Origin of the sequence: Ramlibacter pallidus (genome assembly GCF_015070875.1) — a bacterium.
Classification (GTDB): Bacteria; Pseudomonadota; Gammaproteobacteria; order Burkholderiales; family Burkholderiaceae_C; genus Ramlibacter; species Ramlibacter pallidus.
Genome location: NZ_JADDIV010000003.1, coordinates 57,672 through 505,938 on the forward strand (window position 1 = coordinate 57,672; position 448,267 = coordinate 505,938).

Below are 448,267 nucleotides of genomic sequence, written 5' to 3' on the forward strand. Positions count from 1 at the left end.
CTGGCTGGCCGCGATGCGGCGCCCGAGGGCATGGAATTCCTCCAGTTCGCCGCCGTGCAGCTCGTCGACCAGCGACATGCTCTGCAGCACGCTGACGGTGGCGCGCAGTTCCGCATCGATGGCAGTCGCCAGCGCGCGCGAGACCAGCAGGGCCGTCGCCCGCGCGTCGTGCGCCCGCTCCCCGGAGATGTAGGCCAGCACCACCGCCGCGACGATCGCCAGCGGCAGCAGGCCGCTGGCGGCCAGCAGGAAGAGCCGGTACCGCAGCGGTCTTCCCGGCGCCGGCAGCTTCATGCGGACCGGATCATGTAGCGGACGACGTCGTCCACGGGAGCGAAGCGGTCGTAGAGGCGCCTGGCCCGCGCGTTGTCCGCCTTGGTGACCCAGTAGACCCGGGCCCAGCCCTCGGCCCGCATCGCGTTGCGCAGCCATTCGATCAGGGTGGCGGCCACGCCCTGGCCCCGTGCCGCGGGCGCGACGAACAGGTCCTCCAGATAGCACACCGGCTGGGTCTCCCAGGTGTTCTCGTGCACGACGCAGTGGGCAAAGCCGCGCACCTGGCCTTCGACCTCGGCCACGATGCACAGCACCGCCGATTCAGGATCGAGGATGCGGCGCCAGGTGCGCTGGGTGGTCTCTTCCGCCAGGTCGACCCGGTAGAAGTCGAGATAGCCGCTCCACAGTTGCCGCCAGGCGGCTTCGTCGGAGGGCAGGGCGGCGCGGATCGTGCATGGGGCGGTCACGCAGCCATTGTGCCTAGGGTTGGCCGAGTTGACGGGCCAGCAGGACGGCGGCGTGCACCGCCTGGCGCTCCGCCCCGTCGTGGATCTGGTGCCGGCAGCTGGTGCCGTCGGCGACGACGACCGCCTCCGGCGCCGAACGCACGGCCGGCAGCAGGCTCAGCTCGGCCATCTGCATCGACACCGCATGGTGGCGCGCCTCGTAGCCGAAGCTGCCCGCCATGCCGCAGCAACTGCTCTCGATGAGCTGGGGCTGCACGCCCGGGATGAGCTGGAGCACCTCGAGCACCGGCGACACCGCGCCGAAGGCCTTCTGGTGGCAATGGCCGTGCACCAGCACCGGCTGGTCCAGCGGCCGCAGCTTCTGCTTCAACGCATCGAGGCGGCCGGCGGCGGCCTCGCGGGCCAGGAACTCCTCCAGCAGCAGCGACTGGCGCGCCAGCGCCTGCGCCGGCTCGCCGAAGCCCATGGCCGTCATCTCGTCGCGCAGCGTGAGCAGGCACGAGGGTTCGAGTCCCACCACGGCGATGCCGCGTGCCACGAAGGGCTGCAGCGCGGCCAGCAGTTCGCCGGCCTTGGCCTTCGCCTCGTCGACCATGCCGCTGGCCAGGAAGGTGCGGCCGCAGCACAGGTGCTGGCCGCCACCGCCTTTCTTCGCCGCCACGTGCACCGTGTAGCCGGCCGCCCGCAGCACGTCGAACGCCGCCTTGGCGTTGGCCGACTCGAAGAAGCCGTTGAAGGTGTCGACGAACAGCACCACCGGCCGGTCCGCCGCCAGCACCTCGTCCCGGCTCGCGCCGTGCACGCCGCTGTTGAAGAAGTGCGCGGACTGCCATTCGGGCAGCGAGCGCCGTGCGGAGACGCCGAGCACCTTCTCGCCCAGGGCCCGCAGCAGGCCGCTGCGGTTGCGCAGGTTCAGCACGCCCGCGAAGCGGCTCGCCGTGGCCGCGTAGTCGGGCAGACGGGCGACCAGCCTGTCCTTGAGCGACCAGCCGTTCTTGCGGCGGTCGGCGTGCAGGAACTCGATCTTCATGCGCGCCATGTCCACGCCGGTCGGGCAATCGCGCTTGCAGCCCTTGCAGCTGACGCACAGGTCGAGAGCATCGCGCACCTCTTCGCTGGCCAGGCCGTCCGGGCCGAGCTGCCCGCTCACCGCCAGCCGCAGCGTGTTGGCCCGCCCGCGCGTGAGGTGCTGCTCGTCGCGCGTCACGCGGTAGCTGGGGCACATGGTGCCGGCGTCGAACTTGCGGCAGTGGCCGTTGTTGTTGCACATCTCCACCGCCTTGGCGAAACCCCTGGCGGGGTCGCCGCCGGTGCCCGGCGCGGTGGTGCGTTCGGTGGCGGGATCGTTCTGCACGTCCCAGCCGCTCCAGTCCAGCGCGGGCTGCAGCGGGATCACCTTGTAGCCCGGCGGGAAGCGCATCAGCCGCGTGTCGTCCATGCGCGGCGGGTTCACGATGCGGCGCGGAGACAGCAGGTCCAGCGGGTCGAACAGGCGCTTGATCTCGCCGAAGGCGGTGTCGATCGCGGGACCGAACTGCCAGCGGATCCACTCGCCGCGGCACAGGCCGTCGCCGTGCTCGCCGCTGTAGGCGCCCTTGTACTTGCGCACCAGTTCCGCCGCTTCCTCCGCGATGCGGCGCATCTCGGGCGCGCCGTTGCGGCGCATGTCGAGGATGGGCCGCACGTGCAGCGTGCCGACCGAGGCGTGCGCATACCAGGTGCCCTTGGTGCCGTGGCGGCGGAACACCTGCGTCAGCGCGTCGGTGTATTCGGCCAGGTGCTGCAGTGGCACCGCGCAGTCCTCGATGAAGGAGACCGGCTTGCCGTCGCCCTTGAGGCTCATCATGATGTTGAGGCCGGCCTTGCGCACCTCCCACAGGTTCTTCTGCGGCGCCTCCTCGGACATGAGCACCACCGCGCCGGGCAGGCCCAGGTCGCCCATCAGCTCCTGCAGTTCGCGCAGCTTGCGCTGCAGCAACGCCTTGTCGTTGCCGGCGAACTCCACCAGCAGCAGCGCGTCCGGCTCGCCGATCAGCGCGGTGCGCACCGTCGGAGCGAAGGCCGGGTTCTGCAACGAGAGCTCGATCATCGTGCGGTCGACCAGTTCCACCGCCGTCAGCGTGCCGTCGCCGCCCAGTTTGACGATGTGCTGGGCCGAGTCCATCGCCTGGTAGAAGGTCGGGAAGTTCACCACGCCCAGCACCTTGGCCCGTGGCAGCTCCGACAGCCGCAGCTTCAGGCTGCGCGTGAGGGCCAGCGTGCCTTCGCTGCCCACCAGCAGGTGCGCCAGGTTGACGCTGCCGTCGGCCGTGTAGGGCCGCTCGTTCTGGTTGTGGAAGACGTCCAGGTTGTAGCCGGCCACGCGCCGCAGCACCTTGGGCCAGTGCGCCTCGATCTCGGGCCGCAGCGCGGCGGCCAGGTCGCGCACGCGCTCGCCCAGCAGGCGCGCCGCGCCCGTGCTCTCGTCGAAGCGGCCGAAGGCGTGGAGCGCGCCGTCCGACGTCCAGGCCTCGGCGCCCAGCACGTTGTGGACCATGTTGCCGTAAGCGATGCTGCGGCTGCCGCAGGAGTTGTTGCCGGCCATGCCGCCCAGCGTCGCCTGGGCGGCGGTGGACACGTCCACCGGATACCAGAGGCCGATCTTCTTCAGCTGCGCGTTCAGGTGGTCCAGCACGATGCCGGGCTCCACGGTGGCGGTGCGCGCCTCGGCATCCACCTGCAGCACGTGGCGCACGTGCTTGGAGAAGTCGATGACGAGGCCGGCCCCGACCGTCTGCCCGCACTGGCTGGTGCCGCCGCCGCGCGGCACCACCGGCACCTTCAGGTCGCGGCAGATGTCGAGGGCGATGCGCGCGTCCTCCGCGGTGCGCGGCAGGAACACGCCGACGGGCATGACCTGGTAGATGGAGGCGTCGGTCGCATAGCGGCCGCGGTCGCCCGGCGTGAACAGCACTTCGCCGCGCGTTTCGCGGGCCAGCCGCTGCGCCAGCCGGCCGGCGACTTCGTTGCTGACGCGCGCGACGTCGTCGTAGGCGGTGCCGGCGCCTTCGCGCGTCACGGTCAGGGGCAGGGGCGCGTTCATGCCGCGTTCCCCTGCGCGCCGGCCTCGCGCAGCTGCTCCAGCACCACGTCGCGCTTGTTGTGCAGATGGGCCACCAGCACCTGGCGCATGGCACCCGCGTCGCGGGCCGACAGCGCTTCGATCATCTTCTCGTGCTCCTGCACCGCCGCCTTCCACTTCTCGCCATCCTGGTTGGAGCGGAAGCGCAGCGCCTGCAGGCGGGCGTTGACCTGGTCGTAGACGGTGGACAGCACCGGGTTGCGCGCGGCGGCGTTGATGGCGCGGTGGATGCGGGCATTGATCGCGTAGTAGGTGGAGAGGTCTCGCCGCGTGTAGGCGGCCATCATCTCGAACTGCATCGCCCGGATCTCGGCGAGTTCCGCGTCGGTGATGCGCTGTGCCGCGAGCTCACCGGACAGGCCCTCCAGCCCGGCCATCACTTCGAAGGTGTCCAGGATGTCCGCTTCGGTCAGCGACACGGCGATCGCGCCGCGGTTCGGCACCAGTTCCACCAGCCCTTCGGCGGCCAGCATCTTGATGGCTTCGCGCAGCGGGGTGCGGGACACGTGGAGCAGCTCGGACAGTTCGCGCTCGTTGAGCTTGGCGCCGGGCGCGATGCGCCCTTCCACCAGCATCTGGCGCAGCCGCTGCGCCACCTGCTCGTGCAGCGCCGCGCGGGGAATGGAGATCACTTCGGCCGTCATGCCGCCATTTTGTATGCAGATTTGCTGCGGCGCAAACCCTCGCAGCAGAGTAGTCAGGCATTGACAGCTGGATTTTGTATGCAAAAATCGGCCGCACTTCCCATCCGAACCGCCTGAGGACCCATGGTCACGCTCGATTTCCACCCCACCGGCCGCCACTTCCTGCAGATCCCCGGCCCGTCGCCCGTGCCGGACCGCATCCTGCGGGCCATGAGCCTGCCCACCATCGACCACCGAGGGCCGGAGTTCGGCGCCCTCGGCAAGCGCGTGCTCCAGGGCATCGGCCAGGTGTTCCAGACGAAGCAGCCGGTCGTGATCTATCCCGCGTCCGGCACCGGTGCCTGGGAAGCGGCCCTCGCCAACGTCATGAGCCCAGGCGACCACGTCCTGATGTACGAGACCGGCCATTTCGCCACGCTGTGGCAGAAGATGGCCACGCGCCTGGGACTGAAGACCGAGTTCCTCGGGCTGCCCGGCGTGGAGGGCTGGCGCCGCGGGGTGCAGGCGCACCTGATCGAGGAGCGCCTCAAGGCCGATGTCGGCCACGCCATCAAGGCCGTCTGCGTGGTCCACAACGAGACGTCCACCGGCGCCACAAGCAACATCCTTGCGGTGCGCCGCGCGATCGATGCCGCGAAGCACCCGGCGCTGCTGCTGGTCGATTCGATCTCGGGCCTCGCGTCCGCGGAGTACAAGCACGACGAATGGGGCGTCGACGTCACCGTCAGCGGCTCGCAGAAGGGCCTGATGCTGCCGCCGGGCATCAGCTTCAACGCCCTGTCCGCCCGCGCACTGGAAGCGAGCAGGTCCGCGAAGCTGCCCAAGTCCTTCTGGGCCTGGGACGAGATCGTGGAGATGAACAAGTCCGGCTACTGGCCGTACACGCCCAACACCAACCTGCTGTACGGGCTGGCGGAAGCCTGCGACATGCTGCTGGACCCGCACTTCGGCGGGCTGCAGGGCGTGTTCGCGCGCCACCGCCGCTGGGCCGAGGGGGTGCGCAGCGCGGTGAAGGCGTGGGGGCTGGAGATCCAGTGCACCGAGACCCAGAGCCAGTCGCCCGTGCTGACCGGCGTCGTCATGCCCGAAGGCGTGGACGCCGACGCCGTGCGCAAGCTGATCTACGAGCGCTTCGACCTGTCGCTGGGCACGGGCCTGGGCAAGGTGAAGGGCCGCATGTTCCGCATCGGCCACCTCGGCGACTGCAACGACCTCACCCTGATGGCCGCGCTCTCGGGCTGCGAGATGGGGCTGAAGCTCTCGGGCGTCAAGCTCGCCGGCTCCGGCGTCGCCGCCGCGATGGATTATTTCGCCGGCCACCCGGCGCCGGTCGCCCTGCAGCAGGCGGCCTGACCGATCACCAACGACGACAGGAGACAAGCATGCAACGCAGAACCTTCATGACCGGCGTGGCCGCGTCCATCGCGCTGCCCATGGCCGGCGCGCAGAACCTGCCCACCGGGCCGGTCCGCATCATCGTGGGCTTCGCGCCCGGCGGCGGCACCGACATCCTGGCGCGGGTGATCGGGCAGAAGCTCGGCGACATGTGGAAGACGCAGGTGATCGTGGAGAACAAGGCGGGCGCGTCGGGCACGATCGCCTCCGACTACGTGGCCAAGCAGGCCGGCGACGGCACGGTGCTGCACATGGCGCACATCAACAGCCACGCGCTCATGCCCAACCTGCAGAAGCTGGGGTACGACGCCGAGAAGGACTTCCAGCCGATCGCGCTGGTGGGCGTCACGCCCAACCTGCTGATCTGCGGCCAGATGCAGCCGGCCAAGACGGTGAAGGACCTGGTGGCGCTGTGCAAGGCGCAGCCCGGCAAGGTCAGCTTCGGCTCGGCCGGGCCCGGCAGCGCGCAGCACCTCGCGCTGGAGATGTTCATGCTGCAGGCCGGGGTGAAGGCGATCCACGTGCCGTACAAGGGCTCCGGCCCGATGCTCACCGACCTGATCGGCGGGCAGGTGCAGTACAGCTTCGACACGATGACGGCCGCCACGCCGCACGTGAAGAACGGCAAGGCCGTCGCCATCGCGCAGACGCGCCAGAAGCGGGCGGCCGGCCACCCGAACGTGCCGACGATGTCCGAGTCCGGCTTCCCCGGCTTCGAAGCCACCACCTGGTACGGGCTGGTCGGCCCGGGCAAGATGCCGGCGGCCATGGCCAGGCGCATGAACGAGGACGTGAACAAGGCGCTGCAGATGCCCGACGTGATGGAGAAGCTCGAAGCCTCGGGCGCCGAGGACGGCGGCGGCTCGGTCGAGAAGTTCGCGCAGTTCATGGCCGTCGAACAAGGCAAGTGGGCCAAGGTGATCAAGGAAGCCAACGTGAAGGTCGACAGCTGATGGCGGACGCTCCCGGCCAGGGCGCGGTGCACCTGGCGCTCGAGAACGGCATCGCGTCGGTCACCTTCGACCGGCCCGAGGCCCGCAACGCGCTCACCTGGCCGATGTACGAGCGGCTGCGCGAGGTCTGCGAGCAGCTGCGGGACGATGCTTCGGTGCGCGCCGTGCGCTTCCAGGGCACGGGGGCCGAGGCCTTCGTGGCCGGCACCGACATCGCGCAGTTCCAGGACTTCACGGGCGAGGACGGCGTGCAGTACGAGCGCCGCATCGACGCGACCATCGGGCTGATCGCCTCGCTGCCGATGCCCACGGTCGCGGCGGTGCAGGGCTGGTGCATCGGCGGCGGCCTGGCGATCGCGAGCGCCTGCGACTTCCGCATCGCGACGCCGCAGGCGAAGTTCGGCGTGCCGATCGCGCGCACGCTGGGCAACTGCCTGTCGGCCGGCAACGTGGCGGGGCTGGTCGCCGCGTTCGGTCGGCCGCGCGTGCAGCGGCTGTTGCTGCTGGCCGACCTGATCGACGTCGACGAGGCCCACGCCTGCGGCTACGTGCTGGAGATCGTTCCCAACGGCAACATCGACGCCGCGGCCCGGAAGCTGTGTGGCCGGCTGGCCGTGCTGGCGCCGGTGACGCAGCAGGTCAGCAAGGAAACGCTGCAGCGCCTGCTGAAGCATTCGCTGCCCGACACGGAGGACCTGATCCGCCGCACCTACGGCAGCGAGGACTTCCGCGAAGGCGTGCAGGCGTTCCTGGCGAAGCGTCCGCCGGCCTGGAAGGGGCGCTGAGGCCGGGCGGTCCGGCGCTGGGCTGCCGTCCTACGCCGGCGCGGCTTCGGAGTGCCTACGATGGCCTGAACCACCGGAGTGTGCACATGGCCGCCAAGCAGCAACCTGGACTGGGCCGGGACGCCCCCGCGCGTCCCGGCGATCCCATCGACCTGGACGAATCCGTCGCCGGCGAGGAAGACCCCGGCGCGTCCATCGACCTCGCGAACGTGCGCGCCCGCGGGACGGAAGGCCGCTCCGACCAGCCCGCCGGGCAGCCGCCCCGCCAGCCGACCGGTGCGCAGGCGCCGATCGCGCCCGGGGACGAAGCCCCCGCCGGCACGCCCAGCACGGGCGAGAACGTCTGCCCGGAGTGCGGCGGCTCGGGCCGCCTGGGCGCGTCGAAATGCCCGAACTGCGAAGGCACGGGCATCGTCATCGTCGGCATCGGCGGCGCCTGACGCCTCGCACCGCATGCAGGACGACGGCGGCGGCCCCATCGGCGTCCTGCCGCCCATCCAGGCGCTGCAGACGCGCAGCGGCCGCCTCAGCTTCACGGTGTCCGGCACCGGCACGCCCTCCATCGTGCTGTTCAGCGGCGCGGGCGTGAGCCTGCAGGGCTGGCAATCGCTCTATCCGGTCATCGAGCAGCTCGGCACCGTGTTCGCCTGGAACCGCTTCGGCATGCAGGGCAGCGATGCGCCGGGCGATCGGCAGTCCGGCACGGTGGTGATCGCTTCGCTGCGCGAGCTGCTCGGCTACGCCGGGGTGGAACCGCCGTACGTGCTGGTGGCGCATTCGCTCGGCGGCCTGTTCGCCAACCTGTTCGCGCGCCTGCACCCGGGCGAGGTTGCCGGCGTGCTGCTGCTGGAAGCGACGCACCCGGACGACCCGGAGGCCCTGCAGAAGAACGCCGAGCACATGGTGAAGGCGCTCGGCAAGCTGCTGGAGTTGCCGGAGCTGTTCTTCCGCGCCAACGTGGAAAGCGAACTGGCCGCGGCGGAAGAGATCGCGCGCGAGATCGCGGCGGCCGGCCCTTTCCCGCCGGTGCCGCTGCGCGTCGTGACGGGCGGCCTCACGCCGCGGGCGGCACAGGTGTCGCCCGCCGTGGCAGGCGCCAAGCGTGCACACCAGGACGAGCTCGCGCGCCTGTCCCCCTTGGGAGAACAGGTCATCGCGCAGCAGAGCGGGCACTTCCCGCAGATGTCGGAGCCCGCGCTCGTGTTGCAGGTGTTGCGGGACTTGCTGGAGCAGGCGCGGGCGCCGGCCTGATTCATTCCGGCGCGCGCAGCCACTTCTCCAGCCGCACGCCGTCGAGCAAGCCGCTGTACATCTCGGGCGCCAGTGCGCGCTCGTGGTAGCCGTGCTCGTTGTAGAAGCTGCGCGCGGCCGCGTTGTCGCGGCGCGCCTCGACCCGGATGCGTTTCGCGCCGGCCGCGCGCGCAACGTCCTCCAGCCACGCCAGCACCGCGCTGCCCAGTCCGCGCCGGCGATGCGCCGCCTGCACCGCGAAGAGCAGCAGGTGCGCGTCGTCTTCCAGGTACGACATGATCCCGAAGGCCGCGATCGCTTCCGGCGGGCCGACGACCACCACGTTCGTGTCCGGGCTGGCGATGGCGCGCGCCACGCGGGGCGCCTGCCAGGTCCAGGGCAGTCCGTGTTCGATGGCGTCGCGGGAGAGCGCGGCGATCCCCGGCGCGTCCCCGGGCGTCGCCAGGCGGATCGCGGCGCCGGCGATCATCGCAGCAGCGTGATCTGGCGGCGGTCCATTGCGATGCGCCCTTCCGCCTGCAGTTCCTTGAACACGCGGCTGACCATGTCGCGCGAGGCGCCGACGCGGCTGGCGATCTCGGTCTGCGACAGGCGCTCGCCGACGATGCGCACGCCGCCGCGTTCCACGGCCAGGCCCTCCAGCAGCGTGTGCACGCGCTCGCGCACGCCCTGCAGCGCCAGCCCCTTGATCTTGGAGGTGGCGATGCGGTTGCGGCGGATCAGCGTGGTGATCAGGCGCATGGCGAAGTCCGGGTCGCCGGCGATGGCCTGCCGCAGCGCGTCGCGCGAGACCACCGCGCAGGTCACGCGGTCCAGCGTCATCACCGACGCCGAGCGCGGACCGCCATCCAGCGCCATGTCGCCGATGCATTCGCCCGGGCCGCAGATGTTCAGGACGATCTCCGCGCCGTCCGCGTCGGAGGCGAACACCTTGACGCGGCCCGCCAGCAGGACGAAGGCGCTGTCCGCCGCATCGCCTTCGTTGATGAAGACGGTGTTCGCGGGCATGCGGTGCAGCCAGCCGAGGCTGGCCAGCAGGCGCATGCCGGGGTCCTTGACGAGGGCGAGGTCGGCGTCGGTCATGGGAAGTCCTGCGGGGAGGAGTCTATGCCCAGTCGCGACGGTTTCGCTGGCGTGCCGCGGGGTGGCTGCGGTATCGTTGCGGAAAGGGAGCAGGGGAGGCGTCGCGGGGACGGCCGGCCCGCGCCCGCAACCAACCGAACGGACTCCGACCCCATGCGCTGCGCCCGGTGCGACCAGGACAACCCCGAGGGCGCGCGCTTTTGCAACCAGTGCGGGGCACCTTTGGCCGCCGCGCCGGGCCCGGAGCTGCGGCGCCTGACGGTCCTGTTCTGCGACCTGGTCGGCTCGGTGCAGCTGGCCAACCGCCTCGACCCGGAGGAATGGCACGCCCTGCTGGCCGCGTACCAGGAGGCTGCCGGGCAGGCCATCCGGCGCCACCAGGGCCACGTCGCCCAGCACCTCGGCGACGGGCTCGTCGCCTATTTCGGTTATCCCGTCGCCCACGAGGACGACGCGCTGCGCGCGGTGCGTGCGGCCCTGGACCTGGTGCGCGAGGCCGGCACGGTCGCCGTACCGCACTCGGGCGAACGCCTCTCGGTGCGCGTGGGCGTGCACACCGGCGCCGCCGTGATGGGCCCGGTGGGCAGCGGCGGCGACGTGCTGGCCCTGGGCGACACGCCGCACATCGCCGCGCGGCTGCAGGCCGTCGCGCCGCCCGGGGCGGTTGCGCTGAGCCCGGCCGCGCGCACGCTCGTCGAGCACCGGGTGCGCTGGGCGGACCTGGGCGAACACGCGCTCAAGGGCCTGCCCGGCGCGATGCGGGTCCACCAGGCGGTGGCGCTGCGCACCGAGGGCGAGGAGGGCGCCGAGCCCGGCCGCTCGCCCTTCGTCGGCAGGGCGCGCGAACTCGGGCAGCTCGTCGACGCCTGGGACGCGTCGCAGGCGGGCGGTGCTGGCGTTCTGCTGTTGGGCGAGCCGGGCATCGGCAAGTCGCGGCTGGCGCGCGAACTGCGCGCGCAAGTGCGCGCCGACGGCGGTGATTCCTTCACCATGCGCTGCTCGCCGCACACCGCGAATACGCCCTTCGCGCCGCTCGCGCAATTCCTGCGGCAGGCCATGGCGCAGGCCGGCGCGCCCGACGGCAGTGCCGACGCCCTGTCCGGCGTCCTGGCCGCCGTCGGCGTGCGGGACGAGCGCGTGGTCGCGCCCTTGCGCGCGCTGCTCGGCCTCGGCCGTCCCGGCGACGCGGAGGCTGCGCTCAGCGCACAGGCGCTGCGCGAGCGCACCTTCGCCGCGGCGACGGCCGTCCTCGCCACGATGTCGGCGCGCCGCCGGACGCTTTCCATCGTGGAGGACCTGCACTGGGCCGATCCCAGCACGCTGGAGTGGCTGGGGCGCGTGCTCGGGGCCGGCGCGCCGCCCGGGCTCATGCTGCTGCTGCTGGCGCGCACCGAGTTCACGCCGCCCTGGCGCGAAGATCCGCGCTGGCAGCGCCTGCTGCTGGAACCGTGCGATGCGCGCGACGCGGCGGCGATCGTGACCGCGCTCGACGACGGCCACCTGCTCGGCGCCGAGGCGATCGCCCGGATCGTCGAGCGGGCCGAAGGCAATCCGCTGTTCGCCGAGGAGTTCACGCGGGCCGCCCTGGAAGACCGCACGGACGTCATCCCGCTCACGCTGCAGGAACAGACGACCGCGCGGCTGGACCGGCTGGGGCCGGCGCGCCAGGTGCTGCAGCACGCGGCCGTGATCGGGCGCCAGTTCTCGCGCCCGCAGCTGTGCGCCGCCAGCGGCCTGGCGCCGGAGCTGGTCGAGGAAGGATTGCGGCGCGGCGTGGCGGCGCGCATGCTCCGCCCGCTGGGCGACGACGGCGACAGCTTCGCCTTCCGCCACGCGCTGCTGCGGGACGCCGCTTACGGTTCGCTGCTGCGCAGCAGCCGGCAGGCCGGGCACGCCCGGGTGGCGCAGGCCCTGGTCGCCGCCGACCCGGACATCGCGCGGCGCCAGCCGGAGCTGCTGGCCCACCACTACACCGAAGCCGGCGACGGCCCGAACGCGGTGACGCAATGGCTCGCGGCCGGGCGGCTGGCGTTGTCCCGCTCCGCCTGCGTGGAAGCCGCCGCGCATGCGCGCACGGCGCTGCGCATGATCGGCGACGCCGGCAGCGATCCGGCCGCCCTCGCGCTCGAGCTGGAGCTTCGCCTCGTGCTGGCGCCCGCGCTGATGGCCGTGCGCGGCGTGCTGGACCCGGAGGTGGAGCGCACGTACGCCCGGGCCCGGCACCTGTGCGAGCGCCTGGGCAACGGGCCCAAGCTGCTGGTACCGCTCTGGGGGCTGTGGGCGTATGAACTGATGCGCGGCGAGATCCCGAATGCGCTGGAGGCCGCCGCGCAGCTGCGGGCCCTGGCGCAGGCCGGCTCCCCGCCGGTGGCCACCCTGGTGGCCGCCGCGACGACGGGCATGACCCTGTTCTACCAGGGTGACCTGCGCGGCGCGCGCGAGGCCTGCGCCGCCGGCCTCGGACCGGCAGCGCCGTCGCCGTCGGCCGCCCGCAGCGCGCGCGGCCTGCACGATCCCGGTGTCATGTGCCGCGCCTTCCACTCGCTCGCCTGCTGGCTGCTGGGCGACGCGGAGGCGGCCGCCGCGGGCACCGCGCTGCTGCGCGAGAGCATCCCGCGGCTGCCCCCCTTCGATGCCGCCTACGCCTGGTGTTCCGAAGCCGTGCTGCACACGCTGGCCGGCGATGCGCAGGCGGCCGCCGAGGCGTCGGCGCGCGCCATCGCCATCGGCCGCGAGCAGGCCTTCCCGGCCTGGCAGATGATGGGCACCATGATGCAGGGCTGGAGCCGCGCGAAGCAGGGCGAGGCGGCGCGGGCGCTGCCGACGATGCAGCGGGCGCTGGAGGCCTGGTACGCCAGCGGCGCGCGCAACCTGCGCCCCTTCTTCCACGCGCTGCTGGCGGATGCGTGGCTGGCGCAGGGCGACGCGCAGCAGGCGCTGCGCAGTGCCGACGACGGCCTGGCGGAGGCTTCGTCGGGCGAGCATTGCTGGGACCCGGAGCTGCACCGGCTGCGGGCGGAGGCATGGGCGGCGCTGGGCGAGCATGCGCCGGCGCTGGAGGCGGCGAGCCGCGCGGTCGAGGCGGCAGAACGAATGGAGGCGAGGGCATGGACGGAACGCGCGGCATCGAGCCGGGAGCGGATCTTGCGGGAGCAGTCCGCCAGGGGGTGAGCGACGAGGCGGCGCGCATGCGCTTCATCGTCGCCGCCATGGCGCTGGTGGCGGGAAGCAACACGGTCGGCGCGCTCACGCACGCGGGGCCGCGCTTCGCGCTGTACAGCACGCTGTTCACCTTCGCGGTGATGGTGGGCTGGACGGCCTGGCGGCGCGACCCGGTGCTGGCGCGCTGGCTGCTGCTCGGGTTCGTGGCGGGCTGGCTGGAGATCGCCACCGACGCCTGGCTGGTCGCGCAGACGCGCACGCTCGTCTACCCCACCGGCGAGCCGATGGTCTGGGATTCGCCGCTGTACATGCCGTTCGCCTGGACCCTCGTGCTGGCGCAGCTGGGCGTGGTCGGCGGCTGGCTGGCGCAGCGCATGTCGCTGGCGAAGGCCACGCTGGCCTGCGCGCTGCTGGGCGGCAGCATGATCCCGCTGTACGAGCATCTCGCGGACCACGCCGGCTACTGGTACTACGTCGACACGCCGATGGTGTGGAACGCGCCGCTCTACATCATCCTGTCGGAGTTCCTGCTGTCGCTGCCGCTCGTGTGGATGCACGGCGTGGCGCTCGCGCGCCCCTGGCGCTTCAGTGCGCTGCTGGGACTGGTCGCGGGACTCTGGATGATCCCGTCCGTGATGCTGGCCTGGTGGCTCGTCGGCCCGTGCCGCGCGGGCTGGACCTTCTTCGGCTGCACGTGAGAGGGAGCACCGCGATGCGTGAATGGACTGCGGAACTGCTGGACGAGATGCGCCACACCGGCGACCCCCTGGCGGATGCGACGCTGCAGCGGGCGGTGTGGGGCCACGACGTGCCGAAGATCAACGCGATCTTCCGCTCCTTCGCCGCCGACGACGCCGGCATCCCGCCGGATGCGCCGCCGGAGTTCCTGGAATTCGTGCAGGCCACGCGCCGGCTGCCTGCCGGCGTCGACGTCGCGCGGGCGGCGCGCGGCGGCCAGGTGATGCTGGAACACGCGACGCTGTGCGCGCTGGCGCTGCTGCTGAAAAGCCTGCCGAGCGGCTATGCGGCGCCGCGGCTGTCGTCGGTGCTGCACATGTCCGGCAACCTGGAGAAGCGGCCGTACCGCCGCGCGCTGGGCGTGCTGCAGATGCTGGTGAACATCTCGCAGCCGGGCGCGTTCGCGGACGGGGGCGGCGCGATCGTCACGGGGCAGAAGCTGCGGCTGCTGCACGCCGGCGTGCGCCACGTGGTGCGCGGCCGCCTGCCGGACTTCGCGCCGCGCTTCGGCACGCCCATCAGCCAGCTGGACATGGCCTTCACGATCATGACGTTCTCGGTGATGGTGGTCGACGGCCTGGCGGCGCTGGGCGTCCGGTGGAGCGAGGCGGAGGCCGCGGACTACTTCTACCTGTGGCAGGTGTACGGCGTGCTCCAGGGCATCCGCCCCGAGTGGATGCCGGCGACCCTAGAGGAGGGCCGCGCCTTCTGCGAAGCCTATGCGCGCGAGTTCAGCCCGGCGGAGGCCAACCCGGACGGCGTGGCGCTTACCCGCGCGGACCTCGACATGATGACCGGCCTGATCCCCTGGCCCATGCGCCTGCTGGGGCTGGGCCCGGCGCCGACGGTGTACCTGCTGCGGATGCTGGGCGAGGAGGCCGCGGCCCGCGTCGGCGTGCGCCGCACCGCGCGCCACGTGTGGTGCGAGTGGCTGGCGCTGCGGCTGCCGGTGGCCTGGCAGCGCCTGTGGCAGAACCTCACGCCCGAGAAGGAGGCGCACGACCGCATCTCGCGGCTGTTCTTCCGCACGCTGATCGTCGGCGCCTGGGGCGAGGAGGTGCGCTTCAGCGTGCCGGAAGACCTGGAGGACATGCGCAAGCTGGCCTGAAGGCCCGCGCCTTCAGCCGACCCAGAGCTCGTCCCAGGGCAGCGTGATCGTGCCCGGCTGGTGCGTGGAGTTCAGGCGGGCGCCGTGCAGGGTGACGGTCTGCATCACCGGGTCGGACGTGATCTGCCAGATGTGGCGCGCGCCGTCGCAGTCCCAGCGGCTGACCGGGCGGCCGGTCGCGTCGCACGCGATGATGCCCGTGGCCAGCCGGTTGCCGCGGAAGCTGAAGGGCCAGTAGGTATGGGCGCCGAAACGCAGCACCGGGCAGGCCGGGCTGTCTTCCTGGGCGTCCGGGCCGGAGCGGGCGGCATAGGCCAGTTCCGGCGGCAGCGGCGGCATCTGCTCGCGGGTGCGGCGCGACACGATCGGCTGCAGCGGCACCAGCTCGTCCCAGCCCATGGTGATGGCACCGGGCTCGCGCGTGGCGTGGCGGCGCTGTCCGTGGAAGGTGACGCTGCGCGACACCTCGTCGACGGTGATGTCCCAGAGGTTGCGGGCACCTTCGCGGACCCAGCGCTGGCGCTGGACGCCGTTGGCGTTGTAGGCGACGATGGCCATGGCCTCGCGGCCGTCGCGCAGGTTGAAGGCGTGGTAGGTGCAGCCGGCGAAGCGCAGCACCGGCGTGCGGGGCGCCGGGCCCATCGCGTCGGGACCGGAGGTGGTGCCGCACTCGATGTCGGCGGGCAGCGCCGGCAGCTGGTTGCGCGGGACGCTCGCGATCACGGGAGCGCGCAGGCTGAAGGCGGCGGGGGTGGGCAGGACGATCATGGCTTCTCCTCAATCTTTCCGGCCATGGGGTGGGAGCCGGTAGGAGGACTGTGCCGCCGGGGGCGGTTCCGCCGTTAGCGACCCTTCGGGTCGCCGAATGCAGAAAATTCTGCAAATCGGGGCGCCAACGGAAAAGCGGCGCCGGGGCGCCGCTTTTCGTTCCGGCCGCTGCGGGCCGCGTCAGGTCACCGCGTCCTGGAACTTCCGCAGGATCTGCCCGCCGCCGAAGCTGATCTGCTCGGGCGGCGTGCCGCCCGCCGTGATGCGGATGGCGCAGTACTTCAGCTCGGGGATCTTCGCCACCGGGTCGAGCGAGTCGTTGGTCACGCGGTTGATCGCCGCCTCGTAGTAGCAGAAGGGCACGAAGACCGCGCCGCGCGGCGAGCTCTCGTCGGCCCGCCCGTACAGGCTGACCTTGCCGCGGCGCGACTCGATGGTGAGCAGCTCGCCGGGTTTCACGCCCAGCTCCGCCAGGTCCAGCGGGTGCACCAGGGCCACCGGATCGGGCTCGATCGCGTCGAGCACGGTGGCGCGCCGCGTCATGCTGCCGGTGTGCCAGTGTTCCAGCTGGCGGCCGGTGATCAGCACCATCGGGAATTCCGCATCGGGCCGCTCCGCCGCCGGGATGATGTCCGCGGGGACGAAACGCGCCCGGCCGCTGTCGCGCGGGAAGTCCTCGACGAACACCACCGACTGTCCGGGGTCGCCCTCCTCGGTGCAGGGGTAGGTCACGGCGTGCTCGCGCTCCAGGCGGTCCCACGTGATGCCCGCGATGCTGGGCATGGTCTTGCGCATCTCGTCGAAGGCTTCCGAGACGTGCTTGTAGTTCCAGTCCAGGCCCATGCGCCTGGCGATCTCCTGGATGATCCAGAGGTCCTGCTTCGCATCGCCGGGCGGGTTGACGGCCTGGCGCCCCATCTGCACCAGCCGGTCGGTGTTGGTGAAGGTCCCGGTCTTCTCGGGGAAGGCACTGGCGGGCAGCACGACGTCCGCGAGGCAGGCCGTCTCGGTGAGGAAGATGTCCTGCACCACCAGGTGGTCCAGCTGCGCGAGCATCTCGCGGGCATGGTTGGCGTCGGGGTCGGACATCGCGGGGTTCTCGCCCATGATGTACATGCCCTTGACCTTGCCGTCGCCGATGGCATGCATCACCTCGACCACCGTCAGGCCGGGCTGGGCGTCCAGCGTGCCGGGCTGCAGCTTCCAGGCCTTCTCGAAGCGCGCGCGCACGGCGGGTTCGACGACCTTCTGGTAGTCCGGCAGCATCATCGGGATCAGGCCGGCGTCGGACGCGCCCTGCACGTTGTTCTGCCCGCGCAGCGGATGCAGGCCGGTGCCGGGGCGGCCGATCTGGCCGGTCAGCAGCGACAGCGCGATCAGGCAGCGCGCGTTGTCGGTGCCGTGCACGTGCTGCGACACGCCCATGCCCCACAGGATCATCGAGCCCTTCGACGTGGCGTACAAGCGCGCGACTTCGCGCAGCGTTTCGGCCGCGATGCCGCACACCGGCGCCATCTCGTCGGGGCTGTACCCCACCAGGTTCTTCTTCAGCTCCTCGAAGCCCATGGTGCGCGACTCGATGAAGGCGCGGTCGGCCAGGCCTTCATGGACGATGACGTGCATCATCGCGTTGAGCATCGCGACGTCGGTGTCGGGCTTGAACTGCAGGTGGCGGTGGGCCAGCCGCGTCAGGTCCGACTGGCGCGGGTCCATGACGATGAGCTTGGCGCCGTTCTTCGCCGCGTTCTTCATCCACGTCGCCGCCACCGGGTGGTTGACCGTGGGGTTGGCGCCGATGATGACGATCACCTCCGCCTTCGTCACGTCCATCACGGGGTTCGACACCGCGCCGGAGCCGATGCCTTCCAGCAGCGCCGCCACCGACGAGGCGTGGCACAGGCGGGTGCAGTGGTCGACGTTGTTGCTGCCGAAGCCGGTGCGCACCAGCTTCTGGAACAGGTAGGCCTCTTCGTTGCTGCCCTTGGCCGAGCCGAAGCCGACCAGCGACTTGGGGCCGGAGGTGTCGCGGATGTCCTTCAGCTTGCCGGCGGCCAGCGCCAGCGCTTCTTCCCAGGTGGCCTCACGGAACACCTCCATCATGCGGTCGGGGTCCAGCGTGGCGTGCGGCACCTTGGGCGCGTCGGCGCGGCGGATCAGCGGCTTGGTCAGGCGCTGGGGGTGGTGGGCATAGTCGAAGCCGTAGCGGCCCTTCACGCACAGGCGGCCGTGGTTCGCCGGGCCGTCACGGCCTTCGACGAACAGGATCTTGTCGTCCTTGACGTTGTACGTCAGCTGGCAGCCGACGCCGCAGTAGGGGCAGACCGAGGCGACCTGCTTGTCCGGGACGGGCAGGGCGGCACCGCGCGCGGGCATCAGCGCGCCGGTGGGGCAGGCCTGCACGCATTCGCCGCAGGCCACGCACGTGGAGACGCCCATCGGGTCGTCCATGTCGAACACGATCTTGGCGTGCTCGCCGCGGAAGGCCAGGCCGATCACGTCGTTCACCTGTTCGTCGCGGCAGGCGCGCAGGCAGCGCGTGCACTGGATGCAGGCGTCGAGGTTGACGGCAATCGCGGGGTGCGACAGGTCGGGCCCCATGTTGCCCCGCGACGGGAAGCGCGGCTTGCCGACGTTGAGCTTGGCCGACCACTGGTCCACCTCGTTGTGGCGCGTGTAGTCGGCCTCGGGCATGTCCGACTGCAGCAGCTCCAGCACCATCTTCTGCGAGGCGACGGCGCGCGCGCTGTCGCTGGTGACCTCCATGCCGGGGGTCGCGGTGCGGCAGCAGCTGGGCGCCAGCACGCGCTCGCCCTTGATCTCCACCATGCACGCGCGGCAGTTGCCGGCGGTGTCCAGGCCCGGCTTGTAGCAAAGTCGCGGGATCTCCACGCCCTCGCGGTCGGCCACCTGGATCAGGGTCTCGTCGGCGCGAGCCTCGACCTCGCGGCCGTTCAGCTTGAAGCGGACGGTGGGGGCATCGAGCTGCGCCAGTTCGGCGCGGGTGACGGCGTTCATCGTTCTTCCTTAGGCCAGCTCGTGCGGGAAATATTTCACCACGCAGTCCACCGGGTTCGGCGCCGCCTGGCCCAGGCCGCAAATGGAGGCGTCGCGCATCACCTGCGAGAGCTCGGCCAGCAGCGGCAGGTCCCACTTGGGCTGGTTGATCAGCGCCAGCGCCTTGGCGGTGCCGGCGCGGCAGGGCGTGCACTGGCCGCAGGACTCGTCGCGGAAGAAGCGCATCAGGTTGCGGGCCGCGCCGACGGCGCTGTCCTGGTCCGAGAGCACCACGACCGCCGCGGAGCCGATGAAGCAGCCGTAGGGCTGCAGCGTGTCGAAGTCCAGCGGGATCTCGTTCATGCTGGCCGGCAGGATGCCGCCCGAGGCGCCTCCGGGCAGGTAGCCGTAGAACTCGTGGCCGTCGGCCATGCCGCCGCAGTACTCGTCGATCAGTTCCTGGATCGTGACGCCGGCCGGCGCCAGCTTCACGCCCGGATTGCGCACGCGGCCCGAGACCGAGAAGGAACGCAGGCCCTTGCGGCCGTTCGCGCCCTTGCTGGCGAACCACTCCGGCCCGCGTTCCAGCAACTCGCGCACCCAGTACAGCGTCTCGAAGTTGTGCTCCAGCGTCGGCCGGCCGAACAGGCCGACCTGCGCCACGTAGGGCGGGCGCAGCCGCGGCATGCCGCGCTTGCCTTCGATGGATTCGATCATCGCGGACTCTTCGCCGCAGATGTAGGCGCCGGCCCCGCGCCGCAGCTCGATGCGCGGCAGCCCCTTCGAGGGAGGGTCGGCCGCCAGGCGTGCCAGCTCCTGCTGCAGCAGTTCGCGGCAGCCGTGGTACTCGTCGCGCAGGTAGATGTAGATCGCGTCGATGCCGACGGCCCAGGCGGCGATCAGCATGCCTTCCAGGAAGCGGTGCGGATCGCGCTCCAGGTAGACGCGGTCCTTGAAGGTGCCGGGCTCGCCCTCGTCGATGTTCACCGCCATCAGGCGCGGCGCCGGTTCGTTGCGCACGATGCGCCACTTGCGGCCGGTCGGGAAGCCCGCGCCACCGAGGCCGCGCAGGCCGGAGTTCTCCATCGTGCCGATGACGGCCTCGACGTCGCGCGCGCCCGACAGGCACTGTTCCAGCATCTTGTAGCCGCCCGCCGCCCGGTACTGCGACAGGCCCATGTAGCCTTCCGGCTCGTGGCGCGTGGCGCCCTCCTTGACGCACTCCACCACCTTCTGGGTCGTGGCGCAGGGCACGGGCTTCTGGCCGACGACCGCCGCCGGCGCCTGTTCGCAGCGGCCGATGCAGGGCGCCGCGATCACGCGCACTTCGCGCCCGAGCAGGCCGGGGAGCTTCTGCAGCAGCTGCTGCGCTCCCGCCAGCTCGCAGGCGATGCCGTCGCAGACGCGGACGGTGAGCGCCTGCGGCGCGTCCTCGCCTTCCTTGACGATGTCGAAGTGGTGATAGAAGGACGCCACCTCGTACACCTCGGACTGGGCCAGCCGCATCTCCTGCGCCAGGGCGCTGAGGTGGGCCGCCGAGAGGTGGCCGAAGTGGTCCTGCAGCTTGTGCAGGTGTTCGATCAGCAGGTCCGGCTGGCGCGATGCGTCGCCGAGCAGCTGGCGGACTTCCGCCAGCGCCTGCTCGCCGGGTCTGCGGCCCTTGGGTCCCTGGCGCTTGAGTTGCCTCAGTGGCTGGGCGGCCGCGATGGGGATGATGCGGTTCTGCACACTTCTCGCTTACAGCAGGCCGGCGGCGCGGGCCCACTTGTACTTCGCGCCGAGCACTTCCACCGGGAGTTCGGTGGAGTACGCGTACGCCGGGATGCCATTCTCGTACAGGTACTGGGCGGCTTCCTCCACCTCGACGTCGCCGGCCAGCGACGCCACCACGGGCTTGGTCTTGCCCTTCTCCTTCATCTCGTTGACCACCTGCACCATGTTCTTCGCGAAGACCATCGGCGGCGTCACGATCGTGTGCCAGTAGCCCAGGATCAGCGCGTGGATGCGGTCGTCCTCCAGGCCGAGGCGCACCGTGTTCACGTACGTGATGGGCGGCTCGCCGCCGGTGATGTCCACCGGATTGCCGGCCGCGCCGAACGGCGGGATGAACTTGCGGAAGGCGGCGTCCAGGTCGTCCGGCATGGGCTTGAACAGCGCCAGGCCGTTGTCGACGCAGGCATCGGACAGCAGGACGCCCGAGCCGCCGGCGCCGGTGATGATCACCACGTTCTCGCCCTTGGGCGTGGGCAGGATCGGCACGCCGCGCGAGAGCTCCAGCATCTGGCGCAGGCTGTTGGCGCGGATCACGCCGGACTGGCGCAGCACGTCGTCGTAGATCTTGTCGGTGCCGGCGACCGCGCCGGTGTGCGACGCGGCCGCCGCGGCACCCATCGCGGTGCGGCCGGCCTTCAGCACGATGACGGGCTTCTTCTTGGAGACGCGCTTGGCGACCTCGGCGAAGGCGCGGCCGTCCTTCAGGTCCTCGCAGTGCTGCGCGATGACCTTGGTGTTGTCGTCCTGTTCGAAGAACAGCAGCAGGTCGTCCTCGTCGATGTCGGACTTGTTGCCGAGGCCCACGATCGCCGACACGCCCATCTTGGTGGAGCGCGAGAAGCCGATGATGGCCATGCCGATGCCGCCGGACTGCGAGGACAGGGCGGTGGAGCCCTTGACGTCGTAGGCCGTGCAGAAGGTGGCGCACAGGTTCGCGGGCGTGTAGTAGAAGCCGTAGATGTTCGGCCCCATCAGCCGGATGTTGTACTCGCGGCCGATCTTCTGCAGTTCCTCCTGGCCCTCGATGTTGCCCGTCTCGCCGAAGCCGGAAGGGATCAGCACCGCACCGGCGATCTTCTTCTCGCCGCACTCCTTCAGCGCGCCGGCCACCAGCTTGGCGGGAATCGCGAACACCGCCGTGTCGACCTCGCCGGGGATGTCCTTCACGCTCTTGAAGGCCTTGATGCCCATGATCTCGGCTTCCTTCGGGTGGATCGGGTAGATCTGGCCCTTGTAGCCGCCGTTGATCAGGTTCTTCATCACCGAGTTGCCGATCTTGCCGGCCTCGTTGGAAGCGCCGATCACCGCCACCGCCTTGGGCTGCATGATCCGCTTCATCGAGGTGACGACCGCCTTCTCGTCGGGACGGTAGCGCGCGGGCTTCTGGTTGAAGTTCAGCACCACGCGCACGTCGGCGGCGATGGCGCCGTCTTCCGAGGCGAACACCGGGTTCAGGTCCATCTCCGAGATCTCGGGGAAGTCCGACACCAGCTGCGAGACGCGCACGATGGTGTCCTGCAGAGCCTCGCGGCTCACGGGCTTGGCGCCGCGCACGCCCTTGAGCACCTCGGCGGCCTGGATGCCGTCCAGCATCGAGGCCGCGTCTTCGCGCGTCGCCGGAGCCAGGCGGAAGGTGACGTCCTTGAGCACTTCCACCAGCACGCCGCCCATGCCGAAGGCAACCAGCTTGCCGAAGCTGTCGTCCGTCATGGCGCCGATGATCGTTTCCTGCCCGCCCTTGATCATCTGCTGCACCTGCACGCCGACGATCTTGGCGTCCGCCTTGTACTTCTTCGCATTGGCGATGATGGTCTCGTACGCGGTGACGGCGTCGTCGGCGTTCTTCACGCCGACGATCACGCCGCCGGCCTCGGTCTTGTGCAGGATGTCCGGCGAGACGATCTTCATCACCACCGGGAAGCCCATGGAGGAGGCGAGGGTGCCCGCCTCCTTGGCACTGGAGACCACGCCTTCCTTCGGCACGTTGATGCCATAAGCGTCGCACACCAGCTTGCCCTCGGGCGCCGTGAGCGAGTCGCGACCCTCATTCTTGACCGCGTCGAGGATCTGACGGACCTTGGACTTGTCGCCTTGGAAGTTGGCCATGGGTGGCTCCTTGAAAATGTCGGGGAAGCTATGCCGGGGAAAGCGCGGTCAGATGACCTTGGCCGCGCGGAGTTCTTCGATCTGGTCCTTGCCGTAGCCGAGCTGCGCCAGGACCTCCTCGGTGTGCTCGCCGAGCAGGGGCGAGCGCTTCACCTCGGTTTCGCTGTCGGACATCTTGATCGGGTTGCCGACGGTGAGGTATTTGCCCCGCGTCGGGTGGTCGACCTCCACCACGGTGCCGGTGGCACGCAGGGCGGGTTCCTCGGCGATCTCCTTCATGGAGAGGATCGGGCCGCAGGGGATGTCGTACTTGTTCAGGATCTCCATCGCCTCGAACTTGGTCTTGGTCTTGGTCCACTCCTCGATGCGGGAGAAGATCGTCTTCAGGTGCGGCAGCCGCGCCTTGGGCGTGGCGTAGCTCGGGTCGGTGATCCAGCTTTCCTCGCCGATCACCTTGCAGATGGCACCCCACACCGGTGCCTGCGTGATGAAGTAGATGTAGGCATTGGGGTCGTGCTGCCAGCCCTTGCACTTCAGGATCCAGCCCGGCTGGCCGCCGCCCGAGGCGTTGCCGGCGCGCGGCACCGCATCGCCGAACTCCTTGTCGGGGTACTGCGGGTACTCCTCCATCACGCCGCGGCGCGCCAGGCGCTGCTGGTCGCGCAGCTTCACGCGGCACAGGTTCAGAACGGCGTCCTGCATGGCGGCCAGCACCTTCTGGCCGCGGCCGGTCTTCTCGCGCTGGAAGAGGGCGGTGACGATGCCCAGGGCCAGGTGCAGGCCGGTGCCGGAGTCGCCGATCTGCGCGCCCGTCACGAGCGGCGGGCCGTCGTCGAAGCCGGTGGTGGAGGCGGCGCCGCCCGCGCACTGGGCGACGTTCTCGTAGACCTTGCAGTCCTCGTACGGGCCCGGGCCGAAGCCCTTGACCGACGCCATGATCATGCGCGGGTTGATCTGCTGGATGCGCTCCCACGAGAAGCCCATGCGGTCGAGCGCGCCCGGCGCGAAGTTCTCCACCAGCACGTCGCACTGCTTGATCAGCTCGATCAGCACTTCCTTGCCCTTGGGGTTCTTGGTGTCCAGGGTGATGGAGCGCTTGTTGTGGTTCAGCATCGTGAAGTAGAGGCTGTCGACCCCGTCGATGTCGCGCAGCTGCCCGCGCGTGGCATCGCCTTCACCCGCCTTCTCCACCTTGATCACGTCCGCGCCGAACCATGCCAGCAGTTGCGTGCAGGTGGGGCCCGATTGCACGTGCGTGAAATCGAGGATCTTGACGCCGTCGAGTGCTTTACCCATTGCTGTTCTTCCTGTCAAAGTTTCGAAACTCTTGCCGTCGTCCCCGCGGAGGCGGGGACCCAGGGCTCCCAAGGCGGACGCCCTGGATTCCCGCCTGCGCGGGAATGACGGGGTGCATCCTTGCGTGCCCTTATTTCTTCTTCGCCGCCGCCGGATTGAGCGACGTGATGCGGCCCGATTCCGTGCCGGCGCTCTCGTCGATCATGGCGTTGATCAGCGTGGGCTTGCGCGAGGCGACGGCCTCGTCCAGCGCCTTCTTCAGTTCCTCGGGGTTCTTCGCCGTGACGCCGACGCCGCCGAAGGCTTCCATCATCAGGTCGTAGCGCGCGTTCTTCACGAACTGCGTCGGGGCCATCGCGTCGCCGCGCGGGTTGACGTCCGTGCCCTTGTAGATGCCGTTGTTGTTCATCACCACGATGCACACCGGCAGGTTGTAGCGGCAGATCGTTTCCACCTCCATGCCGCTGAAGCCGAAGGCGCTGTCGCCTTCCACGGCGATCACCTGCTCGCCGGTGACGACCGCGGCCGCGACGGCGAAGCCCATGCCGATGCCCATGATCCCCCAGGTGCCGACGTCCAGGCGGCGGCGCGGCTCGTACATGTCGACGATGGAGCGGGTGAAGTCGAGCGCGTTGGCGCCTTCGTTCACCAGGTAGGCCTTCGGGTTCTCCTTCACCGTGTTGCGGATGACGTTGAGCGCGCTGTGGAAGTTCATCACCGGCGGGTTCTTCGCCAGCGTCTCGGCCATCTTGGTGAGGTTCTTGTCCTTGCGCTCGGCGATCGCGCCCGTCCAGTCGGACGGCGGCTTGCTCCAGCCGGCGCCCATCGCCTGGTTGAAGGCGGAGATGCACGAGCCGATGTCGCCGATCACCGGCGCGGCGATCGCGACGTTGCTGTCGGCTTCGGTCGGCGAGATGTCCACCTGGATGAACTGCTGCTTGCCGGCGCTCTTGGACCCTTCGGCGCCCCAGGTCTTGCCCTTGCCGTGCGACAGCAGCCAGTTCAGCCGCGCGCCCACCAGCATCACGACGTCGGCTTCCGCCAGCACGTACGAGCGGGCGGCGGAGGCGGACTGGTTGTGGTTGTCCGGCAGCAGGCCCTTGGCCATCGACATCGGCAGGTAGGGGATGCCGCTCTTCTCGATGAAGTTCCTGATCTCGGCGTCCGCCTGCGCGTAGGCGGCGCCCTTGCCCAGGATCACCAGCGGCTTCTTCGCCGACTTCAGCAGGTCGACCGCGCGCTGGACCGCATCGGGGGCGGGGATCTGCTTGGGTGCCGGATCGACCACCTTGATCAGCGAGCGCTTGCCGGCTTCCTTGTCCATGCCCTGGGCGAACAGCTTGGCCGGCAGATCGAGGTACACGCCGCCCGGACGGCCGGAGACCGCGGCGCGGATCGCACGCGCGATGCCGACGCCGATGTCCTCGGCGTGCAGCACGCGGAAGGCGGCCTTGCACAGCGGCTTGGCGATGGCGAGCTGGTCCATCTCCTCGTAGTCACCCTGCTGCAGGTCGACGATCTCGCGCTCGCTGGAGCCCGACACCAGGATCATCGGGAAGCAGTTGGTCGTCGCGTTCGCGAGCGCCGTCAGGCCGTTGAGGAAACCCGGCGCGGACACCGTGAAGCAGATGCCGGGCTTGCCGGTGATGAAGCCGGCGGCGGCCGCGGCGTTGCCGGCGTGCTGCTCGTGGCGGAAGGAGATGACCTTCATGCCCTCGGCTTGCGAGATGCGCAGGAAGTCGGTGATCGGGATCCCGGGCAGGGCGAAGATCGTGTCGATGTCGTTCAGCTTGAGCGCATCGATGACGAGGTGGAAGCCGTCGGTCTGCTCGCTGGCCTGCGTGTCGGTGGTCATAGGAAAAGTCCAGGTTTGGGTGTGCGGGCTATGATAGGAATCGCCCCTCCGTTTCCCTCTTGACTGCGGTCAATTTTCGGGAATTTGCAGGGTGCTTCTGCGGGTATCCCCTCGACGCCATCCATGTCATCGATCGAACAGCATCCCGAGCGAAACGTGATCCGCGTGCAGCTGGCGCACAACCTCGTGCTCAAGGGCATGACGGCGGCGCAGATGGCGGAGCTCGAACCGCACCTGGTGGTGGTCGAATGCCAGAAGGGCGAGGCGCTCCTGAACCAGGGCGTGCACGAGATGGAGCAGTACTTCATCCTCGACGGCATCCTCAAGCGCGTGGTGAGCAACCAGGAGGCCAAGGAGATGATCCTGCGCTTCGCCGACGAGGGGCAGATGGAGACCAGCTACGCGGCATGGCGGCTCGGCACCCCCGCGCCGTACAGCATCGTGTGCGTCACCCGCGCCCGCGTGGCCAAGCTGCCGCTGCGCGAATGGGTCGCCTTCATCGAACGCCATCCCGGGCTGAAGCAGACCTTCGAGTACGAGGTCATGCACCACATGACGGAGGTGATGGGGCACACCATCACCCTGCACCTGCTGGACGCGCCGGGCCGCGTGAAGCGCTTCCTGCGCAAGCACCCGGAACTCGCGGAGCGCATCCCGAAGAAGGAGCTCGCCTCGTACCTCAACCTTTCGGCGGAGACGCTCTCGCGCCTGAAGCAGCGCGGGAAGATTTGATCCTGGGTCCCCGCCTGCGCGAGGACGTGATGCGCCGCATCACGTCTTGGCGTAGGTGAACTTGCGGGTGATCGCCATCAGCCGCAGCTTGTTCTCGACCTTGCCGACACCGGCCACCGTGCTGGCGACCCGCGCGGTGTCCGCCTTTTCGCGGTCGTTCACGACGATGCCGCTCAGCGTGACGCGGCCCTCGTGCGCGTCGACCTGCACGTCGACGTTCTGCGTCGCCTCGTTGGCCTTGAGCGCGGCGCGCACGCGCGCGCTCAGCGCGAGGCCGGCGAGCACGGCACGGGACTGCGGCGTCTCCTGGAACTCCGGCCGGCGCGACGCCTGCAGGATCAGCTCCGTGCACGTGTCGACCGTCATGCGGTCGGTGTTCAGCACCAGGTCGTAGAGCAGGGGATCGCCCCAGGTCACGCCGAACTGCGCGTTCATGCGCGACGCATGCGCCGAATCGCTGCGGCGCAGCTCGCTTTCGGCGGCGTCGCGGTCTTCGGTGCCGAGGTGTTCCATCAGCCATGCGACCCGCGCCTCGAACGGACGCGTCACGCGCACGCGCACCACGTGCTGCACGGGCCGCAGCAGGCAGGTCGCGCCCCAGCCGCGCAGCACCACGTTGCCGCGCTCCGCGTTGGCAAACACTTCCTCCGCGGAGAACAGCGCGACCTGCTGCGTATCGGTGGACATGCGCTCGACGAGTCCGGCCTTGCCTTCGCGCAGGCGGCGGATCAGCGAAGCCGGCACGTGCATGCGCCCGGCGACCGTCTCCGCGACCTCGTTGCGCATCACCTCCAGCCCGCCTTCCTGGGCGAGGCGCAGCGCCACGTCCTTGGCCAGCGAGCCCATTTCCTGGGTGAGTGCGATCACGGGCATGGTGCGGTCCTCAATCGACGGGCTGTTCGGCGGTGAACGCGGGCGGCTTGGGCGGGCGCACCTTGGCGATGAGCCTGGAGATGAGCGGCCAGAACAGCAGCAGCAGGGCCAGGCCCGTGATGGAGCCCACCAGCGGGTTCGCCACCATGATCGACAGTTCGCCCTGCGACAGCAGCATGGCCTGGCGGAAGGCGTCCTCGGCCTTGTCGCCCAGCACCAGGGCCAGCACCAGCGGCGCGAGCGGGTAGTCGAGCTTCTTGAACACGTAGCCCATCACGCCGAACAGCAGCATCAGCCAGATGTCGAACATCGCGTTGTGCACCGTGTAGGCACCCACGGCGCAGATCACGATGATGACCGGCGCGATGATGGAGAACGGGATGCGCAGGATCGAGGCGAACAGCGGCACCGTCGTCAGCACCACGATCAGGCCCACCAGGTTGCCCAGGTACATCGAGGCGATCAGGCCCCAGACGAAATCCTTCTGTTCGACGAACAGCAGCGGGCCGGGTTGCAGGCCCCAGATCAGCAGGCCGCCCAGCAGCACCGCCGCGGTCGGCGAACCCGGGATGCCGAGCGCCAGCATCGGCAGCAGGGCCGCGGTGCCGGCGGCGTGTGCCGCGGTTTCCGGCGCCACGACGCCCTCGATCTGGCCGGTGCCGAACTTCGCGCCGTCCTTGGACATCTTCTTGGCCAGGCCGTAGCTCATGAAGGAGGCCGGGGTGGCGCCGCCGGGCGTGATGCCCATCCACATGCCCACCACGGAGCTGCGCAGCGACGTCATCCAGAACTTCGGCAGTTCCTTCCAGGTCTCGAGCACGACCTTCGGGCTGATCTTGGCCGACTTGCCGGAGAAGGCCAGGCCTTCTTCCATCGACAGCAGGATCTCGCCGATGCCGAACAGGCCGATCACCGCGATCAGGAAGTCGAAGCCGCGCATCAGTTCCTCGAAGCCGAAGGTCAGGCGCAGCTGCCCCGTCACCGTGTCCATGCCGACGGCCGCCAGCGCGAAGCCGATCGCCATCGAGCCGAGGATCTTGAAGGGCGAACCCTTGCCCATGCCGACGAAGCTGCAGAACGTGAGCAGGTACACCGCGAAGAACTCGGGCGGCCCGAACTTCAGCGCGAAGCGCGCGACCAGCGGCGCCAGGAAGGTGATCATCACCACCGCGACGAAGGCGCCGATGAACGACGACGTGAAGGCGGCCGTCAGCGCGGCGCCGGCGCGGCCCTTCTGCGCCATCGGGTAGCCGTCGAAGGTGGTCGCCACCGACCACGGTTCGCCCGGGATGTTGAACAGCACCGAGGTGATGGCGCCGCCGAAGAGGGCGCCCCAGTAGATGCAGGACAGCATGATGATCGCCGAGGTCGGCGACATCGAGAAGGTGAGCGGCAGCAGGATGGCGACGCCGTTGGCGCCGCCGAGTCCCGGCAGCACGCCGATGAGGACGCCGAGCGTGATGCCGACGAACATGAGGAGCAGGTTCATCGGCGTCAGGATCACGCTGAAGCCGTGGAACAGGGCGCTGAGTTCGGTCATGTCGCTTGGATGCTTGGGGGCGGTGGGAGGGCGACCGGCTTCAGTAGCCGAGGAAGTCGAGCGGCTTGAACAAGCCCTTGTACAGGGGGATCTTGAACCACACCTCGAACATGAAGAACAGGAAGACCGACACGGCCAGGCCGGTGGCGATGCTCTTGGCCTTGCCGATCTTGCCGAGGAAGACCATGAAGCCGGCGATGTACACCGCGGCGGCCACGTAGATGCCGAGGAGCTGGATCGCCAGCACGAACACGATGGCCGGAACCAGCACCATCAGCACGCGCTTGATCTGTTCGCCGTCGACGAAGATGTCGTGGTTGCGCTTCTTGCCGAACAGCGCCTGGTACAGCGTGCCCCCGCCCGAGATGCAGAGGATCAGCCCGATGTAGAAGGGGAAGTAGCCGGCGCCCGGGCCGTCGCTCGTCCAGCCCGACCCGAGGTTGCGGCTGCCGAACAGCACGACCAGCCCGAGCAGCACCACCAGCGCCGCGACGGCGGCCTCGACGGCGAAGGTGGGGACGCCGGTGCGCTCCTCGGCGACGGCTTCTTGGGGGGAATCCATGGCGGTTGTCTCCTGCCGTGACACCGGCTTTGTCGCTATGTGGGGGAAGGGGAGCAAGCGGCGCACCGGCCGCGCCTGCGGCCGGTGCGCGCGGGGATCACTTGGCCATGAAGCCGGCTTCCTTCATCAGCTCGCGGTGCTTCTGTTCGGCGGCGCCGAGCCAGGCCTGGAACTTCTCGCCGTCCATGGAGGTCTGGTTGAAGGCGCCCTTCTCCATGTATTCCTTCCACTCGGGCGTGTCGCGAACCTTCTTCAGCAGGCCGTTGTAGTAGTCGGTCTGCTCCTTGGTCACGCCCGCGGGCATGAAGATGCCGCGCAGCATCGTGTACTCGGTCGGCACGCCGGCTTCCTTGCAGGTGGGCACGTCGCCCCACGACTGCGTGTCGGTGACCTTCGCCTTGTAGGGCATGCGGTTGGCGTCGAACACGCACAGCGCGCGCAGCTTGCCGGCGCGCCATTGCGCCACCGCCTCGGCCGGGTTGTTCACGCTGGAGTCGACGTGGCCGCCCACCAGCTGCACGGCCACCTCGCCGCCGCCCTTGAACGGCACGTAGATGAACTTGGTGCCGGTGGCCTTCTCGATGCCGACGGTGAGGATCTGGTCCTCCTGCTTGGAGCCCGTGCCGCCCATCTTCATCTTGCTCGGGCCGGCGGCCTTCACCGCATCGAAGTATTCCTTCGCGGACTTGTACGGCTTCTCGGCGTTGACCCACAGCACGAAGTTGTCCAGCGCCATCATCGACACCGGCGTCATGTCGCGCCAGTTGAAGGGCACGCCGGTCGCCATCGGCGTCGTGAACAGGTTGGAGAGCGTCACCACGATCTTGTGCGGGTCGCCCTTCGCGTTCTTCACGTCCAGGAAGCCCTCGGCACCGGCGCCGCCCGACTTGTTGACCACCACGAGCGGCTGCTTCATGAGGTTGTGCTTGACCACGATGCCCTGGATGAGGCGCGCCATCTGGTCCGCGCCTCCGCCGGTGCCGGCGGGCACCACGAATTCGACGGGCTTCGTGGGCTCCCACGCCGCGTGCGCGGCGGGGGCCGCCAGCATGGCGGCCGAAGCAAGCACGGCCGCCGCGGCGACCGTGAAACGGAACTTGAAGGTGGCTGGGGTCATGGGGTTTGTCTCCTGCGTTGAGTGTCTCGCCCGCGCCATCTGTCCGTGATGACGTTCATCGCAAGACCGCGAGCGCATGGTCCAACCAAGGGGCCCCGAACTCTCTTGACTGCGGTCAATTTTGCGCAATTCAGGAGCCCTTCTAGGGTTTGTCCGGGGTCACGCGGGAAGCGCGTGCAGGCGCAGTTGCGCGCGCTCGCTTTCCATCGTGCGCGCGAGCAGGCGCACGAGCGCGTAGACGGTGGAGATGTGCGGCGTCGGCGTGCGCGTGAGCTGGCCGAGCTCGATCACCGCGCCGACGAGCGCGTCGATCTCCGGCGGCCGTCCCGCTTCGATGTCCTGCAGCATCGAGGTCTTGTGCCGGCCCACCTTCTCGGCGCCGGCGATGCGCTTCTCGAGCGAGACGCGGAACGAAATGCCGAGCCGCCCCGCGACTTCCTGCGCCTCGCGCATCATGTTGGCGGCCAGCTCGCGCGAGAGCGGGAAGCGGCAGATGTCTTCCAGCGTCGAATGCGCGAGCCCGCTGATCGGGTTGAAGGTCAGGTTGCCCCAGAGCTTCAGCCAGGTTTCCGCGCGGATGTCGTCCAGCACCGGCGCCTTGAAACCCGCACGCGTGAAACATTCCGACACGCGCGTCACACGTTCACTGGTCGTTCCATCGAGTTCGCCGAGCGGAAAGCGGTCGCCTTCGATGTGGCGCACCACGCCGGGCGCGACGAGTTCGGACGCGGGGTACACCACGCAGCCGATCACGCGTGCCGGCGGGATCCAGCGCGCGAGGTCGCCTTGCGCGTCCACGCTGCGCACCACCGTACCTTCCAGTGCGCCGCCGTGGCGGTGGAAGTACCAGAAGGGAATGCCGTTCTGCATCGTGACGATGCAGGTGTCCGGACCGTACAGGGCGGGCAGCCGCGGCGCGATGTCCGCGAGCTGGTGCGCCTTCACGGCCAGGACGACCAGGTCCTGCGGACCGGCCGCCGCGTAGTCGTCGGTGCATCGCACGCCGGCGGCATGCTGTTCGCTGCCATCGGCGAGGAGGATCTTCACGCCGCCGGCGCGGATCGCCTCCAGGTTGGCGCCGCGCACGATGAAGGTGACTTCCTCGCCCGACAGCGCCAGCGTCGCACCGACGAGGCCGCCGATGGCGCCGGCCCCGACGATGGCGACCTTCACCGCGTGCTTTCGATCCGCGCCCGGGTGGATTCGACGGCTTCCACCAGGAAGTCGGCGTCGTACACGCGCAGCAGGTGCGGCTGTTCCTTCTCGAGGTAGGCGCGCAGGCCGGCCGCGCCGGTGCCGTACACCGCCGGGTCCCAGCTCCATTCGAGGCCCAGCTCGTCCAGCGCCGCGTGGTAGCTGTGCTGGCCCGTCGCGTTGATCTGTTGCTGCCGCATTGCCGCTCTCCTGGTTCGTCCGATGGGACCAATGTAGAAGGGCCGAACGATTAATGATAGTGAAAGTATTTGATGATTTCCATTCACGATGGCTTATGATCCGGCGCCATGAAGAACGCGACCCTGCGGCAGCTGAAGGTGTTCGAGGCGGTGGCGCGGCACCGCAGCTTCTCGCGTGCCGCCGACGAGCTGTACCTCACGCAGCCCGCGGTGTCGACGCAGGTGCGCAAGCTGGAGGAGCACGCGGGCCTGCCGCTGTTCGAGCAGCTCGGCAAGAAGATCCACCTGACGCCCGCGGGCGCGCAGATGCTGCAGTCCAGCCGCGAGATCATCCAGAAGTTCAAGGAAGCCGAAGAGGCGATGGCCCAGTACAAGGGCGTGTCCGGCGGCCGGCTGAACGTGTCGGTGATCAGCGCGGGCGACTATTTCTTCCCGCGCCTGCTGGTCGACTTCGCGCAGCAGCACGCCGGCGTCACGCTCAACTTCGGCGTGTGCAACCGCGAGGAGCTGCTCGCGCAGCTGCACGAGAACGTGACGGACCTGGCGGTGATGGTGCGGCCGCCGGAAGATGCGGACACCGTGGCGGAGCCGTTCGCGCCGCACCCCTACGTCATCGTCGCCGCGCCGACGCATCCGCTCGCGCGCACGCCGCGCATCCCCGTGTCACGCATCGTGCGCGACCCGTTCGTGGTGCGCGAGAAGGGCTCCGACACGTGGAACTCGATGGCGCAGGCCTTCGGGCCGCAGCTGCCGGCGGTGAACGTCGCGATGGAGATCCGCAGCACGGAAACGATCAAGCAGGCGGTGATCGCCGGCATGGGCGTGAGCTTCCTCTCGGCGCACACCATCAGCCGCGAGCTTCAATCCGGCTCGCTGGTGAAGCTGGACGTGCAGGGCTTCCCGCTGATGCTGAACTGGTACGTGGTGCACCGGCGCGCCAAGCGGCTGCCGCCGGTGGCGCAGGCGTTCAAGGACTTCCTGCTGGCGGAGGGCGCGGACCTGATCGACCAGGCCCTCGGCTTCAAGCCGCCGGCCGCACGTAAGACCGCCAGGCGCCTTCGCTGACCAGGCCGCGCTGGCGCGCATAGTCGCCGGCGCCCATCTTGCCGCCGCCTTCGGGCCGCAGCTTCAGGATCTCGATCAGGCCGCCCTGCGCCCACACCACGATGGCGTTCTCGGTGACGCCGGCGATGTCGCCCGGCTTGTGCCCGCCGGGGACGAAGCGGCCGACCACGTGCTTGCGGCAGTCGTACACGCGCACCTTCACGCCGTCGAGCATCATCCACGCACCCGGCGCCGGGTTGCACGCGCGGATCAGGTTGTAGACCGTGTCGACGTGGCCCGGCCAGTGGATCTCGCACTCGTCGTCGTGCATCCAGCCCTCGTAGGTGGCCTGGCGCTCGTCCTGCACGCGTTCCTCGTGGCGGCCCGCCAGCACCATGTCGGTCGCCTCCAGCAAGGCGGAGACGCCCATGGGGAACAGCTTGTTGAAGTACAGCTCGCCCAGCGTTTCGTCGGGGCCGATGGTGCAGGCCTTCTGCAGCACCACGGGGCCTTCGTCGAGGCCGTCGGTGGGACGGAAGATCGTGACGCCGGTCTCCCGCGCGCCCAGCGCGATCGGCCAGCTGATGGAGGAGGGGCCCCGGTGGCTGGGCAGCAGCGAGGGATGGAACTGGATGGTGCCGTGCTTCGGGATGTTCACGAAGGATTGCGGCGCGAACTGCAGCACGTACGCCATGATGCCGATGTCGGCCTGCAGCGAACGCATGGCGGCCTCGGCCTCCGGGCTGCGCAGGCTGGCGAAGCTGAACACCTGCAGGCCGAGGGCCAGCGCGTCGGCCTTCAGCGCATCCTGCCTGGCGCCGGGCTTGTCCGGCACGCAGAACACGCCGGCAATGGTGTCGCCGCGGGCGATGAAGGCTTCCAGGACGGCCTTGCCGAATTCCTGTTGTCCGATGAAGGCGATGCGGGCGATGATGTTCTCCTTGTGTCGTCTCGTGCGCCTCAGCGCAGGAGGAAGTAGGCCGCGAGGCAGTACAGCACGATGGCGAACACCTTCTTCAGCGGCTGGATGTCCATGCGGTGCGCGGTGCGCGCGCCCAGCGGCGCCAGCAGCATGCTGGCCGCCGAGATCACGACCAGCCCCGGCAGGTACAGGTAGCCCACCGACCCGGCGGGCATCCGCGGCAGGCCCAGGCCGGCGTAGATGTAGCCGAGCGTGCCCGCCAGCGCAATGGGAAAGCCGAGCGCCGCCGACGTGCCGACCGCGTCGTGGATCTTGATGTTGCACCAGGTCATGAACGGCACCGAGACGAACGCGCCGCCCGCGCCGACCAAGGACGACAGCACGCCGATCACGCCGCCGACGCCGAAGGTGGCCGCGGCGCCGGGCAGGGTGCGCGAGGGCTTGGGCTTGCGGTTCAGGAACATCTGCGTCGCCGAGAACGCCACGAAGATGGCGAACAGCACGCCCAGCAGCTTGCCGGGCAGCGCATGCGCGATCTGCGCGCCGAGCACGGAGCCCACGAGGATGCCGGGCGCCAGGACCTTCACCACCGGCCACAGCACCGCGCCGCGCTTCTGGTGCGCGCGGACCGAGGACATCGAGGTGAACACGATGGTCGCCAGCGAAGTCGCCACGGCCATCTTGACAGAGTAGTCCGCCGGGTAGCCCCTGGCTTCCAGGATCATGTTGACGAACGGCACCATGATCATGCCGCCGCCGATACCCAGCAGGCCTGCCAGGAAGCCGGTGCAGGTGCCGATCAGGGCGAGCTGGAGGATCAGGAGCGGGTCGAGAAGGGGCATGCGGGTGCGCGGGAAACCCGGCATTGTCGCAGGCGTGTGCGCTGTCGTTCAGGGCCGTCGCGGCAGGCGGGGTGCGGTGCAGGCCCGCGGCGCGCCGCCCTCCACTTCGCTTACGCTTCACTCCGGGTGCGCTGGAAGGCTGTTCCCGGCGGCGATCCGGCACAACTCACTGCGAGTTTGCCGCGTGCGGCAAACTCTCCGTTCAATCAAAGTGCCGGAAAAATGTGCACAGTCGCAGCTCTCGATACGCGCTACGCGCTCTCGTAGACCTGCTTCGCCGCCGGGAACAGCCTTCCAGCCGACGCCCCTGACTGCGGGCCTGCACCGCACCCCGCCTGCCGCGACGTGGACGCCGTCGTCAGTGCGCCCTGCGCCGCGCGTGCGACGGCGCCTTCCGCTAGCGGCACAAGGATTCCGCGGAATAACATGCAGCGGGATCCCACTTGTGCAAAAGCCGGGCTTTGCCCGGCTTTTGCACACTGACTAGCCACCACCCAGAAAAGTCGCTTGCGACTTTTCTGGGTGAATCGTATTGGTGTCTGTAGTGCCACCGGACCCGCATCCTGAACCGGAGTTCAGGTGGGCGAGGTCAGCTTCGGCGTTGGGATCATCTGACGCGAGACGTTCACGCTCACCGAGCGATGTTCCAAGCCCTTGCTCAAAGAGCATTGGTTCAAGGAAATATAAAGCCCGATACGCACTGCAGACGAGGTCATTCTAGGACGCAAAAACGCCGCGTGGGGCAAAGGCCCGGTGAAGCCATGAAATCCTTCCGGAATTGACAACGCCGGACAAAGCTCAACTGTGCGCGCGGCGGATTTTCCCGGATGGCGCACAGCGCGCAGCGAAGCTGCACATTCGGCGAACCGGCTAGAGCAGGCGCCCGTCTTCGCCCAGCGCCTGGTCCAGGCGCGTCAGGAGCTGCGCGAGGCGCACGTCGTCGGCGAGGTTGCGCATGCCGGTCAGCGTGCCGTCGTCCTTCGCGAAGCCCGCGGCATGCAGCGCCTGCGCCGGCGCGCGGTCGGCGACGTCGAAGGCGAGGTTCAGCGCGGCCAGCACCGCGATGCGGTCGCGGGCCTTCACCTTGCCGGCGTCGCGGATCCTGCACATCGCGGTGTCGACCTTTTCCACCGCTTCGAGCAGGCGCTGTTCGCCGCCTTCCGGGCAACCGAGCAGGTAGCTCTGGCCCATGATCTGGACTTCGAGCTGCTTCATGCGGGGGTGTTGAGGTCGGGAAGGCGTTCGAGCAGGGCGTCGACGCGGGCGCGGGCGGCGGACAGGCGCGACTTGAGGGAGTCGCGTTCCTGCGTGAGCAGATCCACCTGTTCGGCGAGCAGCGCGTTGGTGCGCTGCAGCTCCTCGTAGCGAACGAGCAGGCGCTCGACGCGTTCGACGAGGGGGTCGATCTGGGAGCCACTGGCCATGCGGGAATTGTAGGGTTATGTTTCCAGCCCGGCCTTAGAATCGCGCCGTTGGTGCTCGCGGTGTGGTTCGCATGCCGCAGTTCAACGGGAAGCAGGGCGCCGCCCGTGCACGCGTTCACGCGCTGCCCGCCGGCCAACCTGCGCTGCCCCCGCAACGGTAAGCGGAAGTTGGTGGTGTGCAAACGCTGCCGACGCTTTCATCATCACAGCCACTGGGGCCGCCTGAAACAGCGGTCCTGGGAAGGCGATGGAAGTCCTTCCGCCAGCCCGGATACCGGCCAACGAGGTGGTGCGCGCGCTCCGGCGCGCGCACTTTGTCGCCCATATCGCCGGCGGGGAAGCCGGCGCGGGCCACGTGCTTTTCGGTTCCCTTCCAATGACAACGAACGTGCCATTCCTGCGCGTGCCTGCCGGCCTCCTGGCCGCGGCCGCCGCGCTCGCCTTTCCTTCCGTCCATGCCCAGTCCCAGCCCGCGCCGCAGACGCTGCGCGAGACCCGCGTGCAGGCCACCCGCTTCGCGGAGCCGGCCGAATCGCTGCCGCTCGGCGTGAGCGTGATCACCGCGGAGGAGATCCGCGCGAGCGGCGCCACCAGCGTGAACGAAGCCGTGATGCGCCTGCTGGGCGTGCCCGGGCGGCAGGACCTCTATGGCGGCGGCGAGTATTCGCTGGACCTGCGCGGCTTCGGCACCACCGCCGACAGCAACCAGGTCGTGGTCCTGGACGGCATCCGCATCTCCGAGGCCGACCTGGGCGGGACGCGCCTGGCCGGCATTCCGATCGACTCGGTCGAGAGCATCGAGGTGCTGCGTGGCAGCGGCGCGGTGCTGTACGGGGAGGGCGCCACCGGCGGCGTGATCGTCATCACCACCAAGGCCGGACGCGGACGGCAGCAGGCCAGCGGCGGGTCGCTGTACGGCGCCGTCGGTTCCGACGGCCTGCGCGACCTGCGCGGCAGCGCCACGCTCAACGCGGGCAACGGCTTCCTGCTGGATGCGCATGCGCAGCACCGCGAAAGCGACGGCTTCCGCGACAACCAGCGCTCCGATGCCCAGGCCGGCACGGTGAGCGGCCAGTGGTCCAACGACTGGCTGCGCTTCGGCGCGCGCGTGTCGCAGGACCGGCTGGACGCACGGCTGCCCGGCGCGCTCAGCGCCGCCCAGTACGCGGCCGACCCGACGCAGGCGAGCCGTCCCGACGACAGCGCCACCATCCGCGGTGAACGCGTCTCCGCCTTCGCGCAGGCCGAACTCGGCGCCTGGCAACTGGCCCTCGACGCCAGCCGCCGCGAGAAGGAGCTGCGCAGCGTGAATTCGGGCTTCGCCTACGACTACGACATCGTCTCCGACACCTGGGGCGTGCGCGCCCGCCACGAGGGCACGTTCTCCGGCGCGAAGAACGTGCTGGTGCTGGGTGCCGACATCAGCGAATGGCAACGCGACGTGCTCGGCTTCTTCGGCTCCACCGCCACGCAGCGCTCGCGCGGCTTCTACGCCAAGGACGACGTCACGCTGGCCGGCGGGACCCGCTTCTCGCTGGGCGCGCGCACCGAACGCATCCGCAAGGACAGCACCTCCTCGGGCACCGGCTTCTCCGACCGCCAGCAGGCGTGGGAGCTGGGCGTGAGCCATCCCTTTGGCGCGGGCTGGACGGGCTACGCCCGCGTCGGCCGCAGTTTCCGCCTGGCCAACGTCGACGAGTTCAATTTCACCGCCCCGGGCGTCGCCCTGCGGCCGCAGGTGTCGCGCGACGCGGAGCTGGGCACGCGCTGGTCGTATGCCTCCGGCAAGGTCGAGGCGCGCCTGTACCGGAGCGCGCTCACCGACGAAATCGGCTTCGACCCGGCCGCCGCCGGCGCGCTGTTCGGTGCCAACGTCAACTTCGACCCGACGCGCCGCCAGGGCCTGGAGGTGGACTGGAACCACGCGGTGACGCCGGCGTTCGGCGTGCGCGTGCACGCCGCGCTGCGGCAGGCCACCTTCCGCTCCGGCCCGTACGCCGGCAACGACGTGCCGCTGGTGCCGCGTCGCACCGTCGCGCTGCGCGGCGACTGGGTGCCGGTGGCGGGCCACCGCTTGAGCGGCGGCGTGAACTGGGTATCGTCGCAGCATCCGGACTACGCCAATGCCTGCACGATGCCCTCGTACGCCACCGCCGACGCCCGCTACGCCTGGCAGTTCCACCCGCGCGCCGAGCTGGCCGTGGGCGTGACGAACCTGTTCGACCGCCAGATCTACACGCAGGCCTTCGCCTGCGCCGGGGGGCAGGTCACGTCGATCTACCCGGAAGCCGGGCGCCGCTTCACCGCCTCGCTGCGGGTGCAGTTCTAGCGGATGGACCGGCTCGCCATTCCGCGCGGCCCGCGCCGCATCGTCTGCCTCACCGAGGAGGCGACGGAATGGCTGTACCTGCTGGGCGAGGAGGCGCGCATCGTCGGCATCTCGGGCTACACGGTGCGACCGCGCCGGGCCCGCGAGGAGAAGCCGAAGGTCAGCGCCTTCCTCTCCGCGAAGATCGACAGGATCCTGGACCTGCGGCCGGACTGCGTGTTCGGCTTCTCCGACCTGCAGGCCGACATCGCCGCCGAACTGGTGCGGCGCGGCGTGCAGGTCACCATCTTCAACCAACGCAGCGTGGAGGAGGTCTTCGCCATGCTGTACCAGGTGGCGGCCATGGTCGGGCGCGCCGACGACGGGCTGCGCCTGCTCGAAGGCATGCGCGGGCGCCTGCTGGCGATCGAAGCGGCGGGCCGTGCCCTGCCGCGCCGGCCGCGCGTGTATTTCGAGGAATGGGACGAGCCGCACATCAGCGCCATCCGCTGGGTGTCGGAACTGGTGGGCATCGCCGGCGGCGACGACGTCTTCCCGGAACTGGCGGTGCAGCCGCTCGGCAAGGACCGCATCATCGCGGACAGCCTGGAAGTCGTGCGCCGCGCGCCGGACATCGTGGTCGGGTCCTGGTGCGGCAAGAACTTCCGGCCGGCGAAGGTCGCCGCGCGCGCCGGGTGGCAGGACGTGCCCGCCGTGCGGGACGCGCAGCTGTTCGAGATCAAGTCGGCCGACATCCTGCAGCCGGGGCCCGCGGCGCTCACGGACGGGGTGGAGCAGCTGCATCGGATCGTGATGGCGTGGAGTGCCAGGCATGGGTGATTCGAGGCCGCCGTGCCCCCCTCCCGGCCTCCCCCCGGAGGGGGGAGGAGCACCGTCTTTCTCCCTCTTCCCAAAGGGGGGAGAAGCACTGTCTTTCTCCCTCCCCCTCTGGGGGAGGGCCGGGGTGGGGGCACTCCTGCTCTCCTGCGTCCTCGGCCTCCCTGCGCCCACGCAGGCCGCCCCCATCGACGTCACCGACGACCGCGGCACCACCGTCACGCTCCCGGCGCCGCCGCGGCGCATCGTCACGCTGCTGCCGTCGCTGGGCGAGACCGTCTGCGCGCTGGGCGCGTGCGACCGGCTGGTCGCGGTCGACGACTTCGCCAACTGGCCGCCGGAGGTGGCGCGGCTGCCCCACGTCGGCGGCGTCGACGATGCGCGCATCGAGAGCATCGTCGCGCTGCGGCCGGACCTCGTGCTGCTGTCCTCCACCGCCCGCGCGCTGCCCCGCCTGCAGGCGCTGGGCGTGCCGGTGCTCGGCCTGGACGTGAAGACGCTGGGCGACGTGCAGCGTGTGCTCGGCAAGGTCGGACAAGCCCTCGGCGTCGATCCGGCGCCGGTGTGGCAACGCATCGAAGCCGGCATCGGCGCCGCCGTGGCGAGCGTGCCGCCGCAGGCGCGCGGCCGGCGCGTGTACTTCGAAGTGGGCGGCGGCTATGCCGCCAGCGCCTCCTCGCACATCGGCGAGATCCTGGGACGGCTGGGCGCCGTGAACATCGTCCCCGGTGCGCTCGGCACGGTGCCGCAACTCAACCCCGAGTTCGTCGTGCGCGCCGACCCCGACCTCGTCATCGTCGGCAGCCACAGCGCCGCCTCGCTCGCGGGCCGGCCCGGCTGGTCGAAGCTGGGGGCGTTGCGCACCGGCGCGGTCTGCGTCATGCCGCCGCAGGACAGCGACGTGGTGATGCGACCCGGCCCGCGCTCGGCCGAAGCGGCGGCCATCCTGGCGCGCTGCCTCGCCACCCCCGTAAAGGCGCAGCGCTGATGGAGGCCCGCCGCCTGCCTGCCGGCCTCGGCCTGCTGCTGCTGGCCGCCACCGGACTGCTGGCGTTCGGCGGGCTCGCCGTCGGCAGCCTCGGCTGGGAACTGCCCTGGGGCACGGACGCCGTGCCCGCGCCGGTGCTGTGGGACATCCGCCTGCCGCGCACGCTGGGCGCCTGGCTGGCCGGTGCGTTGCTGGGACTGGCGGGCGCCGTGGCGCAGGGCCTGTTCCGCAATCCGCTCGCGGATCCCTACCTGCTGGGGAGCGCGACCGGCGCGGCCTTCGGGGTCGCGCTGCTGCTGGTGCTGGTGGGCACCGTGCCCGCCGCCGCCTCCTGGACGACGCAGCTCGGGCTGACGGGCGCCGGGTTCGTCGGCGCCGTCGCGGCGGTGCTGCTCACGCTGGGCCTCGCGCGCGGCGTGCAGCACACGCTGCGCCTGCTGCTGGCCGGCGTGATCGTCGGGATGCTGTTCGGCGCCTTCGCGGCGCTGGTGATGTTCTGGGTGCCCGACATCCTACGGGCCATGCAGGCCTTCATGCTGGGGACCACCGGCTTCGTCGGCTGGTCGGGCGCGGGCCTGCTGGCGCTGGCGCTGGCCGTGTGCCTGGCGCTGGCGATCGCGACGGCGCCCGCGCTCGACGCGCTGACGCTCGGCGAGAGCACGGCGGCCAGCCTGGGCGTGCCGCTCGCACGGGTGCGCCTGCTGCTGGTGACGGCGATGGCGCTGGCCACCGGCGCGGCGGTCGCGCAGGTGGGCCTGGTCGCCTTCATCGGCCTGATCGCGCCGCATGCCGTCCGTGCGGCGGTCCAGCCGACGCACCGGTGGTTGCTGCCGCTGTCGGCGCTGGCCGGCGGCGTGCTGCTGCTGGCCGCGGACGTGCTCGCGCGCGGGCTGCTGGCGCCGCGCGAGGTGCCCGTCGGCGTGCTCACCGCCGTGCTGGGCGGAAGCTACCTGCTCTGGCTGATGCACCGGAGGCCACTGTGAACGCGCCCGCGCTGCAGGCGCGCGGCCTGCACGCCAGCCTCGGTGGGAAACCGGTGCTGCATGGCATCGACCTGGCGATCGCGCAAGGCCGCTGGACCTCCGTCGTGGGGCCCAACGGCGCCGGCAAGACCACGCTGCTGAAGGCGCTCGCGCAGCTGTTGCCGGCGCGGGGCGAGGTGCAGCTGTTCGGGCGCGCCATGGCGGCGTGGCCGCGCCGCGAGCGCGCGCGGCAGCTCGCCTGGCTCGGGCAGAACGAGGGTGCGCCGCCGGACCTGCGCGCGCGCGACGTCGTCCTGCTCGGGCGCCTGCCGCACCAGGACTGGATGGGCGCGGCGTCGCCGGAGGACGACGCGCAGGTGCGCGAGGCCATGCAGGAGACGCAGTGCTGGGACTGGCGCGACCGGCCGCTGGGCAGCCTCTCGGGCGGCGAGCGCCAGCGCGTGCTGCTCGCCCGGGCGCTCGCCGTGCGTGCGCCGCTGCTGCTGATGGACGAGCCCCTGGGCAACCTGGACCTGCCGCACCAGGCCGACTGGCTGGCGCTGGTGCGCCGCCATGTCGCGCGCGGCGGGACCGCGGTCACCGTGCTGCACGAAGTCGGCATCGCGCTGCATGCCGACGACCTGGTGCTGCTGGCGCAGGGGCGCGTCGCGCACCACGGCCCCTGCGACGATCCGGCCACGCACCGCGCCATCGAACGGGTCTTCGACCGGCGCGTGGCCGTGCATGCGGTGGCCGGCCAATGGGCGGTGCTGCCGAGGAGCGGCGATGCCGGCTGAACGCCCGCCCGCGCGCTGCATCATGGTGCTGGGCACGAGCAGCGGCGCGGGCAAGAGCTGGCTCGCCACCGCCCTGTGCCGCTGGTACGCGCGCCAGGGCCTGAGCGTGGCGCCGTTCAAGGCGCAGAACATGAGCAACAACGCGCGCGTGGTGTCCGACGGCTTGGGCGGCGTGGGCGAGATCGGCAGCGCGCAGTACTTCCAGGCGCTGGCCGCCGGCGTGGAGCCGGAGGTGCGCATGAACCCCGTGCTGCTCAAGCCCGAAGCCGACACGCACAGCCAGGTCGTGGTGCTGGGGCAGGTCGACGCCGCGCTCACCGCCATGCCCTGGCGCGAACGCGGGGCGCAACTGTGGCCGATCGCCCGCGATGCGCTGGACGACCTCCGTGCGCGCCACGACGTGGTGGTGATCGAAGGCGCCGGCTCGCCCGCGGAGATCAACCTGCAGGACTGCGACTTCGTGAACCTGCGCGTGGCGGAGCATGCGCAGGCGCGCTGCCTGCTGGTGACCGACATCGACCGCGGCGGCGCCTTCGCGCACCTGTACGGGACCTGGGCGCTGGTCCCGCAGGCGCAGCGCGCGCTGCTGCACGGCTTCGTCCTGAACCGCTTCCGCGGCGATGCGGCCCTGCTGGCGCCCGGCCCGCAACAACTGGAGCGCCTGACCGGCGTGCCCGTGGTCGGCACGATCCCGATGGTGCGCCACCACGGGCTGCCCGAGGAGGACGGCGTGTTCGACGCGCAGGCCGGCACCGGCGAGGTGCAACTGACCATCGCCGTGGTCGCCTATCCGCGCATCAGCAACCTCGACGAGTTCCAGCCGCTGGCCAACATCCCGGGCGTGCGCCTGCTGTGGGCGCGCAGTCCCGCGCAGCTCGCCGGGGCGGACTGGGTGGTCCTGCCCGGGTCCAAGCACACGATCGCCGACCTGGCCTGGCTGCGCGCGCAGGGGCTGGACCGCGCGGTCGCCGCCCACGCGGCCGCCGGCCAGCGCGTGCTGGGCATCTGCGGCGGGCTGCAGATGCTGGGCGAGGCGCTGATCGACCCGGACCACATCGACGGCAACGCACCCGGCCTCGGCCTGTTGCCGCTCGTCACGCAGTTCGCGGCGCGCAAGACCTTGCGGCGCACGGCGCTGCGCTTCGAGCCGCTCGCGGCGCCGTGGGAGGCGCTCTCCGGCCGGGCCTTCGAGGGCTACGAGATCCACACGGGGCACACCGTGCAGCACGTCGGCATGGGGCCGGCGCGGCCCGCGCTGGCCGGCGGGCTCGGCTGGCAGGACGCGAAGGGCAACGTGCTCGGGCTGTACCTGCACGGCCTGTTCGAGCAGCCGGCGGTACTGCAGGCCCTGTTCGGCGCCCGCGTGCCCACGCTGGCGACCGTGTTCGACGGCCTCGCCGACGTCGTCGAAGAGCACTTCGAAACAGGTGTACTGCCCGGGCTGCTCCAGTGCTGAAGGCCTAGGGTAAACGCCGCCGCCGGGCGGCTGCCCAAGCCGAAAGTTGCACGCCATACTAGGCCAGCCGTGGCATGGGGCCGCGGCACGTCTGGGGGGCGTTGCCATGTACAAGAAGATCCTGCTGGCTTACGACGGCTCCGACGCGGGCCAGAAGGCCTTGCTCGATTGCCGTGACATCGCGAACTGGAGCCAGTCCGAACTGCACCTGGTGGCCGTGATGCCTTCGGCCATGAGCTTCGTGGGCCTGGAGGGCGGCGTCTACGACGTGGAGCTCGAGGAGCGCGAGAAGCGCAAGTACCGCGGCGTGCTCGACGACGGCCTGCGGCGCCTGGCCGAATGCGGCTTCAGCGCGCGCGGCGAAGTCGTCACGGGCGAGGCGATCGACGAGATCGTCAAGTACGCCAAGAGGATCTCGGCCGACCTCATCGTCGTGGGCCACAAGCACCTGGACAGCTGGGCGGCGCGCTGGTGGCGCGGCTCCATCTCCGGCGCGCTGATCGAGCACGCGCCGTGCAGCGTGCTGGTCGTCATCACGCAGTGACCGCGGCATGAGCCTGCCGGCCCGGCTGCTGCGCGCCGCCTCGGCGCTGCTCCTCGCGCTGTCGCTCGTCGCCTGCGCGGCGGTCGCGCCCGCACCGCCGCCGCCGCGGCTGGTGGTGCTGCTCGTGGTCGACGGCCTGCCGCAGCGGCAGGTGACCGCGTACCGCGACCAGCTGGCGCCGGACGGCCTGGCGCGCTTCCTCGATCGCGGCACCTGGTTCGCCGAGGCCCACCACGGCCAGGCCTTCACGGTGACGGCCGCGGGGCACGCGACGCTGCTGACCGGCGCGCATCCGCGCCGCACCGGCATCATCGGCAACGAGTGGCGCGACGTCGCCACGGGCGAGCCGGTGTACTGCACCGGCGACCCGATGGAGACGTACATCGGCCACCCGACCGGCCCGATGGACGGCACCAGCCCGCGCAACCTGAAGGTGGAGTCGCTGGGCGACGTGCTGCGCCAGCGCGATGCGCGGTCGAAGGTGATCGCCGTGTCGGGCAAGGACCGCGGGGCGATCCTGCCGGCCGGCCACGCGGGCACCGCCTACATGTACATGGCCGGCAGCGGGCAGTTCGCCTCCACCACCTACTACATGCGGCAGCACCCGTCCTGGGTGGATGCCTTCAACGCCGCGAAGCCGGCCGACCGCTTCTTCAAGGCGGAGTGGAGGCCGCTGCTGCCCGAAGCCGCCTATGCGCGCTCTCTGCCGGATGGCCAGCCGTGGTTCGGGACGGGCGGCGGCAAGCTGCCCATGACGATGGGCGCCGCCGAGGCCGCACCCACGCCGGCTTTCTACGGTGCGCTGCTGCGCAGCCCGTTCGCCGACGCCCTGACGCTGGACTTCGCCCGCGCCGCCGTCGCCGGCGAGCAGCTGGGCGCCGACGACGCGCCGGACATCCTGGCGGTCAGCCTCTCCGGCCACGACTACGTCAACCACCGCTGGAGCGCCGAGTCGCGCCTGTCGCACGACCACCTGCTGCACCTCGACCGCATGCTGCAGGCCTTCTTCGCCGATCTCGATCGCGCGGTGGGGCGCGACAACTACGTCGCCGTCCTCACGGCGGACCACGGCTTCATGCCTGCGCCAGAACACAGCCAGGCCCAGGGACGCAGCGCCGGGCGCCTCTCCACGACGCAGGTGGTGGCGGCGGTGAACACCGCGCTGGAGCAGCGCTTCGGCGTGCAGAAACTCGTGGCCTTTGCTTCCGCCTCGGCGCTCGTGCTCGATCGCAAGCTGGTGGCCGAGCGGCGGCTCGAACCGGAAGGTGTCGCCCGCGCCGCGCGGGACGCCCTCCTGGCGCAACCCGCCTTCGCCGCCGCCTACACCCGCGGCGAACTCGCCGGCGGCAGCCCCGGCGCGCGCCTGGCCCCGCACTTCGAGCAGATGCGCCGCAGCTGGCACCCGGAGGTCTCGGGCGACGTGCAGTACGCCCTGAAGCCGCACTGGATGTTCGGCTCCAGCACCTCCATCGCGACGCACGGGTCGCCGCACGAATACGACTCGCACGTGCCGGTGATGTTGTGGGGGCCGCGCTGGATGCGACCTGCGGCGCTCTCCACCCGCGTCGAAGTGGCCGACATCGCGCCGACGCTGGCGCGCCTGTTGGGCGTGCCGGCGCCGGCAGCCAGCGAAGGCCGGCCCTTGCCGCTCGCGGCGCCCTGAAGCGGTGCGCAGGAGCGACTCCGCGCTCCGCCCCTTCACGGTTCCTTCACATCGGGCACATCCCCGCGACACCCGCCGGTGGCACCCTTGCGGTGCTGCCGGGCACTACGGAAACCCGCCTACACTCGGTCGCGCCGCGTACTGTCGGCCTGTCGAGCCACCCGCAGGCACCCTCGGCGCCTGCTGAACTTGACCGCGCCAGGCCGGAACAAGAAGGACACTGATGCCCACACCGCCGCCGAACAACCCCGCCGCCCACCCCCCCGAGTCCCACCCGCAGCCTCCCGTCCCGCCGGCGCCGCCGCCGGTGCGCAAGCTCAGCCGCCGGGCTTCGGTGATCGGCACGGCGGTGGCGCTGCTGGTGGCCGCGGGGCTGGCGTGGCTGGCGTGGGACCTGACGCGGCCGGAGCAGACGGCGGCCATCGGCGCCCGTTCCGGCGGCGGCGGCCCTGGCGGCCCTGGAGGCGGAGGCGGCCCCGGGGGCGGCGGGGGTGGGCCCGGTGCTCGCGGACCGGCCGTCACGGTGGGCCTCGCCACGGCGGAAAGCGCCGACATCCCCGTCAACCTCGACGCGCTCGGCACCGTGGTGCCGCAGGCGACGGTCCGCGTGCGGCCGCAGGTTTCCGGCGTGCTCACCCAGGTGCTGTTCCGCGAGGGCCAGAACGTGAAGAAGGGGCAGCTGCTCGCCACGATCGACCCGCGCAGCTACGAGATGGCGCTGCAGCAGGCGGTGGGCAACCGCATGCGCGACGAGGCGCAGCTCGCCGCGGCCCGCGTGACGCTGGCGCGCTTCGAGACGCTGCTGCGGCAGGACTCGATCGCGCGGCAGGAAGTCGACACGCAGCGCGCCACCGTCAACCAGCTGGAAGCGGCCGTGGTCACGTCCAAGGCGCAGGAAGGCACCGCCCGCCTCAATCTTTCGTACACCCGCATCGTCGCGCCGATCGACGGCCGCGTCGGCCTGCGCACGGTGGACGTCGGCAACCAGGTGAGCACCGGCGACGCCAACGGCATCGTGCTGATCACCAAGCTGAGCCCCATCGACGTCGAGTTCGCGGTACCGCAGGACCATGCGTCCTGGCTGCAGCACAACGCCGGTGCCTTCATGGAAGTGCGCGCCTTCGACCGCACCCGCACCACGCTGCTGGACACCGGCACCTTCGCGTCGCTGGACAACCAGATCGACACGCAGACCGGCACCGTGCGGGCCAAGGCACGGTTCAACAACACGCGCCAGCAGCTGTTCCCCAGCCAGTTCGTCAACGTGCAGCTGCAGGTGCGGGTGATCCAGGGCGCCGTGGTGGTGCCCGTCTCCGCAGTCCGCCAGGGGGGGCAGGGCGATTTCGTGTTCGTCGTGCAGCAGGACCGCACGGTGAAGATCCGCCCGGTGGTGCGCGGCCAGCTCGTGAACGACCGCGTGCAGATCGTCAGCGGCCTGCAGGTCGGCGAGCGCGTCGTGACGGAAGGCGCCGACCGCCTGCGCGACGGCTCGCGCGTGACGCTGCCGGGCGATGCGCCGCGGGGCGCCGGCGGGGCCCGCGGGCCGCGCGGGGCGGCGTCCGGCGCGTTGCCGGCGGCGTCGCAACCCCTCGACGGCGGCCCGGCCGCGCCAGGGCAGGGCACCCCGCGGGAAGCCACGGCGCCGTGGGGCGGCGCGTCCGCCGCGGCGGGTGGCGGCAACGGACGCAACCTCACGCCCGAAGAGCGCGAGGAACGGCGCAAGCGCCGCGAAGCTGCGCGGGCCGCCCAGCAGCCGGCGCAATGAACCCGTCCCGCCCGTTCATCCTGCGGCCGGTCGCCACCTCGCTGCTGATGCTGGCGATCGTGCTGGCCGGCCTGGTGGGGCTGAAGTTCCTGCCGCTGTCGGCGCTGCCGCAGGTCGACTACCCGACGATCCAGGTCCAGACGCTGTACCCGGGCGCCAGCCCGGAGGTGATGGCGCAGACGGTCACCGCGCCGCTGGAGCGTCAGTTCGGCCAGATGCCGGGGCTGGAGCGCATGAGCTCCACCAGCGCCGCCGGTGTCTCCATCATCACGCTGCAGTTCGGGCTGGGCGTCGCGCTCGACGTCGGCGAGCAGCAGGTGCAGGCCGCGATCAACGCCGGCGGCTCGCTGCTGCCGGCGGACCTGCCGGCGCCGCCGGTGTATGCCAAGGTGAACCCGGCCGACGCGCCCGTGCTCACGCTGGCCCTGACCTCGCAGACGCTGCCGCTCACCGAGGTGCGCAACATCGCCGACACCCGCCTGGCGCTGAAGATCAGCCAGGTCGGCGGGGTCGGCCTGGTCACGCTGGCCGGCGGCCAGCGCCCCGCCGTGCGCATCCAGGCGGACAACCGCGCCCTTGCGTCGATGGGACTGACGCTGGATACGGTGCGCACGACGATCGCCAGCGCCAACGCGAACGCGGCCAAGGGCAGCATCGACGGGCCGACGCGCTCGTACACGATCAACTCCAACGACCAGCTGCTCACCGCCGCCGACTACAGCAACCTGATCGTCAGCTTCCGCAACGGCGCGCCGGTGCGGCTGCACGAGGTGGCGCGGGTGGTCGAAAGCGCCGAGAACGTGAAGCTCGGCGCCTGGGCCGGCCGCGGCGGCCAGCTGCAACCCGCCATCATCCTGAACGTGCAGCGCCAGCCGGGCGCCAACGTGATCGCCACGGTCGATGCCATCAAGGCGCGGCTGCCGGAGCTGACGGCCGGCCTGCCGGCCGCGATCCAGGTCGACGTGCTGTCCGACCGCACCACCGGCATCCGCGCCTCGGTCCATCACGTGCAGCTCGAGCTGATCCTGGCCGTGGTGTTCGTGGTGCTGGTGATCTTCGCCTTCCTGCACAGCCCGCGGGCGACGCTGATCGCCAGCCTGTCGGTGCCGATCTCCCTGGTCGGCGCCTGCGGCGTGATGTACCTGCTCGGGTACAGCCTCAACAACCTGTCGCTGATGGCGCTGACCATCGCCACCGGCTTCGTCGTCGACGACGCCATCGTGGTGATCGAGAACATCATGCGGCACATCGAGGAAGGCATGAAGCCGATGGAGGCGGCGCTCAAGGGCGCCAGCGAGATCGGCTTCACCATCATCTCGCTGACCGTATCGCTGATCGCGGTGCTGATCCCGCTGCTGTTCATGGGCGACGTGGTCGGCCGCCTGTTCCGCGAGTTCGCGGTGACCCTGGCGCTGACCATCCTGATCTCGATGGTCGTGTCGCTGTCGCTGGTGCCCATGATGGCCGGGCGCTGGCTGAAGGCGCACCAGGAGCCGGAGCGCGGCTGGGGCGGGAAGATGCAGCGCGGCTTCGACCGCATCATCCACCGCTACGACCAGGCGCTCACCTGGGTGCTGGCCCGCCAGAACCTGACGCTGCTGGTGGCGCTGGGCACGCTGCTGCTGACCGTGCTGCTCTACGTCGCCATCCCCAAGGGCCTGTTCCCCGTGCAGAACACCGGCCAGCTGCAGGTGCGGGTGGAGGCGCAGCAGTCCATCTCGTACCCCGCGATGGCGGCGCTGCAGCAGGACGTCGCGCGCGCGCTGCTGCAGGCCGGCACGGTGGACAGCATCGCCAGCTTCGTCGGCGTGGACGCGGCGAACAACACCATGGTGCACACCGGCCGCCTGCTGGTGAACCTCAAGAGCGGCCGGGGCGGCCTGGAAGACGTGATGGCGGACCTGCGCCGCCGCGGCCAGCAGGTGCCGGGGGCGACGCTGTACTTCCAGCCGGTGCAGGACCTGACCATCGAGTCCGAGAGCGGGCCGACGCAGTACCGCATCTCCCTGGAAGCCGCCGACACAGCGACCGTCAACGAATGGGCGGCGAGGGTGGTGGAGCGGCTGCGGCGCGAACCGCGGCTGCGCAACGTGACGACGGACGCGAACGCCGCCGGCGCCGCCGTCTACGTGGAGATCGACCGCGACACGGCCGCCCGCCTGAACATCAGCACCTCGGCGATCGACGACGCGCTGTACAGCGCGTTCGGCCAGCGCATCGTCTCGACCATCTTCACCGAGACCAACCAGTACCGCGTGGTGCTGGAGGCGCAGGGCGACCGGGCCACCTCGATCCAGTCGCTCAATGCGCTGCAGCTGCGCACCGGCTCGGGCGAGCCGACGCCGCTGTCGGCCGTGGCCCGGGTGGTCGAGCGCCAGGCGCCGCTGCAGATCACGCACGTGGCGCAGTACCCGGCGGCGACCATCGGCTTCGACACCGCCCAGGGCGTGGCGCTGGGTTCCGGGGTGGACGCGATCCGCTCGGCGATCGACGAGCTCAGGATGCCCGCCGGCGTCTCCGTCACCTTCCTCGGCGCGGCCGGTGCCTACGAGCGCTCGCTCTCCAACCAGCTCTGGCTGATCCTGGCCGCGGTGGTCTGCGTCTACATCGTGCTGGGGGTGCTGTACGAGAGCTACGTGCACCCGCTGACGATCCTGTCCACGCTGCCCTCGGCCGGCGTGGGTGCGCTGCTGGCGCTGATGGTGACCGGCAACGACCTCGGGGTGATCGGGATCATCGGCATCATCCTGCTGATCGGCATCGTCAAGAAGAACGCGATCATGATGATCGACTTCGCGCTGGATGCCGAGCGCAATGAGGGCAAGGCGCCGCGCGACGCCATCCACCAGGCCGCGCTGCTGCGCTTCCGGCCCATCATCATGACCACGCTGGCGGCGCTGTTCGCCGCGGTGCCGCTGATGCTCGGGTTCGGGGAGGGCGCGGAGCTGCGCCGGCCGCTGGGCCTGGCCATCTTCGGCGGCCTGATCGTGAGCCAGCTGCTGACGCTGTTCACGACGCCGGTGATCTACCTGGGCTTCGACCGGATGGCGCGGCGGTGGGGGAAGGGCAGGGAGCGCCCCCACCCTAACCCTCCCCCGGAGGGGGAGGGGACAAGAGAACTCCCTCCCCCTCTGGGGGAGGGTAGGGGTGGGGGCGCACCCGAAGGGGCAAGATGAACCTCAGCGCCCCCTTCGTCCGCCGCCCCGTCGGCACCGTGCTGCTGACGCTGTGGATCGCGCTGGCCGGCATCGCCGCGTTCTTCAACCTGCCGGTGGCCTCGCTGCCGCAGGTGGACTTCCCGGTGATCTCGGTCTCCGCCAGCCTGCCGGGCGCCAGCCCGCAGACCATGGCCAGCAGCGTGGCCACGCCGCTGGAGCGGCGGCTGGGGGTGATCGCCGGCGTGAACGAGATGACGTCGCGCAGCAGCACCGGCAGCGCCCGCGTCACGCTGCAGTTCGCGCTGAACCGCAACATCGATGCGGCCGCCCGCGAGGTGCAGGCCGCGATCAACGCCTCGCGCGTCGACCTTCCCGCCACCTTGCGCAGCAACCCGACCTACCGCAAGGCCAACCCCTCGGCGGCGCCCGTGATCATCCTGGCGCTGACCTCCGACACGCGCACGCCGGGGCAGATCTACGACGCCGTCTCGAACATCGTGCAGCAGAAGATCGCGCAGGTGTCCGGCGTCGGCGACGTCGAACTGGGCGGCGGGTCGCAGCCGGCGGTGCGCGTGGAACTGATCCCGTTCGCGCTCAACCGCTACGGCATCGCCAGCGAGGACATCCGCGCGGCCCTGCAGTCCGGCACCGCCAACCGGCCCAAGGGCGACGTGGACGTCAACGGCCAGCGGTTGCAGGTCTACACCACGAGCGGCATGGCCAACGGCGGGCGTTCGGCGGCCGACTACCGCAACATGGTGGTCGGCTGGCGCGACGGCGCCGCGGTGCGGCTGGCCGACGTGGCCGAAGTCAGCGATGGCGTCGAGAACATCAACACGCTGGGCCTGTTCAACGGCCAGCCGGCCGTGATCGTGCTGGTCACGCTGCAGCCCGGCGCCAACGTGATCGAGACGGTGGACGGCGTGAAGGACCTGCTGCCCTCCCTGCAGGAGGCGCTGCCGGACGACATCAAGCTGCAGGTCGCTTCCGACCGCACCAACTCCATCCGCGCGTCGCTGCACGAGGTGGAGATCACCCTCTTCATCGCCATCGCGCTGGTCGTGCTGGTCGTCAGCGTGTTCCTGCGCAGCGCCCGCGCTACCTTCATCCCGGCGGCGGCCACCGTGGTTTCGCTGCTCGGCACCTTCGGGGTGATGTACTTCCTGGGCTTCTCGCTCAACAACCTGTCGCTGATGGCGCTGACGGTGGCGACCGGCTTCGTCGTCGACGACGCCATCGTGGTGCTGGAGAACACGGCGCGGCACATCGAGAACGGCATGGACCGCTTCCAGGCGGCGCTGCAGGGCGCACGCGAGGTCGGGTTCACGGTGCTGTCGATCAGCCTGTCCCTGGTGGCGGTGTTCATCCCGCTGCTGTTCATGGGCGGGCAGGAAGGCCGGCTGTTCCGCGAGTTCGCCGTCACGCTGTCGGCCGCCGTGATGATCTCGCTGGTCATCTCGCTGACCACGACCCCAATGATGTGCGCCTGGCTGCTGCGGGCCGACGCCCACGAGCGGCCGCCGGGCCGCATCGCGCGCGGCTTCGAGCGCGCTTTCCAGTGGACGCACACCGCCTACCGCCACAGTCTGGACTGGGCGCTGTCGGCGCAGTGGCTGGTGCTGCTGATCCTGGGCCTGGTGATCGCGCTGAACGTCTTCCTCTTCATCCAGATCCCCAAGGGCTACTTCCCGCGCCAGGACAGCGGGCAGATGCAGGGCGGCCTGCGGGCGGACCAGAGCATCTCCTTCCAGGCCATGCAGGCCAAGCTGCGCCAGGCGGTGGAGATCATCCGCGCCGACCCGGCGGTGGACACGATCGTGGCGTTCACCGGCGGTGCACGCGCCGGCGGCGGCTTCATGTTCGTCAACCTGAAGAAGGACCGGCAGGCCCGCGCCGAGGCCGTCATCGCCCGCCTGCGGCCGCAGCTGTCGCAGATCACGGGACTCTCGGTGTTCCTCAACCCGGTGCAGGACCTGCGCGTGGGCGGCCGCCAGAGCAATGCCAGCAACCAGTACACGCTGAAGTCGGACAACGCCGAGGACCTCAAGGCCTGGGCCCTGAAGCTGGCCGACGCGATGAAGCGCCAGCCGGCGCTGGTGGACGTGGACACGGACCAGCAGGAGAACGGGGTCGAGACCTTCGTGGAGGTCGACAAGGAAAGCGCGCGGCGCCTGGGCATCAGTTCGCGCGACGTCGACAACGCCCTCTACAACGCCTTCGGCCAACGCCAGGTGGCCACCATCTACGACGACCTGAACCAGTACCGCGTGGTGATGCAGGTGGCGCGGCGCTACATCCGCAGCCCCGAGGACCTGAAGGACGTGTACGTGCCGGCGACCAACACCGGTCCCGCGGCGAGCGCCGACGCGCCGGCCGAGACGGGCACGGCCACCGCGACGAGCAGCACCGGGACCAACGGCACCACTGCCAACGGCGCGACCGGCGGCAGCGGCACGGCGGCTAGCGGCACGGGCACGTCGGGCAGCAGTTCCGGCGGCGGCACCTCCGCCAATCCCGGCCTGCGCGACGCCTCCACCGGCGCCGCCGTCAGCGGCTCCGCGCGGCCCATGGTGCCGCTGTCGGCCATCGCCAGGTTCTACGAGCGGCCCACCGCCACCTCCATCGAGCACCAGGACGCCGAGCTGGCCACCACCATCTCGTACAACCTGGCCGAGGGCACGACGATGGCGCAGGCCGAGGCCGCGGTGCGCGCCGCCGAGGAAGAGATCCGCATGCCGATCAACGTGCGCGGCAGCTTCCAGGGCACCGCGCGCGCGGCGCAGCAGTCGCAGGCGCAGATGCCCATGCTGATCCTCGCGGCCCTGGTGGTGATCTACATCGTGCTCGGCATCCTGTACGAAAGCCTGGTGCACCCGATCACGGTGCTCTCCACGCTGCCGTCAGCCGGCGTCGGCGCGGTGCTGGCACTGCTGCTGTTCAAGCTGGACTTCTCCATCATGGCGCTGATCGGCGTGTTCCTCCTGATCGGCATCGTGAAGAAGAACGCCATCCTGATCATCGACTTCGCGCTGGACGCCGAGCGCTCACGCGGCCTCTCCCCCTACGAGGCGGTGCGCGAGGCCTGCCTGCTGCGCTTCCGCCCCATCCTGATGACCACCCTGGCCGCCGCGCTCGGCGCGCTGCCGCTGGCGATCGGCTTCGGCGAAGGCGCGGAGCTGCGCCGGCCCCTGGGCATCACCATCGTCGGCGGGCTGCTGGCCAGCCAGGTGATCACACTGATCACCACGCCCGTCGTCTACCTCCTGCTGGACCGGCTGCGCCGCCGCAGCCCCCACGAGAAACTGCTCGCCCGCCACGGCGAGCCGCAAGCCACATGACCCGACTGACTGCAATCGCCCTGGCGCTGGTGCTCGCCGGCTGCGCCAACCTGGCCCCCACCTACGAAGTGCCGGCGGTGGACACGCCCGTCGCCTTCAAGGAAGGCCGCGGCGCCTGGGTGCCGGCCGCACCCGCCGACACGCTGGACCGCGGCCCCTGGTGGGAGCTGTTCGACGACCCGGTGCTCAGCACGCTCGCGTCGCAGGTGGAGGTCTCGAACAACAACGTGGCCGCCGCGGTGGCCGCCTACCGGCAGGCGAGGGCGCTCACGCGCGAGCAGCGTGCGTCGCTGTTCCCGCAGGTGGGGCTGGACACACGCCGCAGCGTCTCGGGCGGGGGTGGCGGGCGGCCGACGACCCGCAGCTACCAGCTGGACATCGGCGTGAGCTGGGAGCCGGACGTGTTCGGCCGCCTCGGGCTGGCCGTGCAGAACGCGCGCGCGGGCGAGCAGATCGCCGAAGCCGACATCGCGTCCGCGCGGCTGGCGGCGCAGGGCGAGCTGGCCGTCAACTACTTCGGCCTGCGCGAAAGCGACGTGCTGCGCGCGTTGCAGGTGGAATCGACGACGGGTTACGAGCGCGCGCTGAGGATCACGAGCAACCGCTACGAAGCGGGCGTGGTCGCGCGCACCGACGTGCTGCAGGCGGAGAGCCAGCTGGCCAACGCGCGGGCGGAGCTGCTGACGCTGGAACGCCAGCGCGCCACCTTCGAACACGCGATCGCGGTGCTGGTCGGCAAGGCGCCGGCCAACTTCAGCATCGCGCCGGACCCGCGCTGGAGCGTGAACGTGCCCGGCATCCCGGAGGAGGTGCCGTCGACGCTGCTGCAGCGGCGGCCCGACATCGCGGCGGCCGAACGCCGGGTCGCGCAGGCCAACAACACGATCGGCATCCAGCGGGCGGCGTTCTTCCCGAGCATCAGCCTCTCGGGCAGCGTCGGCCTGGGCGCGGCCAGCATCGGCGACCTGTTCAGCGGCTCCAGCCTGGTCTGGTCGCTGGGCACGGCGCTGGCGCAGACCATCTTCGACGCCGGCGCCCGCAGCGCGCGCGTCGAACAGGCGCGGGGCGCCCTGGAGGAGAGCTCCGCGTTCTACCGCCAGACCGTGCTCACGGCCTTCCAGGACGTCGAGGACCAGCTGGTCGCGCTGCGCATCCTGCAGCAGCAGCAGGCGCTGCGGCTGCAGGCCAGCCGCGCCGCCGACCTGGTGGAACAGCAGGTGCTCAATCGCTACGAGGCGGGGCAGGTGGGCTTCACCGAAGTGATCACGGCGCAGCAAAACGCGGCGAGCGCGCGGCGCGCGCTGGTGCAGGCGCAGATCGACCGGCAGCTCGCGGCGGTCACCTTGATCCAGGCGCTGGGGGGTGGCTGGCGCGGAGTGGCGCCCGCGCCCTGAGTCCGCTCAGCCCTTGGTGGGCTCGGTGCCCTGGCCCAGCAGGGCCAGCATGCCGCCTTCCAGGGCTTCCATGTGGCGCGACAGCTGCGGCGTCGATTCCTTGGAGATCTTCATGTAGCCCTTGAAGGTGCGCAGCAGCGTGGCACGGTCGCTGTGGTGCAGCAGCATGGTGGCCAGCGCCGCCTGCAGCACCTGCACCTGCGCGGCGAGCATCATCTGGTTCTCCACCAGGCCCTGGATGCTCTGCGTGTGCACGTCGAGCATCTCCTTGAGTTCCTTGTCTTCCATGCCGGCTCCGATGGCTGTTGGCAGCCATTGTGACACTCAGCGGACGGCCGGCGGCGGGGTCTTGGGCTGGTAGTCGCACCAGCGCGCCACCGCGCACTGCCAGCATTTCGGCAGCCGCGCCACGCAGACGTAGCGCCCGTGCAGGATCAGCCAGTGGTGCGCATCCTGCAGGTAGGCCCTGGGCACGCGCTCCATCAGCCGCCGCTCCACCTCCACCACGTCCTTGCCCGGGGCCAGCCCGGTGCGGTTGCTGACCCGGAAGATGTGCGTGTCGACGGCCATCGCCTCCTCGCCGAAGGCGACGTTCAGCACCACGTTCGCCGTCTTGCGGCCCACGCCGGGCAGCGCCTCCAGCGCCTCGCGGTCACGCGGCACCTTGCCGCCGTGCACCTCCACCAGGATGCGGCAGGTCTCCAGCAGGTGCTTGGCCTTCATGCGGTAGAGGCCGATGGTCTTAATGTGCGCCTCCAGGCCCTCCTGGCCCAGCGCCAGGATCGCCTGCGGCGTGTTGGCGACGGTGAAGAGCTTTCGCGTGGCCTTGTTGACGCCCGCGTCGGTGGCCTGCGCCGACAGCAGCACCGCCGCCAGCAGCTCGAACACGGTGCTGTACTCGAGCTCGCTGGCCGGCATCGGGTTGGCCGCCTTCAGCGTGGCGAAGAAGGGCTCGATGTCCTGGGCTTCCATGGGCAGCGAGTGTAGGGCGCGCCTGGGTGACGGCGCGCGCGGGACGCCTGCGCTAGAGTGCCTGCATGACGATCGACTTCCGCGGCGTGGATGCCGTCCTGCAATCCTGGGTGGACCGCGAGGTGCTTCCGGGCGTGTCGTACACCGTGGTCCGCGGCGGCGAAGTCCTCGCCCGCCGGTGCGTGGGTTGGGCCGACCGCGAGGCGCGGATCCCCCTCGGCACCGACCACCTCTTCCGGATCTTCTCCAACACCAAGCTGGTGACCTGCCTGGCGGCGCTGCAGTTGCTGGAGCAGGGCCGGTTCACGCTCGACGACCCCATCGGCGAGTACATCCCTGCTCTGGGGCGGCTGCGCGTGCTTCGGGCCGGCGCCGTGGACCTGGAGGACACCGAGCCGGCCCGTGAACCGGTGCGCATCCGCCACCTGCTCGCGCACACCGCCGGCCTGACCTACGGCTTCCTGCAGCCGGACTCGCCCATCGGCAAGGCCTACGGAAAGGCGCGCGTGCAGGACCCCGCACTGGACCTGGCGCAGATGATGGAAGCGCTGGCCGGCCTGCCGCTGCTGTTCCAGCCCGGCAGCGCCTGGAACTATTCGGTCGGCACGGATGTCGTCGGGCGGCTGGTGGAGGTCGCCTCCGGCCAGACGCTCGATGCCTACTTCCGCCGGCGCATCTTCGAGCCGCTGGGCATGGAGGACACCTTCTTCTTCGTGCCGCCGGAGAAGGCCGCGCGGATGGCGCCGCTCTATCTCGGCGACCTGCGCGAACCCCTGAAGCCGGGCCTGCAGCGCGCCGACCACCTGCCGTATCCGGGCGCCTATCTCCAGCCGTTCCCGCGCCTGGGCGCGGGCGGTGGACTCGTGTCGTCGCTGGACGATTACACCGCGCTGGTGCGCGCGTTGCTGCGGGGTGGCGCGCCGCTGCTGCGGCCGGCCACCATGCCGCTGCTCTATCGCAACGAGCTGGCGCCCGGCCAGTGGATCGGCTGCCCCGGCATCCCGGCCCTGAAGGGCCGCGGCCAGAGCGTCGTCGGGTCGGTCACCGTGGAGCCGTCGGAGGACGATCCGGCATCCGTCACAGGCGACCTGCAATGGAGCGGCCTGGCGGGCACCCATTGGCTGGTCTCGCCGCGCGATGACATCGCCGCGGTCTTCATGACGCAGCGCTTCGCGGGCTCGGACCTGCCGGTCTGGCCGGCTTTCAAGCAGGCCCTGCGCCAGGCGCTCGCGGCCGCGCGCTGAGGGGTCAGGAGGCGCGCGCTTCCAGCGCTCGTGCCAGCGCCGCGGCCACGGCGGCCTTGGCCGAATCGCGACGCTGCACCAGCGCGACCCGCCGCTCTTCCGCGCGCGGCAGCTCGATCACGCGCAGCTTCGCATCAGCCGCCCAGCGCGCGTCGCGCAGCAGCGGCACCACGCTCACGCCCAGGCCGGAGCGCACCAGTTCCGCGATGCTCTCCAGCGCGTTGAGCTCCAGGAACGCCTGCGGCTTCACGCGCAGCCGGCGCAGCGTGCGCTCCACCAGCCGGCCGGTGTGCTGCGCCGGGTCGAAGCGGATGAAGGGCTCGCGCTGCAGCACGGCCCGCGGGTTGGTTTCCTCCAGCTTGCGCGGCACCAGCAGCACCATCGGCTCGCCGTAGAGCGGCGTCCAGGCCAGGTCGTTGCCGCCGCCGGGCTCCCGCACGGCAACGGCCGCATCCAGCTCGCCGGACTCCACGCGGCCGATCAGGTCCAGCGACTTGGCCGCGGAGACGTGCAGGTCCAAGGCGGGGTGCCGCGCCTTGAGGGCCAGCGTGGCCTGGATCAGCGGCCGCACGGCCGAGACGACGGCGCCGAGGTGCACCGTGCCGGCCATGCCGTCGGCGGTGCCCGCCGGCGCCAGCATCTGCTCGTACAGCGCGAGCAGCCGCCGCACCTGCGGCACCAGTGCGCGCCCGGCCTCGTTGAGCACCACGGCCTTGCCCTGCCGCTCGAACAACGGCCGGCGCAGGTCCGACTCCAGCGTGCGCATCTGCTGGCCGACGGCCGCCTGCGTCAGCGCCACGCGCCCCGCGGCGGCGGCGAACGACCCTTCGCTGGCGACGGCGGCGAAGGTCCTCATCAGGCGGATGCTGCTCATGGCCGCCATCCTAAAGCAACCGTTTAGCATGGCTAAAGGATTATTCGCTTTTGCTTTGACAAGCGCCTTCCTATGATGGGCGGATGAAGCTGTTCGCCCCCCTCCTGCTCGCCGCCTCGGCGCTGCTCGCTCCCGCCGCGCATGCCCAGGGCTACCCCAACAAGCCGATCCGCCTCGTCGTGCCGTTCCCGGCCGGCGGTGCCACCGACATCTTCGCGCGCGCCGTGTCGCAGAAGCTGGGTGATCGGCTGGGCCAGAGCGTGGTCGTGGACAACAAGCCGGGTGCCGGCGGCACCATCGGGTCGGACCTCGCCGCCAAGTCGGCGCCGGACGGCTACACGCTGCTGCTGGCCACCAGCAGCACGCACAGCATCGGCCCGAGCTTCGGCAAGACGCCGTACGACCCGGTGGCGGACTTCACGCCCATCGCCTACGTCGGCAACGCGCCCAGCATCATGCTGGTGCCCAACTCGGCGCCGGCGCGCACGGTCAAGGAATGGGTCGACTACGCGCGCAAGAACCCGGGGCGCCTGAACTACGCCAGCAGCGGCAACGGCACCGTGGTCCACCTCGGCACCGAATACTTCAAGGCGCAGGCCAACGTGTTCATGGTGCACATCCCCTACCGTGGCACCGCGCTGGCCATCCCGGACCTGGTGAGCGGCAAGGTCGACGTGCTGTTCGACTCGCTGCCCAGCGGCCTGCCGCACGTGAAGGAAGGCCGTCTGCGCGCCCTGGGCATCACCAGTGCCAAGCGCTCCGCGCTGCTGCCGGACCTGCCCGCCATCGCCGAGTCGGTGCCGGGCTACGAGACGGTCACCTGGTTCGGCATGTACGGCCCCAAGGGCCTGCCCGCCGACATCGTCGCGCGTGTCAACACCGCCGTGAACCAGGCGCTGCAGGACCCGGACGTGAAGGACCGGCTCGCGCGCCTGGGCATCGAGCCCGCCGGCGGCACGCCGCAGCAGTTCGCCGCCATGACGACGGCGGACCGCGCCAAGTGGAAGAAGATCATCACCGAGCGCAAGCTCACCATGGATTGAGGTTCCGCATGCAGTTCGACTTCCACAATCCGTACCCGACGACTCGCATCCCGGTCTTCGCGCGCAACGCGGTCTCCACCTCCCATCCGCTCGGCGCGCAGGCCGGCCTGCGCATGCTGTGGCAGGGCGGCAATGCGGTCGATGCCGCGATCGCGGCCGCCGCGGCCATGACCATTGTCGAGCCGGTCAGCAACGGGCTCGGCAGCGACGCCTTCGCGATCCTCTGGGACGGCCAGCAGCTCCAGGGCATCAACGGCTCGGGCCCGGCGCCGGCCGGCTGGACGCCGCAGTATTTCGGCAAGAAGTACGGCGCGGACGCGAAGACGCCGCCGAAGCGCGGCATCGATTCGGCCACCATTCCCGGGGCCGTCGGCACCTGGGTCGCTCTCTCCGAGCGCTACGGCAAGCTGCCCTTCGCCGACCTGCTGGCGCCCGCCATCGAGATCGCCGAGCGCGGCTACCTGGTGCCGGTGGTGGTCCGGCAGAAGTGGGAGGCCGCGCGGCCGGAGCTCGCCGGCGAAGCCGGCTTCGCCCAGAGCTTCCTGCCGTGGGGCCGTTCGCCGAACGTCGGCGAACTGTTCCGGTTCCCCGCCGCCGCCCGTGCGTTGCGCCTCATCGCCGAGACGAAGGGACAGGCCTTCTACGGCGGCGAGATCGCCTCGGCGCTGGCGCGCTTCAGCGCCGAGAACGGCGGCGTGCACAAAGTGGAGGACTTCGCGGCATTCAAGCCGGAATGGGTCACGCCGATCGCCAAGGACTACCACGGCCACACGTTGCACGAGATCCCGCCCAACGGGCAGGGCATCGCGGCACTGATGGCGCTCGGCATTGCCAGGCACTTCGACCTGGCCTCGATGAAGGTCGACGGCGCCGATTCGCAGCACGTGCAGATCGAGGCGATGAAGCTCGCCTTTGCCGACGTCTACCGCTTTGTCGCGGAGCGCTCCTCGATGGAGGTGACGACCGAGCAGATGCTGGACGACGCCTACCTTGCCTCGCGCGCGAAGCTGATCGACATGAAGCGGGCGCAGGACTTCAAGGCGGGCAACCCCGTCAAGGGCGGCACCATCTACCTGACCGCCGCCGACGAGGACGGCATGATGATCAGCTTCATCCAGAGCAACTACATGGGCTTCGGTTCCGGCTGCGTCGAACCCGGCTTCGGCATCAGCCTGCAGAACCGCGGCCACGGCTTCAGCCTGCAGCCGGGCGCCAACCAGGTCGCGCCGGGCAAGCGGCCCTTCCACACGATCATCCCGGCCTTCCTCACCAAGGACGGGGCGCCGGTCATGAGCTTCGGCGTGATGGGCGGCAACATGCAGCCGCAGGGCCACCTGCAGACGCTGGTGCGCATGCTGGACTACCGCCAGGATCCGCAGGCCGCCTGCGATGCGCCGCGCTGGCGCTTCAACAGCGGCCTGGAGATCAATGTCGAACAGCAGATGGACAAGGCGACCGTCGCGGAGCTCGCCGCGCGCGGCCACAAGGTCGACGTCATCGACGACAGCTACCAGGACTTCGGCGCCGGCCAGTTCATTTGGCGCATGGGCGACCCGAAGAAGCAAGGCTACGTGGTGGCGTCGGATTCGCGGCGGGATGGGTTGGCGGCGGGGTTCTGACCCGGCGAGCGGCCCGCAACACACCGCACCGTGGGCCGGCAGGCCCACTCCCGCCCTCGAACGTCGCGGCAGGCGGCGGGCGGTGCCGGCCCGCAGTCAGGGGCCTCGGCTGGAAGGCTGTTCCCGGCGGCGAAGCAGGGCTACGAGAGCGCGTAGCGCGGATCGAGCGCTGCGACTGTGCACTGATTTCCGGGCATTTGCCTGAACGGAGAGTTTGCCGCGCGCGGCAAACTCGCAGTGAGTTTGGCCGGATCGCCGCCGGGGACAGCCTTCCAGCGCACCCGGAACGAGCGACAGCGAGTGCCGGGCGAGGCACCGCGGGACGGCACCGCCCGCCGCCTGCCGCGACGCACCCCTGAACATGGGAGCCCTGGATCCCCGCCTGCGCGGGGATGACGGGAGGGACGGCTAGGCCGCCCTGAGCCGCAGCTGCCCCGGCAACGGCACCGAGCGCCGCAGCACGTCCTCCGCCAGCCAGACCGCCGACCGGCGCGCCCGCTGCGACACCATGGGCAGCGGCATCTGCACGTAGTCGTCGTTGAAGACCTCGAAGCTGTAGTCGCCGGCGTAGCCCAGGGCATCGAGCTTGGTCACCAGCGTCACGAGCTCCTGTGTGTGCACGCCTTCACCGGGGAACACGCGGAAGGTGCGCGCCGTGGCCATGCGTTCCTCGAAGGTGCGCGTCTCCTGCCACATGAAGTCGGAAAGCTGCACCAGGAAGATCTTCTTCGGGTCCAGTTCGTCGATGGCCTCCAGCGGCGTCTTGGCCGCCAGGATGTGGAACGAGTCGATGCCGATGCCCAGGTTGGGGCAGTCGGCGCGCGACACCACGTCCCAGGCCGTCGTGAACTCGTTGACCGTCCGGCCCCAGGACAGGCCCTCGTACGCGATCTTGATGCCGAACGGGATGGCCAGCACCGCCAGCTTGCGCAGGTCGCGCGCGATGTGGTCCAGGTCCTGGCTCGCGTGGGTCGAGGTCGACGAGCAGGCCAGCAGCACGTCGCAGCCCAGCGCGGCGCACATCTCCAGCATGGTCTTGGCGATGTCCACCTTGTACTGGTGCAGGTGCCCCGACAGGCCCTCGAAGTCGCGCAGCACCTGGAAGCCGGTGCCGCGCAGCCCGCTGGCGCGCACCGCCTTCACGGCGGCCTGCCAGCCCTGCGGGTGGCCCACCAGGTCGTTCGCCTTGAGCATCACCTGGGTGAAGCCGGCGTCCTGCATCGCCTCCAGCTTCGCTTCCAGCGGGCCGGCGAGCGTGATGGTGTCCATGCCGAAGGCGCGCATGGCCTGCAGCAAGCTGCGCTGGTGCGGCATCAGGCCCCCGCCTCGCTGTGCACCAGCTCGAAGACCACGCCTCCGAGATAGGTCTTGGTGATGGCGCCGCGGCGCTCGGTGTGCGCCGCCTGCGTCTCCACGAACTCCATGCCGCGCTCGCGCAGCGCGCGCACGGCCGCCAGCACGTCGGGCACGCCCAGGCCGATGCGGTGCAGGCGCTCGCGGGCGTCCAGGGAATCGGCTTCCGGCTCGATCACCTGCAGCATGAAGCGGTTCTCCGGGTGCAGGGCCGGCGCCCGCAGCAGCTTGCCGGCCGGCATGATGCCGAAGCGCTGCTCGTCCGGGATCACGCCGATGCCGAACAGCTCCTGGTAGAACTCCAACCAGTCGTAGGTGCGGCCCACGCCGATGTACTGCACGATGCCGAAGAAGTGCATGCCGTCGACCACCGGGCGGGGACGCGGGTCCACCGCCGGGATCGGCACGAAGTCGACGTCGTAGATGGAGAATTCGCGCCAGCGGTCCACGAAGTAGATGCGGCTGCCGCCCACGCCGTGGATGGCGGGGATGTTCAGCTCCATCGCCTCCGGGTGCGTCGGCACCTCCCAGGCGCCGCGCTCCAGCACGTAGCGGTAGGCGGCGCGGGCATCGCGCACGCGAAGGGCCACCGCGGCGATCGCGGGGACGTCCGCGCCGTGCGTGGCGCCGTGCGCGTCGTCGGGATGCGCATTGACGATCACGTTGATGTCGCCTTGCCGGTACAGCAGCACCTCGCGCGAGCGGTGCCGCGCCACCGGGCGGAAGCCCATCATCTCGAGCACGTGTGCCAGGGCGGCTGGCTTGGTGGTGGCGAACTCGATGAACTCCACGCCGTCCAGGCCGATCGGGTTGCTCTCGTCGCTGAAGGAATCGAGCATCGGCTCACGCGCGTGCTCCGGTTGCAGCAGCAGGTCGCTCATTCAGATCCTCCCCCAGGCTTGCCCGCAGGCGGGCCGCGCCTCCCCCCTCCGCAAGCGGAGGCGGGCGCCTTCGGGCGGCCGTGCGGCGCCCACTCAATACTCCAGCCGCGCCACGGCGCGCAGCACCTCGGGCGTCGTCGAGGGGAAGCCGAAGAACTCCAGGTAGGGCGGGATCATCTGGAACAGCATGTCCGTGCCCACCTGCACCCGGCAGCCGCGCGCCTGCGCCGCGGCCAGGAAAGGCGTCATCTCGGTCTTCATCACCACCTCGCCGGCGAAGGCATGCGGCTCCATGCGGGCGACGTCCACCGGCAGCGGGTCTCCCGGGTTCATGCCCAGCGGCGTGCCGTTGACCACCAGGTCGAAGCCCGCCGGGTCCTTGCTGCCGGTGGTCACGCGCACGCCGCGGTAGTGGGCGACGAGGCGCTGCGCCAGCGCGTCGGCGGCACTGCCGTTGGCGTCGAACAGCGCAAGCTCGCCCACGCCCGCCGCCGCCAGCGACGCGGCGATCGCCGAGCCCACGCCGCCGCTGCCCACCACCAGCGCCCGCGCAGCCTGCAGCTTCATGCCCTTGCGCGCCAGCCCCCGGACGAAGCCTTCGCCGTCGAACATGTCGCCGAGCAGGCGGCCGTCCGGCAGGCGCTTCACCGCGTTGCAGGAGCCCGCCACCTTGACGGTGGCGGTCACCTCGTCGACCAGGTCGACCACGCTCACCTTGTGCGGCATGGTGATGAGGGCGCCCCGCACGTTCTCCAGCCGGAACACCGCCGGCAGCACCTGCGCGAAGTTCTCCGGCGTGCACCCCATCGGCACCACCATGGCATTGACCGCGATGGACTCGAAGTAGGGGTTGTAGATCATCGGCGCCTTGAAGGCGTGCGTGGGCCAGCCGAGGTGGGCGATCAACTCGGTACTGCCGTTGACCAGCATCGGGCGGGGAATGCGCGCGCTCATGCCTTCTCCAGACGCCCGGGCTTACCTGCGCAGGCGCGCCAGTTCGGCCATCATCGTCTGCACCGTGGCCTCGCCGACCGTGGCGGAGTGCTTGGCGATCACCGGCTTCATCTTCTCGCGCAGCTTGTTCACTTCGGCCGCGGGCAGCTCGTTGACCTGCAGGCCGCCCTTCTTCAGGTCTTCCAGGCCGCTCTGCAACGCCGCGCGCGACTGCGTGCGCTGGTAGCCGATGGACTCCGTCGCGGCGTCCTGCAGCACCTTGCGGTCCGCGGGCGACAGCGTGTCCCAGAACTTCTTGCTGATCACGATCGACTGCGGGTTGTACTGGTGGTTCGTCAGCGTCATGAACTTCTGCACTTCGAACAGCTTGGCGCCCTTGATGGTGGCCACCGGGTTCTCCTGGCCGTCCACCGCCTTCTGCTCCAGCGCCGCATACAGCTCGGGGAAGGGCAGGGGCGTGGGGTTGGCGCCCAGCGCAGTCACCCAGTCGACGTTGATCGGGTTGGGGATCACGCGCAGCTTCAGGCCGGCGATGTCTTCCACCTTGGTGATCGGCCGGCGGCTGTTGGTGATGTGGCGGAAGCCGAGCTCGTAGTAGCCCAGCCCGACCAGGCCCTTGTCCTCCAGCTTGGCGTGCAGGTTCCGGCCGAAGGCGCCGTCGACGATGGCATCCGCTTCGCGCGGGTTGCCGAACAGGAACGGGAAGTCGTAGATCGCGAAATCCTTGACCAGGCTGGCGAAGATGCCCGAGTTCATCGAGGCCATTTCCAGCGTGCCGCCCTGCAGCGCGGACACGTTGGCCTGGTCGCTGCCCAGCGCGCCGCCGGGGAACACCTGCACCTTGAGCTTGCCGCCGGACTTCTGGTCCACGAGCTCGGCGAACTTCTCCATGCCCAGCACCACCGGGTGGCCCTTGGCGTTCTGGTTGGCGAACTTGATGGTGCGCGTCTGCGCTTGCGCGATGCCGGCGGCGGCCAGCGCGACGGCGGCCACCAGGGTCTTGAGGAACAGGCGTTTCATGCTTTTTGTCTCCATGGAGTGGGTGGGATCAGCCATACAGCCAGCGCGCCGGCACGGTGACCAGCGCAGGGAACAGGACGAAGAGGAACATCAGCGCGAACTGCGCCAGCATGAAGGGCCAGACGCCGCGCGTGACCTCGTCCATGCTGATCTTGCCGACGCCGGCCACCGTGCTGAGCACCGTGCCCACCGGCGGCGTGATGAGCCCGATGGCGTTGTTGATCATGAACAGCACGCCGAAGTAGACGGGGTCGATGCCGGCCGCCTTGACCACCGGCATCAGCACCGGCGTCAGGATCAGGATGGTCGGGGTCATGTCCATCGCCGTGCCCACCAGCATCGTCACGATCATGATCACGAACATCAGCAGGATCGGGCGCTCGATCAGCGGCTGCAGCAGCGTCACCAGCTCGGTGGTGAGGTTGGTGACGGTCAGCATCCAGGCCGACACCATCGCCGCGGCCACCAGGAACATGATCACCGCGCTGGTCTGCGCCGCCGCCTGGAACAGACCGAACAGCTGCGACAGCTTCAGCTCGCGGTAGACGACGGTGGAGATGAACAGGGCGTAGACGGCCGCGACCACCGCCGCCTCGGTCGGCGTGAACACGCCGAACTTGAGGCCCACCACCACGATCACGGGCAGCACCAGCGCCAGCGTCGCGTCCTTGAAGGCGACCAGCACCTCGGCGCGGCTGGCGCGCGGCGCCGGCTGGATCTTCTCCTTGCGCACCAGCCACCACCAGGTGAGCCACAGCGCGGCGCCGAGCATCAGGCCGGGCGCGATGCCGGCCATGAACAGCTTGGAGATTGACACGTTGGCGGCGACGCCGAACACCACGAAGCCGATGCTGGGAGGGATGATGGGCGCGATGATGCTGGCCGACGCCAGCAGGCCGGCGGAGCGAGCCTTGTCGTAGCCGGCGCGGTGCATCATCGGCAGCAGCAGGGCGGCCAGCGCCGCGGCGTCGGCGACGGCGGAGCCCGAGAGCGCCGCCATGATCACCGCGGCCATGATGCCGACATAGCCCAGCCCGCCGCGCACGTGGCCGACCAGCGTCATCGCGAAGTGCACGATGCGGCGCGACAGGCCGCCGGCGTTCATGATCTCGCCGGCCAGCATGAAGAAGGGCACGGCCAGCAGCGGGAAGCTGTTGGCGCCTTCGATCACGTTCTGCGCCAGAATCTGCGCGTCGAACATGTCCATGTGCCACATCAGGGCCACGCCGGCCGCCAGCAGGGAGAAGGCGATCGGCACGCCCAGCGCCATGGCGCCGAGCAGCGAGCCCAGGAAGATCACGATGGTCATGGCTTGCCCGCCGCTTCGGGTTGCCCGTGCGGCATGTCGTCGGACTCGCGCACGCCGATGAGCTCGTCCTCCGTGAGTTGCCCGGTCACGAGCCTCCAGGCGTCGACCAGGATGAAGAAGAAGGCCAGCACCGAGAAGAACAGGCCCGAGGCGTAGAACCAGCCCATGGAGGCCTGCATCACCGCGCTGGTGCTGCCCATGTTGATCTGCGTCTGCTGCCACGAGCCGCGGAACATCAGCCAGCACAGGTACAGCATCAGCAGGTAGCTGAAGCCCAGGCAGATCTTGCGGCCGAGGATGGGCAGGCGCGATACGAGGCTGTCGGTGCCCAGGTGGCCGCGCTTGCGCAGGGCGACGAGGGAGCCGAGGAAGGTCATCCAGACGAAGAGCCAGCGCGAGAGCTCCTCGGACATCGTGATGCCGCTGTTGAAGCCATAGCGCAGCACCACGTTGCCGAACACCATGATGACCATCAGCGCGAGGAAAAGGACCATCACTGCCGAAAGCACGCGGCAAAGCTGGTCGATGGCGGTCTGGATCATCCTGCGGTCGTCTCCTGCGGACCGCATTTTGTACGGACTGGTTAGTTTTCTGCGTCGGGGTTAACCCGGTCGGACTTACTTCTTCATGAACCGCACGATCATCTCGATGACGTTCTCCCGCCGGTGCGCGATGTACGCGGCCGACCGGGTGTCGAGCTTGAAGATGAGGCCGAAGGTGTGACGGTTCGACACATTGAAGAAGCTCAGCGCCGAGATGGACTGGTGGATGTCGACCGCGTCCAGCCCCTGGCGGAACACGCCCTGCTTCACGCCGCGCTCGTACAGGTGCTTGATGGCCGCGATGGCCGGCACGTTCAGTTCCTGGATGCGGGGGGACTGCGCCAGGTACTGGCCGCGGTTGATGTTCTCGGACATCACCAGGCGGATGTAGTTCTCGTGGTTCAGGTGGTGGTCGAAGGTGAAGGCCACCAGCCGGCGCAAGGCCTGTTCCGGCTCCAGGTCCTGCAGGTGCAGTTCCGCCTCGACGTCGCGCACGCGCTTGTACGACTCCTCCAGCACGGCCAGGTACAGGCCTTCCTTGCTGCCGAAGTAGTAGTAGATCATCCGCTTGCTGGTCTGCGTGGCGGCGGCGATCTCGTCGATCCGCGCGCCGGCCAGCCCCTTCTCGCCGAACTCCGCGGCCGCCACTTCGAGGATGTTGGCCTTGGTCCGCTCGGGGTCGTTGGTGCGCGTCGGCTCGCGCGGCCCGTCGCCCGCGCGCGCGGCGCGCGCACGCAGTTTCGCGTGTACCAGTTCGTTCATTGCGCGAGAGTATAGGGGTGCGCCCGCGCCAAAAAAAGGGGTGCGCAGCGCGCACCCCAGGCTTCCGTCCCGCCTCTTGATCAGCGTGCGCAGGTGAAGTTCTCGGCCTTCTCGATGTCGCCGGAGCCCTTGTAGCGCGCCACCAGCGGATGCGGGCACAGCGGCCGCGTGCGGTCCGCGGCCCAGCCCGCGGGAAGGGCGGCGTTCACGCCAGCCGGGTTGCCCGCGCCGCGCGCCTGCGCCACGATGCGGTCGGGCGTATTGCCTTGCTCCACCCAGTCGACCAGCGCCTGCAGCGCATCGAACTGGTCGGTCGCCGGCCCGCCGCTCACGTGGTTCATGCCCGGCACGCGGTAGAAGCGCGCGAACTGCGCCGCCTTGCCGCCGTTCTCGCGGTCCAGCGCCTCGTACCAGCGCTGCGTGTCGTCGATCGAGAACACGCCGTCGGAGGCGCCGTGCACCACGATCATCTTGCCGCCGCGGTCGCGCAGGGTGTCCAGCTTGGTCGGGTTGGGCGGCGTCATGAACGACAGCGAGTTCTCGGTGTACGTCGCGTTGGTGGCGAACAGCTTCGGGAAGTCGAGGTCGAAGTTGTAGTTGTAGGCGAAGTTGCGCGCATTGGCCGGCACGGTGGGATCCGGCGGCACCTGGAAGATCACGCCGACCGCGCCCGGGTCGAGCAGCACGGAGAAGTTGAACTTCCACAGCGCCCAGCCGCTGGCCGCGAGCCCTGGATCGTAGGGCTGGGTGGTGTACAGCGGCGTGCCGCGGCTGTTGACCGGCCCGTAGTACATCGCGTCGATGGCCGACTTCTGCGCCGCCGTCAGGCAGGTGTCGTCGCGCGCCGCCGGGCAGGTGGGCACGTCGTTGAACAGGCTGAAGGCGGTGCGGCAGGCTTCCACGTCGTTGACCAGGCCGTCGGCGACGCCGTCCAAGGCGTCGCACTTGCCCAGGATCGCGGCGGCGACCAGGTTCCGCTCCCCTTGCGTGAACGCGGTCGCCAGGTTGTTCGGGTCCGTCGCGACCTTGCGGAACTGCTGCGCCGTGTACAGCTGCGCGGCGGCCGCCAGCGGCAGGTTGAAGCCCGGGGCGACCGCGAGCACGCCGTCGTAGTCGGCCGCGAAGCGCGCCGCCGTCACCATGGCGTGGCGTCCGCCGTTGGAGCCGCCGCCGACGTAGGAACGGTCCGGGCCCTTGCCGTAGGCCGCCGCGATGAGCGCCTTGGCCATCGGCGTGAGCTTCTGGACGGCGCCGTAGCCGTAGTCCACGCGCGCCTGCGGATCCATGCCGAACGACGGGTTCTGCGCGCCGTTGTGGCCGGCGTCGGACGAGATCACCGCGAAGCCCTTGTGCAGCGCGTTGCTGGTACCGGCCGCGGTGCCGCCGGTCGCCGTGGACACCGAACCGTCCGTGCCGCCGTTGCCCTGGTAGTAGTAGCGGCCGTTCCAGGCCAGCGGCAGGCGCATCTCGAAGCCGATGGCGTAGGTCTGACCGTCCACCGGGCTCACGCGCTCGTGCATCCTGCCGGTGACCCGGCAGTGTGCGGCGATGGGCTGGCCTGCCACCGTCAGGGTGCCTGCCGCGATCTCGGTCGCCGCGGTGATGGTGGTGGAGGCGTGGGTGAACCCCGCCAGGTCCGTGCAGCTCCCCTTGAGCGACGCGCCGACGGCGGCCGTGAGCTGGGGGAGCGTGGGTTCGGCGGGTGCCGGTGCAGGGGCCGGCGCGGGGGCCGCGGCGTAGTCGCTGCCGCCGCCGCAGGCGGCCATGAGCACGCCCAGGGCAGCGATCGCCCCCGCGGCCCGGATCGTCTTCTTCATCGTCTGTCTCCTGTGATTTCGTGACTGCCCCGGCCGCGATGTGACGGCCGGATAGTTAGGTTACTGAACGATGTGAAGGCTCCATCTAGGTACTTTCCCCTCAGGGTCCGCTGCGGCATTGCTAATGCTGAGTAACCAATCGGCCGCCACGCACAATACGCCCATGCCGCAAAAGAGACCCGCACGCAGCGACCAGACCCCGGCCGGCCGGCTGGAGGAGGCGCGCCTGCAGTCGGTGCTGGGTTACCAGCTCGCGCAGGCGGCCATCGTCACCCACGACGTCTTCGCGGTGCACGCCGGCAAGCCGCTGGACCTGCGCCCGGTGGAGTACACGGTGCTGACCCTCATCGCCGAGAACCCGGGCGGCTCGCTGGCGCGGCTGGCGCGCGCCCTCGCCGTGACGGCACCCAACATCACGGTGATGGTCGACCGCCTGGAGCAGCGCGGCCTGGTGGCGCGCGAGCAGAGCGCCGAGGACCGGCGCAGCCAGGTGCTGCACACCACGGCCAAGGGTGCCGACCTGGTGCGCAAGGCGACCGAGCGGATCATCGAGGCGGAGAAGGCGACGCTGCCGCTGTCCGTGGGCGAACGCGCCATGCTGCTGGAGCTGCTGCACAAGGTGGCCTGCGCGCGCGCGGCGCGCTGACGCTCAGCCCGTGTCGGCGGGCGACGTGGACGAGAGCGTCTGCACCAGGTGCGTGAGCCGGTGCGCGGCCTCCGCCGGTCCCCAGCGCCGCTGCCAGCGCAGCAGGTCGACGAAGGCATTCCCGCCGAGCGCCCGCACGGCGATCTTCACGCTTTCGTAGAGGGCGTCGTCCAGTTCGCCTTCGACGCAACGCACGGCCATGAAGGGCACGTTGCCGAGGCCGGGCGTGGCCTTGACCAGGCGCAGCAAGTCGTACATGCGGCCTTCGTCGAAGTGGCAGCCGCACACCACCAGCTGCGGCGCCGGCTGCAAGGCCAGGCGCGCCTGGTCGAGCGTGGTCGCCCGCACCAGGTCGAAACCGGTCACGAGCGTGTCCCGGAACGCATTGAAGCCTTCGGGAGTGTCTGCGACGAGAACGCGGGGCGGGGACATGTGCCGAACAGTGTAATGACATGACACTGCCGCGCCCAGCCGCGGAGACAAACTTCACACGGCTGCTACGCCTGTTGCCTAAGCACGCAACGGAAGAGGCAAGTCGCAGGCCTGCCCCAGCAGCAGGCGTGCCGGTAGTCCCATGCCTACCCACCCCACCTCGGCCGGACGACAGCCAGGGCGCCGCGTGATGCCTAAACAGGAGGGAGTGCAACGGATCAAGGAGAAAAACGAGATGCATACCGCCATTTGCGCCTTCGAAGACAAGGACCGCGCCGACCAGGCCGTGGACAGCCTGGTGCGGGCCGGCTTCGCGCGCCATGACGTCCACGTCGAACACCCGCAAGCCACCGCGGAAGGCCGTGGCACCACCCGCGGCGGCCTCTCCGGCCCGCCGGGGGACGACCGGGGCGTGCTCTCGTCCTTCGGCCACTTCTTCGCCAGCCTGCTGGGCCGCGACGACCCGTCCGGCCACGTGGACACCTATTCGCAGCACATCGAGCGCGGCGGCTACGTGGTGGTCGTCGATGCGGACAACCCGGCCGAAGCCCAGCGGGCCCGCACGCTGCTGCAGGAGCTGCAGGCGGGTGACCTGGACGTGCTGGACCGGCCGGGCCAGCGGCCGTTGCGCGAGATCGTCAGCGGCGAAGGCCTCGCCGGCATGGTGACGCGCAGCCGCGAGGCCTATGAAGCCGGCACCAACCCGATCGAGCGCGAACGCGCCATGGCTTCGTCGTCGGCCGATCGCCTTTCCGCGCGCACCGGCCCCGAGCTGCGCGACCCCGACCTGGGCCACGCGCCCGGCCTGCGCTATGCCGACAAGGACAAGCCCGTCTGAGGAGACTGCGATGCACACCGCCATCTGTACTTTCGAGAACGCCGCCGAGGCGGACCGCGCCGTCGAGCGCCTGCTGCAATCCGGCTTTGCCCGCGAGGACGTGCACATGGAGCACCGCCACGCGGACGGCTCCCCGGTGCAGGGCTACGAGGACGGCAGCGCCGCCGGCATCGGATCGAACCAGGAGCCGCTGATGCACGGCGAACCGGCCGCGGCCGGACAGGCCAACGACAACTGGGACGGCCAGGAGCGCGAGGTCGCCTTCGACCCGAAGCTGGTGCGCCGCCTGGGCAACTTCTTCGAACGCCTGTTCGGCCACGACGAAGGCGCGCGCGACCGCGTTGCCGCCTACAACAGCGCGGTGGACCGGGGGCACCTGGTCGTCATGGTCGATGCGGGCAGCGACGAGGAAGCCGAGCGCGCCCAGTCCATCCTGCACGGCATGAACCCGGCCGACGTCAGCCTGTTCCAGCGCGTGGGCCAGCGCCCGCTGCGCGAGCTGATCGCCGAGCACCAGGCGAGCGAGATGGAACAGCGCTTCGGCACGGCCCGCGCCGGCATGGCCCCGAGCCACAACCGGGACGTGCGGCGCGAAGGCGAGTTCCCCCGCGAGCGTGAGAGGGAAGGGGAGCGAGCGATGGCGTCTCAGGGGTGGGGCGAGCAGCGGCGGCTGGACCTCGTCGACGACGATGTGCCGATCGCGTCGCCGGACATCCGCAGCCGTGGCGACGTGGACGACAAGCCTCGCTGATCGACGATCCACTCACCACCCTCCCTCACCCCCGCCCGCCCCCTCATCCCCGCGAAGGCGGGGACCCAGGGCTTCCCAGAAAGGGCCGCGAAAGCGGCCCTCTCCCTTTGCTAGGCCCCACCCCCCGTCTCATGGAAAATGCCCGGACTCCTCCAGCCTTCCCCCACTGAGCCCTTCATGCCCCTGAAATTCGCCTCCCGCCTGGACAACGTCGAAACCTCCGCCATCCGCGAGCTGTTCAAGCTCCTGGGCAAGCCCGGCATCATCTCCTTCGCCGGCGGCTTTCCCGACAGCGCCATGTTCGACGTCGAGGGCCTTCGCGAGGCGTCCCAGAAGGCCCTGGCCGAAGAACCCGGCGGCGCCCTCCAGTACGGCGCCACCGAAGGCTACGAACCCCTGCGCACCCAGCTCGCCGCCTTCGAGCGCAGCAAGGGCGTGACGGACATCGAGCCGCAGAACCTGATCGTCACCACCGGCAGCCAGCAGGCGCTGGACCTCCTGGGCAAGACGATGATCAGCCCCGGCGACAAGGTCATCGTGGAAGGCCCGACCTTCCTGGCCACCATCCAGTGCTTCCGCCTTTATGGCGCCGACCTCGTGAGCGCGCCCATCGACGCCAACGGCGTGCAGGTCGACAAGCTGGAACAGCTGATCGCCGAACACAGGCCCAAGTTCGTCTACCTGATCCCCACCTTCGGCAACCCCAGCGGCGCGCTGCTGTCGCTGGAGCGGCGCAAGAAGATCCTGGAACTGGCCGTGAAGTACCAGGTGCTGGTCGTCGAAGACGACCCCTACGGCGACCTGTACTTCGGCGAGGCGCCGCCCCCGAGCATGCTGGCGCTCTCCAAGGACGTGCCGGGCAGCCGCGAGTGGATCGCCCACTGTGGCTCCATGAGCAAGGTGCTCAGCCCCGGCCTGCGCGTGGGTTGGTTGATCGCGCAGCCCGAGCTGCTGGCCAAGTCGACGATGTGCAAGCAGTTCAGCGACGCGCACACCAGCACCTTCGCGCAGGCGACGGCAGCGCAGTACCTGAAGAGCGGGCGCATGCCGGCGACGCTGGACAACGTGCGGAAGAAGTATGCGGAGCGTGCGGACGCGATGGCGCAGGCGCTGACGCGCGAGCTGGGCGATGCGATCGAGTTCACCGCGCCGAAGGGTGGGCTGTTCTTCTGGGCGCGGCTGACGGGCGCGGGTGGGAAGGTGAAGGACGCCAGCGAATTCGCGAAGCGGGCGATCGAGCAGGGGGTGGCGTTTGTGCCGGGGGCGCCGTTTTATGCGAACAACCCTGATAACTCTTCATTCCGGTTGAGCTTTGCGACGGCGGACGTCGGCAAGATCATCGAAGGATCGAAGCGACTCGGAGCGGCAATCTAGTTGCGGCGGGGCAGGTAGCCATGGAAGAGAGCTGAAATGCTGGACGTCATCCTCCCCTTCCTCCACTCCCTCTCCGGCCCTCCCGCCTACGCTCTCCTCTTCGCCCTCCTTTTCGCCTGCGGCACCGGCGCCCCCATCAACGAGGACATCCTCCTCCTTGCCGCAGCTGCCCTGACGCTCCAAGGCGTCTTCGACCCCATCCCGCTGATCGTCGTCTCCTGGTTCGGCCTCATCGCAGGTGACGCCGTCACCTTTGCCCTCGGCCACCGCTACGGCGCTCGCATGCTGCGCAAACCCTGGGCCGCGCGCATCGTCCCGCCCGCCCGGCTGGAGTCGCTTCAAGGCACCATGCTTCGCTACGGTCCTGCGTACATCTTCGTGGTGCGCTTCCTCCCCGGCATCCGCACCATGCTGTTCTTCGCGGCCGGGTCGCTGAAGACGCGCTACCGTCACTTCTTCGTCTACGACGGTCTGGCCGCGGCGATCGAGCTGCCGCTGCTGGTCTACGGCGTGCGCTACATCGGCGGGCGCTGGCAGGAGATCACGGGCTGGGTGAAGGGCTCGGGCACCGTGCTGACGATTGCGCTGGTGGTGGCACTCGTCGCCGCCTTCATCTACAGCCGCATGCGCCGCGCCAAGCCGGCCAAGCCCGCGCCATGAGTGCCGCTACCCCGCTGCCCGCACAGGGCCGCCCGCGCGACGAGGTGCTGGCCGACCTGCAGCGCTTCGCCGCCGACGACCCCGACTACAAGGCCGGCCGGCTGTGGAGCCTGGTGTACTGGCTGGACGAGGCCCACGACGACTTCCTAGGCGATGCGTACCAGGCCTTCTCGTCGGCCAACGGGCTGAACCCCACCGCCTTCAAGAGCCTCAAGCGGCTGGAGACGGAGATCATCGCCACCGTCGCTGGCCTGCTGCACGGGACGCCGGAGGTGTGCGGCATCGTCACCTCGGGCGGCACCGAAAGTTGCCTGCTGGCCGTCAAGACCTACCGCGACCTGGCGCGCGCCACGCGCGGCGTGAAGCGGCCGGAGATGGTGTTGCCCGTCACGGCACACGTGGCATGGTTCAAGGCGGCCGAGTACTTCAACGTGCGCGTGCGGCTGCTGCCGCTGGACGCCGGCCTGCGGCCGGACCTGCGCAAGCTGCCGCGCCTGATCAACCGCAACACGGTCATGCTCCTGGGCTCCGCGCCCGAGTACCCGCACGGCACGATCGACCCGATCGAGGCGATGGGCCGCATTGCGCAGGACAAGGGCGTGCCGCTGCACGTCGACGCCTGCGTGGGCGGCTTCATCCTGCCCTTCGTGGAGATGAACGGCCGGCCGCTGCCCACCTGGGACTACCGCGTGCCGGGCGTCACCTCGATCTCGGCCGACATCCACAAGTACGGCTTCGCGGCCAAGGGCGCCTCCACCATCACCTACCGCAACCTCGACCTGCTGAAGCACCAGCTGTTCGTCTACGAGGATTGGCCGGGCGGCGTCTTCGCGTCGGCGGGCATCCTCGGCACGCGGCCGGGCGGCGCCTATGCGGCGGCGTGGGCGGCGATGCAGCATTTCGGCGAAGCGGGCTACCGCGACCTCGCGCGCCGCACGATGGAAGCCTTCGACCGCATGCGCGATGCGATCACCGCGGCGCCGGAGCTGTACGTGATGGGCGAGCCCAGCGGCCCGCTGCTGGCGTACGGCTCGCGCGATCCGCAGGTGAACATCTTCGCCGTGGGAGACCAGCTCGATGCGAAGGGCTGGACGGTGAACCGGCTGCAGAAGCCGGACGGCCTGCACGCGATGATCACGGCGGGGCACCTGGGCGTGGTCGAGGATTACCTGCGCGACCTGCGTGAAGCCGTTGCCACCGTGAAGGCGAACCCTGCGCTGGCGAAGGAAGGCAGCGCCGCCACCTACGGGATGATGGCGCACGTCCCGCTGCGCGGCATGGTGCGCGAGAAGGTCCGCGACCTGTTCGTGCAGATGTACAAGGCCGGCGGCGGCGAGGTCGACCTGCACGCCGCGCCGCCGCCGCAGGGCAGAGTGGATGCCCTGCTGGAGAAGGCGGCGCGGTGGTATGTGGAGCGCAAGCAGCGGCGGGGCTGACGACGCCTCCGTCATTCCCGCGAAGGCGGGAACCCAGCGCTCCCGTGTTCCTGTCCACGCGATACGATCTACGCCGGAGAACGCATGAACCATCCATCCGGCGCCGAGCCCCGCTCCGTCGCCCTCTACTGGGATTTCGAGAACCTGCACGCCAGCCTCGCTGAGGCGCGCGAGCCGGGCGTGTACGGGCCGGGGAACCGCTTCAAGCTGCAGGAACCGCTGGTGGAAGTGGACACCGTCGTGAAGCTGGCCGCGACCTTCGGCCCCATCGCCATCCACCGTGCCTTCTGCAACTGGCAATTCTTCGCCCGCTACCGCGAAGCACTGATGCAGAACGCCATCGACCTGGTGCAATTGTTCCCGCCGGGCGGCGCGGCGAAGAACGGGGCGGACATCCGCCTGTGCCTGGATGCGATGGAGGACATCGGGCGCTTTCCCCACATCGGCACCGTCGTCATCGTCAGCGGCGACAGCGACTACATGCCGGTCGCGCAGAAGATCAAGGCGGCCGGTCGCCGGCTGGTCGGCGTGGGCACGCGCGCGGCGACCAACAAGCATTGGGCCGGCAGCTGCGACGAGTTCCGGTACTACGAGGACATCGTCGCGCCGGCGTGACCGCGGCGGCGCGAGCGAGCGAGGAGTGCAGATGCGGTTCAGCGGCAAGCTTCACAAGTTCGACGAGGCGCGCGGATTCGGTGTCATCCGGCCGGATGGCGGGGGCGACGATCTCCTGGTGCACCGGTCCGCGTTGCCGACGCCACGGCCGGCGTTGCAGGACGCCCTGACCTTCGAAGTGGCGCTCGACGCCAAGGGGCGGAAGCGGGCCACCGAGGTGCAGCTGCCGCAGGTCGCACCGCGGGCGGCCGCGGTGCCGGACCGGCGCAACGAGCCCCTGCAGATTCCCGAACTCCCTCGCGAACGGCGCCGGAACGTCAATCTCACCGTGGTCCGCATCGTCTCCGTGCTGGTCACGGTGGGCCTGCTCTGGGCCCTCGGCAGCTGCATGTCGCGCGACCTCGATCGCAAGCGGCCGGGCGCGCGCAAGCAATCGATGCCGGCATTGGAGCATCCACCTGGGCATGCGGCCTCCAGGCGCCCGGCAGCGTCCTGAAGTGCCGCGCTGCTGCCGTCACACCGGCAGCAGCCGCAGCAGCTCGCGGTTGGTCACCTCCGGCGCCTCGTAGGGCACCCAGTGCCCGGCATCGGGCACCACCACCAGCTCCTCGAACGTCGGCGCAGCCTCCAGCAGGGCGCGCAGTTCGTCCATCTTGTCCCGGTACAGCGCGTCCTGCTCCGCGTAGATCGCGGACAGCGGGCAGCGGATCGCCGGCAGCGTCTGCAGCAGCAGGTCGGTCAATGCGAGCTTGCGCCGGTGCATGCGATCGCGCGGCACGTTGGCTGCCTGGATCGCCATCGCGAGGTCGTCGATGGCCTCGTCGCGGTACAGCATCAGGGTGGCCAGGTTGCTGCGGTGGGCGGCCAGCTTCTCCGCCTCCGTGGGCGCGTCGCGCCAGGAGGTGAGGGGCAGGCGGCGGCTGCGCAAGCCGAGGCCCGGCGCGCCGACGAGCACCAGTCGCTGCACGCGCTCCGGCTGCGCGGCCGCGATCAGGGCGCCGCAGAGGCCGCCGAAGGAGAAGCCGGCGATGTCGACGGGCGCATCGCCGCACATCTGCCGCATGCCGTCGGCGACCGCAGGTGCCACGGAGTCCACATCCTGCCCGCCCGGCGGCCGCGCCGAGTCACCGAAGCCGGGCAGGTCCGGCACCACCACCCAGCGGCCGGCCTCGGCCAGCGCATCCACGTTGCGGATCCAGTGCGTCCAGCTGCCGCTGCCGCCGTGCAGCAGCACCAGCGGCGGGTCGGCGCGGTCGCCCCAGGTGTGCCAGACCAGGTCGCCGTCGCCGCAGGGGGTGGTGTGGCGGGTCGCCCGCGAAAGGACGCGCAGCGCCGGGGCCGGAAGATCGGATCGCAGGGACGAGGAAGCATCGGACATGCGGCATTGTCCTTCCGGATGGCGCGACCGCCACGCCCCGCGCGCTATGCTGCGCATGGCCGCGAGATCGTTCGGCGGCGACAGCGTACAGGGGAGTGCAATGCAGATTCAGGCAGCCTGCAGGGGGATCGCCACGGCGGGCGCGCTGGTCGCTGCCGCGCCGTGTTCGGCCCTGACCTTGGCGCAAGGAGCGGAGAACGTGCTCTATTTCGAGCACGCCCGCCTGAGTTCGGAGAGTTGCGAGTCGCGGGGCTTCCGCACCTCCGCCGCTTACCGCGCCTGGCGAGACGAGAACGACGCCGGGTACCGTGCGTCCATCCAGGCGATCCGTGCGGAGGCCGAGGCGCGCGGGGTGCGCGGCAAGGCGCAGGACGACCTGCTCGCCGCCGCCATGGAGAACCAGGCCCGCCTGGCCGGAGACCATATCGCGCGCCGGCCGGTCGATTGCGGCAACTTCGCGAAGGTGCTGCGCATGTATTCGGACCTGATGCGCAAATGACGCGAAGCAACGTTCCGGGCCGGCGGCCTCTGTCCGCGAAGACCCGGCTCTACATCTTCCTCGGCGTAGGCTTCCCATGCCTCGCCTGGATGAAGTACCTGAGTCCGGGTCCGTCGTCCGGCAAGTGGGGCGCGATCGAACGGCTGCTCATGCAGATGCTGGGGAGGGAAGGTGTATTGCTGGCCCTCGTCGCCATCGGCGTGCTGTTCCTCTCGCTGGCGCTGCCGGACGTATTGGCGCGGTTCAAGCGCAAGGACTGATCACAACACGTCGTTCAGCAGGTACGCCGCGTTGTCCTTCACCTTGTGCATCCACCCGCGCTTCTTCCACTGCTCCAGCTTCACCTCGTTGGCGCGCTGCACGTACTTCTCGAAGATCGCGTCGAACTTCCCGGCGATGCCCTGGTCCAGGATGCCCAGCGTGATCTCGTCGTTGGTGTCGAAGGAGCGGTCGTCGAAGTTGGTCGAGCCCACCGCGCTCCAGCAGCCGTCCACCGTCATCACCTTCTGGTGCAGCAGCGTGTGCGGGTACTCGAAGAGGCGCACGCCGCCTTCCAGCAGCCGCTCGAAGTGGTAGTGGCCGGCGTGCTGCACCATCGGCGCGTCGGATCCGCTGGTGGCCGGCATCAGCACCCGGACGTCCACGCCCCGCTTCACGGCCGCCGTCATCGCATCGATCGCTTCCCACTTGGGGATGAAGTAGGGGTTCTGGATCCAGAGCTTCTTCTTCGCCAGGCACAGCACCGTGTGGTGCAGCAGCTTGACGGCCGGCGCGGAGTTCTCCGGCTTCAGGAAGGCGGCGTGGATCGGGATGTCGCCCACCTTGTGCAGCACCGGGAAGTAGTCGTCGCCGATGAAGACCTCGCCGGTCTCGCCGATCCAGTTCTCGCTGAAGGCCGCCTGGATGCTGTGCACGATGGGGCCGTGCAGCCAGACGCTGACGTCCGACCAGTGCGTGTGGTCCTCGGCGTTCCCCAGCCATTCGTCGGTGATGCAGTGGCCACCGACGAAAGCTTCCTTGCCGTCCAGCACGCACAGCTTGCGGTGGTCGCGGTCGTTCAGCACGCCGATCGTGTAGAGCGAATGCTTGTGGAAGAACTTCACCTTGCAGCCGGCCTCGCGCATGAAGGCGAGCTGCTCCTTCTCCACCTTCTTGGAGCCTTGGGCGTCCAGCAGGATGCGCACCGTCACGCCGGCCTTGGCGCGCTCGATGAACGCGTTGGCCAGCCGCGTGCCCAGCGCGCCCGGCTTCCACAGGAAGGTCTCGAAGTGCACGGACTTCTGCGCCGCGCCGATGCGCTCGATCAGCACGTCGTAGAAGTGGCCGTTCTCGAGCACGTCGACGGTGTTGCCTTCGACGGAGGTGCTGAGGCTCAGCCCCGACAGCGAGGGCATCAGTTCGTCGATGCCGCACTTGGCCTCCACCTGCAGGATGGGGCTGCGGTGCCGCCGGATCGACCAGATCACCAGCGTCAGCACGACGACCAGCGCCAGCGACAGCCACATCCAGAGGGGGTTGCTCATCTTGGTGTTCTTGTTGAGGTTATGGAAGATTATTGGCACAGCCGTGGGTGCACGGGGGCCGGTTTGGCCCGGCGGCGCCTCCGACAAAGCCGCAGCCCGCCGCAGGCGCCGTCCGGCAAGAGCGAGCGCGCGGCGCCCACCGGCGGGTGATTCGGGCGGGGCCCGTCGCACCAGCGCAGGCGTAGACTGCGGCAGCTTCCACGCTGCCGCCCATGACGACGACCTCCACGCCCCGCTACAGCGCCCAGGCGCTCAACACCTTCGCCCGCGGCCTGCTCACAGCCGTGGGCATGCCCGGCGACAAGGCGCAGGCCGTCGCGGACATCCTCGGCGAAGGCGACCTGCTCGGCCACACCACGCACGGGCTGCAGCTGCTGCCGTCGTACCTGAAGGAGGTGGAGTCCGGCTCCATGCGCGTGGACGGCGCCCCGGAGGTGATCCACGAGGCGCCGGCGGCGCTGACCTGGAATGGGCGCCGCCTGCCCGGGCCGTGGCTGGTGCTCGAAGCGATGAAGGCGGCCACGGCCAAGGCGAAGCAGTACGGCACCGGCACGGTGGTGATCCGCCAGAGCCACCACATTGCGTGCCTGGCGGCGTTCCACGAGCGCGCGACGGCGCAGGGCCTCATGCTCATCCTGGCGTCTTCGGACGCGAACTCGGCGAGCGTGGCGCCCTATGGCGGGCTCGACCCGGTGTTCACGCCGAACCCGATCTCGGTGGGCATCCCCACCAGCGGCAAGCCGATCGTGACGGACATCTCGACCTCCGCCACCACGAACGGCCTCACCAACCGGTTGCACGCGGAAGGCGGGAAGCTGCCGGCGCCATGGCTGATCGACGGACAGGGGCAGCCGTCCGATGACCCGGCGGTGCTGTTCCGGGAGCCGAAGGGCACGATCCTGCCGCTGGGCGGGCTCGACTCCGGGCACAAGGGCTACGGCCTGTCGCTGACGGTGGAGGCGCTCACCGGCGGCCTGGCGGGCTTCGGCCGCGCGGACCCGAAGCAGGGCTGGGGCGCCACGGTGTTCCTGCAGGTGATCGACCCGGCGGCGTTCGCGGGCACGACGGACTTCGTGCGGCAGATGGACGAGGTCGCGCGGCAGTGCCGTGCCTCGCGTCCGGCGCAGCCGGGCAAGGGCGTGCGCCTGCCGGGCGAGAAGGGCTACCGGCTGGCGGACCAGCAGCGCGAGCGCGGGGTCACGCTGCATCTGGGGATCATGGACGCGTTGCAGCCCTGGGCGGAGAAGCTGAAGGTGAGCGTTCCCGTCGCCACGTAGCCGTCATTCCCGCGGAGGCGGGAACCCAGGGCGCCCTGGGTCCCCGCCTCCGCGGGGACGACGGTCTCTCCTGGATCAAGCAGCGATCGGCCGCCGCCCCCTCAGCAGCCGCAACAACGGCGGCAGGAACCACACCAGCAACGTCGCCACGGCCAGCCCGGCCGCGATCGGCCGCATGAAGAACGCGGTGAGGTCGCCGTTGGACTTGATCATCGAGGTGATGAAGTTCTCCTCCAGCATGCCGCCCAGCACCACGCCCAGGATCGCCGGGGCGATCGGGAAGCGGTTGGCTTCCAGCACGTAGGCGACCACGCCCGCGGCCAGCATGATGCCGACGTCGAAGATCGAGTTGTTGATGGCGAAGGTGCCCACCAGGCAGAACAGCAGGATCAGCGGCATCAGCACGTTGCGCGGCACCTGCAGGATGCGCTTGGCAACCTTGATGCACAGCAGCCCCAGCGGCACCATCACCAGGTTGGCGAGGATGAACAGCAGGAACACCGCGTAGATGTTCTGCGGGTTGGTGGTGAAGAGCGTCGGCCCCGGGTTCATGTTCTTCATGTACAGCACGCCGATCACGATGGCCGTGATCGAGTCGCCGGGGATGCCGAACACCAGCGCGGGGATCCAGGCGCCGGCCAGCGCGCTGTTGTTGGCGGCGCCCGACTCGACGATGCCCTCGACGTGCCCGGTGCCGAACTTCTGCGGCTCCTTCGAGAACTTCTTGCTCATGGCATAGGACATCCAGGCGGCGATGTCCGCGCCGGCGCCGGGCAAGGCGCCGACCGCCGTGCCCAGCGTGCTGCCACGCAGGATCTGCACCGGGTAGCGTTTGGCCAGCTGCCACTGGCCCTTCAGCACGTTGCCGACCTTCTCCACCACCAGTTCGGCCGGCGGGCTGGTGTCCACCACGTAGCGGATCACCTCCGAGATCGCGAACATGCCGATCATCATCGGGATCATGCCGATGCCGCCCATCAGCTCCGCGTTGCCGAGCGTGAAGCGCGGATGGCCGGCTGGATTGCCGAGGCCCACGCAGGCGACCAGCAGGCCGAGCAGCAGCGTGACCAGGCCCTTCAGCGGCTTGTCGGCCGTGATGAAGATCGCGCAGGTCAGTCCCAGCAGCACCAGCCAGAAGTATTCGAACGAGCTGAAGTTGAGGGCGAACTCCGCCAGCGTGGGCGCCGCGAGGATCAGCACCACCGTGCCGAACAGGCCACCGACGGCGGAGAACACCAGCCCGGCACCGAGCGCCGTCTCGGCCTGGCCCTTGCGCGTCATGGCGTAGGCTTCGTCGGTGTAGGCGGCCGAAGCCGGCGTGCCGGGAATGCGCAGCAGGCAGCCCGGGATGTCGCCGGAGAAGATCGCCATCGCCGTGGCCGTCACCATGGCCGCGATCGCCGGGATCGGCGGCATGAAGAACGTGACGGGCACGAGGAGCGCCGTCGCCATCGTGGCCGTCAGCCCAGGCACGGCGCCGACGAACAGCCCGAACAGCGCGGCGCCGACGATGGCCATCAAGGTCACCGGCTCGAACACCATGCCGAAGGCCTGCAGCAGCGCGGCGCTCACCAGGCGACTCCCTGCAGCACGCCCCAGGGCAGCGGCACCTTCAGCAGCTTGTAGAAGGCGAAGTGCACCACGAGCGTCGCGACGACCGCCACAGCCAGCGCCGTGCGCGGCCGCACGCGCAGCACCAGGCACAGCGCCAGCAGGATCAGGAAGCTCGCCGGCAGGAAGCCGAGGCTGTCCGCCGCGACGATGTAGAACACGATCGACGCGAGCAGCACGGCCAGGGCCGCGACGTGGCGCGGCGAGCGCACCCAGTCGTCCCACGCCAGCCAGCCCTGCACCGCGCGCTGGCGCCAGCCGCGCACCACCAGCAGCAGGCCGGTGACGCACAGCCCCACGGCGATGAGCCCGGGGAAGAGGGCAGGCCCGACCGGCTGGCCGGGGATCTTGGGATAGCCCTGGACGGCGAACAGCACGCCGCCGCCCAGCAGGATCAGCAGCAGGCCGAAGACTGCGTCATTGAGTTTCATGGTGCTCCGTGGAGGCGGGCTGCCGGTACCCCGTCATCCCCGCGGAGGCGGGGATCCAGGGCGCCCTGGATTCCCGCCTTCGCGGGAATGACGGCTCAATGCTTGGATGACGGGTGCGGTCTTGCGCCCGCCGCATCACTTCGCGATGCCCACCGCCTTCATCGTCGCGCCCAGTTCCGCGTCCGACTTCGCCATGAACCGGCCGAATTCGTCCGGACCCGCGTAGACCACGCCGAAGCCGCGGCTGGCCATGAAGTCGGTGTACTCCTTGCTGTTGGCCACCTTCTGCACGACGGCGGCGAGGCGGTCGCGCACCGGCGCCGGGATGCCCTTGGGCGCGACGATGCCGCGCCACGCCGCCATCGTCCAGTCGCTGCCCAGCGCCGCCTTCAGCGTCGGCACGTTGGGGTACAGCGCGGCGGGCTTGTCGTTCATGATCGCCAGGCTCTTCACCTTGCCGGCGTCGATGAGCGAACGCGCTTCCGGCAGCGACACCGGCGCGATCTCGACCCCGCCCGCCACCATGTCCTGCAGGCCCGGCGCGGCGCCGTTGCTCGGCACCCAGGGCACGGCCGCCGGGTCGATCTTCTGGTCGCGCAGCAGGCCGGCCAGCGCCAGGTGCCAGATGCCGCCCTGGCCGGTGCCGGACGCCTTGAACTTGCCGGGGTTGGCCTTGATGGCGGCCAGCAGGTCCTGCACGGTCTTGTAGGGCGCGTCGGCACGCACCTGGATGCCCGCCGGGTCGGCGTTGACCAGCCCGATCGGCGTGTACGACGCGCCGGTCAGCTCGGTCAGGCCCTGCCAGTGCATCATGCCGATCTCCACCGTGGCCAGGCCGATGGTGTAGCCGTCGGGCGGCGCGGCGGCGATGGCCGCGTGGCCCACGACGCCGCTGCCGCCGGTGCGGTTGACCACGTTGACAGGCTGCCCCAGCTCCTTCTCCATCAGGCTGCCCAGGATGCGCGCGGTGGCGTCGGTGCCGCCGCCGGCGCCCCACGGCACGATCAGCGTGATCGGCCGTGCCGGATAGTTCTGCGCGGCGGCGGGAAAGGCCGTGGCGGCCAGGGCGAGGGCGGCGAAGGCGCCGGCCACCAGGCCGCGGCGGGAAGGACGGGTCATGCGCTGGTCTCCTTGGGTCGCTGTTCGTGGAGCGGGTGGTGCGACGGCGCAATCTACGCCCGCGCCCGCGCGCGCCGACCTAGGGCTAACCCAATGAGTCTTGTCCAGTTGTAGCGGCCGCGGCGCCCCTCGCGCCGCGGCCGCGCGGCTTCAGCCCTCCAGCGTGAGCAGGCGGTGGATCAGCGCGGCGTCGGCCACGCCGTTCTCCGGCAGTTCGTGGGTGCGCTGCAGCGCCGTGACGAAGCGGGCCGTCGCGGTGCCGAAGATGCCGTCGGCGCGCAGGTCGCAGCCCTGGTCGGACAGGGCCAGCTGCACCAGGCGCACGTCCAGGCCGCGCAGCAGCGGCGACTGCACGCTGAGTTCGCGCGATCCGGGCTGCGGGCCGTTGTAGCAGCCGGGCGGCAGCGCCGACAGGGACGCCGGCGAGATCTCCTGGCCGCGCACCACCAGCGGCAGCGGCAGGCCCCAGGCGTCCTGCTCGATCAGGCGCAGGAAGGCGTCCATGCGGTACACCGTCTGCCGCAGCAGGGCGTTCGGGTGCGTGCCCAGCCACTCGCGGCGCAGGCGCACGAAGCGCTGCACCCACTCGTGCTCGCCCACCTGCTGCAGCGCGCCGCCGGCACTGGCACGGTCGCGCAGCGGCGCCCAGGAGCCGTGCACCCAGCTGTCGTACACCACCGCCACGCCCAGCGGCGAACGGATGCCCAGCCGGGACGCCGCGCGCAGGGCCGGCTGCCAGTAGGTCTCGTCGAAGAAGTCGTCCTGCACGTCCCGCATCACCGGGTCGTCGGCGCAGGCGCGCAGCAGGTTGTGCAGCTTGCCGTCGGTGTCGACGGCCGCGCTGCGGGCCGCCAGCGCCGGCAGCCAGGCGCGCAAGCGGGCGCCGAAGCGGGCGCCGACGGTGGCGCAATAGCGCGCGATCAGCAGGTGCAGGTTGCCCGAGCCCAAAGTCGTCTGCGAGCGTCCATAGGTCAGCCGTCCGGTGTCGCCGGGCAGCACCGTCACCGCGCCGTACTGGCCGCGCACGCTGCCGGTCTCGAAGATGTTGACGATGGCCTTCGCCGTCTGGGCCTGGGTCGCGGGGAGCCGCAGGGTGTCGTCGGCGGCCGCCCGCTCCGGGCGCGTGAAGCGCAGCACGCACCAGCCGGGCAGGGAGGGGTCTTCACGGCAGTCGACCACGTGGTTGCCCGTGGACTCCAGGTCATGCCTGCGCTCGCTGCAGTCGCTGCACAGGACGGTCGCGCTGTAGACATCGCTCATCGCCGTCTCCCAAGAATGCCGGTTCAGGATAGGCGCGGCCCTCCTCCCCGCCATCTCCCGGAGCGCCTATGCCGAGTGGCTCTGCATAATCGGGGCGTGCAGGAACACAGCATCGCCAGCGTGCACGCGGCCTACCGCGACGGCACGCTCACCACCACGGCGCTCGTTCGCCATCACCTGGCGCGCATCGCCGCCTACGACCGCAAGGGGCCGGCGTTGCTCGCCCTGCTGCACGTGCATCCGCAGGCGCTGGACGAAGCCGCGCGGCTCGACGAAGTCTGGCGCACGGCGGGTCCCGTGGGCCCGCTGCACGGCATCCCGATCGTCCTCAAGGACAACTTCCACACGCACGACCTGCCCACCACCTGCGGCAGCACCGCGATGCGCGGCTTCCGCACGGCCGCGGACGCGACGGTCGTGCAGCGCCTGCGCGCGGCCGGCGCGCTGGTGCTGGCCAAGGCCAACCTGCAGGAGTTCGCGCGTGGCGGCGTGTCGATCAGCAGCCTGGGCGGGCAGGTGCGCAATCCCTACGACCTGGGCCGCACGGCGGGCGGCTCGAGCGGCGGCACCGCCGCCGCGGTGGCCGCGGACTTCGCGATCGCCGGCACCGGCAGCGACACGGGGCAGTCGATCCGCTCGCCGGCCTCCGCCTGCAACCTGGTCGGCGTGCGGCCCACGCGCGGGCTGGTGAGCCGCTGGGGCGTGGTGCCCAACAGCCTGACGCAGGACGAAGCCGGGCCGATCGCGCGCAACGCGCGCGACGCTGCGCTGATGCTGGACGCGATGGCCGGCTACGACCCGCGCGATCCCGTCACGGCACTCGGGCGCGGACACCGTCCGGCGAGTTTCGCGGAGGGCCTGGAGGCGAACGCGCTGCAGGGCGCCCGCATCGGCGTGCTGCAGGACCTCTGCGGCCGCGAGGCGCGGCATGCGCCGGTCAACGCCGTGATCGAAGGCGTGATCGCCACCATGCAGGCGCAGGGCGCCACCGTGCTGCGCCTCGAGCTGCCCGGGCTGGACGCGCTGCTCGCCGGCGTCAGCACGGAACGCTGGGAGGCGCGCATCGCCCTGGAGCGCTACTTCGCGGAGTTCGGCGCCGGCCAGCCGGTCTCCAGCTTCGAGCAGGTGCTGGCGGCGCGCAGCGCGCCGGCGCCGATCCAGCGGGCGCTGGACGCCGACTACGCGGTCCACGACGGCCTGCGCGACCCGGAGTACCTGCAGCGGCTGGCGCGGCGCGACACGCTGCGCGTGCGGCTGGCGGCGGCGATGGCGGAAGAGGGCCTGGACGCGCTGCTCTACCCCCTGCAGAAGATCCTGCCGGTGCCGCTCGGGCTGGACGACCAGCCGGAACGCAACGGCGCGCTGTCGCACGGCACCGGCTTTCCCGCCGTCTGCTTCCCGGGCGGCTTTTCCCCACCGACGGCGCAGGCGCCGCTGGGCGTGCCCGTCGGCGCCGAGCTGATCGGGCCGGACTTCAGCGAGGCGCGGTTGCTGGCCCTGGCCCATGCCTTCGAGCAGGCCGCACGCGTGCGGCGGCCGCCGCCGTCCACGCCGGACCTGCCCGCCGCCGCCGGGCATACTTCGGCTGCATGAAACAGAACGGATCCGGCGGCGGGCTGGTCTATTCCACGGACGCCGGGCGCATGTGCCCGACCTGCCGGCGGCCGGTGGCGCAATGCACCTGCCGGCAGGCGGTCGCGCCCGGCGCGGCGGACGGCATCGTGCGCGTCTCGCGCGAGACCAAGGGCCGCGGCGGCAAGGCCGTGACCGTGGTGCGCGGGTTGCCGGGCGGTCCCGGCCTGGACCAGGCGGGCAAGGAACTGAAGGCGGCCTGCGGCTCGGGCGGCACCGTGAAGGACGGCGTGATCGAGGTGCAGGGTGACCACGTGGAGAAGATCATGGCCTGGCTGCAGCAGCGGGGCCACAAGGTGAAACGGGCGGGCGGGTGAACCTGACATCCGTTTACGTTCGTCAGCTGAACCGTGGCGTCGCGCCGGAGTCCTACACGGCTCAACCACGACCCCTCCTAGATTCCCTGACATGACTCCGGCCCTCGCCCGGGCCCAGGCCTGGGCCGCCCAGCAACTGCGCCGCCTGCGCGACGCGGTGCGGCGCCATCCCGTGCGCGCGGCCCTCGTGCCGCCGGCCGCCGTCGTCCTCTACGTGCTGGTGCTGATCCCCTTCACGCCCAGCATCGCCGACCTGCGCAAGGCGAAGATGGAGGAGCCCTCGACGGTGCTGTCGGCCGACGGCGTGGTGCTGGCGGAGTACAAGCGCATCAACCGCGAGTGGGTGCCGCTGGACCGCATCTCCAAGCCGGTGATCGATGCGCTCATCGCCACCGAGGACCACCGGTTCTACGAGCACCACGGCATCGACTTCCGGCGCACGGCGGCCGCGGTGCTGAACACGCTGCGCGGCAAGCGCCAGGGCGGCTCCACGATCACGCAGCAGCTCGCGCGCAACCTCTATCCGGAAGAGATCGGCCGCGCCGTGTCGCTCACGCGCAAGGTGAAGGAGGCGATCACCGCGCTGAAGATCGAGGCCAGTTACTCCAAGGAAGAGATCCTGGAGACCTACCTCAACACGGTGCCCTTCCTCTACAACGCCTTCGGCATCGAGATGGCGGCGCGGACCTACTTCGACAAGCCGGCCAGCAAGCTGGACGTGCTGGAGAGCGCCACGCTGGTGGGCATGCTCAAGGGCACCAGCTACTACAACCCGGTGTCCAACCCGGACCGCGCGCGCGACCGCCGCAACATCGTGCTGGCGCAGATGGTCAAGCACGGCAAGCTCGACGCCAAGCGGGCGGAGCTGCTGGCGGCGCGGCCGCTGCGGCTGGACTTCGAGCGGCAGGACAACGTGGTGGGCATCGCGCCGCACGTGGCGCAGCACCTGCGCAAGTGGCTGATCGCCTGGGCCGACCGCGAGGACTACGACATCCATGCCGACGGCCTGGTGGTGCGCACCACGCTGGACTCGCGGCTGCAGAAGGCCGCCAATGCGGCGGTGACGAAGCAGGTCCGCCAGTTGCAGGACCTGGCGGACCGGCGCCGCCCGAAGGACCAGGAGCGCGCCTTACTGCAGGCCGGCTTCCTGGCGGTGGACCCGCGCAGCGGCCAGGTGAAGGCCTGGGTCGGCAGCGCCGACTTCACCACCGACCAGTTCGACCACGTCAACCAGGCCCGGCGCCAGCCCGGCTCCACGTTCAAGCCCTTCGTCTACGGCGCCGCCTTCATGGAAGGCTTCTCGCCGGAGGACACCTTCATCGACGAGCCGGTCGCCATCAAGGAACGCGGCAGCGCCGTGTGGAGCCCGAAGGACGGCTCGCCGCCGACGCACCTGCCCATGACGCTGCGCGACGGCCTGGCGCAGTCGCGCAACAGCATCACGGCGCAGCTGGTCGAGCGCGTCGGCGCGAAGAAGGTCGCGGACCTGGCGTTCAACCTCGGCGTGCGCGAAAGCAAGCTGGACCCGGTGCTTTCCCTGGCGCTGGGCACCAGCCCGGTGACGCTGCGCGAGATGGTGTCCGCCTATGCCACGCTGGCCAACAGCGGCCGCTACCTCGGCGAGCCGCAGCTGGTGACGCGCATCGAGGACCGCAACGGCCGCACGCTGGCGCTCTTCACGCGGCCCGAGGCGGTGGAGGCGATGCCGCGCGCCAGCGCGCTGCAGCTGGTCAACGCGATGCGCGGCGTGATCGACGAGGGCACGGGGGTGGCGATCCGCGCCCGCTACGGCCTCGAGGCCGATTTCGCCGGCAAGACCGGCACCACGCAGGACAACACGGACGGCTGGTTCATCATGGCGCACCCGCAGCTGGTGGCCGGCGCCTGGGTCGGCTTCAACGACCCGAGCATCACGATGGGCGACTGGGGGCAGGGTGCCCGCAGCGCGCTGCCCATGGTCGGCGACTTCTTCGTGCAGGCGCAGCGCCAGCGCGCCGTCGACCCGCGCGTCGAGTTCGACATCCCGCGCCCGCGGCCGGAGCCGCCGCCGCCCGCGCCGGGGCCCGACCCGGTGCAGGAGGTCGTGAACGACCTGCTGGGGCGGATCTTCCGGATGATCCAGTGAGCAGGGTGGACGACGACGAGGACGGTTCCCGTCCGCTGGCCGTGCGGCGGCAGGCCTTCGACCTCGACGAGATGGAGCGGCTGTTCCGCGACGCGCCGGCGGCCGTGGCCTGGCTCGCGGGACCGCGGCACGAGTACCGGCTGGCCAACGACGCCTACCTGCGGCTGGTGGCGCGGCCGGCCCTGGTGGGCATGACGGTGGCCGAGGCGCTGCCGGAGATCGCCGAGCAGGGCTTCGTGCGCATCCTCGACGAGGTGTATGCGAGCGGCAAGGCCTACGTCGGCACCGAGGTGCCGGTGCGGCTGCGGCGGCCGGCCGACGGGCTGCTGCAGGAGCGCATCGTCGACTTCGTGTTCCAGCCGGTGCGCGACGCGCAGGGCCGCAGCACGGGCATCTTCATCCAGGCCACGGATGCCAGCCAGCGGGTGGGGGCCCAGGCGGCGCTGCGCGAGAGCGAGGCGAAGTTCCGCGCCATCACCAACTCGATCGACCAGATGGTCTGGGCGACGCTGCCGGACGGGTTCCACGACTACTACAACGACCGGTGGTACGAGTACACGGGCGTGCCGTACGGCTCCACCGACGGCGACGCCTGGAGCGGCCTGTTCCATCCCGAGGACCAGAAGCGCGCCTGGGCGGTGTGGCGCCACAGCCTGGCCACGGGCGACACGTACCACATCGAATACCGGCTGCGGCACCGGTCGGGCCACTACCGCTGGGTGCTGGGGCGCGCACTGCCGGTGCGCGACGAGCAGGGCCGCATCGTCCGGTGGTTCGGCACCTGCACCGACATCCAGGACATCGTCGACGCGCGCGAGGTGCTGAGCCGCTCGCGCGAGGAGCTGGAGCGGCAGGTGGAACTGCGCACGCAGCAGCTGCTGCAGGCCGAGGAGAAGCTGCGCATGGCCCACAAGATGGAGGCCATCGGCCAGCTCACCGGCGGCATCGCGCACGACTTCAACAACATGCTGCAGGGCATCGTCGGCGCGCTGGACGTGATCCGCAAGCTGGAGCAGACCGGCCGCACCGCCAACATCCCGCGTTTCGTCGAGATGGCCATGAGCTCGGCGCAGCGCGCCGCCGCCATGACGCACCGCCTGCTGGCGTTCGCGCGCCAGCAGCCGCTGGCGCCGCAGGGCGTGGACCTCAACGCGCTGGTGCAGTCGCTGCGCGAGCTGGTGCGGCGCACGGCCGGCGAGTCGATCACGCTCGACGTCCAGCTGGAGGAAGGCGTCTGGCTCACGCGCTGCGACACGAACCAGCTGGAAAGCGCGATCCTGAACCTGGCGATCAACGCGCGCGATGCCATGCCGCAGGGCGGCAAGCTCACGCTGCGCACGCAGAACGTCACCCTGCCGCCGACGCAACTGGGCCCCGACGAGGTGCTGGCCGCCGGCGAGTTCGTGAAGATGACGGTGGCCGACAGCGGCACCGGCATGCCGCAGGACGTGATCGACCGCGCCTTCGACCCCTTCTTCACGACGAAACCCATCGGGCAGGGCACGGGGCTCGGCCTGTCCATGGTGTACGGCTTCGCGCGCCAGTCCGGCGGCTTCGCGACGATCGAGAGCCGGGTCGGCGAAGGCACCGCCGTCTCGCTGCTGCTGCCGCGGTGGCACGGCGAGGCCAGCGACGGCCCGGTGGTGCAACCGGTCAGCGAGATCGGGCAAAGCCGCGGCGAGACCATCGTGGTGGTGGAGGACGACGACGTGGTGCGCACGCTCGCCGCCGAAACGTTGACCGGCCTGGGCTACCGCGTGCACGTCGCCGCCAACGGCGCGGAGGGCGCGGCGCTGCTGAACGAGCTGGGCGCGGTCGACCTGCTGCTGTCCGACATCGGCCTGCCCGGCGGCTTCAGCGGCAAGCAGCTGGCGGACGCGGCCCGCGCGTCGCGCCCGGACCTCAAGGTGATCCTGATCACCGGCTATGCACAGGAGGCGATGGATGCCGACCTCCTGGCCCAGCGCATCGAGCTGCTGCGCAAGCCCGTCCTCATCGACGTCATGCTGCGCAAGGTGCAGGACGTCCTGCGGCCGCGCTAGCGCGGCGGTGCCGCGGCTATCACCTCCGTGACTCGCTCCTAGGGCACAGGAGCATTCACCGCGCGCGGCGCGCCCCGCAGAATGGTTGCATGCAACCCGCACAACGCCAGGAGACCGCCATGCCCCGCTCCCGCCTCCGCACCCTCGTCGCCCTTGCCGGCTTCGCCGCGGCCGCCGCCACTCCGTGGTCGTTCGCCCAGGCGCAGCAGGCCTGGCCGACCAAGCCGGTGCGCATCGTCGTGACCTTCACGCCCGGCGGTGCGCCGGACACGCTGGCGCGTGTCCTCGCCGAGAAGTGGGCCGGCCTCGGCCAGCCCATCACGGTGGACAACAAGCCGGGGGCCGGCGGCAACATCGGCGCCGATTTCGTCGCCAAGGCGGCCGGCGACGGCCATACGCTGGTGGTGGGCACGGTCGGCACCCACGCGATCAACCCGGCGCTGTACGAGAAGATGCCGTACAACCACCTGCGCGACTTCACGCCGATCAGCTTCCTGGCCTCCACGCCCAACCTGCTCGTGGTGAACAAGTCGGTGCCCGTGAACAACGTGAAGGAGCTGGTGGAGCTGGCGAAGAAGCAGCCCCTGTCCTTCGCATCGTCCGGCAGCGGCACCTCGATCCACCTCTCCGGCGAACTGTTCAACACCCTGGCCGGCGTGAAGATGCAGCACATCCCGTACAAGGGCCGGGCCAGCGCGATCCCCGACCTGATCGGCGGCCGCGTGCAGCTGATGTTCGACAACATGCCGTCCTCGCTGCCGCTGGTGAAGTCCGGCGAGCTGAAGGGCCTGGCGGTGACGAGCGCGCAGCGCTCGCCGGCGGCGCCGAACATCCCGACCATCGCGGAATCCGGCCTGCCGGGTTTCGAGGCGACCTCGTGGTTCGCGCTCTACGCGTCGCCCGGCGTGCCGCGCGACGTGCAGATGCGCATCAACGCCGAGGTGCAGAAGGTGATGGCCATGCCGGACGTGCGCGAGAAGCTCGCCGGCCTGGGCCTGGACGTGAACACCGGCACGCCGGAAGCGCTCATGACCTTCATGCAGGCCGAGACCACCAAGTGGGCGAAGGTCGTGAAGGAATCGGGAGCCAAGGCGGAATGACGATGCTGACACTGCACGGTTCGGCGATCAGCAACTACCACAACAAGGTCAAGCTCGCGCTGCTGGAAAAGGGCATCCCTTTCGAGGAGAAGAAGGTCGGCCTGCAGGACAAGGGCGAGGACGTCCTGCGGGCTTCGCCGCTCGGCAAGATCCCGTTCCTGAGCACGGAGCAGGGCACGCTGTGCGAAAGCCAGGTGATCCTGGAATGGATCGAGGCCGTGTACCCCGATCCGCCGCTGCTGCCGCGCGACCCGTTCGCCGCCGCCAAGGTGCGCGAGCTCGCCACCTTCATCGACTGGCAGCTGGAGATGGCGGTGCGGCAGCTCTATCCCTCCGCGTTCTTCGGCGCGCCGGCGCCTTCGGAAGCGAACCTGGCGCGCATCCGCCGCGAGGTCGAGCAGAAGATCGGCGGCCTGAAGCGCCTGTTGAAGCTATCGCCCTACGCCGCCGGAGACACGTTCACGCTGGCCGACTGCTCCGCCTTCAACACCTTGCCGCTGGTGGCCATGTCGACCCGGGCGGCTTACGGCGAAGACCTCCTGGCCGCCGCGGGCGTGGACCACAAGGCCTACGTCAAGTTCATCGGCGAGCGGCCCTCGGCACAGCGCGTGGTGGCGGACCGCAAGGCCGCATCGCAGCCGCGTTAAGCTCGCGGGGATGACCCCGGAACTCCTGCTGCGTCACCTCGACGAAGCCACCTTCTGGCCTGCGGGCTGCGGCCTGCCGGTCGGCGAAGCCTACGAGCGCGCGCTGAGCGTGCGGCAGCTGCGCATCGCGCGCGGCGAACGGCCGCGCGGCTACAAGGTCGGCTTCACCAACCGCGGGATCTGGCCGCGCTACGGCGTGTTCGCGCCGATCTGGGGCAGCGTCTGGGACACGACGCTGTCCTTCTGCGAAGGCGAGGGCGAGGTGGCGCTGGCCGGCACCTGCCAGCCGCGCATCGAGCCGGAATGCGTGTTCGGGTTGCGGGCCACGCCGCCCGCACGCGCCTCGCTCGACGACCTGCGCGCCTGCATCGACTGGGTGGCGCCCGGCTTCGAGATCGTCCAGTCGCACATGGCGGACTGGAAGTTCGAGGCGGCCGACACCGTCGCCGACGGCGGCCTGCACGCGCGCCTGCTGGTCGGGCGGAGGATTCCTGCCACCGAACTGCCGGCCGGCGCCACTGCTTTCGAAGCGAAGCTCGCCGCCGCCACGATCACGCTCTCGCGCGACGGCGAGCGGGTCGATGCCGGCAGCGGCGCCAACGTGCTCGAAGGCCCGCTGCACGCGCTGGCCCACTTCCTCGCGGCGCTGCGGGACTGCCCCGGCGCGACCGACCTGCAACCCGGCGACGTGGTGACCACAGGCACCTGGACGGACGCCTGGCCGGTGCAGCCCGGCGAGCATTGGCGGGCCGAGTTCTCGGCGCCGCTGCAGCCGCTGTCCGTCCGCTTCACCTGAGAACGCATGAACGCTCCCGCTCCCCAGGACTGCCTCGCGCCTTCCGCGCTGGTCGACAGCGACCACGCCGACGTGCGTGCCTTCGCCGAGCGCCACGGGCAGGGCGCGGACGACCGCGAGCGCGCGGTGGCGCTGTACTACGCGGTGCGCGACGGCTTCCGCTACGACCCCTACCGGCTGGACCTCGGCGAAGAGGGCATGCGCGCGAGCAGGGTCCTGTCCCTCGGCTACGGCTGGTGCGTGACGAAGGCCGCGCTGCTGGCGGCGGCCTGCCGCGCCATCGGCATCCCGGCCCGCCTGGGCTTCGCCGACGTGCGCAACCACCTGTCCACGCAGCGCATGCGCGACACGATGACGACCGACGTGTTCGTCTGGCATGGCTACACCGAGGTCTGGCTGGACGGCCGCTGGTGGAAGGCGACGCCGGCCTTCAACGTCGAACTGTGCGACCGCTTCGGCCTGCTGCCGCTGGAGTTCGACGGCCGCAGCGACTCGATCTACCACCCGTTCGACAGGAGCGGGCAGCGCCACATGGAGTACCTGCGCGAGCGCGGCAGCTTCCTCGACGTGCCGCTGGCGCAGATGGTGGCCGACTTCCGCGCGGTCTACCCGAACTGGCTGCAGGGTCCCGAAGCACGCAGCGAGCTGCACGCCAGCGACTTCCTTTCGGACGTTGCGCGCGAGCCCGGCACCACCCTATGATGCCGCGCGGCATTTCGCCGCGGGAGGAGAAGCCATGGACAAGCGACAGTTCCTCGGCGCCGCGCTGGCCGCGGCCGCCGTCCCCACGTTCGCGCAGGACCGCGCCGCCCGGCGCCAGGGCCCGGCGCTCCTGACCGTCACGGGCGCCGGCGTGCGCGCCAACCGCGGGCCGTTCGACCCGGTGCGCGACCAGATGATGGGCAAGCAGAAGCTCACGTTCACGCAGGCCCACGCCTTCGACTTCCGGGCGTTGACGGGGCTGCGGGCGCACTCCATCCAGCCGACGCTGGAATACGACGGCAAGCCGCACCGCCTGCGCGGCCCGCTGCTCGGGGACGTGCTGCGCGCCGCGGGCGTCACGGCCACGACGGGCCAGCTGGCGATGCGCGCCATCGACGGCTACGCGCCGACCATCCCCATCGCCGAGGCGCTGCGCCAGCGCTTCATCGTGGCCACGCACCTGGATGGCGAACCGATGGCACTCGGCGGCCTCGGCCCCCTGTGGGCGGTGTTCGATGCCGATCGCTTCCCCGAATCGGCCGCCAAGCCGGTGGACCAGCGCTTCGCGCAGTGCCCCTGGGGCCTTTACCACGTCGACGTGCAGGCTGGCTGAGCCTTTCCGGCCGGGCCGGAAGGCGACTACCGGCGCCATCGCCGGCCGACTACAGGGACGCGCCGCGCACAGCGCTACGGTAAGGCATCGCCACACGGAGCCTTGCCATGCACAAGAACCGATTCGTCCTGCGGGCCCTGCTGCTCGCGGTGCCCCTGGGCATCGCGGCGGTCCCGCCGGCCCTGATGGCCCAGGAAAAGGCCAGGAGCACCGCCACGCAGAAGAAGGCCGCGGCCCGGCCGGCCGCCGTGGTGCCCACGCCTTTCCCGCTGGATGCCACCGAGCACGCGATGCAGCTGAACACCGACACCACGATGCCGGTGCTGAAGCAGGGCGACAAGGGGCCGGCCGTGATCCGCGCGCAGGTCATGCTGGACCGCAACTGGTTCTCGGTGGGCGAGATCGACGGCTCCTTCGGCAGCAACATGAAGCGTGCGCTGTCCGCCTTCCAGCAGGCGCGCGGCCTGCCGGTGACGGGCACCGTGGACGAGGCGACCTGGGGCGCGCTGTCGCAGGGACAGGCGCCGGTGTTCGCCACCTACCAGCTGACGCAGGAGGACGTGAACGGCCCGTTCGTGACGATCGCCGCCGACGACCCGGTGCAGCAGTCGCAGCTGCCGACCCTGGGCTACCAGAACATGGGCGAGGCGATCGGCGAGCGGTTCCACATGAGCCCCAAGCTGCTGGCCGCCCTCAACCAGGGCCGTGACCTGCAGCCCGGGCAGGCCATCGTGGTGCCGGACGTGGGCCGCGCCGCCACGCTGGCGACGGCGACGGTGCTGCGCATCGACAAGTCCGACAAGATGCTCTACATCATCGGCGAGGGCGACAAGGTCATGGGCGCGGTGCCGGTGAGCATCGGCAGCTCGCAGGACCCGCTTCCGCTGGGCGAACTGAAGACGGTGAGCGAGGTCAAGTTCCCCGACTACAGCTACAACCCCGCGCTGCTGCGCAACCCGAAGGCCGACCAGAAGCTGAAGCTGCCCAAGGGCCCGAACAGCCCGGTCGGCATCATGTGGCTGGGCCTGACCAAGGAACATTGGGGCATCCACGGCACCTCGGAGCCGTCGCAGATGGCCAAGGTGGAGACCAACGGCTGCGTGCGCCTGACCAACTGGGATGTGCTGCGGCTGTCGACGATCACGGAGCCCGGCGTGCGGGTGGAGGTGCAGGCATGAACCGCGTCGCCACTTCCGTCCTCGCCGCCTGCGCGGTGCTCGCGCTGCAGGCCTGCGACGTCCGCGTGACCGACGCGCCCACCGCGCAGTCCCCGGCCGCGTCTCCCGCGCCCGCCGCGGCGCAGCCGGCCGCCGAATCGGTCGCGGCCGCACCCGCCACGCCCGCACCCGCGGCGGAAAACGCGCCGGCCTTGCCCGCGCAGCAGCCCACGGAACCGCTGGATGCCCAGGCTCCCGCGGCCGCGCAGGCAACGGCGCCCGGCAGCGACCCGCAGGCCGCGGCCCTGCCCGACCCGATCCCGATGGGGAGCGCGACCATGGGTGCCGCGCCCGCCCCCGCCGCGCCGGCGACGCTGCAAGGCGTGGCGGCGGCGACCGAGATGGGCACCTTCGTCACCAGCAGCGGCACGCCCGTAGGCGGCGCGGCGCAGGCGAAGCCCGCGGCGGGCAAGGAAGGCGCCAAGTGACCGGGTGGCGGCGTCCCGTGCTCGTGGTCCTGGCCGCGGCGGCCCTGGCGGGCTGCAGCGACGAGCCGGTGCGCACCACGGTCACGCCGCCACGCGTCACGCTGCCGGAGAACGCGCCGCTGCATGGCAGCGCCCCGACCGCGGCGCCCCAGACAGCCGCTCCGGCGACGGCAGCGGTCCCGGCTGCGCAGGACGCGCCGCCCGTGGCCGCGGCGCCGCCGACCTCCGTCAGCGGCGCGGGACCGGCGCCGCTGCCGCAGGTGAAGAACGTGGGCGACGCCGAAGGGGCGCGCCTGCTGGCGCAACGCGCGCTGCTCGTGCCGGTGGCTGGCATCGCGCCGGCCTCGCTGTCCGACCACTACGAACTCGCGCGCGGCCAGCGGGTGCACGAAGCCATCGACATCATGGCGCCCACGGGGACGCCGGTCGTCGCGGTGGACGACGGGCGCATCGAGAAGCTGTTCAACAGCCGCGCCGGCGGCCTCACGATCTACCAGTACGACCGCGAGGCGAAGCTCACTTACTACTACGCGCACCTGGACCGCTATGCGCCGGGCGTGCGCGAAGGCCTGGAGGTCAAGCGCGGCGACGTGATCGGCTACGTGGGCAGCACCGGCAATGCCAACCCGGCGGCGCCGCACCTGCACTTCGCCGTGTTCCGCCTGCCGCAGCCGCCCAAGTGGTGGGAAGGCGAGGCGGTGAACCCGTACCCGGCCCTCAGCCGCGCGGCGCCGGCGGCACCGCAGGTGGCGAGCCGCTAGCGCGCTGGGTGGCGGCGGGCGATCAGCACGTACAGCGCCGCGCCCAGCACCAGCAGACCGGTCGCGATCCACAGCGAGACCGCGAAGCCGGCGGCCGCGTTCGCGCTGCGCGCGACCAGCCAGGCGGCCAGCGGCGGCCCGACGATCTGCCCGAGCCCGTACGAGGCGGTGAGCAGGCCCATGAAGCTGGTGGCCTGCAGCGGGCGCACGCGCCGCACCTCCTGCATCGCGAAGAAGGTGATCGCCGTGAACGGCAGGCCGAGCAGCAGGCTGCCGAGGGCGAAGCCGGCGAGCGTCGGGCTCACCAGGCTGGCCGCCACGCCGACCGCCTGGATCGCATAGCAGGCCGCCAGCCGCAGCCGCAGGTCGCCGCCCGCGGGCAGGCGCGACGCGCCGATCGCCCCGAGCATGACCCCCGCGCCGAACAGCGGCCAGAACAGGTCCAGCCAGGGCGAGCCGGGCAGGGCCTGGCGCGCGATCACGGGCAGGAAGGTCGCGGTGATGATGTAGCCGATGCCGGCCAGGCCGTAGGCCACCGTGAGCAGCGCCATCTCGCCACTGCCCGCGTGGGACGGCCCGGCGGCCTGCGCGGTCGCCTGCGGCGGCGGCGCAGCCGCGGCCACCGCATGGCGTGCGTCGAACACGCGCCACACCGCCGCCGTGAGCAGCGCAGCCAGCACGCCGAAGGTGAGCCAGCCCGTCGCCGCCGGCGCGTGCGCCTGCACCAGCGCGGTGGCGGCCAGACCGCTGGCCACGATGCCCAGGCCGGGGCCGACGTAGATCAGCGCGCCCATCGCCGGCACGCCGCGCCGCGCGAGCTGTTCGAGGCAGAACCCGGTGGTGTAGAGGAAGACGACGGCGCTCGCCACGCCCGCGGCGAACCGCAGCAGGACCCAGGCGGCGGGCAGGTGCAGCGCCATGCCGAGCGTGAGCAGGGTGGTGGCGGTGAGGCCGGCGCGCACCAGCCGCGTACCGTTGACGCCGCTGGACCAGCCGAAGCGGCGCCAGATCCAGGGCTGGAAGGTACAGGCGAGGGCGCCCACCAGGTAGCCGAAGTAGTTCGCGCTGGCCAGCAGGCTCGCGCCGGCGAGGTCGACGGAGCGCTCGGCCAGCATGATCGGCAGCAGGGGCGTGAAGGCGAAACGGCCGATGCCCATGGCGACGGCGAGGGAGACGAGGCCGGCCAGGGCGATGGCCAGGGGCCGCAGGGGTCTGGAGGTCATGTGCGCGCGGAGTGTCGCATGCGCCGGGGAGCCCCATCCCGATCACGGCTACCATCACGCCCCATGAAAATCATGCTTGCGCTGCGACCGTGCAGCCCCGGACTGGCCCATCGCCTGGCCGCGGACGAGGCCCTGGCGCGCGCGCTGGGGGCCAAGCCGAACCCCGCGGTGGGCTTCCTGTTCCCCCGGTTCTTCGATGCGTCCGGCCCGGTCCTGCCCCGCCTGCTGGAGCTGGCGCAGGGCGAGCCCGTGAGCTTCCTGCGCGACCTGCAGTGCACGCCGGGCGAGCTCGATGCGTCCTCGCATTTCGAGGCCGTGTGCCGCTCCACCATCGGCCAGAGCCGCGCGGACTCGAAGGCGACGATGGCGGCCTACCACCAGGACAGCCTGCACCCGACGGCCAGCCGCTGGTCGGTGCGCCTGCCGCAGCGCATCTACCTGAGCAAGGCCGTGGCGGACACGGCCATCAGCCACGTCGACGAATGGACCGGCGAATACGTGCTGGGTGCGCAGGCGGCGCAAGGCCTGCGCGCGAGCGGGCTGACCGGCTTCGACCTGCGCCCGGTCCTGAACCACAAGACGAACCAAGGGCACGAGGCGGGCCACCACCTGGTCGCGCGCGAACTGCTGCCGGCGGCGCTGGAGGATGCGACCACCTTCGAGACCTACGACGACGGCCCGCGCCAGCCTTCGACGCCGCGGCGGTACGGCCTGCTGACGTATGCCGAAGGCGCGCTCGCGTCCAGCCCCGACCTGGCCCGCACCGCGGAGCCCTGGGGTGCGTGGCGCACGCCGGTCTGGATCGTGCGGCAGCGCGCCCGCGCCTGGTTCGAGGCGGCGCAGGTGCGCGGATGGAAGTTCCAGCCGGTGCTGGCCGAGGGCAGCCGCCTGCACGCCGAACACACGCAGCGCTGGGACGACCTGCTCGGGCGGCTGCGCGCCGCCGGCGCCAGCGTGATGGCCTAGCGCTTCAGCGCGCGACGAGGACCGGCACGGCCGACTCCGCCACCACCTTGGCGGCGACGCTCCCGAGCATCAGCCGGCTGACGCCGGTGCGGCCATGGGAGCCGACCACCACCAGGTCGGCGCCGACCTGCTGTGCCGATTGCGCGATGCCGGTGGACGCGCCGACGTTCTCCACCAGCCGCGTCTGCAGGTCCACTTCCGGCGCCTGCGCGCACAGGTCGGCGACCTTCGCATGCGCCCGCGCGGCGTGCTCCAGGGCCGCCGACATGTAGGCCTGGAAGCCCATGGGATTGGCCTCGCCGATGCCCAGGTAGGGGTAGGGATCCACCACGTAGAGCGCGGTGAGCCTGGCCCCGTGGGCGCGGGCCAGCTGCACGGCGATCTGGGCGGCGTGCTCGGAGGCGGCGGAGCCGTCGGTGGCGAGCAGGATGTGTCGGAACATGGCAGACCTCGTTCGAAGGGACTGCGGTGATGGTGCAGTCGCCCGCCGCCCGGCCGGTTGACTTGCGTCAAGCGCGGAGCCTGCGCGGCGCCGCCCGATAATCCGCCGCATGGCCTTCCCGATCGATTCGACCACCATCACCCACGGCATCCAGCTGTCGGTGGCACCCGTATTCCTGCTCACCGCCGTGACGGGGATGATCGGGGCGGTGGCGGGGCGCCTGGCCCGCATCATCGACCGCGCGCGGCTCGTGGAGGACCGTTCGCGCGACAGCACGGACGCCGAGTGGCTCGCCCGCGCCGGGCACGAGCTGCGGCAGCTGCGGGTGCGGGGCATGCTCGCCAACGGCTGCATCGCGCTGCTCACGCTGTGCGGGCTGCTGATCGGGCTGACCATCATCGTGATCTTCGTCGGCGAGACGGGGGCCATGCAGATCAGCCGCTGGGCGATCACCAGCTTCCTGCTGGGCGTGGCCTGCTTCCTGGCGGCGCTCCTGTGCTTCCTGGCCGAGACCTTCCTGGCGACCCGGGTGCTGGAATTCCGGGTGCGACCGGGGGCCGGTCCGCTTGAACCCGGCCGGCCGCGGGGATAGCATGGGCCGGCCGCGCGGTGCGGCAAGGAGGCCGGGATGCCGCAGCTCATAGCGACCGTCAAGGGAGTCGAGGTCAGGCACGTGCACCTGAAGAAGGACCGCACGACCCTCGGGCGCAAGCCGGAGAACGACATCGTGCTGGACACCATGGTGGTCAGCGGCCAGCACTGCGCCTTCGACCTGGTGGGCGTCGCCGACGTCTTCCTGGTGGACCTGGGCAGCACCAACGGCACCTACGTCAACGACCGCATGGTCAAGGAGCGCACGCACCTGAACGACGGCGACGTGATCGCGATCGGGCCGTACCGCATCAAGTTCCTGCAGGCCAGCGAGGAGCCGAGCACCTTCTTCGGCACCACCTCGTTCCACACCTCCGAGCTGCAGCCTCTGCACGCCAGCTTCGCGGTTCTGACCGGCACCTCGGCCGGCCTGGAAGTCCCGGTCGTCAAGGCGGTCACCACCTTCGGCAAGCCGGGGGTGTCGGTCGTCTCCGTGGCCCAGCGCCGGGGCGCCTACTTCGTCACCCATCTGGGGGGTGAGACCCGGCCGCTGCTGAACGACAAGCCGATCGGCGAAGAGCCCCTGATGTTGTCCGACCGTGACGTCCTCGACCTGGCGGGCACGCAGATGCGCTTCCACCTGGGCGGATGAAGCACAATGACCGGATGGGACTGATCGACCGGATTTTCGGCAACGGCAAGGAGCGCGACGCAACCGGCACGGGCGCGAGCACGCAGTTCCACGAGAGCGAGCCCGATTCCGACGATCCGCACGTCTCGCGCAACGCGACGCGGCGCGAGCTGGTGCAGGTGGTGCTGCGCGACACGATGCGCAAGCACGGCGTGCCGAGCGACTGGGTCGAATGCCGGATCCTCTCGGCGGTCACCCGCAACGGCCGCAGCGGCCTGCACGTGAACTTCGTGGTGCGCAAGGCCCACGACCGCCTCATCACCTACGTGTTCGCGTTCCAGGACAGCTTCGAGCGCGAACTGGCGCGCTACGAGCCGCGCGCCCGCGACTGGCTCCTGAGCCTGGGCTGGGAGTTCCAGGGCTTCGATGCCGCGGCGATGCCGGACCCGCACACCTGGGCCCAGGGCGGCCCGGCACCGCTGGCGGCGGAACCGCACCCGGCCGGCGCGGCCCTGGACATGGACAGCGAGCCGCCGAAGTCCGACGACGACGTGCAGCGCGACCTGCAGGCGCTGTTCGCCATCCGCGACGCGGCGCTGGCGGATGCGGCCGGACGGCCGCGCCCTGCCCAGCCGGAGGCCGGCCCGTCCACCGGCGGCCTGCCGGAGTTCGAACCGACCCGGCCCTTCCACGATTCCAATCCGCCCAAGCCGCGCTGAGGCGTATCCGGCACGTGAAGGTGCCGTTTCGGGCTGCAACAAGGGCGAGGCTCTGCAACGCGGGAACGCCCGGCCCATCCGCCCGTTACGTAAAGAGCCCGGCCGCGGCGCGGCTGCCGCGAGCATGCGTCCTCTCGTCAACCACACGAAGGAAGAGCGATGCTGAGAAGGATTGGGAGCACCGGGCGCTGGGGCTGGGGAGCCGCACTCGCGGCGGCGGGGTTGCTGGCCGCTTGCGGCGGCGGGGGCGGGGATCCCGCCGCGCAAGGCACCTTGCGAATGGCCCTCACGGACGCGCCGAGCTGCTACGAGCATGTCTACGTCACCGTGGAGAAGGTCCGCGTGCACCGCAACGCCGATGCGAGCGGCGAGGGAACGGTCGGCTGGAGCGAGATCGTCGTGTCGCTGGCGAAGCGCATCGACCTGCTGGGCCTCACGAACGGCATCCTCGAGGAGCTCGGGAGCACGCAGCTCCCCGCCGGCACCTATTCGCAGGTGCGCGTGGTGCTGGCGGCCAACACGGGCTCGAACCCGCTGGCCAATGCCGTGCAGCCCGTCGGCGGCGCGCTGGTGCCGCTGAAGACGCCCAGCGCACAGCAAAGCGGCCTGAAGCTGCAGGCCCACTTCACGGTGGAGGAGAACCAGACCACGGACCTGGTCGCCGACTTCGACGCCTGCAAGTCGGTCGTCACCGCCGGCAACTCGGGGGGCTACCTCCTCAAGCCGGTGGTTTCCGTCTCGCCCCGTGTCGCGACCGGCATCCAGGGCTACGTCAGTACCAGCCTCACGTTGGGAAGCACCACGGTGACGGCCCAGAAGGACGGCACCGTGCTGCGTTCGACGGTTCCCGATGCCGGCGGCAAGTTCATCCTGGCCTTCCTGCCGACGGGCACGTACACGGTGGTGATCACCTCCGAGGGCCGCGCGACCAACGTCGTCACGGGCGTGCCCGTCGGCGCGACCGCCGGGCAGCCGGTGACGACGCTGGCGAGCCCGGGCAGCCCGATCCTGCCGCCGGCGTCGACGATGCGCACCGTGTCCGGCAGCGTCCTGGCCGGAACGGCCCCCCTGGTCGACACCACCGTGGTGGCGCGCCAGGCGGTGGCAGGCACCACCGTCGAGATCGCCAGCCGGCAGGTCGACGGCGAACTGGCGACCTACAGCCTGCGGCTGCCCGAGGGGGCGCCGCTGCGCGCGCCGTATGCGACCGGCGCGCTGACGTTCACGGCCGACGCCGCGGCGGCGGGCAAGTACGCGCTGGAGGCGCAGCCGGTGGGACGCACGCCGAAGCAGGCGGCCGTCGACGTGACCGGCGCCGACGCGACGGCGAACTTCACCTACTGATGCAGGGCCGGCGGCGGCGGCGTGCGCCGCCGCCAGGGGCTTGCAAAAGCGCGTGCGGCGCCCCACCTGTGCTGCATGAACACCACCGTCTCCAAGAACCTCGTCATGCTCGCACGCATGCTCGAGCGCCTGGACCGCAGCGACGTCGCGGTCGACCCGCTGCAGTACCGCGGCGTGGTGGAACACCTGGCGCAGGTGCTGCGCTCCGTGCCCCATGACGCGGCGCTGGAAGCGGTGCTCGAGGCCTCGCCCGCCACCGCGGAGCTCTACGAGAACCTGCAGTACCAGCATGCCGGCCTGTGCCGCTCCCCGCTGGAGCCCGCCTTGAACGCCGAACTCGCGGCCCGCGCCGCGATCGACGCGGCGCGCCGCTCGGCGGCTCAGCCGAAGGCCTGAAGCGTGGCGTAGCCCTGCCCGCCGGGCAGGCTGCGCACCAGCGCATAGCCCGGTCCGGCCTGCCAGGCCAGGGGCTGGAAGCCGGGTGGCGGCGTGGACCCGAAACCCTTGCGTGCCAGCGTGACGTGCGGGCGGTAGCGCCGCGTCTCCACGGGAACCTGCAAGGCCTGGAGTTGCGCGCCCAGCCGCGCATGGAACGCGGCGAGGGCCGGCGGGACTTGCGAGGCCTCCAGCACCGCGATGCCTGGCGGCCACACGGTCGGCCGGTCCAGCAGCAGTTCGCAGCCTTCCCACCGAACGTCCAGTCCCGACCGCAAGGCGGTGACCGTCGCCGCAGAGACCGTGCCGAGGAAGTGCAGCGTCACGTGCAGGCGCTCCGGCCGCGTCCGGCGCGCAGCCTCGGTCCAGGTCCAGGCGCCGGCGTGCCGCTCCAGCCCCTCACGCTGCGCGGCGTCCGGCCAGAGCGCGAGGAAGAGGCGTTGCGATGCGGCGTCCGGCATCCGCCGATTCTGCGCGGACCGGCATCCGATCTGCGGATGAGCAGAGGATGGCGCGTGAAGGCGCTACAGTCACGCCCCAGAACAATGACCCTTCCCGAGCTGCCGGCAGACGTTCGCCGGTTCATCCTCACCAGCGTGCCGTCGGTGCCGTACCTCGAGGCGGTGCTGCTGCTGCGCGCCGAGCCGGCCCGGGCGTGGGACGCCGCACAGCTCGCGCGGCGCCTGTACGTCCCCGAGCGCAATGGCGTCGAGCTGATCGGCCTGCTGAAGTCCAGCAGCATCGCGCAGCCCGTGGGCGACACCAGTTCCGTGCGCTATGCTCCTTCGGCCGAGCTGGGGGAGCTGCTGGACCGCGTCGCGCAGGCGTATGCGTCCGACCTCGTGGCGGTCACCGACCTCATCCATTCCCGCATCGACCGGCGCGCGCAGCAGTTCGCCGACGCCTTCCGTTTTCGCAAGGAGTGACAGGCAACACATGGCGGCGCTCATCTATTCCCTCTGCGCGCTCACGTCGATCACGTGCCTGGTGCTGCTGTGGCGCAGCTGGCGCGCGAGCGGCGCGCGGCTGCTGTTCTGGTCGGCGCTGTGCTTCGCGGCCCTGAGCGTGAACAACGTGCTGCTGGTGGTCGACCGCGTCGTGCTGCCGACGCAGGTCGACCTCGGGACGTGGCGGCTGCTCTGGGCGCTGGCGGCGGTGCTGCTGCTGGTCTTCGGCCTGGTCTGGGAGGAGGACTGAGCATGGAGCAGATGCTGACGGGCGCCATCGCGGTCGGCTGGCTGGTCGCCGGCCTGTTCTTCTTCCGCTTCTGGCGCCACACGCGGGACCGCTTCTTCCTCTGGTTCGCGCTCTCGTTCTGGATCGAATCGGGCAACCGTGTCGCGCTCGGCACCATCGCCGGTGCCGGCGAGGACAACCCGGCGTTCTACGGCCTGCGCGTGGTCGCCTACGGGCTGATCCTGCTGGCCATCTGGCAGAAGAACCGCCCGGGCAAGTGATCAGAACTTCGGGATCCGCAGCGTCTTGCTGATCATCAGGCTGCCAGAGAGGACGTACACCAGCGACAGCGGGTGCAGGTCCCACGGCCCGAGGTCCACGACGCCGCCCCACAGGCGCGCACCGATGTCGCCCTGCCACGCCGCCCACGCCAGAATGCCGGTCAGAACGACGCTGGTCGGGATCGGCGTGCCTTCGAAGTAGGCCACCTTGCCCGAATCGCCGGCGAGCTGTTCCGCGGTGACGTTGAAGCGCGCGAGCCGGCTGACGCCGCAGCACACGAAGTAGATCAGCGCCGCCGCGTCCCAGCCGCCCTGCATGCCGGCCGCGAAGCCCAGCGCCGCGGGAGCCACGCCGAACGAGATCACGTCCGAGAGCGAATCGAGCTCGCGGCCCAGGGCCGAGTGCTGGTGCCGCGCCCGCGCGATGCGGCCGTCGAGCACGTCGAAGAAGAAGGCCAGGGGCGCGAGGGCCGCCGACCACAGGAAATGCGCGCGCTCGCCGGAGGCCAGGTACAGCATCGCCAGCAGGATCGCGCCCACCCCGCAGGCGGCATTGCCCAGGGTGAAGAAGTCGGCCAGGTGGAATTCCCTGACCATGGAGAAGTGGCGCGGCGCGGCAGTGCGTTCCATGGGGCGTGGTCCTTGGTTCAGCCCGCACCTTAAGCACGAGCCAGCCGCGCGCCCGTCGTCTGCGGGCAGCGCGGCTTGTAGTCGCATGCCGACGCCGTGACGGCCGGCGGAATCTGGTTTCCAATAAGGGATGAGCATGGCAGCAGCGGACCGCGAGGCGATCGAATCCCCCTACGCCTGGGCGCGGCTGGCCATGTCGCTGCTGCTGATGACGATCGGCGGCTCCGGCATGTACGCCATCAGCGTGATCCTGCCGCGCATCCAGCAGGACTTCGCGATCGACCGCGGCGCGGCTTCGCTGGCGTACACGCTGACGATGATCGGCTTCGGCGTGGGCGGGATCCTGATGGGGCGGCTGGCCGACCGCTTCGGCGTCATGGCCGTGGTGATGCTGGGCGCCGCGGGGCTCGGCGCCGGCTACATCGTGGCGGGACTGGCGCCGGGGCTGGCGCTGTTCTACGTGGCGCAGGGCCTCTTCATCGGCCTGCTCGGCACGTCGGCCAGCTTCGCGCCGCTGGTGGCCGACACCTCGCGCTGGTTCGACCGCCGCCGCGGCATCGCGCTGGCGATCTGCATGAGCGGCAACTACACCGCCGGCGCCGCCTGGCCGCCGGTGATGCAGTCCTTCATCGACACGGTGGGCTGGCGGCAGACGTACATCGGCATGGGCGTCTTCTGCATCGCGAGCATGGTGCCGCTGGCCCTTTTCCTGCGACGCAGGCCCCCGGCGCAGCCGGTGCCCACCACGGCGGCGGCTTCCGCGACCGCCTCGCCGCGGCCGCTGGGCCTGCACCCCCACGTGCTGCTCGGGCTCCTGTGCCTGGCCGGCGTGTCCTGCTGCGTCGCCATGTCGATGCCGCAGGTCCACATCGTGGCGTACTGCAGCGACCTCGGTTTCGGGGCGGCGCGCGGCGCGGAGATGCTGTCGCTGATGCTCGGGTTGGGCGTCGTGAGCCGGCTGGTGTCCGGCTGGATCTCCGACCGCATCGGCGGACTGCGCACCCTGCTGCTCGGATCGCTGCTGCAGGGCATCGCGCTGCTGATGTTCCTGCCCTCGGACGGACTCATGTCGCTGTACCTCGTCTCCGGCATGTTCGGGCTGTTCCAGGGCGGCATCGTCCCCGCCTACGCGCTGATCGTGCGGGAGTACTTCCCCGCCGAGGAGGCCGGCGCGCGGGTCGGCACGGTGCTGATGGCGACGCTGCTCGGGATGGCGCTGGGCGGCTGGATGTCGGGCGCCGTGTTCGACCTCACGGGCTCCTACCATGCGGCCTTCCTGAACGGCATCGCGTGGAACCTCCTGAACCTGTCGGTCGTCGGCTTCCTGCTCTGGCGTGCCACCGCCATGGGGTTGATCCGCGGCTGGCCCGCCCCCGGAAGGCGCGCGGCGGCTTGAGGTAGAGTCCCAGCGCGATGCGCGAGCTCATCCGTTACTCCCCTGCCTGGCTCGCCCGCATCCTCGCCGGCGCGCTGCTGCTCGCGTGCGCCTGGGTCCAGGCAGAGCCGCTGACGCTGGGGGAGGGCGACCGCTACAACCTGGCGCCCTTCCTGCAGGTGCTGGAGGACGACACCCGGGGGCTGGACCTCGAGGACGTCCTGGCCGCGGAGCAGCAGGCGCGCTTCCGCCCCGTGCGCAGCAGCGGACCCGCGGCGAATTTCGGACTGACCCAATCCGCCGTGTGGCTGCGCGTCGACCTGTGGTCGCCACCGGGGAGCGACCCGGCCTGGCTGCTGGAACTGGCCTACCCGCCGCTGGACCGGCTGCAGGTGTTCACGCGCAACGCACAAGGCACCTGGCAGCGGCAGGTGGCGGGCGACCTGCAGCCGTTCATGGCGCGGCCCGTCGTGCACCGCAACCACGTGGTGCCGGTGTCCCTGCCGCCGGGCGAGTCCACGGTGTACCTGCGCCTCACCAGCCAGGGCACGATCACCGCCCCGGTGCGGCTGTGGCGTCCGCAGGCCCTGTGGCAGAGCGACCAGGGAAGCTATGCACTCCTGAGCCTCTACTTCGGGCTGCTGTTCGGGCTGGGCCTCTACAACCTGCTGCTGTTCCTGTCGGTGCGCGACCCGGCGTACCTGATCTACGTGATGTTCGTCGGCGGCATGGCGGTGGCGCAGGCCGCGCTCACCGGGCTGGGCTACCAGTACCTCTGGCCGGAACAGGTCTGGTGGAACAGCGTGTCGCCGCCCGCGGGCATGTGCCTGGCCGCGACCTTCGGGCTGCTGTTCGCGCGGCGCTTCCTGGACAGCGTGCACGCGATGCGCGTGATGGACCGCGTGCTGCTCACGCTGGCCGTGCTCTGGGCGCTCACCTTCGTCACCGCCGTGGCGCTGCCCTATGTGGTGTCCACCTGGCTCGTCACCGTGTGGGCCCCCGTCAGCGTGCTGGCGCTGGTCGTGTCCGGGGTGCAGGCCCTGCGCCGCGGGCACGGCGGCGCGAAGCACTACCTCGCGGCCTGGACGGTGTTGCTGGTGGGCGTGTTCACCCTGTTCCTGCACAACACGGGCGTCCTGCCTTCCAACGCCTTCACGTCCAATGCGCTGCTGATCGGCTCGGGGCTGGAGATGATCCTGCTGTCGTTCGCCCTGGCCGACCGCATCAACGTGGCGCGCCGCTTCAAGGAGCAGTCGCAGCTGCGGCTGGCCGCGGAGCACGCGATGGTGGAGGCACTGTCCGAGTCGCAGCGCCGCCTGAAGACGGTGCTGGAGGAGCGGGAGATCATCCTGGAGAACTCCATCGTCGGCATCTGCTTCCTCACCGCACAGGGCCGCCTGCGCTGGGCGAACCGCGCGATGAAGGAGATCTTCGGCGCCGACCGGCCGACGTCGATGGAGCCGTTCTACCTCTCGCGCGAGGAGTACCTGGCCGTGGGCGCCCAGGTGGCGGCGGCGGTGGCCAAGGGGGAGGTCTACGAGCGCGAGCTGGAGGTGCAGCGAGCCGACGGCAGCCGCATCTGGATCCACCTCTCGGGCAAGGCCGTCAGCCCCACCGACCTGGCCCAGGGCACCGTGTGGGTGATCATGGACATCACGCGCCGCAAGGAACTGGAGGTGCAGCTGCAGCGCACGATGTCCGAGCGTGAGGCCATCCTGAACAACGCGGTGGTGGGCATCGTGCTGTCGGTCAAGCGCACGCATGAGTGGGTCAACGAGAAGTTCGCGCAGATGCTCGGCTACCCGCGGCAGGTGCTGATCGGGCAGGGCTCGGACTACCTGCATCCCGACACGGAGAGCTGGCAGCGTTTCGGCGTGGAGGCACGCGCGGCGTTGATCGCGACCGATGCCTACACCTGCGAGATGCAGCTGCGCCGGCGCAACGGCGAGCTGTTCTGGGTGGAGATGGCCGGCAGCTGCGTGCGGCCGCACGACCCGGACGCCGGCGTGATCTGGACCTTCCTGGACATCACCCGCCGCAAGCAGTCGGAAGCGCGCATGCGCGACGCGCTGGAGCAGCAGCGGCAGCTCAACGAGCTGCGCTCGCGCTTCGTCGCCATGACCTCGCACGAGTTCCGCACGCCGCTGGCGGCGATCCTGTCCGCCGAGGAAGTGCTGCGCCACTACGGCGACCGGCTGCCCACGCAGGAGCGGCTGGAGACGCTGGACGGGATCGCGGCCGGCGTGCAGCGCATGTCACGGATGCTCGATCGCGTGCTGCTGCTCGGACGGGCCGATGCGCAGATGCTGGAGTTCAAGCCGGGCCGCGTCGACCTGCGCGTGCTGTGCCCGCAGATCGTGGACGAGGCCGGGCTGCAGCACCCGGAAGGCGCCAGCCGGGTGGTGTGCGACGTCGCACCCGACCTGGCGCCGGCGCTCTACGACGAGAAGCTGCTGCGCCACATCTTCGTGAACCTGCTGTCCAACGCGATCAAGTACTCGCCCGCGGGCGGGGACGTGCGCTTCGAGGTGCGGCGCGAGCAGGACGACACGGTGTTCCGCGTGCGCGACAGCGGCATCGGCATCCCGCCGGGCGAGGTGGACCACCTGTTCGAGTCCTTCCACCGCGCCAGCAACGTGGGCGACATCCAGGGCACGGGGCTCGGGCTGGCGATCGTGAAGAACGCGGTGGACATGCACGGCGGGACGATCGCCGTGGAGAGCGCATTGGGCGAGGGCACCACCTTCACCGTGCGCCTGCCGGGCTACCTGCCCGTGCGCACCCGCGGCGCGCAGGCGGAAGCGGCCGGCTAGGCAAAGAGTTCGAGCAGGCGGTCGAGGCCGCCGCGGTGGATGGCGACCATCGCCTGCTCGCGCACCTTCGGCTTGGCGTGGTAGGCGACCGACAGGCCGGCCTCGCCCATCATCGGCAGGTCGTTGGCGCCGTCGCCGACCGCGATGGCCTGCTTGGGGGAGATGCCCAGTTGCGCGCAGGTCTCCAGCAGCATCTTGCGTTTCTCGGCGCCGTCGCAGATGTCGCCCCAGGGCTGGTCGACCATGCGGCCGGTGAGTTCGCCGCAGTTCGGGCCGGAGCGGACCTCCAGCACGTTCGAGCGGGTGTAGTCGATGCCCAGCCGGTCGCGGATGCGATCGGTGAAGAAGGTGAAACCGCCGGAGACCAGCAGGGTCTTCAGGCCCGCGGCCTTGCAGGCCTGCACCAGCGCCTCGGCACCCGGGTTGAGCTGCAGACGTTCGGTGTAGACCCGTTCCATGTCGGCGACGGTCACGCCCTCGAGCAGCGCCACGCGACGGCGCAGGCTCTCCTTGTAGTCGGGGATCTCGCCGCGCATCGCAGCTTCGGTGATGGCGGCCACCTGCTCCTTCATGCCGACCGCGTCGGCGATCTCGTCCACGCACTCGATGTTGATCAGCGTGGAGTCCATGTCGAAGGCGATGAGCTGGAAGTCCTTCAGCGACAGGGGCGGGGTGAAGCCCTGGATGGCCAGGCCGGGAGCGAATTCGGAAGCGGGCATGCCCGGATTGTCGCAGTTCAACGCGCGCGGGCGCGCAGGGCGGCTTCGATGGCGAGGGTGGCCCAGGGCCGCATCAGCGCCGGCGAATCCATGGCGTCCACCGGTGCGGCGCGGTAGTGCGTGGTCATCGTCCGGCCCTTGGCGGTGAACGAGAAGGGCTGGCAGCCGGCGGCCTCGAAGCGCGGCAGGCTCTGGTCGTCCGCCTTGAGGTACAGCGTCTCGCCGACGACGATGGCGATGAAGAGGTCGTCCACGTAGATGCCGTGGCCGCCGAACATGCGCCTGACGCGCACCGGCCCGAGCGCGGAGAGGAGCTCGGCGCAGTAGCTGGCGAAGGCGTCCTTTGGGGGCATGGCGAGAGTCTACCCACCCGCCATTCCCGCACCTCCCGTCATTCCCGCGCAGGCGGGAATCCAGGGCTCCCGCGTTCGGGGTGCGTCGCGGCAGGCGGCGGGCGGTACCGTCCCGCGGTGCCTCGCCCTGCACTTCGCTGTCGCTCGTTCCGGGTGCGCTGGAAGGCTGTCCCCGGCGGCGATCCGGCACAACTCACTGCGAGTTTGCCGCGTGCGGCAAACTCTCCGTTCAATCAAAGTGCCGGAAAAATGTGCACAGTCGCAGCGCTCGATCCGCGCTACGCGCTCTCGTAGCACTGCTTCGCCGCCGGGAACAGCCTTCCAGCCGAGGCCCCTGACTGCGGGCCGGCACCGCCCGCCGCCTGGCGCGACGGACCCCGACCTCCAACACGGGCGCCCTGGATCCCCGCCTCCGCGGGAATGACGGAGTTCAGGCCGTCTCCACCACCTTCGGCTGTCCCAGCGACTTGAGCACGTCCCGCACCATCTGCGCGCGCTCCTTCACCTCCACCAGCGACTTCTCGATGCGCAGCTTGTCGTTGCCGGCCAGCTTGATGTGCCTGTTCTTCTGCACCAGGTGGATGATGGCCAGCGGCTCGATCGGCGGGTTGGGCTTGAAGGTGATGTGGATGACCGTCGGCGCGGCGTCGACTTTCACCACGCCGTAGGGCCGCGCCAGCACCCGCAGGCGGTGCACGTCGATCAGCGTCTGGCCCTGCGGCGGCAGCTTGCCGAAGCGGTCGACGATCTCCTCCAGCAGCGTGTCGATCTGGTCGACCGTCTTGGCGGTCGCGAGCTTCTTGTAGAACGAAAGCCGCAGGTGCACGTCGCCGCAATAGTCGTCCGGCAGCAGGGCCGGCGCGTGCAGGTTGATCTCGGTGGTGACCTGCAGCGGCGCCAGCAGGTCGGGCTCCTTGCCGGCCTTCAGCGAGCGCACGGCCTCCGCCAGCATCTCGTTGTACAGCTGGAAGCCGACCTCCAGCATGTTGCCGCTCTGGTTCTCGCCCAGGACCTCGCCGGCGCCGCGGATCTCCAGGTCGTGCATGGCCAGGTAGAAACCGGAGCCGAGTTCCTCCATCTGCTGGATCGCTTCCAGGCGCTGGGCCGCCTGCTTGGTCAGGCTCTCGATGTCGGGCACCATCAGGTAGGCATAGGCCTGGTGGTGGCTGCGGCCGACCCGGCCGCGCAGCTGGTGCAGCTGCGCCAGGCCGAACTTGTCGGCCCGCGCGATCACGATGGTGTTGGCCGTCGGCACGTCGATGCCGGTCTCGATGATGGTGGAGCACAGCAGCACGTTGAAGCGCTGCTGCACGAACTCGCGCATCACCCGTTCAAGCTCGCGCTCCGGCATCTGGCCGTGGGCGACGGCGATGCGTGCCTCGGGAAGCAGCCGCTCCAGCGCCTCGCGCCGGTTCTGGATGGTCTCGACCTCGTTGTGCAGGAAGTAGACCTGGCCGCCGCGCTTGAGCTCGCGCAGCACCGCCTCGCGGATCACGCCGTTGCCCTCGTTGCGCACGAAGGTCTTGATCGCCAGGCGTCGCTGCGGCGCGGTGGCGATCACCGAGAGGTCGCGCAATCCCTCCAGCGCCATGCCCAGCGTGCGCGGGATCGGCGTGGCCGTCAGCGTCAGCACGTCGACCTCGGCGCGCATCGCCTTGACGGCCTCCTTGTGGCGCACGCCGAAGCGATGCTCCTCGTCGATGATCAGCAGGCCCAGGTTCTTGAACTTGGTCGACTGCGCCAGCAGCTTGTGCGTGCCCACCACGATGTCGATGCTGCCGTCCTCCAGGCCCTTGAGCGCGGCGTTGATCTCCTTGGTGGAGCGGAAGCGGCTCATCTCGGCGATCTTCACCGGCCACTTGGAGAAGCGGTCCACCAGGGTCTGGTAGTGCTGCTCGGCCAGCAGCGTGGTCGGCGCCAGGAAGGCGACCTGCTTGCCGCCGGTGACGGCGACGAAGGCCGCGCGCAGCGCCACCTCCGTCTTGCCGAAGCCCACGTCGCCGCAGACCAGGCGGTCCATGGGCTGGGGCGACACCATGTCCTGGATCACCGCGTGGATCGCCGCGTTCTGGTCCGCCGTTTCCTCGAAGCCGAAGTCGTTGGCGAACTGCTCGTAGTCGGAAGCCGCGAAGCGGAAGGCGTGGCCCTGGCGCGCGGCGCGGCGCGCATACAGGTTCAGCAGTTCGGCCGCGGTGTCGCGCACCTGTTCGGCCGCCTTGCGCCGCGCCTTTTCCCACTGGCCGGAGCCCAGCTTGTGCAGCGGCGCCTCGTCGGCCGCCACGCCCGTGTAGCGGCTGATCAGGTGCAGCTGGCTCACGGGCACGTAGAGCGTGGCCTTGTCCGCGTATTCGAGGTGCAGGAACTCGGTGCTGCCCTGGCCCACGTCCATGCTGACCAGGCCCTTGTAGCGGCCGATGCCATGCTGCGCGTGCACCACCGGGTCGCCGACGTTCAGCTCGGACAGGTCCTTGATCAGGGCCTCGACGTCGCTGACCTGTTCCTGCTTCTTGCGCCGGCGCGCCGTCGGGGCGCTGGCGAAGAGTTCGGTTTCGGTGACGAGGTCGATCGCCTCCTCGACCCACGCGAATCCGCTGGCGACCGCCGCCGTGGCGATGCCCAGCTTCTCGTCGCTGGCCATGAATTCGGCCAGCGAGTCGAAGGCGGGCAGCGTGAGGTGGCTGGCGCGAAGGAAGTCCAGCAGGCTCTCGCGCCGGCCGGCACTTTCGGCGAGCACCAGCACCTGGTTCGGCGAACGCTGCGCGTGCTCCTTGAAGCGGGCCAGCGGTTCCTCGGCCCCGCGCACGACGGACAGGTCCGGCAGCTTCTGGAACACCGCGCTGTCCTCGACGTCCTGCGCGTTGCTGCGCAGGGCGAGCTGCGGATGCTCGTTGGCGCGCGTGTAGAACTGCTCCGCGCTCAGGAACAGCGCCTCGGGCGGCAGCACCGGCCGCTCCGGGTCACCCTGCACCAGCCGGTAGCGGTCGCGCGTGTCCTGCCAGAAGCGCTGGAAGGCCGGCTCCAGGTCACCGTGGAGCACCACCGAAGCCTGGCCGCCGAGGTAGTCGAACACCGTCGCCGTCTCCTCGAAGAACAGCGGCAGGTAGTACTCGATGCCGGCGGTGGCGACGCCGTTGCCCATGTCCTTGTAGATGCGGCTGCGCGTCGGGTCGCCTTCCAGCAATTCGCGCCAGCGGCTGCGAAAGCGCGCGCGGGCGTCCTCGTCCATCGGGAACTCGCGCCCGGGCAGCAGCCGCACCTCGGGCACCGGGTACAGGCTGCGCTGCGAGTCGGGGTCGAAGGTGCGGATGGAATCGACTTCGTCGTCGAACAGGTCCACGCGGTAGGGCACCGGCGAGCCCATGGGGAACAGGTCGATGAGGCCGCCGCGCACGGCGTACTCGCCGGGGCTGACGACCTGTGTCACGTGGTTGTAGCCGGCCAGCGTGAGCTGCGCCTTCAGCTTGGCTTCGTCGAGCTTCTGTCCCTGGCGGAAGTGGAAGGTGTAGCCCGCCAGGAAAGCGGGCGGCGCCACGCGGTACAAGGCCGTGCTGGCGGGCAGCAGGATCACGTCGGCTTCGCGCTGCAGGATGCGCCACAGCGTGGCCAGCCGCTCGCTGATCAGGTCCTGGTGCGGCGAGAAGGTGTCGTAGGGCAGCGTCTCCCAGTCCGGGAACAGCGCGCAGCGCAGTTCGGGCGCGAAGAAGGCAAGCTCGTCGAGCAGGCGTTGCGCGTCGTTGGCGTCGGCGGTGACGATCGCCGCGAGGCGGCCGTCGCGCAGCTCCCGCTGCGCCAGGCGGGCGAGCAGCAGCGCATCGGCAGAGCCGGGCGGCCGCGGCAGGGCCATGCGGCGTCCGGGGGAAAGCTTCGGTAGTTCCATCGAGGGGGAGGGCGGGCGGGAAATGCAAAACACCCCCGCGTCGCGAACGAGGGGGTGTAGAACTCGCTCACACCGGAGCGGGTCTCTGCGATTGTAGTAGGGTGCATAGAATGAAAGGGACGGACATGAACACGACCGCAACCCCCGCCCGGTATTTCGCGCTGATCCCCTGCGCGGGCAACGGCAGCCGCGCCGGCACGGCGGGCCCCAAGCAATACGAACGCGTCGGCGGCCAGCCGATGGTGTGGCACACGCTGTCGGCCTTCGCCGGCGTGAAACGCATCGCGCGCACGCTGGTGGTGGTGGCCCCCGGCGACGGCTTCTTCGAACGCAACCCCACGACCTCGGCCCTCGTGGTGCCCTGCGGCGGGAGCACGCGCGCCGGCAGCGTGGCCAACGGCCTGCGCGAGCTGCGGCGGGCCGGTGCGGTGGACCACGACTGGGTGCTGGTGCACGATGCCGCGCGCTGCCTCATCACGCCGGAGCTCGTCGACCGGCTCATCGACGCGTGCAGCGGTGACGAGGTGGGGGGCCTGCTGGCCCATCCGCTGGCCGACACGCTGAAGATCGAAGAGCAGGGCCGCGTGGTCGGCACCATCGCGCGCGGCGACAAGTGGCAGGCGCAGACGCCGCAGATGTTTCGCCTGGGCATGCTGCGCCAGGCGCTCGAAGCGGCCGGCGACCAGGTGACCGACGAATCCAGCGCCATCGAAGCGATGGGCCTGAAGCCGAAGCTCGTCGAGGCAGGCGGGCAGAACTTCAAGGTGACGTATCCGGAAGATTTCGTGATGGCCGAGGCCGTGCTGCGCGGGCGCGCGCGATGAATCTGCGCATCGGCGAAGGCTGGGACACGCACGCCCTCGTGCCGGGCCGGCGGCTGGTGCTGGGCGGGGTGGAGATCCCCTACGAACGCGGGCTGCTCGGGCATTCGGATGCCGATGCCTTGCTGCACGCCATCACCGATGCGGTGCTGGGCGCGGCGGGGCTGGGGGACATCGGGCGGCATTTCCCCGACACCGACGAGCGCTTCCGCGGCGCCGATTCGGTGGTGCTGCTGGCCGAGGCGGTGAGGCGCGCGCGCGAGGCCGGCTGGACCCTCGTCAACATCGACAGCACCATCGTGGCGCAGGCGCCGAAGCTCGCGCCGCACATCGAGGCCATGCGCACGCGCATCGCGCAGGCGCTGGACCTGCAGCCCGGGCAGGTGAACGTGAAGGCGAAGACGGCGGAGAAGCTGGGCCCCGTCGGAATGGGGCAGAGCATCGAGGCGCGGGCGGTGGTGCTGCTGGCGGGGTGAGTTTCCATAGCCGACATCCCCGCGCAGACGGGGATCCAGGGCTCCCGCATCCGGGGTGCGTCGCGCCAGGCGGTGCGCGGTGCAGTCCCGCTGGTGCCTCGCCCTGCGCTGCGCTCCGGGTGCGCTGGAAGGCTGTTCCCGGCGGCGATCCGGCCAAACTCACTGCGAGTTTGCCGCGCGCGGCAAACTCTCCGTTCAAGCAAATGCCCGGAAATCAGTGCACGGTCGCAGCTCTCGATACGCGCTACGCGCTCTCGTAGACCTGCTTCGCCGCCGGGAACAGCCTTCCAGCTGAGGCCCCTTCATGCGGGCCTGCACCGCGCACCGCCTGGCGCGACGTTTGGCGCTGTAGATGCGGGAGCCCTGGGTCCCCGCCTCCGCGGGGATGACGAGGCCTGCTCAGGCCGTCGCTTCGCGCGCCGCCCCGCGGTTTTCCGACTCGCGGTTCGCGCCGCCCGGCACCGGGGGCATCTGCCGCGGGCGCTGCAGCTTGATGTGCGCGGCGAGGCCGCCGGACGTGGTGTTCGACAGCGCGAAGATCCCGCCCATGCGCTGCACCGTCTTGTCGACGATCGCCAGTCCCAGGCCGGCGCCGGTGGCGGCGGTCCGGGCCGCGTCGCCGCGGAAGAAGGGCTTGACCAGGTTGGGCAGGGCCTCCGGCGACACGCCCATGCCATGGTCGCGCACCTTCAGCAGCACCCATTCGTTGCGCGCGCGCGCGGCGATGTCCACCACGGCAACGCCGGTCTCCGGCGTCTTGCCGTAGCGGCGGGCGTTCTCCAGAAGGTTGGAGATGACGCGGGCCAGTTCGACTTCGTCCGCCAGCACCTGCATGTTCTTGGGCATGTCGACGTTGACGCGGATGTCGCCATGGTCCTCGATCGCGTACATGCAGGCTTCGACGACGTCGTTCAGCACCACCGGCTTGAGCTCCGCGTGGTCCGGCCGCGCGTAGTCCAGGAACTTGTCGATGATGGCGTCGAGCTGGTCGATGTCGGCGGCCATGTGCTCGCGCGCATCGGCGTCGACCACGCTCATCTCGGTTTCCAGGCGCAGGCGCGCCAGGGGCGTGCGCAGGTCGTGCGAGATGCCGGCCAGCATGACCGCGCGGTCCTGCTCGATCTTGGCCAGCTGCTGCGCCATGCGGTTGAAGCCGATGTTCACCTCGCGGATCTCGCTGGTGACCGCCTTCTCGTCGAGGCGGCTGGCGTCGAAGTCGCCGTCGCGCACGCGGCTGGCGGCGAAAGACAGCTGCTTCAACGGCCGGTTGATCAGGCGCGCGATGACCGCGGCGCCGGCGAGCGACAGGGCGGCCGCCGTGATCAGCCAGACCAGCCAGGTGCGGCCACCGACCTGGGAGAACCGCGTGCGGTCCATCAGCATCCAGTAGTCGTCGCGGTCGATCTTGAAGCCGACCCACAGGCCTTCCTCGCCGTTGACGGCACTGGCCATCAGCGTGCCGCTGCCGAGGCGCCCGACCAGTTCGTCGACGATGCGCCGGTCCATGGCGCTGCCGGTGATGGAGGCGAACTTGTCCTTCGGCTCGCGCGGCAGGATGCGCACGCCCTCCTGGTCGGCCAGGGTCTTGATCAGGGACACGCGCGCGATCGGGTCGGCGTGCACCAGCGCCGCGCGGCTGAGGTTCACCAGCGACGCGATCTGCTGCGCCGTCTGCATGGCGCGCGGCTCGAATTCCAGCGCGCGGAAGGTCTGCAGCCACGCCACCACCGAGCCGATCAGCAGCAGCGACAGCAGGAAGAAGGTGCGCCAGAAGAGGGAAAGGCCCAGCCGGGGCCGCATCTCCAGCGGCGCCGGGGCGGTCTCCAGCGGCGCCGGGCTGGTCTGTTCGGCCTGCGTCATCACGGCACGGATCATGGTCCCAACGAATGCTTGCCTGTCATGCCGTGATTGGAGCGCACGCGGAAGGTCTTGTCATCCGCGGCGCCCCGGGGAGGGTTCAACCCGCGCCGTCCGGCACGAAGACGTAGCCCACGCCCCACACGGTCTGGATGTAGCGCGGCGAGGCGGGGTCGGCCTCGATGAGCTTGCGCAGGCGCGAGACCTGCACGTCCAGGCTGCGGTCGAAGGGCTCGAACTCGCGGCCGCGGGCCAGCTGCGCCAGCTTCTCGCGCGACAGCGGCTGGCGCGGATGGCGCACCAGCGCCTTGAGCATGGCGAACTCGCCGGTGGTCAGCGGCAGTTCCTCGCCGTTCTTGCGCAGGGTGCGGGCCCCGAGGTCGAAGGCGAACGGGCCGAAGGAAACGACCTCGTTCTCGGAGGAGGGCGCGCCCGGCGCTTCCTGCGCCGGCCGGCGGCGCAGCACCGCGTGGACGCGGGCCAGCAGCTCGCGCGGGTTGAAGGGCTTGCCCAGGTAGTCGTCGGCGCCGACTTCCAGGCCCACGATGCGGTCGACGTCCTCGCCCTTGGCGGTGAGCATGATGATCGGCGTGCGGTCGTTCGCGGCCCGCAGGCGGCGGCAGATGGACAGGCCGTCTTCCCCCGGCATCATCAGGTCCAGCACGATCAGGTCGGCCGTTTCGCGCAGCATCAGGCGGTTGAGCGCCTTGCCGTCTTCGGCCAGGATGACCTCGAAGCCTTCCTGCGTCAGGTAGCGGCGGAGCAGGTCGCGGATGCGGGCGTCGTCGTCCACCACCAGGATCTTGTCGGTCCGTGCTGCAGCTTGGGTCATGGTTCTCCAGGGTCCAATTTGTAACAGCGCCGATTCTGAAGGCCGAATCCACCCGAATCCGGGTTTTCACCGTTGGCTTTTCACTGTGTTACAAATGTTGCCCCAGCAGGAGCGCAGTGACAAGAGGGAAGTGAACCGTCCCGCGGGCCACGCGTTCTGAGGGGGATGAAGTACCTCGCCGCATCCCTCGCGGTGGCCTGCGCGACCACGAACGTGGGCGCGGCGCCGCCTCCGAACCCCCACGTCGTCCACCTGCGCGAGGTGCTGCAGCAATACCATCCCGGCTCCGCGCCGTCGCCGCGCGCACTCAGCGCGAGCGAGCGGGCGGAGCTGCGCCGCCAGCTCCTGGAGCAGGCGGCGCCGTCCATCCCACCAAAACGACAAGGAAAACGATGAACCCCCGACACCTGCTGGCCGGCTGCGCGCTGGCCGCCGCCGCCATGACCGCTCCCGCCCAGACGATCACCGCCACGCCGCCCCAGAACGTGCTGCAGCTGCAGGCCGAAGGACGCGTCGAGGTGCAGCAGGACCTGCTGACGATGACCCTGAGCACGGCGCGCGACGGCCAGGACCCGGGGGTCGTGCAGACGCAGCTGAAGACGGCGCTCGATGCGGCGCTGGCCGAGGCGAAGAAGGCGGCGCAGCCGGGACAGCTGGACGTGCGCACCGGCAACTTCGCGATCTACCCGCGGCACAACCGCGAAGGCCGCATCAGCGGCTGGACCGGCACCGCCGAACTGATCCTGGAAGGCCGCGACCTGGCGCGCATCACCCAGACCGCCGGCCGGATCACCACCATGACGCTGGGCGGCGTGAGCTTCGGCCTGAGCCGGGAGCAGCGCGCGCGCGTGGAGACCGAGGCGCAGGCGATGGCCATCGAACGCTTCAAGGCCAAGGCGCAGGAGCTCGCCCGCGGCTTCGGCTTCGCCGGCTACACGCTGCGCGAGGTCGCCGTGAACACCAACGAGCCGGGCTTCGCCCCCCGCATGCGGATGATGGCGCAGGACGCCAAGGCCGCGTCGATGGAATCCGCCGTGCCGGTCGAGCCGGGCAAGGCTTCGGTGGTGGTCATCGTCTCGGGTTCGGTACAGCTGCGCTGACCTGCGCCCATCCCCGGGCAGGCTGCAGTCCGACAGGCCAGCCGTGCGCGCACGGCTAAGCTGTGCCGCATGTCCGCTGTCCTCTCCCCGATGCAAGAAGCCGCCACGCCGGCGCGCGCGCAGCGCGCCGATGCGGAATTCTTCATCGTGCTGAACGAAGGTTCCGGCAAGGAGGAGAAGGGCGGCGTGCGCGAGGCGATCGAAGCCGAACTCCAGCGCGCGGGCCGCCGCTACCAGTTCGTCCCGGTGCCGCCGGGCGAGATCCTGCAGGCCTGCCAGCAGGCGGCCAAGCTCGCCAGCGAGCAGGGCGGGGTGCTGGTGGGCGCCGGCGGCGACGGCACCATCAATTGCGCGGCGCAGGCCGCGCTGACGCATGACTGTCCCCTGGGCCTCATCGCCCAGGGCACCTTCAACCTGTTCGCCCGCGAACTGGGCTTGTCGCTCGACGCCGCGGAAGCCACGCGCTTCCTCCTGCATGCGGCGCCCGAGCCGGTGCAGGTCTGCCTGGCCAACGAGAAGGTGTTCCTGGTGAACGCCTCCGTCGGCCTCTATCCCAAGCTGCTCGCCGACCGCGAAGAGGTCAAGCAGCGGCTCGGCCGCCGGCGCTGGATCGCCATGCTGGCCGCGCTGAAGAGCCTGCTGGAATGGCGGCTGCAGCTCACGCTGGACAGCGAGATGGACGGCGAGCTGGCGCAACTGCGCACGGCAAGTGTGTTCCTCTGCAACAACCGCTTGCAGCTGCAGCGCGTGGGCATCCAGGACTACGTGGTGGAGCAGGTGGGGCAGGGCCGCATGGCGTGCCTGCTGGTGCCCACGATGCGCTGGTGGGCCAAGCTGCGCATGGTGGCTTCGGCCGCGTTCGGCACCCTGGGCGACGACGGGCGCATCCAGGCCTTCCCGCTGCGCTCCATCACCGTCAGCTCGCGCAACGCGCGCCGGCTGAAGGTGGCCACCGATGGCGAGGTGCAGTTCATGGAGCTGCCGATCCGCTTCACCGTCTCGCCCAAGCCGTTGCGGGTGATGCTGCCGCCCCTCGAGGAGCGCCTGCCGCCCAAATGACGGTCCTGCTGCACATCTCCGACACCCACTTCGGCACCGAGGAACCCCCGGTGGTCGCCGCCCTGCAGGCGCTCGTGCGCGAGCAGAAGCCGGATGCCGTCATCCTGAGCGGCGACATCACGCAGCGCGCGCGCGCCGCGCAGTTTCAGGCCGCGCGCGCCTTCTGCGATTCGCTGGGCGTGCCGCACCTGCTGACGCTGCCGGGCAACCACGACATCCCGCTGTACAACGTGGCGGCCAGGCTGCTTGCGCCGTACGCCGGCTACAAGGCCTGCTTCGGCGACGACCTGGAGCCGGAGCTGGAGTTCGCCGACGTGCTGGTGCTGGGCGTGAACACCACGCGGCCGGAGCGGCACAAGGACGGCGTGGTCTCGGTCAAGCAGGTGAACCGCGTCGTGCAGCGCCTGCACAAGGCGCGGCGCGAGCAGCTGCGGGTGGTGGTGACGCACCAGCCCGCCTGCGTGATGCGGCCCGAGGACGAGAAGGACCGCCTGCATGGCGGCGAAGTCGCGGTGCAGGCCTGGGCCCGCGCGGGGGCCGACCTGGTGCTGGGCGGGCACATCCACCTGCCGTACGTGAGCGACGTCTGTGCCCTTGCCAAGCCGGCCGCGCCGCGCCCGATGTTCTGCGTCCAGGCCGGCACCGCCTTGTCGCACCGCGTCCGGCATGGCTCGCCGAACTCGATCAACATCATCCGCTGGTCGCCGCCAGGGGAGGGCGCCCCGCGGCAGTGCAAGGTGGAGCGCTGGGACTTCGACCTGGCGGAGTGCCGGTTCGAGATGACGCATCCGTACGATCTGACGCTGGGCGAGTAACCTGCCTTTCCCCGCCCCCGCCGTCATCCCCGCGGCGGCGGGGATCCAGGGCTTTGACTAGGGGGCCGACAGGCCCACCTCCGGCCTCGAACGTCGCGCCAGGCGGCGGGCGGTGCCGGCCCGCAATCAGGGGCCTCGGCTGGAAGGCTGTTCCCGGCTGCGACTGTGCACTGATTTCCGGGCTTCTGTTTGAACGGAGAGTTTGCCGCGCGCGGCAAACTCGGAAGTGAGTTAGGCCGGATCGCCGCCGGGAGCAGCCTTCCAGCGCACCCGGAACGAGCGATAGCGGAGTGCAGGGCGAGGCACCGCGGGACGGCACCGCCCGCCGCCTGGCGCGACGGACCCGGGAGGAATGCGGGCGCCCTGGATTCCCGCCTGCGCGGGAATGACGGGTGTGCGCCTATTGCGCCGCCCAGCCCCCATCCATGTTCCACGCCACGCCGCGCACGTTCTTCGCCGCGTCGGAGCAGAAGAAGACTGCCAGTTCCCCGAGCTCCTCGGGCGTCGTGAACTGCAGCGACGGCTCCTTCTCGGCCAGCAGCTGCTTCTTGGCGTCCTCGTTCGACAGCCCGAACTGCTGCGCCCGCGCATCCACCTGCTTCTGCACCAGCGGCGTCAGCACCCAGCCCGGGCAGATCGCGTTGCAGGTGATGCCCGTGGTGGCGTTCTCGAGCGCGGTGACCTTGGTCAGGCCGACGATGCCGTGCTTGGCGGCGACATAGGCGGACTTCTGGGCCGAGGCGACCAGTCCGTGCACCGAGGCCACGTTGATGATCCGGCCCCAGCCGGCCTTCTTCATCGCGGGCAGCGCCAGCCGGGTGGTGTGGAAGGCACTGGTGAGGTTGATGGCGAGGATGGCGTCCCACCGTTCGGGCGGGAAGTCCTCGATGGGCGCGACGTGCTGGATGCCGGCGTTGTTGACCAGGATGTCGACGCCGCCGAAGCTGGCCGCGTACTGCATCATGTCCTCGATGTCGGCCGGCTTGCTCATGTCGGCCGCGTGGTAGCCGACGCGCACGCCCAGCGCCTCGACCTCGGCCTTCGGACCGCTGCTGTCGCCGAAGCCATTGAGGACGATGCCGGCGCCCTGCCGCGCCAGCGCCTTGGCGATGCCCAGGCCGATGCCGCTGGTGGAGCCGGTGACGAGGGCGGTCTTGCCTTTGAGCATGGGAATCTCTCCTGCGCGCGATTGCTTTACGATGATGCGGCCGAGCGTAATCGCATCCGGCCCGCACGCGCATCCATGACCGTCCCTACGCTGAACTACGTATCCTGCCCGGACGCGACCGGCAGCCATCGCATGGCGTACTGGCTGTGGGGCGCCTCCGACGCGCCGCACCTCGTCGTCTGCGCGCACGGCCTGTCGCGGCAGGGCCGCGACTTCGACACGCTGGCACGTGCACTGCTCGCCGCCGGCGGGCCGGGCGTGCGCGTCGCCTGCCCCGACGTCGTGGGCCGCGGCCGCAGCGAGTGGCTGCGCGACCCCATGGGCTACGGCATCCCCACCTATGCGGCGGACATGCTGCAGATGCTGGGCCAGCTGCACCAGGAGGCGCCGGTGCGGACGCTCGACTGGGTCGGCACCAGCATGGGCGGGCTGATCGGCATGGCGCTGGCCGGAGCGCCCCACGTGCCGCTGCCGGTGCCCCTGCGAAGGCTGGTGCTGAACGACGTCGGGCCGGTCATCCAGTGGGCCGCGCTGCAGCGCATCGGCACCTATCTCGGCCACGTGGGCCGCTTCGAGTCCGTGCAGCAGGCAGCCGATGCCATGTGGCAGGTGTCGCAAGGTTTCGGCCCGCACGCGCCCGAGGCCTGGCTGGCGCTGTCGCAGGCCATGGTGAAGCCGCTGCCCGAGGGCGGCTTCACGCTGCACTACGACCCGGCGATCGCGGTGCCCTTCCGGGCGCTCGACGAGGTCGCGGCGAAAGCCGGGCAGGCCGCGTTGTGGCAGCTGTATGACGGCATCCGCGCGCGCACGCTGCTGCTGCGCGGCGCCCAGTCGGACCTGCTGTCGCGGGAGACGGCGGCCGAAATGTGCCGCCGCGGCCCGAAGCCGCGGCTGGTCGAATTCGCGGGCGTGGGCCACGCGCCCACCCTCATTGCATCCGACCAGGTGGAGGCCGTGACCGGCTTCCTCCTGGCCACCGATACCGCCATCGATGAAGAGCCACACAGCGGAACAGGGTGAGCTGGCGCCGGTGCCCGAGCTCGTGGCGGCGGCCGAACAGGCGCTGCCGCAGCAGGCGCACGCGCTGTCGCGGGCACGCGCGTTCGCGGAACCGCTGATCGCCGGCGAGACCCTGGACACCGGCGAGAACACGCTGGCGCACGCCGACGCCGTGGCCGCCATCCTGAAAGCCATGGGCGGCTCCGAGGCCATGCAGGCGGCCAGCTACCTGGTCTATGCCTGCGCGCACCTGAACAAGCCGCAGGAAGTCATCGCCAAGGCCTTCGGCGAGAGCTACGCGGCGCTGGCCATCGAGACCAACAAGCTGGTGGCCGTGCAGCGCCAGGCACGGGATGCCGGCGATGCGGCGGACGATCCGCGCGAGCAGACCGAGAACGTCCGCAAGATGCTGCTCGCGTTCTCGCGCGACCTGCGGGTGGTGATGCTCCGGCTGGCTTCGCGCCTGCAGACGCTGCGCTACTACGCCGCCACCAAGCAGGTGGTGCAGCCGGGCGTCGCCCGCGAGGCGCTCCAGGTGTTCGCGCCGCTCGCGAACCGGCTGGGCATCTGGCCGGTGAAATGGGAGATGGAAGACCTCGCCTTCCGCTTCCTGGAGCCGGAAACGTACAAGCGCGTGGCCCGGTGGCTGGACGAGAAGCGGGTGGAGCGCGAGCAGTACGTCGAGCAGTTGCGCAGCGAGCTGGAGCGCGAGCTGAAGGCGCAGGGCATCACCGCGCAGGTGCATGGCCGGCCCAAGCACATCTACAGCATCGTCAAGAAGATGCGCGGCAAGTCGCTGGACTTCGAACAGGTGCTCGACGTGCGGGCCCTGCGCGTGATCGTGCCGGACGTGAAGGATTGCTATGCCGCGCTGGCCTGGGTGCACGCGCGGTTCTCGCCCATCCTGGACGAATTCGACGACTACATCGCGCGGCCCAAGCCGAACGGCTACCAGTCGCTGCACACCGTGGTGCGCGATGCGGCCGGCCGACCCATCGAGATCCAGATCCGCACGCAGAAGATGCACGACCACGCCGAGCATGGCGTGGCCGCGCACTGGGCGTACAAGGAAGCGGGGCAGAAGGGCTACGGCGGCGTCAGCGCCTCGAGCGAGTACGACACCAAGATCGCGGTGCTGCGTCAGCTGCTGGCCTGGGAGCGCGACCTGGCCGGCTCCGCCGAGGCCGGACTGTTCGAGGACCGCATCTACGTGCTGACGCCGCAGGCCGCGATCGTGGAACTTCCCAAGGGCGCGACGGCGGTCGATTTCGCCTACACACTGCACACGAACCTCGGGCACCGCTGCCGCGGCGCGCGGGTGGACGGGGCCATGGTGCCGCTGAACAAGCCGCTGGCGAACGGCCAGACGGTGGAGATCGTCGCGGCGAAGGAGGGCGGGCCGTCGCGCGACTGGCTGAACCCGGAGCTGGGCTTCCTCGCCAGCCATCGCGGGCGCGCGAAGGTGCGCGCCTGGTTCAACGAGCAGGTCCGGCACGAGACGGTGGCGCGCGGCCGCGAGCTGGTGGAGCGCCTGCTGCAGCGGCTCGGCCGCACCTCGGTGAAGCTGGACGACCTGGCGTCGCAGCTCGGGTTCAAGTCCGCCGACGACCTGTTCGGCGTGGTCGGCAAGGACGAATACTCGCTGCGCAACATCGAGGTGCTGCTGCAGCCCGTCGCCCCGCCGCCGAGCGAGGACGAGGCGCTGCTCGCCAAGAAGTGGCGGCCGAGCGCGCCGAAATCGTCCAAGGGCGGCGTGCTGGTGGTGGGCGTCGACTCGCTGATGACGCAGCTGGCGCGCTGCTGCAAGCCCGCGCCGCCGGATGCGATCAGCGGGTTCGTCACCCGCGGCAAGGGCGTGAGCATCCACCGCAACGACTGCTCCAACTTCCACGAGATCGCCTCGCGCAGCCCGGAGCGCGTGATCGAGGTGGAGTGGGGCAAGCCGAAGGCGGGTACCGATGCAGCTGTCTACCCGGTCGACGTCTCGATCGAAGCCACCGACCGCCAGGGCCTGCTGCGCGACATCTCCGAAGTCTTCGCCAAGGAGAAGATGAACGTGATCGGCGTGCAGACGCAGTCGGTGAAAGGCACCGCCTGGATGACGTTCACGGTGGAGATCGCGGATTCGCAGAAGCTGGCGCGGGTGCTGGTGTCGGTGCGGGACATCAGCGGGGTGCGGTCGGCGCGGCGGCGCTGAATCCTCGGGGCGTGTCGCGGCGGGCGGTGCCCGGTGCGACACGGCACGTTGCCGGTGTCCTCCGCCCCGCGCGTGCGACGGGGCTCTCCGCTAGCGGCACCGGATCGCGCGGAATCACATGCAGCGCGATCGCATCTGTGGCGAGGATCCGGCTCCGCCGGTCCTCGCCACACGCTTCAAAAATGCAACCCATAAAAGTCGGCACGACTTTTATGGGTTATCATTGCCGGCTCAACGACAGGCGCGTAGCTCAGCTGGTTAGAGCACCACCTTGACATGGTGGGGGTCGTTGGTTCGAGTCCAATCGCGCCTACCAAATTCCATTGCTCCGTCCACGGTAAGGGTTGACCCCCGGACCGCACGCGTGGCCCCTCCCTGAGAATCTGCTGCAACGCAACAGCGCGGGCCGCCAGAGCCTGCCTCCAGAGGAGCCACGTTCGTGACCAGCAAGAAAGCCCCCGGCGCGGCGAAGCCGGCGCAGCGCGTCATCAAGAAGTACCCGAACCGCAGGCTCTACGACACCGAGACGTCCACGTACATCACGCTGGCCGAAGTGAAGCAGCTGGTGATGGAGAACCACCCCTTCGTGGTGCGCGACGCCAAGACCAACGAGGACCTGACGCGCAGCATCCTGCTGCAGATCATCCTGGAAGAAGAGGCGGGCGGCGCGCCGATGTTCAGCGAGGCGGCGCTGGCCAACATCATCCGCTTCTACGGGCACGCCATGCAGGGCTTCATGGGGACGTACCTCGAGAAGAACGTGCAGGCCTTCACCGACCTGCAGACCCAGATGGCCGAACAGTCCAAGGGCCTGACGCCCGAGATGTGGGCCCAGTTCGCGGCCGTGCCGGTGCCGGGCGTCGCGGGCAACTACATGGAACAGTCGAAGCGCATGTTCGAGACCATGCAGGAACAGATGCAGAAGAACACCGAGCAGATGCTCGGCGCATTCGGCCTGAAGAAATAGGACTTCCGATAACTGGGACAATGTGGGGATGAGCGAGATAGCCGTCCCCGAGACCTCCACGACGACGCCCAAGGTGGGCTTCGTCAGCCTCGGCTGCCCCAAGGCGCTGACCGATTCCGAACTGATCCTCACGCAGCTCAGCGCGGAAGGCTACGCCACGTCCAAGACCTTCGAGGGCGCGGACCTGGTGATCGTCAACACCTGCGGCTTCATCGACGACGCGGTGAAGGAGAGCCTGGACACCATCGGCGAAGCCCTGGCCGCCAACGGCAAGGTCATCGTCACGGGCTGCCTGGGCGCGCGTACGGGCGACACCGGCGGCAACATGGTGCGCGACGTGCACCCGTCCGTGCTGGCGGTGACCGGCCCGCATGCGACGCAGGAAGTGATGGATGCGGTCCACGCGCACCTGCCCAAGCCGCACGACCCCTTCGTCGACCTGGTGCCGGCCGCGGGCATCAAGCTCACGCCCAAGCACTACGCCTACCTGAAGATCAGCGAGGGCTGCAACCACCGCTGCACCTTCTGCATCATCCCGTCGATGCGCGGCGACCTCGTGAGCCGCCCCGTCGGCGACGTTCTCAAGGAGGCGCGGGCGCTGTTCGAAAGCGGCGTGAAGGAACTGCTGGTGGTCAGCCAGGACACCTCGGCCTACGGCGTCGACGTCAAGTACCGCACCGGCTTCTTCGACGGCCGGCCGGTGAAGACGCGCATGCTGGAACTGGTGCAGGCGCTCGGCGAACTGGCCGCGCCCTTCGGCGCCTGGGTCCGGCTGCACTACGTGTACCCGTACCCGCACGTCGACGAAGTGGTGCCGCTGATGGCGCAGGGCCTGGTGCTGCCTTACCTGGACGTGCCTTTCCAGCACAGCCACCCCGACGTGCTCAGGCGCATGAAGCGGCCGGCCAGCGGCGAGCGCAACCTGGAACGCATCGCGCGCTGGCGCGAGATGTGCCCGGAGCTCGTGGTGCGCAGCACCTTCATCGCCGGTTTCCCCGGCGAGACCGAAGCCGAGTTCCAGCACCTGCTGGACTTCGTGCGCGGGGCGCAGATCGACCGCGCGGGTTGCTTCGCCTACAGCCCGGTGGAGGGCGCGGCGGCCAACGACATCCCCGGCATGCTGCCGGCGGAGCTGCGCGAGGAGCGCCGCGCGCGTTTCATGGCGGTGGCCGAAGAGGTTTCGGCCGCCCGGCTGCAGCGGCGCGTGGGCGCCACGATGCAGGTGCTGGTGGATTCGGCGCCGGCCCTGGGCAGGAAAGGTGGGGTCGGCCGCTCGTACGCGGATGCGCCGGAGATCGACGGCACCGTGCGGCTGCTGCCGCCGCAGAAGTTGAGCAAGCGCCTGGCCGTCGGCGAGTTCACCCAGGCGCGGATCGTCGGTACCGACGGGCACGACCTCGTGGCGGAGCCGGTCTGAGGCCGGTCCCCAACGAAAAAGCCGCCTTCGAGGGCGGCTTTTTATCTGCAACACAAACAACAAAGCCGGCGGTGCCGGCTTTATCATCGCTCTCGGATTCGAGAGTTGGTGCCCAGGAGAGGACTCGAACCTCCACGGAGTTACCCGCTAGTACCTGAAACTAGTGCGTCTACCAATTCCGCCACCTGGGCATTTCAGGAAAAACAAGATTGTATAGCAAAAACATCGAACGAAACAACGGCTCCGGCCTCCTCGACGAGATCGAGGGCGTGATCCAGGGCCACCGCGACGGCCACGGCTACGTGGTGCGCGACGACGGCGAGTCCGACATCTACCTGCCTCCCAACGAGATGCGCGCGGTGCTGCACCGCGACCGCGTGCGTGCACGCATCGTGCGGCAGGACAGGCGGGGCCGCCCCGAAGGCCGCGTGCTCGAGATCATCGAGCGGCCGCCGCATCCCATCATCGGGCGGCTGCTGCACGAGAGCGGCGTCTGGCTGGTCGCGCCGGAAGACAAGCGCTACGGCCAGGACGTGCTGATCCCGAAGGGAGCGACCGGCCTCGCCAAGGCGGGGCAGGTCGTCGTGGTCGAACTCACCGAGCCGCCGAGCCTCTACGGCCAGCCGGTCGGCCGCGTCAAGGAAGTGCTGGGCGAGGTCGACGACCCCGGCATGGAGATCGAGATCGCCGTGCGCAAGTACAGCGTGCCGCACGAGTTCTCCGACGCCTGCATCGCGCAGGCCCGCTCGCTGCCGGACAAGGTGCGCCCGCAGGACAAGAAGGGCCGCGTCGACCTGACCGACGTGCCGCTGGTGACCATCGACGGCGAGGACGCGCGCGACTTCGACGACGCGGTGTACTGCGAACCGGCCAAGGTCGGCCGCGGCAAGGGCTGGCGCCTGCTGGTCGCCATCGCGGACGTGAGCCAGTACGTGGAGACCGGCAGCGCGATCGACGTCGACGCCTACGAGCGCGCCACCTCGGTCTACTTCCCGCGCCGCGTCATCCCGATGCTGCCGGAGAAGCTGTCCAACGGCCTGTGCTCGCTGAACCCCGAGGTCGACCGCCTCTGCATGGTGTGCGACATGCTGGTGACGGCCACCGGCGACGTGCACGCCTACCAGTTCTATCCGGCGGTGATGCACAGCCACGCGCGCATGACCTATACCGAGGTCGCCGCCATCCTGGCGAACACGCGCGGTCCGGAAGCCGCGCGCCGCAAGGACCTGGTGCCGCACTTCCTGAACCTGCACGACGTCTACCGCGCGCTGCTGAAGGCGCGCAACGTGCGCGGGGCGGTCGACTTCGAGACCACCGAGACGCAGATCATCTGCGACGAGAACGGCCGCATCGAGCAGATCGTGCCGCGCGTGCGCAACGACGCGCACAAGCTGATCGAGGAGGCCATGCTGGCCGCCAACGTCTGCTCCGCCGACTTCATCCTGCAGGCGCAGCACCCCGGCCTGTTCCGGGTGCACGAAGGCCCGACGCCCGAGAAGAAGGAGATCCTCAAGACCTACCTGAAGGCGATGGCCGTGGGCCTGACGATCTCCGACGACCCCACGCCGGGCGAGTTCCAGAAGATCGCGCTGGCCACCAAGGAGCGGCCGGACGCCCAGCAGATCAGCACGATGCTGCTGCGCTCCATGCAGCAGGCGATCTACTCGCCGCACAACAGCGGCCACTTCGGCCTGGCCTACGAGGCCTACACGCACTTCACCAGCCCGATCCGCCGCTACCCGGACCTGCTGGTCCACCGCGTGATCAAGGCGATCCTGTCGAAGGAACGCTACCAGCTGCCGGTGCTGCCGACGCCGGGCGAGGCCCACGAGAAACTGGCGCGCCGCCTGGCGGCGCGCGTGGCGCCGCCGTCCCAGAAGCCGAAGGCCAAGGTCATCGCCACCCCGCGCGAGATGCAGGCCTGGGAGGCCGCCGGCCTGCACTGCAGCGCCAACGAACGGCGGGCCGACGAGGCCAGCCGCGACGTCGAGGCCTGGCTCAAGTGCAAGTACATGCGCGACCACCTGGGCGAGGAGTACTCCGGCGTGGTCACGGCGGCCACCAGCTTCGGCATCTTCGTCACGCTGGACGCGATGTACGTCGAGGGCCTGGTGCACATCACCGAACTGGGGGGCGAGTACTTCAAGTTCGACGAGGCGCGGCAGGAACTGCGCGGCGAGCGCACCGGCATCCGTTACGCCATCGGCACGCGCCTGCGCGTGCAGGTAAGCCGCGTCGACCTGGACGGCCGCAAGATCGACTTCCGCCTGGTACGCGAGGGCGAGGAATTGCTGGCGCGGGCGATGAAGGACAAGGGCGTGGCCGCCGGCCGCACCGAAGGCGTGCCGACGAAGGCATCGGCCAAGCGCGCCGCCAAGAAGGTGGCCGGCAAGGCGGCGAAGTCGCCGCTGGAGGCGGTCAAGGGCGCCGCCAAGAAGGTCGCCGCCAAGACGCGCGCCGCGCGCAAGAGCCGCCGCTGACGCGGCGCAGCCCACACACGAACGAGGGGACGACATGGCGAACACACAAGGGGCGGCCGGGCAGGTCGCGATCGTCACGGGCGGCGGCACCGGCATCGGCCGCGCCGCGGCGCTGGCACTGCTGGGCGGCGGCTGGCGCGTGGTGGTGGCGGGCCGCCGGCCCGAGCCGCTGCAGGAAGTCGTGGCGAAGGGCGAAGGCCGCGCGCTGGCGGTGCCGACCGACATGACCGACCCCGACGCGGTGCGCAAGCTGTTCGACGAGACGGTGCGCGCCTTCGGCCGGGTCGACCTGCTGTTCAACAACGCCGGCCGCGGCCTGCCGGCGGCGCCGCTGGAGGACATGTCGGTCGCCGACTGGAAGTCGGTGGTCGACACCAACCTGAACGGCATGTTCTACGGCATCCAGAACGCCTTTCGCGTGATGAAGGCGCAGCAGCCCAGGGGCGGCCGCATCATCAACAACGGCTCGATCTCCGCCCACGCGCCGCGCCCCCATTCGATCGCCTACACGGCAACCAAGCACGCGGTGACCGGGCTGACCAAGACGGCATCGCTCGACGGCCGCCGCTACGACATCGCCGTGGGGCAGATCGACATCGGCAATGCGATGACGGACCTGGCCGCGCGCATGGCCAAGGGCGTGCCGCAGGCCAACGGCGAGATCGCGGTGGAGCCGCTGATGGATGTCGAGATCGTCGGCAAGTCCATCCTGTACATGGCCAGCCTGCCGCTGGAGGCCAACATCCTGTACCACACGGTGATGGCCACCAAGATGCCCTTCGTGGGCCGCGGCTAGGCGCTGGCCAGGGCGCTGGCCGTCAGCGGACGGCCGGCCGGCCAGCGGTCGGCGGCGAGTCCGTGCAGGTAGACGGCGGCGGTGGCCGCCGTTGCCGCTTCTTCCCCGGCTGCCAGGCGCGCGGCGATCATGCCGGCGAGGACGTCCCCGGTGCCCGCAATGGCCAGGCGCGCATTTCCGGTCGGATTGATCCATGTGCGGCCGTCCGGCGCCGCGATCACCGATCCCGAACCCTTGAGGACCACGACGCTGCCGAAGCGCTGCGCGAGGTCGCGGGCGGCCACGAGCCGGTCGCCCTGCACGCAGGCCGTGGTCGAACCCAGCAGCCGTGCCGCTTCCAGCGGATGCGGCGTCAGCACGGTGGGCGAGCCGCGCCGGCCGCGTGCCTCGAGCTGTGCCTGCAGCTGCGCATCCGCCGCGATGGCATTGAGCGCGTCGGCGTCCAGCACCAGCGCCCGCGCACGCAGCGCGCGCGGCAGCACCGCCGCGACGGCATCGCCGCCGCCGCATCCGCAGGCGAGCGCCATGTCCCGGAAGTCGAGCGTGTCCAGCGGACGCACCATCAGGTCCGGTTGCGACGCGTCGAAGGCAGGCGCCGAGGGATCGAGGAAGCCGACGAAGACCCGTCCCGCGCCGTGGTGCAGGGCGGCGCGTGCCGCGAGCACCGCCGCTCCCGCCATGCCGGGCGCGCCGCCGACCACGGCGACGTCGCCGTAGCTGCCCTTGTGGCTGGCATGGGGCCGCGGCCACGGGACGGGCGGCCCCACGAGCTGCGCCACTGGCCTTTCCCCCTCGATGTCCTCGTGGCCGAGATCGTCGAACCACACCTGGCCGCAAGCATCGCGCCCCTGCGCCGTGAACAGTCCCGGCTTCAAGGTGAGCAGGCTGAGCGTGTGCGTGGCGAGGACCGTCGCGGCCCGGCTGCCGGTATCCGCGTCCAGTCCGGACGGCACGTCGACCGAGAGCACGGCCCGGGCCCGCGCCGTCATCTGCACCATGAGATCGCGTAGCCGCCCCTCGGGCGGGCGCGTGCTGCCGATGCCCAGCAGGGCGTCGATCGCCAACTCGCATTGCGCGGGTGCTTCGCCGGCGAACTGGACCCCCGCGGCGCGTGCGCGCTGCAAAGCGTCGCGCGCGTCCAGGGGCATCCGTGCCTCGTCGCCCACCTGGGTGACGAGGGGCTCCTTGCCCCACGCTTTCAGGTGCAGTGCGGCCTCGAAGCCGTCGCCGCCGTTGTTGCCCGGACCGCAGGCCACCCAGACCGTCCGCGCGTGCGGCGCGACGGCCAGCGCGAGCCGCGCCACCGCGAGCCCGGCACGCCGCATCAGCGCATGGGGGGGCAGGGCGGCCGCGGCGCGCTGTTCGATGCGCCGCGTGGCCGCGATGTCGTGGACAGACCAGTACCGCTCCGGGGTGACGCGCTGCATGGCGGGATCGTACCCGCCGCGCGTCAGCCCGCCAGCCGCTCGACGCCGAGGCCTTCCAGGTCGACGTCGGGGGCGCGCGCGGACATCAGGTCGGCCACCACCCGCGCGCTGCCGCACGACAGGGCCCAGCCGCTGGAGCCGTGGCCGATGTTGATCCACACGCCGGGGATGCCGGTGGCGCCCAGCACGGGCGGCCCGTCCGGCAGCATGGGACGCGCGCCCTTCCACTCCTGCACCGCCGCGCCCGTGTTGGCGAGCTGCGCGGCGCCGGGAAACCAGTCGTGCAGCACTTTGTACAGCGTCTGGATCGCGCCGGGACGCTTGACGCTCGGCTGGCCGCCGATCTCGGCGCTGCCGGAGACGCGCACCCGGTTGCCCAGGCGCGAGATCGCGACCTTGTAGCGCTCGTCCATCACGCCGCTGCGCGGGGCGTTCAGCGGCTCGCGGATCGGCGCGCTGATGGAGTAGCCGTGCACCGCCGCCAGGGGGACCTTGAGGCCGACCGGACGCAGCAGCGCCGCCGAGGCCACGCCGCTGCAGACGACGACCGCGTCGAAGCGCACCGTCTCCGGCGCGGCATTGTTGTCGCGCGTCACGCGCAGCAGGGTCGGCTGCGACGGGTCCAGCGGCGCCACGGCGCAATTGAACTCGAAGCGCGCGCCCAGCCCCTGCGCCTCGTTCTTCAGCAACAGCGCGAACTGGCGGCAGTTGCCGACCTCGTCGTCGGGCAGGTGCACGGCGCCCAGGAACTCGGTGTCGGCGTTGATCGCGGGTTCGATCTTGCGCGTCTGCTCCGCGTCGATCTCCTGGAAGCGCACGCCCGCATCGCGCAGCACCTGCAGACCGGGCTGCACCATGCGGCGGTCCTTCTCCGAACGCAGCAGCACCGTGTAGCCCTGGCTGCGGTCGTATTCCAGCTGCAGTTCCTCGGTGAGGTAGTGCAGCCGGCTGCGGCTGTAGAAGGCCAGGCGCTGCAGGCGCGCGCGGTTGGCGAGGTAGGTCTCGAGCTCGCAGGCGCTGCGCCAGCGCAGCATCCACCGCACCTCGTGGGCGGCGAGCGGCCAGCACACGCGCACGGGCGCATGCCGGCTGAAGAGGTAGCGGGCGACCTTGGACGCCATGCCGGGCGCGGCCCAGGGCGTGACGTAGCCGGGCGCGACCACGCCCGCGTTGGCAAAGCTGGTTTCGAGCGCGGCGGCGCCGTGCCGCTCGAACACGGTGACTTCATGGCCGTCGGCGGCCAGCTCGTACGCTGTGGTCACGCCGATGATGCCGGCGCCCACGATGGCGATTCTCATTCGTCGGGGGAATTGGGGGACAGCAGGCGCTCGACCTGCAGCGCGCAGTTCAGGATCGTATCGTCCCGCAGCGCGCCGTGCCAGAGCATCAGGCCGACCGGAAGCTCGCCATTCTCGTGGCACGGGAGCGAAAGCGCACAGCCATCGAGCATGTTGACGACGCTGGTGTTGCGCAGGAGCAGCGCATTGACCCGGAAGAAGGCCTCGTCGCGGGCCGCGCCGGGCGCGACTTCCTCGATGGGGGGCGCCACCATGGGGACGGTGGGCGAGAGCACCGCGTCGTAGCCCGAAAGTCCCTGTTCCACCTCGGCGATCCAGGCCTTGCGGGCATGGCACAGCTCGACGTATTCCCAGGCCTTCATGTTCAGGCCGCGCTCGATGCGGGTGCGCACGCGCGGGTCGTAGCCGTCCGCATGCTGCGCCAGCAGGTGGCGGTGGATCCAGTAGCTCTCCGCCGCCGCGAAGCCGCCCGTGGCCTGCAGGGTGCCGAGCTCGCGCACCTGGGCCAGCGGGATCTCGTCGATGCGGGCGCCGGCGGCTCGCAGCCGCGCCAGCGTGCGTTCGAAAGCCCGTGCGACCGTCGCATCGGTACCGTCGAGCATCTGCGTCGTGGCCACGGCGAAGCGGCAGGCCGCCAGCGGACGGTCATCGCGCGCCACCCGGCGGGCGGCCAGCACCTCGTGGGCGGCGATCGCGTCGGCCACCGTGCGCGTCATCGCGCAGACCGTGTCCAGCGTGGTGGAAAGAGGGAAGGCGCCGTCGGTGGGGACCAGCCGCGCCGTGTTCTTGAAGCCGACGATGCCGCACAGCGCGGCCGGGATGCGGATCGAGCCGCCGGTGTCCGAGCCGAGGCCCAGCCGCGCCGCGCCGGCCGCCACCGACACCGCGGCCCCCGACGAGGAGCCGCCGGGGATGCGCGCCACCGCGCCGTCCGCCGGGTTGGCCGGGGTGCCGTGGTGCGGGTTGACGCCGACGCCCGAAAAGGCGAACTCGGTCATGTTGGTGCGGCCTACCACGACGGCGCCGGCCGCCTTCAGCCGCGCGACGGCGGTGGCGTCTTGCGTCGCGGGCGGCGCACCGGCCAGCACCACCGAGCCGGCGGTGGTGACCACGCCCTGCATGTCGAAGAGGTCCTTGACCGACACCGGCCAGCCGGCCAGGGGGCCGGGCCGCGCCGGCTCGCGCGCCGCCTCGTCGAAGCGGGTGGAGAGGAACGCGTGCCGGCAGGCGGCCGACGCTGCGGCGGCACGCGCCGCGTCAAGGGTGGGCACGGGGGGAACGGCAGGCGATGGCATGGGGGCCTATGCTAGAATCCGCGGGTTTTGCCGGGTGGCACGCACGTCGCGCGCCGCCGAAGACGGCAAGGCAAATCGCGAGTTCGGCCCCTCAAAGGTGCCGCAACGAAAACTTCACGTTGCGGTTCGCGCCGGATTCTAGACCCAACCTTCGGAGCACCCATGACCGTATCCATGCGCGAAATGCTGGAAGCCGGTGTCCATTTCGGACACCAGACCCGCTTCTGGAACCCCAAGATGGCCCCCTTCATCTTCGGGCACCGCAACAAGATCCACATCATCAACCTGGAAAAGACGCTGCCCATGTTCCAGGAGGCGACCAAGTTCGCCCGGCAGCTGGCCGCCAACCGCGGCACGATCCTGATGGTGGGCACCAAGCGCCAGGCGCGCGAGCTGGTCGCCACCGAGGCCGCCCGCGCCGGCATGCCCTTCGTGAACCAGCGCTGGCTGGGCGGCATGCTGACCAACTTCAAGACCGTCAAGACGTCGCTCAAGCGCCTGAAGGACATGAAGGCGCAGCAGGAAGGCGGCCTGGAAGCCATGTCCAAGAAGGAACAGCTGATGTTCCAGCGCGAGCTGGACAAGCTGGAGAAGGACATCGGCGGCATCCAGGACATGAACACCCTGCCGGACGCCCTGTTCATCGTCGACGTCGGCTACCACAAGATCGCCGTCGCCGAGGCGCAGAAGCTGGGCATCCCGATCATCGCGGTGGTGGACTCCAACCACTCCCCCGAAGGCATCGACTACGTGATCCCGGGCAACGACGACTCGGCCAAGGCCGTGACGCTGTACGTCCGCGCGATGGCCGACGCCATCCTCGAGGGCAAGAGCAACCCGGCCGGTGACGCGCAGCGCGCCGTCACGGAAGGCGGCGACGAGTTCGTCGAAGTCAAGGAAGGCGCCGCCGCGTAAAGCCGGGCCCGACCTGCGACGAAGGGGGCTCTTGAGCCCCCTTTGCACACCCAGAATCAACTGAACAAGACACGAGGACCCCAAATGGCTGCAATCACCGCAAGCATGGTCGCCGAACTGCGCGCCAAGACCGACGCCCCCATGATGGAATGCAAGAAGGCCCTGACCGAGGCCGAAGGCAACATGGACAAGGCCGAGGAGCTGCTGCGCGTCAAGCTGGGCAACAAGGCCGGCAAGGCCGCCTCGCGCGTGACGGCCGAGGGCGTGGTCGCCGCGTCCATCCAGGGCACCACCGGCGCGCTGCTGGAAGTGAACTGCGAAACCGACTTCGTCACCAAGAACGACAGCTTCCTGGCGCTGGCCCGTGCCGCCGCCGACCTGATCGCCAAGAACAAGCCGGCCGACGTGGCCGCGCTGGGCACGCTGCCCTACAGCCAGGACGGCTTCGGCCCGACCCTGGAGGACGTGCGCAAGGGCCTGGTCGGCAAGATCGGCGAGAACATGAGCTTCCGCCGCTTCAAGCGCTTCGAAGGCTCCAGCAAACTGGTGAGCTACCTGCACGGCACGCGCATCGGCGTGGTCGTGGAGTACGAGGGTGACGAGGTCGCCGCCAAGGACGTCGCCATGCACGTGGCCGCGATGAAGCCCGTCGCGCTGTCCAGCGCCGACGTGCCGGAAGAACTGATCGCCAAGGAGCGCGCCGTCGCCACCGGAAAGGCCGAGGAAGACCGCAAGGCCGCCGAAGCCGCCGGCAAGCCGGTGCAGTCCGCCGACATCGTCGCCAAGCGCATCGAAGGCGGCGTGCAGAAGTTCCTGAAGGAAGTCTCGCTGCTGAACCAGCCGTTCGTGAAGAACGACAAGCAGACCGTGGAGCAGATGCTCAAGGCCGCCAACACCACGGTCAAGGGCTTCACCCTCTACGTGGTCGGCGAAGGCATCGAGAAGCGCGCCGACGACTTCGCCGCCGAAGTGGCGGCGCAGGTCGCCGCCGCCAAGAAGGCGGACTGACGCCGGCCCGGCCTCCGCACGCGGAGGCCACCCCGGTACACTCAAACCACAAAAGCAAACCAGGAGATCCCCGTCATGCCCGCCGCCCAGCCAGCCCACAAGCGCATCCTGCTCAAGCTGTCGGGCGAGGCCCTGATGGGGGATGACGCCTTCGGGATCAACCGCGCGACCATCGTGCGCATGGTGCAGGAGGTCGCCGAGGTCGTCGGCCTGGGCGTGCAGGTGGCGGTGGTCATCGGCGGCGGCAACATCTTCCGCGGCGTGGCCGGCGGCTCGGTCGGCATGGACCGCGCCACCGCCGACTACATGGGCATGCTGGCCACGGTGATGAACGCGCTGGCGCTGTCCGACGCGATGCAGAAGCAGGGCCTCGTGTCGCGCGTGATGTCCGCCATCGCGATCGAGCAGGTGGTCGAGCCCTACGTGCGGCCCAAGGCGCTGCAGTACCTGGAAGAGGGCAAGGTCGTGATCTTCGCGGCCGGCACCGGCAACCCCTTCTTCACCACCGACACCGCTGCCGCCCTCCGCGGCGCCGAGATCGGCGCCGAGGTGGTGCTCAAGGCCACCAAGGTCGACGGCGTGTACTCCGCCGACCCGCAGAAGGACCCTTCCGCCGAGCGTTATTCGCGCATCAGCTTCGACGAGGCGATGTCGAGGAACCTCGGCATCATGGACGCCACGGCCTTCGCGCTGTGCCGCGACCAGAAACTGCCGATCAAGGTGTTCTCGATCTTCAAGCACGGCGCGCTCAAGCGCGTCGTCCTCGGCGAGGACGAGGGCACCCTGGTTTACGCGTGAGATGAAGGTCCACCCCCGAAGCGCCTACGGCGCCTCCCCCTCGAGGGGGCGCCACCAGCGGCCCGGCAGAGCCGGATCCGCGGTGGCAGCTTGAAAGAGAGGAGCTAGCAGATGACGACGATCGCTGAAATCAAGCAGACGATGCAGGGCAAGATGGACCAGTCCATCGCCGCCTTCAAGAACACCCTGACCAAGATCCGCACCGGGCGCGCCAACCCCGGCCTGCTGGACACGGTGCAGGTCGACTACTACGGCTCCATGATGCCGATCAGCCAGGTGGCCAACGTGTCCCTGCTGGACGCGCGCACGATCAGCGTGCAGCCCTGGGAAAAGGGCATGGGCGCCAAGATCGAGAAGGCCATCCGCGAAAGCGACCTGGGCCTGAACCCGGCGTCCATGGGCGACCTGATCCGCGTGCCGATGCCGCCGATGTCCGAAGAGCGCCGGCGCGACATGACCAAGCTGGTGCGCAGCGAGGCCGAGAACGCCAAGGTCGCCGTGCGCAACCTGCGCCGCGACGCGAACGAGCACGTGAAGAAGCTCGTGAAGGACAAGATCGCGACCGAGGACGACCAGAAGCGGGCCGAGGCCGAGGTGCAGAAGGTGACCGACAAGCACATCGCCGAGATCGACCAGCTGGTGGCTGCCAAGGAAAAGGAGATCATGGAGGTCTAGGCCTCCATGCCCGAATGACCGCCAAACGGGTCGTCCCGCACCACGTCGCCATCGTGATGGATGGCAACGGCCGCTGGGCCACGCGGCGCTACCTGCCGCGGGTGGCGGGGCACAAGAAGGGTGTCGACGCCTTGCGCGCCTGCGTGCGCCACTGCGGCGACATCGGCGTGAAGGTGCTCACCGTGTTCGCGTTCTCCTCCGAGAACTGGAACCGGCCCGCCGAGGAGGTCTCGGGCCTGATGGAACTGCTGGCGGTCGCGCTGTCGCGCGAGGTGCCGCAGCTGCAGGCCGAAGGGGTGCGGATCCACTTCGTGGGCGACCGCAGCAACCTGTCGGACAAGGTGCGCAGCGGCCTGGCGCAGGCCGAGGCCGCCACGGCGGGCAACAACCGCCTGGTGTTCAACATCTGCTTCAACTACGGCGGCCGCTGGGACGTCGCGCAGGCCGCCGCCGGCCTGGCCGCGCGCGGCGAAACCATCACCGAGCAGAGCCTGGACCGCGCCATGGCTTTGTCCCACGTGCCGGACCCCGACCTCTTGATCCGCACGGGCGGCGAGATGCGCATCAGCAACTTCCTGCTCTGGCAGGCGGCGTACAGCGAGCTCTATTTCACCGACAAGCTGTGGCCGGAATTCGACGCGGCCGCCCTGGACAAGGCGGTCGCCGACTACGGCCGGCGCGAGCGCCGCTTCGGCAAGACGTCCGAACAGGTGGCGGCCGAGACCGGCCGCGGCCGCAAGGCCGCCTGAAGAACATGAGCCCCCACGCTCTGAACTTCGTGTCATCGCTGCCCCCCGAGGGGGCTTCAGCCTCCTTGAGGCGGCTCGGCGGAGGCTGACCGCGATGCTGAAGCAGCGCGTCATCACCGCCATCGTCCTGCTGGCCATCCTGCTGCCGGCGCTGTTCTGGCGCACGCCCGAGCCCTTCCTCGTGATCACCCTCGTCCTGATCGCCGCCGGCGGCTGGGAGTGGGGCCGCCTGAACGGCTCGAGTTCCGTGGGAAGCATCGTGCTCGGACTCGGCACGCTGGCGTGGTGCCTGCTGTTCTGGGGCCTGGGCTGGATCCGCCAGCCGTCCGGCGTGTTCTGGACCATCGTCGGCGGCCTGTGGGTGCTGGCGGGCGCGGCCATGCTGCGCGCCGGCGTCGACGGCTGGCCACGCATCCCTCGCGCGCTGCGCGTCGTCGGCGGCGTGCTGGTGCTGGTCCTCGCCTGGCTGGCCATGGCGCAGGCGCGCGTGATCGGCGTCAACTTCCTCCTGTCCATCCTCGTGCTGGTCTGGGTGGCCGACGTGTTCGCCTATTTCGCCGGCCGCACCTTCGGCGGCAAGTTCACGCAGCGCAAGCTGGCCGCCACCATCAGCCCCAAGAAGAGCTGGGAAGGCGTGTGGGGTGGCATGGCCGGCGTGCTCGTCCTGGCCATCGCCTGGGTGCTGGCCGACAACGCCAGCCAGGCGCAGGTGCCCAGCCTGTACTCGCGGCTGGCCGGCATGGGCTGGCCGCTGCTGGTGATCGGCGCGGTCTTCCTCGCGGCCATGAGCGTGGTCGGCGACCTGACCGAGTCGCTGGTCAAGCGCAGCGCCGGTTTCAAGGATTCCAGCCAGCTGCTGCCGGGACACGGCGGCGTGCTCGACCGCGTCGACGCGCTGCTGCCCACGCTGCCCCTGGCCATGATGCTGGCGACGCTGGCGCAACGATGAAGCAGAGAATCGCGGTCCTCGGCTCCACCGGCTCGGTGGGGGCGAACACGCTGGACGTCATGGCCCGCCACCCGGCGCGCTTCGAGGTGTTCGCGCTCAGCGCCTCCTCGCAGGTCGAAGCCATGCTGCGGCAATGCCTGCAGTTCCGCCCCGCCTTCGCCGTGATGGCGCAGGAGGAGGCCGGCCGCGCGCTGGCCGCCAGGCTCGAGGGCAGCGGCCTGCCCACCCGCGTGTTGTGGGGCGCCGGTGCCCTGGACCACGTCGCGTCGCACGAGTCCGTCGATGCGGTGATGGCCGCAATCGTCGGTGCGGCGGGCCTCTCGTCGTGCATTGCCGCGGCGCGCGCCGGCAAGAAGCTGCTGTTGGCGAACAAGGAAGCCCTGGTGGTCGGCGGCGAGCTGTTCATGGACGCGGTGAAGCAGGGCGGGGCGCGCCTGCTGCCGATCGACAGCGAGCATTCGGCCATCTTCCAGTCGCTGCCCGAGGACCCGTCCACCTGGGACGCGCGGGTGGAGAAGATCATCCTGACGGCGTCCGGCGGGCCGTTCCGCACGCGCGCCCCGGCGACGCTGCGCGACGTCACGCCCGAGGAGGCCTGCGCGCACCCGAACTGGGTGATGGGCCGCAAGATCTCGGTGGACTCGGCCACCATGATGAACAAGGCGCTGGAGGTGATCGAGGCACGCTGGCTGTTCGGGCTGCAGCCCGCGCGGCTGGAGGTGGTGATCCACCCGCAGAGCGTGATCCACTCGATGGTGCAGTATCGCGACACCTCCGTGGTCGCCCAGCTCGGCACGCCCGACATGCGGGTGCCGATCGCCTACGGGCTGGCTTGGCCGGACCGCGCCGAGTCCGGGGCGCAGGCCCTCGATTTCGCGACCCTGGCGGACATGAGCTTCGAATCGCTCGACAGCCGCGGCCACCGCGAGCGCTTCCCCGGCCTGCAGCTGGCCTGGGACAGCCTGGCCGCCGTGCCGGGCACCACGGCGGTGCTGAATGCCGCCAACGAATCCGCCGTGGCCGCCTTCCTGGCGCGCCGCATCCGCTTCGACGAGATCCACGCCGTCAACCTGGAAACTTTGGCTGGGCTGTCGCCCTCCAAGCCGGACACGCTGCAGGACCTGCTGGCGCTGGACGAGGAGGCCCGCCGCACCGCGGAACGGGCCATCGCCAGGCGCGCGGCGTGAGGGGGACTTCGCCATGCTGACCGTCATCGCCTTCATCGTCGCGCTGGGCCTGCTGATCGCCGTGCACGAGTACGGCCACTACCGCGTGGCCGTCGCCTGCGGCGTCAAGGTGCTGCGCTTCTCGGTGGGATTCGGCAACGTCCTTTACCGCTGGAAGCCGAAGCACCCGCGGCCCGGCCAGGACACCGAGTTCGTGATCGGCGCCTTCCCGCTCGGCGGCTACGTGAAGATGCTCGACGAGCGCGAGGGTCCCGTCGACGCCGCCGAGCGCCACCGGGCCTTCAACACGCAGCCGCTCAAGGCCCGCGCCGCCATCGTGGCGGCCGGTCCCGCGGCCAACCTGCTGCTGGCGATCCTGCTGTACGCCGGCGTCAACTGGATCGGCGTGCAGGAGCCCGAGCCGGTGCTGGGCTCGCCCGTGGCGCAGTCGGTGGCGGCGCAGGCCGGCCTGCGCGGCGGCGAAAGGGTGGAGCGTGCCGCGCTGCAGGGCGACGAACTGGAGCCGGTGCGCTCGTTCGAGGACCTGCGCTGGATGCTCACCCGCGGCGCGCTCGACGGGCGCGACCTGCGGATGGAACTGGCCGGAGGGCGCGAGGTGCTGCTGCCGCTGTCGCAACTGGACGCGCGCGCCGCCGATGCCCAGTTGCTGCGCAAGGTCGGCGTGGTCGCGCCCTGGAGCCCCGCGGTGCTGGGCGACATCCAGGCCGGCGGCGCCGCCGAGAAGGCGGGCCTGCGCAAGGGCGACCTGGTGCGACGGGTCGGCGACCAGGCGATCACCGACGGGCAGCACCTGCGCGACACGATCCGCGCCCAGGTGCAGGGCGGCCGGCCGCTCACCGCCACCTGGGAGATCGAACGCGAGGGCCGCGGCCTGCAGGTGCCCGTGACGCCCGACGTCGTGAACCCCGAGGGCGGGGCCGCCATCGGCCGCATCTCCGCCTTCGTCGGCGCGCCGCCGGCCATGACGACGGTGCGCCACGGCCCGATCGAGGGCCTCTGGAAGGGCATGGTGCGCACCTGGGACGTTTCCGCGCTGACGCTGCGCATGATGGGCCGCATGGTGATCGGCGAGGCCTCGCTCAAGAACCTGAGCGGCCCGCTGACCATCGCCGACTACGCCGGCAAGTCGGCCAGCATGGGCCTCACGCAGTACCTGCTGTTCCTGGCGCTCATCTCCGTGAGCCTCGGCGTGCTGAACCTCCTCCCCCTGCCTGTCTTGGACGGCGGGCACCTGATGTATTATCTTTGGGAGGCCGTCACCGGCAGGAGCGTCTCCGACGCCTGGATGGAGCGCCTGCAGCGCGGTGGCGTGGCGGTGCTGCTGGTGATGATGTCGATTGCACTGTTCAACGACGTTGCCCGGCTCTTTGGTTAGAACAACGTTGCTGCTGCCGCCGTCGCGGGTCCCGCCGGCGCTTTCCTGATTTCAATGAAACAACAATTCAAGCGCTTCCGCGTGCGTACCGTTACGGCCGTCGCCGCCCTCGCTTTCGCGGCGAACACCTGGGCGGTCGACCCGTTCACCGTCCGCGACATCCGAATCGAGGGCCTGCAGCGCGTGGAGCCCGGCACGGTGTTCGGCTCGCTGCCGTTCCGCGTGGGCGACCAGTACAACGACGAAAAGGGCTCGGCGGCGATCCGGGCCCTCTTCGCATTGGGCCTGTTCAAGGATGTCCGGCTGGAAGTCAACGGCGACGTGCTGATCGTGGTGGTGGAGGAGCGCCCCACGGTGGCCGACGTCTCCTTCTCCGGCACCCGCGAGTTCGACGCCGACACGCTGAAGAAGGCCCTGCGCGAAATCGGCCTGACGGAAGGCCGCCCGTACGACCAGGCGCTGGCCGACCGCGCCGAACAGGAGCTCAAGCGCCAGTACATCAACCGCAGCCTGTACGGCGCGGAGGTGGTGACCACGGTCACCCCGATCGAGCGCAACCGCGTGAACCTGACCTTCAGCGTCACCGAAGGCGAGCCCACCCGCATCCGCGAGATGAACATCGTGGGCAACCGCACCTTCAGCGAAGGCACGCTGAAGGACCTGATGGAGCTGGACACCGGCGGCTGGCTTTCCTGGTACACGAAGAGCGACCGCTATTCGCGCACCAAGCTCAACGCCGACCTGGAGGCGCTGCGTTCCTACTACCTCCAGCGCGGCTTCCTCGAGTTCCGCATCGATTCGACACAGGTCGCGATCTCGCCGAACAAGCAGGACATCAGCATCACCGTGAACATCACGGAAGGCGAGCGCTACGTCGTCTCCGGCGTGAAGCTGGAAGGCGACTACCTGGGCAAGGACGACGAGTTCAAGTCCCTCGTCAAGATCAAGCCGGGCGAGCCGTACAACGCCGACCAGGTGACGGAGACCACCAAGGCCTTCACCGACTACTTCGGCAACTTCGGCTACGCGTTCGCGCAGGTCGAGGCCCGCCCCGAGATCGACCGCGCCAACAACCGCGTGGCCTTCGTGCTGGCGGCCGAACCGTCGCGCCGCGCCTACGTGCGCCGCATCAACATCTCCGGCAACAACCGCACCCGCGACGAAGTGATCCGCCGCGAGTTCCGCCAGTTCGAGTCGAGCTGGTACGACGCCGCCAAGATCAAGCTGTCGCGCGACCGGACCGACCGCCTGGGCTTCTTCACCGAGGTGAACGTCGAGACGAGCGACGTCCCCGGCGCCCCCGACCAGGTCGACCTGAACGTCTCCGTCAAGGAAAGGCCCACCGGCAGCCTGCAGCTGGGCGCCGGCTTCTCCAGCGCCGAGCGCCTGGCGCTGTCGTTCTCCATCAAGCAGGAGAACGCCTTCGGCACCGGCAACTACCTGGGCGTCGAGGTCAACACCAGCAAGTACAACCGCACCTTCGCGTTCAACTCCGTCGACCCGTACTTCACGGCCGACGGCATCTCGCGCAGCTTCGACGTGTACCACCGCACCTCGCAGCCGTACGACGAGCAGGGCGGCAACTACCAGCTGGTCACCTCCGGCGTGGGCCTGCGCTTCGGCGTGCCGTTCAGCGAGACGGACACCGTGTTCTTCGGCGGCAGCCTGGAGCGCACGCAGATCAAGCCGGGCACCTCCATCCCCGCGGCCTATCTGGCCTACGCCGAACGCTTCGGCGACACCAGCACCGCGATCCCGCTGTCGATCGGCTGGTCGCGCGACGACCGCGACAGCACGCTGCTGCCGACCAAGGGCCGCTTCCAGCGGCTGGCGGCCGAGCTGTCGCCCGGCGGCGATGCCCGCTACGTCCGCGCCAACTACCAGTACCAGCAGTACGTGCCGCTGTCGCGCCAGTACACGCTGGCCCTGAACGGCGAACTCGGCTGGGGCAAGGGCCTGGGCGACCGGCCGTTCCCGGTGTTCAAGAACTTCTATTCGGGCGGCCTCGGTTCCGTGCGCGGCTTCGAGCAGGGCACGCTCGGCCCGCGCGACATCACCGGCGCTTCCATCGGCGGCCCGCGCAAGATCACGCTGAACGCCGAGGTCATCGCGCCGTTCCCGGGCGCGGGCAACGACCGCAGCCTGCGCTGGTTCGGCTTCGTCGACGTCGGCAACGTCTTCGGCGAGAGCCAGAAGATCACGGCTTCCGACCTGCGCGCCTCGGTCGGCGTCGGCCTGTCCTGGCTGTCGCCCATCGGCCCGCTGCGCATCGCCGCGGCCCAGCCGGTGCGCAAGAAGGCTGGGGATAGAATCCAGCGATTCCAATTCCAGATCGGAACCTCCTTCTGATGAAGCCGTCCCCGTCCCGTTACGGCCTCGCGTTCCTGCTGGCTGCCCTGGCGTTCGTCGGCCAGGCGCAGGCGCAGGACTTCCGCGTGGGCTTCGTCAACACGGACCGCATCTTCCGCGAAGCCAACTCCGCCAAGGCGGCGCAGGCCAAGCTGGAACAGGAGTTCTCGCGCCGCGAGAAGGAACTGAACGACCTCGGCGCCTCGCTCAAGTCGGCTTCGGAACGGTTCGAGCGCGAGGCGCCGACCCTGCCGGAGACGCAGCGCGGCCAGCGCCAGCGCCAGCTGATCGAACAGGACCGCGAGTTCCAGCGCAAGCGCCGCGAGTTCCAGGAGGACCTGAACGCGCGCAAGAGCGAGGAACTGCAGGCGGTGCTGGACCGCGCCAACCGCGTGGTGCGCCAGGTGGCGGAGCAGGAGAAGTACGACCTGATCCTGCAGGAAGCCGTCTACATCAATCCCAAGCACGACATCACCGAGAAGGTGATCCGGGCGCTGAACGCGGCGCGCTGACCGGCGCTGTCCCGTGGCCCTGCAACTCGGCGAGATCGTCGCGGCGCTCGGGGGCGACCTGCACGGCGACGCCGCGCTGCGCATCGAGGGGCTGGCCCCGCTCGAATCCGCGCAGCCCGGGCACCTGAGCTTCCTGAGCAACCCCAAGTACCGGCAGCAGCTGGACGCCTCGCGCGCCGGCTGCGTGATCGTCGGGCCCGCTTTGCGCGAGCAGGCGCTGGCGCGCGGTGCCGCCATCGTCGCCGACGACCCCTACCTCTACTTCGCGCGGGCCACGCAGCTGTGGAAGCGCGTCCATGCCCGGCCGACGGGTCCCGCGATCCACCCGAGCGCCGTGGTGGACCCCGAGGCGGTGATCGGTGAGGGCGTGCGCATCGGGCCGCAGTGCGTGGTGGAGCGCGGCGCGCGCATCGGCGCCGGCACCGTGCTGAAGGCGCGCGTCTACGTCGGCGAGGACTGCGTGGTCGGCGAACGCTGCACGCTGCACCCCGGCGCCGTGATCGGTGCCGACGGCTTCGGCTTCGCGCCGCAGGCGGGCGCGTGGGAGAAGATCGAGCAGCTGGGCGCGGTGCGCATCGGCGACGACGTGGACGTCGGCGCCAACACCTGCATCGACCGCGGCGCCCTGGCCGACACGGTGATCGAGGACGGCGTGAAGCTGGACAACCTGATCCAGGTCGGCCACAACTGCCGCATCGGCAGGCACACGGCCATCGCCGGCTGCGTCGGCATCGCCGGCAGCGCCAACATCGGCGCGCACTGCACGATCGGGGGCGCCGCGATGATCCTCGGCCACCTGACCATCGCCGACCGGGTGAACATCTCGTCCGGCTCCTTCGTTTCGCGCTCCATCCTCAAGCCCGGCCTGTACACCGGCATCTTCCCCATCGACGACAATGCCGCCTGGGAGAAAAACGCCGCCACGCTGAAGCAGTTGCACACGCTGCGCGACCGCATCAAGGCGCTGGAAAAGAAACTATGAACGTCGCGATGGACATCCACCAGATCCTGAAGAAGCTGCCGCACCGCTACCCGATCCTGCTGGTCGACCGCGTGCTGGCCGTGGAGCCGGGCAAGGCGATCAAGGCGCTGAAGAACGTCACGATCAACGAGCCCTTCTTCGTCGGGCACTTCCCGCACCGGCCGGTGATGCCGGGCGTGCTGATGCTGGAGGCGATGGCGCAGACGGCGGCGCTGCTCGCCTTCGCCGAGGACGCGGCGGCACCCGGATCGGACAAGGTCATCTACTTCGCCGGCATCGACGGCGCCCGCTTCAAGCGCCCGGTGGAACCCGGCGACCAGCTGGTGATGGACGTCGAGCTGATCCGCCACAAGGCGGGCATCTACAAGTTCAAGGGCACGGCCCGGGTCGGCGAGGACATCGCCTGCGAGGCCGAGCTGATGTGCACGATGCGCAGCATCGCGTAGCGTACCGGGCAAGCGCATGGCGAACATCCACCCGACCGCCATCGTCGATCCCGGCGCGGAGATCGACGCGAGCGTCACCGTCGGGCCGTACACCCTGATCGGCCCGCACGTGAAGATCGGCGCCGGCACCACGGTGGCGGGCCATGTGGTGATCGAGGGCCGCACCACCATCGGCCGCGACAACCGCATCTTCCAGTTCGCCTCGCTGGGCGCGGCCAACCAGGACAAGAAGTACAAGGGCGAGCCGACCGAGCTGGTGATCGGCGACCGCAACGTCATCCGCGAGTTCACCACCTTCAACGTGGGCACCGTGCAGGGCGGCGGCATCACCCGCCTGGGCAACGACAACTGGATGATGGCCTACACCCACCTGGCGCACGACTGCCTGGTGGGGAACCACACGACCTTCGCCAACAACGCGCAGCTCGCCGGCCATGTCGAGGTCGGCGACTGGGTGATCCTGGGCGGGTTCACCACGGTGCACCAGTTCGTGCGCATCGGCGCGCACGGCATGACGGGGCTGGGCTCGTCGCTGCTGGCGCACCAGCCGCCCTTCGTCATGAGCGAAGGCCAGCCCGCCCGCGCGCGCTCCATGAACTTCGAGGGCCTGCGCCGGCGCGGCTTCTCGCCCGAGCGCATCTCCGCCGTGAAGGCGATGCACAAGGCCTTGTACCGCGACGGCCTGACGCTGGAGCAGGCGAAGGCGCAGATCGCCACGCTCACGCAGACGATTCCCGATGCGCAGGCGGAGGTCCAGCTGATGCTGGATTTCCTCGGCCGTGTGGGGCCCGACCGCGGCATTGTGAGATGAGCGGCCCGCGCGCGGCGCTGGTCGCCGGCGAGGCTTCCGGCGACCTGCTGGCCGGCCTGCTGCTGCAGGGCATGCGCCAGCGCTGGCCCGGGCTTCAGTCCACCGGGATCGGCGGGCCGCAGATGGCGCGCCAGGGCTTCCAGCCGCAATGGCCCTACGAGAAGCTGGCGGTGCGCGGCTACGTGGAGGTGCTGCGCCAGTACCGCGAGATCGTCGGCATCCGCGACCAGCTGCGCGACCGCCTGCTGAGGGAGCGGCCCGACGTCTTCATCGGCGTCGACGCCCCCGACTTCAACCTCGGCCTGGAGGAGCAGCTGCGCAAGTCGGGCATCCCGACCGTGCATTTCGTCTGCCCTTCAATCTGGGCCTGGCGCATGAAGCGGGTGGAGAAGCTACAGCGCAGCTGCGACCACGTGCTGTGCGTCTTCCCGTTCGAGCCCGAGCTGCTGGCCAGGCACGGCGTGGCCGCCACCTACGTCGGCCATCCGCTGGCCAGCGTGATCCCGATGGAGCCCGACAAGGCCGCGGCGCGGACGGCCCTGGGCGTCCCGGCGACGGGCGAGGTCATCGCGCTCCTTCCCGGCAGCCGCGCCTCCGAGGTGGAGGCCATGGCCCCGCGTTTCCTGGCCGCGGCCGCGGTCCTGCAGCAGCAGCGGCCGGGCGCGTGGTTCGTGCTGCCCGCCCTGCCGGCGCTGCAGTCCCGCATCAGCCAGCTGGCGCGCTCCGGCCCTTCGCCCCGGCACCTGAACATCGTCACCGGCCAGTCGCACGCGGCGCTGGCGGCCTGCGACGTGGCGCTGGTCGCCAGCGGCACGGCGACGCTGGAAGCGGCCCTGTTCAAGCGGCCGATGGTGATCTCGTACCACACGCACTGGCTCACGTACCTGCTGATGAAGCCGCGGCACCTGCAGCCCTGGGTCGGGCTGCCCAACATCCTGTGCGGGGATTTCGTCGTGCCGGAGTTGCTGCAGTCCAACGCCAAACCCCGGTTGCTCGCGGGCGCTCTGCGCGATTGGCTGGACAGTCCTGCCAGAATGCGGGCGGTGCGCGAGAAGTTCGTCTCGCTGCACCACACGCTGAAGCGCGACACCGCCCAACTCGCCACCGATGCCATCGAAAAAGTCCTCGCTGCCTGAGACGGACAGGACCATCCGGACGACCACGATCCGGACGCGCGTGGCCCGGCCGCGCCAGGTGCCGCTCGTGTTCCCCGAACCCGTCGGCCTGCATGCGGGGGTCGACGAAGCGGGCCGCGGCCCGCTCGCGGGGCCCGTGGTCGCCGCCGCCGTCATCCTGGACGACAAGAAGCGCATCCTCGGCCTGGCCGACTCCAAGGTGCTCACGCCGCTGCAGCGCGAAAAGCTGTACGACAAGATCCGCGAACGGGCGCTGTGCTGCTCGGTCGGCCTGGCGACCGTCGACGAGATCGACACGCTCAACATCTTCCACGCCACGATGCTGGCGATGAAGCGCGCGGTGGAAGGCCTGCGCCTGAAGCCCGTCAAGGTGCTGGTCGACGGCAACCGGCTGCCGCAGCTGGGCATCCTGTCCGAGGCCATCGTGGACGGCGACGCCAAGGTCAAGTCGATCTCCGCGGCCTCCATCCTGGCGAAGGTCACGCGCGACCGCATGCTGGTGGAACTGCACGAGCAGTTCCCGCAGTACGGCTTCGCGGCGCACAAGGGGTACAGCACGCCGGAGCACCTCGAGGCCTTGCGCGTGCATGGTCCCTGCGTCCATCACCGTCGGCATTTCGCGCCGGTGGCGGCGCAGTTCCCCGTCGCGGGCGGCGGAATGGTTGCCGTGCAGGTCCAGTGACCTCCGCGGAACCGCAGTTCATCACCTCGCGCGACAACGCGCTGCTGAAGGACCTGCGCCGGCTGGCGCAGGACAGCGGCGCCTATCGCAAGCAGGGACGCGCCTGGCTCGAAGGAGACCACCTGTGCCGCGCCGCCATGCAGCGCGGCCAGCGCCCGAGCCATGCGGTGTTCCAGGCCAGCTTTTGGGATGCCTCGGGGCACGACTGGCAGGACGCCGGCGGCAAGGCGGTGGTCGTCGAGGACACGCTGTTCGCGTCGATCAGCGGGCTGGAGTCGCCGGCGCGCATGGGTTTCGTGCTGCCGCTGCCGGCGGCCGCGGTGCTCCAGCCGGACGCGCCGACGGTGGTGCTGGACGGCCTGCAGGACGCCGGCAACGTGGGCACCATCCTGCGCAGCGCCGCCGCCTTCGGCTTCCGCCAGGTCGTCGCCATCAAGGGCACCGCGGCGCTCTGGAGCCCCAAGGTCCTGCGCGCCGGCATGGGTGCGCATTTCGGGCTGGCCTTGCTGGAAGGCCTGGCGCCCGACGCGCTCGCCGCCCTTCAGGTCCCCCTGCTCGCCACCAGTTCGCACCAGGGCGATTTCCTGCACCAGGCGCAGCTGCCCTGGCCGTGCGCCTGGGTGTTCGGCCACGAGGGGCAGGGCGTCAGTGCAGCCCTGTCGGCGCGGGCGGCACGGCACCTGCGGATCGCGCAGCCCGGCGGGGAGGAATCGCTGAACGTGGCAGCGGCGGCAGCGATCTGCCTGCACGCCAGCGCGGTTGCAGGCGCCGCGCGCGCGGGCTAGGCAGGCTGCGCACGGGGCAGGGCCACGGTGAAGGTGGTGCCGTCGGCCGGGCTGGAGTCGACCTCCAGCCGGCCGCCGTGCGCGAGGACGATCTCGCGGCAGATGTACAGGCCCAGGCCCAGGCCGGTGGGCTCCCGCCGCTCGAGGCCGAAGGTGTTCTGCACACCCCGCTCCAGGGGCTGGAAGATGCGCTCGCGGTCCTGCGGCGGGATGGCCGCGCCGTGGTTGTGCACGGAGAAGCACACCTCGTCCGCGGTGGCCCACATCTTGACCGTGACGGCCGTCTCGCGCGAGCCGTAGAGGAATGCGTTGCCCAGGAGGTTGGACAGCAGCTGCCCGATGCGCCCCTCGTCCCAGCAGCCGTCGAACTGGCCCGAGCTCTGGAAGTCGAGCGTGCGCGCGGGAAAGCGCACCTGCGTCTCCTGCACGACCTTCGCCACCTGGGCGGCGAGGTTGCCCGGGACCCGCGTCACCGGCATGGCGCCCTGCGTCTGGGCACGCGTGAAGTCCACGGTCTGCTCGATGATGGACTTGATGCGCGCGGCGGCGTTGGCGATGGGCGTGGCGGCTTCGCGGGTCAGCTGGCCGGAGCGCACCAGCGCTTCGGTGCTCAGCACGATGGTCCCCAGCGGGTTGCGGATGTCGTGGCCGAGGATGCCGATGAACAGTTCGGTCGACGATCGCGTGTGGCGCGTGTAGCGGCCCACGGACTCGGCGATCGACTGGTCGACGGCTTCGTTGAAGCGCGTGAGGTCCTCCAGGTCCTGCGGCGTGCTGCCTCCGCCTTCCTTGGCCCAGATCTTCAGCACGCTGGCGCGCAGCGCGCGGTACTCGGTGATCATCGCGTCGACGGCGAACCCCGCCGCCCGGCGGAAATCGGCATGCGTTTCGGCGGGCGTGCGATGGCTGTCCGCAGGCGCCTTGCCCTTGCCCTTGGCGTCCTGCTGGGCGGCCGACTGCGGTTGCCCCAGGTCGGTGGCGATGGTGCTCAGGATCTCGGCGGCGTGGTCGCGCAGGGACGCGGCGTCCAGCGCCGGGCCCTGGTGGCGCACGGTGGCCGCGAATTCGTCCCATTGGGCCAGGATCTCGGCGGCGTGGCTGCGGAGGAAATCGCCCAGGCGCGGACGCGGAGGTGGGTCGCCGGGGCCCGCATTGGCGGCCGGGAAGGCGGCGAGGCGGCGCCGGGCGGAAGACCAGGCGAGTCGCAGGGGAGGGAGTTGCATGGGGGGCACCTCGCTGGCGGTGCGGATGCAGGTTGACGCGGGCTGGCGCCCATCGGCTTGAGGCACTAGGGAAGCCGAGTCAGTGGAGGCGCGAGTGTAGGCCTTTCGGCGGCACCGCAGGGCGGTGCCGCGTGAAGCCGCGGCAAAGGCGGACTCAGGTGGCCTCGATGTCCGGCAGCAGCCGGTCGTACTCCTTCTTCACGACGGCGTAGCACTCGCAGGAGCGGCGTTCCAGCGCGGGACGGTCGAGCACGGAGATGCGGCCGCGTTCGTAGCGCACCACGCCGTCGCGCTGCAGCTGCCCGGCCGCGTCGCTGATGCTGGCGCGGCGCACGCCCAGGATGGTGGACAGCAGGTCCTGCGTCATCACCACCTCGGTGGACCGCAGGCGGTCGAGCGTCAGCAGCAGCCAGCGGCACAGCTGCTGGTCGAGCGCGTGGTGGCGGTTGCAGACGGACGTCTGCGCCATCTGCGTGATCAGCGCCTGCGTGTACCGCAGCAGCAGGTGCAGCACGGCCCCGCCGCGGTTGAACTCTTCCATCAGCATGGCGGCGGGCAGCCGGAAGCCTTCTCCTGCCGCCTGCACCACGGCCTGGCTCGAGGTGGAGTGGCCGCCCATGAACAGCGAGATGCCCACCAGGCCCTCGTTCCCGACCACGGCGATCTCGGCCGAGGCGCCGTTCTCCATCACGTAGAGCAGCGAGACGATCGCCGTGCTGGGGAAGACCACGTGCGACGGCGTGGTGCCGGGGTCGTAGAGCACCTGGCCCAAAGCGAGCATCACCGGCTGCAGGTGCGGCGCCAGGCGTGCCCATTCGGCGTCGCCCAGCGCGGCCAGGAGCCAGTTCTGTCGGGGGTCGGGAAGTGGCGCCATGCGTTCGGGTGCATTCGAGTATAGGAGTGCGTACGGTGGCGGACAGACAGCGGGCCGGGACGCGCTTACTCTGCGGCCTGAAATGAGGTCCCCCATGAAAACAGCCATCGCCCTTGTCCTCGCCACCACCGCGCTTGCCTTCGGCACGCAGGCGGCCGCGCAGGTGACCTTCTACGAGAAGGACGGCTTCCAGGGCCGCAGCTACAGCACGCCGCAGCGCGTCGGCAGCCTCGAGCGTTCCGGCTTCGACAACCGCGCATCCTCCGTCGTCGTCGTCGGGCAGCGCTGGGAGGCCTGCGAGAACGACCGCTTCCAGGGCCGCTGCACCGTGCTGCGCCCCGGCCAGTACCCTTCGCTGACCGCGATGGGCCTGAACGACCGCATCTCTTCGGTCCGTCCCTTGCCCGCGAGCCGCCAGGTGGCGGAGGCGGACTACGCGCCGATGCCCGTGGTGACGCAGGATTTCCGCCGGCGCCGTGACGAGCGCCTGTTCCAGGCCGACGTGACCTCGGCCCGCGCCGTGGTCGGCACGCCGGAACAGCGTTGCTGGATCGAGCGCGAGCAGGTCTCGCAGCAGCCCTCGTCCCAGGGCAGCCTCAACCTTCCCGGAGCGGCGGTCGGCGCCATCCTCGGCGGCATCCTCGGCCACCAGGTCGGCGGCGGCAGCGGCCAGCAGATCGCCACGGTGGGCGGCGCCGTCGGTGGCGCGGCGCTCGGCGCGCAGGTCGGGCGCCACAACGCACCGGCGACCGTGGCGCAGGACGTGCGCCGCTGCGACGGCAACCCCGCCCAGGCCACGCCCGGCTACTGGGACGTGACCTACCAGTTCCGCGGCCAGCAGCACCGCGTGCAGATGGCGTCCGCGCCCGGCCGCACGGTGACCGTCAACCGCAACGGCGAACCCCGCGTCTGAACGGGCGCGCCGCATCTTTTCTTCCATCGACTTCGAAAGACATCCCATGATCCATCGCCAACTCGCCGCCGCAGCCCTCGCTGCCTCCTTCCTGGTCCTTTCCGGCTGCGCCGTCACGCGCGGCCAGGAATCGGTCGGCGCCTATGTCGACGACACCGTCATCAGCTCCACCGTGAAGGCGCGCTTCGTCGACAACCGCGATGTCGACGCCTCCAGCATCAAGGTGGAGACACTCAATGGCGCCGTGATGCTGTCGGGCTTTGCCAAGAACAACACCGAGCGCTCCACGGCCGAAAGCATCGCCCGCAACGTCTCGGGCGTCCGCTCGGTGCGCAACGAGATCCTGGTGCGGCCGTGAACGCGGGCCTCCAGCGCCGCTGCGGCGGCGCCCTGCTGGCCCTGGCCGCCGGGCTCTCTCCTGCCTGGGCGGCCGACCCGGGCCTGTCCCAGCCGCAGGCCACCTACGAACAGGAACGCGCGCGCTGCCTGCGCGGGCAGACGCAGCAGGACAGGGCGACTTGCCTGAAGGAAGCGGGAGCGTCCCGTGACGAAGCGCGGCGCGGCGGCCTGGCCGCCCCGCCTGGCACGGACCTCCTGCGCAACGCCACGCAGCGTTGCGAGGCGCAGCCGCCCGCCGACCGCGAGGCCTGCGTGCAGCGCATCCACGGCGCCGGCTCCACCAGCGGCAGCGTCGAGGGCGGCGGACAGATCCGGCAGACGGAAACCCCGGTCCGCTGAGCGCGGCCGGCACCGCCATCCTCTCCCCCGCGGGGAGAGGGTGAATGCCTGCCCGGGCTATAATCAGCGGCTTTCCCGCAAACCCCACGCCCGTAGCGCATCACAGCCTCTCCCCCGACAAAAGCAACATCGAGAGCTCGCTTTCGATCGCGTTCTGGGCGTGCCGTCACCATCCGGAGAACCCAGTGCTTTCGTCGCTTCAGGGAGCCTTCCCGCCCGCCATCCTGGCGCTCGCAGACGGCACGGTCTTTATCGGCAACTCGATCGGCGCCGCAGGCTCCACCACCGGCGAAGTCGTGTTCAACACGGCGCTCACCGGCTACCAGGAAATCCTGACCGACCCGAGCTACCGCCAGCAGATCGTCACGCTGACCTACCCCCACATCGGCAACTACGGGGTCAATGCCGAAGACGTCGAGGCGACGCAGGTCCATGCCGCCGGCCTGATCATCCGCGACCTGCCGCTAATCGCCTCCAGCTTCCGCGCCGACATGACGCTGCAGCAGTACCTGGAGCGCGAAAAGACGGTCGGCATCGCCAACATCGACACCCGCAAGCTCACCCGCATCCTGCGCAGCAAGGGGGCGCAGAACGGCTGCATCCTGGCGTTGCAGCCGGGGCAGGAGGCGACGCCGGCGATGGTCGACGAAGCCGTGGCCAAGGCGCGCGCCGTCGCTTCGATGGCGGGGCTCGACCTGGCCAAGGTCGTCTCGGTCACGCAGCCGTACGAATGGGACCAGACCGAGTGGCAGCTCGGCACCGGCTACGGCCACCTGGAGAACCCCAAGTACCACGTGGTCGCCTTCGACTACGGCGTGAAGAAGAACATCCTGCGCATGCTGGCCGAGCGCGGCTGCAAGGTCACCGTCGTGCCGGCGAAGACGCCCGCCGCCGAAGTGAGGAAGCTCCAGCCCGATGGGGTGTTCCTGTCCAACGGCCCCGGTGACCCTGAGCCCTGCGACTACGCGATCGAGGCGACCAAGGAGCTGATCGAGGCGGGCTACCCCACCTTCGGCATCTGCCTGGGCCACCAGATCATGGCGCTGGCCTCCGGCGCGAAGACCTACAAGATGCCCTTCGGCCACCACGGCGCGAACCATCCGGTGAAGGACCTCGACTCCGGCCGCGTGAGCATCACCAGCCAGAACCACGGCTTCGCGGTGGACGAAAAGACGCTGCCCGCCAACCTGCGCGCGACCCACGTGAGCCTGTTCGACGGCACGCTGCAAGGCCTGGCCCGCACCGACAAGCCCGCGTTCTGCTTCCAGGGACATCCCGAGGCCTCTCCCGGGCCCCACGACATTGGTTATCTGTTCGACCGCTTCACGGGTCTGATGGACGAGAAGAAGAAGTAATCATGCCGAAGCGTCAAGACATCAAATCGATCCTGATCATCGGCGCCGGCCCGATCATCATCGGCCAGGCGTGCGAGTTCGACTACTCCGGCGTGCAGGCCTGCAAGGCGCTGCGCGAGGAGGGCTACAAGGTCATCCTGATCAACTCCAACCCGGCGACGATCATGACGGACCCGGCCACCGCCGACGTCACCTACATCGAGCCGATCACCTGGCAGACGGTGGAGAAGATCATCGCCAAGGAACGGCCGGACGCGATCCTGCCGACCATGGGCGGCCAGACGGCGCTGAACTGCGCGCTGGACCTGTGGCGCAACGGCGTGCTGCACAAGTACAAGTGCGAGCTGATCGGCGCCACTCCCGAGGCCATCGACAAGGCCGAGGACCGGCTGAAGTTCAAGGACGCGATGACGCGCATCGGGCTGGGCTCGGCGCGCTCGGGCATCGCGCATTCGATGGACGAGGCCTGGGCGGTGCAGAAGACCGTCGGCTTCCCCACCGTGATCCGTCCCAGCTTCACCCTGGGCGGCACCGGCGGCGGCATCGCCTACAACTCCGAGGAGTTCGAGGTGATCTGCAAGCGCGGCCTGGAAGCCTCGCCCACCAACGAGCTGCTGATCGAGGAATCGCTGCTCGGATGGAAGGAGTACGAGATGGAGGTGGTCCGCGACAAGAAGGACAACTGCATCATCGTCTGCTCCATCGAGAACCTGGACCCGATGGGCGTGCACACCGGCGACTCGATCACGGTGGCGCCGGCCCAGACGCTGACCGACAAGGAATACCAGATCATGCGCGACGCCTCGCTGGCGGTGCTGCGCGAGATCGGCGTGGACACCGGCGGCTCGAACGTGCAGTTCTCGATCAACCCGAAGGACGGTCGCATGATCGTCATCGAGATGAACCCGCGCGTGTCGCGCTCCTCGGCGCTGGCTTCCAAGGCCACCGGCTTCCCGATCGCCAAGGTCGCGGCCAAGCTGGCCGTGGGCTACACGCTCGACGAGCTGCGCAACGAGATCACCGGCGGCGCGACGCCGGCGTCGTTCGAGCCCTCGATCGACTACGTCGTCACCAAGATCCCGCGCTTCGCCTTCGAGAAGTTCAAGGACGCCAACGACCGCCTGACCACGCAGATGAAGTCGGTGGGCGAGGTGATGGCGATGGGCCGCACGTTCCAGGAATCCTTCCAGAAGGCCCTGCGCGGCCTGGAAGTCGGCGTCGACGGCCTGAACCAGAAGACCACCGACCGCGAGGTGCTGGAAAAGGAGCTGGGCGAGCCCGGCCCCGAACGCATCTGGTACGTGGGCGACGCTTTCGGCATGGGCCTGAGCGTCGACGAGGTCTACGACCTGACCAAGATCGACAAGTGGTTCCTGGTGCAGATCGAGGAGATCGTGAAGATCGAACTCGAGCTGGACCAGGTGGCCGAGAAGCACGGCGCGAAGGCGCTGGAGCAGCTGGACGCCGCCACCATGCGCGCGCTCAAGCGCAAGGGTTTCAGCGACCGCCGCCTCGCCAAGCTGCTCAAGACCAGCGACAAGGCCGTGCGCGACCTGCGCAAGAAGCTGGGGGTGCGCCCGGTCTACAAGCGCGTGGACACCTGCGCCGCCGAGTTCGCGACCAATACCGCCTACATGTACTCGACCTACGAGGAAGAGTGCGAGGCCGAGCCGACGAACCGGAAGAAGATCATGGTTCTGGGCGGCGGGCCCAACCGGATCGGCCAGGGCATCGAGTTCGACTACTGCTGCGTGCACGCCGCGCTCGCCCTGCGCGAGGACGGCTACGAGACCATCATGGTCAACTGCAACCCCGAGACGGTCTCGACCGACTACGACACCTCCGACCGCCTGTACTTCGAGCCGCTGACGCTCGAGGACGTGCTGGAGATCGTCGACAAGGAAAAGCCCACCGGCGTGATCGTGCAGTACGGCGGCCAGACGCCGCTGAAGCTGGCGCTGGGCCTGGAGGCCGAGGGCGTGCCCATCATCGGCACGTCGCCGGACATGATCGACGCCGCGGAAGACCGCGAGCGCTTCCAGAAGCTGCTGCACGAACTGGGCCTGCGCCAGCCGCCCAACGCCACCGCGCGGACGGAAGCCGAGGCGCTGCAGAAGGCCGAGGCCCTGGGCTACCCGCTGGTGGTGCGCCCGAGCTACGTGCTGGGCGGCCGGGCGATGGAGATCGTGCACGAGCAGCGCGACCTCGAACGCTACATGCGCGAGGCCGTGAAGGTCTCCAACGACTCGCCGGTGCTGCTGGACCGCTTCCTGAACGACGCCGTCGAATGCGACGTCGACTGCATCGCCGACGGCACCGGCAACGTGTTCATCGGCGGCGTGATGGAGCACATCGAGCAGGCCGGCGTGCATTCGGGCGACTCCGCCTGCTCCCTGCCGCCGTATTCGCTGTCGAAGGCGACGGTCGACGAGCTCAAGCGCCAGACCGCCGCCATGGCCAAGGCGTTGAACGTGATCGGCCTGATGAACGTGCAGTTCGCCATCCAGGAAAAGGACGGCCAGGACGTCATCTTCGTGCTCGAAGTGAACCCGCGCGCCTCGCGCACCGTGCCCTACGTGTCCAAGGCCACCGGCATCCAGCTGGCCAAGGTCGCCGCGCGCTGCATGGTCGGCCAGACGCTGGAGAAGCAGGGCATCGGCCAGGAAGTGACGCCGCCTTACTTCAGCGTGAAGGAAGCGGTGTTCCCGTTCGTGAAGTTCCCGGGCGTGGACACCATCCTGGGGCCGGAGATGAAGTCCACCGGCGAGGTGATGGGCGTGGGCAAGACCTTCGGCGAAGCCTTCGTGAAGGCCCAGCTCGGCGCCGGCGAGCGCCTGCCGCGGCCGCTGGACGCCAACGGCAAGTCCACCGGCAAGGTGTTCCTGACCGTCAAGAACAGCGACAAGCCGCGCGCGGTGGAAGTCGCGCGCCAGCTGGCGGCGATGGGCTTCGCGATTGCCGCCACCAAGGGCACGGCCGCCGCCATCACCGCCGCCGGCATCGCCTGCGAGACGGTCAACAAGGTCACCGAAGGCCGCCCGCACGTGGTCGACATGATCAAGAACAACGAGATCGTGATGGTGATCAACACCGTGGAGGAGCGCCGCAACGCGATCGCCGATTCGCGGGCGATCCGCACCTCCTCGCTGCTGGCGCGCGTCACGACGTTCACGACCATCGCCGGGGCGGAGGCCGCGGTCGAAGGCATGCGCGCCATGGACAACCTGGACGTCATTTCGGTGCAGGAAATGCACGCCCAGCTGGCCTGAGGCCGGTTTTATAATCGGGGCAACCCACAACCGCCGGGCGGCAACGTTCGGCGGTTTGCTTTTTGCAGGAGACGCTTTCCCATGGCCACCATCCCCATCACCACCCGCGGCGCCGAGAAGCTCAAGGCCGAACTGCACCGCCTGAAGACGGTGGACCGCCCGGGCGTGATCCAGGCGATCGCCGAGGCCCGCGCGCAGGGCGACCTGTCCGAGAACGCCGAGTACGACGCCGCCAAGGACCGCCAGGGCTTCATCGAAGGCCGCATCCAGGAGATCGAGGGCAAGCTGGCGGCGGCGCAGATCATCGATCCGGCGAACGTCGACGCCGGTGGGCGGGTGGTCTTCGGCGCCACGGTCGAACTGGAAGAGGAAACCAGCGGCGAGAAGGTGAAGTACCAGATCGTCGGCGAGGACGAGGCCGACCTGAAGCAGGGCCTGATCAACGTTTCCAGCCCGATCGGCCGCGCGCTGATCGGCAAGGAAGAGGGCGACGTCGCGGTGGTGGAAGCGCCCGGCGGCACCAAGCGCTACGAAATCGTCGCCGTCCACTACATTTGACGTGGACTGGAAGGCCCGGCTCCCGCTGCTCGCCTCCGCCCTGTGGTGGGGGAGCCTGACGGCGACCGGCTTCCTGGCCGTTCCCTTGCTGTTCGCCCACGCGGATTCGCCCCGCATCGCCGGCAGCCTGGCCGCCCGGCTCTTCGAGGGGCAGTCGTGGCTCAGCCTGGCCTGCGCCGGCCTGCTGCTCCTGGGCGCGCGCCAGGACGGCACCCCGCGCATGGATTGGGCGCAGGGCGCGCTGGTCTACGTGCTGCTCGGCATGCTGGGCGCCTTCCTGCAGCAGTTCGCCGTGGCGCCGCGGATCGAGGCGCGCGAGAACCTGCAGCTGTGGCACAGCGCCGGCACGGCCCTCTATGCCGTGCAGTGGCTGTGCGCGCTGGTGGTGCTGTGGCGGGTGGGCGGGCTCAGTCGGTCCGCGTCTTCTTGACCGACTTCTGCTTGGGCTTGGACTTCTTGACCATGCCCCCCGTCGTCAGCCGCTGGTTGCCCAGCACCCGCACCCGCTTCACCTCGGGCCGCTGGCCACCGCGGCTGGAGTTCTTGACCACCTTGAACTCGCGCGGGCCCGGCTTGCGGTCCTCGTCCTCGGCCTTCACCTTCTTCGGCTTCGGCCGCCACAGGACCAGCAGTTTGCCGATGTGCTGGATCGGGGCCGCGCTCACCTTGTCGGCCAGCTCCTGGTACATGGCCTCGCGGGCCTCCCGGTCGTCGCCGAGGACGCGCACCTTGATCAGGCCGTGGGCGTTCAGGGCGGCGTCGGTTTCCTTGACGACGGCGGGCGTGAGGCCGTCGTTGCCGATCATCACCACGGGGTCGAGGTGATGGGCTTCGGCCCGATGCGCCTTGCGCTCGGCCACACTCAATTGGATTGCTGGCATCCCCGTATTATCGGTTGCCGGCGCACAGGAACATGAAAGTCAAGACGAAGAGCAAGAAGGTCAACAAGGCGTGGTTGAACGACCATGTCAACGACCCCTATGTGAAGCTTGCGCAGAAGGAGGGCTACCGCGCCCGCGCCGCGTACAAGCTCAAGGAGATCGACGAGGCGCTCGGGCTGATCAAGCCCGGCCACCTGGTGGTCGACCTCGGTTCCGCGCCCGGCGCCTGGAGCCAGTACGTGCGGCGCCGGCTGGCGCCGGAAGGCGCGGCCGCCGGGGTGCTGGAGGGGCAGATCTTCGCCCTCGACATCCTCCCCATGGAGCCGGTGGAAGGCGTCACCTTCATCCAGGGCGACTTCCGGGAGCCGGGGCCGGCCGCGGAACTGGGCGCCGCCCTGGGCGGCCGCAAGGTGGACGCCGTGGTTTCGGACATGGCGCCCAACCTGTCGGGCATCCCGTCCTCCGATGCCGCCCGGATCGAACACCTCGTGGAACTCGCCATCGAGTTCGCCCATGCCCACCTGAAGCCCGAGGGCGCGCTCGTCTGCAAAGTATTTCACGGCAGCGGCTACAGCCAGCTGGTGAAGCTGTTCAAGCAAGAATTCCGCATCGTGAAGCCGGTCAAACCCAAGGCTTCGCGCGACAAGTCGTCGGAAACCTTCCTGGTCGGCATCGGCCCCAAGCCCAGGGCGTGACAAAAGCCCCGCGGCGTGGGGGTTTGTCCGGCATCAAGGTGGCTCGTCCGCCTATGGAGCGCGTAGTAAATTTAGATCGTTCCACCCGTTGAAACCCATAGAATGGGCGGCACTTGTGCCCAGTAAGGGCCCTTCGTCCGTCCCGGAGATTCAGTTTGAACAATCAGTGGTTTTCCAAGATCGCCGTCTGGCTGGTGATCGCACTGGTGTTATTCACCGTCTTCAAGCAGTTCGACACCCGCGGCGCGGCCGGAGCCTCCGTCGTCGGCTACTCGGACTTCCTGGAGCAGGTGCGCAACAAGCAGATCAAGAACGCGGTCATCCAGGAGGGCCAGGGCGGCACCGAGATCGTGGCGATCACGACGGACGACCGCAAGGTGCGCACCACCGCCACCTACCTCGACCGCGGCCTGGTCGGTGACCTCATCACCAACGGCGTCAAGTTCGACGTCAAGCCGCGCGAAGAAGGCTCCCTGCTCATGACCCTGCTGGTTAGCTGGGGCCCGATGCTGCTGCTGATCGGGGTGTGGATCTACTTCATGCGCCAGATGCAGGGCGGCGGCAAGGGCGGCGCCTTCAGCTTCGGCAAGAGCAAGGCGCGCATGCTCGACGAGAGCAGCAACCAGATCACCTTCGCCGACGTCGCCGGTTGCGACGAGGCCAAGGAAGAGGTCAAGGAGGTCGTCGACTTCCTGAAGGACCCGCAGAAATTCCAGAAGCTCGGTGGCCGCATCCCGCGCGGCCTGCTGCTGGTCGGCCCCCCGGGCACCGGCAAGACGCTGCTGGCCAAGGGCATCGCCGGCGAAGCCAAGGTGCCGTTCTTCTCGATCTCCGGCTCCGACTTCGTCGAGATGTTCGTCGGTGTGGGCGCGGCCCGCGTGCGCGACATGTTCGAGAACGCGAAGAAGAACGCCCCCTGCATCATCTTCATCGACGAGATCGACGCGGTCGGCCGCCAGCGCGGCGCCGGCCTGGGCGGCGGCAACGACGAGCGCGAGCAGACCCTCAACCAGATGCTGGTCGAGATGGACGGCTTCGAGACCAACCTGGGCGTGATCGTGGTCGCCGCGACCAACCGCCCGGACATCCTCGACGCCGCGCTGCTGCGCCCCGGCCGCTTCGACCGCCAGGTCTACGTGACGCTGCCGGACATCCGCGGCCGCGAGCAGATCCTGAACGTGCACATGCGCAAGATCCCGATCGGGCAGGACGTCGCCCCCGCGATCATCGCGCGCGGCACGCCGGGCATGTCCGGCGCCGACCTGGCCAACCTGTGCAACGAAGCCGCCCTGATGGCCGCCCGCCGCAACGCGCGCGTGGTGGAGATGCAGGACTTCGAGAAGGCCAAGGACAAGATCATCATGGGCCCCGAGCGCAAGTCCATGGTCATGCCCGAGGAAGAGCGCCGCAACACCGCGTACCACGAGGCCGGCCACGCCATCATCGGCAAGCTGCTGCCCAAGTGCGACCCGGTGCACAAGGTCACCATCATCCCGCGCGGCCGCGCGCTGGGGGTGACGATGAGCCTGCCCGAGAAGGACCGCTACAGCTACGACCGCGAGTACATGCTGAACCAGATCAGCATGCTGTTCGGCGGCCGCATCGCGGAAGAGGTGTTCATGAACCAGATGACCACCGGCGCTTCCAACGACTTCGAGCGCGCGACCCACCTGGCGCGCGACATGGTCATGCGCTACGGCATGACCGACGCGCTGGGCCCGATGGTGTACGCGGAGAACGAGGGCGAAGTCTTCCTGGGCCGCTCGGTCACCAAGACCACCAGCATCTCCGAGCAGACCATGCAGAAGGTCGACGCCGAGGTGCGCCGCATCATCGACGAGCAGTACGCCCTGGCGCGCAAGCTCATCGAGGACAACAGCGACAAGATGCACCGCATGGCCAAGGCGCTGCTCGAGTGGGAGACCATCGACGCCGAGCAGATCGACGACATCATGGCCGGCAAGGAGCCGCGTCCGCCCAAGGACTTCACGCCCCGCACGCCGCCGGCTGGCGGCTCCGGCCCGGCCGTGGGTGCCGACCCGGCACCGAACGCCGCGTAAATCCCGCCGGAACCGTGCCGAAGGGGCCCTCGTGGCCCCTTCGCGCATTTCCGGCTGGCGCACAATCGCGACCATGCGCTGGCAGACCTCCCGCTTCACCCTGGACCTCGATCGTCCGCTGGTGATGGGCATCGTCAACGTCACGCCCGACTCCTTCTCGGACGGCGGGCATTTCGCCAGCACGCGGGCGGCGCTCGCGCATTGCGAGCAGCTGCTGCGCGAGGGTGCGGACATCCTCGACGTGGGCGGCGAGTCGACGCGCCCGGGCATCGCGCCGGTGTCGATGGAGGACGAGCTCGCGCGCGTGCTGCCGGTGGTGCGCGAGGCCGTGAAGCTGGGCGTGCCGGTCTCGGTGGACACCTACAAGGCGCAGGTCATGCGGCAGGTGCTGGACCTCGGCGCCGACATCGTCAACGACGTCTGCGCGCTGCGCCAGCCCGGCGCGCTGGACGTCGTCGCCGCGCATCCCGCCTGCGCCATCTGCCTGATGCACATGCACGGCGAACCGCGGACGATGCAGCGTGCGCCGATGGAGGGCGATGCGGTGCCGCAAGTGCTGGCGTTCCTGCGCGAGCGCAGCGCGGTGCTGCGGGAACGCGGCGTGGCGCAGGACCGCATCTGCTGGGACCCGGGCATCGGCTTCGGCAAGACGGTGGCACAGAACTTCGCCCTGCTGGCGCGCCAGCGGGAGTTGCTGGCCGACGGCCACGTGCTGCTGGCGGGCTGGTCGCGCAAGTCCTCGCTGGGGACGGTGACCGGCGCACCGGTGCACGAGCGCGTGCCGGCGAGCGTGGCCGCGGCCTTGCTGGCCGCGGACCGGGGGGCGCGCGTGGTGCGGGTGCACGACGTGCGGGAGACAGTGGCGGCGCTCAAGGTTTGGGGCGCCATGCAATCGGCGGCAGGGCCGCAGGAAAGATCGACATGAGCAGGACTTACTTCGGCACCGACGGCATCCGTGGCACGGTCGGCGAGCCGCCCATCACGCCCGACTTCGTGCTGCGCCTGGGGCACGCCGTGGGCCGCGTGCTCAAGCGCACCGAGGAGCGCCCGACGGTGCTGATTGGCAAGGACACGCGCATCTCCGGCTACATGCTGGAAAGCGCGCTGGAGTCAGGCTTCAATTCCGCCGGCGTCGACGTGGTGCTGCTCGGCCCGCTGCCGACGCCCGGCGTGGCGTACCTGACGCGCGCGCAGCGCGCCAGCCTCGGCGTGGTGATCAGCGCCAGCCACAACGCCTTTCCCGACAACGGCATCAAGTTCTTCAGCGCGCAGGGCACCAAGCTGCCGGACGCCTGGGAGCGCGAGGTCGAGGCCGCCCTCGAGGAGAAGCCGCAGTGGGCCGACTCCGCTTCGCTGGGCAAGGCCCGGCGCCTGGACGACGCGGCGGGGCGCTACATCGAGTTCTGCAAGAGCAGCTTCTCGCAGGAGCTGACGCTCAAGGGCATGAAGATCGCCGTCGACTCGGCGCACGGCGCGGCGTACCACATCGCGCCCAAGGTGTTCCACGAGCTGGGCGCGGAAGTGTTCTGCATCGGCTGCGCGCCCGATGGCCTGAACATCAACGACCACGTCGGCGCCACGCACCCCGAGGCGCTGGTCGCCGCGGTGCGGGCCAACCAGGCCGACTTCGGCATCGCGCTCGACGGCGACGCCGACCGCCTGCAGATGGTCGACGCGCAGGGCCGCCTGTACAACGGCGACGAGCTGCTGTACCTGATGGCGATGGACCGCGTCGCCCAGGGGCAGCGCGTGCCCGGTGCGGTGGGCACGCTCATGACCAACATGGCCGTCGAACTCGCGCTGAAGGCGCAGGACATCGAGTTCGTGCGGGCCAAGGTCGGCGACCGCTACGTGCTGGAGGAACTGGAAAAGCGCGGCTGGATCCTCGGCGGCGAGGGCTCGGGCCACCTGCTGTGCCTGGACAAGCACACCACCGGCGACGGCCTGATCAGCGCGCTGCAGGTGCTCAAGGCGTGCGCGCGCAGCGGCAAGACGCTGTCGCAACTGCTGGAGAAGGTGACGCTGTTCCCGCAGACGCTGATCAACGTGCGGCTGGCGCCCGGGCAGGACTGGAAGAAGAACACGAAGCTTTCGGCCGAATGCGAGCGGCTCGAAAAGGAGCTCGCGGGGGCCGGCCGCGTCCTGATCCGCGCCAGCGGCACCGAACCGCTGCTGCGACTGATGGTGGAGGCGAGCGAGGCGCAGGTCGCGCAACGCGGCGCCGAGCGCCTGGCCGAGGCGGTGCGCGCCGTATGACCGGCAGCGTGCTCGCGGTGCATCGCAGCAGCGGGCACGAATTCAGCAAGTACGCCGAAGAAGCGATCACCCTGGTCGAGGGCGTGGGCGTGGAAGGCGACGCGCATGCAGGCGCCACCGTGAAGCACCGTTCGCGCGTGAAACGCGATCCCTCGGCCCCCAACCTGCGGCAGGTCCACCTGCTGCACGCGGAACTGTTCGACGAGCTGGTGGAACGCGGCTTCACCGTGTTCCCCGGCGACCTCGGGGAGAACGTCACCACGCGCGGCGTCGACCTGCTGGCACTGCCCGCCGGCACCGTGCTGCGCCTGGGCGACGCAGCGGAGGTGGAACTGACCGGCCTGCGCAATCCCTGCAGCCAGATCGACCGCTTCCAGCCCGGGCTGGCGTCCGCCGTGCTCGATCGGGACGCCGCCGGCGCCCTGGTGCGCAAGGCGGGCGTCATGGCGGTGGTCCGGCGGGGCGGGGTGGTGCGGGCCGGGGACACCATCGTGGTGCAGTTGCCGCAGGGCCCGCGCCACAGCCTGGCGCCCGTCTAGCACCGTTCGGCGGCCGGCCGTCGCGAGCGGGCCACATAGGAAATCCATCACTGGGCAGGAGCGCGGCCGCAGGTCTACATTGATTTCATGGCCTCCGCCCCGCGTCGCACCCTCCGTTGCCTGCCCTGGCTGCTGGCGGGCGTCGCTGTCGCGGGCGGCGTGCAGGCGCAGGCGCTGTCCCCCAACTACGCGCTGACGGTGCCTTCGCTGCTGCTGGAGCCGGAGCTCGCCACCCATGAACCGCTGCTGGCCTGGGGCCCGGTGCGGCTGGCCGCGGCGGGTGCCACCTACGGCAACGGCCTCTCGCTGGAAGCCGGGCACCGCTGGTTCGCACGCGTAGGCGTGGGCCGCAGCCTGGACACCGACCTCCTGAGTGTCGGCGGCGGCTACCGCTTCGCCGGCGGCGGCGCGCTTTCGATGCACGTCACGCGCCAGCTCGGGCAGGAACGGCTCGGCCTGGCCGTGCGCTACGACCTCCAGGACGCCTACCTGCGGCTGGCGTACGAGTCGCCGATGCGTGCGCTGGGCGCGCCGGACAGCCTGCGCTTTTCCGCCGGCGTGCGCTTCTAGGCCGCCGCGGCCCGCGCCGGATGCGGCGCAGCGGCGCTGCATGGCACTTTCATGACAGCCGCATCGTCTAAGCTGCCGCGCTGTGCGAAGCAAGGTGCTGCCCGAACTCGAGGAGCTGGAGCGCGTGATCGCCCTCGGTGGCGCGCACCTGCGCAGCGAGGTCGCCTGCGACAGCGCAGGCCTGCCGGTGCACGCGGTCACGCTCGGCAACCCGGATCCCGCGGTCCCGGCCGTGGGCTATTTCGGCGGCGTGCACGGACTGGAGCGGATCGGCGCCCGCGTGGTGACCGCCTTCCTGCTCCATCTCGTCACGCGACTGGCTTGGGACGCATCGCTGCACCAGCTTCTGCGGCAGGTGCGCGTGCTGTTCATGCCGCTCGTGAATCCCGGCGGGATGCTGCGGGGGACGCGGTCCAACCCGAGGGGCGTCGACCTGATGCGCAATGCGCCGCTCGATGCGTTGGACGGCGCGCCCTGGCCGGTCGGCGGCCAGCGGCTGTCGCGACGCCTTCCGTGGTACCGCGGCCGCGCAGGGGAGGGCATGGAAGCGGAAAGCGCCGCGGTGTGCACCTGGGTCGAGCGGGAGCTGCAGGGCCGTCCCTTCAGCCTCGCGCTGGACTGCCATTCCGGGTTCGGCGTGCGGGACCGGCTCTGGTTCCCGTTCGCGCACCGCCGGGCGCCCATGCGCCACCTGGCCGAACTGCATGCGCTGCACGAGATCTTCGTCCGCAGCCACTCGCACCATCCGTACGTGGTGGAGCCGCAAAGCCGGCAGTACCTGGCGCATGGCGACCTCTGGGACCACCTGCTGCTGCGCTCGCAGGCCGGCGTGTTCCTGCCGCTCACGCTGGAGATGGGCTCCTGGCTCTGGGTGAAGAAGAACCCGCGCCAGCTGTTCTCGCGCGCCGGCATCTTCAACCCGCTGATCGCGCACCGCGAGCAGCGCGTGCTGCGCCGGCACCTGCCGCTGCTGGATTTCGCGTTGCGCGCCGCCGCGGGATATGCCTTGTGGCTGCCGGACGCGGAAGCACGCGCCACCCATCACCGCCGCGCGCTGGCGCTCTGGTATTCGGCGGTCGCATGACGACGTGGGTCCTGCTGCGCGGACTGGCGCGGGAAGCGCGGCACTGGGGAGCGTTCCGCGGGCTGCTCGCCGCCAGCGTGCCGGCGGGCGACGAGGTCGTGGCGGTGGACCTCGCGGGCAATGGCAGCCGCCGGCACCTGCGGACGCCGTCGACCTTGCACGGGATCGCGCAGGACGTGCGCCGGGCCGTGGCGGCCTCGCATCCGCCGCCGTACGTCCTGGTCGCCGTCTCGCTCGGCGGGATGGTGGCCACGGAATGGGCATTGCGCCATCCCGGGGAAGTGCAGGGATGCGTTCTCGTCAACAGCAGCCTGGGCCGCTTCTCGCCGCCGTGGCACCGCATGCGGCCGCGGGCCCTGCTGGAACTTGCCGCCTTGTCCCTCCTGCGCGATGCGCAGGCGCGCGAGCGCCGCGTCCTGCGCCTGACCAGCAACCTGCCGGTGGACGCCGACACGGCCGCCGCGTGGGCACGGTATGCACGGGAGTCGCCGGTGGCGCGCCTGAACGTATGGCGGCAGCTGTGGGCCGCGGCCGGCTACCGGCCGCCTCGCCGCCGTCCCGGTGTTCCACTGCTGCTGCTGGCGTCGACGCACGACCGGCTGGTGGACGTGCGTTGCTCGCGCGCCCTGGCGCAGGCCTGGGCCTGCCCCCTGCACGAGCATCCGCGTGCGGGCCACGACCTGCCGCTGGACGACCCGCGCTGGATCATCGCGCAGCTGCGCGACTGGCCCCCGCCTCGTACCAGCCCTGGCTGCGGTTCACCACCGCCACCACCGCCAGCATGAGGGGGACCTCGATCAGCACGCCCACCACGGTGGCGAGGGCAGCGCCGGACTGGAAGCCGAACAGGCTGATCGCCGTGGCGACCGCGAGTTCGAAGAAGTTGCTGGCACCGATCAGGGCCGAGGGGCCGGCCACGCAGTGCTGCACGCCCATGCGGCGATTCAGCCAGTAGGCCAGGCCCGAGTTCAGCACCACCTGCACGAGGATCGGCACGGCGAGCACGGCGATCACCAGCGGCTGGCGCAGGATCGCCTCGCCCTGGAAGGCGAACAGCAGGACGAGCGTGAGCAACAGCGCCGCGATGGAAAGCGGGCCCAGCCGTGCGACCACGCGCTCGAAGTGCTTCACGCCGCGCTTCAGCAACGCGCGGCGCCAGGCCTGCGCGATGAGCACCGGCACCACGATGTACAGCCCCACGGAGGCCAGCAGCGTGTCCCAGGGCACGGTGATCGACGACAGGCCCAGGAGCAGGGCCACGATGGGCGCGAACGCGACGACCATGATGGCGTCGTTCAGCGCCACCTGCGACAGCGTGAAGTACGGGTCGCCCCGGCACAGCTGGCTCCAGACGAACACCATCGCCGTGCAGGGCGCGGCCGCCAGCAGGATCAGGCCCGCGATGTAGCTGTCGATCTGTTCGGCGGGCAGCCACGGCGCGAAGACGTGGCGGATGAAGATCCAGCCCAGCAGCGCCATCGAGAAGGGCTTGACCGCCCAGTTGATGAAGAGCGTGACGCCGATGCCGCGAGCGTGCGCCTTCACCTGCCCGAGCGCCGCGAAGTCGATCTTCAACAGCATCGGGACGATCATCACCCAGATGAGGATGCCGACCGGGATGTTCACGCGCGCCACTTCCATCGCGGCCACGGCGCGCGCCAGCCCCGGCGCGAGTTGGCCGAGCAGGATGCCCGCGGCGATGCACAGCCCGACCCAGACGGACAGGTAGCGTTCGAAAAAGCCGATGCGCGGCGGCGGCGCCGCGTCCGCGGCGATGGTGGAGGCAGTCATGACCCGGCGATGGCTTCGAGCGCCTGCTGCAGCTGCGGGCGCTCCATGGTGGAGAGGGGCAGGGCAAGCAGCTGCAGCATGCGGTAGCCGAGCGCCTGGCGCGTGAGCTCGAAGGCACGCCGCCGGCCTTCCTCGCCGCCTTCGGCGTTGGAGGGATCGGGGTAACCCCAGTGGACCTTCACGGGCTGGCCGTTGCCGCCGAAGAAGACAGGGCAGGTCTCGGCCGCCGCGCTGTCGCACACGGTGATCACGATGGACAGTGGCGGCGCGTCGGACGTCGTGAACTCGTCCCAGCTCTTGCTGCGGAAGCCGTCGGCCGCGACGCCGGCGTTGCGCAGCGCTTCGAGCGCGAAGGGGTTGATGCGGCCGCCGGGCGCGCTGCCGGCGCTGTGCGCGCGCACGTCGCGGCCCAGGCGGGCCGCGAGGTGGTTCAGCATGCCCTCGGCGAGGACGCTGCGCGCGGAGTTGTGCGTGCAGAGGATGAGGACGTGGGTGGTCATGGACGGGCGATGGCACGCACCTGTTTCTGGACGGCGAGGCGGTCGAGGCTCTCGAGCGGAGAGGCGCAGGCAAGGCCTTTCAGCAGCAGGCGGAGCCGGCGTTCACCGGGATGCCCACGGGCTTGCCGCGCGGAGCGCAGCAGGCGGATGCGTCCGCGGCTTGCGGCGGGGCCGCCTTGCGCGATTCGCCGAACACCGGGATGTCGCCCAGGGTCTGGAAGTGCTCCCAGGCGATGCCCTGCGGATCGGTGACCCAGTGCTTGTCGCTCTTCGCATAGCAGCAGGTGGTGGCGCCCTCGTCGAGGACGGGCGCATCGGCCGCCTGCGCGCGTGCCTTCAGCTCCGCCAGTTCCTGTGGCGTATCGGCCTGGAAGCCGAGATGGTCGACGCCCGGTGCCGAGCCGCGCGTGCTGATGGCGAAGTTCAGGCGCGGGTTCTCCAGGTGCCACTTCGCGTAGTCGGTCTCGGTGCGCACCGGCGCCGCGCCGAACATGCGGGAGTAGAAGGCGATGCTCGCCTGGAGGTCTTCGACGTGGCCGTGGACGTGGAATCGCATGTCAGCTCCTTGGGGGGGTGGGATTCAGCAGCCGCAGGCGGCGGCCGGGTCGACGGCGCATGCGGCGCCTTCGCAGCAGTTCTCGGTGAGGTATCCGAGCAACGCGTTCATGCGATCGAAGGCGGCGCGGTAGATCAGGTTGCGGCTGGCCCGTTCCTGCGTCACCAGGCCCGCGTTGGCGAGTTCCTTGAGGTGGAAGGACAGCGAGCTGGCGGCGATGCCCAGCCCCTCCGCCATGGTGGAGGGCGTCATGCCGCGGGGCCCGGCGATGACGAGGGCGCGGAACACCTGCAGCCGCACGGGCTGGGCCAGCGCGGCGAGCGACTTGACGACGTCGGATTCGGTCATGTGCCGATGATACTGTATTTCGGGAAAAGTGGAATCGTCGTCCGCACGACGTCATGAAGCTGCCACGGAACTGCCATGCGGCGGTCATTGCGGGGCAGCAGACTCCTTCACATCCACGCAGGAGCCGTCATGAACGATCTGCCCCAGCCCACGCTGCCCTTCTCGCCGCAAGCCCTGCCCCGGGGGTCGCTTCACCGTCCTGAGACTGCTCCGGCGGCTGCGGCGCGCACTGGCGGCCTCGCCGTCACCTGGGCGCGCCACCTGGACGAAGTGAGGGAGGCGCAGCGGCTGCGCTTCCGCGTGTTCTCCGAAGAGATGGGCGCGCGGCTGGACACGGCGGTCGCCGGCCACGACGTGGACCTGTTCGACGAATACTGCGAGCACCTGCTGGTGCGCGACGAGGCCAGCGGCGAAGTGATCGGCACCTACCGGGTGCTCACTCCCGCGCAGGCGCGCCGCGTCGGCAGCTTCTACTCGGACGGCGAGTTCGACCTGTGGCGGCTGCGGCAGCTGCGCGAACGCATGGTGGAACTCGGGCGCAGCTGCGTCGACGCGCGGCATCGGCAGGGCGGGGTGATCCTGGCGCTGTGGGGCGCGCTCGGCAGCTTCATGCAGCGCAACGCCCTGGACACCATGATCGGCTGCGCCAGCATCCCGATGCTGCACAACGGCGTCGTCAGCGGCGACACCGCGGCCAGCGTCTGGCAGCAGCTGCGGCAGACGCACCTGGCGCCGATCGAGCACCAGGTCACGCCCCGCCTGCCGCTGCCGGTGGAGCAACTGGACGGCAGCCTGCCGGTGGAGCCGCCCGCGCTGATCAAGGGTTACCTGCGCCTGGGCGCCAAGGTGCTGGGCCCGCCGGCCTGGGACCCGGACTTCAACACGGCGGACCTGCCGATGCTGATGCGCATCCAGGACCTGGCGCCCCGGTACCGCAAGCACTTCCTGGGGACCTGACATGCGTGCCGCCTTCGACGCCTCGGGGTTCCTGGTCGACGCTTTCCGACCCTCCGCGGCGGACGAGGGCGATGACGCGCCGGGGGCCTTGCGCTACCGCGCCATCTTCATCTCCGACATCCACCTGGGGACGGCCGGCTGCCAGGCCGGGCCGCTGCTCGACTTCCTGAAGGCGCATCCCAGCGACACGCTCTACCTCGTCGGCGACATCGTCGACGGCTGGCAGCTGCGCAAGCGCTGGTACTGGCCGCAGTCGCACAACGACGTGGTGCAGAAGCTCCTGCGGCGGGCGCGCAAGGGCTGCCGCGTCGTCTATGTGCCGGGTAACCACGATGAGTTCGCCCGCCAGTTCGACGGCCACCATTTCGGCGGCATCGAGGTCCGCGAGGAGGCGGTGCACGTCACGGCCACCGGGCAGCGGCTGTGGGTCGTGCACGGCGACCGCTTCGACGGCGTCATCCAGTGCGCGAAGTGGCTGGCCTTCGTGGGCGATGCCATGTACGAGTGGACGCTGCGCATGAACCGGCACGTCAACCGCGCGCGGCAGTGGTTCGGGCTGCCGTACTGGTCGCTCTCCGCCTACCTGAAGCACAAGGTGAAGAAGGCGCTGAACTACGTGACCGACTTCGAACGCGCGGTGGCGCACGAGGCCCGGCGGCTCGGCCACGACGGCGTGGTCTGCGGCCACATCCATCGCGCCGAGATGCGCGAGATCGACGGCGTCCTCTACTGCAACGACGGCGACTGGGTCGAAAGCCGCACCGCGCTGGTCGAACACTTCGACGGCCGGCTGGAACTGGTGCTGTGGCAGCCCGCCGAATCCCAACCCGTGGGGCACCGCGCCCTGGTGGAGGCCGCATGAAGATCGCATTGGTCACCGACGCCTGGACGCCCCAGGTGAACGGCGTCGTCACGACGCTGCTGGAACTGGTGCGCCACCTGCGCGCGGGCGGGCACCAGGTGCAGGTGATCGACCCCGGGCAGTTCCCGACCCGTCCGTGCCCCGGCTACCCCGGCATCGACCTCGCGGTGTCGCCGGGCCGGCCGGTGGCCGACAAGCTGGATGCCTTCCAGCCGGATGCCATCCACATCGCGACCGAAGGACCGCTCGGCTGGGCCGCGCGGCGCTACTGCCTGCGCCGCGGCCTGGCCTTCACGACCGCCTTCCACACCAAGTTCCCCGAGATCGCGAACGCGGCCGTGAAGCTGCCGCTCGCCTGGGGCTATGCCTTGTTCCGCCACTTCCACGCGCCTTCGTCCGGCGTGATGGTGCCGACGCGCAGCGTGCTGGAAGGACTGCAGGCGCGCGGCTTCCGCAACCTGCGCGCCTGGACCCACGGCGTCGACACCGACCTGTTCGCGTTCCGGCCCGAACCCGGCACCTTCCCCGGCCTGGAGAACGCCTCGCGCCCGGTCGCGCTGTTCGTGGGCCGCGTCTCGTACGAGAAGAACATCTCCGCCTTCCTGGAGATGAACTTTCCCGGGACCAAGGTCGTGTGCGGCGTCGGGCCGGTGGAGGCGGCGCTCAAGCAGAAGTACCCGCACGTGCATTGGGTGGGCCTGCTGCCCCGGCCCGAACTCGCGAAGCTGTATGCGGCCGCCGACGTGTTCGTCTTTCCCAGCCGGGCCGACACTTTCGGCCTGGTCATGGTGGAGGCCATGTCCTGCGGGACGCCCGTGGCCGCCTATCCCGTCGACGGCCCCCTGACCGTGCTGGAGCAGCCCGACGAGGACGGCACCGGCCGCCTCGGCGGCGCCATGCACGAGGACCTGCGGCGCGCCACCGGCACCGCCTTGTCGGTGTCGCGCCACGACGCGCGCCTGCGGGCGCTGGACTTCAGCTGGGGCGAGGCGTCGGCGCTGTTCGCGAGCTTCCTCGTCCCCGCACGGCGGGCCGCGCCCAGCGGCGGGACGCCGGCGGCCGTCACGGGACTGTCATGAGGCCGTCATAACCGGGCTCGAAACTGCCACGAAACCGTCATCCATCCGCCGCCATGTGCGACGCCGCGCCCAAGCACGTTCCCTTCCTCGACCGCGACCATAGCATCCTGGCCTTCAATGAGCGGGTGCTCGACTGGGCGTTGCGGGACGACGTGCCGCTGCTCGAGCGGCTGCGGTTCCTGACCATCGTCTCCTCCAACCTCGACGAGTTCTTCGAGGTGCGCGCGGCCGACCACCTTTCCGCCGCCCAGGCCGGCGAGCTCAAGGGCCCGTACACCGTGCGCAGCTTCCAGAAGCTGGCGGCAGCCGCCCACGCACTGGTCGAGCGCCAGTACGCCGTCTACAACGAGCAGCTGATGCCGGCGTTCGCGCGCCACGGGATCGCGATCGTTTCGCACGGCGAGCGCGATGCGAAGCAGAAGGCCTGGGTGCACGACCACTTCGAGAAGCAGGTGCGGCCACTGCTGATCCCGGTCGGCCTCGACCCCGCGCACCCGTTCCCGCAGGTCGCCAACAAGTCGCTCAACTTCATCGTGCGGCTGTCCGGCAAGGATGCCTTCGGCCGCGAGAACGAGATCGCCATCGTCAAGGTGCCGCGCGTGCTGCCCCGGCTGATCCCCATGCCCGCCGCCGTGTCCGGCAAGCGCAGGCTGCTGGTGTCGCTGTCGAGCGTGATCCGCGCGCACCTGGACCTGCTGTTCCCGGGCCGCGAGGTCGGGCAGTTCTCGCAGTTCCGGCTGACGCGCCACTCCGACGTCGCGGTCGGCGAGGAAGAGGTGCGCAACCTGCGCACGGCGCTCCGGCTGGGCCTGCAGCAGAGGCACTACGGCCAGGCGGTGCGGCTGGAGGTTTCGGCCGGCTGCTCGGAACACCTCTCCGACTTCCTGCTGCGGCAGTTCGGCCTGCCGGAGGACGCGCTGTACCGCGTGCACGGTCCGGTGAACCTGGTGCGCCTGCAGCAGATGATCGACCTGGTCGACGCGCCGAAACTGCTCTTTCCCGTCCACACGCCGGGCTTCCCGCGCGGGCTGGTGCCCGGCCGGCCGATCTTCGAGCAGCTGAAGAAGCGCGACGTCCTGATCCACCAGCCGTACGAGAGTTTCGACGGCGTGCTGGCCTTCCTGCGCGAGGCGGTGAACGACCCGCAGGTGCTCGCGATCAAGCAGACCATCTACCGCACCGGCAACGACTCGCAGATGATGGAGCTGCTGCGGGAGGCCGTGCGCCTGGGCAAGGAAGTGACGGTCGTGGTGGAGCTCAAGGCCCGCTTCGACGAGGAAGCGAACATCAACTGGGCCGAGGCCCTGGAGAAGGTGGGGGCGCAGGTGGTCTACGGCGTCGTCGGCCTCAAGACGCACGCCAAGATGCTGCTGGTGACCCGGCGTGAAGGACAGAAGCTGGTGCGCTACGCCCACCTCTCGACCGGCAACTACAACCCGCGCTCCGCGCGGCTCTACACCGACCTGAGCCACCTCACCGCCGACCCGCAACTCACCGCCGACGTGGAGCAGGTGTTCGTGCACCTGGCCAGCCAAAGCCGGCTGCCGAAGCTTCACCAGGTCTGGATCGCGCCCTTCCACCTGCAGCGGCGGATGATGGAGATGGTGGATCTCGTCGGCGCCGCGGCCGCCGAGGGCCTGGACGGGCGCATCGTGCTCAAGATGAACGCGCTGACCGACGAGCCGCTGATGGAGGCGCTGGTGCGCGCCAACCGGCAGGGCGCGAAGATCGACCTGATCGTGCGCGGGGCCTGCATGCTGCCGGCCGGCGTGCCGGGGCTGTCGGAGAACATCCGCGTGCGCTCCGTCATCGGCCGGTTCCTGGAGCATTCGCGGGTCTTCTACTTCCGGGCCGGCAAGCAGGAACACCTTTACCTTTCCAGCGCCGACTGGATGAACCGCAACATGCTGCGCCGGGTCGAACTGGCCTGGCCGGTGACCGACCCGCAGCTGCGCCAGCGCATCGTCGACGAGTGCCTGCTGGCCTACCTGCACGACAACCGCGACGCCTGGGACCTGCAGCCGGACGGCAGCTACAAGCGCGTCAAGGGCGCCGAGGAGCCGCGCGGACATGGCGCGCAGGCCGCGCTGATGGACCGCTACGCCGCCCCGCCGGGCGAGGAGGAGCCGCCGACATGGACCTGATCTTCTGGCGCCACGCCGAAGCCGAGGACGAGCGCGAAGGCCTGTCCGACCTGGAACGCGCGCTCACGGCGCGCGGCGAGAAGCAGGCCGCAAGGGTCGCCGCCTGGCTGGACCGGCACCTGCCCGACGGGGCGCGCATCCAGAGCAGCCCCGCGGTGCGCTGCGAGCAGACCGTGAGCGCGCTGGGGCGCAAGTACAAGCTGCGGGACCAGCTGCAGCCGGGCGCGACGCCGGCCGACCTGCTGGAGGCCGCGCAGTGGCCGCATGCCAAGCAGGCGGTGATGGTCGTCGGCCACCAGCCGGCGCTGGGCCAGGCGCTCGCGCAGCTGCTGCGCATCGAAGGCGGCCACTGCGCGATCCGCAAGGGGGCGGTCTGGTGGCTGCGCACGCGCGAGCGCGACGGCCAGGAGCAGACGCTGCTCTGGGCGGTGGTGAACCCCGAGACGGTCTGAGCCGCGGCGTCGCGCGTCAGGCCTTGGCCGGGCGGCCGGTCTTGACCGCGGGGACGGCGCCGACGCTCGCCAGGAAGGCGGCATCGCCCATCGCTTCCAGGGCCTTCACGCCGGCGCGCAGCACTTCGCTCTTCTTGGTGGGACGGCCCAGGCGCGCGGCACGGTCCTTGAGCGCCTCGATCACGGCGTACTCCGCCTTCGGGATGGTGAAGCTGTCGCGCACCATCTTCGGCTTGCGCGGCTTCTCGGCTTTCTCCGCCTTCGGGGCCTTCGGTGCCTTTTCCGCCTTGGCCTTCACCTTCGCGGTGGCCGCCTTGGCCGTGGCCTTGGGCGCGGGGCCGGGCGGCACGGCGGTGGTGCTGCGCCTGGCGCGGCTGGGGGTGGTCTTGGAAGCGGTCTTCTTGGCGGTGGCCATCGGGTGAGTCCTCTCGATCTGGGAAACGATATAAACAGTTTATACCGTTTCGGCCCGCGGACTCAAGAGGCGGTCTTCAGGACAGGGCCAGGCTCCAGGGCGTCTTCTGCCAGGCGGTGGCTTCCTCGTGCAGCAGGTGCGCGGATTGCGGGAAGCGCCGCGCCCACGCGGCGGGCACGTGCAGCGTGAACACCGTTCCCGCCTGCTGCAGCCGCAGGCCGGACACGTCCGGATCGCGGCGCGCGTGGCACAGGATCACGGCCAGCCGCAGGCACAGCAGCTGCCGCACCAGCGGCAGGTCGCCGAAGTCCGCCTCCAGCTTGCGCAGCTTGCCGCGGTGCCCGAGCACCAGCAGGCCCAGCCGGTGCAGCTCGTGCTGCGCGAAGCCCGCCGCGTCGGCGTTCTCCAGGATGTAGGCGCCGTGCTTGTGATAGTCGCTGTGCGACACCAGCGTGCCGATCTCGTGCAGGCGGGCAGCCCAGCGCAGGTCGCGTTCATCGCGCTGCAGTTGCGCCCCCGGCTCGCCGGCGCGCAGCTGGCGCAGCAGCCTGCAGGCGAGGGTGCCCACGCGCTGCGCCTGCGTCTCGTCGGCGCCGAAGGTCGCGGCGAGCCGCTGCACCGTCGCCGTGCGCACGTCGGTGTCCGCATGTTCGCGGTCCAGCAGGTCATAGAGCGCGCCGTGCCGAAGCGCGCCCTGCGCCGCCTGCATGCGCTCGATGCCGAGCAGCTCGAACACGGCGCGCAGGACGCTGAGCCCGCCGCCGATGACCGGTCGCCGGTCTTCCTTCAGCCCCGCCAGCCGCACGCGGTCCGCGCTCTTCGCCTGCAGCAGTTCCTGCAGCAGCCAGTCCAGGCCCGCCCGCGTCACTTCGCCCGGTGGGTGGCCGCTCGCGGCCAGGATGTCGGCGACGGCGCCGATGGTGCCCGAGGATCCGTAGGCGACGTCCCAGCGATCGCGGGCGAACAGCGACAGGGCCTCGTCCAGCACGGCCTGCGCCGCGATCTCGGCTCGCTCGAAACCGGCGGCGGCGAAGGTGCCGTCAGGGAAATAGCGCATCGACCAGGCGACGCTGCCCACGCGGTAGCTCTCCATCGCCTCGGCGGTGTAGCGGGTGCCGACGATCAGTTCGGTGGACCGTCCGCCGATGTCGACCACCAGCCGGCGCTCCGGCGCGTCGGGCAGCAGGTGCGCCACGCCCTGGTAGATCAGGCGGGCTTCCTCGCGGCCGGAGATCACGTCGATGGGGAAGCCGAGGATGCGATCGGCCTCGGCGATGAACACGTCGCGGTTGCGCGCCTCGCGCAGGGTCTGCGTCGCGACCGCGCGCACGCGCGACGGCTCGAAACCGGCCAGGCGCTCCGCGAAGCGGGCCAGGCAGGCCCAGCCGCGCTCCATGGCTTCGGCCGAGAGGTTGCGGGCTTCGTCCAGGCCGTTGCCCTGGCGCACCGTCTCCTTCAGGTATTCGACGCGCTGGATCTGGCCGCCGGCGAGGCGGCCGATCTCGAGGCGGAAACTGTTGGAGCCGAGGTCGACCGCGGCGACGAGGGAACCGTTCTGCATGGGGACTTCGGGTGGCGGGCCAGCATAGCACCGGGCCGCGCGTCCATGGCGCGTTCGCTAGCCGACCACGCGGCCGTCGATGGTCAGCATGCTCTGCGTGACGAAGCCCGCGCTGCGGCGCGCCTCGTCGAAGCTCACGCGAAAGCCGCCGATGTCGACGTCGGCGCGCCGCTGGAAGGCGGCCAGGGCCGAGGCACGCGTCAGCGGCACGTCGATGGCGGCCAGCACTTCGAAGGCATAGCGCGCGGCGAGGAAGCCGGCGAGGCTCAGGGCCACGGGCGGTTCGTCGAAGAAGCGCGCGAGGCATTCGCGGTAGTGGCGCACCACGGGCAGCGGCGAAGCCGCGAGCGGCACCGGCTGCGCGGCCACCACGGGCGTGCTGCGGCCGGGCGCCATCTGCTGCACGGTCTGCAGGTTCACCTCGCCCAGTCCGATCACGTAGCGCTGCCGCGCCTGCCGGCCCAGGCCGCGGGTGAACTGGACCAGTTCCGGCGTGCCGCCCAGGAACAGCAGCAGCGCGGGCGTGTTCGCGCCGAGGCGCTGCCCCAGGGCATCGAGGTCGCCGTCGGCGCGGAAGGTGGAGAGCTTCAGCTTCAACGCGGCGGCACTGCGGGTGACGTCGCGCTGGTAGAGCTCGAGCTCCCGGGCCGATGCGAACACCGCGCCGACTTCCTGCACGCCCACCAAGGACAGGGCCTTCAGCGCGTGCGCGATCTGCTCCTGCCGTCCCGCGAAGATGGGGAAGGTGCGTTCGTCGATCTCCAGCCCCGAGTTCTGTAGCCACGGTGCCACGTGCGCCAGAGCCGGGGCGAGCTGCGGCAGCAGTCCGGCCACCTGCACCGCCACGGGGTCGCTGACGGTGCCGCAGAGGGCCACGCAGGCGGGGTTGTCGGCCAGCTGCTGCAGCGCCGCGCGCGTGCCCGCCGCGGTGCCGTCCACTTCCAGCGCGAAGTGCTGCACGGGGCGGCCGCGCAGGCCGCCCCGGCTGTTGACGTCCTGCCAGGCGGCGCGGCTGCCGACCAGGAAGTCCTTGGCCACGTCCTGTTCCGCCAAGGAGGTATCGAACAGCTGGCCGACGACGAGCGGACGCGCGGCGCCGCGGGGCGCCTGCGCCGCCACGGGGCCGGCGACGGCCGAGGCCAGGCCGAGGGCGAGCACGCCGCGGCGGCGCAGCGGCAGGGAAGACCAGCGCATGGTTTTTCTCGTGGTGTCCTGGCGGGTCCGCGTTCAGCGGCGCGGCGGCATCAGGACGCGGTCTACCTTGTGCACGACGCCGTTGGTGGCGGCGATGTCGGCCGTTTCCACCATCGCTTCCTCCACGGTGATGAACTCGCCGGCGCGGGACAGGGCGACGTTCGCGCCTTGGGCCGTCTTGGCGTTGCCCGGCTTCACGGCCGATGCATTCAGCTTCGCGGGCACCACGTGGTAGTTCAGGACTTCCTTCAGCTTCGCCGGGTCGGCGGAAAGCTCCTGCATCGTCTTGGCCGGCACCGCCTGGAACGCGGCGTTGGTGGGCGCGAACACGGTGTAGGGGCCGGCGGCCTTCAGGGTGTCGGCCAGGCCGGCGCGGGCGACGAGGGAGTTCAGCGTGCTCAGTTGCGGGTCGCGGGCGATCGTCTCGGCGACGCTGGCGGGGGCCTGCTGCTGCGTCGAGGCGCAGGCGGCGAGCAGGAGCAGGGCGGGGGCGAGGGCGAGCAGGCGGTTCATGGCAATCCTCCGGTTGTTGTCGATGGGCGCGGCGGAGCTTAGGCAGGGCGCGTGACAAGCCCGTGACCGGCGCATGACAGCGGCATGACAGGCGTGTCACGCAGCTGTCACGGGCGCTGCCTAGAGTCCGCGGCATCGATTCCTTCCACAACCAGAGGTGAACTCCATGACCAACCGCTTCCGCATCACCGCCGCCGGCATCGCCGCGCTCGCCTTCAGCGGCCTCGCCGCCGCCCAGGACGTGACCGGCGCCGGCGCGAGCTTCCCCGCGCCCCTGTACTCCAAGTGGGCCGCCGACTACAACAAGGCCACCGGCACCCGCATCAACTACCAGTCGGTCGGCTCCGGTGCCGGCCTGCGCCAGATCGAGGCGAAGACCGTGGACTTCGGCGCCTCCGACGCGCCGCTGAAGGACGAGGAGCTCGCGAAGAAGGGCCTGGTGCAGTTCCCCACCGTCATCGGCGGCGTGATCCCGGTGGTGAACATCAAGGGCATCGCCCCGGGCCAGCTGCGCCTGAACGGCCAGGTGCTGGGCGACATCTACCTGGGCAAGATCACCAAGTGGAACGACGCCGCCATCAAGGCGCTGAACCCGAGCCTGGCGCTGCCCGATGCGGCCATCGCCCCGGTGCGCCGCGCCGACGGTTCCGGCACCAGCTTCATCTTCACCAACTACCTGTCGAAGGTGAACGCGGACTGGAAGGCGAAGGTCGGTGAAGGCACCGCCGTCAACTGGCCCACCGGTGCCGGCGGCAAGGGCAACGAGGGCGTCGCCGCCTTCGTGGGCCGCCTGCCCAACTCGATCGGCTACGTCGAGTACGCCTACGTCAAGCAGAACAAGATGACCTACGCGCTGATGCAGAACGCCGCCGGCCAGTTCGTGTCGCCCGACGACACGGCTTTCAAGGCCGCCGCCGCCGGTGCCGACTGGTCCAAGTCCTTCTACCAGATCCTCACCCAGCAGCCCGGCGCGCAGTCCTGGCCCATCACCGGCGCTACCTTCATCCTGATGCAGAAGGCGCAGGACAAGCCGGCCCAGGCCGCCGCCACCCTGAAGTTCTTCGACTGGGCCTACAAGAACGGCGACAAGACCGCGGAAGACCTGGACTACGTGCCGATGCCCAGCGCGGTGAAGGCGCAGATCGAGAAGCTGTGGGCGGCCGAGATCAAGGACGCCTCCGGCAAGAACGTGGCCTTCCGCTGAACGGCTGGCGGCCTGGCGCCGCCTCCCGGCGCGGCTCCGGACCTGTCACGGAGCCGTCACAAAACCTTCATACAGTCGCTGCAACCCTGCACTCGAGGCTGTCCGCGCATGAAGATCCCGTCCCTCCTGGCTGCCGTGCTGGCCGTCGCCGCGCTTGGCGGCTGCGGCCGGTCCGAGCCTTCCGCGCCCACGGCGGCCGCCCCCGCGGCGGCACCTGCGTCGGCGCCCGCCGGCGGCACTGGGGACGTGACCGGCGCCGGCGCCAGCTTCCCCGCTCCCCTGTACGCCAAGTGGGCCGCCGACTACCACGCGGCCAGCGGCGTGCGCGTGAACTACCAGTCCGTGGGCTCGGGGGCCGGCGTCCGGCAGATCGAGGCGAAGACGATCGACTTCGGCGCATCCGATGCGCCGCTCAAGGACGAGGAGCTGCAGGCCAAGGGCCTCGTGCAGTTCCCCATGGTGATCGGCGGCGTGATCCCGGTCGTGAACCTCAAGGGCGTCGCGCCCGGCCAGCTGCGCCTGACCGGCCAGTTGCTGGGCGACATCTACCTCGGCAAGGTGACGCGCTGGAGCGATCCGGCGATCAAGGACCTGAACCCGGGCCTGGCGCTGCCGGATGCGGCGATCGCCCCGGTGCGCCGGGCGGACGGGTCGGGCACCAGCTTCATCTTCACCAACTACCTCTCCAAGGTGAACGCGGAGTGGAAAGCCAAGGTCGGCGAAGGCACGGCGGTCAACTGGCCGGCGGGCACCGGCGGCAAGGGCAACGAGGGCGTGGCTGCCTTCGTCAGCCGGTTGCCGGGCTCCATCGGCTACGTCGAGTACGCCTACGTCAAGCAGAACAGGATGAACTACGCGCTGGTGCAGAACGCCGACGGCCAGTTCGTCGCGCCGGACGCGGCCAGCTTCCAGGCGGCTGCCGCCGGCGCGGACTGGGGCAAGAGCTTCTACCAGGTCCTCACGCAGCAACCCGGGGCGCAGGCGTGGCCGCTGACCGGCGCCACCTTCATCCTGATGCACAAGACGCAGGACCGGCCGGCGCAGGCCGCCGCCGCCCTGAAGTTCTTCGGCTGGGCCTACCGCAACGGCGACGGCACGGCGGACCAGCTGGCCTACGTGCCGATGCCGGACAGCGTGACGGCGCGGGTCGAGAAGCTGTGGGCGACCGAGATCAAGGACGCATCCGGCCAACCCGTGGCACTCCAATGAAAAGCAGTTCCCTGCAACCGGGCAGCGGTTTCCGCCGCCGCCCATGAACGACGAAGGCACCGACGTGTCCTCTACACTTTCGGCCGATGAGGCCAGCCTCTCCCCGGTCACCCGCGACCGCCCCGGCCGCATGAGCCTGCCGCCCTCGGCCGGCCGGGCGCGCGCGGGGGCAGTCATCGACCGGCTGTTCGGGTGGACGGCCCGCTTCGCGGCCCTGATCACGCTGGGCCTGCTGGCGGCCATCCTCGTCTCGCTCTTCATCGGCGCCGCGCCGGCCATCCAGAAGTACGGACTGGACTTCCTCACCAACAGCGTGTGGGACCCGGTGAGCGGCGAGTACGGCGGCCTCGTGATGATCTACGGCACGCTGGCCACTTCGATCATCGCCCTGGTCATCGCGGTGCCCGTGAGCTTCGGCATCGCGCTGTTCCTGACCGAGCTGTCGCCCTCCTGGCTGAAGCGCCCGCTGGGCACGGCGATCGAGCTGCTCGCCGCCGTCCCTTCGATCGTCTACGGCATGTGGGGCCTGCTGGTGTTCGGGCCCATCCTCGCCACCTACGTGCAGCAGCCGCTGCAGGGCCTGTTCGGCGACGTGCCCTATCTCGGCACGCTGTTCTCGGGACCGCCGGTGGGCATCGGCATCCTGGCCGCCGGGATCATCCTGGCCATCATGATCATCCCCTTCATCGCGGCGGTGATGCGCGACGTCTTCGAGGTGACGCCCCCCATGCTGAAGGAAAGCGCCTATGCGCTCGGCTCCACCACCTGGGAGGTCGTCTACAAGGTGGTGCTGCCCTATACGAAAGGCGGCGTGATCGGCGGCATCATGCTGGGCCTCGGCCGCGCGCTTGGCGAGACCATGGCCGTGACCTTCGTCATCGGCAACTTCAACCAGCTCGATTCGCTGAGCCTGTTCACGCCGGCCAACAGCATCACGTCGGCGCTGGCCAACGAGTTCGCCGAGGCGGCGGACGGGCTGCACCAGGCGGCGCTGATCTACCTGGGCCTGGTGCTGTTCTTCATCACCTTCGTGGTGCTGTCGTTGTCCAAACTGCTGCTGGCGCGCCTGCGCCGCAACGAGGGGGCTGTGGCATGAGCCGCCGGGCCGCCCCAAGGCTCATGGCCCCGCAGCGCGTAGCGCGGAGGGAAGTCCAATGAGCACCGCCGAACGCCTGCTGCGCGCGGCTGCCGACAGCGAGCAGCGCGAGCGCATGTACCGCAAGCGCAAGCGCGTGAACCAGGTGGCGTTGGTGCTGTCGCTCGGCGCGATGGCCTTCGGCGTCTTCTGGCTGATCTGGATCCTGTGGGAGACGGTGCGGCTCGGCTTCGCCGGGCTGACCTGGGCGACCGTGAGCCAGATGACGCCGCCGCCCAACGAGGCCGGGGGCATCCTCAACGCCATCTGGGGCTCGCTGCTGATGGTGGTGCTGGCGACCTTCGTCGGCACGCCGATCGGGATCATGGCCGGTATCTACCTGGCCGAGTACGACCCCAAGGGCTGGCTGGGCAACACGACCCGCTTCGTCAACGACATCCTGCTGTCGGCGCCTTCCATCGTGATCGGCCTGTTCGTCTACGCAGTGGTCGTGGCGCGCTACAAGCAGTTCTCCGGCTGGGCCGGGGCGATCGCGCTGGCGCTGATCGTGATCCCCGTGGTCATCCGCACCACGGAGAACATGCTGCTGCTGGTGCCCTCGGCGCTGCGCGAGGCCGCGTATGCGCTCGGGGCGCCGAAGTGGAAGGTGATCCTGAAGATCACGCTGCGCGCTTCGCGGGCGGGCGTGGTCACCGGCATCCTGCTGGCCGTGGCCCGGATCTCGGGCGAAACCGCGCCGCTGCTGTTCACGGCCCTGAACAACCAGTTCTTCACCTCCAACATGGGCGAGCCGATGGCCAGCCTGCCGGTCACCATCTTCAAGTTCGCGATGAGCCCCTACGAGAACTGGCAGCAGCTGGCGTGGGCGGGCGTCTTCATCATCACCCTGGCCGTGCTGGGCCTGAACATCCTCGCGCGGCTGCTCACGCGCAGCAAGCTCTGAGAACACCCATGGAAGCCACCCTCGCTCCCGACCGCGTGCGCGCCAAGATCGCCGTGCGCAACCTGAACTTCTACTACGGCAAGTTCCACGCCCTCAAGGGCATCAACCTGGACATCGCCGAGAACAAGGTGACGGCCTTCATCGGCCCGTCCGGCTGCGGCAAGTCGACGCTGCTGCGCACCTTCAACCGCATGTACGAGCTGTACCCCGACCAGCGGGCCGAGGGCGAGATCGTGCTGGACGGCGAGAACCTGCTGACGTCGAAGAAGGACGTCGCCCTGATCCGCGCCCGCGTGGGCATGGTGTTCCAGAAGCCCACGCCGTTCCCCATGTCGATCTACGACAACATCGCCTTCGGCGTGCGGCTCTTCGACAACCTCGGCGAAGCCGACATGGACGACCGCGTCGAATGGGCGTTGCGCAAGGCGGCGCTGTGGGACGAGGTCAAGGACAAGCTGACCCAGAGCGGCTCCGGCCTCTCCGGCGGCCAGCAGCAGCGCCTGTGCATCGCCCGCGGCATCGCGATCAAGCCGGACGTGCTGCTGCTCGACGAGCCGTGCTCGGCGCTCGACCCGATCTCCACCGGCAAGATCGAGGAGCTGATCATCGAGCTGAAGAAGGACTACACCGTCGTGATCGTCACGCACAACATGCAGCAGGCGGCGCGGGTGTCCGACTACACCGCCTACATGTACCTGGGCGACCTGGTGGAGGTGGGCGAGACGGAGCAGATCTTCTTCAAGCCCAAGCGCCAGGAGACCGAGGACTACATCACGGGGAGGTTTGGTTGACCACCCCGAAGCGGCCCTTGGCCGCCTCCCCTCAAGGGGCGCCCCAGCGGCCCGGCGAAGCCGGTTCCGCGGGGCCTCGGCGCGATGGACTAACAGGACGGAGTTGATATGCCCGACAAACACCTCTCGACGCAGTTCGACAGCGAACTCAACGCGCTGTCGTCCCGCGTCATGGAACTCGGCGGCCTCGTGGAGTCGCAGATCCGCTTCGCCATCCATGCGATCAGCGAGTTCAACGCCGACGTGGCCCGCCAGGTCATCGAGACCGAAGACCGCGTCAACCAGATGGAAGTCGAGATCGACCGCGACCTGTCGTCGGTGATCGCGCGGCGCCAGCCGACGGCACGCGACCTGCGCCTGCTGATGGCGATCTCCAAGACCACCGCGAACCTGGAGCGCGTGGGCGACGAGGCCCGGCGCATCGCGCGCATGGTGCTGTCGATCGTGGAGAAGAACGGCCCCGTCCGCACGCTGCCGGCCGGCGAGCTGCGGGTGTCCGCCGACCTGGCCGCGCTCCAGCTGCGCAAGGTGCTGGACGCCTTCGCGCGGCTTGACACCGTCGCCGCGGTGGCGATCATGAAGGGCGACGACCTGCTGGACCGGGAGTTCGACGGGTTCGTGCGCAAGCTGATCACGTACATGATGGAGGACCCGCGCACGATCTCCAGCAGCCTGGACCTGCTGTTCGTCGCCAAGGCCATCGAACGGATCGGCGACCATGCCAAGAACATCGCCGAGTTCATCATCTACGTCGTGAAGGGCGCCGACGTGCGCCACAGCTCGATGGAGAACATCGAGTCCGCCATCAAGTAGGCCCATGAAGCACCAGCCGCGCATCCTGATCGTCGAAGACGAGCCCGCCATCGCGGAGCTGATCGCCGTGAACCTGCGGCACAACGGCTTCTCCCCGGTGTGGGCCGAGGACGGCGACGCCGCCCAGCGCGAGATCGACGCCGTACTGCCCGACGCCATCCTGCTGGACTGGATGCTGCCGGGGCAGAGCGGCGTGGCACTGGCCCGCCGCTGGCGCGCGGACGCCCGCACCAAGACCATCCCCATCGTGATGCTGACGGCACGGGGCGACGAGACCGACAAGGTGAGCGGGCTCGACGCCGGCGCCGACGACTACGTCACCAAGCCGTTCTCCACGCACGAACTGCTCGCGCGCATCCGGGCGGTGCTGCGCCGCAGGCTGCCCGAGAAGGCGGAGGAGACCGTCACGCTGGGCGAGCTCACGCTGGACGGTGCCGCGCACCGCGTCAGCTGGAAGGGCCGGCCGCTGAAGATCGGCCCGACCGAGTTCAAGCTCCTGAACTTCCTGATGAAGCACCCGGAGCGCGTGCACAGCCGCCAGCAGCTGCTGGACAAGGTCTGGGGCGACCACGTCTTCATCGAGGAGCGCACGGTGGACGTGCACGTCAAGCGCCTGCGCGAGTCCCTCGGCCCCGGCGGTGCGCTGGTGGAGACGGTGCGCGGCGCCGGCTACCGCATCACGGCCCAACCCGTGGGCCGCCCGCAGGAAACCGCATGAGCGTGGTTCCGTGACGCTGCGCGTCGTCCTGTTCCTCGCCTTCCTCGCCGTCGGCGGCATCGGCGGCTGGCTGCTCGCCGCCGACCGGGGTGCCGAAATGGGCCTGGCGACCGGGGCGCTGCTCTGGTTCATCGCCGATTCGGTGCGGGCGGCGCGCGCGCTGCGCTGGCTCAAGGGCGGGGATTTCCGCAATCTCCCGCGCCTGGGCGGGCTCTGGGGCGAGGCGCTCGACCGCGTCCGCCGCGCGGTGGCCGTGCGCGAACGGCAGCTGGCGGAGGCGGAGGATCGGCTGGAGGATTTCCTCGAGGCGATCCGCGGATCGCCGAACGGCGTGGTGCTGCTCGATGCGCGCGGGCGCATCGAGTGGTGCAACGACACGGCGGCCGCGCACTACGAGCTGGACCCGCAACGCGACCTGCAGCAGCACATGGTGAACCTGCTGCGCGACCCGGACTTCAGCGCCTACTACCAGGGCCGCAACTACACCAACGATCTGGTGATCCCCGCGCCCGGCAGCACCTCGTCGCGCCCGCGCAAGCTGGCGTTGCGGCTGCACCCCTACGGCGAAGGGCGGCTGCTGGTGCTCTCCCGCGACGTGACGGCGGTGGAACAGGCCGAGGTCATGCGGCGCGATTTCGTCGCCAACGTCTCGCACGAGATCCGCACCCCGCTGACGGTCCTGTCCGGCTTCGTCGAGACGCTGCAGTCGCTGGACCTGCCGAAGGAGGAGCGCACCCGCTACCTGCAGCTCATGGGCCAGCAGACGCAGCGGATGCAGACCCTCGTCAACGACCTGCTGACGCTGTCGCGGCTGGAAGGCAGCCCCTTGCCCGGCGCCGGCGACTGGACGCCGGTGGTGTCGCTGCTGGCGCAGTGCGAGCAGGAAGCGCGCGCGCTGCAGGGCACGCTCGGCAAGCAGCTGGAACTCACGTTCGCCGGTCCCGAAGGGGTCTCGGTGGGCGGTGTCGCCAGCGAGTTGCAGAGTGCCTTCTCCAACCTGGTGAGCAATGCGGTGCGCTACACGCCGTCGGGCGGGCAGGTGGTCGTCGTCGCGCGGCTCGCCGAGGACGCCAGGCTGGAATTCAGCGTCCGCGACACCGGCCCCGGCGTCGCCGCCGAGCACGTGCCGCGCCTGACCGAACGCTTCTACCGGGTGGACCGCAGCCGCTCGCGCGAAACGGGCGGGACCGGGCTGGGCCTGGCCATCGTCAAGCACGTGCTGCAGCGGCACGGCGCCGAACTGCGCATTGCCAGCGCGCCGGGCGCGGGCTCCACCTTCACCATCGTGCTGCCCGCCACGCGCGTGCGCACGGAGCCCGTCAGGCCAGCCGGAAGCGCCGCACAGCCCGCCACAGAATCAGCGGCAGGATGAGGGCGAGCAGGGCCAGCGCGAAGCTGCTCGCGATCCAGAAGGCGGCGGGGCTCTGCTGCGCGTCCCACGGTCCGAGCCCGCGGTAGGCGAGCTGGTAGCCGCCCACCACGCCGACACCCCAGAGCAGCACGCAGTAGGCCACCAGCGGCGCCACGGCCACGCGGTAGGACCGCAGCACGAACACGCACAGCGCCTGCACGGCGTCGCCGAAGTGGTACAGCGCCACGAACGCCAGCAGGCCGGCCGCCACGCCCGCGACCTGCGGGTCCGCCGAATAGAGCGCCGCGATCCCGTGGCGCGAGACGAGCACCACGCACCCGAGCAGGACGGCCATGGCCAGCCCCATGCGGAAGCCGGTGCGGATCGCGCCGCGCGCCTTCTTCATGTCGCCCGCGCCCAGCCAGAAGCTGACGCGCGCGCTGGTCGCGATGGCCAGCGAGAGCGGCACCATGTACATCACCGCGGCGAGGTTGGAGGCGATCTGGTGCGCGGCCGCGGAGAGCGTGCCCTGCCGCGCGATGAAGAGCGACATCAGCGTGAAGGACGTGACCTCCACCATGATCGCCAGGCCGGCGGGGATGCCCAGGCGCGCGAACTGGCCGATGGTGCGCCAGTGCGGCGGCTCCAGCGGACGCCAGATCGCGTAGGGCCGGTAGAGCGCGTCGGTGCGCACCAGCCACAGCGCCAGCCCGAGGAACAGGTAGTTCACGACGACGGTCGCCCACGCGCAGCCCACGGCGCCCATGGCGGGCACGCCGAGGCCGCCGAAGGCGAACCAGACGGTCAGCGGCACCTTCACCGCCAGCGAAGCGAGCTGCAGCCAGGTGACGAGCTGCGGCTTGCCCAGGCTCTGGTTCAGCGTGCTGTACATGCGGAACAGCAGCGCGGGCGGCAGCGCGAGCGCCAGCACGCCGAGGTACTGGCGCACGTCTTCCTGCAAGGCCGCGGGCACTCCGGTGCCCTGGAGGAGCGCGTTGGGGAACAGCAGGCCGAACACGCCGGCGACGGCGGCGAGCACGGCGAGGTACAGCGCCTGCCGCACCGAGCGGCCGACGTCGGCGTTGCGGCCGGCGCCGTGCAGCTCCGCCCAGGTGGGCAGCAGCGCCTGCAGCACGCCCATCAGCGCGACGAACACGGTGATGTAGACGGCGGCGCCGACCGACAGCGCGGCCAGGGCTTCCTGCGAATAGCGGCCGGCCACCACCGTGTCCGTGACGCCGAAGGCCATGGTGGCCAGCTGCCCGGCCAGTACCGTGCCGGCGTGGCGCGCGATGATCCCGCGTTCGCTCAAGGCTTCTTCTTGTACAGGACCAGGTTCTCGCGGCGGTCGGTCGGGCGCCGGACCTCGGCCACCAGCTGCCAGCGCCGGAGGTCGAGGGCCATCGTCAGCGAGGGCTGGACCTCCTGCGAGACGACCAGCCAGGGGCATTCGCCGGGCTGTTCGGCGCTCTGCAGGTCCAGCCCGCCGTGGTAGCGCAAGGCCGCGATCTGCGGACGCGTGAGTCCCATCACTTCGACGCAGCCGCGCGCGTCCATCCGGCTGGTGATGCCCTGGACGACGGGCGCGTAGCTGCGGGCGTAATCCAGCACCGGCAGCCACAGCGTCATCACGAGCAACCAGCCGAGGGCGGCGCCGCTGGCGGGCAGCACCAGGCTCTTCCAGATCGCCTCGCGGCTGCGGCTGGTGCGCCAGCGCACCAGCCAGATCCAGGCGAGCGTGGCCGCGACGGCCGCGGCGAAGGCGACGAGGCCGAAGCTCGGGACGAAGCCGGGCGCCAGCCGCGCCACGTTGGCGGCGGGCTTGGCCGGGATGCCGGTCTGCAGCGAGATCCAGATCACCCAGATGATCAGCGCGCAGGTGCTGAAGAACAGCAGCGTGAACCAGTCGATCAGTGCCGAGACGCTGCGCGAGAAGGTCGGCAGCGCGAACGCCGCCAGCGCGGCCAGCGCCGGCAACCCGAGCAGCAGTGCGCGGTCGGGGTGCGGTGCGAGCGCGGTGGTGACCAGCGAGACGCCAGCGAACCACAGCGGCAGGGCGACGTGGCGGCGGCGCAGCTGGCGGCGCCAGCGCCAGACCGTCCACAGCGCGAGCGGCCAGGCCGGCCAGGCGAACCAGGCGACCAGGCGGGCGATGGATTCCCACTCGCGACCGGGGCCCGCGCCCGGTTCCAGGCGCCAGTGCCAGGTGCCGAAGGCAGCGGCGACGGCCGCGGCGGCCAGCGCCAGCACGACGACCAGCACGGCCCCGCGGATGCGCTGCCCCGGGCTGGCGCCGTCCTCCGGGGCGTGCACCCAGTAGTTGAGGGCGCCACCGGCCGCGAACACCACGCCCATCGCCGGGGCGCCGCTGAGGGCCAGGCCGGGCAGGGCGATCGCCAGGCAGAGCGCGGGCAGTGCGGTGCGGTATGGCAGGGCGGCGAGGGCGTAGAACGCCATCGCGGTGAAGCCCAGCTGGGCAAGGGAAGGCGTGGTCTCGTGCGAGAGCTGCGCCAGGCCGAGGCACGCGATCAGCGCCAGCAGGCCGGCATCGGCGATCGCCCGCGCATAGTCCTTCGGTGCCGCTTCACCGCCGAAGGCGAAGGGCACCGGTTGCGCGCCGGGGGTGCGCGCGAGGTAATAGACCGCCTGCCAGGTCGCCCACAAGGTGACCACCAGCAGCGCCGCGAAAGGCAGCCGGACGACGAAATCGGCGGGGACCCAGTCGGGCGTGAGCTGGATCGCCCAGGCGCCCAGCCAGTACGGCAGCAGGGCGTCGAAGTCCGGCGGCTGGCCGAGCAGCGCGGGGTCGAGCCACGAGGTGCGGCCCGTCGCCATCTCGAACATGTAGCCGAACGCCATGATGTCGGCGTTCTTCCAGGGCTCGCGCCCCACGAACCCGGGGACCACGTACGCCGCGCAGAGCAGCAGCAGCGCCCAGCGCGGGAGCCGGCGCGCGGCGCTCTGGGTGACGATGGCGGGGGTGGGGCGGTTCACGCGCGGGGCAGGCGAGGGTCCCAATGAAAAAGGCAGCCGAGGCTGCCTTTGTGCATGGGACCGTCGCGCTTACTTGGCGGCGTTCTTGTTGCCGAACTTCTTGAAGAACTTGTCCACGCGGCCGCCCATGTCGTTCACGGACTTCTGGGTGCCCGTGTAGAAGGGGTGCGACTCGCTGGAGGTGTCCAGCTTGTACAGCGGCAGCTCGCGGCCGTCTTCCAGCTTGATGGTGTCACGCGCGGCCACGCAGGAGCGGGTGACGAACTGGAAACCGTTCGACAGGTCCTGGAAGACCACGTCGCGGTAGTTGGGGTGAATGCCTTCTTTCATGATCTTCCTCGTGTGCCGGTAGCCGCGCCGGGACATCCAGCGTACTTTCCGCAATAAAGCCCGAGATTATAGCGTTCCTTGCGCAAGGCAGCCTCAGCTGGGAGCGCCAAGGAAAAAGCCCGGTCACCCGGGCTTCCGTTGGGTCGCGAGGCCTAGCCTCCGCGGCGCATCATGTCGAAGAACTCCACGTTGGTCTTGGTGGCTTTCATGGATTTCAGCACCATTTCCATCGCCTCGATCTCGTCCATGTTGTACATGAACTGGCGCAGGATGCGGGTCTTCTGCAGGATCTCGGGGGCCAGCAGCAGTTCCTCGCGGCGGGTGCCGGAGCGATTGAGCTGGATCGAGGGGAACACGCGCTTTTCGTAGAGGCGGCGGTCCAGGTGGAGTTCGCAGTTGCCGGTGCCCTTGAACTCCTCGAAGATCACTTCGTCCATGCGCGAGCCGGTGTCGATCAGGGCGGTGGCGATGATGGTCAGCGAGCCGCCTTCCTCGACGTTGCGGGCGGCGCCCAGGAAGCGCTTCGGGCGCTGCAGCGCGTTGGCATCGACGCCGCCGGTCAGCACCTTGCCGGAGGACGGCACGACGTTGTTGTAGGCGCGGGCCAGGCGGGTGATCGAATCGAGCAGGATCACCACGTCCTTCTTCAGTTCGACCAGGCGCTTGGCGCGCTCGATGACCATCTCGGCCACGTGCACGTGGCGCGCCGCGGGCTCGTCGAAGGTGGAGGCGATGACCTCGGCCTTCACCGAGCGCTGCATGTCGGTCACTTCCTCGGGGCGCTCGTCCACCAGCAGCACCATCATGTAGCTGTCGGGGTAGTTGGCGGCGATGGCGTGCGCGATGTGCTGCATCATCACCGTCTTGCCGCTCTTGGGCGGCGCGACGATCAGCGCGCGCTGGCCCTTGCCGATCGGCGCGATGATGTCGATCACGCGGCCGGTGACGTTCTCCTCGCCCTTGAGGTTGTCGCGTTCGAGGCGCATCTGTTCCCGGGGGAACAGCGGCGTCAGGTTCTCGAACATGATCTTGTGCTTGTTGTCCTCCGGCAGCCCGCCGTTGACCTTGTCGAGCTTGGTCAGCGCGAAGTAGCGCTCGCCGTCCTTGGGCGTGCGGACCTCGCCCTCGATCATGTCGCCGGTGTGCAGGTTGAAGCGGCGCACCTGCGAAGGCGAGATGTAGATGTCGTCGGTGCTCGCCGTGTAGCTGGTGTCCGGGCTGCGCAGGAAGCCGAAGCCGTCCGGCAGGATCTCCAGCACGCCGTCGGCGAAGACCTGTTCGCCGGCGCGGGCGCGCTTCTTGATGATGGCGAACATCAGCTCCTGCTTGCGCATGCGGCCGGTGTTCTCGATCTCGAGCTCTTCGGCTTGCTTGAGGACTTCCGAGACGTGCAGCGCCTTGAGTTCGTTCAGGTGCATGGAGTGACCCCTGGGAGGGCGTTCTGTGAGGATCTGGGGGAGGTTCGATGCGGGGCGAGAGGAGCCCTGCGAACCGGAAACTCGACCTGGCTGCTTGCGTTGGCAGGCCAGTGATTGGGCGGATTATGCAGCAAAAAAACGAAACGGGGCGAAAGCCCCGTCTGCGTCGGACCCGGGTGCGCGCGGCACCCGTTCCCTCAGGCCAGCTGCTGGTCGATGAAGGCCGTGAGCTGCGCCTTGCTCATCGCGCCGACCTTGGTGGCGGCGAGCTGGCCGCCCTTGAACAGCATGAGCGTCGGGATGCCGCGGATGCCGAACTTGGCGGGGATGTCGCGGTTCTCGTCGACGTTCATCTTGGCGATCTGCAGCTTGTCCTTGTACGACTCGGAGACCTCGTCGAGGATGGGCGCGATCATCTTGCAGGGACCGCACCACTCGGCCCAGTAATCGACCAGCACCGGCTTGTCGGCTTTCAGGACGTCGGATTCGAACGAGGCGTCGGAGATGTGCTTGATCAGGTCGCTGGCCATGGAAATCTTCCTGTTGGAGTTGCGGTGGCGGGTGCCGCTACGATCGGAGGATTGTGACAGAAACCCATCGTCCCCGCAGCGTGCGCGGCCACCCCCGAATGCTATGGATGCGATAGCAATTCCGCATCCGGCGGCGCGGCCGTGGGAAGACCTCATGCGCAAGTTGCAGGCTGCGATGGCGGCCCGCGGCGCGCATCCGGCCCGCACCGTCGTGCTGCTGCCCTACGCGCAGCTGATGCCCGTGGCACGGCAGTTCTGGGCGCGGCTGGCGCCCACGGGCTTCGCGCCGCGCTTCGAGACCAGCATGAACTGGGCGCGCCAGCAGGCGTGGGAGCCGGGCGAGACGGACCTCTCCTTCGAGATCGGCCGGGACCTGCTGACGGCCCGCGGCTGGCTGGAGCAGGGCGGCCTGCGCGCGCAGGCGGACACGCTGGCCGGCATGCTGGTCGAGGCGGCCTGGCAGGCGGCCGGTGCCGCGCGCGCGGTCCCGCCGGCCCAGCGTGCCGGGTGGGCCGCGCGGTTGCGTCCCCAGCTGCTGCAAGGCATGGAGGCACCGGCGCTCGCCACGGAGGCGGCCATCGCGCGCATCGCGTTCGAGTGGGCGGCGGCTTCCGGCCATGCGACGGATGCCCTGCTCGATGGCACCTTGACCCGCGACGTGGACCTGTTGCTGGTGATGGAGGGTTTCCAGGTCGAGCCGATCCCGAGCGCGCTGGCCGCGCAACTCGGCGAGCGGGCGCAGACCTGGGCGTGGCCGCGCGACCTGCCGCTGGGCGAAGCGGCATTGCACGAAGCGACCGACGCGTCGGAAGAAGCGGAACGGGCCGCCGCGTGCGTGCTGCGCCACCTGGAGCAGGGCCACGTGCCCGTCGCCCTCGGGGCGACCGACCGCGTGCTCACGCGGCGCATCGGCGCCTTGCTGTTCACGCGCGGCGTGCGGGTGCACGACGAGACGGGCTGGAAGCTGTCGACCACGCGCGCGGCCTCGCACGTGATGGCGGCGCTGCGCGCCTGCGCCTGGGACGCGGCCAGCGACGCCGTGCTGGACTGGTTGAAGGGCGTGCCCGCCCTGCCGCCCGGCACGGTGCAGGCGATCGAGCGCCGTGCGCGCCGTGCGGCGCAGCGCGAGTGGCGGCAACTGCGCGCGGGCGACTGGGGCGACTCCGCGTCGGTGCAAGGCGCCGTGGAGCGCATCGCCGAATGGCGCGACAACATGCAGACGACGCGCACGCTGCTCGAGTGGCAGCTTGCGCTGCGCGGCCTGCTGCAGGCCTGCGGCCAGTGGCCGCTGCTGCGCGGCGATGCCGCGGGCATGAAGATCCTCGAGGCCCTGCGGCTGGAGGACGGCGCGTCCGACGACTGGTCCGCGTGGGCGCCGGCCTTGCGGCGGCTCACGCTGCGCGACTTCACCGCGTGGGCCAACGAGGTGCTGGAAGCGGTCAGCTTCGTGCCGCCGCATGCCGGCGACGAACAGGTCGTCGTGCTGCCCATGAGCCAGCTGCTCGGCCATCCGTTCGCGGCGCTGGTGCTCCCGGGCTGCGACGAACGCAGCCTGCCCGCGTCGCCCGAGCCGGCCACCGGCTGGTCGCAGGCGCAACGGCGCCTGCTTGGCTTGCCGTTGCGGGAAGACCTCGAGGCGGCGCAGCGCGCGGCCTGGCAAGGCGCGCTGCAGGTGCCGCGCATCGACATCCTCTGGCGCGGGAGCGACGACACCGGCGAGCGCAGCCTGGCCAGCCCGCTGGTGCAGGAACTGGCCTTGCAGGGCGTCGGGCTGCCCGCCGCGGATCCGCGCGCGGAGCGCGAGGAGCAGGCCGACCCGGTGCAGCCGCCGTCCGTGCAGGCGCCGGGCCTGCTGCCGGCGCAGGTCTCCGCCAGCAGCTACGAGGACCTGCGGCGCTGTCCCTACCGCTTCTTCGCGCTGCGCATGCTGGGCCTGAAGGAAGCCGACGAGATCGAGGCCGAGGTCGACAAGCGCGACTTCGGCACCTGGCTGCATGCGGTGCTGCGCGCGTTCCACGAAGCGATGCGCGAGCGCGGCGACCTGCCGCGCGCGGAGCGCGTCGCGCTGCTCGACACGCTGGCGCGCGAAGGCATCGCGGGGCAGCGGCTGGCCGAAGGCGAGTTCCTGCCGTTCGCGGCGGGCTGGCCCGCGGTGCGCGAGGGCTACCTGGACTGGCTGGAGCGGCACGAGGCGGCGGGGGCGGTGTTCGAGTCCGCCGAGAGCGAGCACCGGGCGACGCTCGGCGAGCTGCAGCTGGCCGGCCGCATCGACCGCGTCGACCGCCTGCCGGGCGAGGCCGCGATCGTGATGGACTACAAGACGGAAAGCCTGCAGGCCAGCAAGGACCGCATGAAGTCGCCGCTGGAGGACACGCAGCTCGCCTTCTATGCGTTGCTGCTGCCGCACCGCGACCTGCAGGCGGCCTACCTCAACATCGGGGAGCGGGGCGAGGTCAAGGCGGTGCCGCATCCGGCGTTGGACCAGGCCGCCCACCTGCTCGAGGAGGCCGTGCAGTCGGAGATGCGCCGCATCGCCCAGGGCGCGCCGCTGCCGGCGCTGGGCGAAGGCCGGGTGTGCGAGTTCTGCGCGGCGCGCGGCCTGTGCCGGAGGGATGCCTGGAGTGAGTGAAGTCCTGCGCAGTACCGCCGGCCCCGCCTACGAACACAACGGCCGCCCGGTCGACCGGGCGCCCTTCTATGCCATCGCGTGCGACCCACGCCGCCACGTGGCGGTGGAAGCCTGCGCCGGTGCCGGCAAAACGTGGATGCTGGTCTCGCGCATCGTGCGCGCGCTGCTCGCCGGTGCGCGGCCGGAAGAGATCCTCGCGATCACCTTCACCCGCAAGGCCGCCGGCGAGATGCGCCAGCGCCTGCAGGAATGGCTGGCGCAATGGAGCACCGCGTCGGACGATGAGCTCGCCGCGGTACTCTCCGCGCGCGGCCTGCCGCAGAACGACGCCGCCACGCGCGACGCCCTGCGCGGCCTGTATGCGGCCCTGCTGCGGTCCGGGCGTCCGGTGCAGATCCGCACCTTTCACAGCTGGTTCGCGGCCCTCCTGCGCGGCGCACCCGTGGCCGTGCTGCAGTCGCTCGGCCTGCCCGCCCGCTTCGAGCTGCTGGAAGACGACAAGGAGGCCGTCGCCCGCGTGTGGCGCCGCTTCCATGCGGCCGTCGAGCGCGACCCGCAGGCGCGGGCCGACTACGAGGCGAGCGTGGCGGCGCACGGGCGGTTCAACACGCTCAAGGCGCTGGCGGCCGCACTGTCCAAGCGGGTGGAGTTCGCCATGGCGGACGCGGTCGGCGTGGTCGCCGATTCCGTCCAGCCCTTCGGGGACGTCTTCGAGGAGTTCGCGGGCCTCGCGCAGCCCTCGGAGGCGATGGCGCTCGACTGGGTCCGCGACGCGTTCTACGCCGCGTCGCGCGTCCTCGGCCAGGCGTCGGCTCCGACGTTCTCCGCCAAGGGCCGGGAACTGGAAGAGGCCGTGACCGCCGGCCGCTTCGACGCGGCGGCCGCGGCGCTCCTCACCAAGGAGCAGGAGCCGCGCAAGTTCAACGACAAGCTGCCCGGGATCGACGACGTCCGCACGGCGCAGACCCTCGCGCAGCGGCTGTGCGCAGCCCTCCACCAGCACGAAGCCTGGCTGCACCACGCCCGCATCGCGCGGCTCGCGCGGCAGCTGCTGGAGTCGTATGCCGCGCTCAAGCGCGAGCAGGGCTGGGTCGACATGAGCGACGTCGAGCGCACCGCGCACGTCCTGCTGTCCGACCCGGTGCTCGCCGGCTGGGTGCAGGAGCGGCTGGACCAGCGCGTGCGCCACCTGCTGATCGACGAGTTCCAGGACACCAACGCCCTGCAGTGGCAGGCGCTGCATGCCTGGCTCTCGAGCTATGCCGGTGCCGGCGGCGACGGTCCCAGCGTCTTCATCGTCGGCGACCCGAAGCAGAGCATCTACCGTTTCCGCCGCGCCGAGCCGCAGGTGTTCCGGGCGGCGCAGGAGTTCATCGCCGGCCCGCTGGGTGGCGACCGCCTGAGCTGCGACCACACGCATCGCAACGCCCCGGCGGTGCTCGATGCCGTCAACGCCGTGATGGAGGCGGCGCAGGACGAGGGCGCCTATCACGACTTCCGCGCGCACACCACGGAGGCGTCGGAGGAAGGCGCCGTGCTGGCGCTGCCGCCGATCCCGCGGCCGGAAGCCACGGCGCCGGAAGACGCCGGGATGGCCTGGCGGGACAGCCTCACCGTCCCGCGCGAACTGCCCGAGGAACGGCTGGTCTCGCTGGAATGTCGGCAGGCCGCCGCCTGGCTGGCGGCGCAGATCCGCGCCGGCGTGGAGCCCGGCCGCATCATGGTGCTGGCGCGCCGGCGCGAGCGCCTCTCCGTCATGGAGGACGAACTTCGTGCACTGCACATCGCCGCGCAGCAGCCCGAGAAGACGGACCTGTGCGAAGCGCCGGAGGTGCAGGACCTCGCGGCCCTGCTGGATGCGCTGGTGTCGCCGGGCCACGACCTGTCGCTCGCCCGGGCCCTGAAGTCGCCCCTGTTCGGCTGCGGCGACGACGCCCTGGTGGCGCTCGCCACTCTGGCGCGCGCCGCGGGTGCGGAAGGTCCGCCGCGCGGGTGGTTCGAGCTGCTGCAGCAGCCCCCGGCGGGGTTGCCCACCTCGCTCGCCGACACCGGCGCAACGTTGCGCAAGTGGCAGCGCTGGGTGCAGTCGCTGCCGCCGCACGATGCGCTGCAGGCGATCTACGACGATGGCGACGTGCTGGCGCGCTTCGCCCGGGCCGCGCCGCCGCCGCTGCGCGACACCGTGCTGGCCAACCTCCAGGCGCTGCTGGGCACCGCGCTGCAGGTCAACGGCGGCCGCTACCTCACGCCGTACGCCTTCGTGCGCGCGCTCAAGGCCGGCGGCATCCGCGGGCCGGCGGTGGCTGCGCACGGCGTCGTGCGCCTGCTGACCGTGCATGGCGCCAAGGGCCTCGAAGCCGAGGTCGTCCTGATGCTGGACACCGACGCCACGCCGGCGCGGCCGGAGAGCATGGGCGCGTTGTGCGAGTGGCCCGGCGAAGCGCCCGCGCCCTGGCGGTTCGCCTTCCTGGCCAGCGAGACGAAGCCGCCGGCCTGCAGCGTCGAGGCGCTGCAGGTGGAGCAGGCCGCGCGCGCCCGCGAGGAACTCAATGCGCTCTACGTCGCCATGACCCGTGCCGAGCGGCAGCTGGTGCTTTCCTCCGTGGTGCCGTTGTCGGCGCCCGCGGCGGCCACGTGGTGGCAGCGCCTGCTGCCGCATGCGAGCCTGCTGCCCGCGCCCGGCGCGGCGGCGCCGCTGCGGGCGGAGGCCGCGGCTTCGGGAGCCTTCACGCTGCGCGTGGTGCCCGGCACCGTCCAGCCCGCGACGGTCGAATGGCTGCGTCCCGCGACGCCGGAGGGCAGCCATGCGTCGCGGCTCGGTGAAGCCATGCACCGCCTGCTGGAGACGGTGCGGCCCGGCTCCGCCTTCCAGCCCGCGCACTTGCGCGACCTGCAGCGGCGCTTCGCGCTCGATGCCGCATCCGCGCAGCAGGCCGCCGCGATGGCGCAACGCATCCTGCAGGGCGAAGGCGCGTGGGCGTGGAACCCGGAACGGGTCGACTGGCAGGGCAACGAGGTGGAGTTGCACCATGCCGGCGAACTGCTGCGGCTGGACCGCCTGGTGCGCCGCCGCGGTGCCGACGAATGGTGGGTGCTGGACTTCAAGTCGGCGGCCCAGCCGGAGCGCCAGCCGCTGCTGGTGGAACAGATGCGCCGGTATCGCGAGGCGGTGGCCGCCGCGCATCCTGGCGCCGAGGTGCGCACGGCCTTCCTGACGGCGCGGGGAACGATGGTGGTGGTGGAATGAAACGCAACGGCCGTCTCTGGACGCTCGGCAAGTACCTGGCCTTCGCGTTCTCCGCGCTGTCCATCCTGCTCACGGTGGTGCTGACCTTCGTCATCGAGCGCACGGCGAGCGCCGGGGTGACGGCCTCGATCGGCGCCAACCTGGCGGAGCTGGCGGGCCAGACGGCGGGCCGGCTGGACCGGTCCATGTTCGAGCGCTACCGCGAGATCCAGCTGATGTCCACGCGCGTGGCGGCGCTGAAGGACTGGAACGCCGTGCAGGCGGAACTGGACGCGGCGCGCGACACCTACCGCTTCTACGCCTGGCTGGGCGTGGCCGACGAGAAGGGCGTCGTGCGCGCCGCCAGCGCCGGCATGCTCAAGGGCGCCGACGTGTCGCAGCGGCCCTGGTTCGGCAATGCGCTGGCGGGCGTCCACCTCGGCGACGTCCACGAAGCGGTGCTGCTGGCCAAGCTGCTGCCCACCAGCGACGGCGAGCCGCAGCGCTTCTTCGACGTGGCCTTTCCCCTGCGTGGCGGCGGCGGGCCCACGGGCGTGCTCGGCGCGCACGTGTCCTGGGACTGGGCCAAGGACGTGCGGCAGACGATCTTCGGGCCGGGCCGGCGCGGCGAGGTGGAGCCCCTGATCGTCAGCGCCGAGGGCGTGGTGCTGCTCGGCCCGGCGGCCCTGGAAGGCAGGAAGCTCGAGCTGCCCAGCCTGAAGCAGGCCGGCCAGGGCGTGCGCGGCCACGTGATCGAAACCTGGCCCGACGGCAAGTCGTACCTGGTGGGACACGCGGGCAGCCGCGGCTTCCTCTCGTCGCCGGGGCTGGGCTGGCGGGTGCTGGTGCGGCAGGACCTGGACGTCGCCTACGAGCCGCTGCGGCAGATCCAGCAGCGCGTGCTCGCCTGGGGCGTGACGCTGGCGGTGCTGTTCTCGCTGCTCGGGTGGGCGGCGGCCCGCGCCGTGACCCGGCCGCTGCTGGAACTGGCGGCCTCGGCGCGGCGGCTCGCGCACGGCGGCGACAGCGAGGTGCAGCCTTCGCATGCCTATCGCGAGGTGGAGGTGCTCGGTTCGTCGCTGAACGCCATGCTGGCCGAAGTGCGCGAGAAGACCGCCCTGCTGCGCGCGCTGAACGCGGAACTGGAGCAGCGCGTCGAGCAGCGCACCATGGAGCTGCGCGAGGCGTTCGACCGGGTGCGTGCCAACGAACAGCGGATCGAGACCATCATCGAGGGCGCGCAGGACCCTTTCATCGGCATGGACCTGCAGGGCCGCATCACCGACTGGAACACCCGCGCCGAAGCGGTGTTCGGCTGGAAGCGCGCAGAGGTCCTGGGACGACGCGTCAGCGAACTTCTGCTGCCGGCCCGCTATGCGGCGTCCTTCGAGGCCGCCCTCAAGGGTTTCCTCGCGTCCGGCGACACCACCGTCGTCGACCATCCGCTCGAACGCACCCTGGTCGACCGCGCCGGCCGCGAGATCGAAGCGGAGATCCGCGTGGGGCTGGTGCGCATCGGGGAGGACCGCTTCTTCAGCGCGTTCGTGCACGACATCTCGCAGCGCAAGGAAGTGCAGCGGATGAAGGACGAGTTCATCTCCACCGTCTCGCACGAGCTGCGCACGCCGCTGACGGCGATCTACGGCTCGCTGAACCTGCTGTCTTCCGGCGCCGCCGGCGAGCTGCCGCCGGATGCGAAACAGCTGCTGGCGATCTCGCACGACAGCACCGAGCGGCTGATCCGCCTGATCAACGACATGCTGGACCTGGAGAAGATCGCCTCCGGCAAGATCGAGTACCGCATGGCGCCGCAGCCGCTGCGCGCGCTGGTGGAGCAGGGGCTGCGCGACACCCAGGCTTACGCCGACGGCCTGCGCGTGCGCCTGAAGCTGGACGTGCGCGCCGAGCCCAGGGTGATGGCGGACGCCGACCGGATCGTGCAGGTGTGCGTGAACCTGCTGTCGAACGCCGCGAAGTTCTCGCCCGCCGACGCCGAGGTGGACGTGGTGGTGGAGGAGCGCGACGGCCTGGCGCGCGTGGGCGTCGTCGACCGCGGCCCGGGCCTGCCGCCGGAGTTCCATGCTCGCGTGTTCGAGCGCTTCGCCCAGGCGGATTCCTCCGACCGCCGCGCCAAGGGCGGCACCGGCCTCGGGCTGGCGATCTGCCGCAGCATCGTGGAGGCGCACGGCGGCCGGCTGGCCTTCACCAGCGAGCCGAACGTGCGCACCGAATTCTTCTTCGAGCTGCCGGCGCTGCCTTCCGGGGGCGCCTAGAGCCCCTTGCGCTTCATCGCGCCCCAGGTGGACTGCCGGTTGGTCGCCCACCGGTACAGGCCGACGATGCGCCACCAGCTGTTCAACTGGCGGTAGCCGAAGTTCTCGGCGACCACCACCAGCGCGAGCAGGGCGAGCTGGCTGGCGCGCGGGTAGATGTGGAAGGCGAGTTCCTCCAGCAGGAGGCCGGAGGCGGACAGCAGGATGCCCAGGCCGATCGCCAAGAACAGGAACACGGCGAAGGCCTCCCACGACACCCAGCCGAACGCATAGGCGAAGGCCATGAAGATGTAGCCGCCCAGTTCCACGATCGGTCCCAGCCATTCGAACGCCACCATGAAGGGGAAGGCCAGCCAGCCGGGCGGCCCGCCGCGGCGGCTGAACATCAGTCCCCAGTGCGGCACCAGGCTTTCCGACAGGCCGCGCTGCCACCGGATGCGCTGGTTGCGCAGCGTCTGGCGGTCCTCGGGCGCCTCGGTCCAGCACACCGGGTCGGGCACGAATTCGATGCGGTAGTCCACGCCCTGGGCGCGCAGCATGCGGTGCATGCGCACCACCAGCTCCATGTCCTCCCCGATCGTCTTGGGCTTGTAGCCGCCGGCCGCGACGACGATGTCGGTGCGGAACAGGCCGAAGGCGCCGGAGATGATCAGCATGGCATTGACCTGCGACCAGCCCAGGCGCCCGAACAGGAAGGCGCGCAGGTATTCGACCACCTGGAACAGCGCCCAGATGTTGCGCGGCAGGCCGACGCGCGTCAGGAAGCCGGCCTCGATCTCGCACCCGTTCACCACGCGGACCGTGCCGCCGCTGGCCACCACGCGCGGGTCGCGCAGGAAGGGCTTGACCACGCGGTGCAGGCTGTCGCGCGCCAGGATCGAGTCGGCATCGACCCCGCAGAACAGCGGGTGCCGCGCCACGTTGATGCCGGCGTTGAGCGAATCGGCCTTGCCGCCGTTCTCCTTGTCGATCACGCGCAGGTTGGCGTGGGTGCGCGAGCGCCACACGCCGCGCAGGGGCCTGGTGGGGATCTGCTCGTGCACCGCCTGCGGGAACAGCTCCAGGTCGAACTTGTCCTTCAGCACGTCCAGCGTGCCGTCGCGCGAGCCGTCGTTGATGACGACCACCTCGAACTCGGGGTACTGCAGCTGCAGCATGGACCGTACCGATCCGGCGATGGACGCTTCCTCGTTGAAGGCGGGCACCAGGATGCTGATGGCGGGCTCCAGCCCGCTGAAGACCTGCGGCAGTTCCTCCAGCACCTGCTCCTGCTGGCTGCGGTGCAGCCGCCAGAGCGACAGCAGGTTCAACGTGAGGTAGCCGGCGTTCAGCAGCGCGAAGTAGGCGAGGATGAACCAGGTGGCGATGTCGACCAGCAGCTGCGCGCTCATCCCAGCCCCCGCTCGGCGCGCACCTGGCGCAGCATGTCGACGGCCTGCGGATGGTCTTGCTCCAGCGCTTCCAGCGCACTGGAGCCGAGGAAGGGCAGGCTGGCGAGCGCGCGTGCCGCCGCCATGCGCACGGGCCAGGCCGGGTCGTCCAGCATGCCCGTGAGCGCGGGCAGGTCCGACGGGGTCGACAGGCGCCCCATCTGCAGGACGGCCTGCTCGCGCACCGCGGCTTCCGGGTGCGAGAGGAAGCGCAGCACCTGTTCGGCCAGGCCCGGGCTGTCGCTCAGGCGCAGCGCCGCCTGCAGCACGCCGGTGGGCTGCTCGGGCTGCAGCAGCCGGGCGAGCGTCGCTTCCGGCAGCTGGATGCGCAGGGCTTCTGCAAGCAGCAGCGCGCGCTGCAGTTCCTGCAGCTGCAGCAGCGGGATGGTCTTGGCCATCAGCAGCCAGAAAGCCTGGCGCGCTTCGGCCAGGAAACCCGCGACGCGCCCGATGTCCCAGTCGGCGCGGGTCACCACCAGCGGCAGCAGGCCGTTGGCCGCGCGCAGCGGGTTGATGCGCACCAGCGCGCGGGCCGCGTTCACGGAGAGCAGGCTGTCGCTGCTGCGGGCCGTGGCGACGAGCGCCTCCCAGGCCTGGGCATCGCGCAGGTAGCCGGCGGCCAGCACCGCCTGCAGGCGTTCGGTCCGCGAGCCGCGCACGAGCAGCGCGCGCGCGGTCTCGTCGATGCGCAGGCGCAAGGCCGTCTCGTTCAGCAGCCGCGCCGCGTCGCCCCGCAGCGATTCCTGCAGGTAGGCCCACAGGCGCAGGAACAGCACGCTCTCGCCGGGGCGCAGGTCCGGCAGCGGCGGCGCCGATCCCGGATCGAGGATGGCGGCCAGCAAGGCGGGCCGCCAGACGGCGACGAAGCGGTCCCAGCGCCGTTCGCGCAGCCGCAGCCGCACGCGCAGGAAGACGATCACGCCCACCAGCGTGAGCGTGAGGAGGAAGGCCGCCACCCCCGTCCAGAAGGCGGCGATCAGGTACGGGTCAGAAAGTGGCCTGGACACCGAGCGTCACGCCGCGGCGGGTGTAGAAGCCGCCCTGGCGCACGTGGTGCACGCCCCAGCGCAGGCTCCAGCGCTCGTCCAGCGCGTGCAGCCCCACCAGCGCGAGGGAGCGCACGCGTGCGATGGCCAGCACGCCGGGCCCGACCTGCGCGACTTCGCGGCCGGCCGAGGCGACCACGCCGGCCGAGGACCGGTCGGCGTAATACCAGCTGGCGCGCAGTTCGCCGACGCCCGTGTGGCGGTCGAAGGCGCGGATGCGGTGGGCCGCGGCGAGGACGCTGAAGTCCCCGAAGTAGTGTTCGAGCATCACGCTGGCCTGGTCGACGTCGGTGGCGTCGTAGCGCGTGTGGCGCAGCCCGCCGTGCAGCAGCCAGGCCGGCCGGAACTCGTATTGGAGGGCGGCGCCGACGCTGGAGCGCGCCAGCACGTTGTGCGTGGGACTGTGGCTGGCGCGCAGGGTCGCCGTCAGCGCATCGCCCAGCGGCACGGCGCCGCCGACGGCGATCTCCGTGTCGTCCTGGCCGAAGCGGCGCGTGCGCGTCAGTTCGATCTCCGCCAGCTGCCGCTGGCTCCAGCGCCGCGACAGCTGCAGCGTGGTGCTGTTCCAGTCGGCATATCCGTTGTCCAGTTGGCTGTGTTCTCCTGTCAGCGCGGCCTGCCAGCGCGGGGCGGCGGGTGCGGACGGGGTCTGGGCAAGTGCTGCGAGCGGCAGCAGGGAGGCGAGGGCGGCGGCGAGTCTGGCGATCATGGGCGGGGTCGGACGAACCGGCGCAAGCGTGCCAGCAGTTCGTCCGGCTGGAAGGGTTTCACGATGTAATCGTTGGCACCGGCGTCGAGCGCGCGGACGATGTCGCTCTCCTGCGCCTTCGCGGTCAGCATGATCACCGGCACGGACTGCCAAGAGGGCTGGCTGCGCACCAGCGTCACCAACTGCAGCCCGTCGAAGAACGGCAGCATCAGGTCCAGCAGCACCACGGTGGGCGCCGGCTGGGACTGGATGTAGTCGTGCGCGACGCGGCCGTCGCGGGCGAGTTCCACCCGGTAGCCGGCCCTTTCCAGCATGAACTTCAGCAGGTGGGCGATGTGGTCGTCGTCCTCGACGACGAGGGCGATGGGCAGTGACGGCTTCTCTTGTTCCATGGGTCCGGCCGCGATGCGGCGCTGCAAGGGCCGGATTGTGGCCTACGCCAGAACGCACGGGAGCGGCGCTGCGCGGTCCCCCGCGCGCCGACTCAGAAGGTGGTGCGGTAGTACACCATCGGCCGGCCGTCCTTGCGCTTGATCGAGATCTTCGCGCCGCTTTCCAGCTGGAAGCCGAGGAAGGCCTTCTCCAGCCCCATCAAGCTGACCTTCGCGGGCTTGATGTTCATCTCGACCCGGGCGCCGTACACCGCCTGCTGCCGGTTGTTGATGAGGGCGTACGCGTCGTCCGGCCCGTTCATGCGCTTCCAGGCGGTCAGGTCGATCTGGTTCTGGCTTTCCAGGGTATGCGTCCAGCGCACGCCGAGGTCGACGCTGCTGCTGCGCGGGGCGAGGCCCAGCGGTTGGGCGGCGTTGGCGGAGAACCCGCTCATGCCGACGACGGCGCCGAGGCCGCGCGCCTTGGCCGGGAACAGGGAGACGTCCACCCGCGGCGCCTGGAAGCCGCTGTCCTGCGACTCCAGCCGGGGCAGGGCGCTCGCTTCCACCTGCATGCGCACCCGCGGCTCGACCCGCGCTTCCGCCAGCACCACGCCCTCCGGCGGCAGCGGCGCGTCCTGCGCGAAGGCGAGTGGGGCAGCGGCCCACAACGCCATGGCGGCAACGGCCCACGGGCCCGACGGAATTTCCCAACGATTGCCGGCATTTCCGCCGGTGTGACCGACCTTCTCCATGGCTCACCTCCCAGTGATGGGAACGGAGTCTGGCGCTGCCGTTTCGGAAAGTTTGTGGGAGCCTGCTTCCGGATCTTGTAAGAAGAGCGCCGGGTCGGCACCGGGCGGGCGGCGGACAAACGTCGGAGGCGCTGCACGCGCCGCGAACCTCAGCGGGAGCGGTCCCGCGCGCTCACTCGCCCATGTGGTGCCACTTGGTCTCGGGCAGTGCCTTCAGGACCTGGTGCACTTGGGGCAGCACGCCTTGCGCGGACGCCCATTCGATGTGCGCGCGCAGCAGCGCACGCTTCTGCAGCGACGGCAGGCGGCCCCATTCCTCGCGCGTGGCGGGCACGCCAGGCAAGTCGGTCGGCTTGTTGGGGAGCAGGGCGTAGAGCCGCAGCCAGACGGTCGGCAGCGGGCACACGCGGTTGTTGCGGCGCACCTCCACCAGCACGTCGTCGAGCGTCGCGGGCCCCACGCGCAGGCCGCCGACATTGGTGACGCTCAGTTCCGAGGGCTTGGTTTTCTCGAACCCGCGTTCGGACTGGCCCTGGATGGCCTCGAACATCGCCCAGGACGTGTCGGTGTTCTTCTCGACGACTTCGAGCGCGCGCTCCGAAGCGTCGGGCATGGCGTTTGCCCGGGACTTGCTCACTCTGCCCTCCGTTCTTCTCCGGGCAAATGTAAGCGAATGCAGCAAGGGTGGGAATGCCGCGGCCGGCGGCGGTCGGCGAATGTGCGACATCCGGCACGCTGCGGCAGGACCGGCGGTCGGATCGCGGGGAGGAACGGGAAGGTCGGGAGGGAAGTTGACGAGCCTTACCCCCGGCACTGGCTACGCAGTTAGGGCTGCTTGGTTCCCCACCTGACCCGGTTGGCCGCTTCACCATGCGGGGAGGCCCGTCAGGGGGGATTCTATGCGACGCGGGCACGGCCGGGCTCGCGCGGGGTCACCTTTAGAATCGGCGCCCATGTCGTATCTCGTGCTCGCCCGGAAGTACCGGCCCAGGACCTTCTCGCAGATGGTCGGCCAGGAGCACGTGGTGCAGGCGCTGTCGAACGCGCTGGAGCAGCAGCGGCTGCACCATGCCTACCTCTTCACCGGCACGCGCGGCGTCGGCAAGACCACCGTCTCGCGGATCCTGGCCAAGTCGCTGAACTGCCAGGGGGCAGACGGCAACGGCGGCATCACCTCCGCGCCGTGCGGCGTCTGCCAGGCCTGCACGGACATCGACAGTGGCCGCTTCGTCGACTACACCGAGCTCGATGCCGCCTCCAACCGGGGCGTCGACGAGGTGCAGTCGCTGCTGGAGCAGGCCGTCTACAAGCCGGTGCAGGGTCGCTTCAAGGTCTTCATGATCGACGAGGTGCACATGCTCACGGGGCACGCGTTCAATGCGATGCTCAAGACGCTGGAAGAGCCGCCCGAGTACCTGAAGTTCGTGCTGGCCACGACCGACCCGCAGAAGGTCCCCGTGACCGTGCTGTCACGCTGCCTGCAGTTCAACCTGCGTCCGATGGCGCCGGAGACGGTGCAGGAACACCTGGCGCGCGTGCTCGAGGCCGAGGCCGTGCCCGCCGACGCGCAGGCGCTGCGCCTGCTCTCGCGTGCCGCGCGCGGTTCCATGCGGGACGCGCTTTCGCTCACCGACCAGGCGATCGCCTTCGGCGGCGGCCAGCTGCAGGAAACCGCCGTGCGCCAGATGCTGGGCAGCGTCGATCGCAGCCACGTGTTCCGCCTGGTCGAGGCGCTGGCGCAAGGCGATGGCAAGTCGGTGGTGGAGACGTCCGAAGCACTGCGGGTGCATGGCCTGTCCGCCGGCGCGGCGCTGGAGGAAATGAGCCTGGTGCTGCAGCGGATGGCCGTGCTGCAGGCGGTGCCGGAAGCGGCCGACTCGACGGACGACGAAGGCGCCACTATTGCGCGCCTCGCGGCCGCGATGCCGGCTGACGAAACGCAGCTCCTCTACAGCATCTGCCTGCACGGGCGGGCCGAACTGGGGCTGGCGCCGGACGAATACTCGGCGTTGACGATGGTGCTGCTGCGGCTGCTGGCGTTCAAGCCTTCGGCGGCTCGCGGCGAACCTGTCGCATCGCCGGAAAAAAAAACTCTGAATGAGCCGCAACCGGCGGTGGTGCCGGTTGCGCGACGTCCCGCGGCACCCGCGCCAACGCCTGCTGCCGTCGCTGCGGCGGTTCCCGCACCGGCCCCGGCGCAGCCCGCCCGTCCTGTCACGGCGCCAGCTCCCGTGGCTGCGCGTCCCACGGCCCCTCCCGGCCACGTGCTCCCCGTCGTCGAGCCACGCCAGCCGCTGCGCCCGCAGCCCGCGAACCGGGCGACCGGCGACGTCATGGGCGTGCCGGTGCGCGTGCCGCCGGAGCCGGCGCGCGAAGCCGCGGCCGCCGTGCCCAGCGTCACGCCCACGCCGGAAGGCGACTTCTGGCAGCAGACGGTGCAGCAGCTGGTCGAACGCGAAGCGGTCACGGCACTGGTGCGCGAACTCGCGCTGCAGGCGCAGCTGGTCGGCCGCGACGAAGGCCACTGGATGCTGCGCGTCGAGCGCGAGTCGCTCAACCAGCCCGCCAGCCGGGACCGCCTGCGCGCCGCGCTGCAGGCCGCCGGCCACGCCGTCGAGATCAGCGTGGAAGTGGGTCCCATCACCGACAGTCCCGCGCGCCGCAATGCCCAGGCAGCGGCGCTGCGGCAGCAGGCCGCCGAACAGATCATCCTGAACGATCCGTTCGTGCAGCAGATGCAGCGTGACTTTGGGGCGAAAATCGTCCCCGGCAGCATCAAACCGATCGCAAAACAGTAGAGAGATCCATCATGTTCAACAAGGGACAGCTGGCCGGCCTGATGAAGCAGGCGCAGGCGATGCAGGACAACCTGAAGAAGGCCCAGGAGGAACTCGCCACCATCGAGGTGAGCGGCGAGTCCGGCGCCGGCCTGGTGAAGGTGGTCATGACCTGCAAGCACGACGTCAAGCGCGTCACCATCGACCCGAGCCTGCTCGGCGAGGACAAGGACATGCTGGAAGACCTGGTCGCCGCCGCGTTCAACGCCGCGGTGCGCAAGGCGGAAGAGACCAGCCAGGAGAAGATGGGCAAGCTGACCGCGGGTCTTCCCCCGGGCATGAAGCTGCCCTTCTAAAGCGCGCGCTTGGCCGAACCTTCCCTCCAGTCGCTGGTCGAGGCGCTGCGGCGCCTGCCCGGGGTGGGCCTCAAGTCCGCCTCGCGCATGGCCTTCCACATGCTGCAGCACGACCGCGAGGGCGCGCACGTGCTCGCGCGCGCGCTGGAGCAGGCGGCCACGCGCGTGCGCCACTGCAGCGAGTGCCACACCTTCACCGAGGACGAGGTGTGCGCCACCTGCCGCAGCCCGCAGCGGGACCGCAGCAAGTTGTGCGTGGTGGAGACGCCGGCCGACCAGGCTGCGCTGGAGCGGACGCAGGCCTTCAACGGCCTGTACTTCGTGCTGATGGGGAAGCTGAGCCCGCTGGATGGCATCGGCCCCAAGGACATCGGCCTGGAAAAGCTCTTTGCCCGCGCCACCACCGGTGAGGTGCAGGAGGTGATCCTGGCCACCAACTTCACCGCCGAAGGCGAGGCCACGGCGCACGTGATCGCCGAAGCGCTCAAGCAGCGCGGATTGAAAGTGACCCGGCTGGCGCGCGGCGTGCCGGCCGGCAGCGAACTCGAATATGTGGATCTGGGGACCATCGCGCACGCGCTGGTGGACAGGAGGACGAAATGAGCTTGACTTACGCGCGCTTCACGGTGGCCTACTGGTGCGTGCTCGCGGCCGCGCTGCTGCCCTACGCCTGCACCTGGCTGGCCAAGTACCAGGGCTTCGGCAAGCCCCGCAGCCAGGGCGGCTACGACAACAACGAGCCGCGCGCCTGGCTCGCGCGCCAGGAAGGATGGAAGGCCCGTGCGAACGCCGCCCAGGCCAACAGCTTCGAATCGCTGCCCTTCTTCATCGGCGCGGTGATCATCGCCCACCAGCTCGGCGCCCCGCAGACGATGCTGGACATCCTGGCGCTGCTTTACGTCACGCTGCGCATCATCTACATCGCCATGTACGTCGGCGGCATGGCGATGGTGCGCTCGGCGGTCTGGGCCGTCGCGCTGCTCGTGAACATCGGCATCCTGCTGATCGCCGTGCGCTAGGGCCGGCGCTTAGGTCGCCGCGTTACGTGGAAACCCGCACGGGGACAGTCCCGATGCGGCAGCGCAACACCGGCACTACCCTTGCGGCGTCCACAGAAGAAGACGTCCAGAGGTCCGCCATGAAGAGAACACTCAGCCGCCGGCAGTTCACGCTGCTGGCCGCCGCCACGGTGGCCGCGCCCGCGCTGCGCGCCCAGGGCAAGCCGGAGAAGAGCAAGGTCGCCATCGCGGTCGGCGGCAAGGCCGCGTTCTACTACCTGCCCCTCACGATCTCCGAACAGCTCGGTTACTTCAAGGCCGAGGGCCTGGACGTCGAGATCTCCGATTTCGCGGGCGGCTCGCGTGCATTGCAGGCCGTCGTCGGCGGTTCGGCCGACGTGGTGAGCGGGGCCTACGAGCACACGATCAACCTGCAAAGCAAGAACCAGGTCTTCCAGTCTTTCGTGCTGCAGGGCCGCGCACCGCAGATCGCGCTGGGCGTGTCGCCCAAGGCGATGCCCAACTACCGCTCGGTGGCGGACCTGCGCGGCAAGAAAATCGGTGTCTCGGCGCCCGGTTCGTCGACCAACATGGTGGCCAACCTGGTGCTCTCGCGCGCGGGCCTGAAGGCCAGCGACGTCAGCTTCATCGGCGTGGGCACTTCCGCCGGCGCTCTGGCCGCGCTGCGGTCCGGCCAGATCGACGCCATGAGCAACACCGACCCGGTGATGACCATGCTGGAGCAGAAGGGCGAGGTGCGCATCATCAGCGACACGCGCACCCTCAAGGGCACGCAGGAGGTCTTCGGCGGGCCCATGCCCGCGGCCTGCCTCTACGCCCCGCTGGAGTTCGTGCAGAAGAACCCGAACACCTGCCAGGCGCTGGCCAATGCCATCGTCCACGGCCTCAAGTGGCTGCAGACGGCGGGCCCGAGCGACATCATCAAGACGGTGCCCGAAAGCTACCTGCTCGGCGACCGCGCGCTGTACCTCGCGTCCTTCAACAAGGTGCGCGAGGCCATCGCGCTCGACGGCCTGCTGCCCGACGAAGGCGCGAAGACCGCGCTGAAGGCGCTGGCCAGCTTCGAGCCGACGGTGAAGCCGGACCGCATCGACCTGGGCAAGACCTACACCAACGACTTCGCGCGCCGCGCCAAAGAGAAGTTCAAGGCGTGAGCGATCTTTTGGTGCCCGACGCGCTCGAGCTCCAGGACATCACCGTCACCTTCCGCTCCCGCGAGGAGCCGGACCAGCGCTACACCGCCGTGGCCCGCACCACGCTGCGCGTGGGCGCGGGCGAGTTCGTCTCGGTGGTGGGGCCCACGGGCTGCGGCAAGTCCACGCTGCTGAACGTCGGCGCCGGCCTGTTGCAGGCCTCCGGCGGCGAGGTGCGGGTGTTCGGCGAGCCGCTCACGGGCATCAACCGCCGCGCCGGCTACATGTTCCAGAGCGACGCGCTGATGCCGTGGCGCAGCGCGATCGACAACGTGATGGTCGGCCTGCAGTACCGCGGCCTGCCCGACGCCGAAGCCCGCGCGCAGGCGCAGGCCTGGCTGGAACGCGTGGGGCTCGGCGAGTTCGGCGACCGCTATCCGCACCAGCTGTCCGGCGGCATGCGCAAGCGCACGGCGCTGGCGCAGGTCCTCGCGCTGGACCCGGACATCATCCTCATGGACGAACCCTTCAGCGCCCTGGACATCCAGACCCGGCAGCTGATGGAGAACGAGGTGCTGGACCTCTGGGCCGCCAAGCGGAAGGCGGTGCTGTTCATCACGCACGACCTCGATGAAGCCATCGCCATGAGCGACCGCGTCGTGGTGCTGTCGGCGGGACCCGGGACGCACCCGATCGGCGAGTTCGCGATCGACCTGCCGCGGCCGCGCGACGTGGCGGAGGTGCGCAGCCTGCCGCGCTTCGTCGAACTGCACAGCCAGATCTGGGCGGTGCTGCGCGACGAGGTGCTCAAGGGCTACGCGCAGCAGCTGAAGAAGGCCGCATGAGCAGCCGGTTCGCGCCGAACGACAGGAACCTGCGCGCCTGGCAGCTGGCCGTGGTGGTGGTGGTGCTCGCCACCTGGCACCTCGTGTCGCGCAACGAGCAATGGGCCTTCTTCCTCGGGGAACCCATCAAGGTGGCCGGGCGCATCTGGTCCTGGTTCGTGCCGATCGCGATCGAACCCAATGCGCTGTTCCCCGACGGCCTCTCGGGCCGCGCCGACATCTACACGCACCTGGGCGTGACGCTGCTGGAGACCGTGCTGGCGTTCGCCATCGGCACGCTGCTCGGGCTCGGTGTCGGACTGTGGCTGGCGCTCGCGCCGACCGCGAGCGCGATCTTCGACCCCTACATCAAGGCCATGAACTCGATGCCCCGGGTGATCCTGGCGCCGATCTTCGCGATGTGGTTCGGCCTGGGCATCTGGAGCAAGGTGGCGCTGGCCGTCACGCTGGTGTTCTTCATCGTCTTCTTCAACGTCTACCAGGGCGTGCGCGAGGTCAGCCCGGTGGTGCTGGCGAATGCGCGGATGCTGGGTGCGAACCAGAAGCAGCTGCTGCGCACCGTGTACCTGCCGAGCGCGACGAGCTGGGTGTTCTCCAGCCTGCACACGTCGGTGGGACTGGCCTTCGTCGGCGCGGTGGTCGGCGAGTACCTCGGCTCCGCCCGCGGTGTCGGCTACCTGATCCTGCAGGCGGAAGGCACCTTCGACGTGAACACGGTGTTCGCCGGCATCGTGGTGCTGACGGCTTTCGCGCTCGCGCTCGACGGATTGGTCGGCAAGATCGAGCGGCGGCTGATGAAGTGGCAGCCCAAGGCCGGCGAGACCGAGAAGCTCTGAGCCATGAAAAAGCGGCCCCAAGGGCCGCTTTTGGCAGGTGCGAGGCTTAAGCCCGGCGGAAGTTGTCCGGGAAGCGGTCGCGCGCGTTGGCGATGCCGTCGCCGTCGCGGTCGCGGTCGACGCGGTTGGCGATGCCGTCGCCGTCGCGGTCGCCGTTCGGGCCGCCTCGCGCATGGCCGCGCGCCGGGATCAGCCGGTTGTTCGGCGCGGGGTCGCGTGCGTTGGCCACGCCGTCGCCGTCGCGGTCACGGTCGTCGCGATCGGCGATGCCGTCGCGGTCCAGGTCGTTGGCGTGCCGCACGACGCGCGTCGGGTTCCAGCGGTTCGGGTTCGGGTCGCTGCGGTTGGCGATGCCGTCGCCGTCACGATCGCCGTCGTGGCGGTTCTGGATGCCGTCGCGGTCCAGGTCGCCGCGCGGGGGCAGCTGCTGCGCGTGGGCGGCGCCGAAAGCCATCAGGGATGCCGCCATCATGGCGCCGAGAACAGTCTTCTTCATGTTCGTACCTCTCGAGTTGTCGATGGGTCCACTGTGCGGCAGCCTGCGTGCGCACCGCATCGGCCCCATGCTGTTAAGCAGGTCGGACCGGTCCTGCCCGGCATGAAACAGGAAAAGGGCCCCGAAGGGCCCTTGTCGTTCAGGCTGCGCCTGGCTTAGCTGCGGCGGCGATCGTCCGGGAAGGCGTCGCGCGCGTTGCGGATGCCGTCGCCGTCGCGGTCACGGTCGTTGCGGTTGGCGATGCCATCGCGGTCGAGGTCGCCATTGGGTCCGAAGCGGTTGCCGCCGCGGTTGTTGTCGTAGCGGTTCGGCACGCCGTCGCCGTCGCGGTCGCGGTCGTAGCGATTGGCCACGCCGTCGCCGTCACGGTCGCCCATGGGGCCGCGCCGTTCCCAGCCGCCGCCCACCAGCATCCATTCGCCGTTGCCGCGCTGCACCCAGCGGCGCTCCTGCCAGTCGTAGCCGTTGCGGGCCTGCACCCAGCGGCCCGGCACCCAGCTGTACTGGTTGCCGCGGAATTCCCAGTGGCCCGCGTCCCAGACATAGCCGGAGCGCGGAGCGGGCACGACTTCGTATTGCGGGGCCGGCGGCGCGACCGACACGATGGCCGTGTACTGCGCATTGGCAGCACCGAAGCCCATCAGCGAGGCAGCGAACACGGCACCCATGATTGCTTTGCTTTTCATGCATCTACTCCTTGGATTGGAACGTTCTGACTATGGCGGGCCCCTATGGGCCGACGCATCGGAGCAGAGCCGTTAATCCCGTGGGAGTTGTCCTGCGTGAAGAGGAGGCGGACACAACTGGACGTGCGCCGTACACGTCCAGCGTGATTTCTTTACGTGCGAAGGCTCAGCGGCGCTTCTGCTGCACGATCACCGGCCGGCGCACCGGCGCCTTCGTCGCGGCGCGCACGGGGGAGCCGGCGCGGGCGCGAATGGTGCCGGTCCGGGCCGAACCGCGCACCGGCAGGTGCAGGATGACCTGCTGGCCGGCCTTGAAGACGGAGGCGGCACCGACGTCGTTCCAGTCGGCGACTTGCGACGCGCTGAGCTTGTAGCGGTGCGCGATGCTGGCCACGGTGTCGCGCTTGCCGGCGCGGACCACGGTGCGGCGCGTCACCATCTCCGGGGCCAGGCTCAGCTGGCCGTTGTCCGCCAGGTGGCTGGTGACGTCGACGTGCGTGCCCTTGCGCGGCACGATCAGCACCGAGCCGGACTTGATCAGCATGCGCGGCGGGATGGTGTTGACGGCGCGCAGGTCGCCTTCGCTCATGCCGACGCGGCGCGCCGCCTCGGACACGCTCATGGTGGAAGGCGCGCTCCAGGCCGTCCAGCTGGCGTACTTGCCGTCGTTGTAGGCGTCGAAGTTGCGCTTGAAGACCGTGGCGTTGTCCCAGGGCAGCAGGATCTGGGGCGTGCCCGCGGCCAGGATGACCGGGCGGTTCAACTGCGGATTGAGCGCCTTGAAGTCGTCGAGCGGCACGTCGGCCAGCTTGGCCGCCAGTTCCACGTCCATGTCGCGCGTGAGCGTGACGGACTGGAAGTACGGGTGGTTGTCGATGGCCGGCAGTTCGGCGCGGAACTGCTCGGGGTTGCCCACGATGTTCTTCACGGCCTGCAGCTTGGGCACGTAGTTGCGCGTCTCGTCGGGCATGTTCAGGTCCCAGTACGAGGTGCCGAGGCCGGCGCGCTGGTTGCGCTGGATGGCGCGGCCCACGTTGCCTTCGCCCCAGTTGTACGCGGCCAGCGCCAGGTGCCAGTCGCCGAACATGCCGTGCAGCCGCTGCAGGTAGTCCAGCGCCGCGCGGGTGGAGGCCAGCACGTTGCGGCGGTCGTCGCGGAAGAAGTTCTGCTTCAGGTCGAAGTCCTTGCCCGTCGCGGGCATGAACTGCCACATGCCGGCGGCGCGCGCGCTGGAGACGGCCTGCGGGTTGAATGCGCTCTCGATGAAGGGCAGCAGCGCCAGTTCGCTCGGCATGTTGCGGCGCTCGAGTTCCTCGACGATGTGGAACAGGTACTTGCGCGAGCGGTCCGTCATGCGCTGGATGTAGTCCGGCCGGGTGGCGTACCACTGCTCCTGGCGGCGCACGTGGTCGTTCTCCAGGTTCGGCATCTTGTAGCCGTTGCGGATGCGCTGCCACAGGTCCGGCGGCGGCTGCAGCGACGTCACCGTCTGCGAGCTCAGCTCCGAAGGCTGGATCGCGCTCAGCGGGCCCGAGGGAATGACCGAGGGCGGCGCCGCTTCGGCCGCCTTGCGCTCCCCGTCCTGCACGGTGGCCTGCGTCCCGGCCGGGCCCATGGTGGTCGCGCAGCCGGCCAGGGCCAGCAGGGCGGTGAGGGCGAGCAGCTTGTACTTCTTCATCTGAACTCGTTCTTCCATTGGCGCAGGGCCGCGAAAACCGCGACCGGGTCTGCCGGGTCCGTCGCGTCGTGGTACGCGTGGGCGGCTTGCGCCACGGCGGGCTGCCGCGTGCGCAGGAAAGGATTCACTTGCGCCTCCAGCGCGATCGTGGAGGGCAGGGTGGGCTCGCCATGCGAGCGCCGGGACTCGCATTGTTGCCGGTAATGGTTCAGCCGGGCGTTGCCTGGCTCGACCGCTGTGGCAAATTTCAGGTTTCCGAGGGTGTATTCGTGCGTGCAGCACACACGGGTGTCCCCGGGCAGGGCCGCGAGCTTGGCCAGCGAGTCGAACATCTGCGCCGGCGTGCCTTCGAACAGCCGGCCGCACCCGCCCGAAAAAAGGGTGTCCCCGCAGAACACCAGCGGCGTGCCGTCGACGTCTTCACAGTGGTATGCGATGTGGCCGGCCGTGTGCCCCGGCACGTCCAGCACCGTGAAGCGCAGGCCCAGCACCTCGACGGCATCGCCTTCGGCCAGGCGCGTGAGCGGCTCCGGGATGCGTTCGCGCGCCGGCCCGTACACGCGGGCGCCGGTGGCGTCGCGCAGCGCATCGACGCCGCCCGTGTGATCCATGTGGTGGTGGGTGACTAGAATCGCCTCGAGTTGCAGGCCGTGAGCGGCCAGGAAGGCCTGCACCGGTCCGGCATCGCCGGGGTCCACCACCAGCGCCCGCTGTCCATCGTGCAGCAGCCAAAGATAGTTGTCCTGGAACGCAGGCAGCGGGATCAGCTTCATGAGCGACGGGATTATAGGAATGCAGCAGTGGTTCGAAACCCCGCCGGGCAAGTATTTGCTCGCGTGGGAGCGGGCCGAGTTCGACCGCGCGGTGGGCGACATCTTCGGCTACCACGCGCTGCAACTCGGGCTGCCGGACCTGGACACGCTCGCGGCCAACCGCATGCCGCACAAGTGGCTGGCGCTCGGCGAGATGCCCACGGCCGAGGGCGCGGTGCGGCCGGACATCGTCACCGACTTCAGCGCCCTGCCGTTCGAGGAGAACAGCCTCGACCTGGTGGTGCTGCCGCATTCGCTGGAACTGAACCTCGACCCGCACGCCACGCTGCGCGAGGTCGAGCGCGTGCTGGTGCCCGAGGGCAAGGTGGTGATCTGCTGCCTGAACCCGGCCAGCCTGTGGGGCCTGCGCCAGCGGCGCGCGCACCTGTACCGCAGCCTCGGCTTCGGCGAGCTGTACCTCCCCGATGCCGGGGAGTTCATCGGCTACTGGCGCCTGCGGGACTGGCTGCGGCTGCTCAATTTCGATGTCGAGTCCAGCACCTTCGGCTGCTACCGCCCGGCACTGTCCACCGAGAAGTGGCTCGGACGCTTCGCCTGGATGGACGCCGTGGGCGAGCGCAGCTGGCCGATCTTCGGCGCCGTCTACTTCATCGTCGCCGTCAAGCGCGTGCGCGGCGCCCGGCTGATCGCGCCGGCCTGGAAGAAGTCCAAGCGCGTGGCCACCGCGCCCGTCCCCATCGCCAATCGCAGCCGGAAGGCCCGCGAACTGACACTGACTGAATGAACCAGGTCGAGATCTACACCGACGGGGCTTGCAAGGGCAACCCCGGTCCGGGCGGCTGGGGCGTGCTCCTGCGCTCCGGCACCACGCAGAAAGAGCTGTTCGGCGGCGAACCGAGCACCACCAACAACCGGATGGAGCTGATGGCCGTGATCCAGGCCCTGGAGGCCCTCAAGCGCCCCTGTGCCGTCACGCTCTACCTCGATAGCCAGTACGTGCTGAAAGGCATCACCGAGTGGCTGCCCGGCTGGAAGGCCAAGGGCTGGAAGACCGCCAGCAAGCAGCCGGTGAAAAACGTGGAACTGTGGAAGCGTCTCGATGATCTGCTCCTGCAGGGCGGGCACGTGGTGGACTGGCGCTGGGTGCGCGGCCACAACGGGGACCCGGGCAACGAACGGGCCGACGCGCTGGCCAATCTCGGGGTCGAGAGCATCCAGCGCCGCTAGCACGGACCTTGCATCGGCTCCCCGGGGCGGTAAAGCAGTGGTAAAAGGCCCGCTGCTGCGGTCTTTCGTTCGCGTCACCCTGTGGTCACTGCGGATGCGGTGGCGCACACCTGCTGTTACATTGCAACGTTTGGCCGCGACGACGCGGCCGGCGGGCACTTTCCACGGATCAGCTTTTCATGGCAGCCAAGTCCCTCTACACCGCGGTCGCCGCCGTCGGCATCGTCGCCGCGTCCGGTGCGGCCTGGTGGTTCCAGCAGAAGCCGCAGGGTCCCAAGGACCCGTCGGCGAACGCGGCCACCGCGGCCCAGCGCGGTGCCACGGGCACGCCGGCCGCCGGTGGCGGGGCGGGCCGTCCGCCCGCCGTCGAAGTCGCACGCGTCGAGACGCTGCGCATCACCGACGACGCGCAGGCCGTGGGCAGCCTGCGTTCCCGCCAGAGCGTGATGCTGCGCCCCGAGGTCTCCGGGCGCGTCACGCAGATCAACTTCCGCGACGCCGACCGCGTGCGGCGCGGCCAGCTGCTGGTGCAGCTGGACGACCAGCTGCCGATGGCGCAGGTCAAGCAGGCCGAAGCCGAGGTCTCCATCGCCCGCGCCAACCACAGGCGCAACCAGGAGCTGGTGGAAGAGAAGTTCATCGCCCAGCGCGCGGTGGACGAGAGCGCCGCCAACCTGCAGGTCGCCGAGGCCAAGCTGGCGCTGGCGCGCGCCACGCTGGCCCGCCTGAAGATCGTGGCGCCCTTCGACGGCGTGGCCGGCATCCGCAGCATCAACGTTGGCGACTACCTCAAGGACGGCGCCGACATCGTGAACATCGAGGACCTCGACGCGCTGTACGTCGACTTCCGCCTGCCCGAGCGCTTCCAGACCAAGGTCCGTCCCGGCCAGAACGCGCTGGTCGACGTCGACGCGCTGCCGGGCCGCCGCTACACGGCGCTGATCCAGGCGATCGACCCCCTGGTGGATGCCAACGGCCGCTCGGTCGGCGTGCGCGGCTGCATCGACAACCGCCACCTGCAGCTGCGCCCCGGCATGTTCGCGCGCATCACGCCGGTGTTCGGCGTGCGCGAGGACGCGCGGGTCATCCCCGAAGAGGCGATCGTGCCGCAGGGCGGCCGCCAGTTCGTCTACAAGCTGGTCGACGGGCCGGACCAGGACACGCGCATCGCCCAGCGCGTCGAGGTCAAGGTCGGCATGCGCCAGCCCGGCAAGGTGGAGATCACGCAGGGCCTGCAGGCCGGCGACGTGGTGGTCACCGCCGGCCAGCAGCGCATCCAGAAGGACGGCACGCCGGTGCGGGTGCTGGACGTCGCCGGCCGCGGCGGCCCGGCTGTCGCGGGGCCGGCGGGCGGGCCAGCGGCTGCCCCGCCGGCCGCGCTGGCCACCGAGGTCGTGCCGAACGGCAGCGGCAACCCCTGCGCGGTCGCGTCCGGTGCTTCCGGCAACCGCAGCGCCCCGGCCGGCCGTCCGTTGCGCGGCGGCTGACACCGCACCAGGAGCCTCCATGCAGTTGCCCGAGATCTCCATCCGCCGTCCCGTCTTCGCCACCGTGCTGTCGCTGCTGGTGGTGCTGGTGGGCTTCGTCAGCTTCGACCGGCTCTCGGTGCGCGAGTACCCGAAGATCGACGAGCCGGTGGTCACCGTCAGCACCCGCTACCCCGGCGCCTCGGCCGAAGTGATCGAGTCGCAGATCTCCAAGCCGCTGGAGGACTCCATCGCCGGCATCGACGCGGTGGACGTGATCACCTCCATCAGCCGCGCCGAGCAGAGCCAGATCTCGGTGCGCTTCCGCCTGGAGAAGGACCCCGATGCCGCCGCCGCCGAGGTGCGCGACCGCACGGCGCGGGTGCGCAACCGGCTGCCGCAGGAGGTCGACGAGCCCGTGATCGCCAAGGTGGAGGCCGACGCCTTCCCGGTCATCTTCCTCACCTTCTCCAGCGACACGATGTCGCGGCTGCAGATCAACGACATGGTCAGCCGCATCGCCAAGCCGCGGCTGCAGACGGTGACCGGCGTCGCCGACGTGCGCATCTACGGCGAGCGCAAGTACGCCATGCGCGTGTGGCTGGACGCGCAGAAGCTGGCCGGCTACCGCCTCACCTCGCAGGACGTCGAGGACGCCATCCGCAAGAGCAACCTGGAACTGCCGGGCGGCCGCATCGAATCGACCCAGCGCGAGTTCAGCGTGACCTCGCAGACCGACCTGGTGCGGCCGGCGCAGTTCGCCGACATCACCATCAAGAGCGTCAACGGCTACCCCGTGAAGATCCGCGACGTGGCGCGGGTGGAGGAGGGCGCCGCCGACGAGCGCAGCGCGGTGCGCCTGAACGGCCGCGACGCGATCTCCGCAGGCGTCATCCGGCAGGCCACCGCCAACCCCCTGGACCTGTCGCGCGGCGTGCGCGAGATGATCCCCAAGCTCAAGCAGGACCTGCCGGGCGACGTGGTGATCGACATCGCCAACGACAACTCGGTGTTCATCGACCGCTCGATCAAGAACGTCTACCAGACGATCCTGGAGGCCGTGATCCTGGTGGCGCTGGTGATCTTCGTCTTCCTGCGCACCTTCCGCGCGTCGATCATCCCCATCGTGACCATCCCGGTCAGCCTGGTCGGCACCTTCGCGCTGATGGCGATGGCCGGCTTCTCGATCAACACGCTGACGCTGCTGGCGCTGGTGCTCGCGATCGGCCTGGTGGTGGACGACGCCATCGTGATGCTGGAGAACATCTTCCGGCACATCGAGGAGGGGCTCGACCCGTTCTCGGCCGCCATCAAGGGCGCGCGCGAGATCGGCTTCGCCGTGATCACGATGACGCTGACGCTGGTGGCGGTGTACGCGCCGCTGGCGTTCACGCCCGGGCGCACCGGCCGGCTGTTCATCGAGTTCGCGCTGGCGCTCGCCGGCGCCGTGGTCGTGTCCGGCTTCGTCGCCCTGACGCTGACGCCGATGATGTGCTCCAAGCTGCTGCGCCACAACCCGAAGCCGAACTGGTTCGACCGCGGCATGGAGCGCCAGCTGACGCGCCTGTCCGACGGCTACGGCCGCGTGCTGCGCTGGGTCGTCAGCACCGGCTACCGCCCCGCGCCGGGCGAGACCGGCGCGCGCGTCATGGCGCGCCGCATCTTCCTGCAGGCGCGCTGGATCGTGATCGGCGCCATGCTGCTGAGCGCCGTGGCCATCGCACTGGTCTACCCGAGCATGCGCTCGGAGCTCTCGCCGATCGAGGACCGCGGCGTGATCTCCTCGAACATCACCGCGCCGGACGGCTCCACGCTGGAGTACACCAACCGCTACGCACGCGAGCTGGAACGCCTGGGGCAGCAGTACCCCGAGTTCGACCGGATCTTCGCCAACGTGGGCAATCCGTCCGTGTCGCAGGGCAACGTGACCTACCGCACCGTGGACTGGGAAGACCGCAAGCGCAGCACCATCGAGCTGGCGCGCGAACTGGGCCCGAAGATGGCCGCGCTGCCGGGCGTGAACGCCTTCCCCATCACGCCGCCGTCGCTGGGGCAGGGCTTCCGCGACCGGCCGGTGAACTTCGTCATCCAGACGTCCGACAGCTACGACAACCTGAACCGCGTCGTGCGCCAGATGCTGGACGAGATCGCCAAGCAGCCCGGCATCCTGCAGCCCGACGTGGACCTGCGCCTGAACAAGCCGGAGCTGCGGCTGGACATCGACCGCACCAAGGCGGCCGACCTGGGCGTGCCGGTGGACACGGTCGCGCGCGCCATCGAAACGATGCTGGGCGGGCGCAACGTCACCCGGTACAAGCGCGACGCCGAGCAGTACGACGTGATCGTGCAGACGCAGTCGTCCGGCCGCACCACGCCGGAGGACATCGACAGCATCTACGTGCGCGGCCGCAACGACACCGTGGTGCCGCTGTCGGCGCTGGTGAAGATCAGCGAAAGCGTCAGCCCGCGCGAGCTGAACCACTTCGGCCAGCGCCGTTCGGCCACCATCTCGGCCAACCTGTCGCCGGACTATTCGCTGGGCGAGGCGCTGCAGTACATGAACGAAGCGGCCTCCCGGGTGCTGAAGCCGGGGTACACCACGGAGCTGAACGGCACCTCGCGCGAGTTCCGCAACTCGCAGGGCGCGCTGGCCATCGTGTTCGTGCTGGCGCTGCTGTTCATCTTCCTGGTGCTGGCCGCGCAGTTCGAAAGCTTCGTCGACCCGCTGGTGATCATGCTGGCGGTGCCGCTGTCGATGATCGGCGCGCTGCTGGCGCTGAAATGGTCGGGCGGGTCGCTGAACGTCTATTCGCAGATCGGCCTGATCACGCTGGTGGGGCTGATCACCAAGCACGGCATCCTGATCGTGGAGTTCACCAACCAGCTGCGCGAGCACGGCATGGAGACCGTGGATGCCATCGTCAAGGCCGCTTCGCAGCGCCTGCGCCCCATCCTGATGACGACCGGCGCCATGGTGCTGGGCGCGCTGCCCCTGGCCCTGGCCAGCGGCGCCGGCGCCGAGAGCCGCCAGCAGATCGGCTGGGTGATCGTGGGCGGCATGTCGCTGGGCACGCTGCTCACCGTCTTCGTGGTGCCCACGATGTACTCGGTGTTCGCGCGGCACAAGGTGCCGGGAGCGAACACGGCCGAGGCGAAGGAAGTGCCCGTGCCGCACCACGACGAGCTGGTGGCGAAGTGAGCGTCATTCCCGCGGAGGCGGGAATCCAGGGCTTTCGGAGAGCGCCGCACTGCGGCGCTTTTTCTTGGGGGCGCCCTGGATCCCCGCCTTCGCGGGCATGACGAGGCCGCGGGGATGACGGGAGACTCAGGACGCGGCCGGCGCCGGGCTGCACATCTGCAGCTTGTTCCCGAACGGGTCGTAGAAGCTGCAGAAGGTGACGAAGCCGGGGAACACGACCGGCTCGTCGCAGCGCACGCCGCGCGCCTTCAGCGCTGCGCAGGTCGCGTGGCAGTCGGCCGTGTTCAGCACGATCGTCGTGGACTGCGCCACCGTCTTGTCCTTGTCGCCCAGCGTGATCGACAGGTTGCCGCTGTCCGAGCCCGTGCTGAACTCGATCCAGCCCGCATCCGGCAGGTCGTAGACCGGCTGGCCGAGGCCGAGCGTCGTTTCGTAGAACGCGCGTGCAGCCGCGAGGTCCGGTACCGTGAGGGAGACGACGTTGATGCCCTGGAAGAATCGCATGGTCCTGTCTCCTGGCGGCGCGCCCTCAAGCAATGTACGGGCCCTTCACTTCGCCCCAGCCCCACCTGGGCATGGGCGCGTTCTCTTCCGCCACGGCGCCCGGCTGCGAATTGATCACCGCCAGGCGGGAGCCCCATTCCAGGTAGCCGACCAGGGCGGAGCGGAACTCCGGATCGTCGGGCATGGCGAGTTCGTCGGCCGTGGCGAGCAGCAGTCCCACCCAGCGCCGGCGCTGCGCCTGCGAGAGATGGCGGTTCAGGTGCTGCCGGATCATGTGCGGGTGCCCGCCATGCCGTTTCGAGTAGGCGGCGGGCCCGCCGAACACCTCGCCCAGGAAGGCGGCGACATGGGCCGGATGCTCGCCGTCCATGTGCGCGAACACCGGCCCGAGCAGGGCGTCGGCCTTCACGTGCTCGTAGAAGCGCGTGGTCAGCCGGTTCAGCGCGGCGTCGCCGCCGAGCCATTCGTAGAGCGTGGGGACGGGAGCATCGGGCATGGTGGCGGGACTCTACTCGCTCCGGGGCGGCATCAACGTGACAGGACGTGCCGCAGGATCGCCTTGTGCACGGGCAGGAGCAGTTGCTTCTGCGCGTAGCCGGCGAAACCGCGGTAGCGGAGGGGGTCGAAAGCGAGCTCGCGGCCGATGGAGAAGGGCGGCGTCGGCAGCAGCATCGGGCTTCCCATCCGCGCCAGGTGTTCCTCCGTCAGCGACCACCGCGGGTCGTCCGCTCCCTGCGGCCATCCGTCGGTGATCACCACGTCCGCGGGCAAGATGGCGGCTTCCGTGAAGGTGACTTTGTCGAGCGTCTCGTGGAAGCGCCGATCGCAGGCGTGGCGCAGCGGAAACCCGAGGACGCCCGCCAGTTCATGCCAGGACCGCAGCACGTTCGTGGTCGGTCCCCAGAGGCAGACGCGTGCGCGCTCCAGCGGCGCGACCCTCGTGTGCAAGTAGAAGGCGTCCGTCAGGACTTCGCAGGGATGTCCCTGCGACGACATGGCATTGACCACCGGCCGCCGCGAGGCAGCCGCGAACTCGGCGAGGCGAGCATGGTTGGCCTCGCGCACCACGTAGGCGTCGTAGAAGGGGTCGAGGTAGCCGGCCAGGTCGCAGGCGCGCTCGTCGGTCTTGAGCAGGTTCGGCAGTTCGGTGAAGGCGAGGCCCAGGTCGCGAAATGCCTGGATGAAGGTCGTGCGCGTCCGAATGCCGTTGCCTTCGAAGGACCAGGCAATGGTGCCGCGCAAGGATGCGTCGCCGCCGCCCACCAGCGACCAGATCGCTTCGATGTCCGCGGCCCGCAGGTCGGAGATGCGCAGCAGCTTCATGCGCGGGCCGGGGCAGCGGTCTTCTTCCGCAAGTGGTATGTGAGCGAGGCGGCGATGCAGAACGCCACGCTGTCGTTCGGGATCCGCTTTCCGGCGGGGAGGACGATGGCCCTGTTCCCTTCGAACGCGAAGTCCCTCGGGAACAGGGTGCGGAAAGTCTCGACCAGGTCCGTCTTGCAGTTGAAGTACAGCGCGAGCTGCCGCGGATGGCGCGGCTTCCAGTCCATCCGCACGGTGCTGCCGCTACGTGTGGCGGAGGTGACGTAGGCCGGCTCGCCCCACTTGAGCGTTTCCTCGAGCGCGCCGACCTCCGGCGTTTCCGCCGCGGTGCGGAACACCAGTTCGCGCAGTGCGAGCATCTCCGCCCGGACAGCATCCGGGTACTGCGCGAACACGCGTTCGACCGCTGCGTTCCTGAAGGGCGTGACCTCGCCCATCGTCTTCATACCTTCAGCACACCCCGGAACGCGCGCGCAGCGTAATAGGATTCTGCGCCGTTGTGATAGACGAAGACCTTGCCATACCGCCGGTCGCAGAAGAGCGCGCCGCCCAGCTTGCGGATGTCCGGCGGCGTCGCGATCCAGCTGGAGGTCTTGAGGTCGAACTCGCCGAGCTCCTGCAGCGCGCGGTACTGCGCCTCGTCCAGCAACTCGATGCCGATCTCGGCCGCCGTTTCCATCGCATTGCCCTTGGGCTTGTTCTCCTTGCGCGCATCGAGCGCCGCCCGGTCGAAGCAGAGGCTGCGGCGGCCGGCGGGGCTCTCCGGGGAGCAGTCGCAGAAGGTGAGCTGCCCCGACTTCCTGTCGTGGCCGATCACGTCCGGTTCGCCGCCGCTCGCTTCCATCGCGGCCAGGGCCTTCAGCGCGGCCGGCTTCGCTTCCAGCCTGGCCTGCACGTCGGCCCACGCCAAGCCCTTGTGGCGCTGCATGTTCTTGTCGAAGCGGGCCTTCAAGGTGCCCAGCAGATCCTGGCGTTCCTGTGTCTTCATGGTGTCCTCGCGGGGTGGGCCAGCCGCCTGGCAACGACCCTGTTGCCATACGCCCGTCCTTCGAGAGCGTGGGTGCTGCTCCCCACGTCAGCGTAGCCCAGGCGAGCATAGAACGCCAGTGCCCGCAGGTTGCCCTCCCACACCGTGAGCCACAGGCACGGTGCGCCCGCACCCGTCGCCAGCTTCTCCGCCTCGGACAGCAAGGCGGAGCCCACGCCGGTGCGCTGCGACCGCGGCTGGACGTACAGGCGGATCAGTTCGCAGCCCTGAACCCCTGCCGCAGGTGACTGGGTGACAGCCGTCGCGACTTCGGCGAAGCCGACGAGACCGCCTGACGCTTCGGCCAAAATGAACCGGCGGCCCGGATCGGCGAGCCGGTCCGCGAAGGCCGCTTCGGAGTACTGTTGCAACGCCTCCCGCGCCAGGTCTGGCCGCACGCCCTCGGTGGCGTAGGTGTCGAGGAAGACCTGCGTGGCGAGCGCCGCGATCGTGGCGGCGTCACCGGATGCGCCTGCCGCAGGGTGCTTCCGTTCACACGTTCAGGTTGAAGCCCAGGTCCACTTCGGACGCTGGCAGGCCGCGGAGCCCCCAGTTGTCGAGAGGCGGCTCGTTCAGGACGATGATGATGTCTCTGGGCTGGATGCCCAGGGCGCCGAAGCGTTCGACGATGCCGCGATAAAGCTTCCGCTTGGCATCGAGCGATCGTCCCGGGAACATCTGGTACTCGACGAACGTGTAGTTCTCCGTCTTGCCCGGCGGGACGGGGAAGTGCTCCGGCTTGTGTTCGACGTAGCGGATCTGCTTGTCGTCTTCCGGGAGCTGGAGTGCTTCCAGCTGCGCGTGATACACCGCATCGATGAGGGCCGCGACTTCCGCGGCAGGACGGGGACGGCAGACTTCGATCTTGACGATGGGCATGGCAGGGGTGGCGGGGCGGGGAGGGAACGTTCTGACGGGAGTCTCAATCGTCGGGCCCATGCGACCTGCGCATGTTGCGATTGAGCCAGCCGGCGGGCACGAGGAGGAGCGGGAAGCCCAGCGCCATCAGCGCCAGGCCCCAGTAGAGGCCCGTTCGCTTGCACTGCGGCGAGGTGGTCTGCTCGTGCTGGCACATGACGGCAATGTCCGGACGCTGCAGCGCCGACCAGTTGGCACCGGCGAGCAGGAAGCCGATCAGGATCGCCAGGAGGGCGAAGCCGCGGAAGGCCCAGCGCGCGCGCCGCTTCTCGGCGTGGGTCATCGCGTCCATCGCGTCAGCTCCGGGACGCCTGCGCCGCTTCCACGAAGCCCAGGATGTAGCCGTCGGGGTCGCGGACGTAGAACTCGCGGCCATAGGGCATCGTGCGCAGGGGGACCGTGATGCTCGCTCCCGCCGCGGCGAATTCCGCCGAAAGGGCCGCCGCGTCCGCGACACCGAAGCAGGCATCCAGTTGTTCGGCCGATTCGAAGGCTTGCTGGTCCCGCCGGCGGTGCGGGGAGCAACGCAGGTGGACATGGCAGCCGTCGCGGGCCACGCCGGCATAGAAGCCCTCGTGGTCGAAGTCCACGGCGAACCCGAGGCAGTCGCGGTAGTGGGCAACCGAACGAGCGAGGTCGGCGACCTGCAGGACGGGGGCGCCGTAGGTGAGGCTGGCAGCGGGCATGGATGCTCTCCTCGGTGGGTCACGCGACCGCGATCGGGGGGCTGCCCCTGCGGCGCGTCAATGCTATCCGGGACGGGCTGGTTTGGAAACGGCCGCGCGAGTCGATGTCGAGGGAGGCCGGGCAGCGCTCACCGCCCTTCAAGCGCGCGAAAGCTCGATGCGGATCCAGGGTTGCCATCGCCCCCTGCCTCCCTTGATCTCCCACAAGCCCGTGAGCCGGTCTTTCCGCGCGTTGAACGCGCCCTCGAAGCGGACCGTCTTCCCCTGGATGGTCCAGCGGCGGCCATCCAGGGCCAGGACGAAGGCTTCCGTCATGCCTTGGTCGTCGTAGGAGCGCGAGAAGTACGCCGTCGTCGCCGCATCGAACCCCATCACTTCCATCGATCGCGCCGGCTTGCCGTCGAAGCGGGCATCCACCTCGTGGACGATGAAGTGCTTCCCGGGAAGCCATCGGTAGGTGTCGGTGGCGACCAGGGAGCCGGCCGGGCTGGCTTCGGTCGCCAGCACTTCGCCGGTGGTGTTCCACGTGCCGATGAAGATCTCGAAGCGGGACATGGGGCTTGCTGCCATGGTTCTCCTTTGGAGCACTGCGGACGAAGTCAGGCTTCTTCGGCGTCCTTGCGCGACGCGCGCGCCAGCTGCTCGACCAGTTCGTCCGGGATCGATTTCGAAGGCGAGAAGGTGATGCCGGTCTTCGTCGCCTTCAGCCCGGCGGCCGCGATCTCATCGGCGAAGCGCGCGATGGCGCCCGGACGGAAATAGAGCCCGCACTGCTTGCTGAAGGCGGCATAGCTCGCGACGACCTGGCCGCCGATTGCGAACCCGGGCATGTTGTACGCCACGATTTCCTCCGCTTCCGGCAGGGCACGCGACAGCACCGCGCGCAGCCGTTCCAGCTCGGGGCGAAACGGTTCGGGCGCGGCGGCAAGATAGGCGTCGTGGTCGGCGATCGTGGCCATGGCTGGAGCTCCCGTGAAGACCTGCAGGATTTCGCGATTCTCGCCCGCACGACGGGGCGTCAGCGTGCCTGCCTGTAGTGCATCACGACCGCGCCGCAGCGAAGCGGCTTCGCCGAGACCAGCGCGAGCCGCCGCGTGGCGGGCAAGCCGCCCTCGTACAGGATCGGCCCGTGGCCGGCGATCCTGGGATGGACGAGAAAGATGTACTCGTCGATCAGGTCCAGCCGGTCGAGCTCGGTGGCGAGCTTGCCGCTGCCGAGGAGGATGCCGCCGGGCGTCGCGTCCTTGAGCTTCTGGATGCCCGCGCGCAGGTCGCCCGCAACGTGGTGGCTGTGGGTCCACGGAAAGTCCTTCCGCGTCGAGGACACGACGTACTTCGGCTTGGCCTCCAGCTTGATCGCCCACTCGCGAAGGGCGGGCGGTGCCTCCACCTCGCCACGGGCGACCGCGGGCCAATGGCTTTCCATCATCTCGTAGGTGACACGGCCCCACAGCATGGCGCCGTGCTCGTCCATGAGGCGGGTGAAGAAGGCGTGCGTCTCGTCGTCGGCGATGCCCTCCTGGTGGTCGACGCAGCCGTCCAGGGTGACGTTGAGGCAGAAGGTGAGGCGTCCCATGGTGTCGTAGTCCAACCGGCTAGCGGGGAGACAAGTGGTACGCGACGAGTGCGTTGGCATGGCCATGGCCCAGGCCGTGCTCTGACTTGAGCAAGGCCACCAACTCCATATGCTTGAGGTTGCCGGCGCCTTGCAGGACGCCGAACCAGTGCTCGACAGGATGCCCGTACTTCTTCTCGATGGAAGGGAAGTAGGAAGCGGGACCCTGGACCTTCTGCGATTTTTCCATGTTGAACCTCGAACGCGCGGCTGACTGATGCTGTGGGGCGACGGTGCAGTCGCCGCGCGACCGTGGGTGCCCCACAGCCACGACGAACGAAGGCCACCGGAATCGACATGCCCTGGTACGCATTCCTGCGCCGGTGGTGTGGACCGCACGTTGGGCGTCGCGGGAGCTCTGTGTCGCCTGCCATCAGGTGGGCCGCTCACTCGGCGGCAGGGCGGCAGCGGTGCCTCGGTACCCCCCATCCGGCAGGCCCGTCGTCGTGGACACGTCCCTGCGAAGCCGGCGCGCCGCCTCGCCTTCGACGAGCTCGAGGGACGACCAGAACCTGCGACCTTCGTACTGCGCGGAGAATGCGTCGACCACCAACTCGCGGTCGCCCGCTCGCTCGACGAGCGCCACGACAATCGTCGGGCGCCTTCCGAAAGGATGATAGGACGCCACGTGCGAAAACCGCTCCAGGGACAGTTCCACCTGGTGCCGCACGAGCACGGCATTCCGCCACCGAACCGTGACCGTCTTCCGACCGGAGTCGAACAGAATCTCCCTTGCCTGCGCGATGGACACGATCCACGTGCCGGCAGCCAGGAGAAATGCCGTGACCACGAGGGCTGCGTGAACGCCAAAATCGAGAGCGAGCAAAGCGAAGCATGCAACGGTCACGGCGGCCAGGATCAAAGCCGCCCGCAGGCGGACCTTGCGGGGCGTGACGGAACGGAGTGAAGCAAGGCCCATGTTCGCTAGCGCCCGAGTCAGCGTGAACGTGACCTAGTCGCCACCGCAGCCTCCGCCACAACCGTTGTCGGATCCCGACCCGCCGCAGCCACCACCCCCACGACCGTCCGCCGACGCGGGCTTCCTGAAGCTGGACGGGTCGTACACGACGGCACCCGGCGTGTTCAGCTTGGCATCCAGCGCGAACAGCAGCGGCAGACGGGTGGCCTTGAGCGGATGGATGTTCTCCTCCAGGCAAGCGAGGCGCCAGGTGCGCCACGTGGCCATCCGGTCCTTGTCGGCTGCGCGCATGACCGACCCTTCCGGGATGTGGTGGAAGTAGCCTCCGAACGCGCGCTGGCAGAACGCGCGATAGGCACGCGTGTCGAGGATGAACGCATGCCACAGGGCGTCCGCCACCTTGGACGGCATGGCCACGAGCTGGCCGCCGGCTCTCTTGTGCACCAGGAAGAACTGGCGGAGTGCGCGTGCGGCGAGCTGGACGTCCTTGGGTTCCAGTTGGGGATACGATCTGGAGAAAGTCTCCAGCACCCCGCTGGGGAAGACGTAGGACCGGATGTGATGCTCCCGATCCAGGTCGCGCCGGCGGACGTATTGCCAGGCGGCGAATGCTCCCATGGCCGCGAGGGCAACCATCAGCAGGTCGAGGCCGACTGTCATTGGATCCGCCGGCCACCTCGGAAGCTCACGTCCGGGGCCCTGTCAGCCGTCACTCCCGCACGCCCTTCCGAAATCGGTCGTAGGTACTCCACTCCGCATCCTGCTCGATGTCGATCTCGATCGGAAAGCGCTTCTGGTCCCGCAACGCCATGTTCAGCAATTCCATGAACTGGTCTTCGGACCGGGCATAGAAGATCCATTCGCGCAGGTTCTCACCGGTCGACACCAACGCCAGCAGCGCCACGCCCGGACGTTCGACGAGCGGCGCGAGAAGGTCCTCCAGCCGGTCCATGTCCTCGCGCTCGCTCGCGCCGGGCATTCCCGAGTCGGATGTGTAACGCCACATCACGATCGCGCGGTGGGGAAGGTCGGCACGCCGGAAGCCGGGACGGAAGTCCTTGGCAAAGCGGAAAACGATGGCGCGATCCAGGGTCTTGTGCCTCGACGTGGCGGTGGCCCAGGTGACGACGTCGGAGGGGGATGCGGATGCGGGGGTGGGGAGAGCCATTGCCACGATGAGGAGGAAGGCGCTCCAGCGGCTCGTGAACCGAATCGCCAGGGCAGGCCGTGCAGGAGAACGACCGGGACGAGGTGGAGCAGGGCGAGCGGGCAGCTTCATGCGGGCTCGCGGAGCTCCGCGCATCCCTGTGCCTTGAGGACACGTTCCGCCGACGCCGGGAATCTCTCCAGTTTCGCCGCGGGCCGCCGTGGGCGCGCCACCAGCTCGCCGCCGCAGTTCGGGCACTTCCCGTGCAGCACCGAGCTTGCGCAGTCCGTGCAGAAGGTGCATTCGAACGAGCAGATGCGCGCGTCCGCGGACTCCGGCGGAAGGTCGCGGTCGCAGCATTCGCAGTTGGGGCGCAGTTGGAGCATGGAAGGGTTCCTGTGGGATGCTGGCGGATGCTACGTCGGTCCGTGCGGGCTGCCAAGATGCATCGCGCAGGGCCTCCACCTTCCGATCCCGCGGCACTGTGTCCTCACCGGCATTCGATCCTTGCGCCCTCCGTCTCCACCCGGACCGCGAGCGCCGGCGTGGCGGCATCCGTGCTTTGCAGGTTGGTTGCGGTGGTGAGCCGGTCGCCCTCGAGGCGGTATTCGTACTCCCGCGTCGAGCCGATCAGGCTGGTCTGGAACGTGCTGCCGGTGAGCGTGGCTGCATAGACGTTGGGCCGCGCGATGCGGTAGCTGTACTTGCTGGTCACCGTGCCGCCCGAGGAGGCGCAGGACGACTCCAGCCGATCGTCCGTGAACTGGAGGACGCACCGCCCGGTGCTGTCTTCTGCCTTGGCGCCGCTGGCGAAGTGCTGGACGATCTTCACGGCCCGCCAGCAGCCGACCAGGGCAGGGTCGGGCGCGGCCGCGTGGATGCAGGGGGCGATGAGGGCGATGGAGAAGAGCAGGGAGATCGCGAACGGTTTCATGGTGGAAAGGTTGATGCGGAAACCCCCGGAGGCCCGGGCGTCCGTCCGGTGGGTCAGAGTGCGCCCCGCTCGGGCAGCACGAGCTTGCCAAGCGACATGAGCCCCTGGGCATCGAGCTCGCTGCATTCGGCCCACGTTCTTGTCCCTGAAAAGGTGGAAATATGCGTTGCGGAGATGGCGACCGTCCCCCCTATGGGCAAGGCTCCGACCTCGAGCGAGGTATTCCTCGGGGCGGAGACATGCAGGAACCGCCTTTCTCCGGCGGCCACGGCCAGGGTGGAAGCCGGCGCCTCCGCGTTGCCGCCATGGGGTGCCGAAGCGATCTTGTGCACGCCGGGCGCGACCACCGCGGCCGTGTATGTCATCGGCGGGAGCTTCGCCACGAGGCGCCCGTCGATGTACACCGGAAGCGTGGTCCCGTCGTGGGGCGCGCGGATGAGGTAGACGATGGCCATGCCGGGCGGAGCGTCCTGGAGCACGACGTTCGGCGGAAAGGAAAGGGGCTTGAACTCGCTGGCGCATCCCGCGAGCAGGGCCAAGAAGGCGGCGAGCAGAAAGCGTCTGTGCATTGCATGGTTCCTCGGGTTCCTTACGCTGTGCATCTCGTCTCCTTTGTGCTTCACGTCGACATGCCCTTCGGTGACCGGCATTGCTCGTCATTTGTAGGAAACCTCGAAGCTCCCCTTGTCCTTCGTGACCAGGTTCTTGCCGAAGGACAGATGGGAGAACGCCGAGTTGTACTCCAGGACGACGGACGACGGCCGGACTGCGACGACCTTGTAGTCGACCTTGGAATGGTGGTCTTGCTGCACGAACGATTCACCGGTGGCGAGAATGAAATCCCTCGAGTCGTTTGCGGCGGCCGCTTTCGAGGTGAACGCCTGGTTCGCCGTGAAGTGCACCCTGTGGTCGCCGGCTTTCTGGATCGTGGCCATGGACGTGAAAACGTGCAGCGCCAGCTGGTCCTTCTGGCGGTCGACGGTTTGTTCCACCAGCGGGTTCCCGGTGCAGCCAAGGGCGGCCAATGCGAGGGCGGGAAGGGTGCCTCTCATCTGCTGCGAGCCGGCATGCGCCCCACGCTCACTTGCCCTCGCGGGACAGGACGTCCGAGCGCAGGACGTACTTCGCACCCGAGAGCACTTCGGCACCTTCGTGGATCTGCTCGTGGTCGAAGACCAGGGCCAAACCCTCGCGTGGCGTGATCGAGGTCAGGCGAAACCGGGTCTCCCCGCCTTCGTACCCCTCATTCAGGTAGACCATGAAGGTGAGGATGCTGCGCGTGCCGTTGCCGTCGTCGTAGGCGCCGTCCATGTGCCACTTGAACCGTTGACCGGGAACGTAACGGTAGTAGCGGAACCTCGGGTTGAGCCCGACCAAGCGTCGGCCCAGCATCTGTTCGGGCATGCAGGGGGCGGCACGTGTCCAGAGATTGGTCGCCAGCTCGGCGTCGTCTTCGATGACCCGATCGTTGTTGCGGATGCGTTCGTCGACGACGGCAGCGCCGGCGCGGGAGATCTTCGCCCCCTCGAACCCGGAACTCTCCGAACGGGCTATCAAGTCGCGGCACTCCTGAGGGGACAGGAACCCCGGGATGGTGTAGACGCCGATGGCTTCCATCTGGAACTTGGGCATGGCGCGATTCTGCTCGATGTCGCCGTCTTGGCACAGTGGCCAGGCGGCAGGTCAGGCCGACTGCAGCACGCTCTTGGTCTCGAAGCAGTCCCAGCAAAGGAACACGTAGATCAGCGCGCAGTCCGCGATGCAGTACTCGTCGCCGATGGAGTCGAGCTGGCCGTAGAAGGACATGTGCTTACCGCAGGAACAGACGGGAACGTCCCCTTGCTGCATCCCGTCGGGATCCCCGCCGATCCGGTGGCGCTTGCCGACGGGATCGCCGGCCCACTGGAAGCCGATGGCGCGTTCGGCCTCAGGGGTCTCGGGACTGGTGACGAGCGGAATGGGCGGGATGCGGCGCATGGACTGGCTTTCGAGGAGGATGGGTAGACGGCGCGCGGGTGCGACACGATCGAGGGAAGTCAAGCATGTGTTTGCCGGTCTCCGCCGAAAGTCGCGGCCAGTTCCGAGAACGCTGGCGCGACAAGATCGTCACCGTCAGGCTCCATGCCGATCACCGGGACGGGCCCCGTTGAGGCCACCGTGTCTTCGGCAGCGGGTTGGCAAACGCGAAGCGTCCTTGCGCCATGCTCATGCCGGACTTCACCACAAACCGAACCTCCGAGCGGCGGTGTCCTTGCGACCCGGTTCGACAATGTCGGAGACACCGTGCTTGTCGAACCGCTCCAGCAGCGCGTCCAGCCCGGAACGAAGCTTCAGGTTCATTTCGCGCTCGTAGATGGGCACGACCGCATAGAACGAAATCTCCTTCACATCGGGAATCGCCAGCGTGTGGAACCCTTCCGGAACGGTGACCGACGGAACGACGAGCGCCCCACAGAACTTCGTGTTCTCCGCGTACGGAACTGCTCGGTCGCCGTTCGGAACCGTGTGACCCAAGCCGAGCCAGGTCTGGAACTCGTGCGGCAGCCTGGCAAGAACCTTCAGGAGACGAATCGGCCAGTACCACCGCTCGTCCTGCATGTCTGCCGGAGCGAGCTTCCAATCGGCCGGTAAAGTGATCAGCAGTTCCGCGTACTTCGGGAGACGAGGATCTTCAGGCGTCCGCATCGGCAGATCGCTCATTCCGGATGTGACGAGCCGGACGTACGGGAAGTCGGCGGTCGGCCTGACGACGTGCACGTCGATGTGCACCTTGTCGGAGGCCAGCTCGTGGAAGACCGTCTCGATGGGGCCGAGATGCTTCTCGATGTGGTCCGAGATCTGCTCGATGTACTCCTCGCCAGGGGGAGCTGCCCAGGGAAGCGCCTCCCCATGCTGGTAGATGGGGCTGCCGCTCAGGGACACGACCTTCGCTGCATCTTCGGGCTTCGAACTCACGCTGGTCTCCATTGCAGATTGACGTTCAACCTTTCCCTCCGGCATCCCGTTTGTAGTACAGGAGAGCTTCCCACGTCACTTCTTCCACGGGCAGTGCCAGCCCGTTCTTCGCGTTCACGAGCCGGACAATGGTCATGACCATAGGGTCAGGGCGCAGCGTGCGCGACCTGACACAGGCGTCAAGGATGCGCGCCTGCCGCACAACCTGCTCGGCTTCCACCAGTTCGTCCAGCGACGCCGAGAACGGCTCGCCGAGGTCGCAAACGATGTTGAGAGGACGTCCTTGTCGGAAGGGCTAGGGCGCGTCCTGAACATGAGATGCGAGAAGCTTGGTACCGAGGGCGAAAGACGCCTTGGCAATCAGGCCGTTGACAACCTCATACACGCACAGCATCTCAATGGTGCCCTTGCCTTCGGGGAAGTTGCGCGTGATGCGCTCGTGGTCGACCACCACCGAGCCCAGCACGACACGCGACAGGAGCTCGGCATGGAGATCCGGTTCCGCAAACCGGGACACCATGCGCTCACGGATTTGCGCATGGCCTGCAGCCAGGCAAGAGCCGTGCAGTTCGAACTGCTGCGCATCGGAAGCGTAAGTGGCAAGCCAGGCGGACAGGTCGCGGGCGTTGTACGCCTCGAGCTGACGCTGGACGATGGATTCGGGGCTGTGCATGGACTCGACGATTCGGTGGACATCCGTCGGGTGTACAGGTGCCACATCGGTGACGGCTCTTGGACGCATTCTAGAGCCCACCGTAGGACCGGATGCGATGCTCCCGGTGCAGGTCACGCCGTCGGGCAGACTCTCGTGGGTTCGTCAGGAGTTCGGGGCGCGCCGCGCGTTCTAGCGCGGGCTTGCCGGAGCCACCATGGCGGTGGCCGTCGCCAGGTGAGGGGCCCCAGCGCCCGCCTGCGAGAGAAAGCCTTCGGCGAATGCAAAGTTCCTGGCAGACCGAACGACATGGGCCCGAAACGCAAGCAAATCACTCACGAGAGCCAGCGACAGGAACTTCACCGAAAGCTCCAGGGTCACGACCACCTCGGAATCGTAGTGCCCGAGCCCGGCCAGCACGAATGCCGCATCAAAGCCCGCGGCGATCACCCCACCGTTGATCGCGGCGGTTCCGCCACCACCCTGGAGTCCGGCGTCGAGCTTGGTAAGCGTGATGATCGCCGTGCCGGGGTCTTCGAATGCACCCCGGAACCCGAACCAGTGGATCTCCGGGCGGGCGTTGAACTGGGACAACTGCGCATGGCGGCGGGGCGAACCCAGCCGAAAGGGGATGGTCGGGCTTTGCATGGAAGGCGTCAGGGGGGAGGGGTGGGGTACCTGCGTCGGGGTGAGGCGAGGCTGCGGCCCGGCGCCAACGACGTGGCGTGAGCCCACTGCTGGTTCACTCCTTGAAGTCCTGGCTGGCATTCTTCGGGAGATCGTCGTTGACGTCCAGCCAGGGGACGTGGCTGGCGTAGGAGGCGTGCTCGCTCGGTTCGTGGTCCAGCGGATCGGAAAGCAGCGCCCTCGCCACGTGCATCTCGCCGGGCCAGCGTACGGACTGAAAGAGCATGGGGCTTCCGCAGACCGCGCAGAAGCCGCGCTTGGCGCCCGGACTCGACGCATACCAGGTCGGGCTTTCGGAGCCCGGCTCGAGGGAGAACTGCTCCGTTGGGAACGCGGCCCAGGTGACGAAGGGTGCGCCATGGGCGCGGCGGCAGTCGTTGCAGTGACAGTGCGAGACCCACTTGGAGGGAAACTCCGCGCGGAAGCGAACGGCGCCACAGAGGCACGAGCCGCGGGCGAAGGAGGTGGTCATTGCGAGGACTGCCCTTGTGGGGTCCGTGCGTCGAGCGAAACTTCAGGTCGCACTCGCGGACGGAAGACTCACGGTGCGCCTTTGACGGCGATGGCCTCGACCTCCAGCAGGAAGTCCGGGCTGGCCAGGCCCGGCACGAACACCAACGTGGACGTGGGGCGGTGATCGCCAAGGTGACGGAGGCGAGTCTTGCGCACCACGTCGACGTCCACGCCCGCGACCAGATAGGCCGTGAGCTTGACGATCGCATCCATGCCCAGACCGTGCGCAGCGAGGCAGGCCGCAAGGTTGCTGAACACCGCTTCGGCTTGTTCTGCCACTGAACCAGGGATCGAACCGTCCGGGCGCATACCGACCTGGCCGGAAACGAAGATCAACTCCGAGCCTGCGGGGACCGCCGCAGTGTGTGAGTAACTGCCCTGGGGCGTATGGACCGTGCTTGGATTGAGGAACTGAACCATGCTGCAACTCCTGCTTGCTTGTGCGATCTAACGTCGGAGTTGACCGGCGCGCGCCGGCACGGCGCCGCCAAGCCTACGATCCTTTGCGGGCTTGGCGGCGCCCCTGCCGGTGCGAGTCCGAGTCGAACTACCCGACGCGCTCTGGATGTGAAGCATTATTTCAAGCCGTACTCGCGGTCCAACGCGACGGCAACTCTACCAATGAGATCAATGGGCAACGGCTGATTGAGCGGAAATGACAAGTTGCCCTTCTCATTGCGAAACCGGGCGATCTCCCGAATGAGCGCGGCGTCGTGCGTGACCGGCGGATAAATGCCAATGTGCTTCTTGAACGCCGCGAAGTAGAAGAAGGCGCGCTTGGTTTTGAACGCGGGCATGTTGTAGCTGATGCACCGCTTGGCCTCAGGTAGCAGCGACTCGACCTCGGCCTGAATGGACTCGAGCAGAGGGCGAGCCTCGGGTGCCACGCTACCGAAGTAAGCCTCATGCGATGCGAATGGCACGACTCGTCCTCCGCGATTAACGAAAAAGGTGATCGGCACGTTGCGACAAGGGCCCGCACGGTGCACGATTCCTCACGGCACCGTGCGGGCCCTTGCCGCAACGTGTTCGAGTCGACCGACCTGTTAGATTTCAACGCTCGACCAGCGACCCATTCGCTATTGATCATGTAAGCCCGCCAAGATGCTGTGAACAGATCGGAAGCCCAACGGACGTCGAGCGTCCCGCAGCAGACCCAGGGATTCCAGCCGAATCTTCACTGCTGATCGAGAAACGCCATATCGTTGCATTAGCCCGCCTGTTACTGAGTCGAAACTCTGCAGATTGCAAGGCTGATTGTCGACGTACAGGGGCCCGTAGCCTCGATTAGGGATGTCGAGAGCGCGTACAACGCGCTGAAAGTCTTCCGCGACGTGCGTCCGGGGCATCAACAAGCCCGCAGCCAGGAAGTTCGCCTGAAACTCCATACGGGCGACGTCCGCACCTTCAAACGCCGGAGAACGCTGCAGTTCGAAATCCTTGTCATCGCACGACTCTCGTACGAGGAACCGCCCGTGGTTCAAGAGGTGCTGGGACAGTTCGTGCGCCAGAGTGAATCGGTCGCGCCCCCGATGGGGAGAGCCCACCGCGAATACTTGAATCAGAGGCGGATCAAAAGTGATTCGCCCCAGGACTGGTGCGCTTGCGGTCGATGCAGGCGCAGCGACTCCCCTCTCCACCTTCAATCCTGTGAGAGCTGACTCCCGCTCACACAGCGAGTCGAGGTCCACTTCACCTCCAGAGTAGTCAAGCGCAGCGAGGATATCTGCAGCTTTGCTCTCCAACTCGTCCTTGTCATAGAAGGGAATCTGGCTACTCAGCTTGCTCCGCCGGTTCGCAACGCGACGGGCCTGGTCTTTAGTGAGTGCAGAATCGAGCACCAAGTCTTCGAAGAAGTCCCACAACGAGTTCGTGTCTCGTACCGGCGACTGCAGGTAGAGGTCGAACGCCAGACTATGAAAGGTGTCCACCGAGAGGGCGGATCCAACCAACTCCGCGTCGTCGGCTGGGGTAGTTTGTGCGGATGCGGATGGAGACCGCTTGAGTTCCCACTTGAAGTCTTCGGGGCCGAAGTAGCGCACAAGGCCCATGCCTTTCGACTTCGCGAACTCGCGCGTCCCGTGCTGGAAGGAGGCGGTGGATGCGATAACCGCCTTGACGTTGGCCGCGGCAACTTGCTGAACCTTCGCAAAGAACTCCTCCGCGTCGTCCACTGGGACAGAGTGCGAGTAGTTCTTGCACTCGATCAGCACAAGGCAAGAATAGTCTCGCGCGCCGGGAAGATACAGCTCTATTGCGACGTCGAAGACAATCTCAGTTCCGCGGTCCTTAGAGAAATAGCCCTTCTTCCAGAACACCTTGCAGTTCTGCTTCTTTGCCCAGAACCTGTCGGCGTCAATCTCGGACTGGAACAAGTCGCGTATTCGGCGCTCAAGTGAGTTGCCCTTCGCGTGGGTAGAGGACGCAGCGGCCATCTGTGCAATCTAACGTGAAGGTGACCGGCACGTTGCGGCAACGCGCCGCGAGGTGCAAGATATCCAACTGCGCCCCTCGGCGCCTTGCCGCAAAGTGTCCGAGTTGACGGTTCTGTTAGACCGCAGCGCCCCCCCGCACGTTCTCATCAGCCGGAACCTCCTCCTCCGCCGCCACCGCCGCCCCCTGCAGGAAGTGCACGCTGCGGAACATAGGTGGTTCGGGCGTTATCCACGATGAAGGTAACTCCCGCGCCTCGAAGAAAGGAAGCACACGGGTCTTGCGCGATCTGCGACGCTGCCACTTCGGGAGCGAACCATCCTCGCCTATAGGCCTCATAGACAAAGAGCCAGTGCTCTTCGAGGAAGCAATCTTCTGGAACCAAGACTTCCATAGTGCAGGATCGAACGGCTGGGAGAATGCCGTCGTCGTGGTGCTTGCCATCATTGCTGCGGACGCCACCAACGCATCATCCATTCCAGTGATGGCACTCTGAGAATCGACTCCTATAGGAAAGCCAATATACATCGCAGCCCAGATGCTCCAGACAACCTCACTACTGTGTCCCGCAGCTGCGCTGGTTCGAATCACTGAGTCTACCGCTGCAGTAGCGATAAGTGGGTCCGGGACCTTCAGCCCCACCAAGCGATTGATGGCGAGAACATCAACGACATAGCGTATGGAACCGGGATCGATCGTGACACACTGCCACAAAAGCCTCTGTGCAGCGTCCCATGCCTTAGCAGTCGGCCGAACGCCTGAAAGTGCCGCAACCGCGTACCGGAGAACTCCCGTCGTGCGATCCGCCCTCGCAAGGGAAAACGCTCGATTAAAGTAGTCGACCCATTGGCTCGGAGGAGCGTTCGTCGCGTCGGGAAGATCTCTTCGAAGTTCACTCACGAATTTCGACTCGAGTTCGACGGGCAGCTCTTCTATTCGGGTCTTCAGCGCATTGGGCTGCAACTCCAACTCGCTGAGGAGAGCCTCGATTCTCGTCAGCGCCTTATCCGCATCAGCCAAAGTACGAAACGTGAGCTCAATGTCGTCGATGAAGCGGCAGCCCCCGACGACGTCGCACTCAAGCTTGATGCGTTCGTCCAGAGGCGACAGGAGCAACTCCGCGACCCCTAGCGATGTGTCCGGCCCAATCGCTACGCCCTTTGTTTGGCCGAGTTGACACGCCTGCAACTCCTTGTCTAGAACGTTCCCAACGAGTGCCATGTTGTTAACACCCGCCTTCGCTATCGCCTTTGTGTGAAGGACCCAGGGGACAGAATGCGTGTAAATGGAGGGGTAGAACTGCGCAATGTCGGTATGCAGCACGTATCGCGCTCCAACCCGGGCCCGAATCCGCGGAGTCGCGCGATCCTTGATCTCGCGGGCCATACCACGGCCGCCAAGCAAGGCCAAGTCCGGCTTCGTGAATGAATACGGAGATCTATTCCACTCTGCCGCTAGCACTCCCTGATGCTGCTCGAACGCAGATGCCAACCTAAAGAAGTTGACGGGGTTCGGGATACCTAGCCGGCGGCGCAAGCCTCCGGGACGCGCCAGGTCGTGCTGCAGCGGCGCGGTCCACTTCGCCTTTGCTTGGGTGAAGGGCGCAGGGAGGCCAGCAGCGCCAATCACACCTGCCAAAGTCACCGAGCTAAAGAGCGGCGGCAATTCCTTCGGTAGGTATCCCCGGGCGAGTAGGCGGCGTGCGACCATTCCGTATTCTGCGGTCTAACGTCGGAGTTGACCGGCGATCAGAGGAAAGGAACGGAGCGACGCAAAGGACCGCCGCTGGGCGTCCGTGTCGAACGACCTGTTAGACCGCAGTGTCCACCGGTTCATTTATGCTCCTTCGGCCCCTCTCGGCGCCGCCTCGACTCTTCCATCCACACCGCAACGACAGGGCTCATATCAACTGGCTTAACGAAATCTTCAAGCCAGCGATCTAGGTACCTATAAGCATCCGGCCAATTCGGGTACGCAGCCGCAGTGTGTCTCATCGCCAACCTTAGAGCATCGACTTGTGCCATGAGGTCGTTCGAAGATATCTCCCCAATGGCGCTCAGCCTTGATATAGCTCGGAGCATTGCGCGGCTCAAGAGATCATTGGCCTCTTCGCCCTTGTCGCGCCCGAAGATGGACTTCTTACCTTGGCATCGGTACGCCTTCTCTGCCGCCATCACCAAATCGGTCAGCTCTTTCGTTGCGATGCCATATTTCGCAACCAAGATGGCTTCGTCCACTTTGCTCGTCATAGCAGCTACCCTCGGTTCTGCCGTCTAACGTCGGAGCTGACCGGCACGCACCGGCAAGACGCCGCAAGACGTATGCTTCCGCGCACGGCTTGCGGCGCCTTGCCGGTGCGTGTCCGCGTCGAACGACCTGTTAGACATCACGCCCCAACTTCATGCCGTGACGAGTGACGTAGAAGCGCCGTGTTCCTTGAGTGGTGCGGTCAACCCGGACTAGGCCAGCGGCGACTAGTGCGTCCATATCCTCTTCCAGAAACCTTGGTTCCTCCGCCTGAACAGTTCCTGAAGCGCCATCCATGAACAGGAATTCCCGGCCCTTCGCGACCGTCTTGTGCTCCATGACGTATCGTGCAGACGATGAAGCAATCTGCCGCAGAACGGCTCGCGCCTGCGCCGAAAGCGTCTGACGCGGATAAGTCAGCTGCACTACCTCAGAAAATCCTTCGACTCCCTTAGCCACGTCGGCCAGCAAGTCTGTAATACGGGTGAGGCGCGCTACTAGCTCTTCGTGATTGGTTCCCAGCAGGTTACCGAGAGCGACCTCCAACTGCCGATTTGACACGATGGCCTGGGCGAGCGATTCCTGGTGCTGGGCTCTGAGCCAATCCGTAAAGGCGGCGAGATCCTCACCCTTCCTCTCAGACTTGAAATTTGTGAGCAGGCCGACCAGGGTCGCGAATGTGCCAGCGAGTGTCAGTGGATCCATGAGGTTTCCGTGTGAGGTCTAACGCAGTTTAGGCCGCGACCAGCGGACCACAAACCCGCACATGCCGGATAAAACTTGTCCCAGCACTGCCGCAACACGTTGATTCTTCAAGGTTTTCCCCTCCATTGCCGATATGCAGGTCCCGTTTTTCGGGACCTGTTATCCCGCAAACGCAAAGTTCGGACACTGCCGGATAAGCCTGCCGGATAAAGCCTGAATTTGCTTCAAAGCACCCACGGCCGAGAGCCTGTCGCCGCTACAGATTCCAGCCCGATGCTAAGTCTGGAGACTCATCGTGTGCAAGATTTATCCGGCGTTGCCGCAGACGTCCAGTACGGGATGCGGGGCGAACCGGACGGAGAGTGAACCCCCGGGGCGAGCGGGAACCCGCCGTGGCATTCACATCGCGCCGTCGAACATCATCACGTCCACCAGCTCGCCGACCCCAACATTCCCCTGCCCATGGTGCAGCACGATCAACCCATTCGCCTGCACCATCGAACTCAGCACCCCGGATCCCTGGTTCCCCGTCGTCCGCACTTCCAACCCGCCATCCGCCGCGCGCGTGACCGTCCCGCGCTGGTACTCCGTCCTCCCTGGCTTCTTGCGCATCGCCTCCGCGCTCCTCGCCTTCAGATACAGCTGCGGCTCCACGCGCGCACCCATCATCCGCAGCAGCGCGGGCCGCACGAACGCCAGGAAGGTCACCATGACCGCGACGGGATTCCCCGGCAGCCCGAACAGCACCGACTCGCCGATGCGCCCCACCGCCATCGGCCGGCCCGGCCGCATGGCGATCTTCCAGAAGGCGACGTCGCCCAGCTTCTTCATCATGGCCTTGGTGTAGTCGGCCTCGCCGACGCTCACGCCACCGCTGGTGATGATCGCGTCCGCCCGCGATGCCGCATCGCGGAAGGCTTGCTCCAGCAGCGCCGGTTCGTCGCGCACGACGCCGAGGTCGATCACCTCGCATCCCACGCGCGTGAGCAGGCCGTGCACGGTGTAGCGGTTGCTGTCGTACACCGCGCCTTCGCGCTGCGGCTCGCCCAGGCTCAGGATCTCGTCGCCGGTGGAGAAGTACGCCACGCGCAGGCGGCGGAAGACCTCCACCCTCGGGATGCCGAGGCTCGCGATGAGGCCGCACGCAGCCGGCCCGAGGCGTTCGCCGGCGAGGAGGGCAGGGCGGCCCTCCATCAGGTCTTCGCCCTTGTGGCGCCTGTTGTCGCCCGGCTGCAGCAGTCCCGCCGGGATGGCGATGCGGCCATCGTCCAGCGTCTTCGTGAACTCCTGCGGCACCACCGTGTCCAGGCCGGCCGGCATGATGGCGCCGGTCATGATCTTCACGCACTGGCCGGGCTGCACCTCGCCTTGCCAGGCCTTGCCCGCGAGCGCGGTGCCCACCACCTCCAGCTGCAGCGCGCCGGACGCGAGTTGCGCGCCGTCGAAGGCGAAGCCGTCCATCGCGGAGTTGTCGTGCGGCGGGACGCTGATCGGCGACACCAGGTCGCGCGCGAGGACGCGGCCCAGTGCTTCCAGCACGCCGACCTGTTCGGTCTCCTGAACCGGCAAGACCAGCTTCGCCAGGAAGTCGCCGACGCCGTCGGCGGACAGCGCCTGCGGATCGTAGCCTTGCAGCTGCGCGGCGATCTCGGCGAGTGTCTTCACGGTGCCTGTTCCAGCTTGTGCAGTTCGGCGAGCGTGTTGGCGTTGAAGAAGGCGGACGGGTCGTCCCCCTCGCGGTCGAAGGGCACCACCACCGTCCTGTGCTGCGCCGTCCAGGCGTCGATCTTGCGGCCGCCGGCGTGGGTGAAGCGCACCAGGCTCTCCAGCAGGTCGCGCTTCATCAGCGTGAAGACCGGCTGGGTGCGCACGTTGCCATCTTCCTCGCGCGCCGCTGCCATGGCGATCTCCGCGCCGTCCCGTTCGAGGGCTTCCAGCAGCCGCTGCACGAGATCCTGCGGGAAGAGCGGCGTGTCGCACGGCACGGTGACCAGGTACTCCGTCTCGCAGTGCTCCAGGCCGACCAGGAAGCCGGCCAGCGGACCGGCGAAGTCGGAGATGCCATCCGGCCAAACCTGCGCGCCGAAGGATTCGTAGGCACCCAGGTTGCGGTTCGCGTTGATCAGCACGTCGCCGACCTGCGGCCCCAGGCGCATCAGCGTGTGCAGCGCGAGCGGCATGCCGCGGAAGTTCTGCAGGCCCTTGTCGACCCCGCCCATGCGGCTGCCGCGGCCGCCGGCGAGGATCACGCCGGTGACGTCGTTCTTGTCGCTCATGGGGGGATGTTAGCCCCGGAAAAGCGTCAGCCGCCGATGTAGCTCATCTCGACGCGGCGCACGCCGGCCGAGGCGTCGGCGGGCAGGGTGCTGCGGAGTTCCGAGTAACGGTCGTCCCGCCCCTGCCAGATGTGCCCGATCGCCGACGCCAGCTGCTCGTCGCTGGCGCCCCCGCGCAGCAGTTCGCGCAGGTCGTAGCCGTTGCTCGCGAACAGGCACAGGTACAGCTTGCCCTCGGTGGACAGGCGCGCCCGGTTGCAGTCGCCGCAGAAGGCCTGCGTCACGCTGCTGATGAAGCCGACCTCGCCTTCGCCGTCGACGTAGCCCCAGCGTTCGGCCGTCTCGCCGGGTGCCGCGGCGTCCAGCTGCACCAGCGGGAACTCGGACGCGATCCGCGCCCGGACCTCGGACGAGGGCATCACTTCGTCCATGCGCCAGCCGTTGGTGGCGCCGACGTCCATGTACTCGATGAAGCGCAGCACGATGCCGCTGCCCTTGAAGTGGCGCGCCATCGGCAGGATCTCGTGGTCGTTGGTGCCGCGCTTGACCACCATGTTGACCTTGACCGGGCCCAGGCCAGCCTCGCGCGCGGCGGCGATGCCTTCCAGCACTTCGGCGACGGGGAAGTCCACGTCGTTCATGCGGCGGAAGACGGCGTCGTCCAGGCCGTCCAGGCTGACCGTCACGCGCTTGAGGCCTGCATCCTTGAGCGCCTGGGCCTTGCGCGTGAGGAGCGAGCCGTTGGTGGTCAGCGTCAGCTCGGGCGGAGTGCCCTCCACCGTCCGCAGCTGCGACAGCTGGTCGACCAGGATCTCGAGGTTCTTGCGCAGCAGCGGCTCGCCCCCGGTCAGGCGGATCTTGCGCACGCCGTGCGCCAGGAACTGGCGGGCCAGCCGCGTGATCTCCTCGAAGCTCAGCAGCGACGCATGCGGCAGGTACTGGTAGTTCTTGTCGAACACCTCCTTGGGCATGCAGTAGCTGCAGCGGAAGTTGCAGCGGTCGGTGACGCTGATGCGCAGGTCGCGCAGCTCGCGGCCCAGGGTGTCGGCGACCAGGCCGGTGGCGGCGACGGGCTGCGCGGGCACGCTCGCGCGCAGCGCCGCCAGGCGCTGGTCGACCAGCGGGATCACGCGTTCAGCCATGCCGCCATTGTGGAGCAGGGGACGGCCCGCGCCAAATGACCGGGATCAAGTCCCTCAGACGCAGCGGGCGCCGTCCACCTCGATGCAGACGCCGGAGATGAAGGCGGCTTCGTCGCTGGCCAGGTACAGGCAGGCGTTGGCCACGTCCAGCGCCGTGGAGAAGCGGCCCAGCGGGATGGTGGCCAGGAACTTGGCGCGGCGCGCCTCGTCGACCGGCCCGCCGGCGAACTCGGCCGAGAGGCCGGTGTCGGGGTTGAACACCGGGTTGATGCAGTTCACGCGGATGTTGTCCGGGCCCAGCTCGGCCGCCAGCGACTTGCTGGTGGTGATGACGGCGCCCTTGGAACCGTTGTACCAGGTCAGGCCGGGACGGGGCCGCACGCCGGCGGTGGAGGCGATGTTGATGAAGACGCCGCCCTTGTTGGCGCGAAAGGCGGGCACGGCGTGGATCGTGGAGAGGTAGATGCTCTTCATGTTGATCGCGTAGACGCGGTCGAACTCCTCCTCGCTCACCTCCAGGGCGGGGCGGTTGCGGTGCGTCCAGCCGGCGTTGTTGACCACCACGTCGAGCTTGCCGTGGCGCTGCACGGCCGTCTCCACCAGCGCCTTCACGTCGGCGGACTGGGTGACGTCGGCGGCGAAGAAGGTCGCCTGGCCGCCCTTGGCGCGGATCGCCGCCGCCACCTTCTCGCCGCGGTCGGCGGCGATGTCGTTCACGATGACCTTGGCGCCTTCCTCGGCCAGCCGGTGGGCGATGCCTTCGCCGATGCCGCCGCCCGAGCCGGTGACGATGATGGACTTGTCCTTGACGCGCATGGATGCTCCTGGATGGTGTGGGCCCGGGCGCGCCACCGTGAAAAATAAGCGCGCCCCGCAGAGATTTACCCGGCACGCCGCGGCAGGGCTGGACCGGCGATGGGCTCTGCACGAAAGTCCCGCATTGTTGCCGATCCGGCCGCGGGCTTCCCTGGGTTCCGCGGCCGTCCGCATTCCCGAGAGGCAGGAGTTCCACATGCCCGCGTTCGCATCGCGCTTCACCCTATCCATGCTGCTGGCCCTGTTGCTGGCCGCCGCATCCGCGCAGGCCCAGGAGGCCCCGTCCAAGCACCTCGCCCCCGGCTTCACCACGCGGCCGGCCGACTCGCGCCTGCTGGTGCTGCCCGCCGACATGGAGCTGTTCTCCATCAGCGCCGGCGGCGTGGTGGAGCCGCGCGCCGACTGGACCGACGCCGCGCAGAAGCACTTCACCCAGGCCCTGGCCGGCCAGCGCCGCAAGCTCGGCGCGACCGTGGCGGACCTGACGCCGGCGCAGGCCGAGGAGTTCCACGAGATCGTCGCGCTGCACAAGGCGGTGGCCGATGCCATTTCGCTGCACCACGACGACCTGCGCCTGCCCACCAAGGGCAAGCGGCTCGACTGGTCGCTGGGCGACGCCGTGCGGCCGCTGAAGGAGCGCACCGGCGCCGACTACGCGCTCTTCACCTGGATGCGCGACAGCTACACCAGCACCGAGCGCAAGGCCGTGCTGCTGGGCATGGCGTTGCTGGGCGCGATCCCGCTCGGTGGCGAGCAGGTCGGTTACGCCTCGCTGGTCGACCTGAACACGGGCCGCGTGGTCTGGTTCAACGAACTCAATCGATTCTGGGGCGACCTGCGCGAGCCGCAGGCGGCTTCCGAAACGGTCGACGCCCTGCTCAAGAACTTCCCCCCGCTGCAGCAGTGAGGATTCCCATGCAAGACAAGCAAGCATCCCGTGGCCGGCGCGGCCTGCGCGCCGCGCGCAACGTGTCCCTGGTCGTCGCCGCGCTGGCCGGCCTTTCGGTCCTGGCGCAGGAAGCGTCGACCTTCAAGGTGCCGCCGCGGTTCGCGCGGCCCGCGGCCGACACTGACGAGGGCGGGCTCTGGGGCCTGATGGACCGGGAGGAGTCGCGCCTGAAGCGCAGCCCCGCCACCATCAAGGACAAGGCGCTGCAGGACTACCTGACCGGCCTGGTGTGCAAGCTCACCGACGGCCATTGCCCCGACATCCGCGTGCACGCCGTGCGCAACCCGCAGTTCAACGCCCTGATGGCGCCCAACGGGATGATGCTGGTGTGGTCCGGCCTGCTGCTGCGCGCCGAGAACGAGGCGCAGGTGGTCGCCATCCTCGGCCACGAGCTGGGCCACTACCTCGAGCGGCACCAGGTGGAGCAGCTGCGCGCCGCCAAGGACCACGCGATCCTGGCGCAGATGGTGGGCCTGGTCGGCGGGGTCGGCGGCGTCATCGGCAGCCTGGGCATCCAGGCCAGCATGTTCGCCTTCTCGCGCGACCACGAGACGCGCGCCGACCGCATGGGCATGCGCCTCATGCAGCAGGCCGGCTACGACGGGCGCGAGGCGGCGGTGGTCTGGGACAACCTGCTGTCGGAACTGAAGGTCACCGGCGGCAAGGACGCCGGCAAGAACGGCGACCTGTTCAGCACCCACCCGACCACGGCGGGCCGGCGCGACGAACTGCTGGCCCTGGCCGGCGGCAGGTCCGGCGCCACCAACGACGAGAACTTCCGCAAGGCGATCGCGCCGCTGCGCTTCGGCTGGATCCAGGACGAGATCAAGCGCGGCCAGTACGAGGAGAGCCTGATCCTGTTCGACCGGATGATCGTTCGCGACACGCAGGATGCCGAGGCGCGGTTCGCCCGCGGCGAGGTCTACCGCCTGCGCGACGACGGCGGCGACGCCGAACGGGCGCTGGCCGACCTGCAGGCCGCCAGCGGCATGGCGAAGGCGCCGGCCGAAGCCTTCCGGTCCCTGGGCCTGCTGCACAAGCAGCGCAACGACAAGGCGTCCGCGGTGCAGGCCTTCGAGACCTACCTGGCCAAGGCCCCGCAGGCACCCGACGCGGCGATGGTGCGCAGCTACGTCGAGGAATTGAAGTGAAGCTGCTGCAGCGTCTCGCGCCGCTGGCGCTGGCCCTCGCGCTGGCCGCCTGCACGACCATCTCCAAGATGGAAGGCGACCAGGTCGTCAACGAGCGGCTGTCCGTGCACGTCTCCTCCGCGTGGAACAAGGTGAGCGACCCGTGGGAGGTCGACCCGTACGACACCTGGACGCAGGAAGGCATCCCGCTGGACCACCTGCGCTTCTGGGGCGGCGTGCGTCCCGGCCAGCCGCTGATGACGAAGCCGGCGGTGTTCTCGCGCGCGCCGGACGCCAAGGAGCCGCGCGTGCCCACCTTCCGGCCCGGCCTCACGCCGGAGAAGCTGGTGAGCCTGTTCGAGGAGCTCTATGCGACCGCCGGGCCGGTGACCGTCACGAAGATGGAGCCGACCGTGTTCGCCGGCCAGAAGGGCGTGCGGTTCGAGTTCAACGTCGTGCGCCGCCGGGACGACCTGACGATGCAAGGCGTCGGCTGGGTCGCCGTGCGGCCCGACGCCACCTACGGCGAAGAACTCTACGCGGCCACCTTCGTCGCGCCGAAGCTGGCGTTCTATGACCGCCTGCTGCCCATGGCGGAAGCCGTGGTGAAAACCGCACGCGTCCGGGTAAACGCGGCGAGATCGTAAGCAGCTGAAACTAGAATCCCCTCCACAAAAGAGGAGGGGATCCATGTTCCGTCACAGTTTCCGCGCCCGGGCGGCCGCGGCGCTCCTGGCCGCATCGTTCGTCGCCACGCAGGCGCAGGCCCAGTCGCCGTCCCGCAACCTGGCCCCCGGGTTCAGCACCCGGCCCGTCGCTTCGAAGCTGGTGATCGTGCCCGCCGACATGGAGCTGTTCTCCCTGAGCGGCGGCGGCGTGATGGAGCCGCGGGCGGACTGGACCGATGCCGCGCAGAAGCACTTCCGCACCGCCCTGATGGCGCGTGCCGACGTGGTCGGCGGGGACACCAGTGAGCTGAAGGAATCGGACCTGGACGAACTCGGCCAGCTGAATGCGCTGCACGGCACCGTGGCCGAAGCGGTGTTCGCGCACCACATGCTGAAGATGCCGCCGCTGCCGACCAAGAACGACGCGCTGGACTGGACGCTCGGCGAGGCCGTCAAGCCGCTGCACGAGCGCACGAATGCCGACTACGCGCTGTTCTTCTGGGTGCGCGACAGCTACGCCAGCGCCGAGCGCAAGGCGGCGATGGTCGGGATGATGATCCTCGGCGCCGCCCTGGGCGTCGCCGTGGTGCCGGCCGGCGGCCAGCAGATCGGCTATGCCTCCCTGGTGGACCTGAAGACGGGCCGCATCGTGTGGTTCAACAACCTCGCGCGCGCTTCCGGCGACCTGCGCGAGCCCAAGGCGGCGCAGGAAACCGTCGAGGCGCTGCTCAAGACCTTCCCGCTGCGCAAATGAACTCCGCGGACCGCGGCGACCGGCGCGCCTTCCTGCGTTCGGCGTGCCGCCATTGCGTCGGTTTCGGCGCGCTCGGCCTCGGGGGCGGGGCGCTCGCGCAGGCGCCCGCGGAATGGAAGTCGCCGCCCCGCTTCACGCGGCCGGCGCTCGACACCGACGAAGGCGGCCTCTGGTCGCTGATGGACCGCGAGGAGACGCGGCTGCGCCGCAGCCCGTCGCTGGTGCGGGACGCGGCGCTGAGCGGCTACCTGCGCGACCTGGTGTGCCGCCTGGGCGACGACCACTGCGGCGACGTGCGCGTCTACGTGGTGCGCACCGCGCAGTTCAACGCTTCGATGGCGCCCAACGGCTGCATCCAGGTCGCGTCCGGGCTGCTGCTGCGCGTGGACAACGAGGCGCAGCTCGCCGCCGTGCTGGGGCACGAGCTGGGCCACTACCTCGAGCGCCACACGGTGGAGCGGCTGCGCGACTTGAAGAACAAGGCCGCGGCGGCGATGGTGCTGGCCATGTTCGGTCCGGCCGGGGCCCTCGCCAGCCTGGGCGTCGCCGCGAGCGCCATGGGCTTCTCGCGCGACCAGGAACTGCGCGCCGACGAGATCGGCATGCGACTGATCCGCAAGGCGGGCTATGACGGGCGGCAGGCGGCGCAGGTCTGGGACGACCTGCTCGCGGAACTGAAGATCCGCGGCGGCGAAGACGTCGGCACGCGCAGCACGATGTTCGCCACCCATCCGCCCGCGGGCGCGCGTCGCGACGCCTTGCTGCGGATCGCCGGCGAAGCGGGCGGGAAGCTCGGCGCCGAGGAGCTGGACCGCGTCATCGCCCCGCATCGGCTGGACTGGCTGCAGGAGGAACTGCGCCGCGGCCAGTTCGAGGAAAGCCTCGAGCTGTTCACCCGCAAGCTGAAGGCGCAGCCGGAGGACCCGCTGCACCTGTATGCGCGCGGCGAAGCCCTGCGCCAGCGCGGCAAGGACGACGACGTGCAGGCCGCCCTGGCCGACCTGCAGAAGGGTGCCGCGCTGCCGAAGGCCCCAGCGGACCTGTTCCGCTCGCTGGGCCTGGTGCACCGCCGGCGCAACGACCCGGCCGCGGCGAACGCCGCATTCGAGCAATACCTGGCCCTCGCTCCCGATGCGGGCGACGCGGGCCTCATCAAGAGCTACCTGACGGAGACGAAATGACGCTGATGAAGAAACTCCTTGCCATCCTCTTCGTGCTGGTCCTCGCCGGCTGCGCCGCCGTCGTGAAGGTCGAAGGCGACCAGATGGTGAACAACAAGATGGCGGTGAAGCTGCCGGAGGCCTGGAACCGCCTGAACTATCCCGGCCAACCCTACGAGGTGTGGACGCAGGAAGGCGCGTCGCTGGACCAGCTGCGCTTCTGGGCCGGCGTGCAGCCGGGCAAGCAGATCGTCACGCTGCCGCCTTCTCCGTCGGGCCAGAAGGCGCCGCGCGTGCCGACGTTCACCGCCAACATGACGCCGGACCAGCTGGTGAGCCTGTTCGAGATCATGTACTCGGCCGACGGCTCGCAGGTGAAGGTGACGAAGATCGAGCCGGCCAGCTTCGCCGGCGCCAACGGGGTGCGGTTCGAGATGCTCGTGACCATGAAGAAGACCGATCTCGTGGTGCGCACCATGGGCTGGGCGGCGGTGCGCAACAACGAGCTGTTCGCGGCCACCTACCATGCGCCGGACCTGGCGTTCTTCAAGCGCCTGGCGCCCAAGGCGGAGGCGGTCGTGAAGACCGCCGCGATCAAGAGCTGACGGCGTTCAGCTGTGCTTGATCGCCACCGTCTTCAGCGTGGTGAATCCGTACAGCGCCTCGAAGCCCTTCTCGCGCCCGTAGCCTGAGGACTTCACGCCGCCGAAGGGCAGCTCCACGCCGCCGCCGGCGCCGTAGTTGTTGATGAACACCTGGCCGCTCTTCACGCGGCGGGCCATGCGCAGCTGCCGGCCGCCGTCGCGCGTCCAGATGCCGGCCACCAGGCCGAACTCGGTGGCGTTCGCGAGTTCCACCGCATGGTCCTCGTCACGGAAGCTCATGGCGGCGAGCACGGGCCCGAACACTTCTTCCTGCGCGAGACGGTGCGTCACCGGCACGTCGCGCAGCAGCGTGGGGGCCTGGTAGTAGCCGGACTCCGGCGCTTCGTCGACGACCGTGCCCTGCGCCACCATCGGGATGCCGGCGTGCTGCGCGTCCGAGAGGAAGTCCCACACGCGCTGCTGCTGCGTCTGGCGGATCAGCGGGCCGACGTCCAGGTCCATCTTCGCGGGGCCCACACGCAGCTTCGTGAAGGCTTCCCCCAGGCGCTGCAGCAGCGGCTCGTACAGCGACTGCTCGACCAGCAGTCGCGATCCCGCCGAGCAGGTCTGGCCGGCGTTCTGCACGATGGCGTTGATCACCACCGGCAGCACGGCGTCGATGTCGGCGTCGGCGAAGACGATCTGCGGGCTCTTGCCTCCCAGCTCCAGCGTCACGGGGCAGTGGCGTTCCGCCGCCACCTGCTGGATGAGGGTGCCGACCTTCGGGCTGCCGGTGAAGCTGATGTGGTCGATGCCGGGATGGCGGGCGAGCGCGTCGCCGACCTCGTGGCCGTAGCCGGTGACGATGTTGATCGCGCCGGCGGGGAAGCCCACCTCCGCGGCGAGTTGCGCCACGCGGATCAGCGAGAGGCAGGCGTCTTCGGACGGCTTGACGACCGAGACGTTGCCGGCGGCGAGCGCGCCGCCGACGCTGCGCCCGAAGATCTGCATCGGGTAGTTCCAGGGAATGATGTGGCCGGTGACACCGTGCGGCTCGCGCCAGGTGAACACCGTGTAGCCGTCCTGGTAGGGCAGGGTCTCGCCGTGCAGCTTGTCGCAGGCACCGGCGTAGAACTCGAAGTAGCGGGCCAGCGCCAGCGCGTCGGCGCGCGCCTGCTTGGTCGGCTTGCCGCAGTCGCGCTGCTCGATCGCGGCGAGTTCCTCGGCGCATTCGGAGATCTTCATCGACAGGCGCATCAGGAGGCGCCCGCGCTCGGCGGCGTTCAGCTTGCTCCACGGGCCTTCGAAGCAGGCGCGCGCGGCCTTCACGGCGGCGTCGATGTCGTCGGCCGTGCCGCGCTGGATGCTGTCGTACTGCTGGCCGTCGGACGGGTCGATGACGGGCAGGGTGCGCTCGGTGGTGGAGCGCACCGGCGCATTGGCGATGAAGTGGTGCTGCATGGCGCGATTTTGCGCCAAAGAAACCGTCCTCCCCGCGAAGGCGGGGATCCGGGGCGCCCATGAAAAAAGCGCCGCGAGCGGCGCTTCTCCAGTGCCCTGGGTTCCCGCCTACGCGGGAACGGCGTCCCGTTGTCCCACCGGCGTGAACTGGTGGCTGTTTTCCTGCAGCCAGCGCACCGACGCGGCCGAATCCTGCTGGTTCGGGTGGAAATCGTGGCGGAAGTACTCCTTCCACGGCTGGTAGGTGAGCCGCACCAGCCCGCGCTTGCCGAACAGGAAGCTGCCGGCGCTCTTCCAGGTGCTCCACTTCCACAGCGTGCCGTCGCGGCGCAGGTTGCGCACGGTCTGCATCAGCGTGTCGGTGAGGAAGAACACGGTGACGCGGCGCATCCACTTCACGCGCCACTCGTGGTTGCCGCCCAGCGCCTGGTACAGGTCGAAGGCGGTGCTCTTGTGCTCGGACTCTTCCGCGCTGTGCCACAGCCACAGCGTCTTCAGGCGCGGGTCGCGGTCGCCCAGCAGGTCGGCGTTGTGCAGCATGAAGTCCGCGAAGATCGCCGTGAAGTGCTCGTTGGCCGCGGTGATGCCCAGCCAGTGCAGCACGTGCTGGCCTTCCAGCGGCTGCAGGCGCTTGCGGGCGCGCGGCTCCCAGTCGTTGACCAGGCCGAGCTTCTCCAGGTGCGCGTTATAGAGGCTGTGCAGGCGGCGGTGCGTGGCTTCCTGGCCGACGAAGCCCTGCACCTCGGCACGGAATTCATCCTGCCGGTCCGCGGGCAGGGCCTTGAAGCCGTTGCGCACCGAGTCGATGAAGAACTGCTCCCCCACGGGGAAGCTCATCGACAGGGCGTCGAACAGCGCCGTGCGGAACGCATCGCCCGCGCACCAGTGGCGCGGGATGGGCTTTTCCATGTCGACGAGGAGGCGGCGGACGACGAGATCGGTCATGGCGGGCTGTGGCGTGGGTGGTACGGAGTCGTACCAATGCTCTCACCGCCGGTTGGTACTGTCAAGTACCATCCGCCTCGGCCATCATCTCGTCCCATGCCCGACATTGCCGCCCTTTCCGCCGATCCTGGCATCCACCAGCACCGCAGCCGGCTGCTGGAGGGCATGGCCATCGCGGTCGGGCGCAAGGGCTACGCGGAAACGACGATCGCGGACATCGTGCGCGAGGCCTCCGTGTCGCGGCGGACCTTCTACGAGCATTTCGCCACCAAGGCCGAATGCCTGGTCGCGCTCTACGAAGCCGCCAGCCACAACGCGTTGAAGGTGCTGCGGCAGGCCGTGGACCCGGCCCGCGACTGGCAGGAGCAGGCGGAGCGCGCCATCGGCGCCTACCTGTCCGTGATGGCGGCGAACCCGGTGCTGATGCGCACGCTGTTCATCGAGATCCTGCACCTCGGGCCGGAAGGGCTGGCGGCGCGTCGTCGCGTCAACGCCGAGATCGCCGACTACATGGTGGCCGTGGTCAATGGCGGCCGCGGCGGCGGCCACGTGTCGCCGCAGATGGCGATGGCCGTGGTCGGCGGCATCCATGAGCTGGTGCTGCAGGCCATCGAGGACGGCAAGGCGGAGGAACTGCCGCAGCTGACGCAGACCGCGGCCGAGCTGGTGAAGGCCGTCGCGCGCAGCCATCCCTGACCATAATCGTCGGCTCCATCCACGAGGAGCAAACGACATGGCCTTCACGCTGCGCAGCACCGATTTTGCCGAGCAGGACACGCTGCCCCAGGAGTTCGTCCACCATGCGATGGGCGCGGGCGGGCAGAACGTTTCACCGGCGCTCGCCTGGAGCGATGCGCCGGCGGGCACGAAGAGCTTCGCCCTCACGATGCACGACCCCGACGCGCCGACCGGCTCCGGCTGGTGGCATTGGGTCGTGTACGACATCCCCGCGAGCGCGACCGGCCTGCCGAAAGGCGCCGGTGCCGCGGGCGGCGCCCGCCTGCCCCAGGGCGCGAAGCAGGGCCGCACCGACTTCGGCAGCAAGGAGTACGGCGGCGCGGCGCCGCCCCCCGGCCATGGGCCGCACCGCTACGTCTTCACCCTGTACGCGCTGAACGTCGACAAACTCGACGTGCCGGAGGATGCGACGGCGGCCTACGTCGGCTTCATGATCCACTTTGCCAAAGTGGGGGAGGCGAAGCTCACGGCGAAGTACGAACGCTGAGCTCCGGCCGCAGGAGCAAAGGATGAAGCAACGACGGGCCCTCGCCCTGGCCGCGGGATGGGCAGCCGCCCCGCTGGCCCAGGCGCACGTCAAATGGTTCGCGCCGTACATCGTCGAAGCGCCGCCGCGGCGCATCCTGCACACGCTGGCCGATCCCTGGTTCTGGACGGGCATCGTGCTCGTGCTCGTGTTCTTCCTCGCGACACGGGCCGTGGAGCGCACGCGTCTCGGCGAAGCGATCCTCGGCGCGTTCGACAAGGCGACGGGGCCGTTGTGGGCGCGGGGCGACGACTTCATGCGCTTCGTGACCGCGGCGTTCTTCGTCGCCATCTTCGCCGTGGGGGGCGTGTACCTCACGCCCGACCTGAAGTCGCCGCACGAATGGGTCTCGTGGATGCAGCTGCTGATCGCGGGCCTGGTGTTCTCGCGCAGGACCATGCCGCTGGCGGCGGCGGGCATCATCGGCCTGTGGCTGCTGGCGCTCACGCAGTACGAGCTGTTCCACCTGCTCGATTACCTCGCGCTGGGCGTCGGCGTGGCGGCGTACCTCGTGCTGGCCGCTTCCGACAAGCCCGAGTGGCACCGCTACCGTTTCATCGTGCTGCGCTGGGGCGTGGCCATCGCGCTGATGTGGTCCAGCCTGGAGAAATTCGCCTATCCGGACTGGTTCCATCCGCTCGTGGAGGAGAAGCCCTTCCTGACCTTCGGCATGCCGCGGGACGTGTTCATCCCGATGGCCGGCGTGGCCGAGTTCACCATGGGCTTCGGCCTGCTGTGGACGGCCTTGATCCGCAGGTTGTCGGCGCTGGCGCTGTTCGTCATCTTCAACATGGCCGTGTACCCGTTCGGCCGACTCGACCTGGTGGGACACGCGTTGATCATGGCGGTGATCGTCATCATCTTCGCCGACCCGACCCCGCAGGTGCGGTTCGCGATCCGGCGCACGCTGGCGGCGATCCCCGCCACGCTGGTGGCGACCATGGCGGCGTTCGCGATGGGCTACTGGGGACTGCACCACGCGCTGTACGGCACGGACGGCCGTTCGGGGATCGCCTCCGCCACCCCGGACCCGGCCGCGCAGCGCAGCACGCACACCCACGACCCGGAACGGCCCCACGCCGCGCCGGCAGCCGCCACGCCGCGCGCGCCCGACGGCGGCCATGCGGGACGCGCCGCGCCACCGCCTCCATCGACGGCCACGGCGCAGCCCGCAAGCGGTGACACCGCCCAGGCTGCCTACCTGGCCAGCATGCAGCGGATGCACGGGGCCATGGAGGAGGGCGTGAAGCACCCGGACCCGGACCAGGCCTTCGTGCGCGGGATGATCGCGCACCACCGCGCCGCGCTGGAGATGGCGGAAATCCAGCTGCGGCACGGCGCGGATGCGGAGCAGCGCCGCATGGCCGAGGAGATCATCGCCACCCAGAAACGGGAAATCGCCGAGATGGAGGACTGGCTGCAGCGCAAGGGCGCGGGACGCAGTTGAACGCGCCATGGAAAAAGCGGCCCGCGCCGCTTTTCTTCTCGACGCCCTGGATCCCCGCGTGCGCGGGGATGCCGGGCTAGGAGTGGAACTTCACCACCAGCGGCACGATCAGCAGCGCCACGATGTTGATGATCTTGATCAGCGGGTTCACCGCGGGGCCCGCCGTGTCCTTGTAGGGGTCGCCCACGGTGTCGCCGGTCACGGCGGCCTTGTGCGCCTCGGAGCCCTTGCCGCCGTGGTGGCCGTCCTCGATGTACTTCTTGGCGTTGTCCCAGGCGCCGCCGCCCGTGCACATGGAGATGGCGACGAACAGGCCGGTCACGATCGTTCCCATCAGCAGGCCGCCGAGCGCCTTCGGGCCGAGCGCCAGGCCCACGATGATCGGCACCACCACCGGCAGCAGCGACGGGATCATCATTTCCTTGATGGCCGCCTTGGTCAGCATGTCGACCGCGACGCCGTATTCCGGCTTGGCGGTGCCTTCCATGATGCCCTTGATCTCGCGGAACTGGCGGCGCACTTCCACCACCACGGAGCCGGCGGCGCGGCCCACGGCCTCCATCGCCATCGCGCCGAACAGGTAGGGGATCAGGCCGCCGATGAACAGGCCCACGATCACCATCGGGTCGGACAGGTCGAAGCTGATCTGGCGGCCGTAGGTTTCCAGCTTGTGGGTGTAGTCGGCGAAGAGCACCAGCGCGGCCAGGCCCGCGGAGCCGATCGCGTAGCCCTTGGTGACCGCCTTGGTGGTGTTGCCCACGGCGTCCAGCGGGTCGGTGATGTCGCGCACGCTGGCGGGCAGGTCGGACATCTCGGCGATGCCGCCAGCGTTGTCGGTGATCGGGCCGTAGGCGTCCAGCGCGACCACGATGCCGGCCATGGAGAGCATGGCGGTCGCCGCGACGGCGATGCCGTACAGGCCGGCCAGCCAGTAGGCCGCGATGATCGCGGCGCAGACGAACAGCACCGGCCAGGCCGTGGAGCGCATGGAGACGCCCAAGCCCGCGATGATGTTGGTGCCGTGGCCGGTGGTGGAGGCCTGCGCGATGTGCTGCACGGGCTTGTACTGCGTGCCGGTGTAGTACTCCGTGATCCAGACCAGCAGGCCGGTGAGCGCCAGTCCGACGAAGCAGGCGCCGAACAGGCGGATCTGCGATCCGGTGGCCGTGACCGCGTTGTCCGGGATGATCCAGATCGTCACGAAGTAGAAGGCGATCAGCGACAGGATGCCGGCGATGGCCAGGCCCTTGTACAGGGCCGGCATCACGTTCTTCATGCCGGGCGAAGCCTTGACGAAGAAGCAGCCGATGATCGACGCGATGATGGACACGCCGCCCAGGGCCAGCGGGTAGATCACGGCGCTGGTCGGCGCGGAGGTCACCAGCAGCGCGCCGAGCACCATCGTGGCGATCAGCGTCACGGCGTAGGTCTCGAACAGGTCGGCCGCCATGCCGGCGCAGTCGCCGACGTTGTCGCCCACGTTGTCGGCGATCACGGCCGGGTTGCGCGGGTCGTCTTCGGGGATGCCCGCTTCCACCTTGCCCACCAGGTCGGCACCGACGTCGGCGCCCTTGGTGAAGATGCCGCCGCCCAGGCGCGCGAAGATCGAGATGAGCGAGGAACCGAAGGCGAAGCCGATCAGCGGGTTCAGCAGGTCGGCCAGGCGCCGGTCCGGCGTGAGGTTGCCGTTGCCGACCAGGAACCAGTAGAAGGCCGTCACGCCCAGCAGGCCGAGGCCCACCACCAGCATGCCGGTGATGGCGCCGCCGCGGAAGGCGACGTCGAGCGCCGGGCCGATGCCTTGCGTGGCCGCCTGCGCGGTGCGGACGTTGGCCCGCACCGAGACGTTCATGCCGATGAAGCCGCAGGCTCCCGACAGCACCGCGCCGATGATGAAGCCGACCGCGGTCTGCACGTCGAGGAAGATGCCGATGAGGATCGCGAGGACCACGCCGACGATGGCGATGGTCTTGTACTGCCGCGCGAGGTAGGCGGCCGCACCGGCCTGGATGGCGGCCGCGATCTCCTGCATGCGGGCGTTGCCGGGGTCCTTCGCCAGGATCCAGCTTCGGGCCCAGAAGCCATAAGCCACGGCAGCAAGGCCGCAGACGAGCGCCAGGATCAGCGCCGAGTTGCCTGTCATCTAGTTTCTCCTGTTTTCGCTTGAGTCTTGACGGGGGCGCCAACGCTGCGGTGCCCCGCTGCGTTGCTTCCTCGTGGCTCCGGTCGAAAGGAGACGATTGGCCAACGGGCGGAATATACAGGCGATGTCTTTACAGAGATATGACCCGCCGGGGAAAGCGTGGCCGCGCGAACTAAAATCAGGGTTTCTCCCGATCGGCCTTTTCCTTACCTGTACAACGAAACATGTCCCTCGACGCAGTCACCCCCGGCAAGAACGTTCCCGACGCCTTCAACGTGATCATCGAGATCCCGATGAACGCCGATCCCGTCAAGTACGAGGTGGACAAGGAAACCGGCGCGATCTTCGTGGACCGCTTCATGAGCACGTCCATGCACTACCCGACCAACTACGGCTACGTGCCCAAGACGATCAGCGGCGACGGCGACCCGGTCGACGTGCTCGTCATCACGCCGGTGCCGCTGATCCCCGGCGTGGTGGTGACCTGCCGCCCGATCGGCATCCTGAAGATGCAGGACGAAGCCGGCGACGACGCCAAGGTGCTGGCGGTGCCGGTGGACAAGGTGCTGGCGATCTACACGCAGTGGCAGAAGCCGGAAGACCTGAACCCGCTGCGCCTCAAGACCATTGCGCACTTCTTCGAGCACTACAAGGACCTGGAGCCCGGCAAGTGGGTGAAGGTGCTGGGCTGGGAAGGCCCGGAGAGCGCGAAGCAGGAAGTGCTGGACGGGATCGAGAACTACAGGAAGCAGAACGGTTCCTGAGCTCCCCGTCATTCCCGCGGAGGCGGGAATCCAGGGCATTCGAGAAGCGCCGCGCTGCGGCGCTTTTTCTTTGGGCGCCCTGGATCCCCGCCTGCGCGGGGATGACGGCTATTCCTGCCGGAAAGGGGACCTGGCCTCGAGGTGCTCCATGTAGCCCTCGATCCCGCGCCCTTCGCGTTCCAGGAACTTCTCCACCGCATCGGCGAAAGCCGGGTGCGCCAGCCAGTGCGCGCTGGTCGTCTTCACCGGCATCAGCGCCCGGGCCATCTTGTGCTCGCCCTGCGCGCCGCCTTCGAAGCGCGTGTAGCGGTTGGCGATACACCATTCCAGCGGCTGGTAGTAGCAGGCCTCGAAGTGCAGGCAGTCCACGCGTTCCAGGGCGCCCCAGTAGCGGCCGTAGGCCACCCCATCGCCGATCCCGATCAGGCTGCAGGCGATCGGCCGGCCGCCGCGTTCGGCGATCAACAGCAGCCAGTTCTCCGGCATGTGGTGCGCCATGCGGCGGAAGAAATCGCGCGTGAGGTAGGGTGGGTTGCCGTGCTCGAGGTAGGTGCGCTCGTAGCAGCGATAGAAGAAGTCCCAGTCGGCCTTGGTGATCGCGCGGCCCTCCGCGTGCCGGAAGGTGACGCCCGCTTCGGCCACCTTGCGGCGCTCCTGGCGGATCTTCTTGCGCTTCTCCTGCGCCAGGCCGCCGAGGAAGGCGTCGAAGTCCGCGTAGCCCGCGTTGCTCCAGTGGAACTGCACGGTGTGGCGCAGCATCAGCCCGGCCTCGCTGCAGGCGGCGACGTCCTCGTCGTCGGCGAACAGGAGGTGCCAGGACGAGACCTTCTTCTGTTTGCAGTACCCGAGCACGGCGCGCACCAGGGCCGCCCGTGCCTCGGCGTTGCGCGCCAGCAGCCGGGGACCCGGCACCGGCGTGAACGGCACGGCCGTCAGAGCCTTGGGGTAGTAGCGCAGGCCGTGCTGCTCGTATGCGTTCGCCCAGGCCCAGTCGAACACGTACTCGCCGTAGGAATGGCCCTTGAGGTACAGCGGGCAGGCCGCCTGCAGCTGGCCGCCGCGTGAGAGCGTGAGGAACTGCGGGCCCCAGCCGTTGTCCGGCGCGGCGCTGCCGCTGTCCTCCATGGCCGCCAGGTAGGCGTGGCGCATGAAGGGCGAGCCGCCGGCGTGCTGCAGCAGCGCGTCCCAGGCGCCGGCGTCCAGCTCCGACGCCGCGCACACCCGGGTGACATAATCGTTCGAGGGATCCGGTACTTCTGGCATCGCTGGCCGGATGATGCCGTGAAATGCCCCGGCGCTATCCTGTGGCCGGAAAATCCCGCACAACGACCATCCTGGAGAGAGAGCCCATGAAGCAGATCACCGCCATCGTCAAGCCGTTCAAGCTGGAAGAGGTCCGCGAAGGCCTGGCGGAGTGCGGCGTGACCGGGCTGACGGTCACCGAGGTCAAGGGCTTCGGCCGCCAGAAAGGCCACACCGAGCTGTACCGCGGCGCCGAGTACGTGGTGGACTTCCTGCCCAAGGTGAAGGTCGAAGTGGTGGTGAAGGACGACGACGTCGATCGCTGCATCGACGCCATCATCAAGGCCGCGCGCACCGGCAAGATCGGCGACGGCAAGATCTTCGTGACCGCCGTGGAGCGCGTGGTGCGCATCCGCACCGGCGAACTCGACGAATCGGCGGTCTGAGCCGCCCGGCTCAGCCGGCCTTCTTGCGGGCGGCCAGCACCCGGCTTTCCTTCTTGAGGCCCTGCGACACGGGGCACACCGCCTGCATGAAGCCCGTCAGCGTGCTCGCCAGGTTGTCGCGCTGCAGCCGGTAGAACACGAACTGCCCGCGCTTTTCGCCGACCACCAGGCCGGCGGACTCCAGGATCTTCAGGTGCTTGGACAGCGAGGGCTTCGTCATGTCGAAGCGCTCGGCGATCTCCCCCGCCGAGAGTTCGGTCTCGGACAGGTACGCCAGGATCTTGCGGCGCGGCGTGGAGGCGAGGGCTTCGAAGACTTTGTCCATGGAAGGATGCGCGGTGGAACCCGTCATTCTAGCGCGCAGTTCGGCAATTAGTTATTTAGCCCATTAGCTAATTAACTGGTATGCTCCCGTCCAAAGGAGCCCGCCATGGACGATCCGTCCCGCACCACCGTCTACTACAACAGCGCCTGTCCGGTCTGCGATGCCGGCATCCGCTCCGAACGCGGCCGCCTGCAGGGCTGCGACATCCGCTGGGTCGACGTGCACCAGCAGCCCGATGCCGTGCAGCCGCTGGGTGCCGGCCTCGAGGACGTGCGCAAGCGCCTGCACGTCGTGGATGCACAGGGCGGGCTGCACGTCGGCAGCGACGCCCTCGCGGAACTCATGGCGCAATCGCCACGGCGGCGTCCGCTGGCGCGCCTGCTGCGGGCGCCCGGCGTGCGGCAACTCGTGGCCGCCGGCTATGACCTCTTCGCCGCGGTCCTGTACCGCTGGAACCGCCGCCGCGGGCACTGGTAAGGAGCCGATATGACCGAACCCCTCCAAGCGAACTTCGACCCGGCCGAACTGGCCCGCTTCTCCGCCCTGGCGAGCCGGTGGTGGGACCCCAATTCCGAGTTCCGCCCGCTGCACCACATCAACCCCCTGCGGCTGGACTGGATCGCGGCGCTGTCGCCCCTGCCGCGGTCGACCGTGCTCGACGTGGGCTGCGGCGGCGGCATCCTGGCCGAAGCGATGGCCAGGCGCGGCGCCGACGTGACCGGGATCGACCTCGCCCGCGCGCCGCTGGCGGTCGCGACCTTGCATGCCCGCGAGGCCGGCGCGGCCGTGCGGTACCTCGCCACGAGCGCGGAAGAACTGGCGACGCGGCAAGCAGCCCGCTACGACGTCGTCACTTGCATGGAAATGCTGGAACACGTGCCCCGGCCGGCCGAAACGATCGCTGCCTGCGCTGCGCTGGTGAAGCCGGGCGGCTGGGTGTTCTTCTCGACCATCAACCGCACGCCCCTGAGCTGGCTGGTCGCCATCGTCGGGGCCGAATGGGTGCTGCGACTGCTGCCGCGCGGCACGCACCAGTGGCGCCGCTTCATCCGGCCGGCGGAACTGGTCGCCCAGGCGCAGGGCCAGGGCCTCGTGCTGGAGGACGCGCGGGGGCTCGGCTACAACCCGTTCACGCGCCGCTTCCGCCTGCACCGGTGGCAAGGCGTGGGTTACCTGCTGGCGTTCCGTCGTCCCGCGAATGCGCGGGGCTGAGCGCTAGAACTCCGACGTGTCCATGCCCGGCGGGCTGCGCCGGGCGGCTTCGACCAGTTGCGGCAGGAGCGTGGACGCATCGCTGCCGACGGTCAGCATGTCCATCTGCCAGTCGTTCATGAAGCCGTGCCGTACGCCCTGTTGCAGGAACTGCAGCAGCGGCGCGTAGTAGCCGTCCAGGTCGAGCAGCCCCACCGGCTTGCGGTGGAACTCCAGCACCCGCCAGGTCCAGGCTTCGAAGAACTCCTCGAAGGTGCCGATGCCGCCGGGCAGGGCGAGGAAGGCGTCGGCGCGCTCGGCCATCATGCTCTTGCGCTGGTGCATGTTGTCGACGATGTGCAGCTCGGTGCAGTCGCCCTTGGCCCACTCGCGCTGCACCATCGAGTCCGGGATCACGCCGACCACGCGACCGCCGGCGGCCAGCGTCGCATCCGCCAGCACGCCCATCAGCCCGTTGTTGCCGCCACCGTAGACCAGCTGGCCGCCGTTCGCGCCGATCCACTGGCCGACCTCGCGGGCGACTTCGGCAAAACGCGGGGTCGCGCCGGGGCGCGAGCCGCAGTAGACGCAGAGGGAGAATTTCGGGGTCATGCGGTGAAGAATTTCCAGAGGCCCGCGGCCCACACGCCGCCGGCGAAGACGACCGTGAGCAGCACGGCGGCGCTGCCCATGTCCTTCGAGCGCTTGGAGAGGTCGTGCCATTCGGGGCCGATGCGGTCGATCGCCGACTCGACGGCGGTGTTGAGGAGTTCGACGGCCAGCACCAGCATGACCGACCCGGCCAGCAGCGCGACCTCGACCCAGCTGCGGCCGATGTAGAAGGACAGCGGCAGCATCACGAAAGCGAGGCAGGCCTCGAGCCGGAAGGCGGCTTCGCCCCACCCGGCGCGCAGGCCGGCGAGCGAGTAGCCGGTGGCATGCCAGACCCGGATGAACCCGGTGCGCTGCTTCTGTGGATTGACCGGGGCGGCGAAGTCTGGCGGCGAGGACATGGCGGGATTGTCGCCGCGTTGCATGACGGTTCAGCGAGCGTCCACCAGCCGCGTCCCGGCCCATGCGTCGTGCCAGAACTGCCCTTGGGGATGGAACCGGCTCAGCACCGCCCACACCGCCACCCAGCCGAAGAAGATGACGGAGAGTTGCGCCACCGTGAACTGGCGCGAAGCGAGCGCCGCCAGCGGCGGCAGCACCCAGATCGAGCAGAAGACGTACCGAAGCAGCGCCCGGCCCTGCGTGAGCCGCTGCCCATGCCGATCGACGACGGTGATGCGCCAGGTCTTCATGGGCAGGGTCTGCCCCTTGGACCAGAAGAAGGAAAAGTAGATGCCGAAGACCACGGCGAGGAAGCCCTGCAGCAGCCAGCGGCGCGAGTCCATGCCGCTGCGCATGTCGATGGCGACGGAGAACACCAGGGTCGCGATGAGGCCCATCGCGAACAGGAGCAGGGCTTCGTAGAGCCAGCTTGCCATGCGCCGCGGCAGGGACGGCGCGGCCAGGGACGCAGGGACGCTCAAGGCAGGACGGGGGCGGGAGGCGGCGCGGCGGCGGGCGCAGCGGGAGGAACAGGCGCCGCCGCGGGCGCGGCAGGTGCCGGCGCCGGCCGCGGCAGCAGCGTGCGGGCATCGACCCGAGCGGGTGCGCCCGCTGCGCGCGCATCGGGCTCGGACTTCTTCGTCTTGGGCGGGATCTTGACCAGCTTCTGTTGCGGCACCGGCTGGGTGGCCGGCGCCGTGGGCGGAGGCGGGGGCTTGGCGGCGGTAGCGCCGGCGGCGAGCTTGCGCTTTTCCTCGGCAGGCAGCGCCTGGTAGGCCTCCCACTTGGCCTTCTTGTCGGTGGGCGCGACGGCCTGCGTGTCGGCGAAGTTCAGGCGGGCCAGGTTGCGCTGGTGCGGCGACAGGGCCGCCCACTCCGCCATCCGGCTGTGCAGCAGGGTGCGTTCGGCCGGCTGCATGCTGGGGTAGTTGGCGGACAAGGCGATCCACTTGCGCTTGTGCGCCGCCGTCAGCGTGCGCCACGTGGACGACAGCGGGGCCAGGGATTGCTGCTGCTGGGGCGTGAGCTCGGCCCAGCTGGGCGAAGCCTCGGCCTTGGGCCCGGACGGCACGCGGGTCGGCGGCCGCGCCTGCACCTGGGCGGACGCGGCGTCCCTGGCCGGCGCCGCGGCCGGCGGAGTGGATTGCGACCACGCGGCGCAGGCCAGCAGGCCGACCGGGAACAGGACGAGGAGACGCTTGCGGGGCACCAGGGGCATGGAGGGGCGCCTTACTCGGCGCGGGAGGACTGCTGCTTGAGGAACTGCACGAACCCGGGGTCGGCATAGGCGGCGGGCGGCAGGTCGTCGGTCAGCAGGGCCGCGTCGACCTCGGCCAGCTCGTTGGCGCGCAGGTCCGACTGGAAGCCGTGCAGCAGCACCAGGCCGCCGGCCAGCAGCAGGAGCGGCAGCACCGAGGCGATGCGCGTCCAGAGGCCCGGGGACCCGTCGCCGAGCGCCAGGCTGCCCGCACCGCCGCGCTGCCCGACGAGCACGGGCGCGGCCTCGGGCTTGCGGCGGACCTGCAGGGCGCGCACGCGCGCGGCCCGCAGGCGTTCGCGGGCTTCGTACGAGATCTCTTCCGTGCCGGCGGAGAGCCGGGCCGCGACCGCGCGGCCGAACTGGTCGGCCGGGGTGGGGTCGCGCAGTGTGTCCGTGGTGGTCATAGCTGGATTCCCTTGGCCTTCAGGGCCTTGCTGAGGGCGGCGACCGCCCGGGAACAGTGCGTCTTGACACTGCCTTCCGAGCAGCCCATGGCGGCCGCCGTTTCGGCCACGTCCATGTCCTCCCAGTAACGCATCAGGAATGCCTCTCGTTGACGTGCCGGAAGTTCCTTGATCTCCGCCTCGATTTCGCGGAAGACCTGGGCCCGCCGGGTCGAATCCTCGGCGCTTTCCACCTGCTGGGATTCCGGCGCGGCATAGGCCTCCAGCAGGTCGAAGTCCCCGTCGTCGCCGGCGGACTCGAAGTCGCTGAGGTTCGAGAAGAGGGCGTTGCGGGTCTTCTGCCGGCGGAAGAAGTCGAGCGTGCAGTTCGACAGGATCCGCTGGAACAGCATGGGCAGCTCGTTCGGCGGCTTGTCCCCGTAGTGCTCGGCCAGCTTCATCATGCTTTCCTGCACGATGTCCAGCGCGGCTTCCTCGTCGCGCACGTGGTAGACCGTGCGCTTGAAGGCACGTTTCTCCACGCCCACCAGGAAGTCGGAGAGTTCGCGTTCGGTGGCCAAGTGTCCGGGCGGGAGGGTGTGTTCTTGTGGCGCCCGGGCTGCAGGGCGCGCCGGGCAAGCCGGAAATTATGGCACCCGCGGGCAGGGGGCTTGGGGACTGTTCTGTTGCAGTGCGATAATGCCGGCTGCAAGTCAAAAGGCAAACGAGTCCGGATCCGGCGTGCGAAGCGCGCGCCCATGGCCCGGTGCTCTAAGTCCCGACGCAGCCTCACGAGGGCCGGCGCAGGGGCACCCCAAGGTTCGTTGTTCGAAACCCGAAAGGTTCATCATGGAAATCTCCCGCACGGAGCTCAGCTCCGCGGCCGCCGCCTCGGCAGGCCACACCCAGGACCTCCGCGGCGCCGAAATCCTCGTCAAGGCCCTCCAGGCCGAGAACGTCAAGTTCGTCTGGGGCTATCCCGGCGGCGCGGTGCTGCACATCTACGACGCGTTCTACAAGCAGGACACCATCCAGCACGTGCTGGTGCGCCATGAACAGGCGGCCGTGCACGCGGCCGACGGCTATGCCCGGGCCACCGGCGACGTCGGCGTGGCGCTGGTGACCTCCGGTCCCGGCGTGACCAACGCCGTGACGGGCATCGCCACCGCGTACATGGATTCCATTCCGATGGTGATCATCACCGGGCAGGTGCCCACGGCCGCGATCGGCCTGGACGCCTTCCAGGAATGCGACACCGTCGGCATCACCCGACCCATCGTCAAGCACAACTTCCTGGTGAAGGACGTGCGCGACATGGCGGAGGTTCTGAAGAAGGCCTTCCACATCGCCCGCAGCGGCCGTCCCGGCCCGGTGGTGGTGGACATCCCGAAGGACGTCTCCTTCAACAAGACCGCCTGGACCGGCTACCCGGACAAGGTGGAGATGCGCTCGTACAACCCGGTGCGCAAGGGCCACGGCGGCCAGATCCGCAAGGCGCTGCAGCTGCTGCTGGCGGCCAAGCGGCCCTACATCTACACCGGCGGCGGCGTGATCCTGGGCAATGCGACCGAGGAACTGCGCACGCTGGCCAACCTGCTCGGCTTTCCCTGCACCAACACGCTGATGGGCCTGGGCGCCATCTCCGGCACCGACCCGAAGTTCCTGGGCATGCTGGGCATGCACGGGACGATCGAGGCCAACAACGCGATGCAGAACTGCGACGTGCTGCTGGCCGTGGGCGCGCGCTTCGACGACCGCGTGATCGGCAACCCGAAGCACTTCGCCTCCAGCGACCGCAAGATCATCCACATCGACGTCGACCCCTCCAGCATCTCCAAGCGCGTGAAGGTCGACATCCCGATCGTCGGTGACGTCAAGGAAGTGCTGGCCGAACTGATCGCGCAGCTGAAGGAAAGCGGCACCAAGCCGGACGCCGCGGCACTGGGCGGCTGGTGGGAGACCATCGAGGGCTGGCGCAAGAAGGACTGCCTGAAGTACGACCGCGGCAACCGCGACGTGATCAAGCCGCAGCACGTGATCGAGACGCTGTGGAACATGACGAAGGACGTCGAGACCTACGTGACCTCCGACGTCGGCCAGCACCAGATGTGGGCCGCGCAGTTCTACAAGTTCCCGGAACCGCGGCGCTGGATCAACTCGGGCGGCCTCGGCACCATGGGCGTCGGCATCCCGTACGCCATGGGCATCAAGCTGGCCAAGCCGGACGCCGAGGTGTACTGCGTGACCGGCGAGGGCTCGGTGCAGATGTGCATCCAGGAACTCTCGACCTGCCTGCAGTACAACACGCCGATCAAGATCCTGGCGCTGAACAACCGCTACCTGGGCATGGTGCGCCAGTGGCAGGAACTCGACTACGAGGGCCGCTACAGCCACAGCTACATGGACGCGCTCCCCAACTTCGTGAAGCTGGCCGAGGCCTACGGCCACGTCGGCATGCTGATCGAGAAGCCGCAGGACGTGGAACCGGCGCTGCGCGAGGCGCGCAAGCTGAAGGACCGCACCGTGTTCATGGACTTCCGCACCGACCCGACGGAAAACGTCTGGCCGATGGTGAAGGCGGGCCAGGGCATCACCGAGATGCTGCTCGGCTCCGAGGATCTCTAAACCCAACCAACGGACGGCAAATCTATCGGCTGCCGAGCCCGCTGCTTACCGGCCGCGGGGGAGGGCACCGAAAAGAGGCGCCGGTTTGACATGAAGCACATCATTGCCGTGCTGCTCGAGAACGAGCCCGGCGCACTCTCCCGCGTGGTGGGCCTGTTCTCGGCCCGCGGCTACAACATCGAGTCGCTCACCGTGGCGCCGACGGAAGACCCGTCGCTGTCACGCATGACGATCCAGACCGCGGGGTCGGAGGACGTCATCGAGCAGATCACCAAGCACCTGAACCGCCTGATCGAGGTGGTCAAGGTCGTCGACCTCACCGAAGGCAGCTACACCGAGCGCGAGCTCATGATGGTGAAGGTGCGCGCGGTGGGCAAGGAGCGCGAGGAGATGAAGCGCATGGCCGACATCTTCCGCGGCCGCGTCATCGACGTCACCGACAAGAGCTACACCATCGAGCTCACCGGCGACCAGGCGAAGAACGACGCGTTCCTGCAAGCCATCGACCGCGGCGCGATCTTAGAAACGGTGCGGACGGGCGCTTCCGGCATCGGCCGCGGCGAACGCATCCTCCGGGTCTGACCCGCCCCGATTTCCCCCGAACGAATTTTCACTGGAGAGACTCATGAAGGTTTATTACGACAAGGACTGTGACCTGAGCCTGATCAAGGGCAAGACGGTCGCGATCATCGGCTACGGCTCCCAGGGCCATGCGCACGCGCAGAACCTGAACGACAGCGGCGTGAAGGTCGTGGTCGGCCTGCGCAAGGGCGGCGCCAGCTGGCCGAAGGTCGAGAAGGCCGGGCTGAAGGTCGCCGAAGTGGCCGATGCCGTGAAGTCCGCCGACGTCGTGATGATCCTGCTGCCGGACGAGCAGATCGCCACCGTCTACAAGAACGACGTCGAGCCGAACATCAAGCAGGGCGCCTCGCTGGCGTTCGCCCACGGCTTCAACGTGCACTACGGCCAGGTCGTGCCCCGCGCCGACCTCGACGTGTGGATGGTCGCGCCCAAGGCCCCGGGCCACACCGTGCGCAGCACGTACACGCAAGGCGGCGGCGTGCCCCACCTGGTCGCCGTGCATGCCGACAAGACCGGCAAGGCGCGTGACCTGGCCCTGTCTTACGCCATGGCCAACGGCGGCGGCAAGGCCGGCATCATCGAGACCAACTTCCGCGAAGAGACCGAGACCGACCTGTTCGGCGAGCAGGCCGTGCTGTGCGGCGGCACCGTGGAACTGATCAAGGCCGGCTACGAGACCCTGGTGGAAGCCGGCTACGCCCCCGAGATGGCGTACTTCGAGTGCCTGCACGAGCTGAAGCTGATCGTGGACCTGATCTACGAAGGCGGCATCGCGAACATGAACTACTCGATCTCCAACAACGCGGAGTACGGCGAGTACGTCACGGGCCCGCGCGTCATCACCGACGAGACGAAGAAGGTGATGAAGCAGGTGCTCAAGGACATCCAGACCGGCGAGTACGCCAAGAGCTTCATCCTGGAAAACCGCGCCGGCGCCCCGACCCTGCAGTCGCGCCGCCGCCTGAACGCCGAGCACTCGATCGAGGTGGTGGGCGAGCAGCTGCGCGCCATGATGCCCTGGATCAAGAAGAACAAGCTGGTGGACCAGACGCGCAATTGACGTTCGCTGAAGCCCTCAACCCCGCGCAGGCGGGGTCCAGAGCTTCCGAAGAAGCGGCCCCGCGGGGCCGCTTCTTCCTTTCTGGAAGCCCTGGATTCCCGCCTGCGCGGGAATGACGGAAGGTCGGGCGGCCCACGGCGAGGCGACTTCCCGGTGCCCCAAGGCCGAATACACTCACGCCCTATGCACGACGGACACGAGTCGCAGCCGGACCATCTCCCCGACGGGGTGGTGGTGCGCAAGCGCCGCAAGGGCATCTACATCCTGCCCAACCTCTTCACGCTGGCGGCCCTCTTCGGCGGCTTCTACGCGGTGGTGATGGCCATGAACGGCCGCTTCGACCTCGCGGCCATCGGCGTGTTCAGCGCGATGGTGCTCGACAGCCTCGACGGCCGCGTCGCGCGCATGACCAACACGCAGAGCGCCTTCGGCGAGCAGATGGATTCCCTCTCGGACATGGTGTCGTTCGGCGCCGCGCCGGCGCTGATCGCGTACGAGTGGGCGCTCAAGGGCCTGGGCCGCTGGGGCTGGATCGCCGCCTTCGTCTATTGCGCCTGCGCCGCGCTGCGCCTGGCGCGCTTCAACGTGAATACGCAGGTGGTCGACAAGCGCTTCTTCCAGGGCCTGCCGTCGCCGGCGGCCGCGGCGCTGGTGGCCGGCTTCATCTGGCTGATGACGGACCTGGAGGTCAAGCCGTACGACGTGAAGTGGTGGATCTTCGCGGTGGCGTTGTACGCCGGCCTGACGATGGTCACCAACGTGCCGTTCTACAGCTTCAAGGACGTGCAGATGAAGAAGAGCGTGCCCTTCGCCGTGATCGTGCTGATCGCGCTGGGCATCGCGGTCGTCAACATCGACCCGCCCACCGTGCTGTTCGCGGTCTTCGTCTGCTACGGCATCTCGGGCTACGTGCTCTACGGCTGGCGCAAGGCCAAGGGGCAGCGGGCCAGCATGATCAGCACCTCCACCGACGAACCCGAGGAAAGCGGGCTGCACCGCTAGCCGCCGGGCTTGACGGGCCCTCCCGTCCCTGTGCTACAGTCGACCGCATGAACCGCATTGCGCTGGCCCTACTGCTATCCCCCCACGGGCGGAGTCGGTAGCGCGCGCGTTATTCCGGAACCACGGCCCGTTTGCACCAGCAGCGGGCCGTTTTTCATGGGGGCTGCTGGTCCACCCACCACCCAGCGAGACCACCATGCCGATGTTGAAGAACCCCGCCAGCAAGTACCGCCCCTTCGCGCCGGTGCGGCTGGCGGACCGCACCTGGCCCGATGCCGTCCTCACGCGGCCGCCCCTGTGGTGCAGCGTCGACTTGCGCGACGGCAACCAGGCGCTGATCGAGCCGATGGACATCGCCCGCAAGCTGCGCATGTTCGAGACGCTGGTGGCGATCGGCTTCAAGGAGATCGAGGTCGGTTTCCCCTCGGCCTCGCAGGTCGAGTTCGACTTCGTGCGCAAGCTGATCGATGAAGGCAGGATCCCGGCCGACGTCACGATCCAGGTCCTCACGCAGGCGCGCGAGCCGCTGGTGCGCCGCACCTTCGAGGCGCTGCAGGGCGCGCCGCGCGCGATCGTGCATCTGTACAACGCCACCGCGCCCGTCATGCGCAAGGTGGTGCTCGGACTGGACGAGGACGGCATCGTCGAACTGGCCACGAGCCAGGCTCGCCTCTTCGTGGAACTGGCTGCACGACAGCCGGAGACGCGATGGACCTTCCAGTACTCGCCCGAGATGTTCTCCGGCACCGAGCTCGCCTTCGCCAAGCGCGTCGTCGACGCGGTGACCGAGGTCTGGCAGCCGACGCCCGGGCGCAAGTGCATCGTGAACCTGCCTTCGACGGTGGAGCACTCCACGCCGAACATCTTCGCCGACATGGTGGAGTGGATGCACCGGCACCTGGCGCGCCGCGACAGCATCGTGCTGTCGGTCCACCCGCACAACGACCGCGGCACCGGCACGGCGGCCGGCGAGTTCGCGGTGATGGCGGGCGCCGACCGACTGGAGGGGTGCCTGTTCGGCAACGGCGAGCGCACCGGCAACCTCGACCTGGTGAGCGTCGCCCTCAACCTGTACAGCCAGGGCGTGGATCCCGGCCTCGACTTCTCGGACATCGACGAGATCCGGCGCACCGTGGAGCACTGCAACCAGCTGCCCGTGCACCCGCGCCATCCCTACGTCGGCGACCTGGTCTACACCTCGTTCTCCGGCTCGCACCAGGACGCGATCAAGAAAGCGTTCGCGGCGCGCAAGGAGGGCGAACCCTGGGACATGCCCTACCTGCCGATCGACCCCAAGGACCTCGGGCGCAGCTACGAGGCCGTGATCCGCGTGAACAGCCAGTCCGGCAAGGGCGGCATCTCCTACCTGCTGGAGGCGGAGTACGGCCTGGAGCTGCCGCGGCGCCTGCAGATCGAGTTCAGCCAGGTGGTGCAGGCGGTCATGGACGCCAGCGGCAAGGAGCTGAGCGCGCAGGACCTGTGGGCGCTGTTCCAGCAGGAGTACCGCGTGGGGCAGGGCAGCGTCTCGCACCGGCTCGTCGAGTCCGGCGCGGCGGGCGAGCGGGTCACGCTGGCGGCCGATGTGCGGTTCGGCGACGCTGCCGTGGCCGTCCGAGGGGCGGGCAACGGGCCGATCGACGCCTTCGTCGAGGGGCTTGTGCAGGCCACGGGCGTGCCCATCCGCGTGCTCGACTACCATGAGCATGCCATCGCCGCGGGCGCCGACGCGCGGGCGGTCGCCTACCTCGAACTGCGGGTGGGTGACCAGACCCTCTTTGGCGTCGGCATGCACGCCAACATCGTCTCGGCTTCGCTCCAGGCGATCGTCTCCGGACTGCAGCGCGCCGGCCAGGCCATCGAACAACAGGAACCCACATGGCAGACCAACTGATCATCTTCGACACCACGCTGCGCGACGGCGAGCAATCGCCCGGCGCCTCCATGACCAAGGACGAGAAGCTGCGCATCGCGCGGCAACTGGAACGCCTGCGGGTGGACGTGATCGAGGCGGGCTTCGCGGCCAGCTCCAACGGCGACTTCGAAGCCGTGCAGTCCATCGCCAACGCGATCAAGGATTCCACCGTCTGCTCGCTGTCGCGCGCCAACGACCGCGACATTTCGCGGGCGGCCGAAGCGCTGAAGGGCGCGGCGCGCGCCCGCATCCACACCTTCATCGCGACCTCGCCGCTGCACATGGAAAAGAAGCTGCGCATGTCGCCCGAGCAGGTGCTGGAGCAGGCGAAGCAGTCGGTGCGGTTCGCGCGCAACCTGTGCGGCGACATCGAGTTCTCGCCGGAGGACGGCTACCGCAGCGAGATGGACTTCCTCTGTCGCGTGCTGGAGACGGTCATCGCGGAAGGCGCGACGACGATCAACGTGCCGGACACGGTCGGCTATGCGGTGCCGGAGCTGTACGGCGAGTTCATCCGCACGCTGCGCGAGCGCGTGCCGAACTCCGACAAGGCGATCTGGTCGGTGCACTGCCACAACGACCTCGGCATGGCGGTGGCCAATTCCCTGGCCGGCGTGAAGATCGGCGGCGCGCGCCAGGTCGAGTGCACGATCAATGGCCTGGGCGAACGGGCCGGCAACTGTTCGCTGGAAGAGATCGTCATGGCGGTCAAGACCCGCAAGGACTACTTCGGCCTCGAGTGCGCCATCGACACCCGGCACATCGTGCCCGCCAGCCGCATGGTCAGCCAGACCACCGGCTTCGTGGTGCAGCCGAACAAGGCCGTCGTCGGTGCCAACGCCTTCGCGCACGCCAGCGGCATCCACCAGGACGGCGTGCTCAAGGCCCGCGACACCTACGAGATCATGCGGGCCGAGGACGTGGGCTGGAGCTCCAACAAGATGGTGCTGGGCAAGCTTTCGGGCCGCAACGCTTTCAAGGCGCGCCTGCAGGAGCTCGGCGTCCAGCTCGAGAGCGAGGCGGAGATCAATGCCGCCTTCGCCAAGTTCAAGGAGCTGGCCGACCGCAAGAGCGAGATCTTCGACGAGGACATCCTGGCGCTGGTGAGCGACGAGTCGGTGACGCCGGAGCAGGAAACCTTCCGCCTTGTCTCCTTGCGGCAACACAGCGAGACGGGCGAGCGGCCGCAGGCCGAGGTCGTCTTCATGGCCGACGGGAAGGAAGTCCGCGGCGCGTCGGATGGCAATGGGCCGGTCGACGCATCGCTGAAAGCCATCGAGAGCCACGTGAAGAGCGGGGCCGAGATGGTGCTGTATTCGGTCAACGCCATCAGCGGCTCCACCGAGAGCCAGGGCGAAGTGACGGTGCGGCTGCAGAACAGCGGGCGGGTGGTCAACGGTGTGGGTGCCGACCCGGACATCGTGGTGGCTTCGGCCAAAGCCTACCTGAGCGCGCTCAACAAACTGCAGAGCAAGGCGGACCGCGTCGCGGCGCAAGGTTAGGGGAGGAGAGCTCCTGGGGTTAGTACGGATTCCTTAGCTCAGCTGTGAAGTTACCGTCGCAAGTGCTTGATTTTTGTAACTTTTACCGCGCGAGCTGAAGAGGCGCAGTACACTCCCGTTCGAGGGTGTAAGTTGTTTCCTACATCCCGGGCGTCGTTGCCAGGAGTACCCACTTGAACCGTCTCGTCCATGCGATTGCACTGAGTGTCTTGGCTCTGGCATTGGCCCCCGCGGCGGCGGAGGCAGGTTCCAAGCGTTCCGTGGTGAAGAAGCCGGGCACCACCGTGATCAAGCGGGCCCGGGTCAGCAAGACCTTCGTGGCCAAGCAGTCCCGCCGGTCCATCGTCCGGCTGGCGCCGCCCCGTCCCTCCTTCGGCCAACTGGCCGGCCTGCACTCCACCCAGGACGACCTCGACCTGCGCTCCAGCGTGGCTCTGGTGATCGACCAGGACACCCAGCAGGTGCTGTTGTCCAAGAACGACTCGGCCGTCCTGCCGATCGCCTCGCTGACCAAGCTGATGACCGGCCTGATCATCAGCGAAGCCCGCCTGCCGATGGACGAGGCGATCACGATCACCCAGGACGACGTGGACACCGAGAAGGGCAGCAGTTCCCGCCTGCGCGTGGGCACGACGCTCACCCGTGGCGAGTTGATGCACCTGTCGCTGATGTCCAGCGAGAACCGCGCCGCCCACGCGCTGGGCCGGACCTACCCCGGCGGCATGAACGCCTTCGTCGAGGCCATGAACGCGCGCGCCAAGCTGCTCGGCATGAATGACACGAATTACGTGGAACCCACGGGCCTGTCGAGCCGCAACCAGTCCAGTGCCAAGGATCTGGTGCGGCTGGTCAGCGTGGCTTCCAACGACTCCATGCTGCGCGAGCTGTCGACGTCGCCCGGCCGCGAAGTCGCCGTCGGCAACCGCACCCTGCAGTACAACAACACCAACCGCCTGGTGAAGCACCCCGAGTGGGACATCGGCCTGCAGAAGACCGGCTACATCTCGGAAGCCGGCCAGTGCCTGGTGATGCAGGCCAAGGTGGCGGGCCGCAAGCTCATCATGGTGTTCCTGGATTCCGCCGGCAAGCTCAGCCGCATCGGCGACGCCGAGCGCGTGCGCAAGTGGGTCGAGACGCAGGTGCCGGCCCCGACGCCGGCCACCAACGGCAACACGGTCATCCGGCACGTCAGCGGCTGATCCCTTGCCGGCGTCCCCGCGAAGGCGGGGATCCAGAGCTTCCAGAGAAAAAGCGGCCCGCGGGCCGCTTTCGTCTTCCAACGCCCTGGATTCCCGCCTCCGCGGGAATGACGGAAGGTGGGGTTATGCCGCCAGGCGTTGCGTCGGCGGCTTGTAGCCGAGCGCGGCCGAGATCTCCTCCGCGGTCGCCTGCAGCTTCACCAGCCAGTTCTCGTCGAGCCGGTCCGCCGGTGCCGAGATCGACAGGCCGGCCACCAGCCGCGCCTGGTCGTCGTAGATGCCGGCGGCCATGCAGCGTACGCCCAGCTCCAGTTCCTCGTTGTCGCGCGCGATGCCGTACTGGCGAGCCTTGGCGAGTTCGCGTTCCAGCACCGGCAGCTGCGTGATGCTGTTCTTCGTGTGGCCCGCAAGGCCGGTGCGCGTGGCATACGCGCGCACGCGCTGCGCGTCGTCGACGGCCAGGAACAGCTTGCCGGTGGAGGTGAGGTGCAGGGGCGCCCGGCCGCCGATCGCGCGCACCACCTGCATGCCGCTGCGTTCGCTGTAGGCGCGCTCGACGTAGACGATCTCGTCGCCTTGCCGCACGCTCAGGTTCACCGGCTGCTGGATCTGCTTGTGCAGTTCGCGCATCGGCGTCAGGGCGGCATCGCGCACGTTCAGGCGCGCCTTCACCATGTTGCCCAGTTCCAGCAGCCGCATCCCCAGCCGGTAGCTGCCGGCCTCGGGGCGGTCGACGAAGCGGCCGGTAGCGAGGTCGTTCAGGATGCGGTGCGTGGTCGACGGGTGCAGGCCGGTCTTCTCGCTGATCTCCTTGAGCGAGATGGCCTCCTCGCGCGAAGCCAGCACGTCGATCAGCGCGAACATGCGCTCGATCACCTGGATGGTGGGAGTGGCCGGGCCGGTGGAGTCTTTGTTTCGCATGGGGCGTTCCTTGCCCCGCATTTTATCTTGTGAAATCGGCGGCGCGTCCAGCGCCCGATTTCAGCCCGCGGCGGGTGCGTCGCCGGCCTGCCACTCGCCGTCGACGAGGACCTGGTGCGGATGGAACCGCGCCTTGTAGTTCATCTTGCCGCTCTCGGCGATCCAGTACCCGAGATACACGTGGGGCAGCTTCAGGCGCCTGGCCTGGTCGATCTGCCACAGCACGCTGTAGGTGCCGTAGCTCGCGGCAGGGTCCGGTTCGTAGAACGTGTAGACCGCGGAGATGCCGTCGTTCAGCACGTCGAGGATGGACACCATGCGCAGCGGGCCGGGACCGCCGTCCGGCAGCGTCTCCCGGAACTCCACGAGCCGCGAGTTCACCCGGCTTTGCAGCAGGAACTGCGTGTACTGGTCGATGCTGTCGTGGTCCATGCCACCGCCGGCGTGGCGGCCGGTCTGATAGCGCAGGTACAGGTGGTAGTGCTCGGGCACGAAGCAGAGCTTGAGCACGCGGGCCTGCAGGTTGCCGTGGCGCGTCCAGGCGCGCCGCTGGCTGCGGCTCGGCTGGAAGCCGTCGACCACCACGCGCAGCGGCACGCACGCGCGGCAGCCGTCGCAGTAGGGGCGGTAGGTGAACATGCCGCTGCGCCGGAACCCGCTGGTGACCAAGTCCGAGTACGCGTCGTTGTGGATCAGGTGGCTGGGCGTGGCCACCTGCGACCGGGCCTGCTTGCCGGGCAGGTAGCTGCACGGGTAGGGCGCCGTCGCGTAGAACTGCAGCGTCTGGAGCGGGAGGTCCTTGAGATGCGTCACGCGTCTGTGGGATGCGGCAGGATTGCGTTCCAGTATACGGGTTCGAACCGCCACGGCGCTTCGGCGCGCCGGGATTCCAGGCCGACATGTTGCACAAATTGCGACCGCGGGATCTCGCGCGCGCCCAGCGACGCCAGGTGCCGCGTGTTCTGCTGGCAATCGATGAGTCCGACCCCGGCCTGCCGGCACCATGCGACGAGGGCGGCGAGCGCGATCTTCGAGGCGTCCGGGACGCGCGTGAACATCGATTCGCCGAACACGGCGCGGCCGCTCACCACGCAGTAGAGGCCGCCGGCCAGGCGGCCGTCGATCCAGGTCTCGACGCTGTGCGCATAGCCGGCGCGGTGGAACGCCTGGTACGCCTCGACCATGGCGGGAACGATCCAGGTGCCGGACTGGCCGGGACGGTCGCTGGTGGCGCAGGCGCGGATAACCGCGTCGAAATCCGCGTCGAACCGGATCTCGCAGCGCGGGTCGGCGGCGAAGCGGGCGACCGTCTTGCGCAGCGAGCGGTGCAGCCTGAACTCGTCGGCGAAGAGCACCATGCGCGGGTCCGTGCTCCACCACAGGATCGGCTGGCCTTCGCTGAACCAGGGGAAGATGCCCCGCGCATAGGCGCGCTGCAGGCTGTCGACATCCAGCGCGCCGCCGGCGGCCAGCAGCCCCGGTGCCGGCTGTTTCTCGTCCCAGGCCAGTTCGGGATCCGGAAAGGGGTCGCCAGGTTGGAGCCAGGGCAGGTGCATGGGACGGCGGGACACGGTGGGACCTTCTCTCGGGGCATTGTGCCTGCCATGGCACGGGCGTGAAGCGGCGCGTGCGGTCCATCCGACAGCGGCGCGGGAAAAATCGCCACGGCGCCGCCTCGCATCGTCCGCTAGCCTGCCCCGAAACCCATCGGGAGCACCATGCCAGCAGCCACAGCCGACGAGCGTGACCAGCGCGCAGCGATCCGCTTCGACACCGCCATGCCGGTGCGCATCGAGGGATGCGAGGGGGAGACGCAGAACATCAGCGCGCAAGGCGTCTATTTCGAGACCGACGTGCAGCAGCCGATCGGTTCGCTCGTGAACTTCACCGTGGAATACACGCTGTACGGGCGCAGGCACACGCTGCTGTGCGAAGCCAAGGTGGTGCGCGTGGACCGCCACGGCGACCGCATCGGCATCGCTGCCCGCCTGCTGGCGCCCTTCTTCGCCGAGGAAGAGGCGCTGGAGGGCTAGTCGACGCGGCGCAGGTGGGGGCGTGCCACGCCGGGCGCGGGCTCGACGGCGCCCGCATCGGCGACCTGGATGTCCTCCAGGCGTGACTGCGCCGCCAGCCGGGCGCCGACCCGGTAGCGTTCGCCGACGCGCTCCACGCGAACCACTTCCGCCTGGCACGTGAGCGGATACTGGTGACCGTCCAGCAGGTATTCGATGACCACCTCGACACGTGCACCGGGTTCGTAGGAATGGTCGGCCAGGAAGGACAAGCCGCTGCTGCTCAGGTCCTCGGTGGTGCCCGCGTTCCCGTCCACGCTCACCGGCATGGCTGCGGCGAACCGTTCGGCGCGCCGACGTTCGTCGCGCGTGTGCAGGGTGACGGGAATGGTGAGGCCGTCGGTGGCCATGCGCTTCTCCTCTGGACTGCCCGACGTTAACGCTGAGGCTGCGGGCTCCTGTAGTCCGCTGACGCGGCGCCTTGTGGGACGCCAACGACACGCGCGGGCGGACGAGAGCGGAACGCGGCGTCTTCCGGGACGGCGGATAACCCTGCACGGCGCTGGCTTCCGACCAAAAAATGGAAGGGCCTGCGCGGCGCTTGTGACACACTCGGGGTTCATTCCCATGCGCCACTCGCCCTCTGCCCAGCAACGCGCCCGGCTCCTTCCGGAAGGCCGGCGGTGGGGTTTCGGCGCGCACAGCGTGATGCCCTACCTCAGCGCCCTGCACGTGCGGCCGGGCGAGGGGCAGGGGCCCGTGGACATCCGCAACCCGGTGTTCCCGGAAATGGAAAATGCCCTGCGGGATCTGATCCGTCGCCACTGAGCAGGCGGAACCAGGGCAGGGCAAACGAGCGCCGGACGGCGTTCTCCTTGGGCGGCGGCAATGCCGCGTCGTGGCTTGCGCTAGCGTGCGCTCAGCGGCCGGTCGTCGTCGTCCTGGTTGGCGACCACCGCGCCGATGATCAGCGCGGCGGCGGCGGCCGCCGTGGCGCCCGGGGGCACGGCGAAGAACGGGCCGCCCGGCACGGTCGTCGTGGTGGTGGTCGTCGCCGTGGTCGTCACCACCGGCTGCACCGCCGCGCGGAGCTGCTCGCACGTCATGCTTTGAAGCACGGTGACCGCGTGCCCGGGCGGCACCGTGATCGTGCAGCCATTGGCCAGGCGGAACGTGACGGAACCGGTGGAAGTCGTGATCACGCGCGCGCCGTTCACGATGGGCGCGCCCGCGAGGATGGCGGCCCCGGACGTGCCGGTGGTCACGGTCGCCACCCCGTTCACCGTGGTGACGGTTCCGATGGTGGCTTGTGCGAAGGCGGAGGCGGCTGCCAGCGCGGCGACGGCGACGGCAAGTTTCTTGGTTTTCATGGTGCTCTCCGGTTGACGGGCGTGAACCTTAGCACCGCCGTAACGATGCGGCGGTAGGACCGCGCTGGCGTAGAGCTGTGCTTTACGCGAGGGCGGAGCCCGTGTCGCGTCAGTCCTTCCGTGGCTCGGCAGCGCCCAGCAGCAGGTGGTGATAGAAGCGGATCAGTTCGGCGTAGTTCGCGACCGCGAGGCGCTCGTTGCTGCCATGGATGCGATCGGCGTCGCCGTCGCGCACCCGCACCGGCGAGAAGCGGTAGATGTGGTCGCTGATCCCGGCGAAATGGCGCGCGTCCGTGCCCCCCAGCACGAGGCCCGGCGCGACCACCGCATCTGGGAAGGCGCTGCGGACGCCGAGGTTCATCCGCTGCCAGGAGGTGGAGTCGGTCGGCGTGACGGGCGAGGCTTCCGAGCTGCCGGGCAGCGCGGTCACCTCGACGCGCAGGTCGGCGACGACCTCCCGCACGTGGCGGAGCACGTCGTCGCGGCGGTCACCCGGCAACAGGCGGAAGTTGACGGTGGCTTCCGCGGCCGCGGGCATCACGTTTTCCTTCATGCCCGCCTCGAGCATGGTGAAGGCCATCGTGGTGGCGACCATCGCGTTGGTGACCGGCTTGGCCCGCAGCTGGCGTTCGACCACGGGCCGGAACAGCCAGAGGTTGGACAGCACGACCCGGTTGGCGCCGGCCATCTCCGGTGCGAGGGTCTCGAAGGTTGCGCGGGTGAGCTGCCGCATCTCGCCCGGCATGGGCCGTTCCTCCATCCGGCGAAGTGCTTCGCCGAGCACGGCGATCGCGCTGGTGCCCCGGGCCGGCGGCATCAGCGAGTGGCCCGCCGCCGCGCTGGCGCGCAGCCGGACGGACAGGTAGCCCTTCTCGGCCACGCCGACCAGCGCCACCGGCGCCTTCACGCCGGGGACGATGCCTTCGGTGACGACCATGCCTTCGTCCAGTACGAAGTCCAGCCGCACGCCGCGTGCCTTCAGCAGCGCGGCGATCTGCACGGCACCGTGTTCGCCGTGCGTCTCCTCGTCGTGGCCGTACGCGAACAGGATGGTCTGGCGCGGCCGGAAGCCTTGCGCCAGCAGCATTTCCACCGCCTCCATGTGGCCGGTGATCGCGGATTTGTTGTCCCAGGCGCCGCGGCCCCAGACGTAGCCGTCGCGGATCTCCCCGGCGAACGGGTCCACCTTCCAGTCGCGCGGGTCGGCCGGCACCACGTCCTGGTGCGCCATCAGCAGCATCGGCCGCAGCGCGGGGTCGGAGCCTTCCCAGGTGTAGAGCAGGGCGTGGCCGTTGACGACTTCCTTCCTGAGGGCCGCGTGGGCGCGCGGGAAAGTGCGCTGCAGGTAGGCGTGCAGCCCGTCGAATTCGGCCTCGGTCTCTTTGGGCGGCGCGCTGGAAACGGTGCGAAAGCGCAGCGCGCCGGCCAGGCGCCGGGCGGCGGCGTCGGCGTCGACCGCCACGGGCGCGCCGGCTGGCACGGGCAATTGCCGCGACGGAAAACGCAGCGTATTCCAGGCAAGGACGGCAACAAGCGCCAGCACGAGCAGGGCCAGCGTCGCGGCGGCGCGGGCAAGGACTTTCTTCATGGGTTCCTCCAGGGAACCCGTGAGCGTCGCAGCGCAGCGGCGGTGCGTCTTGTACATCCGCGGCGCGCGGCCGCATGGCCGAAGAAAATGCCCGGCCGCCGCTCCGGTCCGCGCCTAGGCCAAGCCCTTCACTGGCATGCGCAATACGCGGAGGTCCCGCGGAAAGCGATTTCGCACTGGCCGCCGGCCTTGCACGTCCCACCGCACACCGGGGCTTTCGGGGTGCCTCCGAGCTTCCTGCACGCGGTGGTTTGCTGCGCCACCAACGCGCCCGCGCCTTCAGCGCGTGCCGGCTCGGCGCCGCGGGTCAGGCGGGCGATGACTTCGCCGGTAACTGGGGCAAACCGGGTGGGATCTTCATTGCCGATCTGGGCAGCCGCGGGCAGCAGCGCGAAGGCCAGGCCGATCGAGACGAGAATCTTGCGCATGGGGACCTCCTGTGAAGAGGCCGAGTAGAAGGCGACAACGCCGCCAAGTCGTCATCAGAAGGATCGACGACATCCTGTGCCGGACGTTGTGCCGGGACAAGTGACCCGCAGCCAAATAAAAAGCACCTGGCCCTTGCGGACCAGGTGCTTCATTTCTCTTGGCTCCCCGACCTGGGCTCGAACCAGGGACCTACGGATTAACAGTCCGGCGCTCTACCGACTGAGCTATCGGGGAACAAGCCTTAGATTATAGCGCGATCTTTTTGTGCTTCCGGCGGCGCTGCTTGCGCAGCTGTCAGGAAGCTTGCGAACCCGGTGCTACGTGCCGCTCTCGGTGAACTGGTGCAGCTCGCAACCCAGCAGCGCGCCGAACTCCTGCAGTTCCTCCGGGGAGAACTCGTCGTCCCGCACGTCATGCACGTAGACCGCGAAACGGGCGTAGTGTGCTTCGCTCCAACGGCGGCGGCTTTCCAGCGGCAGTTCGCCGGCCTTGAGCGTCGCCTGGCAGCAGGGCATGTGGATGACCAGGTTGCGCGCGTCGCGGGCAGTCCACAGTGAGTTCCTGAACTCGTACGCCCATTCGTCGAGTTCCTCGTCCGAGAGATCCACCGTGCTGCCGCACGAAGGGCAGGGCAGTGTTTCGGGCACCGTGCCGAAGTACATGGGACGTTCGGACAACTCGGTGCTCGGATCGGATGGAATGGCGTTTTCCTCCGTCCACTTGGCGATCCGGGCTGCGAGGCGCGGGATCGCATCCGCAGGCGGAGCGTATTCGGGGTCCTTGGGAACGAGGTAGAGGTTGGTGTAGCCCATGCGTTCATTCTGCTATGGGCATGAAAAAAGGAAGCGGTCGTTCGGCCGCTTCCTCGTTCCTGCTTTCGCGGTGGCCCGGGAGGCAACGCCGGTCAGTCGAACACCGGCGTTTCCACGCCCAGCACCTTGTGCAGCTTCGGACTCGTGGTCGTGTACTGCAGGTGGATCTTGCCCTTCTCGGGGAAGATGATGGGCGCGGCGCCGAAGGCGGCCAGCGCGCATTCGTGGAAGCCCGACAGGATCAGCTTCTTCTTGCCCGGATAGGTGTTGATGTCGCCCACCGCGAAGATGCCCGGCACGTTGGTCGAGAACTTCTCGGTGTCCACCTTCAGTTGCTTGCGCTCGATGTCCAGCCCCCAGTCGGCGATCGGGCCGAGCTTGGGCGAGAGGCCGAAGAACACCAGCAGCATGTCCAGCGGGACCACCCGCGTCACGCCGTCGGATCCGGTCACCTTGGCACCGGTCAGGCGGCCATCCTGCTCTTCGTAGCCCGTCACCTGGCCGACGATGAACTGCATCTCCATGGCCTCGCAGAGCTCGTGCATCTTCGCCACGGAGGCCGGGGCGGCGCGGAAGCCGTCGCGGCGGTGGATGAGGATCACGCTTTCCGCCTTGTGCGGATTGCCGTCGTCGTTGCCGGCAGTGAAGTTCAGCGCCCAGTCCAGCGCGGAGTCACCGCCACCGACGACCACCACGTTCTTGCCGGCGAATTCCGCCGGGTTGCGCACGCGGTAGAACAGCTGCGAACCGTCGAACTTGTCCAGGCCGTCCACCTTCAGCGTGCGCGGCTCGAAGGCGCCCACGCCGGCGGCGATGAAGATCGTCTTGGTCAGGAAGCGGGTGCCCTTGGAGGTTTCCACGTAGAAGCGGCCGTCCTCCTGCTTCTGCACCACGGTCACGGTCTGTCCCAGGTGGAAGGTGGCGCCGAAGGGCTCGATCTGCTTGAGCAGGGCGTCCGTCAGTTCCTTGCCGGTGCACACCGGGATGGCCGGGATGTCGTAGATCGGCTTGTCCGGGTACAGCTCGATCGGCTGCCCTCCCGGGTAGGCGAGCGAGTCGATCACGTGCGCCTTGATCTCCAGCAGCCCGAGCTCGAACACCTGGAACAAGCCCACGGGCCCGGCGCCGACGATCACGGCGTCGGTCTCGATCGGGCCGTCATGGGCGGCGGCAGTCTTGATCACTTCCTGGTTCAGTTGCAGTTCCATAGCCCTTACTTGACCAGCTCGGACAACTTGCCCGGCTTGTCCTTCCATTCCTCGGCATCCGGCAAGGCCGGCTTGCGTTTCGTGATGCTCTTCCAGCCCGGAGCGTGCGAGAGCTCGGTGTTGAGCTTGATGAAGGCGACCTGGTCGGCCGGCACGTCCTCTTCCGCGTAGATCGCGTTGACCGGGCACTCGGGGATGCACACCGCGCAATCGATGCACTCGTCCGGGTCGATCACCAGCATGTTCGGCCCCTCGCGGAAGCAGTCGACCGGACAGACGTCCACGCAGTCGGTGTACTTGCAGCGGATACAGGATTCGGTGACGACGTGGGTCATTGTTGTGGTCGAGGTCGGGGAAACCCTCGATTTTATTGGCTTTTCATTGTGCACCCGGCGGTGAGGCCGTAGGGCCCGCAGGGTTTGCGGCGCGTCAACGAACCAGCACTGCCCCCGCGGTCTTGTGCGTGGCCGTGTCCACCAGGACGAGCGCGCCCAGGGCGCGGGAGCGTGCATGGGGGAGGGTGACCAGCGGTTCCTGCAGCGCCAGCTCCACGTGGCCGATGGCGTTCGGCTCGAGCTGGGTGGCTTCCTGTTCGGCCAGGGTGTTCACGTCCAGCCGGTGGACGATGCGCTGGACCCTGGCCTTGACCCAGCGGTGCCCGTGCAGGGCCCAGTAGGTCCGTCCGGCGACCAGCGGCTCGTCGTCGAGCCACGCGATGGTGGCGGACACCTCTCGGGTCGGCTCGAACGCGCCCGGCTGCAGCAGCCAGTCGCCGCGCGAGACGTCGACCTCCCGGTCCAGCACGATGCCGGCACTGTGGCCCGCCGCCACGTCGCCGGGGCGGCGGACGTGGTCGAGCACCTGCGCCACGGTCGCGACCTGCCCGCTGGGCAGCACGGTGACCTGCTGGCCCGCACGCGCGCCGCCGGTGGCCACGCGGCCCCAGAAGACGCGGCGGCCCTGCGAGATGTCGGCGGAGGAGGAGAACTTCTCCACCCACTGCACCGGGAAAGCAAAGGCCTCGTGCGTTTCGGCGGGGGTGACGTCCAGCTGCTCGAGCACCTGCAGCAGCGACGGGCCCTGGTAGCCGCACCAGCCGGGCTGCGCCTCCACCACGTTGTGGCCCTTCAGGGCGGAGATCGGCACCACGGCGAGGGCTGCGACGCCGGCGGCAGCGGTGAACCGCTCCAGCGCGTCGCGGATGTTGGCGAAGGCGACGCCGGCATCCTCCACGGCGTCCAGCTTGTTCACGGCGAAGACGATCGCCGGCACGCGCAGCAGGTGCGCCAGCAGCGTGTGGCGCCGGGTCTGCGGCAGCAGTTCCAGCCCCGTGTTCTGCCACTTCAGCTTGGTGGCGTCCACCAGCACGACGGCGGCGTCGGCGCTGGAGGCGGCCGTCACCATGTTGCGCGTGTACTGCTCGTGGCCGGGCGCGTCGCCGATGATGAACTTGCGCGCCGGCGTGGCGAAGTAGCGGTAGGCGACGTCGATGGTGATGCCCTGTTCGCGCTCGGCGGACAGGCCATCGGTCAACAAGGCCAGGTCGGTCTCGCCGGAGCGGGAGACGGACGCCAGCTGGTCCTGCAGCACGGCGCGGCTGTCCACCAGCAGGCGGCCGATCAGCGTGCTCTTGCCGTCGTCGACCGAGCCGCAGGTGATGAAGCGCAGGGCGGCGTCGTGGGCGGTGGCTGCGGTGGTCATCAGAAGTACCCGTCCTTCTTGCGCTTTTCCATGGAGGCGTCGGAGGTCTTGTCGTCCATGCGGGTGGCGCCGCGCTCGCTGACGTCGACGGTCAGCGTTTCGGCGACGACGTCGTCGGCATCAGCCGCGTCGCTCGCCACCGGGCAGGTGCAGGTGATGTCGCCGACGGTGCGGAAGCGCACGGTGCGGGTCACGACCTCTTCACCCGGTCGCGGCGGGGTGAGCTCGGTCACCGGGACCAGAAGGCCGCGGCGTTCCACCACCGGGCGCTGGTGCGCGTAGTAGAGCGAGGGCAGCGCGATGTCCTCGCGGGCGATGTATTGCCACACGTCCAGCTCGGTCCAGTTCGAGATCGGGAACACGCGGAAGTGCTCGCCGGGCGCCAGGCGCGTGTTGAACAGGGTCCAGAGCTCCGGGCGCTGCGCCTTGGGCTGCCATTGGCCGAAGCTGTCGCGGTGCGAGAAGATGCGCTCCTTCGCGCGCGCCTTCTCCTCGTCGCGGCGGGCGCCGCCGATCAAGGCGTCGAAGCGGAACTCCTCGATCGCTTCCAGCAGCGTCACCGACTGGTGCGCATTGCGGCTTTCGTCGGGGCGCGCCAGCCGCACGGTGCCGCGCCTCATCGAGTCCTCGACACTGCGCACGATCAGTTTCGCGCCCAGCTCCTTCGCACGGAAGTCGCGGAAGGCCGTGACCTCGGGAAAGTTGTGGCCCGTGTCGATCATCAGCAGCGGGTAGGGGATGCGGCCGGCGCCGAACGCCTTCTCGGCGCACTTGAGCAGCACCAGCGAGTCCTTGCCACCGGAGAACAGCAGGGTGGGGCGCTCGAAGGCGGCCGCCACTTCGCGCAGGATGAAGATCGCTTCTTCCTCCAGGGCGTCCAGGTGGCGGTTGCTGATCGGGGTCAGCAGCGTGGGATCGGTGCGGGCGTTCATGCGGCCACCTGTCGTTCGTCGTTCTTCACATGGAGACCGCATTCCTTGGCGCTTTCATCCTCCCACCACCAGCGGCCGGCGCGGAAGTCCTCGCCCAGGCTGATCGCCCGCGTGCAGGGCGCGCAGCCGATGCTGGGGAAGAACTGGTCATGCAGCGGGTTGTAGTCGACGCCGTTCGTGGCGATGTAGTGCCAGACGTCGCCCCAGGTCCAGTCCGCCAGCGGATTGATCTTGACGCGGCCGTTCTTCGGCACGTCGGACACGTCGATCTGCGGCACTTCGGCGCGGGCGTTCGATTGCTCGCGGCGCAGGCCGGTGATCCAGGCGCGCTGGCCGGCCAGCGCACGCTCCAGCGGCTCCAGCTTGCGGACCTGGCAGCAGGCTTTGCGCAGGGCTATGCTGCGATACATGGCTTCGCGGCCTTCGCGCGTCACGAACTGCACGACGGCTTCCTGCACGGGACGGTAGACCTCCACCGGCGCGCGCGAGGTGGCCTGCGTGCGCTCCAGCAATTGCAGCGTTTCAGAATGCAGCGCACCCGTCTCCAGCACGAAGACCGGGATGGGAAGCTCCAGGGCGTTGACCAGGTGCGTGATCACCACGTCCTCCGCGCCAAGGCTGGAAGCCTGCTTCAACGGCGCGAACTCCGCCGCTGCCTGCACCAGCAGGTTCTGCGTCTGGGCCAGCTTGGCTTCGTAGCCCGCGGAGGCGCGGGCGTGCAGGTCGATCGCGCCCATGTCAGCCCCGTGCGAACAGCGGTTGCGGGACGACGGCGTCGCCCTGGTAGAAGGCGCGGTAGCGGGCGAACTGGCGTTCGGCGTCGGCCGGGTCCTTGCCTTCCTTCAGCACCGCGCTGGAAAAGCCGGTGCGGTACATCTGCACCAGCTGGTCGATCAGCACGTCGCCGGTGGCGCGGATGTCGCCGGCGAAGCCGCGGCGCTGGCGCAGCAGGCGTGCCTGGGTGAAGGCGCGGCCGTCGGTGAACTTCGGGAACTGGAGCTCCACGCGGTCGACGCCATCCAGCGAAACCTCCAGCGCGTCGGCGTCGTTCGCCAGCACCAGGACGTTGACGTTTTCTTCCGGCTGCGCCTGGCCGGCGGGGATGATCGTGATCATGCGGTCTCCCGGGCGGCGAAGCGCGCGCCGTTGGCGGCGGCCTTGAAGGGTTCGATGCCGACGCGGCGAAGCGTCTCGATGAAGGGTTCGGCCTTGCCGCCGGCGGCATTGGCGCGCTCGCGGCGGTACGTGTCCAGCACGGCCTCGATCACCACCGGCACTTCGGCGGCGGAGAACGAGGGCCCGACCACCTTGCCGGGCGTGGCGGGGCCGGACAGGTCGGTGCCGTCCGAGCCGCCCAGCGTCACCTGGTACCACTCCTTGCCGTCCTTGTCGACGCCGAGGATGCCGATGTGGCCGGCGTGGTGGTGGCCGCAGGAGTTGATGCAGCCCGAGATGTTCAGTCGGATGTCGCCCAGGTCGAACTCCTCGTCCAGGTCCTGGAAGCGCTGCGTGATGGCTTCGGCGATGGGCAGCGAGCGCGCGTTGGCCAGCGAGCAGAAGTCGCCGCCGGGGCAGGCGATCATGTCGGTGAGCAGGCCGATGTTCGGCTTGGCCAGGCCCGCCTTGCGGGCGGCCGCCCAGAGTTCGGGCAGGTCGTCCTGGTGGACCCAAGGCAGCAGCAGGTTCTGCTCGTGCGTCACGCGCGCCTCGCCGGCGGAGAAGCGGTCGGCCAGGTCGGCGGCGAGTTCCATCTGTTCAGCGGTCGCGTCGCCGGGGGCGTAGCCCAGGCGCTTGAACGACAGCGTCACCGCGCGCAGCTGCGGGATGCGGTGGGCGATGACGTTGCGCTGCAGCCAGCGGTCGTACAGCGGGTCGGCCTCGGCGTCGGCGCGCACGATCTCGTGCAGCTGCGCGTCGGCGCCCTTGCGCACCACCGGCCGGACCTCCGGCGTGACGAAGGAGGCGGCGACGCGGTCGTATTCGGCCTGCGTCAGCGTGTGCGGGCCGCCGTCGTGTTCGACGATGGCGCGGAACTCCTCTTCCACCTTGTCGATGTAGCGCTGGCCTTCGGCCTTCACGAGGATCTTGATCCGCGCCTTCCACAGGTTGTCGCGGCGGCCGTACTCGTTGTAGACGCGGATGCAGGCCTCGACGTAGTTCAGCAGGTGCGGCCAGGGCAGGAACTCGCGCACCACGGTGCCGATGATCGGGGTGCGGCCCATGCCGCCGCCGACCAGGACCTTGAAGCCCAGTTCGCCGGCGTCATTGCGTACCAGCTGCAGTCCGATGTCGTACCAGCCGAGCGCGGCGCGGTCTTCCTTCGTGCCGTTGAGCGCCACCTTGAACTTGCGGGGCAGGAAGGCGAACTCGGGGTGCAGCGTGCTCCACTGGCGCAGGATCTCGGCGAACGGCCGCGGGTCGGCGATCTCGTCAATGCCGATGCCCGCCAGTTCGTCCGTGGTGATGTTGCGGATGGTGTTGCCGCTGGTCTGGATGCCGTGCATGTCGACGCTGGCCAGCAGCTCCATGACCTCGGCGCTCTTGTCCAGCGGGATCCAGTTGAACTGCACGTTGGTGCGGGTGGTGAAGTGGCCGTAGCCATGCTTCAGGCGTGTGACGACCGGCGTGCCGCCCGGCACCGGCACTTCGCCCAGCGCCAGCTGCTTGTCCTGCGCGTCCTGCAGAAGGGCCGCGTCCGGCTGGTCGTACTCGCGGGCGATCTTCGCCAGGGCCCGCAGCTGCAGGCTGGAGATGTCGCCGTAGGGGACGGCGATGCGCAGCATGGGCGCATAGCGCTGCACGTACCAGCCGTTCTGCAGGCGCAGCGGCCGGAACTCGTCGTCGCTCAGCTTGCCGGCCTGCCAGCGCTCGAGCTGGTCGCGGTACTGCGCCGCGCGCGCGCGCACGAACTGCCGGTCGAATTCTGTGTATTGGTACATGGAGGCAAGGGTGGCGGCCCCTGGGGGGCCGGACCCGTGACTCTAGGAGTCTCCCTTATGGATCCAAACTATTTTTTTATTCAGCTCTTATGCGGATAAGCTAATGCACCAGGACGGAAGCGGCTTTCCGGCCCATCTTCCGGCGCACGCGGATAAGACGGGACCGGGCTGCCGAGCCACCACAATCACAACGAAGCCATGGCACAGAGGATCTTCATCAAGGTGGTCGGGTTCACCGACGAGGAACGGCACGCGCTCAACACGGTGTTCCGGCTCTCCGAGCAGTGCCTGACCATGTACCAGCTCTGGACGCCCGAGGCGCCGGAACCGGCCCGCGTGGCCCTGCTGGACGCGGGCAGCGGCGAGGCCTGGCTGGAGGCCGCGTCGCCGATGCCTGGCGACATGCAGCGCTTCTGGGTCGGGCCCAACCCGCCGGCCTCTGTGCTGCGGACCTTCCAGCGCCCGATCCCGTGGCCGGAGGTGGTCGAGAACCTCGACGCGCTGTTCGCCCCGGTACCCGACCTGGACCTGCCGATCGGCCCGGAATCCCTGATGTCCGACAAGCAGGCCCTGATCGTCAGTGCCAACCGCGAGCGGCGCCTGTACCTGCGGGCGCGGCTGTCGCTGGCGAAGCTCACGCTGGCCGACGACGCGGCGAGCGGCGCCGCGGCGATGGAACTCACCCGCGGCAAGCAATACGACCTGGCGCTGGTCGACTGCGGCCTGCAGGACATGGACGCATGGGCGCTGCTGCGCCAGTTGCGCCAGGGGCAGCACCCGATCCGCCATGTGGCCATGACCCAGAGCGGCCTGTCCCTGGCCGAACGCGCGCGCGCGTGGCTCGCCGGCGCGGAGGCCCTGCGCGAACGGGCCGGGGAACTCGCCCGGCTGGACGGCTGGCTGGCGCGGATCTAGCGCCCCTGCCGGGCGGCGTCCAGCGCCTGGGCGAGGCGCAGCGGGAGCGGCAAGGGTTCGCCGTGCAGCCGCGCGGCCAGCAGTTCCCCGCACAACGCGGCGAAGGTGAGCCCGCGGGATCCCATCGCCGTGCTGACCCACATACCGGGGGCGCGTTCGCCGACCAGGGGCCGCCGGTCCGAGGAGGCGCATCGCACGCCGCTCCAGGCCGTCGTCCTGCTGCCGGCCAGGAGGGCGCCGGCCCCGGGCAGCAAGGTCCGCGCACGGTCCAGGTTCGCGGTGTCGTCCGCGCCGCGCACGTCGGCTTCCGTTTCACCGCGCCCGTACGTGGACCCCGTGATCCAGGCGCCGCGCTCCACCAGCGGAACGTCCGGCAGGAAGTGGCCGTTGCCGTTGACGGGGAAGGGCGGCAACGCGGCGGCGTTCTCCGGGCGCGGCGCCCACGTGACCTGCCCGCGGACCGCCTGCAGCTGCAACCCGGCCGGGACCAACGCGGCGCTGCCCAGGGCGGCCGCCACCACGACCAGTGACGACACGGCCGCGCGGCCGTCCGCCGCGTCCACGTGCCAGTGCGGGCCCTCCCGCCGCACCTGATGCACCTGCCAGCTGCCTTCGAAGCGGATCCCCGGATCGCGCAACCAGGAGCGCACCAGCGCCGCCGGCTCGATCCAGGCGGCGTTCCCGTGCCACCACGCGGGTTGCGAGGGCGCCCAGCCGGCCAGGCGCTTCTGCGTCTCGGTCGCGCCGCGCGTCCAGGGCTCCAGGCCTTCGATCGGGGGCGGTGGCCGCGGGTCGTCCCCGCGCCATTCGAGGACACCCGTGGCGCCCCATTCGAGGCCCGCGGCCAGTCGCCGGGTCGCTTCCTGCAAGGTGATGCGCACGCCGGCGCGGGACAGGCGCGACAGCGGGTTGTCGTCCGGGGTCTGGTGGGGCGCCAGCAATCCCACCGGAAGCTGCGAGGCGCCCATGGCCGGCGCTGCCGCCGCATCGACCACCAGCACCGACCAGCCGCGCCGGGCGAGGCTCGCTGCCACCGCCGCACCGGCAAGGCCGGCGCCGATGACGGTGGCGCGGGAGGGATGCACGACGGTCTCCGGCTGCAGGCCCTTGACGTCCCAGTCCGGCGCGTAGCGTGCGGACAGGTCGGGACCTTCGCCTTCGGCCTGCCAACCGCACGCGGCGAGGTGCGGCTTCCAGCCCTGCGGCGCCGTGAGCATCGCGTCCCGCCGGCACAGCCGCGTGACCGCCTTGGCCATCGCGGCATCGGCGGTGAATGCCTGCGGCCGGGCCACCACCACCGCGTCGGCCCGGAACGCCAGTTCGCGCAGCGTGGAGGACACCTCGCCCACGCACAGCGTCAGGACGACCTTGCCGTCCTCGAGCGAGAAGCGGTGGAAGCCGGGGGCGAGGCCGTCCCACTGCGCCGCGAGCGCACCGGCGAGGGCGCCGGCCTCGCCGTCCTGCGGCTGCAACAGCTGCGCCGCCTCCTCCGGCGATCCGGCGATCGCGACGCCATGCAGGAGCCGCGGACGGTGCGGATCGGCACGCCAGCGCTGCCACAGGCGCAGGAAAGCGGCGCCGCCGTCCCATCCGACCTGCAGGACGCGCCATTGCGCCTGGCCCTGCCAGGCGTGCGGGGGCGCCTCGTCGCCGGCCGCAGTGGCGCCGGCGCTCATCTCATTGCGAGGGCGGCACGTAACCGGCGGCGGCATCCGCGCCGCCGCCGAAGAAGTGGTTCTCCATCTGGCGCTTGAGGTACTCGCGCGCACGCTGGTCGGCCAGGTTCAGCCGGTTCTCGTTCACCAGCATGGTCTGGTGCTTGATCCAGCCTTGCCAGGCTTCCTTGCTGACGTTCTCGTAGATGCGCTTGCCCAGCTCGCCGGGATAAGGGGGGAAGTCGAGGCCTTCGGCGTCGCGGCCGAGCTTGATGCAGTGGACGGTGCGTGCCATTCACGCCTCCTGGAAGGGAAAGCTTGTGCTTATGCGGATATGCAACTGAAAAGTCTGTCGTTCCCGTTGCGCGGGCGGGCTCCCAGAATGCGCCCACACACAACAAGGACGCTTTCCATGAGCCTTCGCCGCGACTTTATCAAGATTCCCCTGGTGCTCGCCGCCGCCGGCGGCCTGGGGCTCACCGGCCTGCCGACGCTGGCGCAGTCCGTGCAGCTGCTGAACGTCTCCTACGACCCCACGCGCGAGCTGTACGTCGAGTTCAACCAGGCGTTCGCGAAGCACTGGAAGGCGAAGACGGGGCAGGACATCACGGTGAAGCAGTCGCACGGCGGTTCCGGCAAGCAGGCGCGCTCGATCATCGACGGCCTCGATGCGGACGTCGCGACGCTGGCGCTCGCCGGCGACACCGATGCGCTGGTCAGGAACGGCGGCTGGGTCCGGCCGGACTGGCAGAAGCGCCTGCCGCACAACTCTTCCCCGTACACGTCGACCATCGTGCTGGTCGTGCGCGCCGGCAACCCGAAGGGCATCAGGGACTGGGACGACCTGGTCAAGCCGGGCGTGAGCGTCATCACGCCGAACCCGAAGACCTCCGGCGGCGCGCGCTGGAACTACCTGGCCGCGTGGGAGTTCGCCAAGCGCAAGTACGGCGGCGACGCCAAGGCGCGCGACTTCGTCGCCAGCCTGTACGGCAACGTGCCGGTGCTGGACACGGGGGCGCGCGGATCGACGATCACCTTCGCCCAGCGCAACCAGGGCGACGTGCTCATCGCGTGGGAGAACGAGGCCTACCTGCTGGAGAAGGAGTTCGGCGCGAAGTTCGACGTGATCGCGCCGTCCGTCAGCATCCTGGCCGAACCCGCCGTCGCGGTGGTCGACAAGGTGGTGGACAAGAAGGGCACGCGCGCGGTGGCCGAGGAGTACCTCAAGTACCTGTACTCCGAGGAAGGCCAGGACATCGCCGGCAAGCACTTCTACCGCCCGGCGGTGTCGCAGAAGGCGCAGGCCAAGTACGCGAAGCAGTTCCCGAAGCTGGACCTGTTCACCATCGACCAGGCGTTCGGCGGCTGGGACCAGGCGACCAGGGTGCACTTCGCCGACGGCGGCTCGTTCGACCAGATCTACACGCGGAAATTGGGCAGCCGCTGACAGCGCCCGGCGCGCGGGCGCGAAGAATGGGGCGACCTCACGCAAGGAGCCCTGATGACCTATCGCATCGCCGTCCTCGTCGGCAGCCTGCGCCGCGAATCCCTCAACCGCCAACTGGCCGCGGCGCTGGCGAAGCTCGCGCCGCAGTCGCTGGAGCTGGTGCCCGTGCGCATCGACGACCTGCCGCCCTACGACCAGGACGACGACGGCCACCCGGCCGAGCCGGTGCGCCGCATGAAGACGGAGATCGCCGCGGCGCAAGGCGTGCTGTTCGTGACGCCCGAGTACAACCGCTCGGTGCCAGGCGTCCTGAAGAACGCGATCGACCACGGATCGCGCCCCTACGGCCAGAGCGTCTGGAGCGGCAAGCCCGCGGCCGTCGCCGGCATTTCGGTCGGCACCATCGGCACCGCGGCGGCCCAGCAGCACCTGCGGACCATCCTCGCCTACCTGGACATGCCGACGCTGGGGCAGCCCGAGGTGTTCCTGCAGGACAAGCCCGGCTTCTTCACCGCCGACGGCATCGGCCCCGACGACACGCAGCAGTTCCTGCAGAAGTTCATGGAGCGCTTCGCCGACTGGGTGAAGCACCACGCCGACCGGGTGGCGAACCGCTGACGCGCAAGAGCCCGCGCGAAGGCGGGCTCTTGCGGAGTGCGGCCGTGCCGCCGGACTCAGGCGCGCAGCGCGGCCTGGCCTTCGTTCGCCGCCGGCGCGAGTTGGGCCTGGATGGCGAAGGCCGCCTGCTCCATCGCGGCCGCGCGCGCGGCGTCCCCCATCGCCAGGCCTTCGGCGCGCACGAAGCGCAGGTCCGTGATGCCGAAGAAGCCGAACACCGCCTTCAGGTAGCTTTCCTGGTGCTCCATGGCCGACCCGTCCGGATACGCGCCGCCACGGCTGGAGGCGACGATGACGGTCTTGCCCCCGGCCAGGCCTTCCGGTCCCTTGTCGGTGTAGCGGAACGTGCGTCCGGCTTGCGCGATGCGGTCGATCCACGCCTTGAGCTGGCTCGGGACCGAGAAGTTGTACATCGGGGCACCGACCACCACGACGTCGGCTTCGAGGAACTGGCGCACCAGCCGTTCCGAAACGATGTTCTCGCGGCGTTGCGCGTCGGTCAGGTCCGCGGCGTCCGGCCCCAGCCGGAACCCGAGCGAATCCTGGTCCAGGTGGCTCGGTGCGTCCACGGCCAGGTCCAGGTACTGGACCACGGTGGCGCCATGGGCGGCCTGCCACTCGGCGACGATGCGGCGGGTCAGTTCGCGCGAGGCGGATTGGGCGCCCAGCGGGCTGGAATCGATGTGCAGCAGTTTCAAGGTCTTCTCCTGTCGTGGCGGGCACGATCGCGCCCATGCATTGATTGTGAGGATGGGTCGCTGCATTGATAAGCCGGCAATTTCGGGATAGATTGTTCTACCTATGGAACAGTCGACGCGCGATCTCAACGACATGCTGTACTTCGCCGAGGTGGTCGACCGGGGCGGGTTCGCCGCCGCCGGCCGGGCCTTGAGCATCCCGAAATCGCGCCTCTCCCGGCGGGTCTCGGACCTGGAGGCGCGCCTGGGCGTGCGCCTGCTCCAGCGCACCACGCGCAAGCTTTCGCTCACCCAGGCCGGCGAGATCTACCACCGGCACTGCGTGGCGATGCGGGAGCAGGCCGAAGCCGCGGACGAAGCCGTGGCGCAGGTGCGCACCGAGCCGCGCGGCACCGTGCGCGTGACGTGCCCCGTGACGCTGGCGCAGACCGCGATCGGGCCGCTGCTGCCCCGGTTCCTGGCGGCGCACCCGCAGGTGCGGGTGGAGATGCAGGTCAGCAACCGCGTGGTCGACCTCGTGCAGGAGGGCGTGGATGTCGCCCTGCGGGTGCGCACCAGCCTCGACGACAGCGGCAGCCTGGTCGTGAAGAACCTGGGCATCACGCAGACCCTGCTCGTCGCCAGCCCGCAGTTGCTGCAGCGCTTCGGCCAGCCCGCCGGCCCCGCTGACCTGCGGCACCTCCCCTCCGTGGCCATGTCCGCCGGCGACGGGCGGGCGACCTGGCGCCTGCGGGGCCCCGGCGGCGAGGCCTTCGAGCTGGTGCACCGGCCGGTCTACACCGCGGACGACATGCTGACGCTGAAGTTCGCCGTGCTCCAGGGCACGGGCATGGGCCTGCTGCCCGACTACATGTGCGGCGAGGCGCTGCGCAGCGGCGAACTGGTGCCCGTGCTGCCCGGCTGGCCGCCGCAGGAGGCCATGGTGCTGGCGGTCTTTCCGTCGCGCCGTGGTATGGTCCCCGCCGTCCGCCGCTTCATCGATTTCCTGTCTTCGCACGTGGCCGGCGAACGCATCGTGGGGGTGCCGTGAAGGTCCTGCTGGTGTTGCTGTCCTGGGTGGCCGTGTTCGGCGCCGGCTTCGCGTCCGGCGTGTACCTGCTGCCGATCCTGGCGGCCCCGCCGTCCCCGGCCACGTCGGAGGTTCAGGCGGCCATGCTGTCCGCGAGCTACCGCGCGCGCTTCCGCCGCGAGCTCCCCGGCAGCGACCTGCTGCACTGGGGCGAAGGCGACGTGAGCGTGGGGCCGCGCGCGGTGACGCTGCAGGGCCGCCTAGCGCCCGGGCCGGCCTACCGCCTGTACCTCGTGCGCGGGTTCGTCGACACCGAGGAGGGCTTCGTGCGCGCCAGGCCGCAGGCCCTGGCGGTCGGCGACATCCGGACCTTCGAGAACTTCCTCGTGCCGCTGCCGGCGGACACGCGGCTGGAAGACTACGACACGGTGGTCGTGTGGTGCGAGGGCTTCTCGCGCTTCATCACGGCGGCGAAATACCGCTGACGGCGGCAGGCAGCGCGCCGCGCTGGAGCGCCGCGCGCTGGTAGACCTCCAGGTACTGGTGCGCGCTGTCTTCCCAGCCGAAGTTGCGCGACATGCCGTTGGCCTGGATGCGCCGCCAGCGCTTCGGGTCGCGGAACGCGCCCTGCGCGCGCGCCAGGGCGTCGTGCAACGCCGCGGCGTCGCAGGCCTTCATGACGAAGCCCGTGCCGTGGGCCGGGTCGGCCGAGGCATCCGTCACCGAATCGAGCAGCCCGCCCACCGGCCCCACGATCGGCGGAGTGCCGTACGCCTGGCTGTACATCTGGTTCAGGCCGCACGGTTCGAAGCGCGAAGGCATCAGGAAGGCGTCGGCGCCGGCCTCGATGAGGTGCGCGAGACCTTCGTCGAAGCCGAGGGTCACTGCCACCTGTTGCGGATGCTGCCGCGCGGCCGCGCGCAGGGCGTCCTGCAGCGCCGGCTCGCCGTTGCCCAGCACCACCAGTTGCGCGCCGGACTCGACGATGCGGGGCAGGGCGGCCAGCACCAGGTCCACGCCCTTCTGCGGCGTGAGCCGGCTCACCATGGACAGGACCATCGCGTCGGACCACACCGGCAGGCCCACGCGGCCCTGCAGTGCCGCCTTGCAGGAGGCCTTGCCCTCCAGGCGGCCTGGCCCGAAGTGGAAGGGCAGCAGCGGATCGGTCTGCGGGTTCCACACGTGCGTGTCGATGCCGTTCAGGATGCCGTGCAGCCGGGCCGAGCGCGCGCGCAGGATGCCGTCGAAGCCGACGCCATGCGCTTGCGTCTGGATCTCGCGGGCGTACGTGGGGCTCACCGTGGTGATCGCGTCGGCAAACTGCAGGCCCGCCTTCAGCATGGACAGCTGGCCCCAGAACTCCACGCCGTCGATGCCGCGCCACATCGGCGCGACACCGAGCAGGTCGGCCGTCTCCATGGGGAACACGCCCTGGAAGGCCAGGTTGTGGATGGTGACCACGCTCGTCGCCGTGCGCTCCTGTGGCGCCAGCATGCGCGATTGCGCGAGGTACAGCGGCGCCAGCCCGCAGGGCCAGTCGTTCGCATGGACGACGTCGGCGGTCCATCCGGGCAGCGGCGAGTGCACGGTGCCGAGCAGGGCCGCCACGCGCGACAGCATGCCGAAGCGCATCGCGTTGTCGGCGTAGTCGCTCCCGGATGCGTCCACGTAGGGGCCGCCGTTGCGCTGGTACAGCGCGGGGCACGCCAGCAGCAGCAGCGTCACGCCCGAGGCGAGCTTCACCGGCAGCAGCTGCGCCGCGGGCCACTGGCCGTAGGGCGCGAGGTCCACGCTCTCGCCGACTTCGCCGCTGACCTGCATGTCCTTGTACGCGGGCAGCAGCAGCTTGACGTCGTGCCCGAGCGAAGCGAGCGTCGCAGGGAGTGCCCCGCTGACATCGCCCAGCCCACCCGTCTTGACGTAGGGGGCGCATTCCGGCGTGGCGAACAGGATGTTCATCGCTCGCCCTCCGCGTCGGCCACCAGCACGGCGAACGGCAGGCTGCCCGCACCGCCGAACAGGGCCTGGAGATCCATCATGGCGTCTTCCTCGCCGGCGAGCGCGACCTCCTCGCCGGTCATCCAGTGGCGCCAGCGGCGAAAGCGCCGCAGCCCCGCCGCCTCGAGCTGCGTGCCGGCCCAGAGCCGCGGCGTCCAGTTCTCTTCCTCGCCGTCGCACAGGGTGTACGCGAGGCGCGCGACGACGACCAGCACCGCCTCGCGTTCGTGGACGCGGGCAAAGGCGACGGCGTGCTCCGCGGCCGGACCTTCGACGGACAGCGGCAGGTAGCCCGCGTTGCGGAACAGCACGTGCCGCTCGCGGCGCAGCCGCAGCAGCCGCCAGGTGGCCAACTGCTTGATGCGCCCGTCGGCGGCGTTGCGCTCCAGCGTCCGCCAGTGGTCCGCCAGCGGCCAGCCCTGCCGGTACAGGGCTTCGACACTTTCGAGGCTCTGCGCCAGCGCACCGTAGTCGACCGGCCGCCGGTTGTCCGGGTCGACCAGGCTGAAGTTCCAGTGCTCGCAGCCCTGGTACAGGTCCGGCACCCCGGGCGCGGTGAACTTCAGCGCCAGTTGCGCGAGGCTGTTGCGGAAGCCGAAGGGCGCGATGCGGGCGGTGAACTTCTGCAGCTCGTCGGCGAACGGGCTCGGGCCCGAGCGCAGCACGCCGTCGACGTAGCGTTCGACGGCGTCCTCGTACTCGGAGGCGGGGCAGACCCAGCTCGTGTTCAGCTTGGCTTCGCGGATCGCCTTGCGCATGTAGGCCTGCACGCGCTGGCGCAGGTCCTCGCGTTCGGCCTCGGTCGGCGGGTGCGCGGGCCACATGCCCACCAGCGTCTGGAACAGCAGCCAGATGTCGTTCTGGCTGGGCCAGGTGGCGTCGGGCATGCGCGTCACGTACAGCTGCGCCCAGCCCGAGAGCCGGAGCACGCAGTCCTCCCACTGGGCGGGCATCTCCGACAGCACGTTGATGCGGGCGCGCAGGTCCTCGCCGCGCTTGCTGTCGTGCGTGGAGGTGCCGAGCAGGCAGTGCGGACGGTGGCGCTGCCGCGTCGCGTTGGCGAAGTGGAAAGCCGCGACGGAGACGCCGAAGCTGCGCGGTTCGCCTCCCACTTCGTTGAGCGACAGCAGCGGGATGTAGCGGTAGAACGCCGTGTCCTCCATCGCCTTGGCCGTCACCGGCGCGGTGAACTGCTGCCAGCGCGCCAGGAAGCGCTCGCGTCCTTCAGCCGGCAGGTTCGCGGCCTCGCCTTCGCCCAGCAGCACCTCGCGCAGGTGCTCCAGCACCGTGGCCTCGGACTTGCCCAGGCGCCGCTCGGCCGCCGCGATCGCCCAGTCGATGTGGCGCCGGTCCATGGCCGTGGCCGGCTCCGTGGTGCGCAGGTACGTGCGGTAGACGGGGAAGGCCGCGGCGACCTCGGCCAATGCGGCGCGCAAGCGGTTGCGCGTGAAGTCGCAGCGGCGCCGGTTACCGCGCGTCAGTCGGTACAGCGCATGCGCCAGCCAGTTCAGCTCCGAGTACAGGGAGGTCTCGATGATCAGCTTCTTGCAGGCGTAGAGGATCTCGTCGAAGTCGGTGTCCTCGTCGGTGAAGGCCTGGTAGGCGCCGAGCAGCGCATCCTCGTTGCGCGGCTCGACGAAGAGCCCGTTGACGAGGCTGCCGAAGCGGTAGCCCGTGTCGCCGTGCACCGGCCATTCCTCGGGCAAGGCCTCGTGTTCGGCCTGGATCTTCTCCACCACCAGGTACAGCGCGCGGGGATGGTGGCCGCCGACCTCGGCCATCGCGGCATAGCGGGCCTGCAGCCGCTCGAAGTAGGCCTGCGGATCGCTCAGGCCATCGGGATGGTCGATGCGCAGGCCGGTCAGCATGCCGTCCTGCAGCCAGTGCAGGACCTTGCGGTGCGTGGCTTCGAAGACCTCGCGCCGTTCCATCCGCAGGGCCGCCAGGGTGTTCACGTCGAAGAAGCGCCGGTAGTTGACGTCGTCGCTGGCCACGCGCCAGTCGGCCAGCCGGTAGGCCTGCGCGGCGATCAGCTGCTCGAGGGCATCGAAGCTGGCCGGCTCGCCGGCCTGGCCGTTGAGCCGTTGCACGCAAGCGGCGATCCAGCGCGAGAGCCATTCGTGCCGGCGCGCCAGCCGCGCGAGCTGCCGCTTGAACACGGCCGCGTCGCGCACGCGCGCCCGGCGCGCCTCCGGATCGGCGTCGTTGCGGGAAGGCAGGCGACCGAGCGAATCGAGGAGGGCGCCGACCACCGCATGGCTGTCACCCTCGCTGTCGTCGCGTGCCGGAGGCGCCGGCAGGGCCGCGAAGATGTCCGGGTAGCTGCTGGGATCGATCGGGAAGCGGTGGTCCCAGTAGCGCAGCCCGAATTCGCCGCTCTCGTCGTCGAAGTGCAGCTGGATCTCGCCGGCTTCCAGCACCTTGCCGAAGTGGTCGCCGAGCACGGGCAGCAGCACGCGCCCCGCCATCTCGGGTTGCGCAGGCTGCCACTCGATGTCGAAGGTCTCCGCATGGCTGGAGGCGCGCCCGTGCTCCAGCACGTCCAGCCACCAGGCGTTGTCGGCCTCGAGCACGCCCATGTGGTTGGGGACGATGTCGAGGATCTGCCCCATGCCGTTGCGCCGCAGCGCCTGGCACATCCGGGCAAGAGCCTGCTCGTCGCCGACTTCCGGGTTCAGCTCGCCGTGGTCGACGATGTCGTAGCCGTGCGTGCTGCCCGGGCGCGCGCGCAGGTAGGGCGAGCTGTAGAGATGGCTCACGCCGAGCGCGCGCAGGTACGGAATGGCCTGCGTGACGTGCTCGAAGGTGCAGCCCTTGTGGAACTGCACGCGGTAGGTTCCGCAGGGCACGCTCGCGGTGTCGAGCGAAGGCAGTTCGAGCGGCGCGGTCTCGAGCGCCTGCGGGCCGCTGCGCTCGGAACGGAGCACCGCCGCGAGCGACGCCCAGCGTGCATCGCTGGCGAGCCCTTCGACGGTGACCGACAGCTTGCGCCGCCAGTTCGGGAAGCGGTCCTCGGTCGTGCCGGGAACGTTCACCTGCAGCAGTTGGCCCGTCACGTCCTCCAGCTGCACGCCCACCAGCCAGCACGGCGTGCGGGCGAGGTAGGCATAGACCGCATCCACGAACGCCCGGCTCGCGTCGGGCAGGGACGTGGGCTGCACCGTCACCCCCTCGGGCAGCAGTTCCTCGCGTTGCAGCGCCATCAGCAGCCGTGCACGGTCCTGCGCGCGGCCGAGGACCTGCGCTTCGTGCGAGGCTTCGTCGGGATAGAGGGAGAGCTTCGCGGACAGCTCGATGTCCTCGCCCAGCCAGAAGCCGCGCAGCGTCGGCAGGTCGTGCGTGCTGACCACCGCCAGCGCCTTGGGTTGCCATTGCGCCGGCCGGCGGAAGTTGCCGTCCTCCTCGCGCTCGAACAGCAGCGGCTTGTACGAGAGCAGGTTGCCGTCCCGCATCGCTTCGCGCATGCGGGGTGCCACGTTCCCCAGGTCCTCGCCGATCACCATGCACTGGTGCCGCTGGCTTTCCAGCGCCAGCACGCCCATCAGGTCCTCCAGCGGGTAGTCGACGTAGGTGCCGCCGTCCGGCCCGGTCCAGAACAGGCGCATCAGCGCCATGACGTGATCCAGCCGCAGGGCGCCGCAATGGCGCATGTTGGCGCGCAGCGTGTCGATGAAGGGCTGGTAGCGTGCCTCGCGCAGGCGCTGCGGGCTCCAGGGCGGCAGGCCCCAGTCCTGCCCGCCGGGCGCCAGCGGGTCCGGCGGGGCGCCGGCGTGCATGCCCAGGGCATACATGCCGTGTTCGACCCAGGTCTCGGCGCCGCCGCCGTTGACGCCCACGGCCAGGTCGCAGTACAGACCGATGCCCATGCCGCGCGTGCGCGCGTAGCGCTGGCAGGATTCCAGCTGCACCTCGGCCAGCCATTGCAGCCAGAAGCGGTAGCGCACCGCGGACCCGTGATCCTCGCTGAACCGGCGCACCGCGGGACCGTCCGGGTCCCGGAATTCATCCGGCCACGCCGGCCAGCCCCAGACGCCGGCGTCCCGTGCGTGCAGGTGTTCCTGCAGCGCCTCGAAGAGCGCATGCCGGCCGAGCGTGTGTTCGTGCTCCCGCATGAACGCCAGGAAGTGGGCGCCGCGCGAGCGGTCCTTGTCCAGTTCATGCTTCTCGAAGTGCGCCCAGAGCAGGCGCAGCACTTCGTCCTTGGCGCGGGCCACGCCCTCGTAGTCGACCATTTCCGCTTCGCGCAGCGCCTCCAGCCGGTCCTGGAAGGCCTCCGACTGGACGCGCTGGCTGGCTTCCTCGCAGGCGCTGAGGTCGACGAGCGACTGCACGTCCAGGTAGATCGGGTTCAGTGCCTTGCGGCTGGAAGGGCTGTACGGGCTGGCCATCGCCGGCGCGTGCGGGAACAGGGCGTGCAGCGGGCTGAGCCCGATGAACGACGCGCCCTGGTGCGCGGCGGCATCGCACAGGCGGCGCAGGTCGCCGAAGTCGCCGATGCCCCAGTTGCGCGAGGAACGCAGTGCGTACAGCTGGATCGTGCAGCCCCACCATCGCTCGCCTTTCTGCAGCTGCGGAGCGACATGGCAGTGGCGCGGCGTGACGGCCAGGCGGCAGTGCTCCGCCGCGGGCGCGCCTTCGAGGACGAGGCGGTAGTAGCCGGGCGCGAGTCCGTCCGGCAGCGCGATCGTCGCCTGCTGGTAGCTGCGCTGCAGCTCGCCGGCCGCGGTCTCGCCGGCCTGGCCTTCGGCCCTGAGCTGCCAGCGCGCCGGCCTGTCGTCGTGGCTGGTCCAGCGCAGGACCGGCGCATCGCCTTCGCGCATCACGTGCACGTAGGGCAGGCCGAGATACTGCTGCGCCGGCGTGCGGCCGTCGCCCGTCATGGCGGCGACGGCGCGCTCCAGCACGGCGTCCGGCACCAACTCTTCCTTGCCCCAGAAGCCGTGGTAGCGGTCCGCGACGCCCAGGCGGCGGGCGCGCTCGGCGAGCGGGAGGCCCGGGTCGTCCGTCACGGCATTCATAGCGTGATCTCCTCGCCGAACGTCCAGCGCGCCGCATACGCCGGCCAGGTGCCGCGCGGGGTGTCGGCGGGCCAGCGATGGCTGTACACGAGCTCCGCCTCGACGGGGCCGAGATGCTGCGGCTCGACCTGCAGGGGAGCATCGCCGAGGTTCAGTTCCAGCGACAGGAGCCGGCCGTCTTCGTAGCGCCACTGCACCGAGAGCCCACGCTCGCCGATGCGTTGGGCGGAATGCTTGCCCGTGAGCAGTTGGGCCTGGCGCGGCGTGATCCAGCGGCGGCGCGCGGCCAGGGCCGTGCGCACCAGCTCCAGCCGCGCGCGTCCTGCGTCGCTGCGTGCGTGGCCGACGTCCGGCCGGCTGCGTTCGAAGGTTTCGCTGCTGCACGGGTCCGGCAGGTCGTCCGCCGCCACGTGGCCGAACTCGCGCTTGCGGCCGGCGCGGACGGCGTCGCGCAGCTCGCCCTCCCAGTCCGCGAAGTACAGGAAGGGCTCGGGCGCGCCCCACTCCTCGCCGAAGAACAGCATCGGGATGGCCGGCGTGAGCAGGGCCAGCAGGGTGGGCAGGGCGGCAGCCTGCCCGGGCACCAGCGCCGTCAGCCGTTCGCCGCGCGCCCGGTTGCCCACCTGGTCGTGGTTGTGCGCGAAGTTCACGAGCGCCGACAGTGGCTGCGGCGGCGCGGGCGCGACCACTTCGCGGGCGCCGCCTTCCCGGCGTTTCGAGCCTTCGAACACCATCCCGTGCGTGAGGCAGCGCGCCAGCAGGTCCATCGTGCCGGCGCCGTAGTCGTGGTAGTAGCGCTGCGTCTCGCCGGTCAGGGCGACGTGCACGACGTGGTGGAAGTCGTCGTTCCATTGCCCGTCATAGGAGCCATGCATCGGCGTGGATGCGAGGTGCTCGTGGCCGTTGTCCTCGTTCTCCAGCACCAGGTGCACGTGCCGCCCCGCCGTCGCCGTGCGCACGCGCTCGGACAGCTCGCGCAGCACGTGCCGGTCGCTGTCGTCGCTGATGGCGTGCACGGCATCCAGCCGCAGCCCGTCGAAACGGTACTCCTGCACCCAGTAGACGGCGTTCTGGATGAAGAATTCGCGCACCGTGTCGCTGTCGGGGCCGTCGAAGTTGATCGCCGCGCCCCAGGGACTCTTCTTGGTCTGCGAGAAGAAGGCCGGTGCGTAGGCGTGGAGGTAGTTGCCGTCGGGGCCGAAGTGGTTGTAGACCACGTCCAGGAACACCATGAGGCCGAGCCGGTGCGCCTGCTGGATGAAGGCCTTGAGTTCGTCGGGCGGACCGTAGGCGTCGTGCGGCGCATAGGGCAGCACGCCGTCGTAGCCCCATCCGAAGCGGCCGGCGAAGTTCGCCACCGGCATCAGTTCGACCGCCGTCACGCCGATGTCGACCAGCGCCTGCAGCCGGCCGGCGGCCGCCGCGTAGGTGCCTTCGGGCGTGAAGGTGCCCACGTGCAGCTCGTAGAGCACCGTCTCGTGCCAGGGACGGCCGCGCCAGTCGGCATCCCATTCGAACTGCCCCGGGTCCACCAGGCAGCTCGGGCCGTGTGGCCCTTCGGGGTTGTAGCGCGAGGCGGGGTCGGGCACGAGCAGGCCGCCGTCGATGCGCCAGCGGTACAGCGTGCCCGCCGCGGCCTGCGGGACGCGGCATTCCCACCAGCCCTTCGCCTCGCTGCGGGCGGCGTGCAGTTCCGGGCCCGCGCCGGTTTCCAGCGCCAGTTCGACCTGCCGCGCCGCGGGCGCCCACAGGCGGAACAGCGCGCCACCGCCGTCCTGCAGGCGGGCGCCGAAGGGCATCTCATGGTGGCAGCGCAAGGCTCACTCCTGCGGCGCCTGCGTCAGCAGCGCCATCGAATGCGATACGAGTTCGAGCTTGGCGGGCGGCGCATAGCGGCGCGCGTCCGCCTCTTCGAAATGGCCTTCGGCCGTGGAGATGCGCAGGGCCCATTCGCCCACGTGCCCGGCCACCACCGGGAGCGTGAAGGTCACGTCCTCGCCGGTGGCGTTGAACACCAGCATCACCGACTGGCCCGACGCCGCCGGGGGCGCGGGCGCGAAGCGGGCATCGAGCACCGCGCCGACGCAGCGCACCGCGGGGTTGGCCCATTCCTCGGACGTCATCTCCAGGCCCCAGACGCTGTACCACACGATGTCGCGGCGGCTCTCCTCGTCGGGCTTGCCGGTCAGCCAGGTGTTGTGCCGCAGAACCGGCAGCTCGGCGCGCAGCCGGATCATGGCGGCGGTGAAATCGAGCAGCGGGTCCTGCCGGCGCGCGTCGCTCCAGTCGAACCAGCTGACCGGGTTGTCCTGGCAATAGGCGTTGTTGTTGCCGCCCTGCGTGCGGCTCATCTCGTCGCCGCCCAGCAGCAGCGGCACGCCGCGCGAGGCGAACAGCGTGGTGAGGAAGTTGCGCTTCTGCCGCTCGCGGAAGGCCAGGATCTCGGGATCGTCCGTCGGACCCTCGGCGCCGCAGTTCCAGCTGCGGTTGTGGCTTTCCCCGTCGCGGTTGTCTTCCGCATTGGCCTCGTTGTGCTTGTCGTTGTAGCTCACGAGGTCGTTGAGCGTGAAGCCGTCGTGCACCGTCACGATGTTGACGCTGGCTCGTGGCCCCCGTCGGGACGGACCGTAGATGTCGGAGGAGCCGCAAAGCGCGGCGGCGAAGTCGCCCAGCGTGCCCTCGATGCCGCGCCAGTAGTCGCGCACGCGGTCGCGGTACTGGCCGTTCCATTCGCTCCAGCCCTGCGGGAAGCCGCCGACCTGGTAGCCGTGGTCGCCCAGGTCCCAGGGCTCGGCGATCAGCTTCACGCGGCGCAGCACAGGGTCCTGCGCGACGGCGGAGAGGAAGGGGCTGCGATGGTCGAAGGCGCCATGCGCGTTGCGCGCGATCGCCGGCGTGAGGTCGAAGCGGAAGCCGTCGACGTGCATCTCCTCCACCCAGTAGCGCAGGCTGTCCATCACCACGCGCAGCATCGCCGGATGGCTGGCGTTCAAGGTGTTGCCGGTGCCGGTGAAGTCCAGGTAGTGGCGGTGGTCCTCCGTCAGGCGGTAGTAGCTGCGGTTGTCGATGCCCTTGAAGCACAGGGTCGGGCCGAGGTGGTTGCCCTCGCAGCTGTGGTTGTAGACCACGTCGAGGATCACTTCGATGCCGGCGGCGTGCAGGGCCCGCACCATGCGGCGGAACTCGTTGAGGTCGTCCGGACGGGAGAGGTAGCGCGGCTCCGGTGCGAAGAACCCGATGGTGTTGTAGCCCCAGTAGTTCGACAGGCCCAGGTCGCGCAGGCGCCGCTCGTCGTTGAAGGCCTGCACCGGCAGCAGTTCGACGGCGGTGACGCCCAGCTTCTTCAGGTGGGCGATCGCGGCTTCGCTGCCCAGGCCGGCGAAGGTGCCGCGCTGGTGCTCCGGCACCTCGGGCATCTGCTTCGTGAACCCGCGCACGTGCACCTCGTAGAAGACGCTGTCTTCCATCGGCGTCTCCGGGTGCCGGTCGTCGCCCCAGTCGAAGCGGCCATCCACCACCACGCACTTGGCGCATTCCCGTGCGTTGTCGCGGGTGTCCATGTGCAGGTCGCGCTTGTCCTGCCCCAGCGGGTAGCCGTACTGCCAGGGCGCGCCGTGCAGCGGGCGGTCCAGCAGGCGCGCGTACGGGTCGAGCAGGACCTTGTACGGGTTGCAGCGCCAGCCCTGCTGCGGCTCGTACGGGCCGTGCACGCGCACGCCGTAGCGCGTGCCGGCGCCCACGCCGGCGACGAAGCCGTGCCAGATGTCGTCGGTGCGGGCGGGGAGGACGATGCGGCGCACCTCGAGGTTGCCGCTGTCGTCGAACAGGCAGATCTCCACGCGCTCGGCGGCGCTGGCGAAGACCGCGAAGTTGACGCCGCCCTCCTGCAGGGTGGCGCCCAGCGGCCAGGGCCTGCCGTACACGGAGGGGGCCGGAGCCGGCCCAGGTTCCGCCGGCGGGCTGCTGGTGCGATGCGCGGGAGTGTCGTCGACGGCTTGCGCCGTCATGCAAGCACCTCCATGCGTGGCGCGGCCTCGCCCAGCATGGACCCGACGTCCATGGAGGCCAGGTAGGGCGAACGCGCGGCCTTGCGCGCCGGGAAGGCGCCGGCCGGCACGACGACGATGCCCGAGGGGGTGACCGAGAAGCGCTTGCGGTCCTGCTCCAGGTCGAAGCCGATCCGCTCGTCCGGCGGGATGTCGTTGTCCTGGTCGATGATGGCGCGGCGGACCTGCGCGCCGCGGCCGATGCGCGAGCGTTCCATCACGATGCAGTGTTCCAGGCGGGCGCCGCGCTCCACCAGCACGGACCGGCGCAGCATGGCGTGGTCCAGTTCGGCGCCGTCGACGATGCTGCCCGAGCCGACGACGGAGCGGTTGATCACCCCGTTCTCGATCTGGGCGGACTCGGCCTGGTCGGGGCTGGCGTAGATCGGCCACTGGCGGTTGGTCATGCGGAACTTGGGCTGGGCGCCGAGCGTGTCGAAGTGCGCCTGGTAGTACGCGTCGATCGTGCCGACGTCGCGCCAGTAGGCGTGCTCCTCGTAGGGCTCCGTGCCCGGGATCTCGTTGGTGGCGAAATCATAGGCCACCAGCTTGTGGCTCTTCACCATCGACGGCAGGATGTGCTTGCCGAAGTCGGTCTCGCCGCTTTCGTGCATGCGCTTGAGCTGCTGCAGCAGCACGTCGGCGTTGAAGATGTAGTTGCCCATCGACGCGAGCGCGTGCGTGCGGCTGCCCGGCATCGGCTTGGCGGACTTCGGCTTCTCCTTGAAGTCCACGATGCGGTGGTTGCTGTCGACGTCGACGATGCCGAACTGGTCGCAGTCGCGCAGTTCCACCGGGATGGTGGCCACGCTCGCGTGCGCCTTGCTCTGCACGTGGAAGTCGATCATCTGCCGCACGTCCATGCGGTAGATGTGGTCCGCCCCGAACACGGCCACGATGTCCGGCTGCATGCTTTCGATCAGGTGGATGTTCTGGTAGACCGCGTCGGCAGTGCCCTGGAACCACGCCGGGCCGTGCCGCATCTGCGGCGGCACCACCGTGATGAAGTGCTGCGGGATGAAGCGGGCCATGGTCCAGGATTGCCGCACGTGCTCGATCAGCGACTGCGACTTGTACTGCACCAGCAGGTAGATCGAATAGATCTCCGAGTTGACGAGGTTGGACAGCACGAAGTCCACGATCCGGTGCTTGCCGTTGAAGGGCACCGCCGGCTTGCACCGGTTGGCCGTCAGCGGGTGCAGGCGCGATCCTTCGCCGCCGGCCATCACGAAGGCCAGGACTTTTCTATTGGCGGGCATGAGCTTCTCCCTGGTTGGGGGCAATCGTTTGAATGGTTTCGTTGCAGAGGATCACGGTCCCCAGGGGCGGAACGGTGACGACGGCGCTGGCGGGCCAGCCGCCGAGCCCGTGGGGCGTGGCCTGCACCCGCCCCAGGTTGCCGACGCCGCTGCCGCCGTAGACCGCCGCGTCGCTGTTGAGGACTTCATGCCAGGTGCCGGGCGCGGGCATCGCCACCTTGAGGGCATGGCGCGGTTCCGGCGTGAGGTTGCAGATGACGACCACCTGCGCATCGGCCGGGCCGGCGCGGCGCAGGAAGGTGAGGACCGTCGGTTCGTGCCGCTCGCAGGGCAGCCAGCTGAAACCCTGTCCGTCGAAGTCGTGGACGTGCAGCGCCGGCAGCCGACGGTAAGCCGCATTGAGATCCGACACCCAGCGCGCGATGCCCGCGTGGTAGGGCCGTGCCCACAGGTGCCAGTGCAGCGTGCCTTCGTGGTGCCATTCGGCCAGCTGCCCGAACTCGCCACCCATGAACAGCAGCTTCTTGCCCGGATGGCCCCACATCAGGCCGAACAGGTTGCGCAGGCCGGCGAAGCGCTGCCACTCGTCGCCCGGCTGGCGCCCGAGCAGGCTGCCCTTGCCGTACACCACTTCGTCGTGCGAGAGCGGCAGGATGAAGTTCTCGTCGAAGGCATAGACGGCGGAGAAGCGGATGTCGTCGCCGTGCCAGTGGCGGAAGATGTGCGGCCGCGACACGTAGCGCAGCGTGTCGTTCATCCAGCCCATGTTCCACTTCATGCCGAAGCCGAGGCCGCCGTGGTGCACCGGGCGGGACACCGCGGGCCAGGCGGTGGATTCCTCGGCGATCATGTGCACGTCCGGGAACTGCGCGTAGACCGTGGTGTTCAGGTCCTGCAGGAAGCGCACCGCGTCGTGGTTCTGGTTGCCGCCATGCGCGTTGGGGATCCATTCACCGTGCCGGCGGCCGTAGTCGAGGTACAGCATCGACGCGACGGCATCCACCCGCAGCCCGTCGAAGTGGTACTTCTCCAGCCAGAAGAGGGCGTTGCTGATCAGGAAGTCGCGGACCTCGTAGCGCCCGTAGTTGAAGATCAGGCTGTTCCACTCGGGGTGGAAGCCCAGGCGGGGGTCCTCGTGCTCGTACAGCGCGGTGCCGTCGAAGCGCGCGAGCGCGTGCGGGTCCGACGGGAAGTGCGAAGGCACCCAGTCCAGGATGACGCCGATGCCGCGCTGGTGCAGCGTGTCGACGAACACCATCAGGTCCTGCGGCGTGCCGTAGCGCGACGTCGGCGCGAAGTAGCCGGTGAGCTGGTAGCCCCAGGAGCCGTAGAAGGGATGTTCCGCGATGGGCATCAGTTCCACGTGCGTGAACCCGAGGTTCTGGCAATGCGTGGCGAGGCGCTGTGCGATGTCGCGGTAGTTCAGGAACCGGCCGTCCTCCTCGCGCTGCCACGAGCCGAGGTGCACCTCGTAGATCGACATCGGCTGGTCGTGCGCCTGCCGCTGCCAGCGGGTACGCATCCACTCCTGGTCGCCCCACTCGTGCGAGAGATCCCAGATCTGCGAGGCGGTGCCCGGCGGGTGCTCCATGCGGAACGCGTAGGGGTCCGCCTTGTCCATCCAGTGGCCGTGCATGTCCTGGATGCGGTACTTGTAGCACTGGCCCGGGCGTGCGCCCGCGATGAATCCGCCCCAGCGGCCGCTGCCGTCGTCCAGGCGATGCAGCGGCTGGCAGTTCCACTGGTTGAAGCTGCCGATCACGCCGACGTTGCGCGCGTTCGGTGCCCACACCGTGAAGGCGGTTCCATTCCCGTCCGGGTGTGCCCCCATCACCTCGAACTGGCGATGGTGGTGGCTGGCCCGGCGCTGCAGCGGCGGCTGGGCGCGCGCGGGCAACTGGGGGTTCCGCTCCTCTTCGGGCAAATGGGGCTTCATGGCCTTCGTTTTGGTGAACGGCCATTCTGGAAGCGCGGGCGCTCGCGCCTTGAAGGAAGCGCAGAGCACGTCGCGTAGGTCGGAACCTACAGTCGCACAGGACGCGGGCGGTCAGCGGACCGTCCGGGGGTGGCTGACGTGGCGTGGCGTCCCGTCAGACGCCGAGTTGGTGCTACACGCCGAGGTATTGGTCGAGCAGTTCGGGCCGCGACTGCAGCTCGGCCGAGCTGCCCTGGAACACCACTTCGCCCTTGACCAGGATCACGTTGCGGTCGGTCACCTGCGTCACGTGCTTCCACGCCTTGTCGACGATGACGCTGGAGATGCCGCTGTCGCGGATCACGCCGCAGATGCGCCAGATTTCGCGCGCGATCAGAGGCGCGAGCCCTTCCGTGGCCTCGTCGAGGATGAGCACGTCCGGATTGGTCATCAGGGCGCGGCCGATCGTGAGCATCTGCTGCTCGCCGCCCGACAGCTGCTGCCCGCCATGGTTCAGGCGCTCCTTCAGGCGGGGGAAGGTGTCGAGCACGCGCTCGTAGGTCCAGTCGCGGCGGCCGTCCGTGCCGGCGCGAGCAGCCATGACGAGGTTCTCGCGCACGCTCAGGTTGCCGAAGATGCCGCGGCCTTCGGGAACGTAGGCGATCCCGAGCTGCGCGACCTCGTAGGCCGGCCGCCCCACCATGTCGCGGCCTTTCACCTCGACCGTTCCCGCGCGGGGCCGGACGATCCCCATGAGCGTCTTGAGCAGGGTGCTCTTGCCCATGCCGTTGCGCCCCATCAGGCCGATGGTTTCGCCCCGGTCCACGTGGAAGTCGACGCCGCGCAGGATGTGGCTCGCGCCGTAGTACGTCTGCAGGCCGCGGGCGGAGAGGATGCGGTCAGCCATCGGACCTCCGCCGGGCCGCCCCAAGGAGGGACGCGCCCCCTCGGGGGGCAGCGCAGTACACGAAGTGACAAGCGTGGGGGCTCATCATGCGTCTTCCCCGAGATAGGCCGATTGCACGTTCGCGTCGGCCCGCACCTGGGCCGGCGTGCCGCTGGCGATCACCTGCCCGTTGACCATCACGGTCAGGTGGTCCGCCAGCGCGAAGACGGCGTCCATGTCGTGCTCCACGAGCATCATCGCGTGGTCCTTCTTCAGGCGCAGCAGCAGTTCGACCATGCGTTCCGCTTCCGCCGTACCCATGCCGGCCAGCGGCTCGTCGAGCAGCAGCACCTCCGGATCGGTGGCGAGCGTCATGGCGATCTCCAACTGCCGCTGCTCGCCGTGGCTGGCGGCGCCGGCGACGTGGTCGCGGCGGGCCTGCAGGCCGGCGAGCTCCAGCGCCCGCTCGGCCCGTGCGTTGGCTTCCTTCACCCCGCCGGCCAGGCGCAGCCAGGCCGCCGCGTGCGGCGTGCGCGACTGCGCGGCCAGCCGCACGTTCTCCCACACCGTGAACGGCAGGAAGATGTTGGTCTTCTGGTAGCTGCGGCCCAGGCCGGCGCGCGAGATGCGCTCGGGGCTCCAGCCCGTGACGTCGCGGCCGCCGAGCGTCACCTCGCCCGCCGTCGGCACGAGGTCGCCGGAGAGCAGGTTGGTCAGCGTGGACTTGCCGGCGCCGTTCGGGCCGATGACGGCGTGGATGCGTTCGCGCCAGAGGTCCAGCGTCACGTCGTTGACGGCCGCCAGGCCGCCGAAGCGCTTGGTGAGCGCGCGCGCGGAGAGCAGCGCCTCAGTCATGCGGCGCCTCCTTGCGGCGCAGCAGGCGGTCCAGCGCGCCCAGCAGGCCGCGCGGGGCGAAGGCCACGATCAACACGATGAACAGGCCCATCCACAGCTGCCAGTGCTTGCCGGCATTGAAGCTGCCGAGGGTGGGCAGGTCCTTGGCTTCGTGCAGGAGGAATTCGAACGCGAAGGCGCCGACGATCGCGCCGGCGAAATTGCCCATGCCGCCGAGGATGACCATCATGATCGCGTGCGCGCTCATGTGGAATCCCATCAGCTCCGGGTTGATGAAGCCGGTCTGCGCGCCCCACAGGTAGCCGGCCAGGCCGGCGAGCGCGCCGGCCAGCGTGAAGGCGGCGAGCTTGTAGCCGAAGGTGCCGAAGCCCATCGCGCGCATGCGGTGCTCGTTGACGCGGATGCCGGCCAGCGTGCGGCCGAACGGGCTGAACAGCAGGCGGCGCAGGAAGAAGTACACCAGCACCAGCACCGCCAGCGTGAAGTAGTAGAAGACGCGCTTGTCCTCCAGGTCGAAGACGTGCGCGTTCGGCTTGAAGTTGATGTACAGGCCGTCCGACCCGCCCAGCACCTTGTTGTCGAAGAACAGGAAGAACACCATCTGCGCGAACGCCATGGTGACCATGATGAAGTAGATGCCGTGCGTGCGGACCACGAAGAAGCCGATGATCAGCGCGGCCAGGCCCGAAGCCCCCACCGCCAGGGGCAGCGTCCACCACAGGCTGGCCGGCTCCGCCTCCGGCGTGAGGAAGGCGAGGGCGTAGCCGGCGAGGCCGAAATAGGCCGCGTGCCCCAGCGAGACGAGCCCGGTCACGCCCTGCAGCAGGTCGAGGCTCATGGCGAAGATCGCCAGGATCATCATGCGCGCGACCATCTGCGCGTAGAAGTCGGTGGAGAAGAACGGGAAGGCCAGCAGGGCCACGAAGCCCAAGGCAAGCGCGATCTGGAGCCCGCGGGGCAAACGTTCGAGGTTGGCTTTGGCGGCGCTCATTGCTTGAACAGGCCTTCCGGTTTCCACAGGAGCACGGCCGCCATCAGCATGTACACGAGCATGCCGGCCACCTGCGGCAGCAGCACCTTGCCGAAGGTGTCGACCAGCCCGACCAGCAGCGCGGAGATCAGCGCGCCGCGCACCGACCCGATGCCGCCGATCACCACGACCACGAAGCACATGATCAGCACCTGCGAGCCCATGTTCGGATAGACGCTGGAGATGGGCGAGGCGACCATGCCGGCGATGCTGGCCAGCCCGACGCCCAGCGCGAAAACGACGGCGTGGATCAACTTGACGTTCACGCCCAGCGCCTCGGTCATCTGGTGGTTGAAGGCGCCGGCACGGATCTTCATGCCCAGGCGCGTCTTCGAGATCAGCAGGTACAGCCCGAGCGCCAGCGCGATGCACACGCCGGAGATGAAGAGGCGGTAGACGGGGTACGACAGGTTGTCCGTCAGCGGAATGGACGCCGCGAGCAGCTGGGGCACCTGCACGCCGTGCACGTCGTCGCCCCACAGGATGGAGCGCATCTCCTCGAAGATGTAGATCAGGCCGAAGGTCAGGAGCACCTGGTCGAGGTGGTCCCGGTGGTAGAAGTGCCGGAACAGAACGCGCTCGAGCACGAGGCCGAACGCGACGGAAAGGAGGGTGCCCAGCACGATGGCGAGCACCAGGCTGCCGGTCTTGGCCGAGAGCGACCAGGCCAGGTAGGCGCCCAGCATGTAGAAGGAGCCGTGCGCCAGGTTGACCACGCCCATGATGCCGAAGATCAGCGTCAGGCCCGCGGCCAGCATGAACAGGAGCAGCCCGTACTGGACGCTGTTCAGGAGCTGGATCAGGAAGTTGGCGAAATCCATCGGAGAGGAGTCAAGCAGCCTGCGTGCCAGGCCAAAAAAATGGGAGGCCGAAACCTCCCTGCGGCGAGGCGCGATGCGCCTCAGGCCATCCGGCAGCCCGCGCCGGAATCGGCCAGTGCCTTGGCGGCAATGCCGATCACCTTGTTGTCCTTGTTCTCGACGCGGCGCAGGTAGATGTCCTGCACCGGATTGTGCGACTTGCTCATGGACCACTTGCCGCGCGGGCTGTCGATCACCTGCGTTTCCAGCGCCTTGTACAGCGCCGGCTTGTTGCCCATGTCACCCTTCACGGCCGCCAGACCCTGCGCGAGGAGCAGGCCGGAGTCGTAGCCCTGCACGGAGTACACGTCCGGCTGCATCTTGAACTGCGTGGCGTAGGCCGTGCGGAACTGCTTGTTGCGCGGCGTGTCCAGCGAGTCGGCGTAGTGCATCGTGGTCATGATGCCTTCGGCGGCCGGGCCGGCGGCGTCGAGCACGCCTTCGGTCAGGAAGCCCGAACCCCACAGCGGGATGCGGTCCTTCAGGCCCGCCGCCGCGTAGTCGCGGATGAACTTGGCCGCGCCGCCACCGGCGAAGAAGCAGGCCACCGCGTCCGGGCGCAGCGAGGCGATCTCGGTGAGCAGTGCCTGGAACTCCACGTTCGGGAACGGCAGGCCGAGTTCCTTGACGATCGTGCCGCCCGCGGCGGTGTAGCTTTCCTTGAAGCCCTCGAAGGCTTCGTCGCCCGCCGCGTACTTCCAGGTGATCCACACCGTGCGCTTCAGGCCCTTGTCCATCATCGGCTTGCCCAGCGCCCGCGTGGGCTGGCTGTTGCTGAAGGAGGTGCGGAACACGTTCGGGGCGCAGAGGCCGCGCGTGGCGGCATGCACGCCGGCATTGGGGATGATGTTCAGGACGCCGGACTCGCGCGCCACGCGCTGGATGCCCATCTGCACGCCGGAGTGCACCGTCCCGATCAGCACGTCGACCTTGTCGCGCTGCACCAGGCGGTTGGCGTTCTCCACGCCCTTGGAAGGCTCGGACTCGTCGTCCACCTTGAACCACTCGATCTCGCGGCCCCCCAGCTTGCCGCCCTTTTCGGCGATGGCCATGCGCACGCCGTTCTCGATGGCGACGCCCAGCTGCGCGAAGGTGCCGGTGTAGGGCAGCATGAAGCCCACGCGGATCTTGTTGGACTGCGAACGGGCGATCTGCGGCAGCAGCAGGCCGGTGGACGCGGCGCCGACGAATGCGGCACCGCGGGACAGGACGAGGCGGCGGGTGGTCATGTGTGCTCCTTCATTGAATCGCCCGGTCGCGGGGCGGTCAGGTTTTCTGATTGTTGAGGCCTGAAGCATTTTGACCGACCCGGGCCGGCCCCCGCCACATGGCTTTCCCTCAGGTCGCCGCCGCGCGCAGCTTGAAGCGCTGGATCTTGCCGGTGGCCGTCTTCGGCAGTTCGGGCACGAAGGCGATCCAGCGCGGGTACTTGTAGGGCGCGAGGCGCGACTTCACGTGCGCCTGCAGGTCCTCCGCCGTCGCCTGCCGGCCGGACTTCAGCACCACGTAAGCCTTCGGCTTGACGAGGCCGTCGCTGTCCGCCACGCCGATGACCGCCGCCTCGAGGATGGCGTCATGCGTCATCAGGCAGGCCTCCACCTCGAAGGGGGAGACGTAGATGCCGCCCACCTTGAGCATGTCGTCGCTGCGGCCGCCGTAGGTGTAGTAGCCGTCGGCGTCGCGCGTGTACTTGTCGCCGCTGCGCGTCCACTCGCCGGCGAAGGTCGCCTTCGTCTTCGCCCGGTTGTTCCAGTACATCAGCGCCGCGCTCGGTCCGCTGATCTGCAGCTCGCCGATCTCGCCGTGGCCGCACTCGCGGCCGTCGTCGCCGACGATGCGGAGCTCGTAGCCGGGCACGGGCTGGCCGGTGGTGCCATAGCGCACCTTTCCGGGGCGGTTGGACAGGAAGATGTGCAGCATCTCGGTGGAGCCGATGCCGTCCAGGATCTCCACGCCGTATTCCGAGGTCCAGCGCTGGCCGATGTCGGCGGGCAGGGCTTCGCCGGCGCTGGTGCACACGCGCAGGTTCAGCTCGCTCTTCTTCGGCCGGGCGGCGTCGGCCAGCAACGCGGCGTACAGCGTCGGCACGCCGTAGAAGATGGTGGGCTGGAAATCCCGCAGGACGCGGAACACGTCCGTCGGCGTCGGCCGCGAGGGCAGCAGCACCGTGGTGGCGCCCACGCTCATGGGGAAGGTCAGCGCATTGCCCAGGCCATAGGCGAAGAACAGCTTGGCCGCGGAGTACACGACGTCTTCCTCGCGGATGCCCAGGACCGCGCGGCCATACAGTTCCGCCGTCTGCACCAGGTGGCCATGCAGGTGCACGGTCCCCTTGGGTGCGCCGGTGGAGCCGCTGGAATAGAGCCAGAAGCAGGGGTCGTCGCAGCAGGTGCCTGCGATTTCGGGCGTGTCCGGCCCGGAGGCGATGAGATGCGCCACCGAATGTTCGCCGGTGTCGCTGGCCACGAACACCTGCCGCAGCGTGGAGATCCGGCCGACCAGCGGCTCGAACGTCGGCAACAGCGCCTTGGAGACGAACAGGGCCTGCGCGCGCGAATCGCGCAGCATGTATTCGAAGTCCTTCGTGGTGAGCAGCGTGTTCGCCGCCACCGGCACCACGCCGGCGAGGATGCACCCCAGGAACACGACCGGCCACTCCAGCGTGTCCAGCATCGCCAGCATCACGCGGGTTTCGGGCGCATAACCCTGGGCGCGCATCGCGGCCGCGAGCCGGTGCGAGCGCGTGGCGAGCTGGCCGTAGGTCAGCGTGTCGCCGGTCGTCGCATCGACGAAGGCCACCTTGTCGGGCCGCGCCGCGTTCCGTTGCAGCAGGTCATGGGCCGCGTTGTAGTCCCGCGGGATCTCCACCCGCGGCGGGCTGGTGCTGTGGTCGGCGTGGCTCAGGTGCATGGTCTCAGGCGGCCGTCTTGTCCTTCTGCATCGCCGGGATGGCTTCCTTCTCGAGCCACTCGCGGCACCACGCGGTGCCGAGTTCCTCCGGCATGGTGCCCGCGCTGGCGTCGTGGCACCAGACCTCGCCGATGCGCTGCGCGCCCAGGCCCTGCAGGCGCTCGTCGAACTTCTTGCCGCCGAAGCAGAAGGTCTGCATGTACGTGCGGTCGCCCAGCGCGATCACGCCATAACGGACGTGGCCGAGGAACCTGGGGGCGGCGTCGAGCGACTCGTAAAGCGCGCGGGCATTGTCGGGCACGTCGCCGGAGCCGTAGGTCGACGAGCAGATGAGGTATAGCGCATCTTCGTCGAAGACCGAGATGTCCTGGCCATCCATCATCAGCACCTCGATGTCGTCCACGAGGTCCGCGCAGTCCATCTGGATGGCCTGGGCGACGTAGTCGGCCGTGCTGGTCATGGTGCCGACGAGGATCTTGAGCTTCATGTGGTTCCGATCACATGCAGTAAACTGCTTGACAGAGAAGTTGACGGAAGTATACTGCAATCTTGATCCAGCGCAAGGTTTTGCCCGAAAACGCCGCCAGCATGCAGACGATGACCGATACCGACACCCGCGCCGCCCTCGTGGCGGAGCTCGGCGCCCGCGTGCGTGCCTGGCGGGCGCGCCGCGGCATGACCCGCAAGCAGCTCGCCACCGACTCCGGCCTGTCGGAGCGTTTCCTGGCCGACGTCGAGAGCGGCAAGGGCAACGTCTCCATCTTCTCGCTGGAAGCCGCCGCCCACGCCCTGAACATCACGATCCTCGACCTGCTGCAGGACGCGCCACGACCCGCGCTGGCGCGCATCCAGACCCTGCTGGGGCGGCTGGACGACAACCAGCTGGACCAGGCCTACGGCGTGCTGGCCTCCAGCTTCGGCATGGACGACGCGCAGGGCAGGGAGCAACGCATCGCCCTGGTCGGCCTGCGCGGCGCCGGCAAGACCACGCTCGGCGCGCAGCTGGCCCAGCAGCGTGGCGTCCCTTTCATCGAGCTCGATCGCGAGATCGAGCGCGAGGCGGGCACCAGCATGAACGAGATCCTGCTGCTGCATGGGCAGGCCGGCTACCGCCGCTACGAGCGCCGCGCCCTGCTGCGCATCGCCGAGGAGCATGCGGACGGCGTGGTGATGACCACCGGCGGCAGCATCGTCAGCGAGCGCGAGACCTTCGACCTGCTGCAAAGCCACTTCTATTGCGTGTGGGTCAAGGCCAACCCCGAAGAACACATGAGCCGCGTGGTCGCCCAGGGCGACATGCGTCCCTTCAACACGCAGGGCGACGACGGCGAAGTCACGCGCAGCGCCATGGGCGAGGCGCTGGAGGACATCCGCCGCATCCTCGCCAGCCGCGAAGCCCTCTATGCCCGCGCCGACGCGGTGGTGGACACCGCCGCCCGCAGCGTGAAGCAATCCCTCAGAGACCTCGAGCGGGCCGTGCCCGCCGCGCAACCGACCACCCTGGAGACCCGATGAACGCCATGACCGAACCGCTGCTGTTCAAGCAGACGCTGGCCGGAGAAGAACGCGAGCTGGTGAGCTTCGCCACGCATCCCTCGCGCTACCGCCACTGGACGCTCTTGGTGGAGGGCGATGTCGCCCGCCTGAAGCTGGACATCGACGAGGACGGCGGCATCAAGCCCGGCTACAAGCTCAAGCTCAACAGCTATGACCTGGGCGTCGACATCGAACTGCACGACGCGGTCAACCGCATCCGTTTCGAGCACCCCGCCGTGAAGGTCGTCGTATTCGAAAGCGGCAAGGAACGCATCTGGTGCTCCGGCGCGAACATCTACATGCTGGGCGTCTCCTCGCACGCCTGGAAGGTGAACTTCTGCAAGTTCACCAACGAGACGCGCAACGGGCTGGAAGACTCCTCGCGCAACGAAGGCCTCAAGTCCGTCGCGGCCGTGACCGGCGCCTGCGCCGGCGGCGGCTACGAGCTGGCCCTGGCCTGTGACCGCATCGTGATGGTCGACGACCGCTCCTCCACGGTGAGCCTGCCGGAAGTGCCGTTGCTGGGCGTGCTGCCCGGCACCGGCGGCCTGACGCGCGTGACCGACAAGCGCAAGGTGCGCCGCGACCTCGCGGACATCTTCTGCACCACCAGCGAAGGCGTGCGCGCCGACCGCGCCCGGGAATGGAAGCTGATCGACGCCTACGCCAAGCCGCAGCAGTTCGGCCAGCTGGTGGACGCCGAGGTCGCCGCGCTGCGCGGGCAGTCCAGCCGCAGCGGTCCGGAGAAGGGCATCGAGCTCACGCCGGTGAGGGCGCAGATTGACGAACAGGGCTATCACTACGAGACGGTGGACGTGCAGGTCGACCGGGCCACGCGCATCGCGACCTTCACGGTGCAGGCGCCGAAGGCAGCGATCGAGAACCAGGCGGACGCGATCGTCGCCGCCGGCGCGAACTGGTGGCCGCTGAAGCTGGCGCGCGAGCTGGACGACGCCATCCTGAACCTGCGCACCAACGAACTGGAGATCGGCACCTGGGTGCTCAAGACGCGCGGCGACGCCAACCTGGTGATGCAGGCTGACGCGACGCTGGAGGCGAACAAGTCCCACTGGCTGGTGCGCGAAACCCTCGGCGCACTGCGCCGCACGCTGGCGCGCCTGGACGTCACCAGCCGCTCGCTGATCGCGCTGGTGGAAGAGGGCTCCTGCTTCGCCGGCACCTTCTTCGAGCTCGCCCTGGCCTGCGACCGCATCTACATGCTGGACCTGCCGGACGCGCCCGACGCCGCGCCGGCGCTGCGCCTCAACGCCGCCAACTTCGGCCGCTATCCCGAGGTGAACGGCCTCACGCGGCTGCAGACGCGCTTCAACGAGGACGCCGACACCCTCCGCCAGCTGCAGGACCTGCAGGACAGCCCGCTGCGCGCCGACCAGGCGCTGGCGCTGGGCCTGGTGACGTTGACGCCGGACGACATCGATTGGGAAGACGAGATCCGCCTGATGCTGGAAGAGCGCGCGTCGCTCTCGCCCGATGCGCTGACGGGCATGGAAGCCTCGCTGCGCTTCCCCGGCCGCGAAACCATGGAGACGCGCGTCTTCGGCCGCCTCTCCGCCTGGCAGAACTGGATCTTCATCCGCCCCAACGCGGTCGGCGAGGACGGCGCGCTGAAGCTGTTCGGCACCGGCAAGAAGGCGAAATTCGACTGGAAGCGCGTCTGACGGCGCACACGAAGGAATCACCATGAGCACCATCGACCTGCAAGCCAAGATCCCCAACAACGTGAGCCTGGCGGACAACCGGCAGCTCCAGCGAGCGCTGGAGCACTGGCAGCCCGCCTTCCTGAACTGGTGGGACGAGATGGGTCCCAGCGACTTCAAGGCCAAGGAGGTCTACCTGCGCACCGCGGTCGGCGTGGATGCGCAAGGCTGGGCCCAGTACGGCTACACGCCGATGCCCGACTACCGCTGGGGCATCTTCCTGGCCGACAAGGAAGAGAACCGCAAGATCGGCTTCGGCGACCACATGGGCGAGGACGTCTGGCAGGACGTGCCCGGCGAGTACCGCTCCACCTTCCGCCGCCTGATCGTGACGCAAGGCGACACCGAGCCCGCTTCGGTGGAGCAGCAGCGCCTGCTGGGCCACACCGCGCCTTCCCTGTACGACCTGCGCAACCTGTTCCAGGTCAACGTGGAAGAGGGCCGCCACCTGTGGGCCATGGTCTACCTGCTGCACGCGCACTTCGGCCGCGACGGCCGCGAGGAGGCGGAGGAACTGCTGATGCGCCACAGCGGCGACGCCGACAAGCCGCGCATCCTGGGCACCTTCAACGAGCCGATGGACAACTGGCTGTCCTTCTTCATGTTCACGTACTTCACGGACCGCGACGGCAAGTTCCAGCTGAAGTCCTTCGCCGAAAGCGCGTTCGACCCGCTGGCGCGCACCACGCGCTTCATGCTGACCGAGGAAGCGCACCACATGTTCGTGGGCGAGACCGGCGTCGGCCGTGTCATCAAGCGCACGCTGGAAGTGATGAAGGAGCTGGACACCGACGACTGGAAGAAGGTGCGCGAGCACGGCGCGATCGACCTGCCGACCATCCAGCGCTTCATGAACTTCTGGTTCTCCAGCTCGCTGGACCTGTTCGGCTCGGAGTCCTCGTCCAACGGGGCCAACTACTTCGCCAACGGCATCAAGGGCCGGCCGGACGAGGCCAAGTTCGCCGACCACCGCGAGATCGACACGGCGATGACGATCCACGTGCCCGACGGGCAGGGCGGCGTGAAAGAGGAGCAGGTCTCCGTGCGCAACGGCATCAACGAAGTGACGCGCCTGGAGTACGTGAAGGACTGCAACGTCGGCGTGACGCGCTGGAACATGGCGATCAAGCGCGCCGGCGTGCCCTTCGAGCTGAAGCTGCCTTCCACGCGCTTCCGCCGCCAGGTGGGGGTGTGGGCCAACGTGCCGACCACGCCGGAAGGCCAGCCGATCCCGCAGGCCGAGTTCGACGCGAAGAAGGCGGGCTGGCTGCCTTCGGAGGCCGACGTGGCCTTCGTCAAGAGCCTGATGCAGCGCGTCACCGAGCCCGGCAAGATGGCCGCCTGGATCGCGCCGCCGGACCGCGGCATCAATGCCAACCCCGTGGAATACGAGTACGTGAAGCTCTGAGCCCCGTGCCTCGGAACCGGAGAGGCGGCCCGCGGGCCGCCTTCTTCGTGCGACCGCTAGAATGCAGCCACTCGGAGCGTAGCGCAGTCTGGTAGCGCATCTGGTTTGGGACCAGAGGGTCGTAGGTTCGAATCCTATCGCTCCGACCATCCTTTCCGCGCCGTCCGGCGCCTCCCCCTCAGTTCACGCGCGGCCGCTCCAGCACGCGCGCCACGACGTCGGCCACCGCGCGCAGCGTCTGCGCATCGCGCTCTCCCAGCCAGGGGAACGGCCGGTGGCTGAAGCAGCAGACGGTGCCGTAGATGGTGCCGTCCGACAGCCGGATCGGCACGCTCAGGTGGGCGCCCACGCCGACCGCTTGCGTCGCGGGCATCGCCGCGCTCACCGGGTGCGCACGCGCGTCCCGGATCACTTGCGGCAGGCGGCCGTCGACGACCTTCTGGCAGTAGCTTTCCTCGCGCGGGCCCGCGTCGCCGGAACGGACGGTCACCGGGACACCCGCCGCGGTGCGCACCCAGCGCAGCACGCGGCTGCCCTCGACGAACTGCGAGACGAAGACGACGTCCATCTTCAGCTGTTCGCGCACCTTCTCCAGCAGTTCGCTCAGCCGCGCGAGGCGGCAGTCCTGCGCGCCGTCGGCCGTGGCCACGGCGAACCCTTCCTCGATGGCGATGAAGTCGGGATGCTCCACCGACTGCTGCGGTGCTGGGGTCATACCGCCGTCCAGTCTGCCACCGCTGGCGGGAGCCGGGTCGTGAAGAACTGCGCGGAGGGCGCCGGCCAGAGCTGCGGGTTTTCGGCAGGAGCCCGGGCGCAAAGGGTGCGAAAATGCCGCGCTGCCGTGCCCACTGCCCGTAGCTCAGTTGGATAGAGCACCTGCCTTCTAAGCAGGTTGTCGGGGGTTCGATCCCCTCCGGGCAGGCCAGACCCCTGTCACGTCATGCGCCTACAAGGTTCGCGTCGTCCGTCCCCGATGCTTGGCACCCGAATGCTTCACACCAAGCGCTTATGAACGTTGGAGACCTGGTCCGGTTGAGAATGGGGGGCCCCGTCATGATCGTCCTGAGCGGGGGGGAAGAGGCTGCCCTCTGCGTCTGGGAAGCTGGGTTCCGGGTGTACCGGGGGATGTTCCACCAGCGGCTGCTGGAGCGCCTGATCCACCTGCCGCCGGCAGGTGCGATGCATTGATGGGCCGGAACGGACCGGACACCGCGCGCCCGGCTCCGCCGCCGGCCGGCGCCCCCGGGCCTGGAACTCCGGCGTATGCTCCGCCCATCCATCGATTTCGCGGCGTGTCCGGCACTCCGTGGAGGTACGGCTTCAGCAGCAGATGACTTACAGGGTATTTATCGTCGAGGACCTCGAGCGCATGCGCTCCCTGCTCATCGACCTGTTCAGCTCCACCGGCCGGTTCCAGGTGATGGGCACGGCGTCCACGGAGGCCGAGGCGAATCTCTGGGTCGAGGACTTCCCCGACCGCTGGGACGTCGCCATCATCGACCTGGTCTTGGCGGAAGGCACCGGGATGAACGTGATCGCCCGCGCGAAGCGCGCGAATCCCAAGGGGCGTGTGGTCGTGCTCAGCGGCTTCGTGAGCCCGGCCGTCGACCAGCACTGCCGCGACATGGGCGCCGAGGAAGTCTTCGACAAGGCCTACACTGACGCCTTCGTCCGGTGGCTGGACGGCCTGGAGGACCTGTCGCCCGAGGGCGGGGCCCCACGGGCCTGACACGGCGACAACGCCGGCTGACTTAAGGCTGCGACGGTCGCCCCGCCGCCGCACAGGCCTCCAGCGCGTCCAGGAGGTCTTCCACCGCGTAGGGCTTGCGCAGGACCTTCCACACCCCGGCCGGCGGGCGCGAGGTGTAGCCGGTGGCCACCAGGGCCGGCAGGTCCGGGCAATGCGTGCGGCACCACTCCACGAGTTCGACACCGGTCATGGCCCCCGGCATCACGATGTCGGTGAACAGGACGTCGGCGGCGCAGTCCTGCCGCTCCAGCAGGGCCCGGGCCTCGTCCGCGGTACGGCACAGCGTGACCTGGTGCCCCTCGTGTTCCAGCGCGGCCGGCACGACGGAAGCGACCAGCACATCGTCCTCCACCATCAGGATTCGCAGGGGCCGCGCGGGCTGCCGTTCGCGCGGAGCCTCGGGCCGCTCGGCCGCCGCCGGCCCGCGCGCAAGCGGCAGCAGCATGGTGACGCAAGTCCCGGCGCCCGGTGTGCTCGCGATGCGCACGTCACCGCCCGACTGGCGTGCGAACGCCTGCACCTGCGGGAGGCCGAGCCCGCTGCCGGCACCCACGGGCTTGGTGGTGAAGTAGGGTTCGAACACGCGCGCCAGGGTCTCCGCGTCCATGCCGTGGCCGGTGTCCTGCACGTCGATCCGCACCAGCGCGACGCCGGCCTGCTCCCCGACGTCCTCCTGCGCCAAGCTGGCCCGGATGGTGACCGTCCCGCCCGTGGGCATCGCGTCGCGCGCATTGAACACCAGGTTCAGGAGGGCCAGCTCGAGCTGGGTGGGATCGGCCAGCGCCGCCGGCAGCGCGGGGTCGATGTCGGCGACCAGTTCGACGCGCTCGCCCAGCGACTTGCCGGTGAGCTCCCGGGTGCGCAGCAGCAGGTCCGCGATGTCCACCGGCTGCGCCCGGAGCTGCTGCGCGCGGCCGAAGGCCAGCATCTGCCGGACCTGGTCGGCGGCCTTGCCGCAGGCCGCCATCGCGGCCTCCAGCGGCCGCGTGTGGCGACCTTCCGGCACGGCGCGGTACACCACCTGCAGCCCGGTGCTGATGGTCTGCAGGAGGTTGTTGAAGTCGTGCGCGATGCCGCCGGTCAGGCGGCCGATCGCTTCGTGCTTGCGCGCTTCGAACAGGTTGGCCTCGGCCTGGCGCGCCTCCGCCACGGCCTGGGCCACCCGCGCCTCGAGGACGTGTTCGGCCTCCCGCGCGCGCACCCCGGCGCCGTGCAGCACGGACCCCACCTGGTCCACCTCCGCCAGGCCGGTGTGCAATGGCTCCGGCACGCGCTGCGCCAGCAGTTCGCCGGCGGCGTCCTTGAGAGCCTGTACCGGCCGGCTGATGCGGCGGGCGGCGAGGGCTGCGAGTCCCAGCCCGAGGGCCAGCAGGACGGCGGACACGGCGATGGCCCGCAAGGCCAGGCGCTGCGCCGTCTGCCGCAGCTGCGCCTCGGGCAAGGCCACCAGCGCGGTCCAGCCGTGCCGCCCCGGCGGCGCCAGGTAGGTGAGGCTGGCCACCCCGTCGAGCGTCATCGTCTGCACGAAGCCGCTCCCGCGCCGGGCGGCGAGGGCGCGCAGTCCCGGGTGGGACGCCTGCATGCCCAGCCACCGGCCGATGTCCCGGTTGCGGCCCATCACCCGCTGTTCGGCGTCGAGCACCGACACCGTGCTGCCTTCGCGGTAGGACTGCTGGGCGATCACCTCCTGCACGCGCGAGGGCGGGAACGGCACGCCCACGTTGAACTGCGGCGACGGGGTGCCCGCCTCGGGCACCAGGACGGCGATCGAAGGGTTGCCCGAGACCGGACCTTTCGCCACGAACGACACACCCATGTCGCGCTCGACGAACAGCGATCCGGCGCGGCGCGGAACGACGGTCGATTGCGCCAGCGCGGTATAGACGAACTGCTGCGTGCGGTCCACGAGCATGACCGAGTCGGTGGTGCCCTGGACCGCCAGGCGGGCGTCGCGCTCGAATGCACGCAGGTCGCGGGCCTTCAGGGCGGGCAGGGCGGCCAGGGCCCGCGCCAGCGTCAGCCGCCGGTCGAGTTCGGCCTGCACGGCGAAGCTGAGGGCGGACGCCTGCTGCCGCAGCTCGTCGCGCGTCGCCTCTTCCTCGCGCAGGTAGGCGGCGCGCGCCTGCAGCCCCAACCCGATGACCGCGGGAAGCCACAGGGCCAGCAGCAGCAGGACGAGGCGCGAGCGGATGCTGGCAGCGGGGCGGGACGCGAGCATGGTGGACGGCGCAGTCTAGCCGAGCCCGGCCAGGCGCCCGAAGCGCCCGACGCTACTGGAGGAAGGTTGCCGCGGGGCGAGGCGGGCACAGGGGCAGGCGCACGGTGAAGCAGCTGCCTTGTCCCAGGCCGTCGCTCGCGGCCGAGATCGTGCCGGCATGCTCCTGCACCAGCCGCTGCGCTAGCGCCAGCCCGACCCCCAGCCCCCCGGCCGTCTGGCTCGATCCCTGGACGAACAGCCCGAACACATGGGGCAGCAGTTCGGCCGCGATGCCCATGCCCCGGTCCGTCACCTCCACCACGGCCTGCGATTCGGCCGGCCAACCCGGATGGCGATCAGGCCCTGTTCGCTGCTGTAGCGCGCGGCGTTGTGCAGCACGTTGGAGAACACCTGCTTGAGGCGCGTCGAGTCCACGTCGACCCAGAGCGGCTCGGGGTGGAGGATGAGGTCCACCCGGTGTTCCTTCGCCTTGATCGCCGCACCGGTCATCTCCAGCGCCTGGCTCACGAGCTCGTTGACGTCCGTCGGTTGCTTGTGCAGTTCGACCTTGCCCTGGCTCACGCGCGATACGTCCATCAGGTCGTTGACCAGCTGGTTCAGCTGCTGCGCCTGGCGCGCGATGACGGCCAGGTGCGAGACCAGTTCGGGGTTCTGCAGCGCCGGCTTGTGGCGCAGGATGTACAGCTGCATCTGCAAGGTGCTGAGCGGATTGCGCAGCTCGTGGGCCAGCGTGGCGACGAACTGGTTCTTGCGCAGGTCGGCCTGTTCGAGCTCCACCTGCCGCTCGCGCAGCGCCTGCAGCGCCTGCAGCGCCTGCACCATCTCGCGGTTCTGCTGCTCGACTTCCTCCAGCGGCGAGCGCGGCTGGCGCTGCACCAGGCGCGCCACCAGCGCTGCGATCTCGGGCCCGCGCAACGGTGCCGCGCCCCGGCTGCGGGCCATGGCGATGCTGACCAGCGTGCCGCCGCCGGGGGCCGGCACGATGCCGAACCGGTCCGCCAGCCGCTTGCTGCTGGCGAGGCCCTTGCCGGGACTGCCGCGTGCCGTGCGTCCGGCCAGCGCGCCCTGCACGTCCGCGATGCCCGGGCCGCCGTCGGCGATCTCCGCCACCACGTACTGCGGTTCTCCGTGCGCGCCATCCTCTTCCAGCAGGAAGGCGACGCTGCCCTCGCGCGCATGCTGCACGACGTTGCGCGCGATCTCCGAAACCGCCGTGATGAACCGCGTGCCGTCCATCTTGTCCAGGCCGAACAGCGTGCCGACGGTGCGGCACAGGTCGCGGATCTCCACCAGGTTCTGGGCCGTCACCGGGATCTTGGAGATGGCATGTCTCATCGGAGGTCCTTGGCCACCACCACGGTGGCGTCGTCGGTGTCGCGGCCGAAATCGCGGAACAGGACCGAGGCGACGAGCAGCGGATGGCACTGCAGCAGCCCGGGGTACCGGGCCAGGTTCCAGCGTCCGGACAGCCCGTCGGTGCTCAGCGCGACGGCATCGCCGGCGGACCAGGTGCGCTCCACCAGGCGCACCTTGCGTATCCGGTGGCCGACGATCCCCTCGGTCGAGAGCAGGTGGCTCGTCCCCTGCGAGGAATGGTGCATCCCGGTGATGTTGCCCACGCCGGCGAACAGGAAGCGCCCGGCGGCCTGGTCGATGGCCGCGACCCCGAGCACCGCACCGCGGGTCGCCTGCAGGGCGGCGTGGCACCGCTGGACGATCTCCACCGGGGTGTCTTCTTCGGAGGATGCGAGGAACGCGGACACGGCCGCCTGGGAGGCGATGGCCGCCAGCGGGCCGTGCCCCAGCCCGTCGGCGATGCACAGCCGGTCCCAGCGCCCGCAGCGGTCGTGCATCCAGGCGTCCCCGCACTCGACTTCGCCGCGCATCGACGCGCGCCGGGCGCCGATCGCGAGCCGGGCCGCGGAAGCGCCGGGCGCCGTCCGGTGGCGCGCCACGCGCGAGAGGAATGCGGAACCGGGCGTGGCGGGCGGCGTGTAGGTGTCGAAGAGATCCGACGCCCGCATGATCACGCCGAGGCCGATGCCCAGGCTGCCGCCGGTGGAGTGCCCGTCCCGCGCCGCCGCCCGGAAATCGGCGAAGCCCGGCCCCTGGTCGACGGCGATCAGCTGGATGCCGGTGGAGCCTTCGTCGAAGAAAGGCCCCAGCGTCACCGTCCCCTTCTTGCCGTACTTCACCAGGTTGGTGGAAACCTCGGTGGCCACCAGGGCCGCGCGTCCCATGTCCGCTTCGGACAGGCCCTGCGCGCGCCCGATCTCCACGGCCAGCCGGCGCACCTGCGCCACCTGGCTCTGCTCGGTGACTTCGAAGGTGGTGTCCATGGGCGTGCTGCCGTAGGCCTCGCGGCCCTCGGCGGTCACCTGGCTTCGAGGCCGGCGGCTTCGTGCAGCAGCACCATGCCCTTGTCGACGTTCACCGCCGTGCGCACGCCCGCGAGGGACATGCCGAGTTCGACCATCGTGATGGCGACGGCGGGCTTCATGCCGACGAGCACGGTCGCCGCGTTCATCACGCGGGCGATGGCGGCGATCTGCGCCAGGGAGCGCCCGATGAAGGAGTCCACGATGTCGAGCCCGGAGATGTCGATCAGCACGCCGCTGGCGCGGGTGCGTTCCAGCATCTGCGTCAGGTCGTCCTGCAGCCGCAGCACCAGCTGGTCGTGCATCTCCACCTGGATGGTCACCAGCAGGAAGCCGTTGAGCTTCAGGATGGCGATGCGGTCCACGTTCAGGCGCCTGTCGCCGCGGAGATCCGCAGGCCCCGCTTGGCCAGGGCGATGCGCAGCGCATCGGCCAGGGTCGAGCGGGTCGCGACGTCCCCGAGGTCGACCCCGAGGTGCACGATGGTCTGGGCGATCTGCGGACGGATGCCGCTGATGATGCACTCCGCCCCCATCAGGCGGGCGGCGGCCACGGTCTTGAGCAGGTGCTGCGCCACCAACGTGTCGACCGTCGGGACGCCGGTGATGTCGATGATGGCCACGGTCGCCTCGCTGCTGACGATGGCCTCCAGCAGGGACTCCATCACCGTCTGGGTGCGTTCGCTGTCCAGGGTGCCGATCAGCGGGATCGCCAGCACGCCGTCCCACAGCTTGATGACGGGCGTGGAGAGGTCCAGGAGTTCCTGCTGCTGCCTGGCGATGACCTGCTCGCGGCCGCGCTGGTGCGCCTCGACGGTGAGCAGGCCCAGCTTGTCCAGCACGGCGGAGGCGAGCAGCGTTTCGTGGTTCAGCCGCTTCGCATCGGCCGCGTAGGCATGGCGCAGTGCCGCGAAGAGCGGCGCCTTCAGCGAGAAGACGAAGGTGGCCGTTTCCGAAGGCGAGAAGCCGGCGTGCGCGCGGTTCTTCGACAGGTCGCTCAGGGAGGCGCGCAGGTCGTCCCAGTGCGTGCCCAGCATGCCCTCGTCGTAGCTCGTCTGGCAGGCCAGCGACAGCGACGCGAGGAAAGCCCGCGACTGCTCGCCCACCTCGGTGGCGCTCAGGATCTCGCGGCGGCTGTTGTCCGCCATCTGGAGGTCGACCCACTCGCGCAGGATGGCGGGTTCGTTGTCCTTGAGGATCGAACCCATCGCATTGGGGTGGCCCATGATTGCTCCGTCGGTCCAGGGAGCCATCGGAGACGGACGATCAGTGAACTGGTGCGAGTATGCGCCCCGCCCGGCCGCGGGCGGACTTATCTTTTGTGAAGACCGCGGCGGCCTCAGGCCGGCACGGCTTCCGCCCCGACGGTGGCCTCGCCACCCAGCGCCTCCAGCAGGTCCGGGATCAGGGCCGACAGCTCGCCGGTGAGGATCGCTGCATTGGCGTCGAAGTTGTCGTCGGCCTTGCCTGCGCCGTCCTCGGCCTCCTTCAGGACCACGTCCAGCATCTTGATCTTGCGGACCTGGCCGGCTTCGGTCAGCACGAAGGAAACGCGGTCGTTCCACGTCATCGCCAACTGCGTCGGGACTTTGCCGGCGGCGATGTGCTGGCCGACCTCGTCGATGTCCAGCGTGTGGCGGGCATAGCGCACCACCGATTTCTGCTCGTCGGCCGACTTGAGTTCGCAATCGCGGTCCACGGTGAAGCGCCAGGGCGCCTCGCGGGTGGACAGCCAGTGCGCCATGGAGGCCGAGGGCGAGCTTTGCGTGTGCACCAGCTGCAGGTCCAGCGCGGTACCGGCACCCGGCACCTCCAGCAGCGCCGCCAGCAGCGAGGAAACGATGCGGTCGGCCCCGGACAGGCTGCCGGCGTCCACCACCAGGAAGCGGTCGGCCGGGTTCAGCCAGAGCAGGGTGGTCGCGCGCTTGCTGAAGGCGCGCGGCAGCAGGTCCAGCAGGACCTCCTCCTTGAATTCCTTCTTCAGCTTCGCCGGGACGCGTTCGTTGCCGGTCTCCGCCTTGTAGCGTTCGATCTTCTCGTCGACGGCCGCCTTGATGGCGGAAGAGGGCACCGCGCGCTTCTCCGTGCAGAGCTTGAGCACCAGGTGGCCACCCACGAGCTCGGCCAGCACCTTGCCCTTGCTGCGCGGGGGGACCCAGCCCGTCGATTCGGGCTGCGTCGGGCCGCAGGGGACGAAGCGGCCCTTCTGCAGCACGCGTTCGAGGGCGTCGAGGTCGGGGAGGACGAAGTCTTCGGCGATGCGGAAAAAACAGGCGCTCTTGAACATGGAACCCGGGCAAAGCGCTGGATTCTAGTGCGCGCCGTCCCTGCGGGCCCCCGGAGCCGCGGCGGCGGCCGGGGCCATCGGCAGCTCCAGGCAGAAGCTGGCGCCACGGCCGACGCCCTCGCTGCTCGCGACCAGCGTGCCGCCCATCTGGCGGGCCGCGAGGGCGCTGCTGTGCAAGCCGAATCCGTGGCCGCCGACGCGCGTGGTGAAGCCGTGCCCGAAGATCCGCGTGAGGTTCTCGCCGGCGATGCCGACGCCGGTGTCCGTCACCCGGATGCCCACGGCCGCATCCTGGCAGGCGATCCGCACCTGCAGGTGGCGGCTGCTCTTCACCTGCGCCAGCGCCTGCGCGCTGTTGCGCACGAGATTCACGAGGATCTGCATGACGCGCGTCTTGTCCAGCTGCAGGAGCGGCACGGCGTCGAATTCGCGCTGGACCTCCACCCCGAGCCGTTCCAGCTCGATCGAATTGATCCGCAGCGCGTCCTCGACGAGCGTGCGGACGTCGGTGCTTTCGATCACGCTGCTGCTGACGCCGGCATGGGACTGCTGCGTGGCGACCACCGCCTTGATGTGGTCCACGCTGCGCATCAGGTGCTCCAGTTCCGCGCGCATCTCGTCGTGTTCCGCCGTGACCGCTTCGGCCAGGCTCGCGAGGTAGGCGGGCAGCAGGCGGCCCTTCTCGTCGGCCGTGAGGAAGGAGCCGAGGTCCTCGCGGTGTTGCTGCATCATCTGCACCGCCTTCGGCAGGCCCTTGATGCGCGACGACCGCAGCTTGGCGGCCACCAGGCTGCTGGACACGTTCACGCTGTTGAGCACGTTGCCCACGTTGTGCAGCACGTTGGTGGCGATCTCGGCCATGCCGGCGCGGCGCGCGGTCGCGACGAGTTCCGCCTGTGCCGCGCGCAGCTGGCGCGTCCGCTCTTCCACGCGCTCCTCCAGCTGCCGGTACAGCAGGGCGTTCTCCAGGCTGACGGCGAGCTGTCCCCCGATCAGCGTGACGGAGTCCAGCCGCTCCGCCGAGAAGGCACCGGGTGCGCAATTGTTCTCCAGCAGCAGCATCGCCCGGTGGACGCCCTGGTTGAGGATCGGCACGACCAGCAGCGAGCAGGACTCCAGCGCGGTGAAGTACGGGTCTTCCGAGAAACGCGCATCGCGGCATGCATCGTTGACCAGCAGCGCCTGGCGCGTCCGCTCCGCATAGCGGACGGCCGCCAGTGGCACGAGTCCCGCCGCGCCGCTCTCCTCGATCGGGATCCAGCGTGCTTCTCCCTGGCCGCCGGGTTCGGGAAGCATCCAGCCCCCGGCCTCTTCCTGCCAGAGCGCGAGCGTCACGCGGGTCGCGCCCGTGATCGCCCCCAGCAGCTCGGACACCCGCCGGCGCAACTGCTCCAGGTCGGTTTCGGAACTGAGCGACTGCGAGGCGCGGATGATCGCCATCAGGTCCATCGCATCGGCATCCGCGTCGGCCCCCACGGCCGCGGCCTGTCTGTGCACGGCCTGGTCCGCGGGCAGCGAGGTGCGCGCGCGCAGCGACGGGTGGGTTCGCTCCATCTCGCGCACCTTGCCTTGCGCGCCCCACGCGTCGTACCGGTCGCAGGCCCGCGCCAGCAGCGAACGTCCCGTCGCCTCCAGGCCATGGGCGAGGTGGAAGAGCGCCGCGCGTTCGGTGACCAGGGCGAAGTGCCAGGGCCGGTGCTGCATCCCGGCCTCCTCCAGCGCGCGATCGAACGCCGCGCCGGCGTTCCACAGCGTATCGGTCGACCAGGCCAGTTCCGCTTCGAGCCATCGCAGCAGGTGCAGGAAGTTGGCGGGCGCATTCTCGGCCCGCTGCCGCAGCCAGGGGACATGCGTCTCCTGGAGCTCGGCGAGCGCCTGGCTGCGTTCGGCGGCATCCCCTGACCGCGCCTTCTCCGCCAGCGCCACTCCATGCAGCGTTCGAAGCACCGCCGTGAGGTAGTACCCGGGCGTGCGCACCAGCAGCGGCAACGCGGCGGCGGAATGCCGCGCCCATGCGGCGGTGTCGGCGAAGAGGGCAGCGCCGATCGTCTTCACCATGTGGTACGTGGCAGCGCTGGTCGAGTCCGCGCCGCCGAGTCCGCGCACGTAGGCCCCTTCATCGAAGTCCTGGTCGTCGAAGCCGCCCGGCGCGCTGGTCCGTCCCTGCAGCGCCCGCAGCAGTTGCCGGCGCGGCAGGTAACGCTGGATGTAGTCGGCATTGCCGATGCTCGTCGCGAAGGCGTGTCCGGCATCCACGTCGGCGGCTGCTTCGTGGAGCGTGGGCGCGCAATCGAGCAGGAGGTCGGCCGCCAGGAAGGTGTAAGAGGCCAGGCGGGAATCTCCCGCCCGCATCAGCTCTTCACGGGCGGTCCGGAAGGCGACGGCCACCTCTTCGATCGGATCGACCCAGTGCGCCACCGTGATGCACGAGGTGAAGCGCGCGACGGCCGTGCCCGTGGCCAGGCCGCGCGCCTCGCCGACCGCGATGAGGTGCCGCATGCCCGCGTGGGCGCCCCGGTGGTCCTGCGGGATGCCGGAGAGCAGGCTGACCGCGGCGGCGGCGCCATGCATCAGCCCGTCGCAAGGCCCGTGCGTGGACCACATGCGATGCGCTTCCAGCGCGATCCACGAGAAGGTCGCCGCATCGCAGAAGTAGGCGGCCGTCAGCGCGCCGGAGATCAAGGAGGCGGTGGCGAGCAGGCCGGGCTCGCTCACCAGCGGGCGATGGAAGTCCGCCAGCCGGGCTTCCGAGCGGTACCACTCGGCCACCCGTTCGAAACCGGCGCGGATCGCCGCGCGATGGTCGGCGGGCCGCTGCACGCCCAGCGCCGCCAGCAGGTCCAGGCCCAGGGCGAGGGCCTCCCGGTACTCCGCGCGGTTCGAGAGGCTGTACATCTGCACGCGCGCGACCGGCGCGAGCTGGACGGGGTCGCGCACGCTGTCGGCCAGCAGGGCGTAGAGGGTGTCCGCCTCCTCCAGTTGCCCCATCGCATACAGCACCCGGTGGCGGGCGGCGGCGAGTTCCAGGTACCGCGCGGAGGCGGCGTCGCGCGTCCCGGCCAGCAACGCCATGGCGCACGCGAGATAGCGGTCGCTGACGCTCAGGTGGAACGTGCCGGTTTCGCGCGCGGCCTCCTGGAACAGGCGGGCGACCTGCAGCCGCTCCTCTTCCCGTTCGATCAAGGCGGTGGCGGGCAGGTATTGTTCGGCGGCCAGCGGGGCGAGGTCCGGCTGCCCGACCAGCCGGCGGGCCAGGTCCAGGTGCTGCCGCGTGCGATGCTCGGGCGCCATGGCGTCCAGCACCGTCTGCTGCACCCGCGGGTGCCGGAACCGCACGACGCCGAGGTCGCCGTCCTGGAGCACCAGCAGTCCGTCTTCGACCGCCGGCACCAGCCGTTCGCGCAGGAGTGCGCCGGCCACGCCGGCGGCAGCTGCCAGCACGGGGACCCTCACGGCGCCGCCCAGGCAGGCCAGGCACTCGAGCAGGGACCGGCTCTCCGCGGTGAGCCGGGCGACGCGCCGCGCCAGGAGCAACGGGACGCTGCATTCGCCCACATAGGCCCGGACTTGCGCTGCATCCCACTGCCAGCTTCCCTCGTGCCGGCGCAGCATCCCCTCCTGGCGCAGGGCGTTCACGAGCTCCACGGCGTCGTGCGGGTTGCCCCCCGTGCGGTCGTGCAGTGCCCCGGCCAGGGCGCCCACGCGCATCGGCGTTTCGCGCAGCATGAGCGCGACCATCTGCGCGAGCGCGGCCGCGGGAAGCGGGGTCACTTCCAGCTGCGCCGGCATGGTGCGCATGCCGCGCCAGCGCTCGAAGAGCGCCAGCAGCGGATGACCCGCACCCACGTCTTCCGTCCGATAGGTGCCGACGACGAGAAGTCCCGCCAACGGCGTGGGCGAGGACACGACGGCATCGAGGAAGGCGAGGGTGATGGATGGCGCCCACTGCAGGTCCTCGAGCACCATCACCACGCGGCGGCCGCAGGACGTCACGCTGCGCAGCAGGTCGAGCGTGGACTGGTTCACGCGCGCCTCCGCCTCGCGGGGGTCGGCGATCGCCGGCGGGTCATGCTTGCCCAGCAGCAGCTCGAACTCGGGGAAGCGGGTGACACCCAACCCCAAATTGCTTCCGACGGCCTTGCGCATGCGTTCCCGGTAGACGGCCAGCTGCTCCTCGGGCTCGGCAAGGAGAAGTCGCGCCAGGCTCCTCAGCGGGGCCGCCGCGGAGATCGCATCGCGGCGGTGCGGGCGGAACGTGGCGGAGACGAACCACTCCTGGCGGCCTGCCGCCAGCGCCTTCACTTCGTTCACCAGGCGGGTCTTGCCCACCCCGCCGGGCCCGGCCAGCAGGACGCAAGGTTCCATTTCGTGCAGAGGGGCTTGCAGCAGCGCACCCAGGGCGGCCAGCTCCGCCTCGCGGCCCACCGTCCGCTCCGGTGGAACCAGGCGGGCGCCGAAGTCGTGGTCGCCGATCGTGAAGCTGCACGCCTCGTTGCGCGACATGGCCTGCCTCACGCGTTCCAGGTCGTGCGCCAGGCCTTCCGCTCCCTGGTAGCGTCGCGCCGGGTCCTTCTCCAGCAGCCGCAGGATGATGTCGGAAAGGGGTGGCGCCAGCGCCGGATCCACGTCGAGCGGAGCCACGGGCCGTTCCACCAGGTGGGCGTGCATCAGCTCGAGCGCATCCGTGCGATCGAAGGGCTTGCGACCGAGCACCATTTCGTACAGCACGACGCCCAGCGAGTACAGGTCCGCGCGGTGGTCCATGGCGCGGCCGGTGCGGCCGGTCTGCTCCGGGGCGATGTAGGCGAGGCTGCCCCCCGCGCGGTCCGCTCCCTCGGCAGCCGCGCCCTCCTGGCTGGCGGCGAGGGCGGAACCGAAGTCGATCAGCGTGCAGTGGCCGTCCGCGCCGCGCAGGATGTTCGACGGGTTGATGTCGCGGTGGATGAAGCCGCTGCCGTGGACTTTCGCCAGCGTGCGCGCCAGTTCGCACGCGAGCGCGATCGAGGGCAGCCGCTCCATGCGCCCGGCCGCCAGCAACGCCGCGAGCGTCTCTCCGCCGTCGCGCAGGACGAGCGCCCCGGCCACTTCCACCGTGTCGTCGATCCGGGCGACGCCTTCGATGTGCGCGAGTTGCGTGAGCACGTCGCGCTCCTGGCGCAGGCGCTCGCCGGCACCCCGGCCGAGCGGCTGCTTGCACACGATGCCCGGGCATTCGGGCAGGCGGAACACGCGGGTGGATTCGCTTTCGTACACCGGGGCCGGCGACACCGGATCCGCCGGGCCGGAAAGGGCGGGCGTCACGCGAACTCGGCGGGGCCTGGCGCGCGGCTTGCGACCGGCCCGGGCACCCACTTCAGCAGCGTCTGCCACATCGCGGCCGGTTCGAAGGGCTTCGGGATGAAGTCGTTCATCCCGGCGGCGAGGCAGCGTTGCCGGTCGGCCGGGAGCACGCTGGCGGTGAGCGCGATCACCACGAGGCTTGCGTGCGCGGCATTGCGGCGGATGATGCGGGTGGCCTCCATGCCGTCGAGGACGGGCATGTGCATGTCCATCAGCACGACGTCGTAGGCAGCGGCGTCCAGCCGCTCCAGGGCGGACTGGCCGTCGCCGGCGACGTCCACGTGCATCCCGACCTTGCGCAGGAAGGAGGTCGCCACGATCTGGTTGACCTCGTTGTCCTCCACCAGCAGGACGCGTGCGCCGGCCAGCCGGGCGCGCGCTTCCTCCTGCTGCCGCCGGCCGTGGTCCGCCGGCGGGCTGCGCCGTCCGACACCGGGTGACGCTTCCTCCGGCGGGGTGGTCCCGGGCAGTCCCAGGTTCGCGGTGAACCAGAAGCTGCTGCCCCGGCCGGGCTCGCTGTCCACGCCGACCTCGCCTCCCATCAGGCCGGCGAGCTGCCGGGAGATCGCCAGGCCCAGCCCCGAGCCGCCGAAGCGCCGCGTGGTGGAGGCGTCGGCCTGCTGGAAGCGCTGGAACAGCTGGCGTTGCTGCTCGGGGGAGATGCCCATGCCGGTGTCCGTGACCGCCAGGCGCAGCACGACCTCGCGGCTGGACCAGGTCTGGACCGCGGCCGAGATGGTCACGCGCCCTTGTTGCGTGAACTTGATCGCGTTGGAGGTGAAGTTCATGAGCACCTGCGCCAGGCGCAGGGGATCGCCGACCAGCTGCTGCGGCACGTCCCGCCCGATGTCGAAGACGAGCTCCAGCCCTTTCGCTCCGCAACGCTGCGCCAGCGTGCCGGCAACCCGGGCGATGACGGATTCGAGGGTGAAGTTCGTCGCCTCCAGCTCGAGGCTGCCGGCCTCGATCTTCGAGAAGTCGAGGATGTCGTTCAGCAGGCCCATGAGATGCTCGCCGGACGAGTGCATCCGCCCGACGTGGTCGCGCTGCTGCTCCGTCAGTTCGGTTTCGAGCAGGAGGTGGGACAGGCCGAGGATCGCGTTCATCGGCGTGCGGATCTCGTGGCTCATGTTCGACAGGAACTCGTCCTTCGCCTGGTTCGCGCGCTCGGCGGCGTCGCGCGCCAGCACCAGCTCCCGCGTGCGTTCCTCCACGGTGGCTTCCAGCCGGTTCAGGTACTCGGTGGCCTGGCGGGCCAGGGACCACTTGGCCGTGAGGCTGCGGGCGAGTTGCGACACCTCGATCATGTCGAACGGCTTCTTCACGATCAGCAGCCGGTCGCGCACGTCCAGCCGCTGAAGCACTTCCTCCCACGGGTGGTCCGAGTAGGCGGTGCAGATCACCACCTGCAGCTGCGGGTCCGCCTGCCAGAGGCGTTCGACGGTTTCCACGCCGTCCCATCCCGGCGGCATGCGCATGTCGACGAACGCCATGGCGTAGGGCCGGCCCGCCTGCAGCGCCGCTTCCACCCGCGTCAATCCCTCGCGGCCCTGGTACGCGGAATCGATCTCGTAGGCGTCGGGCTGCGGTGCCAGGTCGCCGAACAGCTCGTCCTCGAGCTGGTTCAGTTCCCCGCGCGGCGCGGGCGAGGCGAGCGTCTTGCGGAAGTCCTGGTGCATCGCGGGCATGTCGTCGATGACGAGGACCCTTCGATTCGATGTGGCTTGCATCATGGTGTGCTCCGTTCGTCCACGGCCTTCACGAGGCCAGCGGCCGGCGCGGCAGGGAAAAGCTGAAGGTGCTCCCCTGGCCGGGGACCGAATCGGCCCAGACGTGCCCGCCGTGCCGCACGAGCACGCGGCTCACCGTGGCGAGGCCGACGCCGGTGCCGGGATACTCCTGCGCGTCGTGCAGCCGCTGGAAGTTGTGGAACAGCTTGTCGGCGTGCGCCATGTCGAACCCGCAGCCGTTGTCCCGCACGAAGAACGTGTCCTGCAGCGGCGTGCGGCTTGCGAGTCCGACTTCGATGTCCGCGGCTTCGCGGGCCGAGGTGAACTTCCAGGCGTTCTCCAGCAGGTTGCGGAGGGCGCACTGCATCAGGCGCGAGTCCGCCCATGCTTCCAGGCCCGGCGCGATGGTCACGGTGGCGGCGCGGCCAGGGGCGTCGTGCCGGAGTTCTTCCATGACCTGGCGCGCGATCCGGCTCAGGTCCACGGTCTGCAGCCGCAGCGGCGCGCGGGCGATCTCCGTCAGCGCCAGCAGGCCGCTGAGGACTTCCTGGCCGAGGTTCGCGTTCGCGATGATGCGATCGAGATAGTGTCCCGGCTTCCCGTCGTGGCCCTCCAGGTGCTCGGCCAGCAGCTTGCCGAACGAACCGATGATCGCCATCGGCGCCCGCAGGTCGTGCGCCACGGAGTAGGCGAAGGATTCGAGTTCGCGGCTGGTGTAGCGCAGTTCCGTTTCGGAGGCGCGCAGCCGCTGCACGGTGTCCACCAGCTGCCTCATCTGTTCCGCCGCCTGCTGCGCCGCGCACCACTTCGCGGTCAGCGTGTGGGCGAGCTGCGAAACCTCGATGAGGTCGAAGGGCTTCTTCACGATCAGCAGGCGGTCCTGCACGTCCAGGCGGGCCAGGACCTCACTCCAGGCGTGGTCCGAGACCGCGGTGCAGATCACAACCTGCAGCCGCGGGTCCGCGCGCCACAGCCTCTCGATCGTCTCGACGCCGTCCCATCCCGGCGGCATCCGCATGTCCACGAAGGCCATCGCATAGGGCCGGCCGGATGCCAGTGCGGCCTCGACCAGGGCGAGGGCCTCCTCGCCCTGGCACGCGGAATCGAGCTGGAAGCCCCCGGGCCGCTGCGGGGCCAGGCCGAAGATGGCGGCTTCCCGCGCATCGATCTCGGCGTCGACCGGACCCTGGTCGGCCAGGATCTTGCGGAAGTCTTCGTGGATGGATGGCGCGTCGTCGACGAGCAGGATCCGGCCGTTGCGCAACACCGGAGGCGGCGGACTGTCCTCGACAGCCGGGACGAACATGGAGGGATGTCGCCCTGGGTACTGCATCGGATCGTCCTGTGTAACAAAACGAATCATGCTGTATCAAACCATATACACCTTCGAACGTGTTAGGGCGCTTGCTGCAGGGCCTTGCGAATATTCCCTAAGCGACCGACCGTGCCCTGGGGAGCCCGCGGGCCCCGTTCCGCATCGCTAGACTCGCGGCGTGCAGAAAACGGATGGAGCGGGGACGGCGGAGGCGGCGGACGGCCTCCCGTTGCGGCAGCGACGCTGGGCTGTCCTTTCGATCGTCCTCGGCATCTCGCTGTCGGTGCTCGACAGCACCATCGTCAACCTGGCCTTGCCGGACATCTCGCGCCACTACGGAGCCTCGCCCGCGGCCGCCGTGTGGGTCGTGAACGCCTACCAGCTCGCCACGCTCGCCGTGCTGCTGCCGCTTGCGCAGCTGGGCGAACGCATCGGCTACCGCCGGGTGTACCTCGGCGGCCTCGCGCTCTTCACCCTCGCTTCGCTCGGGTGCGTGCTGGCGCCCTCGCTACCGACGCTTGCCGTCGCCCGGGCGGTGCAGGGACTGGGCGCCGGCGGGATGATGGCGGTGAATGCGGCACTCGTGCGGCTGACGTACCCGGCCAGCGTGCTGCCGCGCGGCATCGCGCTGAATTCCGTCGTGGTCGCCGCGTCTTCCGTCGGTGGCCCCACGATCGCGGCGCTGGTGCTGTCGGTCGCTTCCTGGCCGTGGCTGTTCATCATCCAGCTGCCGCTGGGCGTCCTGGTCCTCCTCCTGGGCCGCAAGGCGCTGCCGACCAATCCCCCGCGGCCGTCCGCGGCACGCGCGCGGCCGGCGGACGTGCTGATGAACATGGCGATGTTCTCGCTGGTGTTCCTCGGTGCGGACGCACTGGGTGCGCGCCACGGCGGCGCGGCCGATCCCCGCGCGCTGGCCCTCGGCGCGGCGCTGCTGGGTGGAGGCCTGGCCGTCGGCTGGTTCTACCTGCGCCGCCAGCGCACGCTGCCGGCGCCGCTGTTCCCTATGGACCTCCTGCGCATCCGCGTGTTCGCGTTGTCGATGTGCACATCGGTGACCGCGTTCGCGGCGCAGACGCTGGCCTTCATCGCCTTGCCCTTCATGCTGCTGGAAGGCCAGGGCCGCAGCCACCTGGAAGCCGGCTTGCTGATCACCGCCTGGCCGGCCGCGATCGTGGCGCTGGCGCCCTTCGTGGGCCGGCTGATCACGCGCGTGCCCGGCGGCCTCCTGGGCGGCATCGGCCTGTCGGTGCTGGCGGCGGGGCTCGCGCTGCTCGCGGCCTTGCCGGCGCAGCCCGCCAATTGGCAGCTCGGTGGCGCACTTTTCCTTTGCGGCATGGGCTTCGCGGTGTTCCAGTCACCCAACAACCACATCATCCTGACCAGCCCGCCGCTGCAACGTGCGGGGGCGGCCAGCGGCATGCTGGGCACCGCCCGCCTCACCGGCCAGTCGCTCGGTGCGGTGCTCCTGGCGCTGGTGTTCAGCGTGTTCGGCGTGCGTGAAGGCGGTGCGGAGTTTGCGCTCGTGCTCGCCTCCGGGCTCGCGGCCGCCTCCGCGGCCTTCAGCCTGCTGCGGCTGCGCGATGCGCGCTAGCGGCGCTGGTACTGGGTGGCGCCGAACAGCACCTCGCGCGACTTGTCGTCGGTGATCGGCTTGCGCAGGTCCGCCAGCACCTTCACGCCGCGTTGCACGGCCGGCCGCTCCGCGATGGTCTCGAACCAGCGCTTCAGGTGCGGATACTCGTCCAGCACGATGCCCTGGTTCTGCCAGCTGCGCAGCCACGGGAAAGTCGCGATGTCGGCGATGGAGTATTCGGCGCCGCCCAGCCAGGGGCTTTGCGCGAGCCGGCGGTCGATCACGCCGTAGAGGCGGCGCGCCTCGTTGGTGTAGCGGTCGACGGCGTAGGGGATCTTCTCGGGCGCATACATGCGGAAGTGGTGCGCCTGCCCGAGCATCGGACCGACACCGCCCATCTGGAACATCAGCCACTGCAGCACTTCGAACCTGGCGCGATCGCCCTGCGGCAGGAACCTGCCGGTCTTGGCGGCGAGGTAGACCAGGATCGCACCCGATTCGAACAGCGAGATCGGCTGGCCGTCCGGGCCCTGCGGGTCGACGATGGCCGGGATCTTGTTGTTCGGACTGATCTCCAGGAATTCGGGCTTGAACTGCTCGCCGGTCCCGATGTTCACCGGGATCGCCTCGTAGGGAAGGCCGCACTCCTCCAGCATGATGTGGACCTTGTGGCCGTTCGGGGTGGGCCAGGAAAATACCTCGATCTTCTGCACGCCGAAACCTCCTGTTTCAATTACCATCGCCACTTTAGGCCAAAGCCGCACCGCATGTTCGACCGCCTCCGGAAAGCCTTCCAGCGCGACGCCAAGGCGGGCCACGAGCCCGCGCCGTCGCAGCATGGCCCGGTGTCCGAATGGGCGCAGTCGCGCGGCATGAGTTTTTCCAGCGGGCCGCTCGGGCACACCGTGTCCATGCAGGGCAAGGTCGGCGGCCGTTCCTGGCGCATGGAACTGGGCCGGCCCACGCGCGACTACATCGCGGGCGAGGAATTGCGGGCGCGCGCCGAACTCGGCGTGCAAGACGACGTGGGGGCCATGATCATCAACCGGCCGCTCAAGGATGCCCTCGAGCGCCGGGCCTACAGCATGATCACCGACACCCTGCAGACCACGGCGGACCCGCGGTTGCCGGAGGAAATGCGCTGGCTCGCCATGTACGACGAGATCGGCTGGGAAGGCCCGCCTGAGAAGTTCTGGGCGCGCTATGCCGTGCTGTCGGACCAGCGGGAACACGCGCTGGCCTGGGTGGACGACCCGCTCATCGACCTCCTGCTCGCCTGGCCGGATCCCGCGCCCACGCCGCAGGTCCCCTTCATGATCGTGCTCCTGCGCAGCAAGTGCTACTTGCGCATGCAGTACCTGCCGGCGGAGACCAGCACGCTGGAGCACGCGACCGCCGTCTATACCCGCGCCTGCGAGAACGCGCTGGAAGTCTTCCGGCGCTGAAACTCGCGGTCATTCCCGCCTCCGCGGGGATGACGCGGTCAGGACCCGCGCGTCACCGGCGCGTTCGCATCCCGACCATACGCGCCGTACTTGCCCAGCTCCCACTTCGCGATGGCGTTGCGGTGCACTTCGTCCGGACCGTCCGCGAAGCGCAGGGTGCGGGCACCGGCGTAGGCGTGGGCCAGCGGGAAGTCGTCGCTGACGCCGCCGCCGCCGTGCACCTGCATGGCCCAGTCGATCACCTGGCAGGCCATGTTCGGCGCGACCACCTTGATCATCGCGATCTCGGTGCGCGCGACCTTGTTGCCGGCCATGTCCATCATCCACGCGGCCTTGAGCGTCAGCAGGCGGGCCATGTCGATCTTGCAGCGGGCTTCGGCGATGCGCTCCTGCGTCACCGTCTGCTGCGCGACGGTCTTGCCGAAGGCGGTGCGCGACAGCGCGCGCCGGCACATCAGTTCCAGCGCGCGTTCGGCCAGTCCGATCAGGCGCATGCAGTGGTGGATGCGGCCGGGGCCGAGGCGGCCCTGCGCGATCTCGAAGCCGCGGCCTTCCCCCAGCAGGATGTTGGAGGCGGGCACCTTCACGTTCTCGAAGTACATCTCGACGTGGCCGTGCGGCGCGTCGTCGTAGCCGAAGACGTTGAGCGGGCGGACGATGCGGATGCCGGGCGTGTCGGCCGGCACGACGATCATGCTCTGCTGCGAGTGGCGCGGCGCTTCGGGGTCGGTCTTGCCCATGGTGATGAAGACCTTGCAGCGCGGGTCCGCCGCGCCGGAGATCCACCACTTGTGGCCGTTGATGACGTAACTGTCGCCCTGGCGCTCGATGCGGGTGGAGATGTTGGTCGCGTCGGAGGAGGCGACTTCCGGCTCCGTCATCGCGAAGGCGGAGCGGATCTCGCCATTGAGCAGCGGCTTGAGCCAGCGCTCCTTGATCTCGGCCGAGCCGTAGCGGGCGATCGTTTCCATGTTGCCGGTGTCCGGCGCGGAACAGTTGAACACCTCGCTGGACCACTGCACGCGGCCCATGATCTCGGCGAGCGGCGCGTATTCCTGGTTGGTCAGGCCCGCGCCCTTGTAGCCGGAGGCTTCCGCGGTGTCCACCGGCAGGAACAGGTTCCAGAGGTTCGCCGCGCGGGCCTTGGCCTTGAGTTCCTCGATGATGGGCAGCGGCGACCAGCGCTTGCCGGCCTGGGTGTTGGCGTGCAGCTGCTGCTCGTACGTCTTCTCGTTGGGATAGACGTGGTCGTCCATGAACTTCTGCAGCCGCTGCTGCAATTCCTGGGTCTTGGGCGAGTAGTCGAAGTCCATGTGCGTTGCTCCTTGGGGAAATGGGTTCAGGCGCGTTCGGCGAAGGTCCAGGCGAGTTCGGCCATCGGGCGCGCCCCGGCCGCGGAGGCCGCGGCCTGCGCGCTCGACGCGGTGCCGGCCTCCACCCGCTTGGCGATGCCCTGCAGGATGGCGGCGATGCGGAACAGGTTGTAGGCCATGTAGAAATTCCAGTCGGCCTTGAGTTCGTCGACGGTGGCCAGGCCGGCGCGCTCGCAATACCGGCGCATGTAGGCGTCCTCGCTCGGGATGCCCAGCGCCGCGTGGTCGAGTCCGCCGATGCCGCGGCCCGGATGCGGGATGTGCCAGGCCATGCAGTGGTAGCTGAAGTCCGCGAGCGGATGGCCAAGCGTGGAGAGCTCCCAGTCCAGCACGGCGATGATGCGTGGCTCGCTGGCGTGGAACATCACGTTGTCCAGGCGATAGTCGCCATGCACGATGGAGACCTTGCTTTCGTCGCACGCCGCCGCCGGGATGTGCGCCGGCAGCCACTCGACGAGCTTTTCCATCTGCGGAATGGGCTGGCTCATGGGGCCGGCGCCGTCGGCCGAGGCCCGGTATTGCTTGCTCCAGCGGCCGATCTGCCGCTCGAAGTAGTTGCCCGGCTTGCCGTAGCCGGCGAGTCCGCGGTCGGCGAACTTCACGGTGTGCAGCGCCGCGATCACGCGGTTCATCTCGTCGTAGATCTCGCCGCGCTGCGCGGGCGTCATGCCCGGCAATGCCTGGTCCCACAGCACGCGGCCCTGCATGAACTCCATGACGTAGAACGCGCGCCCGATCACGGATTCGTCCTCGCACAGGCCGTACATCCGCGGCACGGGCACGTCCGTGCCGTGCAGGCCGGCCATCACGGCGAACTCGCGTTCGACCGCATGGGCGGAGGGCAGCAGCTTCGCCACCGGGCCGGGCTTGGAGCGCATCACGTAGCTGCGTTGCGGCGTGACGAGCTTGTAGGTGGGGTTGGACTGCCCGCCCTTGAACATCTCCACCGTCAGCGGGCCGCGGAAGTCCTCGAGGTTGCGCTCCAGCCAGGCCGTCAGCGCTTCGGTGTCGAAGGCGTGCTTTTCGGAGACCGGCCGGGTGCCGATGAAATGGTCGTAGGTGTCGCTCATGGCGGCTCAGTGTTCCGTCTCGACGATGCGCATGAGCGCGTCGCGGTCGCGCACCACCAGGCCGCCCGGCTCGATGCGGATCACGTCCTCGCGTTCCATCGCCTTGAGTTCCTGGTTGACGCGCTGGCGCGAGGCGCCGAGCAGCTGCGCGAGTTCTTCCTGCGCGAGCTGCAGGCCGATGCGCACCTCACGGCCGTCCGACAGCGAGGGCACGCCGTAGCTGCGCACCAGGTGCGCCAGCTGCTTGGCCAGCCGGGCGCGCAAGGGCAGGGTGTTCAGGTCCTCCACCAGGCCGAACAGCTGGCGGATGCGGCGCGCGTGCAGGCGCAGCAGCGCTTCGTAGAGCTCGACGTGCGTCGCGAGGATTTTCTGCACGTCGGCGCGCGACACCATCAGCATCGTCGTGTCCCCGTGGGCATAGGCATCGTGCGTGCGGCGTTCGCCGTCGAACATGGCGACGTCACCGAACCAGATTCCCGGCTCGACGTACGTCAGCGTGACCTGCTTGCCGGTGATCGACGTCGAGCTGACCCGCACCGCACCTTTGGCCACGGCGCTCCACGACTCCGCCGCATCGCCGCGGGCGCAGATCAGGTCGCCGTCCTTGAACCGTTTGACGAAGGCGCATCGCAGGATGTCGTGGCGCAGGGAGGGGGAAAGGGAGGAGAACCAGCGGCCGTTGTTGATGGCCGCGCGTTCCTCGATGGTAAGAATGGGGTCGTCCATGGTCTGTCCTGTGAGCGACTGCGCCGTCGCCGATTGTCGCGTGGGGGACGGCTCAGTCGTAGCGCGGCGGTTGCCTGGAGAGGAAGGCTTCGATGCCGATGCCGCCGTTGGCGTGGTGCAGGTTGCGCACGAAGTGGTCGCGCTCGCTGGCGAGATGCCGCGTCAGCGGCGCTCCCGCTGCGTCGGCCAGGAGCTCCTTGACCGAAGCCATGACGTTGGGCGCGCGGTCGTTCAGCCGCGCCGCCAGCGCCATCGCTTCCGCCAGCGCGCCACCGGCGAGGGTCACGCGGTTCACGACGCCGAGCTGGTGCAGGCGCTCGGCGGAGATGCGCTCGCCGCACATCAGCAGCTCGCTCGCGAGTTGCCGCGGCAGCGCATGTGCCAGGCTCCAGCTGCCGCCGCCGTCCGGCGACAGGGCCACGGTGCTGTACGCCATGACGAAGACCGCGTTGTCGGCGGCGACGATGAGGTCGCAGGCCAGCGCCAGCGAGAAGCCCGCGCCGGCTGCCGCGCCTTCGACGGCGGCGATCACCGGTTTCGGGAAGGTGCGGATCGCCTCGATCCAGCCGTGCAGCCCCTCGATGGACTGGGCCTGCACCTCCGGCGGCTTCTGCCGGTTGTCGCGCAGGCGCTGCAGGTTGCCGCCCGCGCAGAAGGTGGTGCCCGCGCCCGTGATCACCACGCTGCGCACCTCGGGGTTGCTGTCGGCCGCGTTCAGGGCTTCCACGCCCGCGGCATAGATCTCCGGCCCCAGGGCGTTGCGGTGTTCGGGGTTGCTGAGGGTCAGCACCATGGTGCGCCCCTCGCTGGTGCTGCGCAGTTCTGCGGGCATGTTCAGGATTCTTCCTGCAGCAGCGACAGGCCGATCGCGCCGCGGCGGCGCAGCCAGGGGCTGGGGCGGTAGCGCGGGTCGCCGTAGACGGTCTGCATGTTGAACAGCACTTCCAGGATGTTGGTCGGGCCCCAGCGGTCGCCCATCGCCAGGGGGCCGAGCGGATAGCCGAGGCCCAGCGTGACGGCGGTCTCGAGGTCCTTCGGCGTGCAGATGCGCTGCTGGCAGATGTCCGAGGCGATGTTGACGATCGTGGCGACGACGCGCTGCGTGACGAAGCCGGCCGAATCGCGGATCACGCTGACCGGCTTGCCGTCGCGCGCGAACAGCGCATGGGCCGCATCGCGCATGTCGGCACGCGTGGCGGGGTTGGTGGCCAGCACGCGGCGTTTCGTGGCGGCATCCTCGACGAGCATGTCGATGCCGACGGTGCGCGCGGGGTCCAGGCGCTCCACGACCGCCACCGTCGTGACGTCGAACCCGAGCGGTGCCACCAGCGTGAGGGCCTGCGCCGATGCGGACTGGCCGGTTTCGACCCGGGCGCCCAGGTCCTTGAGCAGCTGGAACAGCTCAGGCCGGCGCGCGGCGCGCGTGGACACCCACACCGGCGGCAGTTCGTCGACCTTCGGGGCCGGGGGTTCGGCCGGTACCTGCTGCTTGCCCTCGGGATAGCGGTAGAAGCCTTCCCCGGTCTTGCGCCCGAGCACGTTGCCCGCCAGCCGCTGCGCGGTCATCACATTGGGTCGGTAGCGCGGTTCGTCGTAGTACTGGCGGTACACCGATTCCATCACCGGGTGCGAGACGTCCAGGCCGGTCAGGTCCATCAGTTCGAACGGGCCGAGCTTGAAGCCGACCTGGTCGCGCAGGATGCGGTCGATCGTGGCGAAATCGGCGACGCCCTCGCTGGCGATCCGCAGGGCTTCCGTGTTGTAGCCGCGGCCCGCGTGGTTGACGATGAAGCCCGGCGTGTCCTGCGCCTGCACCGGCGTGTGGCCCATCTGCCGGGCGTACGCCGTGAGTCCTTCGCAGACGTCCGGATCGGTCTTGAGGCCGGCGATGACCTCCACCACCTTCATCAGCGGGACGGGGTTGAAGAAGTGGTAACCGGCGACGCGGCCGGGGTGTTTCAGGCCGGCGGCGATGGCCGTGACCGACAGCGACGAGGTGTTGGTGGCCAGCACGGCGTCGGTCGTCAGGATCGCTTCAAGTTCGGCGAACAGCGCCCGCTTGACCTCCAGCCGCTCGATCACGGCCTCCACCACGAGGTCGCAGCCGGCGAGGTCCTGCAGGCTGCCGGCGGGCCGCAGCCGCTCCTTGGCCGCCTGCACGGCTGCCGCCTCCATGCGGCCTTTCTCCAGCAGGCGGTCCCATTGGGTGCCGAGTTCCTGCAGGGCGCTCTGCACGGCCGCGGGTTGGGTGTCATACAGCAGCACGGTGCTGCCGGCCTGGGCGGCGATCTGCGCGATGCCGCGTCCCATGGCGCCGGCACCAGCCACGCCAATCGTCTTGTAACGGGTCTCCATCGGCGGATTATCGTTGCCGGCAGGCGTCGCTTCCGCGCACGGCGCCCTTGCCACCCAGCAGGCCTTGCCTAAGAATGGCACCCCAATGTTGCACCCAGTTACTTTCCGCACCCTGGCTGTCGCGTGCGGAGCATCGCTGGCGTGCCAGGCCCCGGCCCTGACCCTCGGCTCCGCCGCCGGCGGCGTGCTGCTGGGCCGGCCGCTCGAACTCAGCGTCCCCGTCACCCTCGATCCCGGCGAGGACTCGCCCTGTGCGAGCGCCGAGCTCCTGCACGGCGAGAGCCGCGTGCGGGCGCCGTCGGTGCAATGGGTCCCTCGTGGCGGCGGCGAAGGCGTGCTGCGCATCGCCTCGCCGCTCCCCGTGTACGAACCGGCCGTCACGCTGAACCTGCGCGTGGGCTGCCGGCAGGCCACCCAGCGCAGCTACGTCCTGCTGGCCGAAGTGCCGGCGCGGAACGAAGCCAGTGCCCCGCTCGTGCCTGCGCCCGTGCCGCAGGCGCCCGTCGCCAGTCCCGCGCCGACGGTGCCGGCACCCGCAGCCGCGCGGCTGCGGACCGAACCTGCCCTGCCGGCGTCACCGCCGGCAGCAAGAGCGCCCGTGCCGGCCGCTCCCGCCGCCCCGCGTGCCGCGGCGCGTGCGCCGGCACCCGCGCAGTCCCGCCTGGAGCTGACCACGCCGGAGGGCCTGCCGGAAGGCAACCCGGTCCTGCGCATGACCGCCAGCCTCCTCACCGCCGTGACGGGCGACGCGGGCCGGCGTGAAGCCGCCGCCGCACTGTGGCAAGCGCTGCAGAAGACCCCGGACCAGGCGCTGCAGGAGGCACTGCGGCTGGAGAACGCCGAACGCGAACTGAAGTCGCTGCGTGCCTCCAGCCAGCAGAACGCAGCCGCGGTGGCCCAGATGCGTGCGCAGGTCGAACAGGCGCGCGACCAGCGCAGCAGCGTCACCTGGCTGGTGATGGGCCTGTCGGCGGCGCTTGCCGCGATGCTGGCCGGTCTGGCCTGGCGCTGGCACCGCGCCAGGCGCATGGCGCGCGTGGGCCGCTGGTTCGCGGACCAGCCCGGATCGCCGGCGGACACGCACGCGGGGGAGCCAGGGAGCACGGGCGGCATGGCCGCGGCGGCCGCGCCCGCCGCGACGGCACGTCCCGCCAAGGCAGCGAAGGCCGGTCTGGTCGCGCTGCCCGCACCCGCCGCGACGGCAGCACCGGCTGCACCGGCCGCCTCCACTGCGCCGAAGAAGACGGGCAGGGCCCGATCCGGCCCACCCTCTACCTGGGGTCCGGGCGACGAGTACCAGACCAGCCGCGGCGGCAGCGTCCGGATGGTGGGCGTGGAGGAACTCCTCGACGTGCACGACAAGGCCGACTTCTTCCTGTCGATCGGCGAGCCCGAGCAGGCGATGGCGGTGCTCGAGGCCCACGTCCACGACCAGGTGGACACCAGTGCGCTGCCCTGGCTGGACCTCTTCGAGCTGTACCACCGCCTCGGCAAGCGGACGGAGTTCGAGCGGCTGCGCCGCGAGTTCGGCGAGCACTTCACGGTGCAGGTGCCGGAGTTCGAGCAGTTCGACCAGCCGAGCGCGCCGCTCGAGAACTATGGCCGCGCCTTGAGCCGCATCGAGGCCCTGTGGGGCACCCCGCGCGTCCTGGACGTGATCGAGGAAGCCATCTTCCGCAAGCCCGGTCTGCCTGGCGCGGAGCCGTTCAGCCTGGAGGCCTACCGCGAGCTCGTGCTGCTGTACCACGTGGCGCGTGAACTGATGCCCGAGGGAACGCGGGCGGCCCCGGGCACCGGCACGTCGGACACTTCGCTCCAGCCCTTGAACGCCCTCGACATGCCGGTCCGCGCTGCGGAGGACCCGGAGGCGCTGCTGATCCCGCCGTCCACGCCGCGGCTGGGCGTCGACATCGACCTCGGCGATGCAGGACCGGCCGAACTGCCCCCGCTGGAGTTCGACATCAGCGAGCGCAGCCCACTGGACGCGCCGCCGGGCCGGCGCCGCTGAGCGTTCGCTTCAGCGACCCTGGCGCGCGTACCGGGCCGCCAGGGCGCTCGCGGCCATCGCGGCCAGCAACGCGGCCAGCCCGGCCCAGTGCAGCGAATCCATGCCGCCGCGCACGATCAGCCATCCGCCCGCGGCCGCGCCGATGGCCTGCCCGGCGTAGATCGCGGACGAGTTCAGTGCGACCGTCGCCGAGGCCAGCGCCGGCGCGATGCCGACCAGCCGCGCCTGCTGCGCCGAGTTGGAGGAGAAGCACCCCAGCGCCCAGGGCACGTTGACGATCGCCGCCAGCCACAGCGAGGTGCCCAGCGGGAAGAGCGCCAGCGTCACGGCGATGAGGCCCAGGCCCACCATCACCGCCGCGGGCGCGCCGACCCGGTCGATGTAGCGCGCCATCAGCATGTTGCCGGCCAGGCCGAAGGCGCCGAACCACATGAACAGCAGGCCCAGCTCGCCGGGCGTCGTCCCGAGCTTCTGCTTGAAGTAGGGCGCGAAGTAGGAGAACAGCACGAACTGGCCGGCACCGCACAGCACGGTGACCAGCACGCCGGTCATCAGCGCCTTGGAGCGGAAGGTTTCCTTCCACGCGGCCAGCGAGAGGGCAGGGGGCTTCACGCCGTCCGGCACGGTGCGCCAGACCCAGACCGCACTGACAACGCTGAGCGCGGCCACGACCCAGAAGGCGCTGCGCCATCCGAAGGTGCCGCCGACGAAGGCGCTGATCGGCATGCCCAGCACCGAGGCGAGCGACCAGCCGAGGAAGATGAAGGTGATCGCCCGGCCACGCTGCTCCGGGGGCACCAGCATGCCGACCGAAGCCGCGGCTTGCGGGGTGAAGATCGCCGGCGGCACGAGCGCGAGCACGCGCAGCGCGAGCAGCCAGGCGAAATCCGGCGCGAAGGCGCAGGCCGCGTGCAGGACGGCGTACCAGGCCATCGACAGCGCGAGCAGACGGCGGCGGTCCCAGCCGGCGACGAAGGCCGCCATCAGCGGCGCACCGACGCACATCAGCAGGGCGCCCACCGAGATCAGCTGGCCAGCCGTGGCGACCGACACTTCCAGGCTGCTGCTGATCTCGTTGAGCGTCCCGGCCACGGACATCACGCCCGTGCCGATCACGAAGTTGCCGAACAGGAGCGTCCAGAGCACCGGCGGCATCGACGTGCCGGGGACGCCGCGCCCGGCGCTCAGTGCCGTCATGCGGCGTTCAGCGACGCACCTGCAGTGCGCCGGGGTTGACGATGTTGGTCGGCGTGCCGCGGATGAAGTTCACGACGTTGTCGAATGCCGCGCCGAAATACAGCTCGTAGCTTTCCTGCTCCACGTAGCCGATGTGCGGCGTGCAGATGCAGTTCTCCAGCCGCAGCAGCGCATGGCCCTGCAGGATCGGCTCGCTTTCGAACACGTCGATCGCCGCCATCCCGGGACGGCCGCGGTTCAGTGCGGCGATCAGCGCCTCCGGCTCGATCAGCTCGGCGCGCGAGGTGTTCACCAGCAGCGAAGTCGGCTTCATGCGGTTCAGGTCCTCGAGCTTCACGATGCCGAAGGTTTCCTCGTTCAGGCGCAGGTGCAGGCTGAGGACGTCGCTTTCGGTGAAGAGCGCTTCGCGGCTGGGTGCCGCGACCAGCCCGTCCGCTTCCGCCTTGCTGCGGGCTTCGGGGCTGCCCCAGACCACCACGCGCATGCCGAAGGCCTTGCCGTAGCCGGCGACCAGCTGCCCGATCTTGCCGTAGCCCCAGATGCCCAGCGTCTTGCCGCGCAGCACCATGCCGACCCCGAAGTTGGGGGGCATGGACGCGGACTTCATGCCCGACTGCTGCCAGGCGCCGTGCTTGAGGCTGCTGATGTACTGCGGCAGCCGGCGCATGGCCGTCATGATCAAGGCCCAGGTGAGTTCCGCCGGAGCGATCGGCGACCCCACGCCCTCCGCCACGGCGATGCCGCGTTCGGTGCAGGCCTCGATGTCGATGTGCGCCCCGACGCGCCCGGTCTGGGAGATCAGCTTGAGCTTCGGCAGCTTCTCCACCAGCTGGCGGCTGATGGCGGTGCGCTCGCGGATCAGGACGATCACGTCGGCGTCGCGCAGCCGCACGGAGAGTTGCCCGATCCCCTTGACGGTGTTGGTGAAGACCTTGGCCGGATAGGCTTCCAGCTTGGACGCGCACTGCAGCTTGCGGACCGCGTCCTGGTAATCGTCGAGGATCACGATGTTCATTTCCTCGATTGTGCCTCGGGCGCCGACCCGCCGCCGGCAAGGCTGTCCGGCCGGCGCTAGCATGCGGCCTTTCCACCGAAGAGAAAGAGGGATTCCATGGCGATGTCGATGTACGCGGCGAGCGTGCCGGTCTTCCAGCACATGCTGCGCAACCTGCAGCACTTCCTGGACAAGGGGGAGGCGAACGCGCAGGCCCGCAAGTTCGAAAGCGCCGTGCTGACCACCGCCCGGCTCGCCCCCGACATGCTGCCTTTCACGCGCCAGGTCCTGATCGCCTGCGACGCGGCGAAGCTGTGCGTGGCGCGCGTCTCCGGCGTGGAAGCGCCGAAGTTCGAGGACAACGAGCAGACCTTCGCCGAGCTGAAGGCGCGCATCCAGAAGACGCTGGACTACCTGGGCAGCGTGCCGGCAAGTGCGCTGGACGGCACGGAAGACAAGGAGATCACCTTCCCGGTCGGCCGCGACAAGACGCGCACCATGACCTCGCAGGCCTATCTCACCACCTGGGCGCTGCCCAACTTCTTCTTCCACGTGACGACGGCCTATGCGATCCTGCGCCACAACGGCGTGGACCTGGGCAAGTCCGATTACCTGGCCGGCGCGCAGCGCTGAGCCCTTGTCAGCGGCCGCGGGCCTCCTGCGCGGCCAGGCGTTCGAGTTCCGCGCAAACGTCCGCCATGCGGCCGGAGATCACCATGCGGCCGGCGCCTGCCCGCGGCGTGCTCGGTTCGAACACCCGCACCACGCGCAGCGGCTTGGCCGGCATGCGTGCTGCGGTTTGCGGCACGGGCCGTGGCGGCGTCGCGCGGACGGCGACGCAAGGCACGGGCGCGGGGCGCGGGGCGAACCAGGCGGCGAACTCCTGCAGTGCGGCGAACAGGTTGGCGAGGGGAAGGAATGCGGTTGCCATGTGACAGCTCCTGGATTGGTTTGGCACACAGGCAGGATTCATTCGGGAATGCGGCGGCCGCAGGGTGATGGCGATGCCTCGCCATACGCCTGCCACCTGCGTCGCCGCGGGGGGTTACATGAGCATCGTGTTGCGGATCAGCCCGACCGCGATACCCTCGACTTCGAAGGGCTCGCCGGGCTCCACCACGATCGTGGGGTAGTCCGGGTTTTCCGCGTGCAGCTCGATGAGGTGCTTGTTGCGGCGGAAGCGCTTGACGGTGACGTCTTCACCGAGGCGCGCCACGATGATCTGGCCGTTCTTGGCGTCGCGGGTGGCCTGCACCGCGAGCAGGTCGCCATCCATGATGCCGGCGTCGCGCATCGACATGCCGCGCACCTTGAGCAGGTAGTCGGGCCGGCGCTGGAACAGCCCGCTTTCGACGTAGTAGGTCTGGTCGACGTGTTCCTGCGCGAGGATCGGCGAGCCCGCCGCGACACGGCCCACCAGCGGCAGCGCCAGCTGCGCCAAGCCCTGCAGCGGCAGCTGGAACTGCTTGATGCGCGACTCGTGGATGGAACGCAGCGCATCGCCCTTGAGCCGGATGCCGCGCGAGGTGCCGCTCACGAGTTCGATGACGCCCTTGCGCGCGAGGGCCTGCAGGTGTTCTTCGGCCGCGTTGGCGGACTTGAACCCGAGTTCGGCCGCGATCTCGGCGCGCGTGGGCGGCGCGCCCGTGCGCGCGATGGCGCTCTGGATCAGGTCCAGAATCTGTTGCTGGCGGGCGGTCAGCTTGGGCGTTTCCATCATGGCGGGCTCCTCGGAGTGCGCTGCAGGGAAGGTTTACTGTGTTGATATCCAGTATCTGTATTTTTGAACAGTTTGGGCGGGAATGCAAGTGAGCGGGCAAAGAATCGTGGTACTGGGCACCGGCGGGACGATCGCCGGGCGGGCGACTTCGCCGGCGGACGCGGTCGGCTATCGGGCGGCGGAGCTCGGGATCGCGGAACTGCTCCAGGGTGTCGGGGCCGCCGAAGGCCTGCAACTGGTGGCGGAGCAGGTCGCCCAGATCGACAGCAAGGACATGGACTTCGCGGTCTGGCGCGATCTCGCCGCGCGCTGCGCGCACTGGCTTGCGCAGGCGGACGTGGCGGGCATCGTGGTCACCCACGGCACCGACACGATGGAGGAAACGGCCTTCTTCCTGCAATCGGTGCTCGCACCGGCGAAGCCCGTCGTCCTGACGGGCGCCATGCGCCCGGCAACGGCCGCGGCACCGGACGGCCCGGGCAACCTCGCCGATGCCGTGCTCGTCGCGTCCACGCGCGGGGCCCAGGGCGTGAGCGTGGTGTTCGCCGGCGCCGTGCACGGGCCGGTGGACGTGCGCAAGGAACACGGCACGCGGCTCGATGCCTTCAGCTCGGGCGACGCCGGCGTGCTCGCCTACGTCGAAGCTGGAAGGCTGCGCCAGTTGCGCGCCTGGTTGCAGGGCGCGCCTGCGCGCGCGGTGGCCACCCTGCCGGAGCCGGCCCGCTGGCCGCGAGTGGAGATCGTCACGAGCCACGCCGGCGCCGGCGGCGCGATCGTGCGCGCGCTGGTCGCCGATGGCGTGCAGGGCCTGGTGGTCGCCGCCACGGGCAACGGCACGCTGCACCACGCGCTGGAGGAGGCGCTGCTGCAGGCACAGGACCGCGGCGTCGCCGTGCGGCGCAGTTCGCGTTGCGCGCAAGGCCGCGTGCTGGCGCATGCCGCGGACCGGCTCCCGGCGGCGGGCGGGCTCTCGCCGTTGCAGGCGCGCATTGCCCTCATGCTGGAGCTGATGGCCTGATGTTCGCCGGCCTGCAGACCCATCCGTGGGCCTACCCGGCCCTGGAGATCGTCCACATCTCCGGCATCGCGCTGCTGCTGGGCAACCTCGTGCTGCTGGAGCTGCGCGTCTTCGGGCGGGGTGCGGCGCTGCCCGTGCTGCCGCTGGCACGGCTGGCGCTCGGCACGGCGGTGGCCGGCTTTTCGCTCGCGGCCGCATCCGGCCTGGCGATGTTCGCGTCGCAGGCCGGCGAACTGCTCGCCAACCGCGCATTCACCCTGAAGATGCTGCTGCTTTTCACGGCCGGTTGCAATGCGGCCTGGTTCCACGCCCGCGGCTCGCTGACGCGCTGCGACACTGTCGCGAAGCTGCTGATGGTCACGTCGACCCTGCTCTGGCTCGCCGTGCTCGCCTGCGGCCGCTGGATCGCCTACCAATGAACAGGAGTACCCGATGATGAAACGCCGACCTTTCCTGATCGCCGCCGCGGCGCTGCCGCTGGCCGCGCGTGCCCACCACGGCTGGAGCAGCTTCGACCAGGACCGCCCGCTGTTCCTGCAAGGGCGCGTCGCCTCGGTGAAGTGGCAGAACCCGCACGCCGAACTGGTGCTGGAACTGCCGACGGACTACCGCCTGCCTGCCGACCTGGCCACGCGGCCGATCCCCGCGCAATCCGCTTCCGTCGACGGCAAGGCGCTGCTGGCCAAGGCCGCGGCGCCGACGCGCAAGGACCGGCGCTGGGAGATCGAACTGGCGCCGCTCACGCGGCTGGAAGCGTGGAAGGTCGAGCCGATCAAGGCGGGGGCCACGGTCGGCGTGCTCGGCTTCACCTTCAAGGAAGAGAAGGGCGAGCCGATCCTGCGCGCGGAGTACCTGTTCGTGGACGGCAAGGCCTACGGGCTGCGGTCCAGCCCGGCCTGAGTCAGCTCGCCAGCGCCTTCAGCGCCCGCGCGGTGATCTCCTCGACGGTCCCCATGCCGTCGATCTTGCGCACGCGGGGCGCCTGGGCCGGGTCGGCCTTGGCCCAGCTGGCGTAGTACTCCACCAGCGGGCGCGTCTGGTCGGCATAGACCTGCAGGCGCTTTTGCACCGTCTCCTCGCGGTCGTCGTCGCGCTGGATCAGCGGCTCGCCGGTCTCGTCGTCGCGGCCTTCGACCTTGGGCGGATTGAACTTCACGTGGTACGTGCGGCCCGAGGCGGGGTGCGAGCGGCGGCCGCTCATGCGCTCGACGATGGCCTCGAAGGGCACGTCGATCTCCAGCACGCAGTCGATCTTGACGCCCGCGTTCTTCATCGCCTCCGCCTGCGGGATGGTGCGCGGGAACCCGTCGAAGAGGAAGCCCTTGGCGCAATCGGGTTGGGCAAGGCGTTCCTTCACGAGGCCGATGATGATGTCGTCGCTGACCAGCGCCCCCGAGTCCATCACCTTCTTCGCGGCCAGCCCCAGCGGGGTGCCGGCCTTGACCGCGGCCCTCAACATGTCGCCGGTGGAGATCTGCGGGATGCCGTACTTCTGGCAGAGAAATGCGGCCTGCGTGCCTTTGCCGGCGCCAGGCGCGCCCAACAGGATCAGTCTCATGGAGTCCTCGGATGGTTCAGAATCGCTCGGCACTGCGGGCCGCGGCCGCAGGGCCCGCCTTCGCGCCTGTTGGCCGGGAGGATAGCACGCACCCCTCGCGGGGAACTTACGCGAACAGGCGCCGCACGCGCTCCAGGTCCTCGGGCGTATCGACCCCCGCGCCGGGTGCGGTGGAAGTGACGTGCACGGCGATGCGGTGGCCGTGCCAGAGCGCGCGCAACTGCTCGAGCGCCTCGCACGATTCGACGGGCGCCTGGGGCAAGCGCGGGAAGGCGCGCAGGAATCCGGCGCGGTAGCCGTAGATGCCGACGTGGCGCAACGGCGCCGGATCGGGCAGCGCCTGCACGCCGGCCGCGAAGCCGTCGCGCCACCAGGGGATCGGCGCGCGGCTGAAGTACAGCGCCAGTCCGTCGGCCTGCAGCACGACCTTCACCACGTTCGGGTTGGTGAACTCGCCCACGCTGGCGATGGGATGCGCCGCGGTGCTCATGCTGGCCTCGCGCCGCTGCTGCAGCAGCCCGGCGACGGCATCGATCAGCGCGGGGTCGATCAGCGGCTCGTCGCCCTGCACGTTGACCACGACGTCGTCGCGGTCCAGGCCGAGCTGCTCGCAGGCTTCGGCCAGCCGGTCGCTGCCGGAAGGATGGTCGGGCCGCGTCAGCACCGCGCGCACGCCGTGTTCGCTGCAGGCATCGGCGATGCGTTTGCTGTCCGCAGCGACGATCACCTGGCCGGCGGACGACTGCTCCGCGCGTTGCGCAACGCGCACGACCATGGGCAGGCCGGCGATGTCGGCCAGCGGCTTGTCGGGCAGGCGGGTCGACGCCAGCCGCGCCGGGATCAGGACGGTGAAGCTCACGCGCGGATCAGACGAGCGGGGTGCGCGGGGGCAGGCGCTCGAGCTCCTCGTCGCTGAGCGTGCGGGACTCTTCCTCGAGCAGCACCGGGATGCCGTCGCGGATCGGGTAGGCCAGGCGGGCGCTGCGCGAGAGCAGTTCCTGGCGTTCGCGGTCGTAGTCCAGCGGGCCCTTGGTCACCGGGCAGACGAGCAGCTCAAGGAGGCGGGGATCCATGCGGCGATGATAGCCGCGCGTCCAGCAGGCGGTCGAACGGCCGCCAGAACGAATCGGGGATCGCCAGCTGCAGCGGCACCGCCCAGGCGTCGGGCCGCAGGCGCCACAGCTTCACGGCGTCCTTCTCCGTGCAGAGGAGCACGGCGTCGCGCGGAAGCCGGTCCGCGTCGGCGAAACCATGGTGGTCCGGCAGCGCGTGCGTCACCGCGGGCTCCAGGCCCGCTTCGCGCAGCATCGTGAAGAAGGTGTCCGGCCGGGCGATGCCCGCGAGCGCGTGGAAGGGCGTGCCGCGGAACTCCACCAGCAGCCGCTTGGTGCCGTCCGCGCGCTGCGCGAAGGCGGCCAGGGTGCGTTGCATCGCATGGCCGGGCACACCGCGGAAACCGCCGTGGGTCAGCACGAAGTCGACGGGCCGCGGCCAGGGTTCGCGCAGCGGCCCGGCCGGCAGGAGGAAGCCGTTGCCCACGCCACGCGCGTCGAAGACGCACACCTCGATGTCCCGCGCCAGGGCGTGGTGCTGCAGGCCGTCGTCGCTGACGATCACGTGCGTGCGTGGATACGCCTGCAGCAGCGCTTCGGCGGCTTCGGCGCGCCGCGCGGCGACGAACACCGGCACGCCGGACCGGCGCCGCAGCAGGAGCGGCTCGTCCCCCGTGCGGGCGGGGTCGTCGTCGGGCCGCACCTCGTGGCAGCCGCCGTCACTGCGGCCGTAGCCGCGCGACACCACGCCCACGGACAGTCCGCGGCCGCGCAGGTGTTCCACCGTTTCCAGCACGACGGGTGTCTTGCCGGCGCCGCCGGCGACGACGTTGCCGATCACGACCACGGGCACCCGCGCGCGATAGCGCTTCTTCAGGCCGCTGGCATAGAGGGCATGGTGAAGGGCGACGAGGCCCCCGTACGCGAGCGACACCGGGAGCAGCGCCCAGGCCGCCGCGCGGCGCCGCATCCAGGTGCGCTGCAGCACCTCGCGCACGCCTACTTCGCCCCGGCTTGCGCGGACGATTGCGTGGCGAACGTGATCTGCGTGAGCCCGACCCGGCGGGCCGCTTCCATCACCGTGATCACCGACTGGTGCGTGGCCGCCGCGTCGGCGCTGATGATCACCACGGATTCCTTGCCGGCCTTGGCCGCCTCGAGCAGGGACGCCGAGATGGCATCGGGCGTGCGGCCGGCCACCGGCTGCTTGTTGATCATGTAGCGCCCGTCGGCGGACACGGCCACGACGACTTCCTTGGGATAGTCGCGCTGCGCCTCGGTGTCGGCCACGGGCAGCTTCAGCTGCATCTCGGTGAACTTGCTGTACGTGGTGGTCAGCATCAGGAAGATCAGCACCACCAGCAGCACGTCGATGAACGGGATCAGGTTGATCTCCGGTTCTTCCTTGGCGCGGGGACGGAAGTTCATGCCCTGCGCAGCTGGACGAGGTGGCGGGCGAAGCGTTCCGAGGCGAGCTCCAGCGTGAGCAGGTACTCGTCGACGCGGCCGCGGAAGTAGCGCCAGAAGATCAGCGCCGGGATCGCGACGATCAGGCCGAAGGCCGTGTTGTACAGGGCGACCGAGATGCCGTGCGCCAGCTGCGCCGGGTTGCCGCCCGGGGCCCCGCCGGCGGTGGGGGCCTGCGAGCCGAAGATCTCGATCATGCCGATGACGGTGCCCAGCAGCCCCAGCAGCGGCGCCGCGGAAGCGATGGTGGCCAGTGCGTTCAGGTAGCGCTCCAGCCGGTGGGCGACCGCGCGGCCGCTGCTTTCCATGCTGGCGCGCAGGTCGGCCTCGCTGCAGCGGGGATCGGAGTTCAGCGCGCGGAAACCGCTGGCCAGGACTTCGCCCAGCGCCGAGTTCTGCTCGAGCTGGCGGACCACATCCGGCGACGGCACCGAGGTCCGGGAGACCGCCAGCGCTTCGTCGAGCAGCTTGGGCGGGGCGATCTTGCCCGTCTTGAGGCTCAGGAAGCGCTCGATGATGAGGGCCATGGCCAGGATGGAGCAGGCAACCAGCGGCCAGATCGGCCAGCCTGCGGCTTGTATGATCGAAAGCAAAGGGGGTCTCCGCCGGGGTCTCAGAACTGCTTCGGAGGCGCGTTTTCCGCGCCTTGCGTGCGGCGGATTATCGCGGTGTTTCATGGTGTAGGACGTGATGCCGTGGCCGTAGGACGACACTCACAAAAGTTGTGGATAACTTTGTTGAGAAATCCCCCTCCCACCCCCGCCAGCCCGCGCCGATGCTTCACCGTGACAGATCGATGACCAAATGAGCAGGAAATTCTCTTTTGGAATCAAGCACTTGCTCGGAAAAATCAGCGTTTGCGCGGAAGCGATGGGGCCCCAGCCAGCGCATCGCGCGCTGTGGATGAATTTCCATCGGGTTTACCCTTGATCGAAGGCAGTTTGTTGACGGACGGCGATCCCTTCCCCGCGCCGGCCCGGCGGGTGTGGGCCGTGGGCGCGCTTTGCCGCGCGGTGGCCGATGCGCTGGAGGCGCGCTTCAACCCGGTGGCGGTGCGGGGCGAGATCTCCGGCTTCTCCCGTGCGGCCAGCGGCCACTGCTACTTCCAGCTCAAGGACGCGCAGGGGCAGGTGCGCTGCGCGATGTTCCGCCGCTCGGCCGGCATGCTCACCTTCTCGCCGCGCGACGGCGAGCTGGTGGAGGTGACGGGTCGCCTCGGCGTCTACGAGCAACGCGGTGACCTGCAGCTGGTCGTGGAGAGCATGCGGCGGGCCGGGCAGGGCGCGCTGTTCGAGCAGTTCCTGCGCCTGAAGGCCCTGCTGGAAGCGGAAGGCCTGTTCGATGCCGCCCGCAAGCGCGAGCTGCCGTTGCTGCCGCGCGGCATCGGCATCGCCACGTCGCTGGGCGCCGCGGCCCTGCACGACGTCGTGACCTGCCTGCGGCGGCGCGCGCCGCACGTGCCGGTGGTCCTCGCCCCTGCGGCCGTGCAGGGATCGCAGGCGCCGGCCGAACTCGTGGGCGCGCTGGAGTCGCTCTACGGCGTGGCCGCGCAGGGCACGATCGACGTGATCCTGCTGGTGCGCGGCGGCGGCTCGATCGAGGACCTCTGGGCGTTCAACGACGAACAGCTGGCACGCACGATCGTGCGCAGCCCGGTCCCTCTCGTGAGCGGCGTCGGCCACGAGACCGACTTCACCATCGCGGACTTCTGCGCCGACCTGCGGGCGCCGACCCCGACCGCCGCCGCGGAACTGGCCGCGCAGCCGCTGGAAACCTGGGTGTCCGCGCTCGGGCTGCTGCACGAGCGCCTGCAGGACGCGACTTGGCGCCGGCTCGACCGCGCCAGCCAGCGCCTCGACCAGGCCGCGGCGCACCTCGGGCGGCCGTCGACGCGCACGGCCCAGCAGCACCTGCGCATCGAGCGGCAGGCGCAGCGCCTGCGGTTCGCACTGGGTGCGCGCGGCCAGCGCGCGCACGACCAGCTCGCGCGCGCGGAGGAGCGCCTGCGTGCCGGCCTGGCCGAGCGCATGGCCCGGTCGGAGCGCCGCGTGGAACGCCTCGAGATGCGCCTGCAGCTGCTCGACCCGCGCCTGGTGCTGCAGCGCGGCTATGCGCTGCTGACCGATGCGGCTTCCGGCCACGCGATCACCAGTGTCGCGCAGGCGCAGCCCGGGCAGGCGGTGCGGGCCGCCCTTGCCGATGGCGAGGTTGATCTGCGCGTGCAGCCCGGCCCCGGCGCTCCCGCCTAGAATCGGCCCGTTCGATACCACAGCCCACAAGGAAAGAAGAGCCATGGAACACGTCCTGCCCCCCCTGCCGTATCCCATCGACGCGCTGGCGCCCCACTACTCGCAGGAAACCCTCGAGTACCACCACGGCAAGCACCACAACGCGTACGTGGTGAACCTGAACAACCTGCAGAAGGGCACCGAGTTCGAGAACATGCCGCTGGAGGACATCATCAAGAAGTCCTCGGGCGCGATCTACAACAACTCCGCGCAGGTGTGGAACCACACCTTCTTCTGGAATTGCATGAAGCCCAATGGCGGCGGCGAGCCCACCGGCGCGCTGGCGCAGGCGATCAACGCCAAGTGGGGCAGCTACCAGGCCTTCCGCGAGGCCTTCGTGAAGTCCGCCGTCGGCAACTTCGGATCGGGCTGGACCTGGCTGGTGAAGAAGCCGGACGGCACCGTCGACATCGTCAACACGGGCGCGGCCGGCACGCCGCTCACCACCGCCGACAAGGCGGTGCTGACCGTCGACGTGTGGGAGCACGCGTACTACATCGACTACCGCAACCTGCGGCCCAAGTTCGTCGAGACCTTCCTGGACAAGCTGGTCAACTGGGACTTCGCCGCGAAGAACTTCGGTTGAGCGTCCTCCCCGCGGAGGCGGGGAGCCGGAGTCGAAAGAAAGGGCCGCGTTGCGGCCCTTTTCTCATGGATGCCCTGGGTCCCCGCCTGCGCGGGAATGACGAAGGCTCACTTGAACGGCTGTCCGGCCAGCTTGTCGCCCGCCTTGATGCCCTTCCGGGCGAACCACCCCTTGTTCATCTCCAGCACGTAGCGCACCGGCTTCACGGAGCAGTGCGAGTCGAGCGTCTGGGGGGCCATTTCGTCGATGTTGACGATCGTGCCGTCGTCCGCCACGAACGCGATGGACAGCGGCAGCAGGGTGTTCTTCATCCAGAAGCACTGCTGCGAAGGCATCTCGAAGACGAACAGCATGCCTTCGTGCTGCGGCATCTCCTTGCGGTGCATCAGCCCCGTCATGCGCTGGTCCGGCGTGGCCGCCACCTGGGCGTCGATCTGGTGCATGCCGGCGGCGAGCTTCACGCGCGGCAGGTTCATCTGCGGTTCCTGGGCGGAAGCGGCGGCAGCCGCGAAGGCCAAGGAGAGGGCGAAGGCAAAAGGCTTGAGCATGGGAAGCATTGTCGCAAGGCGGACGTGAAAATGCCCGCGCGCGGCGGGCATCGTCAGCGAAACGAAGCCGGGATCAGGACTTCTTTTCGGCCTTGGCGTCGGCCTTGGCATCCTTCTTGGCGGTCTTCTTGGTGGACTTGGCGGCCTTCTTCTCCGTCTTGGCGGCGGCCTTGTCGTCCTTCTTGGCTTCGGCCTTGGCGGCCGGAGCAGCCGGGGTCGCGGGAGTGGCCGGCGTCGCGGGCGTGGCCTGCGCGAACACGGCGGCGGAGAACAGGCCGGCGATCAGGGCGGCGAGGAGCTTGCGCATGGGAGGTCCTTTCGGTGGTTCCGGGTGGTTGGGCCGCCGGGGGACCCCGGTGGGCCTTCACGTAACGAGGCGTTCGCCGGCGGCGTTGACCCCGCCTTCGTCCTTCAGGGTATTCACCGAGGAACCCGCACCAAAGAAAAAGCCCGCCGGAGCGGGCTTTCGCGAGAACTTCCGAAGTCGATCAGGACTTCTTCTCTTCCTTCTTGGCTTCTTCCTTCTTGGCGGCGGCCTTCTTGGTCGACTTCTTCTCGGTCTTGGCGGCGGCCTTCTCTTCCTTCTTCTCCGTCTTCGCAGCGGCCTTCTCTTCCTTCTTCTCGGTCTTGGCGGCGGCCTTGTCTTCCTTCTTGGCTTCGGCCTTGGCGGCCGGCGCAGCCGGGGTCGCGGGCGTGGCCGGGGTCGCGGGGGTCGCCTGGGCGAACACGGCGGCGGAGAACAGGCCGGCGATCAGGGCGGCAAGCAGCTTGGACATGGTTTTTTCCTTCAGGGTCTGTTTTGGAAATCGCCTGACGGGTGTCAGACCTCCCGCCAACGCGGCAGTCCGCCTGCCGGTTGACACGGCCGTGTGCGGCAAGGCCGTGGCGGAGGCGGCAAAGTTTCACCGCTAGAATTTCCCTCATGGCCTACCAGCACATCAAGGTCCCTTCCCAGGGCCAGAAGATCACCGTCAACGCCGACATGTCCCTGAACGTGCCGGACCAGCCGATCATCCCGTACATCGAGGGCGACGGCACCGGCGTCGACATCACGCCGGTGATGCTGAAGGTGGTGGACGCGGCGGTCGCGAAGTCCTACGGGGGCCAGAAGAAGATCCACTGGATGGAGATGTTCGCCGGCGAGAAGGCCACCCGCGTGTACGGCCCCGACGTCTGGCTGCCCGACGAGACCCTGGAAGCGTCGCGCGAGTACGTGGTCTCCATCAAGGGCCCGCTGACCACGCCGGTGGGCGGCGGCATCCGCTCGCTGAACGTCGCCCTGCGGCAGGAACTCGATCTTTACGTGTGCCTGCGCCCGATCCAGTACTTCAAGGGCGTGCCTTCGCCGCTGAAGGAACCCGAGAAGACCAACATGGTCATCTTCCGCGAGAACTCGGAGGACATCTACGCCGGCATCGAGTACGAGGCGGGCACCGAGAAGGCGAAGAAGGTCATCGACTTCCTGACGAAGGAAATGGGCGTCAAGAAGATCCGGTTCCCGGCCACCTCCGCGATCGGCATCAAGCCGGTGTCCATCGAGGGCACCGAGCGCCTGGTGCGCAAGGCCTTCCAGTACGCGATCGACAACGACAGGCCCTCGGTGACGCTGGTGCACAAGGGCAACATCATGAAGTTCACCGAAGGCGGCTTCCGCGACTGGGGCTACGCCCTGGCCAAGAAGGAATTCGGCGCGGTGGAGATCGACGGCGGCCCCTGGATGAAGTTCAGGAATCCGCGCACCGGCAAGGACATCACCGTCAAGGACGCGATCGCCGACGCCTTCCTGCAGCAGATCCTGCTGCGCCCGGCGGAGTACAGCGTGGTCGCCACGCTGAACCTGAACGGCGACTACATCTCGGACGCGCTGGCCGCGCAGGTCGGCGGCATCGGCATCGCGCCCGGCGCCAACATGAGCGACTCCGTCGCGATGTTCGAGGCCACCCACGGCACGGCGCCCAAGTACGCGGGCAAGGACTACGTGAACCCCGGCTCCGAGATCCTCTCGGCCGAGATGATGCTGCGCCACATGGGCTGGACCGAAGCAGCCGATCTGATCATCAGCTCCCTCGAGAAGGCGATCCTGTCGAAGAAGGTCACCTACGACTTCGCCCGCCTCATGGACGGCGCGACGCAGGTCAGCTGCTCGGGCTTCGGCCAGGTGATGATCGACCACATGTGAGCGCCGCCGCCCTCGCGCCAAGCCGCCCCGGGGCGGCTTTTTTCTTGCCCGGAAAGCCCATCCCGTTCCACAGCCTAAAATAGCGGCTCGCATCGTGGCGCCTGCGCCCCCCACAACCTTCCAGAGAGACACCCCTTGGCTGCCGACCGTTCCAAGATCATCTACACGCTGACCGACGAAGCGCCGTACCTGGCGACGCACTCCTTCCTGCCGATCGTGCGGACCTTCGCCGCGGCCGCAGGCATCGAGGTGGTGGAGAGCGACATCTCCGTGGCCAACCGCATCCTCGGCGAATTCCCCGAGTTCCTCTCCGAGCAGCAGAAAGTGGCCAACACGCTGGCGGAGCTGGGCAGGAAGACGCTGCAGCCGGATGCCAACATCATCAAGCTGCCGAACATCAGCGCCTCGCAGAACCAGCTGGTGGGCGCGATCCGCGAGCTGCGCGCACGGGGCTACATGGTTCCCGAGTATCCGGAGAGCCCGAAGACGGACGAGGAGAAAGCCATCCGCCAGCGCTACGGCAAGGTGCTGGGCTCCGCGGTCAATCCGGTGCTGCGCGAAGGCAACTCCGACCGCCGCGCGCCGCGCGCCGTCAAGGAGTACGCACGCAAGAACCCGCACAGCATGGCGGAGTGGAGCCAGGCCTCGCGCACGCACGTCTCGCACATGGTCGGCGGCGACTTCTACGCCAGCGAGAAGTCGATGACGCTCGACAAGGCGCGCGACGTCAAGATGGAGCTGGTGACGAAGTCGGGCAAGACCATCATCCTCAAGCCGAAGGTTTCGCTGCTGGAAGGCGAGATCATCGACTCGATGTTCATGGGCAAGAAGGCGCTGATCGCCTTCTACGAGAAGCAGATCGAGGACGCCAAGAACACCGGCGTGATGTTCTCGCTGCACGTGAAGGCCACCATGATGAAGGTCTCGCACCCCATCGTGTTCGGCCACTGCGTGCGCGCTTTCTACAAGGAAGCCTTCGAGAAGCACGGCAAGCTGTTCGACGAGCTGGGCGTGAACGTCAACAACGGCATGGCCAACCTGTACGACAAGATCTCCGCGCTGCCGCAGTCGCAGCAGGACGAGATCAAGCGCGACCTGCATGCCTGCCTGGAGAACCGTCCGGCGCTGGCGATGGTGGATTCGGCCAAGGGCATCACCAACTTCCATTCGCCCAACGACGTGATCGTCGACGCCTCCATGCCGGCCATGATCCGCGCCGGCGGCAAGATGTACGGCGCCGACGGCCGCCTGAAGGAAGTCAAGGCGGTGATCCCGGAGTCGACCTTCGCCCGCATCTACCAGGAGATCATCAACTTCTGCAAGTGGCACGGCAACTTCGACCCGAAGACCATGGGCACGGTGCCCAACGTGGGCCTGATGGCGCAGCAGGCCGAGGAATACGGCTCGCACGACAAGACCTTCGAGGTGCCGGAAGACGGCGTCGCCAACATCACCGACCTGGCCACCGGCGAGGTGCTGCTGACGCAGAACGTGGAGCAGGGCGACATCTGGCGCATGTGCCAGGTCAAGGACGCCGCGATCCGCGACTGGGTGAAGCTGGCCGTCACGCGCGCCCGCAACTCCGGCATGGAAGCGGTGTTCTGGCTGGACAACTACCGTCCGCACGAGTCGGAACTGCGCAAGAAGGTCGCGAAGTACCTGGCGGAGCACGACACGAACGGGCTCACCATCAAGGTGATGAGCCAGGTGCGCGCCATGCGCTACACGCTGGAGCGCGTGATGCGCGGCAAGGACACCATCAGCGTCACCGGCAACATCCTGCGCGACTACCTGACCGACCTGTTCCCCATCATGGAGCTGGGCACCAGCGCCAAGATGCTGTCCATCGTGCCGCTGATGGCGGGCGGCGGCATGTACGAGACCGGCGCGGGCGGCTCGGCGCCGAAGCACGTGCAGCAGCTGGTGGAGGAGAACCACCTGCGCTGGGATTCGCTCGGCGAGTTCCTGGCCCTGGCGGTGAGCCTCGAGGACGAAGGCCTCAAGACCGGCAACGCCAAGGCGAAGGTCGTTGCCGACGCGCTCGACGCCGCCACCGGCAAGCTGCTGGAGAACAACAAGGGCCCGTCGCCCAAGACCGGCCAGCTGGACAACCGCGGCAGCCAGTTCTACCTGACGCTGTACTGGGCGCAGGCGCTGGCCGCCCAGGGCGAGGACAAGGAGCTGGCCGCGCGCTTCGCGCCGCTGGCCACAGCGCTCGCGGACAACGAGCAGAAGATCGTCGACGAGCTCAATGCGGTGCAGGGCAAGCCGGTCGACATCGGCGGCTACTACTTCCCGGACCGCGCCAAGGTCACCGCGGTGATGCGCCCCAGCGAGACCTTCAACAAGGCGCTGGCGGCCGCGCAGGCCTGAGGCGCCCCTCCCGCCGCGCCGGCTCCGGCGCGGCGCGGCCCTACCGGCCGCCCTCCTGCAGCGGCGGCGGCACTTCCTCCGGCGCGTTCGCCCGGCCGCGGAACAGGGCGGCGCGCGCCAGCAGCACCGTGGTGACGGGCGCCGTGATCGACAGCAGGACGATGATCAGCCAGGCGTGCAGCGACAGCACGCCCTCGTGTGCGGTGAAGTGGACCACCGTCGCCAGCGTCACCAGCCAGCTCCCCAGCGTATAGGCGAGCGAGGGCGCGTGCATGCGCAGGAAGAAGTCCGGCAGGCGCACCAGGCCGATCGCGCCGACCAGCGCCAGCAGCCCGCTGCCGACCAGCAGCGCGGCGACCAGGACGTCGCTCATTCGATGACCTCCCCGCGCAGCAGGAACTTGGCCAGGGCCGCCGATCCCACGAACCCGAACAGCGCCATCAGCAGGGCGCCTTCGAAGTACATGCGGCTGTCGTAGCGGATCGCCAGCACCATCATCGCGAGCAGCGCCACGATGAACATGAAGTCGAGGGCCAGCACGCGGTCCTGCGCGCGCGGGCCGCGGAGCACGCGCACCAGCGCCAGCACGATCGCGACGGCGTACAGCACCAGGGTGGCGGCGACCGCCCAGGACAGCAGGGGGGTCATGGTTCGAAGATCTCCTTCAGGGGGGCTTCGTAGCGCGTCTTGTAGCGCTGGATGAAGTCCTCGTCGCCGGCCTCGTCGAAGACGTGCAGGCGCAGCTGCGAGCGGTCGCGCGACAGCTCGGCCCAGACCGTCCCCGGGACGACCGTGGTGATGCAGGCGAGCGCGGCCAGCGCGAAGGGGTCGCGCAGCTCCAGCGGGACGACGAGGAAACGGGCGCGCGGTGCGCGGCGCCGCGCCAGGAGCACGCCGCCGGCGACCTGCAACGCGGAGACGATCACGTCGCCGCCCACGCGCAGCACCAGCCGCAGCAGCACGCCCGGCCGCGCGATGCGCCCGGCGGCGGGCCGCAGCGGCGCCATCAGCCAGGGCATCAGCCAGCCCACGAGCACGGCCAGGAACAGGTGCCCAGGGGACAGGGAGCGGTTCAGCAGCAGCCACATGGCGGCGAGCGCGAGCGAGAGGAAGGGCGAAGGCAGCCAGCGCTTCATGGCTTCACCTGCGACGGGTACGGCAGCGGTCGCGCCGACAGCACGGTGCGGATGTACTGCTGCGGGTCGTGCAGCGCGTCGGCCGTGTCGCGCATGTAGCGCAGCGCCGGTTCGGCCGCCACGACCAGCGCCACGCACGTGCCGAGCAGCAGGGCCACCGGCGCGGTCTCCGCCACCCGCAGGCGCGTGGCCGACTGGTCCTCGGGACTCCAGAACAGCCGCATGCCGATGCGCGACAGCGCGATGGCGGCGAGCAGCCCGGAGAGGATCTGCAGCGCGAACAGCGCGCCCCGGCCGCCGTACGGACCGGCGCCGGACGGCAGTTCGAGCAGTGCGTCAAGCATCGCCACCTTGGCGACGAAGCCGGAAAGCGGCGGCAGGCCCGCCAGCACCAGGGTCGCGAGCATGAAGGCCAGGCCCAGGAAGGCCACGGCCGCGGGGATCGCCCGGCCGATCAGCACCGTCTGGTCGTCGTCGAGGTTGGCGTCCGCGTGGCGGTCCGTCTCCGCGAACGCCGGCAGCCGCACGTCGGTCACGACCGCCGACGGCAGGTCGACTTCCAGGGCCCGCGCGCGGTCCATGAGTTCGACCAGCAGGAACATGGCGCCGGCCGCGAGCGTCGCGCTGGCCAGGTAGAAAAGCGCACCCGCGGTCAGCGCGGGATCGTCGAAGCCCGTCGCCGCCACCAGCGTCCCGGACGACGCGATGATGCTGTAGCCGGCCAGGCGGGCGAGACGCTGCGAGGCCATCATGCCCACGGCACCGAACGCGAGCGTGGCCAGGCCGGCCCAGACGAGCACGTGGCCGCCGAACAGCGCCGAAGCGCCCGCGCTGGCGGGGAAGCAGAGCGTCCAGAGGCGGAGCACCGCGTACGCGCCCACCTTGGTCAGGATCGCGAACAGGGCGGAAACCGGCGTGCTTGCCGCGGCGTAGGCGGGAACGAGCCAGAAGTTCAGGGGCCACACCGCGGCCTTGGTGAGGAAGGCGACGCCCAGCAGCGCCGCGGCCGCGTGCAGCAAGCCGCGGTCGGACGCCGGCACGGCGGACAGCTTGGCTGCCACGTCCGCCATGTTCAGCGTGCCGGTGACGCCGTAGAGCAGGGCCACGCCGACCAGGAACAGCAGCGAGGCGAAGAGGTTGACGGCGATGTAGTGCAGCCCCGCCCGCACCCGCGGCCCGCCGCCGCCGTGGAGCAGCAGCCCGTAGGACGCGGCGAGCAGCACTTCGAAGAACACGAACAGGTTGAACAGGTCGGCCGTGAGGAAGGCGCCGTTCAGGCCCATCAGCTGCATCTGCAGCAGCGGGTGGAAGTGCACCCCGGCCCGGTGCCAGCGCGCCAGCGAGAACAGGAGCGTCGCCAGCCCCGCGGTGGCCGACAGCACCAGCATCAGGGCGGAGAGGCGGTCGACGACCAGCACGATGCCGAAGGGGACGCTCCAGTTGCCGGGGAGGTAGACGCCGAAGGCGCCGGGAGTGGCGGCCCGGTCCACCCAGAGCAGCAGCGCGATGGCCGTGGCGAGCATCAGCACGCACGACAGCAGGCTCAGCGCCGCCTTGGCGCGCCGGCGCCGTTCGCCCAGGCCCGCCAGGAGCGCGGCGAAGGCGAGCGGCAGCAGCACCGGCAGCACGATGAGATGTGCCATCGAGAGCTGCATCACGGCCGCTCCTCCTCACCGTCCACGTGGTCGCTGCCGCTCAGGCCGCGCAGCGCCAGCAGCACGACCAGGAACAGCGCCGTCGTCGCGAAGCCGATCACGATCGCGGTGAGCACCAGGGACTGCGGCAGGGGATCGGAATAGTCCTGGAGCGTCGGCTGCAGGGCCGCCTGCACGATCGGCTCGCGGTCGATGGCGAGGCTGCCCACGCTGAAGATGAACAGGTTGACCGCGTACGAGAGCAGCGACAGGCCGACCAGCACCTGGAAGGTCCGCGGCCGCAGCACCAGCCACACGCCGGCCGCGGCGAGCACGCCGATCGCGAGGGAGATGACGATTTCCATCAGCTGGTCGCTCCCGGGCCTTGTTGCGGGCGGCGCTGCGCGCGCAGCGACTGGTGGGCCAGCGCGGTCAGCAGGAGCAGCACCGAACCCAGCACCACCGCGAACACCCCGAGGTCGAAGAAGAACGCGCTCGGCAGGTGGATCTCGCCGAACAGCGGCAGCTGGAAATGCGCGGTGTGCGAAGTCAGGAAGGGATAGCCGAACGCCAGCGCGCCGAGGCCGGTGGCGAGCGACAGCAGCAGCCCGGCGGCGATCCAGCGCGGCGGCCGCAGGTTCATGCGGGCCTCGACCCAGTGCGTCCCCCCCACCATGTACTGCGCGATGAAGGCGATCGCCATGACCAGCCCGGCGACGAAGCCGCCGCCCGGCTCGTTGTGGCCGCGCAGGAAGAGGTGCAGCGCCAGTACGCCGGCCACCGGGAGCAGCAGCCGCACCAGCACGGCGGGCACGATCAGGTAGCCGCGCTCGTCGTCGCCCGTCTGCCGCGGCCGCACCAGGTCGCTGCGCGCGTCCGGCGCGATGCGCTGCTGCTGGGGCGGCGGCGCGATCGTCTCGCCGGGGGGCCGGAAGCGACGCAACAGCGCGTAGACCGTCAGGGCCACGGCGGCCAGCACGGTGATCTCGCCCAAGGTGTCGAAGGCGCGGAAGTCCACCAGCATCACGTTGACCACGTTGGTGCCGCCGCCTTCCGGCAGCGCGCGGGCCAGGAAGAAGGGCGAGATGCTCTGCGGCGCCGTGCGCGTGAGCATGGCGTACGAGAGGGCCGCCAGCCCCATGCCCGTCGCCGCCGCCAGGGCGAGGTCGCGTCGGCGGCGCCACGCCGCGCGCGCGGCCTGCAAGGGATGGTCGCGCTCCAGCCGCTTGGGCAGCCACCGCAGGCCCAGCAGGAACAGCACCGTCGTCACCGCTTCCACCGCCAGCTGCGTCAGCGCGAGATCGGGCGCCGAGAACCACGCGAAGGTGAGGCAGATCACGAGGCCCACGCCCCCGAGCAGCGCGAGCGACACCAGCCGGTGGTACTTGGCCTGCCATGCGGCGCCGATGGCGCAACCCGCGCCCGCCACCCAGAGCAGCACGAATTCGAGGCTGGCCGGGACCCGGGCACGGTCGCCCCATTCCAGCGGGACGATCAGCGCCGACCCGAGGCCGGCCGCACCGGACACCACCAGCAGGCAGAGGACCTGCGGCTGCAGCCGGCGGGTGCCGGCCCAGCGCAGCAGCGTGCGCGCCCGGCCGGTCAGCCAGGCGAGGCCCGTCTCGAACATGTGCTGCCCGTCGAGGGCGCCGAGCAAGGGCGAGCCGCGCTGCTTGCGCTGCTTGAAGCGTTGCGCGTAGCGCAGGTACACCGCCAGGCCTCCGGCGAGGGCGACCAGGCTCATGACCAGGGCCGGGTTGACGCCGTGCCAGACGGCGAGACTGAACTCGGGCAGCCGCCCGCCGACGACCGGCCTTGCCGCGGCCTCGAGCGCCGGCCCGATCACCAGCGCGGGCGCGACACCGACCACCAAGCAGGCCAGCACGAGCAATTCGACCGGCACGCGCATCCAGTGTGGCGGCTCCTCGGGCTCGCGCGGCAGGCCCACCGGCCGCGGGCCGAAGAACACGTCGTGCCCGAAGCGCAGCGAGTACACGACCGCGAAGATGCCGTACAGCGTGGCGAGCGCCGGCAGGCCGTACTCCAGCCAGGGCTGGCCGGTGACGAACACGGTCTCGGCGAAGAACATCTCCTTGGACAAGAAGCCGTTGAGCAGCGGCACGCCGGCCATGGCCGCGCAAGCCACCATGGCCAGCGTGCCCGTGTAAGGCATGAAGCGGAACAGGCCGTCCAGCCGGCGCATGTCGCGCGTGCCGGTCTCGTGGTCGATGATGCCGACGGACATGAACAGCGAAGCCTTGAAGGTCGCGTGATTCATCATGTGGAACACGGCCGCGACGGCCGCGAGTTCGCTGTTCAGCCCGAGCAGCAGCGTGATCAGCCCGAGGTGGCTGATGGTCGAATACGCCAGCAGCCCCTTCAGGTCGTTCTGGAACATCGCGACGTAGGCGCCCAGCAGCAGCGTCGCGGCGCCGGCGCCGCCGACGATCCAGAACCAGGAGTCCGTGCCGGCGAGCACGGGCCACAGGCGCGCCAGCAGGAACACGCCGGCCTTCACCATCGTCGCGGAGTGCAGGTAGGCGGAGACCGGCGTCGGCGCCGCCATCGCGCGCGGCAGCCAGAAGTGGAAGGGGAACTGGGCGCTCTTGGTCAGCGCGCCCAGCAGCACGAGCAGCAGCGCCAGCGGGTAGAGCGCATGGGTGCGGATGCGGTCGCCCGCGGCGAGCACGACGTCCAGGTCGGTGCTGCCGACGATGTGGCCGATCAGCAGCACGCCGGCCAGCAGGGCCAGCCCTCCCGCCGCCGTCACGGTGAAAGCCATGCGCGCGCCGCGCCGCGCGTCCTTGCGGTGGTACCAGTAACCGATCAGCAGGAAGGAGAACAGGCTGGTGAGCTCCCAGAACACGACCAGCTGCACCAGGTTGCCCGACACGACGACGCCCAGCATCGCCCCCATGAAGCCCAGCAGCAGCGAGTAGAAGCGCTTGGCCGGGTCGTCGTGCGAGAGGTAGTAGCGTGCGTACAGGACCACCAGCGCGCCGATGACGGTCACCAGCAGCGCGAACATCCAGGCGAAGCCGTCGATGCGCACCACGATGTCCAGCCCGAGGCTGGGCAGCCATTCGACCCGCTCCGTCAGCACGCCGCCGTGCCGGACCTGGGGGAACAGCAGGGCGATGGGCGCCGCCGTGGCGAGCGCGACGAAGCCCGACCAGGCCGCTTGCGCATTGCGGGCGCGCGTGGGGAAGAGGGAGGCGATGGCCGCGCCCGCGAAGGGCAGCAGCAGGACCAGCAGCAGCGACATGGGTGCCCCGAGTCTAGGGGCTGGCCGCCGGCCCGGGACTCAGCTCACTTCTGGGCGTGCTCTCCGCCGTGGCCGCCGGCCGCGTGGAACTGGGGCGCGCGCACCTTGGGTTGGCGCTGCGGGCGGTCGGGCGCCGAGGGCTGGGTCTGGATGGGGCCGGGCTGCTGCTGGATGTTCTGCGCGAGCTGGCCCTTCGGACCTTCCTGGATGTCGAAGCTGACGCGGGAGCCCTGCTTCAGCGTCTTGAAGCCTTCCATCGTGATCGCGGAGAAGTGCGCGAAGACGTCCGAGCCGCCTCCGTCGGGCTCGATGAAGCCGAACCCCTTGGCATCGTTAAACCATTTGACTGTGCCGGTCGGCATGATGCTCGCCCCCGTTTTTTGTTCCCTCAAGTGCGGGCGAGTGTCCTTGAAGCCAGCGCGACTGTCAATAATTTCACTTATCCGGCGCGACTGGCGGCGGAAGCGGCAAATTCCTGCCCGGCCGCACGCCGGCGTGCTTCAAAAATGGGGAGCATCGATCCTTGTCGCTTGAATGTGACGGCAGCGTCACCAATTCACCTTGGGTCGGCGGGTGCGATTCCCGCTCGATAGAATGATTTTCATGGCCAGTCGTACACCCCTCCCGCCCCCGGCCGGTCCCGTCATCCGGCCGTCGGACGACGACGGCGGTTCGGTGGTGGCAGAGCGGAAAACCCAGAAGACCAAACCCCCGCAGATGTACCAGGTCGTCATGCTGAACGACGACTACACGCCCATGGAATTCGTGGTGGTGGTCATCCAGGAGTTTTTCAACAAGGACAGAGAGACGGCGACACAGATCATGCTGAAGATCCACCTGGACGGAAAAGGGATCTGCGGCGTCTATTCGAGGGACGTCGCGGCGACCAAGGTCCAGCAGGTGCAGGAGGCCGCCCGCCAGGCGGGGCATCCCCTGCAGTGTGTGAGTGAACCGGTGGAGTAAGCCGGGACTCAGAGGAACAGAGTACGTTTTGAACGACAGGCAGAAGGAAATCTCATGATTGCCCAGGAATTGGAAGTCAGCCTCCACATGGCCTTCGTGGAAGCGCGTCAGCAGCGCCACGAGTTCATCACCGTGGAGCATCTCTTGCTGGCCCTGCTGGACAATCCCAGCGCGGCCGAGGTGCTGCGCGCGTGCAGCGCCAACATCGACGACCTGCGCAAGTCGCTGGCCAACTTCATCAAGGACAACACGCCGCAGGTCGCCGGCACGGACGACGTGGACACCCAGCCGACGCTGGGCTTCCAGCGCGTCATCCAGCGCGCGATCATGCACGTGCAGTCCACCGGCAACGGCAAGAAGGAAGTGACCGGCGCCAACGTGCTCGTCGCCATCTTCGGCGAGAAGGATTCGCACGCCGTGTACTACCTGCACCAGCAGGGGGTCACCCGTCTCGACGTGGTGAACTACATCGCGCACGGCATCAAGAAGAGCGACCCGCCCGAGCCGGCCAAGAGCGGCGAGAACACCGGCTCCGAAGGCGAGGAGGGCGGCGAGAAGAACGAGAAGGCCTCGCCGCTCGAGCAGTTCACCGTCAACCTGAACCAGCAGGCCAAGGACGGCAAGATCGACCCGCTGATCGGCCGCGAGTACGAGGTCGAGCGCGTGATCCAGATCCTGTGCCGCCGCCGCAAGAACAACCCGCTGCTGGTGGGCGAGGCGGGCGTGGGCAAGACCGCGATCGCGGAAGGCCTGGCCTGGCGCATCGTGCAGAAGGACGTGCCGGAGATCCTCGCGGACTCGAACGTCTACTCGCTGGACATGGGCGCGCTGCTGGCGGGCACCAAGTACCGCGGCGACTTCGAGCAGCGCCTCAAGGGCGTGCTGCGCTCGCTGAAGGACAAGCCGAACGCGATCCTCTTCATCGACGAGATCCACACCCTCATCGGCGCCGGCGCGGCGTCGGGCGGCACGCTGGACGCGTCCAACCTGCTGAAGCCGGCGCTGTCCTCGGGCGCGCTCAAGTGCATCGGAGCGACGACGTTCACCGAGTACCGCGGCATCTTCGAGAAGGACGCGGCCCTGTCGCGGCGCTTCCAGAAGGTCGACGTGGTCGAGCCGAGCGTGGAGCAGACGATCGAGATCCTCAAGGGGCTCAAGAGCCGCTTCGAGGAGCACCACAGCGTGAAGTACGCCGCCGGCGCGCTGCAGGCGGCCGCGGAGCTCTCGGCCAAGTACATCAACGACCGCCACCTGCCGGACAAGGCCATCGACGTGATCGACGAGGCCGGCGCCGCCCAGCGCATCCTGCCGGTGAACAAGCGCAAGAAGACCATCTCCAAGGCGGAAGTCGAGGAGATCGTCGCCAAGATCGCGCGCATCCCGCCCGCGTCCGTCTCCAACGACGACCGCAGCAAGCTGCAGACGCTGGAACGCGACCTGAAGTCGGTGGTGTTCGGCCAGGACAAGGCACTCGACGTGCTGGCGGCCTCCGTGAAGATGGCGCGCAGCGGCCTCGGCCGCGGCGACAAGCCGATCGGCGCCTTCCTGTTCTCCGGCCCCACGGGCGTCGGCAAGACCGAAGCGGCGAAGCAGCTGGCCTACATCATGGGCATCGAGCTGATCCGCTTCGACATGTCGGAGTACATGGAGCGGCACGCGGTGTCGCGCCTGATCGGCGCGCCCCCGGGCTACGTCGGCTTCGACCAGGGCGGCCTGCTCACCGAAGCCATCACGAAGAAGCCGCACGCGGTGCTGCTGCTCGACGAGATCGAGAAGGCGCATCCGGACATCTTCAACGTGCTGCTGCAGGTGATGGACCACGGCACGCTGACCGACAACAACGGACGCAAGGCCGACTTCCGCAACGTGATCATCATCATGACCACGAACGCGGGCGCCGAGACCATGAACAAGTCCGTGATCGGCTTCACGACGGAGCGCAGCCCCGGCGACGAGATGGCGGACATCAAGCGCCTGTTCACGCCGGAGTTCCGCAACCGCCTGGACGCCATCGTCAGCTTCAAGCCGCTGGACGAGCAGATCATCCTGCGCGTCGTCGACAAGTTCCTGCTCCAGCTGGAGCAGCAGCTCGCCGAGAAGAAGGTGGAGGTCACCTTCACCGACAGCCTGCGCAAGTACCTGGCGAAGAAGGGCTTCGACCCGCTGATGGGCGCGCGCCCGATGCAGCGCCTGATCCAGGACACGATCCGGCGGGCCCTGGCGGACGAACTGCTGTTCGGGCGCCTGACCGAAGGTGGCCGCCTCACGGTGGACATCGAGGTCAAGACCGACGACAAGGGCGTCGAGACGCCGGACGTGCAGCTGGACATCCAGCCGCTGCCGAAGAAGGAAGGCAAGGCCAAGCCGGAGCCGGAGGAAATCTCCAGCGACGGCCAGTAAGCCTCGCCCCCTCCTCGAGAAAGCCGCCTTCGGGCGGCTTTTTCATGGCCGTCGGTTCAGCCCTGGAGCCGCTGCAGGATGGTCTTCCAGTGCCGGGGCTCGACCGGCGTGATGGAGAGGCGGTTGCCGCGCTTGAGCACGACCAAATCCTGCAGATCGGGATCGGCGCGCAGCTCCGGGAGCGTCAGGTTGCGCGTCTTCTTCTGCACCTGCACGTCGACCAGCAGCCAGCGCGGCGCATCCTGCCTGGACGCGGGGTCGAAGTAGGGCGACTTCGGGTCGAACTGGGTGGGGTCGGGATAGGCGGTCGACGCGACGCGTGCAATGCCGACGATGCCCGGCTCCGCGCAGCTGGAGTGGTAGAACAGCACGCCGTCGCCCACCTTCATCGCGTCGCGCATGAAGTTGCGGGCCTGGTAGTTGCGCACGCCGGTCCACGGCACGGTGGAGCGGGGCGCGGCGAGCGCGTCGTCGACGGAGACCTCGTCCGGTTCGGACTTCATCAGCCAGTAGTTCATGGGCAGGGGAAAGGATGTCTTCCTAGAATGCAGCTTTCCGCGCCCGCTGTCCACGCTCCATGGCTCCTTCCACTCCTCCCCTCCAGGTCACGGTGCTCGGCGCCGGTGCCGTCGGCTGCTTCTACGGCGGCATGCTGGCCCGCGCGGGGCACCGCGTCACGCTCGTCGGCCGCCCGGCGCACGTCGACGCGGTCCGGCGCGAGGGGCTGCGCATGGAGACCCGCATGTTCGATGAGCAAGTGCGGCTCCAGGGGGTGATCCGGGCCGCCGACGCGCCGCCGGCGGACGTCGTGCTCTTCTGCGTCAAGTCGATGGACACCGAGGGCGCCGGCCGGGAGCTGCGCGCCACCTTGCGCCCCGACACCCTCGTGCTCTGCCTGCAGAACGGCGTCGACAACGCGGACCGCCTGCGCACCGTGCTGCCGGAGCACGAAGTCGCCGCCGCCGTGGTGTACGTCGCCACCGAGATGGCCGGGCCGGGCCACCTGCGCCACCACGGGCGGGGCGAGCTGGTGATCGAGCCGGCGCGGACGGCCGACCGCGTGGCGCAGGCTTTCGCCGCCGCCGGCGTGCCGACGGAGGTTTCGCCCGACGTGCGTAGCGCGCTCTGGTTCAAGCTGGTCCTCAATTCCGCCTACAACGCGATCTCGGCCATCGCGCAGAAGCCCTACGGCGAGTGCGTGCCCGCGCCGGGCATCCGCCAGGTCATGCGCGACGTGGTCGACGAGTGCCTGGCGGTCGCTGCCGCCGAAGGCATCCGGCTGCCCGCCGACCCCCATGCGGCGGTCGACAAGCTGGTCGCCAGCATGCCTTCGCAGCTTTCGTCCACGGCGCAGGACCTCGCGCGCGGCAAGCCCACCGAGATCGACTTCCTGAACGGGCACGTCGTGCGGCGCGGCGAGGCGCTGGGCGTGCCGACGCCGGCGAACCGCGTGCTGTGGGCGCTGGTCAAGCTGGTGGAGCAACGCGGGCCGACGCCGGCGTGAGTTCCCGCTGGATCGTCCCCAACCTCGTCGCGCAGCTGGCCTTCGGGCTGCTCGCGATGACGATCACGCTGCCTTCCATGCAGGACTGGCCGGCCACTTTCGGCAGCGGCCAGGCGGCGGTGCAGCTGACGTTGAGCGGCTACATCGCGGCCTACGGCATCCTGCAGCTGGTCTACGGGCCGCTGTCGGACCGCTTCGGCCGCAAGCCGCTGCTGCTGTTCGGGCTCGTGCTCGCCGGCCTGGCGTCCGTGCTCGGCGCCCTGGCGCCCAACCTCGCCGTGCTGACGCTGGCGCGCGTGCTGCAGGGGGCCGGCGCCGCGGCCGGCATGGTGGTGGGGCGCGCGATGGTGCAGGACCTGTTCGCGGGCAGCGAGCGCACGCGGGTCATGGCCTTCGTCGGCATGGTGATGGGCGTGTGCCCGCCGACGGCCACGCTGCTGGGCGGGCACCTGCACGTCAGCCTGGGCTGGCGCGCCAACTTCGTGGTGATGGCCGTGCTGGCGGCGGTGCTGCTCGTGCTGGCATGGCGGGGCCTGCCCGCGGTGCCGCCGCGGCGCGACGCCGCGCGCGGCACGCTGCTGGCGGGCTACGCGCGCCTGCTGCGCGAGCCGCGCTTCCTGCTGTACGTGACCATGATGGCGTGCACCACCGCGACCTTCTACACCTTCCTGGGTGGCGCGCCGCTGGTGCTGAAGTCGTACGGCGTCACGCCGGACCGCATCGGCTGGTACATCATGTGCATCCCCATCGCCTACATCTTCGGCAACCTCTGGACGACCCGGCTGGTGCGGCGCACGAGCGACCGCCGCATCATGGCCCTCGGGCAGGCCTGGACCCTCACCGGACTGCTCCTCGTGCTGGGACTCGGCCTGTGGGGCACCGCTTCGCCCCTGGCGCTCGCGCTGCCGCTGGCCCTGCTGGGCATCGGGCACGGGCTGCTGGCGCCGCCCACGTTGACGGGGACCGTTGGGCTCATCCCCGCGCTTGCCGGCGCGGCGGCGGCGGTCGCCGGCCTCATGCAGCAAATGAGCGGCGCCTTCGGGTCGTTCGTGGTCGGCCTCGTCTCGCACGAGACGCAGGTGGGCCTGGCCGTGGTGATGCTGGCCTGGGCGAGCGCCGGCCTCGTGGCGCAGGTCGCGCTGCACCGCACGCCGCGCAGCACCTGACACGGCGACGTCGCTTCGTCCCCGCTGCAAGCATGGCCTCGGCGACGCCATGCAGAATGGACGGCTTCACACGCCCCCGGAGGCTGCCATGCTCTCGCCCGACCTCGCGTCCGCCCGCCGACGCGCCTTCCGCCAGCTGCACGCGTCCGGCTGTTTCGTGCTCCCGAACCCCTGGGACGCGGGCAGTGCCCGCTACCTGCAGCAGCTGGGCTTCAAGGCGCTGGCCACCACCAGTTCCGGCGTCGCCTGGCGCCATGCGCAGGCCGACGGCCAGATGGGCCTCGAGGACGTGCTGGCGCACCTGCGCGAGATGGTGGCGGCGACCGACCTTCCCGTGAACGCCGACTTCGAAGGCGGCTACGCGGCGGACGCCGAGGGCGTCGCACGGAACGTGCGGCTCGCCGTCGAAACGGGCGTGGCGGGCCTGTCGATCGAGGATTCCACCGGCGATCCGCAATCGCCCTTGCGCGGCATCGAGGAGGCGGTGACGCGGATGCGCGCGGCGCGGGCAGCGATCGACGCGACCGGCGGCGAGACCCTGCTGGTCGGCCGCGCCGAGAACTTCATCGTCGGCCGGCCCGACCTGGACGACGCCATTCGCCGCCTGCGCGCCTATGCCGAGGCCGGCGCGGACTGCCTCTACGCGCCCGGCATCCGCACACGCGAGCACATCGCCGCGGTCGTGGCGGCCGTGGCGCCGAAGCCGGTGAACCTGCTGGTCGGCTTCACCACCGACCTCACGATGGACGACATCGCCGCGCTCGGGGTGCGCCGCGTGAGCGTCGGCGGTGCGATGGCGCGCTCGGCCTGGGGCGGCTTCATGCGCGCGGCCCAGATGATCGCGGCCCAGGGACGCTTCGACGGCTTCGCGGACGCCGCCTCGGGCGCGGAACTCAACGGCTTGTTCCGCCGGGCCTAGGCGCGGCGAGCCACTGCCGCAGCTTGCGGTGCACCACCGGGCTGGAGAGCAGGTCGAAGTGGTGCGCACCCCGCACCACGAGCGTGTGACCGGCGGGGAACGCGAGTCGATGGTCCGCGTGCGCGTGCCGGCCGAGCGCGCTGTCGACCGCGACCAGGCCGTCGCCCGCAGCGGCCTTGCCGCGCCCGAGGGCGCCGGCGACGGCGTGGCAGGCCACGCCGGCCGGCAGCGGCACCGGCGTGCGCGTGTCGCGACGCACGAAGCGCCCGTCCTGCCAATCGGAAGCGAGCAGGTTGCCGTGCCGCAGGTCGGTGATGCCATCGCTGCGCAGGCGTCCCAGCCGGGTGAACGGGGCGAGGTAGGGGCTCGTGCCCAGCACCTCGTGCAGCCAGTTGCCGCCGCGCTCCAGCGCGGCGCCGTGGTGGGGCGTGCCCAGGAAGACCATGTGTCCCAACCGGCGCGGCCAGGCCATGCCGGCCTGCTGTGCCTGGTGAACGGCGCTGCGGGCGACCAGCCCGCCCATGCTGTGGCAGAGGATGGCGATCTCCTCCACCGGCACCGGCCACTCCGCGAGCAGCGCTTCGAGCCGGGCCGCGAGCTCCGCGCCGTTCTCCGACACGTGCCGGCCGGAGTTGTAGCGCAGGTAGACCGGCGTGCGATCCAGTCGGGCCGCCAGCGCCTGGCCGTGGTCGTGGCCGCGGTGCGTCCATTGGGCTTCCGCCATGCACAGGCCGTGCACCAGCAGCAGCAGGCGGGGGCGCGGCGGTCCGGCCACGCGCAGTTCCATGGCGATCGCCAGGGGATTGGCGGTGCGCGCGAGATGGTCGCCGACGATGCCGTTGAGGGCGGCGCGCACCGCGAGCAGGCGCGGGCCTTCGGGCGCGACGGCATCGCTTTCCGGCCCGGCCGGCCACAAGGCGTCGAGCCCGCCGAGTGCAGCGTCGATGCCGGCGCCCACGAGGCTGCTCGCGCCGCGCACCGAGCGGTAGACGAATCCGGTGATGCCGCGCGTGGGTTGCTCCCGCGCCTCGCCCAAGGGCGGGCGCAGGCGCGCGATGCTGCCGTGCAGGCCCTCCGCCACGCGCGTGACGCCGTGCACGCCTTCCACGGCCAGCCGGACGGCGCCCCGCACGTCCGCGATGCGGGGCGGCCGGTTCTGGCGCGGAAGGGGCGTCATCGGGGACCTCAGGGCGCGTTGCGGTGGCGCAGGAAGAACTCCGCCATGGCGCGCGAGGCATCGGGACCGCGGGGATCCGTGAACGAGCCCTCCGCCCGGCCGCCCGACCAGGCGTGCGGTCCGCCCGCCACGCGCCAATGTTCCAGCACCGCCTGGCCGCCGGCGTCCACCCACTGCACCCGCGCCGCGGCGCGGCCGCGCCCGTCCACCGCGACGTCCCGGCGTTCCAGCGGCACGCCGGCGGCGCGGTGCGCGGCCAGCTGCCGGTCGATGACGGCGTCGCCGTTGCCCGCGGCGACCGTCGTATCGGCGGTCCCGTGGAAGACGACGGTCGGAATCGCGGCGGTGGACCGCGAGGAGCCGCGCAGGTTGGCCTTGCGCATGGCCTGGAAGGCGGACGGCATGTCGTGGGCCGCGCGCGCCGGCAATCCGGAATGGACGCCGACGGCGGCGAACAGCTCGGGGTACTGGTCCGCCAGCGTGGCTGCCATCGCGCCGCCGGCGGACAGGCCGGCGACGTAGACACGGCCCGGATCGCCGCCGTGCGCGGAAAGCACCGATCGCACGAGCGCCGCGATCATCCCGGGTTCCCCGCCGTCGCGCCGCTGGTGCTGCGGCTCGAACCAGTTCCAGCAGCCCATCTGGTTGGACTTGCGCCGCTGCTCCGGATACAGGACCAGGAAACCTTCGCCTTGGGCGACCTCGTTCATGGCGGTGCCGCGCGCGAAGTCCTCGGCATCCTGCTTGCAGCCGTGCAGCATCACCACGACGGGCAGGAGCAGCGCGGGGTTCGCCCGGGTCGGCTCGTACAGGCGATACCGCCAACGGTGGCCCTCGTGCGCGAACACGTGCGACGTGAACGACGCTTCGCGCGCGCCCGAGGCCGCCGGGGCGGGCGTACCCAGCCGCTGGGCATCGGTGCCCAGCTCGCGGAAGGGCACGTCGCTCACGTCCGGAGCCCTCTCCGCCGCTTGGTGCGGATCGCGCGCGGGCCGCGCCGCGGTGCCCGCGAGCGTGCTCTGGATCAGCTCCGTTGCCTCGCGCAGGCGCCCTTCGCGCGTCAGGAGTGTCGCGCGAGCCAGCGCTTCAGCCGTACTGCCCATGGCCAGTTCCCCGATAGGTTGTTGCACTGCACCATATCAGGCGGCCGTGCCGAATCACAAGGCGGGCCCGAAATATTCCTCCCGGCCTACACCGCGGTGGCCGCCTCCGGCGTGGCGGAGCCGCTCGCGGGGACCAGCGGCAGGTCGAGGACGAAGGTGGCGCCGCGGCCGGGCCCGTCGCTGTGCGCCGTCAGCGTGCCGCCCATCTGCCGGGCCGCCAGCGCGCTGCTGTGCAGGCCGAAGCCGTGGCCGTCCTTCCGCGTGGTGAAGCCGTGCGCGAAGATCCGCGTGAGGTTTTCGGGCGCGATGCCTTCGCCCGCGTCGCTGACGCTGAAGCGCAGCGTGTCGCTGCCGAAGCGCCCCACGTGCAGGGTCATTCGGTGCTCGCCCTGCTGCGCGCTGGACATCGCCGCCTTGGCATTGCTGATGAGGTTGACGAGGATCTGCAGCACGCGGCCGCGGTCAAGGGGCACCGGGGGCAGGTCCGCATAGTCGCGGATCACCGTGATCTGGTGCCGCGCCAACGCGGTGCCCTGCATGCTCAGCGCATCCTCGGCCAGCTCGGAGGGCTGCACAGGTTCGATGACGTTGGCGGCGCTGGCATGCGACTGCTGCGTGGCCACGATGTCCTTGATGTGGTCCACGCTCTTGATCAGGCGGTCCACCTCCTGCAGCATCCCGTCCCGCTCGTTCGACAGCGCCTCGGATACCGCCGCCAGGTAGCCGGGGAGCATCCGTCCCTTGTCGTCCGCCGTCAGGTACTGGCCGAGGTTGCCGGCATGGGCCTGCATCAGCTGCATGGCGCGGGCCAGGCCGGCCACCCGCGAATTGCGCAGGGTGGACCCCACCACCCCGGCCGAGACGTTGACGCTGTTCAACACGTTGCCGACGTTGTGCAGCACGTTGGTGGCGATCTCCGCCCGTCCGGCGGCGCGCGCGGTCGCGAGCAGTTCGCTCTGCGCCTCGCGCAGGCGCGCCGTGACTTCCTCGTTCTCGCGCAGCGCGGCTTCGGCCTTGCCGTTGGCCTCGCTGAGTTCCTCGGCCATGCGGGCGCGGGCTTCCAGCAGTTCGTTGCGCTCCTGCTGCAGCGTGAGCTCGCGTTCGGCGCGCTGCCGCTCGTCCTGCTCGTGCGCCAGCACGCGGCGGGTCTCCGCCAGGCGGGCCGTCCGCACGGCGACGTCCTTCTGCACGCGCCCGAGCACGACGTGGATGAACGCGGTAAGCGCGATGCCGATGGCGGTGCAGGCGGCCAGGACGATCGCCAGCGAGGTCATGGCGTCCCGGTCGATCTCGGTGACGTCCTTGATCATCACGACCTCGCCCACCACCATGCCCCGCGTGTTCTTCAGAGGCCGCGCGACCACCTGCGCCACGGTACCGTCGCCTTTGACGCGGAAGCGCGCTTCCGCCGCCTGGCGGCCGGTCCGGGAAAGGTGGGCCCTGACCTGTTCCGGGACCTTCGCGACGGTGCGGCTGAGGACCACCACCTCGGGGAACTCGTCCCACTGCGTCTTGCGGGACTTGTGCGCGTTGGCGGTGATCCATTTCCCGTGGTCGATCAGCGCCTTGTCCATCACGACCACGATGTCCGCGTGCAGGGCCTTCTGGATGCCCGCCATGAGGTCCTCGAACTCCACGCCCATCTCGAGGAAGCCGATGGTGCGGCCCGCCACCACCCATGGCGTGGCGACGCGGAGGGTGTAGCTGCCGTACGGACCCTGCTCGTAGCCCGAATGGAACCCGCCCGCGGTCTGCGCCTGGCGCAGCACGAAGCGGTCGATGCGGTCGTCGAATTCACCCGGGCGGTGCGCACGCAGCAGGACGGTGCGGTCGGGGCGGATGAAGTACAGGTGGGAGATGCCGTTGCGCGCGCGGATGCCCTGCATCAGCGGCGCGCTGGCCACGGCGAGCCCGTCGCGGTCGCCGGCGGCCATGGCTTCCTGCAGCCGCGGGTCGGCCATCACCAGGAGCATGAGCGACTTCATGGCGTCGACGTCGTGGGCGGTCCGCTCCTCGAGCATCACGCCCAGGCTCTCGTCGGCCTGGGCGCTTTCGTGTTCCTCGTGGTGCAGCTGCGCCACGACCAGCACGACCGCACCGACGCCGAGCGCCAGCAGCAGGCCCAGGCACAGCGGCAGCAGCACGCGCAGGCGCAGGCCGGAAACGATCGACTTGGCATCCTCCTGGAGGGCGGAGGCGAGGGTGGCGGGAGCGGTCATGCTCTCTGTTCCTTCCGGAGGCGTTCAGGCACCCAGGGGTGCGGCCGCGCGGGCGGCGATGCGCGGCGGGATCCATTGCAGGAGGACCCGCCACATGCCGCTGACGTCCAGCGGCTTGGCGATGAAATCGTCCATGCCGGCGTCGATGCAGCGCTGCCGGTCCGGAGGCAGCACGCTGGCCGTCATTGCGATCACCGGCAGGTGCCGCAGGCCGGGCAGGGCGCGGATGGCGCGCGTGGCCTCCATGCCGTCCATGACCGGCATGTGCATGTCCATCAGCACCGCGTCGAAGCTCGCGCGCTGCACGGCCTCCACCGCGGCCTGCCCGTCGGCGGCGACCTCGACCTCGAGACCCACCTTGCGCAGGAAGGCGCAGGCGACGACCTGGTTGACCTCGTTGTCCTCCACCAGCAGCACGCGCCCGCCCTGCAGCCGGGCCCGGGCTTCGGCCTGTTCGGCCGCGCGCGACGCGGCATCGGTGGCGGAGAGGGCCATCGGGTTGGGCGGCGAAGCGGGACCGGACGCCTCGACCACGCCGACGTCGGCCGTGAACCAGAAGCAGCTGCCCTGGCCCGCGATGCTCGTCACCCCGACGTCGCCGCCCATCAGCGTGGCCAGTGTCCGCGAGATCGCCAGCCCGAGGCCGGTGCCGCCGAAGCGGCGGGTGGTGGAAGTGTCGGCCTGCTGGAAGCGCTGGAACAGGCCGCGCTGGCCTTCCTCGCTGATGCCGATCCCCGTGTCGGTGACGGCGAAGCGCAGCACCGCCCGGGGCCCGCTGCGCGAGGCCAGGCCCACGGACACGGTGATGCGGCCGCGCTCGGTGAACTTGACGGCGTTGGAGGCGAAATTCATCAGCACCTGCGCCAGGCGAAGCGGATCGCCCACCAGCCGGGCGGGCACTTCGGCCGGCACTTCGAACAGCAGCTCCAGCCCCCTCGCCGCGCACTTCTGCGCCACGGTGTCGCGCACGCGGTCCAGCACGCCCGCCAGCGCGAAGGGCACCGATTCCAGCTGCAGCCTGCCCGACTCCACCTTGGAGTAGTCGAGGATGTCGTTGAGGATCCCCATCAGGTGCTCGCCCGAATCGTGCAGGCGCGAGAGGTGCTCGTGCTGGGACGGCGTCAGTTGCGTCTGCAGCAGCAGCGACGACAGGCCCATCACCGCATTCATCGGCGTGCGGATCTCGTGGCTCATGTTGGTGAGGAACTCGTCCTTGGCACGCGTGGCCCGCTCCGCGGCCTCCTTGGCGGCCTGCAGCTCGCGCGTCCGCTCGCGCACGGTCTCCTCCAGCTCCCCCAGCTGGCGCGCGAGCCGGCGCGCCAGGTCCCACTTGGCCGTCAGCGTGCGGGCGAGCTGCGCCACTTCGATCATGTCGAAGGGCTTCTTTACGATCAGCAGCCGGTCCTGCACGTCCAGCCGCTGCAGCACCGTCTCCCAGGGATGGTCGGAGTAGGCGGTGCAGATCACGACCTGCAGGTGCGGGTCGGCGGCCCAGACCCGCTCGATGGTCTCCACCCCGTCCCATCCGGGCGGCATCCGCATGTCGACGAATGCGACGGCGTACGGGCGGCCGTCGCGGATCGCCGCCTCCGTCATCGCCAGCGCTTCCTGTCCCTGGTACGCCGAGTCGATCTCGAAGGCCTCCGCGGCCTTCGCCACCGGTTCGCCGAAGAGCTCGTCCTCGAGCTGGCGCAAGGCGTCCGGCGTCGAACCGGCCTGCAGCGATCGGCGGAAGTCCTGGTGCATCGACGGCATGTCGTCGACCACCAGGATGCGGCGGTTGGTGGGGTACTGCATGGAGGGATCTAGTGCGCCGGGGTGGATGCCACCGGGCCGGACGGGAAGGAAAGGAAGAAGGTGCTGCCGGCACCCGGAATGGACGTGCACCAGGCGCGGCCGCCGTGCCGCGCGGCGACGCGTTCGACCGTCACCAGGCCGACGCCGGTGCCGGGATAGTCGTGCTCGTGGAGCAGCCGCTGGAAGGTGCGGAACAGCCGGTCGGCCTGCGCCATGTCGAATCCGCAGCCGTTGTCGCGCACGGAAAGCACTTCGCAGCCATCCGGCCCGAGGGTGACGCCGATCTCGATGCGCGCGGCTGCGCGGCGGCCGGTGAACTTCCAGGCATTCTCCAGCAGGTTGCGCACGGCGATCCGCACGAGGCGCGGATCGCCGGATACCGCGATGCCTGCCTCCACCTCGATGCTCACGTCGCGGTGCGGTGCGGCCTGGCGCAGTTCGGCTGCGTGCTCCGCGACGAGCCGGCCGATCTCCACGCGCTCCAGGTGCAGTTCCGCGCGATCGATGCGCGTCAGGGTCAACAGCCCGGCGACGAGTTCCTGGCCCAGCGCGGCGTGGTTCTGGATGTGTTCCAGGTACTTCCGCGCGGCGGGCGTGCCGGCGTCCAGTTCCTTCTGCAGCAGGTGGCAGAAGGAGGAGATGAGCGCCAGCGGCGAACGCAGGTCGTGCGACACGGCGCGGGCAAAGGTCTTCAGGTCCTCGCCCCGGTCGCGCAGCGTGCCTTCGGCGATGCGCAGGTGCTCCACCTCCAGCTCCTGCTCCTGCGCGCGCCGCTCCACCTGGCGCGCCAGCGACCACTTGGTGCTCAGCGTGCGGGCGAGCTGGCTGACCTCGATGAGGTCGAAGGGTTTCTTCAGGATGACCAGGCGGTCCTGCACGTCCAGCCGTTCCAGCAGGTCGTGCCAGGGATGGTCGGAGTAGGCGGTGCAGATGACGACCTGCAGCTGCGGATCCGCCTGCCACAGCCGTTCCACGGTCTCCATGCCGTCCCACCCGGGCGGCATGCGCATGTCGACGAAGGCGACGGCATAGGGCTGGCCCGCCGAGACGGAGGCCTCCACCAGCGCCAGCGCCTCGGCGCCCTGGTACGCCGACGACAATGCGAAGCTCCACTCGGCGCGCGGGCCGGAGCCGAACAGCACGCTCTCCGCGGCTTCCAGGGGCGCATGCAGGTCCGGCGCGAGGATCTTGCGGAAGTCCTCGTGGATGCTCGGCGTGTCGTCGACGATGAGGACGCGACGGTTTTGGGGGTACTGCATTCCAAGAATCCGTCCAACATCGCGCGCCCATGGTCGAGCGCGTAACAACTTGATTCTAGGAAGGCGGGCCGCGTTTCGCTTAGGCGAATGGCGCGCCGGAACGAGGGGAAGCGCCTAACCCGATGGTGCGCAAAGGCGAGGCGGATGCACGCCTAAGTTCGCATCAGCCGCCATGCACCGGGCTGGTCGGCTCGGGGCTGGCCGTCTTGCCCAGGGGATCCTCCTGCGGATCGAGCACCGCCAGCAGGTCCGACGTGGTGCGCAGGATCAGGTCCGCGCCGGCCGCCTGCAGTTCGTCCTCGGTGCCGAAGCCGCACAGCACGGCCACGGTCTGCGCGCCGGCGGACCTGCCGGTCCGCACGTCGATGGTGGTGTCGCCGATCATCAGGCACTGCGCGGGGTCGACGCCCATTTCCTTCGCCGCGTACAGCAGCGGCTCCGGATGCGGCTTCATGCGCCGGGTGGTCTGCGCGCCGACCACCGCGGTGAACAGTCCGCGCACCCCATAGTGCTCCAGGAACCGCTCCACGCGCGGCGCGGAGCCGGTGGAGATCGTGCACATCGGATAGTGCCGCGCCAGCACCTGCAGCATCTCCTGCACGCCGGACACCATCTCGTGCGGGACTTCGTCGATCGCTTCGGGGTTGCGCGTGTGGCCCGGATCGGCGCCGCGGCGCTTGACGGCCTGCAGGCGCGCCCGGAGCTTCGCGACCGGGACGTCCAGGCCCAGCTGGTCGAGCAAGGCATAGGCGCCGTGCACCGGTGTCTCCATGCCCATGACGATCTGCCGCGCGACGCGCTCGCCGCGGCGGCCGCTCACGCCGGGGATCGCGTCGATGGCCTTCGCGAGCTGGGCGACGATGTGGTCGTCGGTGTCGGAGATCGTGCCGTCGACGTCGAAACACAGGGCGCGCACGCGCTGCAGGTCGAGCGCCATCGTCAGTTCGCGGGCGCCGCCCGCCAGATGGTGTTGCCGACGTCGTCCGCCACCAGCAGCGCACCCTTGCCGTCGAGGGCCACGCCCACCGGCCGGCCGAAAGCCTTGCCGTCGTCGCTGAGGAAGCCGGTGAGGAAGGGCACCATCGGGCCCGCCGGCTTGCCGTTGGCGAAGGGCACGAACACGACGTCGTAGCCGGCCAGGTCCTTGCGGTTCCAGGAGCCGTGCCGGCCGATGAAGGCGCCGCTCGCATAGTTCGGCGGCATGCGCGCGTCGGAGAACGCCAGTCCCAGCGGCGCGACGTGCGCGCCCAGCCCGTAGTCCGGCGCGATCGCCTTGGCCACCATCTGGGGGTTGGGCGGCTGCACGCGCGTGTCGACGGTCTGGCCCCAGTAGCTCCAGGGCCAGCCGTAGAAGGCGCCGTCCTTGACCGAGGTGAGGTAGTCGGGGACCAGGTCGTTACCGAGCTCGTCGCGCTCGTTCACCACGGTCCAGAGCGACTTGGACTGCGGCTCCCACCCCAGGCCGTTCGGGTTGCGCAGGCCGGTGGCGAACAGGCGCTTGTTGCCGGTGGCGCGGTCGACCTCCCAGATCGCGGCGCGGCCTTCCTCGGACGCCATGCCGTTGTCGCCGATGTTGCTGTTCGAGCCGACCGTGGCGTACAGCTTGCTGCCATCGGCACTGGCGATGATGTTCTTCGTCCAGTGGTGGTTCGCGCCGGAGGGCAGGTCCGTCACCTTCGCTGGCGTCGCGGAGACGCTGGTCTGGCCGGCCTGGTAGGGCACCTTCACGATGGCGTCGGCATTGGCGATGAACAGCTCGTTGCCCACCAGCGCCATGCCGAAGGGCGAGGTCAGCCCGGAGAGGAACACCTGCTTCACCTCGGCGACGCCGTCGCCGTCGGCATCCCGCAGCAACGTGATGCGGTCGGCGCTGGGCACGCCGGCGCCGGCGCGCTTCATCACCAGCTCCATCGCCTTGCCGCGGAGGCCCTCGGCGTGCACGTTCTTCGCGCCTTCCTTCGGCTTGGGGCTGTTGCTCTCCGCCACCAGCACGTCGCCGTTCGGCAGCGTGTAGACCCAGCGCGGATGTTGCAGCCCCGTCGCGAGGGCCGTCACCCGGAAGCCGGCCGGCGCCTTCGGCATCGCGCCCTGGGGCCAGCCTTCCGCCGGGGCGATGTTCACGGTGGGGATGGGAATCAGCTTCTTCTCGGGGGCCGGCAGCTGCGGGCTCGGCCCGACACCGGGGGCCTGGGCGAATGCGGCGCCGGCGCAGAGCAGCACGGCGGCCGCGGAAGGGGGGAGGGCACGGCGGAGGTTCATGCCGGCAGTGTGGTCGGGCCGGCGCGCACGGGCCTGTAGGCCAAGGGCGTGAAAACCTGAACTCAGCCCATCCACTGCGGCAGCAGTCGCACCAGCGCCATGCCCGCGAGGCCTTGCACGGTCACGTAGTGCCAGAAGAGGGCGGTGTTGTCGAGCGTGGCCCGCGCGTCCTGGCGCAAGCGACCGGACCACGAACGGGCCAGCACGTAGCCGCCCATCACCAGCAGCACGGCGCCATGGAAGCCCTGCCAGCTGAGCAGCGCCGCGACGGTGGCACTCCACGCATCCGCGCGCGGGGACAGTCCCGCCTGCGCGTGCGACACGATGTCCAGGACCGCGCCTCCGACCGTGGCGCAGAAGGCGAACAGCACCGCTGCGCGGATCCATCCTTGCGCCGCCCCGCGCAGGCGGCGCACGGCGAAGGCCATGGCCGCCGAGCCCGCGAGCAACAACGCGGCGAGCCACGGCCCGCCGGGCGGCAGGGCGGCGCCGGGCGGCGGGCACACTTCGAGCTTCATCGAGACGTGGATGTGCGCGAACCCCAGCGACGCGAACACCGTGGCGTCGACCGCGATGAGCACCACCATCGCCCACCACGAATGCGAGCGCCATCCGGTCGCCACCGTCGGCACCGAAACGCCTTGGCCGATGGTGGCGTGTGCGGCGGGCAGCGGCCGGTCCGATCCCCACAGCCACCAGACGACCGCGGCGATGGACACGACGCCGCAGGCGATCGCGGTGAAGTACCAGGACACCGTCAGCAGCAGGAAGAAGCCCGCGGTGCCGGCGGCCGCCAGCACCGGCGACCAGCCGTCCCCGGGCAGGCGCAGCAGGTGGCGGATCTCCGCCTTGCGCGGGCTGGTCACGAGGGTTTCGCGGCCGCCGAACACGGTGCCGGGCAGCCAGTGCTGCCCCGCTTCCACTTCCTGCGACAGCGCCGGCCGGTCCCACAGCGGCGTGCGCGATTCGATCTGCGGGATGCTGCGCACGCCGTAGCAATCCTGCGGCAGCCATTCGAGGGAATCGGCCTGCCACGGGTTGCCCTGGTCCTGCGCCTTGCGCAGCAGCGTGCGGGCCAGGTCCACCAGGAACAGCAGCACGCCCGCGGCGAGCACGAAGGCGCCGAGGGTGGCAAGCACGTTCCACAGCGTCCAGCCGACATCCGCCGGGTAGGTCCACACCCGGCGCGGCATGCCGGCCAGGCCGGCGATGTGCATGGGAAAGAAGGCGAGGTTGAAGCCGCCGAACATCAGGCCGAAGCTCCAGCGCCCGAGGCGTTCCGAAAGGCGGTGGCCGTTCACGGCCGGCGTCCAGTAGCACAGGCCCGCGAACAGCGGGAACACCATGCCGCCGATCAGCACGTAGTGCAGGTGGGCGACGATGAAGTAGCTGTCGTGCACCTGCCAGTCGAAGGGCAGCACCGCCACCATCACGCCCGTGAGCCCGCCCAGCACGAAGATGAAGTGGAAGCCGAGCAGGAAGAGCGACGGCGTCTCCAGCCGCACGGTGCCTTTCCAGAAGGTCGCGATCCAGGCGAACACCTGCACGCCGCTCGGGATGGCAATGGCGAAGCTCGCGGCGGACGTCGCATAGAGCGCCAGCGGCCCGAGGCCCGCCGTGAACATGTGGTGCATCCACAGCAGGAAGCTGATCGCGCCGACGGCGGCCAGCGCCCAGACGATGGCGCGGTAGCCCACCAGCGGCGTGCGCGCCATCACCGGCACCATCATCGACACCATGCCGGCGGCCGGCAGGAAGATGATGTAGACCTCCGGGTGGCCGAAGAACCAGAAGAGGTGCTGCCACAGCAGCGGGTCGCCGCCGCGGTCCGGCAGGAAGAAGGGCCAGTCCAGCGCGCGTTCCAGTTCCAGCAGGATCGTGCCGGCGATGATGGCGGGGAAGGCGAACACGATCATGAACGCCGTCACCAGCATCGCCCACGCGAACAGCGGCATCCGCATCAGCGTCATGCCAGGGGCGCGCGTCATGAGGATGCCGATGATGAGTTCGATGGCGCCGGCGATCGCCGAGATCTCGATGAAGCCGATGCCCAGCAGCCACCAGTCGGCGCCTGTGCCCGGCGAATGCACCTTCGACGTCAGCGGCGGGTACATGAACCAGCCGCCGTCGGGCGAGGCGCCGAAGAAGATCGTGCAGAAGAAGACCAGCCCGCCGATGAAGTAGGCCCAGAAGGCGTAAGCGGACAGCCGCGGGAAGGGCAAGTCGCGCGCGCCGAGCATGTTGGGCAGCAGGTAGACCGCCACGGCCTCGACCACCGGCACCGCGAACAGGAACATCATCACCGTGCCGTGCATGGTGAAGAGCTGGTTGTAGGTGGCCGCGTCCACCAGGGTGTTGCCGGGCACGGCGAGCTGCGCGCGCATCACCAGCGCCAGCACCCCGGCCAACACGAAGAACAGCAGCGCCGTGCCGATGTAGAACAGGCCGATCACGGTGTTGTTGACCGAACTGATCTTGCGCCAGCCCTTGGGCGTGCGCCAGGCGCGCACCAGGTCGTCGAGTTCGTTCGCCGGCCGCGGCAGCGGGTTCGGAAGGCGCCGCCCTTCGGTCATTGCAGCGCCCCCAGCCATTCCGCCATCGCGGCGAGCGCCCGCGGCTCCAGGCGGTCGTAGGACGGCATGCGTGCGCCGGGCTTGACCTGCTGCACGTGGGCGATCCAGCGCAGCCGCGCCTCCTGCGTGTTCGCCAGCGTCCCGGCGGCCAGCGTCGGGCGGCTGCCCACGTGCGTGAGGTCGGGCCCGAGCCGCGCCTCTTCGCTGACGCCCCGCACGGTGTGGCACGCGTTGCAGCGGGCCGCCAGGAAGGCATCGCGGCCCTCGGCCTGCACCGGCGTCCGCGCGGCGCGTGCCGGCTGCGCCTGCGCGGCGAGCCAGGCATCGAACTGCGCCGGCTCCAGCGCGACCACGTGCAGCGCCATCAGGGCATGCTGCTCGCCGCAGAATTCCGCGCACTGGCCGCGGTAGCTGCCCGGCCGGTCCGCCGACAAGAGCAGGTGCTGCATGCGGCCGGGCACCATGTCCATCTTGCCGGCGAGCTGCGGCACCCAGAAGCTGTGGATCACGTCCTTGCTCGCCAGCGCGAGGTACACGGGACGCCCCACAGGGATCCGGATCTCGTTCGCGGCGAGGACGTCCGCGCCGGTGGCGGGATCGCGGTAGCGCACTTCCCACCACCACATGTGCCCGGTGACCGCGACGACCAGTGCGCCGGGCGGCGGCACCGGTTTCCATGCCGGGCTCATCGGCAGGCTCCAGGCGAACAGCGCCGCGACGACGACGCCCGGGAACAGCACGCCGCCACCGACGAGCCAAAGCATCGGCCGCACGCGCCCGGCACGTGCCCGCAGCGACCGGGCCAGCAGCGCCATGACGATCGCCAGGACGGCGAAGCCCCCCACGATCAGCACCCAGCTGACCGTCCCGATCGCGCGGGCGGCCTCGCCCGCGGGCTGCAGCACGCCCACCGTCATTCGAGCGAGAACAGGTAGGCGGCCATGGCGCGTGCGTCGGCGTCGCCCACGCCCATGTCCGGCATCGCAGTGCCGGGCACCAGCGCGCGCGGTTCGGCGATCCAGCGCGCGAGCAGCTCGGGCCGGTTCGGCACGCGGCCGGCGATGTAGCTGCGGCGGCTCCAGGCGGCCAGCGGCTGGGCCACGCCACCGCCGGCCGACGCGACGCCGGGGATCGCGTGGCAGGCCCCGCATTGGTACTGCGACAGCAGGACACGGCCGCGGTCGACGCGCTGCCGGTCCGGCGCCTCGGCCCGTGCGGGCTGCAAGCTCGGCAGCAGGGCCACGATCAACGCGCAGGCGGGAGCGAACGGCGAAGGCATCGGCGCATTCTGGCCCCCGTGCGTGCATCCGTGGGCCAGAATCGCCGCGAATGCGCAAGAGATCGGTCCTCCTGACGGCCCTGGCGACCACGGCGGCGCTCGGGCTGGCCGCCGCCCTCGTGGCCGCGGCCGTCATTTTCGGCGGGCTCTACGACGTCGGCGCCACGCGCCAGCATTTCCAGGTCACGCACACGGTGCTCGAAACCGCGATGCGGCAATCGGTGCGCCTGCGCGCGCGCAACATCGCGGAGCCGCCGCTGTCCGACGAGCGCATGGCGCTGCGCGGGGCCGCCTGCTTCCGCGACAAGTGCGTGCAATGTCACGGGGCGCCGGGGGTGCCGCAGCACGACATCGGCCAGAGCATGCAGCCGCTGCCAGGGCCGCTGGTGGATGCGCGCAGCCATTGGCGGCCGCGCGAGCTGTACTGGGTGACACGCCACGGCATCAAGATGAGCGGCATGCCGGCCTGGGAGTACCGGCTGGAAGAGCAGGAGCTGTGGGACCTGGTGGCCTTCATGCAGCGCCTGCCGGACCTGGATGCGGGCCGGTACGCGGACTGGCTGCGGCGTGCGCCCGCGGCACCGTCGTGCGGGCGTGGCGCCGCGACCGCCATCGCTCCGGTGGCCGTGGTGGACGTGGAGCGTGGACGCGAAGCCCTGCACCAGTACGCGTGCAGTGCCTGCCACCGGATTCCGGGGGTGACGGGTTCCCAGGCGCAGGTCGGGCCGCCGCTGAAGGGGATCGCCGGGCGGCGGCTGATCGCGGGCACCTTGCCGAACACGCCGGAGAACATGGCGCTGTGGCTGCTGCAGACGCAGCAGCTCAAGCCGGGCACCGCCATGCCGCAGATGGGTGTCGCGCCGCAGGACGCGCGCGACATGGCGGCGTACCTGGCGACGCTGCGCTGACCTTCAGGTGATCGCGCGCGGCCGCGTGTCGAGCGCGGCGAGTTCCACCAGGCCGTCGAGCACCGCCTCGGCGGCGGCGAACAGGTACTGGTTGAGGTCCCGGTCCACGGTGGCGCATTCGTGCACCACGAGGTCGCGGTGGCGCACGGCGACCTCGAAGGCGGACCAGTGCTCCGCGCCGAAGTGCGCCGCGGGACGGCCGGCATCGCGCAGGCGCAGGACTTCCTCGACGAGTTCCGCGGGACCACTCACGCGGAACTGGCGGTGCCGCATCTCCGCCGTGCTGGCCGGCCGGCCGGAGGAATGCACCACCAGCGAACGCGCCAGCGCTTCGACCGCGGACACGACGGTCACCAGCCGCATCGAACCGGTCTCGCCGTGCGCCGACGCCAGCCGTTGCCGGATCATGCGCAGGCGCGCCGCCGGCGTGGCGAGCGCGCAGGCGCGCTGGAGTTCGTCGACGTGGTCGTGCAGGTCCGCATGCATGCTCGGCAGTTTAGGCCGCCGTGGTCGCGCCGATGGCGCAATTCAGCACGGTTTGGACGGATTGCGGCGCCGGCTGTCGCTGCGGAGCGTCAGGTGCCGGCGGCCAGCGCCTGCAGCACGTCGCCGATGGCGCCGGAGAGCGACCGCACCATGCCGTGCGCGTCGGTGGACGGCGCCGCGCGCAGCCGCGCTTCCGCATCCGCCGCCGCCGCCGACAGCGCCGACGCCCCCACGTTGGCCGCCATGCCCTTGATGGAATGCATCAGCCGGCACAGTTCCTCGCCAGCGGGCGGCGCGGTGTCCAGCTGCGCGCGGGCGCTTTCCAGGTTCTGGACGAACACCGGGAGCACCGAGCGCAGCAGGTCCTCGTCGCCGCCGAGCCGCTCCAGCGCGCCGGCGCGGTCGAACACGGGCAGCGCGTCCGGCGCCGGGGCCGCCGCCGGCGCGATGCCTTCCTCTTCGGCCGAGCCCGGGCGCACGTGCCGAAGGATGGTGCCGATCACCTGCTCGATCACGAAAGGCTTGGGCACGTGGTCGTTCATCCCCGCCGCCAGGCAGGCATCGCGGTCGGTGTCCATCGCGTTCGCGGTCATCGCGATGATGGGCAGGGCCTCCGCGTCGAAGGTCCGGCGCAGCTCGCGCGTGGCGGAGAGGCCGTCCAGCACCGGCATCTGCACGTCCATCAGGACGGCGTCGTACCAGGTGCCGGCCAGGCACGCCTGCACCGCGGCGCGGCCGTTGTCCACGATGTCGACACGCGCGCCGTGCCGCGCCAGCAGCTCCCTCGCGATCTGCTGGTTGACCAGGTTGTCTTCCGCCACCAGCAGGTGGATGCCCTGCAGCGACTGCGGCGACGGCGCCGTCTTTGCCGGGGCCGCCAGGGCGGGGCCGCCGGCCTGGTGCACCTGTTCCAGCGCCTTGCGCAGCATGCCCGCCGTCACCGGCTTCACCAGGAAGCCATCCAGCAGGGCGCGTTCGCCGGGCGCGCGTTCGTCCAGCATCTCGCGTCCCTGCGCCGTGACCATGATGACCAGGGGCGGCCGGGAGGGAAGCGGCAGCGCGCGGATCCGGTCGCAGGTCTGCCAGCCGTCCAGGCCCGGCATCATCCAGTCGACGAAGACCGCGTCGTAGCTGCGGCGCCGCGCGGCCGATTCGCGGATGCGTTCCACGGCGCTCTCGCCGTCGGCGGCGGTGTCGACCAGCCAGTGCGCGCCGCGGCACAGGGCCGCGAGCGTGTCGCGCGCGACGGCGTTGTCGTCGACGATCAGGACGCGCCGCTGGCGGGTGGACATGTCGTCCTCCTCGCGGGCGGCCGGCGCCTGCACCACCGGCAGCGTCACCGTGAACCAGAAGCGGCTGCCGACCCCCGGCGCGCTCGACACCTGCAGGCTGCTGCCCATGAGTTCGGTCAGCCGGCGGCAGATGCCGAGGCCCAGGCCGGTGCCGCCGAACTGGCGGGCCGTCTCCTCGGTGGCCTGCATGAAGTCGGAGAACAGGCGCTGCTGCTGCTCCGGCGACATGCCGATGCCGGTGTCCTCCACGCTGAACTCGATGCCTGCTTCGCTCTCGGTGCGGGACGCCAGCCGGGTGCGCACCACGACTTCGCCGTGCTCGGTGAACTTGACGGCGTTGCCGCCGAGGTTGATGAGGATCTGGCGCAGCCGCATGTCGTCGCCGAACAGGCCGTCCGGGACCAGCGGGTCGAGGTCGTACAGGACCTCGATCGCGCGGTCCTTCACGTTGCTGGAGAGGATCACCGACAGGTCGGCCAGCAGGCGCTCGAGCGAGAACGGGCGCCGGTCCAGCTGCATCTTGCCCGCTTCGATCTTGGAGAAATCCAGGATGTCGTTCAGCAGGCTCAGGAGGGCGCGTGCGGCGCCTTCCGCCTTGCCCGCGTAGTCGTCCTGCCGCGGCGTGAGTTCGGTGCCGCGCAGCAGCGTCAGCATGCCGAGCACCGCGTTCATCGGCGTGCGGATCTCGTGGCTCATGCTGGAGAGGAAGCGGCTCTTGGCGCCGCTGGCGAGCAGCGCCTCCTCCTTGGCCTTGACCAGCGCGGCTTCCTCGCGCTTGCGCGCGGTGATGTCGCGCGCGATGCCCAGGAGGCCGATGCACTGGCCGGTCTCGTCGCGCATGGCGACCTTCACCACTTCGGCGACGCGCAGTTCGCCGTCGGGCCCGAAATCCACTTCCTCGGACGTCACGGGGCCTTGCGCTTCGAGCGCGCGGACGTCGGCCGCGGCGTGGTGCCGGCCCCTTTCGGCGCCGAACACCTGCTCCGAGGTGCGGCCCAGCACCTCGGCTTCCGGCACCCCGTGGTAACGCTGGTGCGCCGGGTTGGTCAGCAGGTAGCGGCCTTCGACGTCCTTGACCCAGACCCGGTCCGGCAGGTTGCTCACCAGCGCCGCCAGTTGCGCCTGCTTGTGGGCCAGCGCCTCCTGCATCGCGGCGTGCGCCGTGATGTCGGTGAAGGTGCGCACGACGCCGCCGTCGGGCAGCGGCCGGGTGACCACGTCGAAGGTGCGGCCGTCCGCCGTCTTGCGCACGTAGGCCTGCGGCCCGCGCAGGGGCGCCAGGCGGTCGCCCAGCGCCACGAAGCCCCGGGCCGTCGCGTCGACGAGCTCGAAGTTGGGGCCGAAGTCGCCGCGCTCGGCCTGGAAGCGCACCACTTCGTCCATGGTCGGCTGGGTGGCCAGCAGCGCGCCGGGCAGCTGCAGGAGCTCCTGGAAGCGGCGGTTCCAGAACACGAGCCGGCCGGTCGGGTCGATCGCCGAGATGCCCTGGCTCATGCTGTCCAGGGTGATCTGCAGGGCACGCGATTTCTCCGCCAGGGCCCCTTCGGCCGCGACGTAGGCGGTGACGTCCGAGTACGTGCGCACGGCCCCGCCGTGCGGCAGTGCCTGGGTGGCGATCTCCAGCACCTTGCCCGCCCGGGTGCGGCGCAGGTAGGAATGCGTCGCGAAGATGTCGACGGCGGCTTCCGGCGCGTCGCCGGACCGGCCGGCCGGGTCGTCGGCGAGGAAATCGCCGCGTTCCTGCTGGAAGCGCACGAGGTCGAGGATGCGCGCGCCGCCGGCCAGCAGCTCCTGCGGCAGGTCCAGCAGGTCGAGCGCCTGCCGGTTGAACAGCAGGATGCGGCCGTCCGCGTCGTAGTGGATGATGCCGCGGCCGGCGTTGTCCAGGGTGAGCTGCAGCGCGTCCTCGAAGCGCTTGAGCGCCGAGATGTCGATCAGCGCGTGGAACACGGAGCCGTCGCTCGCCGGCCGCGCGATGACACGGCACCAGCGGTCCTGCGGCAGCGGCAGCTCGAACGGCGCGCCGGCATATCGGAGGCTCTCGTGCAGCGCGGCGGCGCCCTCCTTGCGGCGGCGGTGCGCCGGGTCGCGCGAGGCATCCCAGGCCGCCGCGTACGCGGCCTCGATGGTCGCACCCAGCAGCTGGCTGCGCTCCTGCGCGCCGAACAGTGCGCAGAAACTGGCGTTCACCCAGACGATGCGGCCGTCCCGCCCGCTGACCACCAGCGCTTCCGGCACGTACTCCAGCATCTGCGCGCCGAGGTCGGCGGTGAAGTCCGCCTGTCCCTCCGCCTGGGCCGGCAGCGCGTCCAGCGCCCGCCACACCTGGATGCGGCCGAAGCCGGGAAAGGGCAGGGACGCGGCCTTCAGGCGCAGGCCGTGGTGGTCGAATTCGAAGGGCTGCGATTGCGCCTGGTGGCGCGCGACGCCGGCGGCGATGTACTTGTCGATGTGCCGCGCCTCGCGGGCGTCCAGCCGGCTTTCGTAGAAGCGCCGCAGCTGGTCGGCGTAGTGCTCGCCCTGGCGGATGCGGCCGGCGTGCTCGGGGATCATCCGCACGAAGGTGCGGTTCCAGGCCACCACGCGGTCCTGCAGGTCGAACGCGCACAGGCCCACGTCGATGCCGTCAAGGACTTCGGCCTGCACCTGCAGGTGCGCGAGCCAGTCCGCCGGGCCGGAAAAGGAGGGGGTGGATGGGGCCGGGTTCACGGTCTTGGGCACTGCGAGCCGGCATGATGCCCGGAATCGGGCCGCGGCGGGCCCATGGCGGGCGGTGCGTGCGCGCAGAAGTTGCGGTGGCCGTGAAACAAAACGACATGAACCGCGACGGGCGCGAGATGCTCGCCCGGCGCGGTGCACGCACCATGCGGGCTCCGTCACACCTGGAGCGAAGCGATGCGACCCTGGATCAAGAGAACCCTGTTCGGCCTGTTCGGCGCCACGGTGGCCCTGGGCGGCCTCACGGCCTGCGGCCACCGCCACGGCCACGAACGCCTGTCCTCGATGAGCGTGGAAGACCAGGCGCAGCTGCGCCAGAAGGTGGTGGACCGCGTCGCGCGCCGCCTCGACCTGGACCCGGAACAGAAGCAGCGGCTGGACACGCTGGCCGTGCGCCTGAACGAACAGCGCCTGGCGCTGCGCGGCGCCGGCGACCCGCGGGCCGAAGTGCGGTCGCTGGTCGCGAGCGAGCGCTTCGACCGCCAGAAGGCGCAGGCGATGCTGGGCCAGAAGATGGCGGCCGTGCAGGCGGGCAGCCCGGAGGTGATCGCCGCTTTCGGCGACTTCTTCGACAGCCTGAACCCCTCCCAGCAGGCGCAGGTGCGCGACTTCCTGCAGCACCGGCACCATGGCTGGTGGCGCCGCGGCTGACCGGGCCACGGCGTGGCTGGCCTGCGCGGAGGCGCTGCGCCCGGTGACCCGCGAGCCCGCCACCGAACTGCTCACGCTGGTGTGGGGGCCGCGCTTCGACCGGGACCATGCGCTCGCGCTGCTGGCGCGCCTGCCCCGGCGCGACGGTGCGCTCGCCGGCGCCATGCAGGCACTGGCGGAGCACTTCGACAGCCTGGCGCCGCTCGACCAGCAGGCGCTGCGCCGGCACATCCTGCGCATGCATGACAATGCCGCATGCCGCGAATCCTGCTGATCGACGACGACGCGCAGCTGGGCGAACCGCTGGACGCGTACTGCCGCCGCTTCGGCTTCGAGGTGACGCAGGCCACCCGCCCCAGCGAGGGCCTCGCGCGGCTGCGCGCCGGCGGCTTCGACGCCGTCATCCTGGACGTGATGCTGCCGGAGCAGGACGGCTTCGCGGTGTGCCGCACGATCCGCGCCGAAAGCGACGTGCCGGTGGTGATGCTCACCGCGCGCGGCGAGGTGACAGACCGCGTGGTCGGGCTCGAACTCGGTGCCGACGACTACCTGCCCAAGCCCTTCGAGCCACGCGAGCTGGTCGCCCGCCTGGCGACGGTGCTGCGGCGTCCGCGCAGCGTGCCCGCCGACGCCAGGCTGCGCTTCGACGGGCTCGCCATCGACCCGGTGGCGCGCAGCGTCGAACGCGAGGGCACGCCGGTGGAACTCACGGGAACGGAGTTCGAACTGCTGCTGTTGCTGGCGCGCGAGCCTGGCCGGGTGTTCACGCGCGACGACATCCTCAACCGCCTCCGCGGCCACGACGCGGAGCTCTACACCCGCGCCGTCGACATCGTGGTGAGCCGGCTGCGCCGCAAGCTGGAGCCGCTGGCGGCGATCAAGACCCTGCGCAACGCGGGCTACGCGCTGTCGCTGCGGCCGCTCCCCCATGCGTGACCCCTGGCACCGGCGCGCCGGCCGCCGCCTGCGCCATTCGCTGAAGGCCCGGCTGGTCACCGTCTTCCTGGTCCTGGCCTTCGCCCTGAGCGGCGCGTTCATGTTCGGCATGCAGAACGCGCTGAGCATCGGCTGGCGGGATGCGGTGAAGCCATTGATGACGGACTACGTCGACCGGCTGGCGGCGGACATCGGTTCTCCCCCGTCGGTCGAACGGGCGCGCGCGCTCACGCAGCGCCTGCCGGTGACCGTGCGCATCGCCGGAGCGCAGGTGAACTGGGAAAGCCATGCGCGCGAAGATGTCGGCGGCGGTTGGCGGGGCCATGACCGCTGGGCCGGCGAGGAGGGGCTGCTGGTGCGTGCCACCGCCGACGGCCACCGCGTCGAGTTCGGCCTCGACGTGCGCCCGTGGCGCGACCGGCCGCGGACCTGGGGCTGGTTCACCCTGGCGGCGCTGCTGCTCTTCACGCTGCTCGCCTACAAGGTCGTGCGCCGCCTGCTGCGCCCGCTGGACGACATCCGCGCCGGCGCGCAGCGCTTCGGCCGCGGCGACTTCAGCCAGCCGATCCCGATCCGCCGCAGCGACGAGCTCGGCGACCTGTCCGGCGACGTGAACGCCATGGCCCGCAGCATCCACGAGATGCTGGAGGCCAAGAGGGCACTGCTGCTGGCGATCAGCCACGAACTGCGCAGCCCGATCACGCGCGCGCGCTTGCACGCCGAATTGCTGCCGGAAGAGGGCGGGGCCGCGGTGCGGCGCGAGGCCCTGCTGCGCGAGCTGCAGGAGATGACCGACCTGGTTGCCGAGTTGCTGGAGAGCGAGCGCCTCGGACGGGGCCACGCGGCGCTGCACCGCGAGGAGGTCGCATTGGCGGAACTGGTGCGCGAGGCGACCCGTGGCGCGGCGGTGGCCACCGAAGTCGAGCCCGGCCTGCCGGCGCTGCAGCTGGATCGCGCGCGCATCCGCCTGCTGCTGCGCAACCTGGTCGACAACGCGCTGCGGCATGGCGCCGGCACGCAGCCGCCGCGCGTGCGGGTCGCGCGTGACGACGGTGCCATCGTCCTGGCGGTGCGCGACTTCGGGCCGGGCGTGGAGGATGCCGCGCTGCGCCAGCTGGCCGAGCCGTTCTACCGTCCGGACGTGTCGCGCGAGCGGGCCACGGGCGGCGTCGGGCTCGGCTTGTACCTGTGCCGGCTCGTGGCGCAGGCGCACGGCGCGGCCTTCACCGTGCGGAATGCACAGCCGGGGCTGGAGGTGGAAGTGCGGTTTCCGGGGCGATGACCATGGGAAGAAATGAACAACCCTCCGACCTGGTGTCCCGTCTCGAGCGGCTGCGCCCCAAGCCGGAGGTGCCCAAGCCCTCGCGCAAGCTGAGGATCCTGCGGTGGTGCTGGCTGGCGACGTACTTTGGGTTCCTGTTCGGGACGCCGCTGCTTGCGGTGTGGCTGCAATGGCAGATCCATTTCGGCACGCGCACTGCCACGCAGTCGCTGGTGCTGGCGCTCCCGATCTGCGTCTTGGTGGTGGGTTCGCTCCTCTGGACCATGAAGAAGCTCGACATCCGGCCTGAAGGGGAGGGCACGCTGGCGTCATCCCGGGGTTGGAACCTTTACCTCCTCTGGGTCCTCGGCTTCGCGATGTCGTGGATGGCCGCCTACCTCATGCTCGTCGCCGTGGCGGTGCTCCAGAGCCCCGGCGAAAGCACCCGCTTCTACCGGGTGACGAGCGTGGGGGTATGCGGATGGGCGGAAGATTGCAGTTGCTACCTGAAGGCCGCCGTCCAGGGGCACCCGGCTCTCGACGGCGGCGTCTGCATCGAGGATGTCCACCCCGAGCCCCTCGTGGAGGACACCCTGGAGATCTCGGGACACTTCACGCCACGCGGCGTCTACATCACCGACATCTCGAACGCATCCCGGCGTTGACCCGGACCTACTGCGGTTCCCGCCGGAAGTCCGTTCGTCCCGGCCTTCCGGCGACATGCAGGGCGGACGCTGCAGGCGGCGCTTCCGCGACGAGCCTGCCCTTGCGCCACACCTTCAGCCGCGTCGCCCGCAAGCGGACGGCTTCCACCACGTCGCCCGCCTGCAGCAGCACGAAGCTGGCGTCGCAGCCGGCGTTCAGCCCGTAGTTTTCGAGATGCATGACGCGCGCAGCGTTCGCCGTCACGGCTTCGAAGCACGCATGGATGCCCTTTCGGCTGGTCATCTGGGCCACGTGCAGGCCCATGTGCGCCACTTCCAGCATGTCGCCCGAACCCATGCCGTACCACGGGTCCATCACGCAGTCGTGGCCGAAGGCGACGTTCACGCCGGCCGCCATCAGCTCTGGCACGCGCGTCATGCCACGCCGCTTCGGATAGGTGTCGTGCCGGCCCTGCAGGGTGATGTTGATGAGCGGGTTGGCGACCACGCTCACCCCGCTTTCCGCGATGAGCGGCAGCAGCTTGCTCACGTAGTAGTTGTCCATGCTGTGCATGGAGGTGCAGTGCGAGCCGTTGACGCGGCCCTGCAGTCCGAGCCGCTGCGTCTCTAAGGCGAGGGATTCGATGTGGCGCGACATCGGGTCGTCGGTCTCGTCGCAGTGCATGTCGACCAGCTTGCCGCGTTCCGCCGCGATCTCGCACAGCAGCTGCACGCTGGCGGCGCCTTCGCCCATGGTGCGTTCGAAGTGGGGGATGCCGCCGACCACGTCGACGCCCAGGTCCAGCGCGCGCGTCAGGTTCTCCACGCCGCCCTTCGTGCGCAGCACGCCGTCCTGCGGGAAGGCAACCAACTGCAGGTCGAGGTAGCCGGCGACGCGCTTCTTGACCTCCAGCATCGCTTCCACCGGCAGCAGGCTCGGGTCGCTGGTGTCCACGTGGCTGCGGATCGCCAGCAGGCCGCGCGCGACGGCCCAGTCGCAATAGGCGAGGGCGCGCGCGACCATGTCCTCGGCCTTCAGCAGCGGCTTGAGTTCGCCCCACAGCGCGATGCCTTCCAGCAGCGTGCCGCTTTCGTTCACGCGCGGCAGGCCGTAGCTGAGCGTCGCGTCCATGTGGAAATGCGGGTCGCAGAAATGCGGCGCGAGCAGCTGGCCGGCGGCGTCGACCGTTTCGCGCGCGGGCGCGGCGAGCTGCGGCGCGACGGCGGCGATGCGCCCGTCCTGCACGGCAACGGACAGGCCGGTGCGGCCGTCGGGCAGGGTGGCGTTCGTGATGAGGAGGTCGAGCATGGTGGAAGGATAGCGCCGGCCGAGGGCCATGACTTCCGGGGTCATGGACCCGCGGCGTGGCGGGGCGGAGAATCACCCCATCCCATCCACCCCAGGAGCTTGCAATGAACATGCCCGCCATCACCGCCCTCGTCGACCAGTGGCTTGCCGCCTATGCCGACGCCGACACCGCCCGCCGCACGGACGCGATCCGCGTGGCCTGGCACCCGCAGGGCCGGCTGGTCGACCCGCCGATGGAAGCCCGCGGCCACCAGGCCATCAACGACCAGGCCGCCACGCTGCTGGCGCAGTTCCCCGGCCACCGGTTCGAGCGCACCACCGAGGTCGACGCGCACCACCAGTTCCTGCGCTACGGATGGCGCCTGCTGGATGCCGCCGGCGCGGTGCGCCTCGAAGGGCTGGACGTCGCGGAGCTGGACGCGGACGGCCGGCTGCTGGGCGTGGTCGGCTTCTTCGGCCCGCTGCCCTCGCGCTGGTGAACGGTCAGCGTTCGCCCTTGCGATAGGGCTTCATCAGCGCCTGCGGATAGGCGGCCCGGCGCGCCACCAGCACCAGCGCCAGGATCGACAGCGCGTACGGCAGCATCAGGTACAGCTGGTAGGGCAGGACCGCCGCGCCGGACTGCTGCAGCCGCAGCTGCAGGGCGTCGAAGAACGCGAAGAGCAGGGCGCCGGCGAGCGCCTTGCCCGGCCGCCAGGAGGCGAACACCACCAGCGCCACGCAGATCCAGCCGCGGCCGTTGACCATGTTGAAGAAGAAGGCGTCGAAGGCCGACAGCGTGAGGAAGGCGCCGGCCACCCCCATCAGCGCAGAGCCGGCGACGATGGCGAGGCTGCGGGTGGCGAGTACCGGGATGCCCTGGCTCTCGGCGGCCTGCGGGTTCTCGCCCACCATGCGCACGGCCAGGCCGGCGGGCGTGCGGTACAGGAACCAGGCCAGCGCGGGCACCAGCAGCAGCGCCAGCAGCGTCAACGGTGTCTGCGCCGACAGGATCGGGACGCCCAGTCCTTCCATGGGCGCGAACGGCTTCACCGTCGGCGGCGTGCTGACCTTCGGGAAGCTCACGCGGTAGGCGTAGTAGCTCAGTGACGTCGCCAGCAGCGTGATGCCGAGGCCGGAGACGTGCTGGGAGAGCGCGAGGCCGACGGTGAGCCACGCGTGCAGCGCGCCGAACACCATCCCGGTGCACGCCGCCACCGCGACCCCGCCCCATAAGGGTAGGCCGAGGTAGACGGCCAGCCAGCCGCTGAAGGCACCGGCCACCATGATGCCCTCGATGCCCAGGTTCAGCACCCCCGCGCGCTCGCACAGCAGCACGCCGAGCGTGCCGAACACCAGCGGGGTCGCGATGCGCAGCACCGCGATCCAGAGCGACTGGGTGCCCAGCAGGTCGAGGAGTTCGCTCACGTGCGGCGCACCCGGTATTGCGCCAGCAGGCCCGCCACCAGCACGGCGATCAGCGAGGCGGACACGATGACGTCGGCGATGTAGGTCGGCACGCCCACGACGCGGCTCATGCTGTCGGCGCCCACCAGCATGCCGGCGACGAACACCGCCGCGCCCGCGATCCCCAGCGGGTGCAGCCCGGCCAGCATCGCGATCACGATGCCGCTGTAGCCGTAGCCCGGCGACATGTCGAGCGTGACGTAGGAGGTGCGCCCCGCGACCTCGATGCCGCCGGCCAGGCCCGCCAGTCCGCCCGACAGCAGCGCGACCCACACGATGGTGCGCACCGGGCGCACGCCCGCGAACGCCGCCGCGCGCGGGTTGGCGCCAAGCGCGCGCACGTCGAAGCCGAACACGGTGAAGCGCAGCAGCACCCAGCAGGCGACGGCGAGTGCGATGGCGCCCAGCAGCCCGGTGTGCAGCCGCGTGCCTTCGAGCAGGCGCGAAAGCTCCAGCTCGCCCTGCAGTGCCACGCTCTGCGGCCACCCCATGGCGGTCGGGTCCTTCATGGCCCCGTCGAGCAGGGCGGAGACGCCCAGCAGCACGATGAAGTTCAGGAGCAGCGTGGTCACGACCTCGTCGACGCCAAGCTTCGCCTTCAGCAGGGCCGGCCCGAGCAGCAGGAGCGCGCCGGCCACCGCAGCGGCGACGAACATGAGGGCGGCGAGCACCGGCAGCGGCCAGGCGAGGCCGTCTCCGCCATGCATGCCGCCGACGGCCACGGCGGCCAGCGCACCGGCATAGAGCTGCCCTTCGGCGCCGATGTTGTAGAGGCGGGCGCGGAAAGCCACGGCCGCGGCCAGCCCGGTCAGGATCAGCGGCACCGCACGGGTCAGCGTCTCGCTCCAGGCGAACAGCGAACCGAAGCCCCCGCGCACGATCGCGGCCCAGGTCGGACCGACGGGGGCGCCCGCCCAGAGCACCAGCAGCGAGCTCACGGCGAGCGTGAAGGCAACGGCGCCGAGCGGCGCGAGGGCCAGCGCCACGGGCGACACGGCGGTGCGGCGCTCCAGCCTCATGCGTTCGCGGCTCCTGCCATGGCCAGCCCGATGGCCTCGCGGCTCCAGGCGCCTGCCGGCCGCGCGTCCGTGAGGACACCTGCATGCATCACCGCGACGCGGTCGCCCAGCGCCAGCACCTCGTCGAGGTCGTCGGAGATGAGCAGAACGGCGGCGCCGGCATCGCGCGCGGCCAGCAACTGCTTCTGGACGTAGGCCACGGCCCCGACGTCCAGGCCCCAGGTGGGCTGGTGCGCGACGATCAGGCGCGGTGTGCCGCCGTCCGGCGCCAGCAGCGCACGGCCGAGAATCAGCTTCTGCATGTTGCCACCGGACAGCGACCGCGCCGGTGCGTCGAGCCCGGCACCGCGCACGTCGAAGGCGGATGCGATGGCGCGGGCGTGCGCCCGCGCCGCCGCTCGGCGGACCCAGGGTCCGCGGCGGAACGCCGGCGTGCGCAGGCGCTCGGACACCGCGTTCTCCCACACCGGCAGGTCGCCGATGACGCCGGTGCCGTGCCGGTCTTCCGGGATGCGCGCGACGCCGTCCGCCGGCAGCTCCATGTGGCCCGCGTCGGCCTGGCGCAGGCCGCACAGCAGGTCCGCCAGCGTGCGCTGACCGTTGCCCGAGACACCGGCGATCGCCGTGATCTCACCCGCGCGCAGCGCCAGCGACACGCCGCGCAGCCGCTCGCGGCCGCTGCCGGCCTGCACTTCGCGCAACTCGCAGACGACGGCGCCGGCCGCCGTGGCGCGGCTCGCCTGGGGCAAGGTGATGTCCTGGCCGACCATCCACCGCGCCAGCTCGGTCGTCGTGGTGCGGCCCGCCTCGGCCCGGGCCACCACCCGGCCGCCGCGCAGGACCATGACGCGTTGCGCCACGCGCAGCACTTCGTCCAGCTTGTGGCTGATGAAGATCACGGACAGGCCCTGCGCCACCATGCCCTGCAGCGTGGCGAACAGCGCCTCGCTCTCCTGGGGCGTCAGCACCGCCGTCGGTTCGTCGAGGATCAGCACGCGGGCACCGCGGTACAGCGCCTTGAGGATCTCGACCCGCTGGCGGGCGCCGACGGACAGGTCGGCCACGCGCGCCTCGGGATCGACGGGGAGGCCGAAGCGCTGTTCGACCTCCAGCAGCTTCGCGCGGGCCGCGGCACGGCGGCTGAAGGGTTGCCACAACGGCTCGGTCCCCAGCACCACGTTGTCCAGCACGGTGAGGTTGTCGGCCAGCGTGAAGTGCTGGTGCACCATGCCGATGCCCGCGGCCAGCGCGGCGCGCGGCTGCGCCGGCGGCAGGACGCGCCCATCGACCTCGATGCGGCCGGCGTCGGCGGCGTAGTGGCCGAACAGGATGGACACCAGCGTGGACTTGCCCGCGCCGTTCTCGCCGAGCAGGGCCAGCACCTCGCCGGCGCCGAGCTCCAGCGAGATGCCGTCGTTGGCGAGCAGGGGACCGAAGCGCTTGGTGATCCCCTCCATCCGCAGCACCGGGGCTGCGGCGCTCACTTGGCCGTGGACTTCGGCTGGCTGTCGTCCACCTTCACGGTGAACTTGCCGGCCAGGATCTCCTGCTCGCGCGCCTTCACCTTGGCCACCAGGTCGGCCGGGACCTTCTTCTCGAAGGTGCCCAGCGGCGCCAGCTCGGAGCCCTTGAACTTCATCATCGAGTACTGGCCGTAGTCCTCGTGCTTGAACTTGCCGTCCTTCACGGCCTTGAGCGCGCGGTCGATCGTGGGCTCCATGTTCCACAGCGCGGACGCGAACACCGTGTCCGGATACTTGTCCTGCGTGTTGATCACGTTGCCCACGGCGAGCTTGCCGCGCTCCTTGGCGGCATCGGAGACGCCGAAGCGCTCCGCGTACAGCACGTCGGCACCGCGGTCCACCATGGCGAAGGCGGCTTCCTTGGCCTTGGGCGGGTCGAACCAGCTGTTGATGAAGGTGACGGTGAATTCCACCTTGGGGTTCACTTCCTTCGCCCCGGCCATGAAGGCGTGCATCAGGCGGTTGACCTCGGGGATGGGGAAGCCGCCCACCATGCCGATCTTGTTCGACTTCGTCATGCCGCCGGCCAGCATGCCGGTCAGGTAGGCGGGTTCCTGGATGTAGTTGTCGAAGACGCTGAAGTTGGGCGCCTGCGGCTTGCCCGAGGAGCCCATGAGGAAGGCGACCTTGGGGAAGTCCTTCGCCACCTTGCGCGCGGCGGCCTCGACGGCGAAGGACTCGCCGACGATCAGCTGGTTGCCGGCCGTGGCGTACTCGCGCATCACGCGCTCGTAGTCGGCGTTGGCGACGTTCTCGCTGGCCTTGTACTCGATCTCGCCGCGCGCCTGCGCCGCGTTGAGCGCCTTGTGGATGCGGCTCACCCACTGCTGCTCGAAGGGCACGGTGTAGATGGCGGCCACCTTCAGCTTCGCCTGCGCGAAGGAGAAAGTGGGGGCTGCGGCCAGGGCGGCGGCGAGCGCGATCAGGTGGCGGCGGTTCGGGCGCATGCGTTCATCTCCTCGGGGTCGTTGGGATCACGGGTCCTTGCAAGCGTCGTGCCAGTGGGCCGACGCTATTTCGTTCCGAACATCCGGTCGCCGGCGTCGCCCAGGCCCGGCAGGATGTAGCCGTGCTCGTTCAGCTGCCGGTCGATGGCGGCGGTGTAGATCGGCACGTCAGGGTGGGCCTTCTGCAGCGCGGCGATGCCTTCCGGGCAGGTGAGCAGGCAGACGAACTTGATCGTCTTGGGGTTCAGTTCCTTCAGGCGTTCCACCGCGGCGATGGCGGAGTTGCCGGTCGCCAGCATGGGGTCGACCACGATCACGTCGCGCTCCTCCATGTTCTGCGGCATCTTGAAGTAGTACTCCACGGCCATCAGCGTCTTGGGGTCGCGGTACAGGCCGATGTGGCCGACGCGGGCACCGGGGACGACGCTCAGCATGCCGTCCAGGATGCCGGTGCCGGCGCGCAGGATGGAGACGAACACCAGCTTCTTGCCGTCGATGACCTTCACGCGGGTCTTCTCCAGCGGGGTTTCCATCTCCACTTCCTGCATCGGCACGTCGCGCGTGACCTCGTAGGCCATCAGCATCGACAGCTCGTTGAGCAGGCGCCGGAAGGTGTTGGTGCTCGATTCCTTCTTCCGCATCAGCGACAGCTTGTGCTGCACCAGCGGGTGGTCGATCAGGTGGACGTTGGGGCCTTGCATGGCTGCGTTCTCTTTCTTTCTCTTTCTCTCAAAACACGGTGCCGTCGCTGGCGACCTTCAGGGGCGGCAGGCCGCCGCGCTCCTTCTGCGCCAGGGCACGGCCGGCGGCCCAGGTGCCGCCTTCCAGCACGCTGGCGAGCGGCAGCCGGTCGGCGTCCAGGTGCAGCAACTTGCGCACCCGCACGGCCAGTTCGTCCAGCAGCGAGACGGTCAGTGCCCGCCATTCGACGATGAGCTCGTCGCCCGGGTGCCAGGTCTGCTGCACGGCCCCCGGGTCGCGCAGGCGCAGCACGCCGGTGTCCAGCAGCAGGCCGCCGTTGCGGTATTCGGGCAGGGCGGTCAGCTGGTCGATCCCGCGCAGGCCGACGCCGCCCCAGGCGAAGGGTTCCAGCAGCGAATAGGTCAGCCACTGAGACAGCTTGTGGAAGGGCACCCAGCCGTCGGTGAGGCCCTCGCCGCGCACCGCGGAGTGCCGCCAGCAGTCGCCCAGCGGTACGCCGTCGATGGCGTTGGCGGCCGGCCAGATCCCGTTGCAGGCCAGCAGCACCTGCGACAGGATGTCGTGCGCGGCCACGTCGGACGTGGGCGGCGACTCGGGCGCCGGCGCGACGATCAGGTCGAAGAGGCCGGCCGGGCGCGCGACCTGCTGGCCGAAGATCTCGGGCTGCTCCTGCATCACTTCGCCCAGCCGTCGCAGGAGCACGGCGCGGCCCTCGAGTCCCACCATCGGGTTGGCGGCGCTCACCTGGAAGGCAGCCGCGAGGCGGTCGGTGACCAGGGCGCGCAGGCCTTGCGCGTCCGCCTGCAGCGGGTGGTCCTTGTCGCTGGAGAACATGCCGCTGGTGAAGGCGTGGAAGCTGGCGACGGCCAGGCCTTCCGACCGCGTGAACGTCTGGCCGCTCGCCGGTTCGACGTACTTCCAGTCCGGGCCGGCGCCGGCGTCGAGCAGCACGCTGACGAAGGCGAGGTCCACCATCGCACGGGCGCGCACCGCCTTCGGAACGTTGCCGAGCAGGCGGTCGAGGTCGGCGCGGCGGTCGACGCCGCCCGCTTCGAAATGGCGCCAGCGGCTGTGGAAGGGCACGTGCAGCTTCGGGTAGCGCTGGCGGGTCGCCTCCGCGGTCGCGCGGGCGGCATCATCGAGCGCGCCGTCGTTCACCTCGTACCAGGCCGACTGGCCGGCACGGGCGCGCGCCAGCAGCTGGCCGCAACGCTCGCGCACGGCGCCGGTGGTGCGCAGCAGGCGGGCAGCCTCCTCGGCCTCGAGGTTCCCGCCGACGAAATGCGCGTCCTGGCGGTCGCGGCTCACAGCGTCCGCCCCTTGGTCTGCTTCAGGGCCTCGGCGTCCGGCACCACGCCGGGCGTGAAGTAGCCGGCCGCCTTCTTGGCGTCCATCTCCACCCGCGCGTCGGCGGGGATCAGGTCTTCCGGGATGTCCACGCGCACGCCGACCTCGATGCCGGAGCCGGTGATCGCGTCGTACTTCATGTTGCTCATAGAGACCAGGCGGTGGATCTTCTTCACGCCCAGCCAGTGCAGCACGTCCGGCATCAGTTCCTGGAAGCGCATGTCCTGCACGCCGGCCACGCACTCGGTACGGGCGAAGTACTGGTCGGCGGTGTCGCCGCCGACCTGGCGCTTGCGCGCGTTGTAGACGAGGAACTTGGTGACCTCGCCGAGCGCCCGGCCTTCCTTGCGCGAGTAGGAGACCAGCCCCACGCCGCCGCGCTGGGCACCCTGGATGCATTCTTCGATGGCATGCGTGAGGTAGGGGCGGCAGGTGCAGATGTCGGAGCCGAACACGTCGGAGCCGTTGCACTCGTCGTGCACGCGGGCCGTGAGCTCGACCTCCGGGTTGGCGAGGTCGTGCGGGTTGCCGAAGATGTAGACGGTCTGGCCGCCGATGGGGGGCAGGAACACTTCGAGGTCGCTGCGCGTGACGAGCTCGGGGTACATGCCGCCGGTTTCCTCGAACAGCACCCGGCGCAGGTCGGATTCGGAGCAGCCGAAGCGCTTCGCCACGCCCGGCAGCCACCACACCGGCTCGATCGCCGCCTTGGTCACGCAGGCCGCGCCGCCTTCCAGCAGGATGTTGCCGTCGGCCTTCAGGCGGCCCTTCTGGATGGCCTCGATCACCTCGGGCAGGATGACGTGCGCCTTGGTCACGGCGATGGTCGGGCGGATGTCGTAGCCCGCGGCCAGTTCGGCGGCGAACACTTCCGAGACCGTCGCGCCCCAGGGATCGAGGCTGACGATCTTGCCGGGCTCCGACCACTGCGGATACGGACCGATCGTGTCCGTCGGCGAGGTGTTGGTGAGGTCGGCCCGGTGCTCGCGGCTCAGGGCACCGGCGGCCACCGCCAGTGCCCGGTACACGCTGTACGACCCACTGTGCGTGCCGATCACGTTGCGGTGCGCGCGTTTGGTGGTCGTCCCCACGATCGGGCCGCGTTCGACGGGCGTCGCCGCGCCCCACTGGATCGGCAGGGCGCCGTGGCCGCCGGCGTGGGAGGTCAGGCGGATGTGGCGCGGGGCAGGGGTCTCGGGAGTCGCCATGGGATTGCTCGTGGGCCAAAGACCCACTCTAGCAAAGACGGTGCCGCGGCGACGGATTACCGGCGCCGGCTGCCGCCCAGGAGGCTGCCCAGCACGCCCCGGGCGATCTCGCGACCGACCGAACTTCCCACCGTCCGGATGGCCGACTTGGCAAAGCTTTCCACCAGGCCTTCGCGCTTGCCGCCGCGCGGCCCGGTGGAGCCGAACAGCACGTCGCCGAGCCCGCCCATGAGGCCGCCTTCGGCCGGCTTCGCGCCCGGGTTCGCGGAAGCCGCGGTGCCCGCGGGTGCCGCCGCCGCTCGCGCCTTGAGGATCTCGTACGCCGACTCGCGGTCCTCGGTCTTCTCGTACACGCCTGCCACGACCGACCCGGCCAGCAGCGCCTTGCGCTGCTCCGGCGTGATCGGCCCGATCTGGCTGCCCGGCGGCAGCACGTACAGCCGCTCGGTCAGGCTGGGCCGGCCCTTGGCATCCAGGAAGCTCACCAGCGCCTCGCCCACGGCCAGTTCCGTGATGGCCGCGGCGATGTCGAGGCCGGGCTTGGGCCGCATCGTCTCCGCCGTGGCCTTCACGGCCTTCTGGTCGCGCGGGGTGAAGGCGCGCAGCGCGTGCTGCACGCGGTTGCCCAGCTGGGCCAGCACGGAGTCGGGGATGTCCAGCGGGTTCTGCGTCACGAAGTACACGCCGACGCCCTTGGAGCGCACCAGCCGCACGACGAGCTCGATGCGCTCGACCAGCACCTTGGGCGCCTCGTCGAACAGCAGGTGCGCCTCGTCGAAGAAGAACACCAGCTTCGGCTTGTCGGGGTCGCCCACCTCGGGCAGCAGCTCGAACAGCTCCGACAGCATCCACAGCAGGAAGGTGGCGTACAGCCGCGGGGAGTTCAGCAGCTTGTCCGCGGCCAGGATGTTCACGACGCCGTGGCCGTGGCCATCGGTCTGCATGAAGTCCTCGATGTTCAGCATCGGCTCGCCGAAGAACCTGTCGCCGCCCTGCGACTCGATCTGCAGCAGCCCGCGCTGGATGGCCCCCACGCTGGCGGCGCTGATGTTGCCGAATTCCGTCGTGAACTGCTTCGCGTTCTCGCCCACGTACTGCAGCATGGCGCGCAGGTCCTTCAAGTCCAGCAGCAGCAGGCCGTTGGCGTCGGCGATGCGGAAGACGATCTGCAGCACCCCCGCCTGCGTGTCGTTGAGGTTCAGCATGCGCGACAGCAGCAGCGGGCCCATGTCGCTCACCGTCGCCCGCACCGGGTGGCCTTGCTCACCGAACACGTCCCACAGGGTGGTCGGGCAGGCAAAAGGCTCCGGCGCGGCCAGGCCGCGCTCCTTCAGCACGTCCGCCAGCTTGCCGGAGACGCTGCCTTTCTGGCTGATGCCGGTGAGGTCGCCCTTGATGTCGGCCAGGAAGACCGGCACCCCCAGCCGGCTGAAGCTTTCGGCCAGCCGCTGCAGGGTGACGGTCTTGCCCGTGCCCGTCGCGCCGGTGACCAGCCCATGGCGATTCGCCAGACCCGGCAGCAAATGGGCTTCGGTGGCACCGTTCTGGGCGATCAGCATCGGTTCGGGCATGGCGTGAAAAGTAGAATGGGGTCAGCAATAGGTTAACGCAGAAGAGCAAGGAAGCATCCGTGGCCGGTCACAGCAAATGGGCGAACATCCAGCACCGCAAGGGGCGCCAGGACGAAAAGCGGGGCAAGGTCTGGACGCGGGTGATCCGTGAAATCATGGTCGCGGCCCGCCAGGGCGGCGGCGACCTCTCGGCCAACCCGCGCCTGCGCCTCGCGGTGGACAAGGCCAAGGCGGCCAACATGCCCGCCGACACGATCAAGCGCAACATCGACAAGGCCACGGGCAACCTCGAGGGCGTCAACTACGAGGAAATCCGTTACGAGGGTTACGGCATCGGCGGCGCGGCGATCATCGTCGACACCATGACCGACAACCGGGTGCGCACGGTGGCGGAGGTCCGGCACGTCTTCAGCAAGTACGGCGGCAACATGGGCACCGAGGGTTCGGTGGCCTTCCAGTTCCGCCATTGCGGCCAGCTGATCCTCGCCCCGGGGACGAGCGAGGAGGCGGTGATGGAAGTCGCGCTGGAGGCGGGCGCCGAGGACATCGTGACCGACGAGGACGGCGCCGTCGAGGTGCTGACGGGCCCGGGCCAGTTCGAGGCCGTGAAGAACGCGCTGGAAGCGGCCGGCCTGAAGCCGGAGGTCGCCGAAGTCACCTGGCGTGCCGAGAACACCATCCCGCTGGCCGGCGACGACGCCGCACGCATGCAGAAGATCATCGACATGCTCGAAGACCTCGACGACGTCCAGGCGGTCTTCCACAACGCGGAAATCTCCGAGTGAAGGTCCTCGTCATCGGCGGCGGCGGCCGCGAACACGCGCTGGCCTGGAAGCTGGCGCAATCGCCCAAGGTGCAGGCCGTCTACGTGGCGCCGGGCAACGGCGGCACCGCGCTCGATCCGCGGCTGGAGAACGTGCCCATTACCGACCTGCGCGAACTGCGCCAGTGGGCCGAGCTCGAGAAGATCGCCCTGACGGTTGTTGGCCCCGAGGCGCCGCTGGCGGCCGGCGTGGTGGACGAGTTCCGCGCGCACGGCTTGCGCATCTTCGGCCCGACGCAAGCGGCGGCGCAGTTGGAAAGCTCCAAGGCTTTTTCCAAGGCCTTCATGGTGCGGCACCAGATCCCGACGGCGGAGTACGAGAGCTTCACCGACGCTGCCCTGGCGCACGCGTACGTCGACCGCAAGGGTGCGCCGATCGTGGTCAAAGCGGATGGGCTGGCGGCCGGCAAGGGGGTCGTCGTGGCGATGACCGCCGCCGAAGCGCACGAAGCGATCGACTTCATGCTGCTGGACAACAAGCTGGGCGTGGCGCACAACGCCGGCGGCGCCCGCGTGGTGATCGAGGAGTTCCTGCAGGGCGAGGAAGCCAGCTTCATCGTGCTGTGCGACGGCCGGAACGTGACGGCGCTGGCCACCAGCCAGGACCACAAGCGCCTGCAGGACGGCGACCAGGGCCCGAACACCGGTGGCATGGGCGCGTATTCGCCGGCGCCGGTGGTGACGCCGGCCGTTCATGCCCGCGCGATGCGCGAGATCATCCTGCCGACCATCCGCGGGATGGAAAAGGACGGCATCCCCTATACGGGCTTCCTCTACGCCGGACTGATGATCGACGCCAAGGGCCAGTGCAAGACGCTGGAGTTCAACTGCCGCATGGGCGACCCCGAGACGCAGCCGATCATGATGCGGCTGAAGTCCGACCTGTTCGACGTGATGATGGCCGCCACCTCCGGTGGCCTGGACCAGGTCGAACTGGAATGGGACCGCCGCGTGGCGCTCGGGGTGGTGATGGCGGCCGGCGGCTACCCGCTGGACCCGCGCAAGGGCGACGTCGTCCAGGGCCTGCCGCGCGACACCGACGATGCGGTCGTGTTCCACGCCGGCACCGTGGCGAAGGACGGCCAGACGGTCACCTCCGGCGGCCGCGTGCTGTGCGTCACCGCGCTGGCCGACACCGTGAAGCAGGCCCAGGTGCGCGCCTACGAGACGCTGCGCGGCATCCGCTTCGAGGGCGCGCAGTACCGCCGCGACATCGGCCACCGCGCTGTCAAATGAACGATCAAATGATCCATGTCCGCGGCTGGCTCACCGGCCTGCAGCAGCGCATCGTCGAAGCCGTGAGCGAAGTCGATGGCAAGCCCTTCCGCGCCGATGCGTGGAAGAAGGAGCCGGGAGAGCCGCTGCAGGGCGAGGGCGTCACGATGATCCTGGAAGAGGGCAACGTGTTCGAGCGCGCCGGCTGCGGGTTCTCGCACGTGCGGGGCAGCAAGCTGCCGCCCTCGGCGACCCAGCACCGCCCGGAACTGGTCGGCGCCGCGTTCGAGGCGATGGGCGTGTCGCTCGTCTTCCACCCCCGCAACCCCTTCGCGCCGACGGTGCACATGAACGTGCGCATGCTGGCCGCGCTGCCAGAGGGCGCGCCGCCGGTGTACTGGTTCGGCGGCGGCATGGACCTCACGCCCTACTACGGCTACGAAGAGGACGCGGTGCACTTCCACACGGTCTGCCGCGACAGCCTGCAGCGCTTCGGCGAGGACAAGTACCCGCGGTTCAAGGCCTGGTGCGACGACTACTTCTTCCTGAAGCACCGCAACGAGCCGCGCGGCATCGGCGGCATCTTCTTCGACGACCACTTCGAGGACGGCTTCGACCGCAGCTTCGCCCTGCTGCAGTCGGTGGGCGACCATTTCCTGGCCGCCTACCTGCCGATCCTGCAGCGCCGCAAGGGCCTGCCGTACACGCCGCACGACCGCGACTGGCAGCTGCTGCGCCGCGGGCGCTACGTCGAGTTCAACCTGGTCTGGGACCGGGGCACGCATTTCGGCCTGCAGTCGGGTGGCCGCACCGAATCGATCCTGATGTCGATGCCGCCGCATGCGCGCTGGGCCTACCAGCACGCCCCCGAGCCCGGTTCGCGCGAGGCCGAGCTGCTGGAACGCTATCTGGTCCGCAGGGAGTGGGTTTGAGCGGTGCGCCGATGCGCGTCGGCATGTTCGGCGGCGCCTTCGACCCGCCGCACCACGCCCACCGCGCGCTGGCCGAGGCGGCGATGGCCCAGCTCGGCCTGGACCGGCTGCACGTCGTCCCCACGGGCGACGCCTGGCACAAGAGCCGCGCATTGACGCCGGCCGCCCAGCGGCTGGCCATGGCGCGGCTGGCCTTCTCGACCCTGCCGCGCGTGGAGGTCGACGACCGCGAGCTCAGGCGCAGCGGACCGACCTACAGCGTCGACACCCTGCGCGAGCTGCAGGCCGAGCATCCCGGCGCCCTCCTGTACCTGCTCATGGGCGAGGACCAGGCCGCCGGTTTCAGCCGCTGGCATGCCTGGGAAGAAGTGGCGCGGCTGGCGGTGCTGTGCGTGGCCGGCCGTGGCACCGGCGAGGGCATTTCCGCCCTGCGGGCCGTGCCGGGCGTGCGGCTCCAGGCCATCGCCATGCCGCCCATGGCCGCGAGTTCCACCGAAATCCGGGCCCGGCTGACAGCGGGGCAGGACATCGCCGATCTGGTTGACCCAGCCGTTGCCAGTTATATTGAATCCCATCACCTTTACCGACCCACCTGATGACGACTGAAACCGCCGCGAAGAAGGACACGCAGAAACTCCAGAGGGCCATCGTCGACGGCCTCGAAGACGTGAAAGGCCAGGACATCCAGGTCTTCAACACCGAGCATCTGTCGCCCCTGTTCGAGCGGGTCATCGTGGCGTCCGGCACGTCGAACCGCCAGACCAAGGCGCTCGCCTCCAGCGTGGTGGACGCGGTGCGCGAAGCCGGCTTCCCCAAGCCGCGCATCGAGGGCGAGGACAACGGCGAATGGATCATCGTGGACTGCGGCGCCGCCGTGGCGCACATCATGCAGCCCGCCATCCGCCAGTACTACCACCTCGAGGAGATCTGGGGCGACAAGCCGATCCGGCTGCGCCTCGGTGCCCCGAAGCCCGCCATGCCGGCGGTGAAGGCGGCCGTCCCCGCGAAGAAGGCGGCGCCGCCGTCGCTGCGCCGCAGCAGCGCGGTAAAGACCGCGGAGCGCGATGCCAAGCGCGAAGCCGAAGCCGCGAAGAAGGCGCCGGCGAAGAAGACCGCGGCCAAGAAGGCCCCGGCCAAGTCGGCGACCGCCCGCAGCGCGGCCGGCAAGGCGGCCCTGAAGCCGCCGGCACGGAAGGCGCCCGCCAGGACCGCCGCCAAGAAGAAGCCGGCGCCGCGCTCCTGACATGCGCCTGCTGGTGGTCGCGGTCGGCCAGCGCGTGCCGGACTGGGCGCAGGCCGCCTGGGACGACTACGCCAAGCGCTTCCCGCCCGAGATGCGGCTGGAGCTGAAGGCGGTCAAGACCGAGCCGCGCGCCTCCAAGACGCTCCCCACCTTGCTGGCCGCCGAACGCGAGCGCATCGAAGGCGCGATCCCCAAGGGGGCGCGCGTCGTGGCGCTCGATGAGCGCGGCACTCCGCTGACCACCGTGGCGCTCGCCGCGCGGCTGAAGGCGTGGCAGCTGGAGAACGACTGCGTCGCGCTGGTGATCGGCGGGCCGGACGGGCTCGACCCCACCTTCCGGCAGGCGGCGCACGAACGCATCCGGCTGTCCGACCTGACGCTCCCGCATGCCATGGTGCGCGTGCTGCTGGCCGAACAGCTGTACCGCGCCTGGTCGATCCACACCGGGCACCCGTACCACCGTGAGTGACTTCGTCTACCTCGCCTCGCAGAGCCCGCGCCGGCGCCAGTTGCTCGAGCAGCTGGGCGTGCGCTACGAACTCCTGTTGCCCGACGAGAGCGAGGACACCGAGGCGCTGGAGGAGGTCCGCGGCGGTGAAGCGCCGGCGGCGTACGTGCGGCGGGTCACCGGGCTGAAGCTCGATGCCGCCGTGGCCCGCCTGCAGCGCCGCGGCCTGCCGCCGGCGCCCGTGCTCTGCTCGGACACCACCGTCGCCCTCGGCCGGTCCATCTACGGCAAGCCCGCCGATGCGGGCGACGCGGCGCGCATGCTGCGCGAGCTGGCCGGCCGCACGCACCGGGTGCTGACGGCGGTGGCCGTGCAGGCCGGAAGGCACCAACTGGCGGCCCTGAGCGATTCGCGCGTGACCTTCGCGCCGCTGAGCCCGGCGCAGGTCCGTGCGTATGTCGCCACGGGCGAGCCCCTGGGCAAGGCGGGCGCGTACGCGGTGCAGGGCCGTGCGGCCGAGCACATCGCGCGCATCGCGGGGTCGTACACCGGCATCATGGGCCTGCCGCTGTTCGAGACGGCGCAACTGCTGCGCCAGGCTGGCCTGCGCTTCTGAGCGCCGCGGCTCAGGAGCCCTGCAGTTCGACCGCCTCGGGCACGAGCCCGATGATCTCGCCGGCAGCATTGCGCACCGGCCGCAGCGCGAAGTCGAAGCGGCGGCGGCCGACCGGCAACTGCACCTCGATCTCCTGCCGGATCGATTCGCCGCGCGCGGCCCGGGCGACGAGCCCCCGCACGGCTTCCGCGGCGCCCGGCGTTCCCTCGAACCAGGGTGTCTCCCAGAACGGCCGACCCACGACGTCCGCCAGGCTGCAGCGGATGTCCGCGAGCGAACGCGCGTTGGCGTCCCGCAGGGTGCCGTCCACGTCCATGAAGCCCTGGTAGCTGAGGCTGGTCTCGAAGGTGGTGCGCAGGCGGTCGGCGACGACGCCCTGTGCCACCAGCGCCTCGGACAGCTCCTTCGTGCGCGCGCGGACCTGGGCCTCCAGCGTTTCCGTCATGCGCCGCAGCGCCGTGCGGGCGCGCTGCTCCGCCTCGACGGTCGCTGCCAGGCGCGCGCGTTCCTCGCCGAGCTGCCAGTTGGTGATCCGCAGCGCGGACTCCGCGCGGGCGCGGTCGGTCACGTCCGTCACCAGGATGAAGATGCCGTCGACGGCGCCGCCGGCGTCCTGCACGGGCTGGAACACGAAGTCCAGCAGGCGTTCCTCGACCGGACCGCCCGGCTCCAGCTGCAGCCGCACCGGCAGCGAGCTGCCCAGGAAGGGCTTGCCCGCGTACACGGCGTCGAGCACCTCGATGTAGCCTTGCTCCACGACCTCCGGCACGCCTTCGCGCACCGTCTTGCCCACCAGGGCGGTCTTGCCGACGACGCGCAGGTACGCGTCGTTGGCGAACTCGTAGACGTGCGTCGGCCCCCGCAGCAGGGCGATGCCGGCGGGGGCCTGCTGGAAGACCTTGTGCCAGCGCGCCAGCTCCTGCTGCCGTTCGCGCCGTGCGTGCACGATCGCCGTCACCTCGTTGCCCTGGTTGAAGACGCCGCGCACCGCGTGGCTGCCGTCGCGGATCGGGGTGAAGCTGTAGTTCCACCAGGTTTCGCGCGGGCGGCCCTGGCGCACCATCGGCAGCATCTGCTCGTAGTAGGCGAGTCCCTCGCCGCTTTCCATCACCTGCAACAGCTGCGGCCCGACGATGGGCCAGATGTCGTCCCAGCCCTCCCGTGCCGTCTTGCCGAGGATCCAGGGGTGCTTCTCCGCGGGGATTTCCGACCAGGCGTCGTTGTAGAGGACATGCAGGTCCGGTCCCCAGTAGATCGCGGTGGGGAAGCTGGAGTTGAGGCACAGCGCCATCGCCATGCCCAGCGCTTCCGGCCACGCGCGCGGCGGGCCGAGCGGATGGTTCTCCCAGTCGAACGCGCGCAGGCGTTCGCCCATGGCGCCGCCTCCCTGGAGGAAGTGGGGAATGGCGGGCGGCGAGGTCAAGGAGGGCGGCGTGCGGAGGAGAACGGGGCAGTCTAGCGCTCCTGCGTTATCCTGTGCCGAGGTCAGGACTCCACAAGAACACAATGCAGCAGGACATCCTGGTGAACTGGTCCCCGCAGGAGACGCGGGTGGCCATCGTCGAGAACGGCGCGGTGCAGGAGCTCCACGTCGAGCGCACGCTGGAGCGCGGCCTGGTCGGCAACGTCTACCTCGGCAAGGTGGCCCGGGTGCTGCCCGGCATGCAGTCGGCCTTCATCGACATGGGCCTGGAGCGCGCCGCCTTCCTGCACGTCGCGGACGTCTGGCAGCGCCAGCCCGACGGCGAACCGCCGGCGCCCGCCCGCAACGGGCAGCCGCAGGTCCCCATCGAGAAGCAGGTCTTCGAGGGCCAGTCGCTGATGGTGCAGGTCATCAAGGACCCGATCGGCACCAAGGGCGCGCGGCTGTCCACGCAGATCAGCATCGCGGGGCGCCTGCTCGTCTTCCTGCCGCAGGACGACCATCTCGGCGTCTCCCAGAAGATCCCGTCCGACCAGCGCGATGCCCTGCGGCGCCGGCTGACGAAGCTCGTCGGCGACGCCGGGGGCGGCTTCATCCTGCGCACCAATGGCGAGGACGCGACCGACGAAGAGCTGGCGGAGGACATCGCCTACCTGCGCAAGACCTGGGCCCGCATCCGCGAGGCGGCCACGCGCGTGCCGCCGCCGGCCCTGCTGCACCAGGACCTGAACCTGCTGCAGCGGGTGCTGCGGGACCTGGTGAACGAGGAGACGCAGACCATCCGCATCGACTCGCGCGAGCAGTTCGCCTCGCTGGCCGAGTTCGGACGCGAGTTCATGCCCAAGGCGGCGGCCAAGCTGCAGCTGTACAAGGGCGAGCGGCCGATCTTCGACCTCTACGCGGTGGAGGAGGAGATCGCGCGGGCGCTGGGCCGGCGCGTGGACCTCAAGTCGGGCGGCTACCTCATCGTGGACCAGACCGAGGCGCTCACCACCGTGGACGTCAACACCGGCGGCTACGTCGGCTCGCGCAATTTCGACGAGACCATCTTCAAGACCAACCTCGAGGCGGCGCAGGCCATCGCGCGCCAGCTGCGGCTGCGCAACCTGGGCGGGATCATCATCGTCGACTTCATCGACATGCAGCGCGAGGACCACCGCGAGCAGGTGCTGGGCGAGTTCCGCAAGCAGCTGGCACGGGACCGCGTGAAGACCATGGCAGGCGGCTTCTCGCAGCTGGGCCTGGTGGAGATGACCCGCAAGCGGACTCGCGAGTCGCTGGCGCACATGCTGTGCGAGCCGTGCCCGCTCTGCCAGGGCAAGGGGACGGTGCGCACGCCGCGCACCGTGGCCTACGACATCCTGCGCGAGATCCTGCGCGAGGCTCGCCAGTTCAACCCGCGCGAGTACCGCGTGATCGCGGCGCCCAAGGTGATCGAGCTGTTCCTGGACGAGGAGAGCCAGCACCTGGCCGGCTTGTCGGACTTCATCGGCAAGCCGATCTCGCTGCAGAGCGAAAGCGCGATGGGGCAGGAGCAGTACGACATCGTCCTGCTCTGAGCGACCTCAGAAAACGTTCTCGCCGTCCAGGATCCGCTGGTACAGCACGAGGTGGTTGCGGGCGCAGACCGCCGAGGAAAAGCGCTCCATCGCCCAGTTGCGGCAGTCCTGCGGCCGGCAGCGCGCCGCGTGCTCCAGCGCCGCACCGAACTCCGTGTCCTCGGTGAACAGCGCCCCGGCCTGCGGCGGGACCAGCTCCGGCATTGCGCCGCGCGGCGTCGCGATCACCGGCGTTCCGCTCAGCAGCGCCTCGACGACCACCAGGCCGAAGGGTTCGTCCCAGGCGATCGGGAAGAGCAGGGCGGTGGCGTCCGCGAACAGTTCCGCCTTGCGGGCGCCGCCGACTTCGCCGCGGAAGGAGATCGAGGGATGCAGGCTCCGCCAGAAGCCGCCCACCTTCAGCAGGTCGAGGCGGTAGCCGCCGGCGACGACCAGCTTGCGATGGTGCGCGCGCGCGAGCCGCAGCGCGCGCGGCGCGCCCTTGACCCGCCGGCGCACCTTGGAGAAGAACAGCAGGTGGTCCTGCTTGGCGGCGCGGAAGGTGAACTCCGCGGGGTCGACGCCGTTGTGCACGAAGGTCTTCAGTCCGTGGCGCCGCGCATGATCGGCGCTGATGCCGATGGTGCGCGCCGGCTGCGGCTGCGGTTCGTTGCCGTGTAGGGTGTACAGCCACGGGCGGGGAAAATCGTCCGGCGGCGGCCAGCCGTGGAAGTGGTAGATGTCGGCGGGGGGCAGGCGCTGCAGGACCTCCGCCGCCGACTCCGCGGCGATGCACGCCACTCCGGGCAGCGCGCTGCCGCTGCGGGCCACCAGCGTGACCGCGTGCCCCATCGCCGTGAGGTCCTGCGCCAGCCACTGCACCACGCGCTCGATGCCTCCATACAACGGCGGCGGGATGCGCGCGTTGGAGACCAGGCAGATGCGCATCAGGCGACCAGCTTGTAGTGCTTGTGGCTCAGGTCCCAGCCGAACGCGCGCTCCAGCTTCATCGACAGGCGGTGCTTGCGCTCGCGGCGCGTCAGTTGGTGCGCCGGGTTCAGCGCGAAGCGCTGTTCCGCCTCGGTGGCCAGCCACTCCCGGATCACGGCCGGATGCGTGCCGGTGAAGGGCTCCAGCGCCAGCGGGTCGATCCGGCCGTAGTCGTGCTCCGGCGCCTCCTTGCCCCAGTACTTGCTGACCTGCTGCACCTTCTGCTGCATGTACGCCAGCTTGCGCACGTGCCCGTAGTGGTAGATGTGCGCGTCGGCCAGGGCGGCGCGGGGATAGTGCGGGCGGCGGTGGCGCGAGGTCACCAGCCAGTACTGGCCGTCGGGCGCATAGCTGCGGATGGTGTTGCGGATCAGCCGGCATTCGCGCCGGTACCAGGCCGGGCTGGTGGCGATCTGCTCCGGCACGCCGTAGAAATGGAAATAGTCGAAGACCAGCGCTTCCACTTCGGGGTTGGCGTGGTGACGCGCGACGCTGGCCCGGATGCGTTCCAGCTCCGCCTCGTGCACCAGCTCGTCGCCCTCGAGGTAGAAGGCCCAGTCGCCGGTGCAGGCGTACTGAGCGATCATCTTCTGCTGCGCGTAGACGAAGCCGCGGTCGGCCATGCGCTCGTTCCAGAGCGTCTCGATGATCCGCAGCTTGGGGTCGCCGATGGCCCGCACGCGCTCCAGCGTGTCGTCGCTGCTCTTGCCGACGGCGATGACGAACTCGTCCACCAGGGGCAGCAGCGAGCGGATCGAGGCCTCGAAGGGAAAGCCCAGTTCCACGCCGTTGCGGATGAAGGTGAAGCCGCTGATCGAGGGGACGCTCACGGGATCGCTCCTTCCGGCGCCGCATCCTCGAAGCCGGTCTGGTGCAGGCGGGCATAGAGCCCGCCGCGAGCCAGCAGTTCGGTGTGCGTGCCCTGTTCGACGATGCGCCCGCGCTCCATGACCACCACGCGGTCGGCGTGCTCGATCGTGGAGAGGCGGTGCGCGATGACCAGCGTGGTGCGGCCGGCGACCAGCCGCCGCAGCGCCTGCTGCACCAGGCGTTCGGATTCGGTGTCCAGCGCCGACGTCGCTTCGTCCAGGACCAGGATGGGCGCGTCCTTGTAGAGGGCACGGGCGATCGCCAGGCGCTGGCGCTGGCCGCCGGAAAGCGCCGAGGCGTTGTGCCCGAGCAGCGTGTCCATGCCGTCCGGCAGGCTGCGCACGTGCTCGCCGAGGTTCGCCGCGTCCAGGCATTCCTGCACCCGCGCCCGGTCGACGGACCGTCCCAGCGCCACGTTCTCGGCCACGGAAAGGTTCAGCATCACCGTGTCCTGGCTGACCATGGCGATCTGCCGGCGCAACGCATGGACGCTCCAGTCGGCGACGTCGCGCCCATCCAGCAGCACGCTGCCCGCGCGGGGCAGGACGAAGCGGGGCAGCAGGTTCACCAGCGTCGTCTTGCCCGCGCCCGAAGGGCCGACCAGCGCCACGACCTCGCCCGCGCGGATGTCCAGCGCCAGGTCGTGCAGCACCGGCGGGCGGTCTTCCTCGAAGCCCACGGTGACGCGGTCGAAGCGGATCTCGCCGCGCGCGCGTTCGCCGGCGTGCGCACCTTGCGGCTCCGGCGTCATCTCTTCCAGCAGGTCGAAGCCGCGTTCCAGCGCGGCCAGGCCGCGGGTGATCGGGTTGGCGAGCTCGGACAGGCTCTTGAGCGGCGCCACCAGCATCAGCATGCAGGTGACGAAGGCGACGAAGCTGCCGACCGTCTCGCCCGAGGTGCTGCTTTGCCACAGCGCCAGCGTGATCACCGCCGAGAGCGTCATGGCCGCCATCATCTGCGTGAGCGGCGTCATCGCCGCCGACGCCGTAGTCGATTTCATGTTCAGCTGCCGCAGCGCCTTGCTGAGGACGCCGAAACGTTCCTGTTGGCCCGCCTGCGCCTCGTGCAGGCGGATGACGCGATGCGCCAGCACGTTTTCCTCGATGACGTAGGCCAGGCGGTCGGTGGCGTCCTGCGTGTCGCGGGTGATGCGGTACATGCGGCGCGTGAAGGTGCGCATCAGCCAGACGACGGTGGGGAACAGCACCGCCACGAACAGCGACAGCTGCCAATTCAGGTACAGCAGGTAGCCGAGCAGCGCGATGAGGGTCAGGCTGTCCTTGGCCAGGTTCAGCAGGGCGTAGACCAGCTGCTGCGCGCCGTTCTGCACCTCGTAGACGATGGTGTTCGACAGGTCGCTGGCGGAATGCCGCGCCAGCGCGGCGAACTCCGCCGTCTGCATCCGCTGGAACATGTCGCCCCGCAGTTTCATCAGGCCGTCGTTCGATACCTTCGCGAGGGCGACCTTGGCGATGAACCCGCTGAAGCCGCGCACGAAGAACAGCAGGATCAGCGCCACCGGCACCAGCCACAGCGGGATACCGTCCCGTTCGAAGCCCTTGTCCAGCAGCGGCTGCAGCAGCGCGGGCAGCATCGGTTCCGTGGCCGCGCTTGCCAGCGACGCGAGAGCCGCCACCACCCAGGGCCAGCGCGGGCGCAGGAAGTACGCCTTGAGCTGGTCGGCGATGCGCCCGGTGAGGAGCTGCGCCAGGACGTTCGTCTTCATCCGGCGCCCCGCGGTTCGTCCCAAGGGAAGAAGGCCAGCACCAGCAGCGCCAGCGCATGGAAGTGGCCGGGCACCATGTCGATGGTGAGGGAGTTGACGACGGCGCTGCTCAGGGCCGCGATCAGGTAGTAGCCGAGGATGTGGCGCTGTTCGCGCGAGGGCTGGGCCTTGCCCGAGCGGACCGCCGCGGCGTGGACCGCCAGGTACAGCGTGAGGCCGACCACTCCCAGCGAGCCGAGCAGGTGGAGGTACTCGTTGTGCGGATGTCCGTGTTCCTTCTGCAACCGCGTGCCGCCCAGCGCATTGTCGTGCGCCACGAAGCGCTCCCGGTACGCCGATTCGCCGGTGCCGATCCAGGGAGACTCGCGCACCACCTCCAGGGCGACGTCCCAGAAGCGCAGGCGCAGCGCACCCGACGTCTGGACCTCGCCACGCCGTTCGACCGGCATCGATGTGAACTCGCGGACATCCCGGAAGACGCGTCCCGCGCTGTCCTGGACCGCCGGCGTCGCGAGCAGCGCAAGCACGGTGGCCACCGATGCACCCGCCAGCAGCAGCCGGCGCCGCAGCGACAGCAGTTTGAGGTGGAGCAGGAGGTACATCAGGCCGCACAGAACGAACGCGACCTGGCTGGTGCGGCGGGCGGTGGCCAGGAACAGCACCGCCGTGGCGGCCACGGCGACGGCCAGGTACCACCCCCGCCGCCGGCGGTCCTGCCACGCGAGCTCGAAGGCCGCGAAGGTCGCCGCCACGAAGACCGGGCCGGCGAGGTCGGGCGCGCGCAGGAAGAAGTGATAGACGAACTGGTGCAGGCCCGGCGGCAGGTGCAGCTTGTACGAGCCGATCTGGGTCGGGTAGAAGAGGTGGCCGAGCGTCAGCCAGCCCGCGAGGGCGATCACGATGAACAGGAGCAGGCCGGCAGCGGCGGCGGCGACCACGGCGCGGCGGTGGCGCGGCGCGGCGAAGAGCGGCGCCCAGAGCACCACGAAGGCGAGCGTGCGGAACTGGTCGAGCGCCTTCAGCACGTCCGCCGGCGGCCGCGTCGAGATCGCCTCGCGCAGCAGCAGCCAGGCGTAGAAGGCGAAGACCGCGACGCAGACGGGATGGCGCAACAGCCCGAACGGGCGGTACCGCGCCCAGGCGTAGAGCGCGGCCAGGGAGAGCACGCCGGCCAGGACGTTGGTGGCCGCAGTGGACACGAAGATGGCGCAGGTGAACAGCGCCAGCAGCGCGCCGATGACGGGGCTGCCCTGGTCGAAAGCGCCCGGTCCGCGTTCCAGCGGCGGCACGCCGGCCGGGCGGAGCACGCCCACGTTCACGGCTGCGGGCGCCGGCCGGGCGCAGCGGAGCCGCGCCGGATGCGGCGGCGAGGGGTGGGGCCGGGTGGATGGACGGCGGTGGTCACGCGCGCCATGCGTGAGGGGGGATGCAGCAGATTGGGGAACACGGGGTGCCGTACCCGCACGTCGAAAACGCTGCAGTTTACCTGATCGTTACCTGCCCCCCTGCCGGCTCAGCCTCGCGTGGCTGCTATCCTTTTGGGGGCTACACAACACGACACACCGCATGAACCGAACCGACCATCTCCTCGCGCGCCGCACGCTGCTGGCCTGTGCCGCGGGCGGGTGGGCCCTGCCGGCCTTGTCCCAGTTCCGGGTCGAAGTCACCGGCGTCGGCCTCACGCAGCTGCCGATCGCGATCGCGCCTTTCCGCGGCGAGGACGGCCTGCCCCAGAAGATCGCGGCGATCGTCCAGGCCGACCTGGAGCGCAGCGGGCAGTTCCGCGCCATCGATGCGGGCGCTGCGGGCGGACTCGACGAGACCAGCCGTCCCGACCTGGGCCCCTGGCGCCAGAAGTCCGCGGACTCGCTCGCCGTGGGCAGCGTTTCCCGCCTGGCGGACGGCCGCTACGACGTGCGGTTCCGCCTGTGGGACGTGGTGCGCACGCAGAGCCTCGCGGCCGACGGCTTCGTGGTCGTCGCCGCCGACCTGCGGCTGGCCGCGCACCGCATCGCCGATGCCATCTACGAGAAGCTCACGGGCGAGAAGGGGGTGTTCTCCACGCGCATCGCGTACGTGACCAAGAACGGCCCGCGCTACAACCTGTGGGTGGCGGACTCCGACGGCGAGAACTCGCAGTCCGCGCTGGCCAGCAACGAGCCGATCATCTCGCCCGCCTGGTCGGCGACGGGCCGGCAGCTGGCCTACGTCTCGTTCGAGTCGCGCAAGCCCGTGGTCTACGTCCACGAGATCGCCAGCGGCACGCGCCGCCTGATCGCCAACTTCCGCGGCAGCAACAGCGCGCCAGCCTGGTCCCCGGACGGCCGCACGCTGGCTGTCACGCTCACGCGCGACGGCGGCTCGCAGCTGTACACGATCGCCTCCACCGGCGGCGAGGCGAGGCGGCTTACGCAGTCCAGCGGCATCGACACCGAACCGATCTACGCGGCCGACGGTCGCACGATCTATTTCGTCAGCGACCGCGGCGGCGCGCCGCAGATCTACCGCATGCCCGCGGGCGGCGGCGATGCGCAGCGCGTCACCTTTACAGGGACTTACAACATATCGCCCGCCCTCAGCCCGGACGGCAAGTGGCTCGCCTACATTTCCCGCATCAGCGGAGCGTTCAAGCTGCAGGTGATGGACCTCGCCGGCGGCACCGTGCAGTCGGTCACCGACACCACGGCGGACGAAAGCCCGAGCTTCGCGCCCAACGGCCGCCTGATCGTCTACGCGACGCGGCAAGGCGGGCGCGAGGCGCTGATGACCACCACCCTCGACGGCAAGATCAAGGCACGGCTGGCCGGGCAGGGCGGCGACATCCGCGAGCCCGACTGGGGCCCTTTCCAGCGCTGACCCGCGCATGAACACATTCAGGAGGTTTTTGGAATGAAGAAGCGTGTGATCCTGGCCCTCGCACTGGCCGCTGCACTGGCCGGTTGCGCCAGCGGCGTGAAGCTGGACGACGTGCCGGTGGAAGACCGCCAGGGCGGCGCCGTCGCCCCGGGCGGCACCGGTAGCCCCGGCGGCGCCACGCAGGTCGCGCCGGTGCAGGCCGACAGCGCGGCCGGCACCGCCGCAGGTCCTGCCAACGTCGCGCGGATCGTCTACTTCGACTACGACAGCTACGTGGTCAAGCCCGAGTTCCAGTCTCTGATCGAGGCGCACGCGCGCTTCCTGCGCGCCAACACCGGCCGCCGGATCGTCATCGAAGGCCACACCGACGAGCGCGGCGGGCGCGAGTACAACCTCGCCCTGGGCCAGCGCCGCTCCGAGGCCGTGCGCCGCGCGCTCGGCCTGCTCGGCGTGCCGGATGCGCAGGTCGAAGCGGTGAGCTTCGGCAAGGAAAAGCCCGCGGTGCCCGGCTCCGACGAGGCTTCGTTCGCACGCAACCGCCGGGCGGAGATCGCTTACCGATGAAAGCCATGCAACGTCCCGCGCTGGCGGCGCTCGCCGCCGCGGCCCTGTTCACCGGCGGAGCGCAGGCCGCGCTGTTCGAGGACGACGAGGCCCGCCGCGCCATCCTCGACCTGCGCCAGCGCGTCGAGCAGCAGCGTGCCGCCAACGCCGAGGAACTGCGCCGCGCGAACGAGGAGAACGCCACCCTGCGCCGCAGCCTGCTGGAACTGCAGAACCAGATCGAGCAGCTGCGGGCCGAGCTCGCGCGCATGCGCGGGCAGGACGAGCAGATCGCGCGTGACCTGGCCGACGTGCAGAAGCGCCAGCGCGACATCGCGCAGGGCGTCGACGAACGGCTGCGCCGCTTCGAGCCGGTGCAGGTGACCGTCGACGGCCGCGAGTTCAGCGTCGACCCCGCCGAGCAGCGCGAGTTCGAAGCCGCGCTTGCGCTGTTCCGGCAAGGCAACTTCGCGGGGGCCCAGGGCGCCTTCGCCGAGTTCATCCGCAAGCATCCCACCAGCGGCTACCGCCCGACGGCGCTGTTCTGGCTGGGCAACGCGCAATACGCCAACCGGGACTACCGCGGCGCCATTGCGAACTTCCGCGCGCTGCTGCAGCAGGCGCCGGACCATCCGCGCGCGCCGGAGGCGGTGCTGTCGATCGCCAACTGCCAGATCGAGCTGAAGGACGCCGCGAGCGCGCGCCGGACGCTGGACGACCTGGTGAAGGCGTATCCGCAATCGGAGGCGGCGGTGGCCGCGCGGGAGCGGCTGGCGCGACTGCGGTAGGAGTACCGGGACTGCCTCGTCCTTTTGGCGGAGGCAGTTGCATCGTGTTGCAGAGTGAGAGCGGCCCCCGGGCCGCTCTTTTCATTGGCCAGCGCGTCTTTCCCCCGGGCGCCCGCCCACCCGCGCGTGTCAGGAACAAGTCGCGCGAACAGGCATTTGGCTTATTGCCCGCTGAGGCAGCCCTTCGTAGCATCCGCCGGACTTTCAAGGGGGGATCGCCGCAACGCGGCGACAACGGATTGTCCAAGTCGACACAGCGCGCGAGGGCACATGGCAATCGACTGCGCTCCATCTTCGCCGCCGGGGCAGGCGCGCTAACGATGCTGAGCGCTTGCGCCGACACGGTGACCTGGCAGGAAGAGGTGCTTCTGAACGACGGCCGCACCATCGTCGTCACGCAGAAGCGCCGCTGCGAGGCTGGCCGCCCGCGCGACCCGGTCCAAGCCACATGCCTGGCGCGCGAATCCTGGCTCACCCTGAAGCTGCCCGAGTTTTCCGGCGGTGACATCGTCTGGCACGAGAGCCTGAAGCCCATGCTGCTCAACGTTCACGAGGGCAGGCTTTACGTCGTCGGACGTGCGCCGACCACGCGCGAACTGCGCGCCTACGGCGCAACCAATCCGCCGTATTTCGGCTTTCGATGGAACGGCGGGCGCTGGGAGCGCATTCCGTTCTCGGAAATCCCCGTGGCCATCTATGCCGCGAACCTGGTCATCGAGAGCGTGCCCACGCGCGCGACGAAGTTCCTGACGTTGCAGCAGAAGAACAGCGTGGAAGAGAACGGCAACCCCGTGTTCTCCGCCTACCTGCGCCGGATCGACCCGCGCCACACCACCCCATCGCAATGAAACCGCCCTCCAGGAGGACCCATGGTTAGCAAGGAAGAGTATTCGCTGCTCGCGGCCGCCGCGTATAACGACGCGCGCGGCGAGGACAACCGGCTGGACGTGACTCCCCTCGGATGGGTTCTCTTCGATTCGCGCTCGGACACTTCGAGCAATCCGCTGCTCAGCGGGCTCTCGGTGAATGCCTACAGCCGGGGCAACGACATCGTCATCGCCTGCAAGGGAACGGACTTCCTGACGAAGACCAACATGGGGCAGACGATCAGCGACCTCGGCGCCGACGTTGCTCTGGGCCTGGGGATGAACATCAGCTCGCAGCAGCTGTTCGAAGCGGCGCTCTTCTACCAGAACATCAAGCGCGACTACCCGGACGCGAACATCACCTTCACGGGCCATTCACTGGGCGCCGGCCTCGCCTCCATCCTTTCAGTCTGGTTCGGCAAGGAGGCAACGGTGTTCGCGGACGCTCCTTTCGAGCTCACCGCGAAGAACCCGGTGGTGATGGCCAAGACGGCGGCGTACCTGGCGCTGCACGGACACGTCGACGGCGCATTCGCCACCTTCATGGCCACCTATCTGGTCAACTACTCCGCGCGGGAGGCCCTCGTCACCAACTACTACGTGGAGGGCGAGGTCCTGAACGACCTGTTCACGAACAGGCTGCCGTTCGTGGTGGGCACCAACAACATGATCGACGTCGGCACCAACACGTTGGCATCCGACACGCTGCACTCCATCGTGCTGCATTCGGCGATGCTGAACAGCACGCCCTTGCGCCTGGCCACCATCTCCTTGCCGACGCTGCTGGACCGCATGTTCGACAGCAAGCTGTATGCGTTCGACCTCTACACCGAGAAGGGCGACTTCCTTACCAAGCTGCTCAAGTCGCACATCCCGGCGATGGGTGATGCGGGCGCGCACAGCCTGCTCACCCACTTCGGCCTCGACATGGGCAAGCTGGGGACGAACGTCGGCGGCCTCACGACGGCGGCCCAGAACGCGATCATTGCCCAAGGGATGGAGTGGTATTACTGGCAGGGCCAGGATTACGCGGGCCAGGAGCTGTTCACGACCGATGGCTTCGTGCTGCAGTACGCCATCCCCGACGTGGATTCGAGCGGCCATTCCATGAACAAGGCCTCGCTGTACGTGTCCGGCTGGCTCGACCCGCTCGTAGCCCTGGATGGGGGACGACCGACGACCTACAAGTTCGAGCAGTGGAACGTCGTGACCAACGCCATGGGCGCGACGGCCGGCGCGCAGGCGGACGCCAAGACCCAGATCTTCGTGGGTGCCGAGGGCGTCGACACCCTCACGGGCGGATCCAAGGACGACATGCTGCTGGGGGCGGACGGGAACGACTTCCTGAACGGCGGCGCCGGATCGGACCACCTGTTCGGCGGGTCCGGAGATGACACGATCAACGGCGGCGCCGGTGACGACTGGCTGTTCGGCGGCATCGGGTCGGACACGTACAAGGTGGACAGCGGCCAGGCCGGCGACGTCATCCAGGACACGGACGGCATGGGGATCGTCACCGTCGACGGCACGCAGCTGACGGGCGGCAAGAAGACAGGCGACAACGCCTGGATCAGCGACGACAAGAAGTGGAAATACATCCTCACCGGCAGCGGTGACCTGATCATCACCAGCGACACCGGCGTCGACAAGATCGTGATCCGCGGTTGGCAGGCCAGCGGCGGCGACCGCCTGGGCATCGAGCTAGAGGACGAGGAAGCGCCGGACGACACGCCGCCGCCGGTCAACATCATCAACGGCGACATCATCGCCATATCGGTGGAGAACACGGGTGGGCCGATCGTCCGCTACCGCGCGGACGGATCCACCTACGTCGTGGTCGAGAGTGGCGCCCAGCGGTTCGTGCGCGACGGGCTGGGCAACCTGGTGCAGGGCAGCGGTTTCACGGTGGTGAACAACACGCTCTTCGGTTCCGACGGACGCGACATCATCAACGGCATGGTCGGCAACGACCTGCTGGGCGGCAAGGGCGGCAACGACGAGGTCAACGGCGGGGTCGGCGACGACATGATCGGTGGCGGCGACGGTGACGACGTCATCAACGGCGGCGACGGCAATGACTACATCAGCAGCGCGGGCGGCATCATGTCGGACCGCCAGCAGTACGGCCCGAACGACATCTGGGGCGACTGGGGGCGGCCGGTCGGCGTGGAACTGCTCGCGAGCGGGTCTATGTGGGGCGCCTATCCGGGCGAGGAAGTCACGATCTGGAACGGCATCACCGAGACGAGCACGGCCGACCAGAACGACACGATCGACGCCGGCGCCGGCGACGACTGGGTGATGGCGAGCTGGGGCGACGACCAGGTGGACGGCGGCGCCGGCAAGGACAACATCGATGGCCTGGCGGGCGACGACCTGCTGGAAGGCGGCGACGGCGACGACAGGATCGACGGCGACGGCATCGTCAAGGTCGGGTACCTGAACACGGTGGGCGCCGCGAACCACGGCAACGACTACGCCGACGGCGGCGCCGGCAAGGACGTGATCAGCGGCGACGGCGGCAACGACGACCTGTTCGGAGGGGCGGACGACGACCAGATCTTCGGCGACGTTGGCGTGGCGACGGACAGCGAATACTTCGTGCCTTTCGAGTTCCACGGCATGGACTACCTCGACGGCGAGGAGGGGGCCGACTACCTGGAAGGTGGCGCGAAGGACGACACCCTCTACGGCGGCGACGGCAACGACAACATGTGGGGCGACCAGTCGGCGACCCGCCTGGTTGGTGACCAGGCCACCAACATGGCGGCGTGGGGCGACGACTACCTCGACGGCGAGGACGGCGACGACCAGCTCGTTGGCGGCGGCAAGGACGACACGCTCTTCGGCGGCATCGGCAACGACGCGCTCTGGGGCGACCAGAGCAACATCGCCCTCGACGGGGCGGCCAACGGCGAGGACTACCTGGACGGCGAGGAGGGCGACGACGTCCTTGTGGGCGGCGGCCGTGACGACCTGCTGTTCGGCGACGTCGGCAACGACAGCCTGTACGGCGACGACACCGAGGAGAATCTCGCCATCGCCCACCACGGCAGCGACTACCTGGACGGCGGGGAGGGCAACGACTACCTCGACGGCGGCGGCGGAGACGACGTCCTTGTCGGCGGCGACGGAGACGACACGCTGATTGGCGGTGCCGGTGCCGACTACTTGGAAGGAGGCGCGGGCAACGACTCCTACGGCATCGACAGCGAGGACGACATCATCGTCGAAGCGGACGATCCGCCGCCTCCCGACCCGTCGTCGCAATCGATGATGATGAGCGCTGCCGGCGTGACGGCGACGGCCGCTCCCGCCATCGACACGGTGCGTGCGGCCATCGACTATTCCCTGGGTCGCAACATCGAGCACCTGGTGCTGACGGGCGAGGGCAACATCTCCGGCACCGGCAATACGCAGCACAACGCGCTGTTCGGCAACAGCGGCAACAACGTCCTGACCGGATGGGTGGGCAACGACTACAACGTCGGCGATGCCGGCGACGACACCTACGTCTTCCGCCGCGGTGACGGCCAGGACACGATCAGCAACCTGGACTTCCTGAGCGACGCGGCGCGTCCCGAGCGGGTGCAGGCCTTCGACACGCTGCGCTTCGACGGCATCGCCGCGACCGACGTCATCGGCACGCGCACCGGCGACTCGCTGTTGTTGCGCATCCGGAATTCCGAGGAGTACGTGGTCGTCTCCAACTACTTCGCGGCCGACGTGACGGTGGGGGACATCACGTCCGACCACCGCATCGACCGCGTCGAGTTCGCCGGCGGGGTCTCGTGGGACCAGGCCCAGATCCAGGCCGCCGTGGACCGCGCCGCCAACAACCAGGGCCCCGTGGTCTCGGGCCAGGTCCCGCCGGTGCAGGCGCGCGCCGGCGTGCAATTCAGCTACACCGTCCCGGCCGGCGTGATCACCGATCCGGACCCCGACGACGCGATCACCTACCGCGTCGAGATGGTCGACGGCTCCCCCGTCCCCGCGTGGCTCTCCTTCGACGGGGAGACCGGGACCTTCGCCGGCACGCCGGACGAGGGGTCGGTCGGCCAATTGCAGTTCTGGCTCTGGGGCACGGACAACTACGGTGCCGCGACGGCCACTCTCGTGCAGATGCAGGTCGCGGAACCGAACCACGCACCGACGGTGGCCGCTCCCCTGCAGGACCAGCAGGTCATCGAAGGCCGCGGTTTCAGTTATGTCGTGCCTGCCGGCGCCTTCGTCGACGTGGACGCGGCCGACACGCTCACCTTCAGCGCAACCCTGGCGGACGGCAGCGCGCTGCCTTCGTGGCTGGTGTTCGACGCGCAGACCCGCACCCTCAGCGGTACTGCAGAAGGCGCGGGCACGCTGAGCGTGCGCGTGACGGCCAGCGACGGCAGCCTCACGGCCTCCGACGTGTTCGACCTGGCCGTGCAGCCGAACCTGGCGCCCGTGTTGTCGGTGCCGCTGTACGACCATGAAGCGCCGCGCGGCCAGGCCTTTGTTTACACCGTGCCGGCGAACGCGTTCACCGACGGCGAGGGCGACCTCCTGGCCTACAGCGCCACGCTGGCCGACGGCAGCGCGCTGCCCGCCTGGCTCTCCTTCGATGCGCAGACGCGTACGTTCAGCGGCATGCCGCAGGGCACCGGAACGATCAGCGTTCGGGTGGTCGCGAGCGACGGCCGCAGTGCCGCCTCCGACGTGTTCGACATCACGATCCCGCCCGGCGACGCACCGGTGCTCACGCTGCCCCTGCAGGACCAGCAGACGATCCAGGGCCAGCCCTTCAGTTATGCCGTCCCCGCCGGAACCTTCGTCGATCCGGATGCCGACGCCCTCACGTACACGGCCGTCCTGGCGAACGGCAGTGACTTGCCGTCATGGCTGGTGTTCGACGCCCTGGCGCTCACGTTCAGCGGCGTCGCGGAAGGCACCGGCACGATCAGCGTACGCGTGATCGCACGGGACGGTGCCAACCTCAGTGCGTCGGACGTGTTCGAACTGACCGTGCAAAGCCCGCCGGTGTACGGGACGGAAGGCGACGATGTTCTCCAGGGCGCAACTGGGGCCGACGTGCTGCATGGCCTCGGCGGTGCCGACACGCTGCTGGGCGGAGCGGGCAACGACGAACTCCACGGCGGCGACGGCAGCGACAGCCTGTACGGCGAGGCCGGAGACGACGTGCTGTACGGAGGAGGCAGCTACGACAATGTCCTCGACGGCGGCGACGGGCACGACAGGATCTACGGCCACGCGACCGTTTACGCCGGCGCCGGCAACGACATGCTGGACGCATCGGGCACGCTCTACCTCGGCAGGGGGAACGACACGGTCGTCCTGCGCGAGGGCCGCTCCTCTGCCAGCATCTACGACACCCCGCTGGCTGGCGAGCTCAAGACGCTGCACTTCGCCGGCGACCTGGGCCCGGAGGACGTCGCCATCTGGCGCAATGGCAATGACCTCTGGCTCGGCTGGGGCGCACCGAATCCGCTGCCGGGCCAGTACCTCCCTTATCACGGCATCGTGTACGGCTTCTTCACCGTGCCGGCCTCCGCCGGCAAGTACCAGGTGACGTTCGAGTCCGATCCCGGGACCGTCTGGTCGCACGCCATCCTCCTGGAGAAGCTGAACACTCCCACGCAAGGCTCCGACACGATCGAGGGCACCGCCGGCAATGACGTGATTGACGCCTTGGGCGGGACGGACACGGTCCGGGGCAACGGCGGCGACGACGTCCTCCTCGGCGGCGCAGGCGACGATTCGCTTTACGGCGGCAACGGCAACGACACCCTGAACGGCGGCGACCAGTGGGACACGCTGGAAGGCGAGGCCGGGGACGACGTGCTGTCCCACGGCTACTACATGCGCGGCGGCACCGGCCGCGACACGTATCGCATCTTCGAGGGACCCAACCACACGAACGGCGCCTCGATCACGGCCGGCAACGACCTCGGCGACACGGTCATCGTCGGCGGCGGCTTCGGTTCGGCGGACGTCCTGGTGCAGCGCAACCTGGCCGGCTCGGAGTTCCTGCTGATCAACCGCATCACGGGCGAGAAGGTCTACCTGAACGGCTTCGTCACGGCGGCGGGTACCACCGCGCGCTATGCCGAAGTCCGCTTCGAAAGCGAACCCGGCACCGTATGGACGACCGCGCAACTCATCGCCCTGGCGATGACCGGCGGATCGGGCAACGATCGCATCTGGGGCCTCACGGACGTGTCGAACCAGATGTCCGGAGGCGCGGGCGACGACCAGCTTTATGGCGGGCAGCTCGCGGACGTCCTCGACGGCGGTTCCGGCCAGGACCTCCTGAGCGGCGGTCTCGGCAACGACGTCTACCTCTTCGGGGCAGCTTCCGGCGTCGACCAGGTGACCGACACCTCGGGGACGAACACGGTGCGCCTGGCAGCCGGTGTCACGGTCTCGGACGTGCTCCTGGTGCGGACCGGGCAGACGGCATCCGGCGCCATGCACGCCGACGACTCGCTGATCGTCATCATCCAGTCCACCGGGGCCCGGCTCACGTACGACCAGTTCTTCCGGGCGGGCGGCACGGGCAGCATCGAGTTCACCGACGGGTCGGGGACCGTCTGGTCGCATGCGGACATCACCACCCTCGCGGGTGCCAGCGTGACGGGGGCGGCAGACACCTTCACCGGGACCTCGGGCAACGATCTTTTCAACGTGGACAACGCGTCGGACGCGGTGGTCGAGGCGGTGGATGGGGGCATCGACACGGTGCGCAGCACGGTCTCGTACACGCTCGGCGAGAACGTCGAGAACCTCGAACTGGTCGGCCCCTATGCCTTCAATGGCACGGGCAATGCCGCCAACAACGTCCTCTGGGGCAACGCCGCGAACAACGTGCTGCGCGGGGCAGGCGGCTATGACACCTACCACGGCGGCGCGGGGGACGACGTCTACTACCACTCCTCGATCCGCTTCAACAGCGCCTACCAGCTGTTCAATGCTCCGGTGCCCGACATCCACGAGAACGCCGGCGAGGGCTACGACACCATCGTGACGGACGCGTTCTCGATGACGATGGCCGACAACGTCGAGCGCCTGCTGGTCCCGACCCTGATGGACATCTGGTCGTTCTCGTACTACCCGAACGACGTGCGCGAGTACCGGTACTACGGCAACGGGCTCGACAACGTCATCGACCTGCGCGGCCCCGACTTCACCGAGTTCAGCGGCGTGCCGGTGCGCATCGACGGCGGCGCCGGCGCGGACGTGATGATCGGGGGCACCGGCTACCTGGTCACCTACGGCGTGGACAACGCCGGGGACGTGATCCAGCACACCGGGGGCGGCATTGCCGCCGTCGAAAGCAGCATCACGTACACGCTGGCGGGCAACATGACGAACCTGAAGCTGACGGGTTCCGACGCCATCGAGGGCTACGGCAATGCACGGAACAATGTCCTGCGCGCCGACGCCAACACCGGCGCCAACCGGCTGGAGGGCTTCGGCGGCGACGACACCTACCACATCGACTTCGGCGACACGGTGGTGGAGGCGGCGAACTCGGGCATCGACAAGGTCGTGCTCGAAAGCTGGGGCAGTACAGCGCCCGTGGCCGAGATCCATCTCGACATATGGGGCAGCGTTGAATCGGTGGAACTCGGGGCGAACCTGGGGCACGTGAACCTCATCGGCAATGCGCAGGCCAACACGCTCTATGGCTCACTGGGCTTCAACACGATCCAGGGCATGGGCGGGGACGACATCCTCTCCAACCTCAACCCGGCGCACGTGCCGTACAACAGCTTCTACGGCTACTACCCGTGGCCAGGCGGCATCGACCACCTGGACGGGGGTGATGGCAACGACACGATCTACAGCTACGGGGCGAGCGACGTCATCCTGGGCGGCGACGGGAACGACACCGTTTACATCCGCGACGCCTCATTCGCCAAGGTCGACGGCGGCGCGGGCAACGACACCGTCACGCTCGACTTCACCGGCTCCAATCCCGCGTCGTATTCCGGCGGCGGCGTGTCGATGCTCTTCGGAGCGGGCAGCGGCAACGACGTCCTGCGCAACTACAAGCCCCGCACGCCGGAGCAGTGGGCGATGGACCGCAGCATCCGCGGGGAAGTGAAGCTGGCAGAGGGCACCGATGCGACGGCGCTGCGGTTCACGCGCGACGGCGCCGACCTGGTCGTGGGCCTGCAGGGCCATCCCGACACGCTGCGCATCCTGCAGTTCTTCGAGGATGCCGAGAGCGACGCGATCGTCTCCTCCGTCGACGCCATCCGCCTGAACGACGGCACCATGATGACGCGGGATGCGATCTTCGCGGCGCTGGGCTCGACCAACCTGGAGGTGGCTACCGGGGGCGACGACGTCCTGGTCGCATCGCTCGCGGGCGGCACCGTCGTCGGCCTGGCCGGCAACGACCTGCTGATCGGGCAGGCGGGGGGGGACGAACTCCACGGCAAGGACGGCAACGACACCCTGTTCGGCGGCGGCGGCGCAGACACGCTCGTCGGGGGCGAGGGCGATGACCGCCTGGTCGGCGGCCACGGCGCGGACACCTACCTGTTCTCCGCGACATGGGGCGCCGACATCATCGACGACTCGAACCGTGCGGAATCGCACTACTCCGGCGGCGCACTGGTGGACGATGGCGCGGTGGACACCGTCACGTTCGACGCATCCATCGCGGTGGCCGACGTGGCCATCGGGAAGGTGGACGACGACCTGGTGCTGACCCACGGCCCGTCCGGGGCCACCCTCAGGATCGCGGGCTTCTTCGGTTGGCAAGGCTCCGCCGTCGAGCGCTTCGTGTTCGCCGACGGAACCGAGTGGAGCATCGCGGACATCCACACCGCGCTCAGCACGACCACCGGCACCGAAGGGAACGACGTGCTGAGCGCCTGGCAGGACGGCGGCACGGTCCACGGCCTGGGCGGCGACGACGAGATCCACGGCAGCTGGAACAACGACTTCCTGTACGGCGGCGACGGCATCGACACTCTGTACGGAAACGATGGCTACGACCTGCTGGATGGCGGCGCCGGTGCCGATGCGATGTACGGCGGCTGGGGCGACGACACCTACGTGGTGGACGACACCGGCGACGTCGTCACGGAGGACCAGGACGGCGGATGGGACACGGTGCAGTCCTCCGTGACGGCCACCCTGGGGGCCTATGTGGAGAACCTGCACCTGGTGGGCAGCGGCCACATCGATGGCACGGGCAACGGCATCGCCAACGAGTTGTTCGGCAACGACGGCAACAACCGGCTCAACGGCCTGGGTGGCGCGGACTCCCTGTATGGCGGCCTCGGCAACGACACCTACGTGCTCGGGACCGGCGACCAGGCCTACGAGGACGAGAACGCGGGCATTGACACTGTGGAGTCCTCCGCCACCCACACCCTCGCTGAGCACATGGAGAACCTCACGCTCACCGGCACCTCCACCATCCACGGCACCGGCAACGCGCTCGACAATGTGCTCTCCGGCAGCGGCAATACCCGCGCCAACACCCTGACAGGTGGTGCGGGCAACGACACCTACATCGTGGGCTCGGGCGACAACCCGGTGGAGGCCGCGGGGGGCGGCACGGACACGGTCCACGCGAACCTGAGCTGGACGCTGCAGAACGAGGTGGAGAACCTGCTGCTGCTCGGCTCGGGGACGATCACGGGGACGGGCAACACGCTCGCGAACGTGATCACCGGCAACTCGGGGAACAACACGCTGACCGGCCTGGCCGGCAACGACACGCTCAACGGGGCGGGGGGCACCGACACGATCGTCGGCGGCGCGGGCAAGGACACCTTGACCGGTGGCGCGGGCGTCGACACCTTCGACTTCAACGCGCTCAGCGAGTCCGGCGTCGGGGCCGCCAACCGCGACCTGATCCTGGACTTCCTCCAGGGCACCGACAAGATCGACCTTGCCACCATCGACGCCCGCACCACCACCTCGGGCGACCAGGCGTTCTCGTTCATCGGCACGGGCGCGTTCACGGCCGCGGGGCAGCTCCGGTACACGACCAGCGGCGGCAACACGATCATCCAGGGCAACGTGGATGCGTCGCTCGGCGCCGATTTCGAGATCGAGCTGGTGGGCACGGTGGCCCTGGTCGCGACGAACTTCGTGCTGTGACCGGCGGGCGGCGTCGCCCTGCGCACCCGCGCCGGGCCTGCGCTCCCTAGAATGCCGCCATGCCGGAGCTGAACGCAATGGCCGCCGGGAATCTCCCGGCGGCCTTTTTCCTCTCATGACGCACCTGGACGAAAGCGCCGACCTGCGGCGACGCTTCGGCGGGCTCGAGCGCCTGTACGGCATGGACGGCGCGGCAGCGATCCGCCGCGCCCACGTGGCGGTGGTCGGCATCGGCGGGGTGGGCTCCTGGGCGGCGGAGGCGCTGGCGCGCAGCGGCGTGGGGACGCTCACCCTGGTCGATCTCGACCACGTCGCCGAGTCCAACATCAACCGCCAGGTCCATGCCCTCGACAGCACGGTGGGACAAGCCAAGGTGCTGGCCATGCGCGAGCGCATCGCGCAGATCCATCCCGGCTGCGTGGTGCATGCGGTCGAGGAGTTTGCCGAGCCGTCCAACTGGCCGCAGTTGCTGCCCGCCGGCGTGGACGCCGTGATCGACGCGTGCGACGAACTCAAGGCCAAGACGGCCATGGCCGCCTGGGCACGCGAGCGCAAGGCGCTCTTCATCTGCTGCGGTGCGGCCGGCGGCAAGCGCCTGGCGCACAAGGTCGACGTGGACGACCTGGCGCTCACGACGCACGACCCGCTGCTCGCCCAGTTGCGCTACCGCCTGCGCAAGTTCCACGGTGCGCCGAAGGAGGGCAAGCGCATCGGCATCGCCTGTGTCTTCAGCCGCGAGGCGGTCGCTCCGCCCGATCCCTCGTGCGCCATCGAGGGCGACGGGTCGCTGAACTGCCATGGCTATGGTTCGGTGGTGAGCGTCACGGCGACTTTCGGGCAGTGCGCGGCCGGATGGGTGCTCGATGGCGTGGCCACGCGAAAGCCCGAAAAGTTGACGCTATAATCGCGGGCTTTGCTGCTCGCAAGACAGCAAAAACAGGCCGGGACGTTAGCTCAGTTGGTAGAGCAGCGGACTTTTAATCCGTTGGTCGCAGGTTCGAATCCTGCACGTCCTACCACCGTTTGGCGCGCATCGCGCCGAATTGCGGTTTCAGCGCACCATGTGCATGTAGCCGCCGTTGGCGGCCCGCAGCACCGAGGACAGTTCGACCGCGTTGCGGGCGATCCAGACACCCTCCACCTCCACCGTGAAGTCTTCCCTGGAAGCCTCCGTGAAGAACCGCACGTGGAGTTCCGCGATGTCGGGTCCGAGCGCATCGTTGCCCTGGAAGCCGAGCCTCCCTGCAGGCATGAGCTGGAGAGCAGACGCTCGACGTCATCGGCCGGCCGCTGGCCTGCTCGACGGTCCGCCATAATCGGCGTCGATGCAGAGAATCAGGGGCTTCGACGGCCTGCGGGCCTTGGCGGTGCTGAGCGTGATCGCCTTTCATGCGGAGGCCTGGCGCCGCATCGGCCTGCACGACGGCCTTGCGGCGCTGCTGAACAACCTCGGGGTGCCGTTGTTCTTCGTGCTCTCCGGTTTCCTGATCACGTCCCTGCTGCTGGCGGAGACGCGCCACAGGGGTTCGGTCGACGTGTGGGCGTTCTATGCGCGCCGCGCCTTGCGCATCCTTCCACTGTACCTGCTCGCCCTGCTGCTGCTGTTCGCACTGGAATACTTCCAGCAGATTCGACTGAGCCGCTGCACCTGGGCGCATGCGGTGACGCACACGCTGAATTTCGCCGGCCAGAACTGCCAGTTCGCCGCGTTGAGTCATTTCTGGTCGCTGGCGGTCGAAGAGCATTTCTACCTTTTCTGGCCGCTCGCCTTCCTCGCCGGCCCCCGGTTCGCATTCGTCGTCCTCCTGGTCGTGGTCGCCGTCTGCCAGGGCATGCTCTGGACAGGTGTCCTCGCACCCTTCGAAGCCACGCACGACCCGAGCCGCTGGACCCTGCCTGGCGTCCTGCCGATCGCCGTCGGAGGGATCGCGGCGTTCTATGTCGAGAGCTCCCTGAGCAAGGCCGCCTTCGTCACGCGCGCGCGCCTCGTGGTGCTAGCGGTCGCGTGCGCGGTGGTGTACTTCGAGCGGTTGACCGCCACCTGGTATGCCGCCATCGCGTGCATCCTGCTGTTCGTCTACTACAACCAGGACGGCGTCCTCACTCGCCTGCTGGAGTGGCGTCCTCTCGCCTTCCTCGGCACCATCAGCTATGGCCTGTACGTCTGGCAGGGAGTGCTGGGCGGCAACGGTGCGTACCGCGAGTTCCCGAATTTCCCGCCGCCGCTCGAGATCGGCTTGCTGCTCACGTTCGTGGTGGCGCCCGTGAGCTATTACTGCTTCGAGCGGCCCATCATGCGGCTGAAGAAGCGGTTCCGTCGCGCGCCGGACCTCCAGGGCCCCGGACCGGTCGTTGCCGCTGTGGACGGCCGGTCGCCTTCGTCCGTCTGATTCGGTTGGTCGCCGCGCTCAGGACGCGCCCGGGGCGCTCTTCTGCAGGCCTCAGCGCTGCGGCTGCAGCCGCGGCCGCACGAAGCCCGCGCGGTCGCGCAGGGCCCGCCACGCTTCCAGCGACACGAGGCGGCCCAGGCCGCCATCGCGCGCCACCCAGCACTCCTCCGCCTGCGCGCGCCAGCCGCCGGCCAGCAGCGCGCAGGCCTCCGGGGAAGAGGCCGTGGCCGGTTGCACCGGGCCGAGAGGGGGTTGCCAGCGGGGATCCATGGGATCAGCGTGGTTCGCGGCCGGCCCGGCGTCTGGAAGAGCGCGGCCTGTCCGGCTGTACGACGGGGACCACACCGCGTGCCGGTGGGGGCTCCAGTCCTGCGTCTCGGCAGACGCGCACGCAATCACGGATGTGCGCTTCGCCGACGGCGCGCATCGCCTGGTAGCCGATCAGGGCGGACACGGCCTGCCCACCGAGCGGGATGTACTTGGCCGCCTGCTTGATGGCCAGGCGCTTGCCGATGGCCAGGGCCACCTTGCGAACCACTTCGTTGGTCACGATCTTGCCGATCACGGTCGAGCCGATCGCCTCGGCGGCGCTTTCCACCTCTTCCTGCTGCGGTTTCGTCAGCGACGCCAGCTGTTCCGGCGTCAGGCCGAACTCCGCGTTGATGGAGGTGATCAGGCGCGACAGCAAGGCGGCATCCGCGGCCCAGCCCACGCCCGGGATGGGGATCGCGCTGGTGGCCGCGCCCGCCAGCGAGCGCTTGTGCAGCAGCTTGCGGGCGCGCTCCACCGCGGCGGCGAGGTTCGCGTCGCCGCCCGCCAGGTCGAGCGCGGATGCGGCCATCGTTCAGCCCGCCTGGGCGGCTTCCGCCGCCTCGATGTCGCCCGACAACGCCAGCCAGCGTTCTTCCAGCAGGGCCAGGTCGTCGCCGATCGCCTTCAGGCGCCGGCCCGCTTCCGCGATCTCGGGCGGCGGGAGGGACTGCGCCATGCGGGCCTCGAGCGTGGACTTCTCCGCTTCGAGCGCCGCGATGCGCTGCTCGGCCTGCTCACGCTCCTTCTTGAGCGGCTTCAGCCGCGCCGACAGCTGCTGGCGCTGCTGGGCTTGCGCCTTGCGCTGCTCCTGGGGATCGGCGCGCGGCTCCCTGGGTGCCGGCGGCGGCGCGACGACGGGGGCGGGCGCTGCGGCGGCGGGGGGCGCCGAAGCGGCGCGGGCTTCCTCGCGCAGGCGCCGCGCTTCGTCCAGGAGATAGCGCTGGTAGTCGTCGAGATCCCCGTCGAACGGTGCGACACCGCCACGGCCCACCATCCAGAACTCGTCGCAGACGGAGCGCAGCAGCGCGCGGTCGTGGCTGACGAGCATCACGGTGCCCTCGAACTCGTTCAGCGCCATCGCCAGCGCCTCCCGCGTCGCCAGGTCTAGGTGGTTGGTCGGCTCGTCCAGCAGCAGCAAATTGGGGCGCTGCCACACGATCATGGCGAGCACCAGGCGCGCCTTCTCGCCGCCGCTCATCGTGCCGACCGACTGCTGCACCATGTCACCGGTGAACAGGAACTGGCCGAGGAAGTTGCGCAACTCCTGCTCGCGCCCGGCGGGGCCGACGTCGCGCGCCAGGCGGAACATGTGTTCCAGCGGCGTGTCCTGCGGGCGCAGCACGTCCAGCTCCTGCTGCGCGAAGTAGCCGATGGCCAGGCCCTTGCCCTCGGTCACGCTGCCCGCCAGCGGCGGCATGGTGCGGGCGATCGTCTTCACCAACGTCGACTTGCCCTGGCCGTTGGCGCCCAGGATGCCGATGCGCTGGCCGGCCAGCACCGAACGGTTGACGTTGCGCAGGATCACCCGCGTGCCCTCGTCCGTCGCGTATCCGAAGCTCGCGTCGCTGATGGCCAGCATCGGGTTGGGCAGGTTGGCCGGTTCCTTGAACTCGAACGTGAACTCGGCGTCGGCCAGCACCGGCGCGATCTTCTCCATGCGCTCGAGCGCCTTCACGCGGCTTTGCGCCTGCTTCGCCTTGCTCGCCTTGGCCTTGAAGCGGTCGATGAACTTCTGCAGGTGGGCGATCTTCTCCTTCTGCCTGGAGAAGGCCGCCTGCTGCTGCTCCAGCTGCTGTGCCCGCATCAGCTCGAAGCCGCTGTAGTTGCTGCCGTAGCGGGTGAGCTTCTGGTTCTCGATGTGCAGCGTGACGCCGGTCACCGCATCGAGGAACTCGCGGTCGTGGCTGATCACGACCAGCGTGCCGGGGTAGCGCTGCAGCCAGGCTTCCAGCCAGACGAGGGCGTCCAGGTCCAGGTGGTTGGTGGGTTCGTCCAGCAGCAGCAGGTCCGACGGCGCCATCAGCGCGCGCGCCAGCTGCAGGCGCATGCGCCAGCCGCCGGAGAAGCTGTCCACCGGGCGATCGAGCTCCTCGGGCTTGAAGCCGAGCCCCAGGATCAGGGCTTGGGCCCTCGGCACCGCGTCGTGTTCGCCGGCGTCGGCCAGGTCGGAGTGCGCGTGCGCGATGGCCATGCCGTCGTCCGCCGCTTCCGCCTGGGCCAGCTGTTCGCGCAAGGCCATCAGGCGCGTGTCGCCGGCCAGCACGAAGTCCGTGGCGGGTTCGTCGGTTTCCGGCATGTGCTGCGCGACCTGCGACAGCTGCCAGTGCGCGGGCACGGAGAAATCGCCCGCATCCTCGTGCAGGCTGCCGTTCAGGAGGGCGAACAGGGTGGACTTGCCGGCGCCGTTGCGGCCGACCAGGCCCACTTTTTCACCGGGATTGAGGGTGACGGACACGCCGTCGAGGAGCACCTTGGCGCCGCGGCGCAAGGTGACGTTGCTGAGCTGGATCACCCAGGGATTTTCGCACCCTCGCCGGAAAGCGATTCGCGCGTCAGCAACAGCACCTGGTCGGCGCCCGCGCTGGTCTCCAGCCACACCGCTTCGAGCATCGGGAAGGCGGCCTCGAAATGCGCGCGTTCGTTGCCGATCTCGAGCACCAGCACGGCCTGCTCGCTCATGCGCGAAGGCGCGTCGCGCAGCAGGGCGCGGACGAAGTCCATGCCGTCCGCGCCGCCGGCCAGCGCCAGCTCGGGCTCGGCGCGGTATTCGGCGGGCAGTTGCGCCATGCTCGCCGCGTTGACATACGGCGGATTGCAGAGGATCAGGTCGTAGGGGCCGGGCAGGGCGGACAACCCGTCGGACACCCGCAGCCGGACGCGGTCCTGCAGCCGGTGGCGTTCCACGTTGATGAGCGCCACTTCCAGCGCCTCCGTCGAGAGGTCGGCGGCATCCACCTCGACGTCCGGATACGCCATGGCCGCGAGCACGGCCAGGCTGCCGTTACCGGTGCACAGGTCCAGCACCCGCACCGTGCGCTCCGAGAGCCAGGGGTCGATGGCGCCATCGGCGAGCAGTTCGGCGATGAAGCTGCGCGGCACGATGGCGCGTTCGTCGGCGTAGAAGGGGATGCCCTGCAGCCAGGCTTCGCGCGTCAGGTAGGCCGCGGGCTTGCGGGTGGCGATCCGTTCCGACACGAGCGCCTGTACCTCGCGCAGTTCCTGCGGATCGAGCTCCCGGCCGGCGTGATCGTCCAGCGCGTCGAGCGGGAGGCCCAGGCTCCAGAGCACCAGCCAGGCCGCCTCGTCGTAGGCGTTGGTCGTCCCGTGGCCGAAGGCGACGCCGGCGGCTTCCAGGGCGGACGCCGCCGCCTGCACGGTCTCCGCGAGCTTCATGGCGCCAGCCGGTCCAGGTGCTCCAGGGTGCGGCGGTAGATGTTCTTCAGCGGATCGAGGTCGGCCACGCGCACGTGCTCGTCGATTTTGTGGATGCTGGCGTTGAGCGGGCCGAACTCGATCACCTGCGGGCAGATGCGCGAGATGAAGCGGCCGTCGCTGGTGCCGCCCGTCGTGGAGAATTCCGTCTCGATGCCCGTTTCGCCGCGGATCGCCGCCTGCACCGCGCCGACCAGTTCGCCGGGCGTGGTCAGGAACGGCTGTCCCCCCACCGTCCAGGCCAGGTCGTAGTCGAGGCCGTGGCGGTCGAGGATCGCGTGCACGCGCTGCTGCAGGCCCTCGGCCGTGCTCACGCTGGCGAAGCGGAAGTTGAAGTCGATGACGACGCTGCCCGGAATGATGTTGCCTGCGCCGGTGCCGCCGTGGATGTTGCTGATCTGCCAGCTGGTGGGCGGGAAGTAGTCGTTGCCGCGGTCCCACTCGGTGCGCGCGAGTTCATCGAGCGCCGGCAACGCCTGGTGGATCGGGTTCTTCGCGAGCTGCGGATAGGCGATGTGGCCCTGCACGCCCTTGACGGTCAGCTTGCCGGTCAGGCTGCCGCGGCGGCCGTTCTTGATCATGTCGCCCAGGCGTTCCACGGAGGTCGGCTCGCCGACGATGCAGAAGTCGAGCTTCTCGCCGCGTTCTTCGAGCTTCCGGCACACCACCACGGTGCCGTCGACGCTGGGGCCTTCCTCGTCGCTGGTGAGGAGGAGGGCGATGCCGATCGATGGGTTGGGGTTGGCGGCGAGGAACTCCTCGACGGCGACCGTGAACGCGGCGATCGACGTCTTCATGTCGGCCGCGCCGCGCCCGTACAGCTTGCCGTCGCGGTGGCTGGGCACGAAGGGATCGCTGCTCCACTGCTCCAGCGGCCCGGTGGGCACCACGTCGGTGTGTCCCGCGAAGACGAGCGTGCGCCCGCCGCGCCCCGGGCGCTTGGCCCACAGGTTGGTGACGCGGAAATCGGCGGGGCCGCTGGCGATGGTCTCGCAGGCGAAACCCAGCGGCGCCAGGCGTGAAGCGAGGATCGCCTGGCATTGCCCGTCCTCGGGCGTGACGGAGCGCTGCGCGATCAGCTGCTCGGCGAGGTGGAGTGTCCGGGACATGTCCCTAGTGTTTCACGTCCAGGGTGATCTCGGTGAAGGAGGGCTCGTCGTCCAGGTCGATGTCGCTGTCGCCGTTGTTGCCGGCGTTCTCGGCGCGCTGCTGGTCGGCGCTGTTGTTCTGCAGCCGCCACTGCAGGTTGGTCGGCGAATCGGCGTAGGCCAGGCCTTCCTTCTTGTCGACGATGCCGTCCATGATGAGGCGCGCGATGTCCTGCTCGAAGGTCTGCGAGCCTTCGGCCATGGACTTCTCCATGGCTTCCTTCACGCCGGAGAAGTCGCCCTTCTCGATCAGTTCGGACACCAGCTTGGTGTTGAGCATCACCTCGACGGCCGGCGCGCGCCCGCCGGAAACGGTGCGCAGCAGGCGCTGCGACACGATGGCCTTCATCGCCGCCGCCAGGTCGCCCAGCATCGTCGGGCGCACTTCGACGGGATAGAACGACAGGATCCGGTTCAGCGCCTGGTAGCTGTTGTTGGCGTGCATGGTCGCCAGGCAGAGGTGGCCCGACTGCGCGTAGGCGATCGCCGCGGACATGGTTTCGCGGTCGCGGATCTCGCCGATCAGAATGACGTCCGGCGCCTGCCGCAGCGCGTTCTTCAGCGCGGTCTGCAGCGACTGCGTGTCGCTGCCCACCTCGCGCTGGTTCACCACCGACTTCTTGTTCCGGAAGATGAACTCCACCGGGTCCTCGATGGTGAGGATGTGGCCGCTCGTGCTCTCGTTGCGCAGGTCCATCATGGACGCAAGCGTCGTGCTCTTGCCCGCGCCGGTGGAGCCCACCATCAGCAGCAGGCCGCGCTTTTCCATGATCAGGTCGGCCAGGATCATCGGCACCTGCAGCGAGGCGAGGGGCGGGATCTCGGTGGCGATGTAGCGGATGACCGCCGCGATGGTGCCGCGCTGGC

428 protein-coding genes, 6 tRNA genes, 1 other RNA gene and 1 riboswitch (2 of these 436 only partly in view) are annotated in these 448,267 nt (G+C 69.7%); of the genes, 203 read left to right on the top strand and 232 right to left on the bottom strand.

From position 1 onward, the window contains the following. The 4 genes in view from IM787_RS09410 to IM787_RS09425 are tightly spaced (at most 13 nt apart) and all read right to left on the bottom strand, a layout consistent with a single transcriptional unit that may run on beyond the window. Window positions 1–294, bottom strand: the beginning of a protein-coding gene (locus IM787_RS09410) for a hybrid sensor histidine kinase/response regulator (protein ID WP_193676421.1). Its footprint begins 1,914 nt before the window's first position; 294 of the gene's 2,208 nt are visible here — the first part of the coding sequence; the start codon lies at window positions 292–294; its stop codon lies off the left edge, out of view. Further along, on the bottom strand, window positions 291–743 hold the full coding sequence (locus IM787_RS09415) for a GNAT family N-acetyltransferase (protein WP_354004385.1): 453 nt from the start codon (window positions 741–743) through the stop codon (window positions 291–293). The genes IM787_RS09410 and IM787_RS09415 overlap by 4 nt, the downstream gene beginning before the upstream one ends. 13 nt (window positions 744–756) lie before the next feature. Continuing rightward, window positions 757–3,825: an FAD-binding and (Fe-S)-binding domain-containing protein gene (locus IM787_RS09420; RefSeq protein ID WP_193676422.1), complete on the bottom strand. Its 3,069-nt coding sequence runs from the start codon at window positions 3,823–3,825 to the stop codon at window positions 757–759. Beyond that, window positions 3,822–4,508 (bottom strand): GntR family transcriptional regulator, encoded by a 687-nt coding sequence (locus IM787_RS09425; RefSeq protein ID WP_193676423.1) that lies wholly within the window; start codon window positions 4,506–4,508, stop codon window positions 3,822–3,824. The genes IM787_RS09420 and IM787_RS09425 overlap by 4 nt, the downstream gene beginning before the upstream one ends. A 123-nt stretch (window positions 4,509–4,631) precedes the next feature. Here IM787_RS09425 and IM787_RS09430 point away from each other — a divergent pair, with 123 nt between their 5' ends. The 5 genes from IM787_RS09430 to IM787_RS09450 all read left to right on the top strand — a co-directional run bounded on the left by IM787_RS09430 (window position 4,632) and on the right by IM787_RS09450 (window position 8,892). Beyond that, window positions 4,632–5,861: a pyridoxal-phosphate-dependent aminotransferase family protein gene (locus IM787_RS09430; protein ID WP_193676424.1), complete on the top strand. Its 1,230-nt coding sequence runs from the start codon at window positions 4,632–4,634 to the stop codon at window positions 5,859–5,861. A gap of 29 nt (window positions 5,862–5,890) precedes the next feature. Next, the gene (locus IM787_RS09435) at window positions 5,891–6,856 is read left to right on the top strand and encodes a Bug family tripartite tricarboxylate transporter substrate binding protein (protein WP_193676425.1); all 966 of its coding nucleotides are present in this window, start codon (window positions 5,891–5,893) and stop codon (window positions 6,854–6,856) included. Beyond that, window positions 6,856–7,641 carry an enoyl-CoA hydratase/isomerase family protein gene (locus IM787_RS09440; RefSeq protein WP_193676426.1) on the top strand — a complete coding sequence of 262 codons (786 nt, stop codon included), beginning with the start codon at window positions 6,856–6,858 and terminating at the stop codon, window positions 7,639–7,641. Before IM787_RS09435 ends, IM787_RS09440 begins: the two co-directional genes overlap by 1 nt. Before the next feature lie 86 nt (window positions 7,642–7,727). Next, window positions 7,728–8,081 carry a hypothetical protein gene (locus tag IM787_RS09445; protein WP_193677132.1) on the top strand — a complete coding sequence of 118 codons (354 nt, stop codon included), beginning with the start codon at window positions 7,728–7,730 and terminating at the stop codon, window positions 8,079–8,081. Window positions 8,082–8,094: 13 nt separating this feature from the next. Beyond that, a complete protein-coding gene (locus IM787_RS09450; protein ID WP_193676427.1) occupies window positions 8,095–8,892 on the top strand; it encodes an alpha/beta fold hydrolase in 798 nt (265 codons plus the stop codon). A 1-nt stretch (window position 8,893) separates the two neighbouring features. On the opposite strand, the gene IM787_RS09455 is transcribed toward IM787_RS09450, so the two are convergent. Beyond that, window positions 8,894–9,361, bottom strand: coding sequence for a GNAT family N-acetyltransferase (locus IM787_RS09455; protein WP_193676428.1), 468 nt, complete (start codon window positions 9,359–9,361; stop codon window positions 8,894–8,896). Beyond that, on the bottom strand, window positions 9,358–9,975 hold the full coding sequence (locus IM787_RS09460; RefSeq protein ID WP_193676429.1) for a Crp/Fnr family transcriptional regulator: 618 nt from the start codon (window positions 9,973–9,975) through the stop codon (window positions 9,358–9,360). Before IM787_RS09460 ends, IM787_RS09455 begins: the two co-directional genes overlap by 4 nt. A gap of 153 nt (window positions 9,976–10,128) precedes the next feature. On the opposite strand from IM787_RS09460, the gene IM787_RS21705 reads away from it, so the two are divergent. The 3 genes from IM787_RS21705 to IM787_RS09475 are packed head-to-tail and all read left to right on the top strand — an operon-like array spanning window position 10,129 to window position 14,983. After that, window positions 10,129–13,146 carry an adenylate/guanylate cyclase domain-containing protein gene (locus IM787_RS21705; RefSeq protein WP_193676430.1) on the top strand — a complete coding sequence of 1,006 codons (3,018 nt, stop codon included), beginning with the start codon at window positions 10,129–10,131 and terminating at the stop codon, window positions 13,144–13,146. Next, a complete protein-coding gene (locus IM787_RS09470; RefSeq protein WP_193676431.1) occupies window positions 13,083–13,835 on the top strand; it encodes a DUF6989 domain-containing protein in 753 nt (250 codons plus the stop codon). The genes IM787_RS21705 and IM787_RS09470 overlap by 64 nt, the downstream gene beginning before the upstream one ends. Before the next feature lie 14 nt (window positions 13,836–13,849). Then, window positions 13,850–14,983, top strand: coding sequence for an oxygenase MpaB family protein (locus tag IM787_RS09475; protein WP_193676432.1), 1,134 nt, complete (start codon window positions 13,850–13,852; stop codon window positions 14,981–14,983). A gap of 12 nt (window positions 14,984–14,995) precedes the next feature. On the opposite strand, the gene IM787_RS09480 is transcribed toward IM787_RS09475, so the two are convergent. From IM787_RS09480 to oxc, 6 genes are all read right to left on the bottom strand, one after another. Further along, entirely contained in the window at window positions 14,996–15,751 is a 756-nt protein-coding gene (locus tag IM787_RS09480; protein WP_193676433.1) for a hypothetical protein, read from the bottom strand. A 180-nt stretch (window positions 15,752–15,931) separates the two neighbouring features. After that, a complete protein-coding gene (fdhF, locus tag IM787_RS09485; protein WP_193676434.1) occupies window positions 15,932–18,766 on the bottom strand; it encodes a formate dehydrogenase subunit alpha in 2,835 nt (944 codons plus the stop codon). Window positions 18,767–18,775: 9 nt separating this feature from the next. Continuing rightward, the gene (locus IM787_RS09490) at window positions 18,776–20,473 is read right to left on the bottom strand and encodes an NAD(P)H-dependent oxidoreductase subunit E (RefSeq protein WP_193676435.1); all 1,698 of its coding nucleotides are present in this window, start codon (window positions 20,471–20,473) and stop codon (window positions 18,776–18,778) included. Between the two features lie 9 nt (window positions 20,474–20,482). Beyond that, window positions 20,483–22,624: an acetate--CoA ligase family protein gene (locus IM787_RS09495; RefSeq protein ID WP_193676436.1), complete on the bottom strand. Its 2,142-nt coding sequence runs from the start codon at window positions 22,622–22,624 to the stop codon at window positions 20,483–20,485. 48 nt (window positions 22,625–22,672) lie between these two features. After that, window positions 22,673–23,920, bottom strand: a complete 1,248-nt coding sequence (gene frc, locus IM787_RS09500; RefSeq protein WP_193676437.1) for a formyl-CoA transferase — start codon at window positions 23,918–23,920, stop codon at window positions 22,673–22,675. A 130-nt stretch (window positions 23,921–24,050) separates the two neighbouring features. Continuing rightward, a complete protein-coding gene (oxc, locus tag IM787_RS09505; protein WP_193676438.1) occupies window positions 24,051–25,775 on the bottom strand; it encodes an oxalyl-CoA decarboxylase in 1,725 nt (574 codons plus the stop codon). Window positions 25,776–25,898: 123 nt separating this feature from the next. Here oxc and IM787_RS09510 point away from each other — a divergent pair, with 123 nt between their 5' ends. Further along, complete coding sequence (locus IM787_RS09510) at window positions 25,899–26,507, top strand: Crp/Fnr family transcriptional regulator (RefSeq protein ID WP_193676439.1); 609 nt, start codon at window positions 25,899–25,901, stop codon at window positions 26,505–26,507. A gap of 39 nt (window positions 26,508–26,546) precedes the next feature. Here IM787_RS09510 and IM787_RS09515 read toward each other — a convergent pair whose 3' ends face one another. The 6 genes from IM787_RS09515 to IM787_RS09540 all read right to left on the bottom strand — a co-directional run bounded on the left by IM787_RS09515 (window position 26,547) and on the right by IM787_RS09540 (window position 31,993). Next, on the bottom strand, window positions 26,547–27,380 hold the full coding sequence (locus IM787_RS09515; protein ID WP_193676440.1) for a cytidylate kinase family protein: 834 nt from the start codon (window positions 27,378–27,380) through the stop codon (window positions 26,547–26,549). Between the two features lie 10 nt (window positions 27,381–27,390). Beyond that, on the bottom strand, window positions 27,391–28,920 hold the full coding sequence (locus tag IM787_RS09520) for a tripartite tricarboxylate transporter permease (protein ID WP_193676441.1): 1,530 nt from the start codon (window positions 28,918–28,920) through the stop codon (window positions 27,391–27,393). Between the two features lie 40 nt (window positions 28,921–28,960). Then, window positions 28,961–29,482 carry a tripartite tricarboxylate transporter TctB family protein gene (locus tag IM787_RS09525; protein ID WP_193676442.1) on the bottom strand — a complete coding sequence of 174 codons (522 nt, stop codon included), beginning with the start codon at window positions 29,480–29,482 and terminating at the stop codon, window positions 28,961–28,963. 97 nt (window positions 29,483–29,579) lie between these two features. Further along, window positions 29,580–30,533, bottom strand: a complete 954-nt coding sequence (locus IM787_RS09530) for a Bug family tripartite tricarboxylate transporter substrate binding protein (RefSeq protein WP_435531155.1) — start codon at window positions 30,531–30,533, stop codon at window positions 29,580–29,582. A gap of 225 nt (window positions 30,534–30,758) precedes the next feature. Continuing rightward, window positions 30,759–31,772 carry a 2-dehydropantoate 2-reductase gene (locus IM787_RS09535; protein ID WP_193676444.1) on the bottom strand — a complete coding sequence of 338 codons (1,014 nt, stop codon included), beginning with the start codon at window positions 31,770–31,772 and terminating at the stop codon, window positions 30,759–30,761. Further along, the gene (locus IM787_RS09540) at window positions 31,769–31,993 is read right to left on the bottom strand and encodes an HAD family hydrolase (RefSeq protein WP_193676445.1); all 225 of its coding nucleotides are present in this window, start codon (window positions 31,991–31,993) and stop codon (window positions 31,769–31,771) included. The genes IM787_RS09535 and IM787_RS09540 overlap by 4 nt, the downstream gene beginning before the upstream one ends. Before the next feature lie 108 nt (window positions 31,994–32,101). Between IM787_RS09540 and IM787_RS09545 the strand changes: the two genes are divergently transcribed. Beyond that, complete coding sequence (locus IM787_RS09545; protein ID WP_193676446.1) at window positions 32,102–33,058, top strand: LysR family transcriptional regulator; 957 nt, start codon at window positions 32,102–32,104, stop codon at window positions 33,056–33,058. Here IM787_RS09545 and IM787_RS09550 read toward each other — a convergent pair. From IM787_RS09550 to IM787_RS09565, 4 genes are all read right to left on the bottom strand, one after another. Further along, the gene (locus IM787_RS09550) at window positions 33,015–34,001 is read right to left on the bottom strand and encodes a methionyl-tRNA formyltransferase (RefSeq protein WP_227494300.1); all 987 of its coding nucleotides are present in this window, start codon (window positions 33,999–34,001) and stop codon (window positions 33,015–33,017) included. The two genes, IM787_RS09545 and IM787_RS09550, sit on opposite strands and share 44 nt — an antisense overlap. Beyond that, entirely contained in the window at window positions 33,998–34,801 is an 804-nt protein-coding gene (locus IM787_RS09555; protein ID WP_193676447.1) for a sulfite exporter TauE/SafE family protein, read from the bottom strand. The genes IM787_RS09550 and IM787_RS09555 overlap by 4 nt, the downstream gene beginning before the upstream one ends. An 870-nt stretch (window positions 34,802–35,671) precedes the next feature. Then, entirely contained in the window at window positions 35,672–36,016 is a 345-nt protein-coding gene (locus IM787_RS09560) for a cell division protein ZapA (protein ID WP_193676448.1), read from the bottom strand. Continuing rightward, window positions 36,013–36,225 carry a cell division protein ZapB gene (locus IM787_RS09565; protein ID WP_193676449.1) on the bottom strand — a complete coding sequence of 71 codons (213 nt, stop codon included), beginning with the start codon at window positions 36,223–36,225 and terminating at the stop codon, window positions 36,013–36,015. Before IM787_RS09565 ends, IM787_RS09560 begins: the two co-directional genes overlap by 4 nt. A 32-nt stretch (window positions 36,226–36,257) precedes the next feature. Continuing rightward, window positions 36,258–36,522, top strand: a riboswitch (cobalamin riboswitch). A gap of 91 nt (window positions 36,523–36,613) precedes the next feature. On the opposite strand from IM787_RS09565, the gene IM787_RS09570 reads away from it, so the two are divergent. The 12 genes from IM787_RS09570 (at window position 36,614) to IM787_RS09625 (ending at window position 55,435) form a co-directional block, all read left to right on the top strand. Beyond that, window positions 36,614–38,554, top strand: coding sequence for a TonB-dependent receptor (locus IM787_RS09570; protein WP_354004386.1), 1,941 nt, complete (start codon window positions 36,614–36,616; stop codon window positions 38,552–38,554). 3 nt (window positions 38,555–38,557) lie between these two features. Continuing rightward, on the top strand, window positions 38,558–39,373 hold the full coding sequence (locus tag IM787_RS09575; protein WP_193676451.1) for an ABC transporter substrate-binding protein: 816 nt from the start codon (window positions 38,558–38,560) through the stop codon (window positions 39,371–39,373). A 124-nt stretch (window positions 39,374–39,497) separates the two neighbouring features. Continuing rightward, window positions 39,498–40,358: an ABC transporter substrate-binding protein gene (locus tag IM787_RS09580; RefSeq protein WP_354004387.1), complete on the top strand. Its 861-nt coding sequence runs from the start codon at window positions 39,498–39,500 to the stop codon at window positions 40,356–40,358. Continuing rightward, window positions 40,358–41,341 (top strand): FecCD family ABC transporter permease, encoded by a 984-nt coding sequence (locus IM787_RS09585; RefSeq protein ID WP_193676453.1) that lies wholly within the window; start codon window positions 40,358–40,360, stop codon window positions 41,339–41,341. The genes IM787_RS09580 and IM787_RS09585 overlap by 1 nt, the downstream gene beginning before the upstream one ends. Further along, window positions 41,338–42,117 carry an ABC transporter ATP-binding protein gene (locus tag IM787_RS09590; protein WP_193676454.1) on the top strand — a complete coding sequence of 260 codons (780 nt, stop codon included), beginning with the start codon at window positions 41,338–41,340 and terminating at the stop codon, window positions 42,115–42,117. The genes IM787_RS09585 and IM787_RS09590 overlap by 4 nt, the downstream gene beginning before the upstream one ends. After that, window positions 42,107–43,573, top strand: a complete 1,467-nt coding sequence (locus IM787_RS09595; protein WP_227494252.1) for a cobyric acid synthase — start codon at window positions 42,107–42,109, stop codon at window positions 43,571–43,573. The genes IM787_RS09590 and IM787_RS09595 overlap by 11 nt, the downstream gene beginning before the upstream one ends. A 106-nt stretch (window positions 43,574–43,679) precedes the next feature. Continuing rightward, window positions 43,680–44,117: a universal stress protein gene (locus tag IM787_RS09600; RefSeq protein WP_193676455.1), complete on the top strand. Its 438-nt coding sequence runs from the start codon at window positions 43,680–43,682 to the stop codon at window positions 44,115–44,117. 7 nt (window positions 44,118–44,124) lie between these two features. Next, window positions 44,125–45,780 (top strand): alkaline phosphatase family protein, encoded by a 1,656-nt coding sequence (locus IM787_RS09605; RefSeq protein ID WP_193676456.1) that lies wholly within the window; start codon window positions 44,125–44,127, stop codon window positions 45,778–45,780. A 223-nt stretch (window positions 45,781–46,003) separates the two neighbouring features. Further along, window positions 46,004–47,545, top strand: a complete 1,542-nt coding sequence (locus tag IM787_RS09610) for an efflux RND transporter periplasmic adaptor subunit (RefSeq protein ID WP_193676457.1) — start codon at window positions 46,004–46,006, stop codon at window positions 47,543–47,545. After that, on the top strand, window positions 47,542–50,721 hold the full coding sequence (locus tag IM787_RS09615) for an efflux RND transporter permease subunit (protein ID WP_193676458.1): 3,180 nt from the start codon (window positions 47,542–47,544) through the stop codon (window positions 50,719–50,721). Before IM787_RS09610 ends, IM787_RS09615 begins: the two co-directional genes overlap by 4 nt. Then, complete coding sequence (locus IM787_RS09620) at window positions 50,718–54,041, top strand: efflux RND transporter permease subunit (RefSeq protein ID WP_193676459.1); 3,324 nt, start codon at window positions 50,718–50,720, stop codon at window positions 54,039–54,041. Before IM787_RS09615 ends, IM787_RS09620 begins: the two co-directional genes overlap by 4 nt. Next, window positions 54,038–55,435: an efflux transporter outer membrane subunit gene (locus IM787_RS09625; protein ID WP_193676460.1), complete on the top strand. Its 1,398-nt coding sequence runs from the start codon at window positions 54,038–54,040 to the stop codon at window positions 55,433–55,435. The genes IM787_RS09620 and IM787_RS09625 overlap by 4 nt, the downstream gene beginning before the upstream one ends. Window positions 55,436–55,441: 6 nt before the next feature. Here IM787_RS09625 and IM787_RS09630 read toward each other — a convergent pair whose 3' ends face one another. Together IM787_RS09630 and nth are read right to left on the bottom strand one after the other, a co-directional pair. Beyond that, a complete protein-coding gene (locus IM787_RS09630) occupies window positions 55,442–55,723 on the bottom strand; it encodes a hypothetical protein (protein ID WP_193676461.1) in 282 nt (93 codons plus the stop codon). A gap of 36 nt (window positions 55,724–55,759) precedes the next feature. Continuing rightward, window positions 55,760–56,407 carry an endonuclease III gene (gene nth, locus IM787_RS09635; RefSeq protein WP_193676462.1) on the bottom strand — a complete coding sequence of 216 codons (648 nt, stop codon included), beginning with the start codon at window positions 56,405–56,407 and terminating at the stop codon, window positions 55,760–55,762. Between the two features lie 65 nt (window positions 56,408–56,472). On the opposite strand from nth, the gene IM787_RS09640 reads away from it, so the two are divergent. Continuing rightward, a complete protein-coding gene (locus tag IM787_RS09640; protein ID WP_193676463.1) occupies window positions 56,473–57,651 on the top strand; it encodes a serine hydrolase domain-containing protein in 1,179 nt (392 codons plus the stop codon). A gap of 4 nt (window positions 57,652–57,655) precedes the next feature. Here IM787_RS09640 and IM787_RS09645 read toward each other — a convergent pair whose 3' ends face one another. Further along, window positions 57,656–58,525 (bottom strand): LysR family transcriptional regulator, encoded by an 870-nt coding sequence (locus IM787_RS09645; protein ID WP_193676464.1) that lies wholly within the window; start codon window positions 58,523–58,525, stop codon window positions 57,656–57,658. 83 nt (window positions 58,526–58,608) lie between these two features. On the opposite strand from IM787_RS09645, the gene IM787_RS09650 reads away from it, so the two are divergent. Together IM787_RS09650 and IM787_RS09655 are read left to right on the top strand one after the other, a co-directional pair. Continuing rightward, entirely contained in the window at window positions 58,609–59,568 is a 960-nt protein-coding gene (locus IM787_RS09650) for a tripartite tricarboxylate transporter substrate binding protein (protein ID WP_193676465.1), read from the top strand. Window positions 59,569–59,576: 8 nt separating this feature from the next. Next, window positions 59,577–61,187 carry a gamma-glutamyltransferase family protein gene (locus IM787_RS09655; RefSeq protein WP_227494253.1) on the top strand — a complete coding sequence of 537 codons (1,611 nt, stop codon included), beginning with the start codon at window positions 59,577–59,579 and terminating at the stop codon, window positions 61,185–61,187. 408 nt (window positions 61,188–61,595) lie between these two features. On the opposite strand, the gene IM787_RS09660 is transcribed toward IM787_RS09655, so the two are convergent. The 8 genes from IM787_RS09660 to IM787_RS09695 form a co-directional block, all read right to left on the bottom strand. Beyond that, a complete protein-coding gene (locus IM787_RS09660) occupies window positions 61,596–62,501 on the bottom strand; it encodes a sugar phosphate isomerase/epimerase family protein (protein WP_193676466.1) in 906 nt (301 codons plus the stop codon). Further along, window positions 62,501–63,421, bottom strand: coding sequence for a 4-hydroxyphenylpyruvate dioxygenase (locus IM787_RS09665; protein WP_193676467.1), 921 nt, complete (start codon window positions 63,419–63,421; stop codon window positions 62,501–62,503). Before IM787_RS09665 ends, IM787_RS09660 begins: the two co-directional genes overlap by 1 nt. 93 nt (window positions 63,422–63,514) lie before the next feature. Continuing rightward, window positions 63,515–64,348, bottom strand: a complete 834-nt coding sequence (locus tag IM787_RS09670; protein ID WP_193677090.1) for a shikimate dehydrogenase family protein — start codon at window positions 64,346–64,348, stop codon at window positions 63,515–63,517. A 48-nt stretch (window positions 64,349–64,396) separates the two neighbouring features. Further along, a complete protein-coding gene (locus IM787_RS09675; protein WP_193676468.1) occupies window positions 64,397–65,395 on the bottom strand; it encodes a TRAP transporter substrate-binding protein in 999 nt (332 codons plus the stop codon). 28 nt (window positions 65,396–65,423) lie between these two features. Next, window positions 65,424–66,704, bottom strand: a complete 1,281-nt coding sequence (locus IM787_RS09680) for a TRAP transporter large permease subunit (protein WP_193676469.1) — start codon at window positions 66,702–66,704, stop codon at window positions 65,424–65,426. Then, window positions 66,701–67,246 (bottom strand): TRAP transporter small permease, encoded by a 546-nt coding sequence (locus tag IM787_RS09685; RefSeq protein ID WP_193676470.1) that lies wholly within the window; start codon window positions 67,244–67,246, stop codon window positions 66,701–66,703. Before IM787_RS09685 ends, IM787_RS09680 begins: the two co-directional genes overlap by 4 nt. A 75-nt stretch (window positions 67,247–67,321) precedes the next feature. Then, window positions 67,322–68,008 (bottom strand): TetR/AcrR family transcriptional regulator, encoded by a 687-nt coding sequence (locus IM787_RS09690; protein ID WP_193676471.1) that lies wholly within the window; start codon window positions 68,006–68,008, stop codon window positions 67,322–67,324. A gap of 80 nt (window positions 68,009–68,088) precedes the next feature. Beyond that, entirely contained in the window at window positions 68,089–69,825 is a 1,737-nt protein-coding gene (locus IM787_RS09695; protein ID WP_193676472.1) for a tannase/feruloyl esterase family alpha/beta hydrolase, read from the bottom strand. A gap of 163 nt (window positions 69,826–69,988) precedes the next feature. Between IM787_RS09695 and IM787_RS09700 the strand changes: the two genes are divergently transcribed. Further along, on the top strand, window positions 69,989–70,471 hold the full coding sequence (locus tag IM787_RS09700; RefSeq protein WP_193676473.1) for a MarR family winged helix-turn-helix transcriptional regulator: 483 nt from the start codon (window positions 69,989–69,991) through the stop codon (window positions 70,469–70,471). A gap of 3 nt (window positions 70,472–70,474) precedes the next feature. On the opposite strand, the gene IM787_RS09705 is transcribed toward IM787_RS09700, so the two are convergent. Beyond that, the gene (locus IM787_RS09705; RefSeq protein WP_193676474.1) at window positions 70,475–70,903 is read right to left on the bottom strand and encodes a hypothetical protein; all 429 of its coding nucleotides are present in this window, start codon (window positions 70,901–70,903) and stop codon (window positions 70,475–70,477) included. Window positions 70,904–71,138: 235 nt separating this feature from the next. Between IM787_RS09705 and IM787_RS09710 the strand changes: the two genes are divergently transcribed. The 7 genes from IM787_RS09710 to IM787_RS09740 all read left to right on the top strand — a co-directional run bounded on the left by IM787_RS09710 (window position 71,139) and on the right by IM787_RS09740 (window position 77,073). After that, complete coding sequence (locus IM787_RS09710; protein WP_193676475.1) at window positions 71,139–71,741, top strand: hypothetical protein; 603 nt, start codon at window positions 71,139–71,141, stop codon at window positions 71,739–71,741. A 10-nt stretch (window positions 71,742–71,751) separates the two neighbouring features. Continuing rightward, entirely contained in the window at window positions 71,752–72,492 is a 741-nt protein-coding gene (locus tag IM787_RS09715) for a hypothetical protein (RefSeq protein ID WP_193676476.1), read from the top strand. Between the two features lie 183 nt (window positions 72,493–72,675). Further along, the gene (locus IM787_RS09720) at window positions 72,676–73,866 is read left to right on the top strand and encodes an aminotransferase-like domain-containing protein (RefSeq protein ID WP_193677091.1); all 1,191 of its coding nucleotides are present in this window, start codon (window positions 72,676–72,678) and stop codon (window positions 73,864–73,866) included. A 36-nt stretch (window positions 73,867–73,902) separates the two neighbouring features. Beyond that, a complete protein-coding gene (locus tag IM787_RS09725) occupies window positions 73,903–74,526 on the top strand; it encodes a DedA family protein (protein ID WP_193676477.1) in 624 nt (207 codons plus the stop codon). After that, entirely contained in the window at window positions 74,523–75,962 is a 1,440-nt protein-coding gene (locus IM787_RS09730; RefSeq protein ID WP_193676478.1) for a pyridoxal phosphate-dependent decarboxylase family protein, read from the top strand. Before IM787_RS09725 ends, IM787_RS09730 begins: the two co-directional genes overlap by 4 nt. 84 nt (window positions 75,963–76,046) lie before the next feature. Further along, window positions 76,047–76,577: an NYN domain-containing protein gene (locus IM787_RS09735; protein WP_193676479.1), complete on the top strand. Its 531-nt coding sequence runs from the start codon at window positions 76,047–76,049 to the stop codon at window positions 76,575–76,577. A 31-nt stretch (window positions 76,578–76,608) separates the two neighbouring features. Further along, window positions 76,609–77,073, top strand: coding sequence for a cold-shock protein (locus tag IM787_RS09740; RefSeq protein ID WP_193676480.1), 465 nt, complete (start codon window positions 76,609–76,611; stop codon window positions 77,071–77,073). Window positions 77,074–77,091: 18 nt separating this feature from the next. Here the strand turns inward: IM787_RS09740 and IM787_RS09745 are convergent, their stop codons facing one another. Beyond that, window positions 77,092–77,955 (bottom strand): alpha/beta fold hydrolase, encoded by an 864-nt coding sequence (locus IM787_RS09745; protein ID WP_193676481.1) that lies wholly within the window; start codon window positions 77,953–77,955, stop codon window positions 77,092–77,094. A 55-nt stretch (window positions 77,956–78,010) separates the two neighbouring features. On the opposite strand from IM787_RS09745, the gene IM787_RS09750 reads away from it, so the two are divergent. Both IM787_RS09750 and IM787_RS09755 read left to right on the top strand, forming a co-directional pair. Next, window positions 78,011–78,454: a hypothetical protein gene (locus IM787_RS09750; RefSeq protein ID WP_193676482.1), complete on the top strand. Its 444-nt coding sequence runs from the start codon at window positions 78,011–78,013 to the stop codon at window positions 78,452–78,454. A gap of 89 nt (window positions 78,455–78,543) precedes the next feature. Beyond that, window positions 78,544–78,714, top strand: coding sequence for a hypothetical protein (locus tag IM787_RS09755; protein ID WP_193676483.1), 171 nt, complete (start codon window positions 78,544–78,546; stop codon window positions 78,712–78,714). Here the strand turns inward: IM787_RS09755 and IM787_RS09760 are convergent, their stop codons facing one another. Further along, window positions 78,715–79,977 (bottom strand): phospholipase D-like domain-containing protein, encoded by a 1,263-nt coding sequence (locus tag IM787_RS09760; RefSeq protein ID WP_193676484.1) that lies wholly within the window; start codon window positions 79,975–79,977, stop codon window positions 78,715–78,717. Between the two features lie 212 nt (window positions 79,978–80,189). Between IM787_RS09760 and IM787_RS09765 the strand changes: the two genes are divergently transcribed. Beyond that, a complete protein-coding gene (locus IM787_RS09765) occupies window positions 80,190–81,254 on the top strand; it encodes an Ldh family oxidoreductase (RefSeq protein ID WP_193676485.1) in 1,065 nt (354 codons plus the stop codon). Window positions 81,255–81,329: 75 nt separating this feature from the next. On the opposite strand, the gene IM787_RS09770 is transcribed toward IM787_RS09765, so the two are convergent. The 4 genes from IM787_RS09770 to IM787_RS09785 all read right to left on the bottom strand — a co-directional run bounded on the left by IM787_RS09770 (window position 81,330) and on the right by IM787_RS09785 (window position 85,675). Further along, window positions 81,330–82,826 carry a tripartite tricarboxylate transporter permease gene (locus IM787_RS09770; RefSeq protein ID WP_354004388.1) on the bottom strand — a complete coding sequence of 499 codons (1,497 nt, stop codon included), beginning with the start codon at window positions 82,824–82,826 and terminating at the stop codon, window positions 81,330–81,332. After that, window positions 82,823–83,296, bottom strand: a complete 474-nt coding sequence (locus IM787_RS09775) for a tripartite tricarboxylate transporter TctB family protein (RefSeq protein WP_193676486.1) — start codon at window positions 83,294–83,296, stop codon at window positions 82,823–82,825. The genes IM787_RS09770 and IM787_RS09775 overlap by 4 nt, the downstream gene beginning before the upstream one ends. A 135-nt stretch (window positions 83,297–83,431) precedes the next feature. After that, window positions 83,432–84,415 (bottom strand): tripartite tricarboxylate transporter substrate binding protein, encoded by a 984-nt coding sequence (locus IM787_RS09780; protein ID WP_193676487.1) that lies wholly within the window; start codon window positions 84,413–84,415, stop codon window positions 83,432–83,434. Window positions 84,416–84,565: 150 nt separating this feature from the next. Further along, window positions 84,566–85,675: a chitosanase gene (locus IM787_RS09785; RefSeq protein WP_193676488.1), complete on the bottom strand. Its 1,110-nt coding sequence runs from the start codon at window positions 85,673–85,675 to the stop codon at window positions 84,566–84,568. A 96-nt stretch (window positions 85,676–85,771) separates the two neighbouring features. Here IM787_RS09785 and IM787_RS09790 point away from each other — a divergent pair, with 96 nt between their 5' ends. The 12 genes from IM787_RS09790 (at window position 85,772) to IM787_RS21760 (ending at window position 98,055) form a co-directional block, all read left to right on the top strand. After that, window positions 85,772–87,268, top strand: coding sequence for an amidase (locus IM787_RS09790; protein WP_354004389.1), 1,497 nt, complete (start codon window positions 85,772–85,774; stop codon window positions 87,266–87,268). Continuing rightward, window positions 87,265–87,624 (top strand): translation initiation factor Sui1, encoded by a 360-nt coding sequence (locus IM787_RS09795; RefSeq protein WP_193676490.1) that lies wholly within the window; start codon window positions 87,265–87,267, stop codon window positions 87,622–87,624. The genes IM787_RS09790 and IM787_RS09795 overlap by 4 nt, the downstream gene beginning before the upstream one ends. 91 nt (window positions 87,625–87,715) lie before the next feature. Further along, on the top strand, window positions 87,716–89,749 hold the full coding sequence (locus IM787_RS09800) for a penicillin-binding protein 1A (protein ID WP_193676491.1): 2,034 nt from the start codon (window positions 87,716–87,718) through the stop codon (window positions 89,747–89,749). Further along, window positions 89,746–91,791, top strand: a complete 2,046-nt coding sequence (locus tag IM787_RS09805) for a hybrid sensor histidine kinase/response regulator (RefSeq protein WP_193676492.1) — start codon at window positions 89,746–89,748, stop codon at window positions 91,789–91,791. Before IM787_RS09800 ends, IM787_RS09805 begins: the two co-directional genes overlap by 4 nt. Window positions 91,792–91,910: 119 nt before the next feature. Beyond that, the gene (locus IM787_RS09810) at window positions 91,911–92,891 is read left to right on the top strand and encodes a Bug family tripartite tricarboxylate transporter substrate binding protein (RefSeq protein WP_227494254.1); all 981 of its coding nucleotides are present in this window, start codon (window positions 91,911–91,913) and stop codon (window positions 92,889–92,891) included. A gap of 2 nt (window positions 92,892–92,893) precedes the next feature. Next, window positions 92,894–93,538: a glutathione S-transferase family protein gene (locus IM787_RS09815; RefSeq protein WP_193677093.1), complete on the top strand. Its 645-nt coding sequence runs from the start codon at window positions 92,894–92,896 to the stop codon at window positions 93,536–93,538. Between the two features lie 10 nt (window positions 93,539–93,548). After that, the gene (locus IM787_RS09820; protein WP_193676494.1) at window positions 93,549–94,334 is read left to right on the top strand and encodes a 2-keto-4-pentenoate hydratase; all 786 of its coding nucleotides are present in this window, start codon (window positions 93,549–93,551) and stop codon (window positions 94,332–94,334) included. Window positions 94,335–94,340: 6 nt separating this feature from the next. Then, on the top strand, window positions 94,341–95,036 hold the full coding sequence (locus IM787_RS09825) for a transglutaminase-like domain-containing protein (RefSeq protein WP_193676495.1): 696 nt from the start codon (window positions 94,341–94,343) through the stop codon (window positions 95,034–95,036). A gap of 34 nt (window positions 95,037–95,070) precedes the next feature. Further along, a complete protein-coding gene (locus IM787_RS09830) occupies window positions 95,071–95,649 on the top strand; it encodes a putative pterin-binding protein (protein WP_193676496.1) in 579 nt (192 codons plus the stop codon). 107 nt (window positions 95,650–95,756) lie between these two features. Further along, window positions 95,757–96,827, top strand: a complete 1,071-nt coding sequence (locus IM787_RS09835; protein ID WP_193676497.1) for a L,D-transpeptidase family protein — start codon at window positions 95,757–95,759, stop codon at window positions 96,825–96,827. Further along, window positions 96,824–97,294, top strand: coding sequence for a hypothetical protein (locus IM787_RS09840; RefSeq protein WP_193676498.1), 471 nt, complete (start codon window positions 96,824–96,826; stop codon window positions 97,292–97,294). Before IM787_RS09835 ends, IM787_RS09840 begins: the two co-directional genes overlap by 4 nt. After that, window positions 97,291–98,055 (top strand): M23 family metallopeptidase, encoded by a 765-nt coding sequence (locus IM787_RS21760; protein WP_354004390.1) that lies wholly within the window; start codon window positions 97,291–97,293, stop codon window positions 98,053–98,055. Before IM787_RS09840 ends, IM787_RS21760 begins: the two co-directional genes overlap by 4 nt. On the opposite strand, the gene IM787_RS09850 is transcribed toward IM787_RS21760, so the two are convergent. After that, entirely contained in the window at window positions 98,052–99,278 is a 1,227-nt protein-coding gene (locus IM787_RS09850; protein WP_193676499.1) for a YbfB/YjiJ family MFS transporter, read from the bottom strand. The two genes, IM787_RS21760 and IM787_RS09850, sit on opposite strands and share 4 nt — an antisense overlap. Window positions 99,279–99,341: 63 nt before the next feature. Here IM787_RS09850 and IM787_RS09855 point away from each other — a divergent pair, with 63 nt between their 5' ends. Then, window positions 99,342–100,244 carry a hypothetical protein gene (locus tag IM787_RS09855; RefSeq protein ID WP_193676500.1) on the top strand — a complete coding sequence of 301 codons (903 nt, stop codon included), beginning with the start codon at window positions 99,342–99,344 and terminating at the stop codon, window positions 100,242–100,244. A 4-nt stretch (window positions 100,245–100,248) separates the two neighbouring features. On the opposite strand, the gene IM787_RS09860 is transcribed toward IM787_RS09855, so the two are convergent. Further along, window positions 100,249–100,686, bottom strand: coding sequence for a universal stress protein (locus IM787_RS09860; RefSeq protein ID WP_193676501.1), 438 nt, complete (start codon window positions 100,684–100,686; stop codon window positions 100,249–100,251). A gap of 109 nt (window positions 100,687–100,795) precedes the next feature. Between IM787_RS09860 and IM787_RS09865 the strand changes: the two genes are divergently transcribed. The 5 genes from IM787_RS09865 (at window position 100,796) to IM787_RS09885 (ending at window position 104,367) form a co-directional block, all read left to right on the top strand. Next, window positions 100,796–101,278: a DUF2721 domain-containing protein gene (locus tag IM787_RS09865; RefSeq protein ID WP_193676502.1), complete on the top strand. Its 483-nt coding sequence runs from the start codon at window positions 100,796–100,798 to the stop codon at window positions 101,276–101,278. A 36-nt stretch (window positions 101,279–101,314) separates the two neighbouring features. Further along, window positions 101,315–101,929, top strand: a complete 615-nt coding sequence (locus IM787_RS09870; protein WP_193676503.1) for an FHA domain-containing protein — start codon at window positions 101,315–101,317, stop codon at window positions 101,927–101,929. A 14-nt stretch (window positions 101,930–101,943) separates the two neighbouring features. Beyond that, on the top strand, window positions 101,944–102,627 hold the full coding sequence (locus IM787_RS09875; RefSeq protein WP_193676504.1) for a hypothetical protein: 684 nt from the start codon (window positions 101,944–101,946) through the stop codon (window positions 102,625–102,627). 159 nt (window positions 102,628–102,786) lie between these two features. Next, the gene (locus IM787_RS09880) at window positions 102,787–103,971 is read left to right on the top strand and encodes a DUF4382 domain-containing protein (RefSeq protein ID WP_193676505.1); all 1,185 of its coding nucleotides are present in this window, start codon (window positions 102,787–102,789) and stop codon (window positions 103,969–103,971) included. 75 nt (window positions 103,972–104,046) lie between these two features. Beyond that, window positions 104,047–104,367, top strand: a complete 321-nt coding sequence (locus IM787_RS09885; protein WP_193676506.1) for a hypothetical protein — start codon at window positions 104,047–104,049, stop codon at window positions 104,365–104,367. On the opposite strand, the gene thpR is transcribed toward IM787_RS09885, so the two are convergent. After that, a complete protein-coding gene (gene thpR / locus IM787_RS09890) occupies window positions 104,352–104,867 on the bottom strand; it encodes an RNA 2',3'-cyclic phosphodiesterase (RefSeq protein ID WP_193676507.1) in 516 nt (171 codons plus the stop codon). The two genes, IM787_RS09885 and thpR, sit on opposite strands and share 16 nt — an antisense overlap. A gap of 84 nt (window positions 104,868–104,951) precedes the next feature. Here thpR and IM787_RS09895 point away from each other — a divergent pair, with 84 nt between their 5' ends. Genes IM787_RS09895 through IM787_RS09905 form a run of 3 tightly spaced genes read left to right on the top strand, consistent with a single transcriptional unit; the run spans window position 104,952 to window position 105,863 of the window. Next, on the top strand, window positions 104,952–105,332 hold the full coding sequence (locus tag IM787_RS09895) for a hypothetical protein (protein WP_193676508.1): 381 nt from the start codon (window positions 104,952–104,954) through the stop codon (window positions 105,330–105,332). A 10-nt stretch (window positions 105,333–105,342) separates the two neighbouring features. Beyond that, window positions 105,343–105,603, top strand: coding sequence for a DUF5985 family protein (locus IM787_RS09900; RefSeq protein WP_193676509.1), 261 nt, complete (start codon window positions 105,343–105,345; stop codon window positions 105,601–105,603). Between the two features lie 2 nt (window positions 105,604–105,605). Continuing rightward, a complete protein-coding gene (locus tag IM787_RS09905) occupies window positions 105,606–105,863 on the top strand; it encodes a DUF5985 family protein (RefSeq protein WP_193676510.1) in 258 nt (85 codons plus the stop codon). Here the strand turns inward: IM787_RS09905 and IM787_RS09910 are convergent, their stop codons facing one another. Next, window positions 105,864–106,493 (bottom strand): CDP-alcohol phosphatidyltransferase family protein, encoded by a 630-nt coding sequence (locus tag IM787_RS09910; RefSeq protein WP_193676511.1) that lies wholly within the window; start codon window positions 106,491–106,493, stop codon window positions 105,864–105,866. It abuts the gene before it with no gap. 130 nt (window positions 106,494–106,623) lie between these two features. Between IM787_RS09910 and IM787_RS09915 the strand changes: the two genes are divergently transcribed. Both IM787_RS09915 and IM787_RS09920 read left to right on the top strand, forming a co-directional pair. Continuing rightward, on the top strand, window positions 106,624–107,889 hold the full coding sequence (locus tag IM787_RS09915; RefSeq protein WP_193676512.1) for an MFS transporter: 1,266 nt from the start codon (window positions 106,624–106,626) through the stop codon (window positions 107,887–107,889). 17 nt (window positions 107,890–107,906) lie between these two features. Then, a complete protein-coding gene (locus IM787_RS09920; RefSeq protein ID WP_193676513.1) occupies window positions 107,907–110,681 on the top strand; it encodes a sensor histidine kinase in 2,775 nt (924 codons plus the stop codon). On the opposite strand, the gene serB is transcribed toward IM787_RS09920, so the two are convergent. From serB to mfd, 3 genes are all read right to left on the bottom strand, one after another. Beyond that, a complete protein-coding gene (serB, locus tag IM787_RS09925; RefSeq protein ID WP_193676514.1) occupies window positions 110,678–111,400 on the bottom strand; it encodes a phosphoserine phosphatase SerB in 723 nt (240 codons plus the stop codon). The genes IM787_RS09920 and serB overlap by 4 nt on opposite strands. A gap of 17 nt (window positions 111,401–111,417) precedes the next feature. Further along, window positions 111,418–111,753, bottom strand: coding sequence for a TfoX/Sxy family protein (locus tag IM787_RS09930; protein ID WP_193676515.1), 336 nt, complete (start codon window positions 111,751–111,753; stop codon window positions 111,418–111,420). Between the two features lie 430 nt (window positions 111,754–112,183). After that, window positions 112,184–115,630 (bottom strand): transcription-repair coupling factor, encoded by a 3,447-nt coding sequence (gene mfd / locus IM787_RS09935; protein WP_193676516.1) that lies wholly within the window; start codon window positions 115,628–115,630, stop codon window positions 112,184–112,186. Between the two features lie 125 nt (window positions 115,631–115,755). On the opposite strand from mfd, the gene ispD reads away from it, so the two are divergent. Together ispD and ispF are read left to right on the top strand one after the other, a co-directional pair. Then, the gene (gene ispD / locus IM787_RS09940) at window positions 115,756–116,454 is read left to right on the top strand and encodes a 2-C-methyl-D-erythritol 4-phosphate cytidylyltransferase (protein WP_227494256.1); all 699 of its coding nucleotides are present in this window, start codon (window positions 115,756–115,758) and stop codon (window positions 116,452–116,454) included. Further along, window positions 116,451–116,927, top strand: a complete 477-nt coding sequence (ispF, locus tag IM787_RS09945) for a 2-C-methyl-D-erythritol 2,4-cyclodiphosphate synthase (RefSeq protein WP_193676518.1) — start codon at window positions 116,451–116,453, stop codon at window positions 116,925–116,927. The genes ispD and ispF overlap by 4 nt, the downstream gene beginning before the upstream one ends. A 399-nt stretch (window positions 116,928–117,326) precedes the next feature. On the opposite strand, the gene IM787_RS09950 is transcribed toward ispF, so the two are convergent. Both IM787_RS09950 and ompR read right to left on the bottom strand, forming a co-directional pair. Further along, entirely contained in the window at window positions 117,327–118,802 is a 1,476-nt protein-coding gene (locus IM787_RS09950) for a sensor histidine kinase (protein ID WP_227494257.1), read from the bottom strand. Between the two features lie 82 nt (window positions 118,803–118,884). After that, window positions 118,885–119,616, bottom strand: a complete 732-nt coding sequence (gene ompR, locus IM787_RS09955; RefSeq protein ID WP_187076032.1) for an osmolarity response regulator transcription factor OmpR — start codon at window positions 119,614–119,616, stop codon at window positions 118,885–118,887. A gap of 165 nt (window positions 119,617–119,781) precedes the next feature. On the opposite strand from ompR, the gene IM787_RS09960 reads away from it, so the two are divergent. The 4 genes from IM787_RS09960 to IM787_RS09975 all read left to right on the top strand — a co-directional run bounded on the left by IM787_RS09960 (window position 119,782) and on the right by IM787_RS09975 (window position 122,590). Then, complete coding sequence (locus IM787_RS09960; RefSeq protein ID WP_193676519.1) at window positions 119,782–120,012, top strand: hypothetical protein; 231 nt, start codon at window positions 119,782–119,784, stop codon at window positions 120,010–120,012. Next, the gene (locus tag IM787_RS09965; protein ID WP_193676520.1) at window positions 120,009–120,716 is read left to right on the top strand and encodes an SIMPL domain-containing protein; all 708 of its coding nucleotides are present in this window, start codon (window positions 120,009–120,011) and stop codon (window positions 120,714–120,716) included. The genes IM787_RS09960 and IM787_RS09965 overlap by 4 nt, the downstream gene beginning before the upstream one ends. 69 nt (window positions 120,717–120,785) lie before the next feature. Then, window positions 120,786–121,775: a diacylglycerol/lipid kinase family protein gene (locus IM787_RS09970; RefSeq protein ID WP_193676521.1), complete on the top strand. Its 990-nt coding sequence runs from the start codon at window positions 120,786–120,788 to the stop codon at window positions 121,773–121,775. Beyond that, on the top strand, window positions 121,772–122,590 hold the full coding sequence (locus IM787_RS09975; protein ID WP_193676522.1) for a metallophosphoesterase family protein: 819 nt from the start codon (window positions 121,772–121,774) through the stop codon (window positions 122,588–122,590). The genes IM787_RS09970 and IM787_RS09975 overlap by 4 nt, the downstream gene beginning before the upstream one ends. A gap of 400 nt (window positions 122,591–122,990) precedes the next feature. Here the strand turns inward: IM787_RS09975 and IM787_RS09980 are convergent, their stop codons facing one another. Then, window positions 122,991–123,758: a 3-hydroxybutyrate dehydrogenase gene (locus IM787_RS09980; RefSeq protein WP_193676523.1), complete on the bottom strand. Its 768-nt coding sequence runs from the start codon at window positions 123,756–123,758 to the stop codon at window positions 122,991–122,993. Window positions 123,759–123,833: 75 nt separating this feature from the next. Here IM787_RS09980 and IM787_RS09985 point away from each other — a divergent pair, with 75 nt between their 5' ends. From IM787_RS09985 to rimO, 5 genes are all read left to right on the top strand, one after another. Further along, window positions 123,834–124,778 carry an alpha/beta fold hydrolase gene (locus IM787_RS09985; protein ID WP_193676524.1) on the top strand — a complete coding sequence of 315 codons (945 nt, stop codon included), beginning with the start codon at window positions 123,834–123,836 and terminating at the stop codon, window positions 124,776–124,778. Beyond that, window positions 124,750–126,954: a RelA/SpoT family protein gene (locus IM787_RS09990; RefSeq protein WP_193676525.1), complete on the top strand. Its 2,205-nt coding sequence runs from the start codon at window positions 124,750–124,752 to the stop codon at window positions 126,952–126,954. Before IM787_RS09985 ends, IM787_RS09990 begins: the two co-directional genes overlap by 29 nt. Window positions 126,955–127,193: 239 nt before the next feature. Then, window positions 127,194–127,270 (top strand) — tRNA-Val (locus IM787_RS09995). A 123-nt stretch (window positions 127,271–127,393) separates the two neighbouring features. Then, entirely contained in the window at window positions 127,394–127,921 is a 528-nt protein-coding gene (gene phaR, locus IM787_RS10000) for a polyhydroxyalkanoate synthesis repressor PhaR (protein WP_193676526.1), read from the top strand. A gap of 28 nt (window positions 127,922–127,949) precedes the next feature. After that, on the top strand, window positions 127,950–129,338 hold the full coding sequence (gene rimO, locus IM787_RS10005; RefSeq protein ID WP_193676527.1) for a 30S ribosomal protein S12 methylthiotransferase RimO: 1,389 nt from the start codon (window positions 127,950–127,952) through the stop codon (window positions 129,336–129,338). Between the two features lie 106 nt (window positions 129,339–129,444). Here rimO and IM787_RS10010 read toward each other — a convergent pair. Then, window positions 129,445–129,529, bottom strand: a tRNA-Leu gene (locus IM787_RS10010). 18 nt (window positions 129,530–129,547) lie between these two features. Here IM787_RS10010 and rnr point away from each other — a divergent pair. Both rnr and IM787_RS10020 read left to right on the top strand, forming a co-directional pair. Beyond that, a complete protein-coding gene (gene rnr / locus IM787_RS10015; protein ID WP_193676528.1) occupies window positions 129,548–131,818 on the top strand; it encodes a ribonuclease R in 2,271 nt (756 codons plus the stop codon). 34 nt (window positions 131,819–131,852) lie between these two features. Next, complete coding sequence (locus IM787_RS10020) at window positions 131,853–132,614, top strand: SDR family oxidoreductase (protein WP_193676529.1); 762 nt, start codon at window positions 131,853–131,855, stop codon at window positions 132,612–132,614. Here the strand turns inward: IM787_RS10020 and IM787_RS10025 are convergent. From IM787_RS10025 to IM787_RS10035, 3 genes are read right to left on the bottom strand one after another with little or no spacing between them, the layout of a single operon-like run. Further along, on the bottom strand, window positions 132,611–134,041 hold the full coding sequence (locus IM787_RS10025) for an NAD(P)H-hydrate dehydratase (RefSeq protein WP_193676530.1): 1,431 nt from the start codon (window positions 134,039–134,041) through the stop codon (window positions 132,611–132,613). The genes IM787_RS10020 and IM787_RS10025 overlap by 4 nt on opposite strands. A 23-nt stretch (window positions 134,042–134,064) precedes the next feature. Continuing rightward, window positions 134,065–135,339, bottom strand: a complete 1,275-nt coding sequence (locus IM787_RS10030) for a D-amino acid dehydrogenase (protein ID WP_193676531.1) — start codon at window positions 135,337–135,339, stop codon at window positions 134,065–134,067. Then, complete coding sequence (locus IM787_RS10035) at window positions 135,336–136,610, bottom strand: amidase (RefSeq protein ID WP_354004391.1); 1,275 nt, start codon at window positions 136,608–136,610, stop codon at window positions 135,336–135,338. The genes IM787_RS10030 and IM787_RS10035 overlap by 4 nt, the downstream gene beginning before the upstream one ends. A 186-nt stretch (window positions 136,611–136,796) precedes the next feature. On the opposite strand from IM787_RS10035, the gene rpsB reads away from it, so the two are divergent. The 16 genes from rpsB (at window position 136,797) to IM787_RS10115 (ending at window position 151,993) form a co-directional block, all read left to right on the top strand. Then, window positions 136,797–137,549, top strand: coding sequence for a 30S ribosomal protein S2 (rpsB, locus tag IM787_RS10040; RefSeq protein WP_193676533.1), 753 nt, complete (start codon window positions 136,797–136,799; stop codon window positions 137,547–137,549). 84 nt (window positions 137,550–137,633) lie between these two features. Beyond that, complete coding sequence (gene tsf, locus IM787_RS10045) at window positions 137,634–138,557, top strand: translation elongation factor Ts (RefSeq protein ID WP_193676534.1); 924 nt, start codon at window positions 137,634–137,636, stop codon at window positions 138,555–138,557. A gap of 75 nt (window positions 138,558–138,632) precedes the next feature. Further along, window positions 138,633–139,355 carry a UMP kinase gene (gene pyrH, locus IM787_RS10050; protein ID WP_193676535.1) on the top strand — a complete coding sequence of 241 codons (723 nt, stop codon included), beginning with the start codon at window positions 138,633–138,635 and terminating at the stop codon, window positions 139,353–139,355. A gap of 111 nt (window positions 139,356–139,466) precedes the next feature. Further along, window positions 139,467–140,030, top strand: a complete 564-nt coding sequence (gene frr, locus IM787_RS10055; RefSeq protein ID WP_193676536.1) for a ribosome recycling factor — start codon at window positions 139,467–139,469, stop codon at window positions 140,028–140,030. Between the two features lie 14 nt (window positions 140,031–140,044). Next, window positions 140,045–140,779, top strand: coding sequence for a polyprenyl diphosphate synthase (uppS, locus tag IM787_RS10060; RefSeq protein ID WP_193676537.1), 735 nt, complete (start codon window positions 140,045–140,047; stop codon window positions 140,777–140,779). A 94-nt stretch (window positions 140,780–140,873) separates the two neighbouring features. Continuing rightward, window positions 140,874–141,728, top strand: a complete 855-nt coding sequence (locus IM787_RS10065) for a phosphatidate cytidylyltransferase (RefSeq protein WP_193676538.1) — start codon at window positions 140,874–140,876, stop codon at window positions 141,726–141,728. Next, window positions 141,725–142,915, top strand: a complete 1,191-nt coding sequence (ispC, locus tag IM787_RS10070; protein ID WP_193676539.1) for a 1-deoxy-D-xylulose-5-phosphate reductoisomerase — start codon at window positions 141,725–141,727, stop codon at window positions 142,913–142,915. Before IM787_RS10065 ends, ispC begins: the two co-directional genes overlap by 4 nt. Before the next feature lie 13 nt (window positions 142,916–142,928). Beyond that, a complete protein-coding gene (gene rseP, locus IM787_RS10075) occupies window positions 142,929–144,290 on the top strand; it encodes an RIP metalloprotease RseP (protein WP_193676540.1) in 1,362 nt (453 codons plus the stop codon). 54 nt (window positions 144,291–144,344) lie between these two features. Beyond that, complete coding sequence (bamA, locus tag IM787_RS10080; protein WP_193676541.1) at window positions 144,345–146,639, top strand: outer membrane protein assembly factor BamA; 2,295 nt, start codon at window positions 144,345–144,347, stop codon at window positions 146,637–146,639. Beyond that, window positions 146,639–147,151: an OmpH/Skp family outer membrane protein gene (locus tag IM787_RS10085; RefSeq protein WP_193676542.1), complete on the top strand. Its 513-nt coding sequence runs from the start codon at window positions 146,639–146,641 to the stop codon at window positions 147,149–147,151. The genes bamA and IM787_RS10085 overlap by 1 nt, the downstream gene beginning before the upstream one ends. Window positions 147,152–147,164: 13 nt before the next feature. Then, window positions 147,165–148,133, top strand: coding sequence for a UDP-3-O-(3-hydroxymyristoyl)glucosamine N-acyltransferase (gene lpxD / locus IM787_RS10090; RefSeq protein WP_193676543.1), 969 nt, complete (start codon window positions 147,165–147,167; stop codon window positions 148,131–148,133). An 8-nt stretch (window positions 148,134–148,141) separates the two neighbouring features. Further along, window positions 148,142–148,579: a 3-hydroxyacyl-ACP dehydratase FabZ gene (gene fabZ, locus IM787_RS10095; RefSeq protein ID WP_193677096.1), complete on the top strand. Its 438-nt coding sequence runs from the start codon at window positions 148,142–148,144 to the stop codon at window positions 148,577–148,579. Between the two features lie 16 nt (window positions 148,580–148,595). After that, window positions 148,596–149,390: an acyl-ACP--UDP-N-acetylglucosamine O-acyltransferase gene (gene lpxA, locus IM787_RS10100; protein ID WP_193676544.1), complete on the top strand. Its 795-nt coding sequence runs from the start codon at window positions 148,596–148,598 to the stop codon at window positions 149,388–149,390. Continuing rightward, complete coding sequence (gene lpxB, locus IM787_RS10105) at window positions 149,387–150,526, top strand: lipid-A-disaccharide synthase (protein ID WP_193676545.1); 1,140 nt, start codon at window positions 149,387–149,389, stop codon at window positions 150,524–150,526. The genes lpxA and lpxB overlap by 4 nt, the downstream gene beginning before the upstream one ends. Beyond that, window positions 150,498–151,208, top strand: a complete 711-nt coding sequence (rnhB, locus tag IM787_RS10110) for a ribonuclease HII (RefSeq protein ID WP_193676546.1) — start codon at window positions 150,498–150,500, stop codon at window positions 151,206–151,208. The genes lpxB and rnhB overlap by 29 nt, the downstream gene beginning before the upstream one ends. Continuing rightward, window positions 151,205–151,993 carry a TrmH family RNA methyltransferase gene (locus IM787_RS10115; RefSeq protein ID WP_193676547.1) on the top strand — a complete coding sequence of 263 codons (789 nt, stop codon included), beginning with the start codon at window positions 151,205–151,207 and terminating at the stop codon, window positions 151,991–151,993. Before rnhB ends, IM787_RS10115 begins: the two co-directional genes overlap by 4 nt. Here the strand turns inward: IM787_RS10115 and IM787_RS10120 are convergent. Next, window positions 151,990–153,216 carry a sensor histidine kinase gene (locus tag IM787_RS10120; protein WP_193676548.1) on the bottom strand — a complete coding sequence of 409 codons (1,227 nt, stop codon included), beginning with the start codon at window positions 153,214–153,216 and terminating at the stop codon, window positions 151,990–151,992. The two genes, IM787_RS10115 and IM787_RS10120, sit on opposite strands and share 4 nt — an antisense overlap. A 154-nt stretch (window positions 153,217–153,370) precedes the next feature. Beyond that, on the bottom strand, window positions 153,371–154,090 hold the full coding sequence (locus IM787_RS10125; RefSeq protein ID WP_193676549.1) for a Crp/Fnr family transcriptional regulator: 720 nt from the start codon (window positions 154,088–154,090) through the stop codon (window positions 153,371–153,373). 94 nt (window positions 154,091–154,184) lie between these two features. Here IM787_RS10125 and IM787_RS10130 point away from each other — a divergent pair, with 94 nt between their 5' ends. The 7 genes from IM787_RS10130 (at window position 154,185) to IM787_RS10160 (ending at window position 161,353) form a co-directional block, all read left to right on the top strand. Further along, entirely contained in the window at window positions 154,185–155,003 is an 819-nt protein-coding gene (locus IM787_RS10130) for a beta/gamma crystallin-related protein (protein ID WP_227494258.1), read from the top strand. Between the two features lie 46 nt (window positions 155,004–155,049). Continuing rightward, window positions 155,050–155,361, top strand: a complete 312-nt coding sequence (locus tag IM787_RS10135; protein WP_193676551.1) for a BON domain-containing protein — start codon at window positions 155,050–155,052, stop codon at window positions 155,359–155,361. Beyond that, the gene (locus IM787_RS10140) at window positions 155,358–155,741 is read left to right on the top strand and encodes a hypothetical protein (protein ID WP_193676552.1); all 384 of its coding nucleotides are present in this window, start codon (window positions 155,358–155,360) and stop codon (window positions 155,739–155,741) included. The genes IM787_RS10135 and IM787_RS10140 overlap by 4 nt, the downstream gene beginning before the upstream one ends. Before the next feature lie 185 nt (window positions 155,742–155,926). After that, window positions 155,927–157,096, top strand: a complete 1,170-nt coding sequence (gene carA, locus IM787_RS10145; RefSeq protein ID WP_193676553.1) for a glutamine-hydrolyzing carbamoyl-phosphate synthase small subunit — start codon at window positions 155,927–155,929, stop codon at window positions 157,094–157,096. Between the two features lie 2 nt (window positions 157,097–157,098). After that, on the top strand, window positions 157,099–160,365 hold the full coding sequence (carB, locus tag IM787_RS10150; protein WP_193676554.1) for a carbamoyl-phosphate synthase large subunit: 3,267 nt from the start codon (window positions 157,099–157,101) through the stop codon (window positions 160,363–160,365). A gap of 81 nt (window positions 160,366–160,446) precedes the next feature. After that, window positions 160,447–160,923: a transcription elongation factor GreA gene (greA, locus tag IM787_RS10155; protein WP_193676555.1), complete on the top strand. Its 477-nt coding sequence runs from the start codon at window positions 160,447–160,449 to the stop codon at window positions 160,921–160,923. A 1-nt stretch (window position 160,924) separates the two neighbouring features. Beyond that, on the top strand, window positions 160,925–161,353 hold the full coding sequence (locus IM787_RS10160) for a DUF4149 domain-containing protein (RefSeq protein WP_193676556.1): 429 nt from the start codon (window positions 160,925–160,927) through the stop codon (window positions 161,351–161,353). Here IM787_RS10160 and IM787_RS10165 read toward each other — a convergent pair. Continuing rightward, window positions 161,331–161,804, bottom strand: a complete 474-nt coding sequence (locus tag IM787_RS10165) for a YhbY family RNA-binding protein (protein WP_193676557.1) — start codon at window positions 161,802–161,804, stop codon at window positions 161,331–161,333. The two genes, IM787_RS10160 and IM787_RS10165, sit on opposite strands and share 23 nt — an antisense overlap. 32 nt (window positions 161,805–161,836) lie before the next feature. Between IM787_RS10165 and IM787_RS10170 the strand changes: the two genes are divergently transcribed. From IM787_RS10170 to IM787_RS10205, 8 genes are all read left to right on the top strand, one after another. Next, window positions 161,837–162,499: an RlmE family RNA methyltransferase gene (locus IM787_RS10170; protein ID WP_193676558.1), complete on the top strand. Its 663-nt coding sequence runs from the start codon at window positions 161,837–161,839 to the stop codon at window positions 162,497–162,499. A 155-nt stretch (window positions 162,500–162,654) separates the two neighbouring features. Further along, window positions 162,655–164,559, top strand: coding sequence for an ATP-dependent zinc metalloprotease FtsH (gene ftsH, locus IM787_RS10175; RefSeq protein ID WP_193676559.1), 1,905 nt, complete (start codon window positions 162,655–162,657; stop codon window positions 164,557–164,559). Window positions 164,560–164,632: 73 nt separating this feature from the next. Then, the gene (gene folP, locus IM787_RS10180) at window positions 164,633–165,484 is read left to right on the top strand and encodes a dihydropteroate synthase (protein ID WP_193676560.1); all 852 of its coding nucleotides are present in this window, start codon (window positions 164,633–164,635) and stop codon (window positions 165,482–165,484) included. Beyond that, on the top strand, window positions 165,481–166,815 hold the full coding sequence (gene glmM, locus IM787_RS10185; RefSeq protein ID WP_193676561.1) for a phosphoglucosamine mutase: 1,335 nt from the start codon (window positions 165,481–165,483) through the stop codon (window positions 166,813–166,815). Before folP ends, glmM begins: the two co-directional genes overlap by 4 nt. Beyond that, window positions 166,812–167,354: an MOSC domain-containing protein gene (locus IM787_RS10190; protein ID WP_193676562.1), complete on the top strand. Its 543-nt coding sequence runs from the start codon at window positions 166,812–166,814 to the stop codon at window positions 167,352–167,354. The genes glmM and IM787_RS10190 overlap by 4 nt, the downstream gene beginning before the upstream one ends. 87 nt (window positions 167,355–167,441) lie before the next feature. Next, the gene (locus IM787_RS10195; protein WP_193676563.1) at window positions 167,442–167,924 is read left to right on the top strand and encodes a hypothetical protein; all 483 of its coding nucleotides are present in this window, start codon (window positions 167,442–167,444) and stop codon (window positions 167,922–167,924) included. An 82-nt stretch (window positions 167,925–168,006) separates the two neighbouring features. Continuing rightward, window positions 168,007–169,008 (top strand): M14 family zinc carboxypeptidase, encoded by a 1,002-nt coding sequence (locus tag IM787_RS10200; protein WP_193676564.1) that lies wholly within the window; start codon window positions 168,007–168,009, stop codon window positions 169,006–169,008. Then, window positions 169,005–169,793 carry an alpha/beta fold hydrolase gene (locus tag IM787_RS10205; RefSeq protein ID WP_193676565.1) on the top strand — a complete coding sequence of 263 codons (789 nt, stop codon included), beginning with the start codon at window positions 169,005–169,007 and terminating at the stop codon, window positions 169,791–169,793. Before IM787_RS10200 ends, IM787_RS10205 begins: the two co-directional genes overlap by 4 nt. Here IM787_RS10205 and arsB read toward each other — a convergent pair. From arsB to IM787_RS10225, 4 genes are all read right to left on the bottom strand, one after another. Further along, window positions 169,714–170,799, bottom strand: a complete 1,086-nt coding sequence (gene arsB / locus IM787_RS10210) for an ACR3 family arsenite efflux transporter (RefSeq protein WP_193676566.1) — start codon at window positions 170,797–170,799, stop codon at window positions 169,714–169,716. The genes IM787_RS10205 and arsB overlap by 80 nt on opposite strands. Beyond that, window positions 170,796–171,299, bottom strand: coding sequence for an arsenate reductase ArsC (locus tag IM787_RS10215; RefSeq protein WP_193676567.1), 504 nt, complete (start codon window positions 171,297–171,299; stop codon window positions 170,796–170,798). The genes arsB and IM787_RS10215 overlap by 4 nt, the downstream gene beginning before the upstream one ends. Window positions 171,300–171,378: 79 nt before the next feature. Continuing rightward, on the bottom strand, window positions 171,379–171,855 hold the full coding sequence (locus IM787_RS10220; protein WP_193676568.1) for an ArsI/CadI family heavy metal resistance metalloenzyme: 477 nt from the start codon (window positions 171,853–171,855) through the stop codon (window positions 171,379–171,381). Between the two features lie 24 nt (window positions 171,856–171,879). Further along, a complete protein-coding gene (locus IM787_RS10225; RefSeq protein ID WP_193676569.1) occupies window positions 171,880–172,203 on the bottom strand; it encodes an ArsR/SmtB family transcription factor in 324 nt (107 codons plus the stop codon). A 129-nt stretch (window positions 172,204–172,332) separates the two neighbouring features. Between IM787_RS10225 and IM787_RS10230 the strand changes: the two genes are divergently transcribed. Genes IM787_RS10230 through IM787_RS10250 form a run of 5 tightly spaced genes read left to right on the top strand, consistent with a single transcriptional unit; the run spans window position 172,333 to window position 177,697 of the window. After that, on the top strand, window positions 172,333–173,160 hold the full coding sequence (locus IM787_RS10230) for a GNAT family N-acetyltransferase (protein WP_193676570.1): 828 nt from the start codon (window positions 172,333–172,335) through the stop codon (window positions 173,158–173,160). Between the two features lies 1 nt (window position 173,161). Continuing rightward, window positions 173,162–174,022 (top strand): UDP-2,3-diacylglucosamine diphosphatase, encoded by an 861-nt coding sequence (locus IM787_RS10235; protein ID WP_193676571.1) that lies wholly within the window; start codon window positions 173,162–173,164, stop codon window positions 174,020–174,022. Further along, a complete protein-coding gene (locus IM787_RS10240) occupies window positions 174,019–175,101 on the top strand; it encodes a glycosyltransferase family 4 protein (protein WP_193676572.1) in 1,083 nt (360 codons plus the stop codon). Before IM787_RS10235 ends, IM787_RS10240 begins: the two co-directional genes overlap by 4 nt. Window positions 175,102–175,154: 53 nt before the next feature. Further along, window positions 175,155–177,245 (top strand): polyphosphate kinase 1, encoded by a 2,091-nt coding sequence (gene ppk1 / locus IM787_RS10245; protein WP_193676573.1) that lies wholly within the window; start codon window positions 175,155–175,157, stop codon window positions 177,243–177,245. Continuing rightward, the gene (locus IM787_RS10250) at window positions 177,236–177,697 is read left to right on the top strand and encodes a SixA phosphatase family protein (RefSeq protein ID WP_193676574.1); all 462 of its coding nucleotides are present in this window, start codon (window positions 177,236–177,238) and stop codon (window positions 177,695–177,697) included. The genes ppk1 and IM787_RS10250 overlap by 10 nt, the downstream gene beginning before the upstream one ends. Window positions 177,698–177,713: 16 nt before the next feature. On the opposite strand, the gene IM787_RS10255 is transcribed toward IM787_RS10250, so the two are convergent. From IM787_RS10255 to IM787_RS10270, 4 genes are all read right to left on the bottom strand, one after another. Then, window positions 177,714–178,112 carry a hypothetical protein gene (locus tag IM787_RS10255; protein ID WP_193676575.1) on the bottom strand — a complete coding sequence of 133 codons (399 nt, stop codon included), beginning with the start codon at window positions 178,110–178,112 and terminating at the stop codon, window positions 177,714–177,716. A gap of 76 nt (window positions 178,113–178,188) precedes the next feature. Next, window positions 178,189–179,673 (bottom strand): exopolyphosphatase, encoded by a 1,485-nt coding sequence (ppx, locus tag IM787_RS10260; protein ID WP_193676576.1) that lies wholly within the window; start codon window positions 179,671–179,673, stop codon window positions 178,189–178,191. A gap of 57 nt (window positions 179,674–179,730) precedes the next feature. After that, window positions 179,731–180,867 carry an ABC transporter substrate-binding protein gene (locus IM787_RS10265; protein WP_193676577.1) on the bottom strand — a complete coding sequence of 379 codons (1,137 nt, stop codon included), beginning with the start codon at window positions 180,865–180,867 and terminating at the stop codon, window positions 179,731–179,733. Window positions 180,868–180,900: 33 nt separating this feature from the next. After that, complete coding sequence (locus tag IM787_RS10270) at window positions 180,901–181,380, bottom strand: fasciclin domain-containing protein (protein ID WP_193676578.1); 480 nt, start codon at window positions 181,378–181,380, stop codon at window positions 180,901–180,903. A 166-nt stretch (window positions 181,381–181,546) separates the two neighbouring features. Between IM787_RS10270 and pstS (IM787_RS10275) the strand changes: the two genes are divergently transcribed. The 8 genes from pstS (IM787_RS10275) (at window position 181,547) to phoR (ending at window position 189,526) form a co-directional block, all read left to right on the top strand. Further along, on the top strand, window positions 181,547–182,584 hold the full coding sequence (gene pstS / locus IM787_RS10275) for a phosphate ABC transporter substrate-binding protein PstS (protein WP_193676579.1): 1,038 nt from the start codon (window positions 181,547–181,549) through the stop codon (window positions 182,582–182,584). A 108-nt stretch (window positions 182,585–182,692) separates the two neighbouring features. Beyond that, window positions 182,693–183,793: a phosphate ABC transporter substrate-binding protein PstS gene (gene pstS / locus IM787_RS10280; RefSeq protein ID WP_193676580.1), complete on the top strand. Its 1,101-nt coding sequence runs from the start codon at window positions 182,693–182,695 to the stop codon at window positions 183,791–183,793. 130 nt (window positions 183,794–183,923) lie between these two features. Then, a complete protein-coding gene (pstC, locus tag IM787_RS10285; RefSeq protein ID WP_193677097.1) occupies window positions 183,924–184,889 on the top strand; it encodes a phosphate ABC transporter permease subunit PstC in 966 nt (321 codons plus the stop codon). A 58-nt stretch (window positions 184,890–184,947) separates the two neighbouring features. After that, entirely contained in the window at window positions 184,948–185,832 is an 885-nt protein-coding gene (pstA, locus tag IM787_RS10290; RefSeq protein WP_193676581.1) for a phosphate ABC transporter permease PstA, read from the top strand. A gap of 8 nt (window positions 185,833–185,840) precedes the next feature. After that, window positions 185,841–186,623 (top strand): phosphate ABC transporter ATP-binding protein PstB, encoded by a 783-nt coding sequence (gene pstB, locus IM787_RS10295; protein ID WP_193676582.1) that lies wholly within the window; start codon window positions 185,841–185,843, stop codon window positions 186,621–186,623. Window positions 186,624–186,731: 108 nt separating this feature from the next. Next, complete coding sequence (gene phoU, locus IM787_RS10300) at window positions 186,732–187,436, top strand: phosphate signaling complex protein PhoU (RefSeq protein WP_193676583.1); 705 nt, start codon at window positions 186,732–186,734, stop codon at window positions 187,434–187,436. Between the two features lie 4 nt (window positions 187,437–187,440). After that, window positions 187,441–188,154 (top strand): phosphate regulon transcriptional regulator PhoB, encoded by a 714-nt coding sequence (phoB, locus tag IM787_RS10305; RefSeq protein ID WP_193676584.1) that lies wholly within the window; start codon window positions 187,441–187,443, stop codon window positions 188,152–188,154. A 10-nt stretch (window positions 188,155–188,164) separates the two neighbouring features. Continuing rightward, the gene (gene phoR / locus IM787_RS10310; protein ID WP_435531152.1) at window positions 188,165–189,526 is read left to right on the top strand and encodes a phosphate regulon sensor histidine kinase PhoR; all 1,362 of its coding nucleotides are present in this window, start codon (window positions 188,165–188,167) and stop codon (window positions 189,524–189,526) included. On the opposite strand, the gene IM787_RS10315 is transcribed toward phoR, so the two are convergent. The 5 genes from IM787_RS10315 to trxA all read right to left on the bottom strand — a co-directional run bounded on the left by IM787_RS10315 (window position 189,474) and on the right by trxA (window position 194,777). Next, window positions 189,474–190,817 carry an MATE family efflux transporter gene (locus IM787_RS10315; RefSeq protein WP_227494259.1) on the bottom strand — a complete coding sequence of 448 codons (1,344 nt, stop codon included), beginning with the start codon at window positions 190,815–190,817 and terminating at the stop codon, window positions 189,474–189,476. The two genes, phoR and IM787_RS10315, sit on opposite strands and share 53 nt — an antisense overlap. Further along, entirely contained in the window at window positions 190,814–192,499 is a 1,686-nt protein-coding gene (locus tag IM787_RS21485; protein WP_354004393.1) for an ArnT family glycosyltransferase, read from the bottom strand. The genes IM787_RS10315 and IM787_RS21485 overlap by 4 nt, the downstream gene beginning before the upstream one ends. A 69-nt stretch (window positions 192,500–192,568) precedes the next feature. Beyond that, window positions 192,569–192,829: a type B 50S ribosomal protein L31 gene (locus tag IM787_RS10320; protein ID WP_193676586.1), complete on the bottom strand. Its 261-nt coding sequence runs from the start codon at window positions 192,827–192,829 to the stop codon at window positions 192,569–192,571. 152 nt (window positions 192,830–192,981) lie between these two features. Next, window positions 192,982–194,247 carry a transcription termination factor Rho gene (gene rho, locus IM787_RS10325; RefSeq protein WP_193676587.1) on the bottom strand — a complete coding sequence of 422 codons (1,266 nt, stop codon included), beginning with the start codon at window positions 194,245–194,247 and terminating at the stop codon, window positions 192,982–192,984. Window positions 194,248–194,444: 197 nt separating this feature from the next. After that, a complete protein-coding gene (gene trxA, locus IM787_RS10330) occupies window positions 194,445–194,777 on the bottom strand; it encodes a thioredoxin TrxA (RefSeq protein WP_193676588.1) in 333 nt (110 codons plus the stop codon). A 154-nt stretch (window positions 194,778–194,931) separates the two neighbouring features. Between trxA and IM787_RS10335 the strand changes: the two genes are divergently transcribed. From IM787_RS10335 to IM787_RS10345, 3 genes are read left to right on the top strand one after another with little or no spacing between them, the layout of a single operon-like run. Continuing rightward, complete coding sequence (locus IM787_RS10335) at window positions 194,932–197,406, top strand: PD-(D/E)XK nuclease family protein (RefSeq protein ID WP_227494260.1); 2,475 nt, start codon at window positions 194,932–194,934, stop codon at window positions 197,404–197,406. Beyond that, window positions 197,399–200,653, top strand: a complete 3,255-nt coding sequence (locus IM787_RS10340; RefSeq protein WP_354004394.1) for a UvrD-helicase domain-containing protein — start codon at window positions 197,399–197,401, stop codon at window positions 200,651–200,653. The genes IM787_RS10335 and IM787_RS10340 overlap by 8 nt, the downstream gene beginning before the upstream one ends. Continuing rightward, window positions 200,650–202,905, top strand: a complete 2,256-nt coding sequence (locus IM787_RS10345) for a sensor histidine kinase (RefSeq protein ID WP_193676591.1) — start codon at window positions 200,650–200,652, stop codon at window positions 202,903–202,905. The genes IM787_RS10340 and IM787_RS10345 overlap by 4 nt, the downstream gene beginning before the upstream one ends. On the opposite strand, the gene IM787_RS10350 is transcribed toward IM787_RS10345, so the two are convergent. The 7 genes from IM787_RS10350 to ffs all read right to left on the bottom strand — a co-directional run bounded on the left by IM787_RS10350 (window position 202,902) and on the right by ffs (window position 208,103). Continuing rightward, complete coding sequence (locus IM787_RS10350; RefSeq protein WP_193676592.1) at window positions 202,902–204,296, bottom strand: glycosyltransferase family 2 protein; 1,395 nt, start codon at window positions 204,294–204,296, stop codon at window positions 202,902–202,904. The genes IM787_RS10345 and IM787_RS10350 overlap by 4 nt on opposite strands. Further along, a complete protein-coding gene (locus IM787_RS21765) occupies window positions 204,293–205,342 on the bottom strand; it encodes a HEAT repeat domain-containing protein (protein ID WP_193676593.1) in 1,050 nt (349 codons plus the stop codon). The genes IM787_RS10350 and IM787_RS21765 overlap by 4 nt, the downstream gene beginning before the upstream one ends. Then, window positions 205,323–206,090, bottom strand: coding sequence for a YaiO family outer membrane beta-barrel protein (locus tag IM787_RS10360; protein ID WP_193676594.1), 768 nt, complete (start codon window positions 206,088–206,090; stop codon window positions 205,323–205,325). Before IM787_RS10360 ends, IM787_RS21765 begins: the two co-directional genes overlap by 20 nt. Further along, the gene (locus tag IM787_RS10365; protein ID WP_227494261.1) at window positions 206,087–206,509 is read right to left on the bottom strand and encodes a response regulator transcription factor; all 423 of its coding nucleotides are present in this window, start codon (window positions 206,507–206,509) and stop codon (window positions 206,087–206,089) included. Before IM787_RS10365 ends, IM787_RS10360 begins: the two co-directional genes overlap by 4 nt. A gap of 65 nt (window positions 206,510–206,574) precedes the next feature. Beyond that, window positions 206,575–207,138, bottom strand: coding sequence for a hypothetical protein (locus IM787_RS10370; protein ID WP_193676595.1), 564 nt, complete (start codon window positions 207,136–207,138; stop codon window positions 206,575–206,577). A 250-nt stretch (window positions 207,139–207,388) separates the two neighbouring features. Further along, entirely contained in the window at window positions 207,389–207,829 is a 441-nt protein-coding gene (locus IM787_RS10375; protein WP_193676596.1) for a hypothetical protein, read from the bottom strand. A gap of 177 nt (window positions 207,830–208,006) precedes the next feature. After that, window positions 208,007–208,103, bottom strand: an RNA gene (gene ffs, locus IM787_RS10380) — signal recognition particle sRNA small type. 66 nt (window positions 208,104–208,169) lie between these two features. Here ffs and dnaX point away from each other — a divergent pair. From dnaX to IM787_RS10415, 7 genes are all read left to right on the top strand, one after another. Then, window positions 208,170–210,014 carry a DNA polymerase III subunit gamma/tau gene (dnaX, locus tag IM787_RS10385; protein WP_193676597.1) on the top strand — a complete coding sequence of 615 codons (1,845 nt, stop codon included), beginning with the start codon at window positions 208,170–208,172 and terminating at the stop codon, window positions 210,012–210,014. An 11-nt stretch (window positions 210,015–210,025) separates the two neighbouring features. Continuing rightward, on the top strand, window positions 210,026–210,349 hold the full coding sequence (locus IM787_RS10390; protein WP_193676598.1) for a YbaB/EbfC family nucleoid-associated protein: 324 nt from the start codon (window positions 210,026–210,028) through the stop codon (window positions 210,347–210,349). Between the two features lie 9 nt (window positions 210,350–210,358). Then, entirely contained in the window at window positions 210,359–210,952 is a 594-nt protein-coding gene (recR, locus tag IM787_RS10395; RefSeq protein WP_193676599.1) for a recombination mediator RecR, read from the top strand. Continuing rightward, on the top strand, window positions 210,949–211,368 hold the full coding sequence (locus IM787_RS10400; RefSeq protein ID WP_193676600.1) for an MAPEG family protein: 420 nt from the start codon (window positions 210,949–210,951) through the stop codon (window positions 211,366–211,368). Before recR ends, IM787_RS10400 begins: the two co-directional genes overlap by 4 nt. 119 nt (window positions 211,369–211,487) lie before the next feature. Next, a complete protein-coding gene (locus IM787_RS10405; protein WP_193676601.1) occupies window positions 211,488–212,522 on the top strand; it encodes an ABC transporter substrate-binding protein in 1,035 nt (344 codons plus the stop codon). An 8-nt stretch (window positions 212,523–212,530) separates the two neighbouring features. Next, the gene (locus IM787_RS10410) at window positions 212,531–213,346 is read left to right on the top strand and encodes an ABC transporter ATP-binding protein (protein ID WP_193677100.1); all 816 of its coding nucleotides are present in this window, start codon (window positions 212,531–212,533) and stop codon (window positions 213,344–213,346) included. Next, window positions 213,343–214,182: an ABC transporter permease gene (locus IM787_RS10415; RefSeq protein WP_193676602.1), complete on the top strand. Its 840-nt coding sequence runs from the start codon at window positions 213,343–213,345 to the stop codon at window positions 214,180–214,182. The genes IM787_RS10410 and IM787_RS10415 overlap by 4 nt, the downstream gene beginning before the upstream one ends. Before the next feature lie 46 nt (window positions 214,183–214,228). On the opposite strand, the gene IM787_RS10420 is transcribed toward IM787_RS10415, so the two are convergent. The 4 genes from IM787_RS10420 to gloB all read right to left on the bottom strand — a co-directional run bounded on the left by IM787_RS10420 (window position 214,229) and on the right by gloB (window position 217,815). After that, window positions 214,229–214,678: a hypothetical protein gene (locus IM787_RS10420; protein WP_193676603.1), complete on the bottom strand. Its 450-nt coding sequence runs from the start codon at window positions 214,676–214,678 to the stop codon at window positions 214,229–214,231. Between the two features lie 155 nt (window positions 214,679–214,833). Next, window positions 214,834–215,364 carry a YXWGXW repeat-containing protein gene (locus tag IM787_RS10425; RefSeq protein WP_193676604.1) on the bottom strand — a complete coding sequence of 177 codons (531 nt, stop codon included), beginning with the start codon at window positions 215,362–215,364 and terminating at the stop codon, window positions 214,834–214,836. A 166-nt stretch (window positions 215,365–215,530) separates the two neighbouring features. Next, window positions 215,531–217,042, bottom strand: coding sequence for a transglycosylase SLT domain-containing protein (locus tag IM787_RS10430; protein ID WP_193676605.1), 1,512 nt, complete (start codon window positions 217,040–217,042; stop codon window positions 215,531–215,533). After that, window positions 217,039–217,815: a hydroxyacylglutathione hydrolase gene (gene gloB / locus IM787_RS10435; RefSeq protein ID WP_193676606.1), complete on the bottom strand. Its 777-nt coding sequence runs from the start codon at window positions 217,813–217,815 to the stop codon at window positions 217,039–217,041. The genes IM787_RS10430 and gloB overlap by 4 nt, the downstream gene beginning before the upstream one ends. Here gloB and IM787_RS10440 point away from each other — a divergent pair. From IM787_RS10440 to IM787_RS10455, 4 genes are all read left to right on the top strand, one after another. Next, entirely contained in the window at window positions 217,814–218,599 is a 786-nt protein-coding gene (locus IM787_RS10440; protein WP_227494262.1) for a class I SAM-dependent methyltransferase, read from the top strand. The two genes, gloB and IM787_RS10440, sit on opposite strands and share 2 nt — an antisense overlap. Then, window positions 218,596–219,042 (top strand): ribonuclease HI, encoded by a 447-nt coding sequence (rnhA, locus tag IM787_RS10445; protein WP_193676607.1) that lies wholly within the window; start codon window positions 218,596–218,598, stop codon window positions 219,040–219,042. Before IM787_RS10440 ends, rnhA begins: the two co-directional genes overlap by 4 nt. A gap of 179 nt (window positions 219,043–219,221) precedes the next feature. Further along, window positions 219,222–220,529: an efflux RND transporter periplasmic adaptor subunit gene (locus IM787_RS10450; protein ID WP_193676608.1), complete on the top strand. Its 1,308-nt coding sequence runs from the start codon at window positions 219,222–219,224 to the stop codon at window positions 220,527–220,529. A gap of 19 nt (window positions 220,530–220,548) precedes the next feature. Beyond that, window positions 220,549–223,707 carry an efflux RND transporter permease subunit gene (locus IM787_RS10455; RefSeq protein WP_193676609.1) on the top strand — a complete coding sequence of 1,053 codons (3,159 nt, stop codon included), beginning with the start codon at window positions 220,549–220,551 and terminating at the stop codon, window positions 223,705–223,707. 126 nt (window positions 223,708–223,833) lie between these two features. Here IM787_RS10455 and IM787_RS10460 read toward each other — a convergent pair whose 3' ends face one another. The 37 genes from IM787_RS10460 to IM787_RS10640 form a co-directional block, all read right to left on the bottom strand. After that, window positions 223,834–224,211, bottom strand: a complete 378-nt coding sequence (locus IM787_RS10460; RefSeq protein WP_193676610.1) for a VOC family protein — start codon at window positions 224,209–224,211, stop codon at window positions 223,834–223,836. A 25-nt stretch (window positions 224,212–224,236) separates the two neighbouring features. Then, on the bottom strand, window positions 224,237–224,707 hold the full coding sequence (locus IM787_RS10465) for a group II truncated hemoglobin (protein WP_193676611.1): 471 nt from the start codon (window positions 224,705–224,707) through the stop codon (window positions 224,237–224,239). A gap of 32 nt (window positions 224,708–224,739) precedes the next feature. Beyond that, entirely contained in the window at window positions 224,740–225,534 is a 795-nt protein-coding gene (locus IM787_RS10470) for an ornithine carbamoyltransferase (protein ID WP_193676612.1), read from the bottom strand. Continuing rightward, entirely contained in the window at window positions 225,531–225,980 is a 450-nt protein-coding gene (locus IM787_RS10475; RefSeq protein ID WP_227494263.1) for a DUF1801 domain-containing protein, read from the bottom strand. Before IM787_RS10475 ends, IM787_RS10470 begins: the two co-directional genes overlap by 4 nt. Further along, window positions 225,977–226,522: a DUF4256 domain-containing protein gene (locus IM787_RS10480; protein ID WP_193676613.1), complete on the bottom strand. Its 546-nt coding sequence runs from the start codon at window positions 226,520–226,522 to the stop codon at window positions 225,977–225,979. The genes IM787_RS10475 and IM787_RS10480 overlap by 4 nt, the downstream gene beginning before the upstream one ends. Then, window positions 226,519–227,010: a GNAT family N-acetyltransferase gene (locus tag IM787_RS10485; protein ID WP_193677103.1), complete on the bottom strand. Its 492-nt coding sequence runs from the start codon at window positions 227,008–227,010 to the stop codon at window positions 226,519–226,521. Before IM787_RS10485 ends, IM787_RS10480 begins: the two co-directional genes overlap by 4 nt. A 43-nt stretch (window positions 227,011–227,053) precedes the next feature. After that, on the bottom strand, window positions 227,054–227,440 hold the full coding sequence (locus tag IM787_RS10490) for a tautomerase family protein (protein ID WP_193676614.1): 387 nt from the start codon (window positions 227,438–227,440) through the stop codon (window positions 227,054–227,056). A gap of 43 nt (window positions 227,441–227,483) precedes the next feature. Then, entirely contained in the window at window positions 227,484–227,771 is a 288-nt protein-coding gene (locus IM787_RS10495; RefSeq protein ID WP_193676615.1) for a hypothetical protein, read from the bottom strand. 4 nt (window positions 227,772–227,775) lie between these two features. After that, a complete protein-coding gene (locus IM787_RS10500; protein ID WP_193676616.1) occupies window positions 227,776–228,165 on the bottom strand; it encodes a VOC family protein in 390 nt (129 codons plus the stop codon). 138 nt (window positions 228,166–228,303) lie between these two features. Continuing rightward, on the bottom strand, window positions 228,304–228,735 hold the full coding sequence (locus IM787_RS10505; protein WP_193676617.1) for a DUF1579 family protein: 432 nt from the start codon (window positions 228,733–228,735) through the stop codon (window positions 228,304–228,306). 29 nt (window positions 228,736–228,764) lie between these two features. Beyond that, window positions 228,765–229,124 carry an iron chaperone gene (locus IM787_RS10510; RefSeq protein WP_193676618.1) on the bottom strand — a complete coding sequence of 120 codons (360 nt, stop codon included), beginning with the start codon at window positions 229,122–229,124 and terminating at the stop codon, window positions 228,765–228,767. A 59-nt stretch (window positions 229,125–229,183) separates the two neighbouring features. Further along, entirely contained in the window at window positions 229,184–229,741 is a 558-nt protein-coding gene (locus IM787_RS10515) for a dihydrofolate reductase family protein (RefSeq protein ID WP_193676619.1), read from the bottom strand. A 19-nt stretch (window positions 229,742–229,760) separates the two neighbouring features. Then, window positions 229,761–229,970 carry a DUF4287 domain-containing protein gene (locus IM787_RS10520; RefSeq protein WP_193676620.1) on the bottom strand — a complete coding sequence of 70 codons (210 nt, stop codon included), beginning with the start codon at window positions 229,968–229,970 and terminating at the stop codon, window positions 229,761–229,763. Between the two features lie 183 nt (window positions 229,971–230,153). Beyond that, window positions 230,154–230,699, bottom strand: a complete 546-nt coding sequence (locus IM787_RS10525) for a hypothetical protein (RefSeq protein WP_193676621.1) — start codon at window positions 230,697–230,699, stop codon at window positions 230,154–230,156. A gap of 33 nt (window positions 230,700–230,732) precedes the next feature. Continuing rightward, window positions 230,733–231,359, bottom strand: a complete 627-nt coding sequence (locus tag IM787_RS10530; protein ID WP_193676622.1) for a glycine-rich domain-containing protein — start codon at window positions 231,357–231,359, stop codon at window positions 230,733–230,735. Between the two features lie 49 nt (window positions 231,360–231,408). Further along, a complete protein-coding gene (locus IM787_RS10535) occupies window positions 231,409–231,867 on the bottom strand; it encodes a DUF695 domain-containing protein (RefSeq protein ID WP_193676623.1) in 459 nt (152 codons plus the stop codon). 107 nt (window positions 231,868–231,974) lie between these two features. Further along, window positions 231,975–232,232 (bottom strand): DUF1272 domain-containing protein, encoded by a 258-nt coding sequence (locus tag IM787_RS10540; RefSeq protein WP_193676624.1) that lies wholly within the window; start codon window positions 232,230–232,232, stop codon window positions 231,975–231,977. Between the two features lie 104 nt (window positions 232,233–232,336). Next, entirely contained in the window at window positions 232,337–232,780 is a 444-nt protein-coding gene (locus IM787_RS10545; RefSeq protein ID WP_193676625.1) for a hypothetical protein, read from the bottom strand. Window positions 232,781–232,833: 53 nt separating this feature from the next. Then, window positions 232,834–233,430: a hypothetical protein gene (locus IM787_RS10550; RefSeq protein WP_193676626.1), complete on the bottom strand. Its 597-nt coding sequence runs from the start codon at window positions 233,428–233,430 to the stop codon at window positions 232,834–232,836. A 6-nt stretch (window positions 233,431–233,436) separates the two neighbouring features. After that, window positions 233,437–233,772, bottom strand: a complete 336-nt coding sequence (locus tag IM787_RS10555) for a hypothetical protein (protein WP_193676627.1) — start codon at window positions 233,770–233,772, stop codon at window positions 233,437–233,439. An 88-nt stretch (window positions 233,773–233,860) separates the two neighbouring features. Continuing rightward, window positions 233,861–234,412: a prolyl hydroxylase family protein gene (locus tag IM787_RS10560; RefSeq protein ID WP_193676628.1), complete on the bottom strand. Its 552-nt coding sequence runs from the start codon at window positions 234,410–234,412 to the stop codon at window positions 233,861–233,863. 51 nt (window positions 234,413–234,463) lie between these two features. Further along, window positions 234,464–234,757: a hypothetical protein gene (locus IM787_RS10565; RefSeq protein ID WP_193676629.1), complete on the bottom strand. Its 294-nt coding sequence runs from the start codon at window positions 234,755–234,757 to the stop codon at window positions 234,464–234,466. A 240-nt stretch (window positions 234,758–234,997) separates the two neighbouring features. Further along, window positions 234,998–235,735, bottom strand: coding sequence for a suppressor of fused domain protein (locus IM787_RS10570; RefSeq protein ID WP_354004395.1), 738 nt, complete (start codon window positions 235,733–235,735; stop codon window positions 234,998–235,000). A 25-nt stretch (window positions 235,736–235,760) separates the two neighbouring features. Continuing rightward, window positions 235,761–235,955, bottom strand: coding sequence for a hypothetical protein (locus tag IM787_RS10575; protein WP_193676631.1), 195 nt, complete (start codon window positions 235,953–235,955; stop codon window positions 235,761–235,763). 75 nt (window positions 235,956–236,030) lie between these two features. Continuing rightward, on the bottom strand, window positions 236,031–236,408 hold the full coding sequence (locus IM787_RS10580) for a nuclear transport factor 2 family protein (RefSeq protein ID WP_193676632.1): 378 nt from the start codon (window positions 236,406–236,408) through the stop codon (window positions 236,031–236,033). 171 nt (window positions 236,409–236,579) lie between these two features. Continuing rightward, on the bottom strand, window positions 236,580–237,035 hold the full coding sequence (locus IM787_RS10585) for a PaaI family thioesterase (RefSeq protein ID WP_193676633.1): 456 nt from the start codon (window positions 237,033–237,035) through the stop codon (window positions 236,580–236,582). Window positions 237,036–237,129: 94 nt separating this feature from the next. Further along, window positions 237,130–237,546 carry a GFA family protein gene (locus tag IM787_RS10590; protein ID WP_193676634.1) on the bottom strand — a complete coding sequence of 139 codons (417 nt, stop codon included), beginning with the start codon at window positions 237,544–237,546 and terminating at the stop codon, window positions 237,130–237,132. A gap of 68 nt (window positions 237,547–237,614) precedes the next feature. Continuing rightward, window positions 237,615–238,007 carry a RidA family protein gene (locus IM787_RS10595; protein ID WP_193676635.1) on the bottom strand — a complete coding sequence of 131 codons (393 nt, stop codon included), beginning with the start codon at window positions 238,005–238,007 and terminating at the stop codon, window positions 237,615–237,617. Between the two features lie 155 nt (window positions 238,008–238,162). Further along, window positions 238,163–238,510: an iron chaperone gene (locus IM787_RS10600; RefSeq protein WP_193676636.1), complete on the bottom strand. Its 348-nt coding sequence runs from the start codon at window positions 238,508–238,510 to the stop codon at window positions 238,163–238,165. A 156-nt stretch (window positions 238,511–238,666) separates the two neighbouring features. Then, window positions 238,667–240,022, bottom strand: a complete 1,356-nt coding sequence (locus tag IM787_RS10605) for an ImmA/IrrE family metallo-endopeptidase (RefSeq protein ID WP_193676637.1) — start codon at window positions 240,020–240,022, stop codon at window positions 238,667–238,669. 115 nt (window positions 240,023–240,137) lie between these two features. Then, entirely contained in the window at window positions 240,138–241,343 is a 1,206-nt protein-coding gene (locus IM787_RS10610; protein WP_193676638.1) for an RNA-directed DNA polymerase, read from the bottom strand. 509 nt (window positions 241,344–241,852) lie between these two features. Next, a complete protein-coding gene (locus tag IM787_RS10615) occupies window positions 241,853–242,257 on the bottom strand; it encodes a hypothetical protein (RefSeq protein WP_193676639.1) in 405 nt (134 codons plus the stop codon). 142 nt (window positions 242,258–242,399) lie between these two features. Next, on the bottom strand, window positions 242,400–242,972 hold the full coding sequence (locus IM787_RS10620; protein WP_193676640.1) for a hypothetical protein: 573 nt from the start codon (window positions 242,970–242,972) through the stop codon (window positions 242,400–242,402). A 399-nt stretch (window positions 242,973–243,371) separates the two neighbouring features. Beyond that, window positions 243,372–244,637 (bottom strand): molybdopterin molybdotransferase MoeA, encoded by a 1,266-nt coding sequence (gene moeA, locus IM787_RS10625; RefSeq protein ID WP_193676641.1) that lies wholly within the window; start codon window positions 244,635–244,637, stop codon window positions 243,372–243,374. Further along, window positions 244,634–245,248, bottom strand: coding sequence for a molybdenum cofactor guanylyltransferase MobA (gene mobA / locus IM787_RS10630; protein WP_193676642.1), 615 nt, complete (start codon window positions 245,246–245,248; stop codon window positions 244,634–244,636). Before mobA ends, moeA begins: the two co-directional genes overlap by 4 nt. Window positions 245,249–245,274: 26 nt before the next feature. Further along, window positions 245,275–246,390 (bottom strand): GTP 3',8-cyclase MoaA, encoded by a 1,116-nt coding sequence (gene moaA / locus IM787_RS10635; protein WP_193676643.1) that lies wholly within the window; start codon window positions 246,388–246,390, stop codon window positions 245,275–245,277. Window positions 246,391–246,444: 54 nt separating this feature from the next. Beyond that, window positions 246,445–247,206, bottom strand: coding sequence for an SDR family oxidoreductase (locus IM787_RS10640; protein ID WP_193676644.1), 762 nt, complete (start codon window positions 247,204–247,206; stop codon window positions 246,445–246,447). 196 nt (window positions 247,207–247,402) lie between these two features. Between IM787_RS10640 and IM787_RS10645 the strand changes: the two genes are divergently transcribed. Genes IM787_RS10645 through IM787_RS10670 form a run of 6 tightly spaced genes read left to right on the top strand, consistent with a single transcriptional unit; the run spans window position 247,403 to window position 252,472 of the window. Next, window positions 247,403–248,113 carry a hypothetical protein gene (locus IM787_RS10645; RefSeq protein ID WP_193676645.1) on the top strand — a complete coding sequence of 237 codons (711 nt, stop codon included), beginning with the start codon at window positions 247,403–247,405 and terminating at the stop codon, window positions 248,111–248,113. An 8-nt stretch (window positions 248,114–248,121) separates the two neighbouring features. Beyond that, window positions 248,122–249,306, top strand: coding sequence for a M48 family metallopeptidase (locus IM787_RS10650; RefSeq protein ID WP_193676646.1), 1,185 nt, complete (start codon window positions 248,122–248,124; stop codon window positions 249,304–249,306). Next, window positions 249,303–249,932, top strand: coding sequence for a hypothetical protein (locus tag IM787_RS10655; protein WP_193676647.1), 630 nt, complete (start codon window positions 249,303–249,305; stop codon window positions 249,930–249,932). The genes IM787_RS10650 and IM787_RS10655 overlap by 4 nt, the downstream gene beginning before the upstream one ends. Window positions 249,933–249,975: 43 nt before the next feature. Further along, complete coding sequence (locus tag IM787_RS10660) at window positions 249,976–250,707, top strand: hypothetical protein (RefSeq protein ID WP_193676648.1); 732 nt, start codon at window positions 249,976–249,978, stop codon at window positions 250,705–250,707. Then, a complete protein-coding gene (locus tag IM787_RS10665; RefSeq protein WP_193676649.1) occupies window positions 250,704–251,888 on the top strand; it encodes a M48 family metallopeptidase in 1,185 nt (394 codons plus the stop codon). The genes IM787_RS10660 and IM787_RS10665 overlap by 4 nt, the downstream gene beginning before the upstream one ends. A 5-nt stretch (window positions 251,889–251,893) precedes the next feature. Continuing rightward, entirely contained in the window at window positions 251,894–252,472 is a 579-nt protein-coding gene (locus tag IM787_RS10670) for a PDZ domain-containing protein (protein ID WP_193676650.1), read from the top strand. Between the two features lie 6 nt (window positions 252,473–252,478). Here the strand turns inward: IM787_RS10670 and IM787_RS10675 are convergent, their stop codons facing one another. Continuing rightward, on the bottom strand, window positions 252,479–253,912 hold the full coding sequence (locus tag IM787_RS10675; protein ID WP_193676651.1) for an aldehyde dehydrogenase family protein: 1,434 nt from the start codon (window positions 253,910–253,912) through the stop codon (window positions 252,479–252,481). A 108-nt stretch (window positions 253,913–254,020) separates the two neighbouring features. Continuing rightward, window positions 254,021–254,857, bottom strand: coding sequence for a metal-dependent hydrolase (locus tag IM787_RS10680; RefSeq protein WP_193676652.1), 837 nt, complete (start codon window positions 254,855–254,857; stop codon window positions 254,021–254,023). Between the two features lie 96 nt (window positions 254,858–254,953). Between IM787_RS10680 and IM787_RS10685 the strand changes: the two genes are divergently transcribed. The 3 genes from IM787_RS10685 to copM are packed head-to-tail and all read left to right on the top strand — an operon-like array spanning window position 254,954 to window position 257,568. Beyond that, window positions 254,954–255,553: a TetR/AcrR family transcriptional regulator gene (locus tag IM787_RS10685; protein ID WP_227494264.1), complete on the top strand. Its 600-nt coding sequence runs from the start codon at window positions 254,954–254,956 to the stop codon at window positions 255,551–255,553. Window positions 255,554–255,590: 37 nt separating this feature from the next. Further along, the gene (locus tag IM787_RS10690; RefSeq protein ID WP_193676654.1) at window positions 255,591–256,082 is read left to right on the top strand and encodes a YbhB/YbcL family Raf kinase inhibitor-like protein; all 492 of its coding nucleotides are present in this window, start codon (window positions 255,591–255,593) and stop codon (window positions 256,080–256,082) included. A gap of 22 nt (window positions 256,083–256,104) precedes the next feature. Next, on the top strand, window positions 256,105–257,568 hold the full coding sequence (copM, locus tag IM787_RS10695) for a CopM family metallochaperone (RefSeq protein ID WP_193676655.1): 1,464 nt from the start codon (window positions 256,105–256,107) through the stop codon (window positions 257,566–257,568). Between the two features lie 76 nt (window positions 257,569–257,644). On the opposite strand, the gene IM787_RS10700 is transcribed toward copM, so the two are convergent. Then, entirely contained in the window at window positions 257,645–259,711 is a 2,067-nt protein-coding gene (locus IM787_RS10700; protein ID WP_193676656.1) for a sodium-translocating pyrophosphatase, read from the bottom strand. Window positions 259,712–259,935: 224 nt separating this feature from the next. On the opposite strand from IM787_RS10700, the gene ppa reads away from it, so the two are divergent. Next, complete coding sequence (gene ppa, locus IM787_RS10705) at window positions 259,936–260,475, top strand: inorganic diphosphatase (RefSeq protein WP_193676657.1); 540 nt, start codon at window positions 259,936–259,938, stop codon at window positions 260,473–260,475. Between the two features lie 108 nt (window positions 260,476–260,583). On the opposite strand, the gene IM787_RS10710 is transcribed toward ppa, so the two are convergent. Continuing rightward, window positions 260,584–261,738: a GNAT family N-acetyltransferase gene (locus IM787_RS10710; protein WP_193676658.1), complete on the bottom strand. Its 1,155-nt coding sequence runs from the start codon at window positions 261,736–261,738 to the stop codon at window positions 260,584–260,586. An 86-nt stretch (window positions 261,739–261,824) separates the two neighbouring features. On the opposite strand from IM787_RS10710, the gene IM787_RS10715 reads away from it, so the two are divergent. Continuing rightward, a complete protein-coding gene (locus IM787_RS10715) occupies window positions 261,825–262,163 on the top strand; it encodes a P-II family nitrogen regulator (protein WP_193676659.1) in 339 nt (112 codons plus the stop codon). Window positions 262,164–262,173: 10 nt separating this feature from the next. On the opposite strand, the gene IM787_RS10720 is transcribed toward IM787_RS10715, so the two are convergent. After that, window positions 262,174–262,488: a metalloregulator ArsR/SmtB family transcription factor gene (locus tag IM787_RS10720; RefSeq protein ID WP_193676660.1), complete on the bottom strand. Its 315-nt coding sequence runs from the start codon at window positions 262,486–262,488 to the stop codon at window positions 262,174–262,176. Between the two features lie 105 nt (window positions 262,489–262,593). Here IM787_RS10720 and IM787_RS10725 point away from each other — a divergent pair, with 105 nt between their 5' ends. Both IM787_RS10725 and ubiG read left to right on the top strand, forming a co-directional pair. Continuing rightward, on the top strand, window positions 262,594–262,965 hold the full coding sequence (locus IM787_RS10725; RefSeq protein ID WP_193676661.1) for a thiol-disulfide oxidoreductase DCC family protein: 372 nt from the start codon (window positions 262,594–262,596) through the stop codon (window positions 262,963–262,965). A 9-nt stretch (window positions 262,966–262,974) separates the two neighbouring features. Next, window positions 262,975–263,700: a bifunctional 2-polyprenyl-6-hydroxyphenol methylase/3-demethylubiquinol 3-O-methyltransferase UbiG gene (ubiG, locus tag IM787_RS10730; RefSeq protein WP_193676662.1), complete on the top strand. Its 726-nt coding sequence runs from the start codon at window positions 262,975–262,977 to the stop codon at window positions 263,698–263,700. 3 nt (window positions 263,701–263,703) lie between these two features. On the opposite strand, the gene IM787_RS10735 is transcribed toward ubiG, so the two are convergent. The 6 genes from IM787_RS10735 to IM787_RS10760 are packed head-to-tail and all read right to left on the bottom strand — an operon-like array spanning window position 263,704 to window position 266,957. Continuing rightward, window positions 263,704–264,291: an LOG family protein gene (locus tag IM787_RS10735; protein ID WP_193676663.1), complete on the bottom strand. Its 588-nt coding sequence runs from the start codon at window positions 264,289–264,291 to the stop codon at window positions 263,704–263,706. After that, window positions 264,288–264,692: a diacylglycerol kinase gene (locus IM787_RS10740; RefSeq protein ID WP_193676664.1), complete on the bottom strand. Its 405-nt coding sequence runs from the start codon at window positions 264,690–264,692 to the stop codon at window positions 264,288–264,290. Before IM787_RS10740 ends, IM787_RS10735 begins: the two co-directional genes overlap by 4 nt. Window positions 264,693–264,722: 30 nt before the next feature. Beyond that, a complete protein-coding gene (locus IM787_RS10745; protein ID WP_193676665.1) occupies window positions 264,723–265,169 on the bottom strand; it encodes an RDD family protein in 447 nt (148 codons plus the stop codon). A gap of 41 nt (window positions 265,170–265,210) precedes the next feature. Next, the gene (locus IM787_RS10750; protein ID WP_227494266.1) at window positions 265,211–265,951 is read right to left on the bottom strand and encodes a DUF3106 domain-containing protein; all 741 of its coding nucleotides are present in this window, start codon (window positions 265,949–265,951) and stop codon (window positions 265,211–265,213) included. Window positions 265,952–265,962: 11 nt separating this feature from the next. Continuing rightward, the gene (locus IM787_RS10755) at window positions 265,963–266,397 is read right to left on the bottom strand and encodes a DUF3619 family protein (RefSeq protein WP_193676666.1); all 435 of its coding nucleotides are present in this window, start codon (window positions 266,395–266,397) and stop codon (window positions 265,963–265,965) included. Further along, window positions 266,394–266,957: an RNA polymerase sigma factor gene (locus tag IM787_RS10760; RefSeq protein ID WP_193676667.1), complete on the bottom strand. Its 564-nt coding sequence runs from the start codon at window positions 266,955–266,957 to the stop codon at window positions 266,394–266,396. The genes IM787_RS10755 and IM787_RS10760 overlap by 4 nt, the downstream gene beginning before the upstream one ends. Window positions 266,958–267,225: 268 nt before the next feature. Between IM787_RS10760 and IM787_RS10765 the strand changes: the two genes are divergently transcribed. The 7 genes from IM787_RS10765 (at window position 267,226) to pbpG (ending at window position 276,258) form a co-directional block, all read left to right on the top strand. Then, window positions 267,226–269,001, top strand: a complete 1,776-nt coding sequence (locus tag IM787_RS10765) for an acetolactate synthase 3 catalytic subunit (protein ID WP_193676668.1) — start codon at window positions 267,226–267,228, stop codon at window positions 268,999–269,001. 90 nt (window positions 269,002–269,091) lie between these two features. Further along, window positions 269,092–269,583, top strand: coding sequence for an acetolactate synthase small subunit (ilvN, locus tag IM787_RS10770; RefSeq protein WP_193676669.1), 492 nt, complete (start codon window positions 269,092–269,094; stop codon window positions 269,581–269,583). A gap of 43 nt (window positions 269,584–269,626) precedes the next feature. After that, entirely contained in the window at window positions 269,627–270,643 is a 1,017-nt protein-coding gene (ilvC, locus tag IM787_RS10775; protein ID WP_193676670.1) for a ketol-acid reductoisomerase, read from the top strand. Window positions 270,644–270,826: 183 nt separating this feature from the next. Then, window positions 270,827–271,645 carry a CDP-diacylglycerol--serine O-phosphatidyltransferase gene (pssA, locus tag IM787_RS10780; protein ID WP_193676671.1) on the top strand — a complete coding sequence of 273 codons (819 nt, stop codon included), beginning with the start codon at window positions 270,827–270,829 and terminating at the stop codon, window positions 271,643–271,645. A 202-nt stretch (window positions 271,646–271,847) separates the two neighbouring features. Continuing rightward, complete coding sequence (gene leuA / locus IM787_RS10785; RefSeq protein WP_193677104.1) at window positions 271,848–273,536, top strand: 2-isopropylmalate synthase; 1,689 nt, start codon at window positions 271,848–271,850, stop codon at window positions 273,534–273,536. After that, complete coding sequence (locus IM787_RS10790; RefSeq protein WP_193676672.1) at window positions 273,521–275,059, top strand: 2-isopropylmalate synthase; 1,539 nt, start codon at window positions 273,521–273,523, stop codon at window positions 275,057–275,059. Before leuA ends, IM787_RS10790 begins: the two co-directional genes overlap by 16 nt. Before the next feature lie 209 nt (window positions 275,060–275,268). Further along, window positions 275,269–276,258 (top strand): D-alanyl-D-alanine endopeptidase, encoded by a 990-nt coding sequence (gene pbpG / locus IM787_RS10795; RefSeq protein WP_227494267.1) that lies wholly within the window; start codon window positions 275,269–275,271, stop codon window positions 276,256–276,258. Between the two features lie 123 nt (window positions 276,259–276,381). Here the strand turns inward: pbpG and IM787_RS10800 are convergent, their stop codons facing one another. The 3 genes from IM787_RS10800 to aat are packed head-to-tail and all read right to left on the bottom strand — an operon-like array spanning window position 276,382 to window position 278,735. Continuing rightward, window positions 276,382–277,179 (bottom strand): IclR family transcriptional regulator, encoded by a 798-nt coding sequence (locus IM787_RS10800; RefSeq protein WP_193676673.1) that lies wholly within the window; start codon window positions 277,177–277,179, stop codon window positions 276,382–276,384. 60 nt (window positions 277,180–277,239) lie between these two features. Further along, complete coding sequence (locus IM787_RS10805) at window positions 277,240–277,992, bottom strand: arginyltransferase (RefSeq protein ID WP_193676674.1); 753 nt, start codon at window positions 277,990–277,992, stop codon at window positions 277,240–277,242. Next, on the bottom strand, window positions 277,989–278,735 hold the full coding sequence (aat, locus tag IM787_RS10810) for a leucyl/phenylalanyl-tRNA--protein transferase (protein WP_193677106.1): 747 nt from the start codon (window positions 278,733–278,735) through the stop codon (window positions 277,989–277,991). The genes IM787_RS10805 and aat overlap by 4 nt, the downstream gene beginning before the upstream one ends. Before the next feature lie 162 nt (window positions 278,736–278,897). Between aat and IM787_RS10815 the strand changes: the two genes are divergently transcribed. After that, complete coding sequence (locus tag IM787_RS10815) at window positions 278,898–279,212, top strand: PilZ domain-containing protein (protein WP_193676675.1); 315 nt, start codon at window positions 278,898–278,900, stop codon at window positions 279,210–279,212. Here IM787_RS10815 and IM787_RS10820 read toward each other — a convergent pair. Then, window positions 279,209–279,601, bottom strand: coding sequence for a PilZ domain-containing protein (locus IM787_RS10820; protein ID WP_193676676.1), 393 nt, complete (start codon window positions 279,599–279,601; stop codon window positions 279,209–279,211). The genes IM787_RS10815 and IM787_RS10820 overlap by 4 nt on opposite strands. A 217-nt stretch (window positions 279,602–279,818) precedes the next feature. Here IM787_RS10820 and IM787_RS10825 point away from each other — a divergent pair, with 217 nt between their 5' ends. Continuing rightward, window positions 279,819–280,019, top strand: a complete 201-nt coding sequence (locus IM787_RS10825; RefSeq protein WP_193676677.1) for a hypothetical protein — start codon at window positions 279,819–279,821, stop codon at window positions 280,017–280,019. Window positions 280,020–280,099: 80 nt separating this feature from the next. Here IM787_RS10825 and IM787_RS10830 read toward each other — a convergent pair whose 3' ends face one another. From IM787_RS10830 to IM787_RS10885, 12 genes are all read right to left on the bottom strand, one after another. Continuing rightward, window positions 280,100–280,561 carry a hypothetical protein gene (locus IM787_RS10830; protein ID WP_193676678.1) on the bottom strand — a complete coding sequence of 154 codons (462 nt, stop codon included), beginning with the start codon at window positions 280,559–280,561 and terminating at the stop codon, window positions 280,100–280,102. A gap of 109 nt (window positions 280,562–280,670) precedes the next feature. Beyond that, window positions 280,671–282,149, bottom strand: coding sequence for a M20 family peptidase (locus IM787_RS10835; RefSeq protein WP_227494268.1), 1,479 nt, complete (start codon window positions 282,147–282,149; stop codon window positions 280,671–280,673). Window positions 282,150–282,277: 128 nt separating this feature from the next. Beyond that, window positions 282,278–282,577, bottom strand: a complete 300-nt coding sequence (locus tag IM787_RS10840; RefSeq protein WP_193676680.1) for a hypothetical protein — start codon at window positions 282,575–282,577, stop codon at window positions 282,278–282,280. Between the two features lie 159 nt (window positions 282,578–282,736). Beyond that, window positions 282,737–282,812 (bottom strand) — tRNA-Asn (locus IM787_RS10845). A gap of 83 nt (window positions 282,813–282,895) precedes the next feature. Further along, complete coding sequence (locus IM787_RS10850; RefSeq protein WP_193676681.1) at window positions 282,896–283,390, bottom strand: hypothetical protein; 495 nt, start codon at window positions 283,388–283,390, stop codon at window positions 282,896–282,898. Window positions 283,391–283,482: 92 nt separating this feature from the next. Further along, complete coding sequence (locus tag IM787_RS10855) at window positions 283,483–284,598, bottom strand: NAD(P)/FAD-dependent oxidoreductase (protein ID WP_193676682.1); 1,116 nt, start codon at window positions 284,596–284,598, stop codon at window positions 283,483–283,485. Between the two features lie 5 nt (window positions 284,599–284,603). Then, entirely contained in the window at window positions 284,604–284,933 is a 330-nt protein-coding gene (gene fdxA, locus IM787_RS10860; RefSeq protein WP_193676683.1) for a ferredoxin FdxA, read from the bottom strand. Between the two features lie 94 nt (window positions 284,934–285,027). Continuing rightward, the gene (locus IM787_RS10865) at window positions 285,028–286,299 is read right to left on the bottom strand and encodes a sulfate adenylyltransferase subunit 1 (protein WP_193676684.1); all 1,272 of its coding nucleotides are present in this window, start codon (window positions 286,297–286,299) and stop codon (window positions 285,028–285,030) included. Beyond that, window positions 286,299–287,231: a sulfate adenylyltransferase subunit CysD gene (gene cysD, locus IM787_RS10870; protein ID WP_193676685.1), complete on the bottom strand. Its 933-nt coding sequence runs from the start codon at window positions 287,229–287,231 to the stop codon at window positions 286,299–286,301. The genes IM787_RS10865 and cysD overlap by 1 nt, the downstream gene beginning before the upstream one ends. Next, complete coding sequence (locus IM787_RS10875; protein ID WP_193676686.1) at window positions 287,228–287,968, bottom strand: phosphoadenylyl-sulfate reductase; 741 nt, start codon at window positions 287,966–287,968, stop codon at window positions 287,228–287,230. The genes cysD and IM787_RS10875 overlap by 4 nt, the downstream gene beginning before the upstream one ends. Window position 287,969: 1 nt before the next feature. Next, the gene (locus IM787_RS10880) at window positions 287,970–288,347 is read right to left on the bottom strand and encodes a DUF934 domain-containing protein (RefSeq protein WP_193676687.1); all 378 of its coding nucleotides are present in this window, start codon (window positions 288,345–288,347) and stop codon (window positions 287,970–287,972) included. Further along, window positions 288,344–290,170, bottom strand: coding sequence for a nitrite/sulfite reductase (locus IM787_RS10885; protein ID WP_193676688.1), 1,827 nt, complete (start codon window positions 290,168–290,170; stop codon window positions 288,344–288,346). The genes IM787_RS10880 and IM787_RS10885 overlap by 4 nt, the downstream gene beginning before the upstream one ends. Window positions 290,171–290,368: 198 nt before the next feature. Between IM787_RS10885 and IM787_RS10890 the strand changes: the two genes are divergently transcribed. Continuing rightward, window positions 290,369–291,085: a response regulator gene (locus IM787_RS10890; RefSeq protein WP_193676689.1), complete on the top strand. Its 717-nt coding sequence runs from the start codon at window positions 290,369–290,371 to the stop codon at window positions 291,083–291,085. Here IM787_RS10890 and mnmC1 read toward each other — a convergent pair. Both mnmC1 and IM787_RS10900 read right to left on the bottom strand, forming a co-directional pair. After that, window positions 291,082–292,761, bottom strand: coding sequence for an FAD-dependent 5-carboxymethylaminomethyl-2-thiouridine(34) oxidoreductase MnmC1 (gene mnmC1 / locus IM787_RS10895; RefSeq protein ID WP_193676690.1), 1,680 nt, complete (start codon window positions 292,759–292,761; stop codon window positions 291,082–291,084). The genes IM787_RS10890 and mnmC1 overlap by 4 nt on opposite strands. 1 nt (window position 292,762) lies before the next feature. Next, window positions 292,763–293,035, bottom strand: coding sequence for an oxidative damage protection protein (locus tag IM787_RS10900; RefSeq protein WP_193676691.1), 273 nt, complete (start codon window positions 293,033–293,035; stop codon window positions 292,763–292,765). 117 nt (window positions 293,036–293,152) lie between these two features. Between IM787_RS10900 and IM787_RS10905 the strand changes: the two genes are divergently transcribed. Both IM787_RS10905 and IM787_RS10910 read left to right on the top strand, forming a co-directional pair. Then, entirely contained in the window at window positions 293,153–294,187 is a 1,035-nt protein-coding gene (locus IM787_RS10905; RefSeq protein WP_193676692.1) for a sulfate ABC transporter substrate-binding protein, read from the top strand. Between the two features lie 51 nt (window positions 294,188–294,238). Then, on the top strand, window positions 294,239–294,805 hold the full coding sequence (locus IM787_RS10910) for an NADPH-dependent FMN reductase (RefSeq protein ID WP_290427333.1): 567 nt from the start codon (window positions 294,239–294,241) through the stop codon (window positions 294,803–294,805). A gap of 56 nt (window positions 294,806–294,861) precedes the next feature. On the opposite strand, the gene IM787_RS10915 is transcribed toward IM787_RS10910, so the two are convergent. After that, window positions 294,862–295,503 (bottom strand): FMN-dependent NADH-azoreductase, encoded by a 642-nt coding sequence (locus IM787_RS10915; RefSeq protein ID WP_193676694.1) that lies wholly within the window; start codon window positions 295,501–295,503, stop codon window positions 294,862–294,864. Between the two features lie 103 nt (window positions 295,504–295,606). Between IM787_RS10915 and IM787_RS10920 the strand changes: the two genes are divergently transcribed. Together IM787_RS10920 and IM787_RS10925 are read left to right on the top strand one after the other, a co-directional pair. Next, complete coding sequence (locus IM787_RS10920) at window positions 295,607–296,533, top strand: LysR substrate-binding domain-containing protein (protein WP_193676695.1); 927 nt, start codon at window positions 295,607–295,609, stop codon at window positions 296,531–296,533. Then, window positions 296,530–296,997, top strand: coding sequence for a DM13 domain-containing protein (locus IM787_RS10925; RefSeq protein WP_193676696.1), 468 nt, complete (start codon window positions 296,530–296,532; stop codon window positions 296,995–296,997). Before IM787_RS10920 ends, IM787_RS10925 begins: the two co-directional genes overlap by 4 nt. On the opposite strand, the gene glgA is transcribed toward IM787_RS10925, so the two are convergent. The 13 genes from glgA to IM787_RS10990 all read right to left on the bottom strand — a co-directional run bounded on the left by glgA (window position 296,975) and on the right by IM787_RS10990 (window position 317,776). Next, a complete protein-coding gene (glgA, locus tag IM787_RS10930; RefSeq protein WP_193676697.1) occupies window positions 296,975–298,471 on the bottom strand; it encodes a glycogen synthase GlgA in 1,497 nt (498 codons plus the stop codon). The two genes, IM787_RS10925 and glgA, sit on opposite strands and share 23 nt — an antisense overlap. After that, the gene (locus tag IM787_RS10935) at window positions 298,468–303,528 is read right to left on the bottom strand and encodes a malto-oligosyltrehalose synthase (RefSeq protein ID WP_193676698.1); all 5,061 of its coding nucleotides are present in this window, start codon (window positions 303,526–303,528) and stop codon (window positions 298,468–298,470) included. The genes glgA and IM787_RS10935 overlap by 4 nt, the downstream gene beginning before the upstream one ends. Next, on the bottom strand, window positions 303,525–305,345 hold the full coding sequence (gene treZ, locus IM787_RS10940; protein WP_193676699.1) for a malto-oligosyltrehalose trehalohydrolase: 1,821 nt from the start codon (window positions 305,343–305,345) through the stop codon (window positions 303,525–303,527). Before treZ ends, IM787_RS10935 begins: the two co-directional genes overlap by 4 nt. Before the next feature lie 3 nt (window positions 305,346–305,348). After that, window positions 305,349–307,535 (bottom strand): glycogen debranching protein GlgX, encoded by a 2,187-nt coding sequence (gene glgX, locus IM787_RS10945; protein ID WP_193676700.1) that lies wholly within the window; start codon window positions 307,533–307,535, stop codon window positions 305,349–305,351. Then, window positions 307,532–308,833, bottom strand: coding sequence for a glucose-1-phosphate adenylyltransferase (gene glgC, locus IM787_RS10950; protein ID WP_193676701.1), 1,302 nt, complete (start codon window positions 308,831–308,833; stop codon window positions 307,532–307,534). The genes glgX and glgC overlap by 4 nt, the downstream gene beginning before the upstream one ends. Beyond that, window positions 308,820–310,769 carry a 1,4-alpha-glucan branching protein GlgB gene (gene glgB, locus IM787_RS10955; protein ID WP_193676702.1) on the bottom strand — a complete coding sequence of 650 codons (1,950 nt, stop codon included), beginning with the start codon at window positions 310,767–310,769 and terminating at the stop codon, window positions 308,820–308,822. Before glgB ends, glgC begins: the two co-directional genes overlap by 14 nt. A 172-nt stretch (window positions 310,770–310,941) precedes the next feature. Beyond that, window positions 310,942–311,655, bottom strand: coding sequence for an ABC transporter ATP-binding protein (locus IM787_RS10960; RefSeq protein ID WP_193676703.1), 714 nt, complete (start codon window positions 311,653–311,655; stop codon window positions 310,942–310,944). A gap of 84 nt (window positions 311,656–311,739) precedes the next feature. Then, window positions 311,740–312,489 carry an ABC transporter ATP-binding protein gene (locus IM787_RS10965; RefSeq protein ID WP_193676704.1) on the bottom strand — a complete coding sequence of 250 codons (750 nt, stop codon included), beginning with the start codon at window positions 312,487–312,489 and terminating at the stop codon, window positions 311,740–311,742. After that, entirely contained in the window at window positions 312,482–313,480 is a 999-nt protein-coding gene (locus tag IM787_RS10970) for a branched-chain amino acid ABC transporter permease (protein WP_193676705.1), read from the bottom strand. Before IM787_RS10970 ends, IM787_RS10965 begins: the two co-directional genes overlap by 8 nt. Next, the gene (locus IM787_RS10975) at window positions 313,477–314,340 is read right to left on the bottom strand and encodes a branched-chain amino acid ABC transporter permease (RefSeq protein ID WP_193676706.1); all 864 of its coding nucleotides are present in this window, start codon (window positions 314,338–314,340) and stop codon (window positions 313,477–313,479) included. The genes IM787_RS10970 and IM787_RS10975 overlap by 4 nt, the downstream gene beginning before the upstream one ends. Before the next feature lie 80 nt (window positions 314,341–314,420). Next, the gene (locus IM787_RS10980; RefSeq protein ID WP_193676707.1) at window positions 314,421–315,608 is read right to left on the bottom strand and encodes an ABC transporter substrate-binding protein; all 1,188 of its coding nucleotides are present in this window, start codon (window positions 315,606–315,608) and stop codon (window positions 314,421–314,423) included. A gap of 109 nt (window positions 315,609–315,717) precedes the next feature. After that, on the bottom strand, window positions 315,718–317,289 hold the full coding sequence (locus IM787_RS10985) for a benzoate-CoA ligase family protein (RefSeq protein WP_193676708.1): 1,572 nt from the start codon (window positions 317,287–317,289) through the stop codon (window positions 315,718–315,720). Window positions 317,290–317,293: 4 nt separating this feature from the next. After that, the gene (locus IM787_RS10990) at window positions 317,294–317,776 is read right to left on the bottom strand and encodes a flavodoxin domain-containing protein (protein WP_193676709.1); all 483 of its coding nucleotides are present in this window, start codon (window positions 317,774–317,776) and stop codon (window positions 317,294–317,296) included. A 101-nt stretch (window positions 317,777–317,877) separates the two neighbouring features. On the opposite strand from IM787_RS10990, the gene IM787_RS10995 reads away from it, so the two are divergent. The 4 genes from IM787_RS10995 (at window position 317,878) to IM787_RS11010 (ending at window position 322,100) form a co-directional block, all read left to right on the top strand. Continuing rightward, window positions 317,878–318,804 carry a helix-turn-helix transcriptional regulator gene (locus IM787_RS10995; RefSeq protein ID WP_193677107.1) on the top strand — a complete coding sequence of 309 codons (927 nt, stop codon included), beginning with the start codon at window positions 317,878–317,880 and terminating at the stop codon, window positions 318,802–318,804. Then, complete coding sequence (gene boxC, locus IM787_RS11000; protein WP_193676710.1) at window positions 318,801–320,504, top strand: 2,3-epoxybenzoyl-CoA dihydrolase; 1,704 nt, start codon at window positions 318,801–318,803, stop codon at window positions 320,502–320,504. The genes IM787_RS10995 and boxC overlap by 4 nt, the downstream gene beginning before the upstream one ends. Before the next feature lie 22 nt (window positions 320,505–320,526). Next, on the top strand, window positions 320,527–321,951 hold the full coding sequence (gene boxB, locus IM787_RS11005) for a benzoyl-CoA 2,3-epoxidase subunit BoxB (RefSeq protein WP_193676711.1): 1,425 nt from the start codon (window positions 320,527–320,529) through the stop codon (window positions 321,949–321,951). A gap of 72 nt (window positions 321,952–322,023) precedes the next feature. Then, window positions 322,024–322,100: transfer RNA gene (locus IM787_RS11010), tRNA-Pro, on the top strand. Between the two features lie 29 nt (window positions 322,101–322,129). On the opposite strand, the gene IM787_RS11015 is transcribed toward IM787_RS11010, so the two are convergent. Further along, on the bottom strand, window positions 322,130–322,666 hold the full coding sequence (locus IM787_RS11015; RefSeq protein ID WP_193676712.1) for a GAF domain-containing protein: 537 nt from the start codon (window positions 322,664–322,666) through the stop codon (window positions 322,130–322,132). 133 nt (window positions 322,667–322,799) lie between these two features. Between IM787_RS11015 and IM787_RS11020 the strand changes: the two genes are divergently transcribed. The 3 genes from IM787_RS11020 to IM787_RS11025 all read left to right on the top strand — a co-directional run bounded on the left by IM787_RS11020 (window position 322,800) and on the right by IM787_RS11025 (window position 323,680). Continuing rightward, window positions 322,800–322,876: transfer RNA gene (locus tag IM787_RS11020), tRNA-Arg, on the top strand. A gap of 128 nt (window positions 322,877–323,004) precedes the next feature. Then, complete coding sequence (locus IM787_RS21665) at window positions 323,005–323,139, top strand: hypothetical protein (RefSeq protein ID WP_255528542.1); 135 nt, start codon at window positions 323,005–323,007, stop codon at window positions 323,137–323,139. Window positions 323,140–323,281: 142 nt separating this feature from the next. After that, window positions 323,282–323,680 (top strand): response regulator, encoded by a 399-nt coding sequence (locus IM787_RS11025; RefSeq protein ID WP_227494269.1) that lies wholly within the window; start codon window positions 323,282–323,284, stop codon window positions 323,678–323,680. A gap of 22 nt (window positions 323,681–323,702) precedes the next feature. Here IM787_RS11025 and IM787_RS11030 read toward each other — a convergent pair whose 3' ends face one another. The 10 genes from IM787_RS11030 to IM787_RS11075 form a co-directional block, all read right to left on the bottom strand. After that, window positions 323,703–325,919 (bottom strand): ATP-binding protein, encoded by a 2,217-nt coding sequence (locus IM787_RS11030; RefSeq protein ID WP_193676714.1) that lies wholly within the window; start codon window positions 325,917–325,919, stop codon window positions 323,703–323,705. 52 nt (window positions 325,920–325,971) lie between these two features. Continuing rightward, window positions 325,972–326,220 carry a sensor histidine kinase gene (locus tag IM787_RS11035; protein ID WP_193676715.1) on the bottom strand — a complete coding sequence of 83 codons (249 nt, stop codon included), beginning with the start codon at window positions 326,218–326,220 and terminating at the stop codon, window positions 325,972–325,974. Continuing rightward, the gene (locus IM787_RS11040; protein WP_193676716.1) at window positions 326,208–327,254 is read right to left on the bottom strand and encodes a sensor histidine kinase; all 1,047 of its coding nucleotides are present in this window, start codon (window positions 327,252–327,254) and stop codon (window positions 326,208–326,210) included. The genes IM787_RS11035 and IM787_RS11040 overlap by 13 nt, the downstream gene beginning before the upstream one ends. Further along, window positions 327,251–328,297, bottom strand: coding sequence for an ATP-binding protein (locus IM787_RS11045; protein WP_193676717.1), 1,047 nt, complete (start codon window positions 328,295–328,297; stop codon window positions 327,251–327,253). The genes IM787_RS11040 and IM787_RS11045 overlap by 4 nt, the downstream gene beginning before the upstream one ends. Next, window positions 328,294–328,662, bottom strand: coding sequence for an STAS domain-containing protein (locus IM787_RS11050; protein ID WP_193676718.1), 369 nt, complete (start codon window positions 328,660–328,662; stop codon window positions 328,294–328,296). The genes IM787_RS11045 and IM787_RS11050 overlap by 4 nt, the downstream gene beginning before the upstream one ends. A 2-nt stretch (window positions 328,663–328,664) precedes the next feature. Beyond that, entirely contained in the window at window positions 328,665–329,522 is an 858-nt protein-coding gene (locus IM787_RS11055) for an STAS domain-containing protein (protein ID WP_193676719.1), read from the bottom strand. 113 nt (window positions 329,523–329,635) lie between these two features. Continuing rightward, window positions 329,636–330,583 carry a recombination-associated protein RdgC gene (locus IM787_RS11060; protein WP_193676720.1) on the bottom strand — a complete coding sequence of 316 codons (948 nt, stop codon included), beginning with the start codon at window positions 330,581–330,583 and terminating at the stop codon, window positions 329,636–329,638. Window positions 330,584–330,607: 24 nt separating this feature from the next. Next, window positions 330,608–335,884, bottom strand: coding sequence for a trifunctional serine/threonine-protein kinase/ATP-binding protein/sensor histidine kinase (locus tag IM787_RS11065; RefSeq protein ID WP_193676721.1), 5,277 nt, complete (start codon window positions 335,882–335,884; stop codon window positions 330,608–330,610). Next, window positions 335,881–337,656: a response regulator gene (locus IM787_RS11070; protein ID WP_193676722.1), complete on the bottom strand. Its 1,776-nt coding sequence runs from the start codon at window positions 337,654–337,656 to the stop codon at window positions 335,881–335,883. Before IM787_RS11070 ends, IM787_RS11065 begins: the two co-directional genes overlap by 4 nt. A 25-nt stretch (window positions 337,657–337,681) precedes the next feature. Next, window positions 337,682–338,959, bottom strand: a complete 1,278-nt coding sequence (locus IM787_RS11075; protein WP_193676723.1) for a sensor histidine kinase — start codon at window positions 338,957–338,959, stop codon at window positions 337,682–337,684. Window positions 338,960–339,146: 187 nt separating this feature from the next. Between IM787_RS11075 and IM787_RS11080 the strand changes: the two genes are divergently transcribed. Continuing rightward, the gene (locus IM787_RS11080; RefSeq protein ID WP_193676724.1) at window positions 339,147–340,559 is read left to right on the top strand and encodes an MFS transporter; all 1,413 of its coding nucleotides are present in this window, start codon (window positions 339,147–339,149) and stop codon (window positions 340,557–340,559) included. On the opposite strand, the gene IM787_RS11085 is transcribed toward IM787_RS11080, so the two are convergent. Next, window positions 340,556–341,254: a glutathione binding-like protein gene (locus IM787_RS11085; RefSeq protein WP_354004397.1), complete on the bottom strand. Its 699-nt coding sequence runs from the start codon at window positions 341,252–341,254 to the stop codon at window positions 340,556–340,558. The genes IM787_RS11080 and IM787_RS11085 overlap by 4 nt on opposite strands. A gap of 54 nt (window positions 341,255–341,308) precedes the next feature. Here IM787_RS11085 and IM787_RS11090 point away from each other — a divergent pair, with 54 nt between their 5' ends. Further along, window positions 341,309–341,986, top strand: coding sequence for a hypothetical protein (locus tag IM787_RS11090; RefSeq protein WP_227494270.1), 678 nt, complete (start codon window positions 341,309–341,311; stop codon window positions 341,984–341,986). Between the two features lie 38 nt (window positions 341,987–342,024). Here the strand turns inward: IM787_RS11090 and IM787_RS11095 are convergent, their stop codons facing one another. The 5 genes from IM787_RS11095 to IM787_RS11115 are packed head-to-tail and all read right to left on the bottom strand — an operon-like array spanning window position 342,025 to window position 347,510. After that, a complete protein-coding gene (locus IM787_RS11095) occupies window positions 342,025–343,299 on the bottom strand; it encodes an acyl-CoA dehydrogenase family protein (RefSeq protein ID WP_193676726.1) in 1,275 nt (424 codons plus the stop codon). A gap of 26 nt (window positions 343,300–343,325) precedes the next feature. Next, a complete protein-coding gene (locus IM787_RS11100; RefSeq protein ID WP_193676727.1) occupies window positions 343,326–344,429 on the bottom strand; it encodes a phosphotransferase in 1,104 nt (367 codons plus the stop codon). 6 nt (window positions 344,430–344,435) lie between these two features. Further along, on the bottom strand, window positions 344,436–345,155 hold the full coding sequence (locus IM787_RS11105; protein ID WP_193676728.1) for a Crp/Fnr family transcriptional regulator: 720 nt from the start codon (window positions 345,153–345,155) through the stop codon (window positions 344,436–344,438). Between the two features lie 52 nt (window positions 345,156–345,207). After that, on the bottom strand, window positions 345,208–345,987 hold the full coding sequence (locus IM787_RS11110) for an oxepin-CoA hydrolase, alternative type (RefSeq protein WP_193676729.1): 780 nt from the start codon (window positions 345,985–345,987) through the stop codon (window positions 345,208–345,210). 2 nt (window positions 345,988–345,989) lie between these two features. Further along, window positions 345,990–347,510 (bottom strand): 3-hydroxyacyl-CoA dehydrogenase, encoded by a 1,521-nt coding sequence (locus tag IM787_RS11115; RefSeq protein WP_193676730.1) that lies wholly within the window; start codon window positions 347,508–347,510, stop codon window positions 345,990–345,992. A gap of 85 nt (window positions 347,511–347,595) precedes the next feature. Here IM787_RS11115 and IM787_RS11120 point away from each other — a divergent pair, with 85 nt between their 5' ends. Then, window positions 347,596–349,518: a hypothetical protein gene (locus IM787_RS11120; protein WP_193676731.1), complete on the top strand. Its 1,923-nt coding sequence runs from the start codon at window positions 347,596–347,598 to the stop codon at window positions 349,516–349,518. A gap of 9 nt (window positions 349,519–349,527) precedes the next feature. On the opposite strand, the gene IM787_RS11125 is transcribed toward IM787_RS11120, so the two are convergent. Next, on the bottom strand, window positions 349,528–350,715 hold the full coding sequence (locus IM787_RS11125; RefSeq protein ID WP_227494271.1) for an MFS transporter: 1,188 nt from the start codon (window positions 350,713–350,715) through the stop codon (window positions 349,528–349,530). 7 nt (window positions 350,716–350,722) lie between these two features. Continuing rightward, window positions 350,723–351,730 (bottom strand): D-2-hydroxyacid dehydrogenase family protein, encoded by a 1,008-nt coding sequence (locus IM787_RS11130; RefSeq protein WP_193676732.1) that lies wholly within the window; start codon window positions 351,728–351,730, stop codon window positions 350,723–350,725. Between the two features lie 96 nt (window positions 351,731–351,826). Between IM787_RS11130 and IM787_RS11135 the strand changes: the two genes are divergently transcribed. Then, window positions 351,827–352,342 carry a DUF1993 domain-containing protein gene (locus tag IM787_RS11135; RefSeq protein ID WP_193676733.1) on the top strand — a complete coding sequence of 172 codons (516 nt, stop codon included), beginning with the start codon at window positions 351,827–351,829 and terminating at the stop codon, window positions 352,340–352,342. 7 nt (window positions 352,343–352,349) lie between these two features. On the opposite strand, the gene IM787_RS11140 is transcribed toward IM787_RS11135, so the two are convergent. Further along, window positions 352,350–352,640, bottom strand: coding sequence for a hypothetical protein (locus tag IM787_RS11140; RefSeq protein ID WP_193676734.1), 291 nt, complete (start codon window positions 352,638–352,640; stop codon window positions 352,350–352,352). Between the two features lie 114 nt (window positions 352,641–352,754). Continuing rightward, window positions 352,755–353,429, bottom strand: a complete 675-nt coding sequence (gene lexA, locus IM787_RS11145) for a transcriptional repressor LexA (protein WP_193676735.1) — start codon at window positions 353,427–353,429, stop codon at window positions 352,755–352,757. A gap of 82 nt (window positions 353,430–353,511) precedes the next feature. Between lexA and IM787_RS11150 the strand changes: the two genes are divergently transcribed. Genes IM787_RS11150 through IM787_RS11160 form a run of 3 tightly spaced genes read left to right on the top strand, consistent with a single transcriptional unit; the run spans window position 353,512 to window position 355,347 of the window. Then, window positions 353,512–354,447 (top strand): asparaginase, encoded by a 936-nt coding sequence (locus IM787_RS11150; RefSeq protein WP_193676736.1) that lies wholly within the window; start codon window positions 353,512–353,514, stop codon window positions 354,445–354,447. Further along, window positions 354,447–354,866 carry a hypothetical protein gene (locus IM787_RS11155; protein ID WP_193676737.1) on the top strand — a complete coding sequence of 140 codons (420 nt, stop codon included), beginning with the start codon at window positions 354,447–354,449 and terminating at the stop codon, window positions 354,864–354,866. Before IM787_RS11150 ends, IM787_RS11155 begins: the two co-directional genes overlap by 1 nt. Before the next feature lie 16 nt (window positions 354,867–354,882). Next, on the top strand, window positions 354,883–355,347 hold the full coding sequence (locus IM787_RS11160) for a DUF6152 family protein (RefSeq protein WP_193676738.1): 465 nt from the start codon (window positions 354,883–354,885) through the stop codon (window positions 355,345–355,347). 1 nt (window position 355,348) lies between these two features. On the opposite strand, the gene adk is transcribed toward IM787_RS11160, so the two are convergent. From adk to IM787_RS11190, 6 genes are all read right to left on the bottom strand, one after another. Continuing rightward, complete coding sequence (gene adk / locus IM787_RS11165) at window positions 355,349–356,005, bottom strand: adenylate kinase (protein ID WP_193676739.1); 657 nt, start codon at window positions 356,003–356,005, stop codon at window positions 355,349–355,351. A 106-nt stretch (window positions 356,006–356,111) separates the two neighbouring features. Beyond that, complete coding sequence (gene kdsB, locus IM787_RS11170; protein ID WP_193676740.1) at window positions 356,112–356,864, bottom strand: 3-deoxy-manno-octulosonate cytidylyltransferase; 753 nt, start codon at window positions 356,862–356,864, stop codon at window positions 356,112–356,114. Window positions 356,865–356,871: 7 nt separating this feature from the next. Continuing rightward, window positions 356,872–357,078 carry a Trm112 family protein gene (locus tag IM787_RS11175; RefSeq protein ID WP_193676741.1) on the bottom strand — a complete coding sequence of 69 codons (207 nt, stop codon included), beginning with the start codon at window positions 357,076–357,078 and terminating at the stop codon, window positions 356,872–356,874. Beyond that, window positions 357,059–358,027, bottom strand: coding sequence for a tetraacyldisaccharide 4'-kinase (lpxK, locus tag IM787_RS11180; RefSeq protein WP_193677110.1), 969 nt, complete (start codon window positions 358,025–358,027; stop codon window positions 357,059–357,061). Before lpxK ends, IM787_RS11175 begins: the two co-directional genes overlap by 20 nt. Window positions 358,028–358,056: 29 nt before the next feature. Next, window positions 358,057–358,485, bottom strand: a complete 429-nt coding sequence (locus IM787_RS11185; RefSeq protein WP_193676742.1) for an ExbD/TolR family protein — start codon at window positions 358,483–358,485, stop codon at window positions 358,057–358,059. After that, a complete protein-coding gene (locus IM787_RS11190) occupies window positions 358,482–359,117 on the bottom strand; it encodes a MotA/TolQ/ExbB proton channel family protein (protein WP_193676743.1) in 636 nt (211 codons plus the stop codon). Before IM787_RS11190 ends, IM787_RS11185 begins: the two co-directional genes overlap by 4 nt. Window positions 359,118–359,468: 351 nt before the next feature. Here IM787_RS11190 and xseA point away from each other — a divergent pair, with 351 nt between their 5' ends. Together xseA and IM787_RS11200 are read left to right on the top strand one after the other, a co-directional pair. Then, window positions 359,469–360,773, top strand: coding sequence for an exodeoxyribonuclease VII large subunit (gene xseA / locus IM787_RS11195; RefSeq protein WP_227494272.1), 1,305 nt, complete (start codon window positions 359,469–359,471; stop codon window positions 360,771–360,773). A gap of 43 nt (window positions 360,774–360,816) precedes the next feature. After that, window positions 360,817–361,398: a superoxide dismutase gene (locus tag IM787_RS11200; protein ID WP_193676744.1), complete on the top strand. Its 582-nt coding sequence runs from the start codon at window positions 360,817–360,819 to the stop codon at window positions 361,396–361,398. A gap of 107 nt (window positions 361,399–361,505) precedes the next feature. On the opposite strand, the gene IM787_RS11205 is transcribed toward IM787_RS11200, so the two are convergent. From IM787_RS11205 to IM787_RS21770, 3 genes are all read right to left on the bottom strand, one after another. Then, entirely contained in the window at window positions 361,506–361,955 is a 450-nt protein-coding gene (locus IM787_RS11205) for a DUF192 domain-containing protein (RefSeq protein ID WP_193676745.1), read from the bottom strand. A 64-nt stretch (window positions 361,956–362,019) separates the two neighbouring features. Further along, the gene (locus IM787_RS11210; RefSeq protein ID WP_193676746.1) at window positions 362,020–362,253 is read right to left on the bottom strand and encodes a hypothetical protein; all 234 of its coding nucleotides are present in this window, start codon (window positions 362,251–362,253) and stop codon (window positions 362,020–362,022) included. Between the two features lie 181 nt (window positions 362,254–362,434). After that, the gene (locus tag IM787_RS21770) at window positions 362,435–362,722 is read right to left on the bottom strand and encodes a hypothetical protein (RefSeq protein WP_354004398.1); all 288 of its coding nucleotides are present in this window, start codon (window positions 362,720–362,722) and stop codon (window positions 362,435–362,437) included. A gap of 146 nt (window positions 362,723–362,868) precedes the next feature. Here IM787_RS21770 and icd point away from each other — a divergent pair, with 146 nt between their 5' ends. Continuing rightward, window positions 362,869–364,125, top strand: coding sequence for an NADP-dependent isocitrate dehydrogenase (gene icd / locus IM787_RS11220; RefSeq protein WP_193676747.1), 1,257 nt, complete (start codon window positions 362,869–362,871; stop codon window positions 364,123–364,125). Window positions 364,126–364,260: 135 nt separating this feature from the next. Next, on the top strand, window positions 364,261–366,498 hold the full coding sequence (locus IM787_RS11225) for an NADP-dependent isocitrate dehydrogenase (protein WP_193676748.1): 2,238 nt from the start codon (window positions 364,261–364,263) through the stop codon (window positions 366,496–366,498). Between the two features lie 40 nt (window positions 366,499–366,538). Here the strand turns inward: IM787_RS11225 and mnhG are convergent, their stop codons facing one another. From mnhG to IM787_RS21710, 7 genes are read right to left on the bottom strand one after another with little or no spacing between them, the layout of a single operon-like run. Further along, on the bottom strand, window positions 366,539–366,871 hold the full coding sequence (gene mnhG / locus IM787_RS11230) for a monovalent cation/H(+) antiporter subunit G (protein WP_193676749.1): 333 nt from the start codon (window positions 366,869–366,871) through the stop codon (window positions 366,539–366,541). Next, window positions 366,868–367,146, bottom strand: a complete 279-nt coding sequence (locus IM787_RS11235) for a K+/H+ antiporter subunit F (protein WP_193676750.1) — start codon at window positions 367,144–367,146, stop codon at window positions 366,868–366,870. The genes mnhG and IM787_RS11235 overlap by 4 nt, the downstream gene beginning before the upstream one ends. Further along, complete coding sequence (locus tag IM787_RS11240; RefSeq protein ID WP_193676751.1) at window positions 367,143–367,634, bottom strand: Na+/H+ antiporter subunit E; 492 nt, start codon at window positions 367,632–367,634, stop codon at window positions 367,143–367,145. Before IM787_RS11240 ends, IM787_RS11235 begins: the two co-directional genes overlap by 4 nt. Further along, the gene (locus IM787_RS11245) at window positions 367,631–369,277 is read right to left on the bottom strand and encodes a monovalent cation/H+ antiporter subunit D (RefSeq protein WP_227494274.1); all 1,647 of its coding nucleotides are present in this window, start codon (window positions 369,275–369,277) and stop codon (window positions 367,631–367,633) included. Before IM787_RS11245 ends, IM787_RS11240 begins: the two co-directional genes overlap by 4 nt. Before the next feature lie 11 nt (window positions 369,278–369,288). After that, window positions 369,289–369,633 (bottom strand): Na+/H+ antiporter subunit C, encoded by a 345-nt coding sequence (locus IM787_RS11250; RefSeq protein ID WP_193676753.1) that lies wholly within the window; start codon window positions 369,631–369,633, stop codon window positions 369,289–369,291. Then, the gene (locus IM787_RS11255) at window positions 369,633–372,533 is read right to left on the bottom strand and encodes a monovalent cation/H+ antiporter subunit A (RefSeq protein ID WP_193676754.1); all 2,901 of its coding nucleotides are present in this window, start codon (window positions 372,531–372,533) and stop codon (window positions 369,633–369,635) included. Before IM787_RS11255 ends, IM787_RS11250 begins: the two co-directional genes overlap by 1 nt. Before the next feature lie 44 nt (window positions 372,534–372,577). Continuing rightward, a complete protein-coding gene (locus tag IM787_RS21710; protein WP_193676755.1) occupies window positions 372,578–372,895 on the bottom strand; it encodes a cold-shock protein in 318 nt (105 codons plus the stop codon). A 241-nt stretch (window positions 372,896–373,136) separates the two neighbouring features. On the opposite strand from IM787_RS21710, the gene clpS reads away from it, so the two are divergent. Together clpS and clpA are read left to right on the top strand one after the other, a co-directional pair. Next, window positions 373,137–373,496: an ATP-dependent Clp protease adapter ClpS gene (gene clpS / locus IM787_RS11265; RefSeq protein WP_435531153.1), complete on the top strand. Its 360-nt coding sequence runs from the start codon at window positions 373,137–373,139 to the stop codon at window positions 373,494–373,496. Window positions 373,497–373,550: 54 nt separating this feature from the next. Then, on the top strand, window positions 373,551–375,896 hold the full coding sequence (gene clpA, locus IM787_RS11270; protein ID WP_193676757.1) for an ATP-dependent Clp protease ATP-binding subunit ClpA: 2,346 nt from the start codon (window positions 373,551–373,553) through the stop codon (window positions 375,894–375,896). 56 nt (window positions 375,897–375,952) lie between these two features. Here clpA and IM787_RS11275 read toward each other — a convergent pair whose 3' ends face one another. Next, complete coding sequence (locus IM787_RS11275) at window positions 375,953–376,414, bottom strand: EVE domain-containing protein (RefSeq protein WP_193676758.1); 462 nt, start codon at window positions 376,412–376,414, stop codon at window positions 375,953–375,955. Window positions 376,415–376,473: 59 nt separating this feature from the next. Between IM787_RS11275 and IM787_RS11280 the strand changes: the two genes are divergently transcribed. From IM787_RS11280 to IM787_RS11290, 3 genes are all read left to right on the top strand, one after another. After that, the gene (locus IM787_RS11280; protein WP_193676759.1) at window positions 376,474–377,400 is read left to right on the top strand and encodes a ketopantoate reductase family protein; all 927 of its coding nucleotides are present in this window, start codon (window positions 376,474–376,476) and stop codon (window positions 377,398–377,400) included. Further along, window positions 377,397–378,566, top strand: coding sequence for a Bcr/CflA family efflux MFS transporter (locus IM787_RS11285; RefSeq protein WP_193676760.1), 1,170 nt, complete (start codon window positions 377,397–377,399; stop codon window positions 378,564–378,566). Before IM787_RS11280 ends, IM787_RS11285 begins: the two co-directional genes overlap by 4 nt. 88 nt (window positions 378,567–378,654) lie before the next feature. Continuing rightward, on the top strand, window positions 378,655–379,485 hold the full coding sequence (locus tag IM787_RS11290) for an isocitrate lyase/PEP mutase family protein (RefSeq protein ID WP_193676761.1): 831 nt from the start codon (window positions 378,655–378,657) through the stop codon (window positions 379,483–379,485). On the opposite strand, the gene IM787_RS11295 is transcribed toward IM787_RS11290, so the two are convergent. The 10 genes from IM787_RS11295 to IM787_RS11340 form a co-directional block, all read right to left on the bottom strand. Beyond that, window positions 379,460–380,662 (bottom strand): lipase family alpha/beta hydrolase, encoded by a 1,203-nt coding sequence (locus tag IM787_RS11295; RefSeq protein ID WP_193676762.1) that lies wholly within the window; start codon window positions 380,660–380,662, stop codon window positions 379,460–379,462. The genes IM787_RS11290 and IM787_RS11295 overlap by 26 nt on opposite strands. Before the next feature lie 8 nt (window positions 380,663–380,670). Beyond that, window positions 380,671–381,765: an extracellular catalytic domain type 1 short-chain-length polyhydroxyalkanoate depolymerase gene (locus IM787_RS11300; protein ID WP_193676763.1), complete on the bottom strand. Its 1,095-nt coding sequence runs from the start codon at window positions 381,763–381,765 to the stop codon at window positions 380,671–380,673. A gap of 86 nt (window positions 381,766–381,851) precedes the next feature. Then, entirely contained in the window at window positions 381,852–383,984 is a 2,133-nt protein-coding gene (locus IM787_RS21500; protein ID WP_227494275.1) for a cache domain-containing protein, read from the bottom strand. Window positions 383,985–384,008: 24 nt separating this feature from the next. Next, window positions 384,009–385,781: a response regulator gene (locus IM787_RS11310; protein WP_193676764.1), complete on the bottom strand. Its 1,773-nt coding sequence runs from the start codon at window positions 385,779–385,781 to the stop codon at window positions 384,009–384,011. An 8-nt stretch (window positions 385,782–385,789) separates the two neighbouring features. Further along, window positions 385,790–387,040 carry a sensor histidine kinase gene (locus IM787_RS11315; RefSeq protein WP_193676765.1) on the bottom strand — a complete coding sequence of 417 codons (1,251 nt, stop codon included), beginning with the start codon at window positions 387,038–387,040 and terminating at the stop codon, window positions 385,790–385,792. Between the two features lie 163 nt (window positions 387,041–387,203). Next, window positions 387,204–387,977 (bottom strand): HAD family hydrolase, encoded by a 774-nt coding sequence (locus IM787_RS11320; RefSeq protein WP_193676766.1) that lies wholly within the window; start codon window positions 387,975–387,977, stop codon window positions 387,204–387,206. 2 nt (window positions 387,978–387,979) lie between these two features. Next, window positions 387,980–389,299, bottom strand: coding sequence for a PQQ-dependent sugar dehydrogenase (locus IM787_RS11325; protein ID WP_193676767.1), 1,320 nt, complete (start codon window positions 389,297–389,299; stop codon window positions 387,980–387,982). A gap of 62 nt (window positions 389,300–389,361) precedes the next feature. Further along, entirely contained in the window at window positions 389,362–391,872 is a 2,511-nt protein-coding gene (ctaD, locus tag IM787_RS11330; RefSeq protein WP_193676768.1) for a cytochrome c oxidase subunit I, read from the bottom strand. Then, entirely contained in the window at window positions 391,869–392,777 is a 909-nt protein-coding gene (coxB, locus tag IM787_RS11335; RefSeq protein WP_354004399.1) for a cytochrome c oxidase subunit II, read from the bottom strand. The genes ctaD and coxB overlap by 4 nt, the downstream gene beginning before the upstream one ends. An 8-nt stretch (window positions 392,778–392,785) precedes the next feature. Then, window positions 392,786–393,151: a c-type cytochrome gene (locus IM787_RS11340; protein WP_193676770.1), complete on the bottom strand. Its 366-nt coding sequence runs from the start codon at window positions 393,149–393,151 to the stop codon at window positions 392,786–392,788. A gap of 50 nt (window positions 393,152–393,201) precedes the next feature. On the opposite strand from IM787_RS11340, the gene IM787_RS11345 reads away from it, so the two are divergent. Then, window positions 393,202–394,059: a c-type cytochrome gene (locus tag IM787_RS11345; protein ID WP_193676771.1), complete on the top strand. Its 858-nt coding sequence runs from the start codon at window positions 393,202–393,204 to the stop codon at window positions 394,057–394,059. A 3-nt stretch (window positions 394,060–394,062) separates the two neighbouring features. On the opposite strand, the gene IM787_RS11350 is transcribed toward IM787_RS11345, so the two are convergent. Together IM787_RS11350 and IM787_RS11355 are read right to left on the bottom strand one after the other, a co-directional pair. Next, window positions 394,063–394,545, bottom strand: coding sequence for a hypothetical protein (locus IM787_RS11350; RefSeq protein ID WP_193676772.1), 483 nt, complete (start codon window positions 394,543–394,545; stop codon window positions 394,063–394,065). Window positions 394,546–394,634: 89 nt separating this feature from the next. Then, a complete protein-coding gene (locus IM787_RS11355) occupies window positions 394,635–398,558 on the bottom strand; it encodes a PAS-domain containing protein (RefSeq protein ID WP_193676773.1) in 3,924 nt (1,307 codons plus the stop codon). A 174-nt stretch (window positions 398,559–398,732) separates the two neighbouring features. Here IM787_RS11355 and IM787_RS11360 point away from each other — a divergent pair, with 174 nt between their 5' ends. From IM787_RS11360 to IM787_RS11380, 5 genes are read left to right on the top strand one after another with little or no spacing between them, the layout of a single operon-like run. Next, window positions 398,733–399,206 carry a Spy/CpxP family protein refolding chaperone gene (locus tag IM787_RS11360; protein ID WP_193676774.1) on the top strand — a complete coding sequence of 158 codons (474 nt, stop codon included), beginning with the start codon at window positions 398,733–398,735 and terminating at the stop codon, window positions 399,204–399,206. Then, entirely contained in the window at window positions 399,184–399,480 is a 297-nt protein-coding gene (locus IM787_RS11365; protein WP_193676775.1) for a hypothetical protein, read from the top strand. The genes IM787_RS11360 and IM787_RS11365 overlap by 23 nt, the downstream gene beginning before the upstream one ends. Then, complete coding sequence (locus IM787_RS11370) at window positions 399,462–400,142, top strand: response regulator transcription factor (protein ID WP_193676776.1); 681 nt, start codon at window positions 399,462–399,464, stop codon at window positions 400,140–400,142. The genes IM787_RS11365 and IM787_RS11370 overlap by 19 nt, the downstream gene beginning before the upstream one ends. After that, the gene (locus tag IM787_RS11375; protein WP_193676777.1) at window positions 400,135–401,424 is read left to right on the top strand and encodes a sensor histidine kinase; all 1,290 of its coding nucleotides are present in this window, start codon (window positions 400,135–400,137) and stop codon (window positions 401,422–401,424) included. The genes IM787_RS11370 and IM787_RS11375 overlap by 8 nt, the downstream gene beginning before the upstream one ends. A gap of 2 nt (window positions 401,425–401,426) precedes the next feature. Continuing rightward, on the top strand, window positions 401,427–402,068 hold the full coding sequence (locus IM787_RS11380) for a hypothetical protein (RefSeq protein ID WP_193676778.1): 642 nt from the start codon (window positions 401,427–401,429) through the stop codon (window positions 402,066–402,068). 7 nt (window positions 402,069–402,075) lie between these two features. Here the strand turns inward: IM787_RS11380 and IM787_RS11385 are convergent, their stop codons facing one another. Next, window positions 402,076–403,356 carry an amidohydrolase family protein gene (locus IM787_RS11385; RefSeq protein WP_193676779.1) on the bottom strand — a complete coding sequence of 427 codons (1,281 nt, stop codon included), beginning with the start codon at window positions 403,354–403,356 and terminating at the stop codon, window positions 402,076–402,078. A 104-nt stretch (window positions 403,357–403,460) separates the two neighbouring features. Here IM787_RS11385 and IM787_RS11390 point away from each other — a divergent pair, with 104 nt between their 5' ends. Continuing rightward, window positions 403,461–403,835: a nuclear transport factor 2 family protein gene (locus tag IM787_RS11390; RefSeq protein ID WP_193676780.1), complete on the top strand. Its 375-nt coding sequence runs from the start codon at window positions 403,461–403,463 to the stop codon at window positions 403,833–403,835. Window positions 403,836–403,839: 4 nt separating this feature from the next. Here the strand turns inward: IM787_RS11390 and IM787_RS11395 are convergent, their stop codons facing one another. From IM787_RS11395 to IM787_RS11430, 8 genes are all read right to left on the bottom strand, one after another. Next, entirely contained in the window at window positions 403,840–404,763 is a 924-nt protein-coding gene (locus IM787_RS11395) for an ABC transporter permease (RefSeq protein WP_193676781.1), read from the bottom strand. Beyond that, window positions 404,760–405,821 (bottom strand): ABC transporter permease, encoded by a 1,062-nt coding sequence (locus IM787_RS11400; RefSeq protein WP_193676782.1) that lies wholly within the window; start codon window positions 405,819–405,821, stop codon window positions 404,760–404,762. Before IM787_RS11400 ends, IM787_RS11395 begins: the two co-directional genes overlap by 4 nt. Next, window positions 405,818–407,278, bottom strand: a complete 1,461-nt coding sequence (locus tag IM787_RS11405) for an ABC transporter ATP-binding protein (protein ID WP_193677113.1) — start codon at window positions 407,276–407,278, stop codon at window positions 405,818–405,820. Before IM787_RS11405 ends, IM787_RS11400 begins: the two co-directional genes overlap by 4 nt. Window positions 407,279–407,301: 23 nt before the next feature. Further along, a complete protein-coding gene (locus IM787_RS11410) occupies window positions 407,302–408,291 on the bottom strand; it encodes a BMP family protein (protein ID WP_193676783.1) in 990 nt (329 codons plus the stop codon). A gap of 65 nt (window positions 408,292–408,356) precedes the next feature. After that, complete coding sequence (gene upp / locus IM787_RS11415; protein WP_193676784.1) at window positions 408,357–408,992, bottom strand: uracil phosphoribosyltransferase; 636 nt, start codon at window positions 408,990–408,992, stop codon at window positions 408,357–408,359. A gap of 28 nt (window positions 408,993–409,020) precedes the next feature. Next, window positions 409,021–410,301 carry a URC4/urg3 family protein gene (locus tag IM787_RS11420; RefSeq protein WP_193676785.1) on the bottom strand — a complete coding sequence of 427 codons (1,281 nt, stop codon included), beginning with the start codon at window positions 410,299–410,301 and terminating at the stop codon, window positions 409,021–409,023. After that, window positions 410,298–411,548 (bottom strand): GTP cyclohydrolase II, encoded by a 1,251-nt coding sequence (locus IM787_RS11425; protein ID WP_193676786.1) that lies wholly within the window; start codon window positions 411,546–411,548, stop codon window positions 410,298–410,300. Before IM787_RS11425 ends, IM787_RS11420 begins: the two co-directional genes overlap by 4 nt. Window positions 411,549–411,604: 56 nt before the next feature. Next, window positions 411,605–413,119, bottom strand: a complete 1,515-nt coding sequence (locus tag IM787_RS11430) for a helicase HerA-like domain-containing protein (RefSeq protein ID WP_193676787.1) — start codon at window positions 413,117–413,119, stop codon at window positions 411,605–411,607. Window positions 413,120–413,178: 59 nt separating this feature from the next. Between IM787_RS11430 and IM787_RS11435 the strand changes: the two genes are divergently transcribed. Genes IM787_RS11435 through IM787_RS11465 form a run of 7 tightly spaced genes read left to right on the top strand, consistent with a single transcriptional unit; the run spans window position 413,179 to window position 418,396 of the window. Continuing rightward, a complete protein-coding gene (locus IM787_RS11435) occupies window positions 413,179–413,904 on the top strand; it encodes a YebC/PmpR family DNA-binding transcriptional regulator (protein ID WP_193676788.1) in 726 nt (241 codons plus the stop codon). After that, complete coding sequence (purD, locus tag IM787_RS11440) at window positions 413,901–415,178, top strand: phosphoribosylamine--glycine ligase (RefSeq protein ID WP_193676789.1); 1,278 nt, start codon at window positions 413,901–413,903, stop codon at window positions 415,176–415,178. The genes IM787_RS11435 and purD overlap by 4 nt, the downstream gene beginning before the upstream one ends. 8 nt (window positions 415,179–415,186) lie before the next feature. Beyond that, window positions 415,187–416,089, top strand: a complete 903-nt coding sequence (hemF, locus tag IM787_RS11445) for an oxygen-dependent coproporphyrinogen oxidase (protein WP_227494276.1) — start codon at window positions 415,187–415,189, stop codon at window positions 416,087–416,089. Beyond that, a complete protein-coding gene (gene nadD, locus IM787_RS11450) occupies window positions 416,080–416,685 on the top strand; it encodes a nicotinate (nicotinamide) nucleotide adenylyltransferase (protein ID WP_354004400.1) in 606 nt (201 codons plus the stop codon). The genes hemF and nadD overlap by 10 nt, the downstream gene beginning before the upstream one ends. Next, on the top strand, window positions 416,685–417,332 hold the full coding sequence (gene rsfS, locus IM787_RS11455) for a ribosome silencing factor (RefSeq protein WP_193676791.1): 648 nt from the start codon (window positions 416,685–416,687) through the stop codon (window positions 417,330–417,332). The genes nadD and rsfS overlap by 1 nt, the downstream gene beginning before the upstream one ends. Window position 417,333: 1 nt before the next feature. After that, window positions 417,334–417,801 carry a 23S rRNA (pseudouridine(1915)-N(3))-methyltransferase RlmH gene (rlmH, locus tag IM787_RS11460; protein ID WP_193676792.1) on the top strand — a complete coding sequence of 156 codons (468 nt, stop codon included), beginning with the start codon at window positions 417,334–417,336 and terminating at the stop codon, window positions 417,799–417,801. After that, complete coding sequence (locus tag IM787_RS11465; RefSeq protein WP_193676793.1) at window positions 417,794–418,396, top strand: Maf family protein; 603 nt, start codon at window positions 417,794–417,796, stop codon at window positions 418,394–418,396. The genes rlmH and IM787_RS11465 overlap by 8 nt, the downstream gene beginning before the upstream one ends. Window positions 418,397–418,406: 10 nt before the next feature. Here the strand turns inward: IM787_RS11465 and IM787_RS11470 are convergent, their stop codons facing one another. Further along, entirely contained in the window at window positions 418,407–419,771 is a 1,365-nt protein-coding gene (locus IM787_RS11470) for a PAS domain-containing protein (protein ID WP_193676794.1), read from the bottom strand. Between the two features lie 131 nt (window positions 419,772–419,902). On the opposite strand from IM787_RS11470, the gene rng reads away from it, so the two are divergent. After that, complete coding sequence (gene rng, locus IM787_RS11475) at window positions 419,903–421,378, top strand: ribonuclease G (RefSeq protein ID WP_193676795.1); 1,476 nt, start codon at window positions 419,903–419,905, stop codon at window positions 421,376–421,378. Window positions 421,379–421,384: 6 nt separating this feature from the next. On the opposite strand, the gene IM787_RS11480 is transcribed toward rng, so the two are convergent. The 4 genes from IM787_RS11480 to IM787_RS11495 are packed head-to-tail and all read right to left on the bottom strand — an operon-like array spanning window position 421,385 to window position 426,256. After that, the gene (locus tag IM787_RS11480; protein WP_193676796.1) at window positions 421,385–422,305 is read right to left on the bottom strand and encodes a glycosyltransferase; all 921 of its coding nucleotides are present in this window, start codon (window positions 422,303–422,305) and stop codon (window positions 421,385–421,387) included. Further along, a complete protein-coding gene (locus IM787_RS11485; RefSeq protein WP_193676797.1) occupies window positions 422,305–423,177 on the bottom strand; it encodes a glycosyltransferase family protein in 873 nt (290 codons plus the stop codon). The genes IM787_RS11480 and IM787_RS11485 overlap by 1 nt, the downstream gene beginning before the upstream one ends. Continuing rightward, window positions 423,174–424,943 (bottom strand): lipid A export permease/ATP-binding protein MsbA, encoded by a 1,770-nt coding sequence (gene msbA / locus IM787_RS11490; protein WP_193676798.1) that lies wholly within the window; start codon window positions 424,941–424,943, stop codon window positions 423,174–423,176. Before msbA ends, IM787_RS11485 begins: the two co-directional genes overlap by 4 nt. Beyond that, window positions 424,940–426,256 carry an O-antigen ligase family protein gene (locus IM787_RS11495; protein ID WP_193676799.1) on the bottom strand — a complete coding sequence of 439 codons (1,317 nt, stop codon included), beginning with the start codon at window positions 426,254–426,256 and terminating at the stop codon, window positions 424,940–424,942. The genes msbA and IM787_RS11495 overlap by 4 nt, the downstream gene beginning before the upstream one ends. Before the next feature lie 253 nt (window positions 426,257–426,509). Between IM787_RS11495 and tolB the strand changes: the two genes are divergently transcribed. The 7 genes from tolB (at window position 426,510) to IM787_RS11625 (ending at window position 441,137) form a co-directional block, all read left to right on the top strand. Then, the gene (tolB, locus tag IM787_RS11500; protein ID WP_193676800.1) at window positions 426,510–427,799 is read left to right on the top strand and encodes a Tol-Pal system beta propeller repeat protein TolB; all 1,290 of its coding nucleotides are present in this window, start codon (window positions 426,510–426,512) and stop codon (window positions 427,797–427,799) included. Window positions 427,800–427,832: 33 nt separating this feature from the next. Next, complete coding sequence (gene pal, locus IM787_RS11505; protein WP_193676801.1) at window positions 427,833–428,363, top strand: peptidoglycan-associated lipoprotein Pal; 531 nt, start codon at window positions 427,833–427,835, stop codon at window positions 428,361–428,363. Between the two features lie 5 nt (window positions 428,364–428,368). Then, entirely contained in the window at window positions 428,369–429,130 is a 762-nt protein-coding gene (gene ybgF, locus IM787_RS11510) for a tol-pal system protein YbgF (RefSeq protein WP_227494337.1), read from the top strand. Between the two features lie 239 nt (window positions 429,131–429,369). Further along, window positions 429,370–429,978 (top strand): hypothetical protein, encoded by a 609-nt coding sequence (locus IM787_RS11515; protein WP_193676803.1) that lies wholly within the window; start codon window positions 429,370–429,372, stop codon window positions 429,976–429,978. A gap of 21 nt (window positions 429,979–429,999) precedes the next feature. Beyond that, on the top strand, window positions 430,000–440,118 hold the full coding sequence (locus IM787_RS21505) for a putative Ig domain-containing protein (RefSeq protein WP_290427332.1): 10,119 nt from the start codon (window positions 430,000–430,002) through the stop codon (window positions 440,116–440,118). 115 nt (window positions 440,119–440,233) lie between these two features. Continuing rightward, complete coding sequence (locus IM787_RS11620; RefSeq protein ID WP_193676804.1) at window positions 440,234–441,022, top strand: tRNA threonylcarbamoyladenosine dehydratase; 789 nt, start codon at window positions 440,234–440,236, stop codon at window positions 441,020–441,022. A 39-nt stretch (window positions 441,023–441,061) separates the two neighbouring features. Next, window positions 441,062–441,137 (top strand) — tRNA-Lys (locus IM787_RS11625). A gap of 32 nt (window positions 441,138–441,169) precedes the next feature. Here the strand turns inward: IM787_RS11625 and IM787_RS11630 are convergent. Beyond that, window positions 441,170–441,370, bottom strand: coding sequence for a hypothetical protein (locus IM787_RS11630; RefSeq protein ID WP_193676805.1), 201 nt, complete (start codon window positions 441,368–441,370; stop codon window positions 441,170–441,172). A 73-nt stretch (window positions 441,371–441,443) separates the two neighbouring features. Between IM787_RS11630 and IM787_RS11635 the strand changes: the two genes are divergently transcribed. Further along, window positions 441,444–442,508, top strand: a complete 1,065-nt coding sequence (locus tag IM787_RS11635) for an acyltransferase family protein (RefSeq protein ID WP_193676806.1) — start codon at window positions 441,444–441,446, stop codon at window positions 442,506–442,508. Between the two features lie 51 nt (window positions 442,509–442,559). Here the strand turns inward: IM787_RS11635 and IM787_RS11640 are convergent, their stop codons facing one another. The 6 genes in view from IM787_RS11640 to IM787_RS11665 are tightly spaced (at most 4 nt apart) and all read right to left on the bottom strand, a layout consistent with a single transcriptional unit that may run on beyond the window. Continuing rightward, entirely contained in the window at window positions 442,560–442,778 is a 219-nt protein-coding gene (locus IM787_RS11640; RefSeq protein WP_193676807.1) for a hypothetical protein, read from the bottom strand. Window positions 442,779–442,782: 4 nt separating this feature from the next. Further along, complete coding sequence (locus tag IM787_RS11645; protein WP_227494277.1) at window positions 442,783–443,349, bottom strand: hypothetical protein; 567 nt, start codon at window positions 443,347–443,349, stop codon at window positions 442,783–442,785. 3 nt (window positions 443,350–443,352) lie between these two features. Then, a complete protein-coding gene (locus tag IM787_RS11650; protein ID WP_193676808.1) occupies window positions 443,353–445,332 on the bottom strand; it encodes an ABC-F family ATP-binding cassette domain-containing protein in 1,980 nt (659 codons plus the stop codon). After that, window positions 445,329–446,213, bottom strand: coding sequence for a 50S ribosomal protein L3 N(5)-glutamine methyltransferase (gene prmB / locus IM787_RS11655; protein ID WP_193676809.1), 885 nt, complete (start codon window positions 446,211–446,213; stop codon window positions 445,329–445,331). Before prmB ends, IM787_RS11650 begins: the two co-directional genes overlap by 4 nt. Beyond that, entirely contained in the window at window positions 446,210–447,361 is a 1,152-nt protein-coding gene (dapE, locus tag IM787_RS11660) for a succinyl-diaminopimelate desuccinylase (RefSeq protein WP_193676810.1), read from the bottom strand. The genes prmB and dapE overlap by 4 nt, the downstream gene beginning before the upstream one ends. Before the next feature lie 4 nt (window positions 447,362–447,365). Next, window positions 447,366–448,267, bottom strand: partial view of a PilT/PilU family type 4a pilus ATPase gene (locus tag IM787_RS11665; protein ID WP_193677116.1) — the 3' portion only. The gene runs 262 nt beyond the window's last position; only the last 902 of its 1,164 coding nucleotides appear in the window; the start codon falls outside the window, past its right edge; it ends in the stop codon at window positions 447,366–447,368.

Excerpts from the sequence above, each read along its gene's own strand:
- IM787_RS10585 (WP_193676633.1), bottom strand. The coding sequence starts at position 237,035 with ATGCAAAGCCCGACCATCCCCTTTCGGCTGGGTTCGCCCCGCCGCCAT.
- IM787_RS09865 (WP_193676502.1), top strand. The coding sequence starts at position 100,796 with ATGGCCTTCCCGATCGATTCGACCACCATCACCCACGGCATCCAGCTG.
- IM787_RS09815 (WP_193677093.1), top strand. The coding sequence starts at position 92,894 with ATGCTGACACTGCACGGTTCGGCGATCAGCAACTACCACAACAAGGTC.
- IM787_RS09695 (WP_193676472.1), bottom strand. The coding sequence starts at position 69,825 with ATGAAGAAGACGATCCGGGCCGCGGGGGCGATCGCTGCCCTGGGCGTG.
- oxc (WP_193676438.1), bottom strand. The coding sequence starts at position 25,775 with ATGACCACCGACACGCAGGCCAGCGAGCAGACCGACGGCTTCCACCTC.
- IM787_RS10020 (WP_193676529.1), top strand. The coding sequence starts at position 131,853 with ATGGCGAACACACAAGGGGCGGCCGGGCAGGTCGCGATCGTCACGGGC.
- ctaD (WP_193676768.1), bottom strand. The coding sequence starts at position 391,872 with ATGACCGAAGGGCGGCGCCTTCCGAACCCGCTGCCGCGGCCGGCGAAC.
- uppS (WP_193676537.1), top strand. The coding sequence starts at position 140,045 with ATGACCGCCAAACGGGTCGTCCCGCACCACGTCGCCATCGTGATGGAT.
- IM787_RS10390 (WP_193676598.1), top strand. The coding sequence starts at position 210,026 with ATGTTCAACAAGGGACAGCTGGCCGGCCTGATGAAGCAGGCGCAGGCG.
- IM787_RS21500 (WP_227494275.1), bottom strand. The coding sequence starts at position 383,984 with ATGACCGCTCCCGCCACCCTCGCCTCCGCCCTCCAGGAGGATGCCAAG.
- IM787_RS10735 (WP_193676663.1), bottom strand. The coding sequence starts at position 264,291 with ATGACCCCGAAATTCTCCCTCTGCGTCTACTGCGGCTCGCGCCCCGGC.
- IM787_RS11055 (WP_193676719.1), bottom strand. The coding sequence starts at position 329,522 with ATGGGCCACCCCAATGCGATGGGTTCGATCCTCAAGGACAACGAACCC.
- IM787_RS10505 (WP_193676617.1), bottom strand. The coding sequence starts at position 228,735 with ATGGCAGCAAGCCCCATGTCCCGCTTCGAGATCTTCATCGGCACGTGG.
- IM787_RS11015 (WP_193676712.1), bottom strand. The coding sequence starts at position 322,666 with ATGACCCCAGCACCGCAGCAGTCGGTGGAGCATCCCGACTTCATCGCC.
- IM787_RS10450 (WP_193676608.1), top strand. The coding sequence starts at position 219,222 with ATGGCAGCCAAGTCCCTCTACACCGCGGTCGCCGCCGTCGGCATCGTC.
- IM787_RS09725 (WP_193676477.1), top strand. The coding sequence starts at position 73,903 with ATGCTGGACGTCATCCTCCCCTTCCTCCACTCCCTCTCCGGCCCTCCC.
- IM787_RS09785 (WP_193676488.1), bottom strand. The coding sequence starts at position 85,675 with ATGAGCGATGTCTACAGCGCGACCGTCCTGTGCAGCGACTGCAGCGAG.
- IM787_RS11345 (WP_193676771.1), top strand. The coding sequence starts at position 393,202 with ATGCGCAAGAGATCGGTCCTCCTGACGGCCCTGGCGACCACGGCGGCG.
- IM787_RS21665 (WP_255528542.1), top strand. The coding sequence starts at position 323,005 with ATGATCGTCCTGAGCGGGGGGGAAGAGGCTGCCCTCTGCGTCTGGGAA.
- mfd (WP_193676516.1), bottom strand. The coding sequence starts at position 115,630 with ATGGAACTACCGAAGCTTTCCCCCGGACGCCGCATGGCCCTGCCGCGG.
- IM787_RS11320 (WP_193676766.1), bottom strand. The coding sequence starts at position 387,977 with ATGGCGCTCGACCTGCAGCGCGTGCGCGCCCTGTGTTTCGACGTCGAC.
- nth (WP_193676462.1), bottom strand. The coding sequence starts at position 56,407 with ATGGAAGCCCAGGACATCGAGCCCTTCTTCGCCACGCTGAAGGCGGCC.
- IM787_RS11635 (WP_193676806.1), top strand. The coding sequence starts at position 441,444 with ATGCAGAGAATCAGGGGCTTCGACGGCCTGCGGGCCTTGGCGGTGCTG.
- IM787_RS10690 (WP_193676654.1), top strand. The coding sequence starts at position 255,591 with ATGGCCTTCACGCTGCGCAGCACCGATTTTGCCGAGCAGGACACGCTG.
- IM787_RS10790 (WP_193676672.1), top strand. The coding sequence starts at position 273,521 with ATGGCAGACCAACTGATCATCTTCGACACCACGCTGCGCGACGGCGAG.
- IM787_RS10250 (WP_193676574.1), top strand. The coding sequence starts at position 177,236 with ATGGACCTGATCTTCTGGCGCCACGCCGAAGCCGAGGACGAGCGCGAA.
- IM787_RS09435 (WP_193676425.1), top strand. The coding sequence starts at position 5,891 with ATGCAACGCAGAACCTTCATGACCGGCGTGGCCGCGTCCATCGCGCTG.
- IM787_RS11140 (WP_193676734.1), bottom strand. The coding sequence starts at position 352,640 with ATGGCAACCGCATTCCTTCCCCTCGCCAACCTGTTCGCCGCACTGCAG.
- IM787_RS09950 (WP_227494257.1), bottom strand. The coding sequence starts at position 118,802 with ATGATCCGTGCCGTGATGACGCAGGCCGAACAGACCAGCCCGGCGCCG.
- IM787_RS09600 (WP_193676455.1), top strand. The coding sequence starts at position 43,680 with ATGTACAAGAAGATCCTGCTGGCTTACGACGGCTCCGACGCGGGCCAG.
- IM787_RS11350 (WP_193676772.1), bottom strand. The coding sequence starts at position 394,545 with ATGCATGCGGACCTGCACGACCACGTCGACGAACTCCAGCGCGCCTGC.
- clpS (WP_435531153.1), top strand. The coding sequence starts at position 373,137 with ATGGCCAGTCGTACACCCCTCCCGCCCCCGGCCGGTCCCGTCATCCGG.
- IM787_RS10750 (WP_227494266.1), bottom strand. The coding sequence starts at position 265,951 with ATGCCCCTGGTGCCCCGCAAGCGTCTCCTCGTCCTGTTCCCGGTCGGC.
- IM787_RS10905 (WP_193676692.1), top strand. The coding sequence starts at position 293,153 with ATGAGCCTTCGCCGCGACTTTATCAAGATTCCCCTGGTGCTCGCCGCC.
- lpxB (WP_193676545.1), top strand. The coding sequence starts at position 149,387 with ATGAGCGGCCCGCGCGCGGCGCTGGTCGCCGGCGAGGCTTCCGGCGAC.
- dapE (WP_193676810.1), bottom strand. The coding sequence starts at position 447,361 with ATGTCCCGGACACTCCACCTCGCCGAGCAGCTGATCGCGCAGCGCTCC.
- IM787_RS10375 (WP_193676596.1), bottom strand. The coding sequence starts at position 207,829 with ATGCCCGACGCTTCGGAGCGCGCGCTCGAAGTCGTCGAGAAGAACACC.
- IM787_RS09825 (WP_193676495.1), top strand. The coding sequence starts at position 94,341 with ATGAACGCTCCCGCTCCCCAGGACTGCCTCGCGCCTTCCGCGCTGGTC.
- ppk1 (WP_193676573.1), top strand. The coding sequence starts at position 175,155 with ATGTGCGACGCCGCGCCCAAGCACGTTCCCTTCCTCGACCGCGACCAT.
- ppa (WP_193676657.1), top strand. The coding sequence starts at position 259,936 with ATGTCCCTCGACGCAGTCACCCCCGGCAAGAACGTTCCCGACGCCTTC.
- IM787_RS09655 (WP_227494253.1), top strand. The coding sequence starts at position 59,577 with ATGCAGTTCGACTTCCACAATCCGTACCCGACGACTCGCATCCCGGTC.
- IM787_RS10880 (WP_193676687.1), bottom strand. The coding sequence starts at position 288,347 with ATGATCACGATCATCCCCGCCGGCCAGGCGCAGCCGGAAGAAAACGTC.
- folP (WP_193676560.1), top strand. The coding sequence starts at position 164,633 with ATGCGCTGGCAGACCTCCCGCTTCACCCTGGACCTCGATCGTCCGCTG.
- rlmH (WP_193676792.1), top strand. The coding sequence starts at position 417,334 with ATGCGCCTGCTGGTGGTCGCGGTCGGCCAGCGCGTGCCGGACTGGGCG.
- pstA (WP_193676581.1), top strand. The coding sequence starts at position 184,948 with ATGAGCACCGCCGAACGCCTGCTGCGCGCGGCTGCCGACAGCGAGCAG.
- IM787_RS09440 (WP_193676426.1), top strand. The coding sequence starts at position 6,856 with ATGGCGGACGCTCCCGGCCAGGGCGCGGTGCACCTGGCGCTCGAGAAC.
- copM (WP_193676655.1), top strand. The coding sequence starts at position 256,105 with ATGAAGCAACGACGGGCCCTCGCCCTGGCCGCGGGATGGGCAGCCGCC.
- IM787_RS09960 (WP_193676519.1), top strand. The coding sequence starts at position 119,782 with ATGAAGTACCTCGCCGCATCCCTCGCGGTGGCCTGCGCGACCACGAAC.
- IM787_RS11185 (WP_193676742.1), bottom strand. The coding sequence starts at position 358,485 with ATGAACTTCCGTCCCCGCGCCAAGGAAGAACCGGAGATCAACCTGATC.
- IM787_RS10660 (WP_193676648.1), top strand. The coding sequence starts at position 249,976 with ATGTTCCGTCACAGTTTCCGCGCCCGGGCGGCCGCGGCGCTCCTGGCC.
- IM787_RS11310 (WP_193676764.1), bottom strand. The coding sequence starts at position 385,781 with ATGCAGTACCCCACCAACCGCCGCATCCTGGTGGTCGACGACATGCCG.
- IM787_RS09920 (WP_193676513.1), top strand. The coding sequence starts at position 107,907 with ATGCGCGAGCTCATCCGTTACTCCCCTGCCTGGCTCGCCCGCATCCTC.
- IM787_RS10885 (WP_193676688.1), bottom strand. The coding sequence starts at position 290,170 with ATGTACCAATACACAGAATTCGACCGGCAGTTCGTGCGCGCGCGCGCG.
- IM787_RS09745 (WP_193676481.1), bottom strand. The coding sequence starts at position 77,955 with ATGTCCGATGCTTCCTCGTCCCTGCGATCCGATCTTCCGGCCCCGGCG.
- mnmC1 (WP_193676690.1), bottom strand. The coding sequence starts at position 292,761 with ATGAGCGCCGGCGCCACTGCGGCCGGCGACGAGGCGCCCCCGCACGCC.
- IM787_RS09480 (WP_193676433.1), bottom strand. The coding sequence starts at position 15,751 with ATGATCGTCCTGCCCACCCCCGCCGCCTTCAGCCTGCGCGCTCCCGTG.
- IM787_RS11365 (WP_193676775.1), top strand. The coding sequence starts at position 399,184 with ATGGCTGGTGGCGCCGCGGCTGACCGGGCCACGGCGTGGCTGGCCTGC.
- IM787_RS10190 (WP_193676562.1), top strand. The coding sequence starts at position 166,812 with ATGACCGGCAGCGTGCTCGCGGTGCATCGCAGCAGCGGGCACGAATTC.
- gloB (WP_193676606.1), bottom strand. The coding sequence starts at position 217,815 with ATGAAGCTGATCCCGCTGCCTGCGTTCCAGGACAACTATCTTTGGCTG.
- IM787_RS09420 (WP_193676422.1), bottom strand. The coding sequence starts at position 3,825 with ATGAACGCGCCCCTGCCCCTGACCGTGACGCGCGAAGGCGCCGGCACC.
- IM787_RS11385 (WP_193676779.1), bottom strand. The coding sequence starts at position 403,356 with ATGCTCGACCTCCTCATCACGAACGCCACCCTGCCCGACGGCCGCACC.
- IM787_RS11125 (WP_227494271.1), bottom strand. The coding sequence starts at position 350,715 with ATGACGGCACTGAGCGCCGGGCGCGGCGTCCCCGGCACGTCGATGCCG.
- IM787_RS11480 (WP_193676796.1), bottom strand. The coding sequence starts at position 422,305 with ATGCGCATCTGCCTGGTCTCCAACGCGCGCATCCCGCCGCCGTTGTAT.
- IM787_RS11120 (WP_193676731.1), top strand. The coding sequence starts at position 347,596 with ATGTTGCACCCAGTTACTTTCCGCACCCTGGCTGTCGCGTGCGGAGCA.
- IM787_RS10125 (WP_193676549.1), bottom strand. The coding sequence starts at position 154,090 with ATGGCGCCACTTCCCGACCCCCGACAGAACTGGCTCCTGGCCGCGCTG.
- IM787_RS09880 (WP_193676505.1), top strand. The coding sequence starts at position 102,787 with ATGCTGAGAAGGATTGGGAGCACCGGGCGCTGGGGCTGGGGAGCCGCA.
- IM787_RS09985 (WP_193676524.1), top strand. The coding sequence starts at position 123,834 with ATGACCGTCCCTACGCTGAACTACGTATCCTGCCCGGACGCGACCGGC.
- IM787_RS10530 (WP_193676622.1), bottom strand. The coding sequence starts at position 231,359 with ATGACAGTCGGCCTCGACCTGCTGATGGTTGCCCTCGCGGCCATGGGA.
- msbA (WP_193676798.1), bottom strand. The coding sequence starts at position 424,943 with ATGAAGACGAACGTCCTGGCGCAGCTCCTCACCGGGCGCATCGCCGAC.
- IM787_RS10460 (WP_193676610.1), bottom strand. The coding sequence starts at position 224,211 with ATGCGATTCTTCCAGGGCATCAACGTCGTCTCCCTCACGGTACCGGAC.
- cysD (WP_193676685.1), bottom strand. The coding sequence starts at position 287,231 with ATGAACGCCCGCACCGATCCCACGCTGCTGACCCCGATCAGCAACCGC.
- IM787_RS11370 (WP_193676776.1), top strand. The coding sequence starts at position 399,462 with ATGCCGCGAATCCTGCTGATCGACGACGACGCGCAGCTGGGCGAACCG.
- IM787_RS10840 (WP_193676680.1), bottom strand. The coding sequence starts at position 282,577 with ATGCGCAAGATTCTCGTCTCGATCGGCCTGGCCTTCGCGCTGCTGCCC.
- ybgF (WP_227494337.1), top strand. The coding sequence starts at position 428,369 with ATGCAACGTCCCGCGCTGGCGGCGCTCGCCGCCGCGGCCCTGTTCACC.
- IM787_RS10205 (WP_193676565.1), top strand. The coding sequence starts at position 169,005 with ATGACGACGTGGGTCCTGCTGCGCGGACTGGCGCGGGAAGCGCGGCAC.
- IM787_RS10590 (WP_193676634.1), bottom strand. The coding sequence starts at position 237,546 with ATGACCACCTCCTTCGCCCGCGGCTCGTGCCTCTGTGGCGCCGTTCGC.
- IM787_RS10865 (WP_193676684.1), bottom strand. The coding sequence starts at position 286,299 with ATGACCACCGCAGCCACCGCCCACGACGCCGCCCTGCGCTTCATCACC.
- serB (WP_193676514.1), bottom strand. The coding sequence starts at position 111,400 with ATGCCCGCTTCCGAATTCGCTCCCGGCCTGGCCATCCAGGGCTTCACC.
- IM787_RS11240 (WP_193676751.1), bottom strand. The coding sequence starts at position 367,634 with ATGAAGCGCTGGCTGCCTTCGCCCTTCCTCTCGCTCGCGCTCGCCGCC.
- IM787_RS11135 (WP_193676733.1), top strand. The coding sequence starts at position 351,827 with ATGGCGATGTCGATGTACGCGGCGAGCGTGCCGGTCTTCCAGCACATG.
- IM787_RS11205 (WP_193676745.1), bottom strand. The coding sequence starts at position 361,955 with ATGCTTCCCATGCTCAAGCCTTTTGCCTTCGCCCTCTCCTTGGCCTTC.
- IM787_RS10650 (WP_193676646.1), top strand. The coding sequence starts at position 248,122 with ATGCAAGACAAGCAAGCATCCCGTGGCCGGCGCGGCCTGCGCGCCGCG.
- bamA (WP_193676541.1), top strand. The coding sequence starts at position 144,345 with ATGAAACAACAATTCAAGCGCTTCCGCGTGCGTACCGTTACGGCCGTC.
- IM787_RS11290 (WP_193676761.1), top strand. The coding sequence starts at position 378,655 with ATGCTCTCGCCCGACCTCGCGTCCGCCCGCCGACGCGCCTTCCGCCAG.
- IM787_RS10620 (WP_193676640.1), bottom strand. The coding sequence starts at position 242,972 with ATGGATCCACTGACACTCGCTGGCACATTCGCGACCCTGGTCGGCCTG.
- IM787_RS10640 (WP_193676644.1), bottom strand. The coding sequence starts at position 247,206 with ATGCGCGTCAAGGACAAGTCCATCATCGTCACCGGCTCGGGCGGCGGC.
- IM787_RS11245 (WP_227494274.1), bottom strand. The coding sequence starts at position 369,277 with ATGGCACATCTCATCGTGCTGCCGGTGCTGCTGCCGCTCGCCTTCGCC.
- pal (WP_193676801.1), top strand. The coding sequence starts at position 427,833 with ATGAAGAAGCGTGTGATCCTGGCCCTCGCACTGGCCGCTGCACTGGCC.
- arsB (WP_193676566.1), bottom strand. The coding sequence starts at position 170,799 with ATGACTGCCTCCACCATCGCCGCGGACGCGGCGCCGCCGCCGCGCATC.
- IM787_RS10195 (WP_193676563.1), top strand. The coding sequence starts at position 167,442 with ATGGCCTCCGCCCCGCGTCGCACCCTCCGTTGCCTGCCCTGGCTGCTG.
- IM787_RS09915 (WP_193676512.1), top strand. The coding sequence starts at position 106,624 with ATGAGCATGGCAGCAGCGGACCGCGAGGCGATCGAATCCCCCTACGCC.
- IM787_RS10415 (WP_193676602.1), top strand. The coding sequence starts at position 213,343 with ATGAGCAGCCGGTTCGCGCCGAACGACAGGAACCTGCGCGCCTGGCAG.
- IM787_RS11375 (WP_193676777.1), top strand. The coding sequence starts at position 400,135 with ATGCGTGACCCCTGGCACCGGCGCGCCGGCCGCCGCCTGCGCCATTCG.
- ilvC (WP_193676670.1), top strand. The coding sequence starts at position 269,627 with ATGAAGGTTTATTACGACAAGGACTGTGACCTGAGCCTGATCAAGGGC.
- IM787_RS09905 (WP_193676510.1), top strand. The coding sequence starts at position 105,606 with ATGGAGCAGATGCTGACGGGCGCCATCGCGGTCGGCTGGCTGGTCGCC.
- icd (WP_193676747.1), top strand. The coding sequence starts at position 362,869 with ATGGCCTACCAGCACATCAAGGTCCCTTCCCAGGGCCAGAAGATCACC.
- IM787_RS09585 (WP_193676453.1), top strand. The coding sequence starts at position 40,358 with ATGGAGGCCCGCCGCCTGCCTGCCGGCCTCGGCCTGCTGCTGCTGGCC.
- IM787_RS11280 (WP_193676759.1), top strand. The coding sequence starts at position 376,474 with ATGGCTCCTTCCACTCCTCCCCTCCAGGTCACGGTGCTCGGCGCCGGT.
- rng (WP_193676795.1), top strand. The coding sequence starts at position 419,903 with ATGCAGCAGGACATCCTGGTGAACTGGTCCCCGCAGGAGACGCGGGTG.
- IM787_RS10235 (WP_193676571.1), top strand. The coding sequence starts at position 173,162 with ATGCGTGCCGCCTTCGACGCCTCGGGGTTCCTGGTCGACGCTTTCCGA.
- IM787_RS09565 (WP_193676449.1), bottom strand. The coding sequence starts at position 36,225 with ATGGCCAGTGGCTCCCAGATCGACCCCCTCGTCGAACGCGTCGAGCGC.
- mobA (WP_193676642.1), bottom strand. The coding sequence starts at position 245,248 with ATGAGCGACAAGAACGACGTCACCGGCGTGATCCTCGCCGGCGGCCGC.
- IM787_RS10685 (WP_227494264.1), top strand. The coding sequence starts at position 254,954 with ATGCCCGACATTGCCGCCCTTTCCGCCGATCCTGGCATCCACCAGCAC.
- IM787_RS11060 (WP_193676720.1), bottom strand. The coding sequence starts at position 330,583 with ATGTTCAAGAGCGCCTGTTTTTTCCGCATCGCCGAAGACTTCGTCCTC.
- mnhG (WP_193676749.1), bottom strand. The coding sequence starts at position 366,871 with ATGAGCGACGTCCTGGTCGCCGCGCTGCTGGTCGGCAGCGGGCTGCTG.
- IM787_RS09930 (WP_193676515.1), bottom strand. The coding sequence starts at position 111,753 with ATGCCCCCAAAGGACGCCTTCGCCAGCTACTGCGCCGAGCTCCTCTCC.
- IM787_RS10030 (WP_193676531.1), bottom strand. The coding sequence starts at position 135,339 with ATGAGAATCGCCATCGTGGGCGCCGGCATCATCGGCGTGACCACAGCG.
- IM787_RS10225 (WP_193676569.1), bottom strand. The coding sequence starts at position 172,203 with ATGACCGAATCCGACGTCGTCAAGTCGCTCGCCGCGCTGGCCCAGCCC.
- IM787_RS10425 (WP_193676604.1), bottom strand. The coding sequence starts at position 215,364 with ATGAAAAGCAAAGCAATCATGGGTGCCGTGTTCGCTGCCTCGCTGATG.
- dnaX (WP_193676597.1), top strand. The coding sequence starts at position 208,170 with ATGTCGTATCTCGTGCTCGCCCGGAAGTACCGGCCCAGGACCTTCTCG.
- IM787_RS10165 (WP_193676557.1), bottom strand. The coding sequence starts at position 161,804 with ATGCCAGCAATCCAATTGAGTGTGGCCGAGCGCAAGGCGCATCGGGCC.
- IM787_RS11095 (WP_193676726.1), bottom strand. The coding sequence starts at position 343,299 with ATGGACTTCGACTACTCGCCCAAGACCCAGGAATTGCAGCAGCGGCTG.
- IM787_RS10580 (WP_193676632.1), bottom strand. The coding sequence starts at position 236,408 with ATGCACAGCCCCGAATCCATCGTCCAGCGTCAGCTCGAGGCGTACAAC.
- IM787_RS11150 (WP_193676736.1), top strand. The coding sequence starts at position 353,512 with ATGCAAGTGAGCGGGCAAAGAATCGTGGTACTGGGCACCGGCGGGACG.
- IM787_RS09820 (WP_193676494.1), top strand. The coding sequence starts at position 93,549 with ATGACCCCGGAACTCCTGCTGCGTCACCTCGACGAAGCCACCTTCTGG.
- IM787_RS11070 (WP_193676722.1), bottom strand. The coding sequence starts at position 337,656 with ATGATGCAAGCCACATCGAATCGAAGGGTCCTCGTCATCGACGACATG.
- IM787_RS09975 (WP_193676522.1), top strand. The coding sequence starts at position 121,772 with ATGACGGTCCTGCTGCACATCTCCGACACCCACTTCGGCACCGAGGAA.
- pssA (WP_193676671.1), top strand. The coding sequence starts at position 270,827 with ATGCACGACGGACACGAGTCGCAGCCGGACCATCTCCCCGACGGGGTG.
- IM787_RS10980 (WP_193676707.1), bottom strand. The coding sequence starts at position 315,608 with ATGACCACCCGCCGCCTCGTCCTGTCCCGCGGTGCCGCATTCGTCGGC.
- IM787_RS09970 (WP_193676521.1), top strand. The coding sequence starts at position 120,786 with ATGTCCGCTGTCCTCTCCCCGATGCAAGAAGCCGCCACGCCGGCGCGC.
- trxA (WP_193676588.1), bottom strand. The coding sequence starts at position 194,777 with ATGGCCAGCGACCTGATCAAGCACATCTCCGACGCCTCGTTCGAATCC.
- IM787_RS10085 (WP_193676542.1), top strand. The coding sequence starts at position 146,639 with ATGAAGCCGTCCCCGTCCCGTTACGGCCTCGCGTTCCTGCTGGCTGCC.
- rpsB (WP_193676533.1), top strand. The coding sequence starts at position 136,797 with ATGACCGTATCCATGCGCGAAATGCTGGAAGCCGGTGTCCATTTCGGA.
- IM787_RS10520 (WP_193676620.1), bottom strand. The coding sequence starts at position 229,970 with ATGGAAAAATCGCAGAAGGTCCAGGGTCCCGCTTCCTACTTCCCTTCC.
- rseP (WP_193676540.1), top strand. The coding sequence starts at position 142,929 with ATGCTGACCGTCATCGCCTTCATCGTCGCGCTGGGCCTGCTGATCGCC.
- IM787_RS09425 (WP_193676423.1), bottom strand. The coding sequence starts at position 4,508 with ATGACGGCCGAAGTGATCTCCATTCCCCGCGCGGCGCTGCACGAGCAG.
- IM787_RS09885 (WP_193676506.1), top strand. The coding sequence starts at position 104,047 with ATGAACACCACCGTCTCCAAGAACCTCGTCATGCTCGCACGCATGCTC.
- IM787_RS11030 (WP_193676714.1), bottom strand. The coding sequence starts at position 325,919 with ATGCTCGCGTCCCGCCCCGCTGCCAGCATCCGCTCGCGCCTCGTCCTG.
- carB (WP_193676554.1), top strand. The coding sequence starts at position 157,099 with ATGCCGAAGCGTCAAGACATCAAATCGATCCTGATCATCGGCGCCGGC.
- IM787_RS11130 (WP_193676732.1), bottom strand. The coding sequence starts at position 351,730 with ATGAACATCGTGATCCTCGACGATTACCAGGACGCGGTCCGCAAGCTG.
- IM787_RS09530 (WP_435531155.1), bottom strand. The coding sequence starts at position 30,533 with ATGCTGGCGGCCCCCGCCGCGCACGCGGCGTGGGAGCCCACGAAGCCC.
- lpxA (WP_193676544.1), top strand. The coding sequence starts at position 148,596 with ATGGCGAACATCCACCCGACCGCCATCGTCGATCCCGGCGCGGAGATC.
- IM787_RS11620 (WP_193676804.1), top strand. The coding sequence starts at position 440,234 with ATGACGCACCTGGACGAAAGCGCCGACCTGCGGCGACGCTTCGGCGGG.
- IM787_RS10515 (WP_193676619.1), bottom strand. The coding sequence starts at position 229,741 with ATGGGACGCCTCACCTTCTGCCTCAACGTCACCCTGGACGGCTGCGTC.
- IM787_RS11295 (WP_193676762.1), bottom strand. The coding sequence starts at position 380,662 with ATGACGCCCCTTCCGCGCCAGAACCGGCCGCCCCGCATCGCGGACGTG.
- IM787_RS10740 (WP_193676664.1), bottom strand. The coding sequence starts at position 264,692 with ATGTCCTCGCCGCCAGACTTCGCCGCCCCGGTCAATCCACAGAAGCAG.
- IM787_RS21770 (WP_354004398.1), bottom strand. The coding sequence starts at position 362,722 with ATGTCCAAGCTGCTTGCCGCCCTGATCGCCGGCCTGTTCTCCGCCGCC.
- ubiG (WP_193676662.1), top strand. The coding sequence starts at position 262,975 with ATGACCGAACCCCTCCAAGCGAACTTCGACCCGGCCGAACTGGCCCGC.
- IM787_RS09875 (WP_193676504.1), top strand. The coding sequence starts at position 101,944 with ATGGGACTGATCGACCGGATTTTCGGCAACGGCAAGGAGCGCGACGCA.
- glgA (WP_193676697.1), bottom strand. The coding sequence starts at position 298,471 with ATGAACATCCTGTTCGCCACGCCGGAATGCGCCCCCTACGTCAAGACG.
- IM787_RS10335 (WP_227494260.1), top strand. The coding sequence starts at position 194,932 with ATGCGCAAGTTGCAGGCTGCGATGGCGGCCCGCGGCGCGCATCCGGCC.
- IM787_RS09810 (WP_227494254.1), top strand. The coding sequence starts at position 91,911 with ATGCCCCGCTCCCGCCTCCGCACCCTCGTCGCCCTTGCCGGCTTCGCC.
- IM787_RS09520 (WP_193676441.1), bottom strand. The coding sequence starts at position 28,920 with ATGACCGAACTCAGCGCCCTGTTCCACGGCTTCAGCGTGATCCTGACG.
- IM787_RS10440 (WP_227494262.1), top strand. The coding sequence starts at position 217,814 with ATGAGCGACGGGATTATAGGAATGCAGCAGTGGTTCGAAACCCCGCCG.
- IM787_RS10535 (WP_193676623.1), bottom strand. The coding sequence starts at position 231,867 with ATGGCTCTCCCCACCCCCGCATCCGCATCCCCCTCCGACGTCGTCACC.
- pstB (WP_193676582.1), top strand. The coding sequence starts at position 185,841 with ATGGAAGCCACCCTCGCTCCCGACCGCGTGCGCGCCAAGATCGCCGTG.
- IM787_RS09665 (WP_193676467.1), bottom strand. The coding sequence starts at position 63,421 with ATGAGCGACCTGCTGCTGCAACCGGAGCACGCGCGTGAGCCGATGCTC.
- IM787_RS10550 (WP_193676626.1), bottom strand. The coding sequence starts at position 233,430 with ATGCCGGTCACCGAAGGGCATGTCGACGTGAAGCACAAAGGAGACGAG.
- IM787_RS10220 (WP_193676568.1), bottom strand. The coding sequence starts at position 171,855 with ATGCGATTCCACGTCCACGGCCACGTCGAAGACCTCCAGGCGAGCATC.
- IM787_RS10565 (WP_193676629.1), bottom strand. The coding sequence starts at position 234,757 with ATGCGCCGCATCCCGCCCATTCCGCTCGTCACCAGTCCCGAGACCCCT.
- lpxK (WP_193677110.1), bottom strand. The coding sequence starts at position 358,027 with ATGCGGCGCCGCGCGGCGGCCTGGGCGCTGCTCCCGGTGTCGCTCGCG.
- IM787_RS10455 (WP_193676609.1), top strand. The coding sequence starts at position 220,549 with ATGCAGTTGCCCGAGATCTCCATCCGCCGTCCCGTCTTCGCCACCGTG.
- IM787_RS09715 (WP_193676476.1), top strand. The coding sequence starts at position 71,752 with ATGCACACCGCCATCTGTACTTTCGAGAACGCCGCCGAGGCGGACCGC.
- IM787_RS11425 (WP_193676786.1), bottom strand. The coding sequence starts at position 411,548 with ATGGCGACTCCCGAGACCCCTGCCCCGCGCCACATCCGCCTGACCTCC.
- IM787_RS10120 (WP_193676548.1), bottom strand. The coding sequence starts at position 153,216 with ATGCAACTCCCTCCCCTGCGACTCGCCTGGTCTTCCGCCCGGCGCCGC.
- IM787_RS11160 (WP_193676738.1), top strand. The coding sequence starts at position 354,883 with ATGAAACGCCGACCTTTCCTGATCGCCGCCGCGGCGCTGCCGCTGGCC.
- IM787_RS10820 (WP_193676676.1), bottom strand. The coding sequence starts at position 279,601 with ATGGCCACCGACGGCCTCACCATTCCCGTCACCCTGCACACGCGCGAC.
- glmM (WP_193676561.1), top strand. The coding sequence starts at position 165,481 with ATGAGCAGGACTTACTTCGGCACCGACGGCATCCGTGGCACGGTCGGC.
- IM787_RS09840 (WP_193676498.1), top strand. The coding sequence starts at position 96,824 with ATGAACCGCGTCGCCACTTCCGTCCTCGCCGCCTGCGCGGTGCTCGCG.
- IM787_RS11470 (WP_193676794.1), bottom strand. The coding sequence starts at position 419,771 with ATGGGCGAACGCCTGCGCGCGTTCGACTGGGAGAACCATCCGCTCGGC.
- IM787_RS09475 (WP_193676432.1), top strand. The coding sequence starts at position 13,850 with ATGCGTGAATGGACTGCGGAACTGCTGGACGAGATGCGCCACACCGGC.
- IM787_RS11040 (WP_193676716.1), bottom strand. The coding sequence starts at position 327,254 with ATGAGACATGCCATCTCCAAGATCCCGGTGACGGCCCAGAACCTGGTG.
- IM787_RS10470 (WP_193676612.1), bottom strand. The coding sequence starts at position 225,534 with ATGAAGCTGCTGCGCATCTCCGACCTGCGGGCCGCGGACATCGAAGCG.
- IM787_RS10830 (WP_193676678.1), bottom strand. The coding sequence starts at position 280,561 with ATGAAAACCAAGAAACTTGCCGTCGCCGTCGCCGCGCTGGCAGCCGCC.
- greA (WP_193676555.1), top strand. The coding sequence starts at position 160,447 with ATGGCCACCATCCCCATCACCACCCGCGGCGCCGAGAAGCTCAAGGCC.
- IM787_RS11410 (WP_193676783.1), bottom strand. The coding sequence starts at position 408,291 with ATGCGCCCGAACCGCCGCCACCTGATCGCGCTCGCCGCCGCCCTGGCC.
- IM787_RS09895 (WP_193676508.1), top strand. The coding sequence starts at position 104,952 with ATGACCCTTCCCGAGCTGCCGGCAGACGTTCGCCGGTTCATCCTCACC.
- IM787_RS10970 (WP_193676705.1), bottom strand. The coding sequence starts at position 313,480 with ATGAGCGCCGCCAAAGCCAACCTCGAACGTTTGCCCCGCGGGCTCCAG.
- IM787_RS10605 (WP_193676637.1), bottom strand. The coding sequence starts at position 240,022 with ATGGCCGCTGCGTCCTCTACCCACGCGAAGGGCAACTCACTTGAGCGC.
- IM787_RS10135 (WP_193676551.1), top strand. The coding sequence starts at position 155,050 with ATGATCCATCGCCAACTCGCCGCCGCAGCCCTCGCTGCCTCCTTCCTG.
- IM787_RS09735 (WP_193676479.1), top strand. The coding sequence starts at position 76,047 with ATGAACCATCCATCCGGCGCCGAGCCCCGCTCCGTCGCCCTCTACTGG.
- IM787_RS09510 (WP_193676439.1), top strand. The coding sequence starts at position 25,899 with ATGTCATCGATCGAACAGCATCCCGAGCGAAACGTGATCCGCGTGCAG.
- IM787_RS10680 (WP_193676652.1), bottom strand. The coding sequence starts at position 254,857 with ATGACCGATCTCGTCGTCCGCCGCCTCCTCGTCGACATGGAAAAGCCC.
- IM787_RS10420 (WP_193676603.1), bottom strand. The coding sequence starts at position 214,678 with ATGAAGAAGACTGTTCTCGGCGCCATGATGGCGGCATCCCTGATGGCT.
- IM787_RS09775 (WP_193676486.1), bottom strand. The coding sequence starts at position 83,296 with ATGAAACTCAATGACGCAGTCTTCGGCCTGCTGCTGATCCTGCTGGGC.
- IM787_RS11235 (WP_193676750.1), bottom strand. The coding sequence starts at position 367,146 with ATGACCCCCCTGCTGTCCTGGGCGGTCGCCGCCACCCTGGTGCTGTAC.
- IM787_RS11645 (WP_227494277.1), bottom strand. The coding sequence starts at position 443,349 with ATGGCCGCATCCGCGCTCGACCTGGCGGGCGGCGACGCGAACCTCGCC.
- IM787_RS09900 (WP_193676509.1), top strand. The coding sequence starts at position 105,343 with ATGGCGGCGCTCATCTATTCCCTCTGCGCGCTCACGTCGATCACGTGC.
- IM787_RS11300 (WP_193676763.1), bottom strand. The coding sequence starts at position 381,765 with ATGGGCAGTACGGCTGAAGCGCTGGCTCGCGCGACACTCCTGACGCGC.
- IM787_RS10890 (WP_193676689.1), top strand. The coding sequence starts at position 290,369 with ATGGCACAGAGGATCTTCATCAAGGTGGTCGGGTTCACCGACGAGGAA.
- IM787_RS09855 (WP_193676500.1), top strand. The coding sequence starts at position 99,342 with ATGAAAATCATGCTTGCGCTGCGACCGTGCAGCCCCGGACTGGCCCAT.
- IM787_RS10875 (WP_193676686.1), bottom strand. The coding sequence starts at position 287,968 with ATGGGCGCGATCGACCTGCACGCCCGCGCCTCCGCGGGCTACGAAGCC.
- IM787_RS11360 (WP_193676774.1), top strand. The coding sequence starts at position 398,733 with ATGCGACCCTGGATCAAGAGAACCCTGTTCGGCCTGTTCGGCGCCACG.
- IM787_RS09740 (WP_193676480.1), top strand. The coding sequence starts at position 76,609 with ATGCGGTTCAGCGGCAAGCTTCACAAGTTCGACGAGGCGCGCGGATTC.
- IM787_RS11405 (WP_193677113.1), bottom strand. The coding sequence starts at position 407,278 with ATGGAGGGGATCACCAAGCGCTTCGGTCCCCTGCTCGCCAACGACGGC.
- IM787_RS10525 (WP_193676621.1), bottom strand. The coding sequence starts at position 230,699 with ATGGGCCTTGCTTCACTCCGTTCCGTCACGCCCCGCAAGGTCCGCCTG.
- IM787_RS09640 (WP_193676463.1), top strand. The coding sequence starts at position 56,473 with ATGACGATCGACTTCCGCGGCGTGGATGCCGTCCTGCAATCCTGGGTG.
- IM787_RS09455 (WP_193676428.1), bottom strand. The coding sequence starts at position 9,361 with ATGATCGCCGGCGCCGCGATCCGCCTGGCGACGCCCGGGGACGCGCCG.
- IM787_RS10540 (WP_193676624.1), bottom strand. The coding sequence starts at position 232,232 with ATGCTCCAACTGCGCCCCAACTGCGAATGCTGCGACCGCGACCTTCCG.
- IM787_RS11430 (WP_193676787.1), bottom strand. The coding sequence starts at position 413,119 with ATGCCCGAACCGATGCTGATCGCCCAGAACGGTGCCACCGAAGCCCAT.
- IM787_RS09545 (WP_193676446.1), top strand. The coding sequence starts at position 32,102 with ATGAAGAACGCGACCCTGCGGCAGCTGAAGGTGTTCGAGGCGGTGGCG.
- boxB (WP_193676711.1), top strand. The coding sequence starts at position 320,527 with ATGAGCACCATCGACCTGCAAGCCAAGATCCCCAACAACGTGAGCCTG.
- IM787_RS11115 (WP_193676730.1), bottom strand. The coding sequence starts at position 347,510 with ATGGAGACCCGTTACAAGACGATTGGCGTGGCTGGTGCCGGCGCCATG.
- IM787_RS21505 (WP_290427332.1), top strand. The coding sequence starts at position 430,000 with ATGGTTAGCAAGGAAGAGTATTCGCTGCTCGCGGCCGCCGCGTATAAC.
- IM787_RS10710 (WP_193676658.1), bottom strand. The coding sequence starts at position 261,738 with ATGCCAGAAGTACCGGATCCCTCGAACGATTATGTCACCCGGGTGTGC.
- IM787_RS09630 (WP_193676461.1), bottom strand. The coding sequence starts at position 55,723 with ATGGAAGACAAGGAACTCAAGGAGATGCTCGACGTGCACACGCAGAGC.
- IM787_RS10670 (WP_193676650.1), top strand. The coding sequence starts at position 251,894 with ATGAAGAAACTCCTTGCCATCCTCTTCGTGCTGGTCCTCGCCGGCTGC.
- IM787_RS10430 (WP_193676605.1), bottom strand. The coding sequence starts at position 217,042 with ATGAAGAAGTACAAGCTGCTCGCCCTCACCGCCCTGCTGGCCCTGGCC.
- thpR (WP_193676507.1), bottom strand. The coding sequence starts at position 104,867 with ATGCCGGACGCCGCATCGCAACGCCTCTTCCTCGCGCTCTGGCCGGAC.
- IM787_RS10675 (WP_193676651.1), bottom strand. The coding sequence starts at position 253,912 with ATGCAGCACCACTTCATCGCCAATGCGCCGGTGCGCTCCACCACCGAG.
- IM787_RS09680 (WP_193676469.1), bottom strand. The coding sequence starts at position 66,704 with ATGACCATCGTGATCTTCCTGGGCTCGCTGCTCGGCGCCATGGCGCTG.
- IM787_RS10800 (WP_193676673.1), bottom strand. The coding sequence starts at position 277,179 with ATGCGAAACAAAGACTCCACCGGCCCGGCCACTCCCACCATCCAGGTG.
- IM787_RS10920 (WP_193676695.1), top strand. The coding sequence starts at position 295,607 with ATGGAACAGTCGACGCGCGATCTCAACGACATGCTGTACTTCGCCGAG.
- IM787_RS09430 (WP_193676424.1), top strand. The coding sequence starts at position 4,632 with ATGGTCACGCTCGATTTCCACCCCACCGGCCGCCACTTCCTGCAGATC.
- IM787_RS10560 (WP_193676628.1), bottom strand. The coding sequence starts at position 234,412 with ATGCCCAAGTTCCAGATGGAAGCCATCGGCGTCTACACCATCCCGGGG.
- IM787_RS10490 (WP_193676614.1), bottom strand. The coding sequence starts at position 227,440 with ATGCCCATCGTCAAGATCGAAGTCTGCCGTCCCCGTCCTGCCGCGGAA.
- IM787_RS10995 (WP_193677107.1), top strand. The coding sequence starts at position 317,878 with ATGCAGACGATGACCGATACCGACACCCGCGCCGCCCTCGTGGCGGAG.
- tolB (WP_193676800.1), top strand. The coding sequence starts at position 426,510 with ATGAACCGAACCGACCATCTCCTCGCGCGCCGCACGCTGCTGGCCTGT.
- IM787_RS10665 (WP_193676649.1), top strand. The coding sequence starts at position 250,704 with ATGAACTCCGCGGACCGCGGCGACCGGCGCGCCTTCCTGCGTTCGGCG.
- IM787_RS09780 (WP_193676487.1), bottom strand. The coding sequence starts at position 84,415 with ATGACCCGTCCTTCCCGCCGCGGCCTGGTGGCCGGCGCCTTCGCCGCC.
- IM787_RS09470 (WP_193676431.1), top strand. The coding sequence starts at position 13,083 with ATGGACGGAACGCGCGGCATCGAGCCGGGAGCGGATCTTGCGGGAGCA.
- IM787_RS09445 (WP_193677132.1), top strand. The coding sequence starts at position 7,728 with ATGGCCGCCAAGCAGCAACCTGGACTGGGCCGGGACGCCCCCGCGCGT.
- IM787_RS10765 (WP_193676668.1), top strand. The coding sequence starts at position 267,226 with ATGGAAATCTCCCGCACGGAGCTCAGCTCCGCGGCCGCCGCCTCGGCA.
- IM787_RS09450 (WP_193676427.1), top strand. The coding sequence starts at position 8,095 with ATGCAGGACGACGGCGGCGGCCCCATCGGCGTCCTGCCGCCCATCCAG.
- pstS (WP_193676579.1), top strand. The coding sequence starts at position 181,547 with ATGACCAACCGCTTCCGCATCACCGCCGCCGGCATCGCCGCGCTCGCC.
- fabZ (WP_193677096.1), top strand. The coding sequence starts at position 148,142 with ATGGACATCCACCAGATCCTGAAGAAGCTGCCGCACCGCTACCCGATC.
- IM787_RS10265 (WP_193676577.1), bottom strand. The coding sequence starts at position 180,867 with ATGCGCTGGTCTTCCCTGCCGCTGCGCCGCCGCGGCGTGCTCGCCCTC.
- IM787_RS10990 (WP_193676709.1), bottom strand. The coding sequence starts at position 317,776 with ATGAAGCTCAAGATCCTCGTCGGCACCATGACCAGCACGGCCGACTAC.
- IM787_RS09750 (WP_193676482.1), top strand. The coding sequence starts at position 78,011 with ATGGCCGCGAGATCGTTCGGCGGCGACAGCGTACAGGGGAGTGCAATG.
- IM787_RS10500 (WP_193676616.1), bottom strand. The coding sequence starts at position 228,165 with ATGCCCGCTGCCAGCCTCACCTACGGCGCCCCCGTCCTGCAGGTCGCC.
- IM787_RS11025 (WP_227494269.1), top strand. The coding sequence starts at position 323,282 with ATGACTTACAGGGTATTTATCGTCGAGGACCTCGAGCGCATGCGCTCC.
- IM787_RS09705 (WP_193676474.1), bottom strand. The coding sequence starts at position 70,903 with ATGTCCCCGCCCCGCGTTCTCGTCGCAGACACTCCCGAAGGCTTCAAT.
- IM787_RS09850 (WP_193676499.1), bottom strand. The coding sequence starts at position 99,278 with ATGACCTCCAGACCCCTGCGGCCCCTGGCCATCGCCCTGGCCGGCCTC.
- glgC (WP_193676701.1), bottom strand. The coding sequence starts at position 308,833 with ATGCCCGCCAATAGAAAAGTCCTGGCCTTCGTGATGGCCGGCGGCGAA.
- glgB (WP_193676702.1), bottom strand. The coding sequence starts at position 310,769 with ATGAAGCCCCATTTGCCCGAAGAGGAGCGGAACCCCCAGTTGCCCGCG.
- frc (WP_193676437.1), bottom strand. The coding sequence starts at position 23,920 with ATGGGTAAAGCACTCGACGGCGTCAAGATCCTCGATTTCACGCACGTG.
- IM787_RS09835 (WP_193676497.1), top strand. The coding sequence starts at position 95,757 with ATGCACAAGAACCGATTCGTCCTGCGGGCCCTGCTGCTCGCGGTGCCC.
- IM787_RS09700 (WP_193676473.1), top strand. The coding sequence starts at position 69,989 with ATGCCGCAAAAGAGACCCGCACGCAGCGACCAGACCCCGGCCGGCCGG.
- IM787_RS10715 (WP_193676659.1), top strand. The coding sequence starts at position 261,825 with ATGAAGCAGATCACCGCCATCGTCAAGCCGTTCAAGCTGGAAGAGGTC.
- IM787_RS10215 (WP_193676567.1), bottom strand. The coding sequence starts at position 171,299 with ATGACCACCCACGTCCTCATCCTCTGCACGCACAACTCCGCGCGCAGC.
- pstS (WP_193676580.1), top strand. The coding sequence starts at position 182,693 with ATGAAGATCCCGTCCCTCCTGGCTGCCGTGCTGGCCGTCGCCGCGCTT.
- IM787_RS11315 (WP_193676765.1), bottom strand. The coding sequence starts at position 387,040 with ATGCAGTACCCCCAAAACCGTCGCGTCCTCATCGTCGACGACACGCCG.
- IM787_RS10320 (WP_193676586.1), bottom strand. The coding sequence starts at position 192,829 with ATGAAAGAAGGCATTCACCCCAACTACCGCGACGTGGTCTTCCAGGAC.
- IM787_RS09575 (WP_193676451.1), top strand. The coding sequence starts at position 38,558 with ATGGACCGGCTCGCCATTCCGCGCGGCCCGCGCCGCATCGTCTGCCTC.
- rho (WP_193676587.1), bottom strand. The coding sequence starts at position 194,247 with ATGCACCTGAACGAACTCAAGGCGCTGCACGTCTCGGAAGTCCTCAAG.
- IM787_RS11250 (WP_193676753.1), bottom strand. The coding sequence starts at position 369,633 with ATGGAAATCGTCATCTCCCTCGCGATCGGCGTGCTCGCCGCGGCCGGC.
- IM787_RS10855 (WP_193676682.1), bottom strand. The coding sequence starts at position 284,598 with ATGGAACTGCAACTGAACCAGGAAGTGATCAAGACTGCCGCCGCCCAT.
- IM787_RS10595 (WP_193676635.1), bottom strand. The coding sequence starts at position 238,007 with ATGGTTCAGTTCCTCAATCCAAGCACGGTCCATACGCCCCAGGGCAGT.
- IM787_RS09795 (WP_193676490.1), top strand. The coding sequence starts at position 87,265 with ATGAAACAGAACGGATCCGGCGGCGGGCTGGTCTATTCCACGGACGCC.
- IM787_RS21705 (WP_193676430.1), top strand. The coding sequence starts at position 10,129 with ATGCGCTGCGCCCGGTGCGACCAGGACAACCCCGAGGGCGCGCGCTTT.
- lexA (WP_193676735.1), bottom strand. The coding sequence starts at position 353,429 with ATGATGGAAACGCCCAAGCTGACCGCCCGCCAGCAACAGATTCTGGAC.
- IM787_RS10475 (WP_227494263.1), bottom strand. The coding sequence starts at position 225,980 with ATGAAGACGATGGGCGAGGTCACGCCCTTCAGGAACGCAGCGGTCGAA.
- IM787_RS09645 (WP_193676464.1), bottom strand. The coding sequence starts at position 58,525 with ATGAGCAGCATCCGCCTGATGAGGACCTTCGCCGCCGTCGCCAGCGAA.
- phoB (WP_193676584.1), top strand. The coding sequence starts at position 187,441 with ATGAAGCACCAGCCGCGCATCCTGATCGTCGAAGACGAGCCCGCCATC.
- IM787_RS11400 (WP_193676782.1), bottom strand. The coding sequence starts at position 405,821 with ATGAGGCTGGAGCGCCGCACCGCCGTGTCGCCCGTGGCGCTGGCCCTC.
- IM787_RS09765 (WP_193676485.1), top strand. The coding sequence starts at position 80,190 with ATGACGACGACCTCCACGCCCCGCTACAGCGCCCAGGCGCTCAACACC.
- glgX (WP_193676700.1), bottom strand. The coding sequence starts at position 307,535 with ATGACGGCGCAAGCCGTCGACGACACTCCCGCGCATCGCACCAGCAGC.
- IM787_RS09710 (WP_193676475.1), top strand. The coding sequence starts at position 71,139 with ATGCATACCGCCATTTGCGCCTTCGAAGACAAGGACCGCGCCGACCAG.
- clpA (WP_193676757.1), top strand. The coding sequence starts at position 373,551 with ATGATTGCCCAGGAATTGGAAGTCAGCCTCCACATGGCCTTCGTGGAA.
- IM787_RS09910 (WP_193676511.1), bottom strand. The coding sequence starts at position 106,493 with ATGGAACGCACTGCCGCGCCGCGCCACTTCTCCATGGTCAGGGAATTC.
- IM787_RS11200 (WP_193676744.1), top strand. The coding sequence starts at position 360,817 with ATGGAACACGTCCTGCCCCCCCTGCCGTATCCCATCGACGCGCTGGCG.
- IM787_RS09730 (WP_193676478.1), top strand. The coding sequence starts at position 74,523 with ATGAGTGCCGCTACCCCGCTGCCCGCACAGGGCCGCCCGCGCGACGAG.
- IM787_RS09830 (WP_193676496.1), top strand. The coding sequence starts at position 95,071 with ATGGACAAGCGACAGTTCCTCGGCGCCGCGCTGGCCGCGGCCGCCGTC.
- IM787_RS10240 (WP_193676572.1), top strand. The coding sequence starts at position 174,019 with ATGAAGATCGCATTGGTCACCGACGCCTGGACGCCCCAGGTGAACGGC.
- ompR (WP_187076032.1), bottom strand. The coding sequence starts at position 119,616 with ATGACCCAAGCTGCAGCACGGACCGACAAGATCCTGGTGGTGGACGAC.
- fdxA (WP_193676683.1), bottom strand. The coding sequence starts at position 284,933 with ATGACCCACGTCGTCACCGAATCCTGTATCCGCTGCAAGTACACCGAC.
- IM787_RS09595 (WP_227494252.1), top strand. The coding sequence starts at position 42,107 with ATGCCGGCTGAACGCCCGCCCGCGCGCTGCATCATGGTGCTGGGCACG.
- IM787_RS10835 (WP_227494268.1), bottom strand. The coding sequence starts at position 282,149 with ATGAAGAAAGTCCTTGCCCGCGCCGCCGCGACGCTGGCCCTGCTCGTG.
- IM787_RS09860 (WP_193676501.1), bottom strand. The coding sequence starts at position 100,686 with ATGTTCCGACACATCCTGCTCGCCACCGACGGCTCCGCCGCCTCCGAG.
- IM787_RS09685 (WP_193676470.1), bottom strand. The coding sequence starts at position 67,246 with ATGATCCAGACCGCCATCGACCAGCTTTGCCGCGTGCTTTCGGCAGTG.
- IM787_RS10935 (WP_193676698.1), bottom strand. The coding sequence starts at position 303,528 with ATGAATGCCGTGACGGACGACCCGGGCCTCCCGCTCGCCGAGCGCGCC.
- IM787_RS09690 (WP_193676471.1), bottom strand. The coding sequence starts at position 68,008 with ATGAACGAACTGGTACACGCGAAACTGCGTGCGCGCGCCGCGCGCGCG.
- IM787_RS11075 (WP_193676723.1), bottom strand. The coding sequence starts at position 338,959 with ATGTTCGTCCCGGCTGTCGAGGACAGTCCGCCGCCTCCGGTGTTGCGC.
- frr (WP_193676536.1), top strand. The coding sequence starts at position 139,467 with ATGACGACGATCGCTGAAATCAAGCAGACGATGCAGGGCAAGATGGAC.
- IM787_RS10230 (WP_193676570.1), top strand. The coding sequence starts at position 172,333 with ATGAACGATCTGCCCCAGCCCACGCTGCCCTTCTCGCCGCAAGCCCTG.
- IM787_RS11325 (WP_193676767.1), bottom strand. The coding sequence starts at position 389,299 with ATGAACCTCCGCCGTGCCCTCCCCCCTTCCGCGGCCGCCGTGCTGCTC.
- hemF (WP_227494276.1), top strand. The coding sequence starts at position 415,187 with ATGATCCATGTCCGCGGCTGGCTCACCGGCCTGCAGCAGCGCATCGTC.
- IM787_RS11090 (WP_227494270.1), top strand. The coding sequence starts at position 341,309 with ATGTTCGACCGCCTCCGGAAAGCCTTCCAGCGCGACGCCAAGGCGGGC.
- rnhA (WP_193676607.1), top strand. The coding sequence starts at position 218,596 with ATGAACCAGGTCGAGATCTACACCGACGGGGCTTGCAAGGGCAACCCC.
- IM787_RS09650 (WP_193676465.1), top strand. The coding sequence starts at position 58,609 with ATGAAGCTGTTCGCCCCCCTCCTGCTCGCCGCCTCGGCGCTGCTCGCT.
- IM787_RS09540 (WP_193676445.1), bottom strand. The coding sequence starts at position 31,993 with ATGCGGCAGCAACAGATCAACGCGACGGGCCAGCACAGCTACCACGCG.
- IM787_RS10255 (WP_193676575.1), bottom strand. The coding sequence starts at position 178,112 with ATGGCCACCGCCAAGAAGACCGCTTCCAAGACCACCCCCAGCCGCGCC.
- IM787_RS09675 (WP_193676468.1), bottom strand. The coding sequence starts at position 65,395 with ATGAAACGCCTGTTCCTCAAGACCCTGGTGGCCGCCGTCGCGCTGGCC.
- IM787_RS09990 (WP_193676525.1), top strand. The coding sequence starts at position 124,750 with ATGAAGAGCCACACAGCGGAACAGGGTGAGCTGGCGCCGGTGCCCGAG.
- ilvN (WP_193676669.1), top strand. The coding sequence starts at position 269,092 with ATGAAGCACATCATTGCCGTGCTGCTCGAGAACGAGCCCGGCGCACTC.
- IM787_RS09965 (WP_193676520.1), top strand. The coding sequence starts at position 120,009 with ATGAACCCCCGACACCTGCTGGCCGGCTGCGCGCTGGCCGCCGCCGCC.
- IM787_RS09460 (WP_193676429.1), bottom strand. The coding sequence starts at position 9,975 with ATGACCGACGCCGACCTCGCCCTCGTCAAGGACCCCGGCATGCGCCTG.
- IM787_RS11380 (WP_193676778.1), top strand. The coding sequence starts at position 401,427 with ATGGGAAGAAATGAACAACCCTCCGACCTGGTGTCCCGTCTCGAGCGG.
- ispC (WP_193676539.1), top strand. The coding sequence starts at position 141,725 with ATGAAGCAGAGAATCGCGGTCCTCGGCTCCACCGGCTCGGTGGGGGCG.
- IM787_RS10545 (WP_193676625.1), bottom strand. The coding sequence starts at position 232,780 with ATGAAACCGTTCGCGATCTCCCTGCTCTTCTCCATCGCCCTCATCGCC.
- IM787_RS10700 (WP_193676656.1), bottom strand. The coding sequence starts at position 259,711 with ATGACAGGCAACTCGGCGCTGATCCTGGCGCTCGTCTGCGGCCTTGCT.
- IM787_RS09660 (WP_193676466.1), bottom strand. The coding sequence starts at position 62,501 with ATGCCGCACCAGCGCAGCTTGCTGCAGGCCATGCGCGCCTTCGGCATG.
- IM787_RS10745 (WP_193676665.1), bottom strand. The coding sequence starts at position 265,169 with ATGGCAAGCTGGCTCTACGAAGCCCTGCTCCTGTTCGCGATGGGCCTC.
- IM787_RS09800 (WP_193676491.1), top strand. The coding sequence starts at position 87,716 with ATGACTCCGGCCCTCGCCCGGGCCCAGGCCTGGGCCGCCCAGCAACTG.
- aat (WP_193677106.1), bottom strand. The coding sequence starts at position 278,735 with ATGCACCTGCCCTGGCTCCAACCTGGCGACCCCTTTCCGGATCCCGAA.
- IM787_RS11210 (WP_193676746.1), bottom strand. The coding sequence starts at position 362,253 with ATGCGCAAGCTCCTCGCCGCCCTGATCGCCGGCCTGTTCTCCGCCGCC.
- IM787_RS10465 (WP_193676611.1), bottom strand. The coding sequence starts at position 224,707 with ATGCCCGATGCTCCCGTCCCCACGCTCTACGAATGGCTCGGCGGCGAC.
- IM787_RS10985 (WP_193676708.1), bottom strand. The coding sequence starts at position 317,289 with ATGCACCTGAGCCACGCCGACCACAGCACCAGCCCGCCGCGGGTGGAG.
- IM787_RS09760 (WP_193676484.1), bottom strand. The coding sequence starts at position 79,977 with ATGAGCAACCCCCTCTGGATGTGGCTGTCGCTGGCGCTGGTCGTCGTG.
- IM787_RS09620 (WP_193676459.1), top strand. The coding sequence starts at position 50,718 with ATGAACCTCAGCGCCCCCTTCGTCCGCCGCCCCGTCGGCACCGTGCTG.
- tsf (WP_193676534.1), top strand. The coding sequence starts at position 137,634 with ATGGCTGCAATCACCGCAAGCATGGTCGCCGAACTGCGCGCCAAGACC.
- IM787_RS10755 (WP_193676666.1), bottom strand. The coding sequence starts at position 266,397 with ATGACCACCACGGACACACTGCGCGACCCCACCCCGGCCGACCAGTTC.
- ppx (WP_193676576.1), bottom strand. The coding sequence starts at position 179,673 with ATGCAGAACGGTTCCCTCGTCGCCGCGGTCGACCTCGGCTCCAACAGT.
- IM787_RS09755 (WP_193676483.1), top strand. The coding sequence starts at position 78,544 with ATGAAGTACCTGAGTCCGGGTCCGTCGTCCGGCAAGTGGGGCGCGATC.
- upp (WP_193676784.1), bottom strand. The coding sequence starts at position 408,992 with ATGCAAGGCCCCAACGTCCACCTGATCGACCACCCGCTGGTGCAGCAC.
- pyrH (WP_193676535.1), top strand. The coding sequence starts at position 138,633 with ATGCCCGCCGCCCAGCCAGCCCACAAGCGCATCCTGCTCAAGCTGTCG.
- IM787_RS10850 (WP_193676681.1), bottom strand. The coding sequence starts at position 283,390 with ATGGGCTACACCAACCTCTACCTCGTTCCCAAGGACCCCGAATACGCT.
- IM787_RS10965 (WP_193676704.1), bottom strand. The coding sequence starts at position 312,489 with ATGACTGAGGCGCTGCTCTCCGCGCGCGCGCTCACCAAGCGCTTCGGC.
- IM787_RS09515 (WP_193676440.1), bottom strand. The coding sequence starts at position 27,380 with ATGCCCGTGATCGCACTCACCCAGGAAATGGGCTCGCTGGCCAAGGAC.
- IM787_RS10975 (WP_193676706.1), bottom strand. The coding sequence starts at position 314,340 with ATGGATTTCGCCAACTTCCTGATCCAGCTCCTGAACAGCGTCCAGTAC.
- IM787_RS11630 (WP_193676805.1), bottom strand. The coding sequence starts at position 441,370 with ATGCCTGCAGGGAGGCTCGGCTTCCAGGGCAACGATGCGCTCGGACCC.
- IM787_RS09615 (WP_193676458.1), top strand. The coding sequence starts at position 47,542 with ATGAACCCGTCCCGCCCGTTCATCCTGCGGCCGGTCGCCACCTCGCTG.
- IM787_RS10815 (WP_193676675.1), top strand. The coding sequence starts at position 278,898 with ATGCCAGCAGCCACAGCCGACGAGCGTGACCAGCGCGCAGCGATCCGC.
- IM787_RS09870 (WP_193676503.1), top strand. The coding sequence starts at position 101,315 with ATGCCGCAGCTCATAGCGACCGTCAAGGGAGTCGAGGTCAGGCACGTG.
- IM787_RS09605 (WP_193676456.1), top strand. The coding sequence starts at position 44,125 with ATGAGCCTGCCGGCCCGGCTGCTGCGCGCCGCCTCGGCGCTGCTCCTC.
- IM787_RS11110 (WP_193676729.1), bottom strand. The coding sequence starts at position 345,987 with ATGCCCGCAGAACTGCGCAGCACCAGCGAGGGGCGCACCATGGTGCTG.
- IM787_RS10170 (WP_193676558.1), top strand. The coding sequence starts at position 161,837 with ATGAAAGTCAAGACGAAGAGCAAGAAGGTCAACAAGGCGTGGTTGAAC.
- IM787_RS10960 (WP_193676703.1), bottom strand. The coding sequence starts at position 311,655 with ATGGCTGACCGCATCCTCTCCGCCCGCGGCCTGCAGACGTACTACGGC.
- IM787_RS10480 (WP_193676613.1), bottom strand. The coding sequence starts at position 226,522 with ATGAAGACACAGGAACGCCAGGATCTGCTGGGCACCTTGAAGGCCCGC.
- IM787_RS10025 (WP_193676530.1), bottom strand. The coding sequence starts at position 134,041 with ATGCAGCGCGTCACCCCGGAGCGGTACTGGTCTGTCCACGACATCGCG.
- IM787_RS09560 (WP_193676448.1), bottom strand. The coding sequence starts at position 36,016 with ATGAAGCAGCTCGAAGTCCAGATCATGGGCCAGAGCTACCTGCTCGGT.
- IM787_RS10270 (WP_193676578.1), bottom strand. The coding sequence starts at position 181,380 with ATGAACCGCCTGCTCGCCCTCGCCCCCGCCCTGCTCCTGCTCGCCGCC.
- IM787_RS10345 (WP_193676591.1), top strand. The coding sequence starts at position 200,650 with ATGAAACGCAACGGCCGTCTCTGGACGCTCGGCAAGTACCTGGCCTTC.
- IM787_RS10400 (WP_193676600.1), top strand. The coding sequence starts at position 210,949 with ATGAGCTTGACTTACGCGCGCTTCACGGTGGCCTACTGGTGCGTGCTC.
- IM787_RS10825 (WP_193676677.1), top strand. The coding sequence starts at position 279,819 with ATGCGCCACTCGCCCTCTGCCCAGCAACGCGCCCGGCTCCTTCCGGAA.
- IM787_RS10725 (WP_193676661.1), top strand. The coding sequence starts at position 262,594 with ATGGACGATCCGTCCCGCACCACCGTCTACTACAACAGCGCCTGTCCG.
- adk (WP_193676739.1), bottom strand. The coding sequence starts at position 356,005 with ATGAGACTGATCCTGTTGGGCGCGCCTGGCGCCGGCAAAGGCACGCAG.
- IM787_RS10370 (WP_193676595.1), bottom strand. The coding sequence starts at position 207,138 with ATGGCGTTGTGGGCCGCTGCCCCACTCGCCTTCGCGCAGGACGCGCCG.
- IM787_RS09625 (WP_193676460.1), top strand. The coding sequence starts at position 54,038 with ATGACCCGACTGACTGCAATCGCCCTGGCGCTGGTGCTCGCCGGCTGC.
- IM787_RS09980 (WP_193676523.1), bottom strand. The coding sequence starts at position 123,758 with ATGCTCAAAGGCAAGACCGCCCTCGTCACCGGCTCCACCAGCGGCATC.
- ispF (WP_193676518.1), top strand. The coding sequence starts at position 116,451 with ATGAATCTGCGCATCGGCGAAGGCTGGGACACGCACGCCCTCGTGCCG.
- pstC (WP_193677097.1), top strand. The coding sequence starts at position 183,924 with ATGAGCCTGCCGCCCTCGGCCGGCCGGGCGCGCGCGGGGGCAGTCATC.
- phoU (WP_193676583.1), top strand. The coding sequence starts at position 186,732 with ATGCCCGACAAACACCTCTCGACGCAGTTCGACAGCGAACTCAACGCG.
- boxC (WP_193676710.1), top strand. The coding sequence starts at position 318,801 with ATGAACGCCATGACCGAACCGCTGCTGTTCAAGCAGACGCTGGCCGGA.
- IM787_RS11340 (WP_193676770.1), bottom strand. The coding sequence starts at position 393,151 with ATGCCTTCGCCGTTCGCTCCCGCCTGCGCGTTGATCGTGGCCCTGCTG.
- IM787_RS11100 (WP_193676727.1), bottom strand. The coding sequence starts at position 344,429 with ATGAGCGACACCTACGACCATTTCATCGGCACCCGGCCGGTCTCCGAA.
- IM787_RS09495 (WP_193676436.1), bottom strand. The coding sequence starts at position 22,624 with ATGGCCAACTTCCAAGGCGACAAGTCCAAGGTCCGTCAGATCCTCGAC.
- IM787_RS10405 (WP_193676601.1), top strand. The coding sequence starts at position 211,488 with ATGAAGAGAACACTCAGCCGCCGGCAGTTCACGCTGCTGGCCGCCGCC.
- rimO (WP_193676527.1), top strand. The coding sequence starts at position 127,950 with ATGAGCGAGATAGCCGTCCCCGAGACCTCCACGACGACGCCCAAGGTG.
- IM787_RS10065 (WP_193676538.1), top strand. The coding sequence starts at position 140,874 with ATGCTGAAGCAGCGCGTCATCACCGCCATCGTCCTGCTGGCCATCCTG.
- rsfS (WP_193676791.1), top strand. The coding sequence starts at position 416,685 with ATGACGACTGAAACCGCCGCGAAGAAGGACACGCAGAAACTCCAGAGG.
- IM787_RS10510 (WP_193676618.1), bottom strand. The coding sequence starts at position 229,124 with ATGGCCACGATCGCCGACCACGACGCCTATCTTGCCGCCGCGCCCGAA.
- IM787_RS11175 (WP_193676741.1), bottom strand. The coding sequence starts at position 357,078 with ATGGATCCCCGCCTCCTTGAGCTGCTCGTCTGCCCGGTGACCAAGGGC.
- rnhB (WP_193676546.1), top strand. The coding sequence starts at position 150,498 with ATGCCATCGAAAAAGTCCTCGCTGCCTGAGACGGACAGGACCATCCGG.
- IM787_RS10495 (WP_193676615.1), bottom strand. The coding sequence starts at position 227,771 with ATGGACGCGATGACCCACGCCGAGAAGCGGCGCGCGCGCTGGGCCTTC.
- leuA (WP_193677104.1), top strand. The coding sequence starts at position 271,848 with ATGTTGAAGAACCCCGCCAGCAAGTACCGCCCCTTCGCGCCGGTGCGG.
- prmB (WP_193676809.1), bottom strand. The coding sequence starts at position 446,213 with ATGAAGCTCGCGGAGACCGTGCAGGCGGCGGCGTCCGCCCTGGAAGCC.
- ispD (WP_227494256.1), top strand. The coding sequence starts at position 115,756 with ATGAACACGACCGCAACCCCCGCCCGGTATTTCGCGCTGATCCCCTGC.
- IM787_RS10130 (WP_227494258.1), top strand. The coding sequence starts at position 154,185 with ATGAAAACAGCCATCGCCCTTGTCCTCGCCACCACCGCGCTTGCCTTC.
- IM787_RS10900 (WP_193676691.1), bottom strand. The coding sequence starts at position 293,035 with ATGGCACGCACCGTCCACTGCATCAAGCTCGGCCGCGACGCCGAAGGC.
- IM787_RS11390 (WP_193676780.1), top strand. The coding sequence starts at position 403,461 with ATGAACATGCCCGCCATCACCGCCCTCGTCGACCAGTGGCTTGCCGCC.
- IM787_RS10360 (WP_193676594.1), bottom strand. The coding sequence starts at position 206,090 with ATGATCGCCAGACTCGCCGCCGCCCTCGCCTCCCTGCTGCCGCTCGCA.
- IM787_RS10645 (WP_193676645.1), top strand. The coding sequence starts at position 247,403 with ATGCCCGCGTTCGCATCGCGCTTCACCCTATCCATGCTGCTGGCCCTG.
- moaA (WP_193676643.1), bottom strand. The coding sequence starts at position 246,390 with ATGGCTGAACGCGTGATCCCGCTGGTCGACCAGCGCCTGGCGGCGCTG.
- IM787_RS09525 (WP_193676442.1), bottom strand. The coding sequence starts at position 29,482 with ATGGATTCCCCCCAAGAAGCCGTCGCCGAGGAGCGCACCGGCGTCCCC.
- IM787_RS21710 (WP_193676755.1), bottom strand. The coding sequence starts at position 372,895 with ATGCCGACCGGCACAGTCAAATGGTTTAACGATGCCAAGGGGTTCGGC.
- fdhF (WP_193676434.1), bottom strand. The coding sequence starts at position 18,766 with ATGAACGCCGTCACCCGCGCCGAACTGGCGCAGCTCGATGCCCCCACC.
- IM787_RS11105 (WP_193676728.1), bottom strand. The coding sequence starts at position 345,155 with ATGGACGACCCCATTCTTACCATCGAGGAACGCGCGGCCATCAACAAC.
- IM787_RS11640 (WP_193676807.1), bottom strand. The coding sequence starts at position 442,778 with ATGGATCCCCGCTGGCAACCCCCTCTCGGCCCGGTGCAACCGGCCACG.
- IM787_RS11255 (WP_193676754.1), bottom strand. The coding sequence starts at position 372,533 with ATGTCGCTGCTGCTGGTCCTGCTGCTGCCCTTCGCGGGCGCGGCCATC.
- IM787_RS10720 (WP_193676660.1), bottom strand. The coding sequence starts at position 262,488 with ATGGACAAAGTCTTCGAAGCCCTCGCCTCCACGCCGCGCCGCAAGATC.
- IM787_RS09555 (WP_193676447.1), bottom strand. The coding sequence starts at position 34,801 with ATGCCCCTTCTCGACCCGCTCCTGATCCTCCAGCTCGCCCTGATCGGC.
- IM787_RS09610 (WP_193676457.1), top strand. The coding sequence starts at position 46,004 with ATGCCCACACCGCCGCCGAACAACCCCGCCGCCCACCCCCCCGAGTCC.
- IM787_RS11275 (WP_193676758.1), bottom strand. The coding sequence starts at position 376,414 with ATGAACTACTGGCTGATGAAGTCCGAACCGGACGAGGTCTCCGTCGAC.
- IM787_RS11155 (WP_193676737.1), top strand. The coding sequence starts at position 354,447 with ATGTTCGCCGGCCTGCAGACCCATCCGTGGGCCTACCCGGCCCTGGAG.
- IM787_RS10350 (WP_193676592.1), bottom strand. The coding sequence starts at position 204,296 with ATGAGCGCGCAGCTGCTGGTCGACATCGCCACCTGGTTCATCCTCGCC.